Source organism: Micromonospora sp. HB375, assembly GCF_017872985.1.
GTDB classification, from domain to species: Bacteria; Actinomycetota; Actinomycetes; order Mycobacteriales; family Micromonosporaceae; genus Micromonospora; species Micromonospora chalcea.
This window is the reverse complement of record NZ_JAGGJO010000001.1, coordinates 2,888,015-3,346,539: the sequence shown is the minus strand read 5'-3', so window position 1 is coordinate 3,346,539 and position 458,525 is coordinate 2,888,015. Positions and strand designations below refer to the sequence as shown.

The following is a 458,525-nucleotide window of genomic DNA, read 5'->3' as shown; positions in this document are numbered from 1 at the left end:
CGCAACGCCACCACCAGGGCCAGCGCCTCGTCGGGGGTGAGCCGCAGCGGCCGGTCGATGCCGGCGTCGTAGGTGATGGTGACCCGGTCGCCGTCGAACGCCATGTCGATCAGGTCACCGGGGCCGTAGCCGGGCAGCCCGCACACCCAGAGCAGTTCCAGGTCCTCCCGGAGCTGCTTCTCGGTCACCCCGAGGTCGTGCGCCGCCTCGGCGATCTCGATGCCGGGGCGGGCCAGCAGGTAGGGCACCAGGTTGAGCAGCCGGGCCAGCCGGTCGGCGGAGGCACGGCCGGCGCGGGCCGCCGGGCGGGTCACCGGGCACCCCCGGCGGTCGCCAGCTCGTCGTGCCGGGCGGCGACCTCCTTCAGCCGCTGGATGACCGCCTCCCGTACCTCCGGTGGCTCCAGGACCCGCACGTCCGGGCCGTACCCGACGATCTGGCCGGCGAGGTAGTCGGCGTCGGCGTACGGCAGCACCAGCCGGTCGCCGTCCGGGCCGGCCTGGCACTCCACCGCCCAGCGGCGCAGCCCGGCGGCGCGGCCCGGAGTGGCCAGCACCGTGGCCCGGCCGGTGCGCTCCACCGGCCCGGACCAGCGGGCCACGTGGCTGATCAGGTCGACGCCGACGGGCGGCTCGTAGGCGCCCGGCTCGCCGGTCGCCCGGACCGTGCCGACCACCCGGGACAGCCGGAAGCAGCGGGTCGCCGCGCGGTCCAGGTCGTGACCGACGACGTACCACCGGCCGCGCCAGCAGACCACCCCCCACGGCTGGAGGCGGCGCCGGGTGGGCGCGTCCCGGTCCGGCACCCGGTAGTCGAAGCTGACCTCGCGGCGGTCCCGCGCAGCGGCGGTCAGCGGCGCGAACGCCGGGTCGACCGTGACCATGGGCTCCAGGCCGAGCGTGGCCTGCGGGTCCACGTCGATGCCGGCGGCGCGCAGCTTCGCCAGCCCGGACGACGCGGCAGCGGCCAGCCCGGCGTGCTGCCACAGCCGCGCGGCGATGCCCACCGCCGCGGCCTCGTCCGGTTCGAGCGGGATGTCGGGCAGCGCGTAGGCGCGCGGCGCGATCCGGTAGCCCGGCTCGGCGTCGAAGACGCTCGCCGTGCCGGTCTCCAGCGGCACGCCCAGCTCACGCAGCTCGGCCTTGTCGCGCTCGAACTTGCGCTGGAACGCCTCGTGGTCCTTGGCGTCGTCCGGGTCGTGCTCGTAGCCGGGCACGGTCGCGGCGATCTGCGCGGCGGTCAGGAAGCGTCGCGTCGACAGCAGGCAGATCACCAGGTTGACCAGGCGTTCGGTACGGGTCCGGGACACGTGCAAACGCTAGCAGCCCGCGCATGGCGCGCGGGCACCCGCGCGGCGCGGCGCGGAGGTGTTCCCGACCGGCGACGGGCATCGACCGGTCATAGGGTGAGCGCATGGTGGAAGCGGAGGTCAAGACCGAGAGCGTCGGCACGGTCGTGGTGGCCGGCGCGGCGAACCTCGCCATCGCCGTCGCCAAGCTGGTCGCGGGCCTGATCTCCGGCTCCGCGGCGATGCTCTCCGAGGCCGCCCACTCGCTCGCCGACACCACCACCGAGGTGCTGCTCTATCTGGCGCTGCGCCGGGGCGCGCGGCCCGCCGACACCCGGCACCCCTTCGGGTACGGCAAGGAGAGCTACGTCTGGGCGTTCCTCGCCGCGCTGTTCACCTTCGTCGCCGGGGCCGGCTTCGCCATCACCCACGGCGTCACCACCATCCTGGTGCACGAGCACAGCGGCGAGTACCTCGTCGCGTACGTGGTGCTGGCGGTCTCGTTCGCCATCGAGTCGGTGTCGCTGGCCCGGGCGGTGCGGCAGGTGCGCGGCGAGTCGCGCCGCTGGGGCACCACCCCTCGCCGCTACCTGCGCCTGACCGCCGACACCACGGTCAAGGCGGTCTTCCTGGAGGACAGCGCCGCGCTGGTCGGCCTGCTGATCGCCGCCGCCGGGCTCACCCTGTCCCACCTCACCGGCGACGAGCTGTACGACGGGATCGCCTCGATCCTCATCGGCGTGCTGCTGCTCGTGGTCGCCGTCGTGCTGGCCCGCAGCAACATCTCGCTGCTGGTCGGCCGTTCGGTCTCCGACCGGCTGCACCGGCGCATCGAACGGGAGCTCGCGGACGTGCCGACCGTGGACCGGATCGACACGCTGATGACCATGTTCCTCGGCCCCGACGACATCCTCGTCGCCGCCAAGGTCGACTTCCACGACGACGCCACCGGCGCCGACATCGAGGCCGCCGCCGACGAGGCCGAACGCCGGCTCACCGGGCGCTTCCCGGAGATCGCGTACGTCTTCCTCGACCCCACCCGCTCCCGCACGGCCGGGCGGCCCGCCCGCACCACCCAGGACGAGACGGGTCGCCCGCTCGACGGCGACACCTGACCCGCCCCCGGCCCGCCCGCACCCCGGCCGATACCGTGCACCGCATGGTGCGATGGCGGTCCGGCACGGTCACGGCGGTACGGCGACGGTGGTCCGGCGCCGTCGAACTCGACGTCGACCTGCCCGACGGCGTCCGGATGCGCGCCCTGGCCTACCCGGCGCTGGTCGGCGAGCCGGAGCCCGGCGACCGGGTGCTGCTCAACGCCGGGGCGCTGCTGATGGGCCTCGGCACCGGCGGCTACGCGCTGGTCGTCGCGCTGCCCGACCGGCTGCCCGCCGACCCGCCGCAGGCCGGCGACAGCCGCGACGCCGGGCACCTGGTCAAGGCCCGCTACACGCCGCTGCAGCCGATCCTGCTGGGCGTGGACGAGGAGGCGTCGCCGCACCACGAACTGCTCGCCGCCGCCGAGTCGGTCGACGGCATGCCGGTGGTCACCGCCGACCTGCACTCCGCGCTGCCGGCGATCCTGGCCGGGGTACGCGCCGACGCGCCCGACGCCCGGGTCGCGTACGTGCTCACCGACGGCGGGGCGCTGCCCGCCTGGTTCTCCCGCACCCTGGCCGGCCTGGCCGGTCACCTCGTGGGCACGGTGAGCGTGGGCCAGGCGTTCGGCGGCGACCTGGAGGCGAGCACGCTGCACAGCGGCCTGCTCGCCGCCCGGCACGTACTCGGCGCGGACCTGACGATCGTCGCCCAGGGCCCCGGCAACCTCGGCACCGGAACCCGCTGGGGCTTCTCCGGCGTCGCCGTCGGCGAAGCCGTCAACGCGGTCGCCACGCTGGGCGGGCGCCCGGTCGGCTCGCTGCGCATCTCCGACGCCGACGCCCGGCCCCGGCACCGTGGCGTCTCCCACCACAGCCTGACCGCGTACGGCCAGGTCGCGCTGGCCCCCGCGGAGCTGGTGGTGCCGGACGGCCTCGACCCCGCCCTCGCGGCGGAGGTCGCCGCGGCGCTCGCGCCGCTGGCCGACCGGCACACGATCGTCACAGTGCCCACCGACGGCCTCGACGCGGCTCTGCGGGCCGGCCCGGTCGGCCTGTCCACGATGGGCCGGGGCCTGGACGCCGACCACGCCTACTTCCTGGCCGCCGCTGCCGCCGGCCGCCACGCGGCCCGCCTGCTGGGCTGAGCCCGCCGCCCTCAGATCGCCAGGTAGCCGTTCGCGACCAGGTGGTCGGCGGCCCGCGCGAACACCTCGGGATCCTGCGGCGTCCACGTGCCCAGCCCGTCGACGTAGCGGTTGAACATGCAGAACGCCGCCGCGATCAGCACCGTGTCGTGGATCTCCAGGTCGGTGGCGCCCGCCGCGCGGGCCGCCTCCACCAGCTCGGTGGTGACCTCCCGGCCGCTGCGCCGGACCGCGGCGGCGATGTGCAGCAGGGCCCGCAGCTTCGCGCCGACCGGCGCGGTCGCCACGTCCGCGCGCACCCGGTCGACGAACTCCATCCCCGTGGGCAGCTGCGCGGCGGCGAACGCCGCGTGTGACGAACAGCAGAAGTCGCAGTCGTTGAGGCCGGAGACGTACGCCGCGATCAGCTCCCGCTCCCCCGGCGTCAAGGTGGGATGCGGAGCGCGCAACAGCACCTCCGCCAGCTCGCCCAGCGGCTTCGCCGTCTCCGGACGGAACCGCAGCGGCCCCTGGATGCCCGGATAGGCCTTCTCGTCCAGCCCGAGATCGATGTGTGCGATGACGTCACGCTCCCCTGTCCGTGCCGGCCCGGTCACGCCGGCGGCCCGCCGTCCAGAGTGCCGCCACCCCCGCCGCCCGGGCCAGACACCGGAGACAGGTCAGCATGATCGAAGAACCAGGGCCCCACGCGGCCTCCCCATACTGTCCGGGAAATCGACTCCGGCCATCCCGTCACCGCCGTCCGCGCCAGGCAGCCGCGCGGGAAACGCGGCTGGCCGCCGTTAGGAGGCGACCCCCCATGGCACTGCGACAACTCCCGAACGCGGCCCCCGACGCCAGGATCTCCACCCACCGCCCGCCGCATCCCCTCCGACTCGCCCTGATCAGCGCGGCAGCCGGCGTGCTGCTGGCCGTCCTGTGGTCCTTCGAGCTCGTCGACAAGGTCATCGGCGACAACGTCGCCAACACCGTGCTCGGCCACGACGCCAAGGAGACCGCCATCACCGGCGCCGTCGCCGGGATGCTCTTCGCCTTCGTCTCCGGCTTCGCCGGCACCTTCACCGCCTGCAACATCGCCGTGGCGGCCTCGGTCGGGCCGATGAGCCAGGTCTCCGGCGCCGACCCCGCCAGCGGCACCCGGTCCGCGCTGCGCGCCCTGCTGCGCCCGGTCGGCTGGCTCGCGCTCGGCATGGTCGTCGTCTCGGCCGCCTACGGCATCATCGGCGTCCTGCTCGGCGACCGGCTGCCCCAGCTGTCCACCGAGACGGTCGGCACCGTCCCGGTACGCCTCATCCAGTCCTCGGTCGTCTTCGGCGTCATCGGACTCGCCCTCACCTACCTCGGGCTCGCCGCGCTCAAGCTCGTGCCGGACATCTTCGCGCACCGGCCCGTCGCCCGGGTGATCACCATCGGCGCGCTCGTCGGCGGGTTCCTCGTCGGCCGCCCCTACCCGATGTTCAACAAGCTGTTCCACTGGGCCGTCGACACCGGCAACCCGCTCTACGGGGCGCTGGCGTTCACGCTGCAGTCCCTCGGGAACATCCTGCTCGTCACGGCCGTCTTCGCCCTGGCCGTGGCGATCAGCCGCGGACGCTTCCTCGCCTGGATGGCGGACCCCCGCCGCGCCGCCGCCGTCACCGGAGCGCTGCTCGTCGCGCTCGGCGTCTTCACCGTCATCTACTGGGACATCCGGGTGCCGGCCATGTTCGGCTTCGGCTGGTTCCCCCGGATGCCGTACAACTGAGCCGAACTCAGCCGAGCAGCAGGATCAACGCCAGCCATCCGCCGACGATCAGCACCAGCGCCGCCGCCAGCACCCACGTCGGGACCGTGTAGTCACCGCGCCGGTTGCGCTCGATCTCGGCCCGGATCTTCTCCCGGCGGCGATCGATCCAGTTGAGCTTCTCGCCGCCGTCGCGGCCGGAGGACGTCTCACGGTCGGGGCGACCGGCGGATTCGGAAGTGTTCATCGCGACGACAGCCTACCCGTGCCACGGGCGGCCGGTGCCGGGCACCGGCCGCCCGTGGGCGGTCACATGCTGGCGATCAGGCGCTCCACCCGCTCGTCGTAGGCCCGGAACGGGTCCTTGCACAGCACCGTGCGCTGCGCCTGGTCGTTCAGCTTCAGGTGCACCCAGTCCACCGTGAAGTCACGCCGCTTCTCCTGGGCGTGCCGGATGAACTCGCCGCGCAGCCGCGCCCGGGTGGTCTGCGGCGGCGTCTCCTTCGCCTCGAAGATCTCCGGGTCCGTGGCCACCCGGTCCACCTCGCGGCGACGCTCCAGCAGCCCGTACAGGCCGCGCCCACGCCGCAGGTCGTGGTACGCCAGATCCATCTGCGCCACCCGCGGGTGCGACAGCGGCAGGTCGTGCTTGCGCTGGTACCGCTCGATCAGCTTCAGCTTCGTGACCCAGTCGATCTCCCGGGCCACCGGGTCCAGATCGCCGGTCTCGACCGCGCGCAGCACCCGCCCCCACAGATCGACCACCCGCTTCGCGGTCTGGTCACCGCCCCGGCGCTCCACGAACTCCGTCGCCTTGGCCAGGTATTCCTGCTGGATCTCCAGCGCCGAGACCTCCTTGCCGGCCGCCAGCCGCACCTTGCGCCGGCCGGTGATGTCGTGCGACACCTCGCGGATCGCCCGGATCGGGTTCTCCAGCGTGAGGTCCCGCATCACCACGCCCGCCTCGATCATCCGCAGCACGATGTCGGCGGTGCCGACCTTCAGCAGCGTGGTGACCTCGTTCATGTTCGAGTCACCGACGATCACGTGCAGCCGGCGGTACCGCTCCGCGTCCGCGTGCGGCTCGTCCCGGGTGTTGATGATCGGCCGGCTGCGGGTGGTCGCCGACGAGACGCCCTCCCAGATGTGCTCGGCCCGCTGCGACAGGCAGTAGACCGCGCCGCGCGGCGTCTGCAGCACCTTGCCCGCGCCGCAGATCAACTGCCGGGTGACCAGGAACGGGATGAGCACGTCGGCGAGCCGGCCGAACTCGCCGTGCCGGGACACCAGGTAGTTCTCGTGGCAGCCGTACGAGTTGCCGGCCGAGTCGGTGTTGTTCTTGAACAGGTAGATCTCACCCGCGATGCCCTCGTCGTGCAGCCGCTTCTCCGCGTCGACGAGCAGCCCCTCCAGGATCCGCTCACCGGCCCGGTCGTGCGCCACCAGGTCGGTCACCGAGTCGCACTCCGGCGTCGCGTACTCCGGGTGCGAGCCCACGTCCAGATAGAGACGGGCGCCGTTGCGCAGGAACACGTTGCTCGACCGGCCCCACGACACCACCCGCCGGAACAGGTACCGCGCGACCTCGTCGGGGGACAGTCGGCGTTGCCCGCGATAGGTGCAGGTGACGCCGTACTCGGTTTCGAGGCCGAAGATTCGCCGCTCCATGATGAGACATTAGCCGCCCGGAGCCTCCGATGGGCATCGCCGACGCTCACCGCTTGCGATCTCCCCCGCGCGGACCGCAAAGCCGGCGGCCTCCCGTACGCGAAAGACCCCGCCACCGCGACGCGGCGACGGGGTCAGTGCGCAGGTGTCACTCGGCGGGCTTGTCCTCCGCGTTGCCCTCCAGATCGGCCGAGCCCGCCGACGTGGTCGGCTTCTTCGCTTCCTCCGTGGGCACTGTTGGCGTCTTCGCCTGGCCCGGCGCCGGGGCGACGTCCCCCTCGGCCTCGCCGTTCAGCAGCGCGGTCAGCGCCGCGCCGGTGACCCGCCGGAACGTACGCCCCACCCGGCGCCGGTCCAGGACCGCCACCTCCAGCTGGTTCGCGGCGATCGTGCGGGCCGCGCCGCCCTCGCCGCCGACGCTGCTCAGCGCCTTCATGGCGGCGCGGACCGCCTCCGACAGCGACATCTCCGGCCGGTGCTCGTTCTTCAGCACCCCGCTGATCGCCTCGGCCTGGCCGCCCATCGCCATCCGGCCCGGCTCGTCGTTCACCGAACCGTCGTAGGTCACCCGGTAGAGGGAGTCGTCCTCGGGCGTGGCGCCCACCTCGGCCACGCAGATCTCCACCTCGAACGGCTTCGACTGCTCGGTGAAGATCGCGCCAAGCGTCTGCGCGTACGCGTTCGCCAGGGCCAGGCCGGTCACGTCCCGCCGGTCGTAGCTCAGGCCGTTGAGGTCGGCCATCCGCACGCCCGCGCGACGCAGGTTCTCGAACTCGTTGTACCGGCCGACGGCGGCGAAGCCGATCCGGTCGTAGATCTCGCTGACCTTGTGCAGCGTGCTGGACAGGTTCTCGGCGACGAAGAGCACCCCGCCGGCGTAGCTCAGGACCACCGCGCTGCGGCCCCGGGCGATGCCCTTGCGGGCCAGCTCGGAGCGGTCGCGCATGATCTGCTCGGGCGAGGCGTAGAACTGCATGGCCACGGCGGCGGTTCTCCTTCTGCGGGACTGCTGACTCGGTGGACGGTGGGATCGGCCTCAGCCGCCGGGGTTCTCCATCCGGCCGGCCACCACGCTCTCCGCGATCGCCGCCGTCTCGGCGTCGGTGAGCCGGTGCGTGCCCTCGGCGGTCGCGGTCATCACGACCGGGTAGATCCGCCGGGTCAGGTCCGGGCCGCCGGTGGCGGTGTCGTCGTCCGCCGCGTCGTAGAGCGCCTCGACCGCCAGCCGCGTCGCGTCCTCGACCGACAGGCCGGTCCGGAACCGCTTCTTCAGCGCCGACTTGGCGAACAGCGAGCCGGAGCCGATCGCGTCGTAGCCGGTCTCCTCGTACGGGCCGCCGGTCACGTCGAAGCTGAAGATCCGCCCGGCCCGCGCCGGGTCGCTCGCCGCCAGGTCGAAACCGGCGAACAGCGGGACCACGGCCAGGCCCTGCATGGCCGCGCCCAGGTTGCCGCGGATCATCGAGGCGAGCCGGTTGGCCTTGCCGTCGAGCGAGAGCATCGCGCCCTCGATCTTCTCGTAGTGCTCCAGCTCCACCTGGAACAGTCGCATCAGCTCGATGCCGATGCCCGCGGTGCCCGCGATGCCGACCAGCGAGTACGCGTCGGCCGGGTGCACCTTCTCGATGTCGCGCTGGGCGATCAGGTTGCCCATCGTGGCGCGCCGGTCGCCGGCCATGACCACGCCACCGGCGGCCGAGATAGCCACGATGGTGGTCGCGTGCGGCGCCATGTCGGCGGCCATGCCGGGCGGCAGCGGCCGACGGCCGGGCAGCATCTCGGGGGCCACCTTGCTCAGGAACGCTGTGAAGGAGGACGTCCCCGCGTTGGTGAACACATCTGGAAGACGCCCGGATGGATCAAAACCCGCTGCCACGTGGTTCCTCTCAGGTACGTGATCGCCCTGGCCAGGACTTCGGCGTTGTCCTTGAACTGGCCAAGACCACCGTTGCAGTTGAAGCAGAGTATCCCGCGCACCCATCCGGTGCGATGATCGTGGTCCAGATGTTCCGGATCGGGGCGCCGGCAGATCGCGCACACGCCGCCCTGCTCGGTCAGGAGCTCCTGGAACTCCTTCTCCCCGACCCCGTAGCGGCGGCGCAGGTGGTACTCGCGATTGCCGCCGTAGAGTCGCTGCTTCGTCTCGTTACCGCGGGCGATGTGGCACGGCTTGCAGTAGCTGTGCCGACCGCTGGCGTTGGTCGTTCGGGGGAAATCGTCAACGGGCTTGATCTGCTCGCAGTCGGGGCACCACTTGAGGCCGTCGGCTACCGGCACGGCAGCCCTTCGCTGCGGCGCGATGCCACGTTTCCGGCGACTCGCCTCTGAGCGAGCAGCGGCACACGTCTTGCAGTAGAACGCCAGCCCGTCTGGACGACGCCGATTACGGTGGAACGCCGACGCGGGAAGCGAGCGGCGGCACTGGGGGCAAAGCTTGTCCGAAGCCTCAGGCAAATCGGACATAGGCCTCATTGACCCCCCTTCTGCACATATCCCCTCACGAACTCCTCTGCGTTCTCCTCCAGGACGGAGTCGATCTCGTCGAGCAGGTCGTCCACGTCCTCGGTGATCTCGGCGTGCCGCTCGGCCACCTCGGGGTTCGCCTCCGCGGTGACCTCGTCGACCTCCTCGCGGGACTTGCCGGACTGGGTCTGCCCACCCTCTTGGGTCGCCATGGTGGTGCCTCCTCCACGATCGCCTGCGATCAACTTACCTCGCGGGAGCGACGAAAGGCCCGCCGCGCGCCCGGTTCCGGCACCCGACGGGCCTTCCGGCATCCGGGTCACCCGCCGGTGAGCGTCTCCAGCAGATCCTTGGCGCTCTCGCAGCGGTCGAACAGCTCACCGACGTGCGCCCGGGTGCCCCGCTCGGGTTCCATCATCGGCACCCGCACCAGCGACTCCCGGCCCACGTCGAAGATGACCGAGTCCCAGCTCGCGGCGACCACCTCGGAGGCGTACTGCGCCAGGCAGCGGCCCCGGAAGTAGGCCCGGGTGTCCTCCGGCGGCTCGGTCATCGCGGTGCGGGTCTGCTCGTCGCTGAGCATCGTCTTCATCGAGCCACGCTGCACCAGGCGGTGGTAGAGGCCCTTCTCCGGCCGCACGTCGGAGTACTGCAGGTCGACCAGCTGCAGCTTGTGCGAGCCCCAGCCGAGCTTCTCCCGCTCCCGGTAGCCCTCCAGCAGCCGCAGCTTCGCCACCCAGTCCAGCTCGTCTGCGCACTCGAACGCGTCGCGGCCGAGCCGGTCCAACACGCTCTCCCAGCGGCGCAGCACGTCGGCGGTCTGCGCGTCCACGTCCTTGCCGTAGCGGTCGTCCACGAAGGAGCTGACCCGTTCCAGGTACGCCCACTGCACGTCCAGCGCGGTGAGCTTGCGGCCGTCGCGCATCCGCATCAGGTGCTTCAGCGACGGGTCGTGGCTGACCGCGCGCAGCTCCCCCACCGGGTCGGCGATGCCCAGGTCCGCGCCGAGCGCCTTCTCCTCGATCATGGTGAGGATCAGCGCGGTGGTGCCGACCTTGAGGAACGTGGAGATCTCGGAGAGGTTGGCGTCGCCGATGATGACGTGCAGCCGGCGGTACTTGTCGGCGTCGGCGTGCGGCTCGTCGCGGGTGTTGATGATGGGCCGCTTGAGCGTCGTCTCCAGCCCCACCTCGACCTCGAAGAAGTCGGCCCGCTGGGAGATCTGGAAACCGGTCTGGCCGCCGTCCTGGCCGATGCCGACCCGCCCGGCGCCGCAGACGATCTGCCGGGTGACGAAGAACGGCGTCAGGTACGCCACGATGTCGGCGAACGGCGTCTGCCGGCGCATCAGGTAGTTCTCGTGCGCGCCGTAGCTGGCGCCCTTGTTGTCGGTGTTGTTCTTGTACAGGTGGATCGGCTGGGTGCCCGGGATGGTCGCGGCCCGCCGGGCCGCCTCGGCCATCACCCGCTCCCCCGCCTTGTCCCACCGGACCACGTCGAGGGGGTTGGTCACCTCGGGCGTGGAGTATTCCGGGTGGGCGTGGTCGACGTAGAGCCGCGCGCCGTTGGTGAGTATGACGTTGGCGAGGCCGAGGTCCTCGTCGGCGAGCGCCTCGGCCGGGTCGTACGCGGCGCCGGAGTAGGTGAACCCGCGCGCGTCGCGCAGTGGCGACTCCTCCTCGTAGTCCCAGCGGGCCCGGCCGCCCCGGTTGAGTTCCGGCCGCGCCCCGTAGGCGTTTACCACCTGGGAGGAGGTGACCATCGGGTTGGCTCCGGCCTGACCGGGCACGGAGATGCCGTACTCGACCTCGGTGCCCATGATCCTTCTGACGCTCATCGACCTGCCCGCTCCCGCTCGCCGTCCCGGTCCCCGTCATGTCGAGCGTAGTCGGCGTGACGCGCCGAGGGGGCGTGGCGGCAGCGCCGGGTCCGGTGTGGCGGCTTCCCTGCGTACGCGCGAAGGCCCGTGGCGGGTGCGCCACGGGCCTTCGTCGCAGGGTCGGACTACAGGTACTGGCCGGTGTTGCTGGCGGTCTCGATGGACCGTCCGGCCTCGGCGCCCTTGCCGCCGGAGACGAGCGTGCGGATGTAGACGATCCGCTCGCCCTTCTTGCCGGAGATGCGCGCCCAGTCGTCGGGGTTGGTGGTGTTGGGCAGGTCCTCGTTCTCCCGGAACTCGTCGACGCAGGCGTCGAGCAGGTGCTGCAGGCGCAGCCCCTTGCGGCCGGAGGTGAGGAACTCCTTGATGGCCATCTTCTTGCCCCGGTCGACGATGTTCTGGATCATCGCGCCGGAGTTGAAGTCCTTGAAGTAGAGGACTTCCTTGTCGCCGTTGGCGTAGGTGACCTCGAGGAAGCGGTTCTCCTCGGTCTCGGAGTACATCCGCAGGACCACCGCGTCGATCATCGCCGCGACGGTGGCCTGGGCGTCGCCGCCGTGTTCGGCCAGGTCGTCGGCGTGCAGCGGCAGGCCGGCGAGGATGTACTTGGAGAAGATGTCCTTCGCCGCCTCGGCGTCCGGCCGCTCGATCTTGATCTTCACGTCGAGCCGGCCGGGACGCAGGATCGCCGGGTCGATCATGTCTTCCCGGTTGGAGGCGCCGATGACGATGACGTTCTCCAGGCCCTCCACGCCGTCGATCTCGCTGAGCAACTGCGGGACGATGGTGTTCTCCACGTCCGAGGAGACGCCGGAGCCGCGGGTGCGGAACACGGAGTCCATCTCGTCGAAGAACACGATCACCGGAGTGCCCTCACCGGCCTTCTCCCGCGCCCGCTGGAAGATCAGCCGGATGTGCCGCTCGGTCTCGCCGACGTACTTGTTGAGCAGCTCCGGGCCCTTGATGTTGAGGAAGAAGCTGGTGTGCCGCTCCTTGCCCTCCCGCTCGGCGATCTTCTTGGCCAGCGAGTTGGCCACCGCCTTGGCGATCAGCGTCTTACCGCAGCCGGGCGGACCGTAGAGCAGGATGCCCTTCGGCGGCCGGAGCTGGTGCTCACGGAACAGGTCGGAGTGCAGGAAGGGCAGCTCCACCGCGTCGCGGATCTGCTCGATCTGCGCCTGGAGGCCACCGATGTCCTCGTAGTTGACGTCGGGCACCTCCTCCAGGACCAGTTCCTCGACCTCGCTCTTCGGGATCCGCTCGTAGGCGTACGCCGAGCGGGGCTCGATCATGAGCGAGTCGCCGGCCCGGATCGCGCTGCCGATCAGGGTCTCGGCGAGGTGCACGATCCGCTCCTCGTCGGAGTGCGACACCACGAGCGCCCGGTCACCCGGCGCGCCGTCCGGGCCCGCCAGGATCTCCTTGAGCATCACGACCTCGCCGACCCGCTCGAAACCGAACGCGTCGACGATGTTGAGCGCGTCGTTGAGCAGGACCTCCTGGCCACGGCGCAGCTCGTCGGCCTCCAGCGACGGCGAGACCGCCACCCGGAGCTTGCGCCCGCCGGTGAACACGTCCACCGTGCCGTCGTCGTGCTTGGCCAGGAAGACGCCGTAGCCACTCGGTGGCTGGGCGAGCCGGTCGATCTCCTCCTTGAGCGTCACGATCTGCGCGCGAGCCTCCTTGAGGGTGCTTACGAGCCGTTCGTTGTTCTCGGTCAGCCGCGCCAACTGGGCCTGGGTGGCCGCCAGCCGCTCTTCGAGCTGCCGGACGTGTCGAGGGCTTTCGGTCAACTTGCGCCGCACCAGAGCGAGTTCCTCTTGCAGGAACGCGACCTGCGTGGAGAGATCGTGGGCTTCCTTTTCCCACCGTGCGGCGCGCGAGTCCGCGTCGTCGCTGCGTGCCACGTCCCACCTCCCCGGGGGGCTTGAACGTTCTGACCTAACACTAGCCGCTATGAGCCCGATTCGGTCCACAGCAACGCGCTCGTCACCGAAGCTTGATCGCGAAGGGCTGGTCGCGGGGTGGGTACGGGCGTTCGGGTACCGTCGGAGCGTGGGACGGGAGAACATGGGGGGTGCTTCGTGACCGACGTCGCGACCGACCAGTTGCAGGTCTGGGTCGACCAGGACCTCTGCACCGGTGACGGGCTCTGCGTGCAGTACGCGCCGGAGGTCTTCGAGTTCGACGTCGACGGCCTGGCGTACGTCAAGGGCCCCGACGGCGAGCTGCGGCAGGCCCCGGGCGCCCGGGTGGACGTGCCGGAGCACCTGCGCCTCGAGGTGATCGACTCGGCGAAGGAGTGCCCGGGCGAGTGCATCCACGTGGTGCGCGGCAGCGACGGCGTGGAGGTGGCCGGCCCGGAGGCCGACGACTGAGGCCCGGACAGCTGCACGGCGGGCCGGGGACCACACGTCCCCGGCCCGCCGTTCGTCCGCCTCAGAGCAGGGGCCGGCCGACCACCGAGGCGACCAGTCGGGCGAACTCCTCCAGCCGGGCGATCTGCCCCGCCCCGCCGTCGTCGAGGGTCTTGCCGAAACGCAGCGCGTCGTGCCGGGGCGCGCCCGCCACCTCGTCGCTGGGCGGCGCCTCGTCCAGGGAGCTGAGCAGCAGGTACACGTCGATGCTGTCGACCCGTACGGTGCCGTTCTCGGCCCGCATGAGCCGCCGCCGGCAGCCGACCTCGGTGACGGTGGACAGCGGCACCACCCGCAGCGACGAGGTCATCGCGCCGGGCGGCCCCTCCCCCGGTGGCACGTCCTCGCCGTGCCAGAGCACCAGCCGGCTGCCGTCGCAGACGACGACCTCCTGCCACACGCCGTTCACCTCGTTGACGAACCGTTCCAGCGTGAAGCCGAGCACGGAGGCGCCGCGCAGCACGCCGTCGAGCGCCTCCAGCGCGATGTCCGGGTCGCGCAGGTACGCGCGGGCGGCCGACTCCAGGTCGGTGTAGGGCGACCAGTCCGGGAAGACGGCGGGCAGGTCACCGTTGCCGTAGCCGGGGTTGCTCACGCCGCCTCCCACCGGGCCGCGCCGCCGTGCTGCCACCGGTCCAGGTCACCGGCACGGGCGCGCCGCCCGACGCGCGCCCCGATCCGCTCGCTCATGCCACCGTCTCCACCCGCTCAGGTGTCGTGCCCACCGGCACACATGATCCGCCCGTACGCGCGCGCCCGCGCGTCGGGGGTCAGGACTCCTGCGGCTCCTGCTCCGCGCGGGCCGCGGCGGCGGCGCGCAGGGCGTCGCGGCGCTGCGCGTACGCCTCGGCGCCCTTGCTGGGCTTGCGGCGGCGCGGCGGCGCGGTGACCCCGGGGGCGAGCTTGCGGGCGGAGACCAGGAACGCGGTGTGGGCGATCATCCGGTGGTCCGGGCGGACCGCCAGCCCTTCGGCGTGCCAGTCGCGCACCAGCGACTCCCAGGCGCGCGGCTCGGTCCAGCCGCCACGCTCGCGCAGCGCCTCGACCAGCTCGGACAGCTGCGGCGTGGTGGCCACGTAGCCGATCAGCACGCCGCCGGGCACCAGCGCCCGCTCGACCATGTCGAGCATCTCCCACGGCGTCAGCATGTCCAGGATGATCCGGTCGAAACCGGTCTCGGCGCAGTCGGCGACGTCGCCGACGTGCAGGTTCCAGGCCGGGTGCGGGCCGTTGAAGAACGCCTCCACGTTGCGGCGGGCGATCTGGGCGAAGTCGTCGCGCAGCTCGAACGAGTGCAGCTCGCCCTCGGTGCCGACGGCCCGCAGCAGCGAGCAGGACAGCGCGCCGGACCCGGCGCCGGCCTCCAGCACCTTGGCGCCGGGGAAGATGTCGCCCATGGCGACGATCTGCGCCGAGTCCTTCGGGTAGATCACCTGGGCGCCCCGCGGCATGGAGAGCACGTAGTCCGACAGCAGCGGCCGCAGCGCCAGGAACGCGGTGCCGCCGCCGGCGGTGGTGACCACGCTGCCGTCGGGCAGGCCGATCAGGGTGTCGTGCTTGAGGATCCCCCGGTGGGTGTGGAACTCCTTGCCGGGCTCCAGCGTCACGGTGTGCATCCGGCCCTTGGGGTCGGTCAGCTGGACCCGGTCGCCCGGCCGGAACGGCCCGCGGTGGACCGGGGGCAACGCCGGGACGGTGGAGATCTCTACGGTCACGTGTTCGTCTTCCGTTTGGGTTCCAGGAGCTGGGCGAGATCCGCGATATGCAGCACGCCGACCACATCTTCGCCTGCCGTCACGACGTACTGCGCGCCCGGGTGGGTGCGTACGGTCTCCAGGACCCGCTCGCCGTCCGCGCCGACCGGCAGGGCCGGCACCGCGGACAGGTCGCGGGCCACCTCGTCCACCGCGACCCACGGCCTCCGTTCCGGGGGTACGGCGGCGGCGCGCGCCGGGTCGACCACAGCGACGGTACGGCCGGCGGAGTCGATGACGCCCAGCGCCGCGTGCGGGGTGGCCGCCTCGTCGCGGCGGCGCTGGGCCTCGGCCAGCGGCGTGCCGGTGGGCACCGGCAGCAGCGGGCGGGCCAGCCGGGCCAGGTCGACCAGGTGCAGGCGCCGGCCGATACGGGCCAGCCGGATGGACTGGCCGGCGCCGCGCCACAGCGTCAGTGCGACGAGCAGCAGCAGCGGCAGGGCCAGCGGGGCCAGCGCCCGGCGCATGGTGAGCACCACGACCAGCGCCAGCGTGCCCAGCGCGACGGCCCGGCCGACCCAGCCGGCCACCTCGGTGCCGCGGTGCCGGTCGCGGGTGAGCGCCCACACCGCGGCGCGCAGCGCCCGCCCGCCGTCCAGCGGCAGACCGGGCAGGCTGTTGAAGATCGCCACCACGACGTTGCTGACCGCGAGCTGGAAGGCGAGCTGGTGGCCGAGCGTGCCGGCGGGCAACGCGAGGGTGGCGGCGACCGCGCCGGCGCCGAGTACGGCGGACACGGCCGGCCCGGCCAGCGAGATCAGCAGCTCGATCCGCGGCGTGGGTGCGTCGCGGTCCATCTCGGTGTACCCGCCGAGCAGTTCCAGCGTGATCCCGCGCACACCGATGCCGTAGCGGCGGGCGGTCAGCGCGTGGCCCAGCTCGTGCAGCAGCACCGAGCCGAGCAGCGAGACCACGAAGCCGAACCCGACCAGGTAGCCGCCGAGCGGGCCGAGGTCGAGCTGGCGGCGGGCCAGCGCCGCGTACAGCACCGTGACGACGACGGTGAGCAGCAGCATCGAGGCGTCGACGCGCAGCGGCACCCCGAGCACCCGGCCGAGGCTGAGCCCCGGCCGGCGGGGTCCTCGGCTCCGCTGCTGCACCGGCCCGATGCTACGTGAGCGTGCGCGGCGGGCCGCCGCGGTCACTGAGAGGGAGATCCGATCATGCTCCGGTGCGGCGACGGTGGCGGTGTCACAGGCGTGGCCTAACCTTCCGGGCATGACGGCGGAACCGATGATCGACAGCCACGGCGACCAGACGGCACCGGCGCCGGTCACGGTGCGGGCGTCGCTGTCGCCGTCCCGGGCGGCCGACTTCAAGACCTGCCCGCTGCTCTACCGGTTCCGCAGCATCGACCGGCTGCCCGAGCGGCCGACTGTCGAGCAGGCCCGGGGCACGCTCGTGCACGCCGTGCTGGAGCGGCTGTTCGACCTTCCGGCCGCCGCCCGCACCCCGGAGTCGGCCGGTGATCTGGTCGCGCCGCAGTGGGACCGGCTGGTCACCGAGGAGCCGGAGCTGGCCTCGCTGTTCGCCGACGGCGACACCACCGGTCCGCAGGAGTTCCTCCGGTCGGCGACGGCGCTGCTGGACGGCTACTTCGCGGTGGAGGACCCACGCCGGCTGGAGCCGGCCGAGCGGGAGGCGCTGATCTCCGCGGTGGTGGACGACGAACTGCTCATCCGGGGCTACCTCGACCGCCTCGACGTGGCGCCCGACGGCGCGCTGCGAGTGGTCGACTACAAGACCGGCGGCGCGCCGCGCGAGGCGTTCGAGGCGCGGGCGCTGTTCCAGCTCAAGTTCTACGCCCTGGTGCTGTGGCGCACCCGGGGCGTGGTGCCGCGGGTGCTGCGCCTGCTCTACCTCAAGGACGCCGAGGTCTGCGACTACGCCCCCGACGCCGACGAGCTGGTGCGCTTCGAGCGCACAGTGGTGGCGCTGTGGCGGGCGATCGAGCAGGCCACCGCCCGGCAGGACTTCCGGCCCCGCCCGAGCCGCCTGTGCGACTGGTGCAGCCACCAGGCGCTGTGCCCGAGCTACGGCGGCACGCCGCCGCCGTTCCCGGTGGCCGCCGCCGCGCCCGACCCGCTGGTGGACGCCCGCTCCCGCCCGGTGGCGCCCGGCGCCGACGAGTAACCTCCGCTCCCGCCCGAAGGTGCCCGGGCTGACGCCTGGCCGGACCCGTCCCGGACCGGCGGGCTTTTCCGCGCCGGGCCGGCGCGCAGCGCGCCCGCGATCCCGCGACGCGGCACGGCGCGGAGCGCGTCCAATCCCGATGCGGACCCGGCGCGCGGAGCGTCATGGGAGTGGGCCGACCACACCGAGTTGGCCTGCTCGATGGTGGCCGAACTGACCGCCCGCCCCCGCCGCCGGCCCTTCCGGTCGGTGATGACCGGGCACACGGGCCACTTCGGCGAGGTGGCGGGGTCGACGGGGGTGGGATGCAGCCACCTCGGCGAAGTGGAGTCGATCATGCGTGCGGGCATGCGCCAGCAGCCGGGACGGGCTCGCCGAGCGGGCGCGCGGCGCTCCCCGGTCCGGGCGAGTCCGGCCCAGGTCACCGCAGCGCACGGAGCCCGGCCAACCTGCGGGATCGGGGCGGCCTGATCGGCGACCGCGCGACCGGTGACCTCTACGGTGGTTACCGCGGCCCGGCTCACGCCGGGCGGATCGCGCGCGTGCCGGCGCCGACGGGTCCCGGCCGGACCGCCGCCCGGACGACGAGGGGGACGCATGACCGACGGCGCCGTGTCCCGGCCGGTGCGGGTTCTGCTCGCCGACGACCAGCCGCTGCTGCGTACCGGATTCCGGATGGTGCTGGGCGCGGAGGACGACCTGGACGTGGTGGGTGAGGCCGGCGACGGCGCGGAGGCGGTGGACCTGGCGCGGCGGCTGCTGCCCGACGTGGTGCTGATGGACATCCGGATGCCGCGGATGGACGGGGTGACCGCGACGCGCGCGATCGTGTCCGCGCGGCTACCGGTGCGGGTGCTGGTGCTCACCACGTTCGAGCAGGACGAACACGTCGTCGGGGCGCTGCGGGCCGGCGCCAGCGGGTTCCTGACTAAGGATGTGCCGGCTGAGGACCTGGTCGCGGCGATCCGCACGGTGGCGGCCGGGGACGCGGCGATGTCTCCGCGCATCCTGCGCCGGCTGCTGGACCGCTTCGCCGAGCTGCTGCCCGATCCGGCCGCCGCGCCGGCGCGGGCGCTGGACCCGCTGACCGACCGGGAGCGGGAGGTGCTCACCCACATGGCGCGCGGTCTGTCCAACGCGGAGATCGCCCGGGTGCTGTCGGTCAGCGAGACGACTGTGAAAACCCATGTCGGGCACGTGCTGACGAAGCTACGGTTGCGCGACCGGGTCCAGGCGGTCGTGCTCGCGTACGAGACGGGTCTGGTTCGTCCGGGGCGGTGAGGTGGCGCGGGTCACCTACCGTGACCAGCGGCGGGGCTGATGTGTTGACCATCACGCCGGGTGAGGCTCTAGCGTCGGCGTCGCCTGCCGGTCAGGGGTCACCCTGAGCCCGGATGGGGGTCGACCCTCACCGGAAGATCGGCACGGATTCCACCCCAGGTCGGAGGGCTTTCGGGCTCGCGACCCCGAGGATGGATTCCGCCGCACCGACCAGCGGGGGCGGTGCGGCATTGAGAACGACAGACGGAAGAGGTACATGACGTGACCGCGACGGTAGGCCAAGAGCAGGCCGCGGCCCGGGCGAACGATGTGTGGAAGGTGTACGGCAGCGGCGAGGCGCAGGTCGCCGCGCTGCGGGGGGTGAGCGCCGAGTTCGAGCGCGGCCGGTTCACCGCGATCATGGGGCCGTCGGGTTCCGGGAAGTCCACACTGATGCACTGCCTCGCGGGTCTGGACACGGTGACCAAGGGCACCGTGATGATCGGCGACACCACTGTGACCGGTCTCAACGACGCCGGTCTGACGAAGCTGCGCCGGGACAAGGTCGGCTTCATCTTCCAGCAGTTCAACCTGCTGCCGACGCTCACCGCGCAGGAGAACATCCTGCTGCCGCTGTCGATCGCCGGGCGCAAGCCCGACCCGGCCTGGTACGACGTCGTGATCGACACGGTCGGCCTGCGGGAGCGGCTCGGGCACCGCCCGGCGCAGCTCTCCGGTGGCCAGCAGCAGCGCGTGGCGTGCGCCCGGGCGCTCGTGGCCCGCCCCGAGGTGATCTTCGCGGACGAGCCGACCGGCAACCTGGACTCCCGCTCCGGCGCCGAGGTGCTGAAGTTCCTGCGCAACTCGGTACGCGAGCACGGCCAGACCATCGTCATGGTCACGCACGACCCGACCGCCGCCGCGTACGCCGACCGGGTGGTCTTCCTCGCCGACGGGCAGATCGTCTCGGAGTTGATCGAGCCGACCGCCGAGACGGTGCTGGACACGATGAAGAAGCTGGACGCCCCGGTCGAGGTGGGCAACTGATGCTGCGGGCAACGCTCAAGAGCCTGCTGGCGCGCAAGCTGCGCCTGCTGCTGTCCGGGCTGGCGGTGGTGCTCGGCGTCATGTTCGTCTCCGGCGCGTTCGTGCTCACCGACACGCTCGGGCGGTCCTTCGACGCGGTCTTCGCCGACGCGTACGCCGAGGTCGACGTGAGCGTCGAGGCCAAGCCGAAGATCGACGTCTCCACGGCGGAGGGGATGCCGCTGAGCACTCCGATGCCGGCGTCGGTGCTGGACCGGGTCAAGGCGGTGCCCGGCGTCGCCGACGCCGAGGGCGTGGTGGCCGCCGAGGGCGCCCGGATGATCGGCAGCAACGGCAAGGTGGTCACCTCGTTCGGCCCGCCGCAGCTGGGCCAGAACTGGCTCGGTGAGAGCGACCTGCTGGAGCTGCGCGAGGGCCGCGGCCCGCAGGCCGACGACGAGATCGTGATCAACGCCGCGCTGGCCGAGGCGGGCAAGGTCAAGGTCGGCGACCGGGTCGGCGTGCTGACCCTCGCACCGAAGAAGGAGTTCACGCTCGTCGGCGTGTTCGGCTACAGCGGCGGCCGGGACTCGATCGGTGGCGCGAACGAGGTCCACTTCACGACCCCGGTGGCGCAGCAGCTGATGCTGGGCAAGCCGGACGTGTTCAGCAACATCAGCGTCCAGGCCGCCGACGGCACCACGCCGGCCGCGCTGCGCGACGAGCTGGCCCGCACGCTGGGTGCCGACTACCAGGTCAAGACCGGCGAGCAGCTCGCCGCCGACGCCTCGGCCGGCCTCAAGGAAGGGCTGTCGTTCTTCAACAAGATCCTCCTCGGGTTCGCCGCGGTGGCGCTGCTGGTCGGCACGTTCCTGATCCTCAACACGTTCTCGATCATCGTGGCGCAGCGCACCCGTGAGCTGGCCCTGATGCGCGCGATCGGGGCCAGCGGCAAGCAGGTCATCGGCTCGGTGGTGCTGGAGGCGCTCGCGGTCGGCCTGATCGCCTCGGTGCTGGGGCTCGCCGCCGGCATCGGCGTGGGCGCGCTGCTGGCGTACCTGTTCGGTCAGCTCGCCGGGGGTCTCACCCTGGCCGGGCTGGGCGTGCCCGCCTCGGCGGTGATCGGCGCGTTCGCGGTCGGCATGCTCATCACTGTGGTCGCCGCGCTGCTGCCCGCGCTGCGCGCCTCGCGCATCCCGCCGATCGCCGCGATGCAGGACGTGGCCACGCCGGACCGGCCGCTGACCAAGGTCACCATCGGCGGTGCCGTGGTCACCGGCATCGGCGCGGTGCTGCTGTTCCTCGGTCTCGGCGGGCACGCCGGCGACAGCACCCTGGCGACCATCCTCGGCGGCGTGCTGTTCGCGTTCATCGGGGTGGCGCTGCTGACCCCGATCATCAGCCGGCCGGTGGTCTCGCTGCTGGGCGCGATGTTCTCCTGGTCGGTGCCGGGCAAGCTGGGCCGGCTCAACTCGGGCCGCAACCCGCGCCGTACCGCGATCACGGCCGCCGCGCTGATGGTGGGCATCGCCCTGGTCACCGGCGTGACGGTGATCCTGGACTCGGCCAAGGGCAGCATCGGCGCGCTGGCCGAGGACACCATCAAGGCGGAGCTGGTGATCTCCGGGTCCACGTCCGGGCCGCGTCCGGCGAGCTTCGACCCGGCGGTCCTGGAGAAGGCCGCCGCGATCCCGGGCGTGCAGATGGTCGACGGCGAGTACGGCGACATGGCAGTGGTCGGCGGCGAGCGGACCTGGGTGGCCGTGTCGAGCAACGTGGCCGCGCTGCAGCAGATCTTCGGGGCGAAGGCCGCCGCCGGTGACATCAGCAAGCTGGCGCCGGACCAGATGCTGGTCAGCTCGGACACCGCGAAGGCACGCAACCTCAGCGTCGGTTCGACGGTGCCGGTGCAGCTGTCCCGTGGCGACGCCCGCACCTACACGGTCAGCGGCATCTACGAGAGTTCACAGCTGACCAACCCGGTGACGCTGCCGCCGCAGGCAACGGCGGACTTCGCCATCCCGCAGCCGATCCAGGGTTTCCTGCAGCTCGCCCCCGGCACGTCGGTGGACGCGGTGCAGCCGCAGATCGAGCGGCTGCTGGCGGACAGCCCCGAGGTGTCGGTGGCCGATCGGGCCGGGTTCATCGAGCAGCAGACCGGTCAGCTGGACTCCCTGCTCCAGATGATCCAGATCCTGCTGGCGCTGGCCATCGTGATCGCGGTGCTGGGCATCATCAACACGCTCGCGCTGTCGGTGCTGGAACGCACCCGGGAGCTGGGTCTGCTGCGGGCGATCGGCCTGCGCCGCGCCCAGACCATGCGCATGATCACGGTCGAGGCGGTGGTGATCTCGATCTTCGGCGCGCTGCTCGGCGTGGTGGTCGGCACCGGTCTCGGCGCGGCGGTGGTGGAGGCGCTCAAGGACGAGGGCATCACCGACCTGATCCTGCCGTGGGGTCAGATGGTGACGTTCCTGATCCTGGCCGCGATCATCGGCGTGGTCGCCGCGGTGCTGCCGGCGATCCGCGCCGCGCGGATCAACGTCCTGGGCGCCATCGCCCACGACTGACGTGAAAGGAAGGGCCCCTTCTTAACGCCTCGTGCATAAGAAGGGGCCCTTCCTAACGGTTGAGCAGCGCCGCGAGCAGCTCCAGGTCCGCCCCGAGCAGGCTCTCCATCTGGTGTACGCCGTCGGCGGGCGCCAGCGGCACCTCGGCCGGAACGGCCAGCACCGCCGCACCGGCTGCCAGCGCGCTCGCCACGCCGGTCGGTGAGTCCTCGATCGCCACGCACCGCTCGACCGGTACGCCCAGCAGACGCGCGGCGGTCAGGTACGGCTCCGGGTGCGGCTTGGCCGCGTCCACCTCGTCGCCGCAGACCACCGCGTCGAAGCTGTCCCGGCCCAGCGTGTCCAGGGCCACCTCGACCAGGGACCGGCCGCTGGAGGTGACCAGCGCGGTGGGGATGCCGGCGTCCCGTACCGCCCGCAGCAGCGCCAGCGCGCCCGGACGCCAGCGCAGCCCGGTGCGGAACAGCTCCAGGATCCGGGCGCTGATCCAGTCGGCGCTTTCCTGCACGTCCCGCTCCGGCTGGCCCAGGTCGTCGTGCACGATCCGCATGGCGTCGGCCATCCCGGTACCGACGATCGCGCGGCGGGCGTCGTCGGACAGGACACCGCCGTACACGGCGGCCAGTTCCTGCAACGCGACGTCCCACAGCTTCTCGCTGTCGACCAGCGTGCCGTCCATGTCGAAGAGCACGGCGGCGGGGTGCTTGCTGCTCAGCGGGGGCCTCCTTCGATACGGGTACCCCGCCGATCCTGCCAGCCGCGCCGGGCCCGCCCGTAACCGTCCCCGACCCTGGTGACCCGCGGCATCACCCGAGACCGCACGCGCCCAGCGACTTCTCGTATCCCCGGAAGAACGAATCGCTGCGCTGCTCGGCGGTGCCGTGCGAGCCCTCGGCGAACCACGGCTGGTCGGGGTCGTCGCCGACCGCCAGCAGCCCTTCCCGGAACTCCTCCAGGTCGCCGTCCTCCAGCTCCAGCACCCCGGCGCGCACGCTGTCCCCGAGGTACGCCCCGGCCATGCAGTCGGCCTGCAGCTCCTGCTGGATGGTGAAGTTGTAGCGGATGCCGAGCCGCACCTGCATGCCGTGGGCGTACTCGTGGCCGAGCAGGTAGAACAGGAACGCGTCGCCGATCTGCCGGAACGCCGCCACCGACCAGTTCACGTCGTAGGCGATGAAGTCGCCGGCCGAGCAGTACACCGCGTTGTTGCGCGGCAGGCCCTGCCCGGCACAGGCCACCTCGCCCTCCCGGCTGTAGGCCACCACCCGCCGGATCGGGGTGAACCGCTGACCGGAGGCGCGGAACTGCTGCGCCCAGTACCGTTCGGCCAGCCGGACCGCGTCCTCGATGTCCTGCTTGAACTCGGCGACGCTCGTGGTGCCGTCCGCCCGGGTGGTCTGCGACTCGGGCTGCGCGCTGCGCGGGGGTGCGGGCTGCTGCGGCCCGCCCTGGTCGACGCCGCCGGCCATGCAGCCAGCCGCGACCAGCGCGGCCACCACCAGCCCGGCGATCGGCCCGCGCCCCTGACGTCCCGCCCTGTCCCCCACCATGACCTCCCGGTTTTCGTACCCGTGTCCCGCAGCAGTACCCCCGGCGGACGCCGGTGATGCTCACCGGCTCACACGCACGGCCGCCGGGAAACGTTCACCAGGCGACGGCCTCCCGGGCGCCCGCGCCGGTCACGCTGGATCGGCCCGGGTACCGTCGCCGGGATGGAGCCGCACCCGTCGTACGCCGGAATTGTCTACTGGCGACGTAGCCTCTGGAACGGCCTGCGGTGCGTGCCGGTGCTGATGACCCTCGACGAGGGCTGGCTGCGGGCCGGCGACCGGCGCGGCGCGGAGGTGTTCGCCGCGCCCGTCGGGCAGGTCGAGGCCCGGGGAACGATCTTCGGCACGATGCTGCTCACCGTCGGCGGCCACCGGTACGCCCTGGTCGGCGTGGGTGCCACCGTCTCACCGTCACCGAGCAGGGAACAACTGTGGCGGCTGGACGAGCTCAGCGCCCGCGCCGAGCCGGTGCCCGACCTCGCGTCCTGGTGGGAGACGCTGGCGCGGGCCGGCGTGACGGTGCGCTGAGCGGCGTGGTCAGTCCAGGCCGCGCATGATGTGCGGTTCGCCGTCGTCGTCGCCGAAGCAGCGGTGCAGCACCTGGGCACGCGCCCACAGGTCCAGGCTGCTCGGCGGTCCGACCGGCCCGGTGCCGGCGGGCGCGCTCAGCACGGGAGCCGGGTCCGGCGGGACCTGCGACGTCACCTCGTCGGTCATGTCCGCCCCTTTCGTCGTACCCATGCTCGCCCTCGGGCGTTTCCGCCACGTCAACGCCGACGGCGGGGGCGTGGACGCGCCGCCTGGTCCGGCGTCGGCCCGTACTCCGGTGACGGTAGTCCGCCGGGCCGCCGAGCACAGCCGTATTCCCGACGTCGCCGCAGGTGGCGGCTGGTGATCACGCCTGCGGACCGGGCGGCCCGCAGGTGGCGCAGCAGGTCGCCGTGCCAGGCGTCGCGACCCTCGCGCCCGGCTACGGTCTGACGCATGACTGTCGTCCGGTCCATCCTGCTGTTCCTGCTCGCCGCGCTCGCCGAGATCGGCGGCGCCTGGCTGGTGTGGCAGGGCTGGCGGGAGAACCGCGGCCTGCTCTGGATCGCCGCCGGGGTGATCGCGCTCGGCGCCTACGGATTCGTCGCCACGTTCCAGCCGGACCCGAACTTCGGCCGCATCCTCGCCGCCTACGGCGGCGTGTTCGTCGCCGGGTCGCTCGCCTGGGGCATGGTGGTCGACAAGTTCCGGCCCGACCGCTACGACCTCGCCGGCGCGGCCATCTGCCTGGTCGGCGTCGCGATCATCATGTACGCCCCGCGCACGAGCTGACGGCGCGGTGATGAGTTTCCGCGCCCGTTCCCGTCACACAGACGACGGGACACGACGACGCGGGAGGATGACGTGATGGGTGCGGAGCCACGGCGGGCGGAGCTGGACGTACGCGACCTGGCTGAGGTCGACGAGCCGGCGTTCGCCGGGCTGGCGCAGCGGCACCGGCGGGAACTGCACGTGCACTGCTACCGGATGCTCGGATCGTTCGAGGACGCCGAGGACACCGTCCAGGAGACGTTCCTGCGCGCCTGGCGGCGGCGCGAGACGTTCGCCGGCCGCTCCACGTTCCGGGCCTGGCTGTACCGCATCGCCACGAACGCCTGCCTGGACCTGCTGGCCAAGTGCCGTCCCGAGCCCGCGACCGGCGGCGAGGTGCGGTGGCTGCAGCCCTACCCGGACCGGCTGCTCGACGAGCTGCCCGCGGCCGGCGCGGACGAGCCGGAAGCCGTCGCGGTGGCGCGGGAGACGATCGAGCTGGCGTACCTGGTCGCGGTGCAGCACCTCGCGCCACGCCCGCGTGCCGTGCTGATCCTGCGCGACGTACTCGGCTGGCCCGCCAAGGACGTCGCGGAGCTGCTCGGCGACTCGGTCAACTCGGTGAACAGCGCGTTGCAGCGCGCCCGCGCCGGCATGCGGGAACACCTGCCCGCGCAGCGGCAGGACTGGACCGGCGACGAGGCGGACACCCGCACCCGCGAGCTGGTACGCCGCTTCACCGACGCCGCCGTCGCCAAGGACGTCGCCGCTCTCGCCGCCATGCTGCGCGACGACGTGCGCTGCTCGATGCCCCCCACCCCGGGGCTGCAGATCGGCCGGGACGCGGTGGTCGCCGACTGGGTCGCGGACGGCTTCGAGAGCCTGGGCAGCATGCGGGCCGTGCCCACCGCCGTGAACCGGCAGCCCGCCGTCGCGTTCTACCTGTGGCAGGAGAGCGACGGCGCGTACCTGCCGCTCACCGTCGACGCCCTGCGCGTCACCGGCGGGGCGATCACCGAGATCGTCACGTTCCACGCCGACCAGTTCCCGCGCCTCGGGCTGCCCGAGCGCCTGCCGGCCGACCGTACCCCGTAGTGCCGGTGCGGACGCTCGCGCTGCCCGGCGGCGCGCGCGTCGCGGTGGTCGCGGCCCAGTGGCAGCACGCGTACGGCGTGGTCACACGCGGACGGGTGCAGCTGGAGCTGCGCGACGGCGCGCCCGGGCCGGTCCTGCGCCGCGACGCCGGTTTCTGGCTGCGCGGCACCGGCGTACGCGCGCTGCGCAACCCCGGCCGTCGTACCGCGACGGTACGAGTCCTGACCCCCGACTTCTGGAGGAGCGACATGATCAGCAGCACCGGCACCGGCGTGGGCTCTCGCCGTTCGCACGGCTTCCGGCGGCTCGCCGTCACCGGCGTCGTCGCCACACTCGTCGCGATGACTGCAACCACGCTCGGCGCGGCGCTCGCGCGGGCCGCCGGCGTCGACTTCGCGATCCCGGACGGCGGTGACGAGGCCATCCCGCTCGGCGGCTTCACCGTGGTGACCGGATTCTTCTCCCTCGTCGGGGTCGTCATCGCCGCCGTACTGCTGCGGTTCAGCGCGCGTCCCGCGTCGCGGTTCGTGTGGACGGCGGTGGCGCTGACCGCGCTGTCGCTGGCGCCGCCGTTCCTCGTCGGGGCCGCCGCCACGACGAGCGTCACGCTGGTCGCGCTGCACCTGGTCGCGGCCGCGGTGATGATTCCCGCCCTGACGCGAAGCCTGCGCGCACTCCCTCCGGGACGTGCCTGAGAGCTGCCCGGCCGTCCGCGAGGGAGGGCGGCGTGGGCCGGGCCACAGAACATTATCGATTCGCAGGGTTCGATCGAAAACGTGCGGGCACTCCGATATGGACCGAACGCCGGGCGCCGCCAGTCGGCGCCCGGCGCCACGTTCGACCGAGAGGTGACACCATGACCTTCCGCGCCAGGCTCGTCGGAGCCGCACTCGCCGGGACGCTCGCCGCCGGTGCATCGGCACTGGCTGGGGCCTCCGCGGCCAGCGCGCAGGCCGAACCCTGCGTTCAGCGCATCGCCGTGGTGAACAACGCCGCCTTCGTGATGTCCTTCAGCGTTCAGGCGAGCAACGGCCTGGAGACGGCGAACACCGACACCTACCCGATCAACCAGTCGCGGACGATCGATCTCACCACCACGGCGCTGCCGGTCGGCGCCGACGTCCGCCCGGTGGTCGACGCGGTGGCCGGCGCGACGCGGACCCCGAGCAGCTTCGTGTCGTACTGCGAGAACGGGCAGACCGCCACGTACTCGGTGACCGGGACGACGTACGACTACTCGGTCACGCTGATCGGCTGACCGGCACGTCGACGCTTCGGGGCGTCCGCCGCCACGGCGGGCGCTTCGTCGGGCTCGGCAGCGCCGGGCTGTTGGTGGGTTTGTTGCGAGCCGTCGGAACGGCGACAGTTGGTTCAGGCTGGCCCTTGCGCTGCTGCTCGCCTTCTACGCCAGCACATGGCTGAACTCGCCCTGCCACAGACGCGCCGGTGATGCGGTCGTCCCGGTCCAACGTTCCCACATGCATCAGTGCCGCACTCGGGTTTGCCGTCTGCCCACGCCTCCTGACTCGACAACTGGAACCAAGACGGGCAACGCCTCTACCCGAGGAGGCAAGATGAGGCAACGCTCGGATCAGCAACGGGGACAGCGACCCCCTTGCAAGCGACTCGTACCGCTCACTGCCGACAGAGACATCGCGTGACACAACGGACTATTCGCGTCACGCCCCGCCTGAGGAATGACGGCCACGCCCGCTCCAGTCGGGAGCACCCTCGACAGGGGAGCGTCCTCGGTAGCCTCCCGCTCGTTGAGCTAGGCGTGCGTGCCGGCCCGGCCAATCGATATACTTCCCGCCAACCTCTACGCGAAGCGGGGACAATGAGTGACGCGATAGCTCAGGCCGTCCGACAGAAGAACATCTCACTTGCAGTCAGGCTGATGTTCGACCGCGACTTCAATATTCGCTGGGGCTACCACCGTGAAGGCGAACTGTGGGACTACAAGAGTGACTGCCCTCCTCGTCGCGGGAGGGACGCAGAAAATGCCTGGGCAAATATCGCCTCCGACGTCCTTGGATTCCACAACCAGCAGGGCGGCCTGCTGTTTTTTGGAATAGATGACAAGTCTTTCAAGTTTGTCGGCGCAACATCTCTCCTTGATAGCAAGACCTTTAATGATCAACTGCGACGCTTCCTACCTGACAATATATTCGTAGAGTACAGTCGCGAATTCATTCAAACCGATCAACGCTATCTAGGGGTGGCACTAATACCTCCCCGCGGCCCCGTCCCGGCACGCTTTCGCTCTGGCGCCCCGATGATAAACGGCAAGCGGAAGTTCGAAAAGGGCGGAACTTCACTCCGAAATGGCGACAGCACCAATGTCATGTCACCCACAGCCGCTGATGAATGGATCCAGTCCCTTCGCGTGCCCGTAGTAGGCAATACGCTCGCAGTAGACATACCACAGTTTCGCATTCTAATGCCGGAATATGAAGAGTTTATTGAACGGACCGCGGTCGGCAGGGAGGTCGAACGGTCTCTACGCGACCCACGGACCGCAGTCACCTCGTTAGTCGGCGTTGGAGGCATGGGAAAGACGGCGCTCGCAACCTGGGCGGTGCTGAAAGCCTACGACAGCAAAGAATTCAACTACATCGTGAGCATGACAGCAAAGGACCGCGAGCTCACTGCGACCGGCATTGTCGGCCTAAGTAACCGACTAACGAGCTACGAGCGCCTTCTTGACGAAATCGCTGATGTTCTTCAGTTTCCAGACCTTCATGAACTGCCGGTGAAGGAGAAGGAAGAGCAAGTCAAATTGCTCCTCGCCAGCGACAAAGGCTTGGTATATGTAGATAATCTTGAGACGGTCGACGATGCGCGAATCATCAGATTCCTCGACAATCTACCGCTAGGCGTCAAGGGCATAGTAACGTCCCGACGGTCCCGGGTGCGCGTCGCAGTCAGGCCAGTCGATGTCCACCAGATGACCGACAAGGAAGTCGTGTCATTTGTGATGATGCTGGCGAAGCAGCCAACATTCAAGCACATCGGCCAGATCACTGCTAGTGAGGCACTGCGAGTAGGCTCAGCCTGGAACGGCATTCCGCTAGCAATTCGCTGGGCCTTTGCTCGAAGCTCATCCGTCGCTGAAGCTATTTCGAGCGCCGACGCCGCAAGAACCATAGGTCGCCACGGAGAGGAGCTACTGGAATTTTCTTTCCGACGAGTCTTTGACAACCTGACGCCTGTCGAGCGAAGCGTGTTGCAGATCCTCGGCGTGCTGCAACAAGCAATTCCAATTGAGGCGATCGCAGCCTGTACAAGCTATGGCAGCTCAGACGTAATCGACTCGCTTGACGATCTGGTGAACGACTCGCTTGCAGTTCGAGAATTTGACACAGCCCGCAACGACTACTGCTATACCCTTCTTCCAATTACCCGCGCATTTGTGCAGAGCGACGTGCGATCAGACGCCGGCCTCGCCGCAAGTCTCCACCGACAGCTTCGGAACTGGTTCGAGGCGCTCGACGTCAAAAGCACCGACGAGCGGTTGATCGTCCGAGAACTCCGGCAGGGCAATGCGGCAGATGATGCCGCCTTGGTCGATCTCGCAATTGCAGCGCAACGCGAGGGTAGAAACGACTCGGCAGAAAAGCTCTTCCAACAGGCTCTCCAACGTACGCCGCGTTCATGGCGGGCGGCCCGCTTGTACGGCGAATTCCTTCGGCACAGGCGCGGCGATCTTACAGGGGCCATAAGAATGTATACGCAAGCAGCGGCAAACGCGCCTGCACGCGGAGCGGACCGCTCCTTGATTTTCAGGGAATACGGCATTCTCCTCAAGGATTCCGGCGAGCCTGACGCGACGGATAAGGCGACGACCGCCCTACGCGAGGCCGTATCCGAGGCGCCAAACGATCTCATCGCCGCCACCGCTCTCTCAACCGTCCTTGATCGAAAAGGTGCCTACAGAGAGATAATCTCGATACTCGAACCACGACGAGAAAGCGACGACCCCAAGTTCAGAAACATCGCGCTCCCAATCCTCCTGCGTGCCTATAACGCAACCAACGAGATACTCAAGGCGGCACAACTAAAACAGCTTATCGCCGAACAGAACGCTGACTCCTAGCTAAGACATCGAGTCTATCGAATGAACGGCGTAATCTGGTGACGGCTACTTGCGGCCCTGTCGACCCATTCGTCTTGCAGCCCCCGACCGCAGCGAGGACCGCACCTGCAGCGCGATCGACCACGCCTCCGCCGGCGGCCCCGGACACCCCCGACGACCTGGAAAAGCATGATCTTGCAAATCAGGGGCGTTCCGAGTGTCCAGAGGCAAGTCAGAGCGCTTGCGGCGATCACTTGGCGTTGAAGTAGTTCGCCTCCGGGTGGTGCACCACGATCGCGTCGGTGGCCTGCTCCGGCACCAACTGGAACTCCTCGGACAACTGCACCCCGATCCGCTCCGCGCCCAGCAGCTCCACGATCTTCGCCCGGTCCTCCAGGTCCGGGCAGGCCGGGTAGCCGAACGCGTACCGGCAGCCCCGGTAGTCGGTGCGCAGCAGACCCGCCAGGTCGGCCGGATCCTCGTCGGCGACCGTGCCGCCGCCGGGCAGCACCAGCTCGGCGCGGATCCGCCGGTGCCAGTACTCCGCGAGGGCCTCGGTGAGCTGCACCGACAGGCCGTGCACCTCCAGGTAGTCGCGGTACTCGTTACCGGCGAACATCTTCGCCGTGTACTCGCTGATCGGCTGCCCGACGGTGACCAGCTGCAACGCCACCACGTCGAGCTGGTCGCCCTTGGGCCGGAAGAAGTCGGCCAGGCACAGCCGCCGCTCCTGCCGCTGCCGGGGGAAGGAGAACCGGGCCCGCTCGCTGTGCCCGTTCTCGTCCAGCACCACCAGGTCGTTGCCCTCGGAGTACGCCGGGAAGTAGCCGTACACCACGGCCGCCTCCAGCACCTGGTCGGAGATCAGGCGGTCCAGCCAGTACCGCAGCCGGGGCCGGCCCTCGGTCTCGACCAGTTCCTCGTACGACGGGCCCTTGCCGCCGCGGGCGCCGCGCAGCCCCCACTGGCCCAGGAACGTGGCCCGCTCGTCCAGCAGCGCCGCGTAGTCGGCCAGCGGCACGCCCTTGACGACGCGGGTGCCGAAGAACGGCGGCTTCGGCACCGCCACGTCCACCGCCACGTCGGAGCGGACCGAGGCGTCGTCCAGTTCGGGCAGGGCCTCGCGCACCTGCGCGCGCTGCCGCTCGCGGCGCTCCCGGCGGGCCGCCAGCGCCGCCTCGCGCTCCGGGTCGACCACCGGCGCGCCGCCGCGCTTGGCCGCCATCACGCGGTCCATCAGGGACAGCCCTTCGAACGCGTCGCGGGCGTAGTGCACCTGACCCGGGTAGATCGAGCGCAGGTCGTCCTCCACGTACGCGCGGGTCAGCGCCGCGCCGCCGAGCAGCACCGGCCAGCGCTCGGCCACGCCGCGGGAGGCCATCTCGGCCAGGTTCTCCTTCATGATGACTGTGCTCTTGACCAGCAGGCCGGACATGCCGATCGCGTCGGCGCGGTGTTCCTCGGCCGCGTCGAGGATCGCGTTGATCGGCTGCTTGATGCCGATGTTGACCACGTCGTAGCCGTTGTTGGACAGGATGATGTCGACCAGGTTCTTGCCGATGTCGTGCACGTCGCCCTTCACCGTGGCGAGCACGATCCGGCCCTTGCCGTCGTCGTCGGTCTTCTCCATGTGCGGCTCCAGGTACGCCACCGCGGTCTTCATCACCTCGGCGGACTGGAGCACGAACGGCAACTGCATCTGGCCGGAGCCGAACAGCTCGCCGACCACCTTCATGCCGTCCAGCAGCAGGTCGTTGATGATGGACAGCGGCGTACGCCCCTGCGCCATCGCCGTGTCCAGGTCGGCCTCCAGGCCGTTGCGCTCACCGTCGATGATCCGCCGCTTGAGCCGCTCGTCCAGCGGCAGCGCGGCCAGTTCCTCGGCCCGGGTGGCGCGCGCCGACGCCGCGTCCACGCCCTCGAACGCCTCGATGAACCGCTGCACCGGGTCGTAGCCCTCGCGGCGCCGGTCGTACACCAGGTCGAGCGCCACCTCGCGCTGCTCGTCCGGGATCCGCGACATCGGCAGGATCTTGCTGGCGTGCACGATCGCCGAGGTCAGCCCGGCCTGCGCGCACTCGTGCAGGAACACCGAGTTGAGCACCTGCCGGGCCGCCGGGTTGAGGCCGAACGAGACGTTGGAGATGCCGGCGGTGAAGTTGACGCCCGGATAACGGGCCGCGATCTCCCGGATCGCCTCGATCGTCTCGATGCCGTCGCGGCGGGTCTCCTCCTGCCCGGTGGCGATCGGGAACGTCAGCGCGTCGATGAGGATGTCCTCCCGACGCATCCCCCACCGGCCGGTCAGGTCGTCGATCAGCCGGGAGGCCACCCGTACCTTCCACTCGCGGGTGCGGGCCTGGCCCTCCTCGTCGATGAGCAGCGCCACGACGGCGGCGCCGTGCTCCTTGACCACCGGCATGACCCGCGCGTAGCGGGAGTCGGGGCCGTCGCCGTCCTCGAAGTTGACCGAGTTGACCACGCACCGGCCGCCGAGCATCTCCAGGCCGGCCTCGATCACCGCCGGTTCGGTGGAGTCCAGCACGATCGGCAGCGTCGACGCGGTGGCGAACCGCCCGGCCAGCTCCCGCATGTCCTGCGTGCCGTCGCGGCCCACGTAGTCGACGCAGAGGTCGAGCAGGTGCGAGCCGTCCCGGGCCTGGCTGCGGGCGACCTCCACGCAGGCCTGCCAGTCCCCGGCGAGCATGGACTCGCGGAACGCCTTCGAGCCGTTGGCGTTGGTCCGCTCCCCCACCATCAGGATGCTGGCGTCCTGGGCGAACGGCACGTGGTGGTAGATCGAGGAGACCCCGGCCTCCGGCTTCGGCGCCCGCGCCACCGGCGCCCGCCCGCCGAGGCGCTCCACCAGCACCCGGATGTGCTCCGGGGTGGTGCCGCAGCAGCCGCCGATCAGGCCCACGCCGTAGTCGGTGACGAACCGCTCCAGCGCGTCGGCCAGCTCGTCCGGGCTGAGCGGGAAGTACGCCCCGTCGGCCGTGAGCACCGGCAGGCCCGCGTTCGGCATCACCGAGATCGGGATACGCGAGTGCTGCGCCAGGTAGCGCAGGTGCTCGCCCATCTCCGCCGGGCCGGTCGAGCAGTTCAGCCCGATCAAGTCGACGCCGAGCGGCTCGATCGCGGTCAGCGCCGCGCCGATCTCGCTGCCCAGCAGCATCGTGCCGGTGGTCTCCACCGCCACCTGACAGATGATCGGCACGTCCCGGCCCGCCTCGGCGCGGGCCCGCTTCGACCCGACCACCGCCGCCTTGACCTGGAGCAGGTCCTGGCAGGTCTCGATGATCAGCGCGTCCGCCCCGCCGGCGATCAGACCGGCGGCGTTCTCCTGGTACGCGTCGCGCAGCGAGGCGTAGGTCGCGTGCCCGAGCGTGGGCAGCTTGGTGCCCGGGCCCATCGAGCCGAGCACGAACCGGGGGTGCTCCGGCGTCGCGTACTCGTCGGCGGCCTCCCGCGCGATCCGCGCGCCCGCCTCGGACAGCTCCCGGATGCGGCCGGGGATGCCGTACTCGGCGAGGTTGGGCAGGTTCGCGCCGAACGTGTTGGTCTCCACGCAGTCCGCGCCGGCGGCCAGATAGGCGTCGTGCACGCCTCGGACCACGTCCGGCCGGGTCACGTTGAGGATCTCGTTGCAGCCTTCGAGGCCGTCGAAGTCGTCAAGGGTGAGATCGGCGGCCTGGAGCATCGTCCCCATCGCGCCGTCCGCGATCAGGATCCGATCGGCCAGCAGGTCACGCAACGAAATAGGCACATGGCCCAGGTTAGTGCGCCCGAGTACGCCAGACTCACCCGAACCGGGCCTTCCCACATACTGCCCGGCCGACCGGCGTACGCCTTTGCGCCGGTACGCCCGGGTGGTCACCCTCGGCGACCGGCGCGGCCGACGGGCCGGCCCCGTCGGCGGCACGTAGGCTGGCGGACGTGAAGGACAACAGGGGTGCGACAGTGCGACGGGGCGACGCCGCGCCCGACGAGCAGGGTGAGGTGACGGCGTGACCGAGTTCGACGGGCTGCCGGTACTGCGCTCGCCGGTCGCCATCGCGGCCTTCGAGGGCTGGAACGACGCCGCCGACGCCTCCACCGCCGCCGTGGAACACCTGGAGCAGGTCTGGCAGGCCCGGCAGGTGACGGAGCTGGACCCGGAGGACTTCTACGACTTCCAGGTCAGCCGTCCGACGATCACCATGGCCGACGGGGAGACCCGGCGCGTCGAGTGGCCCACCACGCGGTTCATGGTGGCCAGCCCGGAGGGCACCGAGCGGGACGTGGTGCTGATCCGGGGCATCGAGCCGAGCATGCGCTGGCGGACGTTCTGCGAGCAGGTGCTGGAGATCTGCCACAGCCTGGAGGTCGAGCGGGTGGTGCTGCTCGGCGCGCTGCTGGCAGACGTGCCGTACACCCGGCCGCTGCCGATCAGCGGCAGCGCGTCGGACGCCGACGCCGCCAAGCGCTACCAGCTCACCCCCACCCGGTACGACGGGCCGACCGGCATCGTCGGCGTGCTGCACGACGCCTGCACCCGCGCCGAGGTCGACGCGGTGTCGTTCTGGGTGCACGTGCCGCACTACGCCAACAACCCGCCCTGCCCGAAGGCCACGCTGGCGCTGCTGCACCGGGTCGAGGAGGTGCTCGACCTGCCGGTGCCGATGGCCGACCTGGCCGAGGAGGCCGCCGAGTGGGAGCAGCGGGTGCGCAGCGCCGCCGAGCAGGACGCGGAACTCGGCGAGTACGTGCGTGAGCTGGAGGAACGGGTCGGCGACGCCGGCATCACCCCGTTGACCGGGGACGAGATCGCCCAGGAGTTCGAGAAGTACCTGCGTCGCCGCGGCGGTTCCGCCGGGCCGACAGCGGGTTCCTGGTAGCCGTTTTCCGTCGAAGCCGGGTCCCCTTGCCGGGGCCCGGCTTCTGCGTGTCCGGGGTGGCGCGGTCACACCCTCTAGGGCATCCTAGGAACCTAGCTGTTCTGAGGAGGCCCGGATGCAGATCAACCCCGGCGCGGCCGAGTTCCCGCACCGGCAGATCGCCGCGCAGCTCAAGGCCCAGGTGCGCCGCGGCGACTGGGGTCCCGGCGAGCGGCTGCCGTCCATCCCGGCCATCGCCGAGATGTTCGGCGTGGCGAAGCAGACCGTGCAGCGCGCCGTCGACCAGCTGCGGGTCGAGGGCATCCTGATCACCAAACCCGGCTCCGGTACGTACGTCCGGGGCACCCGGCGCCGCCTCAACCGCCTGTCCCGGGGCCGGTACGGTGGCTTTCGCGGCTACCACACCGACCTGGCCGCCCGGTACCGCCAGCAACTCGTCTCGGTCGGCCGCTCCCCCGCCCCGGCCGAGGTGGCCGACGCGTTCGGCGTCGCCGACGGCACCGAACTGCTCTGCCGCCGGCACCTGGTACGCACCGACGACTCCCCGGTCGAGGTCGGCGCGTCCTGGTTCCTGCCCGCCGACACCGCCGGCACGTCACTGGAACGCGCCGAGGCGTTCGGCCGCCCGCTCTACCAGGAGGCCGAGGAGGTCACCGGCCGGCGGTACGTCACCGCCACCGACACGATCAGCGCGCGCCAGCCCAGCCGGGAGGAGGCGGAGATCCTCCAGATCCGACCCGACACGCCGGTGCTGCACCTGCTGCACGTGGCGTACGACGAGCGACGCAAGCCGATCGAGGTCGCGCAGGCGACCTGGCCCGGCCCGATGACCACGCTCACCGAGGAGTACAGGATCCCCGCCCCGGCTCCCGACCAGGACCCCGACCCCGGCCTGGTCCTGGGCTGACCGCTTTGCCCCGCCCCGGCGATCTTGCACTTTCCGCCCCGGCAGACGGCGCATTTCCGACGCTCCAGGGGCCGCGAGTGCAAGATCGCCGAGGCGTGCCGGCGGGGCCGGCGCACACATGCTCCCGGAACGGCCACGCCCGGACGGAGCCCCCGGGTCGGGTCGTGCCGGGTGGAACACCGTGGGTGTCAAACCGCCCTCGAGACACCCGTCACGTTCCACCCGCCCGCCGAGCGACGCGATCTTGCGGTTTCGGACCCCGCAAACTGGGGCGAAACGGCGATAAGGCGGGCCGCAAGTGCAAGATCGGCGAGGCGAGGCGGGAGCGAGGCGAGGCGGGAGCGACGCGAGGACGAGGCGCGGCGCGGGGGCGGGGACGGGTGAGCGAGGGACGGGTGCGCGGGCGGCCGGGCGGAACGGCTACAGGGCGATGCCCAGGAGCGCGTCGACCGTGTCGGTGAACAGCACCGGGGCCTCCGGGTCGTCCGTGACGCCGTTCAACGCTCCGTCGGCCCAACGGTCAGCCGCCGCCAGAGCGCCCGGCGTGTCCAGATCGTCGGCCAGGCGCTCGCGTACCTCGGCCAGCAACGCCGCCCCCGACGGCCCGGCCGGCGCGGCGGCGGCCCGCCGCCAGCGGCCCAGCCGCTCCCGCGCCTCGGTGAGCAGATCCTCGGTCCAGGAGCGGTCGGTGCGGTAGTGGCCGCTCATCAGCGCCAGCCGCACCGCCATCGGGTCGACCTTGTCGGCCCGCAGCCGGGACACGAAGACCAGGTTGCCCTGGGACTTCGACATCTTCTCGCCGTCCAGGCCGATCATGCCGGCGTGTACGTAGTGGTCGGCGAACGGCGCCTCGCCGGTGAGCCGCTCGGCGTGCGCGGCGGAGCACTCGTGGTGCGGGAAGATCAGGTCGTTGCCGCCGCCCTGCACGTCGATCCGGTCGCCGAGCAGGTTCAACGCGATGACCGTGCACTCGATGTGCCAGCCGGGGCGGCCCGCGCCGAGTTCGCCGCCGGGCCAGGACGGCTCGCCCTCGCGGGCGCCGCGCCACAGCAGCGGGTCGAGCGGGTCGCGCTTGCCGGCGCGCTCCGGGTCGCCGCCGCGCTCGGCGAACAGTTCGAGCATCTCCTCGCGGGACAGGTTCGACTCGTAGCCGAAGCGCGGGGCGGCGGAGATGTCGAAGTAGACGTCGCCGGTGCCGTCGTCGAGCCGGTACGCCGCGCCGTCCTTGAGCAGCACCAGCACCTTCTCGGCGATCTCCGGGATCGACTCGACGGCGCCGACGTAGTGCGCCGGCGGGATCATCCGCAGCGCCTCCATGTCCTCGCGGAACAGCGCGGTCTCCCGCATGGCCAGGACCTTCCAGTCCTCGCCGTCGCGCTCGGCGCGTTCCAGCAGCGGGTCGTCGATGTCGGTGACGTTCTGCACGTACCGCACGTCGAGGCCGGCGTCGCGCCACATCCGCTGCACCAGATCGAACGCGATCATGGTGGCGGCGTGCCCCAGGTGCGTGGCGTCGTACGGGGTGATGCCGCAGACGTACATCGAGGCCGCGCCCTCGGGCCGGCTGGGATGGGCGCCCTGCCGCGCCGAGTCGTACAACCGCAGCGGCACGCCCTCGCCGGGCAGCCGCGGCACCTCGTGTCCCGCCCAAGACTCCATGACCGCCAGCCTAACGATCCGTCAGACGCTCGGGTGCCGCCCTACGGGTGATCAACGCGACAGCGGCTCACATCGGCGGCCAGGGCATCGCCGGCCACTCCTCGGGAGGCAGCGGGAACCGGCCGGTCCCGCGCAGCCGCTCGACGCGGGCCGCCAGCGCCGCCGTCTCGCCGATCGTCAGGTGCTCGGCGAGTTCCTCACCGAGCGGGCCGCGAAGCTGACCGGCCAGGCCGTCGAGCATCTCCACAGCGTCCGGCGGCAGCTCGCGGCCGGCCCAGCCCCACAGCACCGTACGCAGCTTCTCCTCGACGTGGAAGCTCACGCCGTGGTCGACGCCGTAGATCCGGTCGTCCGGGCCGACGAGCACGTGACCGCCCTTGCGGTCGGCGTTGTTGATCACCGCGTCGAGCACGGCGAGCCGGGCCAGGCGCGGGTCGTCGGCGTGCGCCAGCGCGTACGCGGCGCCGTCGTCGTCGCGGGCCGCGGCCACCGGGAACCAGCGCGGCGGGATCTCCCCCGCCGGCACGAACCCGACCAGCGGCTCGGCGTCGTCCGGCTCGTCGATCCAGAGCTGGCAGGAGCCGGGACCGAACGGGCCGTCCCGCAGCACCGTGGGCGGCACCAGGTCCCAGCCGGTGGCCCGGGACACCAGGTAGGCGGCCACCTCGCGGCCGGCGAGCGTGCCGTCCGGGAAGTCCCACAGCGGGCGCTCACCGCGTACCGGCTTGTAGACACAGTGGGCGGTGACGTCGCCGAGCGCAACGACGGCGCGCAGCGTGGCGTTGGAGGCGTCGACAAGCCGCCCCTCCAGGGTCAGCTCACCGTCGGCGAGCAGCCGCAGCGCCTCGGCGCCGTCCTGTCGGGGCTGCAGTTCCGACGACGTCACCGGTGATAGCCGTTGTTCCGGGGGCAGAGGTGACCGGCCGGGTCCAGCGGCTGCCCGCACAGCGGGCAGGGGGGACGGCCGGCGTTGACGACGCGCTTGGCCCGCTCGATGAACTCGCGGGTCGCCTCCGGGGTCAGCCGGACCCGGAGCCGGTCGAGGTCGTCGTCCGGCTCGTCCGGTTCCTCGTCGGCGTCGTCGTCCGCGTCGCCCAGCTCGACCTCGACCTCCGCCTCGCCCACGGCGATCGCCTCGATCACCACTGTCGCGGTGTCCACGTCGAAGGCCAGGCCCAGCGTGCCGACGCGGAACTCCTCGTCCACCGGGGTGTCGAGCGGCTCGTTGTCGCCGCCCGTCGGCGGCGCGGCCTCCGGCAGCTGCACGCCGAAGCGGCGCTGCGCCTCGGCGAGCAGCTCCTCGAGCTTCTCGGCGAGCAACGACACCTGGACCTTCTCCAGCGACACGCTGACCAGCCGGCCGCCGCCGCGCGCCTGGAGGAAGAACGTGCGCTCCCCCGGCGGGCCGACCGTACCGGCGACGAACCGCTCCGGCGGCTCGAAGGCGTGCACCTGGTGCGTCATACCCACGACCCTATCCGGCGCGTGGAAGTGCCGCGCAGCCCACCGACGCCGAATCCGCCCAGAGCGAACGCGCCGCGCCGGGCCGGCTATCCGGCCGCGCCCGCGCCCCCGCCGACCGCCGCGTCCGACTCGGCCGGCCGCGCCGCGCGCCGGCGCCGCTTGCGCGGCGGCGGGACCAGCGCCGACAGGTCGCCGCCGGTGTCGTTGAGCCGGACCAGGAACGGCCGCAGCGGCGTGTAGCGGATCGCGGTCACCGACGCCGGGTCGGCCACGATCCGCTGAAAAAGATCAAGGTGTACGCCGAGCGCGTCCGCCACGATCGCCTTGATCACATCACCGTGGCTGCACGCGAGCCAGACCGCCTCCGGTCCGTGCTCGGCGGTGACCCGCGCGTCCCACGCCCGTACCGCCGCCACCGCGCGCGCGGACATCGCCGCCATCGACTCCCCCTGCGGGAACGCGGCGGCGCTCGGGTGCTGCTGCACCACCGGCCAGAGCGGCTCCTTCGCCAGCTTCTTCAGCGACTGCCCCTCCCAGTCGCCGTACCCGCACTCGATCAGCCCGTCGTCCACCACGGGCTCGGCGTCCGGCAGGGCCAGTTCGAGGGTCTGCCGGCAGCGGATCAGCGGGCTGGTCACCACCGCCGCGAGCGGCAGCCCGGCGAGGCGTGCGCCCACCGCCGTCGCCTGCGCCCGGCCGGTGTCGTCCAGCTCGACCGGTTGCCGCCCGGCCAGGCCGCCGTCGGCGTTCGCGGTGGTCCGGCCGTGTCGCAGAAGCAGAAGGGTCGCCACGCAGACCACCCTAGGCGGTACGCCCCGACGTTGATCGTCCCGCCACGACGCCCGCCTTCCCCGCCCTCACACCCCGTCCCCGCCCTCACATCCCGTCCGCGTCGATCGTGATCGCCCGTCGCATTGCGCAGCTCGTTCGTCTCGCGCGGCACTCCGCCAGAGATCTTGGAAGATTTGGGCCCCTATGAGAGCCATTTCCTTCCAAGATCTCCTGAGGTAGCGGCGCACGCCGGAGATCTTGGTACGTTCCCGCCCTTGTAAGGGCCGTTACGTACCAAGATCTCCGGCGAGCCCTGCCGTCGGCGACCCGACCTCCCACACGATCATGAGGTTGACGGCGACAAAACGGACACGAGGTGCCGCCAACTTCATGATCGACGCGGCAGGGAAGCCCGGGCGTTGGCGGACGCGACGTGGGCGCGACGTAAGCGGGCGCTACGTGAGCGGGGCGGAGATGGGCGTGCGCAGGTGGAGCGGTCGGCGGAGTGGGCCGGATGCGTCGGAACGAGAGAGCGGGGCGTCGGGGAGGGCGTGTCCGTTTGCGTCGGGTGTCTGATTTCGGGGTGGTCGGGGACACCCGCACGGCGGAATCGCCTGCGGGGCCGGGGCGTTATACCTGGTGAACGACCGCAGCAGCGCCCCCGCAGCCCGAGAAGGCGGGCGGCAGCGTCCGGGAATGATCCCGGGCCGGCGGTCGTTGGACATGTCTCCGGCGCGACCAGCGAGCCCCGCACGCCACCCCCGGCGTCCGCGGTCCGCGTGAGTAGACGCCGGATCCCCCCAGACTTCTCTGAGCGCCTGACGGTGCCCACGCACTCGCCCCCGGGTGCGTCGACCCCCGAATGGAGCCCCCTCATGAACACGATCCTGCGCAAGAGCATCCTCGGTATCGCCGGTCTGACCGTCGCCGGTGGCCTCGCCGCCGGCCCCCTCAACCACGACACCAGCACCCCCACCACCCGCAACGCTGCGGTCACCACCACGCAGGCCGCGAAGCTCGACAGCGCCGCGCTGATCCCGCACGGCGTGCAGGGCACCCAGTCCCACATCGACCTCGACGACGAGCAGACCGCCAACGTCAAGGCCATCATCGCCGCCACCAAGAAGGCCGGCATGGACGAACGCGCCGCCGTCGTCTCCATCGCCACCGCCCTGCAGGAGTCGAAGCTGGAGAACCTCGGCCACCTCGGTGACCGCAACGACCACGACTCGCAGGGCCTGTTCCAGCAGCGCCCCTCCAGCGGGTGGGGCACGGTCGAGCAGATCACCGACCCCGAATACTCCACCACCGCGTTCCTGAAGGGCCTGAAGCAGGTCGACGGCTGGCGCGACATGCCCCTGACCAAGGCCGCCCAGACCGTCCAGGTCAGCGCGTACCCCGACCACTACGCCCAGTGGGAGCAGCAGGCCGCCGACCTGGTCGCCGAGCACTGGAACAGCTGAGACAAGCGAAAGGCCGGCACCCCGAACATCGGGGTGCCGGCCTTTCGCATGACAGCGTCAGGTGGCGCTGATCGTGCCGGTGGCCAGCAGGCAGATCACCAGGCTGCCCAGCGCGACCCGGTAGAGCACGAAGACGTACAGCGTGTGGTGTGCGACGTAGCGCAGCAGCCAGGCGATGGCCGCGTACCCGACGGCGAACGCGATCAGCGTCGCCACCACCATCTGCGCCACGCTCGGCGCGGCGGTGCCGGGCGCGGACGGCTCGAAGACGTCCGGCAGGCTGAACACGCCGGAGATCACCACGGCCGGGATGGCCAGCAGGAACGAGTAGCGGGCCGCGGTCTCCCGGGTCAGGTTGAGCAGCAGGCCCGCGGTCAGCGTGCCGCCGGAGCGGGACACGCCTGGTACGAGCGCCGCGGCCTGGGCGAAGCCCATCACCACGCCGTCGCGCATCCGGAAGTTCTCCAGCGTACGGGTCTGCCGGCCCCAGTACTCGGCGAAGGCGAGCAGTACCGCGCCGATGATCAGCGTGCAGGAGATCAGCCAGAGGTTGCGGCCGGCGGTGCGGATCTGGTCCTTGAAGATCAGTCCGAAGATGCCGATCGGGATGGTGCCGACGATGACGTACCAGCCCATGCGGTAGTCGAGGCTGGAGCGCACCGAGCGGTCGAACAGGCCCAGGCACCAGGTGCGGACGATCCGCCAGATGTCCTTGGCGAAGTAGATCAGGACGGCGGCCTCGGTGCCGAGCTGGGTCACCGCGGTGAACGACGCGCCCGCGTCCCGGCCGAAGAACAGCTCCGAGGTGATCCGCAGGTGCCCGGACGAGGACACCGGAAGGAACTCGGTCAGCCCCTGGACCAGGCCCAGGACGATGGCCTCGATCCAGGTCACTCCCCGACTCCGGACAGCTCCAGCGCCTCGGCGACGGTCCGCAGGGTCTGCACCCCGCTCTCCCGGTCGGCCACGAACAGCGACACCGACAGCGTGGTCACGCCCGCGGCGGCGTACTCCCGCATGCGCTCGGCGATGCGCTCCTTCGGGCCGAGCAGCGAGGTGCGGTCGATGAACTCCATCGGTACGGCGGCGGCCGCGTCGCGCTGCCGCTTGGCCAGGTAGAGGTCCTGGACCTCGCGGGCCGCGTCGCCGTAGCCCATCCGGGTGGCGAGCTGGTTGTAGAAGTTCTGCTTGCGGCTGCCCATGCCGCCGACGTACAGCGCGGCGTACCAGCGGACCAGCTCGGCGCAGGTGGCGACGTCGTCGCCGACCACCACCGGCACGGACGGCACCACGTCGAAGCCGGCCAGTTCCTTGCCGGCGGCGGCGCGGCCGGCCCGGACCGAGGCGAGGTGCTCCTCGGCGAACTCCGGGGAGTAGAAGACGGCCAGCCAGCCGTCGGCGATCTCGCCGGCCAGCTCCAGGTTCTTCGGGCCGACGGCGGCCAGGTAGATCGGGATGTGCTCGCGCGGCGGGTGGAAGCCCAGCCGCAGCGCCTTGCCCGGGCCGTCCGGCAGCGGCAGCGTGTAGTGCTCGCCGTCGTACGCGACCTCCTTGCGGGCCACCGCCAGCTTGACGATGTCCACGTACTCCCGGGTGCGGGCCAGCGGCTTGGCGAACCGCACGCCGTGCCAGCCCTCCGAGACCTGCGGGCCGGACACGCCCAGGCCGAGCCGGAACCGGCCGCCGGAGATCGTGTCGATGGTCGCCGCGGTCATCGCGGTCATGGCGGGCGAGCGGGCCGGGATCTGCATGACCGCCGACCCGACGTCGATCCGCTCCGTCTGTCCGGCGATCCAGGACAGGATGCTCGGCGAGTCCGAGCCGTACGCCTCCGCGGCCCACACGACCGAGTAGCCGAGCCGGTCCGCCTCCTGGGCCAATGCCAGGTGGTCGAACGGCGTGCTCCACGCCGTTTGGTATCCGAGGTTGAGCCCGAGTCGCACTGATCCTCCCGCCATCCGCACCACAGGTCGCATCAGGTTACGCAATGAGCGTGGCGCCCTCGACGTCCGGCTCACCCGAACATGTCACACCGGTCTGATGTCGCGCGGGAACTTGACTGCGGCGAGGATATCCGTGACGCCGGGTTCGAAATAAGGTTCACGCATGCAACAGCGACCGCTCGGCCGAAGCGGGCTGGCGGTATCGCGGCTCGCGCTCGGCACCATGACCTGGGGACGCGACACCGACGCCGACGACGCGGCCGCCCAGCTGAAGAGTTTCCTCGACGCGGGCGGCAACCTCGTGGACACCGCGGACGTGTACGCCGACGGCGACGCCGAATCGGTGATCGGCTCGCTGCTGGGCAGCCTGGTGGACCGCGACGAGCTGCTGATCGCCACCAAGGCGGGGCTGCGGCCGGGCAGCCGCCGCCGGGACGGCTCGCGCGGGCACCTGCTGCGCACGCTCGACGCCTCGCTGCGCCGGCTGGGCACCGACCACGTCGACCTGTGGCAGGTGCACGGGTACGACCCGGACACGCCGCTGGAGGAGACGCTCTCGGCCCTGGACCACGCCGTGTCCAGCGGCAAGGCCCGCTATGTGGGCGTGTCGAACTTCTCCGGCTGGCAGACCGCCCGCGCCGCCGCCTGGCAGGCCGCCTGGCCGGGGCGCGCCCCGGTGGTCGCCGCGCAGGTGGAGTACTCGCTGCTGGAGCGCGGCGTGGAGCGGGAGGTGCTGCCCGCCTGCACCGGGATGGGGCTGGGCGTGCTGCCCTGGTCGCCGCTGGGCCGGGGCGTGCTCACCGGCAAGTACCGCAACGGCCGCCCGGCCGACTCGCGGGCGGTGTCGCCGCACTTCGAACGGTTCGTCGCCACCTACCTGGAGCCGCGCTGCTCCAGCATCGTGGAGGCGGTCGCCATCGCGGCCGGCGGGCTCGGCGTGTCGCCGCTGGAGGTGGCGCTGGCCTGGGTGCGGGACCGGCCGGGCGTGACCGCGCCGATCCTGGGCGCCCGGACCGTCGGGCAGCTGCTCGGCGCGTTGCAGGTGGAGCGGATGACGCTGCCGGAGGAGATCGTCACGGCGCTGGACGACGTGTCGGCGGTGCCGGTGGGCTACCCGGAGCGCGACGGCTGAGCCGCGGCGGGGCGGTCCGGGTCACCGTCAGGGGGTGGCGGAGGGCCCGCGACCTGGGCAGCATAGGGGCATGGACTACGAATACGCGCCGCTGCGGTTGCCTTCGAACGTCGATCGGCTGACCGCCGCGGCGCAGCTGGCGATCCAGGCCGAGTTCTCCGGTTGGGAGCTGGCCCGGGTGCGGCTCTACCGGGACGGCACGCGGCAGGTGGTGCTGCGGCGCCGCCTGGTGAACAAGCCGCAGCCGGGCCTGTCGTACTGACGGGCCCGTCCCCGGGGCCGCGCGACGCGGCGCCGCCCCGGGGACGCGCACGGCCTAGTGCGCGTGGTCGTGCTCCTCGTCGAGCTCCATGAACGGGTGCTCGTCGAGCCGGCCGACCAGCCGGTCGTCGGCGGCGGGCTGGAACGGCCCGACCGGGTCGTCGTCGTCGAACGACTCCAGGTCGACCGGGGTGCCGACCTCGCTGACCATGACCACGCCGTCGAGCGGCTCCAGCTCCGGCACGTCCAGCGCGGACAGCGAGCCGTCGCCGCTCTGCAGCAGCTCCAGCACCGCCTCGCCGACGCCCTCCACCGGGGCCGGCTCGTCGTCCTCCGGGGTGCCGTCGCGGCGGGCCGCCTCGGCGGCACGCAGCAGCGCGGCGACGCTCGGCACCCGGTAGTCACGCCGCTGCCGCACCGAGATGACCCGCGGGTGCGGGTCGGTGGGCTCGCCGCCCTCCACGGCGCCGAAGCGCTCGTCGGCCTCGTCCGGGTCGATCGACTCCACGTCCCAGGGCGTCACCTCGCCGAACGCGTCGAGCAGCTGCTCGTCGTAGGCGAACGAGGCGTTGTTCAACGCGACGTACGCCTGCCAGACGGCGTCGTCGTCGATCCGGCCCTGAGCGGCCCGGACGGCGGCCAGGTGGGCGCGAGCGGCGTCGATCACCCGCTCGAGGGCGGCATCCAGCTCACCGTGCTGGTCGGTCATGTGTGGCAGTCCCTTCGCGATGGGGGGAGGGTTCCGTGCCGACGGCGCCGCTGTGGGCGCGGTCAGCAGGTACGCAGGAAGCGGTCCAGAACCCGCACGCCGAACTGTAGTCCGTCCAGCGGAACCCGCTCGTCGATGCCGTGGAACAGGCCGGAGAAATTGAGGTCGGCGGGCAGCCGCAGCGGCGCGAAACCGAAGCAGCGGATGCCGAGCCGGGAGAACGCCTTGGCGTCGGTGCCGCCGGAGAGCATGTACGGCACCGGGTGGGCGCCGGGGTCCTCGGCGCGCAGCGCGGCCGACATGCCCGCCACCAGGTCACCGTCGAACGTGGTCTCCAGGGCCGGCTGGCGCTGGACGTACTCGATGGCGATGTCCGGCCCGACCAGCTCGCGCAGCTGCCGTTCCAGCTCCTCGCTCTGCCCGGGCAGGCTGCGGCAGTCGATGGTGGCGGTGGCCCGGCCGGGGATGACGTTGTCCTTGTAGCCGGCGGCCAGCCGGGTCGGGTTGGCGGTGTTGCGGATGGTCGCGCCGATGATGTTGGCGATCGGGCCGAGCTTGGCGATCGCGGTCTCCGGGTCGTCCGGGTCGATCTCGATGCCGAGCACGTCGGACACCTCGGCCAGGAAGGCGCGTACGGTGTCGGTCATCACCACCGGGAAGCGGTGCCGGCCGATCCGGGCGACCGCCTCGGCCAGCGCGGTGACCGCGTTGTCGTCGTGCATCATCGAGCCGTGGCCGGGCCGGCCCTTGGCGTGCAGGCGCAGCCAGTCGATGCCCTTCTCCGCGGTCTCGATCAGGTAGAGCCGGCGCTGCTCGTCCACGGAGTAGGAGAAGCCGCCGACCTCGCCGATCGCCTCGGTGCAGCCGTCGAACAGGTCGCGGTGCCGCTGGGTGAGGAAGTGCGCGCCGTAGTCGCTGCCGGCTTCCTCGTCGGCGGTGAACGCGAGCACGATGTCGCGCCGGGGGCGGACGCCGGCGCGCTGCCAGCCGCGGACCACGGCGAGGACCATGGCGTCGAAGTCCTTCATGTCGATCGCGCCGCGGCCCCACAGGTAGCCGTCGCGGATCTCGCCGGAGAACGGGTGCACCGACCACTCGTCCGGGTCGGCGGGCACGACGTCGAGGTGACCGTGCACGAGCAGCGCGTCGCGGCCCGGCTCGGTGCCGGGGATGCGGGCGACCACGTTCGCCCGGCCGGGGGCGGATTCGTGGATCTCGGCGTCGACGCCGGCCTCGGCGAGCTTCTCCGCCACGTACTCGGCGGCGCGCCGCTCCCCCACGCTGGTGTCGTTGTCGCCGGTGTTCGTGGTGTCGATGCGCAGCAGGTCGCGGCAGAGGTCCACGACCTCGTCGGTGGCGTCGGGCCGGGCGGGGAGGGCGTCGCTCGTCATCGCTTCCTTATATCAGCAGGCGGGGTCGTCGCGGCCGTCGGTGCGCGCCGCGGTTTCGTGGATCTCCCGGCCGGGTACCGGCGGAGGCGCCCGGGACATCGACCCCGGCCGTCACGAGGAGGGCCCCATGACCGTCCCGCTGCCGCCGCTGCCGCCCGCCGCCGACGACGCGTACCGGCCGGGTGGGCGAAGCGTGGCCGACCTCGTGGACACCGAGCACCGGGCGCTGCTGGGGCTGGCCGACCGGGTCACCGACGCGGCGCTGACGGCGGCCGAGCGGCGCGACGTGCTGGACGTGCTGACCGCCGCGGTGTCCCGGCACCTGTCGGCCGAGGAGCAGTATCTGTTCCCGGCGGCGCGGGCCGCCATGCCGGACGCCGTCGAGCTGGTGGAGCGGGAGATCGAGGCCGACGCCGGGCTGCTGACCGCGCTCAAGGAGCTGTCCGGCGCGGACGACCCGGCGGTCGCCGACGTGGCCGAGCGGGTGCGCCGGCACGTCAGCCGCGTCGCCGCGCTGGTCACGCCGTTGCGGGAGGTGGCGAGCGACGCCGAGCTGATCCGGCTGGGCAACCGGTGGGAGATCGCGGAGGAGGCGGCGCCGACCCGGCCGCACCCCGGCACGCCGGCCACCCCGCCCTGGAACAAGATCGTCGAGCCGGCGGTCGGGGTGCTCGACAAGGTGCGCGACGCGGTCTCCGGACGGCGTACCCGGCTGAGTGACCTGGAACACCGCCGCCAGAGCTGAGCCGATCGCCCCTTTCGCGTATCGGTTCGTGGTCCTACCGTCACGGTATGGATCTGGAGCTGCGACACCTGCGTGTGGTCTGCGCGATCGCGGAGACGGGGAGCGTCACCAAGGCCGCCTCGGCGCTCGGCCTGGCCCAGCCGGCGTTGACCGCCCAGCTTCAGCGGATCGAACGGGCGCTGGGCGGGCCGCTGTTCGAACGGGACCGCCGCGGCGCCCGCCCGACCGCGCTGGGCGAACTGGTGCTGGACCGGGCGCGGGTGCTGCTGCCGGCGATGAAGGGCCTGCGGGACGAGGCGGCCCGGATGGCCGGCGCGGGCGACCCGCTGCGCCGCTACCGCTTCGGCGGGGTGAACAGCCCGATCATGGGCCGGCTGGTGCACCGGCTCGCCGCCGAGCGGCCGGACGCGCAGATCACCACGTACGCCTCGTGGTCGGTGGACGAGCTGGCGCAGATGGTGGCCGGCGGCCGGCTCGACTTCGCCCTCACCGGGGTGTGCGGCGACTCGACACCGTCGGCGGGGTTCGGGCTGAGCTGGCGGGAGGTGGCGGTGGAGCCGATCTGCGTGCTGCTGCCGCAGACCCACCCGCTGGCCGGTCGCGCCGAGATCGACCTGGTCGACCTGAGTCACGAGCGGTGGGTGGCCGCGCCGGGCGACGGCTGCTTCGGCGACTGCTTCGCCGCCGCGTGCGCCCGCGCCGGCTTCACCCCCAAGAAGGTGTACGAGGCGGACGTGCGGGCCGCCCTGGAGCTGGTGGACGCGGGCGAGGCGGTGGCGTTGTGCCAGGCCACGTTCCGGCCGGTCGCCGGGCTGGTCACGCGGCGGCTGGCCGGTTCACCGCTGCGCTGGCGGCTGCTGCTCGGCTGGCACCCGGACGTGCCGGCGGCCGCGGTGGCCGACCCGGTGCTGGCGGCGGCGGTGGCGGCGTACACGGACGCGCTGGCCAACCATCCCGACTATCTGGGCTGGTTGCTGGCGCACCCGGAGTTCGGCGTGCAGCCCAACGGCACCGGCGGGGTGCGAATCGCCTGAACCCGGGTAACACCGGCGACATGACTGATCTGTATCCGGCCGCCGACCAGCGGGAGCTGCTGCGTCAGGCGGCCACCGCGCACACCACCGCCGCCGCCGAGGTGGAGGCGTTCCTGCGGCGGCTGCCGGAGGTGCCGGACCCGGCCGACGTCACCGAGTACGCCAACCTGCTCAGCCGTGCGGAGCGGGCCCGGGACGACCTGCTGGCCGCCGCGGACGCGGCCGGGCTGCGGCTGCCCAGCCTGGAGTCGGAGTAGACGCCGGCGCCCGGGTGGGTGACCCGCCCGGGCGCCGGCGTACCGGCTCAGCGTTCGATCAGGACGTCGTGGCCGAGGTCGAGCAGGGCGTGCCGCCACTCGTCGTCGGCGTTGCCCCGGCGTGGCCGCTGCGCGGTCAGCTCCCGGATCCGGGTGATCGCCTCGCGCATCACCTCGATGTCCTCCGGCGTGAGGTCCACCTTGCGCTTGCGCAGCACGGCGAGGATCTGCCGGCCGGGTTCGGGCAGGTCGAGGTCCGGGCCGGGGCCGAACGCCTCCTCCCCCGAGCCGCGGGTCAGCAGCCACTGCCGCAGCGTCTCGGAGGACACGTTCACCTCGGCGTGGAAGTCGTCCCAGATCACCTCGACCTCGGGGTCGAGTCGCGCCTCGCGTGCCATCACGCCTCCTCTGCCGGCGGCGGCCCGGATGCCGGCTCGCCCTCGTTCGGTGTGTGCTGCTTCAGGCCCTCCGGCGGCACCCGCACCCGGGACGGGTTCGCCGTCGGGGCCGCCTCGATCGGCTCACCGGCCCCGATGTCGCCGTCGGGGACCTCCTCGGGTTCGGTCATGTCCGCCCTTTCGATCCGTCGGTGACGAGGCGGTCCGGCCCGTGGGAACGGACCGTCGCCGGTCATCGGGGATGAGACGTGGTGGCTGCCGCGTGCCCGCGTTCACCGGCGGTGACGTCGAATACCAGCTGGTCGTCGCGGGCGTCGACAATGACCTTCTGCCCCGGGGATATCTCGTTCTCCAGCAGCATCCGGGACAGCCGGTTGTCGACCTCGCGCTGGATCACCCGGCGCAGCGGGCGGGCGCCGAACTCCGGCTGGTAGCCGTGCTCGGCGAGCCAGTCCACGCCGGCGGTCCTGAAGTCCACCTGGATGTCCTGGGCGTGCATGCGGCGGCGGGTCTCCTCCAGCAGCAGCCCGGTGATCTGGCGCAGCTGCTCGGCCTCCAGCCGCTGGAAGATGATCACCTCGTCGATGCGGTTGAGGAACTCCGGGCGGAAGTTCTCCTGGAGCCGGCGCATCAGCCGTTCCCGCAGCTCGTCGCTCTCCTGCTGGCCGGGCGCGCCGCTGGCGAAGCCGACGGTGCGCTGGGCGCCGGTGATCAGCTCCGAGCCGAGGTTGCTCGTCATGATCAGCACGGTGTTCTTGAAGTTCACCGTCCGGCCCTGGCTGTCGGTGAGCCGGCCGTCGTCGAGCACCTGGAGCAGGATGTTGAACACGTCCGGGTGCGCCTTCTCGATCTCGTCCAGCAGCACCACCGCGTACGGGCGGCGGCGGACCGCCTCGGTGAGCTGGCCGGCCTCCTCGTAGCCGACGTACCCGGGCGGCGCGCCGACCAGCCGGCTGACCGTGTGCCGCTCCTGGAACTCGCTCATGTCCACCCGGACCATCCGGTCCGCCTCGCCGAACAGCGCCTCGGCCAGCGCGCGGGCCAGCTCGGTCTTGCCGACGCCGGTCGGGCCGAGGAACAGGAAGCTGCCCATCGGCCGGTTCGGGTCGGCCAGCCCGGTACGGGAGCGGCGCACCGCCTCGGAGACGGCGCTGACCGCGTCGTCCTGGCCGATGATCTTCTCGTGCAGGTGCCCCTCCAGGCGCAGCAGCCGGTCGCGTTCCTCCTCGGTGAGCTGGGTGACCGGGATGCCGGTGGCCCGGGAGACCACCTCGGCGATCTCCGTCGGCCCCACCTCGGGCACGTGGTTGGGTCCCTCGTCGCCGCGGGCGCGGCGCACCTGGTCCTCCAGCTCGGCGACCCGGTCGCGCAGCGCGGAGGCCCGCTCGTACTGCTCGTCGGAGACCGCCTGCTCCTTGTCCCGGCGCGTGTCCTCGAGCTGCTGCTCCAGCTCGCGCACGTCCTCGGCGGGAGTGCGCGTCCGCAGCCGCACCCGCGCGCCGGCCTGGTCGATCAGGTCGATCGCCTTGTCCGGCAGGAACCGGTCGGTGACGTACCGGTCGGACAGCTCACCGGCGGCGATCAGCGCCTCGTCGGTGAACCGGACCTGGTGGTGCGCCTCGTACCGGTCGCGCAGCCCGCGCAGGATCGCCACGGTGTCCTCCACGCTCGGCTCGGGCACCAGCACCGGCTGGAACCGGCGGGCCAGCGCGGCGTCCTTCTCGATGCTGCGCCGGTACTCGTCGAGCGTGGTCGCGCCGATGACCCGCAGCTCGCCGCGGGCCAGGGCCGGCTTGAGCATGTTCGACGCGTCCATCCCGCCCTCGCTGCCGGCGCCGCCCGCGCCGACCAGCGTGTGGATCTCGTCCAGGAAGATGATCAGCTCGTCGCGGTGGGCGCGGATCTCGTCGATCACCTTCTTCAGGCGTTCCTCGAAGTCGCCCCGGTAGCGGGTGCCGGCGACCAGGCCGGACAGGTCGAGCTGGATCACCCGCTTGCCGATCAGCGTCTGCGGCACGTCGCCGTCGCAGATCCGTTCCGCCAGCCCTTCCACGATCGCGGTCTTGCCGACGCCGGCCTCGCCGATCAGCACCGGGTTGTTCTTGGTCCGCCGGGACAGGATCTCCACCGCCTGCTCGATCTCGTCGGCGCGGCCGATCACCGGGTCGATCTGGTCCATCCGGGCCAGCTCGGTGAGGTCCTGCCCGTACTGGTCGAGGGTGGGGGTGCCGCGGTCCGGGCGCGGCGTGCCGGCCGCGCCCCGCTCGGCGCTGGCCGCCTGCAACGACTCCGGCTGGATCCGGCCGGCGGCGAGCATCCGGCCGGCCGGCGACTCGGGGTTCAGCGGCAGCGCCATCAGGATGTGCTCGGGACCGATGTAGTTGGCGCCCATCGCGCGGGAGAGCTGGTGCGCGTCCAGCAGCGCCCGCTTCGCGGCCGGGGTCAGCGACAGGTTCGGCGGCACCTCGCCCCGGGGCGCGCCCTCACCCCGCCCGCCGAGCGCGTTGACGAGCGTGTCCGGGTCGGCGCCGGCCCGGCGTACCAGGTCGCGCAGCGGCTCGCGCTGCAACGCCGCCCAGAGCAGATGGTCGGTGTCCAGGTCGTTGCTGTGCTTCTGAGCGGCCCGGCGGGCCGCGTCGGCGAGCATCTCCCGGGCGTCGGCGGTCATCAGTCGGGTGATGTCGACCCGGTGCGCCGGTCGGCGTCCCCCCTCGCCCCGGCCGAAGTATCGGGCCAGGAACTCGTCCCAGGGGTCGTTGCCGAAGTCACCCGGTCCCATCATCATCGTCCTCCGCAGTCGGTCGGCACGACCGGTACCCGGCACGCGCGGCACGGTCGGCGGTGGCTACCCGGCGGTCGGCGCGACAAACGCGACCGGATGGCAGGCTGAGGGCATGGAGAGCAGACCGCTGCTGGTCGTGGACGGCGCGAACGTGGTGGGCTCGCGCCCGGACGGCTGGTGGCGGGACCGGGCCGGCGCGGCCGCCCGCCTGCGCGACGCGCTGGCGTCCGTCGGGGAGGCGGGCCTGCCGCCGGAGCTACCCCCGCCGGTGCAGGTGGTGCTGGTGGTGGAGGGCGCGGCCCGGCACGTCACCTCGGCGCCCGGCGTCGAGGTGGTGTCCGCGCCCGGCTCCGGCGACGACACGGTGGTGGAGCTGGTGGCCGCCGCGCCGCAGCGGCGGCGGGTGGTGGTCACCGCCGACCGGGAGCTGCGCGAGCGGGTGACCGCGCTCGGCGCGGAGGTACGCGGCCCGTGCTGGCTCGGCCGCTAGATCATCCGGTTCCGTCAACGGGACCGGCGGGCTCGCCGACGGGACCGGCGGCGAGGTCTTCGCGCACGTCAGGGCCACAACCGGACACGCGGGCGACAACCGCCTGAGGGTGGATGCTCGCCCACTCGTTCCGATGGGTTGTAATGGAGATCTCTTTTGCCCCCAGGAGGTTCCGTGGCGAGCGTCGCCGAGCTGAAGGCCGCCATCGATGTCGCGCTCCAGCAGATCGGTGACGGCCAGACAGCGGTGCAGGCAGCGGGCGAGAAGCTGGCCGAGGCACAGCAGACCCTGGCCGGCGCGCTGGAGGGCAGCGGCCACGAGACGGTCGAGGCGGCCCAGGCCTCGCTGACACAGGCCAGCCAGGAGCTGGAGGAGTGTCTCGCCGCGACACTCGTCGCGGTCGAGCAGGCGCAACTCTACGTCGCGACGCTCTGAGGCCGGGCCGTGTCCATCGTCGAGGACATCGGCGCCCAGGTCCGCGCCGCCGCCGAGGACCTGCCGCTGGCACAGCTCGCCGCCGCGCTGGAGAAGCTCGGCCAGGCGCAGGAGCGGCTGCGCTGGGTACGCCAGGAGTCGGCCGACCCGATGGGGGTGCCGGAGCTGTCCTCGGCCACCGAGCACGCCGAAACCGCCGGCTACGCGCTGCGTGTGGCGCAGGAGCAGCTCACCGCGTACCTGGCCGCGATCGGGCTGGCCCCCGACGGCGCGCCGCCGGCCCCGCCGGGCGAGCGGCCACCCAAGCACGACACGCCGCGCGGCGAAGCGCCGCCCGCGCCGGGCGCCGCGCCCGAGCCGGGCGAGCAACCCGCGGTACGGCGCTGGTGGGCGGTACGGGTGGCGGAGCTGACCGGCGGCCGGGAGGGATCGCCCGACGAGCCGGACGAGCGCGTCGGGGACTCCCGGGAGCTGCTGCGCCGGGTGGTCGCCGGGGTCCGCTCCGGTGACCGGGACCGCCTGCACCGTGACCTGCGCGGCGCGCACGCCGACGTGGGGCTGGGGCTGGCCGCGATCGCCCCGCCGCTGCTGCGCGAGCTGGCCGGTGAGCTGCTCGGCCACCCGCCCCGCGCGGACGACCTGCCCCGGCTGCGCGGCGCGCTGGAGTCCCGGGTCCGTGACCTGCTGCCCGGCCTGCCGCGGCCGGTGCTGGACACGCTGCTGACCCGGGTGTGCCGGATGCCCCCGCCGCGCCGCGACGACGACGCGGAGCAGCCGCACGCGGCCGACCCGGCGGTCACCGCCGGCGTGCTCACCGGGGTGCTGCTCGACCGGCTCGGCCGGGACCTGCCGAAGGACACCGACGAACGGGAGACGTCCCGTGGCTGACGTCCGCACGCAACTGGTGACGCGGGTCCGGGGGATGCTCTCCGAGGCGCTGGGCGCCACCCGTACCCGGCTCGCCGCCGCCGAGGCGGAACTGACCGCGAGCCGGGAGCGGCTGGCGCGTACCCGCAAAGCCGCCGCCGCAGTGCCCGCCCGGGTGGGCGCGGCCCGCGACCGGCGCCTGGCCGAGATCGACGCCCGGCACACCGCCCGCCTCGCGGAGCTGGCCCGCCGGGCCGCCGCCGCGGCGCAGCGGGAGGCGCCGGGCGCGGCGTCCGCGCCCTGGGACCGCTGGCAGGCCACCCCCGCCGGCCGGTCCGAGCCACCGGGCGCGTTGCGGGTCGGCACGGTACGCCTCGACGGCGCCGAACCGGTGCCCGCGCTCGTGCCGCTGCTCGACGCCGGGCACGCGCACCTGGCCGGCGGCGACCGGGACGGCCTGGCGGCGGTGGTGCCGGCGCTGCTGCTGCGCTCGGTCGGCCGCGCCGACCCGGGCGCGGTGCGGCTGTACGGCTACGACCCGGAGCACCTGGGCGGCGGGCTGGCCGGGTTCGCCCCGCTCGGCACCGCCGGGCTGCTCACGTTCGTCGGACCGGGTGGCCTGGGCCGGCTGCTGGACGACCTGGTGGAGCAGATCCGCCGGATCAACGCCACGGTGCTGGCCGGTGAGTACGCCTCGCTGCGCGACCTGGCCGCCGCGACCGGACGCCGCCCGGAGCCGTGGCGGGTGGCGGTGCTGCTCGGCGGTGACGAGCTGTCCCGGCACGAGCGCGGCCAGCTCGACCGGGTGGTACGCACCGGCGCCGCGTGCGGCGTGCACCTGGTGGTCCGCGGCATCGAGCTGCCCGACGACCCGACCGTCACCCGGATCGTGGTCGAGCCGGACGACGCCCGGGTGGCCGGGCTGCCGGTGCGGCTCGACGCGCCGCCGCCACCCGCGCTGGTCACCGAGACCTGCCGCACGGTTGCCTCCCGGGTCGCCGCCGGCCCTCCCCCGACGCCGTTCACCGACCTGCTCCCGCCGCCGGACGAGTACTGGCGGGAGGACTCGTCGCACGGGCTCAGCGCGCCGGTCGGCGAGGGCCCGCACGGGCGGCAGGTGCTGCTCACGCTCGGCGACTACCCGCCGCACGCGCTGATCGGCGGCCCGTCCGGCACCGGCAAGACCAATCTGATCTTCGCCTGGATCGGCGCGCTCGCCGCCCGCTACTCCCCCGCCGAGCTGGAGTTCTATCTGCTGGACTTCAAGGAGGGCGTGTCCTTCGCCCGGTTCGCGCAGGGCCGGCGCGACCCCAGCTGGCTGCCGCACATGCGGCTGGTCGGCATCAACGTCAACACCGACCGGGAGTTCGGCCTGGCGCTGCTGCGCTTCCTCGCCGAGGAGCTGCGCCGCCGCGCCGACGCGGCGAAGAAGCACGAGGTCACCAAGCTCGCCGAGCTGCGCGCGGTGGACCCGGACGGGCACTGGCCACGCATCGTGGCCGTGGTGGACGAGTTCCAGGCGCTGCTCGCCGGCCGGGACGTGGTCGCCCGGGAGGCCGCCGACCTGCTGGAGGACCTGGCCCGGCGGGGCCGCTCGCAGGGCATCCACCTGGTGCTCGCCTCGCAGGACGTACGCGGCATCGAGGCGCTGTGGGGGCGGCCCGCGCTGGTCGCCCAGTTCACGCTGCGGATCGCGCTGCCGAAGGCGCTGCGCATCCTGGCCGAGCGCAACGACGCGGCGCAGTCGCTGCCCCGCCACCACGCGGTCATCAACGCCGAGTCGGGCCTGGCCGAGGGGAACGAGGTGGCCCGCATCCCGTCGGCCAGCGACTGGGAGACGTGGAGCGAGCTTCAGCACCGGCTGTGGCGGATGCGCCCGCAGGACGCCGCGCCGGCCCGGCTGTTCGACGGCGACGCGATCCCGAAGCTGGCCGACGCGCCGGACTTCCGCGCGCTGACCGCGCCGGAGCAGGGCGTCCCGCGCAACCCGGTGGCGCTGCTCGGCGAGATCATCGACGTGCAGGCCCGCTCGGCGGCGCTGCGGCTGCCCCGCGCCCCGGGCCGCAACCTGGCGGTGCTGGGCACCCGGGTGGACGAGGCGTGCGCGGTGCTCGACGCCGCCGCCCGCTCGCTGGCCCGGCAGTACCCGCCCGGCGCGGCCCGCTTCTCCATCGCCTGCCTGGACCCGGACGCCGACCCGGCCGCCCGCGCGCTCTACGAGGACCTGGCCGGGGACGCCTCCTGGTACGACGAGGAGACGGTGCCGGAGCTGATGGCCGAGGCAGGTGACGGGCTGGGCGCGCCGGGCGCGTCGCGTACCCCGCACTTCCTGCTGCTGTACGCGGTGGACGCGGCCGCGGCGGCGCTCGCCGGCAAGGCCGGTACGCGCACCGGGCTGGAGCAGCTGCGCCGGATCCTGCACGACGGGCCGGAACGGCGTACGCACGTGCTGGCCTGGTGGCGGGGCGTGGCCCGGATGCGGGCCGACCTGGGCGGCGCGGGCGCGCGCACGGATCAGATCGGCGCCTGGGTGGCGCTCGACGTGCAGGGCGGTGAGCTGGGCTCCTCGCTGTATCCGGGCAGCGGAGGGCCGGACTGGTATCCCCGGCCGTGGCGCGGTCTCTACTTCGACCGGGCGGTGCACCGCACCGGACAGGTGATCATCCCTTATGGTCCGTCCCGATGAACGAACCGGTTACCAGTGAGACGTACAGCGCGCAGATCCGCCGGCTCGCCGAGCTGACCGCCCGGGTGGCCGCCCAGCGGGCCGAGGCGCACACCTGGTACGACCAGCAGGTGGCCGCCGCGGACCGGGCGGTCGCCGAGGCCACCGAGCAGATGCGGCAGGCCGAGACGGAGGTGGCCGAGGCGTCCCGGATGGTCGAACGGGTCGACGGCGAGGTCACTCACCTGTGGACGCAGTTGCGGGCCCGGCTCGGTGTGGGCGCCCGGCGGCTGGGTGACCCGCCCGGCCCGGTACGCGGGGCCGCCGGTGACCCGGTGCCGCTGCTGCGCGCGGTCCGGGACCTGCTGGAGCGCACCGGCGCCCCGGGCGAGCTGCCCGGCTCGGTGAATCCGCTGCTGATCGCCTGCGGCATCGGCGGGGCGCTGGTGGCGTACGCGCTGGGGGTGGCGGCGCGAGCGCTGGCGGCCGGCGCCAGCGGTGACCTGGCGGTGGGTCTGCCGGTGCTGGCGCTGGTGGTGACGCTGCTCGGCCCGGTGATCGGGCTGGCGCCCGCACGGCTGCTGGCCGACCGCCGCCACGCCGTGCTGACCCCACGCCCGATGATCCTGGTGGCCGTCTCCGGCCTGGTGACCACAGTCCTGCTGCTCACGGTGACCTACACCCGCTGACCGCCGCCCGTCAGGCCGGCGATCATGAGGTTGGCGGCGCGACACGCCGTCGCGCCGCCGGTCAACCTCATGATCATCGGGTCAGGCGGGAACCAGGACTGCCTCCTTGAGCAGCCGGCGGGCCAGCACCAGGCGGTCGGCGTCGTCGTCGAGGCCGGGCAGGTCGCCGACCCTCGTCACCTCGCCGGTGAGCAGCGCGCGCAGCGCCGCCTCGCAGGTGCCGGGCAGAGTGAGCGTGCGGTCGGGCACGCGCAGCGTCACCCGTCCGTCGGCGGCCGGGGTGAGCTGCCAGCGCAGGCCGCCGCGCACCGCGACCTCGCTGTCCGCGCTCAGCCGGGCCAGCGCCTCGGCCTGGGCCAGCGGCCGGATCGGCGCCGGGCGGGCGGCCGGCCAGACCCGGGCACGCAGCCGGCCGGCCACCGCCGCCGGGTCGGCCCGCAGCAGCCAGTCGCGCAGCGCCTCGACGGTCTCGGTCAGCTCCGGCTCGATCGCGTCCGGGTCGGCCAGGTCCAGCCCGAACGGCAGGCTCGCGCGCAGCCGCGCGTCCTCGGCGGCCAGCGCGAGCAGTTCCTCGACCACCGCGTACCGGGTCAGCGCCCGGATGCCCACGGTCAGGTGCAGCGAGCTGGACTCCTGCGCCTGGGCGCTGTGCAGCCAGCCGCGCGGCAGGTAGAGCGCGTCGCCCGGAGAGAGCACCACGTCCAGCTCGGGGCGTCCTTCGGCGGTCGCGGAGACCTCGTCGGCCCGGCCGCCCCAGGGCTGGCGCTCCAGCGGGTCGGCCAGCACCGGCGGGTGGATGCGCCAGTGCTTGCGTCCGTCGACCTGGAGCACGAACACGTCGTGGGTGTCGTAGTGAGTGGCGAAGCCCTGGCTGCCCGCCGGGGTCAGGTAGGCGTTCACCTGCAACGGCTGGGCCAGCGCGGCGCCCAGGTCGCGGGCGAAGTCGACGATCGCCGGCCAGGTGCGGTGCAGGCCCTGCAGCACCAGCGTCGCGCCGTCGGCGTAGAGCGCCAGCACCTTCTCGTCGAGGACCTGGTCGCCGATCTCGGCGCCCGCGCCACCGCCGCCGGTGTACCGCGCCGCCGGCACGAGCCGGCCGTCCTTGGCGACCCGCAGGAACGGGGTACGCAGGCCGCGGCGGCTGAGCAGCTCGTCGGCGTCGGCGGGGCTGAGCAGGTCGGTGAAGCCGTCCGGGCTGGGCAGCTCCGCGGCGCGGGACAGCAGCGGGCTTCGCCCCCAGTGGTCGGCGGCGAACTTGGCCGGCTCCACCGCGACGCACCGGGCAAGCGCCTCGGCGGCGGAAAGCGGAACCGCCGGGCGGCCGTGGCCACCCGGCGGGTCGACGTGCGTGCTCATGTGTCAGGCGCTGCCGTCGGCGCCGCCGTCGTGCTGACCCGGAGTCGCGCCACCGTCGGCCGGGCCCTCCGCGCTGCCGTCGGCGCCACCGTCGTGCTGACCCGGAGTCGCGCCGCCGTCGGCGGGACCCTCGGCGCCGCCGTCCGCGCCACCGTCGTGCTGACCCGGAGTCGCGCCGCCGTCGGCGGGACCCTCGGCGCCGCCGTCCGCGCCACCGTCGTGCTGACCCGGGGTGGCACCGCCGTCAGCGGGGCCCTCCAGGCCGCTGCCACCGCTGCTCTGGATGTCGTCGTCGTTCAATGCCATGGGTGCTCCCTCGGTGTGCCGCCCCGCGTGGTGCCGGGGTCCGTGTGCAGCGGGTGGTACCCCACGCCCGATCTTCTCTAACCACACCGTAGACGCCCGGACACCGTCGTACGGACGGTTCGCGGGGCAAGCGTCCGGGACCGGCGGATGCCAGGATGGCGGGAGGACGACGTGCGAGGAGGTCCACGTGACGCAGCCGGAGCCGCTCACCCCACTGGCCGAGGACTGGCAGCGGGCGCTCGCAGTGGTGGCGCACCCCGACGACCTGGAGTTCGGCGCCGCCGCCGCGGTGGCGCGCTGGACCGCCCAGGGCAAGGAGGTCGTCTACTGCCTGCTGACCAGCGGCGAGGCGGGCATCGACGGGATGTCGCCGGAGCGCGCCCGGGTGGTACGCGAAGAGGAGCAGCGCGCCTCCGCCGCCGTGGTCGGGGTGTCCGTGGTCGAGTTCCTCGGCCTGCCCGACGGGCTGCTGGAATACGGCGTGCCGCTGCGCCGCGCCATCGCCGCTGTGGTGCGCCGGTACCGGCCGGACGTGGTGCTGACGAACAACTTCCGGGAGACCTGGGACGGGGCGTACGCGCTGAACCAGGCCGACCACATCGCCTGCGGCCGGGCCACGCTGGACGCGGTCCGCGACGCCGGCAACCGGTGGATCTTCCCGGAGCAGCTCACCGACGGCATCCAGCCGTGGTCGCGGGTCCGCGAGGTGTGGGCGGCCGGGTCGCCGGCCGCCCGGCACGGGGTGGACGTGACCGACACGTTCGACAAGGGCGTGGCGTCGCTGCGGGCGCACGGGGCGTACCTGACCGGACTCGGCGACGGCGGTTTCGACGCCGAGGAGTTCCTGGAGGGCATGGCCCGCCCGGCCGGGCGCCGGCTCGGCGCGCGGTTCGGCGCGACGTTCGAGGTGTTCCAGATCAACCTTCAGTAGGGGCGCGGCGATGTTCCTGGTCGGGACGCCGTCGGCCCGCCCCGCCGAGGGGGCGGGACGGACCGGGCCAGCGCCGGGTCAGGGAATGAGCTGACGCAGATCCTTCGGCATGGTGGACTTCACGTCCTCCCACTCGCCCTGGGTGACGTGCCGGCGCAACGTGTCCAGCACGACCTGCACCACCCGCTGCGCGCCGCCCTCGACGTCGTACGGGAAGCCCTGGCGCACCTCGTACAGGAAGTCGTCGCGGTTCAGCTTGATCGGCACGTTCTCCGGCTGCCAGCCGTCGAAGTAGACGCCCCGCACCAGCACCGGCAACTGCTGGGCGAACTCGACGCTCTCCTGCACCGGCATCCGGTCCCGCAGCAGGTGCAGCACCGTACGCAACGCGGCGTAGGACTGGTTGCGCTGCTCCTTGGGCCAGCCGTACGCGGACTCGATCTCCTTGAGGATCACGTTCGTCTTGTCCAGCGAGGACTCGAACGCGGACAACATCTGTTCGGCCATCGGGATCACCCCCGTGCGTCGGTCTCCCAGCGTCGGTCTTCGGCGCGGCGCGGCGGTCCGCTGGGCCCCCGCCACAACCGGGTCGGACGGAACCGGCCGGGCCGTTCGGCCCGCCGAGGCGCCTCGGAGCTGCCGACCACGTGCAGTACGCCACCGCGGCGTCGATCCGCCACCACCCGTACCGTCATGACCCACCTCCTCGTCGCGGCGCCTCCGCCCGGCCGGCGGAGCGCGTCCACGGTCATGCTGCGTCGCGGACGGGTGAGCCGGCCTCACCCGGAGCGGGTGAGGCCGGCTCAGGCGTCCAGCAGACCGGCGAGGGTACGGGCGTTGCGCTGCGCGTTGTCCCGGTAGCAGTTGTTCATCAGGGCGTGTGTCTGCTCGGCCTCGCCGGCCAGCTCGCGCAGTTTCGGCGCCCAGTCGCGCAGCTCCCGCTTCGAGTAGTCGTAGCCGAACTTCTCGTGGATGTCCTTGCTGGTCCACTTGTCGCTGTGCCCGTGGAAGCGGACCATCGCGAGGTCCGCGGTGGCGGCCAGCACCGGCGGGACGGACGACTTGTGTCCCTGCGGCATGTCCACGCAGACGAACGGCAGCGCGTGCTCACGCAGGAAGCCCAGCGTCTCCTCGGCGTTGTCGCCGTCGAACCAGGAGGCGTGCCGGAACTCGAAGACCGGGCGCAACGGCGCGCACCGGCGGGCCACCTCCAGCAGGTACTGCTTGTTGTCCCGCTTGATGGTGAACCAGGGCGGGAACTGGAACAGCAGCGCGCCCAGCTTGCCCGCCTCGACGAGCGGGTCCAGGGCGGACAGGAACCGCGTCCACACCTCCTCGTACGCCTGCGCGGGCAGGTCGTCCGGGTAGACGTTGCGCTTGTCCGTGTCCGGGCGCAGGTCCTTGTAGAGCGCGGAGACGCGGGTGGGGTGGCCGGTCAGCAGGCTGAACGCCTTGACGTTGAACGTGAACCCGGCCGGGGTGCGTTCGGCCCACAGCCGGGCGGTGCGCTCGGCCGGCGGCGAGTAGTAGGTGGCGTCCACCTCGACCAGCGGGAACTGCCGGGCGTAGTAGGACAGCCGGCGCTCCGGCGTGTCGGCGCTGTCCGGATACCAGCCGGAGTCGAGCAGCGTCCGGTCGGTCCACGAGGCGGTGCCCACCTTGATCTCACCCATGGCAGGAGTTCATCGCGTCGGCGGACCGACCGGCAACCGCATCGGCGTCAGGCCGCCCGCCGCTCCCGGGTCTGCTTGCAGGCCACGCAGGAGGTGGCGGACGGGAAGATCTCCAACCGCTCCACCGGGATCGGGGCGGTGCAGCCCTCGCAGAAGCCGTAGGTGCCCTCGTCCAGGCGGGTCAGCGCGTGCTCGAACTGCGCCCGCCGGTCCAGGATGGTGCGCAGCAGCGACTGCGCGGTGTCCCGCTCGGCGGTCTTGGTGCCGCTGTCGGCCTGGTCGTCGCCGGCGGTGTCGCCGACCTCGACCAGCCGCAGCACGTGGCTCTGCGCCAGCGTCTGCTCGTACTCGGCGGTCAGCTCGTCGTACCGCGACCGCAGGGACTGCCGGATCTGGTCGACCTCCGCCTGGGAGCGGCCGGTGGCTGTCGTGTCGTGGACGAGCATCGCTGCCTGCCTTCCTACGTCCTCATACCGGACCGGGGCGGCCAGCGCCCCGGACCCCGGTCCGACTGTGGATGCGCGGGCGACGAGATCACCCGTGCTCTGTGAGCCGGGCGATTACCCCCGCCCACGGCGGGCCAAACCGGCTGTTTCCTGAGTGTTTCCGGTGAGTCCGTAGCCGCTGGTCAGGCCGCCTCGACCAGCGCGGGGCGGCGCGGGTCGTCGGCCCGGACCACCACGTCGGCGAAGGACGCGGGGTCGACCTCGTCGGCGTAGCGGGCGAAGGCGGGCAGCGTCCAGCGCAGCGCCGGGTCGGTACGCCGGTCCAGCGCCGCCGGGGACAGCACGAGGTGGACCGTGACGTCGAACGGCAACGCGCCGCCGAGCAGCAGCGCGCCGCTGACCACTACCACCCCGCCGGGCGGCAGATCCACGTACGCGGCCCGGCTGGCCCGATCGGCGGCGGCGTCCCAGAGCGACGGCAGCAGCCGGCCTGAGCCGTCGGGGCCGGCCGGGTCGAGCACCTCGCGGCGCAGTCCGGGTTCGTCGAGCCAGCCCTCGTAGTACGCGTCGGGGTTGGTGCGGCCGTGCTCCAGGCGGACCGAGGCGGGGCGGAGGAAGTCGTCGGCGCGTACGTGCAGCACCGGCCGGCCGGCGGCGCGCAGCGGGGCGACGAGGGCTTCGGCGAGCGTGTCCGGTGCGGCGGCGGGCGGGCCGTCCACGGCGACCCGCAGCCGGCCGGGCGTCCCGGTGCGGGCGAGACGCCCGGCCAGCTCGGTGACGAGCCGGTCGGGGCTGATCGGGCGCACACGCATCGGACCATCGTGCCGCGCGGGCGGGCGGGTCACCACCTGATCCCTCCGGGCGGTCGGGGCTCCGTCCGGCGGCGATCGGCGCGTGGGTGTCCCGGGTCAGCCGGTGCGGTCGATGGTGACGCGGGCGTCGTCGGCGAGCCGGTAGCCGACGCCGTAGACGGTGGTGACCAGCGGGACGTCCACGCCGACCTTGCCGCGCAGCCGGCGGACGTGCACGTCGACGGTGCGGACGCCGGCGTGCTCGTACCCCCAGACCGCGTTCAGCAGTTGCAGGCGGGTGAACACCCGGCGGGGGTGGGCGACCAGGTGCAGCAGCAGGTCGAACTCCAGCCGGGTCAGCGGCAGCGGCTCGCCGTCGCGCAGCACCGACCGGGACGAGGCCAGGATGTGCAGGGTCGGGATGGTCGGGGCGAGCGGCCGGGACGGCGCGCGGCCGGCCGGGACGGCGTCGGGCCGGCGCTCGGCCGGAACCGCGGCGCTGACCACCGCGTCGCCGCGTTCGAGCATCTCGCGGGCGGCGTCGAGCAGCCGGCGCGCGGCCGGGGTGAGCGACTCCTCACAGGCCAGTGGGATGTTCAGGGTGACGGTGAGCATGGGCGCGGCGGTGTTGGCGGGACGACGCTGGCCGCCGGGGGGACGACCGGGGACCGCGGGTTGGGACGTATGCCATCCGGCGCGCGACGAGGCGGGGCTGACCGACATGGTCCTCCTTGGGCTGGTCCGGGTATCTCCCCACGGCCCGGGACGCCGCCTCATCGATGCTTCCCGGCGTCTCTGCGAGGGTCAAGAGGCGGCTGCGTTGCATGAATGTGACATTTGACGAACACATCGGAGCCGTGCGCTCGCTCTGCGTGCGAGGCCCGTTGATTACAGCAGAGCGTCGTTTCGGGCTGGTACGGGGGGTCTCCCCGGCGGTTCACAATGGCGGATGCGTCCTGAACGTGAACGCGGCGCACCCGGTTCTCCGGGTGCGCCGCGTGCGGGAAGGGCGGGTCAGGCGTCGCGGTCCACGGTGATCGCGGCGTCGTCGGCGAGGCGGTAGCCGACGCCGTAGACGGTGGTGACCAGCGGCGTGTCCGGCCCGAACTTGGCCCGCAGCCGGCGGACGTGGACGTCGACGGTGCGGGCCACGGCGTGCTCGTAGCCCCAGACGTTGGCGAGCAGTTGCAGCCGGGTGAACACCCGGCGCGGGTGCTCGGCGAGGAAGAGCAGCAGGTCGTACTCGATGCGGGTGAGCGTGATCTCGGTGTCGCCGAGCCGGACCCGGCGGGTGCCGGTGAGGATGCGCACGCCGCCGCCGGCCGGTGGCGGTGGCGCGGCGGCGGCGCGGCGCAGGTCGAGCACGGTACGGGCGGCCCGGTGCTCGTCCGGGCTCACCAGCGCCTCGCCGGAGGCGGCGAGCTCGTCCAGCAGCTCGGCCAGGCGGGCCAGGCCCGGCGTCAGTGGGCCGGCGCCCAGGTCGAGGGTGATGGTCACGGTCGGCGCGGTACGCGGCCGGGGCGGCACTGCCCGGTCGGGGCGGCCCGATCGGGCCGGACGGGTGGTGAGGGCGACGACGGACATGGGAGCCTCCTGTGCGGGCGGTCGCCCCGCCCCGCCGGTGTGGCGGGACGGTCAGCGGAGCGCCCCACCGGCGGTGACCGGGGGCGCGGCGGACGAGGGTCGGGTCGGCGGGGTGGGACCGAGCGTGGGCAGGCCGGCGATGTGCCAGGCGGCGAAGCCGCCGACGACGTCGGTGGCCTTGTGCAGGCCGATGTCCTGGAGCGCGGCGGCGGCCAGCGACGAGGTGTAGCCCTCCTGACAGAGCACGATCACCGGCACGTCGTAGTCGACCGCCTGCGGCAGCCGGGCCGCGCAGCGCGGGTCGAAGCGCCACTCCAGCACGTTGCGCTCGACGACGAGCGCGCCCGGCACGGTGCCCTGTGCGGCGCGCTGGGCGGCCGGGCGGATGTCCACCAGCAGCGCCCCGGCCCGGCACGCCAGGTGCGCCTGCTCCGGGTCGAGGCGGCGCAGGCGGGCCCGGGCGGCGGCGAGGATCTCGTCGATGCCCCGCGAGCCCGGCGGCGGAGCCGGACAGCGCTCGGTTGCGGTGGTGGGGATCTGCGCCATCGTGGCGTCCTTCCGTTCGTCGGGGTTGCGGGGGTGGGTCACCAGGCCACGCCGGCCTCGGCCACCTCGGCGACCCGGAGCCGGCCGGCGACGAGGCGGTAGCGGGTCATCCGGGTCAGCGCCGGCCGGTAGACGTGCACGCTCACGGCGGGCTGGTCGCCGTGGTTGGTGACCTGGTGCACGTGCCGTACGCCGAAGCGCCGCCCGGCGCCGGCGGCGAGCCGGTGCGGGCGCAGCCGCGCGCCGCTGACCGTCTCCTCGGTGAGCACGCCGGCCACGACCAGGAACGCGCCGGCGCTGCCGCCGTGGTCGTGCAGGCCGGTGCCCTGTCCGGGCAGCCAGCTCAGCGCCCACACCTCGTGCTCGTCGCCGGCGTCCAGGCGGGCGTACCACCGCTCGGACGCGTCGAAGCACAGCGGCACCGGCCAGCCGTCCGGGTCGGCCCAGCGGGCGGCGACGGCGAGCAGATCGGCGTAAGCGGTGCTGGTCATCGGCGGGACGTCCTCACGGTGCGGAGCGGATGTACCCGCACAGCTTAGACGGCAAAGCCTATCGGTTAAGTAGGTAATACCAGATGCTGGGACGCCGGCTCGCGGCTCAGCGCAGGACCGGCGGATCCACCTTGTAACCGGGCACCGACGGCCAGCGGACGGTGAGCACCGTGGACTCCCGCTCGGCGTACCAGGAGTGGTCCACGCCCCGGCCCCACACCACGTAGTCACCGGGCGCGCGCAACACCACCGTGCGGTCCGGCAGCTCGATCCGGAACGCGCCGCTGATCAGCACCAGCAGGGCGGTACGTCGCTCACCCGTGGCCCACCGGGACCGGCTCTCCCCCGCCGGGTGCACGCCCCACTTCACCTCGACGTCGGTGCTGTGCCGCACGTCCCCGGCCGGCTTGAAGTGGCCCAGCAGCCAGCCCGCGTCGGTCGCGCCGTCCACCGCCGCGTTGCCCACGTACACCCGATCGTCCATGCGCGCGCCTCCCGTGCCCGGCTGCGCAAGCTACCAGGCGCGTCCGGCCGCGACGCCATAGCCTGGGCGGATGCCCGACGAACTCGACGACGAGACCATCGCCTTCGCCCACCGGATGTTCGACCTGGCCCGGGCCGGCGCCACCGAGGAACTGGCCGCCAACGTGGACGCCGGGCTGCCGGTCAACCTCACCAACGCCAAGGGCGACACGCTGCTGATCCTCGCCGCGTACCACGCCCACCCGGACACGGTGGCCGCGCTGCTGGCCCGGGGCGCCGACCCGGCCCGGGTGAACGACAGGGGGCAGACCGCGCTCGCCGCGGCGGTGTTCCGGCGTCAGGAGGCGGCGGTCCGCGCGCTGCTGGACGCCGGCGCCGACCCGGACCACGGCGGCCCGTCGGCGGTCGAGACCGCCCGGTTCTTCGAGCTGCCGGACATGCTGGCGCTGCTGCGCCGCGAGTGAGCCCCAGGCGGTATACAGAGACGGTGGAGGATCCCGTACCCGAGCAGATGCGCGCGGCCGCGGCGGCGTTCCTGGCCGCGCTGGACGAGCCGGCCCGCGACGCCGCCCGGCACGCCTTCGACGACGAGCCGGCCCGGCGCTGGCTGGAGTACCGGCCGCGGCCCCGGCCCGGCGTCGCGCTCACCGGCCTGGACGTCGACGCCCGCAAGGCCGCCCACCGGCTGCTCGCCACCGCGCTCAGCCCGGCCGCGTACGCGCAGGCCATGACCGTGATGGCGCTGGAGGAGGTGCTGGACCGGGCCGAGGACTGGCGGCGCGGACGGCACAGCGGCGACTACTGGGTGGCCGTCTTCGGCGACCCGGACCGCGACGACGACTGGGCCTGGCGGTTCGAGGGACACCACCTGTCGGTGAGCATGACCGTCGCCGACGACCGGGTCTCCCCCGCGCCGGTCTTCCTCGGCGCGAACCCGGCCACCGTCCGGCACGCCGGCCGCCCGGTGACCCGGCCGCTCGGCCCGGAGGAGGACCTGGCCCGCGAGCTGCTCGACGCGCTCGGTCCGGGCGGCCGGTCCGCCGCGATCATCGCCGACGAGGCGCCCACCGACATCATCAGCGCCACCCGGGCCACCGCCCCCGGCCGGCTCGACCCGCCCGGCGTACCCCGGGGGCGGCTGCGGCCGACCGGCCGGGCGCTGCTGGACCGGCTGGTCGCGCTCTACCTGGACCGGCTCCCGCCGGAACTGGCGGCCCGGGAGGCCGACCGGCTCGACGGCGGCGAGCTGCACTTCGCCTGGGCCGGGCCGGTCGAGCCGGGCCGACGGCACTACTACCGGGTGCAGGGCGAGGACCTGCTGATCGAGTACGACAACACCACCGACGACGGCAACCACGCGCACACCGTGCTGCGCCGCCCGGCCGGTGACTTCGGCGCCGACGTGCTGGCCGCGCACCACGCCGCCGCCCACCGGCCCGGCCCGCTCAGCCCCGGCGCGCCTCGATGAGGAAACGGCGGGCGTACGCGACGAACGGTCCGTCGGCGCGGATCCGCTCGTCCAGGCGGCGCAGCTCGTCGGTGTAGCGGCCGACGGTGAAGCCGGGCACCGTCCAGACCACCTTGCGCAGGAACCAGACCACCGCGCCGATGTCGTGGAAGACGGCACGCAGCGTGGCCTCGCGCAGGTCGACCACCGTCAGCCCGGCGGCCCGCGCGTCGGCGACCGCCACCTCCGGGTGGCGGTGCTCCGGCGGCGGCAGCGGCCCGAGGATCGCCTCGCTCAGCTCCCGCACCGTGCCGGGGCCGATCTGCTGGGACAGGTAGGCGCCGCCGGGCCGCAGCACCCGGGCCACCTCGTCCCACCAGGTGTGCACCGGGTGACGGCTCACCACCAGGTCGAACGTGGCGTCCCGGAACGGCAGCGGCGGGCGGTCGCCCACCCGCACCACTGTCGCGCCGAGCGGGCGAAGGTTGCGCCGGGCCACCGGCACGTTCGGCGGCCACGCCTCGGTGGCGACCAGCAGCGGCGGCGGCGCGGGCACCTCGGCCAGCACCTCTCCCCCGCCGGTGTCGATGTCCAGCGCCGCCTTCACGGCGGCCATCCGCTCGCCGACCAGTCGCGCGTACCCCCAGGGCGGGCGCTCCTCGGTGGCGCGGCCGCGCAGCCAGTCGAAGCCCCAGCCCTCGACCGGCGCCGCCTCGGCTTCGGCTACCAGTTCCTCGAACGTCCCGACCATGCCCGCGAGCCTGCCGCTCCGCGCCGACCGCGGCAACGGAATTCGGCCGGCGTCAGTACGGGCGCGGGCGGGCGATCTCGACTGTGGAACCGGCGGGCACCTCGGCGAACGGCTCAAACCCGGCCGGCTCGGTGACCCGGTCGAACTGCTGCATCAGCCGCGCGCCCAGGGCCACGCCGACCGCGCCGACGGCGAGCGCCACGAGTTCCGCGGCGAGCAGGACACCGGTCGCGCCCCGCTGCGGCGCGCTCGCCCGGATCAGGCAGGAGAGCAGGAACAGCGCCGCCATCACGGCGTTGACGAGGTTGAACATCAGCACCGTCCGGCTGGTCCGGCCGGCCCGCACGTCCCACAGGTCGACCATTCCGGCGACGGTGGTGAGCCCGGCCGCGACGAGCGCGGCCACCGCGGTCCAGTAGCCCACCTCACCGAGGAACGCCGGACCGCCCGCCACGTCGGCCAGGTCGAAGACCGCGGCACAGACGAACAGGCCGAACGGGAACGTCACCAGCATCGGTTGGATGGGGTGCCCCTGCACCCGTAGACGGCTCTGCATCGCTTCCTCCCCAGGTCCGCGCAGCTCACCAGTCCAGAGTGCTACCCGAGGCGCCGCGGGGTGAAACGACTGTCGCTCAGTTGTCCCGGGGCCGGGAGACGGTCAGCACGAGCCGCTCGGCGACCTCGCGCAGCGGGATGTCCAGCGAGGACGCCGCGCTGCGCAGCACCCGCAGGGCCTCCGGGGCGGGACAGCCGCGCTGTGTCATGATCACGCCGACGGCCTGCCCGACCACCCCCTCGGCCAGCAGCGTGTCGTCGAGCTGACCGGCGCGGGTGGCCGCCCGCTCGCGGTCGCGCGCGGCGGCCAGCAGCAGCCCGGCGTGCTCGGCCAGGAGCATCGCGGTGAGCTGGTGCCGGGGCGTCAGCGCGTCGGGCGAGTCGGCGTAGAGGTTGATCGCGCCGATGACCTGTTCGTCGATGTCGACCGGCGCGGAGATCACCCCGTGCACCCCCAGGGCGCGGGCCCGCTCGTTCCAGACCGGCCAGCGCGGGTCGCCGGACAGCCCGCCCGCGGTGATCATCTCCCGGCGGCGGATCGCGGTCATCGCGGGCGTGTCCGGGCCGTGCCGCAGGTCGTCCAGCTCGGCCCGCTCCGGATCGGAGGCGGCCACGCCGGCGGGCTCACCGGCGCGCAGCGCGGTGAAGCCGCAGCTGTCCACGGCCGGTACGGCGTCGCGGGCGATGCGGACCAGGCGGTCCAGCGCCTCGTCGAACCCGGCCGCGCCGATCAGTCCGGCGGTCAGCTCGCGCAGCAGCGCGGCGGTCTCCAGCACACCAAGGTTGTCGATCATGGGTTGGCGCGTGTCGAGGTTCACCGGGCCGTGGCCTCCACCGTCCACCCGATGTCCCCGCTCGGCGCCGTTGCCTGTCCCATGTCCGTCCCTCCTGTGGCCGGGCCTCGGCCTACTACCCTCCCAGACCGCGGGCGAAACCGCGCAAAAAGGCCCCTCCCGGTCGCGCCGGGAAGGGCCTTTCCGCGCGGGTCAGCGCGACCCGGAGATGAGCCGCCGGCCCACCGAGGCGATCAGCCGGTCCAGCTCCGAGCCGAACGGGTTGTCGTGCACGAGGTACGTCCAGGTGGCGCTCGGCCGCACCAGCTTCGACGAGTCCGGCTCCCAGCCCTCGTCGAACTCGGTCTCCTCGAACGTGGCCACGGTCCGCGTCTCGATCTCTGGCACCAGCGCGTTGAACGCCGGCACCGCGCTGCGGTGGAACTCGTCGAGCGGGTCGAGCCGGCCCAGCGCCCGCAGGTGCACGCCCTCGCGGACCTCGGACAGCTCGGCCAGGTGGTCGGCCCAGAGCCGGTCCAGGTGGTAGAGGGCGATCTTGCGGGCCACGTCGGCGAGCAGGTCCTCGTCCATCTCGCCGGCCTTCTCCGGCACCCGCTCCAGCAGCATCAGCGCGGCGATGTCGCTGGTCAGCAGCCGCTCCCGGCGCTCGGCGAGCGCCTTGCGCTGCTGCTCGATCACCTGGCTGTAGCGCCACGTGTTGCGGTGGATCTCGTGGTTGACGCCCTCGGCGACGCGCTGGGCGTGCTCCACCGCGTAGTCGACCTGCGGGTCGGTGACCAGGCCGTCGGCGTTCATCCGGGGCGAGGCCGGCACGGTGTCGCCGGCGTGCCGGACCACCAGGTCGTCCTCCAGGCTGACGAAGAACACCGACCCGCCCGGGTCGCCCTGCCGCCCGGCCCGGCCGCGGAGCTGGTCGTCGACCCGGCGGCTGTCGTGCCGGCCGCTGCCGATCACGTAGAGACCGCCCAGCTCGGCCACCCGGTCCCGGTCGGCCTGGTCGCTGCCGCCCAGCCGGATGTCGACGCCCCGGCCGGCCATCTGCGTGGAGACCGTCACCGCGCCGTACGCGCCGGCCTCCGCGATGATCCCGGCCTCCTCGTCGTCGTTCTTGGCGTTGAGCACCACGCACGACACGCCGGCGGCGTTCAGCGCGGCGGCCAGCCCCTCGGACTCCTTGACGTCGAGCGTGCCGACCAGCACCGGCCGCCCCGCCTCGTGGCAGCGCGTGATCTCGTCGACCAGCGCCTCCTCCTTCTCGGCGCGGGTGGCGTAGATGCGGTCCGGCTCGTCCTCGCGGACGCAGGGGGTGTTCGGCGGGATCACCGCGACCTCGAGGCCGAAGAACTCGCGGAGCTGGTCGCCGACGAGCACCGCGGTCGCTGTCATCCCGCAGACCGTCGGGTAGAGCGCGATGTACGCCTGCACGGTGATCGTGCCCAGCACCTCGCCCTCGGCGGTGGCGTCCAGGCCCTCCTTCGCCTCGACCGCGGCCTGCAGCCCGTCGGGCCAGCGGCGGCGCTGGGCGACCCGGCCGCGCATCTCGTCGATCAGCTCGACCGAGTCGTCCCGGACGATGTAGTCCACGTCGCGGTGCAGCAGGGCGTGCGCGTGCAGCGCCACGTTCACCGCGGAGAGCTGCCCGACGTGCTCCTCGTCGTACAGGTCGATGCCGCCGAGCTTGGCCTCGACGGTGGCCAGGCCGACCGAGGTGAAGGCGACGCTGCGGCCGTCCTCGGCGACCGTGTAGTGCTTGCCCTTGCGCAGCCCGCGTACGAGCGCGGCGGCGGCGTGCACCGGGTCCTGCTCGCCGCCGACCGCCCCGGCCAGCACCATCGGCACCCGGGCCTCGTCGATCAGGATCGAGTCGGCCTCGTCCACGATCGCGGTCTTCAGCGGCGGCTGCACCCGGTCGGCCAGGTCGGTGACGAGCTGGTCGCGCAGGAAGTCGAAGCCGGCCTCGCTGACCGAGACGTAGGTGACGTCGCAGGCGTACGCGGCGCGCCGCTCGTCGGGCGTGGACGCCTCGTTGACCCAGCCGACGCTGAGCCCGAGCAGGTCGTAGACCGGCGTCATCCACTCGGCGTCGCGGCGGGCCAGGTAGTCGTTGACGGTGAGCACGTGCACCGGGCCGTTGCCCAGCCGCACGTGGCCGTACGCGGCGACGGTCGCGGTGAGCGTCTTGCCCTCACCGGTGGCCATCTCGGCGACCTTGCCGGACAGCAGCGCCATCGCGCCGAGCAGCTGCACGTCGTAGGGGCGCTGGTCGAGCCCGCGCCGGGCCGCCTCGCGCCCGATCGCGCAGATCTCCTCGTACCCCGACGCCTGGCCGGCGGCCTCGGTCAGCTCGGCGTCGGAGAGCTTCTCCAGGTCAGCCTCGCGCGCCTCGATCGCCGGCAGCAGCTTCTCCAGCGGAGCCAGGTCGACAGTCGTCCCCGGGCGCTGGAGGAACCGGCGGAACCTGGTCTTCAACCGTTGCGACACACCCATGAGCGGCAACGGTACGCGAACCGGAGCCGATTGTGACCCCCGCCCGCCGCGCGCCGGGTTCCGCCCGCCCCGTCCGCTTCCGTCGATCATGAGGTTGGCGGCGTCCGGTGCCCGTTTTGTCGCCGCCAACCTCATGATCGACGCCCTGGAAATGGGGTCAGGGGGTCAGGACCACCTGGAGTTCGGTGCGGCGGCGTTGGGCCAGGTCGGTCAGCAGGGCGGGGGCCTCGTCCAGGGGGACAACTGCCGAGATCAGGTGCTTGCGGATCATGTCGCCGTACTGGCGCAGCAGCTCCACCGTCTCCGCGGACAACCGCTCGCGGTCCCAGGTGGGGGCCAGGCCGCGCGGCACCCGGCCGATCTGCGCGCACCGCAGCGACAGCCCGTTGTGATGGAACTCCTCGCCGAGGCGGACCGCGTCCGCACCGGCCTGGTAGAACGCCAGGTCGACCACCGTGCCCTGCGGTCGCAGCAGGCGCAGCGCGAGTTGCAGCGCCCAGTCCTGGCCGCGGCACTGGAAGACCACGTCCGCGCCCCGGTCCCCGGCCGCGTGGTTCCACCGGGTCTTGAGCACCACCGCCGGGTCGTCCGCGTCCGGGTCGAGCGTGTCCAGGCCGAGCGCCTCGGCCACCTGCCGCCGGGCCGGCGTCGGGTCGACCACGACCACCGAGGCGGCGCCGTGGCGGCGGGCGAACAGCGCGGTCAGCAGCGCCACCACGCCGCCGCCGACCACCGCCACCCGGCGACCGCGTACGCCGTCGCCGAGCTTGCGCACGTCGGCGCCGCACAGGTCGGCGGCGGCGTGCAGCAGCCCGTTGGCGCAGATCGGGCCCATGTGCGCGACGTACACGCCGAGCAGCGGGTCCAGGTCGTCGGGCAGCGGCACGAACCGCTCGGTGAGCGGGTCGGCGACCCAGCCGCTGCGGTGCCCGTACGTCATGGCCCCGACCTCACCCACCGCGACGGCCGGGGTACGGCTCTCCACCACCCGCCCGACCTGCATGTAGCCGAGCCGGGTCACCGGGTACGGCGTGCTCGCCCCGCCGGGCCGGAACAGTCCGAGCGCGGCGTCCCAGGTGACGTGCAGGTACGGGTTGGTGCCCTTGACGAAGCTCAGCTCGGTGCCGGCGGACACGCCGCTGTAGAGCGTCTCCACCCGGAACGTGCCCTCGCGCAGCTCCGGCGCGTCCAGTTCGGCCAGCTCGACCCGGCCCGGGCCGCCGACCACCACCACCCGGTCACGCATCGACGCCCACCCCCGCGTCCACGACCGGCGCGGTCAGCCGCGACGCCGGCCCGGTGGGCAGCGCCACCGGCCGGCCGGTACGCGCCGACTCGGCCACCGCGAGCGCCAGCCGGTGGGTGCGCAGCGCCTCGGCGTACGGCACCCGGACGTCGTCGCCGAGACCACGAACGGCGTCGACGAAGGCCCGGTCGACGGCGATCCGCGCGCCGTCCGGGTCGGCGGGCAGGTGCCGCTCGCCGTCGCCGTCCCGGACGGTCAGGCCGTCCTCGGCCAGCCACAGCGCCAGCCCGTCGGCGAGGATCTCCACGCCGGCCCGGTGCTTCCAGCCCAGCACGCACGACGCGGCGAGCGTGCCGACCGCGCCGGAGCCGAAGCGCAGCGTGGCCGCGGTCACCGAGTCGATGTCGGCGCCGTCGACCGGCGGCGGGCTGCCGTCGCCGTACGCGCTCACCTCGACCGCCTCGCCGGCCAGCAGCCGGACCAGGTCCAGCACGTGCGCGGCCTGCTCGACCACCGGGCCGCCGGAGCGGTCCCGCCGCGCCCACCAGGCCACCGGCGGCACCTTGTCCAGCCAGGCGCCGTTGACCATCCGCACCGGGCGGCCGGCGAGCAGCCGCCGCGCCTCCGCCACCACGTGCAGGTAGCGCCAGTGGTGCCCGACGCCGGTGAGCAGCCCGCGCTGCTCCACCAGCGCCGCGACCCGCTCGGCGGTCTCCAGGTCCAGCGCCACCGGCTTCTCCACGAACATCGGCACCCCGGCGGCGACCACCGCCTCCTCGACCGGGCCGTGGGCGAACGGCGGCACGCACACGTACACCGCGTCCGGTCCGGCCGCGAGCAGCTCCTCCACGTCGCGGAACACCCGGCCGCCGTACGTGCCGGCGAGCGCCTCCGCCGCGTCCGGCGCGACGTCGGTCACGCCGAGCAGCTCCACGTCCTCGAAGCCGGTGAGCACCCGGGCGTGGCGTTGCGCCACCCCGCCGGCTCCGACCAGACCCACCCGGCAGGTACGCATCCGACCAACCCTCTCGCCACGACTGGAAGACTGCGGTCACCACTCCCCGCGGCGGCCGCGCCCGAAACGCCGCCGAGGGGCGCAACGCAACGTTCATCTGCCCGGAACCGCCCGGTACGCACCTGGTGATCAGGTTGTCAGGCAAGATCCGGTTAGCGCGGATGCGGGATTGGGAAAACCATGGTTCGCGATTCCACCACTAATGGGGGTGCCCGTGCGGGAATCAGATTCGACCGTCTCACCTGTGGTGGAGGCGTGGGCCACGTACCGCACCAGCACCGCCGCCGACTGGCCGGCGCAGCGACTGGTCCGGGCAAAGGGAAACAGCCGGGTCAGCGTGGTGCTGCCGGCACGCAACGAGGAGGCCACAGTCGGCGCGATCGTGGCGACGGTCCGGGAGCACCTGATGGACCGGGTGCAGCTGGTCGACGAACTGATCGTGGTCGACTCCCGGTCCACCGACCGGACCGCGCAGGTGGCGCGCGCGGCCGGCGCCGAGGTGGTCAGCCAGGACGCGATGACGCGCGGGCTGCCCCGGCTGACCGGCAAGGGCGACGCGCTCTGGGCCGGGCTGGCGGCGGCCGAGGGGGACGTGGTCGCGTTCGTCGACGCCGACCTGCGCGAGTTCCGGCCACACTTCGTGACCGGGCTGCTCGGGCCGTTGCTCACCGATCCGAGCGTGGACTTCGTCAAGGGCTTCTACCACCGGCCGCTGGTCGGCGCCACGAGCGTGGAGCCCGACGGCGGCGGCCGGGTGACGGAGCTGATGGCCCGGCCGCTGCTCAACCTGTTCTGGCCGGAGCTGGCCGGCTTCGTGCAGCCGCTCGCGGGCGAGTACGCCGGTCGCCGCCGGGTGCTGGAGCGGGTGCCGTTCGTCACCGGGTACGGGGTGGAGACGGCCATGCTCATCGACCTGCTGGAGCTGGTCGGGCTGGACGCGCTGGCCCAGGTCGACCTGGGCGAGCGCAAGCACCGGCACCAGGACACCGCGGCGCTGGGCCGGATGTCCGCGCAGATCATGCTGACCGCCTGGTCGCGGCTGCAACGGCGCGGCTGGGCGGCGCCCGGGGTGATGCCGGGCGCGCTGCTGACCCAGTTCCGCCGCGGCGGCTCGGAGGCGCTGCCCAACCTGGACCGCGAGGTCGTGGTCAACGACGTGTCGGTGCAGGAGCGCCCGCCGCTGGCGCAACTGCGGCACCGCATCCCGCGCCGCCGCCGGGTCGCGGCCGCGTGAGCGCGAGGAGGAACAACGCATGACGCTCACCGTGCTGATGAACGCCGGTCCGTGGCTGTCCGTGCCGCCGCCCGGCTACGGCGGGATCGAGAACGTGGTGGCCACGCTCGTGCCGGAGCTGCGCCGGCTGGGCGTACGGGTGGTGCTGGCCTCGGTGGAGAGCAGCACGCTGCCGGTGGACGAGAAGATCGCGGTCTTCCCGGACGGCCAGTTCCACGCGCTGCAACGGCCGTACAACCAGGTCTGCGGCGTGTCCCAGGCGCACCTGTCCGGGGTGGTGCGGGCGCTGCACGCCCGCGACGACATCGACCTGGTGCACGACCACGTGGAGGCGGTCGGGCTGGCCACGCTCGCGGCGATGGGCCCGGACGCCCCGCCCGCGCTGCACACGTTGCACTGGGACCTGGCCAAGCACCCCGAGCTGTACGGCAACCTCGACGGCGGCGACCGGGTGCGGGTCAACGGGGTGTCCGCGTCGCAGCTGGCGCGCGCGCCGGAGGCGCTGCGCGCGCACTCGGTGGGGCACGTGCACCTGTCCACCCCGCTCGCGGTGGACGCGGACCGGCAAGCCTCGGTGGCGAAGGGCGACCACGTGGTGATCCTCGGCCGGATCAACCCGGGCAAGGGGCGGGACCTGGGCGCGCGGCTGGCCCACGAGGCCGGTTTCCCGCTGGTGCTGGCCGGGCCGGTCGGGCCGTACCACCGGCCGGAGGATCTCGCCGCGGCCGGCGACGAGGCGCGGCAGAACCCGGACGTGCGCTTCTTCCACGACCACGTCGCGCCGTACGTCGACGGCGACCGGGTGCGCTGGGTCGGCACGGTGGCCGGGCGGGACCGCGACGACCTGGTCGCCTCGGCGCGGGCGTCGCTGTTCCCGCTGCGCTGGGAGGAGCCGGGCGGCACCGCTGTGGTCGAGTCGCTGGCGTTGGGCACGCCGGTGGTGGCCACCGCCCGGGGCTGTCTGCCGGAGCTGGTCGAGCACGGCCGCACCGGCCTGCTCACCGGCGTCGAGGAGGAACTGGGCGACCTGGTTCTCGCCGCCGGCGGCCTGGAGCCGGACGAGTGCCGGCGCGAGGCGGCGCGCCGGTTCACCCCGGCCCGGATGGCGCAGCGCTACCTGGAGCTGTACGAGCGGGTCCGCCAGGGCGCGGCGCAGCCGTTGCAGCCCGCCTGACGTACGCCACCGGCCCGGCGTTTGCCCGCGCCGGGCCCGGGAAACCGTCGCTCCCCGCGTGGCGAGGAGGCCGGCGTGACGAACTCGATGGCGCACTCCCGGGCGCGCCGCAACCCGGCCGACGGCCGGGCGCCGGTGCGCCGGATCGCCTCCGGGTTCGCCGTGCTCCTGCTGCTGCTCGGCGCGCTGGGCTTCGTGCCCGGCATCACCAGCGACTACGCGGATCTGCGCTTCGCCGGCCCGGGGTCGGGCGCCCGGCTGCTGGGGCTGTTCCAGGTCTCGGTCGTGCACAACCTGGTGCACCTGGTCCTCGGGGTGGCCGGGCTGGCGCTGGCCCGTACCGTCGCCGGGGCCCGCGCGTTCCTGGTCGGCGCCGGGGCGGTCTACCTGGCGCTGTGGCTCACCGGCCTGGCGGTCGACCGGCGCGACGCGGCGAACGTGCTGGCGGTCAACCGCGCCGACGCCTGGCTGCACCTGCTGCTGGGCGCCGCCATGCTGGTCCTGGGGCTGCTCGCGTCGCGACGCGGCGACCGCCGCTGACCTGCGCCCCGGCGGCCCGGATGCCCGGTTTCGGGGGCCGGGGGCCCGGGTACGTCCGTAGTCCTCCGGCTGCGGGAGGCGGCGACCGCCGCGGCCGGGCGACCCTCCCCGACGAAACGGAAACGAGGACGGCGATGGTGACCCGGATCAGGTGCGAGGTCCGCGACGAGTCGCCGGTCACTGTCGTACGGCTGGCCGGCGCGCTCGACCTGGGCACGATGCGCGCGGTGCACGAGGTGCTGGACCGGTGCCTCGCCGCGCAGCCGGACGCCCTGGTGGTCGACCTGGAGGAGATCGAGGTCGGCGAGCCGCTGGCGCTGTCCGTCTTCGCCGCCGCCGCGCGGCGCGCAGCCGACTGGCCGGCGGTGCCGATGGTGCTCGCCGCGCCCTGCGCCGAGACGGCGGCCTGGCTGAACGAGACCACCGCCTGCCGGGTGGTGCCGGTGCGCCGGGACTGCGCCGAGGCGGCGGCGCTGGCCGGCGCGGATTCGGCGCCCCGGCTGCGGGCGCGGCTGGAGCCGGTGGCCGGGGCCTGCCGGCGGGCCCGGGAGCTGGTCACCGAGGCGTGCGGCAGGTGGAACGTGCCGGAGCTGGCCGGCCCGGCCTCGCTGGTGCTCAGCGAGCTGGTCGGCAACGTGGTGCGGCACGCCGGCACCCCGATGCAGGTGACGCTGACGCTGCGCCGGCCGTACCTGCGGGTGGCGGTGATGGACGGCAGCCCGGCCGACGCGCGCGCCGCGACCAGCCGCGACCCGCGCGCCGAGGGGGGCCGCGGGCTGATGCTGGTGCGGGAGCTGACCCAGCGCTGGGGCAGCACCCCGGTCGGCGCCGGCAAGGTCGTCTGGGCCATGCTCCCCGCTAATTGACCGAATTCTCCGCTCTCGCCTGGTTACATGGGCAGAGGGCCGGGTACGCCCGCCCGTCCTGTCTGTCGTCACACGGGGTGAGATGCCATGCCCAAGCGGGTAGTCACGGAACCGGCACGAGACCGGGGGCCCGCGATCCTCGCGCCGGCCCGGTTCGGGGGCTTCCCCGGGCCCGTACGGGAAGCGGTGAAGGGCAACGCGCTGTGGCGGTTGCTGCGCACCACCGACGCCAAGCAGATCGGCCTGCTCTATCTGATCACGTCGTTCGCGTACTTCATCGTCGGCGGGATCCTGGCGCTGGTCATCCGGGCGGAGCTGGCCCGGCCGGGGATGCAGATCGTCTCCCCGGAGCAGTACAACCAGATGTTCACCATGCACGGCACGGTCATGCTGCTGCTGTTCGCGACGCCGCTGTTCTTCGGGTTCGCCAACTACCTGGTGCCGCTGCAGATCGGCGCCGCCGACGTGGCGTTCCCCCGGCTGAACGCGTTCGCGTACTGGCTCTACTTCCTGGGCGCGCTGATGGTCGTGGGCGGGTTCGCCACCCCGGCCGGCGCGGCGGACTTCGGCTGGACCGCGTACACGCCGTTGAGCACCGCGCAGCACTCCCCCGGCGTCGGCGGGAACCTGTGGGTGGTCGGCCTGGCCGTGTCCGGCCTGGGCACGATCCTCGGCGCGGTCAACCTGATCACCACGATCGTGACGCTGCGGGCCCCGGGCATGACCATGTTCCGGATGCCGATCTTCACCTGGAACGCGCTGCTCACCAGCGTGCTGGTGATCTTCGTGTTCCCGCTGCTGGCGGCCGCGCTGATGGCGCTGGCCTCGGACCGGCTCCTGCACTCGCACGTGTACGACTCGACGACCGGCGGGCCGATGCTGTGGCAGCACCTGTTCTGGTTCTTCGGCCATCCCGAGGTCTACATCATCGCGCTGCCGTTCTTCGGCATCATCACCGAGATCATTCCGGTGTTCTCCCGCAAGCCGATCTTCGGCTACACCGGCCTGGTGCTGGCCACCATCGCCATCACGGTGCTGTCGATGACGGTCTGGGCGCACCACATGTTCGCCACCGGGCAGGTGCTGCTGCCGTTCTTCAGCATCCTGAGCTTCCTGATCGCGGTGCCGACCGGCGTGAAGTTCTTCAACTGGATCGGCACCATGTGGAAGGGACAGATCACGTTCGAGACGCCGATGCTGTTCGCCGTCGGCTTCCTGGTGACGTTCCTGCTCGGCGGCCTGACCGGGGTGCTGCTGGCCAGCCCGCCGCTGGACTGGCAGGTCACCGACAGCTACTTCGTGGTGGCGCACTTCCACTACGTGATGTTCGGGACCATCGTGTTCGCCGCGTTCGGCGGGCTCTACTTCTGGTTCCCGAAGATGACCGGGCGGCTGCTCGACGAGCGGCTGGGCAAGATGCACTTCTGGACCATGTTCGTCGGCTTCCACGCCACGTTCCTGGTGCAGCACTGGCTCGGCAACGAAGGCATGCCCCGCCGGTACGCCGACTACCTGCCCGGTGACGGCTTCACCACGCTGAACACGATCTCCAGCATCGGCTCGTTCGTCCTCGGCGCGTCCACCCTGTTCGTGATCTGGAACATCTGGAAGTCGTGGCGGTACGGCGCGATGGTCACCGTGGACGACCCGTGGGGTTTCGGCAACTCGCTGGAGTGGGCCACCACGTGCCCGCCACCGCTGCGCAACTTCGACCGGATGCCGCGCATCCGCTCCGAGCGGCCGGCGTTCGACCTCAAGTACGGCCCGCTCGTCTCCGACCTGGGCCGCGACCTGCCGCAGCGCACCACCAAGCCGCCGCAGAGCTTCCGCGAGGAGCTGCGCCACGAGCGGCACCTGCCGGAGTCCCCGTCGGCCGGCGGCGCGTACGGGGCGCCCGAGGCGGTGGACTACCAGCCCGCTCCGCAGTCCGGCGCCCGGCCGGTGGAGGTGCCGGTGCCGGAGGAGGTACGCCGGCCCAGCTTCGAGGAGACCGACGAGCCGGAGGACAGCGCGCTCAACGCCGAGCGCGACGACCAGCCCAACGACAGGTGGCGGCACCCGCGCGGGCACGGGGACACCCCGGAGAACTGAGACACCGGACGGGGGCCGGTGCCGTGCGGGCGCCGGCCCCCGTCGCGTACGCCGCGCGCCGGCTCCCGTGGTGGGAGCCGGCGCGGTACGTGCGTGCGGCGGGTCAGTCGGCGGCCGGCAGTCCGGCAGCGGTCAGCGAGCGGCGCACCGCCGGCTGCACCCGGGTCAGCCGCAGCGGCACCCCGGTACGCGCGGCGGCGTCCCGCCCGGCCATCAGCGCGGCGATCCCGCCGGCGTCGAAGCCACCCGCGCCGACCAGGTCCACCACCACCTCGCGGGGCTGCCCGGTGACCGCCTTGAGCACGGCCCGGCGCAGCTGGTCCGCGCCGGCCCGGTCGACCTCGCCGCCGACCTCGACGACCACCCGGTCGCCGTTCTGCTTCACCGAGATGCGGGCCTTCGCCGGCTCGGCCTCGGCGGCGCCGTTCTGCCAGGGCGGCGGCGCCTCGGCCAGCATCGCCTGGCGCAGCCAGGTCAGCGCCCGCGACAGCAGCCGGGACACGTGCATCTGCGAGATGCCGAACCGGGCGGCGATCTCCGCCTGGGTCTGGTTGCCGTAGAAGCGCATCGCCAGGATGCGGCGCTCCCGCCAGGGCAGCCGGTGCAGCAGGCCGCTGACCGTGACCCGGTCGTCCACCGACTCCAGCGCGTGGTCGGACTCGCCGACCAGGTCACCGAACTCGGCCGAGCTCTCCCCGCCGACCGGCGCGTTCAGCGACGCCGGGCTGTAGCCGGCGGCCGACTCCAGCGCGGCGAGGATCTCCTCCTCCGGCGTCTCCAGCCGGGCGGACAGCTCCGCCACCGTGGGGGCGCGGGACAGCTCGCTGGTGAGCGTCGCCGTGGCCTGCCCGACCTCGAGGATCAGGTCGCGCAACCGGCGCGGCACGTGCACGCCCCAGGTGCGGTCACGGAAGTGCCGTTTGATCTCGCCGACAATGGTGATCGCCGCGTACGCGGTGAACGAGCCCCGTTCCGGGTCGTACCTGTCGACGGCGTTGACCAGCCCGAGACGGGCCACCTGTTCCAGGTCCTCCAGCGGCTCGCCGCGTCCCCGGTAGCGCCGGGCCAGCCGGCCGGCGAACGGCAGCGCGAACCGGACCAGGTCGTCCCGCGCCTCCTGCCGCCGTTCCGGTGGCAGTCCCTCGATCCGGGCCGCGTACGCGAGCGCCGCGGCGTCCAGGTCCTCCAGACCCCGGTCGGTGGTCGGTGGTGTGGGTGTGGTGGTCTGTCCGAACATCCGCGCCCCCCTCGCCGAAGGTCCCCGCCCGGTCGTAACCGGTCGTGCGCGTGGTCGGACCACGCACCGGGTGAGGAAGTTGGGTTACGTGACGGAGTACGTCGAAGGCGGTGGCCGTCCGCCGCACGGCGTCGTGGGCCGTTCCGCGGCGAGCGGTCTTCCCGCTCCGTAGGTACTCAATCACGGACCGCAGGATCGCGAGGAAGTTTCGCCAGGTTGCCCGGCAGCCGGTCCCGGCGGCGGTTCAGCAGACCAGCAGGCCCTGGTGCGCGCCCGCGTCACGCAGCGCGGTGAGGGCCTCGGCCGCCCGCAGCGGCGGCGGCGTGGGCAGGTCGCAGGGCTGGTTGCGCAACACCTCCGTGGCACGTCGGGTGGGTACCGAGGCGACCGGGTAGCCGCGGGCGGCACCCCGGTCCAGGGCCCGCCGCTTGCGCCCGAAACCGGCCACCGCCAGCCACTGGGGCAGGCCCGCGTGCGCGGGCGAGCGCAGGCCGGGCGGCTCGGGCAGCACGTCCACCGAGCTGAACGGCTCGCTGCCGGCCAGCCACCACTCGACGCCGGCGACCCGGCGCGCGGTGGCGTTCTCGCACCAGTAGGGCACCAGGCCGGCCCGCAGCACCTGCCCCGGATCGAGCAGCCGCCCGCACTCCACCACCAGCCGGTCCCCGGTCTTGCCGGCCCGCCGCAGCCAGCGCCGGTACAGGTCGGCGGTCACCGCGCTCAGCGCGTCCGGCTGCGGCACCACGACCCGGTGCAGCGGGTGCCCGTGCCGGTCCCCCGCAGACCGGGCGTCGTGCTCGAAACCGGACTCCACACCGTGCTCGGCGAACGCGCCCGCGACAGTGACCTCCGGCGTGACCCAGCGCGACTCGTCCCCGCCGGCGGCGCGCAGCACCTGACCCAGCGCGCGGGCGTCCGGGTGGAAGTCGACCGGGTCCAGCCCGCCGGCCGGGCAGCCGGTCTGGAAGCTGTGCCCGTCGCCGCCGTCGCGCACCGGCCAGGTGCGGGCGTCGTGCAGCAGCAGCACCGGCGCGGCCGGTTCCAGCCGGTCGGCCAGGAAACGCGCGTACGCCTTCGGCAGCGTGCGCCAGCGCACCGCGAACGTCACCACCGCGCCCGCCGCCGCGCCCCGGCTCGCCGGGCAGTGCACCTGGCGTACGTGCACGCGCGGATTGGCGTCGAGCAGCCGGGCGGCCAGCGTGGCGCCGTGCGCGTACGCGGCGTCCGGGCGGTCCACCGCCCCCCGGCTCCACCGGGCGGTGATCTCGAAGCCGGCCGGCAACCACGGCACGCCGAGCGCCACCGCGAGGTGGGCGGCGGCGCCGTGCGGTGAACCGAGCACCACGCCGGGCCAGCGCCGGTCCGGGTACTGTCCGGTGAACCATCCGGCCACCCGCTCGGCGTCCACGGCGGCGATCTGGGCGGCGGTGAGCGCGGCCCGCCCGGCGGCCCGCGACGCGGCGGCCCGGCGTACCGGCTCGGGCGCGCCACCGAGGCGCGACAGCGCGCCCGGGTGGCCGAGGTCGCCGCAGTCGTCGCCGCGCAGCGCCCGGGCGGTCGCGGCGACCAGGGTCCGGGCGGCGCTGCCGGCCGCCACCACCCGCTCGGCGGGCAGTCCCGCGCCGCCGGCCCGTTCGACTCGTTCGCTCACCACGCGGCCCGGCTTCCCGTCCCTCTGGGGTCTAAACGGGGCATCTCCCCACGGGGCAGGACCAAGGCCCGCCCGGTGGCCGCACCGCCCGCGGCACCCAGGTACGCCGTCGCGCCGCGCGCCCGCCGTCACGGGCGGGTATGGGCCGGACCGGGACGGGCACTGCACGGCGCATGCCCGACGACGGGAGCACCCCGGCGGCGACCATCACCCCGTACCGGGACGGACCGCCGCGGGAACGCAACGACTTCGCGCTGGTCACGCCCGAGTATCGAGACGTCTCCGGGCCGCCCGGCGACCGCGAGCGCTGCCCCCCTGCCACCTCCCCCGCGATCTTGCACTTCGGCCCCCGGAAAACCGTTCTGAAGCGGGCACTCAGGGGGCCGGAACTGCAAGATCGCGAGGGAAGAGAGGGCGGGCCGCCCGGATGCCGCTAGACGATCTCGTCGGCCGCGATGGCCTCGGTCTGGATCACCCGTTCCCGCACCCGGCGGGCGGCGTCCCCGTCGGCGACCAGGCCGCGCAGGTCGGCCAGCGCCGGCTCGGGCACGTCGAGCGGCGTGGACGGATCCACCACCGCCTCCAGCACGGCGGGCCGGTCGGCCGCGAGCACCTCGTCCCAGGCGGCGCCGACCAGGTCCGGCCGGTCCACCCGTACGCCGTGCAGCCCGAGCAGGCGCGCCCACCCGGCGTACGGCACGTCGGAGCGTCGTCCCCCGGGCGTACGCCCGCCGCCCACCCCGGACTGGTCCCGGTTGTTCAGCACCAGCACGATCAGCCGGGGATCGCGCCACCGCGTCCAGTGGTGTGCCACCGTGATCAGCTCGGCCAGGCCGTTGAGCTGCATCGCGCCGTCGCCGAGCAGCGCGATCACCGGCTCGTCCGGGCGGGCCAGCTTGGCCGCGACCGCGTACGGCAGCGCGCAGCCCATCGAGCCGAGCGTGCCGCACAGCCGCGCCTGCACCCCCGGTGGCAGCTCCAGGTGCCGGGCGTACCAGTAGACGACCGAGCCGACGTCGACGGCGACGGAGGCGTGCCGGGGCAGCCGGGCGGACAGCTCGTGGAGCACCAGCCGCGGGTTGACCGGCTCGGCGGGCGTGGCGGCCCGCTCGGCGGCGGTCTCCCGCCACCGGTCCACCATCTTCTCCACCATGCCGCGCCACTCGCGGTGGGGCTGGTCGGGCACCCGGGTCAGCAGTGCCCGCAGCGTCTCGGCGGTGTCGCCGACGAGCGGCACGTCCACCGGGTAGCGGGTGCCGACGCGCCGGCCGTCGATGTCGATCTGGATGGTGCGTACCTGGCCGGGCATCGGGAACCAGTCGGTCCACGGATCGTTGGTGCCGATCATCAGCAGCGTGTCGCAGCCGCCCATGAGCTGCGCGGCGGCGGTGGTGCCGACCTCGCCGAGCACGCCGGTGTGGAACGGCAGCCGCTCGTCCAGCACCGGCTTGCCCAGCAGCGACGTGGCCACGCCCGCGCCGAGCCGGTCGGCGAGCGCGACGATCTCCTCGGCCGCGCCGTGCGCGCCCTGGCCGACGAGCATCGCCACCCGCTGCCCGCTGCCCAGCAGCGAGGCGGCGGCGTCCAGGTCGGCGTCGTGCGGCAGCACCCGGGCCAGCGGCTCGCCGGGCGTCGCGGTGACCACTCCGGCGGTCTGCGGCAGCAGGTCCGGTACGGCGGTGACCTGCAACGCGCGCGGCAGCACCACGCAGGTCGGGCTGCGCGTCGCGGCGGCGGTACGGAACGCCTGGTCCAGCAGCGCCGGCACCTGCTCCGGGCGGCGGCCGTAGCGGACGAACTGGTTGCACACGTCGCCGAAGAGCCGGCTCAGCCCGATCTCCTCGTGCGCGCCGCCGAGCGGGCCGGTGACGTCCTCGCCGACGATCGCGACGACCGGCTTGCTGTCCAGCTTGGCGTCGTAGAGCCCGTTGAGCAGGTGCACCGCGCTGGGCCCCTGGGTGGCCAGGCACACCCCGACGCCGCCGGTGAACTTCGCGTGCCCGGTGGCCATGTACGAAGCGGTCTCCTCGTGCCGGGCGGGGACGAACGCCGGGTCCCCGCCCGCGTCGTCGAGCGCGCCCACGAGCGGGGCGATCGCCGCGCCCGGACAGCCGAAGACCCGCGGCACCCGCCAGGCCCGCAGGCGTTCGACCACCAGGTCGGCGACGATGCGCTCAGCCATTACCCCGCCCGGGCGTGCTCGCGTCGACGTAGCGCAGCACCGCGCCGACCCCGTCGGTCAGCTCCGGCGCCTCCTCGGGCGCGAGCACCGTCAGGTCCGCGTCGGTGCCGATCAGCGCGCGCAGCAGCGCGGCGTCGGCGCGTACCCGCTGGGGGTCGGCCACCGACATGTCCGACAGCTGCCCCGGGTCGGTGGCGATCTCGGTCGGCTCGGGGCCCACCCACAGCTCGCCGTCGGCGGACGGGTCGTCCACGATGAGCATGGTGTCGACCTGGTTGCGTTGCAGCGCGGAGACCACGGCGTCGAGGCCGGCCCCGACGTCCTCCTGCACGCCGAAGCGGTCCAGGGCGGCGGTGACGCGCCGGTCGGCGACCTCGGCGACGGTCTGCGCCGTGATGTCGTCCATCAGCGTGTCGTCCGCGCCGACGTCGCGGGCGCCGGCGTCGGTGCGGACCAGCACGTCCTGCCACCGTTCCGGCAGCTGGGCGGCGATCATGCCGGTGGCGCGGATGTCCCCGGCCACCACCACGACGTCCGCGCCGACCCGCTCGGCCAGGTCTGCGGTGGCCGCGGCGGCGTCGCCGGCGTTCTGGTGCCACGCCTCCATGGCGGCGCGCTGGTAGCGGGACTGTGACCAGCCGCCCGGCTGTACGCGCCGCAGCTGCCGGCTCTGTCCGCCGGTGACGTGGGCGCGGCGCGGCACGCCGCCGGCGCTGACCGCCATCGCGTCCGCGCCGGTACGGTCGGCCAGGACCCGCACCCAGGCCACCTGTTCGCCGCGCTGGGCCACGAGCGGCATGGTGTGCGGCAGCGCCGACCAGCTCGCCAGGTCACGCAGCGGCGGCGCGGACAGGTACTCGGTGAGCACCACGCGGCCCCGGGTGGCGAACACGGCGATCCCGTAGTCGCCGGGCATCGGCTGGTGCCGGCGGACGACCTCCTCCACCGCCTCGACGGTGACCGGGTCGGCGCCCTGGCTCAGCAAATCGCCCTTGAGGGCCCGCCAGCGCAGGTCGACCTGCGCTCGCGCGTCCTGGGTGTCGCGGGAGGCGTCCATGTACACCGAGCACCAGGGCCCGGGACGGTTGTAGAGCGGGCGCAGGAAGGACAGCTGCATGCTCGACCCCTTTCCGGCTCGGCCGCACGCATACCCGCGCCCCGGCGGAGTTCACCTGCCGGCCGCCCGGGCGTGACCGGTGTTCATTCACGTCGTTCAACTCCACGGGTCGATACCATCTGTGCACGGATCGGAACTCTCGGTGGTGAACATGGACACGGAGCTGCATACCCGTCGCGTCGTCCACCCGGCGGAGCGCGTCGTCACCGGACGTCTCGTCCGGTTGATGGAGGGCTACGCCCGGGAGGTACGGGTCGGGCAGCCGGCGCTGGTCGCGGTGCTGACCGCCGCGGGGGTGGTGGGGCTGCTGCTGAAGGTGGTGCGCGCGTTGCTCAGCAGCGGTGGCGGCGGGGCCCGGCGCAGCTTCAAGGAGCTGAAGAAGGGGCCGGAGTTCCTGGTCACCCCGGTCCGGGTCCGCGACGCCGCCGGCCGGCTGGTCGAGGTCGAGCTGCACGGCCACCTGCCGCAGAGCGCGCTGCACCCCGGCGACCACGTCCAGCTCACGCTGCGGGCGCAGCGCGACGAGGATCTGCCGCCCCGGATCGAGCGGATCGTCAACCTGACCACCGGGCAACTGCTCACCCCGCGCACCGCCACGCTCTGGTCGCACCTGGGTCCGGCGCTGCTGCTCCAGGCCGTGCTGGGCGCCGTGCTGCTGTTCGGCGTGGCCGCCTGCTCCGCGCTGACCTAGGTTTCCCCGTCGCCGGTGGCGGGCACCGCTGCGGCCATGTTCGCCGGATTCACGCTCACCGAGATCGACGCCGGCGCGGTGCGCCTGCGCGTACGCCACGGCGGCTCCGGGCCGCCGGTGGTGCTGCTGCACGGGCACCCGCGTACCCATGCGACCTGGCACCGGGTGGCGCCGCGGCTGGCCGCGCGGCACACGGTGATCTGCCCGGACCTGCGCGGCTACGGCGGCTCGTCGAAGCCGCCGAGCGACCCGGAGCACACGGTCTACTCCAAGCGGGCGATGGCCGCGGACGTGGTCGGGCTGCTCGACGCGCTCGGCCACCGCCGGGCCGCCGTCGTCGGACACGACCGCGGCGCGTACGTGGCCATGCGCACCGCCCTGGACCACCCGGACCGGGTGAGCCGCCTCGGTGTGCTGGACGGGGTGCCGATCGGTGAGGCGCTGGCCCGCTGCGACGCCCGGTTCGCCGCCCGCTGGTGGCACTGGTTCTTCCTCGGCCAGCTCGCCAAACCGGCCGAGCGGGTCATAAACGCCGATCCGGACGCCTGGTACGGCGGCTCACCGGAGGAGATGGGCGAGCAGGCGTACGCCGACTACCGCCGCGCCATCCACGATCCGGCCACCGTGCACGCCATGTGTGAGGACTACCGGGCCGGGCTCGGTCCGGACCGGGCGGCGGACGACGCGGACCGCGCCGCCGGACGCCGGATCGGCTGCCCGGTGCTGTTCGCCTGGTCCGAGCGCGACGACATGGTCGACCTGTACGGCGACCCGGCCGCGATCTGGCGGGACTGGGCCGACGACGTGCGGACCGCCTCGATCCCGTCCGGGCACCACATGGCCGAGGAGGCGCCGCGGGAGCTGACCGACGTGCTGGCCGGTTTCCTCGCGGAGGACCTTGCCTCGGTCAGCGACCGGCGGGGGTGAGCGGTCGCGCGACCGGGGCCGGCGCGTCGAGCAGGCCCCGGCGGCGCGCCCAGCGCTCGAACAGCACGGTGGCGAACGGGGGCACCGCGCTGACCAGGGCCAGCCCGGTCTGCACGAGCGTCCAGCGGCGCCGCCGGGCCACCACGAGCGTCAGCAGTCCGTAGACCACGAACAACGCGCCGTGGATCGGGCCGAAGATCTTCACGCCGATCTCGTTTCCGGGCGGCCCGTACTTGACCGCCATGCCGGCCAGCAGCGCCGCCCACGAGCAGCCCTCGGCGAACGCCGCCACCACGAACGCCCGGATCCACCCGTCGCGCATCAGCCACTCCCCTTCGCCGTCGGCGGCCATGCTAGCCGCCCGGGCCGGGCTGTCCGGACGGAACCCGCTGCCCCGCGACGGGGATCACCGGGGCCGCCACGGGGTACAGAAAAGGGTCTGGCGGACCTTTCCTGACCCGCCACTCCGTGCGAGGTTGGGGAGAACCAACGGTGACAGGGTGGTGACCATGGGCGAGGACGTCGGCGTGCGTACCTTCAGCCGGGAGGACCGGGCCCGCTATCGCGAGAAGGTCCGGCGGTGCCTGGACGTGTTCGCCGAGATGCTGCGCGAGTCCCGGTTCGACGTGGAGCGGCCGATGACCGGCCTGGAGATCGAGCTGAACCTGGTCGACGACGACTTCGACCCGGCCATGCGCAACGCCGACGTGCTGGAGGCGATCGCCGACCCGGCGTTCCAGACCGAGCTGGGCCAGTTCAACGTCGAGATCAACGTCGAGCCGCGCCGGCTGGCCGGCACCGGCACCGCCGCGTTCGAGGAACACGTGCGGGCCAGCCTGAACGCCGCCGAGGAAAAGGCCCGCACGGTCGGCGCGCACATGGTGATGGTCGGCATCCTGCCGACGCTGCGCCCGGAGCATCTGACCGCCGAGACGCTGTCGGCCAATCCCCGGTACGCGCTGCTCAACGAGCAGATCTTCGCCGCCCGGGGCGAGGACCTGCCGATCGCGATCAGCGGGGTGGAGCGGCTGGCCACCACCGCCGACACGATCACCCCGGAGGCGGCCTGCACCAGCACCCAGTTCCACCTCCAGGTCAGCCCGGCGCAGTTCGCCGACTACTGGAACGCGGCCCAGGCGATCGCCGGCATCCAGGTGGCGCTCGGCGCGAACTCGCCGCTGTTCTTCGGCCGGGAGCTGTGGCGCGAGACCCGGGTGCCGCTGTTCCAGCAGGCCACCGACACCCGGGCGGAGGAGATCAAGGCCCAGGGCGTACGCCCGCGGGTGTGGTTCGGGGAACGCTGGATCACCTCCGTGTTCGACCTGTTCGAGGAGAACGTGCGCTACTTCCCGGCGCTGCTGCCGGTCTGCGACCCGGAGGACCCGGCCATCACGCTGCACAGCGGCGGCGTGCCGAAGCTGGCCGAGCTGCGGCTGCACAACGGCACCATCTACCGGTGGAACCGGCCGGTCTACGACGTGCTGAAGGGCCGCCCGCACCTGCGGGTGGAGAACCGGGTGCTGCCGGCCGGGCCGACGGTGCTGGACACCGTCGCCAACGGCGCGTTCTACTTCGGCCTGGTGCGGGCGCTCGCCGAGTCCGACCGTCCGCTGTGGTCGCAGATGTCGTTCAGCGCGGCCGAGGAGAACTTCAACGCCTGCGCCCGGCACGGCATCGACGCCCAGGTGTACTGGCCCGGCCTGGGCTACCTGCCGGTGACCGAGCTGGTGCTGCGCCGGCTGCTGCCGATGGCCCACCACGGGCTGGACCGGTGGGGCCTCGACCCCGCCGAGCGGGACCGGCTGCTCGGCATCGTCGAGCAGCGCTGCCTGACCAGCCGCAACGGCGCGACCTGGCAGGTGGAGACGCTGCACCGGCTGGAGTCGGCCGACCACCTGGACCGTCCGGCGGCGCTGCGCGAGGTGGTCCGCCACTACGTCGACCTGATGCACAGCAACCGGCCCGTGCACGAGTGGCCCATCCCCTGAGCCGGCCTCCCGTCAGCGCAACGCGGTCACCGTCGCCCGCGCGGCCTGGGCGACCAGGGTGTCGTCGGGCTTAGCGTCGCGGCTGCCGCGACTGGACATGACCGCCAGCACGATCGGCGCGGAGTCCGGCGGCCACACCACGGCGATGTCGTTGCGGGTGCCGTACCCGCCGGTGCCGGACTTGTCCGCCACCTGCCACCCGGCCGGCACGCCGGCCCGGACCAGCCCGCTGCCGGTGGTGCTGGCCCGCATCCAGCTCAACAGCAGGTCCCGGTCCGCGGGCGGCAGGGCCTCACCCAACGTGTACGCCCGCAGCGAGCCGGCCAGCGCGCGGGGCGTGCTGGTGTCGCGCTCGTCGCCGGGCGTGGCCGCGTTGAGTTCCGGCTCGGTACGGACCGGCCGGGTGACCCGGTCACCGACATCCCGGAGCGCCCGCGCGAAGCCGGCCGGGCCGCCGAGCGCGTCGAACAGCAGGTTGCCGGCGGTGTTGTCGCTGTACCGCACCGCTGCCTCGGCGGCGTCCCGCAGCGTCATCCCGGTCTCCACGTGCCGTTCGGTCACCGGTGAGTGCGCCACCAGGTCGGCGCGCCGGTAGCGGACCACCCGGTCCCGGTCGGCGTCGGACGTGGCGGCCAGCATCGCGCCGGCGGCGAGCGCCTTGCACGTCGAGGCGTACGCGAACCGCTCGTCGGCCCGGTGTGCGAGGGTGCGGCCGGTGCCGGTGTCGACGGCGTAGACGCCGATCCGGGCGCCGAAGCGCCGCTCCAGCGCCGCCAGCTCGGCCGGCGCGGGCACCGGCTCGGCGTTCGGCGTCGCCGACGCGGCGGGTGCGGTCGGGGCGCTGGTGGGCGACGCGGCTTCGGGCCGGTCCTTTGTGCAGCCGGCCACCAGGGCCGTCGCCGTGAGCATCGCCGCCGTGAGCACCTGCCGTCGGATCATCCGTTTCCTCCCCCGTCATCCGGACCACGCCGTTCTCGGGTCATTGTCGCCGATCCCGGTCGGGCCGGTGGTCCGCCGCCTCGGCCGACGCGGTGGCCCGCATCCTCGGCCGGCGGGGTGGCCCGCATCCTCGGCCGGCGGGGTGGCTCGCAGCCTCGGCGGCGGGGCAGGTCAGCTCCCCGCGACGGCGGCGAACGTGAGCGCGCCCGCCGCGGCCAGCGGCAGCGCCACCGCGGCGGCCAGCAGCCGCACCCGGGCGGACCGGCCGATCAGCACCACGAGCAGCACGGCCAGCCCGAGGTCGATCGCCACGTTCCACCAGGCTCCGGGGTAGGACCCGGACTTCAGCGCGAACCGCAGCGCCTCCTCCACGAACACGGCCACCGGCAGCGCGGTCCCCACGACGCGCCGCCATCCGTCGGTCCGCGCCCAGATGCCGGCGACGCCGAACACCACGCCCGCCACCACGCCGAACGCCATCCAGACGAACGAGGTGAGCGCCCAGATCACGGCGAGGTCGTCGCCCTGGAGCAGCGTCGCCGCCAGGTAGTAGCTGGGCACCGCGACGATCAGCAGGACGCTGGCGGCCACGGCGGCACGCACCGCGCCCGACCGGATCCACCAGCCCAGCGCGAACGCGGCCACCGCCCAGGTGGCTGTGGAGTTGCCCAGTTCGGCGAACGGGAACGGCACCCACTTGATCCAGACGAAGTCCAGGAAGCCGAGCAGGAAACCGGCGACGGGAACGACAAGCGCGACGGCGCGACGCGAGGGTGGCATGCACGGAATCTTACATACTCGGTATGCTCAACCCCGTCGAGAGGGCTGCCCTACGAGGCGAGGCGCCGCTCGGACGGCGCGAGACGCGCCACGTCGTCGGAGTGGTTGATCTCCGACCAGACCGCATCCAGGGAGAGGCCGAGGACGTCGGCGATGGCGGCGATGGTGGGAAACGCCGGGGTGGCCACCCGGCCGGACTCGATCTTGCGGAGCGTCTCCGGGGAGACACCCGCGTCGAGCGCGGTGAGCAGCATGGATCGCTCACCCCGGGCGCGGCGCAGGAGCGCGCCGAGGCGCTGCCCGCGCTCGACCTCGGCGGGAGTGAGGGGCAACCGGACCATGCCGAGATTCTAATACCGGGATAACATGACCGGGATACTTATTGGTCGCGTGAGGAAGGCGCCCGCATGATCGAGATCCTGAGCCCCACCGACGTACGGCGGGCGCGGGACACCGGCGCCCTGGTCGCCCACATCCTGCAGACCCTCCGGAGCAGCACCACCGTCGGCACCAACCTGCTCGACATCGACAGGCAGGCCCAGCGCATGATCGTCGAGGCCGGGGCGCAGTCCTGCTACGTCGACTACGAGCCGTCCTTCGGGCGCGGGCCGTTCGGCCACTACATCTGCACGTCGGTGAACGACGCGGTGCTGCACGGCCTGCCGCACGACTACACGCTCGCCGACGGCGACCTGCTGAGCCTCGACCTGGCCGTCAGCCTCGGCGGAGTGGTGGCCGACTCCGCGATCAGCTTCCTCGTCGGTGACGCCCGGCCCGCGGAGAGCGTCGCGCTCATCGACGCGACCGAGCGGGCGTTGCAGGCCGGGATCGCCGCCGCCGGTCCCGGCGCCCGGATCGGCGACCTCTCGCACGCCATCGGATCGGTCCTCACCGCGGCCGGTTACACGGTCAACACCGAGTTCGGCGGGCACGGCGTCGGGTCGACGATGCACCAGGACCCGCACGTGTCGAACACCGGCCGCCCCGGACGCGGGTACAAACTGCGCCCCGGGCTGCTGCTGGCGCTGGAGCCGTGGGTGATGGCGGACACCGCCACGCTCGTCACCGACGCCGACGGGTGGACGCTGCGCAGCGCGACCGGCTGCCGCACCGCGCACAGCGAGCACACCATCGCCATCACCGACGACGGCGCGGAGATCCTGACGCTGCCGAAGCCGTGACCCGGGCACCCGCCGTGGTCACACGGGCGTGCAGCGCTCCCGCAGCGTGGGGACACCGGGCCCGGTGAGGTCGTCGCAGTACGCGGCCCGCCCGGCCATCGCCATCGTCAGCGCCAGCGTGGTGCCGCTGACCAGCGGGCCGTCGCCGGCGGTGAACGGCCCGTCGGTCGCCTCCACCCGCAGGCCGTCGATCGCGCTGCGCCCGGCCACCGTGAAGTCCCGCCCGGCGTAGAACCGGGCGACCGGCGTCACCGCCTCGACCGGGGGCGTCCGGGCCAGGCCGAGCGGCCGCCGGATGTCCTGGGCGTGCACGACCACCTCACCGAGCCACGCCTCGGTCGGGCCGAACGTCGACGTGGTGCTGCCGATGATCCGCCGGAACCGGTCGAGCGTCTCCCCCGGGTCGGCGCCCCGGTGCTCGGCCAGCCGGCGGTCGTTGTGCAGGTCGAAGTCGAACCGGGCGCCGAGCACGCTGGCGACCCAGCGGGCCCGGCCGACGCTTGCCGCCGCGGTCATGTGCGCGAGTGTCTCCTCAACGGTCCACCGGCCGCACAGCGAGCGCCGCGCCCACTGCGCCGCGTCGATTCCGGCGAGGTCGTCGGCCAGGGCGGCGCGCTCGGCGTGCGCGAGCGCCCACAGCTCACGGCGGGTCAGCGTGTCGGACATGAAACCTCCAGGGGCCGGGTCGTCGGAGTTAGGACCCCGCCCCGTCGACGAACTCACCGCTCCCACCCCGCCGATCTTGGAGTTGTGGTGGTTCGCAAACCCGGCATGCGCGACCTTCGAGGCGCCACAACTCCAAGATCGGCGCCGAGGGCCGGAGGCCCGGGGGCGGGGCCGCGGGGGCGGTCAGAGCGCCGCGATCGCGGCCGACTCCGGCGGCAGCTCGATTCCGTCGCGCATCACCGTGACGCCCTCGGACGTGGCGAGCAGCACCCGGCGTACCACCCCGGGCAGGTTGATCCGCTGCGCCCGGCCGGCCAGGTTCGCCACCACGAGCGTGTCGCCGCGCCGCATCACCAGGAACCGGTCCCCGTGGCGGACGTCGACCCGGTCCAGCCGGGGGTCGGACAGGTCGGCCCGGGAGCGGCGCAGCGCGATCAGCCGCCGGTAGAGGTCGTACGTCTCGCGGTGCTCGGGCTTGTCCAGCTCGGCCCAGTCCAGCCGGGACCGCAGGAACGTCTGCGGGTCCTGCGGGTCCGGCACGTCGTCGGTGGCCCAGCCGTGGTCGGCGAACTCGCGTCTGCGGCCGGTGGCGACAGCCGTCGCGAGTTCCGGCTCGGGGTGGCTGGTGAAGAACTGCCACGGCGTGGTGGCCGCCCACTCCTCCCCCATGAACAGCATCGGCGTGAACGGCGCGGTCATCAGCAGCGTCGCGCCGACGCGCAACAGGCCGGGCGACAGCGTGGCGGAGATCCGGTCGCCGGTGGCCCGGTTGCCGATCTGGTCGTGGTTCTGCAGGTACGCCACGAAGCGGTGGCCGGGCGTGCGCTGCCTGTCGACCGGGCGGCCGTGGCTGCGGCCGCGGAAGCTGGACCAGGTGCCGGCGTGGAAGAACCCGCCGGTCAGCACGTCGGTGAGGCACTCCAGCGAGCCGAAGTCGCCGTAGTAGCCCTGCCGTTCGCCGGTGAGCAGCGTGTGCAGCGCGTGGTGGGCGTCGTCGTTCCACTGCGCGTGCAGGCCGTACCCGCCCGCCTCGCGCGGCGTGATCAGGCGCGGGTCGTTGAGGTCGCTCTCGGCGATCAGCGACAGCGGCCGCCCGAGGTGCGTGGACAGCGCCTCCACCTCGGCGGCGACCTCCTCCAGCCAGTGCACGGCCCGGCCGTCCGGCATGGCGTGCACGGCGTCCAGCCGCAGCCCGTCGACGTGGTAGTCGCGCAGCCAGCCCAGCACGCTGTCGGCGATGTAGCGGCGTACCCCGTCGGAGTGCGGGCCGTCCAGGTTGACGGTGCGGCCCCAGGTGTTGCTCTGCTCGGTGAGGTACGGCGCGAACCGCGGCGCGTAGGCCCCGGAGGGCCCGAAATGGTTGTAGACGACGTCGAGGATCACCCCCAGGCCCTTGGCGTGGGCGGCGTCGACGAACCGTTTCAGGCCGTCCGGGCCGCCGTACGGCTCGTGCGGCGCGAACCAGCAGACGCCGTCGTAGCCCCAGTTGTGCTCGCCGTTGAACGCGTTGACGGGCAGCAGCTCGACCATGTCCACGCCGAGGTCGACGAGGTGGTCGAGCCTGGCGATCGCCCCGTCGAACGTGCCTTCCGGGGTGAACGTGCCGATGTGCAGCTCGTACAGCACGCTGCCGGGCAGTTGCCGGCCGGTCCAGGCGGCGTCGGTCCAGGCGAACGCGGCGTGGTCGTAGAGCCGGCTGGGCCCGTGCACCCCGGCCGGCTGCCAGGCCGAGCGGGGGTCGGGCAGCGCCTGGGCGTCGTCGTCGAGCAGGAACGCGTAGTCGGTGCCGGGCCCGGCGCCGGGGACCTCGACCCGCCACCAGCCGTCCGGCGCCTGACGCATCGCGTGGTCGGCGACGCCGGGCAGGCGCAGCCGCACCCGGGCGGCCTCGGGCGCCCACACCGTGAACTCGGTCATGCGGCGGCCTCCACAGAGTCGGTGGGTGCGAGGAGGGCGACGGGGTAGGTGCTCAGCAGATCATGAAGAAGCAGCTCAGAACCACTGTAGACCCGTCCGGTGAACAAGTCGGTGCACTCGTGAACGGGAAGTGACAGCGCCGTGTCCCGCCAGCCGCCGGAGCGGGCCAGCCGCAGCGGCAGCCGGGTCGCCACCGCGACCGCCCCACCCCGGTCGAAGGCCACCGCGTGCGCGGCGGCCGGGCCGCGCGCGGGCACCGGCCGGTAGCCGCCGAACAGGTCCGGGCGGTCGCGGCGCAGCCGCAGCGTCCGGGACACCACGAGCAGCTTGGCCGCGCCGTCGGCGGCCACCGCGGGCCGCCAGCCGGCGTCGAGCCGGGCCAGCAGGTCCCGGCGTACGGTGAAGTCGACCGGCCGCCGGTTGTCCGGGTCGACGAGCGAGTTCTCCCACAGCTCGGTGCCCTGGTAGACGTCGGGCACACCGGGCATGGCGAGCTGGACCAGCTTCTGCCCGAGCGCGTTCGACCAGCCGGGCGGCGTGATCTCGGCGGCGAACGCGGTGATCTGGGCGTGCAGCTCCGGGTCGTCGTACATCCGGTCGACCAGGGCGTGCAGCTCGTGCTCGAAGCCCGGGTCCGGGTCGGCCCAGCTGGTGGTGACGGACGCCTCCCGGGCGGCCTTCTCGGCGTACCCGTGCAGTCGTTCCCGTTCGATCGGCCACGCCCCGACGGCGGTCTGCCAGAGCAGGTGGGCCAGCGCGGGGTCGGCCAGCGGCGCGCGCGACATCCAGTCGGCGACCCGTTCGGCCCAGCGGCCGGGCAGCTCGGACAGCACCGCGAGCCGGGCGCGGACGTCCTCGCCGCGCTTGGTGTCGTGGGTGGACAGCGCGGTCATGCTCGCCGGCCAGCGCACGTGCCGGGCGGCGGCGAAGCGGTGCAGCTCGGCCGCTGGCACACCGAAGTGGGCCGGGCTGCCGCCGACCTCGTTGAGCGCGACGAACCGGCTCCACCTGTAGTACGCGGTGTCCTCCACGCCCTTGGCCATCACCGCGCCGGTCAGCTGCGGGAACCGGGCGGCCAGCTCGTGGCCGGGGTCGCGCAGCCGGGCGGTGACCTGGTCGAGCACGCCGGTCAGGTCGGGACGGCGGCGGCCTGCCTCGCTGCGGGCGGCGGCCAGGTGCCGGGCGCCTTCGGGCGGGTATCCGCGGTAGACCGGGAAGCACGCGGCCAGCTCGGCCAGGGCGGCGCGGACCTGCTCGCCGGGCAGCTCCGGCACGAGCGCGGCCAGCCGGGTCAGCTCGGCGGCGAGCAGCCGGGTGGCGGCCTCCAGCTTGGTGGCGTGCGTCAGGTCCGCCCAGGACGTGTGCCGGCCGGTGAGCCGGCCGTCGAGCGCGGTGAAGTCCGCCTCGGCGTCCGGGTCGACGAACAGCCCGGACACGGCGGCCAGCGCGTCGTAGCCGGTGGTGCCGTCGACCGGCCAGTCCGGCAGGTCCTCGCCGTACTCCAGGATCTTCTCCACCACGAGCCAGCTCTGCGGCGCGGCGGCGCGCAACCGGGCCAGGTAGCCGGCCGGGTCGCGCAGCCCGTCCGGGTGGTCGACGCGGATGCCGTCGACCTCCCCGGCGTCGACCCAGCGCAGGATCTCCGCGTGGGTGGCGTCGAACACCTCCGGGTCCTCCACCCGCAGGCCGGCCAGGTCGGACACGGCGAAGAACCGGCGGTACGTCAGCTCGGCGTCGCCGCGCCGCCAGTTCACCAGCTCGTAGTGCTGCCGGTCGTGCACCTGCCGGGGCGTGCCGTCGCCGGTGCCGTCGGCCACCGGGAACCGGTGCTCGTGGTAGCGCAGCTCCCCGTCGACGAGCTTCAGGTCGTCGAGCGCGTCGGCGCTGTCGGCGAGCACCGGCAGCAGCAGCCGCCCCCGGTCCCAGTCGATGTCGAACCAGCGCGCGTACGCCGAGTCGCGTCCCCGCCGCAGCACGTCCCACCAGGCCGGGTTGGCCTCGGGCCGGGCGACGCCGGCGTGGTTGGGCACGATGTCCACGACCAGGCCCAGCCGGGCCGCGCGCAGCGCCCGGACCAGCCGGGCCCGGGCGGGCTCGCCGCCGAGCTGCGGGTTGACCGCGCGGTGGTCCACCACGTCGTAGCCGTGCGTGGAGCCGGGCGTGGCGGTGAGCAGGGGCGCGGTGTAGAGGTGGGTGACGCCGAGCGCGGCGAGGTAGCCCGCCAGCTCGGCCGTGGCGTCCAGGTCGAAGCCGGGACGCACCTGGACCCGGTAGGTCGAGCGGGGGGTGTCGGGCATGGGTCAGGCCGTCCTCTCCAGGACCAGCAGCGAGCGGTCCGGCACGCAGACCGTGCCGCCCGCCTCGACCAGTGTCGTCTTCTCCGGGTCGGGTTCCGCGGTGCTGATCACCAGCTCCCACCGGCTGCCGAACTCCTCGCCAGGCAGCGTGAAGTCCAGCGGCGCGTCGTGCGCGTTGAACAGCAGCAGGAACGAGTCGTCCCGGTGGCGCTGGCCGTACTGGCCGCGTTCCCCGATGCCGTCGCCGTTGACGAACAGGGCCACCGAGCGGCCGAAGTCGTTGCCCCAGTCCTCGCCGGTCATCTCCCGGCCGTCGGGGGTGTACCAGGCCAGGTCCGGCAGTCCGGAGCCGGCGGCCCGGCCGCCCACCGGCAGGCCGGTGAAGAACCGGCGGCGGCGGAACACCTGGTGCCGGTTGCGGAAGTCGGTGAGCCGGCGGACGAAGTCCAGCAGCTCGTCGTCGGCCCGGTCCCAGTCCACCCAGGCGATCTCGCTGTCCTGGCAGTAGGCGTTGTTGTTGCCGCGCTGGGTGCGGCCCAGCTCGTCGCCGTGGCCGAGCATCGGCACGCCCTGGGACAGCATCAGCGTGGCCAGGAAGTTGCGCCGCTGCCGGGCCCGCAGCGCGCGTACGCCCGGGTCGTCGGTCTCGCCCTCGACGCCGCAGTTCCAGGACCGGTTGTGGCTCTCCCCGTCCCGGTTGTCCTCGCCGTTCGCCTCGTTGTGCTTGTCGTTGTAGGAGACCAGGTCGGCCAGCGTGAACCCGTCGTGGCAGGTGACGAAGTTGATGCTGTGGAACGGGCGGCGGCCGTCGTCCTGGTAGAGGTCGGCGGAGCCGGAGATGCGGGAGGCGAACTCGGCGAGCGTGGCCGGCTCGCCGCGCCAGAAGTCGCGTACGGTGTCGCGGTACTTGCCGTTCCACTCGGTCCACTGCGGCGGGAAGTTGCCGACCTGGTAGCCGCCGGGGCCGACGTCCCACGGCTCGGCGATGAGTTTCACCCGGCCGACCACCGGGTCCTGCTGCACCACCTCGAAGAAGGTGGACAGGCGGTCCACCTCGTAGAACTCGCGGGCCAGCGTGGCCGCCAGGTCGAACCGGAAGCCGTCGACGTGCATCTCGATCACCCAGTAACGCAGCGAATCCATGATCAGTTGCAGCGAGTGCGGGCTGCGGACGTTGAGGCTGTTGCCGGTGCCGGTGTAGTCGACGAAGTAGCGCCGGTCGTCCTCGGAGAGCCGGTAGTAGCTGGGCGTGTCGATGCCCTTGAAGCTCAGCGACGGCCCGAGGTGGTTGCCCTCGGCGGTGTGGTTGTAGACCACGTCGAGGATGACCTCGATGCCGGCCGCGTGCAGCGCCTTGACCATGCCCCGGAACTCCTGCACCTGCTGGCCCAGGCGGCCCAGCGCGGAGTAGCCGTGGTGCGGGGCGAAGAAGCCGATGGTGTTGTAGCCCCAGTAGTTGCGCAGCCCCAGGTCGGCCAGGCGGTGGTCGTGCACGAACTCGTGCACCGGCATCAGCTCCACCGCCGTGACGCCGAGCCGTTTGAAGTGCTCGATCATCACCGGTGAGGCGATCGCCGCGTACGTGCCGCGCAGCTCCTCCGGGATGCCCGGGTGGCGCATGGTCAGCCCGCGCACGTGGGCCTCGTAGATCACCGAGTGGTGGTACGGGGTGCGCGGCGGCCGGTCGTTGCCCCAGTCGAAGTACGGGTTCACCACGACCGACTTCGGCATGTACGGCGCGGAGTCCTCGGTGTTCATCCGGTCCGGGTCGCCGCCGACCTCGTAGTCGTAGACCGACGGGTGCCACATGATCTCCCCGTCGACCGCCTTCGCGTACGGGTCGAGCAGCAGCTTGCGCGGGTTGCAGCGCAGCCCCTCGGCCGGGTTCCACGGCCCGTGCACCCGGTAGCCGTAGCGCTGGCCGGGCTCGACGCCGGGGATGTAGGCGTGCCAGACGTACGCGTCGACCTCGCGCAGCTCCACCCGGCGCTCGGTGCCGATGTCCCACTCGTCGAACAGGCAGAGCTCGATCTTCTCCGCCACCTCGGAGAAGATCGCGAAGTTGGTGCCCATCCCGTCGTAGGTGGCGCCGAGGGGGTAGCTCTCGCCCGGCCAGACCTGCATGTCGCTCCTTCGGCCCATGATCGTGAGCGCAGCGGACAGGGGGCCGCCGATGCGCACGCCGGTGATGCCCAGTCGTACGCCTCGTCAATCCACCCGTTCGGACGGTAACCGAAATCCGCCCTCGTGGGGCCGGATGTCACGTTCGGGCCCGCCTGCGGCGATCGGGGCCACCCGTCCCGGCATTCCATAGCCGGGGTCGGCGAATAAGCAGGTCACTTCACAATAGAGGGTCGCCCGCATTCATTGACACCTTCCCCTACTTAATCTTCTCGTTACATCGTCTTCACGCGATCGGAGAAGGAGGCAATTGATGCGGTGATTCATCGTTCGACCCCACCTGACCTGGGCGTCTCGAATAGTGGATCCCGGAACTACGCCGCGTCACCGCCCGGAATCTTTCCGTTCCCGACCGGCCTTCACCTGCGCGAATTGACGGTTCCGCCTCGCTTTATCTCCCTGTTACATCAGCGCGGTGCGAATCCCGCCAGTACCGGCCTACGCTTCGTTCCACTGTCCACATCGATCCGAAAAGAGGATGAATCGATGGGTGAAAGCAGGAACTTGTCGATCGACCTGTCCGACCTGGACACCACAGCGGTCTCCTGGTCGGGCGCCGGCGACGAGGCGTCGGCAGGGCTGTACGCCATGCCGACGGGCGGCGGGATCACGCTGACCGACCCGTCCGCCATGGGCAAGGGCTCCTGCGGCGGCGCCGCGTGCCAGGGCCGGCCGATCCAGTGGTGCTGCGTCAACTGCCACTGATCATCGCGGAGCCGCCGGCGATCGCCGGCGGCTCCGTCCCATCGTCAGCGCGGCCGGTGGCCCGGCTCGTGGGACAAGCGGAGAGGTACGTCAGATGAGCGTTGAACCCGGTCGAGCCGTCGAGCTGAGCGTGGTGATCCCCACCCACGCGGACGCCCCCTGCCTGGAGCTCACGCTGCGGTCGCTGCGGCGTCAGACGCTGGACCCGGACCGCTTCGAGGTCATCGTCGTCCGCGACGGCGGGGACGGCAGCCAGTACGCCGGCATCGCCGACGCCGGCAAGGGGCTGCGCCTGCACTTCGTCGAACGGCCCGAGCGCGGCGGCCGGGCGGCGGCCCGCAACGAGGCCGCGCGCCGGGCGACCGCGCCGCTGCTGTTGTTCCTCGACGCCGACTCGTACGCCACGCCGGACCTGCTGCGCCGCCACCTCGACCACCACCGCGACCCGTCCGCGCCGGCGGTGCTGATGGGCCGGCGCGACGAGACCGGCATCGAGCACGTGCACGCGGCGCTGGCCGACCAGCCGACCATGCCCGTACCCCGGCTGCGTGGGCGCGGCGGCGGCGACATGCGGTTCGGGACCGAGGAGGGACCGTCCGGCGACGACTGGCTGCTGGCCGGGTGGCTGTTCTGCTTCACCCACAACGCCTCGGTGCGCCGGGACGTGTTCGAGGCGGTCGGCGGCTTCGACGAGGGCTTCGGCCTGCGCTGGGGCCTGGAGGACATGGAGCTGTTCTACCGGGTGCACGCGCACCTCGGCGTACTCAACCGCAACTTCGCCTACGACGACCTGGCCGCCGTCTACCACCTGCCGCACCACCGCAACGTCATCCAGAACTGGAACGACTTCATGGACAACCTGGATCGGGTCGCGCTCAAGTACCCGGTCGTGGAGTGGGAGTTCGCCGGGCCGGTGGACGTGGCCCGCGCGGCCGAGCGGGTGGTGCACTACCGCCGGGCGATGGACGACTGCGTACGCCGCTCCTGGTGCCGGATCGGGCCGGCGGTGCAGCGGCTCGCCGGTCGCCTGCCCGGCGACCGGGTGCTGTGGGTCGGCACCGGCAGCGCCGAGGCCGGGCTGCCCGACGGCGCGCTGACCTACGACTACGGGGCGCCGGCCGGTCCGGCCAACTTCCACCTGGTCGGGATCAGGCCACCGGTCGCCGCGGACAGCCTGGACGCCGTGGTCAGCGTCGACTTCTGGCGGTACCTCTACTGGGAGGACCTGTGCCAGTTCGTCAACGTCGCCGGTGCCCTCGCCGACGAGGTGCACCTGGTCTCCACCGGCGCGGAGCTCTCGGCGCGGTTCGACCCGGACCCGGCGAGCCTGGGCTACCTCGGCCGGGTCATGGGCGCCGCGTTCGAGACCACCCTGACCGAGGTCGACGGCCTCGGCACGGTGCTGCGGCTGCGCCCGCACCACCGTGCCGCCGTCGCGGCCGGCTGACCGGGAACGACAACGCCGATGCCAGTGATCGAGGCCAGTGGCCTGACCAAGCGGTTCCGGATCGCCGACAAGCAGCCGGGCCTGCGCGGCTCGCTGCGCCATCTCGTACGGCCACGACACGTCGAGCACGTGGCGGTCGACGGCGTCGACCTGTCGATCTCCGCCGGCGAGGCGGTCGCGTACGTCGGGCCCAACGGCGCCGGGAAGTCGACGACGGTCAAGCTGCTCACCGGCATCCTGCACCCCACCGCCGGGCGGGTACGCGTCTGCGGCCTCGACCCGCACCGCGACCGGCACGCCAACGCCCGCAACATCGGCGTGCTGTTCGGCCAGCGCAGCCAGCTCTGGTGGGACCTGCAGGTCCGCGACTCCCTCGCGCTGCTGCGCGACATCCACCGCATCCCCCGGGCCCGGTACGCGGCACGCCTGGAGGAGTTCGACGCGCTGCTCGGGCTCGGCCGGCTGCTGCCGGTGGTCGCCCGGCAGCTCTCGCTCGGCCAGCGGATGCGAGCCGACCTGGCCGCCGCGCTGCTGCACGCACCGCCCGTGGTGTTCCTCGACGAGCCGACCATCGGGCTGGACATCGTCGCCCGGCAGGCCGTCCGGGACTTCCTGCGGGCCCAGCGCGCGAGCGGGACCACGGTGCTGATGACCACGCACGACATCGGTGACATCGAGCAGGTCTGCCGCCGGCTCGTGATCATCGACGGGGGCCGGATCATCTTCGACGGCTCGATCGACGCCGTCCGCCGGCTGGTCGCCGACCAGCGGACCGTGCACCTGACGCTCGGCGCCGACTGGCACGGCGACCTCGACGCCGACCTGCCGGGCGTCCGGCTGGTCCACGACGGGTCGGCACGGCAGATCGCCGTCACGTTCGACCACGGCGCGTACGGCGCGGGCGAGATCGTCTCGGTGGTCGCCCGCCGGGCGCCGGTGGTGGACATCCGGATCGACGAGCCGTCCATCGAGGACGTGGTGCGCCGGGCGTACGCCGGCGAGCTGAGCCCGTCGGTGCCGGCATGAGGGCGTACCTGACGCTGGCCCGGATGTCCTGGTCGACGCTGCTGATCTACCGGGGCGAGTTCCTCCTCCAGCTCACCGGGGTCGTGGTGCAGACAGTGGCGCTGTTCGCGGTCTGGCAGGCGGTCTTCGCCGGCGCGGCCGGCGGCGAGGTGGGCGGGTTGTCCTGGGAGCAGATGAAGGGCTACCTGGTGGTGGCGTTCCTGACCGGGGCGCTGCTGTCGAGCTTCACCGACGCGCAGATCGCCGGCCCGGTGCTGCACGGCACCGTGGCGCTCGACCTGGTCCGGCCGATCGACTACCAGCTCTCGCGTTTCGCGCTGTCGCTCGGATACGTCGTCGGTGAGGTGCTGACGGTGGCGGTGATGGCGGCGACGCTGGTGTCGGCGTTCGGCGGCGCCGCGCTGCCCGCCGCCGGGCAGGCCGGGCTGTTCCTGCTCAGCCTGCTGGCGGTGGTGCCGCTGAAGTTCGGCCTGGTCTACCTCGTCGGGCTGCTGTGCTTCTGGACCGGCAACTTCCACGGGCTGAGCCTGTCCCGGGTGGCGGTCACCAACATCCTCTCCGGGGCGCTGGTGCCGATCGCGTTGTTCCCCGGCTGGCTCCAGGTCGTCTGCCAGCTCTCCCCGTTCCCCGGCATCGTCTCCACCCCGGCGCTGATCTACCTGGGGCAGGTACGGGGCGCCGAGGCGGTGACGCTGATCGGCGTACAACTGCTCTGGGTTCTGGTGTTGTGGGGCGCGGCCCGGCTGCTGTGGTCCGCGGGCGTGCGGCGGCTGACCGCGCACGGCGGGTGACCGGCCGATGATGCACGAGGCACGGATCTACCGCCGGCTGCTCGGCGCGCATCTGCGGGCGGTGCTCGAGTACCGCGCCGACGCGCTCCTGACCATCGGGGCGACGGTGCTCGGTCAGCTCGCCGGGCTGGTCTTCGTGGTGATGGTGTTCCGGCAGGTGACCGCGCTCGGCGGGTGGACCCGCTGGGAGGTGCTGTACGTCTGCGCCATGGTGATGCTCGCCGAGGGCGTCGGCTCCCTGCTGTTCGAGGGGACCTGGCATCTCGGCGGCCTGGTCAACCTCGGCCTGCTGGACTACCTGCTGGTCCGGCCCTACCCGGTGGTGCTCCAGGTCACCGGCAACGCGGTCGGGTTCAACGGCCTCGGCAACGTCGGGTTCGGCGCGGCGCTGCTCGGCGCCGCGGCCGTCCACCTCGACCTGGCCTGGACGCCGCTGACGGTGCTCTGGGCGGTGGTGCTGCTCGTCAGCGGGGTGCTGGTCAAGCTGGCGGTCAACCTGGCCACCAACGCTGTCGTCTTCTGGCTGCTGAGCCCGTCCAGCTCGCTCGCGGCGAGCGTGCACACCCTGGGCGATCTGGCCCGCTATCCGCTGACCCTGTACGGCACCGGCCTGCGCTCGCTGCTGACGCTCGTACCCGTCGCGTTCGTCGGCTACTTCCCGACGGCCGCGCTGCTGGACAAGGGCGCCTCGACCACGGCGGGCGCGCTCACCCCGGTCGTCGCGGCGGCCTGCGCGGCCGGGGCGTGGGCGGTCTTCCGGGCCGGGTTGCGCCGGTACGAGAGCGCGGGCAGCTGAGATGGCAGCCTCGCGGGCCGGCGTCGCCGGCCAGTACCTGGCGGCGGTGCGGGACGACACCGGGCAGCCGACGGCGTACCTGCCGCCGTGCGGCAAGCGGTACCCGGGCGCGACCCGCCGGCCGCTGCGGTGGCCCGGCCCGGGGTCCGTGCCGCTCGGCGACGGCTGCCTCGACCGGCTCAGCGCGATGCTGCTCGGGTACGCGCCACGCCGGGCGGAGACGATCACGCTGGCCGGACTGTCCGCGTTGACCGGCGCCCCGTCGGACACGCGCACGCCGTCGCGGCTGCTGCCCGGCTGGCACACGCTGCGCCGGTCGGTGCCCTCCGGCGGGGCGTTCCACCCCAACGAGATCTACCTCGCCTGGGCCGGCTCCCCCGACCTCGCGGCCGGCGTCTACCACTACGACCCGCCGCACCACTGCCTGGAACTGCTGCGCCCGGGCAGCCCGGCCGCCCGGCTCGACCGGCTCCTCGGGGTCGCGGCGGCGCCCCGGCACGCGCTGCTGCTGACCCACCGGCCGTGGAAGAACACCAGCAAGTACGGGGCGTTCGGCTACCGGCTGGGCATCGTCGACTCCGGTGTCCTGCTGGCCCAGCTGCTCACGTCGCCGGTGGACGCGACACCGCGCCTGGACCTCGATCCGGCGCTCGCCGGTGAGCTGCTCGGACTCGACGCCGAACTGGAGGCCCTCTACGCGGCGATCGAGTTCCCCGCGCACGCGGACGTCCCCGGGACACCGCTCGCATCCGGCGGGCCGCCCCCGGCGACCGGGCTGGACCACGACCGGCTCGGCCACGACGCCGCCCATCCGAGCGCGGTGGCGCTGCACCGGGCAAGGTACGACCGGTACGCCGACGCCGAGCCACCCTCGGCCGACCGTCTTCCGGCCGACGGCGTCCCGGCCCGGCGCCTCCCGGCGGACCGCCTTCCGGTGGGTCCGGCGGCGGGCCGGGCGCTGGACCTGCCGCCGGCCCGGCCGCTCGACCTGGTCGCGGCCGCCGCCCGCCGCGCCTCCGCCGCGAACCTCGGCCCGGGGCTGACCGCCGGGCAGGTCGCCGACATCCTGGCCTGCGCCGCCGGCCGGGCCGGTTCGCCGGCCCTGGCGGCGCTGGCCCGGCAGCCGCTGTACCCGGAGCTCTGGTGCCTCGCCCGGGCCGTCGACGGCATCCCGGCGGACGCGTACCGCTACCAGCCGCACCACCGGCTGGTGCCGACCGGGCCGCCGGGAGCGGCCGACGACGCGGCGGCGTACCCGCACCGGGTCGACCGCCGGATGGTCACCCGCGGCGCGACCCTCTACCTGGTGCACGCCGGGAGCCGGCCCGTCGACCAGCTCTCCCCGGCCTCGTTCCACCGGCTGCACCTGCTCGCCGGTGTGGCCCTTCACCTGGCCGGGCTCGCCGCCACCGCGACCGGCGCGGCGAGCCGGGCGCTGGGCGGCCTCACCGCCGACGCGGTCGCCGCCCGGCTCGGCCTGCCGGACGGGGCGTCCCCGCTGACACAACTGCTGGTCGGCACGCCCGCGCCGCGTCCCGGGGTGCTGGCGGCCCATCTCACCGAAGGGAACCCTCATGGCTGAACAGGACGTTCCGGCGCTCGTCGGCACCCCCACGCCGGACGCGGTGCTCGCGGCGGTCGCCGAGCACGGCGCGGTGCTGCTGCGCGGCGGGTGGCGGCACGAGGACTACGTCGCGCTCGGCGACGCGCTGATGACCGCGTCGCCGTACCAGGGCGGGTTCCACGACGAGCGGGACGTGATCGGCGGTGACCCGACGACGACCACAGTCACCCGGGGAACGCAGGGCATGCCGCTGCACCGGGAGGCGTCGTACGCGCCCGGCGCGCCGGACCTGCTGATGTTCCGGTGCGAGCGGCCCGCCGCCGACGGCGGGGCCACGACGCTGTGCGACGGTCTCGCGCTGCTGGCCGCCCTGCCCGCCACGGTCCGCGCCGCCTGCGAGGAACTGACGCTGCGCTGGGAGAGCGAGCTGCCCACACCGGTGTGGCAGCGGATGTGCGGCACGACCGACCCGGCGGCGGCGGAGCGGATGCTGCGGCAGTGGGAGCCGTACCTGCGGCCGTGGGAGTCGATCCACATCGACGTGGACGAGGACGCGATGACTGTCGGCTTCGGCACCCGGTGCACGCCACCGACCCTCTTCGAAGGTGTGCCGGCGTTCTGCAACTCGCTGTTCATCAGCCGCCCTCAGCCCGGCGAGTACCACGACCGGCGGCTGCGGGTGCGCTCCGGTACCGGCGCGCCGGTGCCCGAGGACCTCGTGGCCACCGCCGCGGACGTCGCCGCGCGGCTGACGGTGGCGGTGCCGTGGCGGTCCGGTGACGTGCTGGTCGTGGACAACTCCCGGTACCTGCACGGCCGGCAGGCGTTCACCGACGCCGGACGCGCGGTCGCGGTGCGGATGGGACACCTGCGGAAGGAGGGGGCCGCGTGAGGGTCAAGCTCCGCGACGACCTGATGTACGTGCCGGTCGACGACGGCGTGTACCTGGAGACGGGACTCGCCGGCACGCACCTGGCGGGCGCGTCGGCGTACGGCCTCGTGCAGCGGCTCGCCCCGCATCTGGACGGCACCCGCACGGTTCAGGCGCTGACCGCGGGTCTGCCCCCGGCGCAGCGGCAGCTCGTCACCGACCTGGTCCGGATGCTGGTGCGGCGGGGCATCGCCCGCGACCTCGACAGCGAGCCGCCACACACGTTGCGGGACTGGGAACTCGACACCTACCGGGACTCGATCGCGTTCGCCGAGCACGTCACCGACGCGCCGCTGAGCCGCTTCGAGGCGTTCCGCGACGGGCGGGTGCTGCTCGTCGGCGCCGGCGCCGGCATGCTCGCGCTCGTCCAGACGCTGTTCGAACTCGGGCTGCGTACGGCCTCGCTGGTCGAGACCACCGAGACCGGCACCGAACGCGACGGCTTCCGGCGGATCGTGCAGCGGCGTCGAGCCGAGGATCCGACGACCGGGCTGACGCTGCTGGACGCGGCCGCCGCCCTCGACACCGACGAGGGGCTCGCCGGCCTGCTGACGGGGTACGACGCGGTGCTGCACTGCGCCGCCCGTCCGATGGCCGGGCGGGCGACGCGGCTGAACCGGGCGGCCCGGGCGATCGGGGTGCCGGTCCTGCACGCGGTGCCCGGCGGCGCGGAGGCGTGGATCGGCCCGACCGGCGGCGGCGTCACCGGCGGCTGCTGGGAGTGCGGCCTGCTCAGCCGGCAGGGCGCCGGGCTCCCCCCGGGTGACGCCGACGAGCCCGACACGACGTCCGAGTGGCTGTCGGGGCCGGTCTGCGGCCTGATCGGCGCGGCGCTCGGGTTCGCGTACCTGCGCCACCGGATGGGAGCGGAGACCACCGCGACGAACCGGATGACCCGCGTGGACCTGGAAACCGCTGTGACCAGCGAGCATCTGCTCGACGTGCACCCCCGCTGCCGCTCCTGCCGGCCCCCGGCCCCGTACGCCGATCTCGCCGCGCACGTCGACGCGATGGCCGCCCGCACGCCGGTGGGCGTCGAGGAGTTCGTCGCCCGGATGCCGTTCCTGGTCGACGCGCGGCTGGGCCCGCTGCTGGCCATCGACACCGGCGCCCACTCGCAGATCTCGGTCAGCTGCGTCGAGGCGACGGTCGTGGACCTGGCCGGCGGCGCACCGCGGCTGCTCACCGCCGTCGGCGCAAGCCGGGAGCAGGCGCTGCTGCGCGCCGCCACGGCGGCACTGGAGACGCTCGCGGCCCGGGCCTGCGCCGGCGACGCCGCCACGGTGTGGTGGGACACCGCGCGTGGCGCTGTCGTCGACGCACGGCCGGACGGCGTAGTGATCGCCGGCGGTCACACCTGGGCGGAGGCGCGCGGCCGGGCGATCCTGAAACTGCGACGCGCGGCCGCGACCCCACCCGAGGTCGCCGACGGTGGGCCGCCCGGCGGCTGGCTCGACCGGGCGCGGTGGCCGGAGCCGACCCGCGTCATGGCACACGAGCTGGCCCTCCTCGGCCACGAGCCGCGGGCGTGGCACGACGGATCGAGCACCCCGACCGTGTTCGTCGCCGTCGGCGGCGGATGGGTCGCCCGCAGCTGCGCCACCGACACGGACACCGCCCTGGCGAACGCGATGCAGGCGGCGGTCGCCGTCCTGACCGGACGCCGCCCGGACGGCGCCGAGATCGGGCCGGACGTGGGCGGCCACGACTGGGACACGGCGCTGCCGCCGCTGCTGCGCGAGCTGGCACGGGACGGACGGTCGCTGCTGGTGCGGCCCGCCGACTCGCTGCCCGGGGCGCAGCGGGTGATGCCGTTCATGATCAGGGCGGCGTGGTCGCCACGAGCGGGGAGCAGCGCATGACCGACGTCACGACCACACCGGCCGTCCCCGCCCCGTCCGACGTGGCGCCGCGTCCCGGCCTGCGGATCCTCGGCGTCGGCGCCCTGCGCCGGGCGGTGGAACAGGCGCTGGGCGCCGCCCCGGTCACCGACGTCGACGTCTTCGTCGTCGACGGGCCACCGGAGGACGTCGACGTGGCCGCCCGGGCTGCCGCCGACGCCGGCCGGTCCTTCCTGCCGGTGTACACCACGCCGCGCGGCGTACGGATCGGCCCGTTCGTCACACCCGGCCGGCCGGGCTGCCACCACTGCCTCCAGGTGCGGCAACGCCGGGCGCGGACCACCGGGACACCGCACCGGTCCGCGCTGTGGCAGGGGCTCTACGACGGCACCGTGCAGCCCGCCCGGCCCGTCCTCGGCCCGCCGGTACGCGCCGCGGTCGCCGCGCTCGTGGCCGACGAGCTGCGCCGGGTCGCGCAGGGCGGCGACGGCCGGTGCGCGGAAGCGGTGCTGGAGGTCGCCACGGCCTCGATGGCCGTCAAGCGGCACCGGTTCGTCCCCGAACCCGGCTGCCCGGTGTGCGGCCCGTTGCCGGACGACGGCCCGGCCGCCGGCACCTTCACGCTGACGTCCCGGCCGAAGCGGGCACCGGACGACTACCGGGCCCGCAGCCTTCCCGACGAGCACCTCGCCCTGCTGGCGGCGCTGCACGACGAGGAGACCGGGCTGCTGTCGTCGATCACCGTCCACCACAACCATCCGATGGTCCTCGCCGGCGCGATCGGTGGCCCGTTGTGCTGTGGTGAACTGGCCGGCTACGGCCGGACCTTCACCTACCCGGCGAGCGTGGCCGTCGCCGTCGCCGAGGCGCTGGAACGGCTCGGCGGCAACGTGCCACGCGCCCGCCGTACCGTCACCCGCGCCTCGTTCCGCGAGCTCGGACCGCGGCGGGCCGTCGAGCCGACGGAGTTCGGGCTGCCGCCCGCGCCGCCCGACGACCACGCGGTCGCATACGACCCGGACCGGCCCGTGGAATGGGTGTACGCGTACTCGTTCCGGCGCGGCGGCCCGGTGCTGGTGCCGGAGACCTTCGCCTACTACGGCTCGCACGGCACGGGTTTCGGTCCGGAGTGCTCAAACGGCTGCGCGCTGGGCGCGAACCTCGAAGAGGCGATCCTGCACGGCATCTTCGAAGTCGCCGAACGGGACGCCTTCCTGTCCACCTGGTACGCCCGGCTACCGGTGCCGCGCGTGGACCCGATGACCTCCGCCGACCCGATGACCCGCGTGCTCGTCGACTGGATCCAGCGCACCACCGGCAGCCGCCTGGACGTCTTCGACATCACCATGCCCGAAGGCGTCCCGGCGGTCTGGCTGATGCTCGTCGACGACGAGGTGCGGCCGGGACGTCCCCGGGCGTTCTGCGGCGCCGGGGCGCACCTGGACCCGGAGCGCGCCCTGTGGTCCGCGCTGGTGGAGCTCGCCAGCGTCGCCGAGGCCACCCGGGAGATGGTCGCCGAGGACACCACCGCCCCCGGCCTGGTCGCCGACTCCGACCTGGTCCGGACCATGGAGGACCACCTGCTGGCGGCGGCCGACCCGGACGCCTGGCCGCGCTTCGCGTTCCTGTACGAGCGCGACGAGATCCGGTCCATGGCGGAGGCGTTCCCACCGGCGGCGCGCTACCGCCCGGCCGCGGACCTGCTCGACGACCTGCGGCACGTGACCGGACGCTACCTCGACGAGGGCCTGGACGTGGTGGTCGTCGACCAGACCGCCCGCGAGCAGGAGGCCGTCGGCCTCACCAGCGTGAAGGTGCTGATCCCGGGGCTGCTGCCGATGACGTTCGGTCACCGCAACCGGCGCGTCGACCTGCCCCGGCTGCGCGAGCTGCCGGTCCGGCTCGGACACCGGGCCGAACCGCTCGTCCCGGAGGAGATCAACCCGTATCCGCACCCGTTCCCGTGACCGTCCCATGTGCGCGGAGGCGTCGGAGAGTGATGAGGATCGCTCACCGCGCGCGAGAGGATCCGGCACAGTAGGTTGGCAGGGTGACTGGACGGTTCCGGTTGCCGATCGACGTCAGCACCCTCCCGGTGGCCCGCGATCGGTATCCGGCCAGGCCGTCGTCGGCGAGCTGGTGCCGGCGCCCGGCCGGCCGTCCGGTCGCTCCTGACCACCGCTCGACGCCGCCACCGCTGCCGGCGTGCCTCACCCTGCATGGACGGAGATCGACGTGACCACTCTGCGGGTCGGCGCGCAGCCCGCCACCGCGACGGACCGGCTCCACCGGCCCACTCTCACCTCCCGCCCGGCCCCGCCGTCGCCGGCCGGGGCCGGGCCCCGGACCCGGCGCATCCTGATGCTGTCGTGGGAGTACCCGCCGGTGCTCGTCGGCGGGCTCGGCCGCCACGTCCACGCGCTGTCCGTGGCGCTGGCCGCCGCCGGGCACGAGGTCACGGTCGTCACCCGCCACGCCGAGGGCGCTCCCCTGGAGGAGTACGCCGACGGCGTCCGTATCGTCCGCGCCGCCGAGGACCCGGTCACCTTCCCCCTGGCCACCGGGTCACTGCTGGCCTGGACGATGGCGTTCAACCACACGCTGACGCGGGCCGCGCTGCGCGCCGCCTCGTCCGGCGCCTACGACGTGATCCACGCCCACGACTGGCTCGTCGCGCACACCGCGATGACGCTGCGCGAGCACCTGGACGTGCCGCTCGTGACCACCATCCACGCCACCGAGGCGGGCCGGCACCAGGGCTGGCTGCCGGAGGAGATGAACCGCACCATCCACGGCGTCGAGCACTGGCTCGCCGGCGAGTCCGGGCGCGTGATCGTGTGCTCCGGCTACATGCGCGACGAGGTGGGCGCGCTGTTCGGCGTGGACGCCGCCCGCGTCGACGTGGTGCCCAACGGCGTCGAGCCGCACCGCTGGCGGGTGCCCGCGTCGGCGGTCGCCGCCGCCCGGACCCGGTTCGCCGCCGACGGCCCGCTGGTCACGTTCGCCGGTCGCCTGGTGTACGAAAAGGGCGTACAGCACCTGCTGGCCGGGCTGCCCCGGCTGCGCGACCGGCACCCCGGCCTGCGCGCGGTGATCGTCGGCGACGGGCCGTACCGGGCGGACCTGGAGGCCGAGGTGCACCGCCTCGGGCTGGGCGGCACAGTCAGCATGCCCGGGTTCCTCGGCGGCGCCGACCTGCCCGCGGTGATGGCCGCCTCGGACTGCTTCGCGGTGCCCAGCATCTACGAGCCGTTCGGCATGGTGGCGCTGGAGGGGGCCGCCGCGGGGGCGCCGCTGGCGGTGGCCCGTACCGGTGGGCTGGCCGAGATCGTCGAGCCGGGCGTCACCGGGATGACGTTCGCCCCGCACGACCCGGACGGGCTCGCCGAGGCGGTGCACGCGCTGCTGTCGGACCGGGACCGGGCCCGCGTGCTCGCCCGGCGGGCCCGCGCCATGGTCCACGAGCGGTACGGCTGGGCGGCCATCGCGTCCCGCACGGCTGCCGCGTACGCCGCCGCGATCGCCGGCGACCCGTCGTTCACCGCCGCCCGCGCCCAGCACCGCATGACACACGGCCGGCCCACGCCGCGCGTCCCCGAGGGCAACCTCCTCACCGCCGCCGGCCTGCGGTAAAGGAAGGGCCCCCTATTAACGCCTCGGGTAGAGGAAGGGCCCCTTGTTAACGCCCCTCCCCCCGGTGCACAGGACGAAGGCCGCCGACCCTGCTCGGGTCGGCGGCCTTCGTCGTCCGCGTGTTAAAAGGGGGCCCCTCCTCTACCGGAGGCGTTAAGAAGGGGCCCTTCCTTGCACGCTCAGCGCTTGTCGGCGGGGATGTACTCCCGCTCGGTGGCGCCGGTGTAGATCTGCCGCGGGCGACCGATCTTGGTCTCCGGGTCGTTGATCATCTCGCGCCACTGCGCGATCCAGCCGGGCAGGCGGCCCAGCGCGAACAGCACCGTGAACATCTTCGTCGGGAAGCCCATGGCCTTGTAGATCAGGCCGGTGTAGAAGTCCACGTTCGGGTAGAGCCGGCGGGACACGAAGAAGTCGTCGGCGAGCGCGATCTCCTCCAGCTGCACCGCGAGATCGAGCAGCGGGTCCGGCTTGGACATCCGGCCGAGCACGTCCTGGGCGGCCTTCTTCACGATGGCGGCACGCGGGTCGTAGTTCTTGTAGACCCGGTGCCCGAAGCCCATCAGCTTCACGCCGTCCTGCTTGTCCTTCACCTTCTGCACGAAGGAGCGGACGTCGCCGCCGTCGGCCTGGATCTTCTGGAGCATCTCCAGCACGGCCTGGTTGGCGCCGCCGTGCAGCGGGCCGAACAGCGCGTTCACGCCGGCCGAGACCGAGGCGAACAGGTTGGCGTTGCTGGAGCCGACCAGCCGCACGGTGGAGGTGGAGCAGTTCTGCTCGTGGTCGGCGTGCAGGATGAACAGCATGTCCAGCACCCGGGCCACCACCGGGTCGACCTCGTACGGCTCGGCCGGCACGCCGAACGTCATCCGCAGGAAGTTCTCGACGTAGCCGAGCGAGTTGTCCGGGTACAGCAGCGGCTGCCCGATCGACTTCTTGTACGCGTACGAGGCGATGGTCGGGACCTTCGCCATCAGCCGCACCGTGGACATCTCCACGTGCTCGGAGTCGAACGGGTCCAGGCTGTCCTGGTAGAAGGTGGAGATGGCGCTGACGGCCGAGGAGAGCACGGCCATCGGGTGCGCGTCACGGGGGAAGCCGTCGAAGAACCGGCGCATCTCCTCGTGCAGCAGCGAGTGCCGCCGGATCCGCTCGCTGAACTCCGACAGCTGCGCCTGGGTCGGCAGCTCGCCGTAGATCAGCAGGTAGGAGACCTCCAGGAAGGAGGACTTCTCGGCCAACTGGTCGATCGGGTAACCCCGGTACCGCAGGATGCCGGCATCACCGTCGATGTAGGTGATGGCGGACGAGCAGGACGCGGTGTTCACGAAACCGGGGTCGTACGTGGTCATCCCGGTTTCCTTGAGCAGCTTGCTCACCCCGATCCCGGCGGGGCCCTCAACCGCGGACTGCACCGGCATCGACAGCTGCCCACCGGGGTGGTCGAGCTTGACTTCCGTCATCTGTTCCTCGCTTCGCCGGCAAGATCTTCGTTGAATTGCCTTCGCTTCTACCGTAATCACGGCGCGGAGAACACCGCTCGTCATGGTTTCGGGGTGAGGTGTGCGTCACCTGTTTCCCGGCCAGGCCGTCCGGAAACCGGTTGGGAGCGCGACCATGGGCGCCGGCCGGGGGCCCGTCACGACAGCGTGAGCCGCCGCAGCGCCCCTTCGTCGCCGACCCGGTAGAGGTCGAGCCGGTTGGCGCCGGCGGCGAAGAGCCGGTCGTCGGGGAGGAACGCCGCGAACCGCCGGCCACCGGCGTCCGGGGGCACTACCGGCGCCACCGCCCCGACCGTGCCGTTCACCGCGACGGCGAGCCGTGTCCCGTCGGGCACGTCGTCCGGGACCGTCCCCCAGACCAGCGCCGGCAGGCCGCCGCGCGCCGGGTCGACCGCGTCGAACGCGTCCCGGTTCGCCACCGTGGCGGACCCGCCCACCGGCACGTTCCCGACCCGGGTCCCGACGAGCGGATCAGCGGCCGGCGGCGGGAGCGGGGCGGGCACCCCGCCGGTGATCGTCACCGGCTGGCCGGGGCGGTCGTAGAAGCGTTTGTCGGCTCGCTCCCGCGGAGCCGCCTTGGCCGACCGGCCGTCCATCTGCCAGGGCACCCGCATGTGGGTCTCGTCGGCGATCGTGGGCAGCAGGTCCACGTGCTCCCAGTTGCGGTCGTCCACCCGGCCGGCGCGCTGGCCGGGTTCCTTGACGAACATCGGCACCCAGGCCACCTCGTTGGCGGCGTGCTCGATGGCGTCCATCCCCCGCCCCTGCCAGTCCCGCCGGAAGCTCACCCCGTGGTCGGCGGTGACCACCACCAGCGCCTTGTCGTAGAGACCGGTGGCGCGCAGCGTCCGCAGCGTCTCGCCGATCAGCCGGTCGGTGTAGCCGAGCTGGGCCAGGTGCCGGGCGCGGGCCAGGTCGACCCAGCCGGTCCCGTCGTTGGGCAGGTCCTCCGGTGCGGCGTAGTGCGCCCCGGACGGCAGGTACGCCCACGGCGAGTGCGGCATCAGCAGGTGCAGGAAGTGCAGCGTGGGCCGGGGGTCGGGGCGCAGCCCGGCCAGGAACGAGGTGAACCGGGCCGGCTGGTTGTCGTCGAGGGTGTCCCAGCGGAACTTGGGGTCGTCCGGCACCGGCTCGGCGGCGTCCAGCCCGGCCTCGGCGGCGGTCCGCTCGCGGTAGGAGTCCTCCGGGTCGACGCGGCTGTCCACCGGCGCGGCGATCCGGCCCATCAGCTTGCCGCTCTCCCGGACCAGCACCCCGAGCCCCTGCTCCGGCGTGGTGGCCTGCTCGCAGCGGCTGGGCGGGCAGAGCCGGGTGATGCTCTCCTCGGCCTTGATCCGGTAGAGGCCCCCGAGCGCGGTGAACAGGTTGTCCGGGTACTGCGAGTAGTGCGGCGCCGCGCCCTGCTCCGGGTAGCGCCCGGTGAGCATCGCCGGCAGCGCGTAGGGCGTCCAGCCGCTGACGCCGGTCGCGTTGGGGTACCACGTCGACCCGGCCGCGAGCGCGGCGAAGTTCGGGTAGCGTTCGGCGTCGATGCGTCCGTCCGGGCCGAGCAGGGACACCAGCGGCAGCTCGTCCAGCACGATCATGACCACCGGCGGATGCGCGCCCGCGCCGGCGATCCCGGCCGCGCCGCCCTCGCCGCGCGGCAGCACCACCGCCGAGGCGGGCGAGGCGAACAGGAACAACCCGACGAACACCAGCGGCCCGGCGGCGGCCACCCGCAGCACCCGCCGGGGCACCCGCCACCGCCGGTGCGCGGCCGCCCCGGCGGCTCCGGCCACACCGGCGGCGACGAGCAGGGGTACGCCCCGAAGCGGCGTGACGTGCCGGCCGACCTGGACGGCCAGCGCGGCGAGCAGCAGGCCGACGAAGGTGGCGTGCACGGCGGCCCGGATAAGGCGTCCGGCGGGCACTGCCAGCGCGCCGAGCAGCGCGAACGGTACCGTCGGCGCGAGCGCGATCAGGGCGACCAGAAGCAGCACGTCGCCCCGGGACGCGCGGTGGAACAGGAAGAAGTCGGGGCTGCGGCCGAGCACGTCGAGCAGCGGCTGGGTCACCACCAGCCCGACCAGCGCGGTCACCTCCGCCAGCCGCGCAAGCTCGGACCGCCACCAGGGCGGGCGTTCCCGCCGGTCCGGGCCGGCCGTGTGGTCCCGGGGTGGCGCGAGGGTGCGCTCAGCCACCCACCACCACCTGGTAGAGCGTCCGGGTGCCGGACGGCAGCTCGGTGCGGGCGACCACCCGGCCCCGGCGGGCCAGCAGCGCCTCGAAGGCGTCGCGCCGGTAGTCCGGGAACAGGCCGTCGGGCTTGTTGGCGAGCAGGCGGCGGGCCATCGGATCGTCCGGGTGGACGAACTCCACCACCAGGCTGCCGCCGGTGGCGGTGAGCGCGGTGAGCTGGTCCAGCACCTCGGGCAGCGGCACGTTGCGCCCGATCGCCAGGTGGTGCACGACGGCCAGGGCGAGCACCACGTCGGCGCGGGCCCGGTCGGCGAACGCGGCCCGCTCGACGCCGCGCCAGCCGCCGCCGGGCGACGGGTCGGCCAGGTCCATCACCAGCGGCAGGATCCGCGTCTCGCCCTCGTCGCGCAGCGCGCGGTAGAGCGTGTCGACCACGGCCGGGTCCTGCTCGACCGCGACGACGTGCGCGGCGTGCCGGGCGGCGATGCGGGAGTACCGGCCGTCGTTGGCGCCCAGGTCCAGCGCCGAGCCGCCGCCGGTGGCGGCCACCGCGCGGTCGACGAACTCCTCCTTGGCCTGCCGGTCCGGCACCGAGTACGCGCAGGTGCGCTGGTAGTCCGCCCAGTGGCTGTCGCCGGGCCGGTGGTCGAGGCGGCGGACCAGTTTCGTCAGCCCGCGTACCGTGGCCAGCGCCAGTTCGCGGGAGAAGCCGGCGGCGCGCAACTGGGCGCGGACGTCGGTGGTGCTCGCGGCGGAGTTGCGGGCCTGCATCGCGCCGTGCAGGTGCACGTGGGTGGGCACGCCGGCCCGCCAGCGCCGGGCGCCGCCGAACAGCCGGCGCATCTGGTCCGGCTCGACGCCGTCGACGCGGGCCCTCAGGAACGGCTGGAAGTCCAGCCCGAGGTGGGCCTGGATCAGCAGCGGGTAGAGCAGCGTCTGGCAGAACTGCCGGTAGCCGGCCCAGGGTTCGCCGTCGCGCAGCGCCTCGAACGAGCCGACGTCGATGAAGACGGGTCGCGCGCCGCGCCACTGCACGTTGTACGCCGAGCCGTCCTTGGTGGTGAAGCCGGCCTCCAGGGCGGCGCGCAGCACGTCGAGGTGCAGCAACGCGGCGTCGCGCAGCATCGCGTACGACCACTCGTAGGGGTGCGAGACGAACGGGATCCGCTCGTGCCGCAGCACCGCCGCCCACTGCGTGTCGACGGGGGTCGGGGTCAGCTCCTCGGTGGCGACGATCTGCCCCCGCTCGGCCGCGCGGCGGAAGAAGTCGGTGACGGACAGCGCACGCCAGTCCCGGGCGGAGCGCTCGTCGAGCCCGCGCAGCACCTCCTCGCCCCGGTGGAACACCCGGTTGCCGGGGTCGCGGAAGGAGCCGGGCTCGACGCGGACGCCGGTGTCGGGGACCGTCACGCCGTGGGGCCCTGGTCGCTGGGCTGACGGCGGAACCGGGACACCAGGCGGCGCCAGTAGAGCTTGGCGGCCACGGCCACTCCGGCCACGCCGCCGACCACCGCCTGCACGATGAGACTGCCCGATCCCGCGTCCAGGTAGGCCAGGTGGGTCACGGCTGCTTCCTTCCGTCGCCGGTCGTCAGTGCGCGCCCGGAATGCGAGCTTTCGTGCTTCGCGCCGGACTTGTCCCCCACCGTAACGCCTCGGGCGTCGCACGCGGGGCCACACCGGCCACTCGTCCCCCGTCCGATCCGTTCAAGACGGGCCGGACCGGTCGCGCCTACCGTGACGCCATGACACCGCAGTTCGATCTGGTCGGGGCCGTGGTCACCGACATGGCCCGCACACTCGACTTCTACCGGCGGCTGGGGCTGCCGATCCCGGCCGGCGCCGAGACGGAAGGGCACGTGGAGGTCACCCTGCCGAACGGCGTACGGCTGGCCTGGGACACGGTCGAGGTGATCCGCAGCTTCCACCCCGACTTCGACCCGTCCGGCGGCAACAACCGGATGAGCCTGGCCTTCCGGTGCGCCGACCCGGCCGAGGTGGACCGCTGGTACGCCGAGCTGACCGCCGCCGGCCACCACGGGGAGCTGCCCCCGTGGGACGCGTTCTGGGGCCAGCGGTACGCGGTCCTGCACGACCCGGACGGCAACGGCGTGGACCTGTTCGCCCCGCTGCCGGCGGGCGACTGAAAGGCGGCCGGTCAGGCGGTGGCCGGGGCGAGCAGCCGCGACGGGGGCACCCCGGCCAGCTCCCGCACCTCGCGGGTCAGGTGGGCCTGATCGGCGTACCCGCTGCGCGCGGCCACCTCGGCGAGCGGCGCGCCGGCGCGGGCCAGGTCCAGCGCCCGGCGCATCCGCAGGATGCGGGCGAGCGTCTTCGGGCCGTACCCGAACAGGGTCAGGCTGCGGCGGTGCAGGGCCCGCGCGCCGAGGCCGACCTCGGCGGCGGTCGCGGCGACGGTGGCCCCGGCGGCCAGGCGGGCGGCGACACGCGCGCCGACCGGGTCGGGGCCGCCGGCCGCACGCAGCCGGTCGCGGGCGACCCGGGTGAGCACCCCGGCGGCGCTACCGGCGCCCGGCGCGGCCAGCGCCGCCTCGACCCGCTCGGTCACCTCGGCGGCGGCGCGGCCCCACAGGTCGGCCAGCGGGACGCGGCGGTCGCGCAGTTCCTCGGCGGGCACGCCGAACACGGCCGGGCCGGTGCCCGGCGGCAGGCGCAGCCCGATCCACCGGTCCCCCGGCGCGGACCGCGACAGGTGCGCGGTGCGGTCCGGACCGGCCACCAGCAGCCCGGACCGGCTGGACCAGAGCAGGTCCAGGCACCCGTCCGGCAGCACCCGCGTCTCACCCCCGCCGGACACGCTGCCCCACAGCACCGCGCCCGGAACCCCCGCCGCCCCCCACTCCCGGTACACGCCCCCAACCCTGCCACCCGCCCCGTCGATCATGAAGTTGACGGTGCCGGCGCCCGGCGTGTCGCGCCGCCAACCTCATGATCGACGGGGTGTTCGGGGTGGGTCAGGGGCGGTGGTGCATGGCCAGGCGGAGCAGGAGGAAGCGCAGGGCTGTCGCGGCCAGGTTGGCCGCTACCAGCACCACCAGCTCCAGGCTGCGGCTCGGGCGTGTGGCGGCGTGCAGCAGGGCCAGTGAGCCGCTGGTCAGGGCCAGGCCCAGCGCGAACGCCAGCAGGCCCTGGAGGTGGTGGCGGCCGGCGTGCCGCCGGCCGCTGACCCCGAACGTGAGCCGCCGGTTGGCCGCCGTGTTCGCCACCGCCGTGAGCAGCAACGCCAGCAGGTTCGCCGGCTGCGCCCCGAGCGGTCCGCGGGCCAGCAGGAACAACAGCAGGTACGCGAGCGTGCTCGCCACGCCCACCGCGGCGAACCGGACGAGCTGGCGCGGTAGGCCGGCCGGCACACGCGCCGGCGGGGCCGGCAACGGTCCCCGGCCGAGCTGGGCGCGCAGCTGCGCCAGCGGCAGCGCCCCGGTGGCCAGCGCCCGGCCCAGCCGGCCGATGCCCCGCAGGTCGGCCAGCGCGGTGGCGACGATGTCGACGCGGCTGTCCGGGTCGTCCACCCAGTCCACCGGCACCTCGTGGATGCGCAGCCCGGCCCGCTGCGCCAGGACCAGCAGCTCGGTGTCGAAGAACCAGCCGGTGTCGCGTACCAGCGGCAGCAGCTCGGCCGCCACGTCGGCGCGGATCGCCTTGAACCCGCACTGGGCGTCGGAGAACCGCGCCGCGAGCGTGCCGCGCAGCAGCAGGTTGTAGCCGCGCGAGATCACCTCCCGCTTGGCGCCCCGGACCACCCGGCTGGTCCGCGCCAGCCGGGTGCCGATGGCCAGATCCGAGTGCCCGGAGATGAGCGGCGCGACAAGCGGCAGCAACGCGGCCAGGTCGGTGGACAGGTCCACGTCCATGTACGCGAGCACCGGCGCGGGCGAGGCCGACCACGCGGCGCGCAGCGCCCGCCCACGGCCCTTCTCGTCCAGGCGCAGCACCCCCACCTCGGGCAGCTCGTCGGCGAGCGCCCGGGCAACCTCCGGGGTGCCGTCCACGCTGGCGTTGTCGGCCACCGTGATCTGGAACGGGTACGGGAAGTGCGCGGTCAGGTGCGCGTGCAGCCGCCGGACGCAGGGGCCGAGGTCGGTCTCCTCGTTGTAGACCGGGACCACCACGTCCAGCACCGCGCTGCCGGCGGCGGGCCGGGCCCGCACGGCGGCCCGGGGCGCGTACGTGTCAGTCATCGCTCAGCCCTGCTTTCCGCTGCTCAGGTCGTACACGGTCACGCCGTCGACGGTGGTTGCGGTGAAGTTCTCGGCGACCCAGGCGGCGATCTCGGCCGAGGCGTTGCTGCCGCCGTTGGCCCGGAACCCGCCGCCGCCGAGGAAGTAGTGGATCCGCCCGTCGGCGACGTACCGCTGGAACTGGGCGAGCGTCGGCGACGGGTCGCTGCCGTTGAAGCCGCCGATCGGCATGACCGGCCGCCCGGTGGCCAGCTGGTAGCCGGAGGCGTTGTTCGAGCCGACCGTGGCGGCGACCCAGGTGTAGTCGTCGGCGTCGGCGGTGAGCAGCGCGGTCATCTCGGCGCTCGGCTCGCGGGCGTCGAGCAGCCCGCCCATGCCGCCGCCGCGCTGCCCCCGGCCGTCCGGTCCCGTGCCACCCTCCGGACCGGCGCCGCCGTCCTGACCGGTGCCGCCGTCCTGACCGGTGCCGCCGTCCTGACCGGTGCCGCCGGGCGCGCCCGGAGCCGAACCACCGCCCGGGAAGCCGGGGAATCCGCCGGCGTTCGCTCCGCCGCCCGGGCCAGTGCCGTCCGGACCCGTGCCGCTGGAGCCGGTGCCGTTCGGACCCGTGCCGCTGGAGCCGGTGCCGTTCGGGAAGCCCGGGAAGCCCGGGAACTGCCCGTTCCCGCCGCCTGGGCGACCGGGGAACTGCCCGTCCCCGCCGTCCGGCATCCGCCCGCCCGGGCCACCCGGGCCGCCGAAGCCCCCCGCTCCGGCCGGTCCGGCGCTCGGAATGGCGCCGCTGTGCGGGGTGGCAGCGGTCTGCATCGCGTATGCGGCCGGCCCGGCCAGCGCCACCGCGATCCCGGCGACGGACACCACCGGCACCAGCCACCGTACGACCCGCCCGGCAAACCCGCCCCGGTGCCCCGCCGCCACCCCCATGCCGGAGTTGACCAAGGAGTTTGCGTCAGCCTGAACGCCGTTCCCGGACACAAACTCCTTGATCAACGGGGTGGGCGGGGAGGCGGGAGAGGGCGGGGAGGCGGGAGAGGGCGGGACGGGCCGGCGGGGGCCGGTGGTGAGGAACGCCTGTGCGGCCAGGAGGACGGCTGCGGTCAGGCCCACTGCGAGCACCGTGGGGCGCAGCCAGGGGTACCAGTCGGGGGTGCGGCCGAGCAGGTGCCAGGACCACCAGGCGGTGACCGCCAGCGTGGCGGCCAGGACCAGCGTGGCGGCGAACCCACGCCACCGGGCCGCTGCGGCCGGGCCAGGTGCAGCCGAAGCAACGCCGGCACGGGCCCGCCACAGCGCTGTGACGCCGATGCCGACCAGCGCGCCGACAGCCGGAGCCAGGGCGACCGTGTAGTAGGCGTGGAAGATGCCGGACATGAAGCTGAAGATCACTCCGGTGACCAGCAGCCAGCCGCCCCAGAGCAGCAGACCGGCCCGGGTCCGGTCGGTACGCGGTGCCCGCCCGGCCAGCCACAGCCCGGCGACCAGCAGGATCAGCGCGGCCGGCAGCAGCCAGGAGATCTGCCCGCCGACCTCGGTGTCGAACATCCGCAGCAGCCCGGTCTGACCGGAGAACGGTCCACCGCCGCCGGGCCGTCCGCCGCCACCGCCGACGCTGCCCACCTCGTCGCCGGTGATCCGGCCCAGGCCGTTGTAGCCGAGCGTCAGCTCCAGGATGCTGTTGTTCTGCGAGCCGCCGACGTACGGGCGGGCGCTCGCCGGCACCAGTTCGACGATCGCCACCCACCAGCCGGCGGAGACGACCACGGCGAGCCCGGCCAGCAGGAGCTGGCGGATCCGCCGTCCGAGGCCGGTCGGCGCGGCCAGCAGGTAGACCACGGCGAAGACCGGGATCACCAGGAACGCCTGGAGCATCTTGGTGAGGAAGCCGAACCCGACGAGCACGCCGGTCAGCACGATCCACCGGGTGCTCGCCGTCTCGACCGCGCGCACCGTCGCGTACGCGGCGGCGACCAGCAGGAACACCAGCAGCGCGTCCGGGTTGTTGAACCGGAACATCAGCGTCGCCACCGGGGTGAGCGCGAGCACCGTCCCGGCGAGCAGTCCGGCGGCCGGGCCGTACCAGCGGCGGACCGTCGCGTACAGCACGCCGACCGAGGCGACGCCGAGCAGCGCCTGCGGCACCAGGATCGACCAGCTGCTCAAGCCGAAGATCCGCACCGAGAGCGCCATCAGCCAGAGCGAGGCCGGGGTCTTGTCCACCGTGATCGAGTTGGCCGCGTCGGACGAGCCGTAGAAGAACGCGGTCCAGTTCTGCGACCCGGCCTGCACGGCGGCCGAGTAGAAGGCGTTGGCCCAGCCGGAGGCGCCCAGACCCCACAGGTAGAGCAACGCGGTGGCGGCCAGCAGGCCGAGCAGCGCCGGGCGGGCCCAGCGGTCGGCGCGGGTCTCCTCCGGTACGGGCGCGGGGGCCGGCTCGGCGCCGGGTGGACCGGCCGTGGGCGGGGTCGGCAGGCTCTCGGTTCTGTCCATGCCGGCAAGCCTCGGAGCGTCCGCTGGCCCGCTGCCGTGAGTGACCTATGCGTCTGCTGTGGATCCGGGCAGCCAGACCGTGAACGCGGTGTGGCCGGGCCGGCTGACCACGTCGACCCGGCCGTGGTGGGCCTCCACCACGGCGGCGACGATGGCCAGGCCGAGGCCGGTGCTACCCTGCGCGCGGGAGCGGGAGCTGTCGCCGCGGGCGAAGCGCTCGAAGACCTCCGGCTGCAACTGTTCCGGGATGCCCGGTCCGTCGTCGGTGACGCGCAGCTCGACGCCGCCGGCGGCGGGCGCGAGCCGGACCGTGACGGTGGTGCCGGCCGGGGTGTGCACCCGCGCGTTGGCGAGCAGGTTCGCCAGCACCTGGTGCAGCCGGTGGGCGTCGCCGGTGACGGTGAGCGGCTCGTCGGGCAGGTCGAGCTGCCAGCGGTGGTCGGGGCCGGCGACGTGGGCGTCGCTCACCGCGTTCACCGCCGTGGCGGTCAGGTCGACCGGTTCGGCGGCGAGCGGGCGGCCGGAGTCCAGCCGGGCCAGCAGCAGCAGGTCGTCGACGAGGCTCGTCATCCGGGTGCTCTCCGACTCGACGCGGCGTAGCGCGTGCGCCACGTCGGGCGGGACCTCCTGTCGGCCCCGGCGGGCCACCTCGGCGTACCCCCGGATGGCCGCGAGGGGGGTGCGCAGCTCGTGGCTGGCGTCGGCGACGAACTGGCGTACCCGGGTCTCGCTGGCCTGCCGGGCGGAGAGCGCGGCGGCGACGTGGCCGAGCATCCGGTTGAGCGCGCCGCCGACCTGCCCGACCTCGGTGCGGGGGTCGGTGTCGGCGGCCGGGACCCGCACCGACAGGGCGACCTCACCGCGATCGAGCGGCAGTTCGGTGACCCGGGCGGCGGTGGCGGCGACCCGGTTGAGCGGGCGCAGCGTGACCCGGACGATGAGCAGACCGAGGGCGCCGGCGATGACCAGGCCCGCGCCGATCACCCCGGCCTGGGCGACGATCATCCACATGACGGTGTCGTCCACCTGGGCCGTCGGGATCGCGAGGACCAGGATGTCGCCGTCGCCGCGCGGCGACCACATCGCGACCGCCCGGTACTCGCCGCGGTCACCGACGACGACGGTACGCGGGCGTTCGCCGACGGGTACGCGGGCCAGCGCGGTCAGGTCGGCGGCGGGCACCTCCTCACTGTCACCGTTGCCGGAGCGGATCCGGCCGACGGGTTCGGCGGTGGCCGGCACCCGGACCGCGATCGAGCCTGGCGGGAAACCGCCCGGGGGCGCGGGCGCCACCTCGTCGGAGTCCGGCGGGGTGGGCCGCTGGTCCGGGCGCGGCGGATCCATGCCCCGCCGGGCCCAGCGTTCGAGGTCGTCCGGGCGGCGGTCGCCGAAAGTGAGCTGGTTGTCGATCTGGTTGATCAGGAAGTGCCGCAGCGCGACTGTGGTCAGGCCGCCGATGCCGAGGCTGACCAGCGCGAGCAGCGCCACCACGGAGAGCACGAGCCGGCGGCGCAGCGACCAGCCGGCCAGGCGGCGGCGCAGCCGGCCGCGGGCGTCACTCGGCGGGCTTGAGGACATAACCCGCCCCGCGCAGCGTGTGGATCATGGGCGCGCGGCCCGCGTCGATCTTCTTGCGCAGGTACGAGATGTACAGCTCGACCACGTTGGCCTGGCCGCCGAAGTCGTAGTTCCAGACCCGGTCGAGGATCTGCGCCTTGCTGAGCACGCGGCGCGGGTTGCGCATCAGGTAGCGCAGCAGCTCGAACTCGGTGGCGGTGAGCGTGATCAGGTCGTCGCCGCGGCGTACCTCGTGGCTGTCCTCGTCGAGGGTGAGGTCGCCGACGGTGAGCACCGCCTCCTGGCGGGCGGCGACCGCGAAGCCGGAGCGGCGCAGCAGCGCACGCAGCCGGGCGATGACCTCCTCCAGGCTGAACGGTTTGGTGACGTAGTCGTCGCCGCCGACGGTGAGCCCGGCGACGCGCTCCTCCACGGCGTCGCGGGCGGTCAGGAACAGCACCGGCACGCTCGGCGACTCCTCGCGCAGGCGACGCAGCACCTGGAAGCCGTCCAGGTCGGGCAGCATCACGTCGAGCACCACGGCGTCCGGGCGGAACTGGCGGGCGGTGCTGATCGCCGCCATCCCGTTGCCGGCGGTCGCGACCTGCCAGCCCTCGTACCGCAGGGCCATGGCGAGCAGATCGGTGAGCGTCGGCTCGTCGTCGACCACGAGCACCCGCACCGGCTCGCCGTCCGGTCGGTGCAGCTCGATGCGGCCCTGCGCGGCCTGCCCGTTCATGACCATGCCCCCATCGTGGGCGGACCCGCTGTCGCCGGGCTGTCCCGATCCTGTGTACCAGCTGTGCGCGCCGGCCGACTTCGAATCCGGGCAGGTCCGGCCGGGTCTTCCACACCCGGGCTACCCGGTGGTAACTTCCCGGCATGTCCATCGACGGTCGTTTTTCCGGCCGGTTGGCCGGCAAGGTGGTGCTGGTGACCGGCGCGGCCCGGGGCATCGGCGAGCACACCGCCCGCCTCGCCGCCGCACGCGGCGCGCGGTTGTCACTGGTCGGGCTGGAACCCGACCGGCTCGCCGCGCTCGCCGCCGAGCTGGGTCCCGGGCACGCCTGGTTCGCCGCCGACGTCACCGACCAGCAGGCGCTGGCCGAGGCGGTCGACGGTACCGTGGCGGCGCTGGGCGGGATCGACGCGGTGGTCGCGAACGCCGGGGTGGCCAACCGCGGCACGATCGCCGTCGGCGACGTCGAGGCGCTGGTGCGTACGGTCGAGGTCAACCTGATCGGGGTGATGCGCACCGCCGCCGCGACCGTGCCGGCGCTCGTCGACCGGGGCGGCTACCTGCTGATCGTGTCCTCGGCCGCGGCGTTCGCCGCGCTGCCCGGCATGGCCGCCTACTGCGCCTCCAAGGCAGGCGTCGAGCAGTTCGGCAACGCGATCCGCCTGGAGCTGGCGCACCGGGGCGTGGCGGTGGGCACCGCCCATCCGTCGTGGGTGGACACCGACCTGGTCCGCGAGGCGCGCGCCGACCTGCCGGCCTTCGAAACGGCGCTGACGAAGCTGCCGTGGCCGCTGCGGCGTACCACGACGGTGGCCGAGTGCGCCGAGGCGTTCGTCCGGGCGATCGAGCGGCGCAGCCGCCGGGTGTACGTGCCACGCGCCGTCGCCGGCGTGCAGGCCGTACGGTCGGTGCTGGTCAGTCCGCTGGCCGACCGGCTGGTGGGCCGCACCGCCCGGGCCACCGTGCCGCTGATCGAGGAACAGGCCCGCGCCTTGGGGCGGGGCTTCGGCCCCAGCACGCCGCAGGGACGGCCGTGACCGCGCCGGTGGAGGTCGTCTACGAGCGGCGCGGCGCCGGGCCCACGCTGGTGCTGCTGCACGGCATCGGTCACCACGGCGGCGCCTGGCGGCCGGTGCTGGACCGGCTCGCGCAGGCGCACGACGTGATAGCCGTCGACCTGCCGGGCTTCGGCCGCTCCCCGGTGCCCGCCACCGGGCTGCCCGCCGACATGCCCGGCCTGACCGCGGCCATGGTCGAGCTGTTCGCCGCGTTCGGGCTGGAGCGCCCGCACGTCGCGGGCAACAGCCTCGGCGGGGCGATCGCGCTGGAACTCGCCGCGCTCGGCGCGGTCTCCTCGGCCACCGCGCTGTCCCCGGCCGGGTTCTGCACCGCCCGCGAGCTGCGCTGGGCGCTGACCGTGCTCGCCCTGCACCGCAACGCGGCCCGGCTGCCCGAGCCGGTGCTGCGCCGCCTGTTCGCCGCGCCCGCGCTGCGGATGCTGGCGATGGGCATGATCCTGGCCCGGCCCAACCGGATGACCCTCGACGACGCGGTCGCCGACGCCCGCGCGCTGCGCCAGGCGCGGGCGTTCCGCGCCGTCGCGCGCGCCGGCCGGGGGTACGCCTACGCGGGCGCGCCGACGGTGCCGGTCACCGTGGCGTGGGGCACCCGGGACCGGATCCTGCCCTACCGGCAGGCGGCGCTGGCGCGTACCCGGCTGCCCGCCGCGCGGCACCTGGACCTGCCCGGCTGCGGCCACGTGCCGATGCACGACGATCCGGAGCTGGTCGCCTCGGTCATCCTCGGCACCACCGGCGTCCGGGCGGGCTGAGCCTCACTCGGTCGCGCCGAACGGGAACGTGTGCACGTACCGCATGGTCCAGCCGCCCGCCGCGGCGTGCTCGTCGCGTTCGTAGAGGTGGTCGGCCACCCCCTCGGCCGGCTCCTCGGGATGCCGCAGCACCCACCGGGGCGGTGGCCCGCCGTCCGGCCCCGCGGGCAGGTCCCGGGTCAGCTCGTCGGCCGGACCGCCGACGAACCGTACGCGCACCGAAGCCACCGCTGCCCTCCCTGTGTCGACCCCTCGCCGCGAAGCTACCCCGCCGGAATGGAAACCCCCGCCGGTTTGCACAGCTCCGGGGCCGGGTAGCGGGACCGGAGGGCACACCGGACGAGGCGAGGAGTGGGCGATGCGGACGCTGGGCGGGCGGTACGAGCTCGAACAGCGGGCCGGCCTGGGTGGCATGTCGGAGGTCTGGCGGGCGCACGACCGTGTGCTGGACCGGACCGTCGCGGTGAAGCTGATCTCGCCCCGGCTCGACGGCGAGGCCGGCTCGGTGGAGCGGATCCGGGCCGAGGCGCGCTCGGCGGCTCGCCTGGTGCACCCGAACGTCGCGAGCGTGCACGACTTCGGCACCGCCACGCTGCCCGACGGCCGGCCGGCGCCGTACATCGTGATGGAGCTGGCCGAGGGCGAGACGCTCGCCGCGCACCTGCGCGCGGGGCCGCTGGACTGGCGGATCGCGGCGCGGGTCTGCGCCGAGGTGTGCGCCGCGCTCGCGGCCGCGCACGCGCACGGCATCGTGCACCGGGACGTGAAGCCCGCGAACGTGATCCTCACCCCGTGCGGGGTGAAGGTGCTCGACTTCGGTATCGCCACCCCGGCCGGCGCGCCGGACCACACTCCGGACGGCGTGGTGGTGGGCACCCCCGCCTATCTGGCGCCGGAGCAGCTCGACCGGCAGCCCGCCACCCCGGCCGCCGACATGTACGCCCTCGGCGTGCTGCTCTACTACTGCCTCACCGGTCACCTGCCGTACGAGGCGGACAGCACCACCCGGCTGCTCGGGCCGGGGGGACGCCGGCCCGAGCCCCGGCCGCTGCCCGACGTTCCCGGGCTGCCGCCCGAGGTGGCCGACCTGTGCCGCAGCTGCCTCGACGCCGACCCGGCGGCCCGGCCGACCAGCCCGATGGCCGCGCTGCTGCTGGCCGAGGCGGTGGACGCCCGGGTGTACGTGCCGATGAGCGCGGTGCTGCCCCGCCAGCGCGCGGAGCAGGTCTCGCCGTGGACCAGCCGGGCGGCCGCCGAGGCCACCGAGGCGATGGCCGTCGATGCCGCGCCGAGCGGCCGGGTCGGCTGAGCGCTCCTACTGCCCACCCGGGCGCGGTTTCGCTGCTCGGGGTCCGGGAACGCGGTCCGGTGAGTGACGGGAGGAACGCGATGCCGGATCCGAGTTCCTGGCTGGCCGAGACGGCCACGGCGACCGCGGCGGGCGGTCACGTACGCACCGACGACGGCGGTCTCTCCTCCGCCCTGGCGTCCCCGCTGGCGCCGCACTGCACCGGTCTGACGCCGGAGCAGCTCCTGGCCGCGGCGTTCGCCTCCTGCCTGCACCACGCGGCGGTGGAGGCGGCCGGGGAGATCACCGACGAGGCGCACACCGTGCAGGTGACCGCAGAGGCGAAACTGGGCCGCGACGACGACGGCCGTTACCGGGCCGACGTGCACGCCGAGATCTCCTCGGCGGGACTGACCCGGGATCAGCTGGCCGACCTGGTCGCGTACGCCGACCGGCTCTGGCCGTTCTCCAGCGGCGACCCGAGCCGGCACCGGCTCACGGTGACCCCGGCGGAGAACGGCCGGCACTGAGCGCTCACCAGCGGAAGCCGGCGGTCACCGCGCGGTGGTCGCTGTCCGGGGTGTGCAGCACCCCGGCAGTGGTGGGGGTGAGTCCCCGGTAGAGGACGTGGTCCGGTCGGGTCACCGGTAGCTCCGCCGGCCAGGTGAAGCCGAATCCCTGCCCGGCCTCGGCCTGAGCGTCGCGCAGCAGCCGGGTCAGCGGGTCGAAGACCCGGTCGGTGATGGCGGTGTTCAGGTCGCCGAGCACCACCAGCCGCTCCGCCGGGTCGACGCGTACGGCGTCGGCCAGCGCGGCGACGGTCTGGTCCCGGGTGGCGGTGTGCCCGGCGCGCGCGGAGCCGAGGTGGACGACGTACACGGTCAGGTCGCCCCGGGGGGCGGCCACCACGGCGCGCAGCGCGCGGTCCCAGCCCAGCCCGGTGTCGATGCCGTGCGCCTCCCGGATCGGCCACCGGCTCCACAGCGCGACCGTCGACACCACCGCGCGGTGCGGGTACCGGCCGGCGAGGACCGGCGCCACCCGGTCGCCGTCGGCGACCTCCTGGAGCCCGATCAGGTCCGGTCCGTCGCCGGCGAGCGCGCCCACCGTGGCGGCCGGGTCGGGGTTGCCGACACGCAGGTTCTGGCTGGCCACCCGCACCGAGGCGCCCGCCGCGCCGGCCGCCGGGGGCAGCCACGCGCGCCCGTACAGGCCGGCCCAGACGAGCGCCGGCAGCAGCACCGCCAGCAGCGCCGGGCGGGAGCGGCGCAGCAGCGCCACGAGCGCGAGCACCGGTACGCCGAGGCCGAGCAGCGGAACGGCGCTGTCCAGCAGGCTGCCCAGCCCGTGCACGTTCGGCACCGCCCGATGGCCGGCGAGCAGCGCCGCGAGCAGCCCGGCGCAGGCGATGACGACGAGTCCGCGCCGCCTCCGGCGGCCGGACGGCTCTCCGGGGCCACGCTCGTCGGCCTTCTGCTCGGTCACCGTCGGAATCGTAACGAGCGCCCGGGTCACCGTGCCGGGGCCTCGCCATGATCCACAGCGGTCGCCGCCATCCGGGGCGGTCGATGCTTCCGGTCGGCGGGCCGCCGCGCCGGGCGGGCCGCTCGACCAGCCTGCCCTCCTCCGAACGGTGGAGGGCGGCGCGTGGCCCGGGTTGCTCGTGCTCGCGTCCGCTTTCCCGGCCTTAAACCGACATGAGGCATGTTCCGGGTACGCGAGGTTCGCTTGTTTGGTGATCGGCCGAGTGAATTGTCGGCCGCGAATCCGGCAGATTGTGGCGCATGCCACCAATCACCCCGATGGCAACGGGCCGGAAGCTCTCTAGCCTCGGCGGGTGCCTCCCGACCACCCCTCCCACCAGCCGCTGCGCGCCAACCGCCCGGTTCGCCGAACGATTGACCCGGCATCAGCCGAACGGAGAGTGGGGCGTCACCGCGCCCCGGAGCCGCCCCGGCGCGGCCCGGCCCGCTCCGTACCGGGCCGGATCGCCGTCGCCACCGGCGTCACCTGCTGCCTCGGCCTGATCGGCGTCGCCGGCGTCGGCGAGACCGGCCCCGCGCGGCTGGACGTACGCGAGGCGGTCGCCGACCGGGCCGCCGCCGAGCAGCGGGCCTCCCGCGACTTCAGCCGCCTAGCGCCACCAGCCGCCGCCGCGCCGGTCCTGCCGGCCCCGGCCGTCACGCCGAGCCCGTCCGCGTCGACGAAGAAGCCGCCGCGCAAGCCCGCCCGCCCGAAGAACCCGCGGCCGGTCGCCGGGCTGGACCAGCGGCAGATGAACAACGCGAAGATCATCGTGGACGTGGGGCGGGACATGGGCATGCCGCGCCGGGCACTCGTCGTGGCGGTGGCCACCGCGATGCAGGAGAGCAACCTCTACAACCTGGCCAGCGACGTGCTCCCGGAGTCCTTCGACCACCCGCACCAGGGCAGCGGCTCCGACCACGACTCGGTCGGGCTGTTCCAGCAGCGCCCCAGCAGCGGCTGGGGCACCGTCGCCCAGCTCATGCGACCCTCGTACGCGGCCCGCGCCTTCTACACCGCCCTGCGCGAGGTGCCCGGCTGGGCGGACATGAGCGTCACCGCCGCCGCCCAGGCGGTGCAGGTGTCCGCGTACCCGGACGCGTACGCCCGGCACGAGGACCGGGCCGCGACGATCGTGGCGGCGCTGACCTGACCCCGACCGGTCAGGCGGCGCCGGGCCGCACGCCCGCGGCGGCGGTCGGGGTGTCCACCGGCACCCGCTCGCCGTGCGCGCCGGCCAGGATCTCGTCCACCCGGGACTCGCGGCGACGCCGTGCCAGCAGGGCCGCCTCGAACTCGCGGCGGGCCCGCAGAGCGTCGGCGTAGGCCTCCTCCCGCAACCGGCGGGCCTCCTCGCGGGCGGCCTCCAGCTCGGCGCGGGCGGTGGCCAGCAGCTCGGCGGCCTCCCGCTCGGCCGGCGACGGGCGGGCCGCCTCCGGGCCCTCGACCGGCGCGGTCCGCCGGTGGAGGAAGTCGCACAGGTGCAGGGCGTCGGACCGGATCTGATCCCACTCCCGGCCGGCCCCGGCGGCGCCCTCCGCCCGCGCCGCCAGCCGCCCCAGCCGCAGGCTCAGCTCGTCGAGGCAGGAATCCACCTGACGCCTGTCGTATCCGGTCTCCACCACCGAGAACCTCATGCGTCGCCCCCCAGGCAGCCGGTGTTCGTCCCCACTGCCGATCCTGCGGGCCGGTCGCTCACGGGCGGGGCCGTTCCCACAAAATGTTCAGGATGCGGAGGCCCGGACTTCCCGCACCTACTGGTGCTTCGGGAGCACGACCACCCGGCCGAAGAACTCGTCGATGCGGCGTACCACGTCGTTGAAGTCGTCCAGGTCGATCGGCTTGGTCACGTACGCGTTGGCCTGCAACGTGTAGCTGCTGACCACGTCGGTGTCGGCGTTGGAGGTGGTCAGCACCACGATCGGGATGGTCCGCAGGCTCTCGTCGCCCTTGACCTCGCCCAGCACCTGCCGCCCGTCCATCCGGGGCATGTTCAGGTCCAGCAGGATCACGTCCGGACGCTGCGCCTCGGCGTGCCGGCCCTCGCGCCGGAGGAACTCCATCGCCTCCTGACCGTCGGCGACCACGTCGATGACCTTGTCGACGTCGGAGTCGGCGAGCGCCTCCTCGATCATCAGGACGTCACCCGGATCGTCGTCCACCACCAGGATGCGAACCGGGCTCGGGCTGCTCTGACCCATCGTCTTACCTGCTTGTCTCGAGGAGGGCGGCCGGCCGCACGGCCGGTTGCTGGCGGGGAAATGTACCGGATCAGGAGGCGGCCGGCGCGGCCGGGTCGACGGTGCCACGGGCGTACCGGAGCACCTCGGCCAGCCCGGTCACCTGCAGCACCCGGGCCACCCGGCCGGTCGCCCCGGTCAGGCGCAGCCAGCCGCCGTCGGCGGCGACGAGATTGTCCCCGCGCACGAAGGCGGCGATGCCGGTGGAGTCGCAGAAAGTCAGCTCGGCGAGGTCGAGCAGCAGCTCGCGTTGTCCCTCGGCGATCAGCCGGTCGATCGCCGAGTTCAGCTCGGGGGCCGTGCCCAGGTCGAGCTCACCGGCGAGCCGGAGGCAGACGCCGCCCCCGTCCCGCTGGGCGTACGTGACGGTGAACGTCACCCTGGCCCCCCTCGCTCCCCACCACAGGCGAACGCTTGCAGTAGTGCAAGTATATGGGACGGCCCATCCGGGTGCCGTCAGCGGCCCGCCGCAGACAGGCCGCCGACCAGAGCCCGGGACCGGTCGAGGAAACCGGCCGCGCGCGGGAAGTCGCGCAACTGCTGTCCATAGTGCTCCAGCGTCATGCCGACCGCCCCCGCCGGCACCCCGCGGCTGACCAGGATCTCCACCAGCCATTCGACGAACGCGGTGAACAGCGTCCCGTCGTCCACATAGAGCGCGGCGGCCAGGAAGTCCACGATGTAACCGAGGTCGCTGATCGTGGAGTCGAGCTGCGCCGGGGTGTAGCCGGACACCGACGGCACCCGCTCCCGCAGGTCGGCCAGGGCGCTGTCGATCAACTCGCCGCGCCGCTTGACCAGGCTGGCGTACTCGTCGTCGGCCAGGTGGTCCAGCCGGGCCGGCGGCGCCGCACGCAGCGCCCGCTCGTCGGCCACCAGGTCGGCCGCGGCCGGCGCGTCCGGCGCCCACGGCACACCCAGCACACGCGCCCAGCGGCCGTCCTCGCCGAAGCCCCGGCCACCCACCACCACCGGCACGTCAGAGCGGCGGCACGCCTCCACCATCCGGTGGGCGTGCGGCAGCCGCATCGGCAGCGCGCAGGCCAGCGCCACCGCCTCCGCGTCGTAACGGTGCAGGTAGGAGACCAGGTGGGCGGCGGGCACGCTGGCGCCGAGGAAGACGACCTGCCAGCCGCGCAACCGCAGCACCTCGGCCACCAGCCGGGCCGGCAGCGCGTGCCACTCGCCGTCCATGCAGGCCATCACGATCCGTCCCCGCGTCGGCCGGGGATCGGCGTACGCGGCCACCGCCGCCACCACCCGCTCGCTGATGTGCGTGGCGGCGTGCTCCTCGGCGACGCTCCACTCGTTGCGCGCCCACCGTTCGCCCACCTCGGCCTGCGCCGGCGCGACCAGGTCGAGCAGCACCCGCTCGGCGGGCACGCCCGCCTCCAGGAGCCCCACGGCCACCGCCACGGCGGCGGACTCGTCCGCGTCGGCCAGGCACTCCAGGTAGCGGGCGAAGGCGTGACCCGCATCGACCCCGACAGTCGGCACTGTCACGCGGACCACTCCCTCGTCAGCTCGGCCGCGGCCGGTTCCGGCACCGCGTGCAGGTGCCGGGGCGCCCGCCCGGCCGGGCCGGTCGCCCGCAGCGCCAGCACCGCTATGTCGTCGTGGTCGCCGTGCGCGAGCCAGTCACAGGTCACCTGCTCGACCCGTTCGGCCAGCGCGGGCGCCGGCATCCGGTTACAGCCGGCCACGGCGTTGAGCAGCCGCTCGGCGCCGAACTGCTCGTCGCCGCGCCGGCCGCCCCGCGCCTCGGTCACGCCGTCGCTGTAGAAGAGGCAGGTCTCCCCCGGCGCCAGGCGCACGGTGACCTCGCCGATGCGGGGATCGGGCACCACGCCGATCAGCATGCCGCGCAACGGCACCACCTCGACGTCACCGGACTCCCGCAGCACCAGCGGGGGCAGGTGCCCGCCACCGGCCAGGGTCAGGGTCTGGCCGCCGTCGCGGTGCGGACGCGCCACGCCGAGGACCATGGTGGCGAACCGGCCCTGCCCGTGTGCCTGGGTGGTCTCCAGCAGCGCGTCGTTGAGCAGCTTCAGCAGCCGCCCGGGCTGGCTCTCGACCCGGTGCAGCGCCTGCAGGCACTGGCGCAGCTGGCCGGTGAAGACGGCCGCCTCCACGCCCTTGCCCGACACGTCACCGAGAAAGAAGACCGACCCGCCGTCGGTGAGCTGGTGCGAACCGTAGAAGTCGCCGCCGATGCGCAGGCCGGCCTGCGCGGGCCGGTACGCGGTGCCCCACTGCACGCCGGTCGCGGGAGCCGGCTCGACCGGCAGCAGGCTGGCCTGCAGCGTGTCGGCGACCTCGGCCTGGTCGCGGTAGAGCAGAGCGGTGGTCAGCGCCGCGCCGGCCCGTGCCGCGAACGCGCGGATCAGGTCCACATCGGCCTCGTCGTACCAGCGGTCGGCACGGCGGGCCACCAGCAGCGCGCCGGCCGGCGCATCCCGGCCGGGCAGCGGCACCACCCGGGCGACGGCGCCGGAGGTGTCCAGACCGGGCAGCCAACCCGCCTCGGCGGCCTGCTCGACCAGCCAGTCCAGCTCGTGCGGCTCGGCGCCGGACAGGCCGGCCTCGATGGCCACGGGCAGCGCCGGGGCGGGCAGCACGCCGCTGTCCACCACGGGCGCCTGGTCGTCCGCGCGTACCGCCCGCCACCACCGGGACCGGCCGGAGCGGGGGGCGAGCACCAGGACCGCCACGTCGGCCGCCGTCGGCACGGCGAGGCGGACCACGGCGGCGGCCGCCCGGTCGGGGTGCAGCGGATTGCCGAGCTTCTCGCCGACCACCGCGAGGAACGCCGAGCGGGCCCGCTCGGCCAGCAGCGCGTCGGCCCGGCTGACGCTCTCGGTGACGTCCTCGACGTACCAGCAGCGCCGGTGACCGGACAGCGCGACCGGCCGTACGCGCAGCCGTCGCCCGTGGTGGGTGAACTCCGCCGGGCCGTCGCCGCGCAGCGCGTCCACGCCCGCCGCGGCGAGCAGCTCGCCGGCGGTCACCTCGGGGACCAGGCGCTCCGCGACGGGGCTCACGTGCCGCACGACACCGTCGGCGTCGCAGACGACAAGGCCCTCCCGGAAGTGCTCGACGACCTCGGACCAGTCCGGGACGGCGGGGCCGCGGTCGGCTGCCAGCGGCGGCAGGGCAGGCGTCGCCGCAGCGGCGGCGGACCACGCCGGGACCCGTGCGGCACTCGGCGTGGAGATCCGTCCGTCGCCCGGGTCGGCACCCCTGACGTCGGCAGCAGTCACCAGCTGAGCCCCACTCTCCTCGTCGGCACCCCCGGGGCGCCGCACGGCGCCTGTGGCCACATCTCTTCGCCCCACACTACGCCGGTATGCCGGTACCGCCACCCAGCCGACGCTGCTGGGCCGGCCCGCGCGCGCCCAGCGGGGCGGTGCCGCTGTTGTTACGATCCAGGCATCCCTGCCCGACCGGCAGCGTGCGGAAAGGCGTGATGGTGGTTCCTCAACGCAGAAGGTCCGAGGCGACCCCGCTGAGCATCTCCGTGGATCGTTCCGACCCTGCCGTCCCGGTGATCGGCGTCGGCGGCGACCTGGCCTACGCCACCGCGGCGCCGCTGCGCGCGGAGGTCGACCGGCTGCTCGCCGGGCGTCCCGCGACGCTCGTGCTCGACTTCGCCGACCTGCTGTTCCTGGACAGCACCGGCCTGTCCGTGATCGTGCACGCCTGGCGGGAGGGGCAGCAGGTCGGCACCCGGATCGAGCTGCGCGCGGTCCCGCGGTTCCTGGAGACCATTCTCGACCTGACCGGCGTCACCGGCCTGCTCGACCGTGCGCCGGTCGACGACCGGACCGGGCCGCCCGCCACGGGTTCGGCCGCCTCCGCGTGACCCCGGGGGTTTCCCGCCGGGGTCCGGCTGGGAACATGGGAGCGTGCCCTCCCAGATGCTGACCATCGAGGTGGACCGGCTCGACGCCGGCGCCGTCCGGGTGCGGCTGGCCGGTGAGCTGGACTACGACACCGCCCCGGAACTGGTCGAGGCCGTTGCGCGGCTTCGCCGCGACGGCTGCCAGGAGGTGGAGCTCGACTTCGGCGGCGTGGTCCTCTGCGACTCGTCCGGGCTGAGCGCGCTCGTGGTGATCCACCGCTCCGGCACCGGCGCGGTCCGGCTGCGCAACACCAATCCGCAGGTACGGCATCTGCTGGACCGCACCGGCCTGGCCGAGCTGCTGGCCGCCCCGCCCCGCGACGTGACCGGCGGCGCCCGCGAGGTGGGCTGACCGCGCGGCACGCCGTTGCCGGGAAGGGGTGGCCCCCGGCCCTGGGACCAGGGGCCGGGGGCCGGGAGGATGGCTCAGGCGGCGGGCGCGGCCTGCCGGCGCGGGCCGGTGGTGTGCGGCTCTCCCACGATCGGGGCCTCGGCGTCCTCCGGCGCGCCGGAATCGGGCGTTTGGAACAGGTAACGGACGAAGTCTCCGGTAGCACCGTCGTCGTCCGCGCCCGGCCACTGCCCGACGCAGTCGACGCCGATCACCTCACGCCCGGTGCCGTCGTGGTGCTCCAGCAGCGCCCAGAGGGTCACCGGGTAGCAGCGGGTGACGTCCGGGCCGATCCGCCAGCGGGCGTACCACCCGGGACGGGCGGGGACGATCTCCACGATCCGTTTCATGTCGACCTGCCCTTCCGCGTGCGTCGGAAGTTGTCCGGTCCATCCGATCCTGCCGCCCGCCGGGGTGAGCGCTCCTCACCCGCAGCGAGTGAAGCCTCCGCCGGGCGGGCCTCCCGTTAGCTTCCCGGCAGCGCCGGGAACGCGGTCGGCGCAAGCGCAACCGACCAGGAACGAGGTGCGACGATGCGCAAGCAGATGGAGGGCGACAACCAGCGCCGCCGGGCTCTCGCCCGCGAGGCCCGCGAGCGAGGGCTGCGGCCGAGCCAGACCGGCGCCAGCCTGAGCGCGTCCAAGCAGGTCACCTCGCTGGACCGGCACGACCGGTCCGGCCCGCCGCCGGCCGGACGGCACAAGCCGGACACCACGCGCGGCGGTCCCGCGCCGCCGCCGGTCGCCGTCGCGGAGCAGCAGCGCCCGCTGCCGGACCCGACGCCGTCACCCGGGGTCTCGATGAGCTACCGGGATCTCGTCGACGACGTGAGCCGGCGCGCGGGGGTGGACTTCACCACGGCCAAGGTCGCCGCGGAGGGCACCGTGCTGGCCCTGGCCCAGGCGCTGGACGAGGCGGCACGGGAGCGACTGCTGGAGGCGGTGCCGCTGACCCTGCACGACGTGGTGCCGGTCTATGGCATGGAACCCCGCCGCGACCTGCCCGGGTTCCTGGCCGAGGTCGGCCGCTACAGCCGCCTCACCCCGGAGCAGGCGCGCTACCAGGCCGAGGCGACGCTCGCCGCGCTCAATGAGGCCGACGCGGAGCTGGTCGAGTCGCTGCGCGTACCCGACGAGTTGCGTGACCTGCTCGGGCCGACCGACTTCGGCGGCGGCCTGGTGGGCGCGTCCTCGGCCACCGCGCCACTGACCGAGCCGGAGCTGCGTGACGCGCTCGCGGCGCTGCCCTACTGGTCCAGCGACCGGCGGTCGCTGGTGCGCACGATCGAGTTGCCCGGCGGCAACCTGGACCGGGTGCTCGACCGGCTGGACCAGCTCAAGGCCGAGGCCGGGCGCGCGCCGCAGATCGGGCGGCCGGACCCGGACAACGCCGTGCTGACGGTCCGCACACAGCAGGTCGACGGCGTGACCGCGGCGGACGTCGACCTCGCGCACCGGGTGGACGCGGCAGTCGACGAGGCCGGCGCCGGGATGGCGGCCGGCTGACCCGGCGGCGGAACGGTCCCGGTCCCCCGCGGGCCGGGGCCACCCGTGGCCGGGCGGTACCGTGTGCCGCCGTGGATCACGACGACACCGAGACCCTGGAGATCGTGGTGGACCCGGCCCGCCCGTCCGGGCGCACGCTGCTGGCCGACGGGGTCGAGCAGTCGTACGTGGACGTGGCCGACGCCCGGTACCTGCACTTCGAGTACGTGCGGCGGATCGCCGCCGCGATCGACCTGGCCGCCCCGCGGGGGGCGGCGCTGACCGCGCTGCACCTGGGCGGGGGCGCGCTCACACTGCCGCGCTGGCTCGCGCGCACCCGGCCCGGTTCCGCGCAGCGGGTGATCGAGCGGGACCCGGGCGTGGTCGACCTGGTCCGGCGGAAGCTGCCGCCGCTGCCGCCGGAGGTGGTGGTCGCGATCGGTGACGCCCGGGAGGCGGTCACCGAGGCGCCGTCCATGGCGTACGACGTGGTGGTGGCCGACGTGTACCGGGCGGCCCGGATGCCCCCGCAGGTGGCGGCGGTCGAGTTCGCGGCGCAGGTGGCCCGCGTGCTGCGCCCGGACGGCATCTATCTGATCAACCTCACCGACCTGCCGCCGCTGGCGCACACCCGGGGGCAGGTGGCCACGCTGCGGGCGGTGTTCGCCGACGTCTGCCTGGTGGCCGACCGGCGGATGCTGCGCGGACGGCGGTACGGCAACGTGGTGCTGGCCGCATCGCCCACGCCGGGACGGCTGCCGGCGCGCCGGCTCGCCGCCCGGGCCGCCGCCGATCCGGTGCCCGGAACCGTGCTGCACGACGCGACGCTCGACGCGTTCGCCGCCGGCGCCCTCCCGGTCACCGACGCCGACCTGGGCTGAGCCGGTTTTCCGGCCTGCGCGGCGGGTAGCCGCGCCGGATGAGCACCGCCGACGACCGGTCCACCGCGCGCCGGACGCTTGTCGTGATCGGGCTGGTCCTCGCCACGGTGGTCGGGCTGGCGTTGGTCTGGGCGACCCGGCGGGTGCTGGTGTGGGGTCTGGTGGCGGTGTTCTTCGCGGTCGCGCTGAAACCGCTCGTGGACCGCCTGCAGCGGCGCGTACGCCGCCGCGCGCTGGCCACGCTGCTGGTGTTCCTGGCCGCGTTCGCGCTGTTCGCCGCGGTCGGCGCGCTGATCCTGGTGCCGCTGGTGGACGAGGTGGCCCGCTTCGCCGACCGGCTGCCGGAGCTGGTGCGCGAGGCCCAGGCCGGGCGGGGACCGGTCGGGCGGCTGCTGGACCGCTTCCACCTGCTCCGGTACGCCGAGCCGGGCCAGCTGCGCCGGTTCGGCTCGCGGCTCGGCGATCCGACGGTCGGGGTGGTCCGCAGCGTGGCCCAGGCGGTGACCGCGCTGGTCACGGTGGTGGTGCTGGCGTACCTGATGGTGCTGGAAGCGCCGAAGATCGTCGCCGCGACGCTGCGGCTGGTCGGCGACGGCCCGGCGCGGCGGCTGCGGCGCATCGGCCGTGACTCGTCCCGGATCGTCACCGGCTACCTCAGCGGCAACGTGCTGATCAGCGTGATCTGCGGCGGCCTGACGTTCGTCGTGCTGTTCCTGCTCGGCGTGCCGTTCGCCGCGGTGATCGCGCTGACGGTCGCCGTGGTGGACCTGATCCCGCTGGTCGGCGCCACGCTCGGGGCGATCGCCGCGGCCGGGGCGGGATTCGTGCACTCCCCCACCGCCGGCATCGTGGTGCTCGTCTTCTTCGTGGTCTACCAGCAGGTGGAGAACCATCTGCTGCAGCCGGTCATCATGGCCCGCGCGGTGCGGCTCAACCCGTTGACGGTGCTGGTCAGCCTGCTGCTGGCGGTGGAGCTGGGCGGCCTGGTCGGCGCGCTGCTGGCGATCCCGGCGGCCGGCATCGCGCAGGTGCTGCTGCGCGAGTTCGTGCCGGCCGGGCGGCAGGCCCTGCCGGAGCCGGCCGACGGTGAGCCGGCGCAGCGGCCGCCGGCCGGCGGGTGAGGGCCGGCCGGCGGGTGCGCGGCGCTCAGCGCCGCCGGGCCAGCTCCGGTGACTCGCTCTCCAGCGGCACCGCGTTCGCCGGGACCAGGCCCAGTTGCACGGCGGGGCGGGGCAGAGTCGCGTCGAGCGCCCAGTCCGCGGCGACCCGGGACCGGTTACCGGGCATGGCGAGCAGGTGGTAGCCGCGGGTGACGGCCTTGGCCGGCAGCCCGGCCAGCGGGACCTTCAGCGGGTTCGCCGCCGCGTCCTTGCCGCCCAGGTCCACCACCCAGCCCAGGTCGTGGTGCTTGTACGACTTGCGCACGCCCTGCCCGTAGGAGGCGGCGATGTTGTGCGCAGCCAGCTTGCCCTGCCGCTGGGCGTGCTGCGCGGTCATCGCGCACACCTGCCCGGGGCGGGTCGGATCGGGCACGGCGGCGGCGTCGCCGCAGGCGAACACCTCCGGGAAGCCGGGGACGTTGAGGAACTCGTCGACCACCAGCCGGCCCTTCTCGGTGCGCAGCCCCAGCTCGGCCACGAACGGGTCGGGGCGTACGCCGACGCACCAGACGAGGCTGCACGTCGGGACGTACTCGCCGTCGGTGAGCATCACCCCGTCCGGGGTGGCCTCGGCGACCGATGTGTTCATCCGCACGTCCACGCCGCGCTTGCGCAGCACCCGGTCGGCGGTGACCGACATCCGCCGGTCCAGTTCGGGCAGCACCCGGGGCGCGAGGTCGAGCAGCATCCAGCGCGGCCGGACCTTCAGGTGCGGGCGCTGGGCCATCAGCCGGTCGGTGAACAGCTGCCCGTGCGCGGCCACCTCGGTGCCGGTGTAGCCGGCGCCGACCACCACGAACGTGGCGCGGGCCCGCTGCTCGGCCGGGTCGTCGGTCAGCTCGGCCAGCTCGATCTGCCGGACCACGTGATCGTGCAGGTACAGCGCCTCGGGCAGGCCGCGGAAGCCGTGGGCGTACTCGGTCACGCCGGGAATCGGCAGCAGCTTGTTGACGCTGCCGACGCTGAGCACGAGCCGGTCGTACGCGAGCTGACCGTGGTCGCCCTCGATCGAGCGGTAGCCGACCCACCGGTTCTGCAGGTCGACCCGGTCCGCCTCGCCGACCACCACGCGGACGCCGTCGAGCGTGCCGGCGAGCGGCACGGCGATCCGGGTCGGCTCCACCACGCCGGCCGCCACCTCGGGCAGCAGCGGCAGGTAGAGGAAGTAGTCGGTCGTGTTCAGCAGGACGATCTCGGCCCGGTCGCGGGCCAGTCGGCGCAACGTCTTGGCCGCGTGGTACCCGGCGAACCCGGCCCCCACGATCACCACACGTGGTTTCGTCATGCCTGCTGCCGTTCCCGGGCAGACCTGCGACAAACGTACCCAAGATCCATCCATCAGCGGCTATATGGACATTCCTCGCGATCGACGCGAGGATGTACCGCCTCCGCCGCGGGGTGCTGCCGGTCGGCGACGTCACCGAGGTGACCGTCGACCTGTCCAAGGACAACGTGTTCCTCGGTGTGCGGGCGGTGGACCGGGCCGGGTACCGCAGTCCGGTCGCGTTCCCGAAGCCGGGCAGCTGGGGCTGCTCGGTTCGGCGGCGGCGCGGCCGGTCGTCAGGCGGTGATCGCCCAGCGTTCGTGGTCGCGCCACGCGCCGTCGATGAACAGGTAGTCCGGGGAGAAGCCCTCCAGCCGGAAGCCGAGCCGACGCGCCAGCCGCTTCGACGGCTCGTTGCCGGGTTGGATGTTCGCCTCCAGCCGGTGCAGACCGAGCGGCCCGAACGCGTACCCGATCACCAGCCGCACCCCGGCCGAGGCGTGCCCGGTCCCGGCGTACGGGTGGAACGCCGCGTATCCGAGGTAGCCGCCGCGCAGCGCGCCCCACACGATGCCGCTGATGTTCGCGTACCCGGCGATCTCACCGCTCTCCCGGTCGCAGAACAGGAACCCGGAACTCTCCCGCCGCCGGATCTTGCGTAGGTACGCCGCGTACAGCTGCGTGTCGTCCGGCGCGGACAGCCACGGATGGTGCAGATCACGGCTGCGCCGGGCGGCGGCGACGAACTCCGCCTCGTCGGCGGGACGGGGGCGGCGGATGGCGACGCGGCCGTCGCTGCGCAGATAACGCACCGTCCCACTCTCGGCCACCGCCCCCACTCCGCCCCACCCGGGTCAGCTCCGCCACCCGCTGTCCTACCCACCGGGAGCAGCGTTCCACTTTTCAGGACCACAAGAGATCTTGGTACGAAATGGCCCCCATAGGGGCCATTTCGTACCAAGATCTCACCCAACGCGAGGTGTCGCCCGATCAGCAAGACCAGCAGTCCGCCCCTTAGACGCACCACGCCCACGCCCACGCCCACGCCCACGCCCACGCCCACGCCCACGCCCACGCCCACGCCCACGCGATCTTGCAGTTAGCGCCCGAGTCTTGCACGTTTTGCGAGGTTTGACGGGCAACATAGTGCAAGATCGCGCACGCATGGATGATCGGAGAGCTCTTGAGCCAGCGGACCCGTCCGCATGTGCGGGGCGGGGTGGTTTGGCGGTCTGTGTCTGGTCGCTGCGGGGGCGGGGCTGTGGTCGGTGCCACCGTGGGGGTGGAATCGGTGGCGGGCGCGGGGCGTTGTACATGGCTGACCCCGGGGCACCGGGACGAGCGCCGAACACCAGCCCGCGCGAGCGGGTCGCCAGGTCAGGGAATCGGCCCGGCCCCGACGTCGTTACATCCCCGAGCGACGGGCACGCCGCCGTCCCCGGGAATGACCCCGGCCCGGTCGTCGTTACATCCCCCAGGCCCACGGCACCGGTCCCCCGGCTGGCAGCCACGGTCGGCGGGAATCATCCCCGGCCGCAGGTCGTTACATCCCCGAGCCGCGTAGAGCAGGCCCCCCGGCCGCCCGCGTGCCAGCCCTTCCACGGGCACCCCAAGACTTTCCCCCTCCGTGGCACCCCCGCCGCGTATCCCCCACTTCAGGGAGGCAACCATCATGGCTACCACTCTGCTGCGCAAGACCGTTCTGACCGCTGCTGGTGTCGTCGCCACCGCCGGTGGGATCGCCGGCCCCGCCGTCGCCGCCCAGGCCACCCCGGCCGAGCGCGCCGCCGCCCAGGTCACCACCGACCGCAAGGGCCACGGCGAGCGGGAACTCGACGTCCGCTACGAAGCCCAGCCCAACTTCTACTTCTGCGGCCCCGCCGCCGCCCGCAACGCGCTGAGCGTGCAGGGCAAGAACATCGACGTACACGCCATGGCCGAGGAGATGGGCACCACCGAAGCCGGCACCAACTCCATCAACGACATCACCCCCGTGCTGAACAAGGAGACCGGTAAGGACGTCTACAAGTCCACCGAGATCCCCGTGGACAAGGCCCGCGACCGCGACAAGGTCGACAAGCTGCGCGCCGACGTGGTCAAGACCGTCGACGACGGCCGTGCCGTGGTGGCCAACATCGCCGGCACCGCGACCGACACCGACGGCAACGCCCACTCCTTCGAGGGGGGCCACTACATCAGCGTGGTGGGCTACCGCGACGGCGGGAAGGTCGTGACGATCGCCGACTCGGCGAACCCGAACCAGGCCTCCTACCGGATGGACGTGGACGAGCTCGCCCGCTGGATCGCCAGCCGCGGCTACAGCTCCTGACCGATGACGAAGGGCCCGACCCCCACCACGGGGTCGGGCCCTTCGGCGTATCCAACGGCTGCCGTCCGGTCACCTCGTCGTCACGCGGGTGTCGTCACCCGGACGGGTCGCTCCACCACGCTGGGTCGCGCCGGATCGCCCGGGCGAGCGCGAAGGAGCAGCAGTGACAGCCGAGGAGGCGACGAACCGCCCCGACGTGAGTGTCGTCGTACCGGTCTACAACACGCTGCGCTACCTGCGGCAGTGCCTCGACTCGCTGCTGCGGCAGACGATCGGGCCGGACCGGATGGAGATCGTGGCGGTGGACGACGGGTCCACCGACGGCAGCGGCCGCCTGCTGGACCGGTACGCCGCGCGGTACCCGGGCACCGTACGGGTGGCGCACCAGCCCAACTCCGGTGGTCCGGCCGCGCCGTGCAACCGGGGACTGGACCTGGCCACCGGCCGGTACGTCTTCTTCGTCGGTTCCGACGACCGGCTCGGCCCGGAGGCCCTCGAACGCCTGGTCGCCGCCGCCGACCGGTACGGCTCGGACGTGGTGCTCGGCAGGGTGGTGGGCGTCAACGGCCGGCACGTCTTCTCCGACGTGTTCGCCGACGGCAACGCGGTCGACGTGAGCCTGTTCGACTCGGCGCTGCCCTGGTCGCTGGCGAACACGAAGCTGTTCCGGCGCGAACTGGTCGACCGGCTGGGGCTGCGCTTCCCGGAGGACATGCCGGTCCTCAGCGACCAGCCGTTCACGCTGGCCGCCTGCTACCACGCCCGGCGGATCTCGGTGCTGGGCGACTACGACTACTACCACGCGGTGCGCCGCCTGGACGCCCGCAACATCACCTACCACAGCCGGGTCGAGCAGCGCCTGGTCAGCGTGGAGCGGCTGTTCGCGTTCGTCGCCGGCCTGATCCCCGCGGGACCGCGCCGGGACGCGGTGCTGTGCCGCCACGTCGGGCTGGAGCTGGCGAACCTGGTCGGCGACGACTTCCGGCACCTGGACCGGGCCACGCAGGAACTGGTGCATGCCGGTGTCGCCCGGCTGGTGCGGCGGCACGTGACTGACGGCGTGCGGGACCGGCTCGGCATCGAGGCCCGGCTGCGGCTGGGCGCGGTGACCGCGGGCGGGGTCGACGAGTTGCTGGCGGTCATCGAGCAGGACACCGGCCGGGGGGTGCCGGCGACGGTGTTCGCCGGGGACCGGTGGCACGCGGGCTATCCGGGCGCCCCGGCCGGCTGGTCGGACGTCACCGACGTACGCGCCGGCTGGCTGGCGCGGCTGGACGCCGTCGACGTGAGCTGGGCCGACGGGGACACGCTCACGGTGACCGCGCGCAGCCCGTACCCCCGGTTCGCCGCGGAGGCGGGACCGGTGCGGCTGCTGGCCGGTGCGGTCGTGGGCGCCACCCGGGTCGACGCCGGCGACCCGACCGGCCGCACGGTCCGCACGGAGTTCCCCCTCGACCGGCTCCTGGCCGCGAGCCGCGCGGGCGGCCGGCGGCATCCGGTACGCGCCGAGGTGGACGGCGGCCACGGGCGCGGCGGGGCCGCGGTGCGCGCGCCCCGGCTCGCCGCCGGGCGGCCCCGCCTGCTGCGGCACGGCGCCCGGCTGTACGCGGTCGCGGCCACCGTCGACGGGCGCAACGGTCAGCTCGTCCTGTCCGTGGTGCCGGTGACCGTCGGGCAGCTCGTCGGGCGGCTGCGCCGGCGCGGCCGGCGCGGTCCAGCCGCGGCGCAGACAGCGGGGCACGGCCCCGCGCAGACGTCAGGGCGCGGCGCGGAAGGCCGGCTCGGCCGGCATGGGCACCTGGAGGTACGTGGTGCCGCGCAGGTCCAGCCAGGCCCGCTGCGGCGCGCGGACCAGGCGCACCATCACTCCGGAACAGGCGGGACATCGCCCGACCAGGCCCGGGGCGTGCGAGTAGACGTGTAGCCCGGCCATCGGGCCGGTCATCCCGCAGGTGTCGCAGCGCCCGGTGGTGGCGCTCAGGTCGACGGCGAACACCTCGCGCAACGGCCCGTCGAGCATGTTGCCATCCAGGTAGGACAGGTCGGTCATCCGCTCTCCTCGGGTCGTCAGCCGGTCGGGCCGAACCGTTCGGTCCGCACGCGCCGGGTCGGGTGGCCCAGCCCCACCAGCAGGTCGGCCACTGTCTCCACGAATCCGGTGGGGCCGCAGACGTAGCAGAGCGGCTCCAGGTCCGGCGGCCAGCCGTGGCTGTTCACGTCGGCGAGGCCGATCCGGTGCGGCTCGCCGCGCCAGCCGTCGGGCGCCGCGCGGGTGTAGACGTACGCGACGTCCAGGCCCTGGTCGTCGCGGGCGCGGCGGCGCAGCTCGTCGGCGTAGATGACGTCGTCCGGGGTGCGCACCGAGTAGACGAGCCGGAACGGGGTGCGGCTGCCGGCGGCCCGGCGCGCGCGGATCATCGCCATCAGCGGCACGACGCCGGATCCGCCGCCGACCAGCAGCACCGGCGCGGTCTCGTCGGTACGCCAGACGAACCAGCCGCCGACCGGTCCGCGCACCTCGATCGGGTCGCCCTCGGCGTAGGTGTCGGTCAGGTATGGCGACACCTCCCCGTCGGGCACCCGCTGCACCGTCACCTCGATCCGCTCGCCGTCGGCCGGGCCGGCCAGCGAGTACGACCGGGCGGCCTGGTAGCCGTCCTCGGCGGTCAGGCGCAGGTCGACGTGCTGCCCGGGCAGGTGGCCGGGCCAGCCGGGCACGTCCAGCACCAGCGTCTGCGCGGTGGGCGTCTCGATCCGCCGCTCGACGAGCCGGGCCACCCGCCACATCAGCGGCGCGACGCGGCGGCCCTGCGCCTGCGCGGTCACCTCAGTCGCCCTGGTAGCGCTGCTCGCGCCACGGGTCGCCGTAGTCGTGGTAGCCGGCGGTCTCCCAGAAGCCGGGCCGGTCGTCGACGAGCAGCCGGATGCCGTGCACCCACTTCGCCGACTTCCACAGGTACAGGTGCGGCACGAGCAGCCGCGCCGGGCCGCCGTGTTCGGCCGGCAGCGGCCCCCCGTCGTACGTGTGCACCACCCAGGCCCGCCCGCCGCGCAGGTCGTCCAGCGGCAGGTTGGTGGTGTAGCCGCCGTAGGAGTGCGCCAGCGCGTACCGGGCGGTGGTGTCGACGCCGTCGAGCAGCGTGTCCAGGGAGACGCCCTGCCAGGTGGTGCCGAGCTTGGACCAGCGGGTGACGCAGTGCAGGTCCACCGTCGGCGTGTCCTGCGGCAGGCCCATCATCTCGTCCCAGGACCAGCGGTACTCCGCGCCGGTCTCGCTGGTCAGCACGAACTCCCAGGTGTCGAGCGGCACCCGCGGCGTCGGGCCGGCGGAGAGCACCGGGAAGTCCTCGGTGAGGTACTGCCCCGGCGGCAGGTCGGTCGCGGACGAACGGGGCCGGCCCTGGAAGCCCGGCGAGACGATTCCCACCCGTCAGTCGTACCACCGCCGGCCGTGCCGGGGCAGCGGTTCCCACCGAGTCAGGCGCCGCCTCCGCCCTGCACCTCGTGCACGATGGTGCGCTGGCCGTCGCCGCTGTTGCGGGTGGCCCGGAGGCTGGTGATGGTGACGATCACCAGGACGCCGATGATCACGCCGAGCGAGGCCAGCGTCGGAATCTCCGGCACGCCCTCCCAGATGCCGTGCGCCCAGTGCAGGCCCAGCTTGAGGCCGATGAACGCCAGGATGACGGCCAGGCCGTAGCTGAGGTGCACGAGCCGGCTCAGCGCGGCGTGCAGCACGAAGTAGAGCGCCCGCAGGCCCAGCAGCGCGAAGGCGTTGGTGGCGAAGACCAGGTACGGGTCCTCGGTGATGCCGTAGACGGCGGGCACCGAGTCGACGGCGAACACGATGTCGGTGGCCAGCACCGCGACCACGACGAGCGCGAACGGGGTGAGCGCCCGGCGGCCGTTCTGCCGGATGGTCATCCGGGTGCCGTGGTATTCGTCGACCACCGGCATGACCTTGCGCAGCAGCCGCACCGACCGCATCTTGTTGATGTCGACCTCCTGCTCGTGCCCGCTGAGGGCGTCGCGCAGCAGCTTCACCGCGGTGGCGACGAGGATGAGCGCGAAGAGCAGGAAGGCGAAGTCGAGCGTCTTGAGCGCGGCGGCGCCGAGCGCGATGAACACACCGCGCAGTACCAGGGCGCCCGCGATGCCGTAGAGCAGCACCCGCTGGGCCAGCACGGAGGGCACCGCGAACGCGGCGAGCAGCAGCATGAAGACGAACAGGTTGTCGACCGACAGCGACTTCTCGACCAGGTAGCCGGTGAGGTACTCGATGCCCTGCTGGCTGCCCCAGCGGGACCAGATCCAAGCGCCGAACGCCAGCGGCAGCGCGATGTAGAAGGCCGACCAGCCCAGGGCCTCACGGATGGAGACCTCGTGCGGCTTGCGGGTGACCAGGAAGTCGAGCACCAGCAGCACGAGCACGCCGACGATCGTCACCGCCCACAGCGTGGGCGTGCCGACCGACGACAGTTCGGCCGCAGCCAGCGGGGACAATTCGGGCATGGAACCTCCTCGAACACCGTGTCATGTTCGAGGTCTCCTTCACCCACGTTTCCGTGGGCAACCACCCGGGGCTCGCCTCGGCGGCTTGCCGTACTGACCGGAATGATTTTTGGGAAGTACTCCCCTCGCCTGGACAAGGCTAGGTCACCGCCGGACCGGACGCCAAGTCGGGACACGGATGCTTGCCCTGGTCAACAGACTGGGCGGCGGCTCAGGGCATGGCGCCTGGTCACCGCGGCCCCTATGGTGACGCAGGTGACAGTCCAGGGACCGCTGACCGGCGTACGGGTGATCGAGCTGGCCGGGATCGGCCCCGGGCCGTTCGCGGCGATGATGCTGGCCGACCTCGGCGCCGACGTGGTGCGCATCGACCGGCCCGGCGGCGGCGGGTTCGGCGCGTTCCCGGGCGACCTGCTGAACCGCAACCGCCGCTCGATCGCGGTGGACCTGAAGCAGCCCGCGGGCCGTGACCTGGTGCTGGCGCTCGCCGCCCGGGCCGACGCGCTGGTGGAGGGCTTCCGGCCCGGGGTGACCGAGCGGCTCGGCCTCGGCCCGGACGACTGCCTCACCGCCAACCCGCGCCTGGTGTACGGGCGGATGACCGGCTGGGGGCAGGACGGCCCGCTCGCGCACAGCGCCGGACACGACATCGACTATCTGGCGCTGACCGGGGCGCTGCACGGGGTGGGCCGGGCCGGTGAGCGTCCGGTGCCGCCGATGAACCTGCTCGGCGACTTCGGTGGCGGGGGCATGATGCTGGCCCTGGGCGTGGTCGCGGCGCTGTACGCGGTACGCGGCGGCGCGCCCGGCCAGGTGGTCGACGCCGCCATCGTGGACGGCGTCTCGGTGCTGGCCACCCAGATCCACGCGCTGCGCGGCATCGGGCTGTGGCAGGACCCGCGCGGTGTGAACCTGCTCGACGGCGGCGCGCCCTTCTACGACACGTACGAGTGCGCCGACGGGCGGTACGTGGCGGTCGGCGCGCTGGAGCCGCAGTTCTACGCCGAACTGGTCCGGCTCACCGGTTTTCCGTTGGACGGCGACGACGGCCCGGACAGCGGCGACGCGCTGGACCGGGACGACCCGGCGAACTGGCCGGCGTTGCGGGCCGCCTGGGCGCGGCTGTTCCGCACCCGTACCCGGGACGAGTGGACGCAGCTGCTGGCCGGCACTGACGCCTGCGTGGCGCCGGTGCTCGACTGGGCCGAGGCGCCCGAGCACCCGCACCTGCGCGCCCGGGACACCTTCGTCGCGCCGGACGGGGTCACCCAGCCGGCGCCCGCGCCGCGTTTCTCGGCCACCCCGACAAGTGTGCGGCGCCCGCCGCCGGGGCCGGGCGAGCACACCGACGAGGTCCTCGCCGAGGCGGGGGTGGACGCCGCCCGGATCGCCGCGCTGCGGGCGGACGGTGTGATCGCCTGATCGTGGGCGGTCAGCGCCGGCGCGCGGCGGCCGGGGCGAGCGCCGGTTCCACCATGTCGCGGTAGTCGCGCGGGAACTGGACCACGACGTCCTGGAACTCGCCGCCGCCGATCGCCTCGCGCATCGTGGTGAACACCGCGCGTACGGCGTCGCGGGCGGTGTTCTCGTCGCAGTCCGCCCGGCGGGCGACCCGGGCCACGAACTCCGCCGCGCCGAACCGCTCGGCCGCCTCGTCCCGCGGGTACGGGCTGAGCAGCCCCTGCAGCGGTTTCGGCAGTTGCGCGGCCAGGTCAAGCACCTCGCCACCGGTCAGCCGCTGCGCGAACGTCTCCAGGGTGGCCGCGGTGAGCGTGGCGGCGCGGTCCTCGCTGGTGCCGGTGAGCCGGGCGACCCGGCCCACGAACGTCAGGTAGTGCATCGGTGGTACCCCCTTCGGTGCGCCCAGCGCGGCTACCCGCCCCGGCGCGGCGGAAACGGTTGCGACGGGGCGGCAGGTTTTCCGGTGGCGGCGGGCGTGAGCGGCGGCGCGGCGGGTAACCGCCGCCCGGTCGTGACCCCAACTACTGCCGCGAGGAGCCCGACTGATGGCGAGTTACTCGGATGTCCTGGAGTACCTGTCCGCGCTGGACTACCCGGCCGGGAAGGACGACGTCATCCGCGAGGCGGAGCGGGAGGGCGCGCCGCCGGACGTGTTGCGGGCGTTGCGCGCGCTGCCCCCGGTGGACTACGCCAACGGCACCGAGGTGGCCCGCTCGGCCGGCATCGACGCGGCCCCGGAGGTGAGCCGCTCGCAGCGCGCGGCGCAGGCCCGGGACAACCACCCGCGCGTGTCGCAGCACCTGCGCGGCATCTGAGCACGGCGGGAGAGCCGGCGGGCGACACGGCCGCCGGCCTCTGCGCGTGCGGAAAAGCTGGGCTCCTCTGTGGCCGGTCGCGCAGCCCGGACAGGCGAGCGCCCCGGGTCACGAACCGCGACCTGGGGCGCCACGCAGCACCTGTCCCCCGCGGTTCACGCCCGAACCGGGTCGCGACCGCGAGGCGGTGAGATGTTCGCCCGAACCGGGCGGGCATCGCTGCCACGATCATCATACGACGCAACATCAGCCGAACGGGTGAGATTCGCGGAACTGTGTCCGGGCGCACGTACGCGCTCAGGCGGTCACCTCGGCGTACCGGCGTTCCAGCTCCACTCGCGCCAGCGCTCCGACCAGCCACGACAGTTGTTCCGACTCACCACTGCCGGCCAGCCCGGCGAGGTCACCGGCGGTACGGCCCAGGCCGAGCCGGCGGGCCGCCGCGAGCGCTCGACGGTCGGCCACCGGCGCCGCCTCGCGCCACAGCGCCTGCGCCTCGCGCAGGAACAGGTCGCACACCTCGTCGTCCACTCCGGGCAGTGCGGTCAGCAGCCGCCGCTCCCCCGCCGGGTCCTGACGCGCGGCGGTGCGCAGCCGGCGCAGGTCGCCCCGGTACGTGTCGACGACCGTGCGGGCCAGGTCGCCGAGCGTGTCGGCGAGCCCGGCCAGGTCGCCGCGCAGCCCGGCGGCGCGCAGCACGCGTACCCGGTCCTCGTGGCGCGAGCGGGCCATCCGCGCCGCCGTGTCCCACCCGGCGTCCCGCAGCGCCGTGGCCGCGTCGACCGCGCGGTGGAAGTCGCCCCGGCGGGCCAGCAGGACGGACAGGTAGAGGACCTGGAACAGCTGGGCCGGGTTGTTCGTCACCCGGAACCCGAAGCACTCGGCGAACCCGCGGCCGTCCCCGGCGAGCCGGCGGGCGAGCCGCTTCTTGTCCGCGACGTCGCGCGGGGCGGTCTTTGTCGGCATGCCGTGGACTACCCAGGCGACGGCCCGGCATGCGGGTACGACGGTCAGCCGGATACGCCGCCGCTGCGGTCGCGGGCCTTGAGCCGGGTGGTGGGCAGCGCGGGCGCGGGCAGCGGCGGCGCCGCGTCGTCGGCGACGACGCCGAAGCGGCGGCCGGCCATCCAGTCCTCGCGGGCGGCCACCACCTCCTCGTGCGAGCGGCCGACGAAGTTCCACCACATCACCAGCGGCTCATCGAACGGGGCGCCGCCGAGCAGCAGCAGCCGGGTGCCCGGTTCGGCGCTCAGGGTCAGCGCGCTTCGCCCGAGGCCCAGGTACAGCAGCGCGCCGGGGGCCAGCGCCACGCCGTCGCAGTCGGCGGCGCCGGACATGGCCAGCAGCGCGTACTCGAAGTCGGGGCGCAGCGGCAGCGTGGCCGGCGCCGCGCCGCGGGCCTCGAGCTGCGCGCCGACGAGCGGGGTGTGCACGACGGCGGGCGAGCGTTGCCCGCCGAACTCACCGACGAGCACCGTGACGTCCAGGTCGCCGTCGCGCAAGCGGGGCAGGTCGGCGTGGTGGGCGAAGTCCGGGTCGCCGGCGCGCGCCGGGTCGGGCAGCGCCACCCAGAGTTGTACGCCGTGCATGAGCGGCGGGTGCACCAGCGGGGAGCGCTCGGAGTGGGCGATGCCGCGCCCGGAGGTCATCACGTTGAGCTGGCCGGGGCGGATGGGCTGGACGTTGCCGAGGCTGTCGCGGTGCAGGATCTCCCCGTCGAGCAGCCAGGTGACGGTCTGCAGGCCGGTGTGCGGGTGCGGCGGCACCTCCATGCCGGGCCGGTCGGCGACGTCGTCGGGCCCGAAGTGGTCGACGAAGCACCACGCGCCGACCATCCGGCGCTGCCGCTGGGGCAGCAGCCGGCGCACCGTGGTGTAGCGGCCGAGGGGGACGTCGTGCCCGGGCAGCAGCACGCTGCCCGGGTCGGTCGGGCCGACGCCGGGCGGGAGCGTCTGCGCGGGCAGGGATTCGGTGCGGTCCACCGCCCCGACTGTACGCTCAGTCCGCCGTGACGCTCACCGCGTTCGCGCCCGCCGCCAGATCGAGGTAGAGCCGTTCGGCCGCCCGGTCCCAGCCCGGTGAGCTGACCAGGTCACCGGCGGCGATCCCGCCGTGCCGCTCGTCGTAGACGGTCAGCGAGCCGGCCCCGGCGGCGACGCGCACCCGCACCGGCGGCCCGCCGGGCACGGTGACGGTCAGCTCGCTGACCCCGCCGGTCATCCGGACGGTGAGCGACCCGTTCAGCCGGGGCAGCAGCAGCCGGGTCCGCGACGCGCCGCCGACCAGGTCGATCCCGGCGAGCCGGGCGTCGCCCAGGTCGAGCCGCTGCTCGCTGACGCCGCCGACGAGCCGTAGCCGCCAGGTGACCCGGGAGTTGAGCACGACGTCCACGGCGGCCGGACCGCGACGGCCGTTCTCCTCGACCCGCAGGCGGACCCGGTCGCCGACCATCTGCGGGCGCGGCGTGACGCCGCCGTCCTCCGGCACGTCGATGCGGTAGAGGTCGTCGCCGAGGTCGGCGGCCCGCAGGGTGAACCTGGTCAGACCGTCGGCCAGCTCGAACTCGGCGCGCTGCCGGCCGCCCCGGGGCTCGGCGAGCGTCTGCGCTCCGGCGGCCTCGGCCGCGCCGACACCTCCGGCGCCGGTGGCGGGCGACGGCGGCGCGCCGCCGGAGAAGACCACGCCGAGGCGGCCCGGGTTGGACAGCGTCACCGCCACGGCCACCCCGCCGAGCACGACCACCAGCGCGGCGGCGGCGGCCAGCAGGCGGGCCGCGCCGGACCAGCGGGGTCGGGTCAGGCCGGGCTCATCCTCGGATGTGGTCATGGTCATCCCCTCTCGCCGGTCCCCAACGGGTCATACGTGTCCGTTTCCCGGTCGGTTCACTCCTTTTCCGTGGCAGCGGTACGGGAGCGCACCTTGTCGGCGCACGTGGTCAGCACGGCCTGGGCGTCCAGGCCGAGGCTCTCGATGGCGACGAGCGCGGTGAACGCCACGTCGGCGAGTTCGGCGGCGACCTCCTCGCGGGTGTGCGTCACCCCCTTGCGCGGGTTCTGCCCGAGCATCCCGATCCAGGCGGCGGCGACCTCGCCGGCCTCCTCGCCGATCTTGAGGATGCGACAGGTCAGCTCGGTGTCGCCGCGGCCGTTCGCGGCGTCCAGCCAGGCGCGCGCGTCCCGCGCCGTTGTCCAGATGGTGGCGTCCACGGCGACCAGTGAACCTGATCGCGCAGACCGTTCGTATCCTGGGGCGACGCAGGCCAGCAGGTCTGCGGCCCAGGCGAGAGGAGGTGCCCGTGATGCCGGAGACCGTCGAGTCGGTGTTCGCCGGCGTGGTCGCCCGGAACCCGGGAGAGCCCGAGTTCCACCAGGCGGTCCGCGAGGTACTGGAGAGCATCGGTCCGGCCCTGGCCCGGCATCCCGAGTACGCCGAGGTGGTCGAGCGGATCTGCGAGCCCGAGCGGCAGGTCATCTTCCGGGTGCCGTGGGAGGACGACCAGGGCCGGGTACGGGTGAACCGCGGCTTCCGGGTGGAGTTCAACAGCGCGCTCGGCCCGTTCAAGGGCGGGCTGCGCTTCCACCCGTCGGTCTACCTGGGCATCGTGAAGTTCCTCGGCTTCGAGCAGATCTTCAAGAACGCGCTGACCGGCCTGGCGATCGGCGGCGGCAAGGGCGGCGCGGACTTCGACCCGAAGGGTCGCTCCGACCGCGAGGTGATGCGGTTCTGCCAGAGCTTCATGACCGAGCTGTACCGGCACATCGGCCCACAGACCGACGTGCCGGCCGGGGACATCGGGGTGGGCGGCCGGGAGATCGGCTACCTGTTCGGGCAGTACAAGCGAATCACCAACCGCTACGACGCGGGCGTGCTCACGGGCAAGGGCCTGGCGTACGGGGGCGCGCAGGTGCGCCGGGAGGCGACCGGGTACGGCGCGGTGTTCTTCGCCGACGAGATGCTCCGCCAGGCCGGGGACAGCCTGGAGGGCAAGCGGGTGGTGGTGTCCGGCTCCGGCAACGTGGCCATCTACGCGATCGAGAAGGTGCACCAGCTCGGCGGCACGGTGGTGGCGTGCTCCGACTCCGGCGGCTACGTGGTCGACGAGAAGGGCATCGACCTGGCGTTGCTGCGGGAGCTGAAGGAGCAGCGCCGGGGACGGCTGGCCGAGTACGCCGAGCACGCCCGCAACGCCGTGGCGGTCCCGGACCGCAACGTCTGGGAGGTGCCCTGCGACCTGGCGCTGCCCTGCGCCACGCAGAACGAGATCGGCGGCGCGGAGGCCGCCGCGCTGGTCGCCGGCGGCTGCGTAGCCGTGGTGGAGGGGGCGAACATGCCCACCACGCCGGAGGCGGTGCGGATCCTCGGCCGGGCCGGGGTGCGGTTCGCGCCGGGCAAGGCAGCCAACGCCGGTGGCGTGGCGGTCAGCGGGCTGGAGATGCAGCAGAACGCCAGCCGCGACACGTGGACGTTCGGCGAGTCGGAGCAGCGGCTGCGCGAGATCATGCGGGACGTGCACGACAGGTGCTGGGCGACCGCCGAGGAGTTCGGCCTGCCGGGCGACTACGTGGCCGGGGCGAACATCCAGGGGTTCCGGCGGGTGGCCGAGGCGATGCTGGCGCACGGCGTGGTGTGAGCGGCACGCGGGACGGGCGCTGACCGAGCGGTCGGTCAGTGATTGACAGCTCTCGACGCCCGGCCTAGGTTCAGGGCGCTACCGGCCGGTAGGCATCCGTCCCGCGTCGTCACCCCCGTCCCGGGGTGGCACCGTCCCCCCGGGGAGCAGCGATGCAGCCCTCACCCGTGCGCCGCCGGCTGCTCGCCGTCGGCGTGGCCCTCACGTTGACGCTCGGCCTCACCGGCGCGGCCCCCGCCGCCGCCACCGGCCGCGACGACGGCAGCGGCCCGCTGCCCGGCTACACCATCGTCAACCCGCCGCTGCCGCCACTTGTCGTCGGCGGCGCCGCCACCACCGTGCGGCAGGGCGTGCACGCCAACGCCGGGTACGTCATCGAGATCCCCAGGCGCTGGAACGGCGACCTCGTCATGTGGGCGCACGGCTACCGCGGCCAGGGCACCGAGCTGTCGCCGGAGCCGCCCGGCTTCGACCTGCGGCAGCGCCTGGTGACCCAGGGGTACGCGTGGGCGTCGTCGTCGTACGACCGCAACGGCTACGACGTGCGCTCCGGCGTGCGCAGCACCCGCGCCCTGGCCGACCTGTTCAGCCGTACCGTCCGGCGCCCGCACCGGGTGCTGATCGCCGGGGTGTCGATGGGCGGTCACGTCATCGGCCGTTCGCTGGAACAGTACCCGGGCTTCTACGCCGGTGCGCTGCCGATGTGCGGGGTGCTCGGCGACCAGGAGCTGTTCGACTTCTTCCTGGACTACAACCTGGTCGCGCAGGCCCTCGCGGGGGTGCGCGCGTACCCGACGCCGCCCGACTACCTGACCTCGGCGGTGCCCCGGATCCAGGTCACGCTCGGCCTGGCCGGACTGGCTCCGGGCGGCCCCGACACCACGAACGACCTGGGCAAGCAGCTGCGCGCGGTCACCGTGGAGCGCTCCGGTGGGCCGCGGCCGGGCGCCGACGCCGCGTTCGCGGTCTGGAAGGACTTCCTGTTCGGCATCGCGGTCAGCGAGGCGGACGGCTCCCCCGCCCGGCGGCCCGGCCAGCTCGCCACGAACCTGTTCACCAGGTACGCGCCGAACCAGCCGGTCGACCTGAACGCGACGGTGCAGCGGGTCGCGCCGGAGAACCTGCGCCAGCGGCTCTCGCCGAGTCTGACCGAGGTGCCCCGGATCGCCGGGCGGCCCACCGCGCCGGTGCTGAGCCTGCACGGCCTCGGTGACCTGTTCGTGCCGTTCGGCATGGAGCAGGCGTACGCCCGGGACGTGGCCCGGCACGGCCGGTCCCGGCTGCTGGTGCAGCGGGCCGTGCGTACCGCGCAGCACTGCGAGTTCAGCCCGGCCGAGGCCGGCGCCGCCTGGGACGACCTGACCCGCTGGGTCCGCACCGGCAAGCGCCCGGCCGGCGACGCGGTCACCGACCGGCGCGCGGTGGCGGCGCCGGACTTCGGCTGCCGGTTCAGCGACCAGGCCGCCCGGGCCGCCGGGGCCGGCACCCGCCCGCTCTATCCGCCCTGCCCGGCTCAGTCCTCCTCGCGGCCGTACCAGCCGCCGCGGTAGACGGTGCCCTGCCGGGCCGACTCCGGCGCCGATTCCGGCGCCGGCGCCGCCTCCGCCGCGAGGGCGCTCCGGCGCGAGCGGCGGACCCGGCTGACCACGAACCAGCAGAACCCGGCGATCACGGCCACGATCACGATCTTCTGGAACGTGCCCGCGTACGCCTCGACCACGTGCCACTGCTCGCCGAGGAAGTACCCGGCGAGCACGAACGTGGTGTTCCAGATCAGGCTGCCCAGCGCGGTGTAGAGCAGGAACACCGGCACCGGCATGCGTTCCACCCCGGCCGGAATGGAGATGAGACTGCGGAAGATCGGAATCATCCGGCCGAAGAACACCGCCTTGACGCCGTGGCGCAGGAACCACGCCTCGGTGCGGTCCACGTCCTCCAGCTTGATCAGCGGCAGCCGCTCGGCCAGGGCGCGCATCCGGTCCCGCCCGAGGGCCGCGCCGATGTAGTAGAGCGCCAGCGCGCCCACGATCGACCCGATCGTGGTCCAGACGATCGCACCGACCAGGCTCATCTTGCCCTGGCTCGCGGTGAAGCCGGCCAGCGGCAGGATCACCTCGCTGGGGATGGGCGGGAACAGGTTCTCCAGCGCCACCGCGAGGCCGGCGCCGGGACCGCCGAGCCGTTCCATCAGGCCGGTGACCCAGCCGGTCACTCCGTCACCGGACGGCTCTGCCGCCCGCGCGGCGCTCACCCGGGGGCCGGCGAGCAGCTGTGCGTTTCCGATCATCCGACCAACGTTACGGGGCGAAGCTGCGGACGACCACGCGTCATGGAAACCATTATCGTGTACGCCATGCGTACGCCGTTGCGGATCGCCGTCGCCCAGCCGCTCACCCGCTCCGGCGACGTCGCGGGCAACGCGGCACGGCACGCCGACGCCGTGCGTGCCGCCGCCGCCCGCGTGGTGCTCTTCCCCGAGATGTCACTGACCGGGTACGAACTGGACGCCGCGCCGCTGGACCCGGCCGATCCCCGGCTCGCACCGCTGCGGGCGGCGTGCGCCGAGACCGGGACGCTGGCGCTGGCCGGCGCGCCGGTGCCCGGACCGCACATCGGGGTGCTCGCGATCGACGCCGAGGGCGTGCGGGTGGCGTACCTGAAGATGTGCCTGGGTGGCGCGGAGCCGCAGCACATGCGGCCGGGCCGGGAGCCGGCGGTGCTCGATGTGGACGGCTGGCGGCTGGGCCTGGCGGTCTGCAAGGACACCGGCACGCCGGAGCACGCGGCGGCGACGGTGGCGCTCGGCGCGGACGCCTACCTGGCCGGGGTGCTGGAGTCGGCCGACGACGCGGCGGTGCCCGACGAACGCGCCCGCCGGGTCGCCGCCGCGCACGGCGTGTGGGTGGCGACGGCGAGTTTCGCCGGGTCGACAGGGGGCGGGTACGCGCGCGCCGCGGGTGGTTCGGGGATCTGGTCACCGGCGGGTGAGCCGGTGGCCCGCGCCGGCACGGACACCGGCGAGGTGGTCACCGCCACGCTGCGGTGACACTCAGCCCTCGTCGCCGCCGCGCAGCCGCTCGTAGCCGTCGAGCAGCTTGCGCAGCGCGGTGGCGGTGACCGGGTCGATCTTCTCGTCCTCGGCCGCGTCGTCGATCTTCTCGCGCAGGTCCTCGACCCGCTTCTCCCGGTCCTTCGGCTTGCCCCGGTCCAGCTCGGCGACCTTCTTGCGCAGGTCGTCGGCGACCTTGCGCTCGATCAGCCCGATCGACTCGGCCCGGTCGAGCAGCTCGTCGAACCGGTCGCCGAGCTGCCGCAGCGTCACCGGTTCGGCCGCCGTCGACGGCGGCGCCGCGCTGCTCGGCTCGGGCGCGGGCGCCTCGGCGGCGCCGGTCGTGGGGCCAGTCGTGGGCGCGGCGGCCGGCGGGGCGCCGGGGCCGTCACCCCACACCAGCGAGCCGACCACCGCGAGCAGCAGCACCACGGCGCCGGCGACCAGGAGCCCGAACAGCCGGTTCGAGGAGACCGCCGGACGCGGCGGCGCGCCGGGACGCCCCGGCGCGACCGGGCGGGCCGTGGCGGCCGGAACCCGCTCGACCAGGGTGGGCGAACGCGTCACCGGCGCCACGGTGGGCAGGATCGCGGTCGGCGGATCCACCGGGCGGCCCGCGCCGAGCCGCTCGGCGAGCCGGGCCGCGCTCGGCCGCCGCGCCGGGTCCACGTCCAGGCAGGCCAGCACCAGGTCGGCGATCTCCGGCGGCAGGCCGGGCACCCGCGGCGGCGGCACCGGCGGCCGGGTGCGCCGCACCTCCAGCACGTCGTCCCAGCTGCGCACCGGCAGCGGGGCCCGGCCGGTGAGGCTGCGGTACAGCAGCACGCCGAGCGCGTACACGTCACCGGCCGGATGCGCCGGGCCCGGGTCGAGGCGTTCCGGGGCGAAGTAGGCGGGGGTGCCCATCAGCAGCACGCCGGTCTGCCCGGTGACCGGATGCGGGCCGGCGGGCGCGGCGATGCCGAAGTCGAGCACCTTCGCGCCGGTCTCGGTGAGCATCACGTTCGCCGGTTTGATGTCGCGGTGCACCACGCCGATGCGGTGCGCCGCGGCCAGCGCCCCGGCGACCTGCCCGGCCGTGCGGACCGCGTCCGGCCAGGCCAGCGGCCCGCCGGCCAGCCGGTCGGCGAGCGTCTGCCCCTCCACCAGCTCCATCACCAGGTACGGGACCACGACACCGCTGTCCAGCGTCGCCTCGGCGTAGTCGTACACCTGGGTCACGTGCGGGTGGGTCAGCCGCGCCGCCGCGCGGGCCTCGCGCTGGATGACCGCGCGCAGTTGCGGGTCGGCGGCGAGCTGCCCGGCGAGGACCTTGACCGCGACGGGCCGGTGCAGCACCTCGTCGTCGGCGCGCCACACCTCGGACATCCCGCCGAGGCCGATGCGCTCACGCAGGACGTAGCGGTCGTGCAGGCGCAGGGCGGGCGTGAACGGCGACATAATTCACCAGGCTGCCATGCGCGGCACCGGCCGCACCAACCCGCGCCCCCGTTTCGTCCGTGTTCCGGCATTCTTCCGCCCGAGTCAGGGCTTGCGGGCGACCCCGCCGTACATGCTGACGTCGACCACGGACGGCCGCGGCTCCGGCTCGCCGTCGGCGCGCCACTCGGCCACCGAGCAGATGCCCGGCTCGACCAGTTCGAGGCCGTCGAAGAAGCGTACGACCTCCTCCCGGCTGCGCAGGTTGATCACGCCGTGCGGGCCACCGCCCCGGGCCGCCGCCTTCGCCTCGGCGGCCACCTCCGCCGGAAGGTAGTCGTGGGTGGCGTGCGAGGCGGCCAGGTAACTGCCGGCGGGCAGCGCGTCGAGAAGCGTGTCGACCAGCGCGTACGGGTCTTCGCCGTCGGGCACGAAGTGCAGCACCGCCAGCAGCATCAACGCCACCGGCTGGGACAGGTCGAGCGTGCGGCGCAGGTCCGGGTGGGCCAGGATCCGCTCCGGGTCGCGCAGGTCCGCGTCGAGGTAGGCGGTGACGCCGTCGGCCGAACTGGTCAGCAACGCGCGGGCGTGGGCCAGCACGATCGGGTCGTTGTCGACGTACACCACCCGGGCGCGCGGGTCGATCGCCTGCGCCACCTCGTGGGTGTTGTCGGCGGTGGGTATGCCGGTGCCGATGTCCAGGAACTGCCGGATGCCCGCCTCACCCGCCAGGTGACGCACCGCGCGGCGCAGGAACCGCCGGTTCTCCAGCGCGCTGATCCGGATGGTCGGGAACCGGGCGGCCATCGCGTCGCCGGAGTCCCGGTCGGCCTGGAAGTTGTCCTTGCCACCGAGCCAGTAGTTGTACCGGCGGGCGGGGTGCGCCACTGTCGTGTCGATCCGGTCGCCGAGCGGCCCGGAAACGGGCGCCGTCCCTGCTGCGTCGCTGGTCAAGGCCACCTCCACGACTCGGGTCCCACCGTCCACTGTCTCCGGTGCGGATCATGGTACTGCCCAGCGCCGGCCCGGTCAGGCCGGGTACAGCTCGTCACGGAGGCGGGCCAGCAGCTCACGGGTGCGCTCCGGCGGCGCGGCCTCCACGCACAGCCGTTCCATCGCCTCGGCGTAGAACTCGAGGTCGTCGCGCTTGTCCAGGTAGATCGCGCTGGTCAGCTGCTCGATGTAGACGATGTCCGGCAGGTCCGCGTCGCCGAAGCGCAGGATGCTGAAGGCCCCGCTGGCCGCGGCGTGCCCGCCGGCGGAGAACGGGACGATCTGCAGCCGTACGTGCGGCGCGGCGGTCGCCTCGATCAGCGCGTCCAGCTGCTCGCGCATCACCGCGGCCCCGCCGATCGGGCGGCGCAGCGCCGCCTCGTCGAGCACCGCCCACAACTGCGGCGGGTTGCTGCGGCGCAGCAGCTCCTTGCGCTGCATCCGCAGCTCCACCCGCCGGTCCAGCTCCGCCGCCGACGCGCCGCGGTGCCCGAGCAGGATCACCTGCCGGGCGTACGCGGCGGTCTGCAGCAGCCCGGGCACGAACTGCACCTCGTACGTACGGATCAGCGCGGCGGCGGCCTCCAGCCCCAGGTACGCCTGGAACCACGCGGGGAGCACGTCACCGTAGCGGTGCCACCAGCCGGGGCTGTTCGCGTCCCGGGCGAGCTTGAGCAGCGACTCGCGCTCGCCGGCGTCGGTCACGCCGTAGAGCGTGAGCAGGTCGGCCACGTCGCGCTCCTTGAAGCCGACGCGGCCCAGCTCCATCCGGCTGATCTTTGACTCGGAGGAGCGGATCTCCCAGCCGGCCGTCTCCCGGCTGACCCCGGCCCTCTCACGGAGTCGCCGCAGCTGCCCACCGAGCAACATGCGCAGCACGGTGGGCCCGCTTGTCGGACCACCCTCGACGGGCACCGTCGCCACCTGACCGCCCTCGCATCCCGACTGCCCCGGCCGGGCGCCCCCCGGCCGACGAGTAAGCATGCCATGAACCGACAGTGAGGTGAACTCCTCCGGAGCGGTTAATCAGTCCCGTGTGCGGGACGGCGGGATCAGGTGGTCGAAGTCGCCGTCGCGCGCGCCGAGCACGAAGGCGGCGATCTCGTCCACTGTGTAGATCAGCGCCGGGCCCTCCGGGTGCCGGGAGTTTCGGACCGCGATTCCGGTGCCACCGGGCAGCTCGGCCAACTCGACGCAGTTGCCGCTGGGGTTGCTGCGACGACTCTTCGACCAGCGCATCGGGGGCAGCTCGGGCACGGGCACACCGTTCGGCGGTTGTTGCATGGGCGTCCTTCGGGATGAGCCAGCCGAGGCCGCGGGGAGGAGCGGTGGGTGGCGACGTCTGTCGACTGAGGAGTGAGATGCACGTGCATCTGCTATTGCATCTGCAATGGACGGAGAGCATGATAGCCGAAACGTACGGTGTGCCGGGTCGCTCACATTCGGTGACCCGAACCCGGCCTCCGGATGCCGCCGCGCGCGGCTAGGGGACTGCGGTGAGGAGGACGCGCGTGCCGGATCCGATGACCGTCGCCTCCGGCATATCCGCCGCGGGGGCCCTCATCTCGGCCTGGCAGTTGCGCCGCCGCGCCGTACGCGCCGAGGCCGAGATCGAGCTGCTCCAGGCCGAACTGGCCGCCGAACGGCACGCGGCCAGCCACGACCCGCTCACCGGCCTGCCCAACCGCCGCGCGTTCTTCCGGCTCGCCGCCACCCTGCTCACCGACCCGGCCGGCCAGCCACTGGTAGCGGTCGTGCTCGACCTGGACAACTTCAAGCAGGTGAACGACCGCTACGGGCACGCCGCCGGCGACCAGGTGCTGATCAGCGTCGCGCAGCGGCTCGCCGCGTTCGCCGGCAACAACCTGGTGGCCCGCCTCGGCGGCGACGAGTTCGCCGGCCTGCTGGCCAGCCCCACGGCCGACCGCCGGTGGATCGAGCACGCCACGCGGCGGCTCTGCGAGGCGCTCGCCGCGCCCATCCCGCTGGGCGCGCGCAGCATCCAGGTCACCGCCTCGGTCGGGCTCGCGCCGGTGCACTGCCCGACGCAGCTCACCGACGCGCTGTGCCGCGCCGACGCCGCCATGTACGAGGCGAAGACGCTCGGCGCGGCCCGCCCGACCCGGCAGCTCGTCGCGGAGTACTGACCGGCCCGGCCCAGGGCGCCCACGTGCCCGGCCGGTCCGTGTGCTCAGCCAATCAGCGTGGCCGGTCGGTCCGCGTTCCCGGCCGGCGCGGCTACCTGGCTGGCGCGGGTCCCGGGCGCGCGGTCAGCGCCAGCCGTAGCCGGCGCGCAGCGCCTGCCCGACCCGGTCGAACCGTGGCCGGTCCAGCACCGCGCCCTCGCGGCGGATGCTGTCCTCGCGCATGGTGAGCACCCGGTCCAGGCGCACCCAGGAGGGCCGGTTGTCCCGGTCCCACTCCCCCGGGCCGAGCGCCAGCCAGTGCCGCTGGCCGTCCCGGTCGCTCTGGCTGGACAGCATCAGCCCGAACAGGGTGCGGCTGTGCCGTCCGACCACCAGCACCGGGCGGTCCTTGCCCTGGCGGGGGTCGTCCTCGTAGGGCACCCACGTCCAGACGATCTCGCCCGGGTCGGCCTGGCCGTCCGGCTCCGGCGCGTACGACAACTCGCGGCGCTGCAGCGCGTTGACCTGCCGGCGGCGCGCGACCTGAGCCGGGATCGGCGCGCCCGGGCGGGGCGGGGCGGGCACAGCCCGGGTGATCCGGCCGAGCCGCGACGCCACGTTCTTCAACAGACCTGCCACGGCGGGCAGCCTATCGGCCGGGGTACGACCGCCCGGGAATCGGGTCGCCCGGTCGGGTGGACGGTGCCGTGCGGGATGCCCCTGTTAATAGGGGGCCCCTCTACTACCGGAGGCGTTAATAAGGGGCCCTTCCTTACGCTGGGGGCGTGCGGCTACCCGATGATCTGCCGGTGTTCGAGCGCAGCGCGGTGCGGCTGGTCGTGCTCGACGCCACCGACCACCTGCTGCTGTTCCACACCCGCGACCCGGACCACCCCGACCTCGGCGTGTGGTGGGAGCTACCCGGCGGCGGGCTGGACCCGGGCGAGACCTACCGGGAGGCGGCGGTCCGCGAACTGCGCGAGGAGACCGGCATCGCGATCGGTCCGGACGAGGTGGGCGCGCCGACGTGGCGGCGGCGGGCCAGCTTCCGGCACCGGCAGCGCCGCCACCTCCAGGACGAGGTGATCGTGGCGGTACGGCTGCCCGGCCCCGGACCGGACGTGGACGAGGCGCTGCGGCTGGACTACGAGGTGGAGGACTACTTCGGGTTCCGCTGGTGGCCGCTGGCCGAGGTGCTCGCCGAGCGGCCGCGCTGCTATCCCGGGCGGCTGCCCGAACTGCTGCCCGCGTTCCTGGCCGGCGAGGAGATCGACGAGCCGTTCGAGCTGTGGTCCTGAGCGCGGGCGTGCCACCCGGCGCGTGAGCGGGCAGAGTGGAGCCGTGACTCCCCTGCACGCACCACTGGCCCGTTACGCCGAGCGGCTGCACCGCGCCGCCGGCGACACCCACCACGTCGCCTCGCCGCTGGGCGCGTGGCTGCTGCTGGCGCTGACCGGCCCGGCCGCCACCGGCGAGACCCGGGCGGCGCTGGCCGAGGCGCTCGACGCCGACCCGGACGACGCCGCCGCGGAGGCCCGGGCGCTGCTCGCCGCGCCGCACCCGATGGTCGCTGCGGCCACCGCGCTGTGGGAGCGCGCTCCGGCGCCGGAGCTGGCCGCGTGGCGGGCCGCGCTGCCGGAGAACACCGAACGCGGTCCGCTGCCCGACCAGGCCACGCTGGACGGCTGGGCCCGGGAGCGTACCGGCGGGCTGATCGACAGCTTCCCCGTCGACGTCACCCCGGACACGCTGCTGCTCCTGGCCAACGCGCTGGCCACCCGCGTGTCGTGGGCCGACCCGTTCGACACCGCCCCCGGCGCGGAGCTGGGCGCGGGCAGCGCCTGGTCGGGCCGGCTGAGCCGGGTGCTGCGTACGCCGCCGTTCGGGCACCGGTGCTGGGTGGCGGCCACCGACCGGGCCGGTGACGTGGCGGCGCACGCGGTGCCGGCCCGCACCGGCGACGACGGCGCGGGGATGCTCGTGGTGTCGGTGGCCGCCGCGCCCGACGTGCCGGCCGTCGACGTGCTGGCCGCCGCGCAGGAGCTCGCGAGCGCCGCCGCGCTCCTGCCGGACTCCATGCCGGGCCGCCAATCGCTGTTCGACCTGCCGCTGGGAGAGACGCCGCTGTGGACGCTGCGGGAGGAGCCGACCCGGACGTACGCGGACGACGGCCGGGAGGAACGCGCCACCGCGGTGCTGCCGTGCTGGTCGGCGCAGAGCCGCCACGACCTGGCCAGGCCCGGGTTCGGCTTCGACGCGGCGGCGCAGGCACTCGGCGAGCTGCTGGGCCTGACCGGGCCGGGGTTCGACGCCGCGCAGTCCGCGGTGGCCCGGTTCGGCCGCTACGGCTTCGAGGCCGCCGCGGTGACCGCGTTCGGCCGGGCGACAGCGCTGCCGCCGGAGGGGGTCGCCCGCGTCGCGGAGCTGCGCTTCGGTCACCCGTACGCGGTGGTCGCGGTGACCACCGACCCGGCCGGCGGCCCGTGGCACGCGCTGCCTGTCTACTCCGCGTGGGTGGCCGACCCGGAGGAGCTGCCCGCCGACGAGGCCGGATAGGCGGGAAGCGCGCTCGCGAGCTGGTCCAGTCCCAGCGAGCCGAGTTCCAGCGCCCGGTTGTGGAACGCGCGCCGGTCGCCGGGGAACGCCGCGCGTCCGTCGCGCCACACCCGCTCCCCCACCTTGTAGGTGAGCGCCTGCCCGGGCCGGCCCAGGTACCGGGCCACTTCCAGTGGCGCGTACGGGCCCTGGTGGCAGCGGTCGCGCAGCAGGTCCAGCGCGGCCTGCGGCGTCCACGGCGCGCTGCCCGACGGCATCGGCAGCCGCAGGTGCAGGCCGATGTCGAGCACCACCCGGGCCGCCCGCAGCAACTGCATGAACAGGTGGCCCAGCCGGGCGCACGGCTGCTCGTAGAGTCCGAGTTCGTCCATCAGCCCTTCGGCGTACAGGGCCCAGCCCTCCTGGGCGCCGGAGAGCCCGCCGAGCAGGTTCAGCCGCTGCCCGGGGCCGCCCCGGCACGCCTCCGAGCCGAGGTGCAGGTGGTGGCCGGGGACGCCCTCGTGGTACGCGGTGCTGTACGCCCACCAGGTCGGGAAGCGCTCCTGACCGTCGGGCAGCAGCCACGAGACCCGGCCCGGCCGGGTCAGGTCCCGCGACGGCGCGATGTAGGCGGTGCCGCCCGACGTGGTGACCCGGGACTCGATGCGGCGCAGCGGCGCGGGGATGTCGAAGTGCGTGCCGTGCATCCGCTCGGTGGTGGCCTCCAGCAGCTCCTGGAGCCAGGCGGCGAACTCGTCCCGGCTGCGCAGCACACCTGGCGCGTCGGGGCGGTCGAGCCGTTGAAGCACCTCGGGCACCGTGCCACCCAGGGCTCTCGCCTCCGCGACCAGGTCCGCCTCGATGGCGGTGAACTCGTCCCAGCCCCACTCGTACAGCTCGCGCAGGTCCGGTTCCGTGCCGAGGAAGGTCCGCACCCAGAGGGCGTACCGCGCCGGGCCGAACGCCTCGTCGTCGCGCGCGAGCGGCGCGAGGTCCGCGGTGAGCGTCGTGGCGAACCTCCGGTACGCCTCCCGCGCGTCCCGCGCCGCCGCCTGCAACGACGCGCGCTGCGGCCCGTCGCCGTAGCGCTGCACGAGCGCCGTGTCCTCGTCGATCCAGGTGCGGCAGCGCTGCGTCACCAGGTCCACCTGGCGTCGTGTGGGCAGGTGACCACGTTCGGCGGCGACCAGCAGGCTGCGGGCGTACCCGTCCAGGGATGCCGGGATCGCGGCCTGGCGCGCGCCGACGCGGGCCCAGCCGTCCTCGTAGGCCGCGCGCCCGGCGTCGCGGCCCGGGACCGCTGATTCGACGCACTGGCGGATGAGCTGGAGCGGGCCGGTGGCCGCGACGTGCAGTTCCCGCAGGTCCTCCCCGGCGTCGTGGAAGGCGATCCGGGCGCGCAGCCGTTCGGCGAGGTGCTCGTGCAGCGGGCTCGGGGCGGGCAGCGCCTCGATCCGGCGCAGGGCGCGCGCGGCGAGATCGGCGCGGGCCTGGTGACCCTCCGGGCTGTAGTCGGTGAGCCCGTCGACGTCCTGCTCACCGGCCTCGACCACCGCCACACACGGATCGAGGCGCCCCATCTCCCGCAGCAGCGTGTCGGTGACGTCCTCGCCCATCGCACCGATGCTACCCCCGGTGATCAAGGAGTTCGTGCCGGCCGGAAGGCCCGGAAAGGACACGAACTCCTTGATCAACCGGATGGGAGGCGAGGTCAGACCGAGACGAGCTCCTTCCTCTCGGCCTTGGCGGCCAGACGCTTCTCACGCTCCTGGGCGCCGATCAGGTCGTCCGGCAGGGAATCCTCCACCTCGATGTCGAAGCGGCGCAGCAGCCGGATCGCGAACCCGCCGAGCGTGACCAGGACCAGCGCCGCGCCGAAACAGATGTACGCGAAGCCGATGCCCCGGCCCGGTCCGGTGCCGATCACCGCCCCCACCGTGCCGGCCAGCGCCCCGCCCGGTGCGAGCATCGGCTCGAACAGCGCGGTGGCGCCCGGCGCGAGCAGCGCGAACCCGATCGGCAGCGTGGACCAGGAGATGGTCTGGTTGAGGCTGAACACCCGGCCGTGGAAGCGCTGCGGCACCTTCACCTGGACGATCGTCGCGTAGATCGACTGCGCGGTGGTCATCGACATGGCCAGCCAGCAGAACCCGACGCAGATCATCGCCACCGAGGCGTCCAGGCCGATCAGCATGCAGCCGATCGCGGTGCCCAGGTTGCCGATCAGCACGCCGATCATGCGGCGCTTGCGCGGCCCGCCCCACAGCGACATGAGGATGCCGCCGAGCACCGCGCCGACCGCCTCGGCCAGCGCGACCTGGGCGACCTGGGTGGGGCTGCCGAACGACAGCACCAACGGGGTGATCAGCACCAGCGCGGGCGCCAGGAAGATGTTGCCCAGCGCGAAGTAGCCGAGCATCAGCCGGAATCCGCGGTGCCGCCAGGAGTAGCGCATGCCGTTGGCGATGGCCACCAGCAGCCGCTCCCGGGGCCGCCAGCCGAGCGCGTCCGGGAAGCGGACCACGGCGAGCGTGAGCACCGCGAGCACGTAGCTGGCCACGTCGACGAGCAGGATGCCCTTCAGGTCGATGGTGGCGAGCAGGCCGGCCGCGAACGCCGGCATGAGCAGCGTGGCCACACCGGTGGACAGCTGGGTGATGCCCATGGCGTGCCCGAGGTAGCGCTTGGGCACCAGCTGCGGCACCGCCGACTGGAACGCGATCCGCTGGAACGATCCGGCCACCGAACTCAGCGCCACCAGCAGGTAGATGTGCCAGAGCACCAGGTTGTCGGTCCACAGCAGGCTGGCCAGCACCAGCTGGATGGAGCCGGCGAAGCAGCTGGCCGTCATCATGATCCGGCGGCGGCTGACCCGGTCCACCAGCGCGCCGGCCACCGGCAGCATGAGCACGCCGCAGATCAGCGCCAGCGCCCACAGCAGACCGAGGTCGGCCACCGAGCCGGTGCGGTTGAACAGCCAGATCGGCAGCGCGAACGCGGTGAGCGCGGAGCCGGTGCTGGAGACGAGCTGCCCGACCGTGATGGCCAGGAAGCGGCCCATGCTCGGCTTGACCGCGGTGCTGGCCTTGCGGGCCACGCCCACGCGCAGCGTGTCCGCCACCGCCCAGCCGGCGTCCTCACCCCGCGCCTGCGGGCTCAGCGCGCCGATGTCACCGGCGACCACCGCCGGGTGCGCCTGCGTGACGATCTCGGCCAGTTCCTCGGCGCGGTACTTCAGGAAGAAGTGACCGGCCTGGTCGAGCACGACCAGCCCGAGCGTGTCGCTGAGGAACTGCCACTCGGTGTACCGCTCGCGGTAGTAGTCGGTAACCGGGTCCTCGGAGCCGACCACCGAGATGATCGGCGCGCGCAGCTTCGTCGCCTGCTTGTCCAGCAGCCGGGTGAAGTACTCCTCCGAGGCGCGGGAGTCGGCCCGCATGTTGCTGATGATCCGGTCGGCCTGCTCCGGGTCCAGCTCGTCGGTGTCCACGCCCATCGACTTGAGCCAGCTCGCGTAGTGCTTGTTGCTGCGCAGTTGCTCCAGCTTGTTGCGGGCCGCCGAGAAGACGCCCTTGGGGCGGGCGAACGGGAACATCGCGCCGATGTAGACGGCCTCCAGGTCCCGGCCGGACGCCTCGACCTTGCGGGCCACCTCGGCGACGATCGCGCTGCCCACGCCGCAGTGGCCGTACAGGGCGATCGGTCCCTCGACCCGCTCCAGGATCTCGTCGGCGACCCGGCTGGTCAGCTCCTCGAACGGCAGCGCGTCCTCGGTGAGGCCGACGTCGTGGCCGGGGATGGCCAGCGACCACAGCCCGTACCCGGCCGGCAGCGCGTCGGCCAGCGGCTGGTAGACGATGGCGCTGCCGCCGCCGTACGGCACGCAGACGTACGTCAGCACCCGCTTGCCCGCCGGGATCGGCTTGGTCAGCTCGTAGAGCAGCCGGCGCGGCCCCTCCTGGGCGGCGTCGCCGGAGATGAACGCGGCCAGGTCGCGGATGGTGCGCTGCTGGAACAGGTCCATCACGCCGACCGCCCGGCCGCCCAGCTCCGCCTTGCGGATCTTCGCGACCACCTGGGTGGCGAGCATCGAGTGCCCGCCCAGGTCGAAGAAGTCGTCGTCGATGCCCAGCGTGTCCACGCCGAGCACCTCGGACCAGATCGCGGCCAGCGCCCGCTCGGTGTCGTCGCGCGGCTCGACCAGCGCCACCGACGCCTCGCGGGTGACCACCGGCGCGGGCAGCGCCTTGCGGTCCAGCTTGCCGTTCGGGGTCAGCGGCAGCGCGTCGAGCGTGACGAACGCGGCCGGCACCATGTACTCGGGCAGCGTGTCCTTCAGCGCCGCCTTCAGCGCGGCGTGCTCGGCCGCCCCCACCAGGTACGCGGTGAGCCGCTTGTCGCCCGGGCTGTCCTCCCGGACGATCACCGTGGCCTCGGTGACGCCCGGCTGCTCGCGCAGCGCGCTCTCGATCTCGCCCAGCTCGATGCGCAGGCCGCGCAGCTTGACCTGGTGGTCGATGCGGCCCAGGAACTCGATCACCCCGGCGCCGTCCGGGCCGATCACCCAGCGGGCGAGGTCACCGGTGCGGTAGAGGCGGGCGCTCGGTTCGGCGGAGAACGGGTCGGGGACGAACTTCTCCGCGGTCAGCGCCGGCCGGCGGTGGTAGCCGCGGGCCAGCCCGACACCGCCGATGTGCAGCTCACCGGCCACCCCGACCGGGCACTGGGCGCCGGACGGGTCGAGCACGTGCAGCCGCAGGTTGGCGATCGGCGCGCCGATCGGCACGCTCGTCACCTGCGCCAGCCGGTCCGGCTCGCACGCCCAGGCGGTCACGTCGATGGCCGCCTCGGTCGGGCCGTACAGGTTGTGCAGGCCGCACCAGGGCAGCCGGGCGGTGAAGTCGGCCGCCGAGGCCAGCGGCAGCTCCTCGCCGGAGCAGATCACCCGGCGCAGCGCGGTGGCCGCCTCCACGCCGTCCTCGGCGAGGAAGACGGTGAGCATCGACGGTACGAAGTGGGCGGTGGTGATCCGCTCGGACACCAGCAGGTCACGCAGGTAGCCGGCGTCCTTGTGGCCGCCCGGCTTGGCCAGCACCAGGCGCGCGCCGGTGCGCAGCGGCCAGAAGAACTCCCACACCGACACGTCGAAGCTCGCCGGGGTCTTCTGGAGCACCGCGTCGTCGGCGCCGAGGCGGTACGTCTTCTGCATCCAGTCGAGCCGGTTGACGATGCCCCGGTGCGTGTTCGGCACGCCCTTCGGGCGGCCGGTGGAGCCGGAGGTGTAGATGACGTACGCCAGGTGCTCCGGCCCGGCGGCCGGCGCCGGGTCGGTGTCGGGCTGACCGCTCCACACGGTGGCGTCGTCCAGTTCGAGCACCGTGGCGCCGGTGTCGGGCAGCACGTCGCGCAGGTGCGACTGGACCAGCACCACCGGCGCGTCCGCGTCGCCGACCATGAACGCGAGCCGGTCGGCCGGGTACTCCGGGTCCAGCGGCAGGTACGCGCCGCCGGCCTTGAGCACGCCGAGCAGCCCGGCGACCAGTTCCACCGAGCGTTCCGCGCAGACCCCGACCAGGGTCTCCGGGCCGACGCCGGCCGCGCGCAGCCGGTGCGCGACGCGGTTGGCCTGCGCGTTCAGCTCGGCGTACGTGCGGCTGTGGCCGTCGATGGTGACCGCCACCGCGTCCGGGGTGGCCGCGGCGCGCTCCTCGATCGGGCCGTGCAGCGTCTCGGCGCGCGGGAAGTCCGCGCTGGTGTCATTCCAGGCGGCCAGCAGCTCCCGCTCGGCGGCGGGCAGCAGCGGCAGCCGGGAGACCGGGGTGTCCGGCGCGGCGACGACCGCGTCCAGCAGGGCGGTCCACCGCTGCGCCATCCGCTCCACGGTGGCCCGGTCGAACAGGTCGGTGTTGAAGACCAGCTTGCCCCAGAGCCCGTCGACGGTCTCGACCGCGTGCAGCTCGAAGTCGAACCGGGTGGCCCGCAACTCCATCGGGGTCCAGGTGAACGTGACCTCGTCGGTGCGGGACACGCCGGTGAACCGGCCCATCTCGTAGTTCTGCAGCACGAACATGGCCTGGAACACCGGGGAGCGGCTGACGTCGCGCGGCAGGCCCAGCTCGTGCACGACCTTGGCGAACGGCACCTCGGCGTGCTCGAAACCGTCCAGCACGGTGCGGCGGGTGCGCTCCAGCAGCTCGGCGAAGGTCGGGTCGTCGCCCAGGTCGGCGCGCAGCGGCAGCATGTTGATGAACATGCCGACGAGGTTCTCCAGCTCCGGCGCGGACCGTCCGGCGACCGACGCGCCGATGGCGAAGTCGTCCTGGCCGGAGTGCCGGGCCAGCAGCACCTGGTACGCGGCGAGCAACGTCATGAACAGCGTGCCGCCGCTGTCGCGGGTGAGCGTGTTGAGCGCCTCGGTGGCGGCCGGGTCGAGCTGGAACTCGACGAAGTCGCCCCGGTAGGTCTGGGTGGCCGGGCGGGGCCGGTCCAGCGGCAGTTCCAGCGGGGTGATGCCGGCCAGCCGCTGCTTCCAGTAGTCGACGTGCGCCCGCGCCTGCGGGCCGTCCAGCTCCTGGGCCTCCCAGACGGCGAAGTCGCCGTACTGGATCGGCAGGGCGGGCGGCTCGCCGCCCCGGTAGAGCGTGATCAGGTCACGCAGCAGCACGTCCACCGACCAGCCGTCGCCGACGATGTGGTGCTGGGCCAGGAACAGCACGTGGTCGTCGGCGGCGAGCCGGATCAGCAGGGCCCGCAGCAGCGGCCCCTCGGCGAGGTCGAACGGCTCGGCCGCCGCCGCCTCGACCAGCACCTGCGCGGCGGCCTCGTCGGGCGCGTCCACCACCGTCAGCGGCACGTCCGCGGTGTCCGCGATCACCACCGTGGGGCGGCCGTCGGCGTCGGCCGGGAAGCGGGTGCGCTGCGACTCGTGCCGGTCCGCGAGCGCGGTCAGGGCGGCGCGCAGCGCGTCCACGTCGAGCGGTCCACGCACCCGCAGCGGCACCGCGATGTGGTACGCCGCCTCGCCCGGGGCGAGCTGGTCCATGAACCAGACCCGCTCCTGGGCGTAGGACAGCGGCACCTCGGCGCCGGCCGGGCGGGGGGCGATCCGGGCCGCGGTTGCGGTCTGGCGGGCGCGTAGCCGTCGGGCGATCAGCGCCTGCCGGGCCGCCTCGCGGGCCGGATCCTTCAGGTCGGTCATCAGTTGGTTCCCTCTTCCGCCGCGAGCAGCGCGGCGACCTCGGTGTCGGAGAGGCCGTCGAGCTCGGCGGCGATCCGCTGTTCGATCTGGGCGGCCAGGTCCGCCACCACGGGGCTGCTGAACAGCGCCCGCATGGGCAGCTCCACGTCCACCTCGGCACGGATGCGGGCCATCGCCCGCATGCCGCGCAGCGAGTTGCCACCGAGGGCGAAGAAGTCGTCGTGCGCGCCGACCTTCTCCACCTGGAGGATGTCGGCGTACACCTCGGCGACCAGGGCCTCGGCCTCGGTGCGGGGCGCGACGTAGCTGTCCTGCGCCGTCTCGGCCGTCGCCGGGGCGGGCAGCGCGGCGCGGTCCAGCTTGCCGTTCGGGGTCAGCGGCAGCGCGTCCAGCCGGACCAGGGCGGCCGGCACCAGGTGCGCCGGCAGCTCGCGGGCCAGTTCGGCGCGGACCGAGTCCTCGTGGGCCGGGCCCACCAGGTAGCCGACGAGCATCGGCTCGCCGCCGTCGGCGCGGACCGCCGCGGCGGCGGCCCGTACGTCCGGGTGGGCCAGCAGCGCCGCCTCGACCTCGCCCAGCTCGATCCGCATGCCGCGCACCTTGACCTGGTCGTCGCGGCGGCCCAGGTAGTCCAGCGTGCCGTCGGCGCGCCAGCGGGCCAGGTCGCCGGTGGCGTACATCCGGGCGCCGGGCGGACCGTACGGGCAGGGCAGGAACCGCTCGGCGGTCAGGCCGGGCCGCTCGTGGTAGCCGCGGGCGAGCTGCGTGCCGGTGACGTACAGCTCCCCCACCACGCCCGGCGGCACCGGGCGCAGCGCGGTGTCGAGCAGCAGCGCCCGGGTGTTCCAGGTGGGCGTGCCGATCGGCACCGGGCCGGACCCGACCGGCTCGCCGGGGGCGATGCGGGCCGCGACGCAGCCCACAGTGGCCTCGGTCGGGCCGTACTCGTTGATCACCGCCACGTCGGGGTGCGCGGCCCGCCAGGCGGCGAGCTGCTCCCCGGTCAGCGCCTCGCCGCCGATGACCAGGTCGGTCGTCGGTGACAGCTCGCCGTCGAGCAGCGGCAGGTGGCTCGGCGTGACCTTGAGGAAGGTCGGCCGCCCACCGGCGCGGGCGGCGGGCTCGTCGATCGCGGCGAGCCGTACCGTGCCGCCTGCGGTGAGCGTGCCGAGCAGGCCGGTGACGGTGAGGTCGAACGAGACCGGCGAGTGCAGCAGCGCCACCCCGGAAAGCCCCGGGTAGGTGGCCCGGGCCCAGGCCAGGTACGCCGTCACCGCCCGGTGCTCGACCACCACGCCCTTGGGCCGGCCGGTGGAGCCGGAGGTGTAGAGCACGTACGCGGGGTGTTCGGGGCGCAGCGGGGCGACCCGGTCGGCGTCGGTGAGGTCGTCGCCGGGCTGGTCGGAGCCGACCTCACCGTCGAGCACCAGCGCGTCGCCGGGCACCAGGGCGGCGGTGTCCGGGTCGGCCACCACCAGCGCGGGCGCGGCGTCGGTGAGCAGGTACGCGATCCGCCCGGCCGGGTACGTGGTGTCCACCGGCACGTACGCGGCGCCGGCCTTCAGCACGGCGAGCATCGCCACGACGAGGTCGCAGGAGCGGGGCAGGGCCAGCGCGACCCGGGTCTCCGGGCCGGCCCCGCGCGCCACCAGCAGCCGGGCCAGCCGGTTCGCGGCGGTGTTCAGCTCGGCGTAGCGCAGCGTCGCGCCGTCGCAGACCAGCGCCGGCTCGTCCGGGGTGGCGGCGGCCTGCCGCTGCACCTCGTCGACCACAGTGGTCGCCGGCACGTCGTGGGCGGTGTCGTTCCAGGCGCCCAGCACCAGGTCATGTTCGTCGTCGGTGAGCAGCGGCAGCGCGGCGACGGTGCGCTGCGGCTCGGCGACGGCGGCGGCGAGCAGCCGCACGTAGCGGCGTACCACCGCCTCGGCGGTCTCCCGGTCGAACAGCTCGGTCCGGTAGACCAGGCGGCACTCCCCGGTGGTGATGTCGAAGGCCAGGTCGTCCTTCGTGGTGCCCAGCTCCACCGGGTCGAGGCCGGAGTCCGGGATCCAGTTCAGGGCGGTCTGGAAGATCGGCTGCACCGACGGGTCCCGCTGCGGGTCGACCGCCTCGACGATCTTCTGGAACGGCGCCTGGCCGTGCTCCATGGCGTCGATCAGGCCGTTGCGGATCCGGCCGAGCAGCGCCGCGAACGCCGGGTCGCCGGAGACGTCGCAGCGCAGCGCCACCGGGTTGACGAACATGCCGATCAGCGGTGCCAGCTCCGGGTTGTCGCGGCCCGCGGTGGCCACCCCGACCACCACGTCGGTGTCGCCGGAGATCCGCGACAGCAGCGCCGCGAAACCGGCCAGCAGCACCATGTACGGGGTGGCCTGCGCCCCGGTGGCCAGCGTGCCGATCCGGTCCAGCAGCCCGTCGGGCAGCGTGAAGCGCACCTCGTCACCGGCGAACCCGAGCTGGCCCGGACGGGGCCGGTCCAGCGGCAGGCCGATCACCGGCGGCGCTCCGGCCAGGTGGCCGGTCCAGAAGGCGAGCTGCCGGTCCAGTTCCTCGCCGGTGAGCTGCTGGCGCTGCCAGACCGCGAAGTCGGCGTACTGGATGGGCAGCTCGGGCACGGCGGGCTCGGCGCCGGTGCGCGCGGCCTCGCAGAACGCGACCAGTTCGTGGTGGAACAGCACCGCCGAGTGGCTGTCGAAGACGGCGTGGTGCGCCACGAACGCCAGCGCGAGCCCGTCCTCCATGCGGATCAGCCGGGCCCGCCACAGCGGCGCGGCGTCCATCGGGATCGGGGCGCGCGCCATCTCGCCGCGGATCCGCTCGAACTCGCCGCGCTGCTCACCGGCGGGCAGATGGGTGACGTCGGTGACGGGCAGCGGCGCCGGCTCGTGGGCGCGCACGACCTGCACCAGCGCGCCGTCGTCGACCCGCAGGTGGGTACGCAGCGCCTCGTGCCGGGCGATCACCCGGTTGACCACGTCGCCGGCCGTCTCGGCGTCCACGTCGGCGGGGAACATCCACGGGAAGGAGACGTTGAACACCGGCGACCCGGCGTCGAGCTGGTTGGCCATCCACACCCGCTCCTGGGCGTAGGAGGCCGGGAACGTCCACTCCTGGGTCATGAGAGGGCCTCGCGCACCGAGCGGGGACGCATGTCGGTCCAGACCTCGTCCACGTGGGCCAGGCACTCCTCGCGGCTGCCGGCGAAGCCGGTGTCGTGCCAGCCGGCGGGCAGCTCGCGGTCGGCCGACCAGATCGAGTACTGCTCCTCGTCGTTGCGGACGACCAGGAATCGGGATTCGGCCATGTCAGTTCGCTCCTGCGGTGTCGGGGGTGTGCGGCTCGGCCATCGCCACGGCGATCTTGCGGGGGCCGGTGAACGGCTCCCGGCCGTGCGCGGCGGTCATGTTGTCCACCACCAGCACGTCGTCGCGCTGGTAGTCGAAGCGGACCGTGGCCGCCCGGTAGGCGGCGCGCAGGTGGTCCATCACGTCGGCGGGGATCTCGCCGCCGTCGCCGTAGTAGGTGTTCGACGGCAGCCCGTCGGCGCCGAACATGGCCAGCAGCCCTTCCTGGTAGTCCTTGGGCAACGTGCTCAGGTGGAAGAAGGTGGCGTGGTTGAACCAGCGCGGGGTGTCCGAGCCGGGCCGGTGGTGCACCACGTCCCGGACCGCGCGGGTACGCAGGCCGTCCTTGCCGACCCATTCCACGGTGATCCCGTTGTCCGCCGCGTACGCCTCCACCTCGGCGCGGCTCTCGGTGTTGAACACCTCCTGCCAGCGGGTGCCGAAGTCGCCGTGGAAGTTGCGCACCAGCATCCAGCGGCGGCGGACGAACTCCTCACGTACCGCCGGGTCGATCAGCTCGTACACCCGGCGCACGTCGGCCAGCGGCGTGGCGCCTTGGCTGTCCGGCGGCGTGACGCAGTAGAAGAACAGCGTCAGCGGCCAGCGCGCCTGGTACGAGTTCTCGTTGTGCAGGAAGATCTCCTCGTCCGGCGGGTAGTCGGTCGAGGTGTAGACCCGGCCCTTGATCGAGTGCCGGGGCGAGGAGCGCTCGGTGTAGGTCAGCGGCTCGCCGGCCAGCGCCCGTACGGCCTGGTCGAAGCCGTCCACGCCGCCCACGTCGAAGCCGCGGAACAGCAGCCCTCCGCTGGCGACGAGGGTGTCCCGCAGCTCGGCGCGCCGGGCGGCGATGAGGTCGGTCAGCGGCCGGCCGTCGTTCTCGACGACCACCGGCAGCGTCGCGGTTGTCTCGCTCATGGTGCGGTGTCTCCTTGTTCCGTCGGATGTCAGCCGCGGGGCAGCCGCGGGATGGCCGGGATCGCCGCCGGGGCGGCCGGTTGGTCGGCGGGCGCCTCGGCGCGCAGCTCCTCGATCCGGGCGGCCAGGCCGGCCACCGTGGGGGTCTCGAAGAGGCTGCGCATCGGCAGCCGCACCCCGGTCGCCTTGCGCATGGCGGCGATCAGCTGCACGGCGACCAGCGAGTTGCCGCCGAGGGCGAAGAAGTCGTCGTCCACGCCGATGTCGGTGACGCCGAGACCGTCGCGCCACACCTGGGCGATGGTCTTCTCCAGCTCGGTGCCGGGTGCGGCCGAGCCGCCGCCGGTGGCCGCGGTCGCGCCGGCCGCCGCGTCGGTCTCCTCGGCGATGCTGTCGGTGGTGACCCGGGCGGCCCGGCGACGGATGTCGGCGACGGTGCGGGTGGCGATCACCACCTGGGCGCCGAGCCCGGCGGCGAGGCTGCGCCGGAACGCCTCCGCGCCGTCGACCGGGCGGATGTCCTCGGTCACCGGCGCCGGGGCGTCGGCGTCCGCCGGGGCTTCGGCCAGGTTGCCGGTGACCGCGTCCTGGTCGACCCGGCGCAGCACGAAGTCGCTGATCGCGACCAGTTCCCGCCCGTCCGGGTCGCGCAGCGACAGGTCGGCGGCGACCACCTCGTCGGTGGCGGCGGGCCGGTGCCGCAGGTGACTGTGGAACGTCGCCGGCAGCGCGCCGCGCACCACGATCCGGCCGTACGACAGCGGCAGGTAGGTGCCGGAGCCCTGGCCGCGGCCGAACGCGGTGGCCACGTCCAGCAGCGCCGGGTGCAGCCCCCACGAGGGCAGGTCGCCGAGCGCGGCGGCGGGCGCCTGCACGCGGGCCAGTTCCTCGCCGTCGGCGAGGTGGTGCTCGGCCAGCGCCGCCCAGCGCGGGCCGAACGTCAGCATGCTGGTGCGTCCCCGGCCGAACGAGGCGTCGTCGTCGACCCGCCGTCCGGCCACGGCGGGCACGGCGGCCGGCGGGGCCGCCTCGGTGGTCCACCCGGCGCTGCCGCGTACGTGGGCGCGCGCCTGGCCGGCGGCGAGGCTGGCGACGGTGAAGTCGGTGCCGTCCTCGGTCGGGGTCAGCTCGACCCGGTACTGGGCCACGGTGCCGTCCGGCACCGAGAACGGCTCCAGGAACACCACGTCACGCAGCTCGACAGCGGCGTCCGGCCCCGGCGCGGGCAGCGCGGCGGCCACCGCCGCGCGTACCGACTCCAGGTGGGCGGTGCCCGGCACCACCGGCACGCCGCCGATGCGGTGCTCGTCGAGCAGCCAGTGGGTGTCGGCCGCGACCAGGCCGTGCAGCACCGTGCCGTCCGGCCCGGCGACCATCGTGGTCAGCACCGGGTGCGTGACCGTGGTGGTCACGGTGTCCCGCCCGGCGGCCCGGAACGCGGCCGGCGCGGCGGTCTCCACCGCCATGCCGACCTCGGCCCAGCCGCCCCAGTTCTGCGACACGACCGGGGCGCGGAACCCGGTGCCGGAGCGCGCGAAGGCGTCCAGGAAGTTGTTCGCGGCGCAGTAGTCGACCTGGCCGAACCCGCCGATCACCGCGGTGATCGAGGAGCACAGCACGACGAAGTCCAGCGGCAGGTCGCCGAAGACCTGGGCCAGCGCGAGCGTGCCGGCCAGCTTCGGGGCCAGCACACGCTGCGCCTCGTCGCGCTCCTTGATCTCGGCCATGCCACCGCCGGGCAGGCCGGCGGCGTGCACGATGCCGTCGAGCCCGCCGAACCGCCGCTCGGCCTCGTCGCGGACCCGGCGCAGGTCGTCCGCGTCGGTGACGTCGGCGGCGAGCACCAGCACCTCGGCGCCCGCGGCCTCCATCCGGCGGATCGCCGCGATGGCGCGTCCGGCCCGGTCGGCGCCGCCGTGCACCGCCAGGTGCGCGTCCCACTCGTCGCGCCCGGGCAGCCCGGAGCGGGCCAGAAGCACCAGCTTGGCGCGGGCCCGGCGGGCGAAGTCCTCGGCCAGGGTGACGCCGATGCCGCCGAGACCGCCGGTGATCAGGTAGCGGCCCTCCTCGCGCAGCACGCCCGGCTCCGCCTCGGCCGCGACGCTCACCTGCTCGTAGCCGCCGAGCCAGCGGCGGTCGCCGCGCAGCGCCACCTCCGGGTGCTCGGCGTCGACCGGGCTGCGCAGCTCGGCCACCAGGGCGGCCACGCCGCGCGCGGCCGGATCGGTGTCCAGCAGCCGCACGGTCAGGCCGGGCAGCTCGGCCGGGAGCACCCGGGCCAGGCCGGCCAGCGTGGCGTGCTCGGGGCGGGTCAGGTCGTCGCCGCGTACGTCGCCGATGCCGGCGGTGACCAGGTCCAGGCGTACGCCCGCCTCGTCGGCGGTCACACCGGTGCCCGCGAGCGCCTGCACCAGGTGCAGCGCGCCGAAGAAGCCGCGCTCCTGCGCCGCCCAGGCGGCCGCCGGGTCGGTGCCGGCCGGCTCGCCGTCGAGCGCGAACGCGTGCACGATCCGGCGGGGCACGTCGGCGCCGAGCGCGGCCAGAAGCTCCTCGGCGTCGGCGCGTACGCCGGGGCGCAGCCGGAAACCGCTCGCGGTGGCGGTGAACGCCTCGCCGGCGCGTACCTCGACCGGGTCGTCGCCGGCGGCGCGCAACGCGGCCACGAGCGCCTCGCCGCGCGGACCGTCGGCCAGCACCAGGCAGCGGCCCAGCGGCTCCACGGCGCGCGCCGGGGCGGCCTGGCGCCACACCGGCACCGCGAACCACTCCGGCAGCGGCCGGGGGCCGGTCTCGACGGGCGCCGCGGCCAGTTCCTGCTCCGGGTCCGGGTCGATCCAGTAGCGGCGCCGCTCGAACGGGTACGTGGGCAGCGGCACCCGCCGCGCCGCCGGGTCGGCCGCAAGGCGCACCGGCACCCCGGCGCACCAGAGCGCGCCGGCCGTGCCGAGCAGCGCGGCCAGGTCACCGGTCTGCTCGCCCGCGCCGGGCAGGCTGCCCAGCGGGGTCAGCGCGCGCTGCGCCTCGCCGGCCTTGGCGACCTGCATCCGGGCCAGGTTGGCCAGTTGCCGGCCGGGGCCGCACTCGACGAGCGCCCAGGTGCCCTCGGCGAGCAGCGTGGCCACGCACGCGCCGAAGCGGACCGGGCGGCGCAGGTGCGCGGCCCAGTACGCCGGGTCGGTGGCCTGCGCCTCGGTGATCCAGGTGCCGGTCACGTTCGACAGGAACGGCACCGCCGGGGCACGCAGCGGCACGGTGGCCATCAGCGCGGTGAACTCGTCCAGGATCGGGTCCATCATCGGCGAGTGGAACGCGTGCGAGGTGCGCAGCAGCTTCGACTTGTTCTTGCCGCCCAGGCTGACGGCGAACTCCTCCACGAGCGCGGTCTCGCCGGCCACCACGCAGGTGCCGGGGCCGTTCACGGTGGCCACCGACAGGCCCTGAGGCAGCCGGTCGGCCACCGCCGACTCGTCGAGCGTGACCGCCAGCATCGAGCCGGCGGGCAGGGAGTGCATGAGCCGGCCCCGGGCGGCCACCACGCGCAGCGCGTCCGCGAGGTCGAGCACGCCGGCGAGCGTGGCGGCCACGTACTCGCCGATGGAGTGGCCGATCATCGCGGCCGGGACGACCCCGGCGGCCCGCCACGCGACGGCGAGGGCGTACTCGACGGTGAACAGCGCGGGCTGGGTCCACCGGGTCTCGGTGAGCTTGTCCGCCGCGTCCGGGTCGCGGCCGAGGATCAGGTCCCGGATGTCCAGGCCCAGCTCGGGGCGGAGCAGGTCGGCGCACTCGTCCACGGCGGCGGCGAACGCCCGGTCCTGGGCGTACAGTTCGGCGCCCATCCCGGCGTACTGCGAGCCCTGGCCGCTGAACAGGAACGCCACCCGGGGGGCGGGTCCGTCGGCGACGCCCCGGTGGCCCTTGCGCCGCTCGCGCAGCGCGGCGGCGGCGGACGCCGGGTCCCCGGCCACGACGGCGGCGCGGTGGGCGTACGTCTGGCGGCCGACGCGCAGCGTGTGCGCCACGTCGGCGAGCGCCACGTCGCTGCCGCCCTCCAGGTGCTCGGCGAGCCGGCGCACGGCGACGTCCAGCGCGGTCGGCGTCTTCGCCGACACCTGGAGCAGGTGCGCCGGGCGGGCCGGCGGCTCGTCCCGCTCCGCCGCCGGCGCCTCCTGGAGCACGACGTGCGCGTTTGTGCCGCCGATGCCGAAGGAGCTGACCCCGGCCCGGCGCGGCCCGCCGTCGGTGTCCCACTTGGTCAGCGTGTTCGCCACGTAGAACGGGGTGTCGGCGAAGTCGATGGCCGGGTTCGGCGCCTCGTAGTTGATGGTCGGCGGGATCAGCCCGTGCTCCATCGCCAGCACCGTCTTGATCACGCTGACGATGCCGGAGGGCTGGCTCAGGTGGCCGATGTTCGACTTCACCGACCCGATGCCGCACCAGCCGCGCTCGTCGGTGTCCTTGGCGTAGACGGCGGACAGCGCGGCGACCTCGATCGGGTCGCCGAGCGCGGTGCCGGTGCCGTGCGCCTCGACGTAGCTGATGCTGCGCGGGTCGACGCCGGCGAGCGCGACGGCCTGGGCGATGGCCTCGGTCTGCCCGTCGATGCTGGGGGCGGTGAAGCCGACCTTCCCGGCGCCGTCGTTGTTGATGGCGTTGCCGAGCACGACCGCGCGGATGTGGTCGCCGTCGGCGATCGCGTCGGAGAGCCGCTTGAGCAGCGTCACGCCGACGCCGCTGCCCCACACCGTGCCGTTCGCTGCGGCGTCGAACGGCCGGCACCGCCCGTCCGGCGAGGTGAAGCCGTCCATGCCGAGGTAGCCGACGTGCGGCAGCTCGATGTTGACGCCGCCGGCCAGGGCCATGTCGCACTCGCCGTTGCGCAGCGCCTCGCAGGCCAGGTGGAACGCGACCAGCGAGGTGGAGCAGGCGGTGTGCACGGTCATGCTGGGTCCGCGCAGGTCCAGCCGGTACGACACGTTCGTGGCCACGTAGTTCGGCGAGTTGCCGGTGGCCAGCGACACCGCGCCGTGCGGGTTCCCGCCGACCCGCTTGTTGCGGTACACGTTGCGGTGCAGGTACGTGTTTCCGCCGGTGCCGGCGTACACGCCGACCGCACCGTCGTAGCGGCCCGGGTCGTAGCCGGCGTCCTGCAACGCGGTGTAGCAGGTCTCCAGGAACAGCCGGTGCTGCGGGTCGGTGATCTCGGCCTCGCGGGCGGTCATCCCGAACAGGCCGGCGTCGAACTCGTCGTAGCCGTCCACCAGCGGGGCACGGTTGACCCAGCCCGGGTCGTCGACCTCCTGCGGCTGCGCGCCGCGGGCGAGCTGCTCCTCGCGGGTCAGCTCGGTCGTCGACTCCACGCCGTCGACCAGGTTGCGCCAGAACTCGTCGACGTCGGCCGCGCCGGGCAGGCGGGCGGCGAGCCCGACGATGGCGATGGGCTCGACGCCGTCGTCGGCGGGAATGTCGTTCTGCATGGGGGTTCCTTCATTCACAAGGGATCGCGTCACGGGTGAGGTCGGCGTGGCGGCGGGGTTCGGCGGGCGCGGCCCCGCCGGGCGGCGGCGCGCAGCGCGGCGCGGGCCAGTTCCGGCCGGTCGGCGGCCCCGTCCAGGCTGGCGGCGAGCGCCCGCACGGTCGGGTGGCGGAACAGGTCGAGCATGGTGATCGAGCGGCCGGTGGCCTCGGTGAGCCGGGCGTACACGGCGGCCAGGGCCATCGAGTGGCCGCCGATGTCGAAGAAGTTGTCGGTGACGCCGACGGTGTCCCGGCCGAGCACGTCGCGCCAGATGCCGGCGATCAGCTCCTCGGTGCCGGTGAGCGCGTCCGAGCCGGTGGGCAGCGGCGCGCGGGCCGGTTCGGCGGTGGCGACGGTCATCGCGCCGAGCGCGGCCACACGCACCGCCGGGCGGGGCAGCTCGGGCGCCACCTCGGCGGCCGGCGCGTCCGGGTCGGCGGCGAGCGCGCCGACCAGGGCGGCCAGGTCGGCCAGGAGCGCGCTGATCCGCTCGGCGGTGAACAGGTCCGGGTTGTGCACCACCTCGACGCCGGCCCGCCCGTCGCGCTCCACCACGTAGACGGTCAGGTCGAACGGCGAGCCGGGCTTGGGCACCGACACCGGCTCGGCCGCCAGGCCGGTCAGCGTCAGCCGGGGCGGGGCGAAGTTGAGCACGTTGAACAGCACCTGCACCAGCGGGGCGCGGGAGGTGTCCCGGCCCACACCGAGCGCCTCCACGATGCGTTCCAGCGGCGCGCCCGGGTGGGCGGTGACCTCGTGCAGCTCGGCGGCGGCCCGGTCGACCTGCTCGGCGAAGCTCGCGCCACCGGAGCGGACCCGCACCGGCACGGTGTCGATGAAGAACCCGATCACCTCGTCGAACGCGGCCAGCCGCCGGTCGGCGACGATCGCGCCGAGCACGTGCTCGTCGCCGCCGGTGACCCGGCGCAGCAGCTCGCCGAACGCGGCCAGCAGCACCGCGGCGACTGTGGTGCCGCGCCGCGCGGCCAGGTCGCGCACGTCCCGGTCGGCGGCCTCGTCCAGCCGTACCGCGGCCTCCGCGCCGGCGTACGTCTGCACGGCCGGGCGGGGCCGGTCGCGGGGCAGGTCCAGCACCGTCGGCGCGCCGGCCAGGTGCGCGGTCCACCAGGCCAGGTCGGTCTCGCCGCGGCGCCGGTCCCGGTCGGCGCGCCACACGGCGTAGTCGGCGTACGTGGCGGGCAGCGGCGGGCGGCCCGGCACGGACCGGCCGAGCGCGCGGGCGTACGCGAGCGCCAGCTCGTCGTAGAGCAGCGCCTCGGACCAGCCGTCGAAGACCGCGTGGTGCACGGTGACCGCGAGCACGTGCTCCTGCGCGGCGAGCCGGTACACGGTCACCTGCCAGGGCGGGCCGGTGGCCAGGTCGAACGCGTGCCCGGCGCCGGCCGCGAGCATGCCGGCCAGCTCGGTGTCCGGGTCGGCGGCGGCGGTCAGGTCGACCACCGGCACCGCCACGTCGGTGGGTTCCTCGCGGACCGCGTACGGCACGCCGCCGTTCTGCGGGATCCGCCAGCGCAGCACGTCGTGCCGTTCGGCGACGGCGCGCAGCGCGGCACCGAGCGCGGCGACGTCCAGCGGCCCGCGCAGCCGGTGCGCGACGGCGATGTTGTACGGCGCGCTGGACGGGGCGAGCTGGTCCATGAACCACAGCCGCCGCTGCGGCGGGGACAGCGTCGGCGGGTTGCCGGTGGTCAGCCCGTCGGCGTCGGCCGGGTCGGCGGCGCGGACCCGGTCCACCAGCGCGGCGAACGTGCGGTCGGCGAACAGCACCCGGGTGTCCACCTGCCGGCCCAGCTCCGCGCGCAGCGCGGCGACCAGCCGCATCGCGGCGATGGAGTTGCCGCCGGCGGCGAGGAAGTCGCTGTCCGGGGCGGGCGCGGCGCCGAGCAGCCGGGTCCAGACGCGCCGGACCGCCGCCGTCACCGGGTCGTCGTCGGCGGACGCGTCGGCGACTGCGGCCGGGGTCGCCGCGGCCAGTTCGCGCAGCGCCGGCCGGTCCAGCTTGCCGGTGACCGGGCTGACCGGCAGCGCGTCCAGCCGCACCGTCCGGGCCGGCAGCATCGCGGTGGTCAGCCGCGTCTGCGCGTACGCCCGCAGCTCGTCGTCGCCGGGCGCGCCGGCCGGGGTGAGGAACGCGACCAGCTCGGCGCCGGCCGGGCCGGGCACCGCCTCCACCGCGACGCGCTCGACGCCGGGGCAGGCGGCCAGCACCGCCTCGATCTCGCCCAGCTCGATGCGCTGGCCGCGCACCTTGACCTGCCGGTCGGCGCGGCCCAGGTAGACGATCCGGCCGTCCGGGCCCTGCCGGACCAGGTCGCCGGTGCGGTAGAGCCGCTCGCCGGGGACGTCGCCGAACGGGTCGGGCACGAACCGCTCGGCGGTCAGGCCGGGCCGGTTCAGGTAGCCGTCGGCCAGGCCGGGCCCGCCGATCAGCAGCTCGCCGGTCTCGCCCGCCGGCACCGGCCGCAGGTCGGCGTCGACCACGTACGCCCGGTGGTTGGGCAACGGCCGGCCGATCGGCATCGGGTCGGTGTCGGCCGGGGTGAGGTCGCAGGTGACCGCCAGCACCGTGGTCTCGGTGGGGCCGTAGCCGTTGAGGAACCGCCGGCCCGGCGCCCAGCGGGCGACCAGCTCGGCCGGGACCGCCTCGCCGCCGCAGAGCAGCACCCGCCATGACGGGAACCCGGCCGGGTCCAGCAGCGACAGCACGGTCGGGGTGATGAAGCCCCAGGTGACCTCGTGCTCGGCGACGAACCGGGCCAGCCGGACCGGGTCGGCCCGGTCGTCGGCGCCGAGCAGCTGCACCGCGCCGCCGAGCGTCAGCGGCACGAACAGGTCCATGGTGGCCGCGTCGAAGCCGAGCGAGGCGATGCCGAGGCTGCGGATAGAGGCGTCGGCGCCGGTCAGCGCGCTCACGCCGGTGACGAACTCGACGGCGTTGCGGTGGGTGGTCAGCACGCCCTTCGGGCGGCCGGTGGAGCCGGAGGTGAACAGCACGTACGCCGGGTCGCCGGGGCGGGCCGGGCAGGGCGCGAGCGGGGCCGGGCCGGGCAGGCCGAGCGCCGTCACGCCGGGCTCGTCGCCGAACTCGGCCGCCGCCGCGTCGCCGACGACGACCCGGACGCCCGCGTCGCGGACGATGCCGCGCAGCCGGGCCCGGGGGCCGCCCGGCTCCAGCGGCACGTACGCGGCGCCGGCGAGCAGCACGCCGACCACCGTCGTCACCAGGTCGGGGGTACGCGCGCCGCACACGCCGACCCGGTCGCCCCGGCCGACGCCGTGCTCACGCAGCGCGGCGGCCACCCCGGCGGCCCGGTCGACGAGTTGCCGGTAGGTAAGCCGGGTGTCCCACTGGCGCACCGCCACCGCGTCCGGGGTGCGGGCCGCCTGCGCGGTGATCAGGTCGGCGAGGGTGGCGTCCGGCCAGGGCAGGTCGGTGCCGTGGACGGCGCTGACGGTCAGGGTGTCGGTCACCGGAGTGCTCCAAGGTGCTCGGCCGGGTCGGTGATCTGGAGGCGCAGTTCGCTGACGTAGCCGCGGCCCTGGGCGTCGGGCACCCAGGCCTCGGCGGGGGCGGGCAGCAGTTCGGAGACCACCACCGGCACGTCCGGGCCGGTCCGGAGCGCGGCGTCGACCATGGCGCACAGCGACTGCGCGTACAGCGGCCCGGTCAGGTCCACGTAGCAGGGTTTGATCTCGGTGCCGACCTTGACGAAGACCCGCTCGGGCAGGCCGGTCTCGGCGCGCCAGCGGCGTACCGCCAGGTAGCGGGCGGACTCGTCGGGGTGGCCGCCCAGCCCGCACGCCCCGGCCGTGGTGCGCCAGGTGCGCCGTGCCACCACCAGCCGGTCGATGGTGATCCGGGGCGTGTACGCCGCGGCGCCGAGCAGCTTGAACGCGTCGAGCAGCAGCGAGCCGAGCAGCGTGGCGAAGACCTCCATCAGCGGCCAGCGGGCGCCGTCGGGGAAGACCGCGGTGAGCGTGTCGCCGGTGCGTTCGACCAGCACGGCGGTGGCCGGGACCAGGCGGTCCACGTCGGCGCCGTGCGCGGTGTCGATGCCGAGCTGGCGGTCCGCCGGGCCGGTCAGCGCGTACGTGGTGCGGGTGGTGCGGCGGGGGAAGCTGTCCGGCCACAGCACCCGCAGCCGGACCGGGCCCAGGTCGGCGTCGAGGTCGGCGCGCAGCGCCGCCGGGTCGGGGTGGAACGGGCTGAGCACCGCGCTGTCGAACGCGACCGACGCCGGGTGCAGCTCGCCGAGCACGAGCAGGAAGTCGCCCCGCTCGACGGCCTCCGGCGAGGCGGCGCACAGCTGCACGTCCGGGTTGTGCAGCCGGGCCGACGGCCAGCCGGGTCGGGTCGCCGGGAACAGTTCCCGGACCCGGTCGGTCAGGTCCGCGGCGCGCAGCCGCAGCTCCGGCTGCCCCTCGGGCAGGTCGGCCAGGCCGAACAGCTCGGCCCAGCGTGCGGTGAGCGTGGCGCCGGCCCGGCCGATCGGGCCATCCGGGGAGACGAGCGTGCCCTGGGCCAGCAGCCACAGGTCAGCCAGCCGCACGGGGCCGTCGGCGGCCAGCTCCTCGTGCAGTTCGGTGAAGACCTCACCGCAGCGGGCGGCCACCTCGCCGGTGAACCAGCGGGCGGTACGCAGCACCACGGCGAGGGGCTCGGCGAGCGCGTCGATGACCGCCGACCCGATGCGGAACTCCAGGTCGCGGGCGGTCTCCTCGTAGCAGACGGTGCGGGCGGCGTACATCTGCCCGCTGTGCCGGTTGGCCGGGCGGCCGGTGACGGCGGTGAACTCGGCGTTGAGCGCGGCGAGCGCGGCGCCGAGCCGGTCCGGGTCGCCGGCCGACGCGGCCACCTCGTCGCGGGCGGCGCGCAGCCGGCCGAACTCGGCCGCTGTGGCGGCGCGGACCGGCTCGTCGCCGATCGCGGCGATCCGCGCTTCGAGCACCAGTTCGGCGTCGGGCGCGATCGGCAGGTTCGCGCCCCAGCTGAGCTGGCCGCGCTCGACCCACCGGTCCAGCAGCAGGTAGACGTCGTCGGCGCTGTGCACCTCGCCGGCGTCGCACAGCCGCTGCGCCAGCTCCACCGCGGGGGTACGCCCGTCGCAGGCGCCGAGCACCAGCGCCTCGACCGGGGTCAGCGCGATCGGCGGGTGCAGCGGCCAGCGCAGCTCCCGGCCGGCGACGGTCAGGTGCGGTTGCAGGGCCGGCGCCCACCAGCGGCGCACCGCCAGGTCGTCGGCGAGCCGGTCGGCGTACGCGATGAGCGCCCACGCCTCGAAGTACACCCGCCGCCGGTGCACCAGCGTGGGACCGGGCACGGTGTGCACGCCGGGCCGGGTGGTGTCGAACGTGCCCCAGCAGACCGGGCCGAAGAAGCCGATGGTCTCGGCCTTGCCGCAGTAGCGCTGCCAGTAGCGCAGCAGGCTCAGCTCGCGCTTGCGGCGGCGCACGTTGCGGACCTGCGGGTCGGTGCGCAGCAGCCCGTCCAGCGCGATCAGCATGTCCGGGTTCTGCCAGGTCACCGCCTCGCGCAGCAGCGGGTCGGCGGCCAGTTCGCCGGCCACCGCGGAGGACTCGGCGAACGCCTCGCGCAGCGTCTTGTCGAACACCTCGGCGCCGGTGTCGCCGGCGAGCAGCGCGTCCGCGACGGCGGCGCAGTCCGGTGCGGCGAACCGGTCCAGCCCGGCGGCCGGGAAACCGGCGGTCCGCAGGACCACGTCACGCCACACCGACCAGCCGGTGTCGCCCAGGGGCACCAGATGGCTCACCGGTGGTCCTCCCGCCGGGCGTCGGTGATGTGCAGGCGCAGCTCGCTGAAGTAGCGGCGGCCCTGTCCGTCGGGCACCCACGCCTGCTCCGGGGCGGGCAGCATCTCGCTGACGGTGAACGAGACGTCGTCGCCGCCGTCGACGCGGGCGGCGCGCGCCATCGCGCAGAGCGTGGTGGCGAACGCCGGCGCGGACAGGTCGACGAAGCAGGGCTTGGTCTCGGTGCCGAACTTGACGTACACCTGTTCGGGCAGGCCGAGGCGGCGGCGCCAGTCGCGGACGGCGAGGAAGCGCTCGCGCTCCCCGTTCGGGACGGCCAGGCCGCTGTCGCCCACTGTGGTCCGCCACGTCTGCCGGGCCAGCACCAGCCGGTCCACGGTGATCCGGGGCGTGTACGGCGCGGCGGCGACCAGCTTGAAGCCGTCCACGGCGTGCGCGCTGAACGGCTCGGCGAAGATCTCGATGAGCGGCCAGCGCTGCCCGTCCGAGGCGGTCGCCACCAGCTCGCCGTCGACGTCGTCGACGACCAGGTCCACTGTGGGCAGCACGCGGGCCGGGTCGGCGCCGGGCGCGTCGAGGAACGCCAGGTGCCGGTCGGTCGGGCCGGTCAGCGACTCGGCGGTACGGCTGGTCCGGCGCGGCCAGTCGGCCGGGAACAGCAGCCGGACGCGCCGCTGCCCGAGGTCCGCCGCCAGCGCGTCGCGCAGCCGCTCCACGTCCGGGTGCGACGGGGTGAACACGGCGCAGTCGAACGACGACCAGGCGGCGTGCAGCTCACCGAGCACCACGGTGTAGTCGCCGCGCCGCAGCGCGTCCGCGTCGGTGGCGCAGATCTGCAGGTCGGGGCTGTGGATGGCGGCGTTGGACCACTCCGGGCCGGCGCCGGGGAACACCGCGTCGATCCGGTCGGCGAGGTCGGCCGCGCGCAGCCGTACGTCGGTGGTGCCGGCGGGCAGCGTGTCCAGGCCGAACAGCCCGGACCAACGGGCGGCGAACTCCGCCGCCACCGCGTCGACGGGCCGCTCGCCGTCGCCCCAGAACATGCCCTGAGCCAGGAACCACAGGTCGGCCAGCGGCACCGGGCCGCCGGACTCGGCGCGCAGTTCCTCGTACAGGCCGCGCAGCACGTCGAGGTAGGCGCGGGCGAGCGCGTTGGCCAGCCAGCGGGCGGCGCGCAGCAGCACGTCCAGCGGGGCGGCCAGCTCGGCCAGCAGCGGCGCGCCGAAGACCACGTCCAGGTCCCGGGCGCTGTCCTCGTAGCAGACCGTGCGCCCGGCGTACATCTGTCCGGCCCGGCGTACCGCGGGCACGCCGGTCAGCTCGGTGAACGTGGCGTCGAGCGCGTCCAGCGCGGCGCGCAGCCGCTCCGCGTCCCCGGCCGCCGCGGCCACCTCGTCGCGCGCGGCGCGCAGCCGGTCGAACCCGGCGCGGGCGGCGGCGCGCGCCTGCTCGTCACCGATCGCCTCGATCCGGTCGGCCAGCACCCGTTCGGCGTCCGGGCTCACCGGCAGGGCCGCGTCCCAGGTGATCAGTTCGCGCTCAACCAGGCGGTCGAGCAGCGCGTAGCCGTCCTCGGGGCGGCGCAGCCCGATCGCCGGGTCGGCGACCAGGTCGGCGGCGGGGCGCCGCCCGTCGGCCGCGCGCAGCAGCCCGGCCTCGACCGGGGTCAGCGTCAGCGGCGGACGTCCGGGTCGCAGCACGGCCCGGTCCCGGACCGCCAGGTGTGGCCGGAGCATCGGTGGCCACCAGCGGCGGACCGCCAGGTCCGCGCCGAGCCGGTCGGCGTACGCGGTCAGCGCCCACGACTCGAACCACACCCAGCGTCGGCGGGTCAACCGGTCGCCGGGGTTGACCCGGGCAACTTCCGGCTGTGCCGGATCGACTGTGACCCAGCAGCTGGGCCCGAAGAAGCCGACCGTCTCGTTCTTGCCGCAGTAGCGCTGCCAGTACTTCAGCAGCGCCCGTTCCCGGTCGCGGCGGCGTACGTTGCGGGCCGCCTCGGCGCCGCCGCGCACCAGCCCGTCGAACGCGACGAGCGCGCCCCGGTTCTGCCAGGTGACCGCCTCGCGAAGCAGCGGATCGGCGGCCAGCGCGGTGAACCGCTGCGCGCCGGAGCGCAGCGCCTCCTCGAACTCCTTGTCGAACCGGTCCGCGCCCGCGCCGGTGGCGAGCAGCTCGTCGGCGGCGGTGGCGGCCCGGGGCGCGCTGAACAGCTCCAGCCCGTCGGCCGGGAACCCGGTGGTACGCAGCACCGCGTCGCGCCACACCGACCAGCCGGTGTCGCCGAGGGGGACCCGGTGCGCGGCGCCGGCGGTCCCGCGGCCGGCGGCGCGCACCGGGTCCGGACCCGCGTCCGGCGTGCCGGCGCGGGGGTCCGAGAGCGCGGCGGTCAGGTCGGCGCGGATCAGCGCGGCCAGCTCGGGCAGCCGGTCGTGCAGGAAGAAGTGCCCGCCGTCCAGCTCGTGCAGGGTGAACCCGGCAGCGGTGTGCTCGGCCCAGGCCGCGTTCTGGTCCCGGGTGACCGCCCGGTCGGTGCGGCCGGCGAACGCGACGATCGGCACCGGCAGCGGCTCGCCGGGCACGTGGCGGTAGTCGTCGACCCGGCCGAAGTCGGCGCGCAGCAGCGGCAGCAGCAGTTCCACCAGCTCCGGGTGGTCGAGCAGTTCGGCGGGGAGGCCGCCGCCCTCGCCGAGGCGGCGCAGCAGCTCGTCGTCGCTCGCCCGGGACAGCCCGTCGAACGGGCCGGGGGTGCGTACGTGCGGGGCGCGGGCGCCGCCGACGTAGAGCCGCAGCGGCAGCGGGCGGCCGGTGCGGCGCAGCTCGCGGACCACGTCGAAGCCGAGCCGTCCGCCCATCGAGTGGCCGTAGATCGCGTACGGGCGGTCGGCCCGGGAGGCGATGGCGTCGGCCACCTCGGCGACGCTGAAGCGCGGGTCCTCGGTGATCCGGTTCTCCCGGCCGGGCAGTTGCACCGGCGTCACGTCGACGCTCTCGCCGAACTCGGACGCCCAGCGCCGGAACGCGCTGGCGCCCGCACCGGCGTAGGGCAGGCAGAACAATCGCACCGGGGCCTCGGGTCGGCTTCCGGCGGAGACGAACCAGTTCACCGCGGACCTTTCTGCACGGGGTCGATCCAGTGCCGGCGGCGCTGGAACGGGTAGGTGGGCAGTCCGGTGCGACGCACCGTGCCGTCGGGGTGCAGCTCGTGCCAGTCGACGTCACGCCCGGCGACCCAGTCGGCGGCCGTCTCGCGCAGCGGACCGCCGTCGCCGGCGATCCGGGCGTCGGTGTCCAGCAGCACGTCCAGGGCGGCCAGCGCGGCCGGCAGGTCGGCGGCGACCACCGCCGCCCGGTGCGCGAACGCCCGCCGGCCGAGCGCCAGCGTGGCGGCCACGTCGGACAGTGCCGGGGCGGCGCCGGCCAGGTGGGTCCGCAGGCGGGTCAGCGCGGCCCGCAGCGCCGCCGGGGTACGCGCGGAGACCGGCAGCAGCCACGGCCCCTCGCCGGGCGGGTCGGCCGGCTCGGCCGGTGGCGGCTGTTCCACCACCACGTGCGCGTTGGTGCCGCCGAGGCCGAACGCGCTGACCCCGGCGACCCGGCGCGCGCCGTCCGGCCAGTCCCGCGCCTTGGTGGGCACGTAGAACGGTCCGGCCGTCAGGTCGATCTCCGGGTGCGGGCGGGTGAAGTGCAGGTTCGGCGGGATCACCCCGTGCCGGACGGCGAGCACCGTCTTGATCAGCCCGGCGATGCCGGCGGCGGCGTCGAGGTGACCGATGTTCGTCTTGACCGAGCCGAGCGCCGTGGACTCGGCGGGCGCGGCGCCCGCGTACACCTCGTGCAGCGCCGCGACCTCGATGGCGTCACCGAGCGGCGTGCCGCTGCCGTGGCCCTCGACGAAGCGGACCTCGCCCGGCGCGACCTCGGCGGTGGCGAGCGCGCTGGCGACGGCGGCGGCCTGCCCGGCCGGGCCGGGCACCGCGAAGCCGGCCCGGTCCGGGCCGTCGTTGGTGACCGCCCAGCCGGGCAGGATCGCGTAGATGCGGTCGCCGTCGGCCTGCGCGTCGGCGAGCCGGCGCAGGGCGACCACGCCGGCGCCGGAGCCGAAGCCGGAGCCGGAGCCGGCCTCGTCGAAGGCGCGGCACCGGCCGTCGGGCGAGACGAGCCCGCCCGCCCGGTGCCGGGGCCACATCACGGTGGAGCCGCCGGCCAGGGCCAGGTCGCACTGGTAGTCGGCGAGGCTCTGCGCGGCCACGCACACCGCGACGAGCGAGCTGGAGCAGGCGGACTGCACGGCCATCGCCGGACCGGTCAGGCCGAGCCGGTAGGCCACCTGCCCGGGCAGGTGGTCGGTGAGCTGGCGGCCGACGAGCCGGGCCTCCCAGTCGTCCGGGTCGACGTCGCCGACCACCGCCGGGTTGTCCATCAGGTGGAACAGGAAGTAGCGGTTTGCCGAGGTGGCGGCGTAGACGCCGACCAGCCCGGGGAAGCGGGCCGGGTCGTGCCCGGCGTCCTCCAGCGCCTCCCAGGCAGTCTCCAGGAACAGCCGGTGCTGCGGGTCGGTACGGGCGGCCTCGTCGGCGCCGAAGCCGAAGAACTCGGCGTCGAAGTCGGCCACCCCGTCGAGCCGGCCGGTGGCGCGCACGTGCCGGGGGTCGGCGAGCAGGCCGGGCCCGACGCCGAGCGCGGCCAGTTCCTCGTCGGTGTGGTCGTGCACCGAGTCGACCCCGGTGCACAGGTTCCACCAGTACGTGGCCACGTCGGGCGCGCCCGGGAACCGGCCGGCGAGGCCGACCACGGCGATCTCGTCGCCGGTGTACTCGCGGGCGGCGCGTACCGGCGCGGCGGGCGCGGGCAGCACCGGGGCGCGGACCGCCTCGGGCGGGGCGTCGAGCAGCGCCGCCTGGGTGGCGACGGTCGGGTGGTCGAACAGGCGCAGCATCGGCAGGCGGACGCCGAACCGCTCGGCGAGGCGCTGCTGAACCTGGCCCAGCAGCAGCGACTGCCCGCCCACGTCGAAGAAGCTGTCGGTGCGGCCGACCGCGTCGCGGCCGAGCACCGCGCACCAGATGTCGTGCACGGCGCGCTCGGTCTCGGTGGCCGGCGCCGCGTCGGCGGGCACCTCGGTCACCGGGTCGGGCAGCGCCCGCTCGTCGACCTTGCCGGTGACGGTGAGCGGGAACTCGTCGACCACCACCACCGCGCGGGGCACCGCGTAGTCGGGCAGCTCCGCGGTCAGGGCGGCGCGCAACGCCGCCGGGTCGGGGCGGGCGCCGGCCGGGCGGGCGTACGCGAGCAGTTCGCCGTCGCGCACGATGGCGCGGACGCCGGCGACGCCGGGCTGGGCGGACAGCACCGCTTCGATCTCGGTCAGCTCGACCCGGTGTCCGCGTACCTTGACCTGACGGTCGAGCCGGCCGAGGCAGACCAGTTCCCCGCCGGGCAGCAGCCGGCCGAGGTCACCGGTGCGGTACGACCGCAGCCCGTCGGCGTCGACGCCGAAGCGGTCGCTGTCCTGGTTGAGGTAGCCGGGGGCGAGGTGCCGGCTGTGGACGACGATCTCGCCGGTGTCCGGGGCGAGGTCGAGCCGGTAGCCGGGGAACGCGGTGCCGACCGGCAGCGGCCCGCGGGCGTCCGGGTCCACCTCGGACAGCGGCTGCACGTGCCGGGCGGCGAACGTCATCTCGGTGGCGCCGTAGCCGTTGACCAGCACGCACTCGGGGGCGAACCGGTCCCGGCCGCGGGCCGCGTCGGTCCAGGTGGCCTGTTCGCCGCCGAGCAGCACCGCCCGCACCGTGGCCAGCCGGCGCGCGCCGAGCGTGTCGAGCAGGAAGCGGTAGACGGTGGGCGTGCAGTGCAGCACCGTGGCGCGGTGCCGGTCGAGCTGCTCGACGGCGTACGCCAGTCCCTGGCGGCGCAGGTCGACCGGGACGACGGCGGCGCCGGTGAGCAGCGCCGGGTAGAGGTCGGGGATGGCGGCGTCGAAACTGAACGACGCGAGCAGGCTGAGCCGGTCGTCCAGGCCGACGCCGAGCGCGGCGATCTGGTTGTCGACGACGTGGGCCAGGTTGCGGTGGGTCTGCCCGACCGCCTTGGGCACGCCGGTGGAGCCGGAGGTGAACAGCACGTACGCCAGCGCGTCCGGCTCGGCCGGAACCGGGCGCAGCGGGGCCGGCGGCACCTCGTCCAGCGGCACGACCGGACGCTCGCCGGCCAGCGCCGAGGCCAGGTCGCGGTGCTCGGCGGCGCACGCGACGGCGGTGACGCCGGCGGCGTCGACCATGTGGCGCAGCCGGGCGACCGGGAAGCCCGGGTCCAGTGGCACGTACGCGCACCCGGCGGCCAGGGCGCCGAGCAGCGCCGCGACGGTCGGTGCGCCGTGCGCGGTCAGCAGCGCGATCCGGTCTCCGGGACGCAGGCCCGCGGCGGCAAACACGGCCATGTGCCCGCCGGCCGCCCCGGCCAGCTCGGTGTAGGTGACCTCGTGGGTCTCACCGAGAAGTGCCGGACGTCCGCCGTGTACTGCCGTGATCGCGCCGAAACGATTGATAATCATCGGCTCCGCCATGTCAGGAAGCGGGATACGCTCCACAGAGGACAGGCACGCAGCAATCGACGAATGTGATCATTGATCCCCCCCAGGACTTCACATTGGAAGCAGAATATTGCTCAATCACCGCGCCGGAAGAGCATCGATGCGGCTTGAGCCGAAGGGAGGAAGACGTCCTGGAACCTCGGACGGAGGAATCCGTCCGATCATCCCTCTAGCGCGTAGACGTTTTACAGCGTACGCGAACGCCGACGAGTTATTTTACGGTGAAAATACTTTCTGGCAGTCGAATCTTCGTCGGAGCGGCCCCGGTGCCGCAGCTCAACCCGGATCGCGGGGAGCCTGCTCAGACATCGTAGGGTGGCCGCGGGATCGGGTCCACCATCGCGTCGAAGCCCTTCGGAAGCTGCGCGACGAGGTCCTGGAACTCCCCCACCGTCACCGTGTCGCGCAGCGTGGCGAGCACCGCCACCGCGCCCACCTCGGCGACCGCCGGATCCACCGCCGCACGCTCGGCCACCCGGTACAGGAAGTCCACCGCGCCGCCGGTCACGGCGATCCCACCCGGCTCCAGATAGCCGCCGACGTCGTCCGGCAACTGCGCCGCCAGGTCGGCCGTCTCGTCCGCGGTGACCCGCTCGGCGAGGGTCTGCAACACCGCCCGGGAGATGGTCGCGGCCTCGTCGGACGGCAACTCGGACCGCCGCGCCACCGCCTCGACGAACAGGGGGAACCGCATCCCACCCCTCCCCTCGCCGCCGGCGGGCACCACGCCCGCACCGGTCGGCCCCGGCGGGTACCCGCCCCCACCCCGGCCAAACGCCCCGGCCCGCGGCCGGTCACCACGAGTGGCTGCCGCACCACGAACCGGGAGTAACATCCGGCCCATGGCCCCCGTCACCACCCACCCCGGCGCCTGCCCACTGGACTGCCCCGACACCTGCGTCTGGCAGCTCACCGTCTCCGACGGCGTCGCGGTCGGGCTGCGCGGCGACCGTGACCACCCGTTCACCAGGGGCGCGCTCTGCGGCAAGGTGAACCGCTACCTGGACGCGGTGAACGGGCCGGACCGGCTCACCACGCCCTGGGTCCGCACCGGCCCGAAGGGCGCGGGACGGGTCGCGTACCGGCCGGCGAGCTGGGACGAGGCAGTCGAGCGGGTGGCCGCCGGACTGCGCGCGAGCATCGAACTCCACGGCCCGGAGTCGGTGCTGCCCTACTACTTCGCCGGCACGATGGGCCTGGTCCAGGGCTGGACCATGGGACCCCGGCTCTTCGCCCACCTGGGCGCGTCCCGGCTGGACACCACCATCTGCACGGCGGCGGCGCGGGCGGCGCTGCGCTCACTGTACGGCGCCTCGGTCGGCTTCGAACCGGAGTCGATCGTCGAGGCGGAGCTGATCGTCCTCTGGGGCGCCAACCCGCTGGTGACCAACCTGCACCTGTGGCCGTTCGTGCAGCAGGCCCGCGAGCGCGGCGCGTACGTGGTGACGATAGACCCGCTGCGCACCGACACGGCGGCCCGCAGCGACGAGCACGTCGCGCCGCTACCCGGCACCGACGCGGCGCTCGCGCTCGGGCTGATGCGCCACGTCCGCGACGCCGGGGCGGCCGACGAGGCGTGGCTGGCCGCGCACACCACCGGCTGGCCGGAACTGGCCGCCCGGCTCGACGACTGGCCGGTGGAGCGGGCCGCCGCCGAGTGCGGCCTGCCGCCCGAGGTGGTACGCCGCCTCGGCGAGCGGATCGCCACCACCCGGCCCACCGCGATCCGCGTCGGGCTGGGCCTGCAACGGCACCACGGCGCCGGGCAGGCGATCCGCGCCATCTGCGCGTTGCCGCTGGTCACCGGCGACTTCCGGTACCCCGGCGGCGGGGCGCTGGTGACCACCAGCGGCCACCACCGCATCGACAACGGTCCGGTGATCCGGCCCGCCGGCATGCCGGCCCCACCGGCCCGGACGCTGAACATGAGCCGGCTGGCCACCGTGCTCACCGGGGAGGCCGACCCGCCTGTCACCTCGCTCGTGGTGTTCAACGCCAACCCGGCGGCGACCGCGCCGGACCAGGCCCGGCTGCTCACCGGGCTGGGCCGCGCCGACCTGTTCACAGTGGTGCTGGAGCAGCGCTGGACCGACACCTGCGACTACGCCGACGTGGTGCTCCCGGCGACCATGCAGCCCGAGCACCTGGACCTGCAGACGTCCTACGGGCACCACTACACGACGTTGAACCTGCCGGTCACCCGCGCGCCGGGCGAGGCGCTGCCGAACACCGAGATCTTCCGGCGGATCGCCGCCGCGCTCGGGATCGACCACCCGGCGTTCTCGGACAGCGACGAGGACCTGGCCCGGCAGTTGCTGGCCGACGCGCCGATCACGTTCGAGGAACTGCGCGAACGCACGTACGCCCGGCTCACCGGCGTGCCGGTCGGGTCCGCGCCGTACGCCGCTGGCGGGTTCCCCACGCCGGACGGGCGGGCCCGGCTGCACGACCCGGCGCTCGCCGCGCTCGGGGTGGACCCGCTGCCCGGGTACACGCCACCGGCCGAGGCGGCCGACCCGGAACTGACCCGCCGGTTCCCGCTGACGCTGCTCACCCCGGCCAACCGCTACCTGATGAACTCCACGTTCGCCTCGCTGCCCTGGCACACCCGCCGGGCCGGGCCGCCGCGGCTGCACCTGCACCCGGCCGACGCGGCGGCGCACGGGCTCGCCGACGGCGACGCGGTGCGCGTGCACAACGACCGGGGCGCGTTCCTCGCCGCGGTGGCGGTGGACGAGGCGACCCGGCCGGGGTGCGCGTTCACGTACAAGGCGTACTGGGCGCGGCGCAGCCCGGGGCGTTCCACCGTCAACGCGGTCACCGGCGTCCGCGACACCGACCTGGGCGAGGCGCCGACGTTCCACGACTGCCGGGTGGCGGTCGAGCCGGTGCCGGCCGCCCTGCTGACCGCCGAGCCGCCCCTGGACGAGGTCGCCGAGCCGGTAGCGGCTGGGTGATTCGGGACCTCCGGCCCCCTGACCTGGTCATTGCGCCCCTGCTCCTCCCCCGTCGCCGCCGCCTAGCGTCGGGGGCGGACACAGGGAGGTTCGCCATGCGTACGTGGCAGGTGCAGGACGTGATGACCAGGGACGTGGCGTCGGTACGGGAGGGCACGGCGTACCGGGAGATCGTCGACGTGCTGACCGAACGGCACGTCACGGCGGCGCCGGTGGTGGACGAGACCCGGCGGGTGCTCGGCGTGGTGTCCGAGGCGGACCTGATGTACAAGGTGGAGCTGCTGGGGCAGCCCCGGGAGCGGCGGATCCTGCCCGACCGGCACCGCCGCGAGGCGCAGGCGAAGGCCGGTGCGACGCTCGCCGCCGACCTGATGACCGCTCCGCCGGTCACGATCACGCCGGACGCCACGATCGTGGAGGCGGCCCGGCTGATGGACACGCGCGGCGTGAAGCGGCTGCCGGTGGTCGACGACCTCGGCCGTCTGGTCGGCATCGTCACCCGCGGTGACCTGCTCAAGGTGCACCTGCGCCCGGACGCCGGCATCCGGCGCGACGTGGTCGAGGAGGTGCTGTGGCGCAGCCTCGGCGTCCGCGACGGCGTGGTCGACGTGACGGTGCAGCGGGGTGTGGTGACGCTGACCGGGCAGGTGGAGCGACGCTCCACGGCGCAGCTCGCGGTGCGGCTGGCCCGGCAGGTCAGCGGCGTGGTCGAGGTGGTCGACGCGCTCGGCTACGCGATCGACGACGCCCCGATGGCGGCCCTGCGCGTCGGCGTCGCCTGAGCCTGGCCGGCCCGCGTCGGTCCACCCGGCGCCCACCGGTGTCACTCCTGGGCGAGCGCGTCCAGCACCAGCGCGGCGGTCCAGCTGAACGCCGGTGAGCCGAGTCCGGCGCCGGTGTCCGGATGGAAGTACTCGTGGCAGCCGGCCCGGTCGACCAGGTCGAGCAGCGACTCGCGCAGTCCGGCGGCCAGGTCGGCCCGTCGGTGGGTACGCAGACCCTGCCAGAGCAGCCAGCCGGTGTTGATCCAGCTCGGCCCGCGCCAGTAGCGCAGCGGCTCGAAGTCCGGGGCGGTGCGGTCGTACGTGGGCAGCGGCCGGTCCATCCGGGCGGCCAGCCCGAAACGCGGCGAGCACGCCTCGGCCAGCACCGCCGACACCTGCGCGGCGGGCAGTTCGGGCAGCGCCAGCGGCATCAGCCCGAGCACGGTACGGGCCGGCACGAGGCGGTCGGCGCGCACGTCGCGGGGACGGAACGTGCCGGTGACCGGGTCCCAGAGCCGGGTGACGATCGCCTCGGTGATCCGGGCCCCCCGGTCCCGGTGCGGCCCCGGGTCGGCGCCGATCACCGAGGCGATGCGCGCGAGGGCGTACTCGGAGACGCCGAGCGCGGCGTTCACCAGCGGGCACTCCACCAGGAACGGGTGCCGCCCGAGCAGCCCCTCGTCCCGGTAGCGGCCGGCCCGGTACGACTCCACCAGCGCGACGTAGCGCGCGTAGTCCAGGTCGGTGGGGCGCTGCGCGGCGTCGGCGTGCGCGGTGTCGTGCCGGCGGTACGCGCGCATCACCGCCTCGTCGGCGGGCACCGCGGCCAGCGGCGCGTCCCAGGCCGGGCTGTTGTCCAGTCCGGACTCCCACGGGTGCACGATCGACGCCAACCCGCCGCCGCCCGCGTCGCGCCGCCCGGTCAGGTAGCGCTGCTGCGCGACGAGCCTCGGGTAGAGCCGCCGCAGCGCGGCCACCGACGCCTCGGAGGAGGCGCGGCGGTGCACCAGCCAGGCGGCCGGGGCGTGCACCGGCGGCTGGACTATGCCGGAGGTGGCGCGGGCCGGGGCGCCGTCGGCGCGGGCCGAGTCCCAGAACTGGGGCCCGGGGAAGTACGGCCCGGCACGGGAGGCGGGGTTGAACACGATGTGCGGCACCCGCCCGTCGATCCACTGCGCGGCGAACAGCGTCCGCAGCTCCCGCCAGGCCCGGTCGGGGCGGACGTGTGCCAGGCCGATCGCGATGAACGCCGAGTCCCAGCTCCACTGGTGCGGGTAGAGCGTGCGGGAGGGCACCGTGTGGTCGTGTTCCCAGTTGGCGTCCAGGGTGGCCAGCGCGAGGCGGCGCAGCCGGGCGTGACGGTCGGCGTCGGCGCGTACCCCGGTGGTCAGCGTCATGCGGCGGCCCGCCGGGGACGGGCCTGGGCCAGCGCGGTGGCGGCCTGGCGCAGCGCGGCGACCGGCTCGCCGCGCAGCCGGCACTCCAGCGCGAGCCAGCCGGTGTAGCCGATCGCGTCCAGCGTGCCCAGCAGCGCCGCCCAGTCGAGGTGCCCCGCGCCGGGCTGGTGCCGGTTGGAGTCGCTGACCTGCACGTGCCCGAGGTACGGCGCGGCGGCGCGCAGCGCGGCGTTCGGGTCGTCCTCCTCGATGTTCATGTGGTACGTGTCGGCGGCCACCCGCAGCGCCGGTGACCCGACCGCGCGGCACAGCTCGACGGCCTGGTCGAGCCGGTTGACCATGTGGTCCTCGTACCGGTTGAGCGGTTCCAGGAACACGGTGACCCCTTCGGCGCGGGCGTGCCCGGCCAGCTCGCCCAGGGCGTCGACGAGCACCCGCCGGTCGTCGTCGGCCGAGCGTGGTGGTTCGAACGGGGGCAGCCGGCGGGAGAACATGCCCCACGCGGCAGGGGTCATCGCGCCGACGCCGCCCAGCTCGGCGATCACCGAGAGCTGGGAGCGCAGGTTGTCCACCGCGTCGCGGGAGCGGCCCGGGTCGAAGTCGCCGACGAAGTGGTCCATCTCGACGCAGACGGTCGGCATGACCACGCCGGCGGCGCGGGCGCGGCGCAGCTCCGGCAGCCGCCCGGCCAGCGCGAGGTCACCCCGGCCGCGCAGCTCGATGCCCTGGTAGCCGAGGGAGACGGCGAGGGCGTACTTCCCGATCAGGTCGGCGCCGGGGAGCAACTGCTCCTGGCAGGCGAGCGGAATGTCCATCAGAACCTCAGCACCACTTGGAGGACGTCACCGTCACCGCGGTCGAGCAACGCCAGCGCGTCGGCCACCGCGCCCGCGTCGACGACGTGGCTCACCAGCGGCAGCGGGTCGACGCTGCCCTCGGCCACCAGGTCCATGAACGTGTCCGCGATCCGGGTCCCGGACCACCGGCCGGCCGTGCCGGGCGCCGGGTCCGGCCCGGAGACCTGGGCGGCCACCAGCTGGATCCGGTTGTGGTGGAACTCCTCGCCGAGTTCCAGCCCGTGGGCGTACCCCTGGTAGAAGCCGGCCGCGACGACGCGGCCGGCGTGGGCGGTGGCCCGGATCGCCTCGTGCAGCGCCGGGTACGACCCGGACAGCTCCAGGCAGACGTCCGCGCCCCGGCCGCCGCTCTCGGCGCGCAGCGCGGCGGCGGGCGACTCGGCGGCGGCGTCGACCGTCCGGCGGGCGCCGAGCCCGGTGGCGTGCGCGAGCCGCCCGGGCATCCGGTCGACGGCGACCACGCGGGCTCCGGAGAGCACCGCGAGGCGCGTGCCGAGCAGCCCGATCACGCCCTGCCCGAAGACGCCCACCCAGTCGCCCAGGTGCAGGTCACCGGCGAGCACGGCGGTCAGCGCGATGGCGCCGGGGCGGGCGAAGACGGCGGCGAGCGGGTCGATGCCGGGCGGCAGCGGATGCGCCGCCGCCGCGGGCAGCACCGCTTCGGCGCGGTGCCCCCAGATGCCCCAGACGAGCTGGCCGGGCCGCCGCCCGGCGACGTCGGGGGCGACCTCGACGATCTCGCCGACCTCCTCGTAACCGAAACCCACCACCGGGTACGCGGACCCGGCCTGGCGGGGCACGAACATGCGGGCGCCGGCGTCCCAGTCCTTGCGCAGTCGCGGGTTGCTGCCCCGGTAGAGCGTCAGCTCGGTGCCGGCGGAGATGCCCGAGTAGTGGGTGCGGACGCGGACCTGGCCCGGACCGAGCCGGTCCGCGGGGCAGGGCTCCAGGCGTACGTGCCGGGGCCCGGCCAGAGAGACAACCCAGTTGCTCATGGCGTCGCTCCGAAGAAAGTGCCGACCTCGATTCTAACCCAAAAAATGGGCATATGTGATTACATTGACGAATCGATGGGTATTAGCGGCAGGCCGTACTCTTTCGAGAGGAGTGCCACCGATGTCATCACCCTCCACACGGCGGCTCGCAATCAGCCTGATCCTGGCACTGGCCGGGACCGGCGTGGCCGCATGCAGCGACGACGGGCAGAAATCCGACAGTTCCCGGATCACCGTCTGGAGCCTGGAAGACGTGGCGGACCGGGTCGCCGCCACCAAGGCGATCATCGCCGACTACACCGCCAGGACCGGCGTCCAGGTCAACCTCGTCACCGTCAACGAGGACCAGTTCCCGTCCCTGATCGCCTCCAGCGCCGCCGCCGGCGACCTGCCCGACGTGGTCGGCTCGGTCTCGCTCGCCGGGGTGCGCACGCTGTCCGCCAACGAGCTGGTGGACGCCGACGCCAACGGCGCCGTCGTCGAACGGCTCGGCCGGGACACGTTCACCCCGCGCGCGCTGGAACTCACCAGCGACGGCGGCACGCAGCTCGCCGTACCGAGCGACGGGTGGGGCCAGCTGCTCGTCTACCGCAAGGACCTGTTCGACGCCGCCGGCCTGCCGGCGCCCGACACGTACGAGAGGATCGCCGCCGCCGCGGCGAAGCTGAACACCGGCGGCGTCGCCGGCATCACCGCGGCGACCGCCCCCGGTGACGTGTTCACCCAGCAGACGTTCGAGCACCTGGCGCTGGCGAACAACTGCCGGCTCACCGACGACTCCGGCAAGGTCGTTCTCGACTCCCCCGAGTGCGTCGAGGCGTTCCGCTTCTACGGCGACCTGATGCGCAACAACTCGGTGAAGGGCGCCCAGGACGTCGACACCACCCGGGCCACCTACTTCGCCGGCAAGGCGGCCATGCTGATCTGGTCGCCGTTCATCCTCGACGAGCTGGCCGGGCTGCGCGCCGACGCCCGTCCCACCTGCCCGCAGTGCCAGTCCGACCCGGCGTGGCTGGCCAAGAACAGCGGGTTCGTCACCGCGATCAAGGGCCCGAACGGCACCGAGCCCGCCCAGTACGGCGAGGTCAGCTCCTGGTCGGTGCTCGACGGCGCGGCCGACCCGGCGAAGTCGTTCGTGGAGTACATGCTCTCCGACGGCTACCCGCGCTGGTTCGGCATGTCCCCCGAGGGGCGCTTCCCGGTGCGCACCGGCACGCCGGAGGACAAGCAGAAGTTCCGCACCGCCTGGAACACCAGCCCGGCCGGCGTGGACACCAAGAAGCCACTGTCCGAGGTCTACGGCGGGGACGTGCTCGCCACGCTGCGGCGCAGCCCCGACACGTTCCAGCGCTGGGGCCTGACCGAGAACCAGGGCAAGCTCGTCGGCGCCATCCTGGGTGAACTACCAGTGCCCAAGGCGCTCGCCGACGTCGTCGGCGGCAAGTCCGACGCCCGCGCCGCCGCCGAACGCGCCCGCAAGGACGTCGAGGCGATAGCCAAGGGCGTCAATTGACCACCACCGCGCCGGAGGCCGGCCGCTCCCCCGCCCCGGAGCGGTCCCGCCGACCCGGCCGACGCCCGCTGACGCTGCGCCGCCGCGAGTCCCGCGCCGGGCTCGCGCTGGTCGCCCCGACCCTGCTCGTCGTGCTCGCGGTGATCGGCATACCCATCGTCTGGACGGTGGTGCTGGCCTTCCAGCGGGTACGCCTGGCGACGCTGCGCAAGACCGGCCTGTTCGGCGAGCTGACGCTGGACAACATCGACCGGGTGCTGCACACCCCCGGGTTCGCCGACACGCTCTGGACCACAGTGCTCTACAGCGTCGGCGGCACCGCCGGCTCGATAGTGGTGGGCCTGGTGGCGGCGCTGGCCGTACGCGGGCCGTTCCGGGGCCGCACGCTGGTACGCGCGTCGATGCTGCTGCCGTACGTGGCGCCGGTGGTCGCCATGACGTTCGTCTGGCAGGTGATGCTGGACCCGCAGCTCGGCATCGTCAACGACTGGGGCAAGCGCTTCCTCGGCTGGGATCAGCCGGTGCCGTTCCTGTCGCAGGAGTCCACCGCGCTGTGGACGGTGATCGCGTTCGAGGCGTGGCGCTACTTCCCGTTCGCGTTCCTGTTCCTGCTGGCCCGGCTCCAGGCCGTCCCGGCGGAACTGGAGGAGGCTGCCCGGGTCGACGGCGCCACACCCACGCAGCGGTTCCGGCACATCCTGCTGCCGCAGCTCATGCCGGTGATCGCGCTGATCGGCGTGCTGCGGTTCATCATGACGTTCAACAAGTTCGACGACGTCTACCTGCTCACCGGCGGCTCGGCCGGCACCGAGGTGGTGAGCGTTCGCGTCTACCAGTTCCTCACCGCCCGTACCGACATCGGCGCGGCCGCCGCCCAGGCCGTCGTGCTCGCCGTGGTGCTGCTCGTGTTCGTGGCGATCTACCTGCGCTTCTTCGGCGCGCGACGGGAGGCGTGATGGACCGGGACCGGATCGAGACGGTCAGCCTGCGCTGGCTGCGCCGGCTGGTGATCGCCGGGTTCCTGGTGGTCACGCTGCTGCCGTTCTGGTACATGCTGGTGCTGTCGGTACGCCCGATCGAACGCCTGCTGCTCGAACCCGGCTCGCTCTGGGTGCCGTTCGGCGAGCTGACCGTCGCCACGTACGCGGAGGTGCTGAAGTCCGTCTCCGACGGCGGCCAGGGCTTCCTCACGTTCATCCGCAACAGCGGCCTGGTGGCGCTCGCCGCCACCGCGCTCACCCTGGTGATCGCCATTCCCGGCGCGTACGCGGTGTCCCGCCTGCGGTTCTTCGGCCGACGCCAGGTCAGCGCGCTGTTCCTGGCGGTCTACCTGTTCCCGTCGATAGTCATCGCGATCCCGCTGTTCGTGGTCTTCACCCGGGCCGGGCTGCGCGGGTCGCTGACCGGCCTGGTGCTCGTCTACATCTCGCAGACACTGCCGGTGTCGGTCTACATGCTGAAGAACTACTTCGAGACCATCCCGGTCAGCCTCGAGGAGTCGGCGGCGATCGACGGCGCCGGCCGGCTCGGCATCATCCGCCGGGTCAGCCTGCCGCTCGCCGCGCCGTCGGTGATGGCCGTCGCGCTGTACGACTTCATGATCGCCTGGAACGAGTACCTGTTCGCGCTGCTGTTCCTGGTCGACCGGCCCGACCGGTGGACCGTGTCGCTGGGGCTGTCGCTGCTCGCCGACGGCGTGGAGGTGCCCAAGACCGTGCTGATGGCCGGCTCGGTCATCCTCACGCTGCCGATCGTGGTGCTGTTCTTCGCCGGGGAGCGAATGCTCACCGAGGGACTCACCAGCGGGGCCGAGAAGGGCTGAGCGTCCGTGCCAGGATGATCGGGTGCGAGCATCACGGGAGGACCGACCGGCCGGCACCCGACTGGCCCGGCTGCTCACCGAGGCGCTCGCCCCGACCGTCCTGGTCACCGCGCTGCCGCTGATCGCCGCCGCCCGGGTCAGCCGCTCGGCGGGCCAGTTCCTGCTCTGGGGCGGCATCGCGCTCACGTTCTGCGCCGTCATCCCGATCGGCGTGCTCGTCCACGGCGTACGCCGGGGGCGGCTCACCGACCGGCACGTCGGCGACCGCACCCAGCGGGCCCGGCCGCTGTCGATCGGGCTGGCCTCGGTCGCGGCCGGGTTGCTGCTGCTGGCGGCGGTCCGCGCGCCCGCCGAACTGTTCGCCGTGATCGTGGTGGTCTTCGTGGTCGGCGCGGCGTGCGCGCTGGTGAACCACTGGTGGAAGCTGAGCATCCACGCGGCGGTCGCCGCCGCCACCGTCGCCGTGCTGGTGCCGCTGGCCGGGCCGGCGGCGAACCTCGGCTGGGCGCTCGTCGCGGCGGTCGGCTGGTCCCGGGTACGGCTGGTCGACCACACCTGGCCGCAGGTGCTGGCCGGCGTCGCGCTCGGCGGACCGCTGGCCGCCGGCACGTTCCTGGCGCTCGCCTGACCCGCCGCCACAAGATCAGCTACGGTGGCCTCATGGGCAAGCCGACCCGCTGGGTGACCGACACGAAGCCCGGCCACTCGCAGTGGTACGTGGACCGCTTCCGCCAGCTCGCCGCCGAGGGCGCCGACCTGTCCGGTGAGGCGCGGCTGCTGGACGCGCTCGTACCGCCGGGCGCGCGCGTGCTGGACGCCGGCTGCGGCACCGGCCGGGTCGCCGCCGCGCTCGCCGCACGCGGGCACGACGCCGTGGGCGTGGACGCCGACCCGACACTCGTCGAGGCGGCCCGCGCCGACCACCCCGGCCCCCACTTCCTGGTCGCCGACCTGGCCGAGCTGGACCTGGCCGCGCAGGGTGAGGCCGAGCCGTTCGACGCCGCCGTGCTCGCCGGCAACGTGATGGTCTTCGTCGCCCCCGGCACCGAACGCGACGTGCTGGCCCGTGTCGCCGCCCACGTGCGCCCGGACGGCCTGGTGGTGGTCGGTTTCGCCACCGACCGGGGCTACCCGGTCGGCGACCTGGACGCCGACGCGGTGGCCGCCGGACTGCGCCCCGAGCACCGTTTCGCCACCTGGGACCTGCGCCCCTGGCGCGACGACGCCGACTTCGCGGTGAGCGTGCTGCGCCGCCCCGCCGACTGACCCTTCTCCTGCCGACCAGGGCTCACGCGGGTGCGGCGACAGTGCGGGCGGCCTCCGGGTCGAGCGGGCTGCCCGCCGGCAGGAGGTCCACCAGGCCCGCCGGCAGCCGCGCCGGACGCACCCCGGCGTAGCCGAGCATGCCCGGCACGTCCGCGCCGGTCAGCGCGTACCGCCGCCCCAGGTCGGTGACCACGCAGACCGTGCCGCCGGTCGCGCCCGGCGCGGACACCGCCTCCACCAGCGCGCCACGTCCCGGCTCCACCACCACCTCGTCGGCGAGCCCGGCCCGGCCGCCGGGCGTCCGCGTGGCGGCGGCGAGGTCCGGCGCGGTGACGCCGACGCGGATCTCGCGTACGCCGGCGTCGTCCCCGGCCCGCGCGCAGATCGCGCCGTTCTCGGCGGCGGCCAGCCGGGGCGGTACGGCGGGCGGCGCGGTCGGCCCGCCGGGCACCAGACCGGGCAGCTTCGGCAGCGCGGCGAACCGGCCGAGCGTGATCGGTTCGGGCTCCCCCTGGCCGGTGCGGGCCAGCAGCAGCGCCGCCTGCAACTCGGTGATGCCGGCCAGCCCGCCGCGCTGCGCCACCGCGTACTGCCGCCCGCCACCGGAGTTGCGCACCAGGTACACGTCACCCACGCTCGCGCCGGTGACCCGCTCGGACGGCTCACCGAGGTCACCGACCGGTGGCGGGACCAGGTCGGCACCGGCCGGCAGCGTGTTGAGCAGCGCCGCCGCGACCGGCACCGCCCGTTCCCGCGTGGCGGCCAGCGCGGCGAGCACCCGGTCGGTGTCGCGCAGCAGGTAGCGCCGGTCGTGCCAGAGCAGGTGCAGGCCGCCGTCCGGGTGCCGTGCCAGCAGCCCCTGGTCGCCGAGCGCCCGGCCGCCGGTGGCCTGCCGCCCGATCAGCAGCACCGACCGGGCCGCGCCGCGCCCGGTCTCGCCCTCATCCGTGGAGCAGAGCGTCCACGCGTCGCGGACGAGCCGGTTCGGCGCGGGCAGCGAGTCCGGCGCGTCGGCGATGCCCAGCGGCAGACCGCGCGGCACCCCCTCGATGGCACGGCGGCCGACCAGCACCGTCTTCGGCTGCTCCGCCCCGATGATCAGCAGCGCGGAGGCGTAGTTCAGCACCGGGTGCAGCTTCTCGTCGCGGTAGACGAACCGTGCGCCCGACTCCTTCTCCACGATCACCGCGCCGGTCTCGCGCCACGAGTCACCGCCGCCGGTGAACAGGCCGTAGAGGGCGACGCCGCCGAGCGCGATCGCGGCGACCAGGACGCTGGCCAGACCGGCGCCGGCCAGCCGGCGGAACGGGGACTGCGGCGGGTCCGTCTCCCGCATGACGAGCGCGGCGACCGCCCGCTGGACGGTGAACTGGTACGAGTGCAGCTGGTCCTGCCGCGACGCCATCGTGTCCCTTCCCGCCGGGATGGTCGGCGCACAGGATAAGCGCTCCGTCGATGCCCCGGCGACCCTGCGTGTCTCTCACCGGCCCGGACCCCACCACCTCCCCGAGCTGGAGTCGATCAAGGCGGCCAGGACCACCCCACCCGGAATGGATACCCCCGGGGGTGTGTTACACATGCAGAACCCGAATCAACGGAGGTACTGATGGCCAGCGTGGCGTTGACCACCACCGACTTCGCGGAGACCGTCAACCGGGACGGCATCGTCCTGGTCGACTTCTGGGCCGCCTGGTGCGGTCCCTGCCGGGCGTTCGCGCCGGTCTACGAGAAGGCCAGCGAGCAGCACCCGGACATCGTCTTCGGCAAGGTCGACACCGAGGCGGAGCCCACCCTCGCGGCGGCCGCCCAGATCCGGTCGATCCCGACGCTCATGGCGTTCCGGGACGGCGTGCTGGTGTTCGCCCAGCCGGGCGCTCTGCCGACGGCGGGGTTGGAGGAGTTGATCCGGGCCGTGCGTGACCTCGACATGAACGAGGTCCGGGCCCAGGCCGGCGTCTGATCGGGGTGGCGACAGTAGTACCCCCTGGGGTATGTTCGAACGCAGGAGGTGGGACGTGAATCTTCGACCCGAGATGACCGGCGAGGCGCTGACCCGGCTGAAGCGTGCCCGGGGGCAGCTCAACGCCGTCATCGAGATGATGGAGAACGGCGAGGACTGCCGCGCCGCGTTGACCCAGCTCGCCGCGGTCTCCAAGGCCATCGACCGGGCCGGCTTCAAGATCATCGCTTCCGGCATGCGCTACTGCGACGCCGCCCGCCAGGCCGGCGAGGAGCCGGAGATGACCGAGGAGGAGCTGGAGAAGCTCTTCCTGTCCCTGGCCTGACGGCGCCCGACCGACCGACCGAATCCCGCCCGCCCGACCGGCTGAGCCCCGCCCGCGCCGTGTGACCACGGCGCGGGTGGGTAAACCACTGCCCGGAGAACCCGGGCCGCAGACTGTCCCACACATACCCCCCGGGGTATATAGGCAATGAGAGGAAACGACATGACTCTCGACGTGTCCGTCATCGCGACCTCCTCGCTCGGCGACCGCAGCTACCTGGCCTCCGACGGCCGGGTGGCGATCGTGGTCGACCCGCAGCGCGACATCGACCGCATCCTCTACCTGGCCGGCGCCAAGGGCGTACGGATCACCCACGTGGTGGAGACGCACATCCACAACGACTACGTCTCCGGCGGCCTGGAGCTGGCCCGGATCACCGGCGCGCAGTACCTCGTGGCCGCCGCCGACACCGTCGAGTTCGACCGCACGCCGGTCTCCGACGGCGACACCGTGCCGGTCTCGGACACCATGCGGCTGCGGGTGCTCGGCACCCCGGGCCACACGTTCCACCACCTGTCGTACGTGCTCGACGAGCGCGACGGCGACTGGACGCCGGCCGGCGTCTTCACCGGCGGCTCGCTGCTGTTCGGCACCACCGGCCGCACCGACCTGCTGGGCCAGCAGTACGCGCACGAGCTGGCGCACCACCAGCACGCCTCCGCGCGCAAGCTGGCCGACCTGCTGCCCGACGGCGCGCAGGTGTGGCCCACGCACGGCTTCGGCAGCTTCTGCTCGGCCAGCCAGGCCGACGCCCCCGAGTCGACGATCGGCCGGGAGAAGCAGGCCAACCCGGTGCTGCGGCTGGCCGCCGACCAGTTCGTCACCGAGACGCTGGCCGGGCTGGACGCCTACCCGGCGTACTACGCCCACATGGGCGTGGCGAACGCCGCCGGTCCCGCCCCGGTGGACCTCACTCCGGTGGCCCGCGCCGACGCCGACGAGCTGCGCCGCCGCATCGCCGCCGGCGAGTGGGTGGTCGACCTTCGCCACCGCAAGGCGTACGCGGCCTCGCACCTGGCCGGCACGGTCAGCCTCGGCCTGGACGGCCCGATGTCGACATGGCTCGGCTGGCTGATCGACTGGGGCGTGCCGATCACGTTCCTGGCGCAGACCCCGGAGCAGGTCGCCGACGCCCAGCGGGAGCTGGTCCGCATCGGCATCGACCGCCCGGCCGCCCAGGCCACCGGCGAGCCCGAGCAGTGGACCGGCGACCCGTCGCAGCTGCGCGAGATGGCCGTGGCCGACTTCGACGCGCTGGCCGCCGCGCAGGCCGGGAAGACGCCGGCCGGGCTGCCCGAGCCGCAGGTCGTCCTCGACGTGCGGATGACAGGCGAGTGGAAGGCCGGGCACATCGACGGCGCGGTGCACGTGCCGCTGCCGGACGTGCCGAAGCGGCTCGCCGACATCCCCGCCGGGACCGTCTGGGTGCACTGCGGCTCCGGCTACCGGGCCACCGCCGCCGCGTCCCTGCTCGCCAACGCCGGCCGCGACGTGGTGCTGATCGACGACTCGTACGGCCGGGCCGAGGCGGCCGGCGTACGCATGGCGCCCAGCGCCTGACCTCTCCCCGAGCGCCCGGCCGGCGTGCCCCTGCGCCGGCCGGCGCTCGACCCTGCCCGAAAACACCCGCTGAAGGAGACAGAGCATGACCACGACCACCCCCACCACCATCGACGCGGCGACGCTGCGCGAACTGATCGCCGCCGGCCGTACGCCCCGGATGCTCGACGTGCGCACGCCCGGTGAGTTCGAGGCGGCGCACATCCCCGGCGCGTACAACGTGCCGCTGGACCTGCTCCGGGAGCACCGCGCGGAGCTGCGCAGCCACCTGGACGAGGACGTGGTGCTGATCTGCCGCTCCGGCGTCCGGGCCGGCCAGGCCGGTCAGGCGCTCGGCACCGTCGGCCTGCCCAACGTCAAGGTGCTCGACGGCGGCATGCTGGCCTGGCAGGCCACGAACGCGCCGGTCAACCAGGGCCGGGCCCGCTGGGACCTGGAGCGCCAGGTACGTCTCGTCGCCGGTTCGATCGTGCTCGCCGCGATCCTCGGGTCGGTGTTCGTGCCGGGCCTGAAGTGGGTCGCCGCGTTCATCGGCGCGGGCCTCACGTTCGCCGCGCTCACAAACACCTGCGCCATGGGCATGCTGCTGAGCAAGCTGCCGTACAACCGGGGCGCGAGCTGCGACCTGGACACGATCGTGGGGCAGCTGCGCGACGGGAGCCGCAGGTGACCACCCTCGCGCTGACGCTGGCCGGCGCGGTGCTGATCGGCGTGACGCTGGGTCTGCTCGGCGGCGGCGGTTCGATCCTCGCCGTGCCGCTGCTGGTCTACGTCGCCGACCTGCCCGCGAAGGAGGCCATCGCCACCTCGCTGCTCGTCGTCGGCGTGACCAGCGCGGTGGGCGTGCTGCCGCACGCCCGCGCGAACCGGGTCCGCTGGCGCACCGGGCTCATCTTCGGCGTGGCCGGCATGACCGGCGCGTACGCGGGCGGCCGGCTGGCCGAGTTCGTGCCGGCGAGCGTCCTGCTCACCGGGTTCGCGCTGATGATGCTGGCCACCGCGGTCGCGATGCTCCGGGGCCGCCGGTCCACCGAGGGCCGGTCGAAGCCGCACGAGCTGCCGATGCTGCGGGTGGTCGGGGACGGCGTGGTCGTCGGGCTGGTCACCGGCCTGGTCGGCGCGGGCGGCGGCTTCCTGGTCGTACCGGCTCTGGCCCTGCTGGGCGGGTTGCCGATGCCGGTGGCGGTCGGCACCTCGCTGGTCGTCATCGCGCTGAAGTCGTTCGCCGGCCTGGCCGGCTACCTGTCCAGCGTGCAGATCCACTGGGGGCTGGCCGGCGCGGTCACCGCCGCCGCGGTCGTCGGCAGCCTGCTCGGTGGCCGGCTCGCCGGGCGGATCCCGGCCGACGTGCTGCGTCGCGGCTTCGGCTGGTTCGTCGTGGTGATGGGCGTGTTCGTGCTCGCCCAGCAGCTGCCGCTGATCTGGGGACTCACCGTGGGAGCGCTTGCCGCGGCCGGTACGGTCACCATGGCGGTGTGGGCCCGCCGAGGAAGGGGACACAGTGGACAGCAGCACCTGGGACAGCCGGTACGCCGACACGCCCGGGCTGGTGTGGAGCGCTGAGCCCAACCGTTTCGTGGTCGAGTCGGTCGCCGGGCTGACTCCCGGGTCGGCGCTGGACATCGCGGCCGGCGAGGGACGCAACGCGGTCTGGCTGGCCGGTCAGGGCTGGCGGGTCAACGCGGTGGACTTCTCCACGGTGGCCGTCGAGCGGGGGCGGCAGATGGCCGCCGCGCGGGGCGTGACCGTCGACTGGCGGGTAGCGGACGTGACCGCGTACCGGCCGGTGCCGAACAGCTACGACCTGGTGCTGATCAGCTACCTGCACCTGCCCGCCGCCGAGTTCGCCGGCGTGCTCGCGGCGGCGAAGTCCGCGCTGCGCCCCGGCGGCACGCTCGTGGTGGTCGGGCACGACCTGGCCAACCTCACCGGTGGCACCGGCGGCCCGCAGGACCCCGCCGTGCTGCTCACGCCCGAGGCGGTGGTCGACGGGCTGGCCGGGCTGCGGGTCCAGCGCGCCGAGACCACCCGCCGGCCGGTCCCGACGAGCGACGGCGGCGCCGTGGACGCGCTGGACACGGTCGTGGTGGCCACCCGCCCCGCCGACTGAGCGCCACGCGCCGTGGTTTCGCCGGGCCGGGCCGGCACCGGCCGGTAGCATCCGGGGACGGATCGGCGGAGAGGACACCGGGTGGGCGCGCGCTTCGAGGAACTGGCCTGGCGGGAGACGCCGATCGGCGAGATCAGCCTGCGGCGGCGGCGCGACCCGGCGCTGGGCGCCGAGGTGTACGAGGTGAAGCTCGATGACGAGTACCTCATGTCCAGCGCCTTCCCGGTGGCGGAGATCGAGCTGGCCCGGCTCGGACTGGCCGCGCTGACCGGCACGGAGCTGGACGTGGTGGTCGGCGGGCTCGGCCTCGGCTACACGGCACGGACCGCGCTGGAGGATCCCCGGGTGCGTTCGCTGCTCGTGGTCGAGGCGATCGAGGACGTGATCGACTGGCACCGCCGGGACCTGCTGCCGTTCACCGCCGGGCTGGCCACCGATCCGCGTACCCGGTTCGTCCGGGCGGATTTCTTCGCCGCGGTCGCCGACGGCGGTTTCGACCCGGACGAGCCGGGCCGCCGCTTCCACGCGGTGCTGCTGGACGTGGACCACTCCCCCCGTCAGGTGCTGCACCCGAGCCATGCCGCGTTCTACACGGTCGACGGGCTGCGCCGGCTGGCCGCGCTGCTGCACCCGGACGGGGTCTTCGCGCTCTGGTCGAACGACCCGCCGGACCCGGAGTTCCAGCGCACTCTCACCGCTGTGTTCCCGACCTCGGTGGCGCACGTCGTCCGGTTCCCGAACCCGTTGCAGGGCCGGGAGGCGGCGAACACCGTGTACGTGGCCCGGCACTGATCCACCGGGCCACGCATGGCCGTAGGGCCAGCGGGAAAGCGGGCGGCCGACCGTACGACGGGAGGCTGGGACATGCGTGCGTTGCTCTGGGTGGTCGGCGTGGTCGCCGGTGTGATCATCCTGCTCGGGCTGCTGCTGGAGGCGGTCCGCTGGCTCGTCATCATCGGCGTGATCGCGCTCGCCGCGGTGATCATCGTCGGCATCGTGAAGGGCCGGCGGGTGGTGCACCAGCATTCGACACGCCGGCACTGACCTGCGCAGGTGTGACCTACCCGGCAACCTACGTTAGCGTAGGTTACCGCCCGGTCACGTTAGGCTGGGGTCGTCATCCGCGCGACGAGGAGTAACGGCGATGGACGCGACCGCCCAGCGACCCTGGACCCGTAACTACGCGCCGGGGGTACCGGCCGAGATCGCCGAGCCGGACGGCTCGCTCGTCGACCTGCTCACCGAGGCGGCCGGGCGGTTCGGGCCCCGGGTCGCGCTCGACTTCTACGGCGCCACCACCACGTTCACCGAACTGGCCGACCAAGTGTCCCGCGCCGCCGAGGCGCTGCGCCGCCTCGGCGTCGGCCCGGGCGACCGGGTGGCGCTGGTGCTGCCGAACTGCCCGCAGCACGTGGTCGCCTTCTACGCCGTGCTGCGGCTCGGCGCGGTCGTGGTCGAGCACAACCCGCTCTACACCGCCGACGAGCTGGACCGGCAGCTCACCGACCACGGCGCAGGCGTCGCGATCGCGTGGGACAAGGTCGCGCCGCTGGTGGCGGGACGCGGCGCCGTGCGTACCGTGGTGGCTGTCGACCTGACCGCGGCGCTGCCGCGACTCAAGCGGTGGGCGCTGCGGGCGCCGCTGCCGAAGGTCCGCGCCGCCCGCGCCGCGATGACCGCCCCCGCGCCCGGCGCCCTGGCCTGGTCGGACCTGGTCGCCGCGGCCGGGCCGCTGCCCGCCGGGCATCCCGCGCCGGAGGCCGGCGACGTGGCGCTGCTCCAGTACACCGGCGGCACCACCGGCGAGCCCAAGGGCGCGGTGCTGACCCACCGCAACCTGCGCGCCAACGCCGCGCAGGGCCGGGCCTGGGTGCCCGGTCTGCGTGACGGCGAGGAGACCGTGTACGCGGTGCTGCCGCTGTTCCACGCCTACGGGCTGACGCTCTGCCTCACCTTCGCCGTCAGCATCGGGGCCACCCTGGTGCTGTTCCCCCGCTTCGACGCCGACCAGGTGCTCGACGCGGTCCGCCGCCGCCCGCCGACGTTCCTGCCCGCGGTGCCGCCGGTCTACGCGAAGCTCGCCACCGCCGCCCGCGAACGCGCCGTCGACCTCACCTCCATCCGGTACGCGATCTCCGGCGCGATGTCGCTGCCACCGGCCACCGTGGAGCTGTGGGAGCAGGTGACCGGCGGCCTGCTGGTCGAGGGGTACGGGATGACCGAGACGTCCCCGATCACCGTCGGCAACCCGGTCGCGCCGACCCGCCGGCCCGGCACCGTCGGCGTGCCGTTCCCCTCCACCGACGTGCGTATCGTCGACCCGGAGGACCCGAGCCGCGACCGCGCCCCGGGCGAGGCCGGCGAGCTGCTGGTCCGCGGCCCGCAGGTGTTCTCCGGCTACTGGCACCGGCCGGAGGAGACGGCGAAGGTGCTGCTGCCCGGCGGCTGGATGCGCACCGGCGACATCGTCACCATGGACGCCGACGGCTTCATCACGGTGGTCGACCGGATCAAGGAGCTGATCATCACCGGCGGCTTCAACGTCTACCCGTCCGAGGTGGAGGAGGCGTTGCGCCGCGTCCCCGGCGTACGCGAGGCCGCCGCCGTGGGCATGCCCACCGACGACGGCGAGGAGGTCGTCGCCGCGGTGGTGGTCGACCCGGCGGTGGCCGCCACGCCGGAGGCGATCCGGACGTCGTGCCGCACCCACCTGGCCGGGTACAAGGTGCCGCGCCGGGTCGTGATCGTCGACGAGCTGCCGTACTCCCAGATCGGTAAGATCCTGCGCCGCGAGGTCCGTGAACGGCTGCTCGCCGCCCGCTGACGCAGTCCCCCAGGGCCCGCGGACGGCGAGTGGAACGCCATGGGTGTCAAACGGGGCCGGAGACACCCACAGCGTTCCACCGACGGCCGGACGTGTCGGTGCCGGCGCCTACGCTGTGGCGATGGTCGACAGACGTCAGGTGCTGGCCTTCCGCGTGCGCGCCCAGCAGCTCGACCGGGCGCAGGGCTCGCTCGCCGACACCGCCGTGCTCGACATCGGCGTGCAGGACACCGGCCCCGACGGCGGCCGCTGGGCGCTGGCGACGCGCGGGGTCGACGTGACCTCGCTGACCGGTGACGACGTGGTCATGCTCTGGACCGTACGCGGCGCCCCGCACCTCTACCGCCGCGCCGACGTGGGCGCGGTGGCCACGGCGGTCGAGCCGTTCTCCGACGCCGACGCGGGCAAGCGCATCTACGACGCGGCGAAGCCGTTGAAGGCCGCCGGCATCGGCATCGTCGCCGCGCTCGACGAGGTGGCCGCCCGGATGCGGGAGATCGTCCGCACGCCGACGGTCAAGGGCGAGGTCTCCGGGCGGCTCGCCGAGGTGATGCCCGAGCCCTACCTGCGGCACTGCCGGCCGTGCGACGCGATCCACCTCTACGAGATGCCGTTCCGGCTCGCCGCCGTACGCGCCGGGCTGGAGCTGCGCCTCGACACGTCACCGCCGGTCCTGGAACGCATCCGCGGGTTCCATCCGGCCGCCGCGCCCGGCGACCGGTTCGAGCTCATCCGCGCCTACCTGCGGCTGCTCGGCCCGGCCACCCCGAAGCACGTCGCCGACTACCTCGACGCCCCGGTCAAGGAGGTCAAGGCCCGCTGGCCGGGCGACGCGGTCGAGGTGAGCGTCGACGGTGAGACGCGCTGGCTGCTCGCCGCCGACGAGGCGGCGCTGGCGTCGGCGGACGCCACGACGACCCGCCTGCTCGGCCCGTTCGACCTGTTCCTCCAGGCGAAGGACCGGGCGACGCTCGTGCCGGACGCGGCCCGCGCCAAGGAGTTGTGGCCGGTGCTGGGCCGCCCTGGCGCCGTGCTGGCCGACGGGGAGCTGGCCGGCACGTGGCGGCCCCGCAAGTCCGGCCGGTCGTTCACCGTCGCCGTCCAGCCGTGGCGAAAGCTCACCGGCAGCACCCGCGACGCGGTGGTCGCGGAGGCCGAGCGCCTCGCCGCGTACCGGGGTGTGCCGCTCGCGGGTGTCGACTTCGCCGCGTGATGGCATCATGATCGCGTGATCGTCTGGCTCAACGGCGCGTTCGGTGCCGGCAAGACGACCACCGCGCGGCTGCTCACGGAGTCGCTTCCGGACGCGCGGCTGTTCGACCCGGAGTTCCTCGGCTCGATGCTCACCGCGTTCGTCACCCCGCCGACCGGCGACTTCCAGGACCTGCCCCTGTGGCGTCACCTCGTCGTGCAGACGGTCACCGGCCTGGACCGGCACCACCCGGGCATCTGGATCGTGCCGATGAGCCTGCTCGTCCCGGCGTACCGCGCGGAGATCCTCGGCGGCATCCGCGCCGCGGGCGTCGACGTCCGCGAGGTCGTGCTCACGCTCCCCGAGGACCGGTTGCGGGCCCGGATCGACGCCGACCAGGTCGAGTCCGGCGCGCGCGGCTGGCGGCACGACCACGTCGCCCGGGCGCTGGACACGTTCGCGTCGGTGACCGACGCCCACCTGATCGACGCCACCGTCCCGCCCGAGCAGGTGGCCGACGCCGTCGCCGCGCACGTCACGGGCGCAGCCTGATCGTGGGAGGATGCTCGGCATGCCGGATCGCGCGTTGAGCTTCGGAGCGGCGGCGCAGGCGTACGAGCGGTTCCGGCCCGGCTACCCCGAGGAGCTTGCCGACCTGGTGCTGGCGTACTCGGACCGGCCGGTCCGGACCGCCCTGGAGATCGGCGCCGGGACCGGCAAGGCCACCCGGCTGTTCGCGCGGCGCGGCATCGCGGTCACCGCCACCGACCCGGATTCCGCGATGCTCGCCGAACTGCGCCGGCACGTCCCGGCCGGGGTGCGGGTCCGGCAGGCCGCGTTCGAGCAGTTGCGCGCCGGCGAGGGCCACGACCTGGTGTACGCGGCGGCGGCGCTGCACTGGACCGACCCGGCGGGCCGGTGGGAGCGGGTCGCTGGGCTGCTCGTGCCCGGTGGTGTGTTCGCCTCGTTCGGCGGGCCGCTGCGGCTGGCCGACCCGGCGCTGCGCGACGGGGTGGCCGCAGCCCGAGCCGAGTTCCTCGCCGACGACGAGATCCCGTCGCCGGACGGGACGCCGCCGGAGGCCGGCATGCAGTGGCCCGGCACGGAGCTGCGCGCGTCCGAGTGGTTCACCGATGTGCGCCAGTCGGAGATCGCGCGGCGGATCACGATGAGTGCCGACGACTTCGTCGGTCTGCTGTCGACCGTCTCGGCCTACCTCGAACTGCCGCCACATGTCCGTGAGCAGGTGTTCCGCCGCGTCCGGGATGTGCTGCCCGGCACGGTCGAGGTCACCGCCGACGTCACGGTCCACCTGGCCCGGCGGACGTCGCAGCCCTGATCAACCGGCACCGGATGATCCCTTGACGGCACCCCTGGCGCGAGTCGGCCCGCCACGGCGCCCCTTCGCCGCCGTCGGCACGCGGAGGCGTCCTGGCACCGCGCCGGACGACAACCCGAAGATCTACGCGGACGAGGGAACTTCCTGACACACCTGACCGACTACTCGATCGGGACACGGCAGCCGGGCGGCCCACGGCTCGACGGGCACGAGCCACCCCGAACCAAAAGCCGATATTTTCGATCGGAGTAGTCGATGTCCGTCACCGAACTGTCCGGCGACCCCGCGCCGGACACCTCCACCGCCGCGCCGGCCGCTCGGCCGGGCCGCCAGCCCACGCCGTTCGCCGCGCTGCTGACCCGGCTCCATTTCTACGCCGGCATCCTGGTTGCCCCGTTCCTGCTGGTCGCCGCCCTGACCGGCCTGGCGTACACCATCACCCCCCAGCTGGACCAGGCCCTCTACGGCGACCGGCTGACCGTGGCCACCGTCGGTGACCAGCCGAAGACCCTCGCCCAACAGGTCACCGCCGCGCGGGCGGCGCACCCCGACGGCACCATCGCCGCCGTGGCGCCCGGCACCGGCGACCGGACCACCCAGGTGGTGTTCTCGCTCGAGGAACTCGGCGACAAGCAGCACACCGTCTACGTCGACCCGTACACCGGCGAGGTGACCGGGCAGCTCACCACCTGGTTCGGCTCCACCCCGGCCACCACCTGGCTCGACGACCTGCACCGCAACCTGCATCTCGGCGAGGTCGGCCGGCACTACTCCGAGATCGCCGCCAGCTGGTTGTGGGTTCTCGTTCTCGGCGGGGTAGTCCTGTGGTGGCGCCGCCGCAGCGCCACCCGCGCCCGGACGACACACCTGCTCGTACCGGACCTGACCGCCCGCAAGGGAGTTCGCCGTACCCGGGGCTGGCACGCCACCACCGGCGTCTGGCTCGCGGTCGGCCTGCTGTTCCTCTCCGCCACCGGCTTGACCTGGTCCCGGTACGCCGGCGCGAACTTCAGCACCGGCCTGGACACCCTGCGCGCCGGCACTCCGGAACTCTCCACCACCGTCGACGGCGTGGCCCCGCCCGCGGGCGGCGGTGAGCATCAGCACGGTGGCGCGGCGACCGGCACGGCGGACAATCCGGCGTCCTACGACAATGTGCTGGCCTCCGCGCGCAGCGCCGGACTCTCGGGACCGGTGGAGATCAGCCCTGCCGCGGAGCCCGGCCTGGCCTGGACCGTCGCCCAGGTCGACAACGCCTGGCCGGTCGCGAAGGATCGAATCGCCGTCGAGCCCACCACCGGCGCGGTCACCGCCCGCAGCGACTTCGCCGACTGGCCGCTGCTCGCGCAGCTCAGCAGCCTCGGCATCCAAGCCCACATGGGAATCCTGTTCGGGCCGATCAACCAGATCCTGCTCGCGGCGCTCGCTCTCGGTCTGCTCTGCGTCATCGTCTGGGGCTACCGCATGTGGTGGCAGCGCCGCCCCACCCGCGCCGGCCGTCGCGCCCCGCTCGGCTCACCGCCCGCCCGAGGTGGCCTCCGCGGGCTCCCGTGGTGGGCGCTGCTGCTCGGCGTACCGGTCACCCTGGCACTCGGCTGGGCACTGCCCTGGTTCGGCGTCACCCTGCTCGGCTTCCTCGTCGTCGATCTCGTCCTCGGCCTGCTCGCGCGTCGGCGCCGCCGGCCCCTACCCGTCTCACCCGCGCCGGCCGGCAGCTGACCCCGGCGGCTATCCGGCCGTCACCGCCTCGGAGAGACCGGACAGCCGCCGTGAACCCTCAGTCGCGGATCCGCACGGCGCCTAGCCCCTCCTGATCAGCATGTCGTCGGGAGGGGCCGGACGGATCACGGCGAGGCGGGATCAGGACACCAGGTAGGCAGTCAGCCGGTCGGCGAGCGGGCCCGGGCGGCTGAGCGCTACCGCGTGGCCGCCGTCGATCTCGTCCGGCACCACGCCGAGCCGGTCGGCGGCCACCCGGCGCTGGAAGTCGGCGGGAAAGAACCGGTCGTCGCGGCCGATGAGCACCCTCGTCGGCACGGCCGGCCAGGCGGCGAGCGGCCACGGCTCGTCCCACTCCGCGCTGACCTGCTCCCGGCCGTGCGCGGGCGCCTCGGCGACGATCCCGGCCGGCACGCCGTTGTAGAACTGCTGTTCCTCGCTGAGCCCGTCCGGCTCGCGGTAGCCGGTGTTGCCCCACCAGTCCCCCGGCTTCTCGCCGGGCCGCGGAATCATCGGGGTGAGCAGGACCAGGAGGCGCACCGGCAACCGGTCGGCGACCAGCGGTGCGGTGAACGCGCCGTACGAGTGCCCGACCACTACGAGGTCGTCCCGGTTGCCGACGGCGTCGATCACCGCCTGGCGGAAGTCGGTGAACCCCGCCGACCTGTCTCCGATCGGCAGCTCCGGCACCACCGCGTCGTGACCCCGGGCGGCCAGCTCGGGAACCAGCAGGTGCCAGTCCCACGCGCTGCCCCCGCCGCCGTGGATGAGCACGAACGTCGTCATGCGCGGACCCTCCCACACCGGTACGACAAGCCGTGATTGTCAGTGCGGATACGCCCGGGGCACGCGGGCGGCCCGCAGCTCGTCGCGGAACGCCTCGATGCGGGTGATGACCTGGCGCCGCCCGATCGTGTTCTCGATCCGGTCAAGGTAGAGACAGCGGGCGGCGAGCCGGGGCAGGTCGACCGAGAAGTAGATCGCCATCAGGGGGTTGACGAACAGGTCGCCGTCGCCGGTGCGCCGACTGAACCGTACGTCTCCGAACGCGCCGCCGGTGGCGGCGGCGATCTGCCCCTGGACGATGCTCGGCCGGTGCGGGGTGGCGGCCTGGGCCTGCGCGACCGCCTCTCGGTAGAGCACCGCCTCACGGCTGGAGCCGGGAATGGACAGCGCGCCGAGGTAGCCGCCCTCCCGGTCGAGGGCGGCCAGGTTCTCCAGCACCTCGACGTGGTTGACGCCGTCGTGCGCGTCGATGCCGAAACCGAGGCTGCTCACCAACCGGATCGGCACGTCCAGCCCGGCCACGGCGGCCAGGCTGGTGATGTCCTCCACCGGGGTGCCCAGGCCGCTCTCGTCGCCGCGCAACAGGATGTCGGTGCCGCCGTCGACGAGCACGATCGCGTCGACGTCGAGCCGGTCGACCAGGTGCCGGTACGCCTCGCGCAGCGTCTGCACGCCCAGCGGCGGGAAGGCGTACACGGTCGACGGCAGGTCCCGGCCCGCCAGCCAGCGGGCCAGGTGCCCCTCCGGGAAGTACCAGTCGGGGCTGAGGGTGTCCGGCCGGATCGCCGCGACGTGCTCGTCCACCCACACCTGCCGGTCGAGCAGTTCCAGCTCCGAGAAGGAGAGGCTGGCCAGGTGCACCCGCTTGCCGGCCTGCCACAGGGCCAGGGCCAGCGGCAGGCCGGCGTAGACGTCGAAGCCGCCACCGGCGCCGGCGATCAGGACGTCGTTCGCCGGAGCCAGTGCGGCGAACAACGGCGGAACGGCCAACGTGTACGCGGCGGTGTCGGTCACCAGATGATGATCTCCGCTCGCGTTCGGGCTCGCTGCCCCGTGGCCGGCCGGTCGAGGGCCGGGACCCGCTCGTTCAGGCCGGGCGGCCGAACGTGACCGCCTCCCGGACCAGCTCCGGCGCGTTCTCCACCAGTTGCGCGTCCGGCCGCGCGCCGAGCGCGTCGTTCACTGTGGAGAAGGCGAGCCGGAACGCGATCAGCGTGGTGGCCTCGAAGATCTCCCGGTCGTTCAGGCCGGCGTCGCGCAGGCGTTGGGTGTCGGCCTCGGTGGTGGCGTTCGGGTCCGTCACGACCCGGCGGGACCAGTCGGCCAGCGCCGTCTCCCGCTCGGACAGGGCCGCCTCGTCGCCGCGCAGCACCGCGGCGGCGGTCTCCTCGTCGCTCATCCCGGTCAGCCGCACGCCCCAGGCCAGCGAGCAGTACGAGTCGCCCCGCGCGGCTGCGGTGGCGGCGACCAGCACCGCCACCTCACGCGCGGACAGCGTGGACGCGGACAGCAGTTCGGCGCGCGTGTTCTGGAACGACATCAGCACGTCGGGTCGCCAGCACCAGACGCGGGTGAGGTTGTTGACGTAGCCGTCGGAGGAGAGGTCGTCCTCGTACGCGGCTTTCGCCGCCGGGCTCTGCGGCGGTTCGGGGAGGAAGGCGGCGCTCATGCGGGCAGTCTGCGCCACCCGGGCGCCCCCCACTGGCTGATCAACGACAGTAGGATCCGCTGATGATCCGGGCGGTCTTCTTCGACGTGGGCGGGACGATCCTCGACGAGACGCGCGAGTTCGCGACGTGGGCGGACTGGCTGGGCGTACCCCGGCACACGTTCTCCGCGGTCTTCGGCGCGGTGATCGCCCGAGGGCTGGACTACCAGGAGGTGTTCCGGGCGTTCCGGCCGGACTTCGACCTCACCGCCGAACTCGCCCGCCGGGTCGCGGCCGGTGACCCGGAGTCGTTCGGCGAGGAGGATCTGTACCCGGACGCGCGGGCGTGCCTGACCGCCCTGAAGGACCAGGGTCTGCGCGTCGGCCTGGCCGGCAACCAGCCGGAGCACGCCGAGGCGACGCTGCGGACGCTGGACCTGCCGGTGGACGTGATCGGCACGTCGGCGGCCTGGGGCGTGTCGAAGCCCGCGCCGGAGTTCTTCGACCGGGTGGTCCGCGAGAGCGGCGGCGACGCGGCGGCGATCCTGTACGTCGGTGACCGGCCGGACAACGACGCCGCGCCCGCGATGGCCGCCGGCATGTCGGCGTGCCTGATCCGGCGCGGGCCGTGGGGGCACATCCTCGACATGCCGGACGTGGCCGACCGGTGCCTGTTCCGCATCGACTCGCTGCACGAGCTGCCGGACCTGGTGGCGCGGCACAATGCGGCGGGCGGCTAGGCCGGGGCGTCACCGGTCACGGAGACCCGCGTCCGATGGTGGCGCGGCGACTCGATCTCGTCGACCACCGCCACCGCCAGATCGGCGTACGACAGGGGCGCCGACGCCGGGGCGCGCTCGCCGCCGAGGCGGTACCGGCCGGTGCGGGTGCCGGCCACGTCCAGCGCGGCGGGTGGGGTGAGCACCAGCCAGTCGACTGTGGTGTCCGCCGCGCGGAGCCGGTCCAGGCCGGCGGCGTGGCTGAGCGCGAACGGCCGCAGCTCGGCGGGCAGCACGGCCGGGTCGTCGTAGAGGGGCCGGCCGTGCGCGTCGATCAGGGTGGCGAACAGGCCGATCGCCACGAGCCGGGGCACGTCCGCGCGGGCCAGGCCGTGCAGCAGCGCGTCGGCTGCCCGGACGAAGAAGTCCGGATCGAGGCCGGCGGCGGCGAGCGCGTCCGGCCCGGACGCCGGGCTGACCGCGTGGACGACGGCGTCGTGCCCGTACCCGATGGAGGTGACCGTCTCCGGGTCGGTGACGTCGCCGCGTACCGCGGAGGTGAGGTCGGGATGGCGGGCGGGGTCGCGGACGACGGCGGTGACGCGGTGGCCGCGGCGGTGGGCCTCGGCGGTGACGGCGCGGCCGGCCCGGCCGCCCGCGCCGAAGACGGCGATGCTGGTCATGGCGCGACGGTAGGACGCGGGGTGCCGGTTACCGCAACGGTACCGGGTTACGCTCGGGCGGTGACGCCGCTCGATCCGGACATGTTCCACCCCGCCTGTCCGTCGCGGATGATGCCGTTGCAGATCGGCGACAAGTGGACCGCGATGGTGGTGCTGTGCCTGGAGCACGGGCCGCGCCGGTTCACCGAGTTGCGGGCGCCGCTGCGCACGATCACGCCGAAGGTGCTGGCCGAGACGTTGCGGGCGATGGAACGCGACGGGCTGGTCACGCGGACCGCCTACGACGAGAACCCGCCGCGCGTGGAGTACGCGCTGACGCCGCTGGGGCGAAGCCTGCTGACGCTGGTCGCGGCCGCCCGGTCGTGGAGCGAGGCGCACCTGGACGAGTTGCTGGCGGCCCGCCGGTCGCACGATTCGCGGACGTCGTGACGGCGCCGGCCGGCACCGGGCGTGGCGGGCTGCGGAGGTTCGTTGCGAACGTGATGACGAACGTGCTCGCGAACCTCATCGCGGCGGCGATCATCTACGTGCTCGCCGCGGCCGCCGGGCTGCTCCCCCGCGACCCGGCGCTGATCCTCGCGGCGTTGTTACTCGTCGGCCTCGCCGCTGCCATGATCCTGATCTTCCTGATCAGTACGGACGCCTTCGCCGACAAGGAGGACATCCTCGGCGGGTGGATGGCGATCTCCCTCGGTGCGCCGATCCTGACCGCGGCCGTGGCGTACGCGTTCCGTGAGGGCGATCCGGCGGCGGGGGTCGCGGGCGGGCTGATGGGCGCGGGGCTCACCAGCGCAGGCGTGGCTTTGCTGGTGGCCGGACGGCGGCTGCGGCGGGCGGCCGATCCGTCGCCCGACGGCGAGCAGCAGGCGGCTGAGCCGCACGCCCGGCCTTAACGTCGTACCCGTGGCATAGCCTTCCGGCCATGGGAACCGCCGAGCTGGACGAGCTGATCGTGCCCGACGCGGAGGCGCTGCGCGCGTGGTTGTCCGCCCACCACGACACGTCGCCCGGCGTCTGGCTCGCCCTGACCCGCAAGGGCGGCACGCTCACCACACTGACCTGGCAGCAGGCGGTCGACGAGGCGTTGTGCTTCGGCTGGATCGACGGGCAGGCCCGCAAGCGTGACCACGAGAGCTCCTGGATCCGGTTCACCCCGCGCCGGGCCCGCAGCTCCTGGTCGCAGCGCAACGTCGCGCACGTGGCCCGGCTGGAGGAGCAGGGGCGGATGACACCCGCCGGCCGCGCGGCGGTGGAGGCCGCGAAGGCGGACGGCCGGTGGGCGGCGGCGTACGCTCCTCCGTCGGAGGCCGAGCTGCCGGCCGACCTGCTCGCCGCCGTCGCCGCCGAGCCCGCCGCCCAAGCCATGCTCGACGTCCTCACCAGCGCCAACAGGTTCGCGCTCATCCACCGGCTGAACGCGGTCAAGCGCGCGGAGACCCGGGAACGCAAGATCGGTGAGTTCGTCGCCATGCTGGCCCGCCACGAGACGTTCCACCCGCAGAAGGCGAAGCCGCCGGCCACGCCGTGACCCGCGTCCCGGCTCACGAGTGGTCCCGGACGAACGCGCGCAGGAGCGCGGCGCACTCGGCCGCGTGGGTCTCCACCAGCAGGTGGCCGCCGTTGAAGAGGTGCGCGTCCATCCGGTCCAGCGCGCGATGCTGCGCGAGCACCTCGTCCACGTCGAAGTAGGCGTCGTGCCGGTCCCACAGCACGAGCGCCGGGGGTTGGTGGGCGCTGTGGTACTCGGCGACCGGCGGGTCTGACCGGGCGTACGCTCGAACGAGCCGACGGTGGGAGGTCGCCCGCGATGATCCCGTTGCTGATCCTGCTCGGGCTTCTCCTCGGACGCTGGTGGCGGTTGTCGCTCGTCGCCGCCGCGCTGGGCTGGCCGGTCCTGCTGGTCGCGACCGGCGTGACGGACGTCGGCGCGGGGCTGCTCGGCGCGGCCGTGCTCGCCGCCGCGAACACCGGTGCCGGCGTGCTGCTCCATCAGGGGGCCCGCCTGGCGATCCGCAGGCTTCGGGCGTCCTGAGCCGGGCCCCGGCGCTACACGGCGCCGCCGGTGTTGCGGATCATCCGCCGGAGCACCTTGAGGGTGGTGACGTAGTCGGCGTCGTCGACGCCGTCGTGGATGCGGGCCCGGATCCCCGGCGCGTGCTGCTTGAGGCGGAGCCGGGCGTCCTCCCCCGCCTCGGTGATCCGTAGCCGGCCGTCCGCGTCGCGGGTCAGCCAGCCGCGTTCCCGGAGCACCTCCGCCTCGGCGTCCAGGTCGTCCTCGGCCCGTAGATACGAGCGCATCGCGTGTCGCAGTTCGGGGACGGTCAGTCCGCCGCCGCCGGGCAGGAGGTCGTTCGGGGACAGGTTGCGCAGCAGCCAGAACTGGGGCTGGGTGAAGCCGTGCGTGGCGTGCTGGGCCCGGGTGAAGGCGATGAGCGACTCGTACGCGACGCCCGTCCAGTAGGCGGCCGGCTGGCCAGCGAGTTCGGCGTCGGACAGGTGCTGTGTGGTCATGATGCTCTACCTCCGGCGGTGGTCGGGTGAGCACGACGCTAGGACCTCAACCACGCTTCAGATCAAGCCGCGAGGGACATCGCGTTCCGGTCGGCCCGGGCATGATGAGGCGCATGCGGGTAGCGATGGCGACCGACGCGGGACATCCCGGCCGTACCAATGAGGATTTCGCCGGCGCCGTACCCTGCGGCCTGGTCCTGGTCGACGGCGCGGGCGGCATCGCGGGCGCGGACGAGGTCTGCCGTCACGGCATCGCCTGGTACGCGACCCGCCTCGGCGGTGCGCTGCTCGGCGCGCTGGCGCAGGAGGGGAGCCTGCGCGACGTGCTGGCCGAGGGCATCGAGCGGGTCACCGACCAGCACCGCGACACCTGCGACGTCGCGCACCCGATCAGCCCGTTCGCCGCGGTGGCGATGCTGCGGTTCTCCGGCGGGACCGTCGAGCACCTGGTCCTCGGTGACGCGGTCGCGCTGGTCGGCCGGGCGGCCGGTGATCCCGTCGTCGCCCACGATCCGCGTGAGGTGGTGATCGCCCGAGCCTTCGAGGAGCGGCTGAAGGACGTGCCGGAGGGCGGCGACGAGTACCGGCGGCTGCTGATGGAGCTGCGGTCCCGCCGCAACAGCCCCGGCGGCTTCTGGGTCGCCAAGGACGATCCGGCGGTGGTGGCCGAGGCGGTCACCGGCGAGTGCCCGGCCCACGACGTGACCGGCGCGGCGCTGCTCAGCAACGGCGCGAGCCGTCTCGTGGACACGTTCGGCCTGACCGACTGGCCGGGGCTGTTGCGCCTGCTGGAGACCGCCGGCCCGGCCGAGGTCATCGCCCGGGTTCGGGCGGCGGAGGCAACCGGGGGCGTCGCCACCGACGACGCGACGATCATCTGCCGCGCCTGACCGGCACGACAATCCGGCTGTGCTCGTGTTGACTGCGGCGATGGACCGTCAACGGCTCAGCAGCATCGCGCACTCGCACCACCCGATCGCGGCGCCGCTCTCCGGCGTCAACGTCAACCGGCTGCTGCGCCGGGCCGGTCGCCGGCCGGCGGCCCGGATCCTCGACCTGGGCTGCGGGGAGGCCGCCTGGGCGTTACAGGCCCTCGCGCACCACCCGGACGGGCACGCCGACGGCGTGGACCTCAACCCGTACGCGCTGGAACGCGCCACGGAGGCCGCCGCCGTGCGCGGCCTCGCCGACCGGCTCACGCTGCACGAGCGCGACGCCCGGTCGTACGTGCCGGACGGCGACTACGACCTGGTGCTCTGCGTCGGGTCGACGCACGCGTTCGGCGGGTTCGGCGAGACGCTGGAACTGGCCGGCCGGCACGTGAACGCCGACGGCGTCCTGATGGTGGGCGAGGGATTCTGGCAGGTGCCGCCGACGCCGCAGGCGCTGGCGGCGCTGGGCGCGAAACCCGACGACCACACCGACCTCGCCGGTCTGGTCGCGGCCGCCGAGCAGGCCGGCTGGACCCCGGTGTACGCGCACGTCAGCGACGCCGCCGAGTGGGACGACTACGAGTGGTCGTGGACCGGTTCGCTGACCGAGTGGGCACTGGACAACCCGGGTCACCCGGATGCCGCCGGCGCGCTCGCCACCGCCCGGGAGCACCGGGACCAGTGGCTGCGCGGATACCGCGGCGTGCTGGGGTTCGTGACGCTGGTGCTGCGCCGGATCTGACCGTCGCGCTACGCGGGTCCGGCTCGGGACAGGCGGGCGGGGCACTATCGTTCGGGCGTGCAGATCCGTTTCGCCGTACCGGCCGACCCCGCCTATCCGGCCCGCGTGGCCGCCGCGCTGGCCGCCGCCCGGCTGCGCCGCTTCGGCTACATCGGCGCGGCCCTCGCCGCGATCGGGGTGATCGGCTGGATCGCCTCGCAGGCGTCGGAGCGGGGTGGCCGCTTCGCGTCGCTGTGGACCGCGTTGATCGTGGCCGGCGTGCTGTCGATGCTGTACGCGCCGTGGGTGCGGTGGCGGGCCCGACGCCGGTCCGGCGGCTACGCGGTCGAGGGCGGCTACGACATCGACGACCGCAACATCATGATGCGCAGCGGTTCGGAGTCCGGCGGCATCGCCTGGGACGGCGTCGAGCGGGTCACCGAGACCCCGGATTTCTGGATCGTGTACGTGGGACGGATGCCGGCCACGGTGATCCCCCGGTGGCTGATGTCCGCCGAGGACGCCGGGACGCTGCGCGCCTTCATGGCCGGACGCGGACTGCTCGGCGACCGTTGACGAGGTTCTGATCGGCTGTACGTGTTGCGTCGCCGGCCTGTCCGGCGGTCGCGTCAACCTGCCGCACCGGCGGTCCCGCAGCGGTCAGCTCGCCGGGCATCGTGTGCCCGGGGCGGGCACGGTCAGGTCGACGAGGTACCGGTCCACCACCGCGGTCGTGCAGTCGGTGCGCTGGTAGGTGCCGTGGCCCCAGCCCTCGTAGGTGACCAGGCGTCCGTGCCGGCCGAGTTGCCGGGCGACGTTCACGGCCCAGGCGTAGCCGGTCCGGGGATCGTGCCGGGCGTTGAGCAGCAGCAGCGGCGTGCGGGTGTGCACGTTCAGCTCGTGCGGCGGGTTGCGGACCGGGGACGGCCAGCCCAGGCACGTCTGCACGGCCAGCAGGCCGGCGCCGTACCGGACGTCCGGGGCGACGGCCCGGGCGTCCCGGACCACGCCGGCGTACGCGGCGTAGTCGCTTACCTGCGCCGGCCAGTCCGCGCAGAACGCCGCGACGGAGACCGGGAGATTCACCTCCGGTGGCGGCGTACCGGCGGCCATGTCCCGCACGATCACCGCGAGTTGCGGCCAACGCGGACCGGCGAGCAGGCCGAGCGCCACAGCGGTGACGTCGAAGGCGGTACGGGGGGCGTACTCGCCCCGGTCCGCGCGGGCCAGCGCCTGCGCCCAGACCGCCCGCACGTCGCGTGCGTGGAGCACGCACTCCGGCGACCTGTCGCACCAGGACACGAACTCGTCGAACGAGTCCTGCAACGCGGCGGCCTGCGTCCGCACGAAGGAGCGCACGTCGAGGCTGTGGTCGAACACGCCCTCCAGCACGACAGCCCGCACGCGGCCGGGGTACCGCTCGGCGTACTGCTGGCCCAGCAGCGTGCCGTACGAGCTGCCGTGGAAGGACAGCCGCCGCTCCCCCAGCGCCCGCCGCAACGCGTCGAGGTCCCGGGCCGTGCTCAGCGTGTCGGCATGGTCGAACACCGGGCTGGTCGGACGGCACCTGCGCCACAGCGCCTGGTTGTAGGCCACCGCGGCGTCGAAGTCGGCCTGACCGGTCAGCGGGACGGCCGGCTTGCGCAGCGCCGGATCCGGGGCGCAGACCGGCGCGGCGGTGCGGGCCACGGTACGCGGGTCGAAACTGACCAGATCGAACCGGTCCTGCAACTCGTCGCTGAACCGGTCGCCCTTGCGGATCCGTTCCACCCCCGAGTCGCCGGGGCCTCCCGGCCCGAACACCAGCGTGCCCACCCGCTCCGGCGTTCGCGCCAGCCGGCGTGCCACTGCGAGATCGAACGTCGGGCCGTTCGGCCGGGCCCAGTCCACCGGCACCCGCAGCCGGGCGCACCGCACGCGTTCATCCGGCGGGACGTCCGGCAGGTCGTCGGCGCACTCGCTCCACACGAGCCGCTGCGGCGGAAGCCCGGCGCGCGCCGCGCCGGGCAGTCCCGCCAGGACGGTGAGCGCGGCCAGAGCGACGGCCACGGTACGTCGGAACACGGCACCTCCCGGTGTCTTGGATGCCTGTCGATTCTTCAGCGGCGTCCCACCCGAGTCCCATACGGAAACGCCCCGATATGCCCGTCGGGTCTTTCCCCCATTCCGTCCCTGACGGGCCGAAGGACGGGCAGGCGAGCCGCACCGTGGCGGTCTAGCATCGGGCGATGACGTCGTCCCTGGACAGTCTGCCGAAGATCAGCGCGCCGGCCACCCGGGCGCTGACCGCGGCCGGCTACACCACGCTGCGCCGGCTCGCCGGTGTACCGCGCGCGGAGCTGGCCCGCCTGCACGGCATGGGACCGAAGGCGCTGGGCGTCATCGAGGCGGCCCTCGCCGAACACGACCTGCGGCTGAGCTGACGAGGCGATCGCGATGCCGCTCGGCAGACTCCACCACCTGATCGTCGACTGCCCGGATCCGATGACCGAGGCCCGCTTCTGGAGCGCGGTCCTGGGCGACCCGGTCACGTACGCGGACGACGACTTCGCCGTGGTGTCGGCCGGTACGGCGGCGTCCGGGCTGGCGTTCCAGCGCGTCGCCGACCTGGTTGCGCCGACGTGGCCGGATCCGGCGGTGCCGCAGCAGATGCACCTCGACGTGATGGTCGACGACCAGGAGGCGGTGGGTACGGCGGTGCTCGCGCTGGGCGCGCGGCGGCTGGCGGGCGACCACGTGTACGCCGACCCGGCCGGTCACCCGTTCTGTCTGATCCCGCGCCCGACCTGGGCGCCGCCGGTCGGCGGGCTCGCGTGACCGACGACCGACGCGTACGCCGGGTCCGCCCATACCACTGGGGTGCCGTCTACCTCAGCGACGCCCTCTGCGAGACCGACTTCGACATCGACTTCCACGCCGGGGACGCGCCGGTGTTCGCCACGACGCACCACGTCGCGGTCGTGGTCGCCTCCGCCGCCGTGGCGGACGAGGGAGAGGCAGATGTCACCCTCGACATCCGGGTGACGTCGCAGCGCGTCACGGGGCACCCGCACGAGGTGACACTGGACGTCCCGTCCGGGCGGCTCTACGTCGGCGACGCCGACGACAACGACGAGATCGAGTTGGCGCCGGGCCGCTGGCTGCTGCAGTTCGCCGTGGACGACGCGACGGAGGCCCGGCACGTCGAGCTGGTGGTGTCACCGCTCTGACCGGTCACGGCCTCTCCTGGTAGGAGATGAACTCCAGCAGGCTTCCGTCCGGGTCGCGGAAGTAGACGCTCGTCCCGGTGCCACCGGCGCCGACCCGCCGGACCGGTCCCGTCTCCACCTCGACGTCGTGCCGCCGCAGGTGCGCCACCGCCTCCTCGATCGGCCCGGCCCAGACGAAACAGATGTCGCTGTTGCCCGGACGGACGGGAATCCGGGCCACGTTGCCGCCGAGGTCGAGACCCGGCCCGTGCACGCTCAACCGGTGGCGGCCGATCCGGAAGGCGACGCGGTCGCCGCCGACGCCGATCACCTCGGCGCCGACGACGTCGCGATAGAAGTCGGTGGCGGCCCGCCAGTCGGACACGGCGATGACGACGTGGTCCAGTCCGGTCACGGGCGCCATGCGATCACCCTACGGACCGGACGGCGTCCCCTCCCCCGGATCCGCCGAGGCCGCCACCGGCGGGCCCGCCTTCAGGTGCCGGGCGAAGAACCGGTTCGCGGCGTCCCCCTCGAACCACGGCACGCCGGTGTGCCCGCCCATGTTGGCGTGCAGCGTCTTCTCCGGCGAGCCGAAGGCGTCGAACAGGTCCAGCGCCATCCGCCGGTCGTTGCCCTCGTCGTCCCACTGCAACAGGACGTGCAGCGGAATGGTGACCCGCCGCGCCTCCTCGATGATGGCGCGCGGCACGAAGCTCCCGGCGAACAGGAGCGCGGCCACGATGCGCGGTTCGACCACCGCCAGCCGTACGCCGATCGAGATCACCCCGCCGGCGTACCCGACCGGGCCGCCGACCTCGGGCAGCGCGAGGAGTGCGTCCAGCGCGGCCCGGCACTCCGGTACCGCCTCCTCCACCAGCGGCAGGACGAGCCGGTCGACCACCTCGTCGGCGACCCGCTCGCCGGCTGCCAGTGCCCGGCGCAGGTCGGCGCGGGCCTGCTCGGCGGCGGCGGACGCGGGCCGGTCGCCACCGCCGGGCAGTTCGATGGTGGCGGCGGCGAAGCCCTGTTCGACGCAGCCCTGCGCCCGGGCCGCCAGGCGGGGATACATCCGGCGCAGTCCGCCGGGGTGGCCGAGCAGGATCAGCGGGGCCGGCGCCGACGTGGAGGCGGGCGTCCACAGGATGCCCGGGATCTCGCCGAGGGTGAACTCGCGTTCGCGGACGCCGTCGGCGAGGCGCTGTTCGGAGGTGAAGCGCATGGTCGTGCCTTTCGGGAGTGCGACGGCGCTCCCGGACGACCTATCGCCCGGCCGTGACCCCCGAGGGGAGCACCCATGTCGATACTGCGGTCACGGGTACCACCTCCCTCGTTCTCCGGCACGGCCACCGGCAAGGTAACAGCGCTCGCCGGACGGGCCAACCGGTTTATCGCGGTGTGATCCCGGACCGTCAGCCGCGCTCGAAGCCGGCGAAGACGACCGCCAGCGCCCGGGCTTGCAGGTGCTCGTCCCATCCGCCGTGCAGCGCGCCCTGGCACATGCCGGTGAGCAGCGCCATCACCTCGGGTAGCCGTACCGAGTCGGCGACGGTTCCGTCGGCCTGGGCCTGTTGCAGCAGCCTGCCCATCGCCTCCTCCAGGTGACCTACCGCATCCGGGAGCCGGATGTCCACGCCGGATCCGGCGAGCAGTTCGACTGCCGTCTTCTTCGCGGCGGCCTGGGCCACAGTGTGTCTGAAGAAACCGAAGAGGTCGTGTCGTCCCGCCTCCTCGGTGAGCTGTGCGAGCAGTCGCTTCATGAGCGCCGCGAGCAGGTCCTCCTTGGTGGGGAAATGACGGAAGACCGTGCCGATGGCAACGCCGGCCCGGCGGGCCACCTCCTCGGTGGAGGCGCGGGCGCCGAACTCGGCGAAGACCGCCTCGGCGGCGTCCAGGATGCGTGCCCGGTTGCGTTGCGCGTCGGCGCGCAGGGGCGGACCCTCTACCAAAGTGAGTCTCCACTCATTATTCTCGGAGCCACAAGTCGAGTCATGACTCATTATCGCGGAGGCCGACGTGACACCACAGCAGATCTTCGAGAGCATGCGCGCCAAGTGGCTGGCGAACCTGCCCACCTTCGAGGCCGATTCGCTGGCCGACGACGTGGTGATCGAGACGCCCTTCGCCGCGCCCGGCCACCCGACCCGCACCGAGGGGAAGCAGTCCGTTCTCGAGTACACGCGAGCGGGCCGGGCGTCGTTCCCGGTGCGGTTCGACGAGTGCCGCGGCGTGGTCGTACACGAGACCGCCGATCCCGAGGTGATCGTGGTCGAGTACGAGCTCGTCGGCACGCACACGGTGACCGGGGTGACCGCGTCCGCGCCGTTCATCGGGGTGTTGCGGACCCGGGACGGCAAGCTGGCCCACTGGCGCGAATATCAGCACACACTCGCCATCGCCGGGGCCGCCGGCCCGGCATGAGCCGGCATCAGCGCCGCGGCTCAGGTGGTCGGTGTCGGCGACGGGGCGAACGGCCACGGCTGCGGCCCGAACAGCGCCGTGCACGCGGACAGGAGCCCGCGCTGCGCCTCGGCCATACGGGCGTCGACCGGGCCGGTGTCCTCGTTCGGGCCGTTGCGGACGAACATGTCCCCGGATTCCTTCGCCGCCACCGCCAGCCGTTCGCCGGCGTCCCGGACGCCCGGGTCGGCCGCCTTGCGGGCACGCATGGCGATCGGCGAGTTCGAGGTGAAGCGGACGTCCTGCTGCTCGACCACCCGGGCCACCATGTTGCACGCACCGGCCGCGACCTTGTCCGCGGGCGCGGTCGAGCCGGCCCGAGGAGCGGCCGAGGCCGACGCGGACGACGACGGGGTGGCGGACGTCGACGGCGTGGGTTCCGAGGGCGCACACGCGGAGACGACGAACAGCAGGGAGAGCGCGGCGAGTTCACGTTTCACCGCACGAGGCTAGCGATCATGGTAGGCATGGCCTCCGTCCGGGTGCCCCGCCCACCGTCGTCGCGTCGACATCGGACCGGTCAGCGGCCCGCCGCGCGGAGCATCGCCTCCGTCTCGGGGTCGGGCATGACCTCCCGGACCTCCTGGGCGCAGCGGCACGAAACGGCGATCTTGGCGGCCCACTTCAGCGCCTCGTCGCGTGAGGCCACGTCGAGGACCACGAACCCGCCGATGACCTCCTTGGTCTCCGGGAACGGCCCGTCGGTGACCACCCCGTCCGTGTCCACGATGCTGGCCTGCTGGCGTTCGAGCCCGGTGCCGTACACGAACACGCCAGCGTTCACGGCCTCCTGGATGACCGCGTGCGCGTCCTTGCCCACCTGGGGGATCTCCTCCGCGGGGATGTGGTCCATCGCGCCGTCGTTGAACGAGATCAGGTACCGCGGCATGCCATGACTCCCTTGTCCGGGCGGCCGGTCCGGCCGCCTCTCACCCGTCCTACGAACGAGCCGACCCGGATCCGACGTTATACGCCGCTCGACGTTATGCGCCGCTCGGATTCAGTGCGCTTCGAGAACGAAGAAGATGAAGCAGAGGAAGGCCGTACGGCCGTCGAGTTCCGGGGGCAGCAGCTCGCGCGGCGTGTCGGGCGAGAACGGCGGTTCGCTGATCACCGAGAGCCGGAAACCCGCGTCGGTGAACGCCGCCGTCATCGCGTGCAGCGGCCGGTGCCAGTAGGTGAGCGTGGCGCGCTGCCCGTCGAAGTCGTACTCCTCTGACCAGCTCGCGACGGCGAAGTAGTCGGCGTCCGGGAACGCCACCTCGTACCCGATCGGATGGTTCACCGACACCAGGAGCCGGCCGCCGGGACGCAGCACACGGCGCAGCTCGGCCAACGGCGCGGTCCAGTCCTCCAAGTAGTGCAGCACCAGCGACACGATCACGTCGTCGAACGCGCCGTCGGCGAGCGGCAGCGGCGCGCCCAGGTCGGCCACCAGCAGCGTCGCGTCCCCGCCGAGCCGCTCGCGGGCCAGCTCCACCATCGCCGGGCTGCCGTCGAAGCCGGTCACGACGGCCCCGCGCGCGGCGAGCGCCTCGGACAGCGGGGCGGTGCCACAGCCCGCGTCGAGGATCCGCCGGCCCCGCACGTCCCCGGCGAGTTCCAGCATCGCGGGCCGCTCGTAGTAGGCGTTGAACAGGCTGGACTCGTTCTCCGCGGCGTACCGCTCGGCGAAGCCGTCGTAGTGGTCCGGCCTCACCGGGCCGCCTCAGCGGGTGGAATGGGCACGGCGGTGCCGGTCACCGCGATCCCGGCGCCGGGATCGGCGGGGATGCCGACGGTGAGCAGGCTCGGGCGGCCCATGTCCTCGCCCTGCCGCACGGTGACTGTGGCGGGCGGCCGCACCAGGCCCATCTCGCGCAGGTAACCGCCGAACGCGGCGGCCGCCGCGCCGGTCGCGGCATCCTCGACCACGCCGCCGGGCGGGAACGGATTGCGCGCGTGGAACACCAGCGGGGACTCGCGATGCACCAGGTCGATCGTCGTCCAGTCCCGCTCGGCCATGAGCGCGCTCAGCGCCGCCATGTCGTAGTCCAGGTCCGCCAGGCGCTGCCGGGTCGCGGCGGCCACGATCGGATGCCAGGCCCCGGCGTACGCGACACGCGGCGGCAGCGTCGCGTCGAGATCGTCCGGCGACCAGCGCAACGCGGCGAGCAGCGCCGCCAGGTCGTCCGCGCCCAGCGGTACGGTGCGCGGCGCGACGCTGGTGAGCGTGGCGGTGGTGGTGCCGTCGGCCTGCGCGCTCGTGGCGACCTCGACCAGTCCGGCGCGGGTGTCCAGGTGCAGCGCGCCGGGGCCGTGCCGCTCGGCGAACGCGACCGCGGACGCGATCGTCGCGTGCCCGCAGAACGGCACTTCCGCCTTCGGGCTGAAGTAGCGCACCGTGAACCGCCCGCCCTCGCCGGGCAGGAGGAACGCCGTCTCGGAGTAGCCGACCTGCGCCGCCACCTGCTGCATCTCCGCGTCATCCACCCCGGTGGCGTCGAGCACGACACCGGCCGGGTTGCCGCCGGCCGGGTCTGCGGTGAACGCCGCGTATCGGAGAACGTCCATGATCATGAGCCTAGCGCCGGTGGCCCGGCTCGTGGACCCCCGTGACGAGCCACGCGGAACTACTCTCCGGGCATGCCCAGCTTCGAGATCACCCCCATCGGCACGGTCCGCAACGACCGGACGGACATCCAGCACAGCGACAACTGGGGCGCCGTTCGCAGCACGATCGTCGTCGACGAGCGTTTCGGCGAGGCGTGCCTGCAGGGCCTGGAGGAGTTCTCGCACGTGGAGGTCGTGTTCGTCTTCGACCGGTTCCCGGACGGCGGCGACCACCGCGAACCCCGTCCCTACCGGGGCCGGGCCGACCTGCCGCCGATGGGCGTGTTCGCCGGCCGTGGTCCCCGTCGGCCGAACCGGATCGGCGTGACGTGCTGCCGCATCGATTCGGTCCACGGCCGGGAACTGACGGTGGTGGGCCTCGACGCGGTGTCCGGCACGCCGGTCATCGACCTGAAGCCGGTGCTGGTGGAGTTCGTCCCCACGGACGTCCGGCAGCCGGAGTGGGTCAGCAGCATGATGTCCGACTACTTCCGGCCGTAGCGTCGGCGCGGCGCCTCACCGCAGCAGCCTCTCCGTGAGGTCTATCAACCGCTCGGCGTCATGAGGGTCGAGGGTCGGGAAACCGGGCGGAAGTTGCTTCCCCCGGTCGACGGCGGTCACCGGCGCGGTCGGCGGCGCGTCCAGGAACCGGTGAATCGGCGCCACCGCGTCCGCGACGGACCGGGCGGCGACCGCCGCCGCCACCGCGAGCAGCCCCCTTACCACGAACGGGAGCGCGCTACGGTCACCGCTCCTGGTGAACCCGGGATGGTAGAGCACGTATCGGGCGCGGCTGCCGGACCGCTGGGCGAAGCCCACGCCGAGCAGGTCGTTGGCCCGCCCGGCCTGCAACTGGGCGGCGACGGCCGAGTAGCCCTCCCTCATCTGCGGATCGGCCCAGCGCACCTCGCCTCTCGTGACCCCGACACCGGCGACGTTCACGATCACCGGCCGGGTCGCCCGGTCCAGGGCCGGCCGCAGACCGAAACTGAGCAGGTAGCGGCTGACGTAGTAGAGCGCGAACGTACGCTCCAGTCCCTCCACCGTCTCGATGCGACGCGGCGTCACCGCATTGGCGAACAGCGTCAACGCGTCCACGACCTGGTGCTCGCCGAGGATGTGCTCGATGACCTGCCGCGTCTCGGCCGTGCTGGACAGGTCGACGGGAAGGAAGGCGATCAGGCCGCCGGCCATCGCTTCGCCACGTGCACGGTTGCGGCCGAGCACCAGGACGCGGTCGCCACGTTCGGCCCGCCCCAGGGCGAACGCACGCCCCATTCCGTTCGTGCCGCCACTGACCACCACGACGCCCACGTCGCCCCCTTATCGTGTGCTCATCGACCTGCCCCATCCTGGGCAGCAGGCCGGCGGAGGCGAAAGAAGGCACTTTCATGTCCACAGGTGACACCGATGTGAGTGCCTCGCTGCTCGATCATCGGCTGCCGGTGCCGGTTCCGGCCGGCGAGTACGACCGCTGTCCGGTCACCGACCTGCTGCGGCGGGTGAGCGACAAGTGGACGCTGTTGCTGATCACCCTGCTCGGCCGGCATCCGCACCGGTTCAACGAGTTGCACCGCGCCGTGGAGGGCATCAGCCCGCGCATGCTCAGCCGGACACTGCGTGCGCTGGAAAGCGACGGCCTGGTCGAGCGTGAGGTGTTTCCGACGGTGCCGCCGGGCGTCGAGTACCGGCTGACGCCACTCGGTGTCAGCCTTCTGGAGCCGCTTTCCGCGCTGGCCGACTGGGCGGTCGCTCACCACGCCGAGATCGTCGCGGTTCGTCAGCGACCCGCCTGATGCACCCCGCGCTCATCCGGCCGCCGATCTGGAATGCTGCGTCCATGCCGTCCTTCCCGCCCACCTTCTCCGCCGAAGTCGTCGCGCAGCCGGTCCAGGCCCAGTTCGAGGCGTTTCTCGACGAACACCGCGACGCGCTCGACCGCTGCCTGGACGGACTGACCGAGGAACAGGCGCGCCGATCGTTGGTGGCCTCCCGCACCACGCTGCTGGGTCTGGTGAAGCACGCCACCTTCGTCGAGAAGGTCTGGTTCGACGAAGCCGTCACGGGTCGGTCTCGCGCCGAGATCGGCATCCCGGAGCGGTCGGAGGACTCGTTCCTCCTCGACGACGGCGACACGATCGCCGGGGTCCGGCAGGCCTACCGCGACGCTCGGGACGCGTCACGCCGGGCGACCTCCACGCGAGGTCTGGACGACATGCTCACCGGGCACCGACGGGGGCCGCTTCCGCTGCGCTGGGTGTATCTCCACGTCCTGCGCGAGCTCGCCCAGCACTGCGGGCACGCGGACATCCTCCGGGAGCAGATCCTCGACGGATAGCGTGCGGGGTCACGCGCCGGGTTCACCGGTGAGCGAGCCGGGGGCACGCATCCGCCACGCGTCGGTGACCAGTTCCGTCAGACGCTCGACGCCGACGCGCGCCAGCCGCAGCATGACCAGGGGCAACCCGTCGTACGCGGGGGTGGTGAAGAAGAGGTCGGGCTCGCCGAGGAGCAGGGCCTGTTTCTCCGCCTCGTCGCCCACGTACAGCACGGCGATGTCGGTGCGGATGCGCCGCGGCTTCCCGGGCGTGCGTTCCGGATAGGCCCAGGCGAACCCCTTGCCGGCGACCCGGAAGTCGAAGCCGTCACTGTCGATCTCGACCACGTCGGGCAGCGACAACGCCACCCGACGCACGTCGTCCGCGTCAACCATGACGGTCACCCCGGGACCCCGCCTTCCGCACCGGCACAGCCTAGCCACCGCGCCGCCCCGCAGCAGTCAGGTCCGGGCTGCGGCGCCTTGCCGCCGGGTGCGATGGTCGTGGCGGACACCGAAGCGTCTCGGCTGCGGGGGTGGAGCGACGTGAGTACCGACATCTGGGGTGGGGTGGAGATCCGGCCGCACGGTACGGGTTCGCCGTGGGAGCTGACCGACATCAGCCTGCGGGAGGTCTCCACCAACTACGACGCCTTCGGCCTGCTGTTCGGTGTGCGCAACTTCGCCGGGTTCGAGCCGGTCGCGCCCGGCCGTGGCCTGCCGGACGACGTCAGCGCGAGCCTGCGCGCTCGTCACTTCACCGAACGCCATCACGACCCCACCTGGGTGTCGTGGGCGGAGGTGGCACGCATCGACTGGAGCGCGCCATCGCCCCGGGTGGACGACCGGATCCACGTGTACGACCTGACCGCTGAGGGACCGCGCTACCGGAGCAAGGCCACCCGGCACGGGCGAGCCTGGCGCGAGGTAGCCGGCGAGCACGCGGATCACCGGGGCAGCACTTACCCGGAGGGCACCGAATGGCGCTCGGGAAACGTGATGTGGCGGGTGGAGCGCCTGTCCAACAGCGATGCGCTGCAGCGTGACCCGGCGCTGCGCGCGGTGCTGGAAGGCATGCGCGAGCTGGCCGAACGGCACGGCGAGGACAACGTACGACTCGTCGTCTGGTTCGACAGCTGACGCCTACCCGTACAGGTGCACGCGGTGGTCGACGTCGCGGTCCGGCGCGCCGAAGGATGCCACCGCACCGTGTCCGACGTGCACCAGCCACTCCTCGTAGTACCAGCTCGGATCGCACCCGCAGCCGGTGAACCGGAAGTTGGCCCGGTAGCGGCCGACCTGCCCGGGGGCGAGCGTGAACAGCCGCGCCGATGCCGACGGGCGCGGAAACGCCGCCGACCCGGGCAGCCGGTCCACGACGATGCACGCCTGGTCACGCCCGAGCCAGAGCCCGGCCTCGCGGGTCAGCGCGACGTCTCCGGCGCGTACCCCGTCCCGGTGTTCGTAGCCGGCTGCCCGGTCGGCTAGCACGTCGTGGACGACCACCTCGCCCTCCGGCAGTGCCCGGGGCAGCGGCATCGCCCTGGCCGTTCCCGATGGTCAGATGGTGAATCCGCCGTCGACGTTCACAGTCGCGCCGGTGACGTAACGCCCGTCCGGGCCGGCGAGGAACGCCACCGCGGCGGCCACGTCGGCCGGCTGCGCGTAGTGGCCGAGGGCGGTGAACCCGTTGATCGTGTCCGCGTTCGGGCCGTCGGCCGGGTTCAGTTCGGTGTCCGTGGCACCGGGGTTCACCAGGTTCACGGTGATCGCTCGACCGCCGAGTTCGCGCCCGAGCGCCTTGGTCAGACCGATCAGGGCGGTCTTGCTCATCGCGTAGAGCGAGAAGCCCGGGAAGACCGCCCGCTCGGCCGTGTTGCTGCCGATGTTGACGATCCGCCCGCCCGCCGACATGTGGCGCACCGCGGCCTGCGAGGCGACGAACGGTGCCCGGACGTTCACCGCGACTGTCTGCTCGAACTCGTCGAGACTCAGCTGCTCCAGTTGTCCGAGCAGGAACGCGCCCGCGTTGTTGACCAGGATGTCCAACCGGCCCAGTTCCCCGGCCGCCCGGTCCACCGCCGCGCCGATGCCACGGCCACCACCGGTGACGAGAGCTACCTTGCCGTCGAGTGCGTTGTTCACGGGAGGAAGCCTGGTCGACGTCGGGCCGTCTGTCCGGCGGGGATCGGACGCCGCGTTCGCGCTCGGTCAGCGGCGCACCCGGTACCGCAGGTGAAGCACCCGCTCGCCCGGGAGCACGACGTCCGGATCCTCCAGCAGGTGCTGCGCGTCGACCGACCCGAAGAAGCGCTTGCCAGACCCGAACACGACGGGTACGACGTCCATGCGTACCTCGTCGACCAGGCCCGCGGCGAGCGCCTGGCCGCCGACGTCACCGGCGGCGACCTCGACGATGCGGTCCCCCGCAAGTTCCTGCGCCCTGGCCACTGCCGCCTCGACGCCGTCGACGAAGTGGAACGGCGCGCCGGGGTTCCAACCCTCGGGCGGCGGCCGGTGCGTCACGACGACCACGTGGGCGATGCCGCTCGGCGGCGTCCCGTCCCAGCCGTCGGTCAGGTCGAACACGTGCCGGCCGACGACGGTCACCCCGATCCGGTCCCAGTACGGCCGGACGTAGTCGTGGGACGTCTGCGACACCCGCAACGCGCCGCTGCCGTCCAGCGGGACGTCCCCGCTGGTCAACCAGTCGAACAGCGGCCCGGGCTGGTCGTTGTCGTCCGCGACGAAGCCGTCCACCGACACCGAGCTGTACAGGACCACAGTGCCCACGCCGGTTCTCCCCTTCCTTGGGTGGCCCCCAAGTTAGCGGGCCGCGGGCCGCTGTTCTTGTAGGAAATCAATCGGCCGGCAGCGACCAGCCGTCGATCACGTGGCCGGGGTGTTCGCGCAGGAACCGCCGCCGGACCTCGACGTACCGGGTGGGTGTGAGGCCGGTGAACGCCCGGAAATCGTGGCCGAAGTGGGCCTGGTCGAAGTAGCCCGCGTCGCTTGCCAGCTCGCCCCAGTCGACCGGCCGGGCGGGGTCGATCGCGAACACGGCGGCGGCGAAGCGGTAGGTGCGGGCCAGCCGCTTCGGCGTGACGCCGACGAGTTCCTTGAACCGCTGCGTCAGATGGGTGCTGCTCACGCCGGCCGCCGTCCTCAGGTCACCGATCGGCACCGCGCCGCTGGTCGCCGCGATGACGCCGCTCGTGTGCCGGACCAGCCCCAGGCCGGTGGTCTCGGACAGCCGTCGCCTCAGTTCCTCCTCCAGCAGCGCCAGCATCTTGTGCGGCCCGTCGGCCGCGGCCAGCCGGTCGCGCAGGTCGGCGACGGCGGGCCGGCCCCAGACCTGCTCCAGCGTCACCGGTCGGTCGCGCAGCTCGGCCGCGGGCATCGGCAGGAACGGCGCCAGGCCCCACGGCTTGACGTGTACGCCGACGGACCGGGTCGGGCGCGGGTAGCCGAACTCGAACGCGCGGGTGGGCGTGGTGATCACGCAGCCGTCGGCGTACTCGGTGGTCTCGATGTCGGTGCCACCGCGGACGCGGAACGGCGCGCCGAGGTTGACGATGAGCAGCGCCGCCGGCATCGGCGGCAGCGTCAGCCGGGGGTACGGGGGCGCGCCCTCCAGGTAGTAGAGGTCGTCGATCAGCCCGTCCAGCGGCGGCCCCGGCAGTCTGGACACGTACTCCACGTCCACAGCATCGCGGACGCCCCGCCGTCACCGCCGACGCCCCGCCGGGATCGACTCACGAACGGCCGCGCCGCCCTTGCTGTGCGGCGGCGGGATGAGTCGTTCGCCGAGGGCGAGTGCGAGGGCGACAGCGCCGAGCAGGGCGCCGACCAACATCGTGCCGGCGGCACCGTGGCTTTCCAGTACGAGGGCCCCGAGAAAGGCGCCGCCGGTGATGCCGACGTTGACGGCGGCGGACAGCGTCGCAGCGGCGAGATCGGAGCGGCCGGGCGCCACCTGAAGGACGAGGCCGCCGAGCGCCGCGGTGAACGCGGCGAACCCCAGGCCGGCGAGTGCGATCAGGACGACGGCAACCGCCGGGTGGTGGCCGAACGCGTACAGGCCGAGCAGCGCCACACACTGCAGTGCAACCGTCGCGACCAGGGCGGACCACGGGCTGCGGTCGACCATCGGTCCGGCGGCGAGGATGCCGAGGACGCTGGCGACGCCGCGCGCCAGCAGGATGGTCGCGATCGACGCGGCGGGCAATCCGGTGACCTCGGTGACGAACAGGGCGATGTAGGTGTAGCCGGCGATGGCGCCGGCGGTCGACAGGACGGCCACGACGACCAGGAGCCAGAACCGGCGGGAGTCGGGGGTTCTGCCCCGGCCGGCGTGTCCCTGTGCCGGCCCCGTCGACGGCAGCAACCAGGCCACCACGGCGAAGACGAGCACACCGAGCCCGGCCACCGCCAGGAACGATGCCCGCCAGCCGGCACGTTCACCCAGCCAGGTGCCCGCGGGCACGGCCAGGACGAGGGCGACGTTGCCGCCGGCGAACACGATCGCGACCACCCGTCCGTGCAGTCCGGGCCGGAACAGCTCAGCCGCGGTCGGCACGACGACCGCCCAGAACAACGCATGAGTGGCCGCGGTGGCGACCCTGGCTGCCATCAGCATGGTGAACGTACTCGCGAACACCGTGATCGCGTTGCTGACGACGAAGCCGGCCAGGAGCGCCGACAGCAGCCGTCGGCGAGGAACTCTGCGCACCAGCGCCGTCAACGGGACCGAGGCGACCATCACCACCGCGCCGTACACGGTGACGAGCATGCCCACTTGGGACGGCGGAACGGCCAGGTCCACGGCCATCGGCAACAGCAGCCCGATCGGCAGCGCCTCGGCTGCGGTGTAGAGGAACGTTCCGCCGGCGAGGCCGATCAGCGCGCCCACTGCCCGCCGGTGTGCGTGCGCCTGGCCCATTGTTACCCCCTAAACCGGCTATGACGGAAACACTCTAGGAAGGCTCCTCGTCACGGGGCAACTGGTAAAGTCGGTTTTGATGGAAACAGCAAGGGTTACGCGGATGCGCCTGGTCGGCGGCGACCTCGCGCTGGACTTCCTCAACACCCGCGCCGGCCCACCCGTCGGGCCTCCGGACGACGACGTGCTCACCGGCTACGCCGAGCTGATCGCCTGGAGCGTGTACGCGGGCACCCTCACCGAAACGCAGGCGGCGGCGTTGCGCCGGCTGTCCCGCGGCAGTCCGGACAGCGCCCACACCGTCTTCGCGCAGGCACTTCGCACCCGTGACTACCTGGACGAGGTGTTCCGGCCACTGGCCGCCGGCGAGGACCCGGGCGCAGCGGCGCTGACCCGGCTGCGCGACGACGAAGCCGACGCGCTCGCCCACGCACAGCTCATGCGCGGGAAGACATTCGCATGGTCCTGGCGGGACGACCACACGCTTGCCCGGCCCTTACGGCCGGTGGTCCATGCTGCGGTCCAGCTTCTCACCACGGGTGCGCTCGATCGGATCAAGCGATGCGTGGGCTGCCGCTTCCTGTTCATCGACGAGAGCAAGAACCGCAGCCGTCGTTGGTGCAGCATGGACGACTGCGGGACCGCGGAGAAGATCCGCCGCTACGTCGAGGTACGACGCATCCGCCCCAGACGGTGAGCACATGGCGCGAGACGGCCGGCCGCAGCGCCTTCGAGGAGCAGATGTGGGCACGCGCCGGCAGGTGGGCGGAGATCACAACGGGACGGTCGTGGCGCGCCGTGGGGCTGCGTCCCTACCGTCCGGGTCTGCTCGCGTTCTGCTGACCGCTAAGACGTCTGCGCGAGGTCTCACCCACCGGCCATGCTGGCTCCGTGGATTCGCCGAGACGCCCTACCTCCCAGGCCCTGCTCACGAACCTCTACGCGGCCTTCAACAGGCGTGACATCCCCACGCTGCTGGCCGCCATGACGCCGGACGTCTCGTGGCCCAACGGCTGGGAGGGAGGCGTCCTCAGCGGCCGGGACCAGGTGAGTGCCTACTGGCGGCGGCAGTGGGACCGGCTCGAACCCGTCGTCACACCGACGGCGTTCCGCACGGAGCCGGACGGCCGGATCGCCGTCACCGTTCATCAGGTGGTGCACGACAAAGCCGGAACGAAGCTCGCCGACCACACCGTCACGCACGTCTACCGCCTCGACGACGGCCTGGTGGCGGCGATGGAGATCCGCGAATGACGCGACGCGCGTGGCGATGAGTTTCGATGCGGTGCCCGGTCTGCATTCCCGTGCACCCAGCCGCTACTACCGGAGGTAGGCGTGAAGCTTCTTCTCACATCCGCGGGCGTTCAGAACCCGAGCATTCACGATGCGCTGGTCGGCCTGCTGGGCAAGCCGGTCGCCGAGTCCAACGCGCTCTGCATCCCCACGGCCGCCTACCCGATGGGCGGGCCGGCCTCGGCCTGGCGTTTCATCACCGGTCAGACGCCGCTGCCGATGACCGGCCTCGGTTGGAAGTCGCTGGGCGTCCTGGAGCTGACCGCGCTACCGAGCATCGGCCAGGAGCGGTGGGTTCCCTGGGTCCGCGAGGCGGACGTCATACTGGTGCACGGCGGTGACGCGACGTACCTGTGCCACTGGATGCGGCAGTCCGGGCTGGCGGGCCTGCTGCCGTCGCTGCCTGACACCGTCTGGGTGGGGTTGAGCGCGGGGAGCATGGTGCTGACCCCGCGTGTCGGGACGGACTTCGTCGAGTGGCAGTCCGCGCCTGACGACCGCACGCTGGGGCTCGTCGACTTCTCGATCTTCCCGCACCTGGGCCTCGAACCGGACAACACCATGGCGAACGCCGAGAAGTGGGCGGCCGAGGTCGCCGGTCCGGCGTACGCGATCGACGACCAGACGGCGATCACTGTGGTCGACGGCACGGTCGAGGTCGTCTCCGAGGGGCAGTGGAGGCGGTTCCCCGCCGAGCGGTAGCTACCCGAGCAGCGCCGCCGCCGCAGCCAGCGTGGCCAGCGACAGCGTCGTGGTCACCACCACCGCCCGGTTGGCGACCGCCTCGCCGACGCCGTACTCCTGGGCGAAGATGAACGTGTTCTGCGCCGTCGGCAGGCCCGCGCACACCACCACGGCGAGCAACTGCGGCGCGGACAGGTGCAGGGCCAGGCCGGCCGCGTACGCGATGACAGGTTGTGCGACAAGCTTCAGCGCGCTGATCGCGGCCAGCTCTCCGGGCCCGGTCGGTTCCGCTCGCGACGGTGCCGTGGGGTGCAGCGACGCGCCGAGCGCGACCAGGGCGGCGGGCGCCGCGGCGCCCGCAAGCAGCGTCAGCGACGCGACGGCCGCCGACGGCAGACGCAGACCGGCAGCGGAGCACGCGACACCGAGCAGCGACGCCAGGATCACCGGATTGCGTACGGGCAGCGAGGCGACCCGGCGCACCCGGACCCGCCCCGCCGGGTCGCTGCGCCGGTCCAGCACGACCACGATCACGGGTGCCACCACCAGCACCTGCAGCAGCACCACCACCGCCAGGAACGACACGTCGCCGAGAACCTGCGTCGCGATCGGGATGCCGAGGTTCGCCGAGTTGACGTACCCGGCGGCCATGCCCCAGATCGGCCGCTCGCCGGGCTCGCGACCGAACAGCCGGCTCGCGCCGGCCCAGCCGAACCCGACCACGGCGACGGTGCTCACCCCGAAGGCGAGCAGCGAGCGGCCCGCGAACCCGGACAGCGGCATCCGGGCCAGTGCCAGGAACAGGGCGGCCGGCATCGCGAGCTGGAACACGAACCGGCCGAGCACCGACGCCGCCGCCTCGCCCAGCAGGCCCCAGCGGCAGGACGCGTAACCGACAGCGGTGAGAATCCAGATCGGTACGAACGCCGACACCAGGCTCATGCGGGCGTCACCGGAGGGCGGGCGTTCGGTAAGCCACGCGGTCAGCCTCGCATCCCGTCCGGAACGAGCAAACGGGGTGCGGCACCGTAGAGGGCGACGAAGACCCGGTCCCGCAGGATCTCGTACTGCCTGCGGCACCGGACGGGTGGGCCCGGCGGGCGTTGCTGAACCTGACCGCCGACAACGACTTCCGACGACTGGAACTGGTCGGCAGTCAGGTCCACCTCGCGGCCGTCGGCCAGCCGGTTCCAGTAGTGGTGGCCGACCTTGGTGTCTCCGGCGTGGACCTCGCCGAGGATCAGCTCTCCGCCGAGCAGGTCCTGAATGATCAGCGCGGTCACCCCGCACTGCCCACGGGCTGGGTTGCCGGCGTGCCAATCCTTCAGGTCGTGCGGGTCGCAGGTGTCCGCTCCCCAGCCGGCGCGCAGCACCGGCCGCAGCATCTCCAGGTCGATCGCGAGCGGGACTGATCTTTGGTCGTGCTCCTCATACGTCACTCGGGAAGGGTCGGCCCTCGACCGGGTCGAGAGTCAAGGGGACGCGCCAACCGCCTAGGATGGTCCCGGTGACCTTCCCCGAACGGCGATCCGCCGACGTACCGACCGACGAAGAACGGGTCGACGAGGCCCTGCGGTTGCTCTCCGGCCCGCCGGTCGCGCTCGACGTCGCCGTCAAGCGGCTCGCCCGCGGCAGCGGCGTCTACGCCTGGTGGGCCCCGCCCTCGGTCCTCCCCGACCTCCCCGGACCACCGAACGACAGCGACCCGTCGCGGCGGATGCTCTATCTCGGCCGGGCAACCAGCCTGCGGGGCCGGATCCTGCGCAACCATCTACGACGGTCGGGCAGCTCGACGCTGCGCCGCACGCTGGCCGGGCTTCTCGTGTCCGAGGGCTACCGGACGACCTGGACCGACCGCGTCGTCCTGGTCCCCGAGGACGAGAGACGGCTGACCGCGTGGATGCACACGAACCTGCGCCTGACCTGGGCGGAGGACCCCGAGCCGGCGGTCATCGAGGCCGAACTCGTCCGGCGCCTGCACCCACCGCTCAACGTCCACGGCGTCGGCCCCGAGCACATCCAGGCCGCAGTGGTCGCCGCCAAGAACTCGTACAACGCCAGCAGTGGCCCTGACCAGCCTTAGCCAGCCCGCAACCCGACAGGCCTCGCGCCGCATCCCATCCGGGCCGAGCAGACGCCTGATCATCCGCTGACCGGAATTGCAGTAGCCGCATTCGATCCCTGGCCGGCTATCGTCGCGCCGTGGCACAGACGAGGCAGTACGCCTATGTCGGGCCGGCCGAGTTCCGTGAGCGGGTGGTCGCGGTGGACGCTGTCACCGTGCACTCGATCGCCTCGCTCGACGAGTGGCTGGCTGGGCGTGACCCTGGAGACCTCGGCGAACCGGTCACGTTCGTCGTCGATCTCGACGGCATGCTCAGACTGGCGCCGCGTCGGAGCGAACACATCGCCCTTGCCGGTGGCCGGGACGTGCTTGCCGCAGGTGAGATGGCGTTTGCTCCGGCCGGTGGCGGCTGGCGCGCCGGCGAGGTCACGAACCAGTCGACCGGCTACTGTCCCGATCCGGACTGCTGGCCCGCTGTGGCGAAGGCACTCGACCGAATCGGCGTACCCCACCCTGGTCGCTTCACCGACCGGGTCATCTTTCGTCGTTGCCCCGGCTGCGGTGAGCGCAACATCGTGCGCGACGACGACTTCACCTGCGCCCTGTGCGGTGGCACCCTGCCCGCACGGTGGAACCTGACGTCCGGCTGACGGCGTCCGGCACCAAGCCGGCGAACGAGGCCCTGTCGGTGACGAGCAGGTTCCCTGGCTACCGCTTGATGCCGGCATCACCGGGCTGGAGCGCGGCGGCGACGAGACGGAGTTGTTCCGGTGACAGATCACCTCCCTGACGGCGGTAGGTGGCCGATCCAAGGCCGACGAGGACGCCGTCCACGTACGTCCACCGGCACGGCCCCCAGTACCTGAGGTTGTTAAGCAGTTCCTCACTGAGCTGACGCACACCGGACCGGGCGCCGAGAGTGGCCAGGGCTTCCGCTGTCAGGTCGACGGCCGTGCTCGGGCGGCTGCTGTCGGCACAGGCCGGTACGAGCAGGAGCAACCGCTCGGCCGGCGTGTGGTCCGGATCCGGCTGCCGCGCTGCGGCGACCACTTCCTGCCATGCGAACGCCGGTCCTCGGAAATGTCCCTCCATCGCGGCGAGGGGGATCGGCACGTCGCCGGTGCCGGGATCGAGCACATAGTCGACGCCACCGTCGTCCTCGTAGTTGCGCATGACGACGTGCAGGCGACAGCCCTCGGCGAGCGGTAGCGAGAACACCGGCCATCGGTCCAGGTCGAGGAATACGTCGACGATCGGCTCCAGATCGGCTGGATCGACACCGAAGGCGTCCGGTGCCGACGCGGCTCCGCCGACGGTGGCGAGGAAAGCGGGCCAGAACATCGCCTGCGACATCACGTCTGACCCGTCGACCAGCGGCGACCGCAGGATCGGCGGCTCGTATCCGTTCAGGTATCCGGGGATGATCACCTGGCCGTCAGCGCGGCTTCCAGGTCCCGGCGAGTCAGGGCGGAGCGGAGCTGCAGTCCCTCGGCCGCCAGGTTCTCCCGCCCGCCCTGCTCGCGGTCGATGGCGCAGACCACCGTCTCCACCTGGGCACCGACCGATCGCAGGTGTCCGCACGAGGCCAGAAGCGCGCCTCCCGTGGTCACGACGTCCTCGATCACGACGACCCGCAGACCGCTCACCGGCCCGCCCTCGGCCACCTTCGCGGTGCCGTACTCCTTCGCCTGTTTACGCACGAACACCGTCGGCAGCCCGGTCAGCTGCGACATCACCGTGGCAATCGGGATGCCGCCCATCTCCATGCCCGCCAACACGTCGCACTCCGGCAGCAGAGCCACCATCGCCTCGGCGACCTCGCGCAGCAGCTCCGGCTTCCCCTCGAACAGGTACTTGTCGAAGTACTCGTCGCTCACCTGCCCAGATCGGAGATGGAACCGGCCGGTGAGGTGGCAGGTGTCGTAGACGCGGCGCGCGAGCGGGTGAGTCACCGGCCCAGTCTCGCAGCCGTCAACCGATCCGGCGGATGCGAACCCTTGGACGCTCGTTGCGCAGGTGCCCCAGCTTGTGCTGACGGACCTGCTCCTCCCACACCTCCTGGTCGTACTCCGGATCCGGCGCCGTCCACCGGTGCGACCCGTCGCTGTAGTGGAACTTCTCGTCGCCGGCCCGCAACACGCTCACCGCAGCCACCCCAGGAACCGCCGGTGCAACGTCCCCGCCGGCGCCCAGCTCAGATCCGCCGTCGCCCGCACCAACTGCGCCCCCAGGTACACCGCCAGCGACACCGGCGCGTCCTCGTACTCCGCAAGCAGCTCCCGCCGCCGCGTCGCGCACGGCCACGGCGCACCGCACCCGCCGCACGTCCAGACCGGCAGCACCGGCCCGTGGGTGCTCACCCGCGCACCCCCAGGAAGCGGGCGACGCTCGCGCGCGCCTGCCGGCTCGTCGCCCACGCGACCTGCCAGCAGGGGTACGGAGTCAGCCGCGCCCACCACAGCCGGCAACCCACGCACATGCCGTCCAGACCCCGTACATGCACTGCCAGGATCGCCTGTTCCGCAGTCCTCACTGGTCCTCCTGCGGCGGCCAGTGACCGCGATTGATCGGTACGCGGTGGCGGTTCCGGCACGGCAGGTCCGCACCACAGCGGCACACCCACCGCCACTTCCGCCACGACCACTTGGGGCGATGCCGACGTGCGAGCGTCAAAGCAGCAGCGATCACGTACTGGTCGTAGGTGACTCGTCTCCACGGTGGTGTCCTCTCCCGCATCGCCGTTTCCTCCGCAGGGCAGCGGAATTCGACCGGCCACGAATCGCGGACCGGATCTGGAACGTTCGGTAACTGCGACGCTACGATCACGACGTCGATCACTGGACTCACCAGCGGTACGAGTGAGCCGATCAGGAACGCCACCTCGCGGTCCGCTTCCGGCGAAACGTCGACCACCGGTCAACGTAGGGATGTCAGTTGGCAGGTCACCGCAGTTCCATGCCGCAACGCGGCGAGGTGACGGGCTACCTCCTGAAGCTCATTCGGGAAACCGTGCCGCTGACCCAGGAACAACTCGCCGCGCATCTGGACGTGGACCGGGTGACCGTTCAGAGCTGGGAGTCGGGGCGCAGGCCGTTCACCGCCGTGCCATTCGGTCAGGCCGTTGCGATTCGCCAGCGACTCGGACGGCTCGGAGCGAATACGAAGCTGCTGGCCGCTCTCGACGATGCCGCTGAGGCAGACCTCATCCTTGCGGCGCTCCTCCGGGACGAGGCGGACCGATCCCCCATCGCCGAGCAACCCCTCGGCTGGTCGGTGCTGACGCACCGTCTGACCGACCTGATCGTCTGGAGCGTTCTTGGGCAGACGCCGACCTTCATCCGGAGTCTCCCCACACCCCGCCGACGCGGCCCCGTCGCGACGGCCCCGCTTCTCTCCGCCGACGAAAGGCGGGCCTTCTTCGTACGCCTTCGCGTGCTCGCCGAACGCTCGGCCTCCGAGCGCGAACGAGACGTCCTGCTGCACCGGCAAGCCTGCTTCCTTGCCGGCATGGATCCCACAGGCGCCTCCGCGTCATGGCTAGCCGAAGGCACCACCCGGACGGCTCGTCGGATCACCCGCTTCCACACCTGGTCGCCGTTGTGGCCCGACATGCGGTCGATGGTGACTTCCCTCGCGAACCAGGGAGACCCCGAGCCGCTGAGAGACTTCATCACCCGCGCCCACCCGGACGACGCCTGCGAGCGGGCCGCGCTCAACTACTCCGCCTACTGGGTTGGTGAAATCCCGTGCCGGCATCGCGACGACTCGTTCATGCCCGCCGCTCTCGGCGACTGGCGAGGAGTCGTGCTGTTCCGGCACCTGGTCGAACGCCTCACCATCGGCCATCCGTTTGTCGACCTCAACGTGCACAACCTCTGGGCCCTGCTCATGGCGAGGCGCGGCCTCACCCACGACGACCTCGCGACCGGGCAGGTACTGGCCGACCGGTGCGCCACGCTGCTCGACAGTGAGCAGCTATCCAGGCAGTCACGACAAGAACTAACGTCTATCCTCTACAGCCTCCGCGCTGACGGAGTCACCGCTACAGGGACGGGCAGATGAGCGAGGACCAGGACGCCGCCGGAGCCATGAGCTTCATCTTCGAGGCCGGCGTGCTCAAACGCGCCGCCCGTACCGGTTGGTGGTTCGCGGGTGTGAAGCACCCTGAGTCGATCGCCGAGCATTCGTTCCGCACGGCGCTCATCGGCATGATGCTCGCGGCCATGGAGGGCGCCGACCCGGCTCGGGTCTCGATGCTGTGCGTCCTGCACGACACGCAGGAAACCCGGATCACCGACATCCCGCACATCGCCAAGCGCTACCTCACCGCCGCGCCCAACACCGCCGTCACCGCCGACCAGGTCGCCGGCTGCCCACCCGCAGTTGCCGACGTGATCAACGCTGCCGTTGCAGAGTACGAGGCCGGCGAAACTCTGGAAGCCATCGTGGCCCGCGACGCGGACAAGTTGGAGTGCCTCGTCCAAGCGGTCGAATACCGGCACCAGGGAGTCGCGGACGTTCAGCGCTGGATCGACAGCTCCCGGGCGGCGCTAAAGACAGCATCCGCCCACCGCCTCGCCGACGCCGCCCTGGACGGCGCCCCGGTGGCGTGGCTAACTCCACCCAGCCTCACATAGACGTCGGCTACCGCCCGGCCCTCTCCGGCTTCCGCAGCTGCCGATGAGAGTGCGTTTAAGGACCCCGCTTGCCCGGCCCTGGCGCGGAACTCGCGACAAGCCAGCCCGCAACGACTGAGGAGCCGCTGGCGGCCCGCGGCTAGGCTTTCTTCATACTCGCAGGCACCACAGAAGGGCACAGGCATGGGCAACGCGGCATGGGGTGCAGGCCACCACACAGGCGTGGGAGAGGGCCTCGCTCTCGGCGAACAAATCGGCCGAGCTCTCGGTGAAAAAAAGGGCCTGCAGAGAGGCCTGGCGATCGGCATCGCGATTGGCATGGCCGCAGGCGCAGCCGCCGTGTCGGCCGGTGTCGATCTCAGAAGACTCGATCCGCGGAAGCTTGTTCCGCAGCGACTCTTGAGCCGTGAGCAGGATCTCCCCGCCACGGACTCGACCCCTGCCGCTGCCGATAGTGGCGCCGCAAACATCTACGAACCCCACGAGGGTACCCCGGGCGACTAGGCCGGCGTTGCTGCTGCTTCACGGCAAGGCCGACCTTTGCTACTTACTGCAGCAAGTGGCTACCGGGTCGCCCAAAACCGGGCGAGTATAAGGCGGGTCATGTGGCCAAAACGGACGTACGGTACGTACAAGGTGGAAATAATCGACTCCTCAGGCACGTCCTTCGCCAAGTGTGGGAGTCAAGATGCTACTGGTGTCGCAGGTTCAAGGATTACTCCGCCCTAGAGATCGACCACATCCTCCCAAGGACCTCTACAACTTATGAGCGCAAGCGCCTTAATGAGGCGTTTGCACTCACCGAAGAATATGATGTCGATGCACTATATAACCTCGCGCCAATCTGCGGAGAATGCAACAAGGACAAGGGCGATCAAGATCTGACACAAATCCCCGTCATAGTAAGTCATATCAAGAAGGCAAGAAGGCTCGAAGGAAAAGTCTCTAGCCGCGTGCGCTCCTTCGGGAAATCGTCGGACATTGGCACTGCACTCCTACTTGCCGCTGAGGCCGACTTGAGCGACCCTCGAAACCGAACAACCTTCGAGGAGGCGGCCCCTGCTGTAGTGCAAAGACTGTCAGAACTCGGCGCCGACAAGGCTGACTTCTATGTGATCCGCGGTGTGGAAGTCGAGTCGAGAGGGCGAAGTCATGCAATTGAACTTAAGTTGAATGAGGAAGGAAGGGCTGCGGTAAAAATTATTGAAGGCATGGTTGGCGCCGATTTGGAAAAAGCCCTCTCAGCACCTCTTGGTGATCTTTTGCTCCGCGTCGAAGACTCTTCCGGGCATGCACTTCGGGGCCACGATGAGGGCGCTGGGGCACCGGACGTCGGCTCTCTTGAGGTTGACTGGCCAATCATAGTGATCGAATCTGTCAAATTTTTCGCGTCACCTCCCGCGACCGTAGAGCTTGAGTTCGATGGCAAGTTCGATGCGCGGGTCACGGGCACGGTCACTCGCACGTCTGACCTTGGCGACGAGTTAGAGGATCTCCAAGGCGAAGCAGACGTCAGCGGCAGCTTCCATTTCACTCTTTCCTGGTGTCCACAAGACCCCATAGGGCAGCTTGATTTCGACGAAGCATTCTTAACCTCGTTTGATGCCGAAACGTACTTGGATGGTCGTTCCAGCGTCGACCCAAGCGACTGGTTCATTCTTGGTGAATAAGATAATTGCAGCACTGCATGTGGCAGGCATCCAATCTGCCCGCCCGCCCTCCATTGCGTGCAGAAAAAGACGCAGTGACCAGTAAGTACACAGAATGAAAACTCGAGCATAGGGAGATTTGCGACTCGGGAACTGCAGTAGGCTCCAGCAGCTTACTAATCTGCCGCAAGTTGCTTGCCGTGGCCTGCCGCCGCCGGACCGCGGCACTACCGTGAGTATTCGGCATCAAGTTCGACGTACGTCCCGCGTCAGTCGGGGTGGCGGCAAGTTCTGACCATGCCGATCTCGGCGCAACAGTGCGCGCCTGGGATGCGAGCGCGATGGGCGGGGCATTCCTCGGCCAGGGCGCGGACCTGGTCGGCTTCCAACTCGAACGCTTCGCGGCTGCCAGCGAGCACCCTGCGGAGTGACGTGAGCCGGTGATGTGGGTGACCACGAAGGGCGTGTCTCCCGCTCAGAACCAGCTCTCGCGCATGTCCAGCGTGGTCCGGTCCAGCCCTTCCAACAGCTCGAACTGCGCCGCCACCTTCGGCAACTCCCACCTGTAGAAGTACCGCGCCGCCTGCCTCTTCCCTGCCAGGAACTCCCCCTCGGCCCCGTCCGGCGACCCCAGCGCCTCCACCACCAGCACCTGCTCCAGCCACATCCACGCGATCACCACGTGCCCGACCGCCTCCAGGTAGACCGAGGCGTTCGCCAGCGCCAGCTCCGGATCGCCCGGCGCCCACAACCGCCGCGTCACCACGGCGATCCGGTCGACCGCGGCGGCGAGCTGCCCGGCCAGCTCGGAGGCGAACCCGTCGGCCTTCCACGCCCGGCTGATCGTGCCGCGGATGGTCTCCAGCAGCAGCTCCAGCGCGGCGCCGTCGCGCATGGTGACCTTGCGGCCGAGCAGGTCGAGGGCCTGGATGCCGTGGGTGCCCTCGTGGATGGCGTTGAGGCGGTTGTCGCGCCAGTGCTGCTCGACGTCGTAGTCGCGGGTGTAGCCGTACCCGCCGTGCACCTGGATGGCCAGGTCGTTGGCGGCCAGGCACCACTGGGCCGGCCAGCTCTTGGTGATCGGGGTGAGCAGGTCCAGCAGCAGTTGCGCCCTTTCACGGTCGGCCTCGGCCGGCGCGGTCTTCTGCTCGTCGAGCAGCCGTCCGCAGTAGAGCACCAGCGCGAGCGCGCCCTCGACGTAGCTCTTCTGGGCCAGCAGCATCCGGCGTACGTCGGGGTGGGCCACGATCGGCACCTGCGGCGTGGTCGGGTCCTTGTCGGCGACCGGGCGGCCCTGCGGGCGCTGCCGGGCGTACGCGACGGACTTCAGGTACGCGGTGTAGCCGAGCGCCGTGGCGCCGGCCCCGATGCCGATGCGCGCCTCGTTCATCATGTGGAACATGACCGCGAGCCCTTGGTGCGGCTGCCCGACCAGGTAGCCGACCGCCCCGGCCCGCCCGTACGGCCGGTGCACGCCCTCGCCGAAGTTCAGCAGCGTGTTCGTGGTGCCCCGGTAGCCGAGCTTGTGGTTGAGCCCGACCAGCACCACGTCGTTGCGCGGCCCGAGGTTGCCGTCGTTGTCGAGCAGCACCTTCGGCACGATGAACAGCGACAGGCCCTTCACGCCGGCCGGCGCGCCGGGGATGCGGGCAAGCACCAGGTGGACGATGTTCTCGGCCAGCTCGTGGTCACCGCCGGAGATCCACATCTTGGTGCCGACGATCCGGTAGGTGCCGTCGTCCTGCGGCTCGGCCCGGGTGGTGAGGTCGGTCAGGGAGCTGCCGGCCTGTGGCTCGGACAGGCACATGGTGCCGAAGAACCGCCCCTCGACCATGGGGCGTACCCAGGTGTCGATCTGCTCGGCGCTGCCGTGGGCGAGCAGCAGGTTGGCGTTGCCGAGGGTGAGCATCGGGTACGCCGCCGTGCCGACGTTGGCGGCCTGGAACCAGGCGAACGCGGCGGCGGCCACCGTGTGCGGCAGTTGCAGGCCGCCGACCGACTCGTCCATGGTGGCGGCGAGCAGCCCGGTCTCGGCGAACGCCTCCAGCGCGGCCTTGACCTGCGGGATGGTCCGTACGCGCTGCCCGTCGAACGTGGGCTCGCCGGTGTCGGCGGCCCGGTTGTGCGGGGCGAAGCGCTCGGCGGCCACCTGGGCGGCGAGGTCCAGCACCGCGTCGACGGTCTCCCTGGTGTGCTCGGCGTAGCGGGGGCGCTCGGTCAGCCGGGTCACGTCCAGCCAGTCGTGCAGCAGGAACGTGAGGTCGCGGCGGGACAGCAGCAGATCGGACGAGGACAACGTGGACTCCTTCCGGTCAGCCGCGGCGCAACCCGGCGACGGCCTCCCGCACGTCATCCTGACCGATCGGAGCCGGCGGCGCACCCTCCGCCGCTTCCCGGAGTGCCTTGGCGAGTTGCACCCGGCGTAGCGCCTCGCGAAGGTCCGCGCCGGTCAGCCCGGCCGTGTCGGCCGCGAGGGCGGCCGGGTCGAGGTCGTCGGCGAACATTGTGAAGCCGGGCCGTTCGTGCCGGTCGATCAGCTCGCGGATCATCTTGGTGAGGATCTCCGCGCGTCCGTTCTCGTCCGGCGCCGGAATGGCGATCTTCAGGTCGAATCGGCCGGAGCGGATCAGCGAGGCGTCGACGCGGTGCGGGAAGTTGGTGGTGGCCACCACGATGACGTCGGGGTTCTCCTCGAACAGCGTGTTCATCTCCTGCTTGAAGATGCCCGCTACCGCGTTGACGGCCTGGCTGGCCGCGTCGCCGCCCGCCCCGGCGTAGCTGATGATCGAGTCGAACTCGTCGAACAGCATCACGGTGGGCCGCCGGTAGCGGCGCGCCTCCCGGAAGATGCGCTTGATGTTGCGTTCCGAGCCGCCGAGGTACTTGTCCAGGATCTCCGGGGTGCGGATCTCCACGAAGTCCGCGCCGATCTCGTTCGCGAGGGCCCGGGCCAGCATGGTCTTGCCGGTGCCGGGCGGCCCGTACATCAGGATGCCCTGCGGCCGGCGCGCGCCCCAGCGGGCCATCGCCGCCGGGTGCCGGAACGACACCGCCACCTCGCGGAACTGCGCGACCACGTCGGGCAGGCCGCCGACCTGGTCGAGGGTCACCGTCGCGCTGCGCGGCCCGGCCGCCGTCGTCACCGGTCGCCGCCCCACGACGTACGTCCGTCCGCGCAGCACGGTCGGCTCGTCGCTGTCGCCGGACAACTCGCGTACGGCCTGGAGCAGCAGGCCGAGCATCGCCGTCAGGTGCGCCGGACCCACGTCGGCGCTTGGTACGTCGGCGTGGATGCGTACCGTGCCGTTGTCCTGGTCGACGCGGGGCCGCAGCCCGGCTTCCCGGGCCGCGCGCAGCACCTCCCGGCCGGCCTCGTCGCCGGGCGGCGCGGCGAGCGTGGCGACCGGTCGCGGCCAGATCCGCCGTCCGGCCTCCGCGGCCATCCGGCCCACCGCGGCGGCCGGGCCGTCGCCGCCGCGGGCGGCCAGCCGCTCGGCGAGCAGCACGCCGACCGGCCCGGCCAGAACGAGGGCGAGCAGGCCCGCCGGGGTGCTCTCCACCCGCAGGTACGCCTCGAAGCGGTGCGCCGGCTGCCCGTCCGCGGTGTCGGCGCGCACGGTGCAGAGCGCCTCCCGCACCGGGGCCGGGAAGTCGCCGTCGACCATCAGCTCCACCGGCCCGTCGACGGCGGCGGCGAGCAGCCCCGCCGCGTCGGCGATGCGCACCTCGGCGCCGAGCAGCGGCACCGTCTCCTCGTCCGGCCGTACCTCGGTCATCGGCTGCCCTCTCCTCACGGCGGCGTCCGCTTCCCTCGCGTGGCGTCCGCCTCCGAGTCTGGCACCGGCCCGGCCGGGCGGCCACCGCTGAGCCGGCTGCTGCTCCCCGGCTGGTGCCCGCCCGGCCCGCTCCCCCGGCCGCTGCTCAGCTCGTCTCGGCGAGCAGGCCGTCGACCAGGTCGCGGGGCAGCCCGTGGGTGTCGTGCAGCCAGTGGTAGTCGCGCTCGGTCAGCGGGCCGCGCTCCCGTACCCGGTCCACGAGCGGCCGTCCGCGTCGCAGCAGCCCGCGGAAGCGGCGCTCCTCGTCCACCAGCGTCGCGTGCAGCGAGCCGACGTCGACCGGTCGCTCGCCGGGCGGCGTGCCCGGATCGGACAGCTGACGGAAGCGGCGCAGCGTGTCCGCGTACAGCTCGGGCGGCAGCCCGTCGAGGGTGCGCGCCGGGTCGTCGCGCCACAGCACGGTGAGCGCGCGGCGCAGCAGCCGCCGCAGCACGTACCCGCGGCCGGTGTTGCCGGGGCGTACCCCGTCACCGAGCACGACCACCGCGGACCGCAGGTGGTCGGCGACCACGCGCAGGTCCTCGTCGCGCAGGCCCCAGTTGCCTACCGCGTCCACCCACCGGCGCAGCCCGTCGCCGGTGAACACGGACCGGTCGCCGCGCAACACCATCTCCAGCCGTTCCAGGCCCATGCCGGTGTCGATGCTCGAGTGCGGCAGCGGCGTGAGCCGCCCGTCGGGGTGCCTGTGGTAGCGCATCTGCACGTGGTTCCACACCTCCACCCACCGCGCGTCGCTGCTGGGCGTGCCGGTGGGCGGGCCGTCGCCGGTCCACACGAAGATCTCCGAGTCCGGTCCGCAGGGGCCGGTCGGGCCGTTGGACCACCAGTTGTCCTCGCCCAGCGGCTCCACCGGCACGCCGAGCCCGGTCCAGGTGTCCCGCGCGGTGTCGTCCGGCCCTTCACCGTTGCCGCCGCCGAAGACCGTGGCGTGCAGCCTCTCCACCGGGATGCCGAACCCGTCGGTGAGCAGGTCGAAGCCCCAGCGCAGGCTGGTCGCGATGTCGTAGTCGCCGAGCGACCACGAGCCGAGCATCTGGAACACGGTCAGGTGCGTGTCGTCGCCGACCTCGTCCAGGTCCGTGGTGCGCAGGCACCGCTGCACGTTCGCCAGTCGCCGCCCGCCCGGGTGCGGGCGCCCCAGCAGGTACGGCGTGAGCGGGTGCATGCCGGACGTGGTGAACAGCACCGGGTCACCAGGCGGCGGAACGAGTGAGCTCTCCGGCGCACGCTGATGGTCGTGCCGGTGGTAGTGGTCGAGGAACGTCCGGGTGATGTCGTCGGGTGTCATGGCGGGTGCCTTCCGGGTACGGGTGACCGGACGGCCCGCCGCGCGCGTTGGCGTCGACACGACGACGCCGGCGGACCGTTTCCGGTCGCCGGCGTGGGTGTGGGGCAGGTCAGGCGGCGGCAACCGGCGAGCGGGAAGCTCGCGCGGCCGCGGCGGTAAGACTGCGCCTGCTCTGCATACATCGACGCTAGCCCGGCCGCCCCTGTCCCGCCCACCACTTTTCCCGCGCCCCGCCCTCGCGTCTCATGATCAACACCACTCCCCCGAAATGGCGGGGTCGGCACCCCTCGGATGCCGCCACTTCGCCGAGCTGGAGTTGACCATGCCGCCCCCGGGGTGCGGGTGGAACGCCATGGGTGTCAAAACGGGCCGGAGACACCCATGGTGTTCCACCCGAGCGAGGCGGGAAGCGGGAGGTGGGTGGCGGGAGGCGGGCGTCAGCGGATGGGGGTGAGCAGGCGGCGGTAGAGGGCGTCGAGGCGTTCGGCCTGCGCCTCCCACGTCCACCCCGGGAGCGGGGAGTCCTCACCCTCGTACGCGGCGCGGTAACGGGCCGGATCCGCGAGCACCGCCCGCACGGCATGGGCCAGGTCGGCGGCGTCGCGGGCACGGAACACCTCGCCCTGGCCGGTGGCGCGGACCGTCTCGGCCATGGTGCGGACGTCGCTGACCACGATCGGCAGCCGCGCGTGCGCGTACTCGAAGAACTTGGTGATCAGCGCGATCTCGTGGTTGGGCCAGTGGTGCAGCGGGATCAGCCCGATGTCGGCGGTGGCGAGGAACGCGACGAGCTGGCGGTGCGGCACGTACGGCAGCACGTGCACCCGGTCCCCCACCCCGTGCCGGTCCGCGCGGGCGACGACCTGGCGGACGTAGGCGGCAGCCGGGTCGGCGACGACAAGCGCCAGGTGTACGCCGGGCAGCAGCGGCAACGCCTCGACCACCGTGTCCACGCCGCGCTGCACGGCCATCGCCCCGCTGTAGACCAGCAGCGGCGTGTCCGGTGGCAGACCGCAGCGCTTCCGCAGATCGGGAGCGGATGTCTCCGTGGTGGCGGCGATCGGGGCGTTGAGGATCACGGTCGGGCGTTCGGGCAGGGCGTGGTCGCGTACCAGCAGGTCGGCGAGCGTGTCGGAGACGGTGACGACCGCGTCGGCGTGACCGACGTACTCGCGGACGTAACCGAGGTGGGCGGGCAGCCAGCGGGCGTTGTCCCGACGCGGCCGCGCACCGGGCAGCCACTCGTGCGCGTCCCAGACCAGCTTGACGTCACGTCCGGCGGCGCGGGCGCGGTCCACGGCGCGGGCGGCGACGCCGAGCATCCGGAAGTCGTGCGCGTGGATCAGGTCGGGGCGCAGGTCGTCGACGACCGGTCCGGCGACCCGTTCGTAGTCCCAGAGGCCCGGCTCCAGCCGCCGCCAGGCCCCGTCGCGCAGCCGGGCCCGCCAGAAACGGACCTCGGCGTGCTCGACGGGCCGGCGGGCCAGCCGCGCCGCGCGCAACGGCAGTCCGCCCCGGGCCACCAGCCGAGCCCGCAGCCCGGAAACGCTGCGCAGCCCGGACACGCCACGCAGCCCGGAGCCGTCGCGTGAACCAGCGTCACGGCCCGAGGCGGCAACGGCGGCGAGCGGCAGGACGCGTACCTCGGCGTCGCCGAGCCGCCAGCGGCGTTCGGCGTCGACGTGGGCGCAGCCGATCAGCGTGACGTCCCAGCCGGCGTCGGCGGCCGAGCGGGCCGTCTTCTGCACCCGCGAGTCACCCTCGACCGCGTTGTCGACGAGCATGACCACGCGCCGCATCGGCGTTCCACCCCTTCACCCGTACGCCCGCAACGGGCGCGAGTGTACGGGGACGCGGGGCTGTCACGACGGCCGCGAAGACCGCTCTGAGCTGCGCGGATACCGACTGTGCAGCAACTGGTCAGGTGCCGGCCGGTGGAAGTTCACCGGCCGTGCACCGAACGGTCGGGTCAGGCCGTGCCGGAGGAGGCCAGCGCGGCCGGGGCGACCGGCTGCCGGCTGTCGTTGCGGTTGGGCAGCGACAGCCGGATGACCTTCCACCACGCGGAGGCGACCTGCTTGGGCAGCGGGCCGGTGGTGTAGTGCAGGCCGTACCTGTCGAACAGCGCGCGTACCTGCGGCGCGATCTCCTGGTAGCGGTTGCTGGGCAGGTCGGGGAAGAGGTGGTGCTCGATCTGGTACGACAGGTTGCCGGTCATGATGTGCAGCAGCCGGCTGCCGCTGATGTTGGCCGAGCCGAGCATCTGGCGCAGGTACCACTCGCCGCGCGTCTCGCCCTCGATGGAGGTCTTCTCGAACGTCTCCACGCCGTTCGGGAAGTGCCCGCACATGATCACCGAGTGGCTCCACACGTTGCGGAGCAGGTTCGCGGTGAACGTGGCGGCGAGCGTGGTCAGGAACGACGGGCCGGACAGCAGCGGGTGCACCACGTAGTCCTTGAGCACCTGGCGGCGGATCTTGCGGCCGACGGCCCGGGCCTTGGCGCGGAACTTCGGGTCCTTGAGCTTGCGCTGCTTGAGGTGGTCGCCGAGTTCCATGTCGTACGCGGCGATGCCGTACTCGAAGAACATGGCGTTGATCAGGTTCCAGAGCGGCTGGCCGAGGTGCATCGGGTGCCACGGCTGGTCCTCGTCGACGCGCATGATGCCGTACCCGAGGTCGTTGTCCTTGCCGACGACGTTGGTGTAGCGGTGGTGCAGCTCGTTGTGCGACTGCTTCCACTGGTCGGCCGGGGAGACGTGGTCCCACTCCCAGGTGGTGGAGTGGATCTTCGGGTCGCGCATCCAGTCCCACTGGCCGTGCAGGACGTTGTGCCCGATCTCCATGTTCTCCAGGATCTTGGCGACCGTGAGGCCGGCCGTGCCGACGATCCAGGCCGGCGGGAACAGCGAGAACAACAGCACCGCGCGACTACTCATCTCCAGTGTCCGCTGGGTCTTGACCACCTTGCGGATGTAGCGGGCGTCCCGCTCCCCCCGGTCGGCGAGGACCCGGTCCCGGATCGCGTCCAACTCCTTGCCGATGATCTCGATGTCCTCGGCGCTCAGGTGGGCGATCGGGTTGACGGCCTTCTTCTGGATGACGGTCACGTGGGTGGCTCCTGTCAGAGATCGATGTCGCAGGTACCGGCGGCGGCCGACACGCACGTCTGGACGAGCACGCCGTCCCCCGGTACGGCAGTGGTGACGTCGCCGTTGCGCAGGTCACGGACGGCGCCCTGGCGCAGCGGTACGACGCAGCCGAAGCAGATGCCCATCCGGCACCCGGAAGGCATCAGCACTCCGGCGTTCTCCCCCGCGTCGAGCAGGGTGGTGGCGCCGTCGGACTCGACGGTCACCCCCGCTCCGGTGAAGGTCACCGTGCCTCCCTCGCCCGGCGTGATCACCGTCGGGCGGAACCGCTCGGTGTGCAACCGTTCGACGAGGCCGTTCGACGACCAGTACCCCTCGACCGCGTCGAGCATGCCGATCGGGCCGCAGGCCCACGCCTCGCGGTCGAGGTGGTCGGGCACCAGGGCGGCGAGTTCGGCGACGTCGAGCAGGCCGTCGGTGTCGGTGTGCCGCTCGACCAGCCGCAGCGCGCCGCGGTCGGCGAGCGCGCGCAGTTCCGTACCGAAGATGACGTCGTCGCGGGTGGGCGCGGAGTGCACGAGCACCACGTCGGCCCGGTCGGCCAGCCCGGAGCGCAGCATCCCCATGACCGGGGTGATGCCGCTGCCGGCGGTGAGGAACAGGACCCGCTCGGGCGTCGCGCTCGGGAGCACGAAGTCGCCCTGTGCCTGGTCGAGGTGCACGATCGTGCCGGGCCGGAGCCGGCGTACGAGGTGGTTGCTGACCTTGCCGTCGGGGATGGCCTTCACGGTGACGCTGATCCGGCCGTCCGGGGCGTCCGGCGCGGAGGTGACCGAGTACGCGCGCCACTGGCGCACGCCGTCGACGTCGACGCCGAGACGGATGTACTGCCCGGGCAGGTGGCCCTGCCAGGCGCGGCCGGGCTGGATCACCAGCGTGGCCGCGTCCCGGGTCTCCGGGCGGACGGCGACGATCCGGCCGCGCAGCGGGGCGCCGGCGCGCAGCGGCGCGATCAGGTCGAGGTAGTCGTCGGGCAGCACCGGCGTGGTGACCGCTCCGGCCAGCCGCAGCAGCCTGTCCCGGAAGGTGACCTTCTGAGGGCGGCGGGAGGCAGTTGTGGTCATATGACCAGCGTGACCGCCCGATCGCATAACATCTTGACCGACAAAGGTGAAACGGTCGCGGGTTTTTGTTCGGAGGGAACAACATGACGTTGGAGGCCGGCACTGGGCAGCGCGCCGCGCACCTCAACCTCGAGGCCGGCATGGCCGCGACGCTGCGCGACCGGCTGCCGATGGTCGCCGAACGGACCGTCTCCGCGATCACCGCCGAGGTGCCGGACTACTCCGGCGCGCTCACCGGCGCCATGCGGGCGAAGATCGAAAACGCGGTACGCATCGCGCTCGGCACGTTCCTCCAGCTCATCGAGGGTACCCAGGCGTTCGACCCGAGCACTCCCCTGGCCCCGGCGCTGGAGGCCGCGTACGCGCTGGGCAGCGGTGAGGCCCGCTCGGGGCGCAGCATGGACGCGCTGCTGGCCGCGTACCGGGTGGGCGCCCGGGTGGCCTGGCGTGAGGTGTCCACCACGACGGTGCGCAGCGGGCTCGCCGCCGAGACGGTGGCCGAGTTCGCCGAGTTGATGTTCGCGTACATCGACGAGCTGTCCGCGGCGAGCGTGGCCGGGCACGCCGACGAGCTGGCCAGCGCCGGCCGGATGCGCCGCCGCAGCCTGGAACGGCTCACCCAGCAGTTGCTGGCCGGTGAGCCGGAGGAGTCGCTGCGGCGCAGCGCGGAGCGCGCCGACTGGCCGCCGCCGCAGACGCTGACGGTGGTGCTGCTGCCCCGCCGGCACCTGCGCGCCGTGTTGGCACTGCTCAGCCCGCACACGCTGGAGAGCGGCGAGGACCTGCCCGGCATGAACCCGGTCGAGGAGCTGGCCGTACTGCTGGTGCCGGACATGCACGGCGGCCGGCGCCGCCAGCTCACCCGGCTGCTGCACGGGCACCGGGCGGTGCTCGGCCCGGCCCGCCCCTGGCACCGGGTCGCCGCGTCGTACCAGCGGGCCACCCGGGCGCTCGCGCTCGGCCTCGGCGAGCCGGACGCCGGACCTGTCGACACTGAGCGTCACCTGGCCACGCTGCTGCTCAGCATGGACCCGGAGGCCCTGGCCGACCTGCGCGCGCAGGCCCTCGCGCCGCTGGCCGCGCTGCCCCCGGCCACCGCGCACCGGCTGGCCGAGACGCTGCGGTCGTGGCTGCTGCACCAGGGACGCCGCGACGACGTGGCCGCCGACCTGTTCGTGCATCCGCAGACCGTCCGCTACCGGATGGGCAAGCTCCGCGAGCTGTTCGGCGACCGGCTGCTCGACCCCGCCGCCGTCCTCGACCTCACGATCGCGCTGGCCGTACCCCCGGAGCCGGACGCCGCCTGACGCCGCGCCGGGGCGCACGGCCCGGTGCGGCCGGGACCTCCGGCCCTGTCCGCCCGCGACGGCGGCGGGCAGGGTCGGAAGGGGACGAGCAACCAGGAGGGCCGCCATGAACAGCACACCGACCCGCACCGGCCAGGACCCGAGGGTACGGGTGCTGGAGGCGGCCGCCCGGCAGTCCCTGCACGCCCCGTCGGTGTTCAACACCCAGCCCTGGCGCTGGCGGATCACCGCGGACGCGCTGGAGCTGCGCGGCGACCCGGATCGGCAGCTCACGCACACCGACCCGGACGGCCGGTTGCTGATGCTGAGCTGCGGCGCCGCCCTGCACCACGCGCGCGTGTCGCTGGCGGCGTTCGGCTGGGCGGCGGTGGTCGAGCGGCTGCCCGACCCGTCCGACCCGTCGTTGCTGGCCCGGATCCGCACGACCGGCCCGATCGACCTGGACGTGCCGGCGGGCCGGCTCGTCGACGCGATCCCGCGCCGTCGCACCGACCGGCGGGCGTACGGCGACCGGCCGGTGCCGGAGGCGGTGCTGGCCCGGCTCGGGGACGCCGTCGAAGCCGAGGGCGCCCACCTGCACGTGGTCCGGCCGGACCAGATGCCGATGCTCGCCGTGTCCACCGGCCGCGCCGCCGAGGCGGAGCTGGCCGACCCCGCGTACCGGGAGGAGCTGAACCGGTGGACCAACCGGCCGGCGGGCAGCGGCGACGGAGTGCCCGCAGCCACCGCCGTGCGGCCCTCCCCACGGCGGGTGCCGCTGCGCGACTACGCGCCCGGCGGGGCGGCCGGCCTCAGCGCGGGCACGGACTTCGACCGCGGCGCGGCGTACCTGATCCTGTTCGGTGAGGACGACGAGCCCGCCGCCTGGCTGCGCGGCGGCGAGGCGCTGTCGGCGCTGTTGCTCACCGCCACCGCCGAAGGGCTGGCCAGCGCACCGCTCAGCGACGCCGTCGAGCTGGCCTGGCCGCGCCGGATGATGCGTGACCTGCTCGCCGGCATCGGCAGCCCGTACCTGATCGTGCGCGTCGGCTGGGGCCCGGAGGCCGAGCTGCCGCCGGCGCCGCGCCGCGCGCCGGGCGACGTCATCGAGGTGGTGGACTGACTCCGGCCTCTACGACTTCGATGCCCGCCGGATGTGGCTGATCGACCTGGACGAGTACCGGCGGGACCGTTCGTGCTCGACTCCGGCCGGCTGCCCGGGTCCCGCCGCTACCTGTCGCCGCAGGAGCTGACCCGGGGCGCGACCGTCGACGACCGCCTCACGGCCCACGCGCTCGGTCGCACGCTTCACCACCCGCTCGACGGCCTGTCCGGCTGGCGCGGCACCACCGCGGAACGCGCGGTCGTCGCCCGGGCCACCCGCGCCGATCCGGCCGCGCGGCACGCCACCGTGGCCGCCCTGATCGGCCCCTTCGGCGACCCGAGCCCAGGCCAGGTGGTGACTGTCCGTCACCTCGATTCCGACGCAGCGCATCGTCACAGTGAGTGATGGGAGGTTTCTGGGGCGAATGCACCGCCTTTCCGCGCACGCTGCGTCTGAGCAGCCAAGACGCTCGACTGGTCGTTGACGATGCTGTTGCCTCTCCGCCGACTTTGCTCTGCAGCCTCATACGCGGCGGTAGCCGTGAGTCACCGTCACGTCGATGGCTGCAGAGCAAAGTGGCCCGAGGTGAACCATGCGGGCTCAGCTTCGGCACTACCGTACGTGACGGCGAGGGGGTCGGCATGTCGGGACGACCAGGGCCGGGTGCGGGGCGGCCGTCGGGCGGAAACCCGCTCCCGGGGCCCGTCCGGCGCATAGCGTGGGGCGAGGTGGCCTGCCCGGGGCGCCGGTGAGCGGAGGGAGAACGCGGTGACTGAGCCGGAGGAGGAGCAGGAGAAGACCCGCAAGACCGATCGGGTGCTGTTCTCGCCCGACGGCGACCCGCACCACACGCTGGCCGAGGCGCCCCAGCCGGACGAGCACCTCCCGCCCACCGTCACCCGCGACGGCCACACGGACGTGCTCGACGACGAGCAGTGAGCGCACGAACCCGCACGGCCGGCCGGGCGGGTTCCAGCCGCCCCGGAGGGCGGCCACGGAAGCAGCCTCAGACCGGCGGGATGCCGGAGCGGCCGATGTCGGACATGTCGTCGCCGATCTCGGTCCGGGTGCCGGCCACCGGCCCGGCGGTCGCCCCCGTCCGGTCCTCGATGCAGGCTTCACCCAGCCCGTGCATCAGCTCACCCACCGCGGCCAGCGCCGCACCCTTGTCCGGGCAGGGCTGCCCGGTGGCGAGCACCCGCCCGTCGCCGCCGACCACGGTGAACCCCACGGTGCCGTCGGCTTCGCTCTCGATGACGAACTTCACCATGCTCCTCTCGCCGCCCCGGGCCGGGCGGCCCTTCAGCTCACGCCGTGCGACTGCAGCCACAACTCCAGCAGGCCCAGTTGCCACAGCTTGTTGCTGCCGGCGGCGGCCTGCGCCCGGTCCGGCTCGGCCAGCAGCTCGTCGACGTACTCCCGGCGGAACAACCCGCGCCGGCATGCCTCGGGCGCGCTGAGCGCCTCGACCACCAACTCTCGCACGGGCCCGTCGACGTTGCGCAGCGCCGGCACCGGGAAGTAGCCCTTGGGCCGGTCGATGACCTCGGCCGGCAGCACTTCCCGGGCCACCTCCTTGAGCACGCCCTTGCCGCCCTGGGCCAGCTTGTGCTCGGGCGGGCAGGCCGCGGCGAGCGCCACCAGGTCCTGGTCGAGGAAGGGCGTGCGCACCTCCAGTCCCCAGGCCATGCTCATGCTGTCGACGCGTTTGACCGGGTCGTCGGGCAGCATCAGGTGCGTGTCCAGGCGCAGCACCGCGTCCACGGCGGTCTGCGCGCCGGGCGCGGCCAGGTCCGCGGCGACCAGCTCGCCGCTGGCGTCGCGCTCACAGGTGTACGCGGGGTCGACCACCCGGTTCAGCTCGGCGTGATCGCGGTCGAAGAACGCGGCGGTGAACTCGGCCGCGGCGTTCTCCCGCGCCGCGTCGGCCAGCCGGTGGTGGTAGCCGTAGCCGGCGAACACCTCGTCGGCGCCCTGGCCCGACTGCGCCACCTTCACGTGCCGGGCGACCTGCTCGGAGAGCAGGTGGAACGCCACCACGTCGTGGCTGCCCATCGGTTCGGTCATGGCCGCCACGGTGGCGCGTACGGCCGGGCCGAGATCGCCGTCGGAGAGCTGGATGCGGTGGTGGTCGGTGCCGAACGCGCGGGCGACCAGGTCGGAGTAGTGGAACTCGTCGCCGGCCTCGTCGCCGCGGCTGTCGAACCCGATGCTGAACGTCTGGAGGTGGTGCTGACCGGCGCCGTCGAGCAGCGCGACGATCATGCTGGAGTCGAGGCCGCCGGAGAGCAGCACCCCGACCGGCACGTCGGCGACCAGCCGGCGGCGTACGGCCGTGCGCAGCGCGTCCCCGACGGCGGCCCGCCAGTCGGCGGCGTCCATGCCGTCGTGGGCCCGGTCGCGCCGGTACTCGGGCCGCCAGTAGACGCGCTCGCTGCTGTGCCCGTCGGCGTCCACCACCCGCACGGTGGCCGGGGGCAGCTTGCGGATGCCGCGCAGGATGGTGCGGGGCGCCGGCACGATCGAGTGCCACGACAGGTAGTGGTGCAGCGCGACCCGGTCGATGCCGGTGTCGACGTCGCCCCCGGCCAGCAGCGCCGGCAGCGTGGAGGCGAACCGGAGCCGGCCCGGGGACTCGGCGAGGTACAGCGGCTTGATGCCGAGCCGGTCGCGGGCCAGCACGAGCCGGCGGCGACGCCGGTCCACCAGCGCCACGGCGAACATGCCGACCAGGTGGTCGACGAACCGCTCACCCCACTGCGCGTACGCCACCAGGATCACCTCGGTGTCGCTGGTGCTGTGGAACGTGTGCCCGGCGGAGATCAGTTCGTCGCGCAGCTGCGGGTAGTTGTAGACGCAGCCGTTGAACACGAGCGCCAGGCCGAGGTCGTCGCGGACCATCGGCTGCGCGCCGGCCTCGGACAGGTCGATGACTGTCAGCCGGCGGTGCCCCAGCGCGATCCAGCCGTCGTCCCACGCGCCCTCACCGTCCGGGCCGCGTGAGCGCATCGCCGCTGTCATCCGGTTCACCGCGTCGGTGTCGGGGGTGACCCCGTCGAACCTGGCCTCACCGCTGATCCCGCACATCTCAGCGCCCACCGGTCAGTCGCGGAGCACCCACCATGCCAACCTCCCGCCGCGTCGTCTCCCCCGGGCGGTCCGCCGGGTACGGCGACTACCCGGCCTGTGGCGTAGGAAACCCGGATGGGCGGTTGGCGAGCCGGGCACGGCGCGCCGTCGTACGGTGGCGGTACGGGCCATGTCCCCGGGCGGTCCGGCCACGGGACGTGGCCAGGATCAACGACGCCTGCCAGGAGGACGTGTGTTCGCCAATTCCGAGGAACTCCTGCGATACCTCACCGACGAGGACGTGAAGTTCGTCGACGTACGTTTCTGTGACCTGCCCGGCGTGATGCAGCACTTCAACCTGCCGGTCGAGTCGTTCGACGACAGCGTGTTCACCGACGGCCTCGCCTTCGACGGCTCCTCGATCCGCGGCTTCCAGTCGATCCACGAATCGGACATGCTGCTGCTGCCGGACGTGGCGACCGCGTTCGTGGACCCGTTCCGCGCGCAGAAGACCGTCGCGTTGAACTTCTTCGTCCACGACCCGTTCACCAGGGAGGCGTACTCCCGGGATCCGCGCAACGTGGCGAAGAAGGCCGAGGCGTATCTGGCGGCGAGCGGCATCGCCGACACCGCGTACTTCGGCGCGGAGGCGGAGTTCTACATCTTCGACTCCATCCGCCACGAGACCTCGGCGCACCAGTCGTTCTACTACATCGACTCGATCGAAGGCGCCTGGAACACCGGGCGGATCGAGGAGGGCGGCAACCGCGGCTACAAGACCGCGTACAAGGGCGGCTACTTCCCGGTGCCTCCGGTGGACCACTACGCCGACCTGCGCGACAGCATGGTCCGCCGGATGGTGGACGCCGGTTTCACAGTGGAGCGTTCGCACCACGAGGTGGGCACCGGCGGGCAGTCGGAGATCAACTACAGGTTCTCGACGCTGCTGCACTCGGCCGACGACCTTCAGCTCTTCAAGTACCTGATCAAGAACGAGGCGTGGGCGCACGGCAAGACCGCGACGTTCATGCCCAAGCCGGTGTTCGGTGACAACGGCTCCGGCATGCACACCCACCAGAGCCTCTGGCGCGGCGGCGAGCCGCTGTTCTACGACGAGACCGGCTACGCCGGCCTGTCCGACACCGCCCGCTGGTACATCGGCGGCCTGCTGCACCACGCCCCCTCGCTGCTGGCCTTCACCAACCCGACCATCAACTCGTACCGCCGTCTCGTCCCCGGCTTCGAGGCGCCGGTCAACCTGGTCTACTCCCAGCGCAACCGCTCCGCCTGCACCCGCATCCCGGTCACCGGCAGCAACCCGAAGGCCAAGCGCGTCGAGTTCCGCGTGCCGGACCCGTCCAGCAACCCGTACCTGGCGTTCTCGGCGATGATGATGGCGGGCCTGGACGGCATCAAGAACAAGATCGAGCCGCCCGCCCCGATCGACAAGGACCTGTACGACCTGCCCCCGGAGGAGTGGGGCGACGTCAAGCAGGTGCCCGGTTCCCTCAGCGAGGCGCTGGCGGCGCTGGAGACCGACCACGACTACCTGCTCGACGGCAACGTCTTCACCGCCGACCTGATCTCCACCTGGGTCGACTGGAAGAACGCCAACGAGGTCGACCCGGTACGCCTGCGTCCGACCCCGCACGAGTTCGCCATGTACTACGACTGCTGAGCGACGTCCTGCTGAGCGACCCCACCGCCCCCGCGCCACCCGCGGGGGCGGTGGTCGGCGGAAACAGCCTCGGGACGGCCCCCGGCCTCGTACCGTCGAGACATGATCCCGCCTCACGACGAGCTGCCGACCGTTCCGTGCCGGTGGAGCCGTCGGTGAGGCCGCGGCCCACCACCACCGCCACCACCCCGACACCGGAGATCCCCACCGTCCTGACCCTCGGGGTGGAAGAGGAGTTCCTGCTGCTGGACCCCGTCACCGGCGAGAGCATGCCGGTCGCCGACCGGGTCCGCGACGCGCTCTCCGGGACCGCACGCGAGCAGAGCCGGCAGGAGTTCCGGCACAGCATGGTGGAGATGGTGACCCCGGTCAGCCCCGACCTCGGTCAGCTCCGCGAGCACCTGGTCACGTTGCGCCGGGCGGCCGCCGGGGCGGCCGAGGCGGCCGGGGCGCGACTGGTGGCGGTCGGTGCCACGCCGGTCTGCGAGGCCCACCGCACGGTACCCGACGAGCAGCGCTACCACGACATGTCCCGCCGGTTCGGCCCGGTGGCCCACGACCCCGCGGTCTGCGGCTGCCACGTGCACGTCGGCGTACCCGACCGGGAGCTGGCCGTGCAGGTGTGCAACCACCTGCGCCCGTGGCTGCCGGTGGTGCAGGCGCTCACCACCAACTCGCCGCTGCACGACGGGCGGGACACCGGGCACGCCAGCTGGCGCTCGATGCAGTTGGAACGGTGGCCGAGCATCGGGCCGACGCCGCACTTCCACTCGGCCGCCGACTACGACGCCACGGTCCGGGACCTGATCACCGCCGGCATCATGCTCGACGCCGCGATGGTCTACTGGTACGCCCGGCCGTCGGCGTCGTACCCCACAGTGGAGATCCGCGTCGGCGACGTCTGCCCCACAGTCGACGACACCGTCCTGATCGCCGGGCTGGTCCGGGCGCTGGTCGCCACCGCGATCGACGACATCCGCGACGGTGTGCCGGCCCAGCGCATCCGCGACTGCCTCGTCGCCGCCGCGCACTGGCGGGCCGCGCACGACGGCGTGGACGGTGACCTGGTCGACCTGCGCACCGGGCGGCCCCGGCCCGCCTGGGACCTCGTCGACGACATGCTCGGCATCGTCACGCCCGCGCTGACCCGCCACGGCGACCTGGACCTGGTCCGGCGCGAGATCGACCGGGTGCGCCGCGAGGGCACCGGCGCCACCCGGCAACGTCAGGTCATGGCCGACACCGGCGGTGACGTCCGTGTCGTGCTCGCGCACCTGGCCGCGCAGACCGTCTCGACGTGAGTCGATGACCTCCCCGGACCGGACCGGCGACCGGTCAGCGCAGCCCGGCGAACAGGTCGTCCTCCGGCGTCGGCGCGCCGGTGGTGTCCCGCACCCGCACGAACGTCTCCATGCCCATCAGCTCGGTGAACCGCTCCTGCCCGAGGCGCAGGAAGAAGATGTTCTCCGCCTGGCTGGCGTGCGCGGCGAGCGAGGCGAACTTCTGCCCGCCGTAGCCGCTGGTGTCGACCCAGGTGGTGATCTCGTCGTCCGGCAGGCCCAGCGCCGGCATCTCGTCGGTCGCCTCCGGCTCGGGGAACTCCACCCCGATCTCGCGCATGACGGTGCCGAACTGCTGGAACGCGCTGCGCGGCACGGTGGTCCAGTAGACCTTGGCCGGGATGCCGGTCTGTTCGACGGCGGCCATGGTGATGCGGTGGGCCTGGATGTGGTCCGGGTGGCCGTAGAAGCCGTTTTCGTCGTAGGTGACGACGACGTCGGGACGGTAGCGCCGGATCAGCTCGGCCAGCCGGCCGGCCGCCTCGGCCACCGGCGTGTTCCAGAACGCGCCGGGCGCGTCGTTCGTGGCCCACCCCATCATCCCGGAGTCGCCGTAGTCGAGCGTCTCCAGGTGGGTCACCTTCAGCGCCTCGCAGCTCGCGGCCAGCTCGGCGCGGCGCATCTCGACCACGGCCTTCGGGTCGTGCCCGGGGTCGCCCGGCTTGATTCCGCCGGGGCCGTCGCCGCACCCCCCGTCGGTGCAGGTCACGAGCACAGTGGTCACGCCCTCGGCCGCGTAGCGCGCCAGGATGCCGCCGGTGCTCGTCGCCTCGTCGTCGGGGTGCGCGTGCACCGCCATCAGGGTCAGGGATCGATCGGTCACCCCGTCACCATACGAGCATCGGCCGACGAACTAGCATTGCCCGGTCCGCAGACGGCGACGGAAGCGAGGCGCGATGGGTTGGCTCCAGCGGTTGCTCGGTGGCGGACGGGTCGAACTGGACCCGACACGTCAGCAGGAGCTGCTGCGGGACGTGCGGCAGTCCTACGGGGCGCACGCCCGCCTCCGGTTCCCGGAGCAGGCCGACGCGATCACCCGGCTGCTGTCCGATGACGACGGTCTCGTGGTGGCCGCCGGGATCGTCTGCGAGGCCGCCGACCAGGCGCACGCCGACCTGCTGGGCCAGGCGCACGAGGTGTTCCGGCGTACCGGCCGGCGGCTGCTGGTGCACCGCCGCAACTACCGGCCCCTGTGGAAGGAGGCCGGGCCCGCGCTGCGCTGGCCGCTCGGCGCGCTGCCCAGCGGGCTGCACCCGTACGCGCAGGTGGCCGGCGCCGTGGCGGCGGTCGGCGGGCGGGCCGACCGGCTGGACAAGGTGACCGATCCGCAGCCGTTCGTGACGCGCCTGTTCGAGGTGCTCGACCTGACCACGGCCGGCTGGGAGTTCGGCCGGGTGCGTGTGGACACCGACAGCGCGTCGCTGGTGGAGCGGCTGATGGGCACCGGCGCGCGGGTGCTCGCGACGATGGACGACCCGCCCCGGCTGCCGCCGGCGGTGCGGGAGATGATGCGCCGCAACCACCGCATCGCCGTGTACGACCCGGCCGGTCCCCGGGTGGTCGGCGAGTTCAACCTGGGCGCGCGGCTGCGCGAGACGCTGCTGGCCTGACCGTCGGCACGCCCCGCCCCGGCCGGGTTGCCGCGGCGGGGCGCGTCAGCGGTCAGGTGGTCGTGCAGGTGAGGTTCGTCGGCGGGTTGTTGGTGCCGCCGGCCGTGCCGATGAAGCCGAACGTGGTGGAGCCGCCGGCCGGCACCGAGCCGTTGTAGTCGACGTTGCGCACCGTGACGTTCGCGCCGCTCTGGGTGTGCGTGCCACTCCAGATCTGGTTGATCACCTGACCGTTCGGGAACGTCCAGGACACCGTCCAGCCGCGGATCGCGGTGGCGCCGGCGGTCACCGTGACCTCGGCCTGGAAGCCGCCGGACCAGGAGCCGGTGATCGCGTACGTGGCACGCGCGCCGGACGGCGCCGGCGAGCTGGTGGTCGGGGTCGGAGTCGGGGTCGGTGACGGCGTGGACGTCGGCGAGGGGGTCACGCCGGGCCGGGCCGCCCGGTAGGTGTGGCCGGCGCGGACGGTGAGCGCCACGACGTCGGACTCCGGCCGGGTGGTGGCTGGCGTGCTGCCGTCGGTGACGTCGGTGAGGGTGAAGCTGCCGGTGAACAGCCGGGACCGCAGTCGCAGCGTGCCGTCGCGGTCGGCGCGGACGCTGATCTCGTCGGCCTGGCTGTTGCTCCAGGTCAGCGCCACCGTGTAGCCACCCCGGCCGCGCAGTCCCGCGACCTGCCCGGCGGGCCAGGCGCTGGGGAGCGCGGGCAGCAGGTGCAGCTCCCCGGTGTGGCTGTGCAGCAGCATCTCGGCGATGCCCGAGGTGGCGCCGAAGTTCCCGTCGATCTGGAACGGCGGGTGCAGGTCGAACATGTTCGGCGCGAGCCGGTCGGTGCGGACCAGGTCGCGCAGGAGCTTGTGGGCGCGGGCGCCGTCCTCCAGCCGGGCCCAAAAATTGATCTTCCAGGCGAGGGACCAGCCGGTCCCGTCGTCGCCGCGCAGCTCCAGCGTCTTGCGGGCGGCCTCGTACAGCGCCGGGGTGCCCCGCCTGGTGATCTGGTTGCCGGGATGCAGCCCGTACAGGTGGGAGACGTGCCGGTGGGTGCGCTCGGTCTCGACCCAGTCGGCGAGCCACTCCTGCACGTTGCCCCGCGAACCGACGCGGCTCGGTGGCAGCCGATCCTTGGCCGTACGCACCTGGGACCGGAACGTGGTGTCGACGCCGAGCACCTCGCTCGCCCGGGCCGCGGCGTCGAACAGGTCGCGCAGGATCTGGTTGTCCATCGTGGGTCCGGCGCAGACGCTGGCGTTGGCGTGGTGCGCCAGCTCCGGCGAGTTCGACGGGTTCGTCACCAGGTAGCCGAGCGTCGGATGGGCGACCAGGGTGTCGAGGAAGAACTGGGCGGCGCCCTTGAGCGCCGGGTAGTTGGCCTGGAGGAAGCCGAGGTCGCCGGTGAACAGGTAGTGGTCCCAGATGAGCGTGCTCAGCCAGGCCCCGCCGGTCTGCCACATGCCCCAGAACGCGCCGTCCACCACCGACGCGCCCCGCCAGGCGTCGGTGTTGTGGTGGGTGACCCAGCCACCGGCGCCGTACTGTGCCTGGGCGACCCGCGCGCCGGTGACGGTGAGGTCCTTGACCATGTCGAAGACCGGCAGGAAGCACTCGGACAGGTTCGTGATGTCGGCCGGCCAGTAGTTCATCGGCAGGTTGGCGTTGACCGTGTACTTCGAGTCCCAGGACGGCGTGAGAGAGTCGTTCCAGATGCCCTGCAGGTTCGCCGGCTGGGTGCCCGGCCGCGACGAGGAGATCAGCAGGTACCGCCCGAACTGGAACAGCAGCGCGGCGAACTGCGGGTCGTTCGTGCTCGCGTGCTGCGCGATCCGTACGTCGGTGGGCTGGTCGGCGGCGGCGGTGCGGCCCAGGTCGATCGTGACCCGGTCGAACAGCGCCTGGTAGTCGGCGCGGTGGCGGGTGCGGAGCTGGTCGACGTCGACGCTCTTGGCGGCGTTCAGCCGGTTGCGGGCGATGCCCTGGTAGTCGCCGTTGACGGTGCGGTAGTTGACGTAGCTGGTGCCGATCGAGATCAGGACCGTCACGCTGGTCGCGCCGGACACCCGCAGCGTGCCGCCGGAGCTGCTCACCGTGCCGCCGGTGACGGCGGCGTTGGCCAGCGCGAGGAACCGCACCGAGCCGTTGACCCCCTCCATCGAGCCGGAGATGCCGTCGAGCGCGACTGTCGCGCCGTCCGGGCTGGACACGGTGGTCCGCTGCGGGCTGTCGAACGCGGCGGAGAACGTGATCGCGTTCGCCCGGTCGGCGGTCAGCCGGAGCACTATCACCTGGTCGGGCGCGCTGGCGAAGACCTCCCGCTGGTACCGGACACCGTTCAGCACGTACGTGGTGGTGACGGTGGCGGTGGTGAGGTCCAGCGTCCGGTTGTACTGCGTCGCCCCGCTCGCCGACCCGAAGGAGAGCCGCAGGTCGCCGACGGTCTGGTAGGCGAGCTGACCGCCGGGGCTGCCCATCATGGTCTGGTTGATCAGATCCTGGGCCGAGGTCCACTGGTCGGCGAAGACGCGACGCCGGATCTCGGCCAGGTTGGCCGCGCCCCGGGTGTTCGCCGAGTCGTACGGGCCGCCGGCCCAGACGGTGTCCTCGTTGAGCTGGAGCCGTTCGGTGTCCACGTTGCCGAACACCATCGCGCCGAGCCGCCCGTTGCCGATCGGCAGGGCGCGCAGCCAGTCGGTGCCGGCCGGTTCGTCGTACCAGAGCGCCAGGTCGTTCGCGGCGAGCACCTGCGCCGGCGCCGCCGAGCCGGCGCGGGCGGCGGCGCTCCAGGCGGCCGGCACCAGCGCGGCGCCGGCGCCGGCCGCTGCGGCCTTGATGACGTTGCGTCGTGTCACTTCAGACATGCTTTTCTCCCAACCGCGCGGATCAGAGGCGGGTCCGGATGCGCGGCGCTGCCCTGTTATCGCTAACAGATTGCGCCTCGCACACCCGGACGCCGCGTTCCTGCCACTCCGCGCCCAGGGCTCCCGACCGGGCGACACGTCGGCCAACATGGACTCTCATGGATGAAGTGACATCGCGTCAAGGGGTGTTACCGCTAACAGACGCGATCCGTGGCGCACTCGCCGGGCCGAGCGGGGCGCGGGCGCGGCCGGCCGGCCCACCCGGGCCACGTGCACGATCCGCTCCGGCGCCACGTCCAGCAGCGTGCCGAGCGCGCCACGGGTGGCTGCGACGTCGACGAGCTGACTGAGCGGGTGCGCGGCCAGCCCGGCCGTGTGCAGCGTCAGCCACATCCGCATCAGCACGCGTCCGAACTCGACCTGCCCGGCCGCGTCCAGACCGGGCGGCGCGATCAGCGCCAGCACCCCGCCGCCCTGCGCCAGCGGATCACCGCCCGCGGCGGCGAGCAGCCGGGGCAGCCCCAGCGGGCGCAACGCCGGGTACGCCGCGAGCGCCGCCCGCAGTCCGGTGGCCGCCGCCCGGCCCAGCCCGAGGCAGCTGTCACTGAGCCCGTCGCTCCGGTAGCGCGGGCACGCCCGGTCCAGGCGCAGCCAGCGGCGCAGCTCGGCGACCACCGACGGGTCGGCGTACACGTGTCGGTCGGCCGTGCGCAGCAGCGCGCGCAGCCGCCCGGCCGCCGGCACCACACGGGCCGCGCCACCGGCCCGGCGGGCGACCGCGTCCACGGCCGCGACCACGTCGGCGTCCGGGCCGCCGGTGAACCGGCCCCGGTGGGTACGCCGGTCCCACACGTCGGCGGCGCGAAACGGCGTCCGGTACGGCTGCCGGGCCGGACGCAGCCGCCCCACCCGCCGGTCCGACTCGTCGTGGTCGGCGGCCCAGTCCAGCCGCAGCCCCGCGTCGGCGGCGACGATCAGGCAGGTCTCCACGAACGCGCCGAGCGACAGCCGCAGGTCCCGCCCGGTCGGGTCGCCGGCGGGCAGCGTGTCGGCCGGGTCCCAGCCGACGGTGATCGCCCAGCGCTCGTAGCGCAGCCGCCACGGCTGGGTGTTGTGCGCGCTCGGCGCCCGCCAGCACAGCGGCTCCAGCGCGCGGAACGCGGCGAGGTCCATGCTCACCGCTCCCTGGCGTAGAACGTGTAGCCGTGCAGCGGGCGTCCGCCGAGGCGCCGGTACTGGGCGGCCGACGCCGGGTTGTCCCGCCCGACGTACGTGCTGCGCAGCGCCGTGTATCCGCCCTCGTGCAGGTTGCGGTGCAGATGCTCGGACAGCAGCCGCTGGTAGCCGCGCCCCTGGAACCGCGGCACCACGCCCTTGACGATCAGCACCGCCTCCCGGCGGTACCGGCGGCGGGTGGCCAGCAGCCGCAGCTGGTTGACCGGGTTCAGGTCGCCGCGCACAGCGACCAGGAAGGCGCTGATGTCCGGTACGCAGAGCACGAACGCCACCGGGTGCCCGTCGCGGGTCAGGTAGAGCAGCAGCGAGTCATCCAGCAGGTACGCCAGCCCGTCGGTCTGCCGCCGCAGCTGCGCCGCCGAGATCGGCGTGTAGTAGCCGAGCTGGGCGAAGGAGTCGTTGAGCATCCCGCGCAGCAGGTCCAGCTGTTCGTCGAGCCGCCGGCTGTTCCCGCGGTGCAGGTCCAGCCGGGAGCCGTCGGGCTGGACGCCCAGCGCGGGCGGCGGCCCGGTCGGTGGCGGCACCGGGCAGATCCAGGTGTCGGAGACGAACCGCCCGGTGAACCCGTTCCCCTCGTACGCGTCCGGGTAGTACGGCGGGTTCCACGCGCTGTCCACGAAACCCCGGTCGGCGTACCCGGAGGTGATCACGCCGCCGGCCTGGTTGGGTAGCAGCGCCACCGGCCCGAACAGCAGGTCCCGGCCGGGTGTGGCGTGCGTGGCGATCGCGTCGAACAGCGGCCGGGCGGCGTGCGGGGTGAACTCGGTGAGCCCGAACAACTGGCACCGGCGGCCGAGCTTGGCGTCGAGGTCGGCGTCGGTGTGCAGCGTGGTCCGCCCGACCACCGCGCCGGTGGCGTCGCGCAGCACGTACATCGGCACGCCGTCGCGCCACCAGCGGCGGATCTGCTGCCGGGGCGTCGGCACGTAGCGGGACTCGTCCGCGTACAGCCGGTCGGTGAGCGCGAGGAAGTCGCGCAGGCCGCGCCGGCCGGTCACGCGCTCGAACCGGTGGCCGGTCACCGGCGCACCGCCGGTCCGGTCGTCTCCGCGCCCAGCGGCGTGAACCGCTCGATGTGGCCCATCGCGCCGTCCTCGGCCCGCCACGCGCCGTTTGAGTAGCCGTCCGGGGAGGCGGTGTAGATGCGGATGAACCCGGCCGTGGCGTTGCGGTTGCCGTCGGTCAGCCACATCATCAGCTTCCGGTGGTGCCGGGTCCGGGCGAAGCGCAGCAGCGCGTCGCGGTCGGTGAAGAACGCGATGGTGCCGAGCGTCAGCGGGAACTGCCAGTAGACGGTGTGCCAGCAGTAGCCGGACATCCGGCGCATGTCGCGCACCATCCGGATCCAGTCGGGGGCCAGGCGCAGCAGCACCAGCGGGTTCGCGTACCGGGTGCCGCCGATGAACATGGCGCCGGCGCGGGCCTGGGCCGGGGCGCGGGAGAAGTCACGGGTACGCATCGCTCACCTCACCAGGTAGACGTTCTTGATCTTCTGCATGGCGGCGAACGGGCCGCCGCCCGGCTCGTGCAGCTCCACCCGCAGGTCACCGGCGGTCGGGTCCTCCACCAGGGACTGCGCGAAGTCCCGCGACACCGAGGTCAGGTGCGCGCGTACCCCGTCGCGGCAGGCGTCGGCGAGCGCCGCGCGGGCCGCGGCGTCCAGCGGGCGGCGCAGCTCCACGTGGATCACCGGCCGGGTCTCCAGCGCCGCGTCCTCGTGCAGCGTGAGACAGAACCTGTTGATCTCGGCGGCGTACGGGTTGCCGGTGTAGAGGCCGTACTCGACGTCCTGCGGGTAGAGGTTCGCGCCCAGGTAGGACACGGTGGAGTCGCTGCGGCCGAACAACAGCAGCAACGGCAGCGTCATCCGCTCCTCGGCCACCGCGGTACGGAACTCGGCGCGACGCACCGGGTCGGCGTTGGCCAGTTCGACGATCCGCCGGTACGGCACCAGCAGCGCCTCGTCGCCGACGTTGTAGCGCAGCCGGGGCTGGAGCACGTGCGGGCCGGTGACAGTGCAGAGCAGCTCCCGCCGGTCGTTGGTCTCCAGGTAGGTGGCGAACGGGTTGTACTGGAACACCATCGGCAGCCGCTGCTCGCCGCGGCCCAGCAGTTCCGCGCGCAGTCCCGCGTCGGTGCGCAGCCGCCGCCGCAACCAGACCGTGAACCGGGTCTCCGCGCCGATGCCGATGGTCAGGTCCGACGCCCCGTACGCCGACCGCACCCGCACGAACCGCTGCTCCAGGTAGTCGCGCAACGCCTCGGTCATCCCCTCGCCGCCGCAACTGGCGAAGATCCGGTACCGCGACCACGGAAAGTCCTCGGCGTCGAGCCGGTCCCGCAGGTGCTTGAGGAACGGCGGGTACGCGGTCACCAGGTAGTCGTGGCCGGGGCCGAACTCGCGCAGCGTGTCGACGATCTTCCCCAGGTCGGGGCCGGTGTTCTTCACCGTCGCGATCCGGGCCATCGCCGCGCCGGTCGTGGTGCCGGTCGCCCAGGCGCCCATCGAGTACGCGTTGATGACGAACGGTCGACGCATCGGGAACGCCAGCCCGGTGTACCCGGCGATGTCGCGGTGCACCGCCCGCAGCTCCCGCTCGCCGCGCGGCCAGTTGAACGGCCGCCCGGACGAGCCGGCCGACTCGTCGACCACCACGCCCCGCTCCGGCATCCGCCCGTCCCGGCACCGGGCCGAGGCGTCGTACGCCATGACGTACCCACGTTTGTCGGTCTCCGGGAAGTCCCGCAGCCGGCGGCGCAGCCCGCCCGGGCGGGCCCGCAGGAACGCCTGGTACGCGGGCACCCGCCGGGCGGCGCGGACGCAGGTGGACCGCGCGTTCGCGGCGGCGAGCCGGTCGAGGACCGGGTGGTGGCGCCGGGCCAGCCACCTCCAGCCGGCGGGGTGGTGGGCGATGAGCCGGGCCAGCGCGGCGACCGCGCGGCCGGCGGGGGCCAGCGCGGCCTCGGCGGGCAGCGGCGTGTCGACGGTACGCAAGGCGGCGTGTCGGTGCAGCGTCTCGGCCATGACAAGGATCCTGTCGACGCCGCGACGCGGACACATGAGCGACGGGACGGTACTGCGCTGAGTACCCGTACCCAGTCGCGAAAGCTGCCCGGGCTGGCCACGCTCAGTCACCATGGCGACACTCGCCTGGTGCGTCGTGCCTGGTCCGGTGACACTTCGCCCATGACAGACGGCAAGCGTGAGCGCACGAACGAGCGCTTCGAGAAGGTGGCCGAGGAGACCTCGGAGACCGTGACCCACGCGGCCACGGTCCTGGAGGAGGAACTCGCGGCGGGGCTGGCCGGCGCACGGCGGCTCGAGGAGAAGCTGACCGAAAGCCGCCGGGTCGACCCGGAGGCGTTCGACGAACTCGTCGCGCGGGTCCGCACCGACGGGCACGCCCTGATCGACACCGTGGTCGGGCAGCTGAAGATGGCCGACGACCAGCGCGGCGAGGTGATCCGGCGGTACACGTCGGACGCGCACGACGCGCTGGACACCGTACTCAATCTGGCGCGGCTGGCGCCCGAGGTGGCAAATGGCCTCGCGGACCGGCTGGCGTCGCCGGCCCCGAAGCGGCCCACGGACCGGTAGCCGCGCGATGGCGCCGACCACCGGGGTGGCCGGCGGGCACGTGGAACGGATGCTGGAGCGCTATCGCGGGCTCGCCCTCGGCGCGCTGCTCGACGACGTGCCCGACGGCGGCCCGCGCTACCTCTACGACCTGGTCGCGGAGTACCCGCGCCGGTGGGGCAAGGGGCTACGCGCCGCGCTGTGCCTGGCCACGTGCCGGGCGTTCGGCGGCGGCGACGCGGTGGGCCTCAACGCCGCGGTGACAGTGGAGCTGTTCCACAACGCCTTCCTCATCCACGACGACATCCAGGACGAAAGCGAGCAGCGGCGCGGCGGGCGGACGCTGCACGCCGAGTACGGCGTGGGCGTGGCGCTGAACGTCGGCAACATGACGAACCTGCTGGCGTTGCGGCGGCTGGCCGCGAACCGGGCGGCGCTCGGCTCCGGGATCGCGTGGCGGCTGTTCACCGAGACCGAGCTGATGATGCGCCACTCGCTGGAGGGGCAGGCGATCGAGATCGGCTGGATCCGCGACAACGTGTGCGACCTGGACGCGGACGACTACTACCGGATGTGCCTGAAGAAGACGTCCTGGTACACGTGCATCTACCCGTGCCGCACCGGCGTCCTCGTGGCGACCGGCCGGGAGAACGCCGTCGACGTGCTGGATCGGTACGGCTGGTATCTGGGCGCGGCGTTCCAGATCCAGGACGACGCGCTCAACCTCACCGGCGACTACGCCCGCTACGGCAAGGAGATCGCCGGTGACCTGTGGGAGGGCAAGCGCACGCTGATCCTGATCGACTTCATGCGGCGGTGCACACCGGAGGAACGTGAACGGCTCGTGCGATTGCTGAGCCGTACCCGCGCGCAGCGCACCGACGCCGAGGTGCGCTGGCTGCACGGGCGGCTACTCGCGTACGACTGTGTGGAGTCGGCGCGGCGCAGCGCCCGGGATCTCGCGCTGGCGGCCCGGCGTGAGGGTGAGCGGGCGCTGGGCGCCGCCGCCGACACCGAGGACGGCCGTTTCCTGCTGGAGCTGACCGACTACGTGGTGGAACGGGCCCGTTAGCCGCCCAGGATCCCGCGCAGCCAGGTGAGCTGTTCGCGCTGGTGTGCCGCCTCGCCGCCCTCGTGGTCGTTGAACTCGTACACCCGCACGTCCTTGTCGCCGCCGTAGCGGTGGTAGGCGGCGAAGCAGGTCGACGGCGGACAGACCTGGTCACGCAGGGCGATGGAGAACAGCGCCGGCGCGGTGGCGCGCGGCGCGAGCACTGCGGCGTCCAGGTAGGACAGCGTGCGGAACACCTGGTCGGCGCGGTCGCGGTGCAGCGCGAGGTACTCGACGACCTCGGCGTACGGGCTGTCCGGGCCGGCGACGCGCACGCCCCGGCGGATGTCGCACAGGAACGGCACGTCCGGCATGACGGCGGCGACGTCCGGGCACAACGCGCCGACGGCCAGGGCGAGGCCGCCGCCCTGGCTGAAGCCGGTCACCGTCACCCGCGCCGGGTCGACGGCCGGGTGCCGCCGGGCGGCCTCGGCGAAGCGGACCGCGTCGGTGATGAGCCGCCGGTAGTAGTGCTCGGCCGGGTCGGCGACACCCCGGGTGAGGAAGCCGGGCACGGTGCCGGCCGGGTAGGGGTGCGGGTCGGGCGTGCCGCCGGTGGCGGCGCTCCACCCCTGGCCGCGGCTGTCCATGATCAGGTGCGCGAAGCCGGCCGCCGCCCAGAACAGCTTCTCGTGCGGCAGGCCGCGGCCCCGGCCGTAGCCGAGGTACTCGACCACGCAGGGCAGCGGCCCGTCGGCACCGGCGGGCAGGTGCAGCCATCCGCGTACCGGCTCACCGGCGAAACCGGGGATCGTGGCCGCGTACGTCCGGATCTGGGTCAGCCCGGTGTCGACCGGCTCGTAGACCGCCGCCGCCGGGTCGCCGCCGCCGTCGAGCGTGCGCGCCCAGAATCCGTCCAGGTCCGCCGGCACGTCCAGCTCCGGCCGGTACGCGAGGCAGCCGGCCAGGTCGAGGTCGGTCAGCGGCACGACGCGGCCTCCCGTACGGCGGACGCGAACCAGCCGGTAATGGTGGTCGGGTGGGTGATGGCGGTGCCGACCACCACCGTCCACGCGCCCGCCCGCAGCGCCTGCGCGGCCTGCTCCGGGGTGTGGATGCGTCCCTCGGCGACCACCGGGACGTCGACCGCGGCGGCGAGCCGGGCGACCAGGTCCAGGTCCGGCCCGTCGCCCTTTGTGGTGTACGCGGTGTACCCGGAGAGCGTCGTGCCGACCAGGTCGGCGCCGGCAGCGGCGGCGGCGATGCCCTCGTCGAACGTGGAGCAGTCGGCCATCACCAGCGCGCCGGTGCGCTCGTGCACGGCCGCGATCGTCTCGGCGAGCGTACGGCCGTCGGGCCGGGGCCGGGACGTGCCGTCGAGCGCGACGACGTGCGCCCCGGCGTCGGCGACGGCCAGCGCGTGATCGAGCGTCGGGGTGATGAAGACGTCGTCGTCGCCGTCCTTCCAGAGCCCGATCAGCGGCAGGTCCACCGCCGCGCGGATGGCCGCGATGTCCGCCAGGCCCTGGGCGCGGATGCCGGCGGCGCCGCCGCGGGCGGTGGCGAGCGCGACCCGGCGCATGGTGTCCGGGTCGCGCATCGGCTCACCCGGGTACGCCTGGCAGGAGACCACCAGGCGGTCACGGAGCTGGTCGACGAGCGCGTTCATGAGACCTTCCAGGCGAGCGAGGCGGCGCCGAGCAGCGGCGCGTCGGGGCCGAGGGTGGAGGCGAGGACCGGCACGCCGGCCAGGCCGGGCAGCGTCTCGGCGGGCACCGCGTCACGCAGCGCCCGCCACCACGGCTCGCCGAGGCCGATGACGCCGCCGCCGACCACCACGGCGGCGGGGTCGAGCACGTTGACCAGGCCGCCGACGGCGGACCCGACGGCCGTGCCGCCGAGCCGGACGACGTCCCGGGCCGTCTCGTCGCCGTCCGCCGCGAGCGCGGCGACGGCCCGCAGGTCGGCCACCGGACGGCCGGTACGCCGGACGTACTCGGCGGTGAGCGCGGGCCCGGCGGCGATCGCCTCCAGGTGCCCGCGCCCGCCGCAGGTGCAGGCAAGCGTTCCGGCGTACGCCGACGGCTGGTGCCCGGCGTGCCCGGCCGCGCTGTGCGCACCGGCGAGCACTGTGTCGCCGAGGACGAACGACGCCCCGACACCGGTGCCCACGGCGACGTAGAGCACCGTGTCGTACCCGGCCGCGACGCCGTGACGCGCCTCGCCCAGCGCGTGGGCGTGCACGTCGTTGACCACGGTGACCGGCACGCCGAGGCGCCGGCCCAGGTCGCCGCGCAGGTCCGTGCCGGCCCATCCGGTCAGCACATCGGTGGCGGACAGCACCAGGCCGGAGCCGCTGTCGATGACACCGGCGCTGCCCACGCCGAGCGCCCGTACGACGTCCGGCGCGTCCGCCCGCAGCTTCTCGACCAGGCCGGCGGCGGTGTCGAGCACCGCTGCGGCGCCGGAGCGACCGGGTGTCGGCGCGGTACGCCGGCCGACGACCTCGCCGGCGGCGGTGACCAGCGCGGCTGTGGTCTTGGTGCCGCCGATGTCGAGCGCGGCGACCAGACCGGTCGTGCTCACCTCGGGCATGGTCAGAGCAGCCCGGCCAGTTCCAGCTGGGTACGCACGCGGCCCGTCTCGGCGTCGTCCAGCGGCCGCAGCGGCAGCGACACCGCGTTGCCGGCGATGACGCCGAGCAGGGACAGCGCGGTCTTGAACGCGCCGACGCCCCGGGTGGCGCCCGCCGAGGTGGCCGGGTCGGCCGCGTCGACGATGCGGAACAACCGGGTCAGGCGGTCCTGCTCCCGGCGGGCCGCGGCCCAGTCGCCGGCCACGCAGGCGCGGTGCAGCCGCACGTACCCGGCCGGGTCCACGTTGCCCAGTCCGGGCACCGAGCCGGAGCCACCGGCGAGCATCATCGCGTCGACCACGACCTCGTGGCCGGTGAGCAGGCTGAAGTCGCGCTCCGGCGCGTGCTCGGCGATGGCGAGCGCCAGCTGGCGGAACGCGACGTCGTCGCCGCTGGAGTCCTTGACGCCGGCCAGCACGCCCTCGGCGGCGAGGCGGGTCAGCAGGTCGACGGAGAGCTTGCTGTGCACGCAGACCGGGATGTCGTACGCCAGCAGCGGAAGCTCGACCGCCGCGGCGACGGCGCGGAAGTGCCGCTCGATCTCGTGCGGGCCGACGATGGCGTAGAACGGGGCGGTCACGACGAGGCCGTCCGCGCCCAGCCGGGTGGACGCCTCGGCCCGCTCCACGACCCGGCGGGTGGTGGGTTCGATGCAGCCGGCGAGGACCGGCACGGCGCCGCCGGCGGTCTTGACGATGGTCTCCAGCGCGAGGTCCCGCTGCCGGTCGGTGAGGAAGACCGTCTCGCCGGAGCTGCCGAGGGCGAAGATGCCGTCGACGCCGGCGTCGAGCAGCCATTCGACCAGCCGTTCCAGGGAGTGGACGTCGACCTCGCCCTCTTCGGTCAGGGGGGTGACGGCCGGCGGCACGACTCCGGCGAACCGCGGGGCTGGGGTGGTCACAGGTTCTCCTCGACAGACTCAGTTGTGGTGCGGCCGGTCGCCGAGGTGGCGAGCGCGACCAGTTCGGTGTTGGCGGTGCCGGCGGGCACCGGGTGGTGGCAGCGGAACTCGTGGCCCGCGCCCTCGGCGGGGCGCGGCGCGGGCATGTCCACGGCGCAGCCGTCGGTGGCGGCCCAGCAGCGGGTCCGGAACGGGCAGCCGCTCGGCGGCCGGGTCGCCGACGGGACCGGGCCGACCAGCGGAATGGGCTCGATCGGTGAGAGCAGGCCCGGCGTGGCCGAGAACAAGGCCCGGGTGTACGGGTGCCGGCCGCCCTCGGGCAGCAGGTCGGCGGGGGTCTGCTCGACGATGCGGCCCAGGTACATGGTGACGACCCGGTCGCTGACCCGCTTGACGGTCTGGATGTCGTGCGACACCAGCACCATGGCCAGGCCGAGCCGGTCCTTGAGGTCCAGCAGCAGGTTGAGGATCTGCGCGCGGACCGACACGTCGAGCGCGCTGGTCGGCTCGTCGGCGATGACCAGCCCCGGTTCCAGGGCCAGCGCGCGGGCGATGGACACCCGCTGGCGCTGGCCGCCGGAGAGCTGGCTGGGCAGCACGTCGGCGACCGAGCGGGGCAGGCCGACCAGGGCCATCAGCTCGGTCACCCGCTGCTCGCGCTGCTGCCGGGTGCCCCGGCGGTGCACGTCGAGCGGGTCGCGCAGGATGTCGCGTACCGGCATCCGGCGGTTCAGTGAGGTGGCCGGGTCCTGGAAGATCATGCCGACGCCGGCGCCGATGTGCTCGCGCCGCTCGGTGGCGGTCATCGACCACACGTCCTTGCCGGCGAAGGACACCGTGCCGGCGGTCGGCCGTTGCAGGCCGACGAGCACCTTGGCGAGGGTGGACTTGCCGCAGCCGGACTCGCCGACGATGCCGACCGTCTCGCCGGCCCGGATGACCAGGTCGGCGCCGGTGAGCGCGTAGACCTTCTCCCGGCTGAACATGCCGCCGCCGCGCGCGGCGTGCACCACGTGCACGTCGCTCAGCTCGGCGATCGGCCGGTGCTCGGCGGTGGCGCTCATCGGGCCGGCTCCTTCTCGCTGACGGTGACGGCGGGGTGGTGGCAGGCGTACCCGTGGCCGTCCGTGCCCGCCATGGTGGGCGCGGTGTCCCGGCAGATCTCGGTCGCCATCGGGCAGCGGTCGGAGAACCGGCAACCCTTCGGGAAGTCGGCCGGTGAGGGCACCACGCCGCGGATCTGGGTGAGCCGTTCCGCGCCGGTCTCCAGGGACAGGACGGAACCGAGCAGCCCGCGGGCGTAGTGGTGGGCGGGCGCCTCCATCACGTCGGCGGTCACGCCGGTCTCCACGATCTGCCCGCCGTACATCACCACGACCCGGTCGCAGACGTCGCTGACCAGGGCGAGGTCGTGGCTGACCAGGATGAGGGCGAAGCCGAGCCGCTCGCGCAGCTCCAGCAGCAGCGCCATCACCTGGGCCTGCACGGTGACGTCGAGCGCTGTGGTCGGCTCGTCCGCGATGATCAGCTTCGGGTCGCGGGACAGCGCCATGGCGATCACCACGCGCTGCCGCTGCCCGCCGGACAGCTCGTGCGGGTACGCGGCGAGCGTGCGCCGCGGGTCCAGCCCGACCAGCCGCATCAGTTCCTCGGCCGAGCGGGTGCCGCCGCGGCGGATCATCTGGGCGAGCTGGGCGCCGACGCGCAGCGCCGGGTTCAGCGCCGACAGCGCGTCCTGGTAGACCATGGCGATCTCGCGGCCCATCAGGGCGCGGCGGCCCTTGGCGTTGAGTTTCAGCAGGTCCGTGTCCTGGAAGCGGATCTCGCCGCGTACCCGGGCGCCCTGCGGCAGCAGACCCATGACGGCGAGGACGCTCAGCGACTTGCCGGAGCCGGACTCCCCCACCAGGCCGACGACCTCGCCGGGGCGTACGTCGAAGGTGAGCCCGTCGACGATGTCGACGCCGCGGTGGCGGCCCTCGAAGCCGATGGACAGGTCGCTGACCTGAAGGACCGGCTTGCCCTGCGGCAGCGGGCGGGCGCGCTCACGCAGCCGCTGCGCCGCCTCGGCCAGGCCGGGCAGCTCGACCACCTCGCCGGTGCCGGGCTGCGCCTGTTCCAGCGCGTCACCGCTGGTGGTGGACGTGGCGCGGCGCGCGGCCGGGGCGGCCCAGGCGTCGGACATGCCCTCGGAGAGCACGTTGAGCGCCAGCACGGTGAGCAGGATCAGCAGGCCGGGGAAGAACGTGGCCCACCAGCCGCCGATCTGCACCATCTCCTTGCCGAAGGCGATGACCGAGCCCCACGAGGAGGCCGCCTCCTGCGGGGCGAGGCCGCCGCCGATGAAGGACAGGGACGCCTCGAAGACGATCGCGTCGGCCACCATGACGGTGACGAAGACGAGGATCGGGGCGGCGCAGTTGCGCAGGACGTGCCGCCAGAGGATGTGCGGGCGGCGGGCGCCGATGATGCGCTCGGCGGCCACGTAGTCCTCGCCGTACTGGGACAGCACGTTGGCGCGGACGATGCGCGCGACCGACGGGGTGAACACGAACCCGATCGCGATGACGAGGACCAGCAGGCTGTTCTTGCCGAACGAGATGATCAGCAGCGCGGAGAGCACGATCGTGGGGAAGGCCATGACCACGTCGAGGCAGCGCATGATGATCTCGTCGACGACGGTGCGGCTGCTGCCGGCGAGCGCGCCGAGGATCGCGCCGAGCACCAGCGCGATGCCGGCCGCGCCGAAACCGACGATCAGGGAGCGCCGGGTGCCGGCGACCAGCCGGGAGAAGACGTCGCGGCCGAGTTTGTCCAGGCCGAACCAGAAGTCGCCGTTCGGGCCGGTCAGCGCCGGTCCGAGGCCGGTCTGGGTGGGGTCGTGGCGCAGCAGCAGCGGGGCGAGCACGCCGACCACGACGATGAGCGCGACGAAGCCGAGCGCGAACCGGGCCGCGAGACCGAGCCGGGCGAAGGCCATGCCGGGGCGGGACAGCCGCGTGGTGAGGGACCGGCGCATCAGTGGCCTCCGCGCAGTCGGGGGTTGGCGAAGAGGTAGAGGATGTCGACGACCAGGTTCACCAGGACGAAGCACAGCGCGATGGTGAGCACGGTGCCCTGGGCGAGCGCGGTGTCGTTCTGCTGGACGGCGCTCATGATCTGGGTGCCCATGCCGGGCAGCGAGAAGATGGCCTCGATGACGACGGTGCCGCCGATGAGGTAGCCGATCCGCAGGCCGAGCGCGGTGAGCGGGTTGACCAACGCGTTGCGCAGCACGTTGCGGCCGATCACCACGCGCGGTGGCAGTCCGGCGCCGACGGCGGTGCGGACGTAGTCCTTGTCGAGTTCCTCGACCATCGACGTGCGGACGATGCGGGCCAGCGAGCAGCCGACCGGTACGGCCAGCGCCAGCGCGGGCAGCGCGAGGGACTGCAGCCAGAGGCCGACCGAGTCGGCGGGGTTCACGTATCCACCGGTCGGGAAGATCGGGCGGCGGACCGAGAACTCCTGGATGAACAGCAGGGCCAGCCAGAACGAAGGCGTGGCGATGCCGGCCATGGAGACGATCCGGATGACCTGGTCGGGCCAGCGGTCCCGGTACAGGGCGGCCGGGATGCCGAGGGCCAGCGCGATGACCAGCGCGCCGACGACGCCGAGCGCGGTGAGCTGGATGGTCAGCGGCAGCGCCATGGCGATCTTGTCGGCGACCGGGACCGACGGCGGGAACGTCATGCCGAGGTCGCCGCGGACGAGGTCGCCGAGGAAGTGCAGGTAGCGCAGCGGCAGCGGGTCGTTGAGGCCGTTCGCGGCGCGGAACGCCTCGACCTGCGCCGGCGTGGCCTGGTCGCCGAGGACGGACAGCGCCGGGTCGATCGGGGAGAACTGCATGATCACGAAGACGAAGAGCGTGATGCCCAGCACCAGGGGGATCAGCGTCAGGAATCGTCGTGCGACCAGGTTCAGGACGGTCAGCATGGATTCTCTTTCTCGTGGCGGGGCGCCGGGGCGTCCCGTCCGGCCGCACGGGTCACGTGCGGCCGGACGGGACGGAGGCGGGGGCGGAGCCCCGAGTGGGCTCAGCCGGTCCGGCCGGTGCCCAGGAAGTACAGGCCGGTGGTCGAGGCGCCCGAGAAGCCGTCGAGCTTGGCCGGGTCGTACGCGGTGACGACCTTGGTGTGCAGGATCGGGTAGAGCGGGGCGTCGTCCGCCACCATGTCCAGGGCCTGCTTCCACAGCGCCTTGCGGGCCGCCTCGTCGGAGGTCTGCGCGGCCTTGTCCAGCAGGTCGCCCATGGCGTTGCGGTTGGCGTCGCTCCAGCGGTAACGCTGGCCCGGCCAGGTCTCGCCGAAGTAGTACCAGCGCATCAGCAGGTCGGTGTCGACGCCGAAGACGCTCGGGTCACCGGTGGCCATGAGCACCCGGAACGTGTCCTTGGGGACGATGTCGCCGTAGATGGCCGAGGACGGCACGGTGTTGAGCGTGGCGTTGACGCCGATCTTCTTCCACTGCTCGATGACCAGGGGGGCGACGTCCTTGACCACCGAGTTGTCGGTGGTGTCGAGCTGGAACGACAGGTTGGTGACGCCGGCCTCCTGGAGCAGGGCCTTGGCCTTGTCCGGGTTGTAGTCGTAGACGGTGGCGGCCTTCTGGTACGCCTTGTTGCCCTCGTCGAGGTAGCTGGTCGCCGGGCTGCCGTAGCCGTTGAGCGCGGTCTTGATGACCGCGTCCTTGTCGATGGCGTAGTGCAGGGCCTGGCGGACGCGCTTGTCGCTGAACGGCGCGGCGGCGTTGTTGAACATGAGGAAGACCTGGTTGAAGGCCTGCTTCACGTCGATCGTGTACTTGTCCTTGAGCGAGTCGACGTTCAGGTACGGCACGGCCTCGATGGCCTGCACGCGGCCGCCCTGCAGGTCCGACACCCGGGCCGACGCCTCGGTGGTGGTGTTCCACGTCATCGTCTCGACCTTGGCCGGGCGCGGGCCGTTGTAGGTCTCGTTCTTGCTCAGCTTGATGCCGGATTCCTTGGACGCGCTGTCCACCTTGAACGGGCCGGAGCCGATCGGCGCGGTGTCGAACGCCTTGGCCGCTGCCGCGTCACCGGTCTTGGCCTTGGGCACGACCTTGATGACCGAGATCCGCTCGCTGAACAGGGCGAACGGGTACTTCAGCTTGAACTCGACGGTGGCCGCGTCCTTGGCGGTGACGCTGTCGAGGAACGAGACGAAGCCCTGCATCAGCGGCGGCGCCTTCGGGTCCGCCGGCTTCAGCACGCGGGTGAACGACCAGGCGACGTCCTCGGCGGTGACGGGGGTGCCGTCGGAGAACTTCGCGCCGTCGCGCAGCGTCACGGTGTACGTGAGGCCGTCGGCGCCGGGCGTCGGGTCGCTCTTGGCCAGCGCGTTGTAGGGTTCCCGCGTGATCGGGTCGAGGTCCACGAGACCCTCGAAGACGTGCTGGTTGACGGCGGTCGCCACGGCGGAGGAGGCGTTGCCCGGGTCGAAACCGCTGGAGAGCGTGAACGCCAGGGTGGCCTCGATCGACGTGCCCGCCTTCCCGCCGCTGACCGCGTTGGTCGAGGCGGGACCGCCGCTGCAGGCCACCAGCCCGAGGGCGAGGGTCGCTCCGAGGGAGGCGACGGCCAGGGGGCGGACGCGGCGGCGCGGCACGCGCCAGCTCCGCGACTTACCGGTGGTGCTCACGTAGATGCCTCCATAGGCTCTTCATGCGCTCGCGTCGCCGCTAGCGCCGGGGATGTGAAGTGTAAGGTGTATGACGTCTGACGTCTGATGCCGGTAGGGTGAGGGTGTCAGATTCGGGAACGAAGGGCAAGGGGCAGATGACGACCATTGACGCCAGTCCGCTACGCGGCGCCGAGCGGCCGAGCCCTCGCCGGCAGGAGGTCGCCACCAGGATCAAGGAGTACATCCTGCACAACCGCCTCAAGCCGGGCAACCTCCTGCCCACCGAGACGGAGCTGTGCGAGGCGGTCGGCGCCAGCCGCTCCAGCGTCCGCGAGGCCGTCAAGATCCTCTCCGCGCTCGACATCGTCGAGGTGCGCCACGGCCACGGCACGTTCGTCGGCCGGATGTCCCTCAACGCCCTGGTGGAGAGCCTGACGTTCCGGGGCCTGCTCAGCGGCGAGGACGACCACCACGTACTGGCCCAGGTCGTCGACATCCGGCAGACGCTGGAGCAGGGGCTGGCGGCCACCGTCATCGACGCCCTGGACGAGGAGCACCGGTCGGAGCTGTCCGCGCTCGCCGACGAAATGCGCAGCCGGGCGGCACAGGGCGAGGACTTCCTCGACGTCGACCGGGCCTTCCACCTGAAGCTGATGGAGCCACTCGGCAACGACCTGCTGGTCCAGCTGACCGAGGCGTTCTGGCAGGTGCAGGCCATCGTCGCGCCGACCCTGCGCACCGAGCCGGAGGACCGGGTCATCACCGCCCAGCGGCACCAGGCCATCGTGGCCGCCCTCACCGCCGGGGACGCGGCGGCGCTGCGCTCGGCCATCGCCGAGCACTACGCGCCCATCCGGGCGAGCATCGCCCGCGCCGCCCAGGCCTGACCCGGCAACCGGACACCGGCAGGCCGGCCGCGGACCGGCCGGCCTGCGCGCGCCCTTTGTGCACGGTCCACATCGTCCGATTCCTTGACGGGTCCCATCGATCGGCTTAGCATACGTACCCAACATCGGACGTCCGACGTCTGATGCTATCGCTCCGATCCCCACCCCCGTCCGGAAGGAATCCCCCGTGCCCCCTGTCCGTGCGATACCACGCCGGGTGACCGCCGTCCTGGCCGTCCTCCTCGGCCTGCTGACGGTGCTCCCCGCCACCCCGGCCCAGGCCGCCCCCGCCGGCGTGAGCGCCACCGTCGGCGCCGACTGCACCACCGGCCGGCTGCTCCTGCTTCTGGACAACCGCAGCACCACGGCACAGACGTACACAGTCACCTGGCCCGGCCGGTCCGGCTCGCCCTGGACCCGCACCGTCGCGGCCGGCAGCGGCGCCGAGCTGTACTGGACGCTGTCCCCCGGCACGCCGTACACGCTGCGCACGACGACCCCGACCGGCCTGGACGAGACCACCTCCGGCCTCTTCCACTGCGGCACCGGCATGTCCGCGCTCACCAGCTTCGACTGCACCAACGGCCGCCTCCAGCTCGCGCTGGAGAACCGCACCACGACCGCCCGGGACTTCACCGTCACGTGGCCCGGACGCACCGGCTCGCCGTGGACCCGCACCATCGCCGCCGGCGGCAACTACCTGCACTACTGGACCGTCGGCGCCGGCGCCCCGTACACGCTGCGGGTCACCGCCCCCGGCTTCGACACCACGCTGCGCGGCACCACCTCCTGCGACCTGGCCACCGGCAACCCGCAGATGACCAGCACCACGCTGCTCACCACGCAGACCGTGATCCGCGACCTCAACGGCACGGGCGGCCGGTACGACGGCACCGTCGCCTCGGTCCGCATCCCCGGCCTGGCCGTCACCAACAACGGCACCGTCATCGCCGTCGCCGACGCCCGGGTGAACGGCTCGTACGACCTCGGCGGCGGCACCAACAACATCCAGATCGTGATGATCCGCAGCACCGACGGCGGCCGCACCTTCGAGCAGCCCCGGGTCATCCACGCCCCGCCCACCACCAGCGAAGGCGTCGGCGACCCCAGCCTGCTCGTGGACCGCGCCACCGGCGTCGTCTACTGCTTCTTCACCTACTCCCCCAGGCCCGGCATCAGCTTCTGGTCCGGCGGCTCCGGCCTGAACACCGCCGACGACCCGAACAGCATGCACCTGCGCTACATCACCAGCCGGGACAACGGCGCCACCTGGAGCGCGCCCGTCGAGCTGAACCCGGCGGTCAAGGACCCCACCTGGCGGCAGGTGTTCTTCTCCTCCGGCCACGGCATCCAGACCAGCACCGGACGCCTGATCCAGCCGATCGCCTACCGGGACTCGGCCGGCACCAGCCACGCCGCGAACATCTACAGCGACGACCACGGCGCGACCTGGCGCCGTGGCGGATCCGCCGGCGGGAACATCAACGAGAGCAAGGCGATCGAGCGCGGCACCGGCGCGATCGTGCAGAACATGCGGCACAACTCGACCCGCAGCCGCTTCTACGCCACCTCCACCGACGGCGCCGCGACGTTCGGCGCGGCCACGGCCAGCACGCTGCTGACCGACCCGCTGTGCAACGCCGACGAGATGTCCTACCTGCGGCCGTCCGAGGTCGGCGCGAACCGGGCGCCGGTGCGTACCCGCACGGCCTTGTTCAGCAACAACGCGCACCCGAGCGCGCGCAACGACCTCACCGTACGGCTGTCCACCGACGACGGCGCGAGCTGGCCGGCGCGGGCACTGGTCAAGCCCGGCGGCGCCGGCTACTCGACGATGGCGGTGCTGGCCGACGGCACGGTCGGCAACCTGTACGAGGTGGGCGACACCGGCGGCATCTACTTCGCCCGGTTCAGCCTCGGCTGGGTGAAGGGCGCCTGAGAGCCGTGTCCCGCCCGGACAGCGGCGTCCGGGCGGGACACGGTCAGCGCTGCCAGCGCACCACGCCGCCGACCACGGTCAGCGCCACTGTCAGGTCCCGCAGTCGCGCCGGCTCCACCCGGTACGGGTCGGTGGGCAGCGCGATGAAGTCGGCGAGCATGCCGGGGCGCAGCCGCCCCTTCAGGTGCTCCTCGTAGGAGGCGTACGCGCCGGCCCCGGTGAAGCAGCGCAGCGCCGTGTCCAGGTCGAGCCGCTCGTGCGGGTCGACGCCGCCGGGCGGGGTCCCGTCGGGCTGCTGCCGGGTCACCGCGGCGTGCACGCCGAAGAACGGGTCGGGGTCCTCCACCGGGGCGTCCGACCCGAACGCCACGACGGCCCCGGCGTCGAGCAGGCTGCGCCAGGCGTACGAGGCGAGATCCCGGCCGGCGACCATCCGGCTGGTCAGCGGAATGTCGCTGGTGCAGTGGGTGGGCTGCATCGAGGCGATCACCCCGGAGCGGGCGAGCAACGGCACGTCCTCGGGCAGCAGGTGCTGCGTGTGCTCGATCCGGTGCCGCAGCCGCGCCGCCGGGCCGGGCCCGGCCGAATCGCGCCAGCGCGCGTACGCCCGCAGCACCATCCGGTTCGCCGCGTCGCCGATGGCGTGCGCCGCAACCGCGATGCCGGCCCCGGCGGCGGTGGCCAGCAGCCGCTCGAACTCCTCGGCCGGGGTGACGGCGATGCCGTGGTTGCCGGGCTCGCCGTCGTACGGCTCGCTCATCAGGCAGGTGTGCGAGCCGAGCGCGCCGTCGGTGAAGATCTTCACCGGGCCGGTGCTCAGCCACCGGTCCCCGTCGCCGGTGGCACAGCCGCTGTCGATCGCCTCGTCCAGCGCCGTGGCCGGGATCGTCTTGTGCACCCGCAGCGGCAGCTCGCCCCGGGCGTACAGCGTCTCGTAGGCGGCGCGGGCGTCCTGCCCGTCCAGGTCGTGGATGCCGGTCAGGCCGGCGGCGAGCAGCCGGGGCAGGTGGGCGCGCAACTGCGCGACCAGGTCACCGGCGTGCGGGGAGCGCACCACCGCGTACGCCGCGTCGGCCGCCGCCTCGCGCAGGATGCCGGTCGGCTCACCGTGCTCGTCGCGTGCGATCTGCCCGCCGGGCGGGTCGGGGGTGGCGGCGTCGATGCCGAGGCGGGCCAGCGCGGCGCTGTTCACCCAGATGGTGTGGCCGTCGACGCTGGGCAGCGCGGCCGGGCGGTCCGGGCAGACCCGGTCCAGGTCGGTACGGGTCGGCTGCACCGGCCGGGTCCACCTGTTGCTGTCCCACCCGCCACCGAACAGCCAGGCGTACGGCGGCAGCGTGGCGGCGTGCCGCGCGATCCGGGCCAGCGCCTCGTCGAGGCTCGACGTGCCGCGCAGGTCCACCTGGTCCAGCCCGCGTACGTAGGACGCGGCGTGGATGTGACTGTCGATCAGCCCGGGCAGCACGGCCATCCCGCCGAGGTCGATCCGGCGCGCGCCGCCGCCGGCCCGGTCCCGGCACTCGGCGAGGTCGCCGACGGCGACGATCCGCTCGCCGCGGACCAGCATCGCCTCGGCGCGCGGGCGGGCCGGGTCGAGCGTGTGGATGCGGGCGTTCTCGTAGACCGTGCCGCTCATGGGCTCCCTGCCTCGACGCTGGGGCGGAGTCTCAGGACGTGCGGGCCGGCGACGTGTCCTGCGGCTCGCCGGCCCGGTCCGCCCGGATCCGGTCGATGTCGCCGGCCAACTCGTCGGTGATCAGCAGGTCCCGCCGGATGTCGTCGTGCGGGTACGCGGTCCGCCCGACCATGTGCGCGGCGACCGGGGCGGTGGCGAGCTGGAACAGGCCCACCAGGACCAGCGTGGTGATGTCCACCCCGGTACGCAGCCGCAACGCGCAGCCGAGCAGCACCAGCAGCAGCCCGAGCACCTGCGGCTTGGCCGCCGCGTGCATCCGCGACAGCACGTCCGGGAAGCGGATCAGCGCGATGCCGGCGGCCAGGCAGAGCAGGGCGCCCGCGATCAGGCAGACGCCGGCGACGGTGTCCAGGATCGTGTCGAGCGTCATTTCGGGTTTCTCCGAGCCGCGAAGCGGGCGACGCTCACCGAGCCGACGAACCCGACCAGGGCGAGGACCACGAGTACCGGCAGCGCGGTGGCGTCCCGGCTGTACGCGGCCTCGGTGGCGATGGCCGCGACCGCGACGGCGAGCAGCACGTCGGTGGCGACGGCCCGGTCGAGGATCGACGGCCCACGGATGATGCGGACGAGGGTGAGCCCACCGGCCGCGACGAGCAGCGCGGTGACGATCACAGCGACGACGGTCACGTCGGTGCTCCTTCCAGCTCGACCGACCCGGACGGGCCGGTGGGTGCGGATCGACGGATCAGGTCCAGTTCCTCGGCCGAGCCGACGGCGGCGACGATGCGCCCCTCCAGTTCCAGCACGCTCTGCCGGAAGCGCTCCACCTCGTCGAGGCTGCGGATGCCGATGACGTGCACGTAGAGGGTGCCGGTACGCCGGTCGGCCTCCAGGATCAGGCTGCCCGGCACCAGCGACAGGGCTTCGGCGTTGAGGGTGAGGTTGAGGTCGGTGTTCACCCGCAGCGGCACCGCGATGATCGCCGAGTGCGGGTGTCTGGACCGGACGGCCAGCCAGGCGATCTGGACCGACGCGACCACCAGGTCGCGCAGGAAGCGGGCCAGGAATCTCAGCAGCGGCACCGGCCGGATCCGGCCGGCGAAGGTCACCGGGGGCAGCGGGAAGACCACGAGCAACACGGCGGCGACCACCAGTCCGCTTATCACGTTCGCCCAGCTGAAGGTGCCCCACAGCAGCACCCAGACGGTGACCAGGCCGGTCACGGCGATCGCGCGGTTGCGCCAGCGGTCGCGGGGGGTCAGCGGCGCTTTCGGCTGACTGGTCACGGCGGTCCCTCCGGGAACACGGCCTCCACGTACGGGGCACGGCGCAGCAGGTCGTCGGCGGCGTCGGTGCTGATCTCGAACAGCGGCCCGGCCACCACTGTCAGCGCCAGACCGAGCACCACCAGGGCGGCGGTCGGCACCGTCATCAGCCGGGGCAGCACGGCCCCGGCCGGCGAGGCGCCCTCGTGCGGCTGCTCGGCGCCGCCGGTGCGGGCCGCCCGGTCGGCGTCACCGGGTTCCGGCATGTCCGGGTGCGGTGCCCGCCAGAACGCCAGGTTCCACACCCGGGCGATGGCGTAGAGGGTGAGCAGGCTGGTCAGCAGCCCGCCCGCGACGAGCGCCCAGGCCAGGAACCCGCCGTCGTCCACCCCGGCCTGCACGAGGCCGAGCTTGCCGAGGAACCCGGAGAACGGTGGGATGCCGGCCAGGTTGAGCGCCGGTACGAAGAACAGCAGCGCCAGCAGCGGTGACAGCCGGGCCAGCCCGCCGAGCCGGTCCAGCGCGGTGCTGCCGCCGCGTCGTTCGACCAGGCCGGCGGCGAGGAACAGCGTGGTCTGGATGGTGATGTGGTGCACCACGTAGAAGATCGCCGCGGACAGGCCGAGCGGGGTGGTCAGGCCGACCCCGAACAGCATGTAGCCGATGTGGCTGACCAGCGTGAACGACAGCAGTCGTTTGATGTCCGACTGGGCCACCGCGCCGAGGATGCCGACCACCATGGTCAGTGCCGCTATCACCATGAGCAGGTCGGCGGTGCGGCCGCCGGGGAACAGCAGCGTCTCGGTGCGGATGATCGCGTACACGCCGACCTTGGTGAGCAGGCCGGCGAAGACGGCGGTCACCGGCGCGGGCGCGGTCGGGTAGCTGTCCGGCAACCACGCCGACAGCGGGAACACCGCCGCCTTGATCCCGAACGCGAGCAGCAGCATGCCCTGCAGGACCAGGCGCATGTCGTCGGGCAACGCGTCCAGGCGGTCGGCGAGCTGGGCCAGGTTCAGCGTGCCGGTGGCGGAGTAGACCAGGCCGATCGCCACCAGGAAGATCAGCGACGAGAGCAGGCTGACCACGACGTACGTGGTGCCGGCCCGGATCCGCGTCTCGGTGCTGCCGAGCGTCAGCAGCACGTAGCTGGCGACCAGCAGGATCTCGAAGCCGACGTAGAGGTTGAACAGGTCGCCGGAGAGGAAGGCGTTGCACACGCCGGCGGTCAGCACGAGATAGGTCGGGTGGTAGACCGACAGCGGCGTCTCCTCGTTGCCGTCGGCCATGCCCTGCCCGATGGAGTAGACGAGCACGCACAGGGTGACCGAGGCGGACACCACGAGCATCAACGCGGCGAGCTGGTCGGCGACGAGCACGATGCCCATCGGCGCGACCCACCCGCCCACCTCGACCACGAGCGGGCCGTCCAGCGACGACTGGACCAGGAGCAGTGCCGCCACGGCGACGGTGGCGGCGAGCACGACGATGCTGACCCAGCGCTGGGCGCGGGCCCGCCGGGCGAGCAGCAGCGTGAGGGCCGCGCCGAGCAGCGGCATCACCACCGGCAGCGGGACGAGCCAGGTCATCGGCCGCCCTCCGCCTCGGCCAGGACCCGAGCCTCGGGGCTGCCGTCCGCGGGGCCGCCGTCCGCGGTGTCGGCGTCGGCGGTGCCGGGGCCCTCGTCCCGGTCGGCCAGTTCCATGATGCGGCGGTCCTCGACGTCGTCCTGCACCTCGTCGTGGCCGTTGAGGTGCCAGCTGCGGTAGGCCAGGGCGAGCAGGAACGCGGTCATGCCGAGCGTGATCACGATCGCGGTCAGCACCATGGCCTGCGGCAGCGGGTCGGCCATGTCCTCCTGGGCGGAGGTGCCGACGATCGGCGGGCCGCCGGCCCGGCCGCCGGTGAGCAGCAGCAGGTTCGCGCCGTTGCCGAGCAGGATGACCCCCATCAGGACGCGGGTGAGGCTGCGTTCCAGCAGCAGTGTGACCCCGGTGGCGAACAGGACGCCGATCACCAGGATGTAGACCAGGTTGGGAATGTTCGGGCTCATACCAGCTCCTCTTCCCGTACGCCGGCCGGCTCGGTCTCCTGCTCGTCGTCCTCCTCCTGGCGGTCCATCTCGGCGCCCAGGCTGCGCAGGATGTCCAGCACCAGGCCGACCACGATGAGGTAGACGCCCACGTCGAAGAAGACGGAGGTGACGAAGTGGACGTGGCCCAGCAGCGGCAGGTGGAAGTCGAGCGTCGCGCTCTGCAGGAACTCGCCGCCCAGCAGCATCGCGGCGACGCCGGTGCCGACCGCGACGAACAGTCCCGCGCCGAGCACGAAGCCGGCGTCCACCGGTGCGGCGCCGTTGAGTTCGGTACGCCCGCCCGCCAGATACCGCACCGCGAGCCCGAGACCGGCGACCAGCCCGGCGGCGAACCCGCCACCCGGCGCGTTGTGGCCGGAGAAGAGCAGGTAGATGGAGAACAGCAGGATGGCGTGGAAGAGCAGCCGGGTGACGACTTGGAGGATCACCGACTGCTGCCGGGACGTCGCGCCGCTGGTGAGCCAGCGTGGGCGCGACGACTGCTGCCGGCCGACGCCGGGGATGCCGCTGCGCAGGTCCAGGGCGCGGGTGCCGCGGAAGATCAGGCTGGCCACACCGGTGGCGGCCACCACCAGCACCGCGATCTCGCCCATCGTGTCCCAGGCCCGGATGTCGACGAGCGTCACGTTGACGACGTTCTTGCCGCCGCCGTAGGAGACCGCCTCGTCCGGGAAGCCGACCGAGATCGGCGTGGCGACCCGGCTGCCCGCCGCCACGTACGCCATGCCGGCGGTGACCACGCCGACGGCCACGCCGAGCGCCACGCGGAACTGCCGGGTGGCACGGATCGGGCGGGCCGAGAACCGGCGCGGCAGGCGGCGCAGCACCAGCACGAACATCACGATCGTGACGGTCTCCACCAGGAACTGGGTGAGCGCCAGGTCCGGCGCGCCGTGCAGGATGAACAGCAGCGCCGTGCCGTAGCCGGTCACCCCGACCAGGATCATGGCGGTCAGCCGGCGGCGGGCGCGTGCGGCGACCAGCGCGGCGACCACGACCACCGCTCCCGCGACGGCCTGCAGCGGGGTGTCCCAGAGCTGGAACCGCTGCGCCCAGGGCAGGCCGGCCAGCACCGCCCCGCCCGGCAGGATCACCAGCACCAGCAGGATGACGCCGAGGTAGAACGGCAGGGATCCGCGCTGGGTGGCGCCGGTGAGCTCCACCGCCGCGCGGTCGACCGCGCTCGCCAGCCGCTCGTAGCCGGTGGCGCCGTCGAAGGGCAGCCGCAGCAGGCGCGGGCGGCGGCGCTGCAGCAGCAGGAACAGCCCGACGCCGCCGGTGACGGCCAGCGCCGACAGGCCGAGCGCCGGCGTCAGGCCGTGCCACAGCGCGAGGTGGTAGCCGGGGTCGGCGGTGGGGAACTGGTCGGCGTACGGGGCGAGCACCCGGTCCACCGCCGGAGCGGCGATCCCGACCACGAGGCCGGCGAGGGCGAGCACCGCCGCCGGGCCGAGGAAGGCCGGCTCGATCCGTTCGACAGGGGTGTCGGGCACGTCGGGCTTGGCGGCGAACGCGCCCCAGAGGAAACGCAACGTGTACGCGACGGTGAGCGCCGAACCGGCCACCACCCCGGCGAGTACCAGCAGCTCGACCGGCCCGCCGTGCAGGAACGCCTCCAGCGCTGCCTCTTTGGCCACGAATCCGAACAGCGGCGGCAGCCCGGCCATGGAGGCGGCGGCGAGCCCGGCGACCGCCGCGAGCACCGGCGCACGGCGGCCCAGCCCACTCAGCTCGCGCAGGTCCCGGGTGCCGGTGACGTGGTCGACGACGCCGACGACGAGGAAGAGGGTGGCTTTGAACAGGGCGTGCGCCAGCAGCATCGCGGCGCCGGCCAGCGCGGTGTCGCGGGTGCCCGCGCCGAGGATCACCATGAGCAGGCCGAGCTGGCTGACCGTGCCGTACGCCAGCAGCAGCTTGAGGTCGACCTGCCGCAGCGCCGTCCAGCCGCCGAGGAACAGCGTGATCAGGCCGCCGCCGAGCAGGATGGCGCGCCACACGGTGGCCTGGCCGACCGCCGGGCCCATCAGCGCGGCCAGGAACACGCCCGCCTTGACCATGGCGGCGGCGTGCAGGTAGGCGCTGACCGGCGTGGGCGCGGCCATCGCGCGCGGCAGCCAGAAGCTGAACGGGAAGATCGCCGACTTGCTCGTCACGCCGAGCAGGACGAGCACCAGCGCGGCGGTGAGGTATCCGCCCTCCGGCAGGTTCCCGGCGATCTCGGACCACCGGTACGAGCCGGCGTGCTGGCCGAGCATGACGAACCCGGCGAGCATCGCCAGGCCGCCCAGCGTGGTCACGAGCAGCGCCTGCATCGCGGCGCGCCGGCTGGCCCGCTTGGTGGGGTCGCTGCCGATCAGCAGGTACGAGAAGACCGTGGTCAGTTCCCAGAACACGTACAGCAGCAGCAGGTCGTCGGAGACCACCAGGCCGAGCATCGCGCCGGCGAACGCGACGAACACCGCGGCGAACCGGCCGAGGCTCGGGTCGTCGGAGTGGAAGTAGCGCGCGCTGTAGACGAGCACGAGGGCGCCGACGCCGCCGACGAGCAGCACCAGCAGCCAGGACAGCGTGCCCATCCGCAGCGCCAGGTCGAGGCCGAGCTGCGGCACCCAGGTGACCGTCTCGACGACCGGCCGGCCCGCGCGGACCTCCTCGGTGCGGGTCAGGGCCCAGACTCCCGCCGCGGCGGGAACGGCGGCGAGGACGTAGAGAGCGCGTCGACCGAGTAGGCGTACCAGCACGGGGGCGATCACGGCTGCGAGCGCATGGACCGCCACCAGAACCAGCACACACACTCCTCAAGATCGACGCTCGGTACGTCAACCCTAACTGGCCAGGCGGCACGACGGTATGTCGAGAGAATCACGCGCTCGTGTCGTGTCGTCCGGGTCCCGCACAGGGTAAGGAGTGAGGTTGGGTCTCGGCCGGTACGGCGGGGGCCCGGATAGGGTGGTGGGCGTGCTGCCGATGCGAGCCGCCCTGGCGGGCACCACCGGGAACGCGGTGCTGATGGGCGTCGCCGAGGTCGGCACCCCGATCGGCTGGGTGCTGCTGCCCGGCCTGCTCGGCGTCTCGGCCCGGCCCCGGGTGGCGGCACTGGTGTCGGCGTGGGCGGGCGTGCTGGTGGTGGCGTCGGTCCTCGTACCGGTGATCCCCGGCCACCGCAGCGACCCGCAGGCGCTGCTCGCCTCCACGCTCAGCCTGACCGCGGTGCCCCTGCTGGCGTGGGCCCGCCGACGGACCCGGACCGCGTCGGTGACGCGCGCCGCCGGGCCCACGGACGTCGCGGTCTTCACCGTGCCGGCCGGCCCGGGAAGCGCCGCGCTGGCGGTCTGCGGCTCGCCCGGCGAGATCGGCGCCGCCGTCCCGCTGCGCGGCGGCGGGCTTCTCGCCCTGGTCGGCACCGTCACCGGCGCCGCGCTGGACACGCCCGCCGGGCGGCGGGCGATCGAGCAGACGTTCCGCCGGCACGCCCGGCCGGCAGCGTCGCCGCAGCGCCTCGCCGGGGTGCTCGACCAGGCGGTACGCGACCTCGCCCCGGCGGGTCACCTGCGCGCCACGATCGTGCGTGTGGACCGGTCCGGCGCGGTGGAGGCGGCGCGCTGCGGCTCGCCCGACCTGATCACCGTCGCCGCAGACCGGGCCGCCCTCGCCGGAGTGCCGGCCGGTCCGGCGCTCGGGTCCACTCGACCGGCCGGGTCCCCTGCCCGGGCCGGCTCTGCTGCCCGGACTGGCTCTGCTGCCCGGGCCGGGTCCGCGTCACCGGGCGGGGGCGCGACGCCGTCGCCGGTCACCGGCCGGCGGGTCGCCGTGGTCGCCGCCGCGTTCGCCGACGCGCACGGCGAGCGCTGGGTGCGCGTACTCGATCAGGTGGCGGCCGACGACGACCCGGCGGGGGCGGCGCGGCGCCTGACCCGCGGCCCCCGGGGTGGGCGGCGGACCGGTCCGGCGCTCGTGGTCGACCCGGGCCCGCCGTCGCGGGCATGACGCCGGGCGCGCCCGCTCCCGGACGGACCGCGCGGGCCGGTCGCGCCCGACGGCGCCGGACCCCCGGCCTACGCTGGGCGCAGTGGGTCGGCATCGGGTGCCGGCCCGGCACGGGGAGACCGCGATGACCGACAACGTCCGCCGGCCGGCGCCGGCCGCGGGCGGCGAGGACGAGCAGTGGCTGGCCGAGGTGGCCCGCGCGGCGAGCGCCGACGCCGGTGGCGTACCTGTGGAACTGCTCGGCGACTACCTGCGGCTGCTGACCGACGCGGCGGTGACCGGCCGCCGTCCGCGCCGCGCCGAACTCGACGCGGTGGGCGCCCTCGGCCGGCGCGCAGCCGAGCAGGGGGTGTCCGCCGGACGCGCGGTACGCCTCTACCTGTCCGCGGCGCGGCGGGTGTGGCGGCAGTTTCCGCACCTGGACCGCTCCGACGACAGCGAGGCGGTGCGCGCCGCCGCCGACGCCGTGCTGCAGGTGGTCGACACCGCCGTCGCCACGCTCGCCGAGGGCTACGCCGTGGCCCGGCGGGAACTGGTCCGGCGGGAGGAGTCGCTGCGCCGGGAACTCGTCGACGACCTGCTGCGCGGCGACTCCGACCTCGGCGGGCTGGTGGAACGGGCCGAGCCGTTCGGGCTCGACCTCGCCCGCGTACACCAGGTGGCGCTCGCCGCGCCCGGTCGCCGGCTGCCGGACACGGAGGCCGCGATCAGCGCGCTGGAACGGGCCGTGTTCGACCGGCTGGGCGACCGGGACGTGCTGGTGGCCACGAAGGAGGGGCTGCTCGTGGTGATCGCCCCGGCCGACCCGGTGGCCACCGACCGGGGCCGCGGGCCGGCCGGCAACCTGGGCACGCTGATGCACGGCGAGCTGGACCGCCTGGTGCGGGGCCGGCCGTGGCAGGTGGCGGTGGGCCGCCCGCACCCCGGCGTGTACGGCATCGCCCGCTCCTACGAGGAGGCGCGGGAGGCGCTGACCACGGCGCGGCGGCTGCACTCCGAGACGTCCGTGATCGACGCGCACGACCTGCTCATCTACCGCGTGCTGCTGCGCGACCAGCCGGCCATGGTGGACCTCGTCCGGGCGGTGCTGACGCCGCTGGCCCAGGCGCGCGGCGGCGCCGAGCCGCTGCTGGACACGCTGAACGAGTACTTCGCCTGCGGCGAGGTGAGCACCGAGGCGGCCCGGCGGCTGCACGTCTCCGTCCGCACCGTCACCTACCGGCTGGCCCGCGTCCGGGCACTGAGCGGGTACGACCCCGCCGACGCGCGGGACCGGTTCACGTTGCACGCCGCCGTCCTCGGCGCGCGGGCGCTGGACTGGCCGCGCAAGCCGCTGCCGGCGTGACGCTCAGGCCGCTGCCGGCGTGACGCTCAGGCGGGAACGGCCACCAGTTCCGGGAAGCCGAGCAGGTTCGCCAGGGCCGACGCCTCGTCGCGGGTGAGGCTGAGAGCCACCATCCGGTCCGGGTCGTCCGGGTCGTCGTGGACGATGTCGCGCCGGCCGCCGGTCTGGTAGTCGATCACTCCGATGCGGCGGCCCTCGTCGGTGGTCAGCGTGTGCCGGACCCCGATGCCGGGGAGGATCGTGCGTTCGATGATCACGTCAACCTCCTCGGGTCAACCATAGCTCCGGGGGGTGCCCGGACCGGTTGTCCAGTGACCGGCAATCATTCGGCCCTTTGTTGGCCGGTCGTGCGCAATGCCGGGCGCGGTTTTCCGGGCGACGCTGGAGGTCCGAGGCGGTACCCGAGTAGCGAGGAGGTGGTGACCATGACCCGCACGTCGATGGCTTCACCACCGGTGTTCGCCGGTTTCGTCGCGTCCCGGTCCGCGAGCGGCGACCCGCGGCGCGCCTGAGCCCCGGCCGCCGGTGCCGTCGAGCGAATCCGGCCCCGGCCCCCGGCCACGCCCCTCCCCCGCACCGTCCACCGCCCGGTTGGGCACCTGATCCGAAAGAGGTCGGTATGCCGCATCCCGTCACCGTCGTCCGTTCTCCGGCGCGTACCGGTCTGCTGATCGGCCGCTCCCACACCACCCGCCCGCCGGTGGGCGCCGACGCGGCGCCGATCGCCGTGGACCTCGGCAGCAGCCTGCTGCGGATCTGGCTGGGTCCGGGCCGGACGCTGAGCGTCCCGCTCGGTCACGGCCTGCGCAGCCCGGTCGTGCGGCGCGGACGGATCGTGGACGGTCCGGCCTGCGTCACCGAGCTGCGACGCATCCTGCGTGACCACCGCGCGGCGGTACCGGTCGGCGCGCTCGTGGTCGCCTGCCGGCCGGTGCTGGCCGCGCCGGCCGAGCAGGAGGCGACGCGCCGCGTGCTCGCCGCCGTCCTCGCGCCGTCCCGGCTGCTGTTCCTCGACAGCGTCCGGGCGGGCGCCATCGGCGCCGGCGCCGCCGCCGGCACCCTGCTGCTCGCCGACATCGGCGCGCAGCTCACCGAGGTGGCGCTGCTGGAGGACGGCCGGGTCGTCGCCGCCCGCCGCGCCGAGGTCGGCACCCGCGACCTGAACCACGCGACGACCGCCGGCATGCTCGCCGACGCCGCCGCCCGGCTGGTCCGTGAGCTGCGGCAGGACCCGGCGCTGCGGCCCCTGGTCCGCACCGCCCTGGCCCGCGGCGCGATCGTCATCGGCGACGGCGCGACCCGGCCGGACGTGACCGCGCGCCTGGTCGCGAGGCTCGGCGCCGCCGTCCACCGCGCCGCCTCACCCCGGACCGCCGCCCTGACCGGCGCCGGCATGGCCGCTGTCTCGGCCCTGCGCCACCCGCACGACACCCAGCGCCGCCCGGAAAGGAGCGCCTGATCATGACGCACGCCCTGAACGACCGCACCGACACCCTGCGGGAACTGCTGGACCGGCAGTTCAACGAGTACACCGACCAGCTCACCGAGCTGACGCTGCACACGCGGCAGCCCGACCACGGCGGTCACGACCCGGACACCCTGCGCCGGCTGATCGAGGCCGCGCGCCAGGGCGTCGCGGACACCGCCCAGGCGCTCAAGCGCATGTCCGACGGCACGTACGGCGTCTGCGAGCGCTGTGGCCAGGACATCCCGACCGCCCGCCTGGAGATCCGCCCCGCGGCCCGCTTCTGCGTGCCGTGCCAGCAACGGCGCTGAGCACCGCACGGGGCTGTCGGCGCGCGCGCCGGCCGGTAGCGTCGTCCCTATGGACGTGGACGACGTCGCCGGCCGGCTCGACGTGCCCGCCGAGGAGATCGACCGGGTGCGCCGGCTCGCCGGCGACCGGCCTTCCGCGCCGCTGCCCGCCCGGGCGGACGCGCCCGCGCTGCTGCGGCGGCTCGCGGTGCGCCCCGACGACGCCGCCGAGATCATGGCGGGCTGGCCGGACCCGGAGTCCCCACTGTGGACCCCGGAGCTGCGCTGGCTGCTCGACCGCTCGATCGCCCTGGTCCGGGCCGACCTCGGCGGCTTCGCGTGGCTGCCGCCGGGCCCGGCGCTGCCCCGCGACCGGGGACCGGCCTGGCGGCACCTCTACGCCTACGCGTACCTGGCACTGGTCGACGTCGTGCGGGCGTACCACGCCGAACACGGCGTGCCCGACGAGGTTTCCTGGGCGACGCTCGCCGACCTGGGCAACAACCTCGCCGTCGACCGGCGGATGCACGGTGAGGGCTGGCCGGTCATGCAGGCATGGCTGACGCTGCACGCGCGCGGCGGCCTCTACGAGTTGGGCCGCCTGCAGCACCAGCGCGGCGACACCGGCGCCCTCGACCTGCACATCCCCGACTCGGGGCCGCTGACCCCGGAGGCGGTCGACGCGTCGCTGGAGCGGGCCCGGGCGTTCTTCCCGCGCCACTTCCCCGACGAGAGCTACACCGCCTTCTCCTGCGGCTCCTGGCTGCTCGACCCGCAACTGAGCGAATACCTGCCGGAGGATTCCAACATCGTCCGGTTCCAGCGGCGGTTCACGCTGGAGCCCTACCAGCAGATGGACGGGCTGGACGGCGACGTCGAGGTGCTGCGCTTCGTCTTCCGCAGCCTGAACACGCCGCTGGACCGGCTGCCCCGCCGCACCGTCCTCCAGCGCGCGGTCATCGACCACCTGCGGGCCGGCCGCCACTGGCAGTGGCGTCGCGGCCGTTTTTCCGATGTAGTCACGTCCCGCGCCGGTCCGGCACCCGGCTGCCGCGCGCCAGCCAGTCGTCGAGGGCGGCCGGGTCGGTGAACAGCAGCACCGGCGGTCCGGCCGGGTCGGCCGCCCAGGCCCGCAGGCGCCGGCGCGCCCGGCCGAACCCGGTCACGTGCCACACCAGCACCGAGTCGAGGGACAGCACGCTTCCCCACGACTCCCGGTTGCCGTTGCAGATCTCCTCGCCGCTGGCCAGCCGCTGCCGCGTACGCCGCAGCAGCCGCCGGAACGAGACCCCGCGCGGGTAGTCCAGGCCGATCACCAGGTCGGCGCGGCCGAGCACCACGTCCCGCCAGCCGTGGTAGGCGCCGTCGAGGATCCAGCGGTCACGTCGGCAGATCTCCGCGATCCGCCGTCGCTGCTCGGCGACCGGCACCTCCACCCAGCCCGGCTCCCAGAGCAGATCGTCGACCGGATACCAGGGCAGGCGGTAGCGCTGCGCCAGCAGCGCGGCCAGCGTCGACTTGCCGGACCCGTGGATCCCCTCGACCAGGATGCGGGCCGGGGCGGTCATGGCAGCAGCGTAGGCGCTGCCCGCATCCCGCGCGCCGGACGGTCCGTCAGTGCGCGACCGCGACCGCCGGATCCGCCTCCAGGCCGGCGAGCTGCGACGGCCGCACCACGACCAGCAGCACCGCCAGCGCCGCCACCATCCCGCCGGCCACCACCAGCGCCATCGCCACCGCGCCGGTGCCGAGCACGCCCACCAGCGGCGCCGCCACCGCGCCCACGCCGAACTGCACCGCGCCCAGCAGGGCGGACGCGGTGCCGGCCGCCTCGCCGTGGCGGGACAGGGCCAGCGCCGGGGCGTTCGGCATGGCCAGACCCGCCGCCGCCAGCACCAACCACAGCGACACCAGCAGCGCGGGCAGCCCGCCGAAGCCGGTCGCGGCGAACACCAGCAGCGCCAGCCCGGCCACCGTGCCCCCCGCCAGCGAGGCCACCAGGATCCACTGGGAGGAGTAGCGGCGCAGCAGCCGCACGTTGTACTGGGTCGCGCCGATCAGGCCCACCGCGCCCGCCCCGAACGCCAGCCCGAACTCCTGCTCGTTGAGGCCGTACCCGTCCTGGAGGACGAACGACGAGCCGGCCACGTACGCGAACAGCGCCGCCATGGCCAGGCCGGCCACCAGGACCAGGCCGACGAAGACGCGGTCCCGCAGCAGCCCGCCGTAGTTCATCACTGTCGCCACGACTCCGCCGCGCTGGCGGCGCGCGGGCGGCAGCGTCTCCGGCAGCGCGAGCGTGGCCAGCACGACGAGCAGCACCCCGAAGACGGCCAGGACCACGAACACGCCACGCCAGTCCGTCCACCGCAGCACACCACCGCCGAGCGTCGGGGCGAGGACCGGCGCCGCGCCCATCACCAGCAGCAGCCGGGACAGCATGGTGGCGAACGCCGACCCGCTGAACAGGTCGCGCACCACCGCCATCGCGACCACTGCGGTCGCGGCGACGCCGAGGCCCTGCACGACCCGCAGGACGCCCAGGACGGCGACGTTCGGGGCGACGACGCACAGCGCCGAGGCCACGATGTGCAGCAGCAGACCGGCGATCAGCGGGCGGCGCCGCCCGACCGCGTCCGACAGCGGCCCGATCAGCAACTGGCCGACGGCGAGCCCGGCGAGCGTCCCGGTGAGCGTCAACTGCACCGCCGCCGACGTGGTCGCGAAGTCCGCCACGATCGCGGGCAGCGCGGGCAGGTACATGTCGATGGTCAGCGGACCCACGGCGATCAGCGTGCCGAGGACGAGCACGAGCCTCAGGCGCTGGCTGCGGCTCATCAGGTCACCCGGGGTGGGCGTCGGGGTGGCATCGGTCGTCTGGGGCGTCCCGGCCCGGTCGTGCGACCGGGCGCGGGAGGGTGCGGCACTCACACAGTGAGTCAAATGCGCCCCCGGTGATCACATTCCCGTCTCGGCGAGAGGTAACGCAGGTCACGCGCCTGCCCAGCGGTGCGGCACGCCGCCGGGGCCGACGTCGCTGCCGGCGCCGGACGGGGACGAGGCGGCTGCGGCGACCGCACGGCGGCCGCTCCGGGTGCCGGTCAGCGTTGCAGCACCTCGCCGAGCGCGGCCAGGTACGCCCCGGCCTGCGCCCCGTTCACGAGCCGGTGGTCGTACGCCAGCCCCAGGTCCGCCACCGCCCGCTCGCGTACCCCGCCGTCGCCGTCGAGCACGACCTCGCGGTGCACGTCCGGCACCGAGAGGGCGCAGGTGACGCCGGGCGGGATGATCGGCCGGGACACCGTGACGCCGGGTGTGTCGTTGAGCGCGACCAGGAAGTTCATGCCGGCCATGTCCTCCTCGCGGAGCCGGCCGCGCAGCGCCTTCATCCGCAGCGCGACCACGGCGTCAGCGAGGTCGCCGAGGTCCAGTCCGGCCGCGTCGCGGATCACCGGCAGGAACAGTCCGGTGCCGACGTCCACGGTGAGCCCGATCGACGGCGCTTCCGCGTCGACCACCAGCCCGTCGCCGGTGAGCCGGGCGTAGAGGGCGCCGAACCGCTCGTGCAGCGCGGCCACGGCGGCGATGACGACCTCGGTCAGGCCGACCGTGGCGCCGGTCTCGTCGGCGGCGCGGCGGGCATAGGCGAGCGCTGCCGTCACGTCGACGCGCACGGCGGTGAAGGCCACCGGGATCTCCCGGTGCGAGGTGGACACCACGTCGGCGATGCGGCGCTGCGCCGGTGGCAGCGGCCGTCCCGGCGTCGCCGTCCGCGTCCCCACGGCCTCCACCTGCTCCGGGTACGCCGCAGCGGGCGAGCCCAGCGGCTCTGGCGGGGCGGGCACGGCCGACTCGGGCAGGATCCGGCCGATGGGAGCGCCCGGGGCGCAGTCGGCGCCGGCTGCCACGTCCTGACGCAGCACGCCGGCCCGCGTCGCCGCGAGTTCCTCGATCGCCTTGGACGTCTCGACCGCCGCGACCGGCTCACCGGCCTCCACCGTGGCGCCGTCCGCGACCAGCCATTCCAGCAGCACGTAGCTGTCGTCGTTGGGGTTGAGCCGCGGTACGTCCACCGGGACGCCCGCCTGCGCCGCCGTCGTCGGAGCGGAGGGCGGCGGATCGACGGGTGACGGATCGGTGCGCGGAACCGGGACCGCGCCGGGCACGCCCGGAGACGCGCCGGCCGGAGTCGCCGGGGCGTCAGCCGGTCCGCCCCGGTCGCCGGTCGCCACCGGCGCGGCGGGCAGGCGCATGATCCGGTCCAGGATCGCGTCGGTGCCGAGCAGCACCGCCTGTTCCAGGTGCGGCGCGGACGGGATGACCCGGTCGGCGGAGCTGACCAGCTCGACCGGGCCGCGCAGCAGCGGCCACGCCTCGGCGTGCAGGCGGGCCGCGACCTCGCTCCCCCACGTGCCGCCCGCGGTGCTCTCCTCGGCGACGATCACGCCGTGCGCGCCGGCGAGCAGGTCGCGCAGGCCGTCCACGTCCACCGGGTAGAGCCGCGCCGGGACCAGCACCTCGACCGTACGTCCCCGCTCGGCGGCCCGAGTGGCGGCGGCGATCGCCCGGTTGGCGACCCCGCCCGGCGCGATGACGAGCGTCGGCGCGCCGGTGGCGTCCGGGTCGTGGACGCGGGCCCAGTTGCCGTCCGCGCCGCGCGACTCGAAGGCGAGGCGGTCGTCGACGCGGCCGTCCACGTACCGCCGCTGGGTGTAGAGGATCTTGTCCTCGAACAGCATCGCCGGTTCGTCGCGGCGCAGCGCGGCGGCCAGCACGTCGGCCGCGTCGTGCAGCGGGGACAGCTCGTACAGCGCGAGGTGCGGGATGCCGATGAAGTGCTTCTGCGGGCTCTGGCTGTGCGTCGCGCCGTAGCCGCGCCCGCCGCCGACCGGGCAGCGGATCACCACCCGCATCGGGGTGCGCTCGCCGTACATGGCGACGGACTTGGTGATCAGGTTGAGGATCGGGTCGAAGGCGAGACCGGCGAAGTCCCCGAACATGATCTCGACGATCACTGTGTCGCCGCACAGCGCCAGGCCACCCGCGACGCCGGTGATGCCGTTCTCGCTCAGCGGCGTCGACAGCACCCGGTCGGGGTAGGCGGTGGAGAGGCCCTGGGTCACCTTGAACGCCCCGCCGTACGGGTCGGCGACGTCCTCCCCCAGCAGCCAGGCCCGCTCGTCGGCGGCGAACAGCGCGTGCAGGGCACGGTTGAGGTTGCGGCTGACCCGTTCCGCGCGCGTCACGCCGCCGCTCCGCGCGCGAGCGGCCGGGCCAGCACCTCGGCCGAGACCTCCGCGACCCGCTGCCGGGCCCGCGCGTCGGCGGCCGCGAACCGCTCCGGGTACGCCTCGGCGTACCGCTGGAGCCAGTCGAGGCGGCGCAGCCGGTCGAGTTCGTCGGCGGGTCGGGTGTCGTCGCCCTTGCTGTGCGGGCCGAGCCGGACCGTGTGCTGCACGAGCACGTGCGGCGTCCGGGTGGCGCGGACCCGCTCGACGTGCGGCGCGGCGGCGGCGCGTACCTCGGTGAGGTCGAACGAGCCGGACTCGCTGACGGTGATGCCGAACCCGGCGACCCGGCCGGCGATGGTGCCGGCGAGCTGCGCGGTGGTCGGGGTGGACTGGGCGATCCGGTTGTGCTCGACCACGACGAGCAGCGGCACCCGCCACAGCGCGGCCATGTTCAGCGCCTCGTAGACAGCACCCTCGCCCCAGGTCCCGTCGCCGATGTACGCCACCACGATCGCGTCCTGCCCGGTGCGGTTGAGGTGCAGTCCCACGCCGACAGCGGCGGGCAGGCTCTCCCCCTGCACGCCGGTGGACAGGAACCGGTCCCGGCGCAGGTGCTGGCTGCCGCCGTACCCGTGGCACACCCCGCCGTCGCGGCCGAGTAGTTCCGCCAGCAGGCCCTCCGGGTCGCCGCAGTGCGCCAGGTAGTGCCCGTGTCCGCGGTGGTTGCTGAACACGAAGTCCCCGGCCAGCAGTGGGGCCAGCGCTACCGGGACGTACTCCTGGCCGAGGCAGGTGTGCGTGGTGCCGGCGAGGTGACCGTCGGCGTACAGGCGCAGCAGGTGCTCCTCGAATCGGCGGATGAGCAGCCCCGCGTCGAGGTCGGCGTCGTCGAGCGGGGCCGGCGCGGCGCTCACTCCGGCACGCCCCGCTGGGCGAGCAGCGCGCGCAGGTCGCCCACCGACCGCACGGTCCGGATCTCCCGGGGCGTCAGCGATATCCGGTACGCGTCCTCGACGGCCACGACGATCTGGAGGTGACGCAGGCTCACCCACGCGGCGGTGGTCGCGGGGCCGGTCTGCGCGTCGACCTGGTCGACGGGCAGTTCCAGCACATCGGCGACGAGCCGCACCAGCCGGCTGGACATGCTCATACCTCGATGATCGTACAGGCCCAGTGGGTGCCCCGGCCCAACGAGATCAACGCGACCCGGTCGCCCTCGTGCAGCTCACCGGCGTCGAGCAGGCGGCTCAGCCCGAACAGTTGGTCCGCCGCGCCGAGATGCCCGTACTCGGCCGCCAGTGCCCGGTTGGTCCGCTCCGGCGGCACCTTGTGGGCCTCGGCGAGCGACGTCATGGCGCGTTCGTTGTCGGCGACCAGGATCAGCCGCGCCAGGTCGGCGACGGTGACGCCGGCCCGCTCGCAGGCGCGTTCGGTGACCCGCACCATCCGCTCGTCGAGGTGGCGGGCGTACTGCGCGAACTGCTCGGGGTCGTAGTCGAAGAACTCCATCACGTGCCACACGTCGCGGGCGGCCGGCGGCTCGGCGCCGGGTGCGAACGGCGCCGCGGCGCCACCGCCGTCGAGCCGGTAGAACCCGGCGTAGCGGCCGTCGGTGGCGGCCTCGGTGACCTGCCAGCGCAGCCGGGGGTGCCCGCGCCGGGCCACTGTGGCCACCGCGCCGTCGGAGAACACCATCGGCTGGGTCTCCATCCGGTTCCAGTACGCCTCGCAGGTCCGGTTGGCCGCGATCACGAGCGCGGTGTCGTACTCCGGGTGGGTGGCGAACTTGCCGGCGACGGTGTCGAGGCTGAGCACGCCGGTGGTGCACGCCTGGGTGAGCAGCACCGCTTCGGCGCCGGCCGCGCCGAGCCGGTACGCCAGGTCGGCGGCGGCGTCCCAGTAGAGGTGTTCGGTGAGGTCGGTGACGGCGAGCACCAGCAGGTCCACCCGCGCGGCGGGCAGCGTGGCGGCGTCCAGGGCGCGGCGGGCGGCCCGCTCGGCGAGGTCGGTCAGGCCGACGTCCGGCGCGGCGCGGTGCACCCGCCGGTAGCCGTAGCCGAGGACGCGGTTGACGTCGTCGGTGTACTGCGCCACCACGTCGGCGACGGGCGCCGGGTCGCCGAGCGCCTCACCGAAGGACACCAGCCCGAAGCTCATGCTCGACCGTCCCGCCGCAGATCCGCCGCTGCTTACCATTCCCCCATGCCCCGAGAGCATCTCACGTCCCTGCCCGGAACCCGTTGGCACGTATGGCGTTCGGCGTTGCTCCGGTCGGCCGGTTTTCCAGCCGGCGGGATGAGCCGGTTCGCCGCTCCGGCGCTCGCGGAGGCGGCCGACCGGCACCTGCGCGGGGACGGCGACGCCGCGGAGTTCGCTGCGGCGTTCGACGCCGCCGCGGCCGACCTCGGGCAGGCGGTCTACGGCATCGCCTGCGACGACGCCTTCCGTACGGCGCTGACCTGGCAGAACCCTGCGGTCCTGCTCGCCGTCGACGCGATCCGGCGCGACGGCCCGCACGCCCCGCGCAACCTGCGCCGGCGGCACCGGGAGGAGGTCGTCGCGAAGTACTGGCAGCGGTACTGCCTGAAGAACGACACGGTGGGCTTCTTCGGCCCGATCTGCTGGACCGAGCTGGGCGGCAGCGGTCCGATCGCGACGGTGCGTCCCGGCGCGGCGTTGACGCGTACCCGGAAGGTGTTCCTGGAGCGGTGGGGCCTGGACGCGCTCGCGGAGGCCTTCGCCCGCGTACCAGGCGTGCGGGACTGGCTGCCGGTGCGGCTGGCCCCGCACCTGAGCCTGCGCGACCGGGTGCTGCGGCGCCCGCACCATCCACCGCAGACGCTCCCGGCGGCGACCGCCGCGCTGCTCACGCTGGCGCGGCGCGGACCGCGCGTGGCCGACCTGGTCGCCGCGCTGCTCGCGGACCCGGCGAGCGGTTTCCGCCGGGCCGCTGACGTGCACGCGCAGCTCGACGACCTGGCCGGGCGCGGCGTGCTGCGGATCGGCTTCGACCTGCCGGTCGACCTCACCGCCGAGGACGCGTTGCGCGAGCAGCTCGCCGCGATCGGCGACGACACGGTCCGCGAGCGGGTGCTCGGCGACCTCGCGACGGTGAGCGACCTGCGCGACGCGGTGGCCGCCGCCGACGGCCCGGACGCGCTGGCCGCGGCGATGTCCGCGCTGGACCGGCGGTTCGTGGAACTGACCGGCCGGGACGCGCGGCAGCAGCCCGGCGAGGTGTACGCCGGCCGCACGCTGTGCCACCTGGAGACGGTCCGCGACCTGGACGTCCGCTTCGGTGACGCGCTGCTGGCACGGCTCGCGCCGCTGGAACCGCTGCTGCTGTCGGCGCGGTGGCTGACCGCGGCGATCGGGCAGGCGTACGCCGACGCGCTGGCCGCCCTGTACCGCGACCTGGCGGCGGAGTCGGCCACCGCGGACGTGCCGGTGGCCGACCTGTGGTTCCTGGCGCAGGCGGTGGTGTTCGGGGCGGACCCGCCCGCCGCCGCCGTCACCGCCGAGTTCCTGGCCCGGTGGTCGACGGTGCTCGGCCTGGCCGACGCCGACTCCGACGCCCGGGAGCTGCGGTTCGACGCCGCCGCGCTGACCGAGCGGGTCGCCGCCGCGTTCCCCGCCGACGCGCCCGGCTGGGCCGCCGCCCGCATCCACAGCCCGGACGTGCACGTGTGCGCGCCGGACGAGGCGGCGCTGCTGCGCGGCGACTTCACAGTCGTGCTCGGCGAGCTGCACGTGGCCCTGGCCGCGTTCGACACGCACTTCTTCGCGTACGGGCACCCGGACCCGCAGCGGCTGCGCGACGGGATGCGCGCCGACCTGCCCGGCGGCCGGGTCCGGCTGCTGCCGCCGGTGGACTGGCCCCGGCACACCGCCCGGATCGCGGAGTGGCTGCACGGGCCCGCCGACGCCCAGCTCGGGTTCGTCGACGCGCCCGGCGCCGACCCGGACCGCCTCGTGCCGATCACGACCCTGAACGTGCGGCCGGACGACGACGGCACTCTTTCCGCGCACGCCGACGACGGGCGGCGGTGGCCGCTGCTGGAGGTGTTCGCGCCGCTGTTCGACTACCAGGTGTTCGACACGTGGAAGCTGGCCGGCAACGCCGGGCGCACGCCGCGCGTCACCGTCGACGACCTGGTGCTGGTCCGCGAGACGTGGCGCACCACTGTGGGCGAGACCGGCCTGCACACGGTCAAGGGCGAGCGGGAACGCTACCTCGCGGTACGGCGCTGGCGGCTCGCGCTCGGCCTGCCCGAGCGGATCTTCGTGCGGGTCGACACCGAACTCAAACCCAGCTATGTGGACCTGACCAGCGGCGTCTATACCCGGCTGCTGTGCACGCTCCTGCGCGGCGCGCACGCCAAGGGCGGCGACGGCGTCGGGCTCACCGTCACCGAGCTGCTGCCCGGCCCGGACGACGCCTGGCTGACCGACGGGGCCGGCCGGGCGTACGCCTCGGAACTGCGGCTACAGATCGTCGACCCGGCGCAGGTGCGGTAGCCACTCGGTGGCGTCCGCCGGCGCGTCGGGGGTCTCGGTGTCGAACCGGCGCAACCGGCGTACGCCGTAGGCGCCGAGCGCCACCACGGCCAGGGCCAGCCCGGACACCACGAACGCGAACCCGAGTCCCCGGCCGGGGCCGGTGCCGATCAGCGCGCCGACGCTGCCGGCCAGCGCGCCGCCGGGGGCGAACATCGGTTCCAGCAGCGACCCGCTCAGCGGCACCAGCACGGCGAAGCCCAGCGGCAGCGTCGCCCAGGTCAGCGTCTGGATGATCGCCAGCACCCGGCCGTGGAACCGCTGCGGCACCTTCACCTGGATGATCGACAGGTAGATGCCGTTGTGCAGGCCCAGGCCCAGCCCCACGCCGAAGCTGCCGAGCGCCACCAGCAGCAGGCTCGGCCGGACGCCGCTGAGCACCAGGCTGACCGCCACGCCGAACGCGATGGCGATCAGCGCGGGCATCCGGCGCCGGGTCGGGCCGCCCCACACCGCGATGGCGAGCCCGCCGAGGACGGCGCCGAGCGCCTCGGCGAACGCCACGGTGCCGACCTGGCCCATCGTGCCGAACGCGAGCACCATCGGCGGCACCAGCAGCAGGCTCGCCAGGCACAGGTTGTAGAGCGAGAAGAAGCCCAGCATGGCCCGGAAGCCCGGCTCGGCCCACGTCATCCGCGCGCCGCCGATCAGCTCCGCCAGGAACGGCTCCTTGCGCCGCCGGCCGAGCAGGTCGGGGAACCGCACCGCGGTCAGCACACCGATCGCCACCACGTAACTCACGATGTCGATGACCAGGACGCCGGCCAGACCGATCGCGGCCAGCAGACCCGCAGCCAGCAGCGGCACCGCGAGCGAGCTGAGCCCGACCGCGAGCTGCGCGATGCCGTTGGCGTGCCCCAGATAGCGCTTCGGCACCACCTGTGGGATCGCGGCCAGGTAGGTGATGCGTTGGAACACCGACGCCGCGCCGAGCACGCACACGAGCGTGTAGACGGCCGCCAGCCCCAGCCGGTCGGTCCAGAGCAGCAGCGCCAGCAGCGCCTCCGCTGTCACCGCCGTCGCGCACGCGGCCAGCAGCACCCGGCGCCTGTCGAACCGGTCCGCGACCGCGCCGGCGACCGGCAGCGTCAGCAGCGCCGGCAGGTACGCGATCACCCCGGACAGGCCGAACCACAGCATCGACCCGGTCTCCAGGTAGACCCAGACCGGCACCGCCCACTGGGTCAGCGCCGACCCGGTCGACGAGATGAGCTGGCTGGCGGTGATGGCCAGGAACCGGCGTACGCCCGGTTGCACGCCGGTCTCGGCGGTGACCGGATCGGTGCTGGTGGCCGCCAGTGCCCAGCCGTCACCGGCGAGCTGTCGTGGCGCGGCGGACGGCGCGGCGGACGGCTCGGCGAGCCGGGGATGGGTGCGGGTGAGCACCTCGGCGAGCGCCTCGGCCCGCTGCTTGACGAAGTAGTGCCCGGCCTCGTCCAGCACCACGAGCGCTGTCGACTCGCCGAGGAAACTCCACTCGCGGTACCGCTCCTCGTAGTACTCGGTGAGCACGTCGTGGGTGCCGACGACGGAGATCACCGGTGCGGGCACCCGGACCGGTTCGCCGTCCAGCCACTCGGTGAACCGCTCCTGCGCCTCGGCGGCCTCCCGCCGTACGTGGTGCACGAACCGGTCGACCTGCGCCGGGTCCAGGTCGGCCAGTTCCGCGCCGATCGAGCGCAGGAACGTCTCGTACCGCCGGTCCGCGCCCCGGGAGTCGGCCCAGTCGACGAGCCGGCCGAGCATGTTGTCCGGGCGGGCGGTCGGGAACACGCCCCCGGCGTAGATCGCCTCGATGGGACGTCCGCGCTCGTGCAGCCGCCGGGCGATGCCGGTCAACAGCGCGCCGCCGACGCAGTGGCCGTACAGGACCAGCGGGCCGTCCACCCGCTCCTGGATCTCGGCCACGCACCGCTCGACCAGCTCGTCGAAGGGCAGCTCGGTGTCGCGGACGCCGACGTCGTGGCCGGGGATCGCCACGGAGAACAGCGTGTGCCCGGCCGGCAGCGCGTCCGCGAGCGGCTGGTAGATGCTGGCGAGCCCGCCGCCGTAGGGCACGCACACGTACGAGCGCACCCGCTGGTCCGCCGGGACCGGCCGGGTCAGCTCGTACAGCAGCGGGCGCTGCCGCTCCTGGTCCGCCGGGGCGTCGATCAGCGCGGCCAGCCCCTGCACCGTCGGGTGCGCGAACACGTCCATCACGCCGACGTCGACCTGCCCGTACGCCTCGCGCAGCAGCGCCAGCATCCGGATCGCCAGCAGCGAGTGACCGCCCAGCTCGAAGAAGTCGTCGTCCAGGCCGACCTCGGGCACGCCGAGCACGTCGCGCCAGGTGGCGGCAACCGTCTGCTCGACCGGGGTCACCGGGGGACGGCGCTGCGCGGGGGCGACGCCGGACGAGGGTGCGGGCAACGCGGCGGTGTCGAGTTTGCCGTTGGCGGACAGCGGCAGCGCGTCGAGCGTCACGAACGCCGACGGCACCATGTACTCGGGCAGCCGCCGTTTCAGCGCCGCCCGCAGCTCCGCCGGGTCCGGGGCCTCGCCCGTCAGGTACGCCACGAGACGCTGCTCGGCGGGCGTGGCGCCGCGCACGACGACGGCCGCGGAGCCGACGCCGGGCTGTTCGCGCAGCACCGCGGCGATCTCCCCCAGCTCGATCCGCAGGCCCCGCAGTTTCACCTGGTCGTCGATGCGGCCGAGGAACTCCAGCGTCCCGTCGGTACGCCAGCGGGCCAGGTCGCCGGTGGCGTACAGCCGGCCGCCGGGCTCGCCGAACGGGTCGGGGACGAACGCGGCGGCGGTGAGTCCGGGGCGGTTCAGGTAGCCGCGGGCCACCTGAACGCCGCCGAGGTGCAGCTGCCCGGCCACGCCGACCGGCACCGGGCGCATCGCCTCGTCGAGCACGTACGTGCGGACGTTGCGGATCGGCCCGCCGATCGGCACCCGGGTCACGCCGGTCAGCGCGTCGGGGGTGGCCGCCCAGGCGGTGACGTCGATCGCCGCCTCGGTCGGTCCGTACAGGTTGTGCAGCGCCGCCGACGGGATCGCGGCGACGGCGCGGCGGGCCAGGTCGGCGGGCAGTTCCTCGCCGCTGCACACGATCCGCCGCAGCGACCCGCAGCGGGCCGGGCCGGCCGGGTCGGCCGTGGACAGGAACGCGTCGAGCATCGACGGCACGAAGTGGACCGTGGTGACCCGCTCCCGCTCGATCAGCTCCCGCAGGTACGCCGGGTCGCGGTGCCCGCCCGGCGCGGCGAGCACCAGCCGCGCGCCCACGAGCAGCGGCCAGAACACCTCCCACACCGACACGTCGAACCCGATCGGTGTCTTGTGCAGCACCGCGTCGTCCGGTCCGAGCGCGAAGGCGTCCTGCATCCAGTCCAGCCGGTTGACGATCGCGGCGTGCTCGTTGACCACGCCCTTCGGCCGCCCGGTGGAGCCCGACGTGTAGATCACGTACGCCGCGTTCCCCGGCCCGGCGGCAGTGCCGGCGGCGGCGCTCGGCCGGTCCGGCGCGGTCAGCGGCAGCACGGTGCCCGGGACGGTCAGCCCGTCCGGCAGCTCGTCGGCCAGCAGCACCCCGGCGCCGGCGTCGGCGAGCATGAAGGCCAGCCGCTGCGGCGGGTGGTCCGGGTCCAGCGGCAGGTACGCCGCGCCGGCCCGGTGGATGCCGAGCAGCCCGGCGATCAGGCGGCGGGAGCGGGGCTCGTGGATCGCGACCACCGACTCCGGTCCCACGCCGTGCGCGACCAGCCGCGACGCCACCTGCTCGGCGGCGTCGGACAACTGCGCGTACGTCATCCGGGTGTCGCCGTCGACCAGCGCGACCGCGTCCGGCGTGCGCCGGGCCTGGGCGTCGAACAGCTCCGCCAGCGTGGTCCGGCGCACCGGGGCGGCGGTGGCGTTCCAGCCGGTCACGACCTGGGCGCGTTCGTCCGTCGGCATGACCGGCAGCGCGCTGACCCGGGTCCGGGGCGCCGCCACGGCGGCGGCGAACAGCAGCAGGTAGCGGTCCGCGAACGCCTCCATCGCGGCACGCTCGAACAGCGCGGTGCGGTACTCCAGCCGCAGCTCGTCCCCGGCGATCTCCAGCGACAGGTCGTCCATGGCGCCGCCGAACGCCTCGCCCCGGCCGGTGGGCAGGTGGTGGAACGTGAGCTGGTAGAGCGGCGGCACGCCCGGGTCGCGCCGTACCGCCAGCTCCTCAACGAGCTTCTGGAACGGCATGTCCTGGTGGTCCCAGGCGTCGAGCACGACCCGGCGGACCCGGCGGACGAGGGTCAGGAACGGTGGATCGCCAGACACGTCGACGCGCAGCACCAGCATGTTCATGAACATGCCGAGCAGCGGTTCCAGCTCGGCCCGGTCCCGGCCGGCCACCGGCATGCCGACCACCACGTCGTCGCTCCCGGACAGCCGGTGCAGCAGCGCCACGTAGGCGGCCAGCTGCACCATGAACGGGGTCGCGGCGGCCTGCTGGGACAGCTCCGGCAGCGCCGCCGTCACGTCGCCGGGCAGCGTGCGGCGGACGTCGGCGCCGTCGAACGTGAGCGTCGCCGGGCGCGGCCGGTCGGTGGTCAGCGCGTGCACTGCCGACAGCCCGGTCAGCGTCTCCCGCCAGTACTCGCGCAGCTTGTCCCAGCGGGGGCCGTCGAGGCGGTCGCGTTCCCAGGCCGCGTAGTCGGCGTACTGGATCGGCAGCTCGGGCAGGTCCGGCGCGCGGCCGGCGACGGCGGCGGCGCACAGCTCGGTCAGCTCGGCGCGCAGGTGGAGCAGGGACGTGCCGTCGAGGACGACGTGGTGCCCGGCGAACAGCAGCCACCAGGTGTCCGGGTCGAGCCGCAGCAGCCGGCCCCGCCACAGCGGGGCGGCGTCCATCGGCAGGTCGAGACCTGCGTACTCGGCGACGATCCGGGCGCGGGCGGCGTCCCGCTCCGGCTCGGGCAGCGCGGACAGGTCGGTGACCGGCAGCTCCACCGGGACCGTGGAGTGGATGTCCTGGTAGAGCCGCCCGTCGTGCAGGCGCAGCGTGGTGCGCATGGCCTCGTGCCGGTCGGTGACCGTCCGCAGCGCGGCGAGCGCCTGCTCGGGCCCGGCGCCCGCCGGCAGGGTGACCGCGTCGGTCATGGTGAACAGCGGCTGCCCGGGGCTGAGCTGGGCGGTGAACCAGACCCGCTCCTGGGCGTACGAGGCGGGAACGGTGTAGACGTCGTCCACAGGCGTGACGTCGTGGCGCGACTCGGTCATCCCGGCCGTCCCGGTCGGCGCAGACGCGGGATGGGCGCCTCGGCAGATGCGGAGGCGGACGGGGCGCCGCGCAGCGACTCGATCCGGGCGGCCATCGCCGCGACGGTGGGCGCGTCGAACAGCACCCGCATGGACAGCCGGGCGCCCACCGCCTGCCGGATCCGCAGCACCAGCTGCGCGGCCACGAGCGAGGTGCCGCCGAACCGGAAGAAGTCGTCGTGCGGGCCGACCTCGGCCACGCCCAGCACGTCACGCCAGATCCGGGCGACGGTGTCCTGCAGGTCGCCGTCGGCGGCGGTCACCGTCGAGGCGGTGGCCGCCGTGGTCGCGGCGAGCCGCCGCTCGTGCCCGGCGACCGCCCCCACCGTGTAGGCGCCGATCGCCACCGAGCCGGTCCGCCCCTCGGCGAGGACCCGGCACGCCGCGCGCACCGCCGCGTCCGGGGCCAGCCCGTCGTGGTCGGGTACGCCCTCCTCCCGCCACGCGCCCCAGGCCACCGACAGCACCGGCGACCGCCAGCCGTGCGGGCTGCGCGCGTACGCGTCGAGGAACGCGTTGGCGGCCGTGTCGTCGGCGCGGCCCAGGCCACCGGCGAGCGCGGTCACCGAGGAGCTGAGCAGCACGAAGTCGAGCGGCATGTCGCCGAAGACCGCACGCAGCGCCAGCGCGCCGGTGACCTTCGGCAGCAGTTCGGCTGTCGCCTCGGCCGGCCGCGACCCGGTGGACAGTCCGGTGTCGGGCAGCCGCGCGGCGTGCACGATGCCGTCGAGTCCGCCGAGGTCGTCCTCGACGTCGGCGCGTACCGCCCGCAGCGCGTCCACGTCTGTCACGTCGGCACGCACGTGGCGCACCTGCGCCCCGGCCCGTTCCAGCGCCTCGACCAGGTCCGGCCGGGCGGTCCGGCCGACCAGCACCAGCCGCGCGCCCCGGCGGGCCAGTTCGGCGGCGAACGCCCCGCCGATCCGGCCCAGTCCGCCGGTGATCAGGTAGCGCCCGCCGTCGCGCAGTGCCGGCCCGGTACGCCGGCGCGCCGGCGCGGCCGTGAACCCGCGTGTCCAGCGGCGCCCGCCCAGCCGCAGCGCGACCGCCTCGGCCCGCTCGGCGCCGAGCAGCTCGTCCGCCAGCGCGTCCGCGCCCGGGTCGGCCGGGTCGGCGTCGACCCAGTGGCAACGCAGTCCCTGACGTTCCAGCGGCACCGAGCGCACCACCCCGGCGACTGTGGCATGTTCCGGGCGCAGCAGGTCGGATCCGGTCACGTCGGCCGTCCCGGCGGTCACCACGTCCAGCGCCACGTCGGCGGCAGGCAACGCCTCCAGCAGGGTCAGCAGCGCGAGGTACCCGTGTTCCTGGGCCGCCGCCACGGCATCGGCGTCCGGGCCGGCCGGGTCGCCGTCGAGCGCCCACGCGTGCACGATCCGGGCGGCCCGGCCGTCGTCGGCGCACTCGTCGAGCAGGCGCTGGTGGTCGGCGACGCTGGCCGGGCGCAGCCGGTAGCCGTCCGGGCGGACCGCGAAGGCCGGTCCGGGACGTACCACCGTGACGTCCACGCCGCGCTCGCGCAGCCGGTCCGCGAGCGCCGTGCCGCGCTCCCCTGCGGCGAACAACAGCAGCGGGCCGGGCGCCTCGACGGGAGCGGCGTCGGGCAGTTGACCCCAGACCGGCACCTCGACCACGCCGTCGTCGTACCGCTCGTCGCTGGCCGGTCCGGCGGGCGCGGCCGCCGGCTCCGGGTCGATCCAGTGCCGGGCGCGCTGGTACGGGTAGCCGGGTAGCGGCACCCGGCGCGGCGCGCCGGAGGCGGGCAGTCGCACCGGCACCCCGGCCGTCCACAGCCGGCCCGCCGCCTCGTACGCGGTCTGCCTGCCGGTCAGCCGCTCCCCCGGCGCGGGCAGCGTGCGCAGCGGCGCCCGGGCTCCCGCCGGCAGGCTCAGCCGGGCCAGACCGGCGAGCTGCCGGCCGGGGCCGCACTCCAGCAGCAGCCAGTCGTCGGCGGCGCCGGTCGCGGCGAGCGCGGCCACCGTGGCGCCGAACCGCACCGGCCGGCAGAGCTGGTCGGCCCAGTACGCCGGGTCGGTGATCTGCTCGTCGGTGAACGGCGCGGCGGTCGCGGCCGAGAACACCGGCAGGTCCGGCGCCCGGCGCGGCACCGCCGCCACGAGCGCCGCGAACTCGTCGCGCACCACCGTCAGCAGCGGCACGTGCATCGCGTACGGCGACCGCAGCGGCGTGCAGCCGATGCCGTCGCGCAGGAGGACCTCGGCGGCGGCGACCGGTTCCGGCGCGCCGCCCACCACGCAGGTGTGCGGGCCGTTGCTGATCGCCACCGCGACACCGTCGGGCAGCAGCGGCGCGATCTCGTCGGCGCCGCGCTGCACGGCGAGCATCCGGCCCTCCGGCGCGGCCTGCACGAGGCGGCCCCGGGCGGCGGCGAGCCGCAGCGCGTCCGGCAGGTCGAACACCCCGGCCACAGTGGCGGCGACCAGTTCGCCGACGGAGTGGCCGATCATCGCGGCGGGCGTGACGCCCCAGTGCCGCCACAGCGCCGCCAGCGCGTACTCGACGGCGAACAGCGCGGGCTGCGCCACCGCCGGTCCGGCCAGCCGCTCGTCCGCGCCCGGTCCGGCGTCGAAGATCATCTCGCCCGCGTCCCAGCCGAGGATCGCGGCGCACTCGTCCACGGCGGCGGCGAACACCGGCTCGGTAGCGGCCAGGTGCGCGCCCATGCCGGGGTGCTGCGCGCCCTGCCCGGGCAGGAGCAGGCCCACCCGGGGCGGCGTCGCGGCGTCCCCGGCGGCCCGGCGCTTCGGGTCGGTGAGCGCCGCCGCCGCCCGGGCCCGGTCGACAGCGACGACGGCGGCCCGGTGCCGGTACGCCGGCCGGCCCTCCCGCAACGTGTACGCCACGTCGCGCAGCCCCACATCGGGCCCGCCGGTGAGCCGCTCGGCCAGCCGGGCACAAGCAGCGGCCAGCGCGTCGGGCGTCGCGGCGGACACCTGGAGCAGCTCGCCGCCGCCGTGATCCGGCTCCGGGGGTACGCGCGGCGGCGCCTCCTGGAGCACCAGGTGCGCGTTGGTGCCGCCGAGGCCGAGCGAGCTGACGCCGGCCCGCAGCGGCCGCTGGTCCTCGGGCTCCCACTTGGTCAGCGTGGACACCACGTAGAACGGGCTCGCCTCGATGTCGATGTCCGGGTGCGGCCGGTCGTGGTTGACGGTGGGCGGGATGAGCCGGTGCCGCATCGACAGCACGGTCTTGATCAGGCCGATCACGCCGCCGGCCGCGCTGAGGTGACCGATGTTGGCCTTCGTGGAGCCGACCCCGCACCAGCCGCGCTCGGCGGTGCGCCGCCCGTACGCCGTGCTCAGCGCCGCCAGCTCGATCGAGTCGCCGAGGACGGTGCCGGTGCCGTGCGCCTCGACGTACCCGACCGAACGCGGGGCGACGCCGGCCACCGCGAGCGCCTGCGTGACCACCTCCACCTGACCCGTGACGCTCGGCGCGGTGAAGCTCGCCTTGGCCGAGCCGTCGTTGTTCACCGCGTTGCCGATGACCAGCGCCCGGATGTCGTCGCCGTCGGCGAGCGCGTCGGAGAGCCGCTTGAGCACGACCACGCCGACGCCGCTGCCGTAGACGGTGCCGTCGGCGTCCGCGTCGAACGGGCGGCAGTGCCCGTCGGCGGAGGTGTAGCCCTCGTCGGCGACGTACCCGACGCCGTGCGGCAGTTCCACGCACACGCCGCCGGCCAGCGCCGTGTCGCACTCGCCGCTGCGCAGCGCCTCGGCAGCCAGGTGCACCGCGACGAGCGACGACGAGCAGGCGGTCTGCACCGTCATCGCCGGGCCGCGCAGGCCGAGCCGGAACGCGACGGTGCTGGCCAGGTAGTCCGGCTTGTTGCCGAGCGACACGCGCAGCTCACCGGCGTCCGCGAGCGCCCGCGGGTTCCGCCGGACGTTGAGCCACTGGTACAGGTCGGCGTTGCCGCCCGCGTACACGCCGATCTCGCCGTCGTAGCGGGCCGGGTCGCAGCCCGCGTCGGTGAGCGCGGCGTGCGCGTGCTCCAGGAACAGCCGCTGCTGCGGGTCGGTCAGCTCCGCGTCGCGGGGGCTCAGCCCGAACAGCTCCGCGTCGAACCGGTCCACGCCGTCGAGCACGGCGGCCACCGGCACGTACGCCGGGTCGTCGAGCTGCTCCGCCGGGACGCCCCGGGCCAGCAGCTCCGCTCGGGTGAACCGGGTGAGCGACTCGGCGCCGACGACCAGGTTGCGCCAGAACTCCTCCGCCGACGCCGCCCCCGGCACGCGCAGGCTGAGCCCGACGATCGCGATCGGCTCCACTGTCTCGTTCACGCCATGACCTCCGGCTCGGCCGAATCGCTGATGTGCAGGCGCAGTTCGCTGACGTAGCGGCGGCCCGCGCGGTCGGGCAGCCACGCCTGCCCGAGCGCGGGCAGCAGCTCCGACACGGTCACCGTCACGTCGTCGCCGCCGGACCGCCGGGCGGCGCGCAGCAGCAGGCAGAGCCGGTTGGCGTAGAGCGGGCTGGTCAGGTCCACGTAGGTGGGCTTGAGTTCGGTGGCCACCCGGACGAAGACCCGCTCCGGCAGGCCCAGCGCGGTCCGCCACCGGCGTACCGCGAGGTAGCGCCGCGCCTGGTCGACGGCGTCGGCCAGGCCGGTCGCCCCGACCGTGGTGCGCCAGGTCTCCCGCGCCAGCACCAGCCGGTCGACTGTCACCCGGGGGCTGTGCGGGCGGTCGGTCATCAGCTTGAACGCGTCACCGGCGTGCACCGCGATCAGGTCGGAGAACACCTCGACCAGCGGCCAGCGCGTGCCGTCCGGGCCGGTCGCCACCAGCACGCCGTCCACCTCGGACACGATCGCCGCGTTCGCCGGCACGAGCCGGTCGCGCGGCGCGCCGGGCGCGTCGGCGAACGCGAGCCGGTGGTCGTCCGGCCCGTGCAGGGACGCGGACAACCGCCCGCCGACGCGGGGGAAGTCGACCGGGTAGAGCGGGCGCAGCCGTCCCGGGCCCAGGTCGGCCGCGTACGCGCGCCGCAGCCGGTCCACGTCGGGGTGGCAGTGGGTGAACAGCTCGGCGTTGAACGTGGCGTACGCGGCGTGCAGCTCGCCGAGCACCGCCCCGAACTCGCCGGCGGCCAGCGCCTCGGGTGACTCGGCGAACAGTTGCAGGTCGGGGCTGTGCACCCGGCCCGCGCTCCAGCCGGGACGGCCGGCCGGGAACGCGTCGGCCACCAGGGGCGCCAGCTCGGCCGCGCCGAACTCCACCCGGGACGTCCCGGCGGGCAGTCCGGCCAGTCCGAGCACCCGCTCCCAACGGGCGGCGAACTCTGCCGCGACCCGGTCCACCGGCCGGTCACCGGGCCCGAACAGCGGCCCCTGCGCGACGAACCACAGGTCACCGAGCCGGACCGGCCCGTCGCCGCCGAGGTCGTCGTACAGGTCGCGCAGCGCGTCGCCGTACGCCGTGGCCAGTTCGGCGGTGAGCCAGCGCGCCGCCCGCAGCGGCAGGTCCAGCGCCGGGGCCAGGGACTCGAGCAGGCCGCCGCCGACGGTGAGGTCCACGTCGCGTGCGGTCTCCTCGTGGCACAGCGCCCGCCCGGCGTAGTTCTGCCCGGCCCGGCGGCGCGGCGGCAACCCGGTGAGCGCGGTGAACTCGGCGTCCAGCGCGGACAGCGCGGCGGGAAGGGCTGCCGGGTCACCGGCGGCGTCGGCGACCCGGGTGCGGGCGGCGGCCAGCCGGTCCAGCCCGGCCAGCGCCCGCGCGCGGCACTCCCGGTCACCGATCGCGGCGATCCGCTCCCGCAGGTGCTCCTGCGCGGCGAAGCCCTGCGGCAGGTCGAAGTCCCAGCGCAGCAGCCCTCGCTCGACGAGCTGGGCCAGCAGCAGGAACCCCTCCTCGGCGCGGCGCACGCCGGTCTGCCCGTCGCGCACCAGGTCGTCGACGACGTCCCGGGCCGGGCGGGTGCCGTCGCACCGGCACAGCGCGATCGACTCGCTCAGCGACACCGGTTCCGGGCGCTGGGCCGGCCGGTGCACGACCCGGTCCGCCAGGTGCACGTGCGGCGCCCGGACCGGGGCCAGCCACTGCCGGACCTGCGGGTCGGCGGCCAGCCGGTCCGCGTACGCGGCGAGCGCCCAGTGTTCGAGGTGGACGGCGCGGCGGCGGAGCAGTCCGGGGCCGGGCACGGCGGTGACGCCGGGCGCACCAGGTGCCACGGTGCCCCAGCACACCGGCCCGAAGAAGCCGATGGTCTCGCACTTGGCGACGTAGCGCTGCCAGTACCCGGCGACGACGTTCTCCCGGCCCCGGCGGCGCACGTTGCGGGGTGCGTCCGGGCCGTCGCGGAGCAGCCCGTCCAGCGCCACCAGCGCCTCCGGGTTCTGCCAGGCGACAGCCTCGCGGAACAGCGGGTCGGCGGCGATCCCGCACAGCGCCGCCGACGACGCCCGGACGGCGGTGGCGTACGCGGCGCTGAAAGCCGTCTCGTCCAACTCGCCGGACAGATGCCGGTCGGCCGCGTCGGCGCAGTCCGGCGCGGCGAACCGGTCCAGTCCGTCGGCGGGGAACCCGGCGCTGCGCAGCAGCACGTCCCGCCACACCGACCAGCCGGTGTCGCCGAGGGGGACCAGGTACGTCACCGTGGCTCCTCCTCCACCACCGGGCGGCGCTGGACCCGCTGGCGGCGTAGCGCGCCCCGGCGCGCCGCGCGTTCCACCGCCTCGTCCTCGGCGTCCTCGCCGGACGAGGGCGCACCGAGGCTGTCCAGGTGCGCGGCGAGCGCGCGGACGGTCGGGTGGTGGAACAGGTCCACGACCCGCAGGTTTGTGCCGAGCAGCCGGTTGAGCTGCCGTTGCACGACCGCGACCGCGAGCGAGCCGCCGCCGACGTCGAAGAAGCTGTCCGTCGCGGCCACCTCCGGTACGCCGAGCACGTCGCACCAGACCGAGGCGATCCGCCGCTCGGTGGCGGTGGCCGGGCGGGCGGCGGGCACCCCGGCGCGGCCTCCGGCCCGGTTCACCCGGGCGGCCCGGGGCACGTCGTCGGCCGTTCCGGCCGGGACGGCGGTCCAGGCGGGCAGCTCGGCCACCGGCCGCTCCGGGTCGGCGACGCCGGCCCGCAGCAACCGCTCGACGTCGGCGAGCACGTCGGTGATCAGGGCCTCGCCGTAGACGTCCGGGTTGAAGACGATCTCCACGCGCAGCCGCCCGTCCCGGGTGATGCCGTAGAGCGTGAGGTCGAACGGTGAGCCGGGTGCGGGCACCGGCACCGGCTCGGCGGACAGGCCGGCCAGGTCCAGCCGGGGCTCGTCGAACGTGTACATGTTGAACAGCACCTGCACCAGCGGGCTGCGGTCGAGCAGGCCGCCCAGCCCGAGGCCGCCGACGATGCGTTCGACAGGCGCCTCCGGGTGGGCGAGCGCGGCGAGCAGTTCCTCCCAGGCGGCGCGGACGTGCGCGGCGAAGCCGGCCCCGGGCGTCCGGCGCAGCCGCAGCGGTGCGATCTCGATGAAGAAGCCGACCATCGGCTCGAAGTCGGCGGCCCGCCGGTCCACGGTGGGTGTGCCGACCACCAGGTCGGGCAGGCCGGTACGCCGGGCCAGCACCAGCGCGAACGCGGCGAGCACGGCGGCCGCCGGGGTCGCGCCGAGCCCGGCGGCGAGGTCGGTGAGCGCGGCAGTGGCAGCCCGGTCCAGCCGGGTACGCACCGTCGCGCTGGTGTACGTCTGTTCGGCCGGCCGGTCCCGTCCACCGGGGAGCCGCAGCACGACCGGCGCCCCGGTCAGGTGGTCCAGCCACCAGTCGAGGTCGGCGGCGGCGCGACGCCGGGCGCGGTCGGCGCGCCAGGCCACGTAGTCGCCGTACGTGGCGGGCAGCGGCGGCAGCGGCGGCCCGTCCCCGAGCGCGGCCCGGTACGCGGCGGCCAGGTCGGCGTAGAACAGCGACTGCGACCAGCCGTCGAACACGGCGTGGTGGGCGTAGACGGCCAGCACGTGCTCGCCGTCGCCGGTGCGGATCAGCTCGGCCCGCCACAGCGTGTCGGTGCCCAGCGCGAACGGTGTGGCGGCGCTCGCCGCGAGGTGGCCGGCGAGATCGGTGCCCGGGGCGAGGTCGCGTACCGGCAGCGGCACCGGTGTGGACGGGTCGGCGACCGCGTACGGCACGCCGTCGCGCTCCGGGATGCGCCAGCGCAGGATCTGCTGCCGGTCCGCGACGGCGGTGAGCGCCGTGGCGAGCGCCGCCACGTCGAGCGGGCCGGTGATCCGTTCGGCGAACGCGACGTTGTACGCCGACGCGGCGGCCGGGAAGTAGCGGTCGAGGAACCACAGCCGCTGCTGCGCCGGGGACAGCGCCGGTGGCCGTCCCCGGACGACCGGGGCCGGGCCGGTTCCGGCGGCTGCGTCGGCGCGGGCGGCGATGCCGCGTGGCGTCCGCCCGACCAGCACGTCCTCGATGGCGAGGTCGCGGCCCAGCCGCTCGCGCAGGTCGGCGACCAGCCGCATCGCGGTGATGGAGTGCCCGCCCTGGTGGAAGAAGTCGTCGTCGCGGCCGACCGCGGGCACGTCCAGCAGCGCCGCCCACGCCTGCGCGACGAGGCGTTCGGTGTCGGTGGCGGGCGGCTCGCCGGACGGCACGGGGGCCGGTCCGGCGACGTCGAGCGCGGCCAGCCGCTCGGTGTCGATCTTGCCGTTGATGGTGATCGGCAGCGCGGGCATGGTGTGCATCCGGGCCGGTACGGCGGCGGGCGGCAGCAGCCGGGCGCAGTAGTCACGCAGCTCGGCGGCGTCCAGGCCGGTCGCCACGTACGCGACGAGTTCCTGACCGCCGGCGCCGGCGCGGACCTGGACGCTGGCCAGGTCGACGTCCGGGTGACGGCGCAGCACCGCCTCGACCTCGCCCAGCTCGATCCGCTGCCCGCGGATCTTCACCTGCCGGTCGGCCCGGCCGAGGAACTCCAGGCTCCCGCCCGGCAGCCACCGGGCCAGGTCACCGGTACGGTAGAGCCGCTCCCCGGGCTTGCCGGAGAACGGGTCCGGGAGGAACCGTTCCGCCGTGCGGGCGGCGTCGAAGAGGTATCCGCGGCCGAGCCCGGGCCCACCGGCGAGCACCTCGCCGATCTCCCCCGGGCCGACCTCGCACAGCTCGTCGTCGACCAGGTGGATGCGGTGGTTGGCGGCGGGCCGGCCGATCGGGATGGGCCGGGTCCAGTCGCCGCTGCCCTCGAACCAGGTCACCAGCACCGTCGCCTCGGTCGGGCCGTACACGCTGACGAAGCGGCGCCCGCCGGCGGTCCAGCGGCCGACCTGTTCCGGGCCGGTGGCCTCGCCGCCGGTGACGACCAGCCGCACGCCGGGCAGCCGGACCGGGTCCAGCAGCGGCAGGATCGGCGGCGGCAGCACCACCACGTCGACCGCCTGCTCGGCACAGATCCGGTAGAGCCGGGTCGGGTCGGCCCGCTCGGCGTCACCGGCGAGCACGACGGTGCCCCCGGCGGCGAGCGGGGCGAGCATGTCGACCACCGACGCGTCGAACCCGATCGAGGCGAACGCCAGGCACCGGGTCGCCGTGTCGAACCCGGAGAACTCCGCGATCGAGGTGACCTTCTCGGTCAGCGCCCGGTGCTCGATCACCGCGCCCTTCGGCTGCCCGGTCGACCCGGACGTGAACATCGCGTACGCCGTGGTGCCGAGCGTCGCCGGTGTCGGCTGCCAGGGCGCGGTGCCGGTGGGGACGTCCAGCACGGTGCGTCCGGTGAACGCCTCGGCGGCGGGCGTACCCACGACGACGCGCAGCCGGGCCTCGGCGGCCAGCTCGCGCAACCGTCCGGGCGGCAGCGCCGGGTCGAGCGGGACGTACCCGGCGCCGGCCGCCTGCACGCCGAGCAGCGCGACCACCAGGTCCGGGCGACGGTCCACGCAGACGCCGACGAGGTCGTCCGCGCCGATGCCGTGGACGCGCAGCGACGCGGCCAGCGCGGCGGCCCGGCCGACCAGGCCGGCGTAGCTGAGCGTCAGGTCGCCCTGCACCACGGCCGGGGCGCCGGGACGCCGCCGGGCGTGCGCCGCGACCAGGTCGGGCAGGCACACCTGCGGGTAGGGCAGCTCGGGACCGACCTGCTGGTCGCGCTGATCGTCGCGGACGGTCATCGTCGTGCCTCGATCCAGTGCCGGGTCCGCCGGAACGGGTAGCCGGGCAGCGGCACCCGCCGGCCCGGCGGGACGGCCGGCTCGTCACCGGCGCGCCAGGCGCGGACTGCGGCGTCGTCGGAGGCCGGGTCGCCCGCCGCGAGCGCGGTCAGCCGGCGCACCGCCTCCCCCGCGTCGGCGCAGGCGACCGCGTCCCGGTACGCCAGCCGCCGCCGTCCCACCGCGAGCGTGTGCGCCACGTCGGCCACCGCCAGGTCGCCGTCGGCCAGCCGGAGGGCCAGCCGCCGGGCCAGTTCCCGCAGCGCCGCCGGGCTGCCCGCGGACAGTCCCAGCACCACCGGGCCGGGTGCCCCGGCGTCCGGCGCGTCCGTCGCGGGCGCCGGCTCGACCAGCACGTGCGCATTGGTGCCGCCGAGACCGAACGAGCTGACGCCCGCGCGCCGCTCCCCCGTCCACGACCGGGTCTCCGCGCCGACTTCGGCACCCGCTGCGGCCAGGTCGACGTCGTCGTGCGCGCCGGTGAAGTGCGCGGTACCCGGCACCTGCCCGGTGCGGACCGCGTACACGGCCTTGATCAGGGAAATCACGCCCGCCGCGGCGTCCAGGTTGCCGAGGTTGCCCTTCACCGAGCCGAGCAGCAGTGGGCCGCGGGCGCCCCGGCGTACCCGGGCCAGCGCGTCCACCTCGATCGCGTCGCCCACCGGGGTGCCGGTGCCGTGCCCCTCCAGGTAACCGACGTCGACCGCGTCCCAGCCGACCGACGCCAACGCCTCCGCCAGCACCGCCGCCTGCCCGGACACACCCGGCACGGTGAAGCCGGGCCGGTCGGCGCCGTCGTTGTTCACCGCCCACCCGGCGAGCACCGCGTACACGTGGTCGCCGTCGGCGCGGGCGTCGGCGAGCCGCTTCAGCACCACCGCCCCGGCGCCGTTGCCGAACACCTGCCCGGTGGCGGCGGCGTCGTACGGGCGGCACACCCCGTCGGTGGCCAGCAGCCCGCCCGGCCGCAGCCGGTAACCGGCCTGCCGCGTCGAGACCACCGCCGCGCCGCCCGCTATCGCCACGTCGCAGCGGTAGTCCAGCAGGCTCTGCCCGGCCTGGCACACCGCGACGAGCGAGGTCGAGCAGGCGGTCTGGACCGCCACGGCCGGGCCGGACAGCCCCAGCGCGAACGCGGTGCGCGTCGGCAGATAGTCGCAGCCGGAGCCGGTCAGCGCGTCGTCCCAGTCCTCGGCGAGCGTGCCGGCCGCCGGGGCCAGCGCGGGGTTGCCGAGCAGGTGGTGGTGCAGGTAGCGGCTGGGCGCGCATCCGGCGAACACGCCGATCTGGGCCGGGTCGCGGTCCGGGTCGATCGCGGCGTCCTCCAGGGCGTGCCAGGCGACCTCCAGGAACAGCCGGTGCTGCGGGTCGAGCAGCGCCGCCGCCGCGGCGGGATAGCCGAACAGGTCCGCGTCGAAGCCCTCCAGGTCGTCGAGCCGGCCGAACGCCGACACCCAGTCCGGTCCGCCCGGCGCGCCCTCCCCGGCCGGGACCCGGCGCACCGAGTCCACCCCGGACAGCAGGTTGCGCCACAGCGCCGGTGCGTCGTCCGCGCCGGGCACCCGGCAGGCCAGGCCCACCACCGCGATCCGGTCGTCCTCGCTCACGCCCGTCCCTCCCCGCCGCCGGCGGCCCGCGCGGCGGCACGGCGGGCCATCCGGCGTCCGGCCGCGGTCAGCCGGCCGTCCTCCGGTACGCCCGCGGCGTCCCCGGCCGTCTCCAGGTACGCGGCCAGCGCCGCCACCGTCGGGAACTCCACCAGCCGGGCCAGCGGCACCCGGCGGCCGAGGTGTTCCTCCAGGTACCCCTGCACCAGGGCGAGCTGGAGCGAGTGCCCGCCCGCCTCGAAGAAGTTCACCAGGCGGCCCACAGTGGTCAGTCCGAGCACCGTGCACCAGCCCGCCGCGATGGTCTGCTCGACCGGCCCGGCCGGCGGTCCCCCGGCATCCGGGCGGCCGGCGGCCGGCTGCCCCGCGTGCGGCCCTCCGGCGTCCGGGCGGCCGGCGTCCGGGTCGGGCAGGGCGGCCTGGTCGAGCTTGCCGGTCGGGCCGATCGGCAGCTCCGGCACCGCCACCACCGCCCGGGGCACCATGAAGTCCGGCAGCACACCGGCCAGCCGTTCCCGCAGCGCTCCCGGCTCGACGACCGTACCGGCGGCGCCGACCACGTACGCGACGATCTCCTGCTCGCCCGCGCCGGACGCACCGCGTCGCGCCACCACCGCCGCGTGGGCCACCCCCGGCAGCGCCGCCAGGCACGCCTCGATCTCGCCCAGCTCCACCCGGTAGCCGCGGATCTTCACCATCCGGTCGCCGCGGCCCAGGTAGACGAGCGTGCCGTCGGGCAGCCGCCGCGCGATGTCACCGGTCCGGTACGCGCGCACCCCGTCGTGCTCGGTGAACCGGTCCGCGGTCAGCTCCGGCAGGCCCAGGTAGCCGAGCGCGACGTGCGGGGTCCGCACGACCACCTCGCCGGTGAGGCAGGCGGGGCGTCCGGCCGGGTCGGTGAGCACCACCTCGACGCCCGGCAGCGGGTGCCCGATCGGCACGACTGCCCGCCCCGGGTCGGCGTCCGGCGGCAGGTGGTGCTGCGCGGCGAAGCTGATCTCGGTGGTGCCGTACCCGTTGACGAACACCACGCCCGGCGCGAACGACCGCCGGGCCAGCGTCACGTCGTGCCGGGTGACCTCCTCGCCGCCGAGGACGACAGCACGGACCGACGGCAGCCGCCCGTGCTCGCCGAGGCTCGCCATCACGTACCGGAAGACGGTCGGGGTGGAGTGGTAGACGGTGACGCCCCGGCCGGCGAGCGCACCGGTGAGGTGGCCGAGGCCGTGCGTGCGGACGTCGACCGGGACGGCGGCGGCGCCGGACAGCAGCGCGCCGAACGTGTCGGTGACCGCCATGTCGTAGCCGAACGAGGTGAGCACGCTCGTGCGGTCGTCCGGCCGGACGGCGAAGTTGCGCACGTGGTTGCGGACGCCGAACAGCACGTTGCGGTGGCTCTGCACCACGCCCTTCGGCTTCCCGGTGGACCCCGAGGTGTAGAGCACGTACGCCGGGTCGTCCGGGCGCGCGGGCCCGGCCGGCACCGGCACGCCGGCCTCGCCCCGGCGCAACGACACGACCGGCAGCTCCAGCCCGGCGGCGGCAGCGAGCGTGGCGGCGCGCTCTTCGTGGCCGAGGTCCGCGACGATCGCCCGGACGCCTGCGTCGTGCAGCATCGCGGCCAGCCGGGCCGCCGGGTACGCCGGGTCCAGCGGCACGTACGGCGACCCCGACGCCAGCGCCGCCAGGATGCCGGTGATCGTGGCGACGCCGTGGCGGCACAGCACCGCCACCGGCGCCGTGACGTCACCCGGCCCGGCCAGCGCTTCGGCGGTCGCGGCGACTGCCGCGCCGAGTTCCCGGTAGGTCACCGTCGCGTCGTCGGCGAGCACCGCCGGCCTGTCCGGGTACGCCCGCACCGCCGCGGCGAACGCGGCCGGGATGGTGTCACCGCGGACCCGATCGGCCTCGGTGCCGTCGCCACCGTGCAGCCGCCACAGGTCCGGCGCCGGTCGCCGCTCGTAGCGGGCCGACGGCAGCAACCCCGCCGACGAGGCGTCCGGGTCCAGCGTGGACAGGACGTCGGCCAGGTCGGCGCGGAGGTCGTAAGCGTACGCGGCGGGCAGCCCGGAGACGGTGACGCCGGCCAGGTCGGGGCTCACCTCGACGGTGGCGTCGACCGGGTGGTCCGGCGGCGCCGGGCACAGCGACCGGCACAACTCCCGGATCGGCGCGTCGGCGGTCAGGTCGAGCGTCACCGGGTCGTCGCCGTGCCGCAGCGTCACCGCGGGGGCTCCGGTGTACCGGCGTACCACCAGGGCGGTGGCGGTGAGGACGACGGCGGCCGGGTCGACGCCCGCGGCGCGCGCCCCGGCGGCGAGCCGCGGCGGCAGGCCGAGCGGCTGCGGAGACGGGCTCACCGCTGGTCCAGGACGGCGGCGACCACGTCGGCGAGCGTGGACACCTCGGCGTCGGCCTCGGCGATCCGGAAGTCGTCGCAGTAGCTGCCGGTGCCGTGCACCACGATCTCGTACCCGGCCGGCACCAGGCCCCGGTCGACGGCGTTGCAGACGCCGGTCAGCGCCATCAGGATCGACCACTCCCGCAGCCGGGCCGGGTCCTCGGGCAGCGTCAGACCGGCGTCGGAGAGCCACTGCCGGGCGACCGGATAGCGCCGCACGCACTCGCGCCGCGACACCACGATGCCGTCGCCGCCGTGCCGTCCGATGAGCGCGTTCATGGCCGGGGAGGTCACCGGGCGGTGGGTGTAGAACGTCGGGTCGAGCACCTCGGCCGGGTCGTCGGTGACGGCCGGGAAGCGCAGGTCGGCGTCCTGCGTCCAGACGCCCCGGCTCTCGTCGAGCGTGTACGCCGGGCAGTGGTCCCGCTCGAACGAGCCGTGGCGCAGGCTGAGCACCATGTCCGGCGTGCCGAGGTGCTGCACGAGCAGGAAACCGGGCCGGTCGGCCGGGTCGGCGTCGCCGGCCGCCTCCAGCACGTCGCGGCCCAGGTTGTAGCCGAGCAGGCCGAACGCGCTGGACACGGCGTGCGCGTGCCAGCGGGAACCGGCGGTGGGCGACACGTCGGCTTCGAAGGCGGCCCGGGCGGCGTCGGCGACCAGGTAGTTGCGCAGGTCGAGCGTGTACCAGAGGGTGACGCCGCGCTTGTCGTACGCGGTGGCCGCGTACTCGTCGACGAACGCGCGGCCGAGCGCCTTCACGCCCTCCGGGTCCGCGCCGGTGTACCGCAGCAGCGGGTTCACCGCACGGGTCGCGGGATCGTCGGCGAGCGCGTCGTGGCGGAACTTGTGCCGGGTCGCCGCCGGCGCCAGAACCACGATGGACAGCTGCTCCGGGGTCACCAGCCCGGCCGCGTACGCGCGGGCCACCGAGTCGCGCAGCGCGACGCCCTTGTTGCCGGAGGTCGGGGTGACGATGCACAGCCGCTCGCCGGTACGCCGGATGTGTTCCACCGCGCGGGCGACGATCACCATCGAGGCGAACGTCTTCGTGGTCCGGGTGCCCGGGTTGGCGGTCAGGTCGAGCATCGTCAGGTCGTGTCCGCCGTAGTGGCCCAGCGGGGACCAGCTGACCGTGGCGGCGGCGTAGAACTCGCGTACCTGCGGGGTCAGCTCGGGCAGGTCGAAGCCGGGCGCGAAGCCGGGAGTGCCGGGCGCGTCGCCGGGGACCGCGCCGCATCGGCGCACGGCCGACGCGACGACGTCGTAGTAGTCGGTGATCATGTTGCGGGTGGCCGGGGTGGTCACGGTCATCGGGCTTCCTCCAACACACTCCGGGCCGGCGCCGGCGGCACCGTTCGCAGATGGTCACGCAGGGCGGTGAACCGGCAGGCGATCTCGGGCAGCTCGCTCGCGTGCCAGCCGCCGGCCAGGTCCGGCCGGTACGCCGCCAGCGCCGCCCGGGCGCGCTCCGGGTAGCGGACGTGGCCGCCGCCGACCTCGACGCCGTCGCGGCGCCCGGCGGCGGTGTTCCAGGCGACCGCCTGCGCCACCGGCAGCTCGGCCGGCAGCCGCAGCTCGGTCCGGCCGCCGGTGAGCCGGACCGGATAGCCGCCCGGCAGTCCCAGTGGCCCGGGCAGGCTCGCCGTCACCTCGTCGCCGGTGGCGAGCGCCGCCACCAGGGCGGCACCTGCGTGCCCGGCGAGCGCGTTCAGCTCCGGCCGGGGCAGCGCGCGGTAGCCGGCGAGCAGCCCGGTGACGTCCGGGACGGGCCGGCCGTCCAGCCAGGCGCGTACCTCGGCGGTGTCCTCGTCGTCCGGGCCGGGCGCGGCGAGGTGGGCGTGGTGGCCGAGCACCGCCAGGCGGCGCTGGCCGGGACGGCCGAGCGCGGCGTCCAGGCACGCGGCGAGCGTCGCCACGTTGCCGATGCCGCAGCGCACCGGCAGGTCCCGTGCGGCGAGCAGCGGGTTGACCGCGTCCGGGAACGCGCCGTTGACGAGCGTCGCGCCGGGCGCGCCGCCGGCCAGCGCGGCGGCCAGCCGGGACACCAGCTCGGCCTGCAACGCCAGCGTCACGCCGAAACCGGCCGCGGCGATCAGGTCCGTCCAGGCCGACGGCGCCGCCGCCCGCTCGTACGGCGACTGCGCGGACGCGGCGCAGACCAGCACGTCGGGCCGGAGCCGGGCCATCGAGGCGGCGTCGGCGGCGTACCCCTCCCCCGGCTCGGCGCCGGGTTCGGCGGTGAACGGCCGGGCGGTGACGGCGACGGGGGTTCCGGCGACTGTGGCGCGCACCCGCGCGGCGCGGGCGAGCGCGAGCGCCGCGTCCGGGTCGCGGGCCAGGACCGTCACGCGCAGCGGCGCCGGGGTGGGCGTCGCGGCCAAGGCGTGGCACAGCGAGCGGGCCAGCCGGCCGGCGCCCACCACGACGACGTGCCGCGCGTCAGCGGACCGGGCTGACATCGCGTCCCGCCTCCGTGACCCGGTCGACCCAGTCGGCGAACGACCCGGCGCGCAGGCAGCTCGCCGGGGACACCTCCAGCCCGGCCATCTCCCGTACCCGCAGCGCAATCCGCAGCGCGGTCAGCGAGTGCCCGCCGAGCGCGACGAACGTGTCGTCGTCGTGCACCGCGTCGACGCCGAGCGTGGCCCGCCACGCCTCGCGCAGCCGGTCGGTGAGGGCGCCGTCGCCGGGTTCCGCAGCAGGCCCGGTAGGCCGGGGCGGTGGTGGTGGCAGCTCCAGCCGCGCGACCTTGCCGTTGGGCAGGCGGGGCAGCCGGTCGACCAGGACGATCTGGTCCGGGCGCATCGCGGGCGGCAGCGCCGAGGCCAGGTAGCCCTGGAGCAGCCCGGTGGTCAGCAGGTGGTCGGCGGGCTCGTCCCGGGGCGTCGCCGCGGGCGGCGGGTCCTGCGGCCGTACGGCGTAGACGTAGCTGACGTCGGCGTCCGCGCCGACGTTCCAGTCGCCGATGTCGTTGACCTCGAACCCGGCAGCGCACAGCAGCTCGCGCACCAGCGGCGTGGTCACGCTGCTGCGCTCGACCTCCAGGCAGACCCGGCGGATGCGGGGCCAGTGCTCGGGGCGCAGCCCGCGCAGCACGCTCAGCTCGGCGCCCTCGGTGTTGATCTTCAGCAGGTCGACGCGGTCCAGCCCGAAGCGGTCCAGCAGGTCCGACAGCGTCACCGTCGGCACCACGTGCGCCACCGGGGCGAGGCGGCGGCGGGCGTCCGCGAGCAGCGCCGCCTGTTCGGTCTCGTCGGCGTCGCCGCCACCGTTGCGGTAGTGCGACCGGACCAGGTCGGAGGCGACGCCGGCCCGGTCGGCGCCGAGGCCGGACAGGTAGCTCAGCTCGGGGAACGAGGTCAGCTCGGCGGTGCCCGCCGCGTCGGTCACGGCGGCCTCGACGACCGACGCCGACCCGGCGTAGAGGCCGAGGTTGGCGCGCAGGTACGGCAGGGTGTCCGGGTTCGGTTCGACCGCCACCAGTCGCACGTCGCGCGCCTGCCGGGACGCCCAGAGCGAGAACAGCCCGATGTTGGCGCCGACGTCGACGACCACGGCGCCGTCGCCGACGCGGACGCCGAAGCGGGCGTACTCGGCCTGGTCGAAGATCTGCCGGTAGAGGAAGACCGCCTCGTCCGGCGACGCCGCGGTGACCGCCATGCCGTTCGGCAGCGGGAAGCGCGGCAGCCCGCCGACCGCCGGGGCCTGCCGGGGCTGCGGCACGACGTAGCCGACCAGGCGGGGGCCGTCGTCGGTGTCCGGGACCGTCACCACCACCGCGTCGTGCACGGCGGGATGCTCGCGCAGCACGGCGGCCACCTCGCCCGGCTCCACCCGGACCCCCCGGATCTTGACCTGGTCGTCGGCCCGGCCGCGGAACTCCAGGAAGCCCTGCGGCGCGATCCGCACCAGGTCGCCGGTGCGGTAGAGCCGCGCGCCCGGCCGCGTCGGGTCGGCGCGGAAGCGTTCCGCCGTCCGCTCGTCGTCGCGCAGGTAGCCCAGCCCGACCGCGACCCCGCCGATCCACAGCTCGCCGGTCCCGCCCTCGGGCACCGGGCGCAGGTCGTCGTCGAGCACGTGGGCGGTGACGCCGTCGATGATCCGGCCGATCGGGGCGATGCTGCCCGGGTACGGCTCGGCGCAGTCCCAGTAGGACACGTTGATCGACGTCTCGCTCGGGCCGTACCCGTTGAACAGCCCGCACGGCAGCACCTCGCGCAACCGCCGGACCAGCCGCATGTCCAGCGCCTCGCCGCCGCACAGCACCCGCCGCAGCGTGAGGCAGCCGGCGAACTCCGGCTCGTCGAGCACGTGCCGCAACATGGTCGGTACGAAGTGCGCGGTGGTGACCGCCTCCCGCTGGATCAGCCGGACCAGCCCGAGGCTGTCGAACTGCAGGCCCGGCCCGGCGACGACCACGGTGCCGCCCGCGATCAGCGGGGAGAGGATCTCGTGCACCGACGCGTCGAATCCGATCGACGCCTTGTGCAGCACCCGGTCGTCGGCGCCGAAGCCGAACCACTCGTGACCCCAGGCCAGCCGGTTGACCAGCCCGGCGTGGTGCAGCACCACGCCCTTCGGCCGGCCGGTGGAGCCGGAGGTGAACAGCACCAGCGCGGCGTGCTCACCCGGCGGCAGCCAGCCGGTGCGATCGGTCAGGTCGGCCGTCGACCCGGCCCGCGCGGTACGCACGTCCCGCCAGCCGGTGGACGCGGGCGCGGCGACGGCGGGCGGACGGTCGGCGTACAGGACGAGCCGGGGCGCGGCCGCCGCGAGCATCTGCTCGGCCCGGCCGGAGGGCAGCTCGGGGTCGACCGGCACCGCCACCGCGCCCACCGCGAGCGTCGCCAGCAGCGACGTCACGTAGTCGGCGGACCGGTGCAGGTAGAGACCCACCAGGTCACCCGGCCGCACGCGGGCGCGGCGCAGCAGCTCGGCCGTCGCGCCGACCCGCTCCCACAGCGCGGTGTAGCTCAGCTCGCCGTCCGGGCCGACGATCGCGGGCCGGTCGCCGCCGGTGCCGACGGGCCGGTGCACCAGGTCGATCAGGTAGCGCGGGCCGGTCAGGTGGCTCGGGCCGGTCACGGCGCTACCTGCGTCCTCGTCGCGACCGCGACGATCGCCATCCGGGGCACCTCGGCCACGAACTGCCCGTCGGCCCGGTAGACCAGCGGACGGGCCGGCAGGTCGTCGCGGCCGATCCCGGCCAGGTAACGGGCGTGGTCGAAGTGGCGGGTCAGCAGCTGCCACACCTCGTCGTCGGTGAGCGTCGCGAAGTAGTCGCGCACGCCGTACATGTCGCCGACGTAGTCGCGCATGCCCGCGGACGCGGACTCGGCGCTGTCGGCGCGCACGATCAGCGGGTCGTACAGGTCGAGGACGCGTACCGGCAGCCCGGCCGCGGTGAACAGGCCGGTCAGCTCGGCGCGGCTGAAGTGCCGGTAGTCGTGGCCGCCGGCGGCGTGCGGGTGCACCACTTCGCCGAAGAACCCGGCCATCGGGCTGGACTCGTCGAAGTCGTGCAGCACGATCCGGCCGCCGGGTCGGACCACCCGGGCCGCCTCCGCCACCGCCTGCGGCCGCCGGGCCGCCGGGATGTGGTGCGTGCCGTACGCCAGCAGCACCGCGTCCACGCCGGCGTCGCGCAGGAACAGGAAGTGCGCGGCCTGGCGGACGGCGGGCAGGCCGTGGGCGAGCGCCTTGTCGACCATGTGGCCGGACAGGTCGCCGGTGATGAATGCGAGTTTGGACTCGAAGCAGGCCGACTGGCTGCCTGCGGCGCGGGCCACCGTGCCGTCGCCGCCGAGTACGTCGAGGATCAGCGTGACCGGAGCGGCTGCGTCCGGCGTGGCGAGGTCCAGCAGCCGCCGCATACCGGTCCAGCGGACGAGCGTGTCCCGCTGAGCCCGGCGATAGGAATCGCCCCGGCCGGTGGAGTCGGTGTCGAACTCGCTGACCGTGCCGGCCAGTTCCGCGAGGGCCGCGTCCGCGCCGGGACGGCCGAAGTCGAGCAGCTCGCGCAGTTGCGGGTGGAGGGTCGCCACGGTGTGCAGGTAATCGCGTAGGACCAGGGACGGAAGGTACGGCCGGCTCATGAACACCTCGGCGCACGCGACAGTATGCCGCCTCGTCAGCGACGTCCCTTCGGCGAACGGATGGCGAACTTTAACACCGCTTCTCGGCCACTCACCAGGTCGAATACCGGACATTGTGGAAGGTCCGGCGCGGGTACGAGTCCTTACCTGCTCTTTGTCGCTTATTCCGCCACAGGGGTGTGACTGACGACGATGTGTCGCATTAGGTCGATGATTTCCGGCAGATGGTCGGTAAGGAAGAAATGCCCGCCGGGAAACACGTGCCATCGCGGCTCGGTGACACATTCCCGGGCCCACCCCGCGGCCCGTTCCGGGTCCACGTGCTCGTCCCCGTCGCCGAGCAGCACGTGCACCGGCACCTCCAGCGGCGGCCCCTGGCGATAGGCGTACCGCTCGGATAGCGCGAAGTCGGCCCGCACCCCGGGCAGGATCAGCTCCATCAGGTCGCGGTCGGCCAGCAGCGCGGCCGGCGTGGCCCCGAAGTCGCGCAGCGCGTCGATGAGACCGGTGTCGTCCAGGTCGTGGACGCGCCGCCGTACCAGCCGGGTCCCCGGCGCCTCCGCGCCGCCGACCAGCAACGCCAGCGGTGCGGGCGCGCCCCGGCGGCGCAGCTCCCGGGTCACCTCGAACGCCACCAGCGCCCCCAGGCTGTGGCCGAACAGCAGGAACGGCCCGGACGCCCGCTCGGCGACGGCCGTCGCCAGCGCGTCCACCAGCTCCGCGAGGTCGTCCACCGGTGGCTCGTGCAGCCGGGCGCCCCGGCCCGGCATCAGCGCGACCTGCACCGACAGCTCCGGCGCGGCCAGTTCCCGCCACTGCGCGAAGGAGGCGGCGACGCCGCCGGCGTACGGGAAGACGAACACCTGGGCGTCGCCGGTCGAGGATCCGGCCGGCCCGAACCAGCGGCTCGCAGTCACCTGGGACATGGCCAGGAGCATAGGGCGCACGGCGCGGCGGACCGCCGCGCGGACGCCGGTCCGGCACGCCCGCGCCGGGCACCGGCCGGTGCTACGGTGGACCGGAGTGATCCAGTGGCGATCAGGCAGGCAGGGAGACCAGACATGGCGGGTGACGACGACATCTCCGGGTGAGACCGGACATGTGACCGACCACAGGCAGGCGCCGTGGTCGTGTCGTCGTACCCCGAGACCGTGTCCCCCGCCGGGCGGCTGAGGTCCGCCCGCCCTCATCTTCGAGGTCGTCTTCCTGATGTCCGATTCCTTCGTCGTCTGCTCGAACCTGACCTTCTCCTGGCCCGACGACACTCCGGTCTTCCAGAACCTCTCCTTCACCCTCGGCGCGGGCCGGACCGGCCTGGTCGCGCCGAACGGCGCCGGTAAGAGCACGCTGCTCAAGCTGATCGCCGGTGAGCTGCGGCCCGCCGCCGGGTCGGTCACGGTGCACGGTGTGCCGGGCTACCTCCCGCAGAGCCTGCCGCTGTCTGGCGACCTGACCGTGGCGCAGGTGCTGGAGATCGCCCCGCTGATCGCGGCGCTGCACGCCATCGAGTCCGGCGACGCCGACGAGCGGCACTTCACCACCATCGGCAACGACTGGGACATCGAGGAGCGCACCCGCGCCCAGCTGGACCGGCTCGGCCTCGGCGACCTCGCGCTCGACCGGCGGCTGGACACCCTCAGCGGCGGGCAGGTCGTCTCGCTCGGCCTGGCGGCGCAACTGCTCAAACAGCCCGACGTGCTGCTGCTGGACGAGCCCACTAACAACCTCGACCTCGACGCCCGGCACCGGCTCTACGACGTGCTGGAGCAGTGGACCGACTGCCTGCTGCTGGTCAGTCACGACCGGGCGCTGCTGGACCGGATGGACCGCATCGCCGAGCTGGACCGCGGCGAGGTGCGGTTCCACGGCGGGAACTTCACCGCGTACGAGGAGGCGGCGCGCGCCGCGCGGGAGGTGGCGGAGAAGAACATCCGCAACGCCGAGCAGGACCTCAAGCGGGAGAAGCGGGAGTTGCAGGAGGCCCGCGAGCGGGCGGCCCGCCGGGCCGGCAACGCCGCCCGCAACCTCAAGAACGCGGGGCTGCCGAGGATCGTCGCCGGCGGCATGAAACGGGACGCGCAGGTGGCCGCCGGCAAGGCGAACGAGATGCACTCCGGGCGGGTGGACGACGCCCGGGCCCGGCTCGACGAGGCCGAGCGGGCGCTGCGCAACGAGCAGAGGATCTCGGTGGAGCTGCCCGCCACCGAGGTGCCGGCCGGCCGCACGCTGCTCACCGCCGAAGGAGCGCAGATCCGGTACGGCGACCGGCAGTTGTTCGCCACAGGTGGCGTCGACCTGACGATCCGGGGACCGGAGCGGATCGCCGTGCTCGGCGGCAACGGCGCGGGCAAGTCCACGCTGCTGCGCCTGATCAACGGCGACCTGGAACCCGAGCAGGGCCGGATCACCCGGGCCGACGGCCGCATCGCGTACCTGTCGCAGCGCCTCGACCTGCTGGACTCCGACCGTACGGTGGCGGAGAACCTGGCCGCGTTCGCGCCGCAGGCCCCGGACGCGCAGCGGATGAACCTGCTGGCCCGCTTCCTGTTCCGCGGCCCGCGGGCGCACCTGCCGGCTGGGGTGCTCTCCGGCGGCGAGCGGCTGCGGGCGACGCTGGCCTGCGTCCTGGGCGCCGAGCCGGCCCCGCATCTCCTGCTGCTCGACGAGCCGACGAACAACCTCGACCTGCTCAGCGTCGCGCAGTTGGAGAGCGCGCTGAACGCGTACCGGGGGGCGCTGCTCGTGGTCAGCCACGACGAGCGGTTCCTCGCCGCGATCGGGGTCGAGCGCTGGCTGCGGCTCGCCGACGGGCGCCTGACGCAGACCGGTCCCCCGGACGCCGCCTGACCGGGCGCGGCGGCTGTCAGGCGGGCGGGAGGCGGACGACGAACCGGCAGCCGCCGGTGACGTTGTGCGCGTGCACCCGCCCGCCGTGCGCCTCGACCAGGCCGCGCACGATCGCCAGGCCCAGCCCGCCACCGGCCGGCGCCGGCTGGTCCGCGCCGGCCGGTGTGCGGGCCCGGGTCCCCCGGAACGCCACGTCGAACACCCGGGGCAGGTCCGCCTCGGGGATGCCGCCGCAGGTGTCGGAGACGGCGAACCACACGTCGCCCTCGTCGTGGCCGGTGTCGACGCGCACCGTGCCGTCCGGCGGCGTGTACCGCACCGAGTTGACGAGCAGGTTCGTGACGACGCGGGCGAGTTCGGCCTCGCCGGCCCGGACCGTGGGCCAGCCGGTCTCCGGGGCGAGCACACGCACCCCCCGGTCGGCGGCCAGCGGCGCGGTGGCGGCGATCGCGTCGGAGACGACGTCGCCGAGCGGCACCGGGGACAGCGCGGGCCGCAGCGCGCCCGCGTTGATCCGGGACAGCTCGAACAGGTCGTCGACCAGCCGCGTCATCCGGTCGGTCTCGACCCGGACCCGGTGGTGGTACTCGGCCACCGTCACCGGATCGTCCACCACCCGGTCCTCCAGCGCCTCCGCCATCGCCCGCAGGCCGGCCAGCGGTGTCCGCAGGTCGTGGGAGACCCAGGCGACCAGTTCGCGGCGGCCGGCCTCCAACTGCCGTTCCCGCTGCCGGGCCTGGTCGGCCCAGACCGCCGCCCGCGCCAGCCGGCGGGCGAACGCCACACCGACGGCCAGGCTGACCGCCGCGGACGCCGCGACCGTCACGAGAACCACCTGCAGGTCGTGCGCGGACAGGAACATGGCCTGCGCGACAGCGGTGACGCCCGCCGTCACCGAGGCGATCGTGACCGCGAGCAGCACCGCGATGTGCGCGAGGATCGACCGGCGGCGCACCAGCCGCAGCGCGCCCACGCCGAGCGCGCCGACGACCGCGCCGGCCAGCAGGGCGTAGGACCCGATGACCAGCAGCTCGCTCACCGGGACCCCAGCGGCTCGTAGCGGTAGCCGACGCCCCACACGGTGACGATGCGGCACGGCTGCGCCGGGCGGTCCTCGATCTTCTCCCGCAGCCGCCGGACGTGGACGGTGACGGTCGATTGGTCGCCGAAGCGCCAGCCCCACACCCGGTCCAGCAGTTCGGCCCGGGACCACGCGCGACCCGGGTTCGCCAGCAGGAACGCGAGCAGGTCGAACTCCCGCACGGTCAGCGCCAGCGGCTCCCCGCCTCGCTCGGCGACCCGCCGGCCGGCGTCGACGGTCAGGTCGCCGTCGCGCAGCACCCCGGCCGGTCCCCGGTCGTCGCGCGCCGTGCGCCGCAGCACCGACCGGATGCGCAGCACCAGTTCCCGGGGGGAGAACGGCTTCGTCACGTAGTCGTCCGCGCCGACCTCCAGCCCGGCGACCCGGTCGGCCTCGTCGCCGAGCGCGGTGAGCATGACGACGGGCAGCCCCGGCAGCCTCCGCCGCAGCCGCCGGCACACCTCGATGCCGTCGAGGCCCGGCATCATCAGGTCGAGGACCACCAGGTCGGGCGGCTGCTCCCCGGCCGCGACGAGCGCGTCCGCCCCGTCGAAAGACAGCCGGACCCGGTAGCCGTCCTGTTCGAGATAGCGGCGGACGACATCGCTGACCGTCCGGTCGTCGTCGACGACGAGCACGTAGCGCTCCATGGGCCCGACGCTACCCATCGGCGTCCCGGCGCGGCGGCCCGCGGTCGGGCCGTAAGCGGACGGAAAGATCCTCCGGCCGGGAACGGCCCTACGGTTCACGGCATGGGCAGAAGACGTGTGGTGTTGTCGGTGCTCGCCGTCGTGGTGGTCGCCGGTCTCGGGGTGAGCCTGTACCTGTTCCAGCCGTGGCGGCTGGTGACCGACCGCGAGGTGCGCGAGGCGCTGCCGTCGGTGACGGAGCCGCCGACGGCCGGCACGAGCGGCCCGCCGGCCACCGGCGGGCCGCCCGCCGACGTGGTCCTGGCCGCCGGTGACTTCGTCACCCACGAGCACGACACGTCCGGCCGGGCGCAGCTGGTCCGGCTCGCCGACGGCCGCCGTCAGTTGCTGCTGCGCGGCCTGAACACGTCCGACGGCCCCGACCTGCGGGTCTGGCTCACCGACCGGAAGGTGCAGCAGGGCCGCGCCGGCTGGCAGGTGTTCGACGACGGCCGCTGGGTGGAACTGGGCCGCCTCAAGGGCAACATCGGCGACCAGGCGTACGACATCCCGGCGTCGGTGGACCTGGACGGGCTGCGCAGCGTGTCGATCTGGTGCAAGCGGTTCGCGGTGTCGTTCGGCGCGGCCCCGCTGGCCGTGGCGGGGACGGGATCGGCGCCGGCCTGATCGGCGCGTCAGCCGCGGCCCAGCAGGCGCAGCGTGTTGCCGCCGGCCACCAGGGCGCGCTCGTCCGGGTCGAGGCCCGCGCCGCGCAGCGCCGCCTCGACCCGCTCCCGGGTGGTCTCCCGTTCGGCGACCGGCCAGTCCCCGCCGACGACCACGTGGTCGACCCCGAGCAGGTCGGTGGCGAAGCGGATCGCCGACGGCGCGAAGCCCATGGTGTCGGCGTACACGTGGGCGCGGCGGCCGGGCGCGCTGAGCAACGCGCCCTCGTCGGTGGCGGCGGCGAGCGCCAGGCCGGCCACCCCGAGCATCGGGAAGACCACGTGCAGGCCGGGCAGCGCGGCCAGGGCGCCGCCGGTGAGCAGGGACAGCAGCGCGGCGGCGTTGATCGTGCCGCGGGCCAGCGACGTGCCGAGCCGGCCCAGGCCGGCGAACTCGGCGGTCAGCGTGGACCTGCTGATCGGATGCGCGAAGACCGGCACACCCAGCTCGGCCGCGGCGGACAGGGTGGGACGGGCGGCCGGGTCGCCGAGCAGCCGCCCGTCCGCGGCGGCGCAGTCGACGACGACGCCCGGCAGGCCCAGCTCGCGGACGGCCCGGACCACCTCCCCGGCGGCCGCGTCGCCGCCGAAGGCGTCGATCGTGGCGAGCCCGGCGAGGCGGCCCGGGTTCGCGGCGACCACGGCCGCCAGGTGGTCGTTGAGCCGCCGCAAATCGTCCGGCCGCGTCCGTTCGCCGTGCGGGGTGACCATCGCCGGCGGGGCGCTCAGGACGCGCAGGTCCACGCCGTGCCGGCCGGACTCGGCGAGCAGGCCGTCGAGGTCGGCGACCCGCCGGGCCGTGTCGGCCCAGCGGGCGGCGAGCACGCCGGTGGCGTTGTGCGGCAGCACCGCGGGATAGTCCGGACAGGCGTGGTGGGTGTGGAAGTCGGCGATGAGCATCAGACGTCGAGGAACGTGTAGGTGAAGCCGCACTCGGCCCGGCGCACGTACCCGGCCGCGGGGAACGGGAAGTGCGCCGGCACGAGCAGGTCACCGGAGTCGGCGGCCCGTTCCAGCAGCCGGCGGCGCTGGTCGGCGGAGTCGCCCGGCACCACGCAGTAGCGGATGCTCCACTCCGGCCGTTCCAGCTGGACGCCGTGGTGCAGCATGTCGCCGGCGAACAGCGCCCGCTGCCCGGCCGACTCGACGACCAGGTAGACGTTGCCGGGCGTGTGGCCGAACGCGGGCACCAGGTGCACCTGCGGGGACAGGACGTGGTCGGCCTCGATCAGGTCGAGCACCCCGGCGTCGCGCAGCGGCAGGATGCTGTCGGCGATGTAGTCGCCGGTACGCTGCATGGCCCGCGCGCCGTCCGGGCCGGTCCACCAGTCGAACTCCTCCCGGACCACCAGGTACCGGGCGTTCGGGAAGGTCGGCTCCCAGCCGCCGCGGCCGTCCGCGCTGGTGGCGAAACCGACGTGGTCGACGTGCAGGTGGGTGAAGACGACGGTGTCGATGTCGCCGAGCGACACCCCGGCGCGGGCGAACTGTTCCAGGAACGGCCGGTCCGCCCGGTCGAACACGCCGCCGTTGCGCGGTTTGCCGTTGCCGCCGCCGGCGTCGACCAGGATCAGCCGGTCCGGCGTACGCAGCAGGTGGGCCTCCTGGTTGAGCAGGATCCGGCCGTCGTGGGTGAACGGCTCCCGGGTGTAGAACGCGCCGTCGGTCCACGACTCGGTCGCCAGCTGCGGGAAGAACTCGGCCGGGTCCACGAAGTAGTCGACCTCGCGGATCGGGAAGACCTCGACCTCACCGACTCGGAAGGACCACAGCGGGCCCTCGCCGCCGCCGGTGTCGGTCCATCGGGCGTTGCTCATACCATCTCGCTCTCGGGGGTACGGCGGACCTGCGTCCACACTCGGGTGCGCAGCTCGCCGAAGCGGGCGGAGGAACGGGTGCCGATCTGTTCCCGGTCGGCGGGCAGGTCGACCGGGATGTCGGCCTGGACGCCGGAGACGCCGGCGCCGAGCACCACGACGCGCTGACTGAGGTAGACCGCCTCGTCGATGTCGTGGGTGACGAAGACGATGGTCATGCCGTAGCGCTTCCACAGCGTGGCCACCAGGTCCTCCAGGTCGGCGCGGGTCTGCGCGTCGACGGCGGAGAACGGCTCGTCCATCAGCAGCAGCCGGGGCCGGTAGGCGACCGCGCGGGCGATCGCGACGCGCTGCTGCATGCCGCCGGAGAGCTGCCAGGGGTACGCGTCGCCGGCCGCGCCGAGTCCGACCGCGTCGAGCGCGTCGGCGACGAGTTCCCGCCGCCGCGCCCGGCTCAGGTCCAGGTGCCGCAGCGGCAGCTCGACGTTCTGCCGGACCGTCTTCCAGGCGTACAGGCTGCGGCCGTACTCCTGGAAGACGACGCCGAGGCCGGGCGGCGGTTCGGTGACCGGACGGCCGCCGAACCGGACCTGCCCCACGGTGGCCGGCAGCAGCCCGGCGACGATCTTGAGCAGGGTGGTCTTGCCGCAGCCGGACGGGCCGACGAGCGCGACGAACTCGCCCTCGGACACGGTCAGGTCGATCGCGGTCAGCACCTCGACGGTGCGTTCCCGGGCCCGGTAGGTCTTGCCGATCCCGGCGATCTCGAGCAGGGAGGTCATGGTCGCTCCGTGAGTTGTCCGGTGTGGCCGCGATGCCAGCGCAACGCGCGCCGCTCGACGAGCTCGAAGAGTTTGGCGAGCCCGAACCCGAGCAGGCCGATCAGCAGCACCCCGCTCCACATCTGCGGGATGGCGAAGCTGCGCTGGAACTGCACCACTGTGAAGCCGAGCCCGTCGGTGCTCATCAGCATCTCGCTGACCACCATCAGGATGATCGACAGGCCGAGGGCCTGCCGGGCGCCGGCGAAGATCTGCGGGCTCGCGCCGCGCAGCGCCAGCAGGTGCCGGGTGCGGCGCGGCAGCCGGTACGCCGCGGCGGTCTCCAGCCCGACCTCGTCGGCGGCGCGGACGCCGTCGGCGGTGTTGAGCAGGATCGGCCAGACCGCGCCCACAGTGATGACGACCAGCTTGGTCGTGTCGCCGATGCCGACCGCCACCAGCAGCACCGGGATCAGCACCGGGGCGGGCAGCACCCGGAAGTACGCCAGCAGCGGGCCGGTCAGCGCGCGGGGCACCGCCCACCGCCCGATCACGAAGCCGAGGACGACGCCCGCGGCGAGCGCGATCGTGTAGCCGGCGGCGAGGCGCCACAGACTGGGCACCACGTCGCGGGCGAACGTGTCGGAGAACCACACGTCCCGGAACGCCTCGACGATCGTGCGCAGCGGCGGCAGGAACACGTTGGTGCTGCCGTCGCTGGCCACCCACCAGGCGGCCACGAGCGCCGCGGGCAGGCCGAGCGCGTAGCCGAGGGCCTTCATGCCAGGGCCTCCCGGCGGGTCGCCACGTGCCAGTGCAGCAGCCGCCGCTCGGCCAGCCGGGCGAGCTGGTCGAGGCCGATGCCGAGCCCGCCGGTGAGCAGCACCAGCGCGTACATGCCGGTGGACTCGCCGGACTCCTGGCTGCTCCAGATCATCTCGCCGAGCCCGGCGGCGCCCATGACCAGCCCGCCGGTCAGCGCGAGGGCCAGCGCGACCGAGACGATCAGGCGCAGCGCCGTGCCCAGGTACGGCAGCACCGTGGGCCAGGTGACGTGCACGATCCGGGCCAGCCGGCCGAGCCGGAAGGCACGGGCGGTCTCGACCGCCACCCGGTCCACGTCCCGCAGGCCGTAGAGCACCTGGAACACGACGATCCAGAAGCAGGACACGGCGACGAGCAGCACCGTGATCTGCCGGACGTCGAGCACGAGCACCAGGACCGGGATCAGCACGATCGACGGGACCGGCCGCAGGAAGTCGAGAGTGGAGGAGGTGGCCCGGCGCACCTGCGGCACCGAGCCGAGCGCGAACCCGGCCAGGATGCCGGCGGCCAGCGCGATGACCAGGCCGACCGCCACCGTCGCCAGCGTACGGCCGGTCGCCGCCCAGAACCGTTCCTCGGTGAGCAGGCGCAGCGCCTCCGGAACCACGGCGCTCAACGGCGGCACGTAAGCCGGGTCGAGGAACAGGCGGGCGAGGATCTCGTAGGCCGTGGCCGCGCCCGCCAGGCCCAGGGCGCCGAGCCACCCCCTTCTCACCTGAGGATCAGTTCGTCGAGGTCGGGTGTGGTGGTGATGAGCCCGTCGCGCTGGGCGTAGCCGGCGAGCTTCTCGGCGGCCTGCCGGCTGACCTCGTCACGCAGGCCGGTCAGGGTGATCTTCGCGGCCACCTCCGGCTTGATCTCGGTGAACGTGGGGATCTTCGCGCGCACCTCGTCCTCGTGGTCGCGGGCGTACGCGTACGCCTCCCGCACCGCGTCCCGGAACGCGGTGACGGTCTTCGCGTTCTTCGAGGTGTAGGAGCCGGCCGCGTACCAGGCGGAGACCGTGAGGTCGGGCGCCAGGTCGGTGAATCCCCAGCCGACCGGCACCGCGCCCTGTGCCTTGGCCGCCGACAGGAACGGCTCGACCACCCAGGCGCCGTCCACCCGGCCGGTGCTGACCGCGGCGGGCGCCTGCGGGAACGGGATCTCGACGAGCTTGACCTTCGTCGGGTCGCCGCCGTCGGCGCGGACCGCCTCGCGGGCCGCCGCGGCGGCGATGTTGGTGAGGACGTTGACCGAGACGGTCTTGCCTTCGAGCTGCTTGGCGCTGGTGATGCCGGAGTCGCCCTTGACCACCAGGGCGCCGTAGTCGGCGCCCTCCTTGCCGGTGGACGCGGACGCCGGCACCACTGCCTTGACGTCGAGGCCCTTGGACCGGGCCACGATCAGCGTGGTGAGGTCGCCGGTGGCGAAGTCGACCTTGCCGGCCAGCACGGCCGGCACGGAGGTCAGGTCGGAGGTCTCGGTGTCGACCTCGACCTTGAGGCCGTGCTTGGCGAAGATGCCGCGCTCCTGGGCCAGGTAGATGGGCGCGAGGTGGCCCAGCGGCGACGAGGCGAGCCGGACGGTGGTGAGGCCGTCGGCGCTCGCCGCGGCGGGCTCGTCGTTCCCGCCGCAGGCGGCGAGCGACGTGGTGAGCAGGACGGCGGCGAGGGCGCCGGCGATCCGGCGGCTACGGGTGGTCATGCGGTCGGCTCCTCAAAGCGCAGGCGCAGGTCGAGGTCGTGGACGTGGTCGGGGAACGGCGCCGGGCCGCCGAGCGGCTCGGCGCCGATGCTGGAGACGGCCGCCTCCTCGATCGCCACGACGAGGCTCGCGGCGTGCCGGGCGGAGTCGCCGGCGACGAGCAGGCCGTGGTTGCCGAGCAGGATCGCGTACGTGCGGGGGTGCGCCGCGAACGTCTCGGCGATCGACCGCACCGCCTCCTCGGTGCCGCGTGGCGCCCACGGCGCGACGGGGATGTCGACGGGCTGGCCGTGCACCAGCAGGGCCTCGTACCGGGCCGGCAGCGACACACCGGCGAGGGCGTAGCTGGTGGCGTACGGCGAATGGGTGTGGATGACGGCGTTGACGTCGGGCCGGGCCTGGTAGACGCCGATGTGCATCTTCAGGATCGCGGCCACCGACGGGCTGGGCGTTCCGTCGTGGACGGTCCCGTCGAGGCCGACCACGACGACGTCGTCGTTGACGGTGCGCAGCGCGGGCGCCGCGACCCGCAGGTCGTCGGCGGGCCACGGGCGCAGCAGTTCCCCGGCGTTGACGAGGAGGCGGTCGTCGTGGCCGGGAATCCGGACGCTGATGTTGCCGTGCCCGCTGGCCGACATGGCCGAGGCGGCGAAGAGCTTGTTGATGCCGGCGGTCAGGTCGACGCGGGCTTTCTGGACAGGGTCGTGCTGAGTCATGGCGTGTCGGGCCTTAAGGAGTCGGCCGTGCCCAGGAGGGCACGACGAGGCGACGTGTGCGAAGCGAGCCGGTGGGGCTCAGCGGCGACAGAGCGCGCTGGACGTACGGCCCTGGTCGAGGGCTCGTCGGGTGGTCAGCAGCGCGGGCATAACCCTACTATAACCCTAGGGAATGTAGGCGATCAAGGGGTGCCCGGCCCGGCCCCCGCGTGACAGGATCGGTCAGGTGCCCAAGGTCAACGTTTATCTGCCCGACGCCCTCGCCGACCGCGTCCGCGACGCCCGGCTGCCGGTCTCCCGGATCTGCCAGACCGCGCTGACCCAGGCGCTGGACGGCGCCGTGGGCGCGACTCACGAGACACCCACCACCCGGGCGCTGCCCGCCGGGCTCACCCTGACCCCGCCCGCCAACCACCACGTGGCGGCGATCCTGCACCAGGCGTACGCCCTCGCGTCCACCTCCGGCGCGGGCACGGTGGAGCCGGTCCACCTGCTGCGGGCCTTCCTCGACGAGGGCGAGAGCCTGGTGCTGAACACCGTCGAACTGCTCGGCTTCCCCGCCGCCACGATCCGCGCGGCCCTGGGCGAGACCCCCGCCACCGCGGCGACGCCCACCGAGCCGGCCACCTCGCCGGACACCCGGGCGGTGCTGGCGGCCGCCGCCGAGCAGGCCACCGCGCACGCCTCGGCCGTCACCACCGGCAGCCACCTGCTGCTCGGACTGCTGCGCGACGACGGCGAGGCGGGCGCCGCGCTGCGCCGCACCGGAGTGAGCGCCGTCGTCACGCCCGCCGCGCTCTCCGCCCTCTACTACGGCGTCGCGTTCGGGCGGATGCTGCCCGGACGCGACGCCGACACGACGGTCCTGCGCGTGATGATGCACGACGTCCTCGACCGCCTCGACCGGCTGCAGAAGCGGCTCGACGCGACGGACGCCTGACGCGCGGCGCAGAGGACGGTCGCCAACTGATCGCGCCGGGGCCTCGCCTCAGGCCCCCGACCAGCGCGAAGTCGCGTCCACACAGCGGACGTTACATTGACACTTTTCGTTACGCCGGTGATAGTAACCGCACACCGACACCACCAAGGGCGCCTACGCGTCAGTCGCTGGAGGACCCATGAGAAGGAGATCGAGAATCTACGCGGGACTGGCCGCCGCCGTCGTTTCGGCCGCCTCTGTGACCATGACGTTCGGCGCGGCGCCCGCGGGCGCCGCGATCGGCGGCTCCGGCCCCTACCCCGCCGACTACGAAACCTCGTCCACCCTGGCCAACCACACCATCTTCCGGCCCCAGACCCTCCCGTCCGAGCGCCTTCCCATCCTGGTCTGGGGCAACGGCGCGTGCTCGGCCAACGGCCTGTCCCAGGGCAACTTCCTCCGTGAGATCGCCTCCCACGGCTTCCTCGCCATCGCCAACGGCGCGCCGAACGGCTCCGGCTCCACCAACGCCCAGATGCTCACCCAGTCCATCGACTGGGCGGTGGCGGAGAACTCCCGGTCGGGCAGCAAGTACTTCAACCGGCTGGACACCACGAAGATCGCCGTGGCCGGCTTCTCCTGCGGCGGCGTGGAGGCGTACGCCGTCTCCAACGACCCGCGCGTCACCACGACCGGCATCTTCAGCAGCGGGCTGCTCAACGACGCCGACGACTACCAGTTGCGCCGGCTGACCAAGCCCATCGCGTACTTCATCGGCGGGCCCAGCGACATCGCCTACCCCAACGCCATGGACGACTGGGGCAAGCTGCCGTCCGGGCTGCCCGCGTTCATGGGCAACCTGAACGTCGGTCACGGCGGCACCTACGACCAGCCCAACGGCGGCGAGTTCGGCCGGGTGGCGGTGCTCTACCTGAAGTGGCGCCTGAAGGGCGACGTGGGCGCCGGGGCCAACTTCGTCGGCCCGGACTGCGGCCTGTGCCGCACCCAGTGGACGGTCCAGCAGAAGAACCTGACGCTCGACCCGCCGCCCACCACCACGCCACCCCCGACCACGCCACCCCCCACCACGCCGCCGCCCACGACTCCCCCGCCCACTACGCCGCCGCCCGGCGGAGGCCCGTCCTGTTCGGCCGCCTACGTGGTGCAGGACCAGTGGAACGGCGGGTTCGTCGCCACCGTCACCGTCACCGCCGGCACCACCGCGCTGACCGGCTGGCGGGTGACGCTCGCCCTGCCGGGCGGCGCGTCGATCAGCTCGTTGTGGAACGGTGTGCCCAGCGGCACCAGCGGCACCGTCACCGTGGCGAACCAGAGCTACAACGGGCAGGTCGGCGCGGGCCAGACCACCACCTTCGGATTCCAGGGCGCCGGCAACGGCAGCGGCGCCACCGTCACGTGCGCCGGAAGCTGAGACGCGACTGACACGGCGGCGACCGGCCCGGCGGGAGGTGAGTAACGTCTCGCCGGGCACCGGGCGGGTGCCGGGCCGCCGTCGCGGCCGGTGCGCGCCCGCCGCCGGAAGGCCCCTGCTAGCGCGATCGGCAGGGGCCTTCCGCGATCGCGCGGCGCACCGGAATGCCATGTGCCGTAAGGGTTCCGGCCATGTCGACGAAGTTGACATAGTGGATGGGTGAGCTAGGGTTCCGCCCGGATGGTTGTCACCGGGACAGGGTCACCACGAGGACGGCATGACGGCACAGTGCAGTGGCTTCGACATCCGCTTGCTGGGCCCCCTCCGGGTCACGTACGCCGGGCAGGAACTGACGCTGCGGTCGGCCCAGCGCCGGGCCGTCTTCACCGCGCTCGCCCTCACCCCGCAGCGGGGACTGTCCAAGGACGAGCTGATCGCCGCCGTCTGGGGCGACCGACCGCCGGCCAGCGCGCAGGGCAACCTCTACACGTACGTCTCCGCGCTGCGCCGGGTGCTCGAACCCGATCGCGACCGCTGGTCCTCCGGCGGCGTGCTCACGTCGGAGGGTGGCGGTTACCGCCTGCACGTCGCGGCGGACGCCGTCGACGTCCACCGCTTCGAGCGCCTGCGCGAACGCGCCCGCACGCCCCGCGCCGCCGGTGACGTGGCCGGCGAGCTGGCCGCGCTCGACGCCGCGCTCGCCGAGTGGCGGGGCGACGAGGCGCTGGTCGGCGTCCCCGGGCCCCGGGCGGCCAGCCAGCGTGCCCGGCTCGGCGAGCTGTACCTGACCTCGGTGGAGCGGCGGGCGGAGCTGATGCTGGGCCTCGGGCGCGCCGCCGAGGTCGTCGACCGCCTGCTCTCGCTCGTCGAACGCCACCCCGGCCGGGAGAGCCTGTACGCGGTGACCATGCGGGCGCTCGCCGCGCAGGGCCGCACCGCCGACGCACGCGCGCTCTACGCCACTCTCCGGGACCGTCTGGTGGCGGAGTCGGGCACCGAGCCCGGCGCCGCCGTCCGCCAGATCCACGAACAGATGCTCGGCACCGATCCCGCCGCGACGCGCGGACACATCCCGGCGCCGCCCTCACTCCCCGGCTTCCAGGGGCGTACGGCTGCGCTGGCCCGGCTGCGGCAGGCGGTCACCGCGCTCGCGGCCGGGCGCGGGGGCAGCGTCTGGATCAGCGGCGAGGCGGGCATCGGCAAGTCGGCACTGCTCGCCGAGGGGCTGCGCGACGCGGCGCCGCTCGGCGTCCAGGTCGGCTGGGGCGTCGGCGACGAGCTGGCGTACCGGATGCCGCTGAGCATCATGCTGGAGTGCCTGTCGCTGGGCGACGACGCCGGCCTGCCCGCCTCGCTGCACGACTGCTCCGGCGGGGCGCCACCGACCATGACGGTCGTCGACACGGTCCAGCGGTTCGTGGTGGCGCGCTGCGCCGAACGGCCGCTGCTGCTCGTCCTGGACGACCTCCAGTGGGCCGACGACCTGTCCCTGCTGGTCTGGCACGCGCTGCACAACCTCACCGGGCGGCTGCCGTTGCTGCTCGTCTCCGCCTGCCGCCCGGTGCCCGCCGGCTACGAGGTGCGGCTCCTGCGCAGGGTGCTGCCCCGCAACGGCACCGCGCTCGTCGAACTCGGCCCGCTGGACGACGACACGGCGACCCGGCTGGCGCGTTCCTGGACCCGCCCGCCCGGCCCGGGCGCGGACACCGTACGCGCGCTCGTCGCGGCCGCCGCCGGTAATCCGTTCTATCTCCGCCAGCTCGTGCTCGCCGACCGCGACGGCCGGACCGCCGACACGCCCGGGCCCGAGCTGACCGAAGCCGTCAACCGGCACCTGCAACCGCTTGCCGACGACACCCGGCAGCTGCTGCGGGCGATCGCGTTCCTGGGCAACAACTATCTGGTCACCGACCTCGCCGCGGTCACCGGCAAGTCGGCGCCGCAGCTCGTCCCGGCGGTGGAGGAGGCGCTCGCCGCCGGGGTGCTCGTCGAGGACGGCCGCCGCCTGCGGTTCCGGCACCCGGTGATCCGCCGGGTGCTGCGCGGCGCGATCCCGACCGCGCTGCGGGTGCTGATGCACAGGCAGTTCGCGCAGCGGATCGCCGAGGCCGGCGGCGACCTCGGCCGGGTCGCCGGCCAACTGCTGGCCGGGCCGGTGCCGGTGGACGCCTGGGTGCAGGGGTGGCTGACCGCCCACGCCGCGCAGCTCAGCGCCGCCGCCCCCGCGCCGGCCATCGCGGTGCTGCGGCACGCCGTCGCCTCACCGGGCCTCTCCGCGTCGTCCCGCGAGTTGCTCACCGCGCAACTGGCCCGGGTGCTGCACCGCTGCGGCCTTCCCGCCCGGGCCGAGGCGATCTGGGTGTCGGCGCACACCGGGGACGCCGCGACGCGCGCCGAGATGAGCCGGATCGCCGGCTCCGACGACCCGCCCCGCAGCGCCGGGCAGGCCGTCGTCGGCCGCTCGTGACAGACCTGCGCGTCAACGTCCTGGGGCCGGTACGCGCCTGGCGCGGCGAAGCCGAGATCGACCTGGGACCGGCCCGGCGGCGGGCCCTGTTCGCGATGCTCGCCGCCAACGCCAACCGGCCGGTCACCCGGGGCGAGCTGATCCGGGCGCTGTGGGGCGGCTCCGTGCCCCGCGCCGCTGCCGGCAACGTCTACACGTACGTCTCCGGCCTGCGGCGCAGCCTGGGGACGGCCGGCGGGCGGCTGCTGTCCGGCCGGGCCGGTTACACGCTGCGGCTCGAACCGGGCGCGCTCGACGCCGACCGGTTCGTGTCGCTGTGCGAGGCGGCCGAGGCGCCCGCCGCCGCGGGCCGGCCCGGCGAGGCGGTGGCGCTGCTCGACGAGGCGCTCGCGCTGTGGCACGGCGACGCGTACGCGAACGTGGCCGCGCTGTTCGCGGAGCTCGACCGGCACCGCCTGGCGGAGCTGCGGATCGCCGCGGCGGAGCGGCGGGCCCGGCTGATCCTCGACGGTGGGTGTGACGAGAGCCCGATCGCCGACCTGACCGCCCTGGTCCGCGACCACCCGCTGCACGAGCCGTTCCACGAGCTGCTGATGCGCGCGTTGCACCGGGCCGGTCGCGGCACCGAGGCGCTCGACGTCTACCACGCGGCGCGCCGGGTGCTGGCCGACGAGCTCGGCGTCGAGCCCGGTACGGCGATGCGCGAGCTGCAGAGCCGGATTCTCACCGAGTCGGGACCGACCGCCGCGGTCGCCGTCGTCGCCCGTCCGGTCGCGCCGCGTCGCCGCCGCCTCGTCGGACGCGACGGCGAGCTGGAGCTGCTGCGCGGCCTGCTCGGGACGGCGCGCGAGGGACGCAGCGCGATCGTGTGGATCGAGGGTGAGCCCGGTATCGGCAAGTCCGCGCTGCTGGACGCGGCGCTGCACGAGGCGCGGACCCTCGGCCTGCGGGTCGCGCGTGGCGTCGCCGAGGAACTGAGCAGCCGTATCCCGCTGCACGTGATGCGGGCGGCGCTGGGCGAGGAGGCGGTACCGCACGACGAGCCGGGCGCGGCGCTCGACCGGGTGCTCGCACACGTCCGTCGGCTGACCGCCGCCGGTCCGCTGGTGCTGGCCGTCGAGCGCCTCCAGTGGGCCGACGAGGCGAGCCTGCTGGCCTGGGAACGGCTGGCCGCGCTGACCCGGTGGCTGCCGTTGCTGCTCGTCGCGACGACCCGGCCCGAGCCCGGCCGCCGCGACCTGGCCCGGCTGCGGCGGGGCGTGGCGACACGTGACGGGCACCTGATCCGGCTCGCTCCCCTGCCCCGGGCGGACATCGAGCAGATCTTCGGCACCGCGGTGGGTGTCCCGCCCGGCGCCACGCTGCGGTCGCTCGCGCCGCTGACCGGCGGCAACCCGCTGTACGCGCGGGAGCTGGTGAGCGGTCTGGTGGCGGAGGACGGGGTACGGGTGGTCGACGGGTTCGCCGAGGTCGACGCGCGGGCCGACGGCATGCCGCGCTCGCTCGTGGACACCGTCCGGGCCAGCCTCGACCACCTCTCCCCCGGCGCCCGGGATGCGCTGCGGTACGCGGCCCTGCTCGGCGACGAGTTCGCCGTCGCCGACCTCGCCGCGGTCACCGGGCGGACGCCGTTCGACCTGATGGCCGACCTGGAGGAGGCGGTCGCCGCGACAGTTCTCGTGGGCGCGGGCCGCGAGCTGGCGTTCCGGCAGCCGGTGCTGCGGCGGGCGCTCGCCGGGAGCATCCCCGCCGCGCTGCGGCCGACCTTGCACCGGTACGCGGCACAGGCGCTCGCGGACAACGGCAGCGCCGCCGCCCGGGTCGCCGGACACCTGCTCGCCGGGCCGCCCGAGGTCGACGACTGGCAGGTGAGCTGGCTCGTCGCGCACAGCGAGGAGGTGTTCCGGCAGGCGCCGGGGCCGGCCCGCGAGTTGTTCCGCCGGGCCCTGGCCAGCGGCCGGTGCGCGCCGGAGCAGCGGGAGACGCTCGCCGCGTTCCTGGACGGCCTGGGCGGCTAGCGCCGTTCCTGGGCGGCCTGGGCCGCTAGCGCTCAGCGCAGCCCGGGGACGCCGACGAAGCGGCGCGCCGCGGCCGGCGGGACCGGCGTGCCGGGGCCGGCGCCGCCCGCGACGTGCCGGTCCAGGGCGGCCAGGGCCAGGGCGTCGTACCGCGCCCGCCCGTCGGCCGCCGCGTCACCGGCGGACAGCTCACGCAGCAGCAGCCGCCCGGGAGCCCCGGCTGCCGGCTCCCGCACCTGGAGCACCGCGAAGGCCGTGCCGGGCAGGAAGAGGATGCGGGACGGCACGCCGTCGCCGGTCTCCAGCGCGCCCGTGCGCCGGCCGGTGGCCGACCAGATCAGCACCTCGACGTCTCCCGGCAGGTCGGCGGGCGGTTCGGCGAGCGCGTTGGTGAACCCCCAGTCGGTCAGCACCCGGCGCTGCGCGATCCGGCGCAGGTCCGCCCGGGTCAGGTCGGCGGCGGCGTACGTGACGCCACTGTGCACCGGCAGCGGGCGCGTACCGGCGGCCACGCACCTGGCGAACGGCACGTGACCACCCGCCTCGCCGGACCGCAGCGCCTGGTCGACGCCGTCCCCCGCGGCGGTGAGGTAGAGGCGGACCGCTGTGGCGTACTCCAGCGCGTCCGCGCCGTCGGGCAGGGCCGGGTGCGCCGCGAGCACGCGGGCGACGTCGGCGGCGAGCGCGGCGAGCTGGCGCCGGAACGCGCGGCGGAACCAGGCCCGCTCCTCGTCGAGGTCGGGACCGGGACGGACGCCCCGCGCCTCGTCGACCGGGGTGCGCTGGAAGCGGGCGGGTGCCACCGTCGGGCGGTGCACCGGCAGCGCCATCGTCGGAGCGCTCGCCCAGGTCACGCCCCCGCCACCCGCCCCGGCCACGCCGAGGAAGGCCGCCTCCGCCCCGGCCAAGGCGGAGAAGGCCGCGGCCGCTCCGGCCACTGCGGGACGGGGCGCGTCTCCTCGGGACACTGCGGGTCGGGCCGCGTGTGCGTCAGTCACTGCGGACACGGCCACCTCGGGGGCCACCGGCGCGGCGACCGGGCCGGCCACGGTGAGGTCGACCGGCGGTGGGGCGGGAACCGGGGGCACGAGGGCCTGAACCGCCGCGTGCCGGCGCGCCCCGTGCGGCGGGGCCGGTGCCCGGGCCGGCGCCACCGACGAGGACGGACGCACCGCCGTACGCCCGCGGGTGGCCGGGTCGAGCCGCGCGGCCAGGTCGGCGGCCAGTTCCCGGTGGCGGTCGGCCACCGCCGGCGCCGGGTCGTCCACGACCAGCCGGGCCTGCGCCGGGTCCAGCGGGACGGCACGGATCCGGTCGGCGTCGCGGGACGGCAGCGGAGCACGCAGCCAGAGCCCGGACGGGATCACCTCGACCACCGCGTCGTGGGCGTACTGGTAGATGCCGGGACCGACCGGCTCGCCGAGTTCCGCTGGCGCGCGGTGGCTGAGGATGCGCGGCGTCGCCGCCGCCCCGAGCGCCGTCCGGGGACCGTACGCCAGTTCCCGCGCGAAGACCTGCCAGCCGGGACCACCGTCGGCGGTGACGGTGAACATGGCCGGGTCGTCCGGGCGGCCGGTGGGCACGCCGGTGAAGACCCGCACCGCACAGCCCAGCACCTCGGCGAGCGCCTGGCCGAACTGCTCGCCGTCGGGCAGCGCGACCGGCCCGTACTGGATGAAGCGGGCGTGCTCGCGGCCCTGCGGCGCGAGTCCACGCCAGAACCGGGCGACGTCGTCGAGCCGCAGCGGGGCGGTGCCGGGGCAGCCCACCAGGACCGGCATCGCGTCCGGCAGGCACGCCATGGCCGAGGTCAGGCGGCCGCCGTGGGTGGCGATCGTCGCCTCGTCGCGGCTGTCGCGCAGCCAGACGCCACCCGGCAGCGGCTCCACGGCGCAGGTGGAGCTGATGGTGAGGTGGTCGGTGGCGGCGCCGTCCCAGGCCGGCGCCGGATAGCGCTTCGACTGCCAGGCCGGCGCCCGGCCGCGCCGGTAGCAGACCCAGCCGCCGAGGTCCGTGCCGTGCACGAAGAGCAGCCCCGCCGCGCCCGGGATCATCCGTCCGAACGGCGCGATCACCGGCCGTCCCAGCCGGTCGGAGAGCCACTGCCCGGCGAGCGCCCCGGTCTCCGGGCGCGCGCCGCAGACCACCAGCCGGATGCCCCGGCGCAGGCGCTGCCGGCGCAGCTCGGTCGCGACCGTGTCCCAGACGTCGAAGGGCAGCTCGTGCTGCAGGTCGAGGATCACGATGTCGTTGTCCGGATCCGGGTCCACCGACAGCGCGACCGTACGGGCCTCCGGGCTGATCCGTTCCCGGGGGTGCAGCACCAGGGCGTTCCCGACGGTGTGGCGGGTGATCACCTCAGATCATGCCGGAGCGCAGGGCGTAGGCGACCGCGTGCGAGCGGTTGCGCAGCTTCAGGCGGTGGTTGAGGCCGTAGATGACGTTCTTCACCGTACGTTCGGAGTAGCGCAGTTCGTCGGCGATCTCGTTGGTGTCGAAGCCCTCGGCCATCAGCCGGAGCACGTCGATCTCGCGCGCGGTGAGCCCCGAGGCGTTGAGCCCGTTCGGGTTGAGCACGTCGCGCTGGAGCCGTTCGATGTGCTTGAGCAGTTCGCCCACCAGGTTCGGGGGCAGCACGCCGCCGCCGGAGGCGGCCGCCAGCACGCTGTGCGCGAGGCGTTCGGCGGTGACCGCCGCGCGTGGCAGGACCGCCACCACCCGGCACTCCACGGCGGTCAGCAGCTCCTGCTCGCTGATGTCGGTGGTGATCAGCACGACGGGCGCGCCGATCTCGGTCGCGGCGAGGCGCAGCATGGCGATCACGTCGGTGGTGAGGCGGTCCGCCGCGACGATCAGCACCTGCGCGCGGGTCCGGTCCGCGCTGTCCAGCAGCGTGACGTCCGACCGCGACCGGAAGTGGGCGGTCAGCCCGGTGTGGGTCAGCGGGTCCGGCGCGTGCACAAAGACGGCAACTTGCTCCACAGCCATCTCCATCACTGTCAGTAGGGGCTGACAGTCTCGTGGAGACTCCTTCAGGAAATCTCCACAGTGGTGCCGCGAGGCGCGGCAACCCGTGAAGATCGGCACGTAATCGCTGGTCAGACTTTTTTCAGTCAGTGAAGATTGATTTCGACGGGACCCATCTTCTCCGTGGCGAGCTTCCCGGCGTTCGCGGCGGCGGCCTGGATCGCCTCCATGATCGCCGTTTGCAGTGACGCGGCGTCACGCTGCTCGTACACCCGGGGGTCGACCCGGACGGCCTGGACCTTGCCCAGGCCACTGGCCATGACCACGACCGTGCCGTCCTGGGAGCGGCCGGTGACGATCGCCTTCTCCAGCTCCGTCTGCGCGGCGCGCATCTGGTCCTCGAGCCGCTGCGCGTTCTCCATGAACTCCTGGAACGAGGGCGGGATCGGCTTGGCTTCGGGCTGCATGCGAGGACCTTTCTACGGGAAGCGGGCGTACCGTCAGCCGACGGCGGCCAGGCCGCCGAGACGCTCGCCGACCGCGGCCGGCGCCACGGCCAGGTCGGCGAGCGCGAGCGTGCGGGAGCCGGTGCGCCGGGTCAGGGCGAGCGAGAACTGGTGGGCGGCGTGCACGGTGCGCCCGGGCAGCTGACCGGCCATCCGGGCCAGCGCCTCCCGGACGTCGTCGGGGACCTCGTGGCCCCGCCGCACCAGGTGCCGCAGCACGATCTCGGCCAGCTCGTCGGTGCTGAGCTCGGGCACCGACCACTGCTGGCCGAACACCTCGTTCACCGCGGGAACCGCGGCCCGCAGGCTCGCCAACGCCGGCTCCTCGCCGGTCAGCACCACCACCGGGTCGCCGAGCCGGGAACGCATCTGCGCGACGAGCGCCTCGGCGATCTCCGGCGCCACCCCGGAGCCGTCGTCGACGTAGTCGAGCTGGAGCACGCCCCCGGCCGCGTCGTCGAGGACCGCGGTCACCAGGCTGGCGGCCTGCCCCGGCCACTGCGGCGCCAGCTCCCGGCGGGTGCTCACCCGCACGAGCTGGCCGACCGGCACCAGGCCCAGCTCCGACAGGCAGGCGGCGTAGAGCCGGGCGTACTCGCCGCGGCCGCTGCCGGCCGCGCCGCCGATCAGCACGTTTCCGGTACGGCCCGGGCCCCGCCTGCGGTTACGTCCCTCGCACAACTGCAACAGCGTCTGCCCGGCCGCCTCCTTCACCCGCTGCCCGCCGACCAGCCCGCAGATCCGCTTCCAGCTGCGGGCCGCGTTGATGGCGCCGGTCGGGTCGGTCGCCGCGTCGGGCTGCTCACCGGGCTCGACCGGCAGGTCCTCCAGCAGCGCCAGCTCGGGCTCGACGTCGGCGGCGGTGAGCCGGTTCAGCTCGTTGTCCTTCGTCGGCGGGTGGGCCGCCAGCCGGGACGCCTGGTTGTTGATCAGCGCCTCGAACAGCTTGCGGGCGACCCGGCCGTTGCCGAACGTCGCGTTCCTCGGCACCCGGGTGAAGTACGCGGTCAGCGCGTCAACCGCGTCGTCGGTCAGCTCGTAGTAGTGCTTGCTGACCAGGTTGGAGGTGATGGTGACAAGTTCCTCGACGGAGTAGTTCGGGAACTCGATGGTGCGCGTGAAGCGCGACGCCATACCGGGGTTGGAGGCGAGGAACTGCTCCATCAGCTCCGAGTACCCGGCGACGATCACCACCAGCTCGTCGCGGTGGTCCTCCATCATCTTCATCAGCGCGTCGATGGCCTCCTGCCCGAAGTCCGGGCCCGAGCCGCCCGAGCCGCTGGACAGCGTGTACGCCTCGTCGATGAACAGCACGCCGCCGAGCGCCTTGGTGACCAGCTCGGTGGTCTTGATCGCGGTGGAGCCGATGTACTGGCCCACCAGGTCGGCCCGCGCCGCCTCCACCATGTGGCCCTTGGACAGGATGCCCAGCTCCTTGAGCACCGAGCCGTAGAGGCGGGCCACTGTGGTCTTGCCCGTACCGGGTGGGCCGGCGAAGACCAGGTGCCGGCTCATCGGCGGCATCGGCAGCCCCATCTGGAGCCGCACCTGCGACATCTTGATCAGGTTGATCAGCGCGGTGACCTCCTGCTTCACCCCGCGCAGACCGATCAGGCCGTTCAACTGGCGCAACGGCTCGCTCAGCTCGTCGCCGCCGCTCTCCTCGGCCGTACCGTCGTCGCCGGCCGGCGGGACGGGCGCCGGGCCGGGAACCGGGGGCGGCGTGGCCTGCTGGCGGCCCACCGTCAGCGCGTCGACGGTCAGCGTGGCGCCGGGCGAGCGGCGCACGTCCTCGCCGCCGCTGTCGCGCACCACGCAGCGGGTGAGCGCCACCGGCTCCTCGGTGTCCACGCCGATGCCGGCCGCGCCACTGCCCAGCACCTCGCCGTCGGTGACGGACCCGCGGGACCCGGCCTCGAACACCACACCGTCCGCCCGGGCGTTGCGCACCCGGACCTGGGTGACCGCCGCCGCGCCGGTCACCCGCAGGCCGTCCCGGGCCGCGTCGGCGATCTCGCTGTCGCCCATCTGGAGAGCACCCTCGACGAGTACGCCGGAGCCCCGCAGCAGGGCCGCGCGCAGCGTCAGGTCGGCGCCGACGCCCACCCGCACGCAGGCGGCCCCCGTACCGGTGAAGCGGGCTTCCCGCACGACGGCCCGCGCGGGACCGGTCAGCGCGAGCGCTGTCGCGTCGCCGGCGTCGACGGCGAGGTCGGTGCCCTCCAGCGACGCGCCGTCCTGGACCAGGACCCCGGCGCCCGCGGTGATCTCGGCCCGCAGCCGCTGCAGCACGACCGTCGACTCACCGGCGAGCACGGCGACGTGCTCCCGCGTGCCCCGGACCGTCAGCCCGAGGAAACGCGGTGCGCCGCCACTGACCGCGACGCCGACCGGCGAGTCCAGGACCGTGCAGTCGGTGAACGTCGGCCGCCCGGCGCCGAGCACCTGCACGGCGGTGTGCCCGGCCCCGCCGAACACGCAGTTCCGGAACGACGGCGACGCGCCCTCGGCGATGTGCGCCGACTGCACCGCGGCGCCGGTGAACGTCGAGTCGCTGATCTGCACGTCGGCCTCGCCGCGGACGAAGACGTCGACGTTCCCGCTTCCGGTGACGGCCAGGCCGCGGATGCGGGCCCAGGCCCGCTGCTCGACCACGAGAGCCGGCTTGCCCGCCCCGGCGATCTCGCACTGCTCGACGGTGAGCCGGGCGTCGCCGCCCACGCAGACGCTGTTCGCGCCGGCCGTGCGCAGGCGGCAGCGGCGCAGCGTCAGGGCGCTGCTCTCCCCGGCCACGACACTGCTCGTGGCGACGTCGTGGACGACGGTGTCCTCGATCGTGCTGGACCCGGCCGACATCACCACCACGCCCGCGCCGGCCGAGCTGGTCACGTCGCAGCCGCGCAGCGCCACGGTGCCCTGCATCCGCGCCAGCAGCGTGACCCAGGAGGCGCCGCTGACCCGGCAGTCGTCCAGCGCCACCTCGCCCGCGTACACGTCGACCGCCGCCAGCGTCGTGTCGGCGCTGCTGAGCGTGATGCCGCGCAGCTGGGCGCCCTCGCCACGGACGACGAGGACGCTGCCCTCCTCCACGTGCACCTCGACGGTGCCGGGCTGGACGGCGCTGATCGTCACCCGGTCGCCGACCACCAGCTTCTCGACGTACCGGCCGGGGTGGACGTCGATCGTGGCGCCGGGCTCGGCCCGGGACAGCGCCGAGCCGATGGTCGGATAGGAGCCCGCCTTACGGTCTCCCACCACGAGAACCTGCCGACTCACGGCGTCACCCCTTCCGGTCCAGTCCGGGCAGCACCCGGAGGCGGCCACGGGCCCCGGCGCCGATCCGCTCCCGGGGCTCGGCCGTGGCCCACCGGTCCAGGCTGCGCCGCAGCGACGTGACCGCCAGCTCGTCGAGCGACACCCGGTTGGAGTCGACCCGGCCGGTGTCGTCGATCTCGTTGGCGCCGATCTCCCGCAGCAGGACCGCGCCGCGCTCGCCCGCCGCGGGCCGGCGCTGGTCCAGCACCTTGAAGTTCGTGCCCGGAAGGAACAGCACCCGGTCCTCGACGTGCTCGTCCCCCTCCGGCTCCAGCAGGCTGGTACGGCGGGCCGTCATCGACCAGATCAGCACGTCGGTGTCGCCGTCCTCGGTCGCGCACGGCTGGGTGAGCGCGTTGACGAAGCTCCAGTCGGTGACCAGGCGGCGGTCCTGGTAGAGCTCCCACTCCCGGTCGGTCGGGGACAGCCGGTAGACGGTCGTCCCCCGGAAGGACGGCATCCGGGAGACCCCGGCGACCACGCAGCGCGCGAACGGCACGTGCGGGCCCTTGCGACCGGAACGCAGGCCGGCGTCGACGCCCGGGCCCCGGCCGGTCAGATAGAGCCGCAACGCGACCGAGTCGGCGAGCACATCCTCCGTCGACACACCGGAGCCCTGCATGCCCGGGTGCTGCGACATGATCCGGGACACCGAGCTGGCCATCACGTCGAACTCGCGGCTGAGCGTACGGCGCAGCCAGGCCCGCTCGTCGGCGAGCCCCTTCTTCTCCGACAGCAGCGCGCCCGCGCCGGCGGAGGGGACCGGCTGCACCCGGGCCTCGGCGCTGTCGGCCGGCTCGGCCTCACCGGGCGGCCCGGCCTCAGCGGCCGATGGTTCGACCTCTCCCGGCGCGGTGGCCGGAGCCGAGGTAGTGGCCGGAGTCGCCGCTGCGGGAATCGGATCGACGGCGTGGACCGTCAGCGACGGCACGGTGGGCGCGACCGGCCCGGGCGCCACCGGTGGCGGCGTCGCGAGCGCCTGGCCGAAACCGGCCGGCATGGTCGGCGGCTCCGGCTCGCCGAAGCCGGCCGGCATCGTGGGCGGCTCGGGGATCGGGTACGCGCCGGGCGCGGCGTCCTGTCCGCCGTCTGCCGTGAGCCCTCCTCCAGTGGCCTCGGTGTACGCCGACGGCTCGGCGCGGACCAGCGGATCGGCGTGCTCCGCCGGCTCGGGCGCTCCGGCTCGTTCGGCCGGGGCGACCGACTCGACCGGCGTGACCGGCCCGAGCGACCCGACCGGCCCGACGGGCTCGACGGGCTCGACCGTTACCACCGGATCGGCGGCGACGATCGGCTCAGGCAGCGCGGGCCGCCCGTTCTGCCCCGCCGACTCCCCCGAGCCACCGGACGGGACCGGACGGCCGGCGGGGACCGGCCCGGCCAGGGCCGCCGGCGGGACGGGTGCCGGGCCGGCGGCAGCGGGCACGGCGGAGGGCGGACCGGAGACGGCCCGCTCGCCAGGGACGGCCGGCAGCACCGGCTCGGCCGGAGGCGGCACCACGGGCGGCGCCGGCAGATCCGACGCGAACGCCACGGGTGGCGGCGGCAGCTCCGGCACGAGCGGCGCCGGCAGATCCGACCCGGACGGCACCACGGGAGGGGCCGGCAGCTCGGACGCGACCAGCAGCACCGGCGGAGGCGGCGGCAGCGTGGGCGTGCTCGCGAGCGGGTCCCGCTCGGACGTCACCGGCGCGGGACCGGCGACCACCACGCTGTCCGCCGACGCCGGGGCGACCGGCGCGGGCGGCGCCACCTCCACGTACGCCGGCATCGGAGCGGGGCCGACCACCGCGCGCGTCTCCGCTTCCAGGTCGACGACCACCTGCGCCCGGCTGGACGGCTTCGCACCGGGGACGAGCACCGACGCCGGCATCAACGTCCGGGCGGTGCCGGCCATGCCGTCCACCCGTGCGGCCAGGTCGGCCGCCAGTTCCCGCATCCGCTCGGCGGCGGCGTGGACGGTGTCGTCGAAGACGAGCGTGCCGCTGCGGGCGTCGAGCATCGCGGCCCGAACCTGCTCGGCGTTCTTCGGCTCGGCGGTGGCCCGTACCCAGAGCCCGCTCTGCACCACCTCGACCACCGCGCCCGGGGCGAACCAGTAGACGCGGGGCGCGAGCTCCTCGGCGCCGGTCAGCGGCGGACGGTGGCGCAGCACCGTGGGACGGCGGGCCCGCGAGTTGGGGTGCGCCCGGGGCGAGTAGGACAGTTCCAGCGCGTACGGGGCCCAGCCGAACGCGCCGTCCGGCAGCACGGTACGGATCTCGTACTTCTGCGGGCTGCCGATCGGCACGCCGGTGTAGCAGGTGACCTCGGTGTTGAGCAGGTCGGCGAGCGCCTGCCCGAACGCCTCGCCCTCCGGCATGCGGATCTCGCCGAACTGCACGAAGCGCACCCGCTGCCGGTGCTCCTCGTCCAGTCCGCGCCAGAAGCGCACCACGTCGTCGAGCGACAGCGGCGGTGTGCCGGGGCAGCCCAGCAGCACCGACATGGTTTCCGCCTGGCACGGCACGTACGCGGTCAGCCGCCGCCGCTGCGGGTCGACCACCTGCGGGTCGCGGTTGCTGTGGATCCAGACCCCGGCCGGGATCGGCTCGATCTCGGCGACGGCGCTGGACGGGCGGGTGTCGACGGCGGCCCGGTCCCACGTCGGCGTCGGGTAGCGCTTCGCGTCCCAGGCCGGCGGGCGGCCGGGCCGGAACCGCACCCAGCCGCTGCCCGGTACGGAGTGGACGAACAGCGTGCCGGCCGAGCCGCGTACCAGGTCGCCGTCCGGGGCGATGACGGTTCGGTTGAGCCGCTCGGAGAGCCACTGCCCGGCCATCGCCGCGGAGTTGCCGTGCCGGCCGCAGGCGACCAGGCGGATGCCGCGGCGGCGGCGCGGCAGCACCCCGGCCATCGACTCCCACGCGCTGATCGGCATGCCGTCGCCGAGGTCGAGCACGACGACGTCGTTCTCCGCGTCCTCGATCATGGACAGTGCCAGCGACTGCGCCTCGGGGCTGATCGCGTCCTCGGCGTGCACCACGAGTGCGTTGCCGACCGTGTGCTGCACGACGCCGCCGGGGCGGTCCTTGCCGCCGCCGAACAGGTCCCGGATCCGGGTCGCCATGGTCGACCTACCCCACTTCCGCGGCCGCGATGGCCCTCAGGCTCAGCGCCGGGCCCTGCGGCAGCAACGCGAGCAACTCCTTCGGGAAGGGCACGTGCGGGACCCGGTCGAGCTTCAGCGCCTTCGCCGAGTCCTGGTCGCCGACGGGGTACGCCTTTCCGTCGTCCGCGATGTAGGTGGGCAGGGGGGCCACCCTGTCCGAGTCGAAGGGCGCCGGGAGCACGGCCATGCCGCTGCCCGGCCGGGTGCGTACCGACGCCTGCCCGGCGGGGCCGACGCCGGAGCGGTCCAGCGGGACGAGGACGGCGGTGCTGGCGAACCGCGTGCCGTCCACCGCGCTCTGCCGCAGGCACAGCGCGTTCGGGGCGGGCTCCTGCGGGGTGAGGCCGGTCAGGTCGGGCAGCCGGGTCAGCAGCGACCGGTCGGTCGACATGCGCGCGGCGGCGAGGTCGGCGGCGGTCAGCTCGATCGCCTTCGCGCCGGTGGTGGCCGTGGCGAGCAGGAACTCGGTGCGGCTCAGCGGGGCCAGGCCGTCGCTGCGCAGCACCAGCAACTGCTCCGCGCCGGTGTCGGGCTGCTGGCGGAACAGCGTGCCGACCGGGTACGTGTGGTCGCCGACCCGGCCGGACCGGCCCTCACCGGGGATCGTGGCCGGCGTCAGGGCCGGCCCGTCGGGCAGGAAGGCGAGCCAGTTCTCCGGCGCGGGCACCCGGCGGGTCGTGGTGGCGCCGAGCGCGACGAGCACGGCCGGGTCGCCGACCCGGAACTTGCGATCGGCGGTCACCAGGTAGGTCGGCCCGGCGGCGTCGCGGACCACCACGAACCGGTCGGCCGGTACCGCGGTGGCTTCCGCACGCGGGTCGAGGTTGAGGCCGAGCCGGTCGCCGGGGGTGTCGGCGACCGATCCCGGCAGGCAGGCGAGCCACGGCCCGGCGACCATCGAGCCGGTGGCGATCGACTGCGGCGCGCCGTCGATGCCGATGGACGGTCCGCGCGGCACGTCCTTGATCGACTCCTGGGAGATCAGCTTCACGGTGGCGGAGCCGCCCTGGATCAGCATCGCCGAGGTCAGGTTCGGCGTCGGCCGCAGCATCCCGTCGAGGTAGACGTATCTGGTGCCGCTCTCCTTCTCCACCAGGATCACGCCGGCCTTGGTGTACGCCTTGCTGCCGCCGGGCACGATCCAGCCGTAGACGGCGAACCCGGCCACGACCAGGACGCTGATGAGCACGCCGAAGGCCAGGCCGGTGACGGCGCGCCGACCGGGGATCTCCGCCGTCGACGGGTCGCCCTGCACCAGGGCGGAGCTCAGCCGGCCCATCATGAACTGGTGGGCGTGCACATGGTCGCGCTGGGTCTGCACGGTCGGCTACCCGAACAGTCCGCGGGCCCAGGCGTAGAGCCCCAGCACCTGGGCGAGCACCGGCAGCACGACCAGGCCGGTGGCGACGTCCAGCCCACCCGCGGTGTACTCCCAGAACGGCAGCATGCGCCGCGGCCACGGCCGCAGCGCGGCCATCACCAGCGGCACCAGGAGGGCGACGAGCCCGCCGAGCAGCACGTACCGGCCGGTCGGGGCGAGCGTGTCGGAGAACATCAGGGCCACCATGAGATAGCCGACGGTACCGGCCGCCACCAGGGCGATCCGCTGCCAGAAACCGAAGAAGGTACGCGAGCGCAACAGGATTGCACTCGATGTCACGAGCACCAGCGTCCAGCCGGACCAGCCCGGTACCTGCATGGTGTGGTGCAGCAGCACCGGCAGGACCAGCGCGGACGCGGTCATGCAGGCGGTCAGGTAGGTGTCCGCCTCGTCGGCCCGCGCCTTGACCAGGTCGGAGTCCTCCGGCTCGATGTCGTAGGACATGTCGGCGCCGGTCTTGGGCAGCTGCGGGCCGCGCAGCCGGGCCAGCTTCACCGCCGCCCGGGGCGCGATCACGATCAGCACGAGGATCACCGAGACGGCGACGGCGGAGACCTTCGGCGCGGTGAGCTGGAACCCGGCGCCGGCCAGCAGCACGAGCACCACCATCGCGGCGGTCAGCGCGACGATCAGCAGCGGGGCGAACGGCATGACCGGCGTGACCGTACGCTGCGCCACGAGCAGGAACGCGGTGACCGTGACGATCGCGACGGCCGCGGCCAGCGCGGCGTCGCCGTTCCAGGCGACGCCGTCGGGGTCGCCGTCGACGGCGCTGGACGCGGCGACCGCCGCGAAGAACGCCGCGCCGCCGCCGAACAGCAGCGGGAACGCGCCGTCGGTCTGCTGGCGGGCGCTGACGATCGCGGCGGTGAACAGGCCGGCGGCGAGCACCGCGCCGGCGATCACCTGGGGCAGCACCGGGCCCCGGTCCACGAGTACGGCGGCGATCAGGCCCATCGCCACCAGGGAGAGCACCAGGAACAGCACCCGGCGGTACTCCGGCTGCCACCTGTCGGCCCGCCGGTTGACCACTGTGGCGACGCCCTCGGCGAGATCGTCGAAGTCGAGTTCGGGCAGCGGGTCCTGCGCGGGGCGCAGGTGCAGCTCCTCGCCCTCCAGCCAGTCCAGGCTCTCCGGCGTGCCGGACAGCTCGAACGGCGCCTGGCCGAGGCGTTGCAGCACCCACGACTCGTCGGGCACGTCGCCGTCGGGAACCCGGGACAGGTCGGTGGTGTGCCGCACCAGTAGCGGCATCAGGTTCGCCACCGGCATCCGGGCCGGCACGGCCAGGTCGGCCCGGCGGGCCGGGCCGACCACGGTGATCCGGCACAGTTGGTCGTTCAGCGCTGCGCTCACCAGCGAGCCTCTCTCATCGGGCCGTGTCCGACACGAAACCGGTCTGCATCAGACGTACGCCGCGCCGGGTGACGAGCTGGGCGCGCCCGGGCGGCAGTTGGCGGGCCTTCGCCTCGCCCAGGAACTTGCCCTCCTCCTTGGGGTAGGAGAAGAGCGTGGCGGGCGTGCCCAGCTCCCACATGCGCCGGATCACCGGGTCCATCATGGCCCGCATCGCGCCGGAGGTGCTCCGGGCCACGATCACGTGCAGGCCGATGAAGGTGCCCTGGGCCAGCAACGGCAGGAGGGGGTCGAGCGTCGAGCCCATGCCGGTGCCCTTGGTCATCAGGTCGTAGTCGTCCACGATGACGAACAGCTCCGGCCCTTCCCACCAGTCGCGTTTGCGCATCCGCTCCGACGAGACGTCCGCCCCCGGCAGCCGCCGGTTCATCGAGACCGACGTCTGGCCGGCCAGCTCGAACATCTTGTCGCCGGTGAACGCGAAGCCCACCTGGTACGCGGCGCCGATCGCGGTGTCCAGGTCGCGCCGTGAGTCGCCGAGCACGACCTTCGCCCGCTCCGGCGGGTAGTGCTGCTGGATGGCCCGCAGGACGAGCCGGAGCATGTTGGTCTTGCCGGTCTCGCTGTCGCCGAAGACCAGCATGTGCGGGGTGGCCATGAAGTCGTGCCAGACCGGGGCGAGACGCTGCTCGTCCTGGCCGATGACGACCTTGAACTCGGACTCGGGCGGCGGCAGCGTCTCGACCATCAGGTGCGCCGGGAGCATCCGTACCGGCGGGGCGGTCGGGCCGGGCCAGAACGTGCCGATCTCCTCGACCACCGACTTGGTCGCCTCGGCCAGGTCGCCCACCGCGGAGCTGCCGTCCATCCGGGGCAGCGCGGCCAGGAAGTGCAGCGCGCCCCCGGTCAGGCCGCGACCGACCTGGTTCGGCACGGTGGCCGCCTTGCGGGAGCCGTGCTCGGACTCCATCGCGTCGCCGAGCCGCAGCTCCAGCTTGGTGCCGAGCAGGTCCCGCATCCAGGTGCGCAGCTCCGACCAGCGGGTCGCGGTGACGATCACGTGCACGCCGAAGGACAGGCCGCGCGAGGCGAGTTCCTGGAACTTCTGCTCCAGCTCCTGGAAGTCCTGCTTCATCGTGTACCAGCCGTCGATGACCAGGAAGACGTGCCCGAAGCTGTCCTCGATCACCCCCTCGGCGACCTTGGCGAGGTAGCTGGACATGGAGTCGAGCCCGTGCCGGGCGAACTCCGCCTCCCGCTTCTCCATGACCTGGAGGACCTCTTCGACGGTACGGACGACGCGGTCGCGTTCCATCCGCGTCGCGACCGAGCCGACGTGCGGCAGGCCGGAGATCGAGGCGAGACCGCCGCCGCCGAAGTCGAGGCCGTAGAACTGCACCTCGCGGGGCGTGTTCGCCAGCGACAGCGCCAGGATCAGGCTGCGCAGCAGCGTCGACTTGCCGCTCTGCGGGGCGCCGGCGATGCCGACGTGGCCGTCCGCGCCGTTGAGGTCCACCACCAGCAGCTCGCGCAGCTGCTCGGCGGGCCGGTCCACCACGCCGACCGGCACCCGCAGACCGCCCTGCACGAGCGGGTCGTCGATGGTCATGCCGCGCACCGGGTCGGGCAGCACGCTCGGCATGAGCGAGTCCAGGCTGGGCGCACTGGACAACGGCGGCAACCAGACCTGGCGGGCCGGCGGGCCGGAGCCGGCGAGCCGGTCCAGCAGCACCTCGACCAGGCTCGGCCCGCCCGCGTCCACGCCGGGCTCCTCGGCCTGCTCGGCCGGGCGGTCCCGGCCGGGGTCGTGGCGCGCGGCGACCTGCCGGGTGGTGAACGGCACCACGTCGGCGGCCAGCTCGTCGTCGGCGTCGGCGACGCCGCTGAGGCGGCCGGTTCCGGTGTACGCGCCGGAGACGTACGCCGCCTTGAAGCGCACCAGGTTCGTGGTGTCGACCTTCAGGTAGCCGTTGCCGGGCTCGGGCGGCAGCTCGTACGCCGCGCCCACGCCGATCACCGACCGGGACTCCATCGAGGAGAACGTGCGCAGCGCCAGCCGGTACGACAGGTGTCCCTCGACCCGGTTGATCCGGCCCTCGTCCAGGCGCTGCGAGGCGAGCAGCAGATGCACGCCGAGCGACCGGCCGAGGCGGCCGATGGAGACGAACAGGTCCATGAACTCGCTCTTGCTGGACAGCAGCTCGCTGAACTCGTCCACGATGATCAGCAGCACCGGGAACGGCACGAGCTGCGCGCCGTTGCCGCGCGCCTTCTCGTAGTCGAACAGCGAGGCGTAGCCGCTGGCACGCAGCATCTCCTGCCGCCGGGTCATCTCGCCGTTGAGCGCGTCCTGCATCCGGTCGACGAGCGGCAGCTCGTCGGCCAGGTTGGTGATCACCGCCGAGGTGTGCGGCAGCTTGTCCATGCCGAGGAACGTGGCGCCGCCCTTGAAGTCGACGAGCACCAGGTTGAGGATCTCCGAGCTGTGCGTCGCGGCCAGGCCGCAGACGAGGGTACGCAGCAGCTCCGACTTGCCCGAGCCGGTGGCGCCGATGAGCAGGCCGTGCGGTCCCATGCCGCCCTGCGCGGACTCCTTCAGGTCCAGCTCGATGACCTCACCCTCCTCGGTGACGCCGATCGGCACCATGAGGCGGTTGCGCTGCGGGGTCCGGGTCCGCCACAGCGCCTGCACGTCGAAGGTCATCGCGTCGCGGATGCCGAGCAGCGTGGTCAGCTCGAAGCTGGTGTCCAGCGGCTCGTCGGAGACCTCCAGCGTGCCGCTGGTCCGCTTGGGCGCGATGATCCGGGCCAGGGCCTCGCACTGGGTCTCGTCGAGCCCGTCGCGCCTGGCCGTGCCGGTCGTCGCGCCGGCCGGGAACTCCACGGTGTCATCGGTGACGGTCAGCCTCAGCACCTTCGGGCCGCCGGGCATCGCGCCGGTCAGGTCGAGCAGCACCACGTTGCGGATGCCCGCGCCGAGCAGGCGGGAGCTGTCCGGCAGGTCCACCAGGTGCGCGACGATCACCAGGAACGGCTCGCTCGTGGTCGGCTTCACGGCCCGGTCGTGGTCGCCCCGGTCGGTGATCTCGGGGCCGAGCATGTCCATCAGCGCGTCGTGGCTGCCGGCGAACATCCGGACCGGGCCCGCCGCGTCGTACGCGGTGGGGTGCGCGTTGTGCGGCAGCCACTTGACCCACTCCCAGGGGCCCCGGTGCACCTCGGCGGCGAGCACGGCGATCCGCAGCTCGTCCGGGGCGTGGAAGGTGGCCAGCTGCGCCACCATGGCGCGGGCCAGGTCGATGGCCGGGTCGATGGCGCCCTCGAACTCGACGCTGGTGAAGCTCGGCAGTCCGACGGAGGTGGGGATGCCGGACACCGTGCGGTACGCCTCGGAGAAGCGCCGCAGCGAGATCGACGACAGCGGCTCCAGGTCCTCGATCGGCTTGGTGGAGGGCGGGTTGAACTTCAGCATCGCGGCCTGCCGGCCGAGACCGATGCGGACCCGGCCGAAGTCGTCGTGGCTGGGCCGGCGCTCCCACAGCCGGCTGCCCATCGCGATCGACCACAGCCAGCCCGGCTGCGGGTTGTTCCACAGGACGTGTCGGCGCTGCTGGTCGGCCGCGTCCCGGGCCTGCTTGCGCAGCTGCCCGATGTAGCGCAGGAAGTCGCGGCGCTCGCCGCGCATCTTGCGCTTACGTTCGGCGGCCGCCCGGCCGATCTGCATGACGCCCATGAGCAGCATGCCGCCGGCCATCGCGCCGCCCATCACGTACATGATCGGGGCGCGGTTGTAGAGGCCGAACATGGCGAGCATCGCGCCCATGCCGAGGCCCATCGGCACGACCATCGCGAACGAGCGGAAGTCGAGCGGGGCCTCCTCGGCCATCAGCGGCGGCTCCTGGAGCTCGATCGAGCCCTCCGGCGCCTCCGGGCCGGTGGCGCGGGGCGGGCGCTTGACGGTGACCGTACTCATCCGAGCCGCCCCACCCCGGCGTCGTCGCCACCCCAGGCGGTGTTCTCCTGGCGCAGCAACTTCACGGCGTACCGGTCGTTGCGGTAGCGCTCGGTCACCTTGACGTCGTCGTCCTCCTCGGCCTGGCGCTTCTTCTCCTTCTCCGCCCGCTCCTGCTCCTCCTTGCGGCGCCGCTCCTGCTCGGCCCAGAACGCCTCGGCGCGTTCGGCCTCCTCCTTCTCCGCCGTCGCGAGCGCCTCCATGAACTCCGCGTCGCTGGCCGCGGGCTCGCCGCAGCGGCGCATCTTGTCCAGGTCGGCGCTGAAGAAGTCGGACGTGCCGTCGGCCGGCCGGGTCGCCTTCGCAGGCGGGACCCGTCGCCACACGGCACGCCGGGGCCCCGGTGTCTCGGACATGCTCACCTTTCCGTGCCCTGGTCGGCGGGCGCGCCGGTCAGCCAGTCGGCGTCGCTGAGGTCGTCCCACCCGGCCTTGTCGTCCGGGTCCTCGTCCGGCCGGACCAGCGGGACGTGGTCGTCGGCCGGGTGGTGGCGGGTGTCGCCGTCGCCGCCCCAGACGGAGTCGTCCTCGCGCAGCCCGGCGGCGGGGTCGGCGCTCTCCGCGGGCTCCCGGTCCTCGTCGCGTCCGGAGCGACGCCGCAGCGTGCCGGCCCGGGCCGAGTCGGCGGGGCCGCCCGCCCGTGGGCTCCGGCCGGCGAGACCGGCCACCGCGCCCGCGGCCGCCGGCCCGAGCGTCCCGGGGAGCACGACGGTCTCGACGTCCGCCACCGGGACGCCGCCGCCGGTCTTGCGGCGCGCCTCGTCCGGTTCTCCGCCGCCCGCCTCACCGGTGGGCGGCTCGGCGCCATCGCGCGACTCCCCCGCCGCGACGTCCGCGTCCGGCGAGCAGCCCGCTGCTGCGGCCGGGGTCCGGCCGGCCTCGCCGGGCCGGACCGGACCGGACGCGCCGGGCCTGGCCGGGGGTGTGGTTCCGGCGGGCGTGGGCGGCAGCGTCCCGACGGCCACCGGCGTCGCCTCCGTCCGGCCGGGCAGGACCACCACCTCGGGTACGGCGACCCCGTCGGTGGACGAGTCACCAGCGACCGGCGGCGGCACGTCCGGCGCGGATTGGACCGGCGTCTCCAGTCCCGCGCCACCGGCTCCCGCGCCCGACGGCGCATCCGGCGCTCCGGTGTCCGGGGCCGGCGGGCTCCAGTCGCCGGGATCCGCCTCGATCAGCCCGGAGGCGTCCGGCACGTTTGGCACGCCACCGGCGGGCGCACCCGTGCCGGGGGCGCCTGGCGCTCCGGGCATCATCGGCATGCCGGCCGGCGCCGTCGCCACCGGCGAGTCGACGCCGACGTCCGAGGCCACTGGCAACGTGGCGGGAAGCTGCGGCCCGTCGACGCCGCCGAGCCCGTCGCCACCGGCCGGCGCGCCCCCGGACCCGTCCGGCACGCCGGCGTCGACGCCGGGCCGCCAGTCGTCGGCGTCGCCGCTGACCAGCCCTCGGGCGTCGGGCGACTCGGTGGCGCCGGAACCGTTCGCGCCTCCTGCCGGACCCGGCATGCCGGGCATGGCCGGCATGGGCGCGCCCAGCCCGGCGCCGCCGGACGACACGCCGGACGGCGCGCCGGGAACCTGCACGCCGTCGAACCCGGGCGACTGCCAGTCGGCCGCGTCACCTTCCACCAGGCCCTTGGCGTCCGGCGCCTCGGGAACGGCGGGTGCGCCGCCGCCACCGGCGCCGGGAGCACCGGCGCCGGGCATGCCCGGCATCATCGGCGACTGGAAGCCGCCGCCACCGGGTACCGCGCCGCCCGGGGCCGCCGGGATGTCCACGCCGCTGATCGCGCCGGGAGTGAAGTCCTTGCCGTTGCCCAGCAGCCCGTTCGCGTCCGGTTTCTCCGGCAGGCCGGGGCTGCCGCCGGCGCCGTTGCCGGCGCCGCCGGGTGAGCCGAGTCCCGGAACGCCGGGCGGGGTGAACCCGCCGCCGGCGGCGCCCCCGCCGACTCCGCCTCCGGGCTTCGGACCGCCGACCTCGCCCGGGCCGGAGAACGACGGCGGCTTCACCGAACCGCCGCCGCCGAGATTCGCCGAGCCCGGTGGCTTGATCCCCGGCGGCACCGCCCCGGGGACGAACCCGCCCGGTACGCCGCCGCCGGGCAGCCCGCCGCCGCCGATACCGCCCGGGCCGTTGAACGCCGGGGCGTCGAAGCCGGGCAGCCCGCCGCCGACGCCACCTCCGCCCGGGGTGGGGCCGCCGATCTCGCCCGGGCCGGAGAACGACGGCGGGGTGACGGTCCCCGGGCCCTGGCCGGGACCCGGCCCGCCGATGCCGCCGAGGTTCGGCGGCGTGATCGTGGGGACGGTGATGTTCGGCGGCGCGGTGAGGGGCGCGGTGGTGATGCCGCCGATGGAGGGCGTGGTGAACACCGGCGGGGTGAGCGTCGGAGGCGCCGACAGGTTCATCGTGGTGATGTTCGGCGTCGGGAACGGCGACGTCGCAGGCATGCTGATGCTCGGCGTCGGCATGGTGACCCCGGCCGTCTTCGCCTTGTCGGTGGTGATCCGGTACTGCTCGGCGACGGTGTGGACGACCTCGGCCATCTGCTGCGCCATCGGCTTCTCGTACTCGGTGCCGCTGATCGGCACCGGGCCGCTGCCGCTGCCGACGCCGTTCTGGGAGGCGATCCTCGCCCACTCGCCGTCCAGGTAGGCGATCGTCTGCTGGGCCCAGGAGAGGTGGTTGGCCGCGTCGTAGAGCTGCGACGGCAGCGACGTGAGGTTCGGGGAGGAGTTGATGGCGTTCGACGCGGTGTCGGAGTCCGGGACCTTGCCGCCGGCGAGGTGCTCGGCCTGCTTGCCGAGCAGGTCCGCGTAGAAGTTCATCTTGTCGCGGAACGCGCTGGCCGCGGGTCCCTGCCACGCCTTGTCGTCACCGACCATCGAGGCGACAGCGGTACGGATGGTCTGTTCCAGCCAGATCAGCAGGTCCTGCGTCGCCTGGAACGCCCGCGCCGCCTCGACCACCGACGCGACGTTGACGCGGGAGGCGGCGTACTGCAGTCCCGCCTCGCTGAACACCGCGGCGCCCCCGTTGACCGCGGCCTCGAGCTTGCGCCAGCCCCGGGTCTCGGTCGCCCAGGTCCGGTAGTCGTACAGGTCACCGACGGGAATCACCTTCGGCGGGAAGGTCCCTGCCTCCTCCGCGGGGTCGTTCCACCCGTCGAGTTTGCTCTCACCGAGACCGTTGCCCATGCCCCGTCCCTCTTCGCGAGCGGCGAGAACCGCCCGGCCGCGCTAGTTGCCGTCGGTCTTGATGATCTTCTGGCCGTACGTGCTCAGGTTGTCGAGGCCCTTGAAGGAGTCACCCATGACCTCGTTGAGCTTCTCCGTGGTCAGCGAGTTCAGCTCTTCGAGGTTCTTGTACTGGGCGGCCATCTTCAGCAGGGCGTGCTGCACGGCGAGGAGGGCCGTGTTCATGTCGACGAGCATGTCCTTCGTGTCGCCCTTGACGCCGCCGTCCTGGGCGGTCGCCCCGACCACCGCCTGCCGCAGCACCTCCGCGCGGGCGAAGGCCCCGGGCCGCGGGTCGACAGCGTTCAACTGGTCCACGGTGGTGAGCAGGATGTTCCCGGGACCGGTGATCCGGCCCAGCACCTCGTTGGCGAACCACTCCAGCACGGCGGTGTTCACGGCCACGCCGCTGGTCGAGGCGGTGTCACCCTTGAACGTCGGGCTGATGCCCGGCGGGGTGAAGCCCGAGTTCGTCGGGGTCTTCGTCTCGTCGATCCAGTCGGGCTTGTCGGTGAACGCGGGCGGCTTCACGTTCGACGGGTCGGTGATGTTGGCCTTGTACTCCTTGACGAGGTTCCGCCAGCCGTCGATGTCGAGGATGTTCTTGTCGTACCACTCGCGGGCCTCGATCCACTCCGGGTGCTCGGCGCGGACCTCGTCCTTCCACCTGTCGAAATCCACGCCGGTGCGCCGGTTCTGGTGCTTGTTGTAGAAGGCCATCCAGGAGTCGTACGCCGCCTGAGTGGTGCCTTCCGGCTTCCCGATGGCGGCGTCGCCCATGCCGTAGGCGTTCATCGCGGCGATGGCTTCGGGGCTGGCGTATCCCCAGTCAATGCGGGCCAAGGAGATCACTCCACTCGAGAGTCGACGGCGGCGGGACGAAGGCACAGACCCCAGCGGCCCGGATCGTCTAGCTCACCGGGCCGGGGACGGACGACGGAGACTGCCGCGCCGCGTCCGCGGCAGCCGCCCGGCGGATCAACCGCCGCGGACGTCGTTCCAGATCATGGCGTGACGCTGCTCGGTGGTGCCGTAGTTGTCCGAGATCCGCAGCAGCGTCTGCCGGGCCTGCTCCAGGTAGCCCACCATCGAGTCGGCCGCCTGGTTCCAGGCCGCCTTCGAGACGTGGTACTGCTGCTGGGCGGCACCGGTCCACTGGGCGAGGCTCGCCTCGACGGTGCGCTCCATCTCCTCCAGCGACGACTGGATCTGGCCGTTGATGCGGTGCATGTCGGTCAGCACGGCGTCTGCCTGCACGAAGTCGAAGGTGTAGTTGGACACGTCAGTCCTCTCGGGAGATCAGGGATCGGGGGTACGGCTCAGATGCCCGGCAGGGCCGCGCCGAAGGAGCTGGCCACGCTCGACGCCTCGTCCTCGGCCGCCTGGTAGCCCTTGGTGGTCACGCCCATGACCTCGAGCATGTTCAGCAGCTCGTTGATGACCCGCTGGAACGCGTTCTCCCAGTTGTCCATGGCCTGGTTGAAGCCCTGCGACGCCTGGCCGGTCCAGGAGGAGATCAGGACGGCCATCTGCCCGTTGACCGCGCGCAGCTGGCTGGTGAACTCGGTGGCCTTGTCGGAGAACTCCTGGGCAGCCCGCTGCATACCCGCTTCGGTGGTGCTGACGCTCGGCATCGTCACGGCCGGACTCCTCATGTCAGGGAAAGGTGGCAGGGAAGAGTGTTGATCCGCCGCCCCGTGCGGGCGCAACTTCGTCGCGCCGCCATGTCCGAACGTCACCCAACATTGCACGGCAGCGCCCCCGCGCCCGGCGGCGACGGCCGGGAGGCCGGGAAAAGTGGTTGCACTTTCATGCACTGATGCCCGGCCGGAGTTCCGGCGCGACGGCCGCGCCGTCTTCACTTGACGGCGACGTCGAGGGAGTGGTCCGTCGTGAACTACAGCGAGCGCATCGAAGGCCTGTTCCAGGAGTACGAGCGGCAGCGCAACAGCCTCACGGAGATGCAGGCCCGGATGAGCGCGCTCTCGGCCACCGCGTCGTCACCGCGCCGCGAGGTGAGCGTCACCGTCGGCCAGAACGGCGTGCTCACCGACATCCAGTTCCCCACCGGCGCCCACAAGCGGCTCACCACGGCCGACCTGACCCGGCTCGTCCTCGACACCTACGCCGACGCCAAGGAACAGGTCATGAACCAGGCGGCCGACGTGCTGGCGCCGATGCTGCCGGACGGTGTCGACGCCCACAAGCTGGTCCGGGGCCAGGCCGGCGCCGACGCGTTCCTGCCGAAGGAGCCGCGCATGGTGACGAGCGTGCGGGAACTCCTGACCCGGGGACCCGAATGACCGGCGACAATCCCGGCGGCCGGTTGTGGGTCGACCCGGACGGTGTGGAAGGGCTCGGCAAGGCGTACGAGTCGCACGTCCAGCTCTACGAGTCCTACCTCGCCCAGGCGATCGCGCTGCGCGCCCGGTACTCCAACGCCTGGGGCGACGACGACATGGGCAAGGAGTTCTCGGAGAAGTTCCTGCAGGGCATGGACAACCTCGAAGCGATCATCGGCGGCGTCAAGGGCACCCTGCACTACACCGCCGAGGGCCTGAAGGAGAGCGGCCGGGCGTACCGCGAGGCCGACGAGGCCGCCGCCGACGTGAGCCGGATGTTGGCAAAGGACTTCGACGGCCTGCGGCGCCCCGCGTACCCGATGCGGGCGGCGGTCACCGGCGACGTGCCGGAGCCTGCCGCGGAGGGTGAGCCGCGCCGGCCTCATCTGCTGTCCCGCCGCCGGGCGGCCGGCGAGCCGGTCCCCGAGCAGGCCGGGCTCCTTCCGCGGCAGCAGGGCACGCCGCTGCTGCCGGTGGAGCCCGCCGAGCCGCTGATCCCGGTCACCGCCGCCACGCCGGCCATCTCGTCCTACTTCTCCAAGCCGGAGTACGCGACCGCGCACGTCGGCGGCCGGCCACTGCCCGACGGGTACCGGCTGATCGCGCTCAACCCGTTCGCCGACGGCAGCACCCGGGTGGACGCGAACCTCTACGACTCGATCACCCCGCTGGCCGGAACGCCTGTCACCGCCCCGGACGGCAGGGAGATCGATCCCGGACAGGGCCGATTCTTCGTCGTCAAGGAGAACCCGGCCGCCGACCCCACCGTCCCCGGCTACCAGCCGCTGTACCTGAGCTACGCGCCGGACGGCACGCCCTCGCCGATCATCACCGGCGCCTGAGCCACCCACCACCCGTCGCCGGTAGCACATGCCCGACTTCCACATCCCCAACGACCCGCAGTGGCAGTGGGCGTACGACCTGATCCTCGTCGCCGTCGGTGAGGAGTACCCGAAGGCCGACCCCACCGCCCTTCGCGCAATGGGCGACGAGTTGTACGCGCTCAGCAGCACCATCCTCAACGGGATGGGCGCCACCGCCAACCTCGGCTACGGGCTGGCCGGCAGCCTGTCCGGCCCGGCGATGGACGCGTTCCAGCAGTACCAGGTGGGCATCACCAAGAACGTGCCGGCCGGCGGCAACATCGCGCTGGCGCTGGGCGGATCGGCGTACAACTTCGCGCTGGACTCGGAGAACACCCAGTACAACATCGTCATCGCGGCCTTCACCCAAGTCGTCGAGATCGCCATCGCGCTGGCCTCCGGCTTCGGCGCGGCGGCGGTTCCCGCCCTGATCAAGATCGGTCAGGAGATCGTCAAGGCTCTGATCGACCTGTTCCGGCAGCGCCTGCGGCACATGCTGATGCGGCTGGCCTGGGAGGCGTTCCAGGAGGGCCTGGAGGAACTCTGGCAGAGCGCCGCCGCCCAGGTGACCCAGATCATCGAGGGAAACCGCAAGTCCCTCGACTACAAGGACCTGGCGATCTCGTTCGCCGGTGGCGCCTTCATCGGCGCGGGCGTCAGCGGCGTGCAGATGATCGGCGGCAAGTTCTTCCCGAAGATCAACGACAGCATCCTGTCCCGGGAAGGGTTGTCGGCGCTCGCCGAGACGCTGTTCGAGGGCCTGTTCACCATGATGGTCGGCGGCGGTGGATTCAACCCGTGGGCCACCATGTCCTCCTCGCTGATCGGCGGGATGGCGCACCACTACGCCACAGTGGTCGGCAACAGCTACGGCCCCGGCGCGGGCGCCAAGGCGCCACCGAAGATCGAGACGAACAGCCTCACCACCACGCCGTCCACGCCGCCGCCGACGAGCGTGGACGGACCACCGGTTCCCCCGCCCGTCGGCTCCCCCACCGGGACGGGCGCAGGTCACGGCGGCGCCGGGAACCAGGGCGTCGGTGGGCTGCCCGCCGACGGCTCCGGCGCCGCCGGTGGCGCCGTCGGCGACTCCGGTCCGGGCCGTTCGGTCGGCGGCATCCAGGGCTCCGGGGGTCAGGGCTCCGGAGGTCAAGGCGCCGGGAGTCAGGGCGGCGCCGGTCAGGGTCCAGGTAGTCAGGGGCCGGGTCAGCAGGGCGCGGGAAGCCCGGGCGTCCAGGTGGGTGCGGGTTCGGCCCCCGGTGGGCAGACCGGCGCTGGAAGCGCGACGGCCGGTGGGCAGAGCGGCGCCGACGGCCCGGTCGCGAGTGGTCAGGGCGCGGGTCGCGACGGCACCGGCAGCCAGGGCGCCGGCAACCCCGCCGGGACCGGCAACACGGCCGGCGGGACGGAGGCCCCGGTCTCCACCGGGGACAGGTCCGCGCGCGGCGACTCGACGGGTACTGCGACCGCAAGCCCGTCGACCGCCACCGGCGCGCCCTCGGCCGCCCCCGCGACGGTGGTCACCGACGCCGCGACGACGCGCGACGGCACCCTGGCCGGACCGGACGTCTCGACGTCGGGTGGTGGGCTGCCCGGGTTCGACACCACCACGCCGTCGACGTCGGCGACGCAGCCGCCCGCCACCTCCGGCTCCCCACCGGGAGCCCCGGCCGGACCGACGCCGTCCACGACCGCGCCGTCCCCCGCTACGTCCTCCCCGGCCACGCCGTCGGCCGCCCCGCCCGCACCCGCCACCGCTACGTCCTCGCCGAACCCGCCGTCGGCGGCCACGCCCGCGGCGGGGCGGACCGACAGCACCGGTGCCGCGCCTGTGCTGCCACCGGTACGGGAGCAGGCGGGCGGCGTCTCGGTCGAGGTCGCTGCGGTCGGCGTGCCACCGGCGACCGGTCCCGCAGGGGGCATCGACGCGCCGGCCACCCCGGCACCCGCGACTGCGGCGTCCACACCGACCGGGCCGGTGGTCACCACCGACGGTCCAGCCGTCACCGTGGAGGGTGCGACGACCGCCCACGCCCCGGTGGGCGCGGACCACACCGGCGGCCGGGACGACCTCGCGCAGGCCGGTTCCCACCCCGGCCCGGCCCGGACCGGCGACCCGGGAACGACTCAACCCGTCACCCCGGCTACCGGAACGCCCGGCCGGGCCACGCCGAGCCCGCAGTTCCAGCGGGCGAAGGCGAACGCGGAGCCGCAACGGCTGCGCACCGAGCGGTACGTCCCGTGGAAGGACACCGTCGTCCCCGGCACGCACCTGCTGCGCGGCGAGATCACCACAATCGACTTCACCACGCGGGAGTTCACCGCCGACGGACGCGACTACCGGTCGTTCGACGTACACCTGGATCTGGTCTCGAAGAACGACCGGATGTCCCCGCAGGAGCTGCGGGACTTCGCCGACGCCGTGCAGCGCACCGTCGACGAGATGGTCAACGACAGGTACACGCTGCCCGACGGGCGGCTGCTGCACATCGACCTGATCGTCGACACGCCGCCGTGGCGCGACGGCATGACCCGCGACTGGCAGGCCGATCCGCGCCGCAACCCGCCGGTCGAGGTGACCTCCGAGACCGGCGTCCGCTCCGACCAGCATCTGTGGAACACCGGCGACCGCCTGAGCGTGATGGTGCACGAGGTGATGCACTACCTCGGCGCCAAGGAGGGTCACCAGGCCGACGAACACCTGCTCACCACAGTGGACCGTTCGGGTGTGATGGGTCTCGAGGTCGACGTCCTGCCGACGTCGTCGGAGCAGGCCGCGACCTCGACCGGGCCGGTCGACTACCTCACCGCCGAGGATCTGGCGACGATCCACGACGCCGCGCTGACCGCGGGACCGGTACGCGAACTGCCGATCCCATCGGCGACGCGCGAGCAGGCGCCGGACCCGTACCCGAATCCGCAGGTCCCGTCGCGTGCGCCGGCCCCGACACCGTCAGAACCGCAGGCCGCTCCGGTTCCCCCACCGCCGCCGCCGCCACCGCCGGTCGCCCCGGTGCCCCCGCCACCACCGCCACCCATCGCCCCGGTGCCGCCGCCTCCCCCCGGGGTGCCCGGCCCTCCGCCACCACCGGCCGCGCCCGGCCGCCCGCCGCGGCCGGCCGGAGCGCCGACCCGGAACACCGCCCCACAGCGGGCGGACCTCTCCGCTGCCACACTGCCACCCCGGCAGCAGCCCGTGCCGACGGCGATCGGGCGAGCGCTCACCGACAAGTACCAGATGGTGCACGTCCTCGACCAGGGCTCCCCGGGCCTGGGCCACCAGGCGGCGACGGTCGCCATGCTCGACGGGCTGGCCGCGACCGGCTACCAGGGCACTGTGGTGCTGACCTACCCCAGCAACAAGACGCCGTACTACGCCGGGCAGCTCGGCCGGCAGGCCGACTTCGACAGCCCGGTGGGCTCGTACGACCTGTTCCACCGCGAGTGGACCGGTCGCCGGGGCGGGATGAACGTCGTCATGCGTCCGCAGCAGAAGCCCGTCGACCCGGGCGAGGGGCGGATACAGACGCCCGCCGACGACCTACGCAAGGAGCGGGACTGGAAGGAGAGGCAGTGGCCCGGCGCCGGCGGCAGCGATCTGCCCGACTGGCGACGGGAGCTGCAGCCGTCGTTCCGGAAAGAGGCGGAGACAACCGCTCAGGAAGTCGGCCAGGGCCTGCGCCTCGACCTGGTCCGCGCCGAAACGCTACCTCCGGGCGCCGCCCTGATCGTCCTGCCGGCCGTCGACGCGAAGAACAACGACGGCTCGGAGGTGAGCGAGGAGAAGAAGGAGGAGTGGTTCCAGAAGAACTGGGAGCGCGGGCTACGCGACGCCCACAACGGCAAGCACGACGTGCTCACGCTCCAGCCGTTCCTGTGGGACAAGTACCCCCGTCAGTTCCGCAGCGCGGACGGGACGGTCACGAATCTGGACGAGATCCTGCCCGGTGTTCCGACCTACCGTGGCCGGCCACCGGCCACCCCGCCGCCGGCCGCCGCCGAGGTAGTCAGGGCCACCGGCGTTCCCGGGGCCGACGCTCTCGCGAATCTGGTCGACAACCCGGACACCGACGTGGTGCTCGTCTACTACGGCATGACCGAGGCCACTCCCAAGCACAGCGACGTGGTCGGCCGGCTGGCCGCCGCCGCCCGGCCCGGCCGGCCGACTGTCGTCCTGGTGGTCGGCGACGCCGGGCGGAGCTTCACGACAGGCAACCCCGACGTCCACGTCGCGGCGCTGCCCCGCGTCTCGCCGGAGCAGATGGCCGGGCTCCGCGACCGCGCCACGCTCGTGGTCACCGAAGGCGCCAACACCTGGCAGGAGTCCCTCGCGGCGGGCAAGCCCACGCTCTCGGTGACCGCGTCCGCGGGTGACACCCGGCCGTGGGAGCACGGGCCCGCGTCGGTCCGGACCGACTCCGGCGAAGGCCGCGACCGGCTATTGGCGGCGTCGGAGTACCTGCGGCACGGCGGCGATCCCGCCACGGTGCGGGACTTCGTCCAGGACGACGACGGCAGCGTCCGCACGTACTTCGACGGGTGGCAGCAGGCCCTCGGCCAGACCGGCTCCGACCAGGTCGACCAGGCCCTCGCCACGGTCACCGGCCTGAAGTTGGACCCGGAGGCCCGCTCGCGTGAGGCCGCGCCGGGCGCGCCCCCGGTGGACACCACCGCCCGCACGGCCGGGACCCCGCCGGCCCGGCTCGACGTACCCAAGACCCGCGACGAGATCGCCCGGGCGCGCCACGAGCAGCGCGACACCGCGCCGCACCGGATCGCGAACACCAGCGCGTACGACGTGATCGTCCGCGACCCGAGTCCGGACACCCGGGTTCCGGACGTGGTCGCGCGCTCCTACGAGCGGGCCGGTCTGCCCCTTCCGGCAGCCGGCCGCCCCCGCCTGCGCCTCGAAGCGGTCGACAACCGCATCGCGTACGACCACCGGGTGCTCGACCTCGGCGACCGGAACGTGCAGGACTTCACGGTCAAGGTCTTCCTGGACGCGCGCGACGCCACGGCCGCCGCCGCCCGGGACGAGGTCGAGACCCGGGTGACCGAGGCGGTCGACCGGATCTACAACCAGGGCTTCCGCATCGGTGACCGCGACCAGCTGAACGTCACCGTGGAGTTCGTGACCCGGCCCGGCGAGGCGCACGCCGTCGTCGCGCTGCACGGCACTCCGTCGCCGACCACGCAGACCGCCTGGTCGACGCATTCGTCCGACCTGGACCTGGCGCACGAGATCGGGCACTTCCTGGGCCTGCGCGACGAGTACGCGATACCGGGCCGGGCCCTGGAGCGCGCGCTGGTCCGCGACGACAACTCGCTGATGGCGACCACCACGCCGCAGCCCGGCAACGAGCCGCGGCTGCTGGCCCGCGGCGTCGAGCGGATCGCCGGCCTGCGGCACGACGTGCTCTCGCCCGATCGCGGCGCGCTGCCGCCACGGACGCGGCCGGCCCGGTTCGAGCCGGTACGGGTGCCCGGCGGCCGCAACGCGCGGTTCGACGAGCTGACCGGGCACACCCGCGACGTCGACCCGGGCAACTACCGGCAGGCGACGATCGACCTCAAGACCGAGGCGGCGCCGATCGGGTTCGTCGTCAACTCGATGCTCCCGGCCGCCGACGTCGACCAGATCCCCGAGGTGGTCCGAGCCGTCACCGAGGGCCTCGCCCCGGGCACCCGGGTCGCGTTCGTCTTCGGCGTCAACACCACCGCCGAGGTGCCGGACCTGGCGTTCCGGGACGCTGTCGCCCGGGCCGCCCGGCTCGCCGAGAGCCTCGACGTGCCGGTGGCGGTGAACGGCTACGCGGTCGGCACGAAGAACGACAAGTTCCCGTACGGCCGCACCCGCAACCAGGTGCTGCGCGATCCCGACACGGTGGCCGCGATCCAGGGCCTCGCGCAGGGCGGCCCGGACGGCGCGGACCGCCGCTACCCGTACGTCTCGATCCAGGACTTCGACCGGGGCGCCCGGACGGTCGCCGACGGCACCCACGTCTTCGACCGCGTCGACCGGGCGACCCGGTTCGACCCGGAGGCGACCGGGCAGCAGGCGGACTCCCCGGCCCGGCCCTTGATGATCTCCGGCGGTTACCGGGTCGGCGACGCCACGGATCTGGTCCGGCGGACCCGGGAACGGCTGGAACGACGCGCCCGCGACCACGAGGCGAGGATCGCCGAACTCGCCACGCGCGACGACCGGGAGGCGCGCAAGGAACTCGGGATCGAGCGACAGAAGCTGGCCGCCGTCCACGGCGGGCTCGGCAAGCTCGCCACCGAGGCCGGGCAGGAGAAGTTCGTCCGGGACTTCGCCACGGCCGTGGACGAGGACATGCGCTCCCGGGACCGGCAGGCCACCGTCCACCCCATGCTCCCGTACTCGCCGGAGCCGAACCTCTTCGTCGACGGCCTGCTCGTCCTCGGCCGGCCCGAGGTCCGGTTCGGTGACGCGGGCGCCGAGTTCCTCCTGCTGGCCGAGAGCCTGCACCAGGCGTACGGCGACGAGCTGGCCGTCGCCCACGGCGCGGCGACGCCGGCCGGCCTGCCCCCGGACGTCCTCACCACCGATGTCCAGGTCGAGTCGCAGAACAACAGGCACCCCGACCGCGACCTGGGGTTCATGACGGACTTCGTGGGCGCCGCCACGCCCACCGACCTGTCCCGGCTGGCGGCCGACTTCGCCGCCGGTAACTTCCTGCCCCAGTCGCACGCCGTGCCCACGAACGCCAACCGGCAGCTGTTCTACACCGAGGGCACCGGCTTCAAGGAGTACCGGGCCGAGCTGCGCAAGCCCGACAGAGCCGCCGGCAAGCCGTTCGCCGCCCCCACCGACGTGACGCCCCGCCGTGCCGGGGTGGCGCGTGCCCCGGGCGAGCCGCCGCGCACGTGGCAGGAGTCGCTGACGCCGGAGCAGCTCCAGCAACTCGGCGCGCAGCCGCACAACCGGCTCGTCACCACCGTCTCGCTGCCGCCGCCCGGGGCGGGTCCCGCGCCGGAGCCGAGCGGCGAGTTCACCGTCGACCCCGACCTGGACCCGTCGAAGCCGGCCCGGACCGTGGGCCTGCCGACCAGCCAGCGCCTCGTCGCCGCGCACCTGGTCGCCACGTCGAACGACTCGGGGACCATCCAGCAGGAGTTCGCCGCCGCCACCGCCATCGCCGATCGTGGTGGGCTCAGCCGGCAGCCCGGCTCCCTCTACGACGCGATCGCGGCCGGGCTGCCGGGCGCCGATGCGAACACCCTGCGGATCGACACCCTGCGGGCGGGCCGGGACACGATCGTGCTGGACGACGCCGCCGCGATGCGGCAGCAGCGCCCGTACGACAACGGGCACTTCGTGCGGGCGGCCCTCGCACCAGACCCCGGCACGCAGCGCCGCGGCGCCCCGATCGACGACGCCGAACGGCAGCGGATCGGCAACGCGCACGACGTGGTCGAGTTCGCCGCCGCCCGGGGCAGCCGGGTGCACCTCACCGTGCACGACGGGGCGGGCGGCCCGGTCCGGGAGTATCAGGTGCGCGGCGCCAAGCCGCAGGGCCGGCTGGCGCTGGTCCGCACGATCGACGCGTGGGGCGGGGTCACCTACGCGCCGTACGTGCCCCCGCCGCCCCCGGCGGCTGACACCGGCGACGACAGCGACAGCGAGTCCGGCGACTTCGGGATGTTCGGCGACGACGGCCTCGCCACGTTCGCGCCGACCGCCACCACGACAACGACCACGACCACGAGCGCCACGACCGGCGGCGCCGTCGACTCCGGCCTGGTGTTCGCCGCGCCCGGCGACCGCGCCACCAGGTCCACCGCCCGGGACTTCCCGGACCGGCCCGACCGCTACCACGTGTTCGGACACGGCGAGACGGACGCGATCCGGGTCGGCGACGCCCGGATCACCCCGGCGCAGCTCGCCGCGCGCATCCGCGAGGACCACGACCGCTGGCAGGGACGCCCGATCGTCCTGATCGTCTGCGACAGCGGCACCGACCGCCGGGACGGCTTCGCCGCGCAGCTCGCCCGCGAACTGCCCGGCACCAGGATCATCGCGCCTGGCGGCGTGGTGTGGGCCGGGTCGACCGGACACGCGATCGTCACCGGCAGCGACAGTCGCGGCCCGGACGGCGAAGCGCTCACCCCGCCGACCGGTGACACCCGGTTCGTCGAGTTCGAGGCGTCACCCACCGACCCCGCCCGGCTCACCGTCACCGAGTTGTCGCACGTGCTCGACGCGTACACCCCGGTCGGTCAGGTCGACCCCGACCGGACGGCTCGGTCCGTCGCGCAGCTCTCCGCCTGGGCGCGGTCCGACGCCACCGAGGTCGAGACCCGGACCCGGCCGGCGCTCGACGCGCTCGCTCCGGCCCTCGACGACGCCACCCGGGCCGACGCCACGCACCGGCGCGCCGCCGGGCTGCACCGCGACGCGGCGAACCGGGTGGCCGACCTGTCGGAGAGCCAGCTCCAGCTCGACCAGCGCGCCGACGAGGCACCGAAGCTGGCGCGGGCCGGCGTCGACGCGGCGGCCCGGGCCGGGGACACGGCCGACGCGCGGCGGCTGCGCGAGATCGCCGGCCGGACCGAGGAGCACATCCGCGACCGGGACGCCGGGGTACGCGCCTCGCTCGCCGCCTCGGCCGCCGAGGTGGCGACCGTACGCGACCTGCGCGACGACGCCGCGTGGGCGCAGTCGACGGCGGCGCGCGCCGACGCGGACCTGCGGTTCCTGCGGGAGCGGCACGACCGGCTCGCCGCCCTGCGGGCCGAGACCCGGCACTGGGCGGACCAGGCCGCCCGGGCGGCCGCCGACGCCACCGCGGCGCTCGGCCTCCCGCCCGGCCCGCGACGGGACCTGGCGCTCGCGGACGCGCTGCTGCGGGCGTACCCGGCGGTCAACGCGACCGCGCGGCGACGCGCCGACCTCGACCGGATCACCGCCGAGCTGGCCCCGCTCGGTGACCTGCCCACCGCGGTCCGGGACCGGCGCGACATCGCCGCCCAGGCCGAGCGCCTGGTCGCCGACGTGGCGTCCCGGGCGCCCGGGGCGTACGCCGCGCACACGGCCGCGCTGTCGCACATGGACGAGGCCCACGACTCGCTGACCGGGTCGGAGGAGCGACTCAACGACGTCTACGACCTGGCCGAGCGGCTCGGCGTGCCACCCCGGTCCCCGTCACCCGCGCCGGCCGACGCGCCGGACGCGACGACGCCGCAGGACGACGCCGACTCCGACCTGGAGCCACCGGCCGACCTGCTGGTGGAGACCGGACCGGCGGGCCTGGCGCCGTTCTCGCCGCCGGAGACCCGCAGCGACGAGACCACAGCGGGCGAGGCGGCCCCGGCCGAGGCCGCCGCCGAGGAGATCGGCACGGCGCTGACCACCGAGGGCGAGGTGGCGCTGCCGTCACCCGAGGCGGTGCGCCGGCGCCTGCCCGCCTACCTGCGGGACAGCCGCACCCTCGGCCTCGCCGAGCAGCTACGGGCCACCCGGGACGCGGCGCTCGGCGCGGCGCTGCGGACCCTCGACCCCCGCCTGCCGGCCGACGTCGTCGCCGCGGTGGAGGCCGACAGCCGCGACGACATCGACCAGTTCCTCGGCGCGGGCCGCCCCTACCCGGTCACGGTCGGCGGCCGCCCCGCCGAACTGGTGGTGACCGCCGTCCTCGACTGGGACGGGCTGACGGTTGACCGGGTGCACGACGACCCGCGCAAGGTCACCACGAAGACCCGGGAGAACCTCACCCACACGCTGCGGCACACCCGGGACCGGCACGTCGAGCCGAAGGCGACTGTCACCGCGCTGCCGGGCGTGATCGTCGGCGCGGGCGGCTCGGTGCCGACGGCGCCCACCACCGAACACTCCACCGCCCACAAGAGCACCTACACGTCCACCACCACGGTCAAGGTCAGCGACCTGGCCGAAGTGACAGTGCCGATCCGCTTCGTCGCCCGGCTCGTCCGGCCCGGCCGCCCCGACACCGGACCGGTCCAGGCCGCCGGCACCGTCGCTCTCGCCGTACCGACCGGGTTGCGTCCGGTCGGCGCGACCGCGCCGTCGGCCGCGGGCCCGGCGCTCGACGGACCGGTGCCGGCCCGGTTCGCGGTGGAGAGCGTACGCAGCCGCCCGGCCGATCCGGGCGCCACGTTCTTCGAGCAGGTCGAGGCGATCCTCGCCGAGGACGGCATGGGCGACCTGGTCCGCATCGGCGCGCCCGGCCGTCCGGCCGTGCAGAAGCTGCTCAGCGACGCGGCGTTCGCCGGCAAGCTGCCGACGACGGTCGTCACCGACCCGGCGAACCGGCACGACGGCTGGGTCCGGTCCGGTTCGCTGCCGCGCGGCGCGCGCACCGGCTGGCGGCGCTTCTTCCCGGGCCGCAGCCAGCAGGTCGAGGTGCGCCTGGTCGCCCGCCGCGTCGAGCAGGTGGAGAGCGTCGACGGCATCACGCACGTCGACACGTCCGCGCTCGCCGCCGAGAGCACCGGCGGCGCCACCGCCAAGCGGCTGTGGGGTGTCTGGGGCACCGCCGGTCCCGGTGTGGACGCAGGGCCGCTCAGCCTGGTCGTCGCGCCCCGGGTCGGCGGCAGCCGGGAGTCCGGCGTCAGCCGGACGATCACCGAGCGGACCGGCGCAAAGCAGACCGTGACGGGCACCGCTCCCGCCGTGCGGTACCGCGTCGAGTACGGCGTCCAGGTGCGCGTCCTGGGCCGTCCGCCGCGGATGCTGGCCGGCTCCGTCGAGGCGCTCCAGTGGACCACCCGCGACCGGCTGCCGGGCACCGCGCTCGACCCGGGCGGCCGGGAATGGCACGGACGGCGCGGCGCCGCCCGCACCCACTTCGCGCCGGCCCGCATCGAGCGGGGCGAGTCGTTCGGCGGCGCGTACCTGACCCGGTTCGGCGACCAGGGGCTCTACGAGACGGTCGCCGAAGCGGTGCGGTCGGTGCCCGGTCACGACCGGTTCCGCCTGGCCACCCGGGACGAGATGCTGCGGCACTTCGACGACCCGCGGCTCGCCGACGGGCTGACCCCGCAACTGCAGGCGGCGCTGAGCCGCGACGCGGACCTGCGTACCCAGCTCTCCCCCGACCAGCTGCGCCACCTGGCGGACCGGATCGTCGGCCCCGGGCTGAAGATCCCGCTGATCCGCACCGGCACGTTCCACGACCACGTCACTGTGGTGACCATCCGGGGCACCCTCGGCGACGTGTCCGACGGCGACCTGCTCGACCACGACAAGATCGGCGCCGACACCAAACAGGACGCCCGGTCCACTGTGACCGGCGGGCGCGACCGCAGCACGTCGGCCGAGATCAGCCTGGAGCCGCGCATCCTCGGCCCGCTCGGCCAGGCCGCCTCGGCGATGCTCGGCGGCCCCCGCGCCGCCGTCACCTGGAGCGCCGCCGACGAGAGCGCGATCACCGGCCGGCAGGCCGCCGAGAGCAGCCACTGTCCGGCGCTCGACGACAAGGGCAAGCCCACCGGGGTACGGCTGCGCCAGTTCGCCGCCACCCTCGACCTCACCGTCACGACCCGGTCCAGCGTGCGGGTCAACCAGGCGGGCCGGCAGCTGTCCGTCGGGGCGTACGGCCGGGACGTGCCCACCGTCGTCGCGACGTCCGAGCAGCGCCCCCGCACCCACCGCCTCGACGTGCGCATGCTCGTCCCCGAGACGCGGGTCTCCCGGCAGCGCCCCGCTCCCGAGCCCGGCCCCGCCGTCCGGGACGAGCAGACCATCGCGTACCCGCCGCCGCTGAGCCGGATGACCGGCGGACCGCACGACCTCGACGGACGCCGGGTGGAGTCCTTCGTCGGCGCCGGCCGGCTGCAGGAAGCCGTGGTCGACACGCTGCACGAGGCCAGCGGCGACGACATCTACACCGCCGAGGACGGCCGGATCTCCACAGTCGTCGCGGACGAGCTGTCGCCGGAGCGTCTCACCGGTGACGCCGAGCTGTTCAGCCGACCGCTGGCGCTGAGCAACCTGTGGCACGGCCGCCGGGCCGCGGACGCCCGCGCCGACGTGCGGGTACGGCTGCGACCGACGAACCCGGTGGTGCTCGACGACGCGGACGAGTTCGCCCGGATCAAGCGGACCTTCGCCAGCGGCACCGCGCGCAAGACCACGCACGGCCGCTCGGTCGAGCTGAGCCTCTCCGCGACCGGCGTCGCCACGGTGAGCGGCCCGGCCGCCGAGCACGGCGGCAGCACCGGCCGGCCGGCGGGCGCCGTCGTCCTGTCCGTCACGCCGTGGCGGCGCGCCTGGGGCCGGATCAGCGAGCGCAGCGTCTCGGGGATCTCGAAGCTGCGCGTCGGCGGCCGGCCCGAACGCGAGCTGCTGGTGCGGGTCGACGTGGAGGCGGAGGTGGTCGCCGAGGCGCGGCACGACACCAACCTGCTTCCGCTGGGCCTCTGGCCTGCCTCCCCGGCCCGCCGCGCCGGCCGGCGGCTCACCCTGCCGGGCGCTGTCGTCATGCGGATGACGCCGGCGGAGCTGAAGCGGCTCCAGGACCGCGACCGGGCCCGCCGGCACCGGAGCGCCGACGTGCGGCTGCAACTGCGGCACGCCGAGAACGCCGAGACGGTCCGCGCCGACCAGCGCGAGCAGCGCGCCCGGATGGCGCGGGCGCAGGCCACCGAGCGCGGGAAACTGCTGCGGCGGCAGCACACCGAACGCCGCGACGCCTCCGACTACGTCGACCGGGTACGCCGGCGCCGCGAGGTCGGCGAGGCGGAGCGGCGGCTCGTCGACCAGTCCTTCGCCGCGCTGCAGGAGCGGCACCGGCGCGAGCTCGCCGAGCTGACCGCGACGCACGACGAGGCCACGCAGGCGCTGCTTCAGGCGCAGGAGCGCCAGCGGGCCGTACAGGCCGAGCACCAGCGGCGCGAACGCGAGCTCGTCCGGCAGGAACAGCAGCGGCAGGACGAGGCCGCGGCCGACCCCGGCACCCCGGACGACACGGAACAACCCGCGTTCCGGCCCGGACCGCAACGCTCGTTCGGCATCGGCGGCGCCACCACCCACGTCGACCTCACCGACCGCATCCCGCACCTGCGGCGGGCCCTGGCCCGGGCGGCCGGCGAGGAACTCGCCCAGGCGATCCTGCCGTCCACCCAGGACCGCAGCCCCTTCGACCCGGTACGCGGGCTCGGCAGCTCCGGTTTCCTCGGCGCCGCCCACCTGCACCTGGCGGACGCGCTAAACGGCGGCCGGAGCGAGCCGATCCGGGTGGAGCGGCGCTTCCGGGGCTCCACCTACCACATCACGCTGACCGCCGAGCCGATGGGCGAGCCGAGCTTCACCGGCATCGAGGTGGTCGACGAGCTGTCGGTCACCGACCGCTCGGTCGTCGGCGAGGCGCACACCCGCACCACCTCCCGGACGGCGGCGCAGGTGACGCTGACCGCGCGGGCGCAGGGCACCGAGACCGAACGGGTCGAGGACGACGCCACCCGGACCACCGGGCACGGCCCGGCCTCCGGCACCGTCGCCGCCGGCCTCACCGGCACCGCCGCCCTCGGCAACCGGGCCACCAAGGCGACCGAACGCGCCGGCCGCACGTACGAGCAGACGCTCACCGTCTCCGGGCCGGTGCCGACGTTCCGCGGGGCGGTCCGGCTGACCATGACCGTCACCGGCAAGGGGCTGCCCGAGGACGGCGTGTCGATCCAGACCGTCCGCGACGTCACCACGTACTCGGCCACGCCGGGCCGGTCGCAGGCCGTCTCCGAGCCGGTCACGGCGGTACCCGCCGGGCAGACCACCGATGCGGGGCGGCAGGTGTGGCGCGCCGCCACCGGCTTCGATCCGCTGCCCGAGCCGGGCCGCTTCGCCGTCGAGGACGTCCTGGTCCGCCTGCCCGACCTGCACGAGGCGGCCCGGCAGGCGCTCGTCGCCTCGGGCGTCGAACCCGGCCGCGACGTCACCGCAGCGCTGCGCGACGCCCTGACCGTCACCCGGATGAAGGCGCTGCCGGCCATGCTGGCCGGCGCGTTCCCGCTGCCGATGCCGGCCCGGCTGGGCCGCGACCTGTTCCTCGACGCCCGCCTGGTGGCCCGCCCGAAGCTGCTGCGCGCAGACGCCACCGTGAAGATCGGCGGCTCGGCGAAGCGCAGCGCCGACACCGAGTACGAGCAGACCAGCGCTCATTCGTTCGCGCTGAGGACGGCCGGGCCGCTGGTCGTCGGCGGCGTCGGTCATCCGGGCGGCGCGAGCAAGGTCGGCGAGCGGGACGCCTTCAACGCGGTGAACGCCGCGACCCTCGTCGAGCAGCAGCTCTACCGCACCGACCCGGCCCGCCAGGTGAAGGACGAGGGCAAGGTCGCCGTCAGCACGACCGGCAAGCCGACCCGGCGCACCGACCCGGACGACAAGCTCACCGCGGCGGTGGAGTACGACGTCGAGTTCCGTTTCGTGGCGCGTTCCCGTGACGCCGCCGGCAAGCACCGGGGCGGCGCCGAGGTCCGGGTGCCGGGCGGCTACGTGGTCCGGCTGGACGAGGAGGCGGCCCGCACCGTCACCGGCCGGGACCTCCCCCCGGGGCTGCGCGCGTCCGCGCTCGCCGTCGCCGACGCGGCGAAGACGCTGTCCGAGACGACGGCCCGCCGGGACGGCCTGACGTCCCGGGCCGACGCGGATCCGGAGGACGTCGCCGCCGCCGAGCGGGCCGTGACGGACGCCGAGCGCGCCTGGTGGGACGCCCACCACGCGCACGAGGCCGAGGTGACCCGGCCGCCGGAGCCGGTCCCGCCGGAAAACGTGCCGGCCGAGGACGTCGCCACCCCGACCGCGCAGACCCCGCTCGTCGGCGACCCGGTCGACGTCGCCACCGGCCGGGTGATCTACACCGAGGTGGACGCCCGGCTCCCCGGGCTCACGCTGGAGCGGACCCACCGATCCGACTACCGCCAGGGCCGCTGCTTCGGCCCGGCCTGGGCCTCCACGCTGGACCAGCGCGTCGTCACCGACGCCACGCACGCGCGGTTCCTGGCCGCCGACGGCTCCGTCCACACGTACCCGCTGCCCGCCGAGGGCGACGAGGCCCGGCCGGTCCTGGGCCCCGGCGGGCCGCTGCGCCGGCTGACCGGCGGCGGCTGGCTGCTCACCGAGCCGGGCCGGCGGCTGCTGTTCGCCCCGGCCACCGGGCACGGTGACTCGTGGCTCAGCGACGTGGTCAGCGACGACGTCGGGTGGCACGTCGAACGCGCCGCCGACGGCACCCCCGAGCTGCTGACCTGCACCTCCGGCGTGGTCGTGGTGCCGCACCTGGCCGGCGGCCTGGTCGTCGGCGCGCACGTACGGGCAGCCGGCGACACCGCCGCCGAGGCGCTCCACCTGCCCACCTTCGGCTACGACGACCGGCGGCACCTGGTCGAGGTACGCAACTCCTCCGGCCACGCCACGCGGCTGCGCTACGACGAGGCGGGCCGGCTGGTGCGCTGGCAGGACCGCAATGGCGAGTGGTTCGGCTACGACTACGACGAGGCGGGCCGCTGCGTGCGGGCCGGCGGCGCCGGTGACTGGCTGCGCTACCGCCTGCGGTACGACGACGGCGTCACGTCCGTGACGAACTCGCTGGGCCAGGTGACCCGGTACGAGATCAACGAACGCCGCCAGGTCACCGCGATCGTCGACCCGCTGGGCGCTACCACCCGGCAGGAGTGGGACGCGGCGAACCGGCTGCTGTCGCGCACCGACCCGCTCGGGCGCGTCACCCGGTTCGACCACGAAGCGCGCACGGTCACCCTGCCGGACGGCTCGACCCACCGGGTCCCGCCGCCCCGGCCCGCGCCCGCGGGCGGCATCGAGTTCGACGCGCTCGGACGGGTCCGGGTGACCCGGGCCCCGGACCGGGCGGTCACGACGTACGGCTGGACCGCCGAGGGGGACCTCGCGTGGCGGGTCCGCCCGGACGGCTCCACGCAACGGTGGTTCTACGACGGTGAAGGGAATCTGGTGGACGTCATCGACGCCTCAGGAAGGGCGGTGAGCTTCGAGTACGGCCCCTTCGATCTACCCACGGCCCGGGTGGACCAGGCGGGGAACCGCACCGAGTTCACGTACGACACGGAACTACGGCTCGTCGGGGTGACGAATCCGGCGGGCCGGACGTGGCGCTACGAGTACGACGCGGCCGGCCGCCTGTGCGGGCAGACCGACTTCGACGGCCGTACCCAGCGCTACGAGCACGACGACGCGGGACAGCTGGTCGCGCACACCGATGCCGCCGGCACCGTCACCCACTACCGCTGGGACGCGCTGGGCCGGGTCGTCGAACGCCGGGTCGGTGACGCCGTCACCCGCGTCGAGTACGACGCCGACGGTCACGTCGCGGCCGTGCTCAGCCCGGACGCGCAGGTGCGGTTCACCCGGGACGCCGAGGGCCGGGTGCTGTCCGAGACGATCAACGGCCGGACGGTGCACACGTCGTACACCGATTCCGGCGCGGTCGCGACGCGCACCACGCCGTCGGGCCGGTCGAGCCGGTGGACGTTCGACGCCGCCGGCCGCCCGGAGCGCCTGACCGCCGGGGAGCACCTGCTCGGCTTCACGCACGACGACGCCGGCCGGGAGATCGGCCGGACCGTCGGCGGCCTGGTCGCGCTGCGGCAGACCTTCGACGCGGCGGGCCGGCTCACCGGGCAGCAGATCGCCGACGCCGCCGAGCGCCGCTACAGCTACGACGCCGCCGACCGGGTCACCGCGATCGCCGACTCGCTCGCCGGTGACCAGTCCTTCACCGCCGACGACACCGGCCGCATCCGGGCCGTCGACGGGGACGTCCCGCAGCGGTACGACTACGACGAGGCCGGCAACCTGGTCGGCGCCGGTGGCGGACGCTGGGAGTTCACCGGCACGATGCTGGTGCGCTCCGACGACGCGACGTTCTCCTACGACGCGAAGGGCCGCCTCACCGGCCGGGTCGACGCCGCTGGCGCGTGGCGCTTCGAGTGGGACGCCGAGGACCGGCTGGTGCTGGCCGTCACCCCCGGCGGCGACCGCTGGCGCTACCGCTACGACGGCTTCGGCCGGCGCATCGCCAAGCAGCGCCTCGGTGACGGCGACCGGGTGCTGGAGGAGGTGTGCTTCGCCTGGTCCGGCGACCTGATGCTGGAGCAGACGCACCGCGACGTCACCGGCGCGACCACCACGACCACGTGGGACTACCGGCCGGACGCGCCGGTGCCGGTCGCGCAGACCGACGGCGGCACGCTCCGCGCGGTGATCACCGACAGCATCGGCACCCCGACCCACCTGGTCGAGCCGGGCGGCGGGCTGCGCTGGTGGTCGCGGGGTGACCTGTGGGGACGCGGCGCGGACCGCACCGTGACGCCGCTGGCCTTCCCCGGCCAGTACGTCGACGCCGAGACCGGCCTGCACTACAACCGGTTCCGCTACTACGACCCGGCGACCGGCCGGTACGTCAGCCCCGACCCGCTCGGTCTGACCGGAGGCCCGAACCCGACGGCGTACGTCGCCGACCCGCTGACCGTGGCCGACCCGCTGGGTCTGACCAGTTGCACGCCGGCCCCGGCTACGCCCCACCCGATGGCCGCGGTGGAGCCGGCGCTCGCCGTTCCCTCCGCGCAGACGCCCAGCAGCCTGCCCACGACCGCGGCGCCGCCCCCGCCGAGCGCGCTGTACGGCATGCCGGTCTGGGTGCGGGAGACCAGGCGCAACGCGGACGGCACCGTCACCCACGTGTACGTGGAGCGCGACACCCCGTCGCCGCCGCCGTTGAGCACGCCGGTCGGTCAGGTCACCGCGCAGGCCCAGGCCTGGTTCGACACCGTCGGTTTCGCCCCGCAGACGGCGCTGGCCGACACGTCCTCGACGGCGCACCAGAGCTTCGAGAGCATCCGCGCCGACATGTACGCGCGGACCGGTCACCGTCCGCGTACCGGTCCCCGCAGCAACCGCGAGGGTCACTTCAACGAGCCGATGATCGGCAGCCGCCCGTACAACCACCCGGACGGGACGAGCGGCCTCGGCGACCGGATCGGCGCGGAGTCCGACGGCGGTCGCCGCACCGCCGGCCAGATCGCGAACTACCTGCGCGGCTTCACCGCCCTGGAGTCCATCGAGAGCGCCGCCGGGCGGGAGTTCGCCACAGTTGTCGCGTTCGCCGAGCAGGCCCGTGGCTACCGCCAGGAGCGGCACGAGGCGGCGAACGCGCTCCAGGAGATCCACTCACTGGCCCGGAGCGGGCGCGCACGGCGCTACTGGGGGGACGTCGGTCACTGGTACGGCCCCGCCCGTCGTGGCTACGCCAGCGAGGAGGACTACGTACCGCCGTCGGAGCGTCCCCGGCCCGATCAGCTGATCACCGGTGAACGCCGGCCGCAGCGAACCGCGGCCCGCACGTTGGCGGTCGACGGCGAGCCCAGCGGCAGCCACGACCGCAGCGACAGGTCACGCAGCCCGCGGGACCGGAGCCGTCCCGGCGGCGGCAGCCACCGGCGCGGCGGTGGTCAGGCGTACGGCTTCCAGGGGCCGCAGAGCGCTCCCGCGAGCCTCGGCGCCGCCTCCGCCACGCCGTCGGCGGACACCACGACGCCGCTGGCCGAGCAACTGGCAGCCGCGCAGGGTGACCCGGCGGCGCAGTCCCGGATCCTCGACACCTTCCGGGACGCGCTGTCCCGCGACGTCCCGCTGAGCAACGGGTCGACGCTGCGGATCCTGGCGGCCAACTCGCACGGCGGCACCGCGAACACCGCCGCCGACCTGGCGACGCTCGACGACGCGGACCGGGGGCACCTGCGGCAGATCCACCAGGGCCGGGACGCGGCCAACCAGAACGACTGCGTCACGCTCACGATGGCCGTGGACAGCTACAAGCAGTCCGGGCTGATCACCCAGATCCCGCCGCAGACGCACCCGAGAGCGCTCAGCGACATCCAGAAGCAGTACCCGGGCCGCACCACCGAGGAGGTCGGCACCCTCCAGGGCCTGATGGACGCGCTCGGCGCCATGCCGAACGGCACCAACGGCATCGTCGGCTTCCGCACCGACGGCCCCGGCGCCGTCGGCCACGTGGTCAACGTGTCGAAGGACTCGCAGGGCCGCGTGACGTTCGAGGACTCGCAGGTGCCGGGCCTGGCCACGCTGCCGCAGATCGGCCCGGACGGCTCCGTCGTCCTGATCCGGACCAGCGACCCGCAGCCGGCCCCGTCCTCGGACGTGGACATGGCCTCGGTCCGCGACGCCGACTCCGACGTCGACATGGCGTCCGTCCGCGACACCGACTCCGACGTCGACATGGCGTCCGTCCGCGACACCGACTCCGACGTCGACATGGCCGACTTCTCGCCGACCACCGAGACGTTCGCCGGGGTGGCGCCCGAGGCGGTGGCGAAGACCACCGCGCAGACGCCCACCGTGGGTGACCCGATCGACGTCACCACCGGGCGGATGATCCTCACCCACACCGACGCGGTCCTGCCGGGGCTCACGCTGGAGCGGACCTACCGCTCCGACTACCGGTGGGGCCGGTCGTTCGGCCGGGCCTGGGCCTCCACCCTGGACCAGCGGATCATCGTCGACGGCGAGCAGGTCCGCTACCTGGCCGCCGACGGCTCGCTGCTCACCTACCCGCTGCCCGCCGAGGGCGAGGTGGCGCAGCCGGAGACCGGCCGGACGCTGCCGCTGCGCCGGCTGGTGGGCGGCGGCTGGCTGCTGACCGATCCGACGTCCGGCCGCAGCCTGCTGTTCGCCGCGGCGTCGGACACCGAGTCGCTGCTCACCGACGTCACCGACGGCGGCGTCAGCTGGACGATCCAGCGCGACCGCCGGGGTACGCCGACGCAGCTGCTGTCGTCGACCGGGGCCACCATCGCGTTCACCTCGTCCGCCGGGCTGATCACGATGGTCTCCCTGCCCAACGCCGCCGGTGACCTGATGGCGGCGTCGCGGTTCGGCTACGACGGTGACCTGAACCTGATCGAGGTGACGAACTCCTCGGGCGACCCCGAGCGCTTCACGTACGCCGACGGGCGGCTCGTGCGCTGGGAGGACCGCAACGGCGAGTGGTACACGTACACCTACGACGAGGCCGGCCGGTGCGTCGCCACCGACGGCAAGGGCGGCTACCTGCGCTACCGGTTCGACTACCAGCCGGGCCGCACCGTGGTGACCGACTCGCTCGGCGCGGTGCGCGTCTACGAGCTCAACGACCGCTTCCAGGTGGTCGCCGAGACCGACGCGCTGGGCGCGACCACGCGCAACGTCTGGGACGAGGCGTACCGCCTGCGGTCCACGACCGACCCGCTGGGCCGCACCACCTCCAGCGAGTACGACGCGCTCGGGCGGCTGGTCGCGGTCACCCGGCCGGACGGCAGCCGGTCCACCACCACGTACGACGACCTCGGTCGTGCGGTGTCCTGGACCGACTTCGACGGGAGCACCCGCAACCGTCAGTTCGGCCCGGACGGCCTGATGGTCGCCGAGGTGGACGCCGCAGGCGAGGTGGTCCGGTACGAGCAGCCGGCCGCCGACGGCCGGGGCACGACCACGCACGTCGGCCCGACCGCCGTCGTGCGCGACCCGGCCGGGCAGATCACCTCGGTGAGCACCGGGCAGGGCGAGACGGAGTACGTCTACGACGCGCTCGGCCGCCTGTTCAGCATCGAGGACGACAACGGTCTGACCGAGTTCGGCTGGACACTGGAGGGCGACCTGGCCTGGCGGGAGAACCCGGACGGCTCGGTCGAGGAGTTCCGCTACGACGGCGAGGGCAACCTGGTCGAGTGGGTTGACGCCACCGGCCGCCGGACGATCCGCGAGTACGGCGCGTTCGACCTGGTCACGGCCGAGATCGACGACGAGGGCAACCGCACCGAGTACGCGTACGACACCGAGCTGCGGCTGGTCCGGGTCACCAACCCGGCGGGCGCGACGTGGACGTACACGTACGACCCGAACGGCCAGATGGTGTCCGAGACCGACTTCGACGGCCGCACCCAGCGGTACGTCTACGACGCCGCCGGGCAGCTCGTCGAGCGCACCGACGCGACCGGCGCTGTCACGCACTACGCGTACGACCTGCTCGGCCGGGTCGTGGAGCGGCGCACCGGCGAGGCGGTGACGCGGTTCGCGTACGACGCGGCAGGCCGGGTCGTCCCCGCCGGGGACGACGACTCGCAGATGCGGCTGGAGCGTGACCCCGTACCCCGGCGCTGACCCACCGCCCGCCCCGGCCGTCACCGCGGCCGGGGCGGGCACCCTGCCCGACCACCATCGACAGACAAGGACAACCTGATGGACGCCGACGACGCCCGCACCCGGGCGCAGGACGCGCTGCGCCGGCTGGAGAACCCGGCGCAGCCGCTGACGCTGCTCGCCCCGGACGCCCCGGCCGAGTACGCCTGGTGCTGGGTGTACCCGTTCAACACGGTCCGGGCCACCGAGACCGGCAGCATCATGGACACGCTCGCGGTGGGCCCGCTCGTCGTGCCGAAGAACGGCGCCGAGCCCTGGGTGGCCCCGTCCGGCCCGCCGCTGGAGCGGTGGCTCAACGAGTACGCCGAACGGGAGGGCCTGCCCCCGGTGCCGGTTCCGGCCGCGCCGGACCCGTTCGCCTGAGCCCGGACGGTCCGCCGCGACCGGCACGACTGTCGCGGCGGACCGCCCGCCACCTGGAGGAACAATGACGGACCGGCCTTCCCCGCCCGGACCACCGCTGGCCGATCTGCTGCACCGGATGATGCGCGGCGACGAACCGGTGGAGCGGATCGGGTCGGCGCTGCGCGACGCCCGGCTCGACCTCGCGATGAACGGCGACGGCCGGCCGCTGGTCGTGCGCTCCTTCGACGACATGCCCTGCGTGGTGGTGGCCACCTCGGCGGCCACGCGCGCGGACACGTTCGCCCCGCTGTGGCGCCCGGTCGAGCTGGCCGAGCTCGCCGAACTGCTGCCCGACGGCATCGACCTGCTCGTCGACCCGGACGGTCCCGAGCCGGTACGGCTGGCCGCCGCGATCGTCTGGCACGCCCTGCTGCCCGCCGACGAGGAGGCCGCCGGGTGAGCGACGCCGAGTTCCTTCTGCTGCTCGATCCGGAGTGGACCGACGGCGAGGACGACGAGCCGCCGTTCGAGGCGGTCGTCGGGATGTGGCCGGTCGGCCCGGACGGCGAGGTCGGCCGGTTCCGGAGCAACCCGGAGTACCGTCCCCGCTTCCCGGACTCCCCCACCGACCCGGCCGACGCCCTGCTGCGCCTGACCGCGGCCGGCGAGGCCGAGCCGGCGGACCTGCTCGCGGTCCTGCGGGACGCCACGTTCCACCTGGCGACGAACGGCGACGGGCGGCCACTCGTCGTGCCCGATCCCGAGGACGGGAGCTGCGTGGTGGTCACCACGAGCGCGGCACACCGGGAGCGGGTGCCGGCGCCCGGCTGGCGGCTGCTCGACCTGACGGAACTGGCCACCGCGGCCGGCGCGTACGACGCGCTGGTCAACCCGGGCGGCCCGGCGCCGGCCCGCCTGTCCGCCGCCTTCCTGCGCGAGGCGGCGCCGTGAGCGCCGGGACGCTGCACCTGCTCCTGCTGCGCGCCGCGGGCCGCATCCCGGACGACGACCTCGTCGCACTGCGCGCGCTGCTCGCCGACGGCGACCGCGGCGCCTGCGCGGCCCGGCTGCTCGGCGCGTTCCCGCAGTCCGCGGCGGAGATCACGGCGCTGGCCGCGCTGCTGCCACCGGACACACCGTTGCCGCCGGACCCGGCGGCCGACGAGGACGTGGACACCGAGCCGCGCACCCCGTTCGTCCCGTTCCCGCCGGCCGACCTGCCGCTGTACGCGACCGCCGCGCCGCTCGTCGTGGACGAGACTGCGGGCGGAAACGTGGACGACCTCGACCGGGCCCTGCTCGACGTGCTGGACCCGGCGCACACCGCCGGGGTGTGGCGCTGCTGGCGGATCACCGCCGGGCCGGGCGACACGGCGAGCGCCGTGCGCGTCTACCTGGTCGAGGCGACACTGCCCGACGACGAGCTGCCCGACGTCGCCGACCGGGGACAGCGGGCGCTCGCCGCCGCCGGTCACGCCGGGCCGGTCGAGGTCTACCGGCCCGGCCTGCCGCTGCCCGCGTACCAGTGGGCGGCCCGGTCCCGGTCGGCGCTGATCTGGGCCCCGCGGCCACCCGGCGAGGTCCGGGTGGCCGCCGACGGAGACGGGCAGCTCCCACTGGACGACGACGAGATCGCGCCGTTCGTCACCTACCTGCGGTCCGCCCCCGCGCTGACCGCACGCCTGCGCACCGACGGCGCGTGGATCTGGCCGGCCGACCTGGCCGACCGGGTGCTCGACGAGGGCGCGCTGGCCGACGAGGGCCTGCGCCGGCACCTGCGGCTGCGCCGGGCCGAGCCGGGGCCGCCGGCCGACGCGGTCGCCGTGCACCGGGCGCTCGCCGCCCTGGTACGCGCCGGCTGGCCGCGCTGATGCACGAACGGCTTCGGTCGGGGTGTCCTTAGGGCACGACCGTCCGGCCGGACCGGCGCCCACGGCACCCGGCGTGGTCGAATGCGCCGAGCGCCGCCGACGAGGACGCGAGGAGGCCGGGAATGACGGAGCAGGAGCAGCTGCACATCGCGCTGCTGCGCCTCGGCGGGCAGGTCCCCGACGCGATGCTGGCCGAGGCGCGGCTGCGGCTCGCCGACACCGGCACGGTGGCCCTGCCCGAGCCGCCCGGGGCCCTCGACCTGGCGTTCACGTTCGCCTCGGCCGTACCCGATCCGCGTGTCTTCGGTGGACGGGTGCCGCCGCTGGCGGACCTCACCGGCCGCGAGGGCCTGATGGACGACACCGACCGGGTCGCCGTCGCGGCGGTCCGGCGGCAGCCCGACGCCGTGGCGCTGTGGCGCGCGTGGCGGATCGCCCCGGAGTGGGCGGCCTCGGTGATCCCGCCCGCGCCGGTGTACGTGCTGGAGGCGAACGGGCCGCAGGCGGTGACGGCGGCGAACGTGATGCGGGCGCTCGCCGGGGCCGGGCTCACCGCGCCGCTGGTCGAGGTGTACCGCTCCGGTGACAAGCTTCCGCCGTACGCCGCGGCGGCCCGCGCATCCGGCGCGCTGCTCTGGGCCGACCGGGACGCCGAGCCACTGCGGATCGCCCGGGTCCACGACGAGGTGGACGACGACGGGGCCCGCTTCGCGCCCGACCGGGAGCGGCTGTCGGGCCCGGAACTGGCCCGGGTGGCCGCGTACCTCGACGCGGGCACCCCGGTGCTGGCCACCACCGCGCGGGGACCGGACGTGGTCCGGCCCGAACGCGGCCGGGTCGTGCCGATGACCTACCGCACGGACGGCCGCTGGCTGTGGCCCGAGTCGGTCGCCTACTACCTGCAGGCGTACGGGCTGGCGCCGGAACCGGACCTGCTGGCCCACATCCGCTCGCGCGGGGATCTGCTGCCGGTCACCGATCCCGCCGACGAGCACCGCGCGCTGGCCCTGCTGTTCCAGTCGTACGCCCTCGTGCCGGCGGCGCCGGACGCATGACGATCTTCGTGGCGATCGCGTCGTACCGGGACCGGGAACTGGTGCCGACGGTGCTGGACTGCCTGGCGAAGGCGGCGCGCCCACAGGACGTCCGCGTCGCGGTCTGCTGGCAGCACCTCGGCGACGAGGACATCTCCGCCATCCGGGACCTGCCCGGCGTGGACGTCCAGGAGTACGACGCCCGCGACAGCCGGGGCGCCTGCTGGGCACGCGACCAGACGTTCCAGCGGTACCGCGGTGAGGACTGGCTGTTGCAGGTCGACAGCCACACCCGGTTCGCGCCGGACTGGGACACGCGGCTGATCCGGATGGCGCGGGAGACCGGCGCGGCGAAGCCGGTCCTGACCGCGTACCCGGCGAGTTACGAGCCCGAGCGGGAGTTCACCGGCGACGGCGTGCCGGCCGAGATCGTCGTCACCGACTGGACGGCGTTCGGCATACCGGTCTTCGGTCAGCGTCCCATCGAGGGGGCGGCGCCCGGCGTACCACCCAAACCGGCGCTGTTCCTGGCCGCCGGTTTCCTCTTCGCGCCCGGCTCGTTCGCCGTCGAGGTGCCGTACGACCCGGGCATCTACTTCCACGGTGAGGAGATCACCCTGGCGTTGCGCGCCTACACGTGGGGCTACGACCTGTTCCATCCCACCGAGGTGCTGGCGTGGCACTACTACATCCGCCAGGACAAGCCGCGGCACTGGAGCGACCACGTCGAGTCCGACTGGGCCCGCTACGAGGAGCTGAGCCGCCGGCGGGTGCTCTACATGCTGCACACGCCGCCGGTCGACCGGCTCGGCATCGGCCCGGTACGCACGCTGCGGCAGTTCGTGGAACACACCGGCTGCAACTTCACCCGGCGCACCTGGACCGACATGCTGGCCCAGGAACTCGTGCTGCTCTTCTGACATTCCTGTCGGCCGGCTACCGGGCGAGCCTGTTCCGCTCGTAGTGGCCTCTGAAGTCGAAGAAGCGCAGCCCGTCCACAGTCGCGTCGGCCGCGATCTGCTCCGCCGTCCAGACATGGTCGGAGTAGTCGTCCATCGCGACGCCGCCCCGACCGAGCAGCGTCAACGTCAGGCGACGGACCTCCACCGTCCCGTCGACCCGGCCCGAGGCGTCGACCTGCACCGCCCACCTGGGCCGGTCACCGCGGGCGCGGCTCAGGGCCCGCACCGCCGCCGGCTCCCAGTCCGCGTACAGGTGCTCGTCCTCGCCGGTCAGATCCGGGTACAGGCATCCGTCCACCAGCCACGGATGTCTCTGATCCGGCGACAGCCGGTCGAGCAGGGCGACGACGGCGGCCTGCGCCATGGCCGGGAAGACGAAGACGGTACGCACGCCACGAGCGTCGCACGCCGCAGCCGATCCGACAGCGCCCCGCCACTGCGACCTGCCGACGTGCAGGCAGGCGTTCAGCCGTTGCTAGGACTGGAGATCCCGCGCCTCGCGAAGGACTCGGCGACCTCGTCGAAGGCCGCGACGGCCAGCTCCGGCCGCGCGGCGGCCTCGGCCAACGGCAGCTCCACCTGAGGGTCGTAGCCGGACAGACCGGTGACCGCCTCGACGACCGCGCCGAGCCGGTGCACCGCCGCGACGACGGCCCGGGCGTCACCGCCCCGGTACCAGTACGGCACGGTGACACTGACCTCGTCCGCGTAGTAGCTGACCTGGACGCCGGTCGGCTCGTGCGTCAGCTCGTAGTTGTCGGCCCCCTCGAACACGGAGACCTCACCGAGCACCTGCCGCGCCGCCGCCACGATCCGGTTCCACGCCTCGGCGCGCGGACGCTCGTCGCTGTCGGCCTCCGCCGCCGCCTCCAGGGCGTCCTCCCAGGACTGGTCGTCGCCTCGGGGTACGAAGATCAGGTCATAGCTCATGACGAAGGACCGTACATCCAGGCGCTTTGATGCGCCGGTCGACTCCGCCTACTGGTGATCAGGATGACCTGGACGAGTCAGCACATCGTCCAGTCCTCGACGGTCAAGACCAACTCCTCAGCGCGAGTGGTCGAGATGCGATGTCGTTTGGCGATATCCGCCAGCACCGCTCCCTCGCTGACCTCGACATTGTCCTGTGTTGCTTGGTTGAACTCCCCGCTGAGCCCGTATGCCTGCGCGGACGGGACTCGACACTTGTCCGGCTGGCTCAGCTTGTCGCGGACGATGGCCTGGTGGAGCTGGTAGCCCTGCCAAGAGGCGGCGTCCCCTTTGGCGGCGTCCGCCCAACGCCCCTCAGGCGCCCATTCGAACGCCGCGTAACTGGGCGACACCTCACGTCGGTCGTATGTGATCACGATCGACAGCGCCTGCCATCCCTGCCCTCTGTGGTTCTCCACGATACGTGTCGCGACGTCGATGACCTGCTGAACGCTGACGGGGTAGACGTGCAGTTCCACCCGCAGGGCTAGACGGCGAGCGCCGGAGCCGGAACTGACGTCTCGGCGCTCGAAGATGTCGTAGGCAGGCAGCACTTGCCTTGTACTCGCTGGGCGACTCGCCCCTACCGGTGGCGTGGAAGGCGGCGTGGCCGACGGGGTAGGCAGAGCGGTGGTGCGAACCGGCTCGGGCGTGCGCGTACTCGGTGCTGGCGTTCGCTCGATGGTAGGGGAGGCTGGGGCAGGTTGCGAAGGTGACGCCCCGCCGAGGAGAAGGCCGACAGCGGAGAGAGCACCTCCGCCGATGCAGCAAAGGAAGAGACCACCGACAACTGCCACCGACAGGACGATCCCTACCCTCATGCCCTTCCCGGGAGCCCTGGCCGCATACTGCGCCGGGGGTCGCCCTGAAGGCGTCGCCACGTCGGTTCCAAGCGGATTAACGAACGGATCCGGCGGATCGGGCGTCTGCTGCACGGCAACTCCAATGGGAGGGCGTACAAACGATTGTCGACACCGCCGCGGTCCCTTACGTTCCACCGAACAGTGGAACTACGAACTGGCTGAACGTTCACGGCTGCGAAGTGACACCCGAGCGTAGGGTCCCGCAGCTACCGGAACGCCTTGCGCTCAGAATAGCCGCCAGCACCTGGAACGAACGACGTCCAGGAAGCGGTCGCCAGCGGCAACGAATCGAAAACGCCACGTCCAAAGGGATGCGTCTCACGTGATGCTTGGCGAGCCTCCGGCTCGCTCTGCCGATGCGAGTGCCTCCTCGGTCTGTCGCACGACAGCGGCATCGGGTATCGGCATCTGGGCCGGACTACGGCGCAGAAGCGGAGCGGCGATGTCCTCGGCAGGTCACGGGCGACGCCGATCTGCCCGTACGGCCGCCCACGGCGACCCGTTCGAAGGGTCGATCACGATATATGCGGGTGCCACGCTGGCGGGCATGCCGAGCGAGCAACGGGAACAGTGGGTCCGGATGGCACGTGCCGCACTGATCATCGCCGCGATGCGACGGTCGCTGCTGACCTACGGCGAACTGGGCCAGGCGATCGGCATGGCCGGCGTGGATCTCCGCAACCAGATGCGCCACGTTCTGGCCCGGGTGGCCGAGGAGTGCACCGCCGCCGGAGAGCCTTCCCTACCTGCGCTGGTCGTCAATGCCACCACTGGTCAGCCAGGCTCCGGCTGGATCGACGGCGCGGTCCGCTGGCACGCGGAGGTGCAGAAGCTGTTCCGGCACTGGAACTCACCGCGCTGAGCCGGTCCCACTTCTGTTGGCGCACCGGCCCTCCGCGCCCACGTGAACGCACCCTCAGTCCCACGTAGCGCGCCGGTTCACTGACCGTTACTCGTCCGTGTTCGCCACTCGTCCAGGCGCGTACCGGCGATGCGGGCGCCGTCGGCGGGAATCAGCGAGCGTTCGGCCACCGCGGCACCGAAATAGCGGGCGCCGGGATCACCCACCACCGAACGAGTATCCCGCTGAGCGTCGAGGACGGATCGTCCCAGTTCGTCGAGGCGGAACTGCTCCGGGCCGCCGACCTCGACCACGGCGTACGTCGGCGCGCCGACCACGACCTCGGCCACTGCGGCGGCGACGTCGTCCGCTGCCATCGGCTGGATGAGCACCGGCGCGAGGTGCACGGTGTCGCCGTCCGTGGCGGCGTCGACGATGCCCTGGAGGAACTCGAAGAACTGGGTGGCGTGCACCAGCGAGTACGGGAGCCCGGACGCCGCGATGAGCTTCCCCTGGGCGACCTTCGCCCGCATGTATCCGCTGTCCGGAAGCCGTTCGGAACCTACTACGGACAGCGCCACGTAGTGACCCACCCCGGCGTCCGCGGCGGCGGCGAGAAGGTTGCGCGTGGACGTCTCGAAGAACTCCAACGCGGCGCTGCCCGCCAGCGACGGCGAGTTCGACACGTCGACGACGGCGCCGGCGCCGGTCAGCGCCTCCGCCACTCCTTCGCCGGTCAGCGTGTTCACGCCGGTCTTCGGCGACGCCGCCACCGCTTCCTGGCCCTGGGCATCGAGGATCTTCACGAGCTTGGAGCCGATGAGCCCACTGCCACCGATGACGACGACCTTCATGATCGAGCCCCTCCCTGGTCGGCACTGGCTGATTGGCGCTGCCACCAGTAGGACGGAAACCCTGCGCGGACGCAGGAAATTCGCCGAGAACAGCTCGACGGAGATCGTCCGGCTTCGACCGGAAGAGCCCGTCTGGTCACGCCGGGGCGTAGCGGCGCACTCCGTCGACGTCGGCAGCCTTCAGCCGCCCCTGCGCCACCAGCAGGTCGAGGTGGGCGGCCGTCTCGGTGACGGCAAGCATCTGGTTGAACAGGTCCAGGTCGGCGAAGGCACGCTCCCGCCTGGTCCAGGTCAGTTGACCCGCCGCCTCGTAAGCCGTCGTCGCGTCACGCACGACCTCGCACGCCTGGTCGAGTCGCTTCGCGTGATGGTGCAGGAGTTCGTCGACGCGCGCGTGGACACTCGGGCCGACCGGGCCGTGCGCCGGCAGCATCCGCTGGTCGGGCAGAGACCGGACCAGCCGCAACGAATCCAGGTAGTCCCCGAGTGGCAGCGCCGCGGCCGCCGCCTCGAAGCCGATGGACGGTGTGATGTGCGGAAGGACGTGGTCGCCGGTGAACATCAGCTCCGCGTCGCGATCGAGGAAGACGACGTGCCCACGGGTGTGTCCAGGGGTCGCCACCACCCGCAGGGTCCTGGTCGGCAGGACGACGTCGGTCCCCCCGGCCAACCAGTCGTCCGGCGCCGCCCAGTCCGTCGGATCATGCCGCGCCGACTCGGCCCGCGCGCGCAGCGCTTCGACGATCTCGCCCGCACCGCATCGCATCAGCGCCTGCCAGTGTTCGGACATCGGCCGGTGGCCCGGAGTCGACAGCTCGCGGATAGAGGGTTCCTCACCCTCGCCGAGGCTCACCGTGGTGCCGAACTCGCGCCGTACGGCCACCGCCATCGCGTAGTGGTCGCGGTGCACGTGCGTCACGAGGAACCGACGTACGTCCGCAAGGCCCGCGCCCAGTGCAGCCAGGGCCGCATCCAGTGTCTGTCGGGCCGCCGTGATGGCCCAGCCCGAGTCGACCAGCACGAGGCCGTCGTCACCGGCCAGGGCGTACACGTTCACCGATCGCAGACCGTCCTGCGGTAGCGGCAGCGGAATGCGGTACACACCGGCGGCCACCTCGAACACGCCCGGACGCGTCCAGTCCGACGTCACGTCATCGGGCTCGACCCGCATCGCTGCTGCCCCCACCATTCGCCGTCCTCCATCCAGAGCATGACCGACACGACTGTGTCACTTGCGCTTGCGGATCTCCTCGGCGGCCTGGGGGACGACCTTGAACAGGTCGCCGACCACGCCGTAGTCGGCGAGTTCGAAGATCGGCGCTTCGGCGTCCTTGTTGACCGCGACGATGGTCTTCGAGGTCTGCATGCCGGCCCGGTGCTGGATCGCCCCGGAGATACCCAGCGCGACATACAGCTGCGGAGAGACCGTCTTGCCGGTCTGGCCGACCTGGAACTGGTGCGGGTAGTAGCCGGAGTCGACCGCCGCGCGGGACGCGCCGACCGCGCCGCCGAGCAGGTCGGCCATCTCCTCGACCAGCTTGAAGTTGTCCGCGTTACCGACACCCCGCCCGCCGGACACGACGACCGACGCCTCGGTCAGCTCGGGGCGGGAGCCCTTCTGCTCGGCGACCCGCTCGACGACCTTGGCGAGCTTGTCGGTGTCGGTGACCGACACGGTGAGCTGCTCGACCGCCGGGGTGGCGGCGGCCGGGACCGGGTTCAGCGAGTTCGGGCGGACGGTGACCAGCGGCAGGCCCTTGGTGACCTTGGACTTGACGATGGTGGAGCCGGCGAACGCCACCTGGGTGGCGGTGCCGTCCGCGGCCAGGCCGACCACGTCGGTCAGGATGCCGTTGTCCAGCTTCACCGCCAGCCGCGCGGCGATCTCCTTGCCCTCCTGCGACGACGCCAGCAGCACCGCCGCCGGCTGCACCCGCGCGACGAGGTCGGCGACCACAGTCGCCTTGGGGGCCACCAGGTAGCCGTCGATCTCCTCACCCTCGGCCGCGTAGATCTTCTCCGCCCCGTACTCACCCAGCTTGCCGCTCAACGCCTGCGCGGCACCAGGACCACCGAGCACGACGGCGCTCGGGGTGCCCAGCTCGCGGGCGAGGGTGAGCATCTCCAGGGTGACCTTCTTGACGCCGAACTCCCGGGTGGCTTCGACGACGACGAGAACCTCAGACATGTCAGCGACCTCTCACACGAACTTCTCGGTGGCGAGGAACTCGACCAGCTTCACGCCGCCGTCGCCCTCGTCGGTGATCTTCTCGCCGCCGGAGCGCGGCGGGCGCTTGGAGTGCTCCACCACCGCGCTGGTGGCGCCGTCGAAGCCCACCTCCGCCGGGGCCACGCCCACATCGGCCAGGGAGAGCGTCTGCACCGGCTTCTTCTTCGCCGCCATGATGCCCTTGAACGACGGGTACCGCGGCTCGTTGATCGTGTCCCACACGGAGACCACAGCCGGGGTCGAGGCGGTCACCACCTCGTAGCCCTCCTCGGTCTGCCGCTCCACCGTCAGCGTCGAGCCGTCCACGGTCAGCTTCCGCGCGCCGGTCAGGGCGGCCACACCCAGCCGCTCGGCGATCATGTGCGGCATCACCTGCACCCGCCCGTCGGTCGACTCCGCACCGCACAGGACCAGGTCGGCGTTCAACTGCCCGAGCGCGGCGGCGAGGACCTTCGAGGTGGCCACCGCGCAGGAGCCGTGCAGGGCGTCATCGACGACGTGGACGGCCTTGTCCGGGCCCATGGACAGCGCCTTACGGATCGACTCGGTCGCCCGGTCCGGACCCATCGTCAGGATGGTGACCTCACCACCATGCGCTTCCTTGATCTTCAACGCCTCTTCGATGGCGTACTCGTCCATCTCATTGATCACGTTGTTCGCCGAACCGCGGTCGACGGTGTTGTCGTCAGAACGCAGGCTGCGGTCCGCGCCCGAATCAGGCACCTGCTTGACGAGTACGACGATATTCATCGCTTCGATCACCCTTCCTGTCTCGCGGCGTCACGCATACTCCGGGCGTCCTGGCCACCGAGGGAGTCACTGCCCACCTCGGCATTGTGCGCGTGCGCGACGTGGTGCAGCCCGAACACCGAATCCATTCCGTCCCGCAGGCCCATGAGGTCCTCGGCCTGGTTGACCGCCTTCTTAGTCAGCGCGAGACCCAGACGCGGCATCTGCGCGATCCGTGCGGCGAGCCCCATGACCTCCGCCTCGAGCTCGTCTCTGGCGACCACCCGGTTGACCATGCCCAGCTCGGCGGCGCGCGCCGCCGGCATCCGGTCGCCGGTGAAGAGGAACTCCTTGGCGAAGCGCGGACCCATCACCCACGGATGGGCGAAGTACTCGACGCCGGGGATCCCCATGCGGACGACCGGATCGGCGAAGAACGCGTCGTCCGAGGCGACGATCAGGTCGCACGACCAGGCGAGCATGAGGCCCCCGGCGATGCACGCTCCCTGCACCATCGCGATCATCGGCTTGGGCAGCTCACGCCAGCGACGGCACATCCCGAGGTACACCTCGGACTCCCGGGCGAACCGGCTGTCGGCCCCGGCCTTGCCCACATGGTCCCACCACAGTCCGGCCCGCCGGTCGAACGACGAGTCGATGTCCCGGCCCGGCGTACCGATGTCGTGGCCGGCCGAGAAGTGCTTCCCCGCGCCCGCCAGGACGATGACCTTCACCTCGTCGTCCGCGGCCGCGCGGTAGAACGCGTCGTCGAGCGCGTAGGTCATCGCCGAGTTCTGCGCGTTGCGGTACTCCGGCCGGTTCATCGTCACGACGGCCACCGGCCCCCGCGTCTCGTACCGGACGACCTCCGCCGCCGCCTGCGGGTCCACGCCGCTGGTCTCGCTCATCTGGATCTCCTTCTCACGAGTCGGTGTACGTCGTGCGGGGCCGGCGGTCAGGACGCGGGGCGCACGCCGGTCAGGCCGACACCGAGGTCGTCCAGCAGAGCCGCCCGGTGCCAGGCGGCGTTGCCCCACGACGACTCCAGAGCCCACGACCGCTTGAGGAACAGGTGCAGGTCGTACTCGGTCGTGTAACCGATCGCGCCGTGGCACTGCAGGGCGGCCCGGCCCACGACGTGCGCCGCCTCGGACGCCAGCGCCTTGGCCGTCGCCAGGGAACGCAGCCGGCCCGGAAGGCCCGCGGCCACCTCGAACCCGGCCGTCGCCACCACCGGTACGGCGAACTCCAGGTGCAGCAGCGCCGTGGCGAGGTGGTGCTTGACCGCCTGGAAGCTGCCGATCGGCACCCCGAACTGCTCCCGGGTGCGGACGTGCTCGACAGTGAGGTCGAGCATCCGCCGGGACAGCCCGATGAGCTCGGCCGAGGTCGCCAGCACCCCGCGCTCCCAGGCCAGCCGCACCACCTGCGGGTCGTCCACCGCCGCCACGAGCCGCGCGCCTGCGTACCCGGTCAGGTCCAGCGCGACGTCCACCGACGGCGACGTCGAGACCGCCGCGTCGGACACCTCGAGAATCTCGATGCGCCCCGTCCCACCGAAGCCGCCACGCAGCACCAGGTCGACACCGGAACCGAACGCGACATGCCCGGTCTCCGCAGGGTCGACGCCGACCGTGAGGCCCCCGTCGACGAGCTTCGCCAGCAGGTCCGGAGCGCCCGCGGCGAGCACCGCCGGGGCGACCGCGAGGGTCGCCGTGAGCGGCAGCGGCGCGGCGGCGTACCCGATCTGCGCGAAGACCGACACGAGGTGGTTCTCGTCCAGGCCCAGCCCGCCGTCGTCCTCGGCCACGAGCAGCCCCGCAACGCCGAGACCGGCCAGGCTCTCGGCCAGTGCGGCCACCTGCGCCGATCCGGCTCCGGCGCGTACCGTCTGCGGCGGGCACCGGTCGGTGAGCACCTGACGGACGACCGCCTCCAGCTCCCGCTGCTCGTCACTCGGAGCGAAACGCACGCCTGATCACCTCCTCGGCAGACCGAGCAGGCGCTCGGCGATGATGTTGCGCTGGATCTCGTTGGTGCCCGCGTAGATCGGGCCCGACAGCGAGAACTGGTAGCCGCGGGTCCACGGGCCGTCCACGAGCGCGTCCGGGCCGAGCAGTTCCAGCGCCGTCTCGTGCAACGCGATGTCCAGCTCGGACCAGAAGACCTTGTTGAGGCTCGAACGTGCGCCGGCCGGACGACCCTCGACGATGTCGGTGACCTGAGCCAGCGTGAACTGCTGGTAGGCGTGCGCCTGCATCCACGAGCGCGCCACCCGGTCGCGGAGCAGGTCGGTCGCCGCTTCGCCCCGCTCGCCCGCGAGCGCCACGAGCGCGGCTGCCGCCTTGAGGAAACGCCCCGGTGAGCGCAGCGTCAGTCCCCGCTCCGAGCCGGTCGTCGACATCGCGACCGACCAGCCCTGGTCGACGCCGCCGAGGACCGCCGAGTCCGGTACGAACGCGTCCTCGAAGAACACGTCGGCGAAGCCCTCGTCACCGTCGAGCCGGTCGAACCCGCGCACCGTCACGCCCGGGGTGTCCAACGGCACGAGGAAGTACGTCAGTCCGCGGTGCCGCTGCGCCTGCGGGTCGGTACGGAACAGCCCGAACAGGTGGGTGCAGAACGCGCCCCGGGTCGACCAGGTCTTCTGCCCGCTCAGGCGCCACCCGCCGGCCTGCTCGTCCCGCACCGCCCGGGACGTGATCCCCGCCAGGTCGCTGCCCGCGCCCGGCTCGGACCAGCCCTGGGCCCACAGGTCCTGCGCCGCCGCCATCCGCGGCAGCAGCTCGTCCTGCTGCTGCTTGGTGCCGAACTCGAAGATCGTCGGGGCCAGCAGGAAGATGCCGTTCTGCGTCACCCGCTGCGGCGCGCCGGCCCGGTAGTACTCCTCCTCGAAGATGAGCCACTGCCAGATCGAGGCCTCGCGGCCGCCGTACTCCTGCGGCCACGACACGACCGACCACCGGTCCGCGTGCAGTGCCCGCTCCCACTCCAGGTGGGCGGCGAAGCCCGCCGCGGTGTCCCCGGAGGGCAGCGGCTGCCGCGGTACGTTCGCGGCGAGCCAGTCGCGGGCCTCCGCACGGAACTGCTCGTCCTGCTCCGACCAGGTCAGATCCATCTCAGTCCCGTCCCGTCCCGGCGGAAACCGTCGTCGGCGTGTCGCGGTAGCGACGCAGTTGCGTACGCGCCACCGTGCGCAGGTGCACCTCGTCCGGGCCGTCGGCGATGCCGAGGATGCGGGCGCTCGCCCACATCCGGGCGATCGGGAAGTCGTCGGTGACCCCACCGCCGCCGTGCGCCTGGATCGAACGGTCCAGCACGTTGCGGGCGACCCGGGGCGCGACGACCTTGATCGCGGCGATCTCGGTCGCGGCGCCCTGGATCCCGACCTGGTCGATGAGCCACGCCGCCTTGAGCACGAGCAGGCGCGCCTGCTCGATCTCCATGCGGGACTCGGCGATCCAGTTCCGCACCACGCCCTGGTCGGAGATCGGACCGCCGAACGCCTCGCGGGCCGTCGTCCGGCGCACCATCAGCTCGAGGCCCCGCTCGGCCATGCCGACGCAGCGCATCGCGTGGTGGATGCGGCCCGGGCCGAGGCGGGCCTGGGCGATGGCGAAACCCTCGCCCTCGGCGCCGAGCAGGTTCGTCACCGGCACCCGCACGTCGTCGAACCGGATCTCGCAGTGGCCGTGCTGGTCGTGGTAACCGAAGATCGGCAGCGAGCGCAGAATCGTCACCCCGGGGGTGTCGACCGGTACGAGGATCATGGACTGCTGCCGGTAGACGGCCGCCTCCGGGTCCGTCTTGCCCATCAGCACGAGGATGGCGCAGCGCGGGTCCGCGGCCCCGGTCGTCCACCACTTGCGTCCGTTGATGACGTACTCGTCGCCGTCACGCACGATCGAGGTGGCGATGTTGCGCGCGTCGGAGGAGGCCACGTCCGGCTCGGTCATCGAGAAGCCGGAGCGCATCGTGCCGTCGAGCAACGGGGCGAGCCACCGCTGCTTCTGCTCGGGCGTGCCGAACATGTGCAGCAGCTCCATGTTGCCGGTGTCCGGCGCGGCACAGTTCATCGCCTCGGGGGCCAGGTAGGGCGAGCGTCCGGTCTCCTCGGCCAGGTAGGCGTACTCGACGTTGGTGAGGCCGGACAGGTCGGGCAGGAAGAGGTTCCACAGCCCCAGCGTGCGCGCCGTCGCCTTCAGCTCCTCGACGACCGGCGGCAGGACGTGGGACACCCCGCCGTTCTCGCGGGCCGCGGCGGCGAGCTGGGCGGCGTACACCTTCTCGGCGGGGTAGACGTGCTCGGTCATGAACGTGCGCAACGTCGCGAGCAGTTCGCTCGCGCGCGGGCCGGGGCCGAGGTCCATCCGGGTCAGGTCGGTCGCGTCAGCCACCGTCACTCCTTGCCTGTGCTCGTGCGGAGGGCGATCTTGCCGCGAGCGCCACGGTTCAGCACCGTGCCGAGCGCGCGGGCGGCCTCCTCCAGCGGGAAGACCTCGCTGACGTGCGGCCTCAGCCGGCCGGCGGCGATCCACTCCAGCACCGTCGTCATGTTGGCGGCGTTCGCCGCCGGGTCACGCCTTGCCCAGGCACCCCAGAGGACCCCCAGCACCGCGCCCTCGGTGAGCAGCAGCCGGTTCAGCTTGACCTGCGGGATCGTGCCCGCCGCGTAGCCGACGGTGAGGAACCTCCCGGCCCACGCGAGGGCGCGCAGCGCCGCGGTGGCGGCGTCGCCACCGACGGGGTCGTAGACGACGTCGGCGCCGGCGTCGCCGGTCAGCGCGCGCACCGTCGCTGTCAGGTCGTCGTAGCCGATGGCGTGGTCGGCGCCGTGCGTCAGGCACAGCTCACGCTTGTCCTCGCTCGACGCGGCCGCGATCACCGTCGCGCCGAGGGCCTTGCCGATCTGCACGGCGGTGAGGCCGACGCCACCGGAGGCGCCGAGCACGAGCAGCGTCTCGCCGGCGGCGAGGCGGGCCCGGTCGACGAGGCCGTGGTAGGACGTGCCGTAGACCACGGGAATCGTGCTCGCCTCGACGAGGTCGACGCCGTCGGGCAACGGGTGGACCATGCGCGCGTCGACGAGCACCTGCGTGGCGTAGCCGCCGATGCCGCAGAAGCCGACGACGCGGGTGCCGACGGGCGGGCCGGTCACCCCGTCGCCGAGCGCCGCGACCGTGCCGGCGACCTCGCAGCCGGGCACGAACGGCAGCTCCGGCTTGGTCTGGTAGGTGCCGGCGACGATGAGGCCGTCGGGAAAGTTCACCCCGGCGCCGGCGACGTCGACGAGCACCTGCCCCGTTCCGGGCTGCGGCTGCGGCCCGTCGGTGACCGTGAGCACCTCGGGACCGCCGAGCTCGCGCACCACCATCGACCGCACGGCTCAGCCCTCGCTGCCCGGGCGCGCCGCCTTGTCGGTGCCGGCGAACTCGTCGCGGATCCGGTCGGCGACCCCGGTGAGGTTGAGCTCGAAGGTGAAGCCCTGCTCGAAGCGGTAGCTGCGGTTGACGTCCCACAGGTCGATGCCGTTGAGCGAGGCCTTGGCGGCGCGGATCACCGTGGGGTCCTTCTCGGCGATGCTGGTCGCGACGGCGAGCGCCGTCGCGCGCAACCGCTCCCGGGGTACGACGCTGTGCACCGAGCCGTACGCGTGCAGCTCCTGGGCGGTGGCGGTGGCCGAGGTGTAGACCATGGCGCGCATCCGGTGCTGGGGCACCATCCGGGACAGGTGGGTGGCCGCGCCGAGGGCGCCGCGGTCCACCTCGGGCAGGCCGAACGTGGCGTCGTCGGAGGCGACGATGACGTCGGAGTTGCCGACCAGGCCGATGCCGCCACCGAGGCAGAAGCCGTGGACGGCGGTGACGACCGGGACGGGGCACTCGTAGACGGCCTTGAACGCGGCGTAGCAGCCGCGGTTGGCGCCGAGCAGCGCGGTGAAGCCGTCGGTGTGCTGCATCTCCTTGATGTCGACGCCGGCGTTGAAGCCGCGGCCCTCGGCGCGCAGCAGCACGACCCGCACCGACTCGTCGGCGCCGGCGGCGTCGAGGGCGGCGGCGAGCGCGAACCAGCCGGCCACCGGCAGCGCGTTGACCGGCGGGTTGTCCACGACGATCTCGGCGATCCCGTCGGCGTGCACGGTCGTCGTCACCGACGGGTGGCTCGTGGGGTTCATCCCTGCTCCTCGGTGGTCTCGGGCCGCTCGCCGGCCTCGACGGCGACGTCGAGGGGCAGCACGAATGTCGCCCACGCGGTGACGGCCTTGTCGCCGCTCTGCCGCCGGCAGGTCAGCTCGACGTCGACGCGGCCCTCACGGCCGTCCTCGCTTTCGAGCACGTAGGTGCGCAGCGGAACGCCGTCGAGGGTGAGGACGTCGCCGGGCCACACCTGGGCCAGGAACCGGATGCGGAAGTCCCGCACGTTGGGGCCGCCGAGCCAGTCGGTGGCGTAGGTGCCGAGCAGGCTGGCCTGCCACATGCCCACCGAGAAGGGGCTGGGGAACCCGGCCGCCTTGGCGAAGACCTCGTCGTGGTGGATCGGGTTCATGTCGCCCGAGGCGCCCTGGTAGCGGACGAAGTCGGTGCGGGTCACCGGGCCGTACGTGCGCGCCGGAGGGGTCGCCGGGACGGGCAGGGCGACCTCTGTCGTACGGGGACCGGCGGTGGCCGTCGTGTCGCTCATGCGGACGCTCCGTCCCCGGTGGCCGGCGGGCGGGCCGTCTCGACACCGGTGAGCTTGGCGCGGGCGACGAGACGCCCGGTCTCGTCGTGGAAGTCGGTGTACATCACGGCGAACGTCATCTCCCCGCCGCGACGCCCCACCTTGGTGTAGATCTCGCCGATGCGCGACTGGCAGGTGAGCCGGGTGCCGGCGCGGGGCGGCTCGCCGAAGAAGGTGTACTGCTGCTCGGCGTGCAGGCCGCGCTGCTGGTCGAGCTCGACCGCGGACCACGGGTTGGAGTCCTCGCCCTGCCAGAAGAACGTCGTGGTGAGGAACGTCGGCTGCACGACCGGGTTCTCCTCCCGCAGGTAGTCCGCGTCAGCCGCTCCGGTGGCCAGCGCGAACTCGCGGATCTTGCCGCGTTCGACGTCGAGCCGGAAGGGGGCGCCGGTGACGCCCTGCGCGTCGGGGTTGGCCACGACGTGCTCCTTTCGTTGGTCCGCTGCGAGCCGGCACGGTCGCCGGCGCGCAGCGGGTGGTCACGGGTGCTGGCTCGAGACGGACACGACCTCGCCGGTCATGTACGACGAGTAGTCACTGGCAAGGAAGACGATCACGTTGGCGATCTCCCACGGCGTCGCGGCCCGGCCGAACGCCTCCTGGGCCGAGAGCTGGGCGAGCAGCTCGTCGCTGGTCACCTTGGCCAGATGGGCGTGCATCGCGATGCTCGGGGACACCGCGTTGACCCGGATGCCGTGCTCGGCGACGTCGAGGGCCGCGCAGCGGGTCAGCGCCATGACTCCGGCCTTGGCCGCGGCGTAGTGCGCCTGCCCCTTCTGGGCGCGCCAGCCGATGACGGAGGCGTTGTTCACGATGACCCCCCTGCCCGCCGGGATCATGTGCCGCAGCACCGACCGGGTCGCCTTGAACGTCGAGGTCAGGGTCACCGACAGGACGGAATCCCACTGTTCGTCGGTCATGTCCTGCACCGCCGCGGTGCCGCCGAGGCCGGCGTTGTTGACGAGCACGTCGATGCCGCCGAACTCGGCGGCGACGGTGTCCATGAGGTGGTCGAGCTGGGCCTGGTCGGTGACGTCGCAGGGCACCGCGAGCGGCCGGGTCCCGGTGAGGCGCTCGATCTCGTCGGCCGACGCGGCGAGGCGGCGCTCATGGCGGTCGCTGACGGCGACACGCGCGCCTTCCTCCGCGGCGCGGCGCGCCGTGGCGAAGCCGATGCCGGTGCCGGCCGCGGCGGTGACGAGCACCGAACGCCCGGAGAGCAGCCCGTGGGCCGGGCCGGCCCAGTCGGCGACGTCGGTGTGACCGGTGTCAGACACGGGCGGCCATCTCCTTCGCGATCTCCTCGACGGTCCAGCGGGCACCCTTGTCGATCGTCCAGTCGTAACTCCACGGCGCGCAGCGGCGGATCTCGCCGCCCTTGGCGTAGTACACCTCGCCGGTCACCGGCACGTCGGCGGTGAGCAGCCAGGCGACGAGCGGGGAGACGTTGCCCGGGTGGTAGACGTCGAACACGGCGGGGTCGGCCGGGGCGGCGACCATCTCGCCGATGCCGGGCAGGTCCTGGGTCATCCGGGTACGCGCGACCGGGACGATCGCGTTGACGCGTACGCCGTAGCGGCTGATCTCCTGGGCGAGAATGACGGTGAGGGCGGCGATGCCGGCCTTGCCCGCGCCGTAGTTCGTCTGCCCGACGGCGCCGATGATGCCCGAGGTCGACGAGACGTTGACGATCGAGGCGACCGGCTGGTTGCCGGCCTTGGACTCGGTGCGCCAGTGGTCGGCGAACACCCGGCACGGCGCGAACGTCGCGCGGAGCTGGCCACGGATGACCGCGTCCCAGTCGTCCTCGCTCATGTTGACGAACATCCGGTCCCGCAGGATGCCGGCGTTGTTGACGAGGCCGTCGACGCGTCCGTAGGTGTCGCGGGCGAGCGCGAGCAGCTCGCGGGCGCCCTCGGTGGTGGCGACGTCCGCGGTGCTGGCCACGGCCCGCCCGCCGGCGTTCGTGATCTCGGCGGCGACGGCCTCGACGACAGAGGGGTCGCTGCCGGTGCCGTCGGCGGCGGCGCCGGTGTCGGCGACGACGACCGAGGCGCCTTCGGCGGCGGCGAGCAGGGCGTGCTCACGGCCGAGGCCGCGGCCGGCACCGGTGACGACGACGACGCGTCCCTGCAGTGCTCCCATGACTACTCCTCCTTGTGCCCGGCCGGGGTCGACGCGACCGGCGCGGGCACGCCGAGCCGGTCGAGGGTCCGGGTGGCCTCGTCGATGATGCGGTCGATGAGCTCGGCGACGCTCGGTACGTCGTCGATCAGTCCGACGACCTGGCCGGTGGCCATGACGCCGAGGTCGGTCCTGCCCTCCAGCAGGGCCGACCGGTAGAGCATCGGAGCGTTTGCCGCCATGACGACCTGGCTCCACGTCAGGTCGTGGGCCTTGCGCATGGCCAGGCCCTCGCGGACCATGTCGCCCCACGGCGTGCCGGACAGCTTCTGGAAGGCGAAGGCGTTGCGTACGGCCCGCAGCAGCCGGCCGGCGGCGGAGGTGCGTTCCAGCTCGTCAATCGTGCCGGCGCGCAGCACGCGCTGCGGCACGCCGTCGACCTGCAGGGTCAGCACGGTGTCGTTGACCGTCTTGGACAGGTAGACGTCCTTCACCGACGGCTGGACCGGCGAGTCGCTGGTGAGCAGGAAGCGGGTGCCCATGGCGACGCCCTCGGCGCCGTAGGCGAGCGCGGCGACGAGGCCGCGGCCGTCGAAGAAGCCGCCGGCCCCGATGACCGGGATGTCGACGGCGTCGACGACCTGGGGCAGCAGCAGGCTGGTGGGCACCCCGCCGGTGTGGCCGCCGCCCTCACCACCCTGCACGATGACGGCGTCGGCGCCCCACGCGGCGACCTTCTCGGCGTGGCGGCGCGCGCCGATCGACGGTACGACGACGAGGCCGGCGTCCTTGCACCTGGCGATGAGTTCCTGCTTGGGGGCCAGCGCGAAGGACGCGACCTTGACGCCGGCCGAGATGAGCAGGTCGATGCGCTTGACGACGTCCGGCTGGTCGGCACGGATGTTGACGCCGAACGGCGCGTCCGTGCCGGCCTGGATCTGCTCGACGGCCTCCACGAGCTCGTCGTAGGAGAGCAGGCCGGCCGCGAGGATGCCCAGTCCACCGGCGTTGGCCGTCGCGGTGGTCAGGCGTACGTCGGAGACGTAGCCCATGCCGGTCTGGACGATCGGGTACCGCACCCCGAACAGGTCGGTCGCCCGGGTACGCAGCGTCGGGTGCATCCCGCGGCCCTGACTCATGCCGGGATCTCGCGGTCGCGCAGCGAGCGGGGGTCGATGACCTCGCGGATGAGGCGCAGCTCCTCGGCGCTCGGCTCGCGGGTGGCCGGGACCTCGCCCTCGACGTGCACGGCACAGCCGGTGGCGGCGTGGAACTCGTCGAGCGTGACGCCGGGGTGCAGGCTGAGCAGCCGCATCGTGCCGTCGGGGCCACCGAAGTCGAGGACCGCGAGGTTGGTGACGACGCGCCGCAGCTCGTGGTGCGCGATCGCGGCCGGGCCGGCGGCCCGGGCGCTGTCGGTGCCGACGCCGGAGATCATGTCGACGGTCCGGACGAAGCTGCGCGTGGAGTGGTTGGGCACCCAGTAGCTGGTCGGGTGGTAGATGCTGTTGCCGGGGGCGCCGCGTACGCCGAGCAGCTGGACCTTGGGCCGGGTGTAGTCGCCGATGGCCGAGATGTTGGTGTTGCCGTGCCCGTCGATCTGGACCGGGATCATCATGACGTGCCGCTTGCCGTGCCAGACGAGGTCGAAGATGGTGCGGAACGGGCTCCAGCCCTCGATGACGACGCCCTCGGTGGCGTGCGGGTCCGCGCCGATCTCCCAGGAGCCGGAGACGAAGTGGGCCTCGCCGTCGGTGAGCAGCAGGTCGGGGGCGACGGTGAGCCGGGCGAGGCGGACGCCGATGGCCGGGATCGTGCCGAAGGCGCTGGCGATGGACTCACCGTCGCCGGCGAACGTGTCCGCCACGGCGACCGCGCAGTACTCGGCGCGGGTCACCGGCGCGTCGGCGGTGGTGGCGCTGCCCGTGGGCTGGTCCACGGACTCGGTGGCGGCGCTGCTCATGCGACCTCCTCGGCTCGGGCGGCGACGGCCGCCTGGTAGTCATCTTCGGTACCGGACAGGTACCGCTGCTCGAACTTGGCCCAGGCCTGCGGGTCGCCGGCGGCCTTGACGTACTCACGCTGAAAGGCCTCGTCGCGCTCGTAGTCGGGGGCGCAGGAGGTGAAGTGCGCGCCGTTCGGGGTCTCGACGACACCGGCGACGAGCTGGCGATTGATCTTGATGGTCGCCGAGTGCCCGGCGGCGCTCAGCTCAGCCGTGGGCACGATCCGCTCGCAGGACATGAAGGCCTGGTCGGCGGCGAGGCAGTAGAGGTCGTCGAAGTACGGGTCGGGCCCGAGGAACTGGCCGTTGCCCTGGGCGTCGGCGCGGTTCATGTGCACGAGGGCCGCGTCGAGGCGCAGCGGCGGCATCGCCACGAGCTGCTCGGTGCCGTACGGGTCCTGGACGAGCTTGAGGTCGGGGTTGTGCTTCAGGACGTCCGACCCGAGCCCGGCGCGGGTCGGCAGGAAGGGCAGGCGGATGCCGGCGGCGTACAGCCCCCACTGGAGCATGCCCTCGTCGTACTCGGCGACCTCGACGGCGCCGTTCTGCCGCGCGGCGCGGAAGTGCGGGTCGAGGGCGATGCTGTCGAGGGAGACGAAACCGAAGACGACCTTCCTGACCTTGCCGGCGGCGCAGAGCAGCCCGACGTCCGGCCCGCCGTAGCTGACCACGGTCAGGTCCTTGAGGTCGGAACGCAGGATCTCGCGCACGAGGGCCATGGGCTTGCGCCGTGAGCCCCAGCCCCCGATGCCGATGGTCATCCCGGATTCGAGCCGCGACACGACGTCGCGGGCGGTCAGAGTCTTGTCGGCCATGTGTCCCTCATCGTTGCGTCTGTCGAGCACTGCCCGAGCGGTGGTGAGCAGCGCGAAGGGCGAGTCGCGTGCCGGGCATCCACGGCCGGGTCGCCATGTAGCAAGCGCTTGGTTGGTACACTAACAGCCCCAGGGGAAGGGTCAAGACCCTGCGGCCAAGGAGGGCGGAAGATGGACACCGTGGTGCGCGAGCGCGTCGACGCGGTGGGAGTCGTCAGGATCAATCGGCCGCAGGTGCGCAACGCCCTCGATCCCGACACCCTCCTGGCGATGACCGACGCCCTGCTCCGGTACGACGCGGACCCGGGCGTACGCGCGATCGTGCTGACCGGCACCGGCGAGTTGTCCTTCAGCGCGGGGATGGACCTGCGCGCCGCGGCCGAGGGACGCCTGGTCGACGTGGCCCGCAGCCCGCTGACGCTGCTGCGCGGCGGCTACCGCAAGCCGGTCATCGCCGCGGTCAACGGGCCCGCCGTCGGCGGCGGCTTCGAACTCGCCCTCGCCTGCGACCTCGTCGTCGCGGCCGAGCACGCCTACTTCGCGCTGCCCGAGGTGGGGCGCGGCATCGCCGCCACCGAGGGCGGCACCGACCTGCCGCGTCGCCTGCCGGTCGCCGTGGCCCTGGAACTCGGACTGACCGCCGAACCGCTTGCCGCGACCCGGGCCCACGAGCTGGGGCTGGTCAATGCCGTGGTCCCGGCCGACGAGGTCCTGCCGCGCGCGTTGCAGCTGGGCGCCCGGATCGCGACCCACTCCCCCGCCGCGGTGCGGGCGACCAAGCGGCTCATGCACCTGAGCCTGGACCCCCGCGTGGGCGATCTCGCCGCGGTCAACCGGCTCGCGACCCTCGAACTGCTCGCCGGCCCGGACGCGGCCGAGGGCGCGGCCGCGTTCGTCGCCAAACGCGCGCCGCGATGGGCGGACGCGCCCTGAGCGCTCAGGGACGCGCCGCCGCGATCTGCGCACGCGTCCACGCGACCGAACGGGTCAGCGCCGGCTCGGCGCCCTCGGCCTCGACGGCCGGGCCGAGCAACTCGACGTCGACGACGCCGGTGTAGCCGGCCCGCAGCACGCTCGCCAGCAGACCGGCCATCGGCAGGTCGCCGTCCCCGGGCACCCACCGGTTCGGGAAGGTCGAGGTGCCGACCCGGAAGTCGGACACCTGCAGAATCTCGACCTGACCGACCCGGTCGCGGATCAGCTCCGTCAGGCCCCGCTCCTGCCAGCAGCAGTAGAGGTCGAGGCAGATGCCGATGCCGCAGAGGTCGGCCAGGGCGACGGCGTCGCGCGCGGTGTGGGTGAAGCTGAGGTCGCACTTGACCGGCAGCGTGTTCTCCACAGCGAGGCGTACCCGGTGTTCGCGGGCGGTGGCCACGACCGGAGCGATCCGCTCGGCGAACCGGCCGGCCGCCTCCTCCCACGTCAGGTGCGCCGACGGGCCCGAGGTGAGGTAGACGAGGTCGGCCCCGAGCCGTCCGGCGTCCACGACGCCCTGCTGCAACGCCGCGACCTGCTGCGCCCAGCCCGGCTCGTCGTCCGGGTGGGCGGTGAAGCTGTGCACGAGGTAGCCGAGCCGTACGTCGTGCCGGGCGAGCAGGTCACCGAGAGCGGCCACGCCAAAGGCGACGGCCTTGCTGCGCTGCAGTCCCACGAGGTCGGCACCGGTACGCCGGTACATCGCGACCTCCTCGGGCAGGGCCCAGGACATCGCGGCCATGCCGCTGACGCAGACCGGGTTGGTCGTGGCGGACATCGGGCTCCTGTCGGCTCGGCGGTCGTCCGGAGGGTCGGACGTCGGGTCGCTCTCGGACGTCGGGTCGGCCTCGGACGTCGGGTCAGTCGAGGTATTCGATGCGCGCCCGCCGCACCCCGAGGGGCGCCAGGTGCGGTCGCAGCCGCACCGTGACGGCCTCGGCGATGCGCTCCGGGGTCCACGCCGTGTCCCGCAGCACGGGCTCGGCGAGCGCCGGGTGGGTCGTCAGCATGAGTTCGGGACCGTAGGAGCGCAGCACCTGGCCGGTCAGTTCGGCGCTGAGGTCGGAGAGCAGGTAGAGCAGCAGCGGCACGTTGGCCTCGGGCGCGATGCCCGCGTTCTGCCCACTCGGTACGCCGCGGAACCGCTCGAGCACCTCGGCCATCCGGGTCTGGGCGTTCGGGGAGATCGCGTTGACGCGGATCCCGACGTCGGCGAGTTCGGCCGCCCAGGCGTAGGTGAGCGTGGCGATCGCGGCCTTCGTCGCCCCGTACACGGCCGTCTCGGCACGGCCCATCTGCTCGCCCGAGGTGACGTTGACCAGGACCCCGTGCCCCTGGATACGCATGGCCGCGATGGCGGCGTCGCCCCAGGCGACGGCGCCGAGCACGTTGACCTCGAGCATCCGGCGCACAGTGGCCTCGGACTCGGCGCCGGCGCGGGCCATGGCGAAGACGCCGGCGTTGTTGACGAGGCCGTCGAGCCTGCCGTGCTCGGCGAGGCAGTCACGCACGAGGTCGTGCGCGCTCGCCCAGTCCGCGACGTCGGCGACCCGGATCGAGCCCCGGCCGTCCGTCGTGGCGATCTGCCCGCTGAGCCGTTCGAGTCCGTCCGCGTCGACGTCGACCGCGACCACGTGGCCTCCGGCCGCGGCGATGCCGCGCGCGTACGCCGCCCCCAGCCCGCCGGCGGCGCCGGTGACGAGGACGACACGGCCGGCGAGCAGGCCGGCTGCCCGGTCGGGCCGGGCGGCGGGCGGATGCCCGGACGGGACGGCGGGAATCGGGTCGGGCATCGGGCAGCCCCTCTCGGCTGATCGGGATCCGCAGCGCGGGCTCCGGGCACCGAACGAGCGCTTGGTTGGCCGCCACCCTAGGCATTGCGAGCACCCCGGTCAAGGGAGGCTGGCTTTATCATGCTGAAGGCATCGAAGTGATATAAAGCAAGCGCTTGACCAACACATTGCTCGAGGAACCGGGAGCACCCATATGTCGACGACCCAGGACCGACGCTCGGTCATCCTCGACAACGCCGCCCACCTTTTCGCAGCCAAGGGAATCGATGCCACGACCGTCCGCGAGATCGCCGATTCGGTCGGGATCCTCTCCGGCAGCCTGTACCACCACTTCAAGTCCAAGGACGAGATGGTCAACGCGATCATCTCGGACTACCTGACCGACCTGACCTACCGCTACGGCGAAGTCCTGGCGTCCGAGGAGAAGCCGGCGACCCAGTTGCGCAAACTCGTCACCAGTTCGCTGGCCAACATCGAGGCCCACCCGCACGCGACCGAGATCTACCAGAACTCGAGCGGCTACCTGCCCAAGATCGAGGGCTACGAGCACATCCGCGAGGCGGCCGCCACGATCCAGCGGGCCTGGATCCAGGTGCTCGAGGCCGGTATCGCCACGGGCGACTTCCGCAACGACATCCCGGTACGCGTGCTGCACGGCATGCTGCGCGACGCGCTGTGGCTCTCGGTCCGCTGGTTCAAGCCGACCCCGTCGTACTCCATGGCGAACTTCGCCGACGACTTCGTCTCGGTGTTCCTCGACGGCATTCTCGCCCGCGACTGAGCGCGGACAAACCAAGCGCTTGCTAGGGTGGTGCCCGGAAGAGGAGGCGCCCCCCATGACGGCAGCAGGTCACGCCCGGACAGGTCCGGCCCCGATCGAGCCCACCCGGCACGCCGGGCTGCCCGCGGGCGTCGACGCCTGGCTCAGCCGCGCGGTGCCCGAGCTGCAGGGCAACCTCCGGCACGAGGTCATCGCCGGAGGGCGCTCCAACCTGACCTACCGGACCACCGACGCGGCCGGCCACGTCGTCGTGCTGCGCCGTCCACCACTCGGAAACCACCCGGCCACCGCACACGACGTCCTGCGCGAGGCGCGGATCCTGCGCGGTCTGCACGGCCACCTCCCGGCGCCCCGGGTGCTCGCCGTCGAGGAGACGGGCGAGGTGGCCGGCGCCCCTCTCGTCGTACTCGAGCACCTCGACGGCGTGATCCTGCGCAGCCCCGCCGATGTCGAGCGGCTCACCACCGAGGCCGACCGCGCGCTCATCGGCCCCACGCTCGTCGACGCTCTCGTGGCCCTGCACCGACTCGCCCCGGAGGTCATCGGACTGGGCGGCCTGGCCCGCCGCCGTGACTACCTCACCCGGCAACTCGGACGCTGGCACGAGAACTGGCAGCGGAGCAGGATCCGCGACCTGCCCGACCTGCAGACCGCGCACGAGCACCTGGTGGCCGCGGCGCCCGGGCAGTCCCGCTCGGGGATCGTGCACGGCGACTTCCGCCTGGACAACTGCATGCTCGACTCGCGATGGCGGGTCCAGGGCGTACTCGACTGGGAACTCACCACCGTCGGCGACCCGTTGGCCGACGTCGGCCAGTTGCTCGTCTACTGGGCGCAGGCCGGCGACACGGCCCGCGCGCTGCACGACCCGGCCACGGTCCGGCCCGGCTTCTCGACCCGGGACGAACTGCTCTCCCGGTACTGCCTCGCCACCGGCACCGACCCGGGGCGGATCGACTACTTCGTCGCCTACAACTGGTGGAAGACCGCGTGCATCCTCGAGGGCGTGTACACCAGGGTCACGCAGGGCGCGATGAGCGGCGGCGACCGCACCGCGGCCTCGTTCGCCGAGCAGGCGGCCGCCGTCGCCGGCCGGGCGGCGGCCCTCGCGGCGGCGCTGCCCCGGCACTGATCCGCCCGGCCGCACCCACTCGGCGTGGTGGCGTGAGCCGGGTGTCGACGTCCCCGGTTCGACCGGGGACGTCGACACACCCGCCTAGGAGAGCCGCTCGATGACCATCGCCATGCCCTGGCCACCGGCCGTGCACATGGTCTCGAGGCCGAACTGGCCGTCCCGCGCCCGCAGCCCGTTGATGAGCGTCGTCGTCATCCGCGCTCCGGTCTGACCGAACGGGTGGCCCAGGGCGATCGCGCCGCCGTGCACGTTGACCTGCTCGGGGTTGGCCTTGAGGTCCGAGATGGAGGGGACGACCTGAGCGGCGAACGCCTCGTTGAGCTCGACGAGATCGATGTCGGCCATCGAGAGCCCGGCCAGCGCGAGGGCCCGCCTCGACGCCTCGACCGGGCCGAGACCCATGATCTCCGGCGAGATCGCCGAGACACCGGTGGACAGGATCCGGGCCAGCGGCGTGACGCCGAGTTCGGCGGCCTTGCGGCTGGACATGATGATGAGGGCGGCCGCGCCGTCGTTGAGCGGGCAGCAGTTGCCCGCGGTCACCGTACCGTCGGGCCGGAAGGCCGGTTTGAGGCCGGACAGCGACTCGGCCGTCACTCCGGCGCGAGGGCTGTCGTCGGTGGCCACGACGGTGCCGTCGGCGAGGGTCACCGGCGTGATGTCGGTGGCGAAGAAGCCCGACTCGATCGCGGCCTGGGCCCGCTGCTGGCTCGTGGCGGCCCACTCGTCCTGCTCGGCGCGGCTCACACCGCGGTGGCTCGCGACGTTCTCGGCGGTCTCGCCCATCGCGATGTAGACGTCGGGCAGTTCATTCGCGTCGCGTGGGTCGGTCCACGGGCCGGCGCCACCCCGTCCGCGGGTGGCGGTGCGCTCCCCCGCCGCGGCGAAGATCGGGTTCTTCGTGTCCGGCATGCCGTCGGACTTGCCGGCGGCGAAGCGCGAGACGGCCTCGACCCCGGCGGAGACGAGCACGTCGGCCTCACCGGAGCGGATGGCGTGCAGCGCCATCCGGGTCGTCTGCAGGCTCGACGCGCAGTACCGCTGCACCGTCGTCCCGGGAACCCGGTCGAGCCCGAGTTCGACAGCGACGACGCGCGCGAGGCCCCAGCCCTGCTCGCCGGCCGGCTGCGCGCAGCCGAGCATGAGGTCGTCGATCTGGGTCGGGTCGAGCGCCGGCACCTGGGCCAGGGCCGCCTGGACCATCTGGGTGGCCAGGTCGTCGGCCCGCATCGAGGCCAACGACCCCTTGAAGGCCCGGCCGATCGGCGAGCGCGCCGCGGCGACGATGACTGCGTCCTGCATTGGTGTCCTCCGGTTCTCGGGCTGGCGCCCGTGACGGCGGTGCCGTCGGTGTCAGGTCTGGTCGGGGCGTCGGGCCTGCCGGCGAGCAGGGCACCGGGGCCGGTGCGCCCGCACGAAGCGCAACGCCGGGCTCACCCGGTGAGCTTGAACTTCTGGATCTTTCCGCTCGCGGTTCGTGGCAGCGCCGCAACGACGGTGAAGCTGCGCGGGCGCTTGAAGTTGGCCAGCCGCTCCCGGCACCACGCCTCGAGCTCGTCGGCGAGCGCCGACTCGTCACCGGTCCAGGCGGGAACGGTCTGCACGAAGGCGCTGCCGACCTCGCCCATCCGCGCGTCGGGGACCCCGACGACCGCGACGTCGAAGACGGCGGGATGTTCGGACAGCACCCGCTCGACCTCGGCGGGGTAGACGTTGAAGCCCCCGACCATGTAGACGTCCTTGATCCGGTCGGTGATGCGCAGGTAGCCGTCCTCGTCGACCCAGCCGACGTCACCGGTGTGCAGCCAGCCGTCCTCGTCGATGGCCTGCGCCGTGGCGTCCGGGTCCTCGAAGTAGCCCGCCATCACGTTGTAGCCGCGCACGAGGATCTCGCCCGACTCGCCGGCCGGCAGCGGCTGTCCGTCGAGACCGGCGATCCGCAACTCGGTGCCCGGGATCGCCCGCCCGCAGCTGGTCGAGATCCGTTCGAGGCCGGCGTCGGGCGGGCACACGGTAGCGGTGCCGCACGTCTCGGTCAGGCCGTAGGCGGTGATGACGTCGCGGAAGCCGAGTTCCTCGCGCATCCGGCGCAGCAGCGGCACCGGCACGATCGTGGCGCCGGTGACGGCCAGGCGTACCGAGCTGAGGTCGTACCTGCCGAGGTCGGGGTGTTCGAGCAGGGACGTGTAGACGGTGGGCGCGCCGGGGAAGACCGTGACCCGTTCCTGCTCGATGAGACGCAGCACGGTCTCGACGGCGAACACGGCGACCGGGATGATCGTGGCGCGGGTGAGGAGGCAGGCCAGGATGCCGGCCCGCCAGCCGAAGCTGTGGAAGAACGGGTTGACCATGAGATAGCGGTCGCCTCGCCGCAGCCCGACGAGTCGGGCCCACTCCCGGTCGACGCGAAGGTTCGAGGCGTGCGAGACCATCGCGCCCTTGGGGTAGCCGGTGGTGCCGGAGGTGAACAGGATGTCGGACACGTCCTCCGGGGCGAGGGCGGCGATCCGTTCGTCCACGACTCCGGGGTCGACCTGGTCGGCCAGCGCGGTGAAGCCCGCCAGGGACCACACGCCGTGATCGGTCTGCTCGCGGCCGGTGGCGGACAGGTCGACGACGGTACGCACCGAGGGCAGCAGTGGCACGGGGCGGCCGACGGCCGGTGACGGCCCGTCACCGCGCAGCGCGGCCAGGTAGTGGGCGTCCAGGAAGGTGTCGTCCAGGACGACCATCGTGGCCCGGACCTTGGCGATGACGGACCGTGCCTCCGCACCACGGAAGCGGGTGTTGACGGGGCACAGCACGCCGCCCGCAGCCAGCACGCCGAGGGCGCTGACGACCCAGTCGGCGCTGTTCGGGGCCCAGACGACGACGCGGTCCCCCGGCTCGAGACCGTGCGCGACAGCGGCCCGCGCGAACCGGTTGACGGCCGCGTCGAGCTCGGCGAAGGTCATCCGCACGTCCCCGTCGACGAGGGCCTCCAGCTCGGCGGCGTCCTGCGCGGCCTGCCGCAGCAGGGCGGGGATCGTGGTCAACACGTCACTCACGCACATCTCCTCACGCGGAGCCGGTCACTTGTCGGAAACGAGGCACAGACTACCAACCAAGCGCTTGCTAGACTAGCGGCAGCGACGCCGGCGGCACCGACCGGTGAGGCATCTGAAGGAAGGGAACCCGGTGGCAGAGGCATACATCGTGGACGCCGTCCGCACCCCCGTCACGCGACGCGGTGGCGCGCTCGCCAAGATCCACTCCGCCGATCTGGGAGCCGCCGCGCTCACCAGCCTCATGAGTTCCTCGGGGATCGACCCCGGCGCCGTCGAGGACGTCGTGTTCGGCTGTGTCGACACCATCGGCCCACAGGCCGGTGACATCGCCCGCACCGCCTGGCTCGCCGCCGGCCTCCCGCAGCACGTACCCGGCGTCACAGTGGACCGGCAGTGCGGCTCGAGCCAGCAGGCGGTGCACTTCGCGGCCCAGGCCGTCATGGCCGGAGTCAACGACGTCGTGGTCGCCGGGGGCGTGCAGAACATGAGTGCCATCCCCATCTCGGCCGCGATGCTCACCGGTCAGCAGTACGGCTTCGACGACCCCTTCTCCGGGTCGATCGGCTGGCGCGAGCGCTACGGCGACGAGCAGATCTCGCAGTTCCGCTCGGCCGAGATGATCGCCGAGAAGTGGGGCGTCAGCCGGGAGGACATGGAGCGCTTCGCCCTGCGAAGCCACGAGCGGGCCCTGCGGGCCATCGCCGAGGGCCGCTTCGGCCGCGAGATCCGCGCCGTCGGCGACGTCGACACCGACACCTGCCCGCGCGCCGACACGAGCCTGGAGAAGATGGCCGCCCTCGACCCGCTGACCCCCGGCGGCCGGGTCACCGCCGCCGTGGCGAGCCAGATCTGCGACGGCGCGGCGGCCCTGCTCGTCATGAGCGAGCAGGCCGTGGCCGAGCACGGCGTGACCCCGCGCGCCCGGATCCACCACCTGTCGGTACGCGCCGACGACCCGGTGCTGATGCTCACCGCCCCGATCCCCGCCACCGCCCACGCGCTCGAACGCACCGGAATGTCGATCGACGACATCGACCTGTTCGAGATCAACGAGGCGTTCGCCTCGGTCGTGCTCGCCTGGCTCCAGGAGACGGGGGCCGACCCGGAGCGGGTCAACGTCAACGGCGGCGCGATCGCCCTGGGCCACCCGCTCGGCGCCACCGGCGCCCGGCTGATGACCACCCTTCTGCACGAGCTCGAACGCACCGGCGGCCGCTACGGCCTGCAGGTGATGTGCGAGGGCGGCGGCCAGGCCAACGTCACGATCATCGAGAGGCTCTGATGACCCACTCCCCCGCGACGCCCGGCGGCGTCGACCTGACCGGCCAGGTCGCCGTCGTCACCGGAGGCACCCGTGGCATCGGCGCCGAGATCACCCGCGCCTTCCTCCGGGCCGGGGCGCGGGTGATCGTGTGCGGCCGCAGCGAGCCCGAGGAACTGCCCGGGATCGACGGACGCACGCCCGTCTTCGTCCAGTCGGACGTACGCGACCCGGAGCAGGCCAAGGCCCTCGTCGCCGCGGCGGTGGACCGGTTCGGCCGGCTCGACATCCTGGTCAACAACGCCGGTGGCGCACCGAGCGCCGACACCGCGACGGTGTCCCCCCGCTTCGTCTCGGCGGTCGTCACGCTCAACCTGCTCGCCCCGTTCTACGTCGCCCAGCAGGCCAACGAGGTCATGCAGCGTCAGGGCAGCGGGACGATCATCAACATCGGCTCGGTCGCCGGAGCCAACCCGGCCCCGGACACCGCCGCGTACGCCGCGGCCAAGGCGGGCCTGACGATGCTGACCCGGTGCCTCGGACTCGACTTCGCGCCCGCCGTACGGGTCAACCAGGTGACTGTGGGTCTCGTGCAGACCGAGCTGTCGCATCTCTACTACGGCGACGAGGCGGGGCAGGACCGCGTGGCGCGGACCATCCCCATGCGGCGGATGGCCACCCCGGCCGACATCGCCGCGGCCTGCCTGTTGCTCGTCTCGCCGCTGTCCGCCTACGTCACCGGCACGGAGATCGTCGTCGACGGTGGTGGGGAGATCCCGTCGCGGCACCTGGCCGCCCAGCCGCCCGGCGCCGGTCCGCTCGGCTGAGCGCGCGGGGCATGTACGGCGGAGGGGCCGCACCGGTTCGGTGCGGCCCCTCCGCTCCTGCCTGCCGTGGAGTTCGGCGCCTCGCTCAGAGGCCGGCGAGCGCCGCCACCTCGGCGCGGACCGCCGCCGCAGAGCCGGCCAGCAGCTGCGCCGACTTGCCGCGCTTGAAGAACAGGTGTGCGTGGTGTTCGAAGGTGAACCCGATGCCGCCGTGCAACTGGATCGCCTCGGCCGCGACGGTCATCAGCGTGTCGGCGCACACGAGCTTGGCCAGCGCCGCGTCGTGCGAGCGGGTGGCGGCCCCGGTGCGCAACGTCGTGACGAGGTGGTCGGCGGTGGCCCGCGCCCCGGCGACCGCGACGGCGAGGTCGGCGCAGCGGTGCTTGAGGGCCTGGAACGACCCGATCGGGCGGCCGAACTGCTCCCGCACCTTGAGGTAGTCGACGGTGAGGTCGAGGCAGGCGCGGGCGGCGGCCGCCGACTCCAGCGCGAGCATCGCGCGTACGTGGTCCAGCAGCACCCGGGCACCGTCGCCGCCGGGGGCGTCGACCCGGGTGGCGGCGGCCTCGCGCAGGCGCACGGTGCTCAGCCGACGGGTCTGGTCGAGCGTCATGTGCGTCCGCACGTCCACCCCGTCGGCGGCCCGGTCCACCGCGTAGACGCCGAGCTCACCGCCCTCGTTGCGGGCGGTGACGAGAACGACCCGGGCGGCTTCGGCCCCGGGGACGAGGGTCTTCGTCCCGGTCAGCGCCCACTCGTCCCCGGCGCCGGTGGCCCGGGTGGCGGTCTGCCCGAGATCCCAGCCCGCGCCGTCCTCGGCGAGCGCGACGGCCAGGGTCAGCTGCTCGTCCACGACGCGTGCCAGCAGGGGCTCGGCGCTCGGGCCGAGGGCGCGGGCGGCGAGGATCGCGGTGAGGCTCGTCGCGAGCGCGCCCGGCACGAGCCGGGCCCCGAGCTCCTCGATGACGGCGGTCGCGGCGGGCACGTCCAGGCCGAGGCCGCCGAGGTGCTCCGGTACGACGAGGCCGAGCAGGCCCAGCTCGGCCGTGAGCAACTCGTGCAGCAGCGGGTCGTAGCCCCGCTCCCCGACCATGACCTCGTGGGTTCGGCGCAGGTCGGCCTGCCCGTCGAGCACCTCGGCCACGGAGGCACGGATCTCGGCGAGGTCCTCGGGCGTTCCGGTCATCGTCCTCACCTCATCGGGGCAGGCCGAGCAGGCGCTCGGCGATGATGTTGCGCTGGATCTCGTTGGAGCCGCCGTAGATCGTGTTGGCGCGGCTGAAGAGGAAGTGGGTCTGGGCGTCGTCCAGCTCGTACCCGGGCCCGGTGAGCAGCGCCCCGGCCCCCTCGACGTCGACCGCGAGCTCACCCAGCGAGCGGTTCCACGTGGCCCACTGGAGCTTGGAGATCGACGCCTCCAGACCGGACAGCCCCTCACCGGCGGACGCGAGCAGCCGCACCGCCGAGTGCCGCATCACCTCGAGCCCGATGTATGCGTCGACGAGGCGGTCACGCAGCGCCGGCTCCTGCCAGGCGCCGTTGGAGCGGGCCCGGGCGATGACGGCGTCGAGGCGCCGGCGGAAGCCGATCTGCTGGCCGAGGGTGGACACGCCCCGCTCGAAGCCCAGCGTGCCCATGGCGACCTTCCAGCCCTCGCCCTCGGCGCCGACACGGTGCTCGACGGCGGCGACGGCCTCGTCGAAGAAGACCTCGTTGAACTCGCTCGTGCCGGTCAGCTGGGTGATCGGGCGCACCGTCACGCCGGGCTGATTCATCGGCACCAGCAGGTACGACAGGCCCGCGTGGCGGGTCGAGCCGGGATCGGTGCGGCACAGCACGAAGCACCAGTCGGCCAGGTGCGCCAGCGAGGTCCACACCTTCTGCCCGGTGATGACGTAGTGGTCGCCCCGGCGTTCGGCGCGGGTGCGCACTCCGGCGAGGTCCGAGCCCGCGCCGGGCTCGGAGTAGCCCTGGCACCAGATGTCCTCGCCGCTGGTGATGCGGGGCAGGAAGCGGGCCTTCTGCTCCGGCGTGCCGAACGCGAGCAGGGTCGGGCCGAGCAGTTGCTCGGACATGTGCCCGAGCCGGCCGGGCGCGCCGGCGCGGGCGTACTCCTCGTGGAAGATGACCTGCTGGGCGAGGGTCGCCGGGCGACCGCCGTACTCGGTGGGCCAGGAAAGGCCGATCCAGCCGGCCCGGCCCAGGTGGCGCTCCCACTCGCGGCGCAGCTCGTGCGCCTCGTGCTCGCGTCCCTCGCCGCCGGTGCCGACGGCCTCGGCGAACGGCCCGGTCAGGGCCTCCTGGAGCCAGCCGCGGATCTCGGCCCGGAACTGCTCGTCGCTCACCGGCGCACCGGTGGCCCGCGCTGCGTCAGCACCCATGTCAGGCACCGTAGACGGGGGTCGGCGGCTCGGAGCGGGCGATGAGGTCGGCGACCACGTCGGTGAGCTCCTCCGGTTCCCATCGGCCGCCCTTGTCGGCGGCCGGCCCGTGGCGCCAGCCGTCGGCGAGCGAGACCTCGCCGCCGGCGACCTCGAAGACGGCGCCGCTGACGGCCCACGCGGCGTCGGAGCCGAGCCAGACCACGAGCGGGGAGACGTTTGCCGGGTCCATCGCGTCGAAGCCCGTCGCGGGGGCGGCCATCGCCTCGGCGAAGACGGCCTCGGTCATCGGGGTACGGGCCGAGGGGGCGATGGCGTTGACGACGATGCCGTACCGGGCCCACTCGGCGGCCGCGATCTGGGTCAGCGCGGCGATCCCGGCCTTGGCGGCGCCGTAGTTGCCCTGTCCGACGCTGCCCATGAGCCCCGCGCCGGAGGACGTGTTGACCACGCGCGCGGCGACCGGGCGGCCGGCCTTGGCCTCGTCCCGCCAGTAGGCGGCGGCGTGGCGCATCGGGACGAAGTGTCCCTTGAGGTCGACCCGCAGGACCAGGTCCCACTCCTGCTCGCTCATGTTGACAAGCATCCGGTCGCGGTTGATGCCGGCGTTGTTGACGAGGGTGTGCAGCCCGCCGAAGGTCTCGACCGTCTCGCGCACGAGGCGCTCACCGTAGGCCCAGTCGCTGACGTCGCCGGTGCTGACGACCGCGCGACCGCCCAGCGCGCGGATCTCGTCGACGACGGCCTGGGCCGCCGCCCGGCTGCTGTCGATGTCGTTGACGACGACGTTCGCGCCCTGCCGGGCGAATTCGAGGGCGTGGACCCGGCCCAGCCCCTGTCCGGCACCGGTCACGATCACCGTTCGTCCTGCGCAGAAGCCGCTCACGGCACGCCCTTTCACTCGAGGTACGGGAAGAAAACCACACCCGGCACTAGCTATGCAAGCAAGCGCTTGGTAGGGTCCCGGAAACGACAGAAGGATGGCGAAAGACGTGAAAATGTTCTCGGCCCTGCAATTCCGAGACTTCCGCTTCGTACTCCTGACCCTGGTGTTGTCCCAGGCCGGCTACTGGGGCTGCAACATCGCCTTCCAGTCGGTGCTGATCGAGAGCGACGCCACCCCGGCGACGATGGGGGCGCTCTTCTTCTGTCTGCTCGTGCCGTTCACGCTCTTCTCCATCCCGGCCGGGGTGCTGGCCGACGCGGTCGACCGACGGCGGCTGCAGATCGGCGTACTCCTGGCGACCACCGTCCTGGCCGGGGTCTGCGCGGCGACGATCGCGGCCAGCATCGTCGCCCTGCCCGTGATGCTCGGGCTCGCCTTCCTCGCCGGCACCGGAATCAGCTTCCTGTCCCCCGTGACCCAGGCCCTCGTGGCAAACACCGTCCCGGCCGAGGCGCTCGGCCATGCCGTCCCGATCCAGGCGGCCGGGCTCAACCTCGCCCGCTCGATCGGCCCCGCGGTCGCCGGGCTGATCCTCGTGGCCTGGGGACCGCTGGGCACGTTCGTGATGTACGCGACGCTCACTCTCGCCGCGGCCGCCGCCGCGGTAGCGGTCCGCACCCGGCGCATCCCGCCGGCCGTCCGGGTGGCCCGGGAAAGCCTGACCACCCAGGTACGCGCCGGGATCCGGCACGCCCGCGAGCGTCCCCCGGCCGCGCTCTGCCTCGTCATCGTCGCGGTGAACGCGTTCTTCGGGTGCGCCTTCACCACCCAGCTCCCCGTCCGGGCGGCCGCGACCACTGACAACCCGGATCCGGTCTTCCCCGTGCTCGTGGCGCTGACCGGGCTGGGCTCGCTCCTCGGCATCCTCGTCGTGGCCCGTCTGTCCGAGCGCATCGCCACCGTGTGGCACGCCGCTGTCACCCTCGTTCTGCTCGGCCTGAGCAACGCCCTGCTCGGCGCCGCCACGACGGTGCCCGTGCTCGCGGCGGCCGCGCTGCTGTGCGGCACGTTCAGCATCGGCGCCATGGTGACCCTGCAGACGGTGGTCCAGAAGGTCGTCGACGACGCGCAGCGCGGCCGGGTGATGAGCCTCTACTTCCTCGGCTGGGGTGGCATGCCGTTCGGCGCCCTCCTGCTCGGCGGGCTGAGCACGTGGCTCGGCTCCACGACCGCGTTCCTGCTGTACGCCGCCGCATGCCTGGCCACGGCCGCCACCGTGCTCCTGTGGTTGCGTCGCGGACGCGCCGACCCCCTCCCCGCGACCTGACCTCCCCCGGCCCTCCCACCTCCTCAGGAGTTGTCGTGACCGACCAGTCCTCCCCGACCGCGCCCACGGCGGCACTGCCCGTGCCCGCCGACTTCGTCCACCGCGCCGGCGTCGCGCTCGTCACCGGCGGCACCGGCGGCCTCGGCCGGGTCATCGCCCGCGAGCTGGCGCGTCGAGGGTCGGCGGTGGCGATCACCTACCGCACCGACGCCGACGCCGCCCGGCAGGTGCTCGACGAACTGCCGCCCGTCGCGTCCGGCACGCACTCGGCGCACCACCTCGATCTCACCGACGCCGAGGCCACCGCCGCGCTGGTGGCGGAGCTCACCGGGAGCCGCGGGCCGCTGCACACGGTCGTGCACGCGGCCGGGCCGCACGTGCCCATGCGGCACCTGTCCACAGTGCGCCCCGAGCAGTTCGCCATGCAGGTCGCAAACGACACGACCGCCTTCTTCACGCTGGTCTCGGCCTGTCTCCCGGCCCTGCGGCAGAGCCGTGGCAACGTCGTGGCGATCACGACCGCGGCGACGACGCGCTATCCCGCCCGGGACGGCCTGTCCGCCGCGCCGAAGGCGGCGCTCGAGGCGCTCGTACGGGCCTTCGCCAACGAGGAGGGCCGCTTCGGCATCCGGTTCAACTGCGTCGGGCCGGGCATGCTCACCGACGGGATGGCCGAGCGGCTGATCTCCTCGGGGGACCTCGACGAGCGCGCCCTGGCCGTCGCCCGGTCCTCGACTCCACTGCGGCGGTTCGGCAGTGCCCTCGACATCGCCGAGGCCGCCTGCTTCCTGGCCAGCGACCGGGCCGGCTTCATCTCCGGGCAGAAGCTCGACGTCGACGGAGGCTTCGGTGTCTGAACCGTCGCGGCCCTTCCCGGCCGGCCCGGTCGAGCTGGACGCGCTGCTCGCCGAGCGGGCCGTCGAACGGGCCCTGCTGCGCTATGCACGCGGGATCGACCGGATGGACCGGGACCTGGCCGCGAGCGCCTTCCACCCGGACGCCCGGATCACCCTCGGCGGGACCACCGCCGACCGGGACACGATGCTGGACACGGTCTTCGCGCTCGTGGCGCGGCGCACCATGACGATGCACTACCTGACGAACATCCTGGTCGAACTCGACCCGGCCGACCCGGACCGCGCCCGGGCCGAGACGTACGGCATCGCGTTGCAGCGCAGCACGTCCGAGCCGCCACGCGGCAACATCATCAGCGGGTTCCGCTACGTCGACCTGGTCACCCGGCGCGCGGGCGAGTGGCGCGTGCAGGAACGCCGCACCGTCTCCGAGTGGCAGCGGGTCGACGACCTCGCCGGCCAGTGGCCGATCCCCGAAGCGGCACTGCGGGGAGCCCGCGACGCCTCCGACCCGATCAGCAGCCCGTGGCCGCCCGGCGGCCCGGCTGCGGAGGCCGGGCCGGACCCGGCCCGCGAGCCCGGGCGCCCCTGTGGGTGACCCGCGGCCGGGGGTCGGCGCCGGCGCGCCGCGGCTCGGCTTCCGTACGGGCGACGTCGTCGTCGTGACCGGGGCCGGCAGCGGGATCGGCGCGGCGACCGCGGCAGCAGCCGCCGCCCAGGGACTCGTGGTGTCCGCCTGGGACCTCGACGCCGCCGCACTCGCGGCGGTGAGCGCCGCCGTCCGCGCGACGGGCGGGGTGGTCGACCCGCACGTGGTCGACGTCGCCGACGAGGCGGCCGTGCGCGCGGCCCTCGCCGCGACTTACTCGGCGTACGGGCCGGTGCGCCACCTCGTCAACAACGCCGGCCCGTCCTCGGCGACCGAACTCGACTTCGACCACGCCGTACGGCTGTGTGCCGGCAGCGTACGGTCGGTGACCCGGGCCTGGCTCGAACAGGCCCCGCCCGGGGCGACCCTCGTGAACACCGCCTCGGTCGCCGGCACCGTCGTGGGCACCGCCTCCGACTGGTACAGCGCGGCGAAGGCAGCGATCGTCGGCTACACCCGGCACCTGGCCGCGCACCGGGCCGACGTCGTACGGGCCAACGCGGTCGCACCCGGCATGGTGGACACCCCGAGGTTGCGGGGCTTCGCCGGGTCTCCGACGGGGCAGTCCGTGCTGGCCCGGGTGCCGAGCCACCGGATGGCCACACCGGATGAGATCGCCTGGCCGATCCTCTTCCTGCTCTCGCCGCTGGCCTCGTACGTCAACGGGGCGGTGCTCGTCGTCGACGGCGGGTGGACCGTCACGCAGTGAACGCGGCCGGTCAGCTCGGGTCGGTGCCCGGGCCGCCGAGCATCGCCCGCATCCCGCCGTGGTTGCCGGCGACGAGGGCGGCCCGGTCCGGGCCGGAGCGCCGCGCGGCGACCTCGGCCTGCTGGCGCACCACGTGCACCGGGCCGGCGCCCAGGGCCGCCAGCCCCTCGGCGGCGACGTCGGCCGGGTCGGCCGCGCCGGTCAGGTCGAGGCCGGCGCGCGCCATGGCGGGGGTGGCAGTGAGCCCGAGCACCAGGTGCAGCACGTCGACACCGACCTGCCGCAGCTCGAGCCAGAGGCCCTCGGTGAAGATCCGGGTGAAGGCCTTGGCGGCGGCGTAGACGCCGATGTCGGCGTGGCCGAGGTAGCCGGCCGAGGAGCCGACGACGAGGATGCCGCCGCGGCCGCGTGCGGCGAGCCGGGCGCCGAGCTCCCGGCAGAGCTCGAGCGGGCGGGTGACGTTGAGATCGATGACGGCCTGGATCCGGGCGAGGTCCGCCTCGACGAAGCGGCTGCGGTAGGTGTTCGCGCCCGCGTTGAGGACGAGCAGGCCGAGGTCGAGGTCGGCGACGGCCTCGACGATCCGGGCGGTCGCGTCCGCGTCGAGCAGGTCCAGGGCGAGCACGCGGCACGGGACCCCGTGCGCCCGGACCCGGTCGGCGGTCTCCCCGAGCGGCGCGGGCTTGCGGGCGACGAGCACGATGCCCAGGCCGGCCCGGGCCAGCTGCTCGGCGAACGCGGCGCCGACCCCCTCGGAACCGCCGACGACCAGGGCCCAGGGCCCGTAGCGCTCGAACAGTCCGGCGGTGGCTTCGCTCATGCCACGCGGTCCGTCGCCGTGGCGGGCTCGTCGAACCAGTCCCACTCCCAGGGTGTGATGGTGGCCAGGGGCCCGGTGAACAGCGGGGTGGCCGTGCCGGCGAGCGCCGTGGGCGGGGCCGCCGGCGGGTCCGCGGCCAGGGCCCGCGCGAACTCGACCGGGTCGGCTTCGAGGTAGGTGAGCCGGATCCGCACGACGGGTCCGTCGGGGCGGCTGCGGCTCGGGGCGCTGCGGAAGGTCCACACGCCCGCGACGCCGTCGCGCGCGAGCAGGTCGGGCACCTGCGTCTCGTGCTCGAACCGGGACAGGTCGGCCACGTCCGGGCGCTGGGACGTCTCGACCCGGCTCACCTCGACGTACACCCCGCGGTGGGGCCGGAACGGCAGCGCGGCGAGGGTGACCAGGGCCCGGGGGGCGACGTGGCCCTGGACGGGCCGGAACATCCGGGTCATCGGCCGTTCGGTCCAGGCCAGCTCCGGACGCCGGCCCTGGTGGATCGCCCGGTCGCCGAGGTCCGTCCACTCGGCGACCGCGTCCGCGGCCGGCTCGGCGAACCAGTACATCGCCATGTACTGGCTGCCGGCGAGGGCGGGATCGGGGTAGCTGCCGAGCCGCTCGCACGCGGGCGTACGCACCCAGCGGTCGCCGTGCACGACGCCGGGCAGGGCGAGGTTCTCGGGGCGGTGGTCGAGCTGATGCCAGGCGTTGTAGTCGCGATGGCGGGCGGGGTCGGTCACCTTCGGAAACGAGAAGAAGGCTCGGGTGGCTGTCGCTGGGGTGCTGGGGAGCATCTCGGCCCTCTTCGCGGGTCGGGGCGCTGGTGACGCACGATCGGTCCGGTGTCGCCGCCGGGGCGCGGCCGGTGTTTCGAGCCTTGACCCTAGGGCAGCGCCGGTCATATGGTCAAGCAAGCGCTTGGTTGACACCGTTGTCCGCAAGAGGAGCCCCATGACCGGCAGTGACGCGGATTTCCGCGCCCGACTCGACGCTCTGATCGGCCTCACCGACCCGCCACGCCGGGCCAAGGACGCGATCACCGAAGCGGCCATCCGCGTCTGGTGCGACGCCGTCGGCGACGAGAACCCCGCGTACCAGGACCCCCGGTGGGCCGCCCGCTCCGTCTGGGGCGGCATCGTGGCCCCGGCGACCTCGCTGAACATGTGGACCCTGCCGGGCAACAGGCGCGCTCACCGCCACGCCGAGAGCCTCGACCGGGTCAACGAGGTCCTCGCCACGCGCGGGTTCACCTCGGTGGCCGCGGTGCAGACGGAGCACACCTACGTACGCCCGCTGCGCCCCGGCGACCACCTGGAGCAGTTCCCCTCCATCGGCGCGGTCTCCCCCGAGAAGTCCACCCGGCTCGGCCGGGGCCACTTCGTCGACCTCGTCAGCGACTACCGCACCGTCGAGGGCGAGCCGGTCGGGCGCGTCGTCCTGCGGATGCTCCGCTGGAACCCGGCGACCCGGACCGAGGGCCCGGCGAGGTCAGGGGACCGCCTCGCCCGCCCGGTACGCCCGGCCGCCGCCCCGGTCGACCTGCCGCCGGCCGGCACCACCGGCACCCTGACCGCGCACCTGCAACCCGGCTACGCCGCCGCCCCCCTCGACGAGCGCCCCTACCTCGTCGGTAGCGCCGACCTCGCCGACGGGACCCGCTTCACCGGAGACGTCGCGTACCTGCGCCCCGACCTCGTGCACGACGGCATGCCGGTCGTCGTGGCGCATCGGCGCACCCGCGACGGGGCGATCCTGCCGGTGCTCACCGCCCCCCGGCCGCAACGCCGCACGAGCACCCGCACCGGGGCCGACGTGAGCATCGGGCAACGCCTCGCCCCCTGGCCGATCCCGGTCACCCAGCTGTCCATCGCGGCGCTGGCGACCGCGACCTTCGACTTCAACGACGTGCACCTCGACCGCGACGCCGCCCTCGAACGAGGCGCCCGCGACGTCTACATGAACATCCTCGGCTCCAGCGCGCTGGTCAACTGCTACCTCACCGACTGGGCCGGACCGGAGGCTCGCGTCGTCGACTTCCGCACCCGCCTCGCCGCGCAGAACCACCCCGGCGACACCTGCACGCTCGACGGCGTCGTCACCGGCCTGCAGCCGGCGGACGGGGGAACGCACGTCACCGTCGACGTCCGCGGCACCAACAGCCTCGGCGACCACGTCATCGCCTCCGCCACCATCGCCCTGCCCTGAGAGGAATCGCGTGCTCGCCAGCTACGTCGTCGACTCCGGCTCCCCCGACAGCCTGCGCCTCGGCCAACTCGACGCCCCGGCGCCCGGCCCCGGTCACGTGCTCGTGCGGGTCCAGGCGGCAAGCCTGGACCGGGTCGACACCTACATCCGTCGCGGCACCCACGGGATGGCGGTCACCGGCCCGACCATCCTCGGCCGGGACGTCGCCGGCACCGTCGTGCGGACCGGTCCGGGCGTCACCGGCTTCACCGCCGGCGACGCGGTCGTCGGGCTGACCACCGGCGCCCACGCGGAGTACGCCGTCGTCCCGGCCACGCACTGCTTCCCGCGACCGGCCGCGCTCGACGCCGTCCACGCCGCGGCGGTGCCCACCGCCGGACGCACCGCCTACGACGCGGTCGTCAACCTCGCCGGCGTACGCCCCGGCGACCGGGTCCTCGTCGTCGCCGCCGCGGGCGCGGTCGGCACCTTCGCCGTCCAGTACGCCCACCACCTGGGCGCGCGCGTCTTCGGCACCAGCGCCCCGGCGAAGGCCGACGCGGTACGCGCTCTCGGCGCGCTCGACGTCGTGGACCACTACCGCCCCGACGTCGTCGAGTCCCTGCGCGCCGCGCTGCCCGGCGGCGAGGTGGACGTCATCGTCGAGTCGGTCGGCGGCACCCTCTGGTCCGACGTGCTCAAGGTCCTCGCCCCCGGCGGCCGGCTGGTCACCTGCGGCGTCACCGCCGACAGCCACGCCCACCTGCACCTGGGTCGCCTCATGGTCAAGGGCTGGACGCTGCGCGGCATCGGCCGGCCCGGGCCCGAGGCGGTGGCCGGCCAGCTACGCGAGGCGCTCACCCTCTCGGCCGTGACCGCCGCCCCCGCGATCGCCGCGACGTACCCGCTCGAGCAGGCCACTGTCGCGCACGACCGGCTGGAGGCGTCCGAGTTCGTCGGGCGGATCGTCCTCACCACCGGCTGAGCCGCTCAGGCGAGCGGCTCCCCCGAGACGGCGGTCAGGACGACGAGCGGGATCTGCCGCCCGAAGCCGGCGGCCCGTTCGGCGTAGCGTCCCACGTTCGGCTTGCGCGCCACGACGTGCGCGAACAGCTCCGGGTCGCGCTCGCCGTCGGTCACCCGCGCCCGCACCGGGACCGTCCTGCGCCGCAGGACGATCCAGCACAGTTCGTGGTGACGCGCGTTGACCACCCAGGCGGGGTCCTTGGGGCCGCCGCCCTTGGAGCCGACGACCACCAGATCCTTCCCGTACGGCACGTAGGGCAGCGCCGCGTCGCGCAGTTCCCCGGAGCGACGGCCCACAGTCGTCAGCAGCAGCGTCGGGTGGTACGGGAACCTGCCCGCCAGCGCGTACTGCAACGACACGAGCGAGAACCCGGTCCGTCGCACGAGAAAGCGGTCGAACGCCATCCCGCGCGGCCCGCGGATGACGATCAGCCACGACCGGCCGTACGAGGCGAACGACCTCGTCTCCGCGCCGATCCGTCGGCTCACCGCGCACGCGCCAGCAGCGGCGACAGCGTCTCGGCGACGTCGGCGACGTCGTCGATGCCCCGGACCACCTCGACGAGCCGCTCCTGCGCGCCCGCGTCGAGGATCCCGTCGCAGAACGAGGCCAGCTTGCCGGTCACGAAGTCCCAGTCCGCCCGCGTCGTGTCGTCCCACGGGTCGCCCTGGGCGAAGTCCGACTCGACCACGTACTCCCGGCCGCCGGCCCGGATCGTCAGCGCGCCCCGCGTCCGGCGGATCTGGCCGCCCGGGTGTTCCCTGAGGTCGGCCTCCCACTCCGCGTCGAGCACCGGGTCGGGCGCCGTCGTGATCCGGCGCGCCAGGTCCCACACCGCCGGGTCGGCCAGCCGCTCGGGGTCGTACCACTGCGGTCCCGGTGCGTGCCCGAGCAGCGCCAGCGCCGCGGCGTACGGCATGTTGAAGGCGCCGTCCAGCGGCGCGACGGCGGTGTCCGGGATCTGCGGGGCCGGCTCCCGGAACTGCAACGTCCGGTAGGCCGCCGGGCTCAGCCGGATCTCCATGGACTCGATCTGCGACACCGGCACCCCGTGGGTGCCCGGGAACGCGCGGATCGCGTCGAGCGCCGCGTGGGTGAAACGGCACGTCGGGTACGGCTTGAGCGACGTCTCGGTGATCCACCACTTCGACCCCAGGCCGGCGACCATCTCGTGCCGCTCGCCGCCGAGGAAGCCCATCGCCTCGATGAAGCCCGGGGTGCGGTCCAGCACGTCCAGGTCGCCGGTGTAGCCCTCCTCGGCCAGCGCCGCGCCGAGCATCCCGGCGTGCGCGATCGCGCCGTACGGGCCGTACTTGAACGCGTTGAACGAGCGCCGCTCGGCCATGTAGGAGTTCTTCGCCGGCGGGGCCAGCCAGGCGACCAGGCCGAGCGCGTGGGTCAGCCGCTCCGGCTCCCAGCCGCCGACGACAGCGCACGCCGCGGCCGCGCCCATCGAGGCGTACCCGTGCGACGACAGCGGCGACCAGCGGAACTGTCCGTCCTCGAAGGCCATGAGCGAGGTCGACAGGTTCAGCCGCGCGTTGATCTCGAACGCGATGATGCTCGCGCGCAGCAGGCTCGCCCCGTCGGCGTGCAGCCGCTCGGCCTCCGCCAGACCGGCCGCGACGCCGAACACCGCGAAGTGCGCCGAGTTGAAGAACGTGTCGTCGGCGTCCAGCGCGTTCATCATGTCCGCGTTGGCGTGCGCGGCGTTGATCGCCGCGACCCGCTGCTCCAGCCCGAACACGGTCGCCTCGGCGGGGCCGCCGAACCGGGCCGCGACCCGCTGGACCATGCGGCTGCGCCGCAACCGCACCGCCGCCAGCCCGCAGACGAGCGAGTCGAGCAGGACGAGCTTGCCGTAGTCGCGTACCGACTCGGGGATCTCCTCGTCGCGCGTGGTCGCGAACCGCGCCAGCAGCTGCGTCCGGGTCGGTTCCGTCGTTCCGGTCACCGTTCAGCCCACCCTTCCGGGCGCGACGAGCCGGTTGCCCTGCGCGTCGCGCGGCAGCGGCACGGGGATCGCCGCGAGCAGCTTCTTCGTGTACTCCTGCCGCGGGTTGGCGAAGATCTGGTCCGTGGTGTCCGTCTCCACCACCTCACCTGCGGCCATCACCATGACCCGGTCGGCGATGACCTCGACGAGGGCCAGGTCGTGACAGACGAACAGGTACGCCAGACCCAGCTCCTCCTGCAGCTCCCGGAGCAGGTTGAGCACCTGCGCCCGGACCGACACGTCGAGCGCCGCGACCGGCTCGTCGCACACGATGAGGCTCGGCTTCATCGTCAGCGCCCGGGCGATCGCGACCCGCTGCAACTGCCCGCCGGACAGCTCGGCCGGGTAGCGCTCCAGGTAGCGCGAACCGATGCCGACCTTGTCGAGCAGCTCGACGGCTTCCTTCTCCCGCGTGGCCCGGTCCTTGTCGGTGTGCACGAGGAGAGGTTCGGCGACCGCGTCCCTGATCGTCATCCGCGGGTCGAGCGAGCTGTACGGATCCTGGAAGATCATCTGCATCCGCTGGCGCAGCGCGCGCAGTTGCTTCGGCTTCGTGGCCAGCACGTCGATCCCGTCGAAGGTCACCGAGCCGGAGTCCGGCTCGATGAGGCGCAGCACCATGCGCCCGACCGTCGACTTGCCCGCGCCGGACTCGCCCACGACGGCGAGGCACTCGCCGCGCTCCAGGGTGAAGCTCACCCCCTTGACCGCGTTCAACCATTTCGTACGCCGGCCGAGCCAGTCCCGGCCGGCGCTGAACGACTTCGTGAGGTTCTCGACTTCGAGCAGGCTCATCAGACCGTCACTCCATCCAGAGAGAGCTCCGCGGCCCGCACGCACCGCGCATGGTGCTCGGCGGCGCCGTCGAGACGGACCAGGCCGGGGTGGGCCACGTCGCACCGGCCCGGCACGGCGAACTCGCACCGGCTGCTGAACCGGCACCCGTGCGGCCAGGCGCCCGGCGCCGGGATGCCACCGGGGATCGCGCGCAACCGCCGGTCGGTGCTCAGGCCCGGCTTCGGGATCGAGCCGATCAGGCCGGACGTGTAGGGGTGCCGCGGGTGGAAGAACAACTGCTCCGAGGGCGCGTTCTCGGCCACCTCGCCGGCGTACATGACCACGACGTCCCGGCACAGCTCGGCCACCACCGCGAGGTCGTGGCTGACGAACAGCAGCGCCACCCCGGTCTGCTCCTGCAGGTCGCGCAGCAGTTCGAGGATCCGTTCCTGCACCGTCACGTCGAGCGCCGTCGTCGGCTCGTCGGCGATGAGCAGGCGCGGGTTGCACGCCATGACCATCGCGATCATGACGCGCTGGCACATGCCGCCGGAGAACGCGTGCGGGTAGTCGTCGATCCGCTGCGCCGCCCGCGGGATCTGCACCATGTCGAGCATCTCGACGGCACGGGCCCGGGCTTGCTTGCGGTTCATGCCCAGGTGCTTGCGCACCGACTCGGCGATCTGGTCCCCGACGGTGTACGCCGGGTTGAGGCTGCGGATCGGCTGCTGGAAGATCATGCCCATGCCCGGGCCGCGCAGGTCCCGCCACTGCTTCTGTGTGCCCGCGGTGAGATCCACGCCGTCGAAGACGATCCGGCCCGAGGCGATCCGTCCTCCGGTCGCCCCGGTCAGGCCCATCACCGCGATGGAGGTCACCGTCTTGCCCGACCCGGACTCGCCGACCAGGGCCATCGAACCGCCCGGCTTGAGCGAGAACGAGACGTCCTGGACGGTCGTCTGCCAGCCGCCCGAGGGCGAGGGGAACTCGACGCTCAGGTTCTCCACGCGCAGCAGGTCCGCCGTTCCGCCGGTGGCGTCGGTCCTGGTGCCGGCGGGCGCCGTTTCACGTGCCATGTCAGCTCCTGGTGGTTGCCGGACGGTCAGTTGCCCGAGCGGGTGCGCACGAGGGCGCGACGGACGCCGTCACCGACGTAGGTGAAGGCGAGGACGGCGAGGAAGATCATCACGCCGGGCGGCCACACGAGGTACGGCGCGAGGCGCATGTTCGACGAGGCGGTCGAGAGCATCGAGCCCCAGCTGGCCGCGGGGGCCTGGACGCCCAGCCCGAGGAAGCTCAGGCTCGCCTCGGCCGCGACGGCGGTACCAAGCGACACCGAGATGACGAGGATGATCGGCGGCAGCACGTTGGGCAGCACGTGCCGCACCGCGATCCGCAGGGTGCTGCAGCCCAGGGCGATCGAGGCCTCGATGTAGGTCTCGTGCCGCACGTCCATCGTGCCGGCGCGGGCCACCCGGAAGAAGCGCGGGGCCATGACCAGGCCGATGGCGAGCATCGCGTTGGTGATGCCGGCGCCGAGGACCGCGACGATGGTGATGGCCAGCACGAGCGACGGGGCGCTCATCAGCGCGTCCATGATGCGGGTCAGGATCGCGTCGACCCAGCCGCCGCGGTAGCCCGCGATCATGCCGAGCGGCAGACCGAGGACGAGCGCGACGGCCGCGGCCTGCAGCGCCGCCCACAGCGAGACCCGCGCGCCGAAGATGAGCCGGCTCAGCACGTCCCGGCCGTAGTCGTCGGTCCCCAGCCAGTGCTCGGCGTTCGGCGGCCGGAGCCGCAGCAACAGGTTCTGCACGTCGGGGTCGTACGGCGCCAGGGCCGGGGCGAAGATCGCGATGAAGGTCAGCACGAGCAGGAAGACGCCGGCCGCGATCGTCGCGGGGCGGCGCACGATGCTCTTGAGGATGCCGGGGGCGGCGACCGGCTCCGGTTCGCCCGTGCCGATGGCCGCCGCCGGCACCTCGGCGAGGCCCGAGTCGTTCCCCGGGGCCGGAGCCGAGGGGGTCTGGTTGGCGCTCATGACCGCACCTTCGGGTTGAAGTAGCCGTAGGAGATGTCGACGATGAGGTTGACGAGCACGACGACAGTCGTGCTGAACAGGACGAAGCCGAGCAGCACCGGGATGTCACGGCCCTGCACCGCCTCGATCGCGGTACGACCGAGGCCGGGCATGTTGTAGATCATCTCGATGGTCACCGACCCGGCGAGGACCTCCGCGACGCGGAAGCCGAGGACGGTGACGACGGGGATGCACGCGTTCTTCAGGGAGTGCTTGAACACCACGCTGGATCGCGACAGTCCCTTGGCCTCGGCGTTGAGGACGTAGTCGGACTTCATGACCTGCCCGAGCGCCGAGCGGAGTTGCAGGGTCACCTCGGCCGCGGGTAGCAGGCCGAGGGCGATGCCCGGCAGGACGAGGTGCGACAGCCACGGCCAGAAGCCGTCGGCCAGCGGCTGGTAGCCGAACGCCGGAAACATCTGCAGGCCCACCGCGAAGACCGAGGCGAGCACGAGGCCGAACCAGAAGCCCGGGATGGCGATCGCGATCGAGGCGAGCCCGTTGACGAACCGGTCGACGATGCCACCGGAGCGCAGCGTGGCCACGAGGGCGAGGGTGGCCCCGAGCACGACGGCGAAGATCATCGCGACGAGCACCAGCGACATCGTCGTGGCCATTCGCCGCGTCAGCAGCTCGATGACTGTCTGATCGGACAGGAAGGACGTGCCGAGGTCGCCGCGCAGGACGTCGCCGACCCACATGGCGTAGCGCACCAGGACCGGAGCGTTGAGGTTGAGTTCCTCGCGGATCGCCTCGACACGTTCCGGGGTCGGCTCGTCGCCGGCCAGGACGACGGCCGGGTCGCCCGGGGCGAGTTCGATCAGGGCGAAGACGAGCAGCGGGACGACGAACAGCAGGGGTATTGCCGCGAGCAAGCGCCTGCTGGCGTAGCGGATCATGTCCTACCTCGACTCTGAGCGTGTGCCTGGGACTGCGCCTCGCACGGCCTGGTGCCGGCAAGGCCGGTGATGTCGCCGCCGGCCCCCGCCGCAGCGGGTGGGTCCGGCGGCGACGCCACCGGTGGTCAGGAGCGACCGGTTACTTCTTGACTGCGATGTGGCGCAGATCCCAGATGCCGATGTTCGACATCGGGATGTTGTCGGTGCCGACGATGTTCGCCTTCGAGACGTTCGCGTTGGTCTGGTTGCACAGCGGCACGAACCAGGCCTGCTCGAGCGTCGTCTTCCAGATGTCCTGGTACAGCGGGGCCCGCTTGTCCATCGGCAGCGTGGGGTTGGCGGCCTCGGCCGCCTTGCCCGCGATGAGCGAGGGGTCCGCGGCGAGCTTGTACGTGTTCAGCATGTAGGTGTTCACCGTCGCCGCCGGGTCGGCCTTCGGGCTCCACGACGTGCCGACCATCAGCTCGAAGTCGCCGGCGATGAAGCGCGGCTCGTTCTCGGTGTTGGGCACGGGGTTGAGCGTCGCGTCGACGCCGGCGGCCCGCAGGGACGCCTGCACGACGTTGGCGGGCTGCTCGGCGTTCGTGCCCGCGGCGAAGGTGACCGACACCTTGGCGCCGCCGGCCTGCTGCACGAGGGCCTTGGCCTTGTCCACGCTGAACTCGTACGGGTAGGTGTAGCTCGGGATGCGGCTCGGGTCCGTCTCCGGCACGACCTGGCGGGTCGGCGTGCAGTAGCCGCTGAAGAGCGCGCTGATCGCCTCCGGGTCGACCGCGTGGGCGATCGCCTGGCGGACCTCCGGCTTGACGAGGTCGCCCTTGTTGGCGCGCAGGTAGATGCCGACGACGTTCTTGAACTTCACTTGGTGCTGCTGGAGACCGCTGCCCGGGGTGACGATCTTCTCCACCGTGGCGATCTCGCCGGCCGAGCTGAGCGGGGCCAGGTCGACCTGGCCGCTCTGCAGGCCGTTGAGGCGGGCGGCGGCGTCGGGCACCCGCTGCAGCTCGATGCCGCCGAGACGGCCGACGTTCGGGTCCCAGTAGTTGTCGGCCCGCTTGAGGACGAGCTTCTCCTGGGGGACGAGCTGGGTGGCGATGTACGGGCCGGACCCGGCGGTGCCGGGATTGTTCTTGATGTCGGCGCCGTCCTTGATCGCCTTCGGGCTGACCATCATGCCGGCCGTGCCGGTGAAGGACGCGGGCAGCTGGACGCCCTTGCCCTTGACCAGCTTGAGGCGCGCGGTCGTCGCGTCGACGACCTCGACCGACTCGATGTCGGCGAGGTCGCTCTTGAGGGTCGAGCCCTCGAGCGTCTTGCCGCGCTCAATGTTGACCTTGACGGCCTCGGCGTCGAACGGCGTGCCGTCGTGGAACTTCACGTCGTCCCGGAGCTTGAGTTCCAGGACGCTGCCGTCCTCGACGAAGTTCCACTCCTTGGCCAGGCCCGGCACGATCTTGTCGTCCTTGTCCAGCATGGTCAGCCGGTCCCAGACGAGGAACAGGTAGCCCCACGCGCCGTAGCTCGTCTGCAGGGCCGGGTCGAGGTCGCGCAACGGACCCGCCGACGCGAACTTGAGCACTGCCGACGTGTCGATCTCGCCCTGCGCGGCGCTGCTGCCGCTGCCGGAGTTGTCCGGCGAGCTGCAGCCGGCCAGGGCGAGAGCCCCGATGCTGATCAACGCGACCACACGTTTGCGGGCCGTTATGGTGACGCCCATTCTCATCCTTCCTAAACACGAGCCGAGTCGTTCCGGCTGATCAGAGGTGGTGTTGTCCCTTCCGGCCGCTGCCGGGCGGGATCCGTGGGTCGCTGACGGCCTTCGGAGCTGTGGTGGTGGCCGGCGTCTCAGCCCTCCGCGGAGAGGATCAGTGCACTGGTGGGAACGCCGACGCCCGCCGTCACCAGGACGTTGCGGACGCCGTCGGGCTGGTTGGTCGAGGTGCCCCGGACGAGGCGGACGCCCTCCGCGACACCGTTCGTGCCGTGCAGGTAGGCCTCGCCGATCTGGCCGCCGTGGGTGTTCGTCGGCAGCGAGCCGGTGACCTCCAGGTTGCCGTCGGCGATGAAGTCCTTGGCCTCACCGCGACCGCAGAAGCCGTACTCCTCGAGCTGGTTGAGCACGTACGGCGTGAAGTGGTCGTAGAGGATCGCCGCGTCCATGTCGGCGGGACCGAGCCCCGACTGGGCCCACAACTGCCGGGCGCAGAGCTCGACCTCGGGGATCCGGGTCAGGTCCTCGCGGTAGTAGCTGACCATCTGGTACTGGTCCGGTCCCAGGCCCTGGGCCGCGCCCCGGATGTAGACCGGGGTGACGGGCAGGTCCTTGGCGCGTTCGGCGCTGACGACGACCATCGCCTGGCCGCCGTCGGTCTCCTGGCAGCAGTCGAACAGGTGCAGCGGCTCGGCGATCCAGCGCGAGGCCTGGTGCTCCTCGAGCGTGAGCGGCTTGCCGTAGAACCACGCCCTGGGGTTGTTCGCGGCGTGCTTGCGGGCGAGCACCGCCACCCGGCCGTAGTCCTCGCTGGTCGCGCCGTACGTGTGCATGTAGCGGCGGGCGAACATCGCGGTGTGCTGGGCCGGGGTGAGCAGGCCGTACGGGTTGACCCAGGAGCGGTACTCGTTGTCCGAGGTGGCCTGGGTCTTCGCCGGCGGAGGTCCCTGCCCGAAGCGGACGCCGGAGCGCTCGTTGAAGGCGCGGTACGCCACGACGACGTCGGCGATCCCGCTCGCGACGGCCATGGCGGCCTGCTGGACGGGTGCGCAGGCGCCGCCGCCGCCGTAGGGGATCCGGGAGAAGAACTTCAGCTCGGGGATGCCCAGGCTGCGGGCGACCATGTTCTCCGGGTTGGTCTCCATGGTGAAGGTCGTCATGCCGTCGACGTCGGCTGGGCTGAGGCCCGCGTCGACCAGGGCGGCCGAGACGGCCTCGACGGCCAGCTGCAGCTCGCTGCGGCCGGAGTTCTTCGAGAACTCCGTCGCGCCGATGCCGACGACAGCGGTGCGACCCGACAGGAAGGTGGACGTCACGTCACTGCTCCGATCCGCGGGGCAGGCGCACTGTCACCTCGGAGACGACGTGCCCGCCCTTGCTGTTCATGCCACGCACCGCGACGCGCACGGTGTCCTCCTCGACGCCGACGACCTCACCGGTCAGCCGCATCACGTCACCCGGGAAGTTCGGCACCCCGAGGCGGGTGCTCAGGCGCACCATGCGCGCGGCGGGGCCGGCCCAGTCGGTGACGTAGCGGCCGACGAGCCCGTTGGTGTGGTTGATGCTCATGTACGTGTCGGGGGTGCCGCGACGCTGGGCCTGGGCCGGGTCGTGGTGCACGTCCTCGTAGTCGCGGGTCGCGAGCGCGCCGGCGACGATGACGGTCCGGGTCAGCGGGATCTCCAGCTCCGGCAGCGTGTCGCCGGGGCTCACCTGCTCGATGGTGATCTGCGTGCTCACAGCTGCTCCCCCTCGCCCACGAGGTCCGCGAGCTGCTGCAGGTGCCAGGCTCCCGAGCCGGCGGTGTTGGCAAGCTGCGTGGTCCAGAGCATGTAACGGTGGATCGGATAGGTGACGTCGGCACCCATGCCGCCGTGCACGTGCTGCACGGTGCGCGCGACGCGGTCGCCCGCCTCGGCGGCCCAGTACTTCGCGACGTGCACCGCCGCCCGGGACGGCCGCCCGGTCGTCTCGCGCCAGAGCGCGTTGAGGTAGGTGACCTCCATCGCCTCGGTGTCGATGTGGCAGTCGGCGAGCTGGTGGGCGACGGCCTGGAAGGTCGCGATCGGCACACCGAACTGCTCACGGCCCGAGGTGTAGTCGGCGGCCTGGCGTACGGCGGCCTGGCTGACGCCGCTCTGCAGAGCCGCCACCGCGGTCCAGACCTGGCGCAGCAGCCAGTCGAGCCGGTCCTCCTCGGGGCCCTCGGCGAGCAGCGCCGCGGCGGCGTCCTCAAAGTGAACGTCGGAGGCGAGTCCACGGTCGGTGCGCTCGAACGTGTCCCGGCGTACCCCGGGTCCGGCGGTCGGCACGAGGTACAGCCCGACCGCGCCCGCCTCGTCGGTGGCCGGGACGACGATCGCGTCGGCGAGGTGCGCCGAGCGGACGCCGACGGCGGTGCCGCTCAGGGTGACCCCGTCACCGCCGGGCTCGGCGCCGGACCGCGCGCGGACGCGGGCGCCGTACGGCCGGGCGTCGGTCAGGTCGTCGACGGCCACGGTGAGGACCGCGTCCCCGGCGGCCACGCGGGGCAGCCACTCGGCCTGCTGCTTGGCGTTGCCGTAGCGCAGCAGCGGCAGGACGCCGCCGACGAGGGTCTCCCACAGCGGGACGGTGCCGAGCGTGCGGCCCTGTTCGACGAAGACCCCGGCGACCTCCCACAGGCCCAGCCCGGCGCCGCCGTGCTCCTCGGGCACGGGCAGCCCGAGGATGCCGGACTCGGCCAGGTCGCGGTACAGGACGCGGTCGAAGCGGTCCGGCCCGGCCTCGATGTCGAAGAGCCGCTGCGGGTCGCCGTTGCGCGAGAACACGTCGCGCGCCAGGTCGTTGACCGTGACCTGCTCCTCGGCGAGCTGGAAGTCCATCAGTTCCCTTCCTCTTCTGTGGGCTCCGATGCGGAGGTCGCGGCCCGGAAACGCGGCAGCGTGAGGTTCTCGTCGTAGTCGAGCCAGTCGACCTGCACGGGCATGCCGATCTCGACCTCGCCGGCGTCCCCGACGAAGTCGGCGACCAGACGGGTGCCCTCTTCGAGGTCGACGAGCACGACGGTGAGCGGGTAGTCGTACCCGGGCGCCTTCGGGTGGTGGCTGACGACGTAGCTGTGCACGGTGCCCCGGCCGCTCGCCTCCACCTCGTGCCACGCGTACGAGTGGCAGGACGGGCAGATCGGGCCGGGCGGGTGGCGCAGCGTGCCGCAGTCGGTGCAGGCCTGGATGACGAGGCGACGCTGCGCGGCGGCGGCGAACCAGAACGCGTTGTCGCGCAGGATGAACGGCTTGTGCCGCAGCGCCGGGTCGGCGGCGGCCGGCGCCGCGGGCTTGGCGCCGGACGGGTCGAAGCGCAGGATGCGGAAGCGCTGGCGGGCCACGACCTCGTCGTTCTGGTCGGTGTAGGTGCGCAGCGTCGTGATGAAGTGGCCGGTGCCCAGCCCGGTGGTCTTGCGCGGGGAGACGTCCTCGATGACAGTGGTCATCTTGATCTCGTCGCCCAGGCGCAGCTCGCGCACGTACTCGTGCTCGTCGTTCGTCGCGACGACCCCGACGAAGCCGGCGTCGGCGAGCAGCGCGAGCAGCCGGGCCATCGGGGTGTCCGGCGCGGCGCCCGCGGCGGCGGCCGTGTGGGCCTTGTAGCCGACCATGAGCCAGGTGGACAGCATCGGCGGCGGGGCGACGACGCCCTCGCGGCCGGTGTCCCGGGCGGCCCGGTCGTCGACGTAGACGGGGTTCTCGTCGCCCATCGCCTCGACGAAGTGCCGGATCATCGCCTGGTTGACGGCGTCCTGGGCGTAGCGGGTGGGCGTGGCCTCGAGGCCGACGAACTCGCGCAGACGGGCGAGGAAGGCGTCCTGGTCGGTGGCGTCGGAGGCGGGGGCCTGCGTCGTGGTGCTCATGCGGAACGCCCCTTCCTCGGCATGCCGAGACCGGCGACCGCGATCATGTCGCGCAGCACCTCGTTGGTGCCGCCGCCGAAGGTGTTGATGTAGGAGCCGCGGGTGTACGCCTCAAGCTGTCCGCCGAGGACGGCGTCCGGCGCGCCGGCGCGCCGGGTCGCGCGGGGTCCGACGACGGAGACGAGGTTGCGGCAGACCCGGTCGTGGGTCTCCGTGCCGTAGACCTTGGCGACCGACGCGGCGGCCGGCGCCGGGTTCTGGCCCTCCCCCACGACGGCGATCTTCCAGTTGAGCAGGCGCATCGCGGTCAGCTCGGCGTAGTCGCGGGCCAGTTCCGTGCGCACCCACGGCTTGTCCAGGACGCGGTTGCCGTCGGTGTCGGGCTCGGCGGCCCACGCGGCGACGTCGGTCCACAGCTGCTCGGTGCGCCCGCCCATCGCGGCCAGGCCCACCCGCTCGTGACCGAGCTGACCGGTGATGAGGCGCCAGCCGCCGTTGACCTCGCCGACGAGGGCTTCGGGGCCGACGCGTACGTCCTCGTAGTAGGAGGCGTTGGTGTGGGTGATGCCGCTGGTGGCGATCGGCGTGCAGCTGAAGCCCGGGTCCGACGTCGGCACGATGAGGATGGTGATGCCCTTGTGCTTCGGGGCGGCGGGGTCGGTGCGCACGGCCATCCAGACGAAGTCGGCCTGGCTGACACCGCTGGTGAACACCTTCTGGCCGTTGATGACCCAGCCACCGTCGGGCGTCGCCTCGGCCCGGGCGCTCAGCGAGGCGAGGTCGGTGCCGGAGCCCGGCTCGCTGTAGCCGATGGCGAAGATGACGTCGCCGGTCAGCATGCCCGGCAGGTAGGCGCGCTTCTGCTCCTCGGTGCCGTAGCGCATCAGCATCGGGCCGATGTTGTTGATGGTGACGAAGGGGAACGGTGCCTGGGCGCGGTTGATCTCGTCGAAGAGGATGTACTGGTCGATCGCCGGGCGGCCCTGGCCGCCGTACTCCGTGGGCCAGCCGAGTCCGAGCAGGCCGTCCTTGCCGATCTGACGGATGATCTCGCGGTAGGCCGGGCGGTCCTCGTTGGTGCCGCCGAGCGCCTCGCGGACCTCGGGCGTGAGCAGGCGCGCGAAGTAGGCTCGCAGCTCCCTGCTCAGCTCTCGCTGCTCGGGCGTGTACTCCAGGTACATGGATGTTCCTCATTCTCGGGGCGTGGGCGCCAGTCGGTGTGCCGGGCGGGCCGGCAGGTCAGGGGGCCGGCAGGAGCGCGGCACGTCCGTTGTCGGCGAACTGCTTCTCGAGGTCCCGGACGTCCGCCTCGGTCAGCGGGC

At 73.6% G+C, this 458,525-nt stretch carries 404 protein-coding genes and 1 pseudogene (2 of these 405 running past the window's edge); 159 read left to right on the top strand and 246 right to left on the bottom strand.

Going from position 1 to position 458,525, the window contains the following annotated elements; all coding sequences use genetic code 11:
- Positions 1-314, bottom strand: partial view of a YafY family protein gene (locus J3R08_RS15360; protein ID WP_043324373.1) — the 5' end (the start) only. Its footprint begins 694 nt before the window's first position; only the first 314 of its 1,008 coding nucleotides appear in the window; its start codon is at positions 312-314; its stop codon lies beyond the left edge, outside the window.
- Positions 311-1,309, bottom strand: coding sequence for a YafY family protein (locus J3R08_RS15355; RefSeq protein ID WP_069089790.1), 999 nt, complete (start codon positions 1,307-1,309; stop codon positions 311-313). Before J3R08_RS15355 ends, J3R08_RS15360 begins: the two co-directional genes overlap by 4 nt.
- Positions 1,310-1,413: 104 nt before the next feature.
- On the opposite strand from J3R08_RS15355, the gene J3R08_RS15350 reads away from it, so the two are divergent.
- Together J3R08_RS15350 and J3R08_RS15345 are read left to right on the top strand one after the other, a co-directional pair.
- Positions 1,414-2,403, top strand: a complete 990-nt coding sequence (locus J3R08_RS15350) for a cation diffusion facilitator family transporter (RefSeq protein ID WP_043324375.1) — start codon at positions 1,414-1,416, stop codon at positions 2,401-2,403.
- 44 nt (positions 2,404-2,447) lie between these two features.
- Positions 2,448-3,533: a DUF3866 family protein gene (locus J3R08_RS15345; protein WP_209961708.1), complete on the top strand. Its 1,086-nt coding sequence runs from the start codon at positions 2,448-2,450 to the stop codon at positions 3,531-3,533.
- Between the two features lie 11 nt (positions 3,534-3,544).
- Here J3R08_RS15345 and J3R08_RS15340 read toward each other — a convergent pair whose 3' ends face one another.
- Positions 3,545-4,093, bottom strand: a complete 549-nt coding sequence (locus tag J3R08_RS15340; RefSeq protein WP_064446506.1) for a carboxymuconolactone decarboxylase family protein — start codon at positions 4,091-4,093, stop codon at positions 3,545-3,547.
- 239 nt (positions 4,094-4,332) lie between these two features.
- On the opposite strand from J3R08_RS15340, the gene J3R08_RS15335 reads away from it, so the two are divergent.
- Positions 4,333-5,277: a hypothetical protein gene (locus J3R08_RS15335; RefSeq protein WP_209961707.1), complete on the top strand. Its 945-nt coding sequence runs from the start codon at positions 4,333-4,335 to the stop codon at positions 5,275-5,277.
- Between the two features lie 7 nt (positions 5,278-5,284).
- On the opposite strand, the gene J3R08_RS15330 is transcribed toward J3R08_RS15335, so the two are convergent.
- The 8 genes from J3R08_RS15330 to arc all read right to left on the bottom strand — a co-directional run bounded on the left by J3R08_RS15330 (position 5,285) and on the right by arc (position 13,173).
- Positions 5,285-5,503, bottom strand: a complete 219-nt coding sequence (locus J3R08_RS15330) for a hypothetical protein (RefSeq protein ID WP_030504132.1) — start codon at positions 5,501-5,503, stop codon at positions 5,285-5,287.
- 62 nt (positions 5,504-5,565) lie between these two features.
- Positions 5,566-6,924 carry a Pup--protein ligase gene (pafA, locus tag J3R08_RS15325; RefSeq protein ID WP_030504131.1) on the bottom strand — a complete coding sequence of 453 codons (1,359 nt, stop codon included), beginning with the start codon at positions 6,922-6,924 and terminating at the stop codon, positions 5,566-5,568.
- Positions 6,925-7,072: 148 nt separating this feature from the next.
- On the bottom strand, positions 7,073-7,906 hold the full coding sequence (prcA, locus tag J3R08_RS15320) for a proteasome subunit alpha (protein WP_113973697.1): 834 nt from the start codon (positions 7,904-7,906) through the stop codon (positions 7,073-7,075).
- 54 nt (positions 7,907-7,960) lie between these two features.
- Positions 7,961-8,800: a proteasome subunit beta gene (gene prcB, locus J3R08_RS15315; RefSeq protein ID WP_030504129.1), complete on the bottom strand. Its 840-nt coding sequence runs from the start codon at positions 8,798-8,800 to the stop codon at positions 7,961-7,963.
- Positions 8,719-9,201: an endonuclease VII domain-containing protein gene (locus J3R08_RS15310; protein ID WP_104112475.1), complete on the bottom strand. Its 483-nt coding sequence runs from the start codon at positions 9,199-9,201 to the stop codon at positions 8,719-8,721. The genes prcB and J3R08_RS15310 overlap by 82 nt, the downstream gene beginning before the upstream one ends.
- A 191-nt stretch (positions 9,202-9,392) precedes the next feature.
- On the bottom strand, positions 9,393-9,599 hold the full coding sequence (locus J3R08_RS15305; RefSeq protein WP_030504127.1) for a ubiquitin-like protein Pup: 207 nt from the start codon (positions 9,597-9,599) through the stop codon (positions 9,393-9,395).
- Positions 9,600-9,706: 107 nt separating this feature from the next.
- A complete protein-coding gene (gene dop, locus J3R08_RS15300) occupies positions 9,707-11,224 on the bottom strand; it encodes a depupylase/deamidase Dop (protein WP_036344014.1) in 1,518 nt (505 codons plus the stop codon).
- A gap of 167 nt (positions 11,225-11,391) precedes the next feature.
- Complete coding sequence (gene arc, locus J3R08_RS15295) at positions 11,392-13,173, bottom strand: proteasome ATPase (RefSeq protein WP_043324384.1); 1,782 nt, start codon at positions 13,171-13,173, stop codon at positions 11,392-11,394.
- Between the two features lie 177 nt (positions 13,174-13,350).
- Here arc and J3R08_RS15290 point away from each other — a divergent pair, with 177 nt between their 5' ends.
- Positions 13,351-13,644 (top strand): ferredoxin, encoded by a 294-nt coding sequence (locus tag J3R08_RS15290; RefSeq protein WP_043324386.1) that lies wholly within the window; start codon positions 13,351-13,353, stop codon positions 13,642-13,644.
- A gap of 61 nt (positions 13,645-13,705) precedes the next feature.
- Here J3R08_RS15290 and J3R08_RS15285 read toward each other — a convergent pair whose 3' ends face one another.
- From J3R08_RS15285 to J3R08_RS15275, 3 genes are all read right to left on the bottom strand, one after another.
- Positions 13,706-14,278, bottom strand: coding sequence for a hypothetical protein (locus tag J3R08_RS15285; RefSeq protein WP_043330176.1), 573 nt, complete (start codon positions 14,276-14,278; stop codon positions 13,706-13,708).
- A gap of 175 nt (positions 14,279-14,453) precedes the next feature.
- Positions 14,454-15,398 carry a tRNA (adenine-N1)-methyltransferase gene (locus J3R08_RS15280; RefSeq protein ID WP_043324388.1) on the bottom strand — a complete coding sequence of 315 codons (945 nt, stop codon included), beginning with the start codon at positions 15,396-15,398 and terminating at the stop codon, positions 14,454-14,456.
- Positions 15,395-16,537, bottom strand: coding sequence for a M50 family metallopeptidase (locus J3R08_RS15275; RefSeq protein WP_369830130.1), 1,143 nt, complete (start codon positions 16,535-16,537; stop codon positions 15,395-15,397). The genes J3R08_RS15280 and J3R08_RS15275 overlap by 4 nt, the downstream gene beginning before the upstream one ends.
- Before the next feature lie 118 nt (positions 16,538-16,655).
- Here J3R08_RS15275 and J3R08_RS15270 point away from each other — a divergent pair, with 118 nt between their 5' ends.
- The 4 genes from J3R08_RS15270 (at position 16,656) to J3R08_RS15255 (ending at position 22,426) form a co-directional block, all read left to right on the top strand.
- Positions 16,656-17,570, top strand: coding sequence for a PD-(D/E)XK nuclease family protein (locus J3R08_RS15270; RefSeq protein WP_069089793.1), 915 nt, complete (start codon positions 16,656-16,658; stop codon positions 17,568-17,570).
- A 597-nt stretch (positions 17,571-18,167) separates the two neighbouring features.
- The gene (locus tag J3R08_RS15265) at positions 18,168-18,851 is read left to right on the top strand and encodes a response regulator transcription factor (protein WP_064446104.1); all 684 of its coding nucleotides are present in this window, start codon (positions 18,168-18,170) and stop codon (positions 18,849-18,851) included.
- Positions 18,852-19,112: 261 nt separating this feature from the next.
- A complete protein-coding gene (locus J3R08_RS15260; RefSeq protein ID WP_043324396.1) occupies positions 19,113-19,877 on the top strand; it encodes an ABC transporter ATP-binding protein in 765 nt (254 codons plus the stop codon).
- On the top strand, positions 19,877-22,426 hold the full coding sequence (locus tag J3R08_RS15255) for an ABC transporter permease (protein ID WP_209961706.1): 2,550 nt from the start codon (positions 19,877-19,879) through the stop codon (positions 22,424-22,426). The genes J3R08_RS15260 and J3R08_RS15255 overlap by 1 nt, the downstream gene beginning before the upstream one ends.
- A 52-nt stretch (positions 22,427-22,478) precedes the next feature.
- Here J3R08_RS15255 and J3R08_RS15250 read toward each other — a convergent pair whose 3' ends face one another.
- Together J3R08_RS15250 and J3R08_RS15245 are read right to left on the bottom strand one after the other, a co-directional pair.
- Positions 22,479-23,117, bottom strand: coding sequence for an HAD family phosphatase (locus J3R08_RS15250; protein WP_104112479.1), 639 nt, complete (start codon positions 23,115-23,117; stop codon positions 22,479-22,481).
- Positions 23,118-23,232: 115 nt separating this feature from the next.
- Positions 23,233-23,973 carry a neutral zinc metallopeptidase gene (locus J3R08_RS15245; protein WP_209964230.1) on the bottom strand — a complete coding sequence of 247 codons (741 nt, stop codon included), beginning with the start codon at positions 23,971-23,973 and terminating at the stop codon, positions 23,233-23,235.
- A 165-nt stretch (positions 23,974-24,138) separates the two neighbouring features.
- Between J3R08_RS15245 and J3R08_RS15240 the strand changes: the two genes are divergently transcribed.
- Complete coding sequence (locus tag J3R08_RS15240) at positions 24,139-24,504, top strand: hypothetical protein (RefSeq protein WP_209961705.1); 366 nt, start codon at positions 24,139-24,141, stop codon at positions 24,502-24,504.
- A gap of 9 nt (positions 24,505-24,513) precedes the next feature.
- Here J3R08_RS15240 and J3R08_RS15235 read toward each other — a convergent pair whose 3' ends face one another.
- Entirely contained in the window at positions 24,514-24,693 is a 180-nt protein-coding gene (locus J3R08_RS15235) for a hypothetical protein (protein WP_043324402.1), read from the bottom strand.
- Between J3R08_RS15235 and J3R08_RS15230 the strand changes: the two genes are divergently transcribed.
- From J3R08_RS15230 to J3R08_RS15205, 6 genes are all read left to right on the top strand, one after another.
- Entirely contained in the window at positions 24,692-24,871 is a 180-nt protein-coding gene (locus J3R08_RS15230; RefSeq protein WP_157560772.1) for a hypothetical protein, read from the top strand. The genes J3R08_RS15235 and J3R08_RS15230 overlap by 2 nt on opposite strands.
- Before the next feature lie 89 nt (positions 24,872-24,960).
- Complete coding sequence (locus tag J3R08_RS15225) at positions 24,961-25,296, top strand: YnfA family protein (protein WP_043324404.1); 336 nt, start codon at positions 24,961-24,963, stop codon at positions 25,294-25,296.
- 72 nt (positions 25,297-25,368) lie between these two features.
- Positions 25,369-26,370 carry an RNA polymerase subunit sigma-70 gene (locus J3R08_RS15220; protein WP_374102381.1) on the top strand — a complete coding sequence of 334 codons (1,002 nt, stop codon included), beginning with the start codon at positions 25,369-25,371 and terminating at the stop codon, positions 26,368-26,370.
- A complete protein-coding gene (locus tag J3R08_RS15215) occupies positions 26,370-27,065 on the top strand; it encodes a DUF6069 family protein (protein ID WP_209961700.1) in 696 nt (231 codons plus the stop codon). The genes J3R08_RS15220 and J3R08_RS15215 overlap by 1 nt, the downstream gene beginning before the upstream one ends.
- A 161-nt stretch (positions 27,066-27,226) precedes the next feature.
- Entirely contained in the window at positions 27,227-27,628 is a 402-nt protein-coding gene (locus tag J3R08_RS15210) for a hypothetical protein (protein ID WP_209961698.1), read from the top strand.
- Between the two features lie 579 nt (positions 27,629-28,207).
- A complete protein-coding gene (locus J3R08_RS15205; protein ID WP_209961697.1) occupies positions 28,208-30,466 on the top strand; it encodes an ATP-binding protein in 2,259 nt (752 codons plus the stop codon).
- 229 nt (positions 30,467-30,695) lie between these two features.
- On the opposite strand, the gene metH is transcribed toward J3R08_RS15205, so the two are convergent.
- Positions 30,696-34,211, bottom strand: coding sequence for a methionine synthase (metH, locus tag J3R08_RS15200; RefSeq protein WP_209961696.1), 3,516 nt, complete (start codon positions 34,209-34,211; stop codon positions 30,696-30,698).
- A gap of 241 nt (positions 34,212-34,452) precedes the next feature.
- Here metH and J3R08_RS15195 point away from each other — a divergent pair, with 241 nt between their 5' ends.
- Together J3R08_RS15195 and J3R08_RS15190 are read left to right on the top strand one after the other, a co-directional pair.
- The gene (locus J3R08_RS15195; RefSeq protein WP_030504102.1) at positions 34,453-35,322 is read left to right on the top strand and encodes a PAC2 family protein; all 870 of its coding nucleotides are present in this window, start codon (positions 34,453-34,455) and stop codon (positions 35,320-35,322) included.
- 115 nt (positions 35,323-35,437) lie between these two features.
- The gene (locus J3R08_RS15190; RefSeq protein ID WP_064446114.1) at positions 35,438-36,229 is read left to right on the top strand and encodes a GntR family transcriptional regulator; all 792 of its coding nucleotides are present in this window, start codon (positions 35,438-35,440) and stop codon (positions 36,227-36,229) included.
- Between the two features lie 420 nt (positions 36,230-36,649).
- Here the strand turns inward: J3R08_RS15190 and mshC are convergent, their stop codons facing one another.
- The 4 genes from mshC to J3R08_RS15170 form a co-directional block, all read right to left on the bottom strand.
- The gene (mshC, locus tag J3R08_RS15185) at positions 36,650-37,888 is read right to left on the bottom strand and encodes a cysteine--1-D-myo-inosityl 2-amino-2-deoxy-alpha-D-glucopyranoside ligase (protein ID WP_209961695.1); all 1,239 of its coding nucleotides are present in this window, start codon (positions 37,886-37,888) and stop codon (positions 36,650-36,652) included.
- 67 nt (positions 37,889-37,955) lie between these two features.
- The gene (locus J3R08_RS15180) at positions 37,956-38,774 is read right to left on the bottom strand and encodes an SCO1664 family protein (protein ID WP_209961694.1); all 819 of its coding nucleotides are present in this window, start codon (positions 38,772-38,774) and stop codon (positions 37,956-37,958) included.
- Positions 38,771-39,352 carry a DUF3090 domain-containing protein gene (locus J3R08_RS15175; protein ID WP_043324423.1) on the bottom strand — a complete coding sequence of 194 codons (582 nt, stop codon included), beginning with the start codon at positions 39,350-39,352 and terminating at the stop codon, positions 38,771-38,773. Before J3R08_RS15175 ends, J3R08_RS15180 begins: the two co-directional genes overlap by 4 nt.
- 86 nt (positions 39,353-39,438) lie before the next feature.
- Complete coding sequence (locus J3R08_RS15170) at positions 39,439-40,152, bottom strand: histidine phosphatase family protein (protein ID WP_043324425.1); 714 nt, start codon at positions 40,150-40,152, stop codon at positions 39,439-39,441.
- Positions 40,153-40,998: 846 nt separating this feature from the next.
- Here J3R08_RS15170 and J3R08_RS15165 point away from each other — a divergent pair.
- A complete protein-coding gene (locus tag J3R08_RS15165; RefSeq protein WP_209961693.1) occupies positions 40,999-41,586 on the top strand; it encodes a hypothetical protein in 588 nt (195 codons plus the stop codon).
- Between the two features lie 57 nt (positions 41,587-41,643).
- Here the strand turns inward: J3R08_RS15165 and J3R08_RS15160 are convergent, their stop codons facing one another.
- Positions 41,644-42,480, bottom strand: a complete 837-nt coding sequence (locus tag J3R08_RS15160; protein ID WP_043324430.1) for an undecaprenyl-diphosphate phosphatase — start codon at positions 42,478-42,480, stop codon at positions 41,644-41,646.
- Entirely contained in the window at positions 42,477-43,529 is a 1,053-nt protein-coding gene (locus J3R08_RS15155; protein ID WP_043324433.1) for an LLM class F420-dependent oxidoreductase, read from the bottom strand. Before J3R08_RS15155 ends, J3R08_RS15160 begins: the two co-directional genes overlap by 4 nt.
- A 163-nt stretch (positions 43,530-43,692) precedes the next feature.
- On the opposite strand from J3R08_RS15155, the gene J3R08_RS15150 reads away from it, so the two are divergent.
- Positions 43,693-44,661 (top strand): aldo/keto reductase, encoded by a 969-nt coding sequence (locus J3R08_RS15150; protein ID WP_209961692.1) that lies wholly within the window; start codon positions 43,693-43,695, stop codon positions 44,659-44,661.
- 70 nt (positions 44,662-44,731) lie between these two features.
- The gene (locus tag J3R08_RS15145) at positions 44,732-44,923 is read left to right on the top strand and encodes a DUF5703 family protein (protein ID WP_043324435.1); all 192 of its coding nucleotides are present in this window, start codon (positions 44,732-44,734) and stop codon (positions 44,921-44,923) included.
- Positions 44,924-44,977: 54 nt separating this feature from the next.
- Here the strand turns inward: J3R08_RS15145 and J3R08_RS15140 are convergent, their stop codons facing one another.
- Positions 44,978-45,631 carry a hypothetical protein gene (locus tag J3R08_RS15140; RefSeq protein WP_030504008.1) on the bottom strand — a complete coding sequence of 218 codons (654 nt, stop codon included), beginning with the start codon at positions 45,629-45,631 and terminating at the stop codon, positions 44,978-44,980.
- 62 nt (positions 45,632-45,693) lie between these two features.
- A complete protein-coding gene (locus J3R08_RS15135) occupies positions 45,694-47,022 on the bottom strand; it encodes a M20/M25/M40 family metallo-hydrolase (RefSeq protein ID WP_043324436.1) in 1,329 nt (442 codons plus the stop codon).
- A 127-nt stretch (positions 47,023-47,149) separates the two neighbouring features.
- On the opposite strand from J3R08_RS15135, the gene J3R08_RS15130 reads away from it, so the two are divergent.
- From J3R08_RS15130 to J3R08_RS15120, 3 genes are read left to right on the top strand one after another with little or no spacing between them, the layout of a single operon-like run.
- Positions 47,150-47,767 (top strand): hemerythrin domain-containing protein, encoded by a 618-nt coding sequence (locus J3R08_RS15130; RefSeq protein WP_030504010.1) that lies wholly within the window; start codon positions 47,150-47,152, stop codon positions 47,765-47,767.
- 47 nt (positions 47,768-47,814) lie between these two features.
- Positions 47,815-48,801, top strand: coding sequence for a LysR family transcriptional regulator (locus tag J3R08_RS15125; RefSeq protein WP_043324440.1), 987 nt, complete (start codon positions 47,815-47,817; stop codon positions 48,799-48,801).
- 20 nt (positions 48,802-48,821) lie between these two features.
- Positions 48,822-49,058, top strand: coding sequence for a hypothetical protein (locus J3R08_RS15120; protein ID WP_043324442.1), 237 nt, complete (start codon positions 48,822-48,824; stop codon positions 49,056-49,058).
- Positions 49,059-49,105: 47 nt separating this feature from the next.
- Here J3R08_RS15120 and J3R08_RS15115 read toward each other — a convergent pair whose 3' ends face one another.
- The 3 genes from J3R08_RS15115 to J3R08_RS15105 all read right to left on the bottom strand — a co-directional run bounded on the left by J3R08_RS15115 (position 49,106) and on the right by J3R08_RS15105 (position 52,238).
- A complete protein-coding gene (locus J3R08_RS15115; RefSeq protein WP_043324444.1) occupies positions 49,106-49,456 on the bottom strand; it encodes a DUF3140 domain-containing protein in 351 nt (116 codons plus the stop codon).
- Complete coding sequence (locus J3R08_RS15110) at positions 49,456-49,626, bottom strand: hypothetical protein (RefSeq protein ID WP_166456064.1); 171 nt, start codon at positions 49,624-49,626, stop codon at positions 49,456-49,458. Before J3R08_RS15110 ends, J3R08_RS15115 begins: the two co-directional genes overlap by 1 nt.
- A 62-nt stretch (positions 49,627-49,688) precedes the next feature.
- Positions 49,689-52,238 (bottom strand): ATP-dependent Clp protease ATP-binding subunit, encoded by a 2,550-nt coding sequence (locus J3R08_RS15105; protein WP_064446117.1) that lies wholly within the window; start codon positions 52,236-52,238, stop codon positions 49,689-49,691.
- Positions 52,239-52,350: 112 nt separating this feature from the next.
- Between J3R08_RS15105 and J3R08_RS15100 the strand changes: the two genes are divergently transcribed.
- The 5 genes from J3R08_RS15100 to J3R08_RS15080 all read left to right on the top strand — a co-directional run bounded on the left by J3R08_RS15100 (position 52,351) and on the right by J3R08_RS15080 (position 57,384).
- Positions 52,351-52,728: a hypothetical protein gene (locus J3R08_RS15100; RefSeq protein ID WP_209961690.1), complete on the top strand. Its 378-nt coding sequence runs from the start codon at positions 52,351-52,353 to the stop codon at positions 52,726-52,728.
- Between the two features lie 174 nt (positions 52,729-52,902).
- Positions 52,903-53,163 carry a hypothetical protein gene (locus tag J3R08_RS15095; RefSeq protein WP_030504016.1) on the top strand — a complete coding sequence of 87 codons (261 nt, stop codon included), beginning with the start codon at positions 52,903-52,905 and terminating at the stop codon, positions 53,161-53,163.
- Between the two features lie 9 nt (positions 53,164-53,172).
- Entirely contained in the window at positions 53,173-54,051 is an 879-nt protein-coding gene (locus J3R08_RS15090) for a hypothetical protein (RefSeq protein WP_209961688.1), read from the top strand.
- Positions 54,044-56,716, top strand: a complete 2,673-nt coding sequence (locus tag J3R08_RS15085; RefSeq protein ID WP_140946524.1) for an FtsK/SpoIIIE domain-containing protein — start codon at positions 54,044-54,046, stop codon at positions 56,714-56,716. Before J3R08_RS15090 ends, J3R08_RS15085 begins: the two co-directional genes overlap by 8 nt.
- Positions 56,713-57,384: a hypothetical protein gene (locus J3R08_RS15080; protein WP_043324453.1), complete on the top strand. Its 672-nt coding sequence runs from the start codon at positions 56,713-56,715 to the stop codon at positions 57,382-57,384. Before J3R08_RS15085 ends, J3R08_RS15080 begins: the two co-directional genes overlap by 4 nt.
- 81 nt (positions 57,385-57,465) lie before the next feature.
- On the opposite strand, the gene J3R08_RS15075 is transcribed toward J3R08_RS15080, so the two are convergent.
- Complete coding sequence (locus tag J3R08_RS15075) at positions 57,466-58,740, bottom strand: cupin domain-containing protein (protein WP_209961685.1); 1,275 nt, start codon at positions 58,738-58,740, stop codon at positions 57,466-57,468.
- Between the two features lie 3 nt (positions 58,741-58,743).
- The gene (locus tag J3R08_RS15070; protein WP_026268594.1) at positions 58,744-59,046 is read right to left on the bottom strand and encodes a hypothetical protein; all 303 of its coding nucleotides are present in this window, start codon (positions 59,044-59,046) and stop codon (positions 58,744-58,746) included.
- Positions 59,047-59,233: 187 nt separating this feature from the next.
- Between J3R08_RS15070 and J3R08_RS15065 the strand changes: the two genes are divergently transcribed.
- Positions 59,234-59,977, top strand: coding sequence for a PIG-L deacetylase family protein (locus J3R08_RS15065; RefSeq protein WP_140946525.1), 744 nt, complete (start codon positions 59,234-59,236; stop codon positions 59,975-59,977).
- A 78-nt stretch (positions 59,978-60,055) separates the two neighbouring features.
- On the opposite strand, the gene J3R08_RS15060 is transcribed toward J3R08_RS15065, so the two are convergent.
- The 9 genes from J3R08_RS15060 to J3R08_RS15020 form a co-directional block, all read right to left on the bottom strand.
- The gene (locus J3R08_RS15060) at positions 60,056-60,484 is read right to left on the bottom strand and encodes a DUF2267 domain-containing protein (RefSeq protein WP_209961683.1); all 429 of its coding nucleotides are present in this window, start codon (positions 60,482-60,484) and stop codon (positions 60,056-60,058) included.
- Between the two features lie 296 nt (positions 60,485-60,780).
- Positions 60,781-61,650 (bottom strand): DUF72 domain-containing protein, encoded by an 870-nt coding sequence (locus tag J3R08_RS15055; RefSeq protein WP_209961681.1) that lies wholly within the window; start codon positions 61,648-61,650, stop codon positions 60,781-60,783.
- 47 nt (positions 61,651-61,697) lie between these two features.
- A complete protein-coding gene (locus tag J3R08_RS15050) occupies positions 61,698-62,096 on the bottom strand; it encodes a TraR/DksA C4-type zinc finger protein (RefSeq protein ID WP_043324464.1) in 399 nt (132 codons plus the stop codon).
- Between the two features lie 182 nt (positions 62,097-62,278).
- Positions 62,279-62,908, bottom strand: coding sequence for a uridine kinase (locus tag J3R08_RS15045; protein WP_069089814.1), 630 nt, complete (start codon positions 62,906-62,908; stop codon positions 62,279-62,281).
- Positions 62,909-63,004: 96 nt separating this feature from the next.
- A complete protein-coding gene (locus J3R08_RS15040; protein ID WP_030504027.1) occupies positions 63,005-63,610 on the bottom strand; it encodes a winged helix-turn-helix domain-containing protein in 606 nt (201 codons plus the stop codon).
- 291 nt (positions 63,611-63,901) lie between these two features.
- Entirely contained in the window at positions 63,902-64,471 is a 570-nt protein-coding gene (locus J3R08_RS15035) for a winged helix-turn-helix domain-containing protein (RefSeq protein WP_043324471.1), read from the bottom strand.
- Positions 64,472-64,522: 51 nt separating this feature from the next.
- The gene (locus tag J3R08_RS15030; RefSeq protein WP_069089869.1) at positions 64,523-65,017 is read right to left on the bottom strand and encodes a rhodanese-like domain-containing protein; all 495 of its coding nucleotides are present in this window, start codon (positions 65,015-65,017) and stop codon (positions 64,523-64,525) included.
- Between the two features lie 38 nt (positions 65,018-65,055).
- Positions 65,056-65,508, bottom strand: coding sequence for a cysteine dioxygenase family protein (locus tag J3R08_RS15025; protein ID WP_187694440.1), 453 nt, complete (start codon positions 65,506-65,508; stop codon positions 65,056-65,058).
- Positions 65,509-65,614: 106 nt separating this feature from the next.
- Positions 65,615-65,992, bottom strand: a complete 378-nt coding sequence (locus tag J3R08_RS15020; protein ID WP_064446127.1) for a hypothetical protein — start codon at positions 65,990-65,992, stop codon at positions 65,615-65,617.
- A 70-nt stretch (positions 65,993-66,062) separates the two neighbouring features.
- Here J3R08_RS15020 and J3R08_RS15015 point away from each other — a divergent pair, with 70 nt between their 5' ends.
- Entirely contained in the window at positions 66,063-66,455 is a 393-nt protein-coding gene (locus J3R08_RS15015) for an ankyrin repeat domain-containing protein (RefSeq protein ID WP_064446128.1), read from the top strand.
- A gap of 47 nt (positions 66,456-66,502) precedes the next feature.
- Positions 66,503-67,459, top strand: a complete 957-nt coding sequence (locus J3R08_RS15010) for a DUF3500 domain-containing protein (protein ID WP_245255329.1) — start codon at positions 66,503-66,505, stop codon at positions 67,457-67,459.
- On the opposite strand, the gene J3R08_RS15005 is transcribed toward J3R08_RS15010, so the two are convergent.
- From J3R08_RS15005 to J3R08_RS14980, 6 genes are all read right to left on the bottom strand, one after another.
- Entirely contained in the window at positions 67,437-68,189 is a 753-nt protein-coding gene (locus J3R08_RS15005) for a class I SAM-dependent methyltransferase (protein ID WP_209961677.1), read from the bottom strand. The genes J3R08_RS15010 and J3R08_RS15005 overlap by 23 nt on opposite strands.
- A gap of 52 nt (positions 68,190-68,241) precedes the next feature.
- Positions 68,242-68,745: a DUF2231 domain-containing protein gene (locus J3R08_RS15000; protein WP_064446131.1), complete on the bottom strand. Its 504-nt coding sequence runs from the start codon at positions 68,743-68,745 to the stop codon at positions 68,242-68,244.
- 76 nt (positions 68,746-68,821) lie between these two features.
- On the bottom strand, positions 68,822-69,538 hold the full coding sequence (locus J3R08_RS14995; protein ID WP_205796412.1) for a GAF and ANTAR domain-containing protein: 717 nt from the start codon (positions 69,536-69,538) through the stop codon (positions 68,822-68,824).
- Positions 69,539-69,730: 192 nt separating this feature from the next.
- On the bottom strand, positions 69,731-72,025 hold the full coding sequence (gene secA2 / locus J3R08_RS14990; RefSeq protein WP_043324478.1) for an accessory Sec system translocase SecA2: 2,295 nt from the start codon (positions 72,023-72,025) through the stop codon (positions 69,731-69,733).
- Between the two features lie 157 nt (positions 72,026-72,182).
- Entirely contained in the window at positions 72,183-73,271 is a 1,089-nt protein-coding gene (locus J3R08_RS14985) for a zinc-binding alcohol dehydrogenase (protein ID WP_209961676.1), read from the bottom strand.
- Positions 73,264-74,286, bottom strand: a complete 1,023-nt coding sequence (locus J3R08_RS14980) for a Gfo/Idh/MocA family protein (RefSeq protein ID WP_209961675.1) — start codon at positions 74,284-74,286, stop codon at positions 73,264-73,266. Before J3R08_RS14980 ends, J3R08_RS14985 begins: the two co-directional genes overlap by 8 nt.
- 202 nt (positions 74,287-74,488) lie before the next feature.
- Between J3R08_RS14980 and J3R08_RS14975 the strand changes: the two genes are divergently transcribed.
- The 5 genes from J3R08_RS14975 (at position 74,489) to ctaD (ending at position 80,191) form a co-directional block, all read left to right on the top strand.
- Complete coding sequence (locus J3R08_RS14975) at positions 74,489-75,520, top strand: glucosyl-3-phosphoglycerate synthase (protein WP_181373806.1); 1,032 nt, start codon at positions 74,489-74,491, stop codon at positions 75,518-75,520.
- A gap of 19 nt (positions 75,521-75,539) precedes the next feature.
- On the top strand, positions 75,540-76,694 hold the full coding sequence (locus J3R08_RS14970) for a glycosyltransferase (RefSeq protein ID WP_209961673.1): 1,155 nt from the start codon (positions 75,540-75,542) through the stop codon (positions 76,692-76,694).
- Between the two features lie 87 nt (positions 76,695-76,781).
- Entirely contained in the window at positions 76,782-77,234 is a 453-nt protein-coding gene (locus J3R08_RS14965) for a DUF4383 domain-containing protein (protein ID WP_043330186.1), read from the top strand.
- A gap of 134 nt (positions 77,235-77,368) precedes the next feature.
- Positions 77,369-78,100, top strand: a complete 732-nt coding sequence (locus J3R08_RS14960) for an ATP-binding protein (RefSeq protein WP_043324490.1) — start codon at positions 77,369-77,371, stop codon at positions 78,098-78,100.
- 87 nt (positions 78,101-78,187) lie between these two features.
- On the top strand, positions 78,188-80,191 hold the full coding sequence (gene ctaD / locus J3R08_RS14955; protein WP_043324493.1) for a cytochrome c oxidase subunit I: 2,004 nt from the start codon (positions 78,188-78,190) through the stop codon (positions 80,189-80,191).
- A gap of 103 nt (positions 80,192-80,294) precedes the next feature.
- Here ctaD and J3R08_RS14950 read toward each other — a convergent pair whose 3' ends face one another.
- From J3R08_RS14950 to J3R08_RS14935, 4 genes are all read right to left on the bottom strand, one after another.
- The gene (locus tag J3R08_RS14950; RefSeq protein WP_064446137.1) at positions 80,295-81,428 is read right to left on the bottom strand and encodes a SigB/SigF/SigG family RNA polymerase sigma factor; all 1,134 of its coding nucleotides are present in this window, start codon (positions 81,426-81,428) and stop codon (positions 80,295-80,297) included.
- Positions 81,429-81,672: 244 nt separating this feature from the next.
- Complete coding sequence (locus J3R08_RS14945; RefSeq protein ID WP_064446138.1) at positions 81,673-83,082, bottom strand: hypothetical protein; 1,410 nt, start codon at positions 83,080-83,082, stop codon at positions 81,673-81,675.
- 430 nt (positions 83,083-83,512) lie between these two features.
- Positions 83,513-85,261, bottom strand: a complete 1,749-nt coding sequence (locus J3R08_RS14940) for a thiamine pyrophosphate-binding protein (protein ID WP_187693678.1) — start codon at positions 85,259-85,261, stop codon at positions 83,513-83,515.
- Positions 85,254-86,378, bottom strand: a complete 1,125-nt coding sequence (locus J3R08_RS14935; protein WP_030504049.1) for a Vms1/Ankzf1 family peptidyl-tRNA hydrolase — start codon at positions 86,376-86,378, stop codon at positions 85,254-85,256. Before J3R08_RS14935 ends, J3R08_RS14940 begins: the two co-directional genes overlap by 8 nt.
- A 142-nt stretch (positions 86,379-86,520) precedes the next feature.
- Between J3R08_RS14935 and J3R08_RS14930 the strand changes: the two genes are divergently transcribed.
- Together J3R08_RS14930 and J3R08_RS14925 are read left to right on the top strand one after the other, a co-directional pair.
- A complete protein-coding gene (locus J3R08_RS14930) occupies positions 86,521-87,069 on the top strand; it encodes a hypothetical protein (protein ID WP_176722897.1) in 549 nt (182 codons plus the stop codon).
- A 36-nt stretch (positions 87,070-87,105) separates the two neighbouring features.
- Positions 87,106-87,996: an alpha/beta fold hydrolase gene (locus J3R08_RS14925; protein WP_069089871.1), complete on the top strand. Its 891-nt coding sequence runs from the start codon at positions 87,106-87,108 to the stop codon at positions 87,994-87,996.
- Here J3R08_RS14925 and J3R08_RS14920 read toward each other — a convergent pair.
- The gene (locus J3R08_RS14920) at positions 87,977-88,348 is read right to left on the bottom strand and encodes a DUF3817 domain-containing protein (protein ID WP_209961671.1); all 372 of its coding nucleotides are present in this window, start codon (positions 88,346-88,348) and stop codon (positions 87,977-87,979) included. The genes J3R08_RS14925 and J3R08_RS14920 overlap by 20 nt on opposite strands.
- 157 nt (positions 88,349-88,505) lie before the next feature.
- Here J3R08_RS14920 and J3R08_RS14915 point away from each other — a divergent pair, with 157 nt between their 5' ends.
- A complete protein-coding gene (locus J3R08_RS14915) occupies positions 88,506-89,984 on the top strand; it encodes a glutamate--cysteine ligase (RefSeq protein WP_209961669.1) in 1,479 nt (492 codons plus the stop codon).
- A 12-nt stretch (positions 89,985-89,996) separates the two neighbouring features.
- Here J3R08_RS14915 and bla read toward each other — a convergent pair whose 3' ends face one another.
- The 3 genes from bla to J3R08_RS14900 form a co-directional block, all read right to left on the bottom strand.
- Complete coding sequence (bla, locus tag J3R08_RS14910) at positions 89,997-90,923, bottom strand: class A beta-lactamase (RefSeq protein WP_209961666.1); 927 nt, start codon at positions 90,921-90,923, stop codon at positions 89,997-89,999.
- Between the two features lie 171 nt (positions 90,924-91,094).
- Complete coding sequence (locus tag J3R08_RS14905) at positions 91,095-91,703, bottom strand: DUF6518 family protein (protein WP_187693675.1); 609 nt, start codon at positions 91,701-91,703, stop codon at positions 91,095-91,097.
- Between the two features lie 50 nt (positions 91,704-91,753).
- Positions 91,754-92,044: a helix-turn-helix domain-containing protein gene (locus tag J3R08_RS14900; RefSeq protein ID WP_069089831.1), complete on the bottom strand. Its 291-nt coding sequence runs from the start codon at positions 92,042-92,044 to the stop codon at positions 91,754-91,756.
- Positions 92,045-92,110: 66 nt separating this feature from the next.
- On the opposite strand from J3R08_RS14900, the gene map reads away from it, so the two are divergent.
- A complete protein-coding gene (gene map / locus J3R08_RS14895) occupies positions 92,111-92,884 on the top strand; it encodes a type I methionyl aminopeptidase (RefSeq protein ID WP_064446143.1) in 774 nt (257 codons plus the stop codon).
- 18 nt (positions 92,885-92,902) lie between these two features.
- Here map and J3R08_RS14890 read toward each other — a convergent pair whose 3' ends face one another.
- The 4 genes from J3R08_RS14890 to glgX form a co-directional block, all read right to left on the bottom strand.
- On the bottom strand, positions 92,903-93,550 hold the full coding sequence (locus J3R08_RS14890) for a maleylpyruvate isomerase family mycothiol-dependent enzyme (protein ID WP_113973753.1): 648 nt from the start codon (positions 93,548-93,550) through the stop codon (positions 92,903-92,905).
- A 183-nt stretch (positions 93,551-93,733) separates the two neighbouring features.
- Complete coding sequence (gene treZ / locus J3R08_RS14885) at positions 93,734-95,467, bottom strand: malto-oligosyltrehalose trehalohydrolase (protein WP_187693412.1); 1,734 nt, start codon at positions 95,465-95,467, stop codon at positions 93,734-93,736.
- Complete coding sequence (gene treY, locus J3R08_RS14880) at positions 95,464-97,764, bottom strand: malto-oligosyltrehalose synthase (protein ID WP_174537268.1); 2,301 nt, start codon at positions 97,762-97,764, stop codon at positions 95,464-95,466. Before treY ends, treZ begins: the two co-directional genes overlap by 4 nt.
- Before the next feature lie 3 nt (positions 97,765-97,767).
- Positions 97,768-99,888, bottom strand: a complete 2,121-nt coding sequence (gene glgX / locus J3R08_RS14875) for a glycogen debranching protein GlgX (protein ID WP_209961664.1) — start codon at positions 99,886-99,888, stop codon at positions 97,768-97,770.
- 543 nt (positions 99,889-100,431) lie between these two features.
- On the opposite strand from glgX, the gene J3R08_RS14870 reads away from it, so the two are divergent.
- The 10 genes from J3R08_RS14870 (at position 100,432) to J3R08_RS14825 (ending at position 112,679) form a co-directional block, all read left to right on the top strand.
- A complete protein-coding gene (locus tag J3R08_RS14870) occupies positions 100,432-100,650 on the top strand; it encodes a hypothetical protein (RefSeq protein WP_113973761.1) in 219 nt (72 codons plus the stop codon).
- Between the two features lie 94 nt (positions 100,651-100,744).
- Positions 100,745-102,097, top strand: coding sequence for a glycosyltransferase family 2 protein (locus J3R08_RS14865; protein ID WP_209961662.1), 1,353 nt, complete (start codon positions 100,745-100,747; stop codon positions 102,095-102,097).
- A gap of 18 nt (positions 102,098-102,115) precedes the next feature.
- Positions 102,116-103,123, top strand: a complete 1,008-nt coding sequence (locus tag J3R08_RS14860) for an ATP-binding cassette domain-containing protein (protein ID WP_209961660.1) — start codon at positions 102,116-102,118, stop codon at positions 103,121-103,123.
- A complete protein-coding gene (locus tag J3R08_RS14855) occupies positions 103,120-103,914 on the top strand; it encodes an ABC-2 family transporter protein (protein WP_069089834.1) in 795 nt (264 codons plus the stop codon). Before J3R08_RS14860 ends, J3R08_RS14855 begins: the two co-directional genes overlap by 4 nt.
- 7 nt (positions 103,915-103,921) lie before the next feature.
- Positions 103,922-104,710, top strand: a complete 789-nt coding sequence (locus J3R08_RS14850) for an ABC transporter permease (RefSeq protein WP_245254740.1) — start codon at positions 103,922-103,924, stop codon at positions 104,708-104,710.
- Position 104,711: 1 nt separating this feature from the next.
- Positions 104,712-106,292 carry a hypothetical protein gene (locus tag J3R08_RS14845; RefSeq protein ID WP_209961658.1) on the top strand — a complete coding sequence of 527 codons (1,581 nt, stop codon included), beginning with the start codon at positions 104,712-104,714 and terminating at the stop codon, positions 106,290-106,292.
- On the top strand, positions 106,285-107,166 hold the full coding sequence (locus J3R08_RS14840) for a TauD/TfdA family dioxygenase (protein WP_069089836.1): 882 nt from the start codon (positions 106,285-106,287) through the stop codon (positions 107,164-107,166). The genes J3R08_RS14845 and J3R08_RS14840 overlap by 8 nt, the downstream gene beginning before the upstream one ends.
- Positions 107,163-109,067: a hypothetical protein gene (locus J3R08_RS14835; protein WP_209961656.1), complete on the top strand. Its 1,905-nt coding sequence runs from the start codon at positions 107,163-107,165 to the stop codon at positions 109,065-109,067. Before J3R08_RS14840 ends, J3R08_RS14835 begins: the two co-directional genes overlap by 4 nt.
- Positions 109,064-111,013: a TOMM precursor leader peptide-binding protein gene (locus tag J3R08_RS14830; protein WP_209961654.1), complete on the top strand. Its 1,950-nt coding sequence runs from the start codon at positions 109,064-109,066 to the stop codon at positions 111,011-111,013. Before J3R08_RS14835 ends, J3R08_RS14830 begins: the two co-directional genes overlap by 4 nt.
- A gap of 268 nt (positions 111,014-111,281) precedes the next feature.
- Complete coding sequence (locus J3R08_RS14825; RefSeq protein ID WP_209961651.1) at positions 111,282-112,679, top strand: glycosyltransferase family 4 protein; 1,398 nt, start codon at positions 111,282-111,284, stop codon at positions 112,677-112,679.
- 179 nt (positions 112,680-112,858) lie between these two features.
- Here J3R08_RS14825 and J3R08_RS14820 read toward each other — a convergent pair whose 3' ends face one another.
- The 4 genes from J3R08_RS14820 to J3R08_RS14805 all read right to left on the bottom strand — a co-directional run bounded on the left by J3R08_RS14820 (position 112,859) and on the right by J3R08_RS14805 (position 117,927).
- Positions 112,859-114,142 (bottom strand): citrate synthase, encoded by a 1,284-nt coding sequence (locus J3R08_RS14820; RefSeq protein ID WP_209961650.1) that lies wholly within the window; start codon positions 114,140-114,142, stop codon positions 112,859-112,861.
- Positions 114,143-114,318: 176 nt separating this feature from the next.
- The gene (locus tag J3R08_RS14815; protein WP_043324533.1) at positions 114,319-116,364 is read right to left on the bottom strand and encodes a sulfatase-like hydrolase/transferase; all 2,046 of its coding nucleotides are present in this window, start codon (positions 116,362-116,364) and stop codon (positions 114,319-114,321) included.
- Entirely contained in the window at positions 116,357-117,772 is a 1,416-nt protein-coding gene (locus J3R08_RS14810; protein WP_209961647.1) for a methyltransferase domain-containing protein, read from the bottom strand. The genes J3R08_RS14815 and J3R08_RS14810 overlap by 8 nt, the downstream gene beginning before the upstream one ends.
- Complete coding sequence (locus J3R08_RS14805; RefSeq protein WP_166456093.1) at positions 117,769-117,927, bottom strand: hypothetical protein; 159 nt, start codon at positions 117,925-117,927, stop codon at positions 117,769-117,771. Before J3R08_RS14805 ends, J3R08_RS14810 begins: the two co-directional genes overlap by 4 nt.
- A 179-nt stretch (positions 117,928-118,106) precedes the next feature.
- Between J3R08_RS14805 and J3R08_RS14800 the strand changes: the two genes are divergently transcribed.
- Positions 118,107-118,508: a VOC family protein gene (locus J3R08_RS14800; RefSeq protein ID WP_043324537.1), complete on the top strand. Its 402-nt coding sequence runs from the start codon at positions 118,107-118,109 to the stop codon at positions 118,506-118,508.
- Between the two features lie 11 nt (positions 118,509-118,519).
- Here J3R08_RS14800 and J3R08_RS14795 read toward each other — a convergent pair whose 3' ends face one another.
- The 5 genes from J3R08_RS14795 to J3R08_RS14775 form a co-directional block, all read right to left on the bottom strand.
- Positions 118,520-119,266, bottom strand: coding sequence for a helix-turn-helix transcriptional regulator (locus J3R08_RS14795; protein ID WP_245254739.1), 747 nt, complete (start codon positions 119,264-119,266; stop codon positions 118,520-118,522).
- 70 nt (positions 119,267-119,336) lie between these two features.
- Positions 119,337-120,560 (bottom strand): dolichyl-phosphate beta-glucosyltransferase, encoded by a 1,224-nt coding sequence (locus tag J3R08_RS14790; protein WP_209961646.1) that lies wholly within the window; start codon positions 120,558-120,560, stop codon positions 119,337-119,339.
- Between the two features lie 3 nt (positions 120,561-120,563).
- On the bottom strand, positions 120,564-123,047 hold the full coding sequence (locus J3R08_RS14785; protein ID WP_209961644.1) for a glycosyltransferase family 39 protein: 2,484 nt from the start codon (positions 123,045-123,047) through the stop codon (positions 120,564-120,566).
- A gap of 45 nt (positions 123,048-123,092) precedes the next feature.
- Positions 123,093-124,625 (bottom strand): cell wall metabolism sensor histidine kinase WalK, encoded by a 1,533-nt coding sequence (locus J3R08_RS14780; RefSeq protein ID WP_069089844.1) that lies wholly within the window; start codon positions 124,623-124,625, stop codon positions 123,093-123,095.
- Positions 124,603-125,349 carry a response regulator transcription factor gene (locus J3R08_RS14775; protein ID WP_064446159.1) on the bottom strand — a complete coding sequence of 249 codons (747 nt, stop codon included), beginning with the start codon at positions 125,347-125,349 and terminating at the stop codon, positions 124,603-124,605. The genes J3R08_RS14780 and J3R08_RS14775 overlap by 23 nt, the downstream gene beginning before the upstream one ends.
- A 137-nt stretch (positions 125,350-125,486) precedes the next feature.
- On the opposite strand from J3R08_RS14775, the gene J3R08_RS14770 reads away from it, so the two are divergent.
- Positions 125,487-126,380, top strand: a complete 894-nt coding sequence (locus tag J3R08_RS14770) for an SDR family oxidoreductase (RefSeq protein ID WP_064446160.1) — start codon at positions 125,487-125,489, stop codon at positions 126,378-126,380.
- Positions 126,377-127,174: an alpha/beta fold hydrolase gene (locus J3R08_RS14765; RefSeq protein ID WP_064446161.1), complete on the top strand. Its 798-nt coding sequence runs from the start codon at positions 126,377-126,379 to the stop codon at positions 127,172-127,174. Before J3R08_RS14770 ends, J3R08_RS14765 begins: the two co-directional genes overlap by 4 nt.
- A 3-nt stretch (positions 127,175-127,177) precedes the next feature.
- On the opposite strand, the gene J3R08_RS14760 is transcribed toward J3R08_RS14765, so the two are convergent.
- The gene (locus tag J3R08_RS14760) at positions 127,178-127,402 is read right to left on the bottom strand and encodes a hypothetical protein (protein ID WP_043324550.1); all 225 of its coding nucleotides are present in this window, start codon (positions 127,400-127,402) and stop codon (positions 127,178-127,180) included.
- A 130-nt stretch (positions 127,403-127,532) separates the two neighbouring features.
- On the opposite strand from J3R08_RS14760, the gene J3R08_RS14755 reads away from it, so the two are divergent.
- Complete coding sequence (locus tag J3R08_RS14755) at positions 127,533-128,483, top strand: serine/threonine-protein kinase (RefSeq protein ID WP_064446162.1); 951 nt, start codon at positions 127,533-127,535, stop codon at positions 128,481-128,483.
- Positions 128,484-128,563: 80 nt separating this feature from the next.
- Positions 128,564-128,992, top strand: coding sequence for an OsmC family protein (locus J3R08_RS14750; RefSeq protein WP_013285994.1), 429 nt, complete (start codon positions 128,564-128,566; stop codon positions 128,990-128,992).
- A gap of 4 nt (positions 128,993-128,996) precedes the next feature.
- Here the strand turns inward: J3R08_RS14750 and J3R08_RS14745 are convergent, their stop codons facing one another.
- Positions 128,997-129,947: an endonuclease/exonuclease/phosphatase family protein gene (locus tag J3R08_RS14745; protein WP_209961642.1), complete on the bottom strand. Its 951-nt coding sequence runs from the start codon at positions 129,945-129,947 to the stop codon at positions 128,997-128,999.
- Between the two features lie 352 nt (positions 129,948-130,299).
- Here J3R08_RS14745 and J3R08_RS14740 point away from each other — a divergent pair, with 352 nt between their 5' ends.
- Positions 130,300-131,139: a hypothetical protein gene (locus J3R08_RS14740; protein WP_181373787.1), complete on the top strand. Its 840-nt coding sequence runs from the start codon at positions 130,300-130,302 to the stop codon at positions 131,137-131,139.
- Positions 131,140-131,149: 10 nt separating this feature from the next.
- On the opposite strand, the gene J3R08_RS14735 is transcribed toward J3R08_RS14740, so the two are convergent.
- From J3R08_RS14735 to J3R08_RS14715, 5 genes are all read right to left on the bottom strand, one after another.
- Positions 131,150-131,623: an ATPase gene (locus tag J3R08_RS14735; RefSeq protein ID WP_166456099.1), complete on the bottom strand. Its 474-nt coding sequence runs from the start codon at positions 131,621-131,623 to the stop codon at positions 131,150-131,152.
- A gap of 117 nt (positions 131,624-131,740) precedes the next feature.
- The gene (locus J3R08_RS14730; RefSeq protein WP_030504307.1) at positions 131,741-132,187 is read right to left on the bottom strand and encodes a response regulator; all 447 of its coding nucleotides are present in this window, start codon (positions 132,185-132,187) and stop codon (positions 131,741-131,743) included.
- 70 nt (positions 132,188-132,257) lie between these two features.
- Complete coding sequence (locus tag J3R08_RS14725; RefSeq protein ID WP_209961640.1) at positions 132,258-132,605, bottom strand: STAS domain-containing protein; 348 nt, start codon at positions 132,603-132,605, stop codon at positions 132,258-132,260.
- A 77-nt stretch (positions 132,606-132,682) separates the two neighbouring features.
- Positions 132,683-133,729, bottom strand: coding sequence for a B12-binding domain-containing protein (locus J3R08_RS14720; RefSeq protein WP_209961638.1), 1,047 nt, complete (start codon positions 133,727-133,729; stop codon positions 132,683-132,685).
- The gene (locus J3R08_RS14715; RefSeq protein ID WP_043324563.1) at positions 133,726-135,486 is read right to left on the bottom strand and encodes a PP2C family protein-serine/threonine phosphatase; all 1,761 of its coding nucleotides are present in this window, start codon (positions 135,484-135,486) and stop codon (positions 133,726-133,728) included. The genes J3R08_RS14720 and J3R08_RS14715 overlap by 4 nt, the downstream gene beginning before the upstream one ends.
- A gap of 257 nt (positions 135,487-135,743) precedes the next feature.
- On the opposite strand from J3R08_RS14715, the gene J3R08_RS14710 reads away from it, so the two are divergent.
- Positions 135,744-136,088: an STAS domain-containing protein gene (locus J3R08_RS14710; RefSeq protein WP_043324565.1), complete on the top strand. Its 345-nt coding sequence runs from the start codon at positions 135,744-135,746 to the stop codon at positions 136,086-136,088.
- A gap of 43 nt (positions 136,089-136,131) precedes the next feature.
- On the top strand, positions 136,132-136,479 hold the full coding sequence (locus J3R08_RS14705) for an STAS domain-containing protein (RefSeq protein WP_233514741.1): 348 nt from the start codon (positions 136,132-136,134) through the stop codon (positions 136,477-136,479).
- Positions 136,480-136,553: 74 nt separating this feature from the next.
- On the opposite strand, the gene J3R08_RS14700 is transcribed toward J3R08_RS14705, so the two are convergent.
- Positions 136,554-136,868, bottom strand: coding sequence for a hypothetical protein (locus J3R08_RS14700; RefSeq protein WP_030504313.1), 315 nt, complete (start codon positions 136,866-136,868; stop codon positions 136,554-136,556).
- Between the two features lie 183 nt (positions 136,869-137,051).
- Between J3R08_RS14700 and J3R08_RS14695 the strand changes: the two genes are divergently transcribed.
- The 3 genes from J3R08_RS14695 (at position 137,052) to J3R08_RS14685 (ending at position 140,004) form a co-directional block, all read left to right on the top strand.
- Entirely contained in the window at positions 137,052-138,023 is a 972-nt protein-coding gene (locus tag J3R08_RS14695) for a DUF2267 domain-containing protein (RefSeq protein ID WP_209961636.1), read from the top strand.
- Positions 138,024-138,094: 71 nt separating this feature from the next.
- Positions 138,095-138,883 carry a spermidine synthase gene (locus J3R08_RS14690; RefSeq protein WP_208635184.1) on the top strand — a complete coding sequence of 263 codons (789 nt, stop codon included), beginning with the start codon at positions 138,095-138,097 and terminating at the stop codon, positions 138,881-138,883.
- Positions 138,884-138,921: 38 nt separating this feature from the next.
- A complete protein-coding gene (locus J3R08_RS14685; RefSeq protein WP_043324573.1) occupies positions 138,922-140,004 on the top strand; it encodes an AI-2E family transporter in 1,083 nt (360 codons plus the stop codon).
- 25 nt (positions 140,005-140,029) lie between these two features.
- Here the strand turns inward: J3R08_RS14685 and J3R08_RS14680 are convergent, their stop codons facing one another.
- Both J3R08_RS14680 and J3R08_RS14675 read right to left on the bottom strand, forming a co-directional pair.
- Positions 140,030-141,328 (bottom strand): NAD(P)/FAD-dependent oxidoreductase, encoded by a 1,299-nt coding sequence (locus tag J3R08_RS14680; RefSeq protein ID WP_209961634.1) that lies wholly within the window; start codon positions 141,326-141,328, stop codon positions 140,030-140,032.
- Between the two features lie 275 nt (positions 141,329-141,603).
- Positions 141,604-142,119: a GNAT family N-acetyltransferase gene (locus tag J3R08_RS14675; protein ID WP_280841751.1), complete on the bottom strand. Its 516-nt coding sequence runs from the start codon at positions 142,117-142,119 to the stop codon at positions 141,604-141,606.
- Between the two features lie 860 nt (positions 142,120-142,979).
- Between J3R08_RS14675 and J3R08_RS14670 the strand changes: the two genes are divergently transcribed.
- A complete protein-coding gene (locus tag J3R08_RS14670) occupies positions 142,980-143,636 on the top strand; it encodes a C39 family peptidase (protein ID WP_064446171.1) in 657 nt (218 codons plus the stop codon).
- Between the two features lie 163 nt (positions 143,637-143,799).
- Complete coding sequence (locus tag J3R08_RS14665) at positions 143,800-145,560, top strand: glycosyltransferase (RefSeq protein ID WP_209961630.1); 1,761 nt, start codon at positions 143,800-143,802, stop codon at positions 145,558-145,560.
- On the opposite strand, the pseudogene J3R08_RS32725 reads toward J3R08_RS14665, so the two are convergent.
- From J3R08_RS32725 to J3R08_RS14650, 4 genes and pseudogenes are all read right to left on the bottom strand, one after another.
- A pseudogene (locus J3R08_RS32725) lies at positions 145,486-145,656 on the bottom strand (DUF6510 family protein); the annotation flags it as partial. The gene J3R08_RS14665 and the pseudogene J3R08_RS32725 overlap by 75 nt on opposite strands.
- A 47-nt stretch (positions 145,657-145,703) precedes the next feature.
- Positions 145,704-146,423, bottom strand: coding sequence for a ferredoxin reductase (locus tag J3R08_RS14660; RefSeq protein ID WP_176722796.1), 720 nt, complete (start codon positions 146,421-146,423; stop codon positions 145,704-145,706).
- Between the two features lie 40 nt (positions 146,424-146,463).
- Positions 146,464-147,063 carry a sulfite oxidase-like oxidoreductase gene (locus J3R08_RS14655; RefSeq protein ID WP_043324587.1) on the bottom strand — a complete coding sequence of 200 codons (600 nt, stop codon included), beginning with the start codon at positions 147,061-147,063 and terminating at the stop codon, positions 146,464-146,466.
- 50 nt (positions 147,064-147,113) lie between these two features.
- Positions 147,114-148,148 (bottom strand): TerC/Alx family metal homeostasis membrane protein, encoded by a 1,035-nt coding sequence (locus tag J3R08_RS14650; protein ID WP_043324589.1) that lies wholly within the window; start codon positions 148,146-148,148, stop codon positions 147,114-147,116.
- Between the two features lie 243 nt (positions 148,149-148,391).
- Here J3R08_RS14650 and J3R08_RS14645 point away from each other — a divergent pair, with 243 nt between their 5' ends.
- A complete protein-coding gene (locus tag J3R08_RS14645; RefSeq protein WP_043324590.1) occupies positions 148,392-149,570 on the top strand; it encodes a CaiB/BaiF CoA-transferase family protein in 1,179 nt (392 codons plus the stop codon).
- A 10-nt stretch (positions 149,571-149,580) separates the two neighbouring features.
- Here J3R08_RS14645 and J3R08_RS14640 read toward each other — a convergent pair whose 3' ends face one another.
- Positions 149,581-149,988: a DUF2267 domain-containing protein gene (locus J3R08_RS14640; RefSeq protein WP_064446174.1), complete on the bottom strand. Its 408-nt coding sequence runs from the start codon at positions 149,986-149,988 to the stop codon at positions 149,581-149,583.
- Positions 149,989-150,154: 166 nt separating this feature from the next.
- Here J3R08_RS14640 and J3R08_RS14635 point away from each other — a divergent pair, with 166 nt between their 5' ends.
- Positions 150,155-150,424, top strand: coding sequence for a DUF2795 domain-containing protein (locus J3R08_RS14635; RefSeq protein ID WP_030502657.1), 270 nt, complete (start codon positions 150,155-150,157; stop codon positions 150,422-150,424).
- A gap of 297 nt (positions 150,425-150,721) precedes the next feature.
- Here the strand turns inward: J3R08_RS14635 and J3R08_RS14630 are convergent, their stop codons facing one another.
- Genes J3R08_RS14630 through J3R08_RS14615 form a run of 4 tightly spaced genes read right to left on the bottom strand, consistent with a single transcriptional unit; the run spans position 150,722 to position 153,630 of the window.
- Positions 150,722-151,390 carry a hypothetical protein gene (locus J3R08_RS14630; protein WP_187692769.1) on the bottom strand — a complete coding sequence of 223 codons (669 nt, stop codon included), beginning with the start codon at positions 151,388-151,390 and terminating at the stop codon, positions 150,722-150,724.
- 44 nt (positions 151,391-151,434) lie between these two features.
- Positions 151,435-152,406 carry a pirin family protein gene (locus tag J3R08_RS14625; protein ID WP_209961628.1) on the bottom strand — a complete coding sequence of 324 codons (972 nt, stop codon included), beginning with the start codon at positions 152,404-152,406 and terminating at the stop codon, positions 151,435-151,437.
- Between the two features lie 16 nt (positions 152,407-152,422).
- A complete protein-coding gene (locus J3R08_RS14620) occupies positions 152,423-153,250 on the bottom strand; it encodes a hypothetical protein (protein WP_069088214.1) in 828 nt (275 codons plus the stop codon).
- A 56-nt stretch (positions 153,251-153,306) separates the two neighbouring features.
- Positions 153,307-153,630: a MazG-like family protein gene (locus tag J3R08_RS14615; protein WP_209961626.1), complete on the bottom strand. Its 324-nt coding sequence runs from the start codon at positions 153,628-153,630 to the stop codon at positions 153,307-153,309.
- Positions 153,631-153,722: 92 nt separating this feature from the next.
- Between J3R08_RS14615 and gdhA the strand changes: the two genes are divergently transcribed.
- Together gdhA and J3R08_RS14605 are read left to right on the top strand one after the other, a co-directional pair.
- Entirely contained in the window at positions 153,723-155,054 is a 1,332-nt protein-coding gene (gene gdhA / locus J3R08_RS14610; RefSeq protein ID WP_209961623.1) for an NADP-specific glutamate dehydrogenase, read from the top strand.
- A 152-nt stretch (positions 155,055-155,206) separates the two neighbouring features.
- A complete protein-coding gene (locus J3R08_RS14605; RefSeq protein WP_051610961.1) occupies positions 155,207-156,604 on the top strand; it encodes a S9 family peptidase in 1,398 nt (465 codons plus the stop codon).
- On the opposite strand, the gene J3R08_RS14600 is transcribed toward J3R08_RS14605, so the two are convergent.
- Positions 156,568-157,341, bottom strand: a complete 774-nt coding sequence (locus tag J3R08_RS14600) for a DedA family protein (protein WP_043324597.1) — start codon at positions 157,339-157,341, stop codon at positions 156,568-156,570. The genes J3R08_RS14605 and J3R08_RS14600 overlap by 37 nt on opposite strands.
- 66 nt (positions 157,342-157,407) lie before the next feature.
- Between J3R08_RS14600 and J3R08_RS14595 the strand changes: the two genes are divergently transcribed.
- Entirely contained in the window at positions 157,408-158,100 is a 693-nt protein-coding gene (locus tag J3R08_RS14595) for a carbon-nitrogen hydrolase family protein (RefSeq protein WP_209961621.1), read from the top strand.
- 3 nt (positions 158,101-158,103) lie between these two features.
- On the opposite strand, the gene J3R08_RS14590 is transcribed toward J3R08_RS14595, so the two are convergent.
- The 4 genes from J3R08_RS14590 to J3R08_RS14575 all read right to left on the bottom strand — a co-directional run bounded on the left by J3R08_RS14590 (position 158,104) and on the right by J3R08_RS14575 (position 161,799).
- The gene (locus tag J3R08_RS14590; protein ID WP_209961618.1) at positions 158,104-159,543 is read right to left on the bottom strand and encodes a serine/threonine-protein kinase; all 1,440 of its coding nucleotides are present in this window, start codon (positions 159,541-159,543) and stop codon (positions 158,104-158,106) included.
- A gap of 84 nt (positions 159,544-159,627) precedes the next feature.
- Positions 159,628-160,476 carry an SAM-dependent methyltransferase gene (locus J3R08_RS14585; RefSeq protein ID WP_064446517.1) on the bottom strand — a complete coding sequence of 283 codons (849 nt, stop codon included), beginning with the start codon at positions 160,474-160,476 and terminating at the stop codon, positions 159,628-159,630.
- 75 nt (positions 160,477-160,551) lie between these two features.
- Positions 160,552-161,439, bottom strand: coding sequence for a helix-turn-helix transcriptional regulator (locus tag J3R08_RS14580; protein ID WP_043324606.1), 888 nt, complete (start codon positions 161,437-161,439; stop codon positions 160,552-160,554).
- Between the two features lie 102 nt (positions 161,440-161,541).
- Complete coding sequence (locus tag J3R08_RS14575; RefSeq protein ID WP_030502645.1) at positions 161,542-161,799, bottom strand: DUF397 domain-containing protein; 258 nt, start codon at positions 161,797-161,799, stop codon at positions 161,542-161,544.
- Between the two features lie 227 nt (positions 161,800-162,026).
- On the opposite strand from J3R08_RS14575, the gene J3R08_RS14570 reads away from it, so the two are divergent.
- Positions 162,027-162,662: a GGDEF domain-containing protein gene (locus J3R08_RS14570; RefSeq protein WP_043324610.1), complete on the top strand. Its 636-nt coding sequence runs from the start codon at positions 162,027-162,029 to the stop codon at positions 162,660-162,662.
- A gap of 123 nt (positions 162,663-162,785) precedes the next feature.
- Here J3R08_RS14570 and J3R08_RS14565 read toward each other — a convergent pair whose 3' ends face one another.
- The gene (locus J3R08_RS14565; RefSeq protein WP_043324613.1) at positions 162,786-163,280 is read right to left on the bottom strand and encodes a type II toxin-antitoxin system PemK/MazF family toxin; all 495 of its coding nucleotides are present in this window, start codon (positions 163,278-163,280) and stop codon (positions 162,786-162,788) included.
- Between the two features lie 146 nt (positions 163,281-163,426).
- Between J3R08_RS14565 and J3R08_RS14560 the strand changes: the two genes are divergently transcribed.
- Together J3R08_RS14560 and J3R08_RS14555 are read left to right on the top strand one after the other, a co-directional pair.
- Positions 163,427-163,939 carry an NUDIX hydrolase gene (locus J3R08_RS14560; RefSeq protein ID WP_043324617.1) on the top strand — a complete coding sequence of 171 codons (513 nt, stop codon included), beginning with the start codon at positions 163,427-163,429 and terminating at the stop codon, positions 163,937-163,939.
- A gap of 43 nt (positions 163,940-163,982) precedes the next feature.
- Positions 163,983-165,197 carry a hypothetical protein gene (locus J3R08_RS14555; RefSeq protein ID WP_209961616.1) on the top strand — a complete coding sequence of 405 codons (1,215 nt, stop codon included), beginning with the start codon at positions 163,983-163,985 and terminating at the stop codon, positions 165,195-165,197.
- On the opposite strand, the gene J3R08_RS14550 is transcribed toward J3R08_RS14555, so the two are convergent.
- The 11 genes from J3R08_RS14550 to J3R08_RS14500 all read right to left on the bottom strand — a co-directional run bounded on the left by J3R08_RS14550 (position 165,143) and on the right by J3R08_RS14500 (position 195,229).
- Positions 165,143-166,792, bottom strand: coding sequence for a DUF885 domain-containing protein (locus tag J3R08_RS14550; RefSeq protein WP_209961613.1), 1,650 nt, complete (start codon positions 166,790-166,792; stop codon positions 165,143-165,145). The two genes, J3R08_RS14555 and J3R08_RS14550, sit on opposite strands and share 55 nt — an antisense overlap.
- A 95-nt stretch (positions 166,793-166,887) precedes the next feature.
- Positions 166,888-172,374, bottom strand: coding sequence for a non-ribosomal peptide synthetase/MFS transporter (locus J3R08_RS14545; protein ID WP_209961611.1), 5,487 nt, complete (start codon positions 172,372-172,374; stop codon positions 166,888-166,890).
- Positions 172,374-175,493: a non-ribosomal peptide synthetase gene (locus J3R08_RS14540; protein ID WP_209961609.1), complete on the bottom strand. Its 3,120-nt coding sequence runs from the start codon at positions 175,491-175,493 to the stop codon at positions 172,374-172,376. Before J3R08_RS14540 ends, J3R08_RS14545 begins: the two co-directional genes overlap by 1 nt.
- Positions 175,490-175,678, bottom strand: coding sequence for an MbtH family NRPS accessory protein (locus J3R08_RS14535; RefSeq protein WP_043324625.1), 189 nt, complete (start codon positions 175,676-175,678; stop codon positions 175,490-175,492). The genes J3R08_RS14540 and J3R08_RS14535 overlap by 4 nt, the downstream gene beginning before the upstream one ends.
- A gap of 1 nt (position 175,679) precedes the next feature.
- Positions 175,680-176,633 carry a TauD/TfdA family dioxygenase gene (locus tag J3R08_RS14530; protein ID WP_043324628.1) on the bottom strand — a complete coding sequence of 318 codons (954 nt, stop codon included), beginning with the start codon at positions 176,631-176,633 and terminating at the stop codon, positions 175,680-175,682.
- 29 nt (positions 176,634-176,662) lie between these two features.
- Entirely contained in the window at positions 176,663-182,110 is a 5,448-nt protein-coding gene (locus J3R08_RS14525) for a type I polyketide synthase (RefSeq protein WP_187692781.1), read from the bottom strand.
- Between the two features lie 29 nt (positions 182,111-182,139).
- Positions 182,140-185,643 carry a non-ribosomal peptide synthetase gene (locus J3R08_RS14520; RefSeq protein ID WP_209961606.1) on the bottom strand — a complete coding sequence of 1,168 codons (3,504 nt, stop codon included), beginning with the start codon at positions 185,641-185,643 and terminating at the stop codon, positions 182,140-182,142.
- Positions 185,640-187,943: a lantibiotic dehydratase gene (locus tag J3R08_RS14515; protein ID WP_187694280.1), complete on the bottom strand. Its 2,304-nt coding sequence runs from the start codon at positions 187,941-187,943 to the stop codon at positions 185,640-185,642. Before J3R08_RS14515 ends, J3R08_RS14520 begins: the two co-directional genes overlap by 4 nt.
- Positions 187,940-191,050, bottom strand: a complete 3,111-nt coding sequence (locus tag J3R08_RS14510) for a thioesterase domain-containing protein (protein ID WP_209961604.1) — start codon at positions 191,048-191,050, stop codon at positions 187,940-187,942. The genes J3R08_RS14515 and J3R08_RS14510 overlap by 4 nt, the downstream gene beginning before the upstream one ends.
- A complete protein-coding gene (locus tag J3R08_RS14505) occupies positions 191,047-194,496 on the bottom strand; it encodes a beta-ketoacyl synthase N-terminal-like domain-containing protein (protein ID WP_245254737.1) in 3,450 nt (1,149 codons plus the stop codon). Before J3R08_RS14505 ends, J3R08_RS14510 begins: the two co-directional genes overlap by 4 nt.
- 340 nt (positions 194,497-194,836) lie before the next feature.
- Positions 194,837-195,229, bottom strand: coding sequence for a DUF2267 domain-containing protein (locus J3R08_RS14500; RefSeq protein ID WP_043324646.1), 393 nt, complete (start codon positions 195,227-195,229; stop codon positions 194,837-194,839).
- A 148-nt stretch (positions 195,230-195,377) separates the two neighbouring features.
- Here J3R08_RS14500 and J3R08_RS14495 point away from each other — a divergent pair, with 148 nt between their 5' ends.
- A complete protein-coding gene (locus J3R08_RS14495) occupies positions 195,378-197,492 on the top strand; it encodes a molybdopterin-dependent oxidoreductase (protein WP_209961601.1) in 2,115 nt (704 codons plus the stop codon).
- Between the two features lie 95 nt (positions 197,493-197,587).
- Positions 197,588-198,274 (top strand): CBS domain-containing protein, encoded by a 687-nt coding sequence (locus J3R08_RS14490; RefSeq protein WP_069088191.1) that lies wholly within the window; start codon positions 197,588-197,590, stop codon positions 198,272-198,274.
- A gap of 41 nt (positions 198,275-198,315) precedes the next feature.
- Here J3R08_RS14490 and J3R08_RS14485 read toward each other — a convergent pair whose 3' ends face one another.
- Genes J3R08_RS14485 through J3R08_RS14475 form a run of 3 tightly spaced genes read right to left on the bottom strand, consistent with a single transcriptional unit; the run spans position 198,316 to position 201,505 of the window.
- Positions 198,316-199,653 (bottom strand): hypothetical protein, encoded by a 1,338-nt coding sequence (locus J3R08_RS14485; protein WP_187692454.1) that lies wholly within the window; start codon positions 199,651-199,653, stop codon positions 198,316-198,318.
- Positions 199,650-200,468, bottom strand: coding sequence for a sugar phosphate isomerase/epimerase family protein (locus tag J3R08_RS14480; protein ID WP_043324649.1), 819 nt, complete (start codon positions 200,466-200,468; stop codon positions 199,650-199,652). The genes J3R08_RS14485 and J3R08_RS14480 overlap by 4 nt, the downstream gene beginning before the upstream one ends.
- The gene (locus J3R08_RS14475; protein WP_064446194.1) at positions 200,468-201,505 is read right to left on the bottom strand and encodes a zinc-binding dehydrogenase; all 1,038 of its coding nucleotides are present in this window, start codon (positions 201,503-201,505) and stop codon (positions 200,468-200,470) included. The genes J3R08_RS14480 and J3R08_RS14475 overlap by 1 nt, the downstream gene beginning before the upstream one ends.
- A gap of 121 nt (positions 201,506-201,626) precedes the next feature.
- Between J3R08_RS14475 and J3R08_RS14470 the strand changes: the two genes are divergently transcribed.
- The 5 genes from J3R08_RS14470 to J3R08_RS14450 are packed head-to-tail and all read left to right on the top strand — an operon-like array spanning position 201,627 to position 206,106.
- Positions 201,627-203,018, top strand: coding sequence for an ABC transporter substrate-binding protein (locus J3R08_RS14470; protein WP_064446195.1), 1,392 nt, complete (start codon positions 201,627-201,629; stop codon positions 203,016-203,018).
- Positions 203,015-203,974, top strand: a complete 960-nt coding sequence (locus J3R08_RS14465) for a carbohydrate ABC transporter permease (RefSeq protein ID WP_209961599.1) — start codon at positions 203,015-203,017, stop codon at positions 203,972-203,974. The genes J3R08_RS14470 and J3R08_RS14465 overlap by 4 nt, the downstream gene beginning before the upstream one ends.
- A complete protein-coding gene (locus J3R08_RS14460; RefSeq protein ID WP_113973854.1) occupies positions 203,974-204,840 on the top strand; it encodes a carbohydrate ABC transporter permease in 867 nt (288 codons plus the stop codon). The genes J3R08_RS14465 and J3R08_RS14460 overlap by 1 nt, the downstream gene beginning before the upstream one ends.
- A 22-nt stretch (positions 204,841-204,862) precedes the next feature.
- On the top strand, positions 204,863-205,468 hold the full coding sequence (locus tag J3R08_RS14455; protein WP_069088186.1) for a phosphoesterase PA-phosphatase: 606 nt from the start codon (positions 204,863-204,865) through the stop codon (positions 205,466-205,468).
- 32 nt (positions 205,469-205,500) lie between these two features.
- Positions 205,501-206,106 (top strand): bifunctional 2-polyprenyl-6-hydroxyphenol methylase/3-demethylubiquinol 3-O-methyltransferase UbiG, encoded by a 606-nt coding sequence (locus J3R08_RS14450; protein ID WP_209961597.1) that lies wholly within the window; start codon positions 205,501-205,503, stop codon positions 206,104-206,106.
- A 22-nt stretch (positions 206,107-206,128) separates the two neighbouring features.
- Here J3R08_RS14450 and eccB (J3R08_RS14445) read toward each other — a convergent pair whose 3' ends face one another.
- Positions 206,129-207,511, bottom strand: coding sequence for a type VII secretion protein EccB (gene eccB / locus J3R08_RS14445; RefSeq protein WP_209961596.1), 1,383 nt, complete (start codon positions 207,509-207,511; stop codon positions 206,129-206,131).
- Positions 207,512-207,712: 201 nt separating this feature from the next.
- Between eccB (J3R08_RS14445) and trxA the strand changes: the two genes are divergently transcribed.
- From trxA to J3R08_RS14380, 13 genes are all read left to right on the top strand, one after another.
- On the top strand, positions 207,713-208,066 hold the full coding sequence (gene trxA, locus J3R08_RS14440; RefSeq protein WP_113973857.1) for a thioredoxin: 354 nt from the start codon (positions 207,713-207,715) through the stop codon (positions 208,064-208,066).
- Positions 208,067-208,121: 55 nt separating this feature from the next.
- A complete protein-coding gene (locus J3R08_RS14435) occupies positions 208,122-208,391 on the top strand; it encodes a metal-sensitive transcriptional regulator (protein WP_013285930.1) in 270 nt (89 codons plus the stop codon).
- A gap of 162 nt (positions 208,392-208,553) precedes the next feature.
- The gene (locus J3R08_RS14430) at positions 208,554-209,951 is read left to right on the top strand and encodes an MBL fold metallo-hydrolase (protein ID WP_043324660.1); all 1,398 of its coding nucleotides are present in this window, start codon (positions 208,554-208,556) and stop codon (positions 209,949-209,951) included.
- Between the two features lie 85 nt (positions 209,952-210,036).
- Positions 210,037-210,621, top strand: a complete 585-nt coding sequence (locus J3R08_RS14425) for a rhodanese-like domain-containing protein (RefSeq protein ID WP_064446201.1) — start codon at positions 210,037-210,039, stop codon at positions 210,619-210,621.
- Positions 210,618-211,514 carry a sulfite exporter TauE/SafE family protein gene (locus J3R08_RS14420; RefSeq protein ID WP_043324662.1) on the top strand — a complete coding sequence of 299 codons (897 nt, stop codon included), beginning with the start codon at positions 210,618-210,620 and terminating at the stop codon, positions 211,512-211,514. Before J3R08_RS14425 ends, J3R08_RS14420 begins: the two co-directional genes overlap by 4 nt.
- A complete protein-coding gene (locus tag J3R08_RS14415) occupies positions 211,453-212,061 on the top strand; it encodes a bifunctional 2-polyprenyl-6-hydroxyphenol methylase/3-demethylubiquinol 3-O-methyltransferase UbiG (protein WP_043324663.1) in 609 nt (202 codons plus the stop codon). The genes J3R08_RS14420 and J3R08_RS14415 overlap by 62 nt, the downstream gene beginning before the upstream one ends.
- 81 nt (positions 212,062-212,142) lie before the next feature.
- Entirely contained in the window at positions 212,143-212,853 is a 711-nt protein-coding gene (locus J3R08_RS14410) for a spermidine synthase (RefSeq protein WP_043324664.1), read from the top strand.
- A 72-nt stretch (positions 212,854-212,925) separates the two neighbouring features.
- The gene (locus tag J3R08_RS14405) at positions 212,926-213,105 is read left to right on the top strand and encodes a hypothetical protein (protein WP_043324665.1); all 180 of its coding nucleotides are present in this window, start codon (positions 212,926-212,928) and stop codon (positions 213,103-213,105) included.
- Between the two features lie 100 nt (positions 213,106-213,205).
- A complete protein-coding gene (locus J3R08_RS14400) occupies positions 213,206-214,885 on the top strand; it encodes a long-chain-fatty-acid--CoA ligase (RefSeq protein ID WP_209961594.1) in 1,680 nt (559 codons plus the stop codon).
- A gap of 121 nt (positions 214,886-215,006) precedes the next feature.
- Positions 215,007-216,098: a winged helix DNA-binding domain-containing protein gene (locus tag J3R08_RS14395; RefSeq protein WP_209961591.1), complete on the top strand. Its 1,092-nt coding sequence runs from the start codon at positions 215,007-215,009 to the stop codon at positions 216,096-216,098.
- Between the two features lie 15 nt (positions 216,099-216,113).
- On the top strand, positions 216,114-216,629 hold the full coding sequence (locus J3R08_RS14390) for an AAA family ATPase (protein ID WP_064446203.1): 516 nt from the start codon (positions 216,114-216,116) through the stop codon (positions 216,627-216,629).
- Between the two features lie 19 nt (positions 216,630-216,648).
- The gene (locus J3R08_RS14385) at positions 216,649-217,416 is read left to right on the top strand and encodes a trans-aconitate 2-methyltransferase (RefSeq protein WP_209961589.1); all 768 of its coding nucleotides are present in this window, start codon (positions 216,649-216,651) and stop codon (positions 217,414-217,416) included.
- A gap of 255 nt (positions 217,417-217,671) precedes the next feature.
- Positions 217,672-219,135: a PepSY domain-containing protein gene (locus tag J3R08_RS14380; protein ID WP_209961587.1), complete on the top strand. Its 1,464-nt coding sequence runs from the start codon at positions 217,672-217,674 to the stop codon at positions 219,133-219,135.
- 141 nt (positions 219,136-219,276) lie between these two features.
- Here J3R08_RS14380 and J3R08_RS14375 read toward each other — a convergent pair whose 3' ends face one another.
- From J3R08_RS14375 to J3R08_RS14365, 3 genes are all read right to left on the bottom strand, one after another.
- Positions 219,277-219,921, bottom strand: a complete 645-nt coding sequence (locus J3R08_RS14375) for an alpha/beta fold hydrolase (RefSeq protein WP_104114212.1) — start codon at positions 219,919-219,921, stop codon at positions 219,277-219,279.
- A 39-nt stretch (positions 219,922-219,960) separates the two neighbouring features.
- Positions 219,961-220,935, bottom strand: coding sequence for a DUF1152 domain-containing protein (locus tag J3R08_RS14370; protein ID WP_104114211.1), 975 nt, complete (start codon positions 220,933-220,935; stop codon positions 219,961-219,963).
- A gap of 73 nt (positions 220,936-221,008) precedes the next feature.
- Positions 221,009-221,590, bottom strand: coding sequence for a carboxymuconolactone decarboxylase family protein (locus J3R08_RS14365; RefSeq protein WP_245254736.1), 582 nt, complete (start codon positions 221,588-221,590; stop codon positions 221,009-221,011).
- Positions 221,591-221,652: 62 nt separating this feature from the next.
- Between J3R08_RS14365 and J3R08_RS14360 the strand changes: the two genes are divergently transcribed.
- The gene (locus J3R08_RS14360; protein WP_064446208.1) at positions 221,653-222,309 is read left to right on the top strand and encodes an HAD family hydrolase; all 657 of its coding nucleotides are present in this window, start codon (positions 221,653-221,655) and stop codon (positions 222,307-222,309) included.
- On the opposite strand, the gene J3R08_RS14355 is transcribed toward J3R08_RS14360, so the two are convergent.
- Positions 222,306-222,971: an NAD(P)-dependent oxidoreductase gene (locus J3R08_RS14355; protein WP_043324673.1), complete on the bottom strand. Its 666-nt coding sequence runs from the start codon at positions 222,969-222,971 to the stop codon at positions 222,306-222,308. The genes J3R08_RS14360 and J3R08_RS14355 overlap by 4 nt on opposite strands.
- 60 nt (positions 222,972-223,031) lie before the next feature.
- Between J3R08_RS14355 and J3R08_RS14350 the strand changes: the two genes are divergently transcribed.
- From J3R08_RS14350 to J3R08_RS14340, 3 genes are read left to right on the top strand one after another with little or no spacing between them, the layout of a single operon-like run.
- The gene (locus J3R08_RS14350) at positions 223,032-223,400 is read left to right on the top strand and encodes a helix-turn-helix domain-containing protein (RefSeq protein ID WP_223201100.1); all 369 of its coding nucleotides are present in this window, start codon (positions 223,032-223,034) and stop codon (positions 223,398-223,400) included.
- Positions 223,401-223,453: 53 nt separating this feature from the next.
- Positions 223,454-223,864, top strand: coding sequence for a diguanylate cyclase (locus J3R08_RS14345; RefSeq protein WP_209961584.1), 411 nt, complete (start codon positions 223,454-223,456; stop codon positions 223,862-223,864).
- A 29-nt stretch (positions 223,865-223,893) separates the two neighbouring features.
- Entirely contained in the window at positions 223,894-224,499 is a 606-nt protein-coding gene (locus J3R08_RS14340; protein WP_043324674.1) for a YdeI family protein, read from the top strand.
- Between the two features lie 13 nt (positions 224,500-224,512).
- Here J3R08_RS14340 and J3R08_RS14335 read toward each other — a convergent pair whose 3' ends face one another.
- Positions 224,513-224,683, bottom strand: coding sequence for a hypothetical protein (locus J3R08_RS14335; protein ID WP_231915454.1), 171 nt, complete (start codon positions 224,681-224,683; stop codon positions 224,513-224,515).
- Between the two features lie 95 nt (positions 224,684-224,778).
- On the opposite strand from J3R08_RS14335, the gene J3R08_RS14330 reads away from it, so the two are divergent.
- The gene (locus J3R08_RS14330) at positions 224,779-225,003 is read left to right on the top strand and encodes a hypothetical protein (protein ID WP_064446210.1); all 225 of its coding nucleotides are present in this window, start codon (positions 224,779-224,781) and stop codon (positions 225,001-225,003) included.
- Between the two features lie 14 nt (positions 225,004-225,017).
- Here J3R08_RS14330 and J3R08_RS14325 read toward each other — a convergent pair whose 3' ends face one another.
- A complete protein-coding gene (locus J3R08_RS14325; RefSeq protein ID WP_043324676.1) occupies positions 225,018-225,482 on the bottom strand; it encodes a transposase in 465 nt (154 codons plus the stop codon).
- A gap of 113 nt (positions 225,483-225,595) precedes the next feature.
- On the opposite strand from J3R08_RS14325, the gene J3R08_RS14320 reads away from it, so the two are divergent.
- Genes J3R08_RS14320 through J3R08_RS14310 form a run of 3 tightly spaced genes read left to right on the top strand, consistent with a single transcriptional unit; the run spans position 225,596 to position 227,711 of the window.
- Positions 225,596-226,372: a hypothetical protein gene (locus J3R08_RS14320; protein WP_245254735.1), complete on the top strand. Its 777-nt coding sequence runs from the start codon at positions 225,596-225,598 to the stop codon at positions 226,370-226,372.
- A 19-nt stretch (positions 226,373-226,391) separates the two neighbouring features.
- A complete protein-coding gene (locus tag J3R08_RS14315) occupies positions 226,392-227,156 on the top strand; it encodes a cyclopropane-fatty-acyl-phospholipid synthase family protein (protein ID WP_247301551.1) in 765 nt (254 codons plus the stop codon).
- A 57-nt stretch (positions 227,157-227,213) separates the two neighbouring features.
- Complete coding sequence (locus J3R08_RS14310) at positions 227,214-227,711, top strand: YcxB family protein (RefSeq protein ID WP_043324678.1); 498 nt, start codon at positions 227,214-227,216, stop codon at positions 227,709-227,711.
- An 84-nt stretch (positions 227,712-227,795) separates the two neighbouring features.
- Here J3R08_RS14310 and J3R08_RS14305 read toward each other — a convergent pair whose 3' ends face one another.
- Positions 227,796-229,199: an alpha/beta hydrolase gene (locus tag J3R08_RS14305; protein ID WP_209961582.1), complete on the bottom strand. Its 1,404-nt coding sequence runs from the start codon at positions 229,197-229,199 to the stop codon at positions 227,796-227,798.
- Positions 229,200-229,363: 164 nt separating this feature from the next.
- On the opposite strand from J3R08_RS14305, the gene J3R08_RS14300 reads away from it, so the two are divergent.
- The 3 genes from J3R08_RS14300 to J3R08_RS14290 are packed head-to-tail and all read left to right on the top strand — an operon-like array spanning position 229,364 to position 230,344.
- Positions 229,364-229,558 carry a DNA-binding protein gene (locus tag J3R08_RS14300; RefSeq protein ID WP_069090180.1) on the top strand — a complete coding sequence of 65 codons (195 nt, stop codon included), beginning with the start codon at positions 229,364-229,366 and terminating at the stop codon, positions 229,556-229,558.
- A 13-nt stretch (positions 229,559-229,571) separates the two neighbouring features.
- On the top strand, positions 229,572-229,952 hold the full coding sequence (locus J3R08_RS14295) for a VOC family protein (protein ID WP_209961580.1): 381 nt from the start codon (positions 229,572-229,574) through the stop codon (positions 229,950-229,952).
- Complete coding sequence (locus J3R08_RS14290; protein WP_104114202.1) at positions 229,949-230,344, top strand: hypothetical protein; 396 nt, start codon at positions 229,949-229,951, stop codon at positions 230,342-230,344. The genes J3R08_RS14295 and J3R08_RS14290 overlap by 4 nt, the downstream gene beginning before the upstream one ends.
- A gap of 4 nt (positions 230,345-230,348) precedes the next feature.
- Here the strand turns inward: J3R08_RS14290 and J3R08_RS14285 are convergent, their stop codons facing one another.
- From J3R08_RS14285 to J3R08_RS14275, 3 genes are all read right to left on the bottom strand, one after another.
- Positions 230,349-230,747 carry a VOC family protein gene (locus J3R08_RS14285; protein WP_209961578.1) on the bottom strand — a complete coding sequence of 133 codons (399 nt, stop codon included), beginning with the start codon at positions 230,745-230,747 and terminating at the stop codon, positions 230,349-230,351.
- A 9-nt stretch (positions 230,748-230,756) separates the two neighbouring features.
- Positions 230,757-231,545, bottom strand: coding sequence for an alpha/beta hydrolase (locus tag J3R08_RS14280; RefSeq protein ID WP_209961577.1), 789 nt, complete (start codon positions 231,543-231,545; stop codon positions 230,757-230,759).
- Between the two features lie 190 nt (positions 231,546-231,735).
- On the bottom strand, positions 231,736-232,272 hold the full coding sequence (locus tag J3R08_RS14275; protein WP_374102380.1) for a TetR/AcrR family transcriptional regulator: 537 nt from the start codon (positions 232,270-232,272) through the stop codon (positions 231,736-231,738).
- A 67-nt stretch (positions 232,273-232,339) separates the two neighbouring features.
- On the opposite strand from J3R08_RS14275, the gene J3R08_RS14270 reads away from it, so the two are divergent.
- Positions 232,340-232,744 (top strand): nuclear transport factor 2 family protein, encoded by a 405-nt coding sequence (locus J3R08_RS14270; protein WP_104114198.1) that lies wholly within the window; start codon positions 232,340-232,342, stop codon positions 232,742-232,744.
- 20 nt (positions 232,745-232,764) lie between these two features.
- On the opposite strand, the gene J3R08_RS14265 is transcribed toward J3R08_RS14270, so the two are convergent.
- From J3R08_RS14265 to J3R08_RS14250, 4 genes are all read right to left on the bottom strand, one after another.
- A complete protein-coding gene (locus J3R08_RS14265) occupies positions 232,765-233,223 on the bottom strand; it encodes a hypothetical protein (protein WP_209961574.1) in 459 nt (152 codons plus the stop codon).
- Positions 233,224-233,303: 80 nt separating this feature from the next.
- Positions 233,304-233,672 carry a YciI family protein gene (locus J3R08_RS14260; RefSeq protein ID WP_043324687.1) on the bottom strand — a complete coding sequence of 123 codons (369 nt, stop codon included), beginning with the start codon at positions 233,670-233,672 and terminating at the stop codon, positions 233,304-233,306.
- Positions 233,673-233,783: 111 nt separating this feature from the next.
- A complete protein-coding gene (locus J3R08_RS14255) occupies positions 233,784-234,482 on the bottom strand; it encodes a class I SAM-dependent methyltransferase (RefSeq protein ID WP_043324689.1) in 699 nt (232 codons plus the stop codon).
- Positions 234,479-235,336 carry a PhzF family phenazine biosynthesis protein gene (locus J3R08_RS14250; RefSeq protein WP_064446521.1) on the bottom strand — a complete coding sequence of 286 codons (858 nt, stop codon included), beginning with the start codon at positions 235,334-235,336 and terminating at the stop codon, positions 234,479-234,481. Before J3R08_RS14250 ends, J3R08_RS14255 begins: the two co-directional genes overlap by 4 nt.
- 72 nt (positions 235,337-235,408) lie before the next feature.
- Between J3R08_RS14250 and J3R08_RS14245 the strand changes: the two genes are divergently transcribed.
- The gene (locus J3R08_RS14245) at positions 235,409-235,876 is read left to right on the top strand and encodes an SAM-dependent methyltransferase (protein WP_209961572.1); all 468 of its coding nucleotides are present in this window, start codon (positions 235,409-235,411) and stop codon (positions 235,874-235,876) included.
- Between the two features lie 15 nt (positions 235,877-235,891).
- Here J3R08_RS14245 and J3R08_RS14240 read toward each other — a convergent pair whose 3' ends face one another.
- The gene (locus tag J3R08_RS14240) at positions 235,892-236,689 is read right to left on the bottom strand and encodes an SDR family NAD(P)-dependent oxidoreductase (RefSeq protein ID WP_280841750.1); all 798 of its coding nucleotides are present in this window, start codon (positions 236,687-236,689) and stop codon (positions 235,892-235,894) included.
- A 98-nt stretch (positions 236,690-236,787) separates the two neighbouring features.
- On the opposite strand from J3R08_RS14240, the gene J3R08_RS14235 reads away from it, so the two are divergent.
- Complete coding sequence (locus tag J3R08_RS14235) at positions 236,788-237,171, top strand: helix-turn-helix domain-containing protein (protein ID WP_233514749.1); 384 nt, start codon at positions 236,788-236,790, stop codon at positions 237,169-237,171.
- Between the two features lie 44 nt (positions 237,172-237,215).
- Positions 237,216-237,713: a DinB family protein gene (locus tag J3R08_RS14230; protein ID WP_104114195.1), complete on the top strand. Its 498-nt coding sequence runs from the start codon at positions 237,216-237,218 to the stop codon at positions 237,711-237,713.
- Between the two features lie 9 nt (positions 237,714-237,722).
- Here J3R08_RS14230 and J3R08_RS14225 read toward each other — a convergent pair whose 3' ends face one another.
- The gene (locus J3R08_RS14225; RefSeq protein ID WP_209961569.1) at positions 237,723-238,088 is read right to left on the bottom strand and encodes an MmcQ/YjbR family DNA-binding protein; all 366 of its coding nucleotides are present in this window, start codon (positions 238,086-238,088) and stop codon (positions 237,723-237,725) included.
- 150 nt (positions 238,089-238,238) lie between these two features.
- Here J3R08_RS14225 and J3R08_RS14220 point away from each other — a divergent pair, with 150 nt between their 5' ends.
- A complete protein-coding gene (locus tag J3R08_RS14220) occupies positions 238,239-238,832 on the top strand; it encodes a hypothetical protein (protein ID WP_209961567.1) in 594 nt (197 codons plus the stop codon).
- A gap of 3 nt (positions 238,833-238,835) precedes the next feature.
- On the opposite strand, the gene J3R08_RS14215 is transcribed toward J3R08_RS14220, so the two are convergent.
- The 5 genes from J3R08_RS14215 to J3R08_RS14195 form a co-directional block, all read right to left on the bottom strand.
- Positions 238,836-239,231 carry a hypothetical protein gene (locus J3R08_RS14215; RefSeq protein WP_209961564.1) on the bottom strand — a complete coding sequence of 132 codons (396 nt, stop codon included), beginning with the start codon at positions 239,229-239,231 and terminating at the stop codon, positions 238,836-238,838.
- 21 nt (positions 239,232-239,252) lie between these two features.
- Positions 239,253-239,837, bottom strand: coding sequence for an SDR family NAD(P)-dependent oxidoreductase (locus J3R08_RS14210; protein WP_069090169.1), 585 nt, complete (start codon positions 239,835-239,837; stop codon positions 239,253-239,255).
- A gap of 66 nt (positions 239,838-239,903) precedes the next feature.
- Entirely contained in the window at positions 239,904-240,485 is a 582-nt protein-coding gene (locus tag J3R08_RS14205) for a dihydrofolate reductase family protein (RefSeq protein ID WP_209961562.1), read from the bottom strand.
- A 67-nt stretch (positions 240,486-240,552) separates the two neighbouring features.
- Positions 240,553-241,383 (bottom strand): helix-turn-helix domain-containing protein, encoded by an 831-nt coding sequence (locus tag J3R08_RS14200; RefSeq protein ID WP_280841749.1) that lies wholly within the window; start codon positions 241,381-241,383, stop codon positions 240,553-240,555.
- A gap of 36 nt (positions 241,384-241,419) precedes the next feature.
- Positions 241,420-242,634: an MFS transporter gene (locus tag J3R08_RS14195; protein WP_209961561.1), complete on the bottom strand. Its 1,215-nt coding sequence runs from the start codon at positions 242,632-242,634 to the stop codon at positions 241,420-241,422.
- A gap of 103 nt (positions 242,635-242,737) precedes the next feature.
- On the opposite strand from J3R08_RS14195, the gene J3R08_RS14190 reads away from it, so the two are divergent.
- From J3R08_RS14190 to J3R08_RS14180, 3 genes are all read left to right on the top strand, one after another.
- Positions 242,738-243,331 (top strand): ABATE domain-containing protein, encoded by a 594-nt coding sequence (locus J3R08_RS14190; protein WP_209961559.1) that lies wholly within the window; start codon positions 242,738-242,740, stop codon positions 243,329-243,331.
- 194 nt (positions 243,332-243,525) lie between these two features.
- Complete coding sequence (locus tag J3R08_RS14185) at positions 243,526-243,888, top strand: nuclear transport factor 2 family protein (RefSeq protein ID WP_113973897.1); 363 nt, start codon at positions 243,526-243,528, stop codon at positions 243,886-243,888.
- An 81-nt stretch (positions 243,889-243,969) separates the two neighbouring features.
- Positions 243,970-244,629: a Type 1 glutamine amidotransferase-like domain-containing protein gene (locus J3R08_RS14180; RefSeq protein WP_209961557.1), complete on the top strand. Its 660-nt coding sequence runs from the start codon at positions 243,970-243,972 to the stop codon at positions 244,627-244,629.
- Here the strand turns inward: J3R08_RS14180 and J3R08_RS14175 are convergent, their stop codons facing one another.
- On the bottom strand, positions 244,630-245,553 hold the full coding sequence (locus J3R08_RS14175; RefSeq protein ID WP_209961555.1) for an AEC family transporter: 924 nt from the start codon (positions 245,551-245,553) through the stop codon (positions 244,630-244,632).
- Between the two features lie 41 nt (positions 245,554-245,594).
- Entirely contained in the window at positions 245,595-246,050 is a 456-nt protein-coding gene (locus J3R08_RS14170) for a hypothetical protein (RefSeq protein ID WP_280841748.1), read from the bottom strand.
- Between the two features lie 59 nt (positions 246,051-246,109).
- Here J3R08_RS14170 and J3R08_RS14165 point away from each other — a divergent pair, with 59 nt between their 5' ends.
- Entirely contained in the window at positions 246,110-246,694 is a 585-nt protein-coding gene (locus tag J3R08_RS14165) for a GIY-YIG nuclease family protein (protein WP_209961554.1), read from the top strand.
- Between the two features lie 119 nt (positions 246,695-246,813).
- The gene (locus tag J3R08_RS14160) at positions 246,814-247,326 is read left to right on the top strand and encodes a hypothetical protein (RefSeq protein ID WP_209961552.1); all 513 of its coding nucleotides are present in this window, start codon (positions 246,814-246,816) and stop codon (positions 247,324-247,326) included.
- A 58-nt stretch (positions 247,327-247,384) separates the two neighbouring features.
- Here the strand turns inward: J3R08_RS14160 and J3R08_RS14155 are convergent, their stop codons facing one another.
- The 5 genes from J3R08_RS14155 to J3R08_RS32065 all read right to left on the bottom strand — a co-directional run bounded on the left by J3R08_RS14155 (position 247,385) and on the right by J3R08_RS32065 (position 249,392).
- A complete protein-coding gene (locus tag J3R08_RS14155) occupies positions 247,385-248,029 on the bottom strand; it encodes a hypothetical protein (protein ID WP_209961550.1) in 645 nt (214 codons plus the stop codon).
- A gap of 71 nt (positions 248,030-248,100) precedes the next feature.
- Positions 248,101-248,628: an orotate phosphoribosyltransferase gene (pyrE, locus tag J3R08_RS14150; RefSeq protein WP_209961548.1), complete on the bottom strand. Its 528-nt coding sequence runs from the start codon at positions 248,626-248,628 to the stop codon at positions 248,101-248,103.
- Positions 248,629-248,647: 19 nt separating this feature from the next.
- Positions 248,648-248,821 carry a hypothetical protein gene (locus tag J3R08_RS14145; RefSeq protein WP_166456489.1) on the bottom strand — a complete coding sequence of 58 codons (174 nt, stop codon included), beginning with the start codon at positions 248,819-248,821 and terminating at the stop codon, positions 248,648-248,650.
- The gene (locus tag J3R08_RS14140; RefSeq protein WP_209961546.1) at positions 248,818-249,036 is read right to left on the bottom strand and encodes a hypothetical protein; all 219 of its coding nucleotides are present in this window, start codon (positions 249,034-249,036) and stop codon (positions 248,818-248,820) included. Before J3R08_RS14140 ends, J3R08_RS14145 begins: the two co-directional genes overlap by 4 nt.
- Positions 249,033-249,392, bottom strand: coding sequence for a hypothetical protein (locus tag J3R08_RS32065; protein WP_280841747.1), 360 nt, complete (start codon positions 249,390-249,392; stop codon positions 249,033-249,035). The genes J3R08_RS14140 and J3R08_RS32065 overlap by 4 nt, the downstream gene beginning before the upstream one ends.
- Positions 249,393-249,631: 239 nt before the next feature.
- Between J3R08_RS32065 and J3R08_RS14130 the strand changes: the two genes are divergently transcribed.
- The 3 genes from J3R08_RS14130 to J3R08_RS14120 all read left to right on the top strand — a co-directional run bounded on the left by J3R08_RS14130 (position 249,632) and on the right by J3R08_RS14120 (position 252,983).
- Positions 249,632-250,738 carry a helix-turn-helix domain-containing protein gene (locus J3R08_RS14130; protein WP_374102407.1) on the top strand — a complete coding sequence of 369 codons (1,107 nt, stop codon included), beginning with the start codon at positions 249,632-249,634 and terminating at the stop codon, positions 250,736-250,738.
- Positions 250,735-251,313: an HD family hydrolase gene (locus tag J3R08_RS14125; protein ID WP_104114179.1), complete on the top strand. Its 579-nt coding sequence runs from the start codon at positions 250,735-250,737 to the stop codon at positions 251,311-251,313. Before J3R08_RS14130 ends, J3R08_RS14125 begins: the two co-directional genes overlap by 4 nt.
- Positions 251,314-251,918: 605 nt before the next feature.
- Positions 251,919-252,983 (top strand): hypothetical protein, encoded by a 1,065-nt coding sequence (locus J3R08_RS14120; RefSeq protein WP_209961540.1) that lies wholly within the window; start codon positions 251,919-251,921, stop codon positions 252,981-252,983.
- A 454-nt stretch (positions 252,984-253,437) separates the two neighbouring features.
- Here the strand turns inward: J3R08_RS14120 and J3R08_RS14115 are convergent, their stop codons facing one another.
- The 6 genes from J3R08_RS14115 to J3R08_RS14090 form a co-directional block, all read right to left on the bottom strand.
- Positions 253,438-255,258, bottom strand: a complete 1,821-nt coding sequence (locus tag J3R08_RS14115) for an acyl-CoA dehydrogenase (protein WP_209961538.1) — start codon at positions 255,256-255,258, stop codon at positions 253,438-253,440.
- Positions 255,259-255,274: 16 nt separating this feature from the next.
- Positions 255,275-256,738: an ATP-binding protein gene (locus tag J3R08_RS14110; RefSeq protein WP_209961535.1), complete on the bottom strand. Its 1,464-nt coding sequence runs from the start codon at positions 256,736-256,738 to the stop codon at positions 255,275-255,277.
- Positions 256,739-256,883: 145 nt separating this feature from the next.
- The gene (locus tag J3R08_RS14105) at positions 256,884-258,086 is read right to left on the bottom strand and encodes an alanine--tRNA ligase-related protein (protein ID WP_209961533.1); all 1,203 of its coding nucleotides are present in this window, start codon (positions 258,084-258,086) and stop codon (positions 256,884-256,886) included.
- A gap of 437 nt (positions 258,087-258,523) precedes the next feature.
- Complete coding sequence (locus J3R08_RS14100; RefSeq protein ID WP_209964210.1) at positions 258,524-259,870, bottom strand: glycosyltransferase family 4 protein; 1,347 nt, start codon at positions 259,868-259,870, stop codon at positions 258,524-258,526.
- A gap of 185 nt (positions 259,871-260,055) precedes the next feature.
- Positions 260,056-261,195: an acyl-CoA desaturase gene (locus tag J3R08_RS14095; RefSeq protein ID WP_069090150.1), complete on the bottom strand. Its 1,140-nt coding sequence runs from the start codon at positions 261,193-261,195 to the stop codon at positions 260,056-260,058.
- 14 nt (positions 261,196-261,209) lie between these two features.
- On the bottom strand, positions 261,210-262,301 hold the full coding sequence (locus J3R08_RS14090; protein WP_187693053.1) for a ferredoxin reductase: 1,092 nt from the start codon (positions 262,299-262,301) through the stop codon (positions 261,210-261,212).
- Positions 262,302-262,384: 83 nt separating this feature from the next.
- Here J3R08_RS14090 and J3R08_RS14085 point away from each other — a divergent pair, with 83 nt between their 5' ends.
- From J3R08_RS14085 to J3R08_RS14070, 4 genes are all read left to right on the top strand, one after another.
- The gene (locus J3R08_RS14085; RefSeq protein WP_043324720.1) at positions 262,385-263,608 is read left to right on the top strand and encodes a CdaR family transcriptional regulator; all 1,224 of its coding nucleotides are present in this window, start codon (positions 262,385-262,387) and stop codon (positions 263,606-263,608) included.
- Between the two features lie 106 nt (positions 263,609-263,714).
- The gene (locus tag J3R08_RS14080) at positions 263,715-264,710 is read left to right on the top strand and encodes a nitroreductase (protein ID WP_069090147.1); all 996 of its coding nucleotides are present in this window, start codon (positions 263,715-263,717) and stop codon (positions 264,708-264,710) included.
- A 72-nt stretch (positions 264,711-264,782) separates the two neighbouring features.
- The gene (locus tag J3R08_RS14075; protein WP_245254734.1) at positions 264,783-265,097 is read left to right on the top strand and encodes a hypothetical protein; all 315 of its coding nucleotides are present in this window, start codon (positions 264,783-264,785) and stop codon (positions 265,095-265,097) included.
- A gap of 363 nt (positions 265,098-265,460) precedes the next feature.
- Positions 265,461-265,631 (top strand): hypothetical protein, encoded by a 171-nt coding sequence (locus J3R08_RS14070; protein WP_013285860.1) that lies wholly within the window; start codon positions 265,461-265,463, stop codon positions 265,629-265,631.
- Between the two features lie 67 nt (positions 265,632-265,698).
- On the opposite strand, the gene J3R08_RS14065 is transcribed toward J3R08_RS14070, so the two are convergent.
- A complete protein-coding gene (locus J3R08_RS14065) occupies positions 265,699-265,962 on the bottom strand; it encodes a hypothetical protein (RefSeq protein WP_222948895.1) in 264 nt (87 codons plus the stop codon).
- Between the two features lie 32 nt (positions 265,963-265,994).
- Positions 265,995-267,779 (bottom strand): N-acetylglutaminylglutamine amidotransferase, encoded by a 1,785-nt coding sequence (locus J3R08_RS14060; protein WP_187693068.1) that lies wholly within the window; start codon positions 267,777-267,779, stop codon positions 265,995-265,997.
- A gap of 235 nt (positions 267,780-268,014) precedes the next feature.
- Here J3R08_RS14060 and glnA point away from each other — a divergent pair, with 235 nt between their 5' ends.
- Together glnA and J3R08_RS14050 are read left to right on the top strand one after the other, a co-directional pair.
- Positions 268,015-269,439, top strand: a complete 1,425-nt coding sequence (gene glnA, locus J3R08_RS14055) for a type I glutamate--ammonia ligase (RefSeq protein WP_187693054.1) — start codon at positions 268,015-268,017, stop codon at positions 269,437-269,439.
- Positions 269,440-269,594: 155 nt separating this feature from the next.
- On the top strand, positions 269,595-270,740 hold the full coding sequence (locus tag J3R08_RS14050; protein ID WP_209961530.1) for a glutamate--cysteine ligase: 1,146 nt from the start codon (positions 269,595-269,597) through the stop codon (positions 270,738-270,740).
- 34 nt (positions 270,741-270,774) lie between these two features.
- Here the strand turns inward: J3R08_RS14050 and J3R08_RS14045 are convergent, their stop codons facing one another.
- Positions 270,775-271,602, bottom strand: coding sequence for a PIG-L family deacetylase (locus J3R08_RS14045; protein WP_043324725.1), 828 nt, complete (start codon positions 271,600-271,602; stop codon positions 270,775-270,777).
- Positions 271,603-271,675: 73 nt separating this feature from the next.
- On the opposite strand from J3R08_RS14045, the gene J3R08_RS14040 reads away from it, so the two are divergent.
- Positions 271,676-272,389, top strand: a complete 714-nt coding sequence (locus J3R08_RS14040) for a hypothetical protein (RefSeq protein ID WP_043324727.1) — start codon at positions 271,676-271,678, stop codon at positions 272,387-272,389.
- A 52-nt stretch (positions 272,390-272,441) separates the two neighbouring features.
- Here J3R08_RS14040 and J3R08_RS14035 read toward each other — a convergent pair whose 3' ends face one another.
- The 5 genes from J3R08_RS14035 to J3R08_RS14015 form a co-directional block, all read right to left on the bottom strand.
- The gene (locus tag J3R08_RS14035; protein ID WP_209961528.1) at positions 272,442-275,240 is read right to left on the bottom strand and encodes a glycoside hydrolase N-terminal domain-containing protein; all 2,799 of its coding nucleotides are present in this window, start codon (positions 275,238-275,240) and stop codon (positions 272,442-272,444) included.
- A gap of 156 nt (positions 275,241-275,396) precedes the next feature.
- Complete coding sequence (locus J3R08_RS14030) at positions 275,397-276,413, bottom strand: nitroreductase (protein WP_166456595.1); 1,017 nt, start codon at positions 276,411-276,413, stop codon at positions 275,397-275,399.
- A gap of 2 nt (positions 276,414-276,415) precedes the next feature.
- The gene (locus tag J3R08_RS14025) at positions 276,416-277,498 is read right to left on the bottom strand and encodes a hypothetical protein (RefSeq protein ID WP_187693057.1); all 1,083 of its coding nucleotides are present in this window, start codon (positions 277,496-277,498) and stop codon (positions 276,416-276,418) included.
- Positions 277,495-277,935, bottom strand: a complete 441-nt coding sequence (locus tag J3R08_RS14020) for a DUF4188 domain-containing protein (protein WP_187693058.1) — start codon at positions 277,933-277,935, stop codon at positions 277,495-277,497. The genes J3R08_RS14025 and J3R08_RS14020 overlap by 4 nt, the downstream gene beginning before the upstream one ends.
- Positions 277,936-277,938: 3 nt before the next feature.
- Complete coding sequence (locus tag J3R08_RS14015; protein WP_187693059.1) at positions 277,939-279,501, bottom strand: phenylacetate--CoA ligase family protein; 1,563 nt, start codon at positions 279,499-279,501, stop codon at positions 277,939-277,941.
- 162 nt (positions 279,502-279,663) lie between these two features.
- On the opposite strand from J3R08_RS14015, the gene J3R08_RS14010 reads away from it, so the two are divergent.
- Both J3R08_RS14010 and J3R08_RS14005 read left to right on the top strand, forming a co-directional pair.
- Positions 279,664-280,074, top strand: coding sequence for a hypothetical protein (locus tag J3R08_RS14010; RefSeq protein ID WP_069090139.1), 411 nt, complete (start codon positions 279,664-279,666; stop codon positions 280,072-280,074).
- A 7-nt stretch (positions 280,075-280,081) separates the two neighbouring features.
- Entirely contained in the window at positions 280,082-281,125 is a 1,044-nt protein-coding gene (locus J3R08_RS14005) for a polyprenyl synthetase family protein (protein WP_209961526.1), read from the top strand.
- Here the strand turns inward: J3R08_RS14005 and J3R08_RS14000 are convergent.
- From J3R08_RS14000 to J3R08_RS13965, 8 genes are all read right to left on the bottom strand, one after another.
- Positions 281,122-282,093 carry an acetylxylan esterase gene (locus J3R08_RS14000; RefSeq protein WP_209961524.1) on the bottom strand — a complete coding sequence of 324 codons (972 nt, stop codon included), beginning with the start codon at positions 282,091-282,093 and terminating at the stop codon, positions 281,122-281,124. The genes J3R08_RS14005 and J3R08_RS14000 overlap by 4 nt on opposite strands.
- A complete protein-coding gene (locus J3R08_RS13995; RefSeq protein ID WP_209961522.1) occupies positions 282,084-282,773 on the bottom strand; it encodes an N-acetylmannosamine-6-phosphate 2-epimerase in 690 nt (229 codons plus the stop codon). The genes J3R08_RS14000 and J3R08_RS13995 overlap by 10 nt, the downstream gene beginning before the upstream one ends.
- The gene (locus tag J3R08_RS13990) at positions 282,770-283,699 is read right to left on the bottom strand and encodes an ROK family protein (protein WP_209961520.1); all 930 of its coding nucleotides are present in this window, start codon (positions 283,697-283,699) and stop codon (positions 282,770-282,772) included. The genes J3R08_RS13995 and J3R08_RS13990 overlap by 4 nt, the downstream gene beginning before the upstream one ends.
- Positions 283,700-283,701: 2 nt before the next feature.
- Positions 283,702-284,640 carry a dihydrodipicolinate synthase family protein gene (locus tag J3R08_RS13985; protein WP_069090135.1) on the bottom strand — a complete coding sequence of 313 codons (939 nt, stop codon included), beginning with the start codon at positions 284,638-284,640 and terminating at the stop codon, positions 283,702-283,704.
- A complete protein-coding gene (locus tag J3R08_RS13980; protein ID WP_043324745.1) occupies positions 284,637-285,704 on the bottom strand; it encodes an ABC transporter ATP-binding protein in 1,068 nt (355 codons plus the stop codon). Before J3R08_RS13980 ends, J3R08_RS13985 begins: the two co-directional genes overlap by 4 nt.
- The gene (locus J3R08_RS13975; RefSeq protein WP_043324746.1) at positions 285,701-287,659 is read right to left on the bottom strand and encodes a dipeptide/oligopeptide/nickel ABC transporter permease/ATP-binding protein; all 1,959 of its coding nucleotides are present in this window, start codon (positions 287,657-287,659) and stop codon (positions 285,701-285,703) included. Before J3R08_RS13975 ends, J3R08_RS13980 begins: the two co-directional genes overlap by 4 nt.
- The gene (locus J3R08_RS13970) at positions 287,659-288,615 is read right to left on the bottom strand and encodes an ABC transporter permease (RefSeq protein ID WP_043324747.1); all 957 of its coding nucleotides are present in this window, start codon (positions 288,613-288,615) and stop codon (positions 287,659-287,661) included. The genes J3R08_RS13975 and J3R08_RS13970 overlap by 1 nt, the downstream gene beginning before the upstream one ends.
- Positions 288,616-288,716: 101 nt before the next feature.
- Positions 288,717-290,339: an ABC transporter substrate-binding protein gene (locus J3R08_RS13965; protein WP_209961518.1), complete on the bottom strand. Its 1,623-nt coding sequence runs from the start codon at positions 290,337-290,339 to the stop codon at positions 288,717-288,719.
- Positions 290,340-290,476: 137 nt separating this feature from the next.
- Here J3R08_RS13965 and J3R08_RS13960 point away from each other — a divergent pair, with 137 nt between their 5' ends.
- Both J3R08_RS13960 and J3R08_RS13955 read left to right on the top strand, forming a co-directional pair.
- Positions 290,477-291,208, top strand: a complete 732-nt coding sequence (locus J3R08_RS13960) for a FadR/GntR family transcriptional regulator (protein WP_043324750.1) — start codon at positions 290,477-290,479, stop codon at positions 291,206-291,208.
- A 187-nt stretch (positions 291,209-291,395) separates the two neighbouring features.
- Positions 291,396-293,147, top strand: coding sequence for an exo-alpha-sialidase (locus J3R08_RS13955; RefSeq protein WP_209961516.1), 1,752 nt, complete (start codon positions 291,396-291,398; stop codon positions 293,145-293,147).
- A 43-nt stretch (positions 293,148-293,190) separates the two neighbouring features.
- Here J3R08_RS13955 and J3R08_RS13950 read toward each other — a convergent pair whose 3' ends face one another.
- From J3R08_RS13950 to J3R08_RS13920, 7 genes are read right to left on the bottom strand one after another with little or no spacing between them, the layout of a single operon-like run.
- On the bottom strand, positions 293,191-294,783 hold the full coding sequence (locus J3R08_RS13950) for an amidohydrolase (protein WP_209961514.1): 1,593 nt from the start codon (positions 294,781-294,783) through the stop codon (positions 293,191-293,193).
- A 31-nt stretch (positions 294,784-294,814) separates the two neighbouring features.
- Positions 294,815-295,213, bottom strand: a complete 399-nt coding sequence (mnhG, locus tag J3R08_RS13945; protein WP_043324754.1) for a monovalent cation/H(+) antiporter subunit G — start codon at positions 295,211-295,213, stop codon at positions 294,815-294,817.
- The gene (locus J3R08_RS13940) at positions 295,210-295,473 is read right to left on the bottom strand and encodes a monovalent cation/H+ antiporter complex subunit F (protein WP_043324755.1); all 264 of its coding nucleotides are present in this window, start codon (positions 295,471-295,473) and stop codon (positions 295,210-295,212) included. The genes mnhG and J3R08_RS13940 overlap by 4 nt, the downstream gene beginning before the upstream one ends.
- Positions 295,470-296,072: a Na+/H+ antiporter subunit E gene (locus tag J3R08_RS13935; protein ID WP_064446268.1), complete on the bottom strand. Its 603-nt coding sequence runs from the start codon at positions 296,070-296,072 to the stop codon at positions 295,470-295,472. Before J3R08_RS13935 ends, J3R08_RS13940 begins: the two co-directional genes overlap by 4 nt.
- Entirely contained in the window at positions 296,069-297,640 is a 1,572-nt protein-coding gene (locus J3R08_RS13930) for a Na+/H+ antiporter subunit D (RefSeq protein WP_064446269.1), read from the bottom strand. The genes J3R08_RS13935 and J3R08_RS13930 overlap by 4 nt, the downstream gene beginning before the upstream one ends.
- On the bottom strand, positions 297,637-298,104 hold the full coding sequence (locus tag J3R08_RS13925; protein ID WP_043324758.1) for a Na(+)/H(+) antiporter subunit C: 468 nt from the start codon (positions 298,102-298,104) through the stop codon (positions 297,637-297,639). The genes J3R08_RS13930 and J3R08_RS13925 overlap by 4 nt, the downstream gene beginning before the upstream one ends.
- On the bottom strand, positions 298,101-300,935 hold the full coding sequence (locus tag J3R08_RS13920; protein ID WP_043324759.1) for a Na+/H+ antiporter subunit A: 2,835 nt from the start codon (positions 300,933-300,935) through the stop codon (positions 298,101-298,103). The genes J3R08_RS13925 and J3R08_RS13920 overlap by 4 nt, the downstream gene beginning before the upstream one ends.
- Before the next feature lie 178 nt (positions 300,936-301,113).
- On the opposite strand from J3R08_RS13920, the gene J3R08_RS13915 reads away from it, so the two are divergent.
- Together J3R08_RS13915 and J3R08_RS13910 are read left to right on the top strand one after the other, a co-directional pair.
- Positions 301,114-302,133 (top strand): SpoIIE family protein phosphatase, encoded by a 1,020-nt coding sequence (locus J3R08_RS13915; RefSeq protein ID WP_064446528.1) that lies wholly within the window; start codon positions 301,114-301,116, stop codon positions 302,131-302,133.
- A gap of 124 nt (positions 302,134-302,257) precedes the next feature.
- A complete protein-coding gene (locus J3R08_RS13910) occupies positions 302,258-303,478 on the top strand; it encodes a CdaR family transcriptional regulator (RefSeq protein ID WP_064446529.1) in 1,221 nt (406 codons plus the stop codon).
- Between the two features lie 26 nt (positions 303,479-303,504).
- Here J3R08_RS13910 and J3R08_RS13905 read toward each other — a convergent pair whose 3' ends face one another.
- A complete protein-coding gene (locus J3R08_RS13905; RefSeq protein WP_043324761.1) occupies positions 303,505-303,735 on the bottom strand; it encodes a hypothetical protein in 231 nt (76 codons plus the stop codon).
- A 362-nt stretch (positions 303,736-304,097) separates the two neighbouring features.
- Here J3R08_RS13905 and J3R08_RS13900 point away from each other — a divergent pair, with 362 nt between their 5' ends.
- The 3 genes from J3R08_RS13900 to J3R08_RS13890 are packed head-to-tail and all read left to right on the top strand — an operon-like array spanning position 304,098 to position 306,323.
- On the top strand, positions 304,098-304,937 hold the full coding sequence (locus J3R08_RS13900) for a rod shape-determining protein (RefSeq protein ID WP_064446272.1): 840 nt from the start codon (positions 304,098-304,100) through the stop codon (positions 304,935-304,937).
- Positions 304,938-304,939: 2 nt separating this feature from the next.
- On the top strand, positions 304,940-305,254 hold the full coding sequence (locus J3R08_RS13895) for a TraR/DksA family transcriptional regulator (RefSeq protein ID WP_030501973.1): 315 nt from the start codon (positions 304,940-304,942) through the stop codon (positions 305,252-305,254).
- Between the two features lie 49 nt (positions 305,255-305,303).
- Positions 305,304-306,323: an acyltransferase domain-containing protein gene (locus tag J3R08_RS13890; RefSeq protein WP_245254733.1), complete on the top strand. Its 1,020-nt coding sequence runs from the start codon at positions 305,304-305,306 to the stop codon at positions 306,321-306,323.
- Here J3R08_RS13890 and J3R08_RS13885 read toward each other — a convergent pair.
- The 6 genes from J3R08_RS13885 to J3R08_RS13860 form a co-directional block, all read right to left on the bottom strand.
- The gene (locus J3R08_RS13885) at positions 306,253-306,801 is read right to left on the bottom strand and encodes an adenylate kinase (RefSeq protein WP_043324764.1); all 549 of its coding nucleotides are present in this window, start codon (positions 306,799-306,801) and stop codon (positions 306,253-306,255) included. The two genes, J3R08_RS13890 and J3R08_RS13885, sit on opposite strands and share 71 nt — an antisense overlap.
- Before the next feature lie 46 nt (positions 306,802-306,847).
- Positions 306,848-308,071: a multidrug effflux MFS transporter gene (locus tag J3R08_RS13880; RefSeq protein ID WP_209964208.1), complete on the bottom strand. Its 1,224-nt coding sequence runs from the start codon at positions 308,069-308,071 to the stop codon at positions 306,848-306,850.
- A 263-nt stretch (positions 308,072-308,334) separates the two neighbouring features.
- Positions 308,335-310,479, bottom strand: a complete 2,145-nt coding sequence (locus J3R08_RS13875) for a 2-oxo acid dehydrogenase subunit E2 (protein ID WP_209961511.1) — start codon at positions 310,477-310,479, stop codon at positions 308,335-308,337.
- On the bottom strand, positions 310,476-311,378 hold the full coding sequence (locus J3R08_RS13870) for a thiamine pyrophosphate-dependent dehydrogenase E1 component subunit alpha (RefSeq protein WP_209961510.1): 903 nt from the start codon (positions 311,376-311,378) through the stop codon (positions 310,476-310,478). Before J3R08_RS13870 ends, J3R08_RS13875 begins: the two co-directional genes overlap by 4 nt.
- Complete coding sequence (locus tag J3R08_RS13865; RefSeq protein ID WP_223201113.1) at positions 311,375-311,614, bottom strand: acyl carrier protein; 240 nt, start codon at positions 311,612-311,614, stop codon at positions 311,375-311,377. Before J3R08_RS13865 ends, J3R08_RS13870 begins: the two co-directional genes overlap by 4 nt.
- Complete coding sequence (locus J3R08_RS13860; RefSeq protein WP_043324769.1) at positions 311,611-312,621, bottom strand: 3-oxoacyl-[acyl-carrier-protein] synthase III C-terminal domain-containing protein; 1,011 nt, start codon at positions 312,619-312,621, stop codon at positions 311,611-311,613. Before J3R08_RS13860 ends, J3R08_RS13865 begins: the two co-directional genes overlap by 4 nt.
- A 138-nt stretch (positions 312,622-312,759) precedes the next feature.
- On the opposite strand from J3R08_RS13860, the gene J3R08_RS13855 reads away from it, so the two are divergent.
- Positions 312,760-314,982 carry a lantibiotic dehydratase gene (locus J3R08_RS13855; RefSeq protein ID WP_245254732.1) on the top strand — a complete coding sequence of 741 codons (2,223 nt, stop codon included), beginning with the start codon at positions 312,760-312,762 and terminating at the stop codon, positions 314,980-314,982.
- Here J3R08_RS13855 and J3R08_RS13850 read toward each other — a convergent pair.
- The 11 genes from J3R08_RS13850 to J3R08_RS13800 form a co-directional block, all read right to left on the bottom strand.
- Positions 314,950-320,268: a non-ribosomal peptide synthetase/MFS transporter gene (locus J3R08_RS13850; protein ID WP_209961505.1), complete on the bottom strand. Its 5,319-nt coding sequence runs from the start codon at positions 320,266-320,268 to the stop codon at positions 314,950-314,952. The two genes, J3R08_RS13855 and J3R08_RS13850, sit on opposite strands and share 33 nt — an antisense overlap.
- On the bottom strand, positions 320,265-324,611 hold the full coding sequence (locus J3R08_RS13845) for an SDR family NAD(P)-dependent oxidoreductase (RefSeq protein WP_209961503.1): 4,347 nt from the start codon (positions 324,609-324,611) through the stop codon (positions 320,265-320,267). The genes J3R08_RS13850 and J3R08_RS13845 overlap by 4 nt, the downstream gene beginning before the upstream one ends.
- Complete coding sequence (locus J3R08_RS13840) at positions 324,608-326,923, bottom strand: lantibiotic dehydratase (RefSeq protein WP_209961501.1); 2,316 nt, start codon at positions 326,921-326,923, stop codon at positions 324,608-324,610. Before J3R08_RS13840 ends, J3R08_RS13845 begins: the two co-directional genes overlap by 4 nt.
- Entirely contained in the window at positions 326,920-330,429 is a 3,510-nt protein-coding gene (locus J3R08_RS13835; protein WP_209961499.1) for a non-ribosomal peptide synthetase, read from the bottom strand. Before J3R08_RS13835 ends, J3R08_RS13840 begins: the two co-directional genes overlap by 4 nt.
- Positions 330,426-332,075 carry a polyketide synthase gene (locus tag J3R08_RS13830; protein WP_209961497.1) on the bottom strand — a complete coding sequence of 550 codons (1,650 nt, stop codon included), beginning with the start codon at positions 332,073-332,075 and terminating at the stop codon, positions 330,426-330,428. The genes J3R08_RS13835 and J3R08_RS13830 overlap by 4 nt, the downstream gene beginning before the upstream one ends.
- Complete coding sequence (locus J3R08_RS13825; RefSeq protein WP_209961495.1) at positions 332,072-334,435, bottom strand: non-ribosomal peptide synthetase; 2,364 nt, start codon at positions 334,433-334,435, stop codon at positions 332,072-332,074. Before J3R08_RS13825 ends, J3R08_RS13830 begins: the two co-directional genes overlap by 4 nt.
- A complete protein-coding gene (locus J3R08_RS13820) occupies positions 334,432-335,787 on the bottom strand; it encodes a DUF6002 family protein (RefSeq protein ID WP_209961493.1) in 1,356 nt (451 codons plus the stop codon). Before J3R08_RS13820 ends, J3R08_RS13825 begins: the two co-directional genes overlap by 4 nt.
- Positions 335,784-336,935, bottom strand: a complete 1,152-nt coding sequence (locus tag J3R08_RS13815) for a potassium transporter TrkA (RefSeq protein WP_187692660.1) — start codon at positions 336,933-336,935, stop codon at positions 335,784-335,786. The genes J3R08_RS13820 and J3R08_RS13815 overlap by 4 nt, the downstream gene beginning before the upstream one ends.
- Positions 336,916-339,561, bottom strand: a complete 2,646-nt coding sequence (locus tag J3R08_RS13810; RefSeq protein ID WP_280841746.1) for an amino acid adenylation domain-containing protein — start codon at positions 339,559-339,561, stop codon at positions 336,916-336,918. The genes J3R08_RS13815 and J3R08_RS13810 overlap by 20 nt, the downstream gene beginning before the upstream one ends.
- The gene (locus tag J3R08_RS13805) at positions 339,558-340,520 is read right to left on the bottom strand and encodes a class I SAM-dependent methyltransferase (protein ID WP_307849436.1); all 963 of its coding nucleotides are present in this window, start codon (positions 340,518-340,520) and stop codon (positions 339,558-339,560) included. The genes J3R08_RS13810 and J3R08_RS13805 overlap by 4 nt, the downstream gene beginning before the upstream one ends.
- A 212-nt stretch (positions 340,521-340,732) precedes the next feature.
- Positions 340,733-341,497 (bottom strand): thioesterase II family protein, encoded by a 765-nt coding sequence (locus tag J3R08_RS13800; protein WP_245254731.1) that lies wholly within the window; start codon positions 341,495-341,497, stop codon positions 340,733-340,735.
- A gap of 283 nt (positions 341,498-341,780) precedes the next feature.
- Between J3R08_RS13800 and abc-f the strand changes: the two genes are divergently transcribed.
- Positions 341,781-343,418: a ribosomal protection-like ABC-F family protein gene (abc-f, locus tag J3R08_RS13795; RefSeq protein WP_209961486.1), complete on the top strand. Its 1,638-nt coding sequence runs from the start codon at positions 341,781-341,783 to the stop codon at positions 343,416-343,418.
- A gap of 16 nt (positions 343,419-343,434) precedes the next feature.
- On the opposite strand, the gene J3R08_RS13790 is transcribed toward abc-f, so the two are convergent.
- Positions 343,435-344,457, bottom strand: a complete 1,023-nt coding sequence (locus tag J3R08_RS13790) for a sensor histidine kinase KdpD (protein ID WP_064446287.1) — start codon at positions 344,455-344,457, stop codon at positions 343,435-343,437.
- On the bottom strand, positions 344,454-345,167 hold the full coding sequence (locus J3R08_RS13785; protein WP_140946063.1) for a response regulator transcription factor: 714 nt from the start codon (positions 345,165-345,167) through the stop codon (positions 344,454-344,456). Before J3R08_RS13785 ends, J3R08_RS13790 begins: the two co-directional genes overlap by 4 nt.
- Before the next feature lie 84 nt (positions 345,168-345,251).
- On the opposite strand from J3R08_RS13785, the gene J3R08_RS13780 reads away from it, so the two are divergent.
- Positions 345,252-345,815 carry a DM13 domain-containing protein gene (locus J3R08_RS13780; RefSeq protein WP_209961484.1) on the top strand — a complete coding sequence of 188 codons (564 nt, stop codon included), beginning with the start codon at positions 345,252-345,254 and terminating at the stop codon, positions 345,813-345,815.
- Positions 345,816-345,823: 8 nt separating this feature from the next.
- On the opposite strand, the gene J3R08_RS13775 is transcribed toward J3R08_RS13780, so the two are convergent.
- Genes J3R08_RS13775 through J3R08_RS13745 form a run of 7 tightly spaced genes read right to left on the bottom strand, consistent with a single transcriptional unit; the run spans position 345,824 to position 351,658 of the window.
- Positions 345,824-346,753: an amidohydrolase family protein gene (locus tag J3R08_RS13775; protein WP_209961482.1), complete on the bottom strand. Its 930-nt coding sequence runs from the start codon at positions 346,751-346,753 to the stop codon at positions 345,824-345,826.
- The gene (locus J3R08_RS13770; protein ID WP_209961480.1) at positions 346,753-347,670 is read right to left on the bottom strand and encodes an MBL fold metallo-hydrolase; all 918 of its coding nucleotides are present in this window, start codon (positions 347,668-347,670) and stop codon (positions 346,753-346,755) included. Before J3R08_RS13770 ends, J3R08_RS13775 begins: the two co-directional genes overlap by 1 nt.
- Complete coding sequence (locus tag J3R08_RS13765; RefSeq protein WP_043324780.1) at positions 347,667-348,452, bottom strand: ABC transporter ATP-binding protein; 786 nt, start codon at positions 348,450-348,452, stop codon at positions 347,667-347,669. The genes J3R08_RS13770 and J3R08_RS13765 overlap by 4 nt, the downstream gene beginning before the upstream one ends.
- Positions 348,449-349,213: an ABC transporter permease gene (locus J3R08_RS13760; RefSeq protein WP_064446292.1), complete on the bottom strand. Its 765-nt coding sequence runs from the start codon at positions 349,211-349,213 to the stop codon at positions 348,449-348,451. The genes J3R08_RS13765 and J3R08_RS13760 overlap by 4 nt, the downstream gene beginning before the upstream one ends.
- Complete coding sequence (locus tag J3R08_RS13755; RefSeq protein ID WP_069090109.1) at positions 349,210-349,971, bottom strand: ABC transporter permease; 762 nt, start codon at positions 349,969-349,971, stop codon at positions 349,210-349,212. The genes J3R08_RS13760 and J3R08_RS13755 overlap by 4 nt, the downstream gene beginning before the upstream one ends.
- Entirely contained in the window at positions 349,968-350,942 is a 975-nt protein-coding gene (locus tag J3R08_RS13750) for an ABC transporter substrate-binding protein (RefSeq protein WP_209961477.1), read from the bottom strand. Before J3R08_RS13750 ends, J3R08_RS13755 begins: the two co-directional genes overlap by 4 nt.
- Complete coding sequence (locus J3R08_RS13745) at positions 350,939-351,658, bottom strand: class II aldolase/adducin family protein (protein WP_064446295.1); 720 nt, start codon at positions 351,656-351,658, stop codon at positions 350,939-350,941. Before J3R08_RS13745 ends, J3R08_RS13750 begins: the two co-directional genes overlap by 4 nt.
- A 226-nt stretch (positions 351,659-351,884) precedes the next feature.
- Here J3R08_RS13745 and J3R08_RS32060 point away from each other — a divergent pair, with 226 nt between their 5' ends.
- The 4 genes from J3R08_RS32060 to J3R08_RS13725 all read left to right on the top strand — a co-directional run bounded on the left by J3R08_RS32060 (position 351,885) and on the right by J3R08_RS13725 (position 358,494).
- Positions 351,885-352,598, top strand: coding sequence for a Clp protease N-terminal domain-containing protein (locus J3R08_RS32060; RefSeq protein WP_167435649.1), 714 nt, complete (start codon positions 351,885-351,887; stop codon positions 352,596-352,598).
- 178 nt (positions 352,599-352,776) lie between these two features.
- Positions 352,777-354,009: a cellulose binding domain-containing protein gene (locus J3R08_RS13735; protein ID WP_209961476.1), complete on the top strand. Its 1,233-nt coding sequence runs from the start codon at positions 352,777-352,779 to the stop codon at positions 354,007-354,009.
- 277 nt (positions 354,010-354,286) lie between these two features.
- Entirely contained in the window at positions 354,287-356,476 is a 2,190-nt protein-coding gene (locus J3R08_RS13730) for a BTAD domain-containing putative transcriptional regulator (protein ID WP_209961474.1), read from the top strand.
- Entirely contained in the window at positions 356,473-358,494 is a 2,022-nt protein-coding gene (locus J3R08_RS13725; RefSeq protein WP_209961472.1) for a BTAD domain-containing putative transcriptional regulator, read from the top strand. Before J3R08_RS13730 ends, J3R08_RS13725 begins: the two co-directional genes overlap by 4 nt.
- Before the next feature lie 32 nt (positions 358,495-358,526).
- Here J3R08_RS13725 and J3R08_RS13720 read toward each other — a convergent pair whose 3' ends face one another.
- The 13 genes from J3R08_RS13720 to J3R08_RS13660 form a co-directional block, all read right to left on the bottom strand.
- On the bottom strand, positions 358,527-360,851 hold the full coding sequence (locus J3R08_RS13720; protein ID WP_209961470.1) for a hypothetical protein: 2,325 nt from the start codon (positions 360,849-360,851) through the stop codon (positions 358,527-358,529).
- Between the two features lies 1 nt (position 360,852).
- Positions 360,853-361,488, bottom strand: a complete 636-nt coding sequence (locus J3R08_RS13715) for a response regulator transcription factor (protein ID WP_209961468.1) — start codon at positions 361,486-361,488, stop codon at positions 360,853-360,855.
- 119 nt (positions 361,489-361,607) lie between these two features.
- Positions 361,608-361,907 carry a YbaB/EbfC family nucleoid-associated protein gene (locus J3R08_RS13710; RefSeq protein WP_369830137.1) on the bottom strand — a complete coding sequence of 100 codons (300 nt, stop codon included), beginning with the start codon at positions 361,905-361,907 and terminating at the stop codon, positions 361,608-361,610.
- A gap of 54 nt (positions 361,908-361,961) precedes the next feature.
- Complete coding sequence (locus J3R08_RS13705; RefSeq protein ID WP_280841745.1) at positions 361,962-365,243, bottom strand: right-handed parallel beta-helix repeat-containing protein; 3,282 nt, start codon at positions 365,241-365,243, stop codon at positions 361,962-361,964.
- Positions 365,244-365,247: 4 nt separating this feature from the next.
- Positions 365,248-368,391 (bottom strand): hypothetical protein, encoded by a 3,144-nt coding sequence (locus J3R08_RS13700; protein WP_209961466.1) that lies wholly within the window; start codon positions 368,389-368,391, stop codon positions 365,248-365,250.
- Positions 368,392-368,398: 7 nt separating this feature from the next.
- Positions 368,399-369,754: a type VII secretion protein EccB gene (gene eccB / locus J3R08_RS13695; protein ID WP_209961463.1), complete on the bottom strand. Its 1,356-nt coding sequence runs from the start codon at positions 369,752-369,754 to the stop codon at positions 368,399-368,401.
- A gap of 6 nt (positions 369,755-369,760) precedes the next feature.
- Positions 369,761-371,170 (bottom strand): type VII secretion integral membrane protein EccD, encoded by a 1,410-nt coding sequence (gene eccD, locus J3R08_RS13690; RefSeq protein WP_104115520.1) that lies wholly within the window; start codon positions 371,168-371,170, stop codon positions 369,761-369,763.
- A 13-nt stretch (positions 371,171-371,183) separates the two neighbouring features.
- The gene (gene eccCa / locus J3R08_RS13685; protein WP_104115519.1) at positions 371,184-375,143 is read right to left on the bottom strand and encodes a type VII secretion protein EccCa; all 3,960 of its coding nucleotides are present in this window, start codon (positions 375,141-375,143) and stop codon (positions 371,184-371,186) included.
- A complete protein-coding gene (locus tag J3R08_RS13680; RefSeq protein WP_064446308.1) occupies positions 375,140-375,538 on the bottom strand; it encodes a hypothetical protein in 399 nt (132 codons plus the stop codon). Before J3R08_RS13680 ends, eccCa begins: the two co-directional genes overlap by 4 nt.
- 2 nt (positions 375,539-375,540) lie before the next feature.
- Positions 375,541-378,381 (bottom strand): hypothetical protein, encoded by a 2,841-nt coding sequence (locus J3R08_RS13675; RefSeq protein ID WP_209961461.1) that lies wholly within the window; start codon positions 378,379-378,381, stop codon positions 375,541-375,543.
- Positions 378,382-378,423: 42 nt separating this feature from the next.
- Positions 378,424-379,272: a hypothetical protein gene (locus J3R08_RS13670; RefSeq protein WP_280841744.1), complete on the bottom strand. Its 849-nt coding sequence runs from the start codon at positions 379,270-379,272 to the stop codon at positions 378,424-378,426.
- 126 nt (positions 379,273-379,398) lie between these two features.
- Positions 379,399-379,701, bottom strand: coding sequence for a WXG100 family type VII secretion target (locus J3R08_RS13665; protein WP_104115516.1), 303 nt, complete (start codon positions 379,699-379,701; stop codon positions 379,399-379,401).
- A 38-nt stretch (positions 379,702-379,739) separates the two neighbouring features.
- A complete protein-coding gene (locus tag J3R08_RS13660) occupies positions 379,740-380,060 on the bottom strand; it encodes a WXG100 family type VII secretion target (RefSeq protein ID WP_064446311.1) in 321 nt (106 codons plus the stop codon).
- 252 nt (positions 380,061-380,312) lie between these two features.
- On the opposite strand from J3R08_RS13660, the gene J3R08_RS13655 reads away from it, so the two are divergent.
- From J3R08_RS13655 to J3R08_RS13615, 9 genes are all read left to right on the top strand, one after another.
- Positions 380,313-380,723: a YbaB/EbfC family nucleoid-associated protein gene (locus J3R08_RS13655; protein ID WP_064446312.1), complete on the top strand. Its 411-nt coding sequence runs from the start codon at positions 380,313-380,315 to the stop codon at positions 380,721-380,723.
- A complete protein-coding gene (locus J3R08_RS13650; RefSeq protein ID WP_209961456.1) occupies positions 380,720-381,604 on the top strand; it encodes a WXG100 family type VII secretion target in 885 nt (294 codons plus the stop codon). The genes J3R08_RS13655 and J3R08_RS13650 overlap by 4 nt, the downstream gene beginning before the upstream one ends.
- Before the next feature lie 28 nt (positions 381,605-381,632).
- Positions 381,633-402,797, top strand: a complete 21,165-nt coding sequence (locus J3R08_RS13645; RefSeq protein ID WP_209964529.1) for a DUF6531 domain-containing protein — start codon at positions 381,633-381,635, stop codon at positions 402,795-402,797.
- A 78-nt stretch (positions 402,798-402,875) separates the two neighbouring features.
- Positions 402,876-403,199 (top strand): YrhB family protein, encoded by a 324-nt coding sequence (locus tag J3R08_RS13640; protein ID WP_209961454.1) that lies wholly within the window; start codon positions 402,876-402,878, stop codon positions 403,197-403,199.
- Positions 403,200-403,263: 64 nt separating this feature from the next.
- Complete coding sequence (locus tag J3R08_RS13635; RefSeq protein WP_064446315.1) at positions 403,264-403,641, top strand: hypothetical protein; 378 nt, start codon at positions 403,264-403,266, stop codon at positions 403,639-403,641.
- Positions 403,638-404,132: a type VII secretion system-associated protein gene (locus J3R08_RS13630; protein WP_209961452.1), complete on the top strand. Its 495-nt coding sequence runs from the start codon at positions 403,638-403,640 to the stop codon at positions 404,130-404,132. The genes J3R08_RS13635 and J3R08_RS13630 overlap by 4 nt, the downstream gene beginning before the upstream one ends.
- Entirely contained in the window at positions 404,129-405,052 is a 924-nt protein-coding gene (locus J3R08_RS13625) for a hypothetical protein (protein ID WP_209961449.1), read from the top strand. Before J3R08_RS13630 ends, J3R08_RS13625 begins: the two co-directional genes overlap by 4 nt.
- A gap of 122 nt (positions 405,053-405,174) precedes the next feature.
- Positions 405,175-406,107 carry a hypothetical protein gene (locus tag J3R08_RS13620; RefSeq protein WP_209961447.1) on the top strand — a complete coding sequence of 311 codons (933 nt, stop codon included), beginning with the start codon at positions 405,175-405,177 and terminating at the stop codon, positions 406,105-406,107.
- On the top strand, positions 406,104-407,006 hold the full coding sequence (locus tag J3R08_RS13615; protein ID WP_064446318.1) for a GlcNAc-transferase family protein: 903 nt from the start codon (positions 406,104-406,106) through the stop codon (positions 407,004-407,006). Before J3R08_RS13620 ends, J3R08_RS13615 begins: the two co-directional genes overlap by 4 nt.
- Before the next feature lie 16 nt (positions 407,007-407,022).
- Here the strand turns inward: J3R08_RS13615 and J3R08_RS13610 are convergent, their stop codons facing one another.
- The 3 genes from J3R08_RS13610 to J3R08_RS13600 all read right to left on the bottom strand — a co-directional run bounded on the left by J3R08_RS13610 (position 407,023) and on the right by J3R08_RS13600 (position 408,571).
- Positions 407,023-407,439, bottom strand: a complete 417-nt coding sequence (locus J3R08_RS13610) for a hypothetical protein (RefSeq protein ID WP_209961445.1) — start codon at positions 407,437-407,439, stop codon at positions 407,023-407,025.
- 74 nt (positions 407,440-407,513) lie between these two features.
- Positions 407,514-407,978 carry a hypothetical protein gene (locus J3R08_RS13605; protein WP_209961443.1) on the bottom strand — a complete coding sequence of 155 codons (465 nt, stop codon included), beginning with the start codon at positions 407,976-407,978 and terminating at the stop codon, positions 407,514-407,516.
- Positions 407,979-408,055: 77 nt separating this feature from the next.
- Positions 408,056-408,571 (bottom strand): hypothetical protein, encoded by a 516-nt coding sequence (locus tag J3R08_RS13600; RefSeq protein WP_064446321.1) that lies wholly within the window; start codon positions 408,569-408,571, stop codon positions 408,056-408,058.
- Between the two features lie 856 nt (positions 408,572-409,427).
- On the opposite strand from J3R08_RS13600, the gene J3R08_RS13595 reads away from it, so the two are divergent.
- Complete coding sequence (locus J3R08_RS13595) at positions 409,428-409,742, top strand: hypothetical protein (RefSeq protein WP_064446322.1); 315 nt, start codon at positions 409,428-409,430, stop codon at positions 409,740-409,742.
- Between the two features lie 77 nt (positions 409,743-409,819).
- Here the strand turns inward: J3R08_RS13595 and J3R08_RS13590 are convergent, their stop codons facing one another.
- The 17 genes from J3R08_RS13590 to J3R08_RS13510 all read right to left on the bottom strand — a co-directional run bounded on the left by J3R08_RS13590 (position 409,820) and on the right by J3R08_RS13510 (position 425,198).
- Positions 409,820-410,575 carry an SDR family oxidoreductase gene (locus J3R08_RS13590; RefSeq protein ID WP_069090089.1) on the bottom strand — a complete coding sequence of 252 codons (756 nt, stop codon included), beginning with the start codon at positions 410,573-410,575 and terminating at the stop codon, positions 409,820-409,822.
- Between the two features lie 136 nt (positions 410,576-410,711).
- Positions 410,712-411,746, bottom strand: coding sequence for an MBL fold metallo-hydrolase (locus J3R08_RS13585; protein WP_209961442.1), 1,035 nt, complete (start codon positions 411,744-411,746; stop codon positions 410,712-410,714).
- A gap of 57 nt (positions 411,747-411,803) precedes the next feature.
- Positions 411,804-412,763 (bottom strand): electron transfer flavoprotein subunit alpha/FixB family protein, encoded by a 960-nt coding sequence (locus tag J3R08_RS13580; protein WP_209961440.1) that lies wholly within the window; start codon positions 412,761-412,763, stop codon positions 411,804-411,806.
- A 12-nt stretch (positions 412,764-412,775) separates the two neighbouring features.
- Positions 412,776-413,555, bottom strand: a complete 780-nt coding sequence (locus tag J3R08_RS13575) for an electron transfer flavoprotein subunit beta/FixA family protein (protein WP_209960305.1) — start codon at positions 413,553-413,555, stop codon at positions 412,776-412,778.
- An 8-nt stretch (positions 413,556-413,563) separates the two neighbouring features.
- Positions 413,564-414,442 carry an enoyl-CoA hydratase gene (locus J3R08_RS13570; protein ID WP_051611025.1) on the bottom strand — a complete coding sequence of 293 codons (879 nt, stop codon included), beginning with the start codon at positions 414,440-414,442 and terminating at the stop codon, positions 413,564-413,566.
- Positions 414,443-414,489: 47 nt separating this feature from the next.
- Positions 414,490-415,506, bottom strand: a complete 1,017-nt coding sequence (locus tag J3R08_RS32720; RefSeq protein ID WP_209961439.1) for an acyl-CoA dehydrogenase — start codon at positions 415,504-415,506, stop codon at positions 414,490-414,492.
- A gap of 6 nt (positions 415,507-415,512) precedes the next feature.
- A complete protein-coding gene (locus J3R08_RS13560) occupies positions 415,513-416,652 on the bottom strand; it encodes an acyl-CoA dehydrogenase family protein (RefSeq protein ID WP_209961437.1) in 1,140 nt (379 codons plus the stop codon).
- Between the two features lies 1 nt (position 416,653).
- Positions 416,654-417,904 (bottom strand): acyl-CoA dehydrogenase family protein, encoded by a 1,251-nt coding sequence (locus J3R08_RS13555; RefSeq protein ID WP_209964200.1) that lies wholly within the window; start codon positions 417,902-417,904, stop codon positions 416,654-416,656.
- 29 nt (positions 417,905-417,933) lie between these two features.
- Entirely contained in the window at positions 417,934-418,908 is a 975-nt protein-coding gene (locus J3R08_RS13550; protein ID WP_187693301.1) for an NADPH:quinone oxidoreductase family protein, read from the bottom strand.
- A gap of 12 nt (positions 418,909-418,920) precedes the next feature.
- Complete coding sequence (locus J3R08_RS13545) at positions 418,921-419,709, bottom strand: enoyl-CoA hydratase family protein (protein ID WP_043324815.1); 789 nt, start codon at positions 419,707-419,709, stop codon at positions 418,921-418,923.
- Entirely contained in the window at positions 419,706-420,215 is a 510-nt protein-coding gene (locus J3R08_RS13540) for a MaoC/PaaZ C-terminal domain-containing protein (protein WP_043324816.1), read from the bottom strand. The genes J3R08_RS13545 and J3R08_RS13540 overlap by 4 nt, the downstream gene beginning before the upstream one ends.
- On the bottom strand, positions 420,212-420,673 hold the full coding sequence (locus J3R08_RS13535; protein ID WP_113974394.1) for a MaoC family dehydratase N-terminal domain-containing protein: 462 nt from the start codon (positions 420,671-420,673) through the stop codon (positions 420,212-420,214). Before J3R08_RS13535 ends, J3R08_RS13540 begins: the two co-directional genes overlap by 4 nt.
- A gap of 60 nt (positions 420,674-420,733) precedes the next feature.
- Positions 420,734-421,531, bottom strand: coding sequence for an SDR family oxidoreductase (locus J3R08_RS13530; protein ID WP_064446329.1), 798 nt, complete (start codon positions 421,529-421,531; stop codon positions 420,734-420,736).
- Positions 421,524-422,399 carry an SDR family NAD(P)-dependent oxidoreductase gene (locus tag J3R08_RS13525; RefSeq protein WP_064446330.1) on the bottom strand — a complete coding sequence of 292 codons (876 nt, stop codon included), beginning with the start codon at positions 422,397-422,399 and terminating at the stop codon, positions 421,524-421,526. The genes J3R08_RS13530 and J3R08_RS13525 overlap by 8 nt, the downstream gene beginning before the upstream one ends.
- A 2-nt stretch (positions 422,400-422,401) precedes the next feature.
- Positions 422,402-423,499 carry a nitronate monooxygenase family protein gene (locus J3R08_RS13520; protein WP_051611028.1) on the bottom strand — a complete coding sequence of 366 codons (1,098 nt, stop codon included), beginning with the start codon at positions 423,497-423,499 and terminating at the stop codon, positions 422,402-422,404.
- Between the two features lie 14 nt (positions 423,500-423,513).
- On the bottom strand, positions 423,514-424,341 hold the full coding sequence (locus tag J3R08_RS13515) for a CoA-transferase subunit beta (protein ID WP_205797172.1): 828 nt from the start codon (positions 424,339-424,341) through the stop codon (positions 423,514-423,516).
- Entirely contained in the window at positions 424,338-425,198 is an 861-nt protein-coding gene (locus J3R08_RS13510) for a CoA transferase subunit A (RefSeq protein ID WP_069090082.1), read from the bottom strand. The genes J3R08_RS13515 and J3R08_RS13510 overlap by 4 nt, the downstream gene beginning before the upstream one ends.
- Before the next feature lie 171 nt (positions 425,199-425,369).
- Between J3R08_RS13510 and J3R08_RS13505 the strand changes: the two genes are divergently transcribed.
- Positions 425,370-426,131 (top strand): enoyl-CoA hydratase/isomerase family protein, encoded by a 762-nt coding sequence (locus J3R08_RS13505; RefSeq protein ID WP_209961434.1) that lies wholly within the window; start codon positions 425,370-425,372, stop codon positions 426,129-426,131.
- 4 nt (positions 426,132-426,135) lie between these two features.
- Here J3R08_RS13505 and J3R08_RS13500 read toward each other — a convergent pair whose 3' ends face one another.
- Together J3R08_RS13500 and J3R08_RS13495 are read right to left on the bottom strand one after the other, a co-directional pair.
- Complete coding sequence (locus tag J3R08_RS13500; protein ID WP_209961432.1) at positions 426,136-426,951, bottom strand: sugar phosphate isomerase/epimerase; 816 nt, start codon at positions 426,949-426,951, stop codon at positions 426,136-426,138.
- An 82-nt stretch (positions 426,952-427,033) separates the two neighbouring features.
- The gene (locus tag J3R08_RS13495) at positions 427,034-427,966 is read right to left on the bottom strand and encodes an SDR family NAD(P)-dependent oxidoreductase (RefSeq protein WP_209961429.1); all 933 of its coding nucleotides are present in this window, start codon (positions 427,964-427,966) and stop codon (positions 427,034-427,036) included.
- A gap of 193 nt (positions 427,967-428,159) precedes the next feature.
- On the opposite strand from J3R08_RS13495, the gene J3R08_RS13490 reads away from it, so the two are divergent.
- Positions 428,160-428,747 (top strand): TetR/AcrR family transcriptional regulator, encoded by a 588-nt coding sequence (locus tag J3R08_RS13490; RefSeq protein ID WP_043324821.1) that lies wholly within the window; start codon positions 428,160-428,162, stop codon positions 428,745-428,747.
- 55 nt (positions 428,748-428,802) lie between these two features.
- Positions 428,803-429,879 carry a phosphotransferase family protein gene (locus J3R08_RS13485; protein WP_209961427.1) on the top strand — a complete coding sequence of 359 codons (1,077 nt, stop codon included), beginning with the start codon at positions 428,803-428,805 and terminating at the stop codon, positions 429,877-429,879.
- Positions 429,880-429,963: 84 nt separating this feature from the next.
- Here J3R08_RS13485 and J3R08_RS13480 read toward each other — a convergent pair whose 3' ends face one another.
- Both J3R08_RS13480 and J3R08_RS13475 read right to left on the bottom strand, forming a co-directional pair.
- Positions 429,964-431,184, bottom strand: coding sequence for an acetyl-CoA C-acetyltransferase (locus tag J3R08_RS13480; protein WP_064446335.1), 1,221 nt, complete (start codon positions 431,182-431,184; stop codon positions 429,964-429,966).
- A 131-nt stretch (positions 431,185-431,315) separates the two neighbouring features.
- Positions 431,316-432,920 (bottom strand): FadD3 family acyl-CoA ligase, encoded by a 1,605-nt coding sequence (locus J3R08_RS13475; RefSeq protein ID WP_280841900.1) that lies wholly within the window; start codon positions 432,918-432,920, stop codon positions 431,316-431,318.
- Positions 432,921-433,059: 139 nt separating this feature from the next.
- Between J3R08_RS13475 and J3R08_RS13470 the strand changes: the two genes are divergently transcribed.
- Positions 433,060-434,211, top strand: a complete 1,152-nt coding sequence (locus tag J3R08_RS13470) for an acetyl-CoA C-acetyltransferase (RefSeq protein WP_064446337.1) — start codon at positions 433,060-433,062, stop codon at positions 434,209-434,211.
- Positions 434,211-435,017 (top strand): SDR family oxidoreductase, encoded by an 807-nt coding sequence (locus J3R08_RS13465; RefSeq protein ID WP_043324825.1) that lies wholly within the window; start codon positions 434,211-434,213, stop codon positions 435,015-435,017. The genes J3R08_RS13470 and J3R08_RS13465 overlap by 1 nt, the downstream gene beginning before the upstream one ends.
- A gap of 85 nt (positions 435,018-435,102) precedes the next feature.
- Here the strand turns inward: J3R08_RS13465 and J3R08_RS13460 are convergent, their stop codons facing one another.
- The 3 genes from J3R08_RS13460 to J3R08_RS13450 are packed head-to-tail and all read right to left on the bottom strand — an operon-like array spanning position 435,103 to position 438,284.
- Complete coding sequence (locus tag J3R08_RS13460; RefSeq protein WP_209961423.1) at positions 435,103-436,203, bottom strand: acyl-CoA dehydrogenase family protein; 1,101 nt, start codon at positions 436,201-436,203, stop codon at positions 435,103-435,105.
- Positions 436,204-436,213: 10 nt separating this feature from the next.
- The gene (locus J3R08_RS13455) at positions 436,214-437,362 is read right to left on the bottom strand and encodes an acyl-CoA dehydrogenase family protein (RefSeq protein ID WP_199496114.1); all 1,149 of its coding nucleotides are present in this window, start codon (positions 437,360-437,362) and stop codon (positions 436,214-436,216) included.
- A gap of 37 nt (positions 437,363-437,399) precedes the next feature.
- The gene (locus tag J3R08_RS13450; RefSeq protein ID WP_209961421.1) at positions 437,400-438,284 is read right to left on the bottom strand and encodes an SDR family oxidoreductase; all 885 of its coding nucleotides are present in this window, start codon (positions 438,282-438,284) and stop codon (positions 437,400-437,402) included.
- A gap of 112 nt (positions 438,285-438,396) precedes the next feature.
- On the opposite strand from J3R08_RS13450, the gene J3R08_RS13445 reads away from it, so the two are divergent.
- Genes J3R08_RS13445 through J3R08_RS13430 form a run of 4 tightly spaced genes read left to right on the top strand, consistent with a single transcriptional unit; the run spans position 438,397 to position 441,823 of the window.
- Entirely contained in the window at positions 438,397-439,611 is a 1,215-nt protein-coding gene (locus J3R08_RS13445) for an MFS transporter (RefSeq protein ID WP_064446342.1), read from the top strand.
- 35 nt (positions 439,612-439,646) lie between these two features.
- A complete protein-coding gene (locus tag J3R08_RS13440) occupies positions 439,647-440,468 on the top strand; it encodes an SDR family NAD(P)-dependent oxidoreductase (protein WP_209961419.1) in 822 nt (273 codons plus the stop codon).
- The gene (locus J3R08_RS13435; RefSeq protein ID WP_209961416.1) at positions 440,461-441,063 is read left to right on the top strand and encodes a nuclear transport factor 2 family protein; all 603 of its coding nucleotides are present in this window, start codon (positions 440,461-440,463) and stop codon (positions 441,061-441,063) included. The genes J3R08_RS13440 and J3R08_RS13435 overlap by 8 nt, the downstream gene beginning before the upstream one ends.
- The gene (locus J3R08_RS13430) at positions 441,056-441,823 is read left to right on the top strand and encodes an SDR family oxidoreductase (RefSeq protein WP_209961413.1); all 768 of its coding nucleotides are present in this window, start codon (positions 441,056-441,058) and stop codon (positions 441,821-441,823) included. Before J3R08_RS13435 ends, J3R08_RS13430 begins: the two co-directional genes overlap by 8 nt.
- A gap of 10 nt (positions 441,824-441,833) precedes the next feature.
- Here the strand turns inward: J3R08_RS13430 and J3R08_RS13425 are convergent, their stop codons facing one another.
- Both J3R08_RS13425 and J3R08_RS13420 read right to left on the bottom strand, forming a co-directional pair.
- Positions 441,834-442,643 carry an SDR family oxidoreductase gene (locus tag J3R08_RS13425; RefSeq protein WP_209961410.1) on the bottom strand — a complete coding sequence of 270 codons (810 nt, stop codon included), beginning with the start codon at positions 442,641-442,643 and terminating at the stop codon, positions 441,834-441,836.
- Positions 442,640-443,380 (bottom strand): hypothetical protein, encoded by a 741-nt coding sequence (locus J3R08_RS13420; protein WP_051611041.1) that lies wholly within the window; start codon positions 443,378-443,380, stop codon positions 442,640-442,642. Before J3R08_RS13420 ends, J3R08_RS13425 begins: the two co-directional genes overlap by 4 nt.
- Before the next feature lie 211 nt (positions 443,381-443,591).
- On the opposite strand from J3R08_RS13420, the gene J3R08_RS13415 reads away from it, so the two are divergent.
- Together J3R08_RS13415 and J3R08_RS13410 are read left to right on the top strand one after the other, a co-directional pair.
- Positions 443,592-444,845 (top strand): MaoC family dehydratase N-terminal domain-containing protein, encoded by a 1,254-nt coding sequence (locus tag J3R08_RS13415; RefSeq protein ID WP_209961408.1) that lies wholly within the window; start codon positions 443,592-443,594, stop codon positions 444,843-444,845.
- A 10-nt stretch (positions 444,846-444,855) separates the two neighbouring features.
- The gene (locus tag J3R08_RS13410) at positions 444,856-445,809 is read left to right on the top strand and encodes a zinc-binding dehydrogenase (protein WP_043324832.1); all 954 of its coding nucleotides are present in this window, start codon (positions 444,856-444,858) and stop codon (positions 445,807-445,809) included.
- 5 nt (positions 445,810-445,814) lie between these two features.
- Here J3R08_RS13410 and J3R08_RS13405 read toward each other — a convergent pair whose 3' ends face one another.
- The 13 genes from J3R08_RS13405 to J3R08_RS13345 all read right to left on the bottom strand — a co-directional run.
- Entirely contained in the window at positions 445,815-446,339 is a 525-nt protein-coding gene (locus J3R08_RS13405) for a nitroreductase/quinone reductase family protein (RefSeq protein ID WP_051611044.1), read from the bottom strand.
- On the bottom strand, positions 446,336-447,805 hold the full coding sequence (locus J3R08_RS13400) for an MmgE/PrpD family protein (RefSeq protein WP_209961406.1): 1,470 nt from the start codon (positions 447,803-447,805) through the stop codon (positions 446,336-446,338). Before J3R08_RS13400 ends, J3R08_RS13405 begins: the two co-directional genes overlap by 4 nt.
- A gap of 3 nt (positions 447,806-447,808) precedes the next feature.
- A complete protein-coding gene (locus tag J3R08_RS13395; protein ID WP_209961404.1) occupies positions 447,809-448,642 on the bottom strand; it encodes an ATP-binding cassette domain-containing protein in 834 nt (277 codons plus the stop codon).
- Positions 448,642-449,700, bottom strand: a complete 1,059-nt coding sequence (locus tag J3R08_RS13390) for an ABC transporter ATP-binding protein (protein ID WP_064446347.1) — start codon at positions 449,698-449,700, stop codon at positions 448,642-448,644. The genes J3R08_RS13395 and J3R08_RS13390 overlap by 1 nt, the downstream gene beginning before the upstream one ends.
- A gap of 26 nt (positions 449,701-449,726) precedes the next feature.
- The gene (locus tag J3R08_RS13385; RefSeq protein WP_043324834.1) at positions 449,727-450,665 is read right to left on the bottom strand and encodes an ABC transporter permease; all 939 of its coding nucleotides are present in this window, start codon (positions 450,663-450,665) and stop codon (positions 449,727-449,729) included.
- The gene (locus J3R08_RS13380; RefSeq protein WP_043324835.1) at positions 450,662-451,603 is read right to left on the bottom strand and encodes an ABC transporter permease; all 942 of its coding nucleotides are present in this window, start codon (positions 451,601-451,603) and stop codon (positions 450,662-450,664) included. Before J3R08_RS13380 ends, J3R08_RS13385 begins: the two co-directional genes overlap by 4 nt.
- Positions 451,604-451,742: 139 nt before the next feature.
- Positions 451,743-453,320, bottom strand: a complete 1,578-nt coding sequence (locus J3R08_RS13375) for an ABC transporter substrate-binding protein (protein WP_064446348.1) — start codon at positions 453,318-453,320, stop codon at positions 451,743-451,745.
- A gap of 128 nt (positions 453,321-453,448) precedes the next feature.
- Entirely contained in the window at positions 453,449-454,630 is a 1,182-nt protein-coding gene (locus J3R08_RS13370) for a lipid-transfer protein (protein ID WP_280841898.1), read from the bottom strand.
- Position 454,631: 1 nt separating this feature from the next.
- Positions 454,632-455,054, bottom strand: coding sequence for a MaoC/PaaZ C-terminal domain-containing protein (locus J3R08_RS13365; RefSeq protein WP_223201125.1), 423 nt, complete (start codon positions 455,052-455,054; stop codon positions 454,632-454,634).
- Positions 455,051-456,178 (bottom strand): acyl-CoA dehydrogenase family protein, encoded by a 1,128-nt coding sequence (locus tag J3R08_RS13360; RefSeq protein ID WP_209961402.1) that lies wholly within the window; start codon positions 456,176-456,178, stop codon positions 455,051-455,053. The genes J3R08_RS13365 and J3R08_RS13360 overlap by 4 nt, the downstream gene beginning before the upstream one ends.
- Positions 456,178-457,203 carry a bifunctional MaoC family dehydratase N-terminal/OB-fold nucleic acid binding domain-containing protein gene (locus tag J3R08_RS13355; protein WP_051611050.1) on the bottom strand — a complete coding sequence of 342 codons (1,026 nt, stop codon included), beginning with the start codon at positions 457,201-457,203 and terminating at the stop codon, positions 456,178-456,180. Before J3R08_RS13355 ends, J3R08_RS13360 begins: the two co-directional genes overlap by 1 nt.
- Positions 457,200-458,384, bottom strand: a complete 1,185-nt coding sequence (locus J3R08_RS13350) for an acyl-CoA dehydrogenase family protein (protein WP_187693570.1) — start codon at positions 458,382-458,384, stop codon at positions 457,200-457,202. Before J3R08_RS13350 ends, J3R08_RS13355 begins: the two co-directional genes overlap by 4 nt.
- Before the next feature lie 58 nt (positions 458,385-458,442).
- A protein-coding gene (locus J3R08_RS13345; protein WP_051611052.1) for an AMP-binding protein crosses the window boundary here: on the bottom strand, positions 458,443-458,525 show its 3' end. 1,615 nt of this gene lie beyond the right edge of the window; the window shows 83 of its 1,698 coding nt (coding positions 1,616-1,698); the start codon falls outside the window, past its right edge; its stop codon occupies positions 458,443-458,445.

What these genes read in the sequence shown, in the direction of transcription:
- J3R08_RS15035 (WP_043324471.1), bottom strand. Translation starts at nt 64,471, where the DNA reads ATGTCCGTCGTCGCCCTCACCACCCGTCCGGCCCGATCGGGCCGCCCC.
- J3R08_RS13780 (WP_209961484.1), top strand. Translation starts at nt 345,252, where the DNA reads ATGGGCAGAAGACGTGTGGTGTTGTCGGTGCTCGCCGTCGTGGTGGTC.
- J3R08_RS13775 (WP_209961482.1), bottom strand. Translation starts at nt 346,753, where the DNA reads ATGCTCATCGCCGACTTCCACACCCACCACGCCTGTCCGGACTATCCC.
- J3R08_RS14500 (WP_043324646.1), bottom strand. Translation starts at nt 195,229, where the DNA reads ATGCGGTTCCCCCTGTTCGTCGAGGCGGTGGCGCGGCGGTCCGAGTTG.
- J3R08_RS13390 (WP_064446347.1), bottom strand. Translation starts at nt 449,700, where the DNA reads ATGGCACGTGAAACGGCGCCCGCCGGCACCAGGACCGACGCCACCGGC.
- J3R08_RS14635 (WP_030502657.1), top strand. Translation starts at nt 150,155, where the DNA reads ATGGCGAGTTACTCGGATGTCCTGGAGTACCTGTCCGCGCTGGACTAC.
- J3R08_RS15350 (WP_043324375.1), top strand. Translation starts at nt 1,414, where the DNA reads ATGGTGGAAGCGGAGGTCAAGACCGAGAGCGTCGGCACGGTCGTGGTG.
- J3R08_RS13750 (WP_209961477.1), bottom strand. Translation starts at nt 350,942, where the DNA reads ATGACCACCCGTAGCCGCCGGATCGCCGGCGCCCTCGCCGCCGTCCTG.
- J3R08_RS14470 (WP_064446195.1), top strand. Translation starts at nt 201,627, where the DNA reads ATGTCATCACCCTCCACACGGCGGCTCGCAATCAGCCTGATCCTGGCA.
- J3R08_RS15190 (WP_064446114.1), top strand. Translation starts at nt 35,438, where the DNA reads ATGCAGATCAACCCCGGCGCGGCCGAGTTCCCGCACCGGCAGATCGCC.
- J3R08_RS14590 (WP_209961618.1), bottom strand. Translation starts at nt 159,543, where the DNA reads ATGTCGCCGTTCACGCCCGCCCTGCGCCTGCACGACCGCTACGTCCTG.
- J3R08_RS14525 (WP_187692781.1), bottom strand. Translation starts at nt 182,110, where the DNA reads ATGCAGAACGACATTCCCGCCGACGACGGCGTCGAGCCCATCGCCATC.
- J3R08_RS13415 (WP_209961408.1), top strand. Translation starts at nt 443,592, where the DNA reads ATGACCGGCAGTGACGCGGATTTCCGCGCCCGACTCGACGCTCTGATC.
- J3R08_RS14230 (WP_104114195.1), top strand. Translation starts at nt 237,216, where the DNA reads ATGCCGTCCTTCCCGCCCACCTTCTCCGCCGAAGTCGTCGCGCAGCCG.
- J3R08_RS13495 (WP_209961429.1), bottom strand. Translation starts at nt 427,966, where the DNA reads ATGCCCGACCCGATTCCCGCCGTCCCGTCCGGGCATCCGCCCGCCGCC.
- J3R08_RS14100 (WP_209964210.1), bottom strand. Translation starts at nt 259,870, where the DNA reads ATGCTCGTCGACAACGCGGTCGAGGGTGACTCGCGGGTGCAGAAGACG.
- J3R08_RS14260 (WP_043324687.1), bottom strand. Translation starts at nt 233,672, where the DNA reads ATGCCGCGGTACCTGATCTCGTTCAACGACGGCGCGATGGACCACATC.
- J3R08_RS14355 (WP_043324673.1), bottom strand. Translation starts at nt 222,971, where the DNA reads ATGACCAGCATCGCCGTCTTCGGCGCGGGCGGCCGGGCCGGCCGCGCC.
- eccB (WP_209961596.1), bottom strand. Translation starts at nt 207,511, where the DNA reads ATGGCGTCGCGGCAGGACCAGCTGCACTCGTACCAGTTCACCGTCCAG.
- glgX (WP_209961664.1), bottom strand. Translation starts at nt 99,888, where the DNA reads ATGCAGGTCTGGCCGGGCGAGAGCTACCCCCTCGGCGCCACCTACGAC.
- J3R08_RS13560 (WP_209961437.1), bottom strand. Translation starts at nt 416,652, where the DNA reads ATGGATCTGACCTGGTCGGAGCAGGACGAGCAGTTCCGTGCGGAGGCC.
- J3R08_RS14090 (WP_187693053.1), bottom strand. Translation starts at nt 262,301, where the DNA reads ATGACCACAACTGCCTCCCGCCGCCCTCAGAAGGTCACCTTCCGGGAC.
- J3R08_RS14040 (WP_043324727.1), top strand. Translation starts at nt 271,676, where the DNA reads ATGGGTTGGCTCCAGCGGTTGCTCGGTGGCGGACGGGTCGAACTGGAC.
- J3R08_RS14490 (WP_069088191.1), top strand. Translation starts at nt 197,588, where the DNA reads ATGCGTACGTGGCAGGTGCAGGACGTGATGACCAGGGACGTGGCGTCG.
- J3R08_RS13930 (WP_064446269.1), bottom strand. Translation starts at nt 297,640, where the DNA reads ATGACCTGGCTCGTCCCGCTGCCGGTGGTGATGCCGCTGCTCGGCGCG.
- J3R08_RS14400 (WP_209961594.1), top strand. Translation starts at nt 213,206, where the DNA reads ATGGACGCGACCGCCCAGCGACCCTGGACCCGTAACTACGCGCCGGGG.
- J3R08_RS13850 (WP_209961505.1), bottom strand. Translation starts at nt 320,268, where the DNA reads ATGACCGAGTCGCGCCACGACGTCACGCCTGTGGACGACGTCTACACC.
- J3R08_RS13650 (WP_209961456.1), top strand. Translation starts at nt 380,720, where the DNA reads ATGACCGGCGACAATCCCGGCGGCCGGTTGTGGGTCGACCCGGACGGT.
- J3R08_RS13500 (WP_209961432.1), bottom strand. Translation starts at nt 426,951, where the DNA reads ATGTCCGCCACGACCAACCCGGTCTGCGTCAGCGGCATGGCCGCGATG.
- J3R08_RS13785 (WP_140946063.1), bottom strand. Translation starts at nt 345,167, where the DNA reads ATGGGTAGCGTCGGGCCCATGGAGCGCTACGTGCTCGTCGTCGACGAC.
- J3R08_RS14820 (WP_209961650.1), bottom strand. Translation starts at nt 114,142, where the DNA reads ATGACGGAAGTCAAGCTCGACCACCCCGGTGGGCAGCTGTCGATGCCG.
- J3R08_RS13815 (WP_187692660.1), bottom strand. Translation starts at nt 336,935, where the DNA reads ATGTCAGCCCGGTCCGCTGACGCGCGGCACGTCGTCGTGGTGGGCGCC.
- J3R08_RS14475 (WP_064446194.1), bottom strand. Translation starts at nt 201,505, where the DNA reads ATGAGCAACTGGGTTGTCTCTCTGGCCGGGCCCCGGCACGTACGCCTG.
- J3R08_RS15235 (WP_043324402.1), bottom strand. Translation starts at nt 24,693, where the DNA reads ATGACCGACGAGGTGACGTCGCAGGTCCCGCCGGACCCGGCTCCCGTG.
- J3R08_RS15030 (WP_069089869.1), bottom strand. Translation starts at nt 65,017, where the DNA reads ATGGCGCAGATCCCCACCACCGCAACCGAGCGCTGTCCGGCTCCGCCG.
- J3R08_RS13730 (WP_209961474.1), top strand. Translation starts at nt 354,287, where the DNA reads ATGACGGCACAGTGCAGTGGCTTCGACATCCGCTTGCTGGGCCCCCTC.
- J3R08_RS15165 (WP_209961693.1), top strand. Translation starts at nt 40,999, where the DNA reads ATGAACACGATCCTGCGCAAGAGCATCCTCGGTATCGCCGGTCTGACC.
- J3R08_RS13425 (WP_209961410.1), bottom strand. Translation starts at nt 442,643, where the DNA reads ATGAGCGAAGCCACCGCCGGACTGTTCGAGCGCTACGGGCCCTGGGCC.
- J3R08_RS14460 (WP_113973854.1), top strand. Translation starts at nt 203,974, where the DNA reads ATGGACCGGGACCGGATCGAGACGGTCAGCCTGCGCTGGCTGCGCCGG.
- J3R08_RS14970 (WP_209961673.1), top strand. Translation starts at nt 75,540, where the DNA reads ATGACGCTCACCGTGCTGATGAACGCCGGTCCGTGGCTGTCCGTGCCG.
- J3R08_RS13865 (WP_223201113.1), bottom strand. Translation starts at nt 311,614, where the DNA reads ATGAGCATGTCCAGCCGGCTGGTGCGGCTCGTCGCCGATGTGCTGGAA.
- J3R08_RS14535 (WP_043324625.1), bottom strand. Translation starts at nt 175,678, where the DNA reads ATGGCCGAATCCCGATTCCTGGTCGTCCGCAACGACGAGGAGCAGTAC.
- J3R08_RS13580 (WP_209961440.1), bottom strand. Translation starts at nt 412,763, where the DNA reads ATGTCTGAGGTTCTCGTCGTCGTCGAAGCCACCCGGGAGTTCGGCGTC.
- J3R08_RS15015 (WP_064446128.1), top strand. Translation starts at nt 66,063, where the DNA reads ATGCCCGACGAACTCGACGACGAGACCATCGCCTTCGCCCACCGGATG.
- J3R08_RS13550 (WP_187693301.1), bottom strand. Translation starts at nt 418,908, where the DNA reads ATGGTGGTGCGCGAGCTCGGCGGTCCCGAGGTGCTCACGGTCACCGAC.
- J3R08_RS13900 (WP_064446272.1), top strand. Translation starts at nt 304,098, where the DNA reads ATGCCGCATCCCGTCACCGTCGTCCGTTCTCCGGCGCGTACCGGTCTG.
- J3R08_RS14935 (WP_030504049.1), bottom strand. Translation starts at nt 86,378, where the DNA reads ATGCAGCTGTCCTTCCTGCGCCCGCTCTACAACCGTCCCGGGCCCTGG.
- J3R08_RS15060 (WP_209961683.1), bottom strand. Translation starts at nt 60,484, where the DNA reads ATGGCCGAACAGATGTTGTCCGCGTTCGAGTCCTCGCTGGACAAGACG.
- J3R08_RS13910 (WP_064446529.1), top strand. Translation starts at nt 302,258, where the DNA reads ATGACCGACAACGTCCGCCGGCCGGCGCCGGCCGCGGGCGGCGAGGAC.
- J3R08_RS15210 (WP_209961698.1), top strand. Translation starts at nt 27,227, where the DNA reads ATGACCTTCCGCGCCAGGCTCGTCGGAGCCGCACTCGCCGGGACGCTC.
- J3R08_RS14795 (WP_245254739.1), bottom strand. Translation starts at nt 119,266, where the DNA reads ATGATCGACGGGGCGGGTGGCAGGGTTGGGGGCGTGTACCGGGAGTGG.
- J3R08_RS13575 (WP_209960305.1), bottom strand. Translation starts at nt 413,555, where the DNA reads ATGAATATCGTCGTACTCGTCAAGCAGGTGCCTGATTCGGGCGCGGAC.
- J3R08_RS13980 (WP_043324745.1), bottom strand. Translation starts at nt 285,704, where the DNA reads ATGAGCGCCACCGCCGAGCACCGGCCGATCGCCGAGCTGAGCGACGTG.
- J3R08_RS14770 (WP_064446160.1), top strand. Translation starts at nt 125,487, where the DNA reads ATGTCCATCGACGGTCGTTTTTCCGGCCGGTTGGCCGGCAAGGTGGTG.
- J3R08_RS13990 (WP_209961520.1), bottom strand. Translation starts at nt 283,699, where the DNA reads ATGCCCGAGGTGAGCACGACCGGTCTGGTCGCCGCGCTCGACATCGGC.
- J3R08_RS13620 (WP_209961447.1), top strand. Translation starts at nt 405,175, where the DNA reads ATGACGGAGCAGGAGCAGCTGCACATCGCGCTGCTGCGCCTCGGCGGG.
- abc-f (WP_209961486.1), top strand. Translation starts at nt 341,781, where the DNA reads ATGTCCGATTCCTTCGTCGTCTGCTCGAACCTGACCTTCTCCTGGCCC.
- J3R08_RS15040 (WP_030504027.1), bottom strand. Translation starts at nt 63,610, where the DNA reads ATGTCGGTCAGCCCCGCCTCGTCGCGCGCCGGATGGCATACGTCCCAA.
- J3R08_RS14605 (WP_051610961.1), top strand. Translation starts at nt 155,207, where the DNA reads ATGCAGCCCTCACCCGTGCGCCGCCGGCTGCTCGCCGTCGGCGTGGCC.
- J3R08_RS14840 (WP_069089836.1), top strand. Translation starts at nt 106,285, where the DNA reads ATGGCTGAACAGGACGTTCCGGCGCTCGTCGGCACCCCCACGCCGGAC.
- J3R08_RS13835 (WP_209961499.1), bottom strand. Translation starts at nt 330,429, where the DNA reads ATGACCGTCCGCGACGATCAGCGCGACCAGCAGGTCGGTCCCGAGCTG.
- J3R08_RS14645 (WP_043324590.1), top strand. Translation starts at nt 148,392, where the DNA reads ATGGTGACGCAGGTGACAGTCCAGGGACCGCTGACCGGCGTACGGGTG.
- J3R08_RS14755 (WP_064446162.1), top strand. Translation starts at nt 127,533, where the DNA reads ATGCGGACGCTGGGCGGGCGGTACGAGCTCGAACAGCGGGCCGGCCTG.
- J3R08_RS13525 (WP_064446330.1), bottom strand. Translation starts at nt 422,399, where the DNA reads ATGGGAGCACTGCAGGGACGCGTCGTCGTCGTCACCGGTGCCGGCCGC.
- J3R08_RS14545 (WP_209961611.1), bottom strand. Translation starts at nt 172,374, where the DNA reads ATGACCGACCTGAAGGATCCGGCCCGCGAGGCGGCCCGGCAGGCGCTG.
- J3R08_RS15230 (WP_157560772.1), top strand. Translation starts at nt 24,692, where the DNA reads ATGTCCGCCCCTTTCGTCGTACCCATGCTCGCCCTCGGGCGTTTCCGC.
- J3R08_RS15305 (WP_030504127.1), bottom strand. Translation starts at nt 9,599, where the DNA reads ATGGCGACCCAAGAGGGTGGGCAGACCCAGTCCGGCAAGTCCCGCGAG.
- J3R08_RS14450 (WP_209961597.1), top strand. Translation starts at nt 205,501, where the DNA reads ATGGGCAAGCCGACCCGCTGGGTGACCGACACGAAGCCCGGCCACTCG.
- J3R08_RS15050 (WP_043324464.1), bottom strand. Translation starts at nt 62,096, where the DNA reads ATGCTCGTCCACGACACGACAGCCACCGGCCGCTCCCAGGCGGAGGTC.
- J3R08_RS14245 (WP_209961572.1), top strand. Translation starts at nt 235,409, where the DNA reads ATGCCCAGCTTCGAGATCACCCCCATCGGCACGGTCCGCAACGACCGG.
- J3R08_RS15070 (WP_026268594.1), bottom strand. Translation starts at nt 59,046, where the DNA reads ATGGCATTGAACGACGACGACATCCAGAGCAGCGGTGGCAGCGGCCTG.
- J3R08_RS14730 (WP_030504307.1), bottom strand. Translation starts at nt 132,187, where the DNA reads ATGGGTCAGAGCAGCCCGAGCCCGGTTCGCATCCTGGTGGTGGACGAC.
- J3R08_RS15330 (WP_030504132.1), bottom strand. Translation starts at nt 5,503, where the DNA reads ATGAACACTTCCGAATCCGCCGGTCGCCCCGACCGTGAGACGTCCTCC.
- J3R08_RS13615 (WP_064446318.1), top strand. Translation starts at nt 406,104, where the DNA reads ATGACGATCTTCGTGGCGATCGCGTCGTACCGGGACCGGGAACTGGTG.
- bla (WP_209961666.1), bottom strand. Translation starts at nt 90,923, where the DNA reads ATGATCCGACGGCAGGTGCTCACGGCGGCGATGCTCACGGCGACGGCC.
- J3R08_RS15110 (WP_166456064.1), bottom strand. Translation starts at nt 49,626, where the DNA reads ATGACCGAACCCGAGGAGGTCCCCGACGGCGACATCGGGGCCGGTGAG.
- J3R08_RS13545 (WP_043324815.1), bottom strand. Translation starts at nt 419,709, where the DNA reads ATGAACCCCACGAGCCACCCGTCGGTGACGACGACCGTGCACGCCGAC.
- J3R08_RS13960 (WP_043324750.1), top strand. Translation starts at nt 290,477, where the DNA reads ATGACGACCATTGACGCCAGTCCGCTACGCGGCGCCGAGCGGCCGAGC.
- J3R08_RS14395 (WP_209961591.1), top strand. Translation starts at nt 215,007, where the DNA reads ATGGTCGACAGACGTCAGGTGCTGGCCTTCCGCGTGCGCGCCCAGCAG.
- J3R08_RS14620 (WP_069088214.1), bottom strand. Translation starts at nt 153,250, where the DNA reads ATGACCACATCCGAGGATGAGCCCGGCCTGACCCGACCCCGCTGGTCC.
- mshC (WP_209961695.1), bottom strand. Translation starts at nt 37,888, where the DNA reads ATGGAGTCTTGGGCGGGACACGAGGTGCCGCGGCTGCCCGGCGAGGGC.
- J3R08_RS14830 (WP_209961654.1), top strand. Translation starts at nt 109,064, where the DNA reads ATGACCGACGTCACGACCACACCGGCCGTCCCCGCCCCGTCCGACGTG.
- J3R08_RS14905 (WP_187693675.1), bottom strand. Translation starts at nt 91,703, where the DNA reads ATGCCACCCTCGCGTCGCGCCGTCGCGCTTGTCGTTCCCGTCGCCGGT.
- mnhG (WP_043324754.1), bottom strand. Translation starts at nt 295,213, where the DNA reads ATGACGCTCGACACGATCCTGGACACCGTCGCCGGCGTCTGCCTGATC.
- J3R08_RS13880 (WP_209964208.1), bottom strand. Translation starts at nt 308,071, where the DNA reads ATGAGCCGCAGCCAGCGCCTGAGGCTCGTGCTCGTCCTCGGCACGCTG.
- J3R08_RS14870 (WP_113973761.1), top strand. Translation starts at nt 100,432, where the DNA reads ATGGGTGAAAGCAGGAACTTGTCGATCGACCTGTCCGACCTGGACACC.
- J3R08_RS15115 (WP_043324444.1), bottom strand. Translation starts at nt 49,456, where the DNA reads ATGGCACGCGAGGCGCGACTCGACCCCGAGGTCGAGGTGATCTGGGAC.
- J3R08_RS13355 (WP_051611050.1), bottom strand. Translation starts at nt 457,203, where the DNA reads ATGAGCACCACGACGCAGGCCCCCGCCTCCGACGCCACCGACCAGGAC.
- J3R08_RS14005 (WP_209961526.1), top strand. Translation starts at nt 280,082, where the DNA reads ATGGCGCCGACCACCGGGGTGGCCGGCGGGCACGTGGAACGGATGCTG.
- J3R08_RS14660 (WP_176722796.1), bottom strand. Translation starts at nt 146,423, where the DNA reads ATGTGGCGGGTGGCCCGGCTCGTCGAGCGGCGGATCGAGACGCCCACC.
- J3R08_RS14550 (WP_209961613.1), bottom strand. Translation starts at nt 166,792, where the DNA reads ATGGGCGAGGACGTCACCGACACGCTGCTGCGGGAGATGGGGCGCCTC.
- gdhA (WP_209961623.1), top strand. Translation starts at nt 153,723, where the DNA reads ATGCCGGAGACCGTCGAGTCGGTGTTCGCCGGCGTGGTCGCCCGGAAC.
- J3R08_RS15205 (WP_209961697.1), top strand. Translation starts at nt 28,208, where the DNA reads ATGAGTGACGCGATAGCTCAGGCCGTCCGACAGAAGAACATCTCACTT.
- J3R08_RS15335 (WP_209961707.1), top strand. Translation starts at nt 4,333, where the DNA reads ATGGCACTGCGACAACTCCCGAACGCGGCCCCCGACGCCAGGATCTCC.
- J3R08_RS14280 (WP_209961577.1), bottom strand. Translation starts at nt 231,545, where the DNA reads ATGCGCTTCACCTCCGAACAGCGCCTCGCCGACGGCGTCCGCGAACGC.
- J3R08_RS13380 (WP_043324835.1), bottom strand. Translation starts at nt 451,603, where the DNA reads ATGATCCGCTACGCCAGCAGGCGCTTGCTCGCGGCAATACCCCTGCTG.
- J3R08_RS14790 (WP_209961646.1), bottom strand. Translation starts at nt 120,560, where the DNA reads ATGACTGACACGTACGCGCCCCGGGCCGCCGTGCGGGCCCGGCCCGCC.
- J3R08_RS13680 (WP_064446308.1), bottom strand. Translation starts at nt 375,538, where the DNA reads ATGTCCGAGACACCGGGGCCCCGGCGTGCCGTGTGGCGACGGGTCCCG.
- J3R08_RS15075 (WP_209961685.1), bottom strand. Translation starts at nt 58,740, where the DNA reads ATGAGCACGCACGTCGACCCGCCGGGTGGCCACGGCCGCCCGGCGGTT.
- J3R08_RS14030 (WP_166456595.1), bottom strand. Translation starts at nt 276,413, where the DNA reads ATGGACCTCGCCGCGTTCCGCGCGCTGGAGCCGCTGTGCTGGCGGGCG.
- J3R08_RS14060 (WP_187693068.1), bottom strand. Translation starts at nt 267,779, where the DNA reads ATGTGCGGGATCAGCGGTGAGGCCAGGTTCGACGGGGTCACCCCCGAC.
- J3R08_RS14155 (WP_209961550.1), bottom strand. Translation starts at nt 248,029, where the DNA reads ATGTCGCAGGCGATGTTCTGGCCCGCTTTCCTCGCCACCGTCGGCGGA.
- J3R08_RS13515 (WP_205797172.1), bottom strand. Translation starts at nt 424,341, where the DNA reads ATGAGCAGCGCCGCCACCGAGTCCGTGGACCAGCCCACGGGCAGCGCC.
- J3R08_RS13385 (WP_043324834.1), bottom strand. Translation starts at nt 450,665, where the DNA reads ATGAGCGCCAACCAGACCCCCTCGGCTCCGGCCCCGGGGAACGACTCG.
- J3R08_RS13770 (WP_209961480.1), bottom strand. Translation starts at nt 347,670, where the DNA reads ATGAGCAACGCCCGATGGACCGACACCGGCGGCGGCGAGGGCCCGCTG.
- J3R08_RS14780 (WP_069089844.1), bottom strand. Translation starts at nt 124,625, where the DNA reads ATGTCCTCAAGCCCGCCGAGTGACGCCCGCGGCCGGCTGCGCCGCCGC.
- J3R08_RS14850 (WP_245254740.1), top strand. Translation starts at nt 103,922, where the DNA reads ATGATGCACGAGGCACGGATCTACCGCCGGCTGCTCGGCGCGCATCTG.
- J3R08_RS13760 (WP_064446292.1), bottom strand. Translation starts at nt 349,213, where the DNA reads ATGAAGGCCCTCGGCTACGCGCTCGGCCTGCCCGCGGCGCTCGTGGCC.
- J3R08_RS15105 (WP_064446117.1), bottom strand. Translation starts at nt 52,238, where the DNA reads ATGATGGGACCGGGTGACTTCGGCAACGACCCCTGGGACGAGTTCCTG.
- J3R08_RS14940 (WP_187693678.1), bottom strand. Translation starts at nt 85,261, where the DNA reads ATGGCTGAGCGCATCGTCGCCGACCTGGTGGTCGAACGCCTGCGGGCC.
- J3R08_RS15000 (WP_064446131.1), bottom strand. Translation starts at nt 68,745, where the DNA reads ATGCAGAGCCGTCTACGGGTGCAGGGGCACCCCATCCAACCGATGCTG.
- J3R08_RS13675 (WP_209961461.1), bottom strand. Translation starts at nt 378,381, where the DNA reads ATGGGCAACGGTCTCGGTGAGAGCAAACTCGACGGGTGGAACGACCCC.
- J3R08_RS15145 (WP_043324435.1), top strand. Translation starts at nt 44,732, where the DNA reads ATGGACTACGAATACGCGCCGCTGCGGTTGCCTTCGAACGTCGATCGG.
- J3R08_RS14405 (WP_043324665.1), top strand. Translation starts at nt 212,926, where the DNA reads ATGCGTGCGTTGCTCTGGGTGGTCGGCGTGGTCGCCGGTGTGATCATC.
- J3R08_RS13445 (WP_064446342.1), top strand. Translation starts at nt 438,397, where the DNA reads ATGTTCTCGGCCCTGCAATTCCGAGACTTCCGCTTCGTACTCCTGACC.
- J3R08_RS13820 (WP_209961493.1), bottom strand. Translation starts at nt 335,787, where the DNA reads ATGACCGTGACCACCCCGGCCACCCGCAACATGATCACCGACTACTAC.
- J3R08_RS14735 (WP_166456099.1), bottom strand. Translation starts at nt 131,623, where the DNA reads ATGAGGTTCTCGGTGGTGGAGACCGGATACGACAGGCGTCAGGTGGAT.
- J3R08_RS14985 (WP_209961676.1), bottom strand. Translation starts at nt 73,271, where the DNA reads ATGCGTGACCGGGTGGTGGTGGTCGGCGGCCCGGGCCGGGTCGAGCTG.
- J3R08_RS14325 (WP_043324676.1), bottom strand. Translation starts at nt 225,482, where the DNA reads ATGACCACACAGCACCTGTCCGACGCCGAACTCGCTGGCCAGCCGGCC.
- J3R08_RS15175 (WP_043324423.1), bottom strand. Translation starts at nt 39,352, where the DNA reads ATGACGCACCAGGTGCACGCCTTCGAGCCGCCGGAGCGGTTCGTCGCC.
- J3R08_RS14085 (WP_043324720.1), top strand. Translation starts at nt 262,385, where the DNA reads ATGACGTTGGAGGCCGGCACTGGGCAGCGCGCCGCGCACCTCAACCTC.
- J3R08_RS14980 (WP_209961675.1), bottom strand. Translation starts at nt 74,286, where the DNA reads ATGCGTACCTGCCGGGTGGGTCTGGTCGGAGCCGGCGGGGTGGCGCAA.
- J3R08_RS15005 (WP_209961677.1), bottom strand. Translation starts at nt 68,189, where the DNA reads ATGGTCGGGACGTTCGAGGAACTGGTAGCCGAAGCCGAGGCGGCGCCG.
- J3R08_RS14695 (WP_209961636.1), top strand. Translation starts at nt 137,052, where the DNA reads ATGCGCAAGCAGATGGAGGGCGACAACCAGCGCCGCCGGGCTCTCGCC.
- J3R08_RS14750 (WP_013285994.1), top strand. Translation starts at nt 128,564, where the DNA reads ATGCCGGATCCGAGTTCCTGGCTGGCCGAGACGGCCACGGCGACCGCG.
- J3R08_RS13640 (WP_209961454.1), top strand. Translation starts at nt 402,876, where the DNA reads ATGGACGCCGACGACGCCCGCACCCGGGCGCAGGACGCGCTGCGCCGG.
- J3R08_RS15130 (WP_030504010.1), top strand. Translation starts at nt 47,150, where the DNA reads ATGACCGTCCCGCTGCCGCCGCTGCCGCCCGCCGCCGACGACGCGTAC.
- J3R08_RS14065 (WP_222948895.1), bottom strand. Translation starts at nt 265,962, where the DNA reads ATGGTGAAGTTCGTCATCGAGAGCGAAGCCGACGGCACCGTGGGGTTC.
- J3R08_RS13465 (WP_043324825.1), top strand. Translation starts at nt 434,211, where the DNA reads ATGACCCACTCCCCCGCGACGCCCGGCGGCGTCGACCTGACCGGCCAG.
- J3R08_RS13585 (WP_209961442.1), bottom strand. Translation starts at nt 411,746, where the DNA reads ATGCGGGTCGAGCCCGATGACGTGACGTCGGACTGGACGCGTCCGGGC.
- J3R08_RS14915 (WP_209961669.1), top strand. Translation starts at nt 88,506, where the DNA reads ATGGGCGAGGACGTCGGCGTGCGTACCTTCAGCCGGGAGGACCGGGCC.
- J3R08_RS13995 (WP_209961522.1), bottom strand. Translation starts at nt 282,773, where the DNA reads ATGAACGCGCTCGTCGACCAGCTCCGTGACCGCCTGGTGGTCTCCTGC.
- J3R08_RS14375 (WP_104114212.1), bottom strand. Translation starts at nt 219,921, where the DNA reads ATGACGACGTTCGTGCTCATCCACGGCGGCGGGGGCAGCGCGTGGGAC.
- J3R08_RS13485 (WP_209961427.1), top strand. Translation starts at nt 428,803, where the DNA reads ATGACGGCAGCAGGTCACGCCCGGACAGGTCCGGCCCCGATCGAGCCC.
- J3R08_RS14900 (WP_069089831.1), bottom strand. Translation starts at nt 92,044, where the DNA reads ATGGTCCGGTTGCCCCTCACTCCCGCCGAGGTCGAGCGCGGGCAGCGC.
- J3R08_RS14215 (WP_209961564.1), bottom strand. Translation starts at nt 239,231, where the DNA reads ATGCCGCTGCCCCGGGCACTGCCGGAGGGCGAGGTGGTCGTCCACGAC.
- treZ (WP_187693412.1), bottom strand. Translation starts at nt 95,467, where the DNA reads ATGACCGAGTTCACGGTGTGGGCGCCCGAGGCCGCCCGGGTGCGGCTG.
- J3R08_RS14195 (WP_209961561.1), bottom strand. Translation starts at nt 242,634, where the DNA reads ATGGGCCAGGCGCACGCACACCGGCGGGCAGTGGGCGCGCTGATCGGC.
- J3R08_RS13800 (WP_245254731.1), bottom strand. Translation starts at nt 341,497, where the DNA reads ATGTCCCAGGTGACTGCGAGCCGCTGGTTCGGGCCGGCCGGATCCTCG.
- ctaD (WP_043324493.1), top strand. Translation starts at nt 78,188, where the DNA reads ATGCCCAAGCGGGTAGTCACGGAACCGGCACGAGACCGGGGGCCCGCG.
- J3R08_RS14345 (WP_209961584.1), top strand. Translation starts at nt 223,454, where the DNA reads ATGACGAACGTGCTCGCGAACCTCATCGCGGCGGCGATCATCTACGTG.
- J3R08_RS15225 (WP_043324404.1), top strand. Translation starts at nt 24,961, where the DNA reads ATGACTGTCGTCCGGTCCATCCTGCTGTTCCTGCTCGCCGCGCTCGCC.
- J3R08_RS14385 (WP_209961589.1), top strand. Translation starts at nt 216,649, where the DNA reads ATGCCGGATCGCGCGTTGAGCTTCGGAGCGGCGGCGCAGGCGTACGAG.
- J3R08_RS14190 (WP_209961559.1), top strand. Translation starts at nt 242,738, where the DNA reads ATGCGCCTGGTCGGCGGCGACCTCGCGCTGGACTTCCTCAACACCCGC.
- J3R08_RS15255 (WP_209961706.1), top strand. Translation starts at nt 19,877, where the DNA reads ATGCTGCGGGCAACGCTCAAGAGCCTGCTGGCGCGCAAGCTGCGCCTG.
- J3R08_RS13520 (WP_051611028.1), bottom strand. Translation starts at nt 423,499, where the DNA reads ATGCACCCGACGCTGCGTACCCGGGCGACCGACCTGTTCGGGGTGCGG.
- J3R08_RS14425 (WP_064446201.1), top strand. Translation starts at nt 210,037, where the DNA reads ATGACCACGACCACCCCCACCACCATCGACGCGGCGACGCTGCGCGAA.
- J3R08_RS13885 (WP_043324764.1), bottom strand. Translation starts at nt 306,801, where the DNA reads ATGACCGCCCCGGCCCGCATCCTGGTCGAGGGGATCCACGGGTCCGGC.
- J3R08_RS14960 (WP_043324490.1), top strand. Translation starts at nt 77,369, where the DNA reads ATGGTGACCCGGATCAGGTGCGAGGTCCGCGACGAGTCGCCGGTCACT.
- J3R08_RS14540 (WP_209961609.1), bottom strand. Translation starts at nt 175,493, where the DNA reads ATGACCCAGGAGTGGACGTTCCCGGCCTCCTACGCCCAGGAGCGGGTG.
- J3R08_RS13895 (WP_030501973.1), top strand. Translation starts at nt 304,940, where the DNA reads ATGACGCACGCCCTGAACGACCGCACCGACACCCTGCGGGAACTGCTG.
- J3R08_RS14110 (WP_209961535.1), bottom strand. Translation starts at nt 256,738, where the DNA reads ATGACCGAGGTACGGCCGGACGAGGAGACGGTGCCGCTGCTCGGCGCC.
- J3R08_RS15100 (WP_209961690.1), top strand. Translation starts at nt 52,351, where the DNA reads ATGGAGAGCAGACCGCTGCTGGTCGTGGACGGCGCGAACGTGGTGGGC.
- J3R08_RS13915 (WP_064446528.1), top strand. Translation starts at nt 301,114, where the DNA reads ATGCGAGCCGCCCTGGCGGGCACCACCGGGAACGCGGTGCTGATGGGC.
- J3R08_RS15240 (WP_209961705.1), top strand. Translation starts at nt 24,139, where the DNA reads ATGGAGCCGCACCCGTCGTACGCCGGAATTGTCTACTGGCGACGTAGC.
- J3R08_RS14380 (WP_209961587.1), top strand. Translation starts at nt 217,672, where the DNA reads ATGTCCGTCACCGAACTGTCCGGCGACCCCGCGCCGGACACCTCCACC.
- J3R08_RS14890 (WP_113973753.1), bottom strand. Translation starts at nt 93,550, where the DNA reads ATGTCCGACACGCTGACCCGCCGTGAGCTGTGGGCGCTCGCGCACGCC.
- J3R08_RS14295 (WP_209961580.1), top strand. Translation starts at nt 229,572, where the DNA reads ATGCCGCTCGGCAGACTCCACCACCTGATCGTCGACTGCCCGGATCCG.
- J3R08_RS14800 (WP_043324537.1), top strand. Translation starts at nt 118,107, where the DNA reads ATGACACCGCAGTTCGATCTGGTCGGGGCCGTGGTCACCGACATGGCC.
- J3R08_RS13925 (WP_043324758.1), bottom strand. Translation starts at nt 298,104, where the DNA reads ATGAGCCCGAACATTCCCAACCTGGTCTACATCCTGGTGATCGGCGTC.
- J3R08_RS14495 (WP_209961601.1), top strand. Translation starts at nt 195,378, where the DNA reads ATGGCCCCCGTCACCACCCACCCCGGCGCCTGCCCACTGGACTGCCCC.
- J3R08_RS13460 (WP_209961423.1), bottom strand. Translation starts at nt 436,203, where the DNA reads ATGACCGGAACGCCCGAGGACCTCGCCGAGATCCGTGCCTCCGTGGCC.
- J3R08_RS14700 (WP_030504313.1), bottom strand. Translation starts at nt 136,868, where the DNA reads ATGAAACGGATCGTGGAGATCGTCCCCGCCCGTCCCGGGTGGTACGCC.
- dop (WP_036344014.1), bottom strand. Translation starts at nt 11,224, where the DNA reads ATGAGCGTCAGAAGGATCATGGGCACCGAGGTCGAGTACGGCATCTCC.
- J3R08_RS13860 (WP_043324769.1), bottom strand. Translation starts at nt 312,621, where the DNA reads ATGAGCTTCGGGCTGGTGTCCTTCGGTGAGGCGCTCGGCGACCCGGCG.
- J3R08_RS14485 (WP_187692454.1), bottom strand. Translation starts at nt 199,653, where the DNA reads ATGACGCTGACCACCGGGGTACGCGCCGACGCCGACCGTCACGCCCGG.
- J3R08_RS14330 (WP_064446210.1), top strand. Translation starts at nt 224,779, where the DNA reads ATGATCCCGTTGCTGATCCTGCTCGGGCTTCTCCTCGGACGCTGGTGG.
- J3R08_RS14995 (WP_205796412.1), bottom strand. Translation starts at nt 69,538, where the DNA reads ATGATCGACAACCTTGGTGTGCTGGAGACCGCCGCGCTGCTGCGCGAG.
- J3R08_RS15055 (WP_209961681.1), bottom strand. Translation starts at nt 61,650, where the DNA reads ATGGGTGAGATCAAGGTGGGCACCGCCTCGTGGACCGACCGGACGCTG.
- J3R08_RS13890 (WP_245254733.1), top strand. Translation starts at nt 305,304, where the DNA reads ATGGACGTGGACGACGTCGCCGGCCGGCTCGACGTGCCCGCCGAGGAG.
- J3R08_RS14225 (WP_209961569.1), bottom strand. Translation starts at nt 238,088, where the DNA reads ATGGTTGACGCGGACGACGTGCGTCGGGTGGCGTTGTCGCTGCCCGAC.
- J3R08_RS14865 (WP_209961662.1), top strand. Translation starts at nt 100,745, where the DNA reads ATGAGCGTTGAACCCGGTCGAGCCGTCGAGCTGAGCGTGGTGATCCCC.
- J3R08_RS13510 (WP_069090082.1), bottom strand. Translation starts at nt 425,198, where the DNA reads ATGGCCGACAAGACTCTGACCGCCCGCGACGTCGTGTCGCGGCTCGAA.
- J3R08_RS15140 (WP_030504008.1), bottom strand. Translation starts at nt 45,631, where the DNA reads ATGACCGACCAGCACGGTGAGCTGGATGCCGCCCTCGAGCGGGTGATC.
- J3R08_RS13360 (WP_209961402.1), bottom strand. Translation starts at nt 456,178, where the DNA reads ATGGACTTCCAGCTCGCCGAGGAGCAGGTCACGGTCAACGACCTGGCG.
- J3R08_RS13855 (WP_245254732.1), top strand. Translation starts at nt 312,760, where the DNA reads ATGAGCCGGTTCGCCGCTCCGGCGCTCGCGGAGGCGGCCGACCGGCAC.
- J3R08_RS14105 (WP_209961533.1), bottom strand. Translation starts at nt 258,086, where the DNA reads ATGACACCCGACGACATCACCCGGACGTTCCTCGACCACTACCACCGG.
- secA2 (WP_043324478.1), bottom strand. Translation starts at nt 72,025, where the DNA reads ATGGGTGTGTCGCAACGGTTGAAGACCAGGTTCCGCCGGTTCCTCCAG.
- J3R08_RS13950 (WP_209961514.1), bottom strand. Translation starts at nt 294,783, where the DNA reads ATGAGCGGCACGGTCTACGAGAACGCCCGCATCCACACGCTCGACCCG.
- J3R08_RS14860 (WP_209961660.1), top strand. Translation starts at nt 102,116, where the DNA reads ATGCCAGTGATCGAGGCCAGTGGCCTGACCAAGCGGTTCCGGATCGCC.
- J3R08_RS14165 (WP_209961554.1), top strand. Translation starts at nt 246,110, where the DNA reads ATGGTCCCGGTGACCTTCCCCGAACGGCGATCCGCCGACGTACCGACC.
- J3R08_RS13970 (WP_043324747.1), bottom strand. Translation starts at nt 288,615, where the DNA reads ATGCTGACCGTCCTGAACCTGGTCGCACGACGATTCCTGACGCTGATC.
- J3R08_RS14340 (WP_043324674.1), top strand. Translation starts at nt 223,894, where the DNA reads ATGGGAACCGCCGAGCTGGACGAGCTGATCGTGCCCGACGCGGAGGCG.
- J3R08_RS14250 (WP_064446521.1), bottom strand. Translation starts at nt 235,336, where the DNA reads ATGGACGTTCTCCGATACGCGGCGTTCACCGCAGACCCGGCCGGCGGC.
- J3R08_RS15345 (WP_209961708.1), top strand. Translation starts at nt 2,448, where the DNA reads ATGGTGCGATGGCGGTCCGGCACGGTCACGGCGGTACGGCGACGGTGG.
- J3R08_RS14365 (WP_245254736.1), bottom strand. Translation starts at nt 221,590, where the DNA reads ATGAGCGCCGCCTTCCTCCCCGAACCGCCGCAGAGCCCGGCGGCGAAA.
- J3R08_RS14530 (WP_043324628.1), bottom strand. Translation starts at nt 176,633, where the DNA reads ATGAGCGAGACAACCGCGACGCTGCCGGTGGTCGTCGAGAACGACGGC.
- J3R08_RS15025 (WP_187694440.1), bottom strand. Translation starts at nt 65,508, where the DNA reads ATGACCAGCACCGCTTACGCCGATCTGCTCGCCGTCGCCGCCCGCTGG.
- J3R08_RS15125 (WP_043324440.1), top strand. Translation starts at nt 47,815, where the DNA reads ATGGATCTGGAGCTGCGACACCTGCGTGTGGTCTGCGCGATCGCGGAG.
- J3R08_RS14130 (WP_374102407.1), top strand. Translation starts at nt 249,632, where the DNA reads ATGCCGCAACGCGGCGAGGTGACGGGCTACCTCCTGAAGCTCATTCGG.
- eccCa (WP_104115519.1), bottom strand. Translation starts at nt 375,143, where the DNA reads ATGAGTACGGTCACCGTCAAGCGCCCGCCCCGCGCCACCGGCCCGGAG.
- J3R08_RS14630 (WP_187692769.1), bottom strand. Translation starts at nt 151,390, where the DNA reads ATGCCGACAAAGACCGCCCCGCGCGACGTCGCGGACAAGAAGCGGCTC.
- J3R08_RS13375 (WP_064446348.1), bottom strand. Translation starts at nt 453,320, where the DNA reads ATGGGCGTCACCATAACGGCCCGCAAACGTGTGGTCGCGTTGATCAGC.
- J3R08_RS13590 (WP_069090089.1), bottom strand. Translation starts at nt 410,575, where the DNA reads ATGAAGGTCGTCGTCATCGGTGGCAGTGGGCTCATCGGCTCCAAGCTC.
- J3R08_RS13745 (WP_064446295.1), bottom strand. Translation starts at nt 351,658, where the DNA reads ATGACTCAGCACGACCCTGTCCAGAAAGCCCGCGTCGACCTGACCGCC.
- J3R08_RS13595 (WP_064446322.1), top strand. Translation starts at nt 409,428, where the DNA reads ATGCCGAGCGAGCAACGGGAACAGTGGGTCCGGATGGCACGTGCCGCA.
- J3R08_RS13570 (WP_051611025.1), bottom strand. Translation starts at nt 414,442, where the DNA reads ATGAGCGAGACCAGCGGCGTGGACCCGCAGGCGGCGGCGGAGGTCGTC.
- J3R08_RS13605 (WP_209961443.1), bottom strand. Translation starts at nt 407,978, where the DNA reads ATGAGCTATGACCTGATCTTCGTACCCCGAGGCGACGACCAGTCCTGG.
- J3R08_RS15010 (WP_245255329.1), top strand. Translation starts at nt 66,503, where the DNA reads ATGCGCGCGGCCGCGGCGGCGTTCCTGGCCGCGCTGGACGAGCCGGCC.
- J3R08_RS13645 (WP_209964529.1), top strand. Translation starts at nt 381,633, where the DNA reads ATGCCCGACTTCCACATCCCCAACGACCCGCAGTGGCAGTGGGCGTAC.
- J3R08_RS13975 (WP_043324746.1), bottom strand. Translation starts at nt 287,659, where the DNA reads ATGCGCCGGTCCCTCACCACGCGGCTGTCCCGCCCCGGCATGGCCTTC.
- J3R08_RS14595 (WP_209961621.1), top strand. Translation starts at nt 157,408, where the DNA reads ATGCGTACGCCGTTGCGGATCGCCGTCGCCCAGCCGCTCACCCGCTCC.
- J3R08_RS13395 (WP_209961404.1), bottom strand. Translation starts at nt 448,642, where the DNA reads ATGAGCCTGCTCGAAGTCGAGAACCTCACGAAGTCGTTCAGCGCCGGC.
- J3R08_RS14775 (WP_064446159.1), bottom strand. Translation starts at nt 125,349, where the DNA reads ATGGTCATGAACGGGCAGGCCGCGCAGGGCCGCATCGAGCTGCACCGA.
- J3R08_RS14480 (WP_043324649.1), bottom strand. Translation starts at nt 200,468, where the DNA reads ATGGACATTCCGCTCGCCTGCCAGGAGCAGTTGCTCCCCGGCGCCGAC.
- J3R08_RS13555 (WP_209964200.1), bottom strand. Translation starts at nt 417,904, where the DNA reads ATGGACCTCGGCCCCGGCCCGCGCGCGAGCGAACTGCTCGCGACGTTG.
- J3R08_RS14320 (WP_245254735.1), top strand. Translation starts at nt 225,596, where the DNA reads ATGCGGGTAGCGATGGCGACCGACGCGGGACATCCCGGCCGTACCAAT.
- J3R08_RS14125 (WP_104114179.1), top strand. Translation starts at nt 250,735, where the DNA reads ATGAGCGAGGACCAGGACGCCGCCGGAGCCATGAGCTTCATCTTCGAG.
- J3R08_RS13715 (WP_209961468.1), bottom strand. Translation starts at nt 361,488, where the DNA reads ATGGAGATGGCTGTGGAGCAAGTTGCCGTCTTTGTGCACGCGCCGGAC.
- J3R08_RS14950 (WP_064446137.1), bottom strand. Translation starts at nt 81,428, where the DNA reads ATGTTCGGACAGACCACCACACCCACACCACCGACCACCGACCGGGGT.
- treY (WP_174537268.1), bottom strand. Translation starts at nt 97,764, where the DNA reads ATGCCCGACACCCCCCGCTCGACCTACCGGGTCCAGGTGCGTCCCGGC.
- J3R08_RS14505 (WP_245254737.1), bottom strand. Translation starts at nt 194,496, where the DNA reads ATGATTATCAATCGTTTCGGCGCGATCACGGCAGTACACGGCGGACGT.
- J3R08_RS15150 (WP_209961692.1), top strand. Translation starts at nt 43,693, where the DNA reads ATGCAACAGCGACCGCTCGGCCGAAGCGGGCTGGCGGTATCGCGGCTC.
- trxA (WP_113973857.1), top strand. Translation starts at nt 207,713, where the DNA reads ATGGCCAGCGTGGCGTTGACCACCACCGACTTCGCGGAGACCGTCAAC.
- J3R08_RS15080 (WP_043324453.1), top strand. Translation starts at nt 56,713, where the DNA reads ATGAACGAACCGGTTACCAGTGAGACGTACAGCGCGCAGATCCGCCGG.
- J3R08_RS14285 (WP_209961578.1), bottom strand. Translation starts at nt 230,747, where the DNA reads ATGGCGCCCGTGACCGGACTGGACCACGTCGTCATCGCCGTGTCCGAC.
- J3R08_RS14925 (WP_069089871.1), top strand. Translation starts at nt 87,106, where the DNA reads ATGTTCGCCGGATTCACGCTCACCGAGATCGACGCCGGCGCGGTGCGC.
- J3R08_RS14670 (WP_064446171.1), top strand. Translation starts at nt 142,980, where the DNA reads ATGGCTACCACTCTGCTGCGCAAGACCGTTCTGACCGCTGCTGGTGTC.
- J3R08_RS14080 (WP_069090147.1), top strand. Translation starts at nt 263,715, where the DNA reads ATGAACAGCACACCGACCCGCACCGGCCAGGACCCGAGGGTACGGGTG.
- J3R08_RS13350 (WP_187693570.1), bottom strand. Translation starts at nt 458,384, where the DNA reads ATGTACCTGGAGTACACGCCCGAGCAGCGAGAGCTGAGCAGGGAGCTG.
- J3R08_RS14920 (WP_209961671.1), bottom strand. Translation starts at nt 88,348, where the DNA reads ATGGCCGCCGACGGCGAAGGGGAGTGGCTGATGCGCGACGGGTGGATC.
- J3R08_RS13700 (WP_209961466.1), bottom strand. Translation starts at nt 368,391, where the DNA reads ATGGCGACCCGGATCCGGGACCTGTTCGGCGGCGGCAAGGACCGCCCC.
- J3R08_RS15020 (WP_064446127.1), bottom strand. Translation starts at nt 65,992, where the DNA reads ATGGACGATCGGGTGTACGTGGGCAACGCGGCGGTGGACGGCGCGACC.
- map (WP_064446143.1), top strand. Translation starts at nt 92,111, where the DNA reads ATGATCGAGATCCTGAGCCCCACCGACGTACGGCGGGCGCGGGACACC.
- J3R08_RS14035 (WP_209961528.1), bottom strand. Translation starts at nt 275,240, where the DNA reads ATGTCTGAAGTGACACGACGCAACGTCATCAAGGCCGCAGCGGCCGGC.
- J3R08_RS14640 (WP_064446174.1), bottom strand. Translation starts at nt 149,988, where the DNA reads ATGCACTACCTGACGTTCGTGGGCCGGGTCGCCCGGCTCACCGGCACC.
- J3R08_RS13490 (WP_043324821.1), top strand. Translation starts at nt 428,160, where the DNA reads ATGTCGACGACCCAGGACCGACGCTCGGTCATCCTCGACAACGCCGCC.
- J3R08_RS14845 (WP_209961658.1), top strand. Translation starts at nt 104,712, where the DNA reads ATGGCAGCCTCGCGGGCCGGCGTCGCCGGCCAGTACCTGGCGGCGGTG.
- J3R08_RS14175 (WP_209961555.1), bottom strand. Translation starts at nt 245,553, where the DNA reads ATGAGCCTGGTGTCGGCGTTCGTACCGATCTGGATTCTCACCGCTGTC.
- J3R08_RS15265 (WP_064446104.1), top strand. Translation starts at nt 18,168, where the DNA reads ATGACCGACGGCGCCGTGTCCCGGCCGGTGCGGGTTCTGCTCGCCGAC.
- J3R08_RS14975 (WP_181373806.1), top strand. Translation starts at nt 74,489, where the DNA reads ATGGGGGTGCCCGTGCGGGAATCAGATTCGACCGTCTCACCTGTGGTG.
- J3R08_RS15135 (WP_043324436.1), bottom strand. Translation starts at nt 47,022, where the DNA reads ATGACGAGCGACGCCCTCCCCGCCCGGCCCGACGCCACCGACGAGGTC.
- J3R08_RS14685 (WP_043324573.1), top strand. Translation starts at nt 138,922, where the DNA reads ATGAGCACCGCCGACGACCGGTCCACCGCGCGCCGGACGCTTGTCGTG.
- J3R08_RS13480 (WP_064446335.1), bottom strand. Translation starts at nt 431,184, where the DNA reads ATGCAGGACGCAGTCATCGTCGCCGCGGCGCGCTCGCCGATCGGCCGG.
- J3R08_RS13505 (WP_209961434.1), top strand. Translation starts at nt 425,370, where the DNA reads ATGGACACCGTGGTGCGCGAGCGCGTCGACGCGGTGGGAGTCGTCAGG.
- J3R08_RS14785 (WP_209961644.1), bottom strand. Translation starts at nt 123,047, where the DNA reads ATGGACAGAACCGAGAGCCTGCCGACCCCGCCCACGGCCGGTCCACCC.
- J3R08_RS14965 (WP_043330186.1), top strand. Translation starts at nt 76,782, where the DNA reads ATGGCGCACTCCCGGGCGCGCCGCAACCCGGCCGACGGCCGGGCGCCG.
- J3R08_RS14600 (WP_043324597.1), bottom strand. Translation starts at nt 157,341, where the DNA reads ATGATCGGAAACGCACAGCTGCTCGCCGGCCCCCGGGTGAGCGCCGCG.
- J3R08_RS14575 (WP_030502645.1), bottom strand. Translation starts at nt 161,799, where the DNA reads ATGCAACAACCGCCGAACGGTGTGCCCGTGCCCGAGCTGCCCCCGATG.
- J3R08_RS14650 (WP_043324589.1), bottom strand. Translation starts at nt 148,148, where the DNA reads ATGCCCGAATTGTCCCCGCTGGCTGCGGCCGAACTGTCGTCGGTCGGC.
- J3R08_RS14010 (WP_069090139.1), top strand. Translation starts at nt 279,664, where the DNA reads ATGACAGACGGCAAGCGTGAGCGCACGAACGAGCGCTTCGAGAAGGTG.
- J3R08_RS14430 (WP_043324660.1), top strand. Translation starts at nt 208,554, where the DNA reads ATGACTCTCGACGTGTCCGTCATCGCGACCTCCTCGCTCGGCGACCGC.
- J3R08_RS15120 (WP_043324442.1), top strand. Translation starts at nt 48,822, where the DNA reads ATGACTGATCTGTATCCGGCCGCCGACCAGCGGGAGCTGCTGCGTCAG.
- J3R08_RS13635 (WP_064446315.1), top strand. Translation starts at nt 403,264, where the DNA reads ATGACGGACCGGCCTTCCCCGCCCGGACCACCGCTGGCCGATCTGCTG.
- J3R08_RS13735 (WP_209961476.1), top strand. Translation starts at nt 352,777, where the DNA reads ATGAGAAGGAGATCGAGAATCTACGCGGGACTGGCCGCCGCCGTCGTT.
- J3R08_RS14360 (WP_064446208.1), top strand. Translation starts at nt 221,653, where the DNA reads ATGATCCGGGCGGTCTTCTTCGACGTGGGCGGGACGATCCTCGACGAG.
- J3R08_RS14015 (WP_187693059.1), bottom strand. Translation starts at nt 279,501, where the DNA reads ATGGCCGAGACGCTGCACCGACACGCCGCCTTGCGTACCGTCGACACG.
- J3R08_RS15045 (WP_069089814.1), bottom strand. Translation starts at nt 62,908, where the DNA reads ATGCGTGTGCGCCCGATCAGCCCCGACCGGCTCGTCACCGAGCTGGCC.
- J3R08_RS13540 (WP_043324816.1), bottom strand. Translation starts at nt 420,215, where the DNA reads ATGAGCGACACGACGGCCACCGCCGGTCCCCGTACGACAGAGGTCGCC.
- J3R08_RS14020 (WP_187693058.1), bottom strand. Translation starts at nt 277,935, where the DNA reads ATGCGTACCCGTGACTTCTCCCGCGCCCCGGCCCAGGCCCGCGCCGGC.
- J3R08_RS14300 (WP_069090180.1), top strand. Translation starts at nt 229,364, where the DNA reads ATGACGTCGTCCCTGGACAGTCTGCCGAAGATCAGCGCGCCGGCCACC.
- J3R08_RS14680 (WP_209961634.1), bottom strand. Translation starts at nt 141,328, where the DNA reads ATGACGAAACCACGTGTGGTGATCGTGGGGGCCGGGTTCGCCGGGTAC.
- pafA (WP_030504131.1), bottom strand. Translation starts at nt 6,924, where the DNA reads ATGGAGCGGCGAATCTTCGGCCTCGAAACCGAGTACGGCGTCACCTGC.
- J3R08_RS14855 (WP_069089834.1), top strand. Translation starts at nt 103,120, where the DNA reads ATGAGGGCGTACCTGACGCTGGCCCGGATGTCCTGGTCGACGCTGCTG.
- J3R08_RS15270 (WP_069089793.1), top strand. Translation starts at nt 16,656, where the DNA reads ATGACGGCGGAACCGATGATCGACAGCCACGGCGACCAGACGGCACCG.
- J3R08_RS13765 (WP_043324780.1), bottom strand. Translation starts at nt 348,452, where the DNA reads ATGACCTCCCTGCTCGAGATCGCCGGGATCGGCAAGACCTACCGGGCC.